At 56.4% G+C, this 461,373-nt stretch carries 420 protein-coding genes, 3 tRNA genes, 1 other RNA gene and 3 pseudogenes (2 of these 427 only partly in view); 197 read left to right on the top strand and 230 right to left on the bottom strand.

What is annotated here, in order from left to right; genetic code table 11:
* From rpsC to J9777_RS06905, 13 genes are all read right to left on the bottom strand, one after another.
* Positions 1–156, bottom strand: the 5' end (the start) of a protein-coding gene (rpsC, locus tag J9777_RS06845; RefSeq protein ID WP_209347986.1) for a 30S ribosomal protein S3. The gene continues 540 nt to the left of window position 1, outside the view; 156 of the gene's 696 nt are visible here — the first part of the coding sequence; it begins with the start codon at positions 154–156; the stop codon falls past the left edge of the window.
* Between the two features lies 1 nt (position 157).
* Entirely contained in the window at positions 158–541 is a 384-nt protein-coding gene (gene rplV / locus J9777_RS06850; protein ID WP_160614270.1) for a 50S ribosomal protein L22, read from the bottom strand.
* The gene (gene rpsS / locus J9777_RS06855) at positions 541–816 is read right to left on the bottom strand and encodes a 30S ribosomal protein S19 (protein ID WP_209347987.1); all 276 of its coding nucleotides are present in this window, start codon (positions 814–816) and stop codon (positions 541–543) included. Before rpsS ends, rplV begins: the two co-directional genes overlap by 1 nt.
* Before the next feature lie 5 nt (positions 817–821).
* On the bottom strand, positions 822–1,658 hold the full coding sequence (gene rplB, locus J9777_RS06860) for a 50S ribosomal protein L2 (RefSeq protein WP_209347988.1): 837 nt from the start codon (positions 1,656–1,658) through the stop codon (positions 822–824).
* 11 nt (positions 1,659–1,669) lie between these two features.
* Complete coding sequence (locus J9777_RS06865) at positions 1,670–1,981, bottom strand: 50S ribosomal protein L23 (protein WP_209347989.1); 312 nt, start codon at positions 1,979–1,981, stop codon at positions 1,670–1,672.
* Positions 1,974–2,600: a 50S ribosomal protein L4 gene (rplD, locus tag J9777_RS06870; protein WP_209347990.1), complete on the bottom strand. Its 627-nt coding sequence runs from the start codon at positions 2,598–2,600 to the stop codon at positions 1,974–1,976. Before rplD ends, J9777_RS06865 begins: the two co-directional genes overlap by 8 nt.
* Before the next feature lie 4 nt (positions 2,601–2,604).
* A complete protein-coding gene (rplC, locus tag J9777_RS06875) occupies positions 2,605–3,462 on the bottom strand; it encodes a 50S ribosomal protein L3 (protein ID WP_209347991.1) in 858 nt (285 codons plus the stop codon).
* A gap of 208 nt (positions 3,463–3,670) precedes the next feature.
* Positions 3,671–3,982 carry a 30S ribosomal protein S10 gene (rpsJ, locus tag J9777_RS06880; protein ID WP_061924928.1) on the bottom strand — a complete coding sequence of 104 codons (312 nt, stop codon included), beginning with the start codon at positions 3,980–3,982 and terminating at the stop codon, positions 3,671–3,673.
* 281 nt (positions 3,983–4,263) lie between these two features.
* Entirely contained in the window at positions 4,264–5,454 is a 1,191-nt protein-coding gene (gene tuf, locus J9777_RS06885) for an elongation factor Tu (RefSeq protein ID WP_209347992.1), read from the bottom strand.
* A 91-nt stretch (positions 5,455–5,545) separates the two neighbouring features.
* Complete coding sequence (gene fusA / locus J9777_RS06890; protein ID WP_209347993.1) at positions 5,546–7,675, bottom strand: elongation factor G; 2,130 nt, start codon at positions 7,673–7,675, stop codon at positions 5,546–5,548.
* Positions 7,676–7,741: 66 nt separating this feature from the next.
* Positions 7,742–8,212, bottom strand: a complete 471-nt coding sequence (gene rpsG, locus J9777_RS06895) for a 30S ribosomal protein S7 (RefSeq protein WP_209347994.1) — start codon at positions 8,210–8,212, stop codon at positions 7,742–7,744.
* 149 nt (positions 8,213–8,361) lie between these two features.
* Positions 8,362–8,733 carry a 30S ribosomal protein S12 gene (gene rpsL, locus J9777_RS06900; protein WP_160614279.1) on the bottom strand — a complete coding sequence of 124 codons (372 nt, stop codon included), beginning with the start codon at positions 8,731–8,733 and terminating at the stop codon, positions 8,362–8,364.
* Positions 8,734–9,206: 473 nt separating this feature from the next.
* Positions 9,207–11,678, bottom strand: coding sequence for a DUF4062 domain-containing protein (locus J9777_RS06905; protein ID WP_209347995.1), 2,472 nt, complete (start codon positions 11,676–11,678; stop codon positions 9,207–9,209).
* A gap of 520 nt (positions 11,679–12,198) precedes the next feature.
* Here J9777_RS06905 and J9777_RS06910 point away from each other — a divergent pair.
* From J9777_RS06910 to J9777_RS06920, 3 genes are all read left to right on the top strand, one after another.
* Positions 12,199–12,984, top strand: coding sequence for a hypothetical protein (locus J9777_RS06910; protein ID WP_245228529.1), 786 nt, complete (start codon positions 12,199–12,201; stop codon positions 12,982–12,984).
* A 61-nt stretch (positions 12,985–13,045) separates the two neighbouring features.
* Positions 13,046–14,086 (top strand): helix-turn-helix domain-containing protein, encoded by a 1,041-nt coding sequence (locus J9777_RS06915; protein ID WP_209347996.1) that lies wholly within the window; start codon positions 13,046–13,048, stop codon positions 14,084–14,086.
* Between the two features lie 118 nt (positions 14,087–14,204).
* The gene (locus J9777_RS06920) at positions 14,205–15,107 is read left to right on the top strand and encodes a sterol desaturase family protein (RefSeq protein WP_209347997.1); all 903 of its coding nucleotides are present in this window, start codon (positions 14,205–14,207) and stop codon (positions 15,105–15,107) included.
* Here J9777_RS06920 and J9777_RS06925 read toward each other — a convergent pair.
* From J9777_RS06925 to J9777_RS06975, 11 genes are all read right to left on the bottom strand, one after another.
* Positions 15,104–16,339, bottom strand: a complete 1,236-nt coding sequence (locus J9777_RS06925; RefSeq protein ID WP_209347998.1) for a hypothetical protein — start codon at positions 16,337–16,339, stop codon at positions 15,104–15,106. The genes J9777_RS06920 and J9777_RS06925 overlap by 4 nt on opposite strands.
* Positions 16,340–16,371: 32 nt before the next feature.
* Positions 16,372–16,935 carry a hypothetical protein gene (locus J9777_RS06930; RefSeq protein WP_209347999.1) on the bottom strand — a complete coding sequence of 188 codons (564 nt, stop codon included), beginning with the start codon at positions 16,933–16,935 and terminating at the stop codon, positions 16,372–16,374.
* 23 nt (positions 16,936–16,958) lie between these two features.
* Complete coding sequence (locus J9777_RS06935) at positions 16,959–17,612, bottom strand: hypothetical protein (RefSeq protein WP_209348000.1); 654 nt, start codon at positions 17,610–17,612, stop codon at positions 16,959–16,961.
* 182 nt (positions 17,613–17,794) lie between these two features.
* Entirely contained in the window at positions 17,795–18,316 is a 522-nt protein-coding gene (locus J9777_RS06940) for a GNAT family protein (protein ID WP_209348001.1), read from the bottom strand.
* The gene (locus J9777_RS06945; RefSeq protein WP_209348002.1) at positions 18,316–19,107 is read right to left on the bottom strand and encodes a LysR family transcriptional regulator; all 792 of its coding nucleotides are present in this window, start codon (positions 19,105–19,107) and stop codon (positions 18,316–18,318) included. The genes J9777_RS06940 and J9777_RS06945 overlap by 1 nt, the downstream gene beginning before the upstream one ends.
* A 58-nt stretch (positions 19,108–19,165) precedes the next feature.
* Positions 19,166–19,564 (bottom strand): Co2+/Mg2+ efflux protein ApaG, encoded by a 399-nt coding sequence (apaG, locus tag J9777_RS06950; protein WP_160614285.1) that lies wholly within the window; start codon positions 19,562–19,564, stop codon positions 19,166–19,168.
* 38 nt (positions 19,565–19,602) lie between these two features.
* Complete coding sequence (locus tag J9777_RS06955; protein WP_209348003.1) at positions 19,603–21,888, bottom strand: S9 family peptidase; 2,286 nt, start codon at positions 21,886–21,888, stop codon at positions 19,603–19,605.
* A gap of 22 nt (positions 21,889–21,910) precedes the next feature.
* The gene (locus J9777_RS14790; RefSeq protein ID WP_209348004.1) at positions 21,911–23,911 is read right to left on the bottom strand and encodes an alpha/beta fold hydrolase; all 2,001 of its coding nucleotides are present in this window, start codon (positions 23,909–23,911) and stop codon (positions 21,911–21,913) included.
* Between the two features lie 110 nt (positions 23,912–24,021).
* Positions 24,022–25,995 carry an alpha/beta fold hydrolase gene (locus J9777_RS06965; RefSeq protein ID WP_209348005.1) on the bottom strand — a complete coding sequence of 658 codons (1,974 nt, stop codon included), beginning with the start codon at positions 25,993–25,995 and terminating at the stop codon, positions 24,022–24,024.
* Between the two features lie 14 nt (positions 25,996–26,009).
* The gene (locus J9777_RS06970) at positions 26,010–28,007 is read right to left on the bottom strand and encodes a prolyl oligopeptidase family serine peptidase (RefSeq protein ID WP_209348006.1); all 1,998 of its coding nucleotides are present in this window, start codon (positions 28,005–28,007) and stop codon (positions 26,010–26,012) included.
* Between the two features lie 77 nt (positions 28,008–28,084).
* A complete protein-coding gene (locus tag J9777_RS06975; protein WP_245228653.1) occupies positions 28,085–29,557 on the bottom strand; it encodes a SulP family inorganic anion transporter in 1,473 nt (490 codons plus the stop codon).
* Positions 29,558–29,754: 197 nt separating this feature from the next.
* Here J9777_RS06975 and J9777_RS06980 point away from each other — a divergent pair, with 197 nt between their 5' ends.
* Both J9777_RS06980 and J9777_RS06985 read left to right on the top strand, forming a co-directional pair.
* Positions 29,755–31,509, top strand: coding sequence for a DUF885 family protein (locus J9777_RS06980; protein WP_209348008.1), 1,755 nt, complete (start codon positions 29,755–29,757; stop codon positions 31,507–31,509).
* Positions 31,510–31,611: 102 nt separating this feature from the next.
* The gene (locus tag J9777_RS06985) at positions 31,612–32,040 is read left to right on the top strand and encodes a DUF6628 family protein (protein WP_209348009.1); all 429 of its coding nucleotides are present in this window, start codon (positions 31,612–31,614) and stop codon (positions 32,038–32,040) included.
* On the opposite strand, the gene J9777_RS06990 is transcribed toward J9777_RS06985, so the two are convergent.
* Genes J9777_RS06990 through J9777_RS07005 form a run of 4 tightly spaced genes read right to left on the bottom strand, consistent with a single transcriptional unit; the run spans position 32,041 to position 34,985 of the window.
* Positions 32,041–32,655 carry a 2-hydroxychromene-2-carboxylate isomerase gene (locus tag J9777_RS06990; protein WP_209348010.1) on the bottom strand — a complete coding sequence of 205 codons (615 nt, stop codon included), beginning with the start codon at positions 32,653–32,655 and terminating at the stop codon, positions 32,041–32,043. It lies immediately after the preceding gene.
* Positions 32,656–32,690: 35 nt separating this feature from the next.
* Positions 32,691–33,176, bottom strand: a complete 486-nt coding sequence (locus tag J9777_RS06995; protein ID WP_209348011.1) for a hypothetical protein — start codon at positions 33,174–33,176, stop codon at positions 32,691–32,693.
* An 18-nt stretch (positions 33,177–33,194) separates the two neighbouring features.
* A complete protein-coding gene (locus J9777_RS07000; protein ID WP_209348012.1) occupies positions 33,195–34,412 on the bottom strand; it encodes an aminotransferase class I/II-fold pyridoxal phosphate-dependent enzyme in 1,218 nt (405 codons plus the stop codon).
* A 45-nt stretch (positions 34,413–34,457) separates the two neighbouring features.
* Complete coding sequence (locus tag J9777_RS07005; RefSeq protein ID WP_209348013.1) at positions 34,458–34,985, bottom strand: TetR/AcrR family transcriptional regulator; 528 nt, start codon at positions 34,983–34,985, stop codon at positions 34,458–34,460.
* Positions 34,986–35,087: 102 nt separating this feature from the next.
* On the opposite strand from J9777_RS07005, the gene J9777_RS07010 reads away from it, so the two are divergent.
* Together J9777_RS07010 and J9777_RS07015 are read left to right on the top strand one after the other, a co-directional pair.
* Entirely contained in the window at positions 35,088–35,501 is a 414-nt protein-coding gene (locus J9777_RS07010; RefSeq protein WP_209348014.1) for a hypothetical protein, read from the top strand.
* A gap of 452 nt (positions 35,502–35,953) precedes the next feature.
* Positions 35,954–37,171 (top strand): phospholipid carrier-dependent glycosyltransferase, encoded by a 1,218-nt coding sequence (locus J9777_RS07015; protein WP_245228530.1) that lies wholly within the window; start codon positions 35,954–35,956, stop codon positions 37,169–37,171.
* Here J9777_RS07015 and J9777_RS07020 read toward each other — a convergent pair.
* The 8 genes from J9777_RS07020 to J9777_RS07055 form a co-directional block, all read right to left on the bottom strand.
* The gene (locus J9777_RS07020) at positions 37,168–37,800 is read right to left on the bottom strand and encodes a DUF2238 domain-containing protein (protein ID WP_209348016.1); all 633 of its coding nucleotides are present in this window, start codon (positions 37,798–37,800) and stop codon (positions 37,168–37,170) included. The genes J9777_RS07015 and J9777_RS07020 overlap by 4 nt on opposite strands.
* Complete coding sequence (locus J9777_RS07025; protein ID WP_209348638.1) at positions 37,800–38,918, bottom strand: glycosyltransferase family 2 protein; 1,119 nt, start codon at positions 38,916–38,918, stop codon at positions 37,800–37,802. The genes J9777_RS07020 and J9777_RS07025 overlap by 1 nt, the downstream gene beginning before the upstream one ends.
* On the bottom strand, positions 38,896–39,954 hold the full coding sequence (leuB, locus tag J9777_RS07030; RefSeq protein WP_209348017.1) for a 3-isopropylmalate dehydrogenase: 1,059 nt from the start codon (positions 39,952–39,954) through the stop codon (positions 38,896–38,898). Before leuB ends, J9777_RS07025 begins: the two co-directional genes overlap by 23 nt.
* Entirely contained in the window at positions 39,951–40,565 is a 615-nt protein-coding gene (locus J9777_RS07035) for a recombination protein O N-terminal domain-containing protein (RefSeq protein WP_209348018.1), read from the bottom strand. Before J9777_RS07035 ends, leuB begins: the two co-directional genes overlap by 4 nt.
* The gene (locus J9777_RS07040) at positions 40,562–41,539 is read right to left on the bottom strand and encodes an agmatine deiminase family protein (RefSeq protein ID WP_209348019.1); all 978 of its coding nucleotides are present in this window, start codon (positions 41,537–41,539) and stop codon (positions 40,562–40,564) included. Before J9777_RS07040 ends, J9777_RS07035 begins: the two co-directional genes overlap by 4 nt.
* 112 nt (positions 41,540–41,651) lie before the next feature.
* Positions 41,652–41,900 carry an accessory factor UbiK family protein gene (locus tag J9777_RS07045; RefSeq protein WP_209348020.1) on the bottom strand — a complete coding sequence of 83 codons (249 nt, stop codon included), beginning with the start codon at positions 41,898–41,900 and terminating at the stop codon, positions 41,652–41,654.
* 293 nt (positions 41,901–42,193) lie between these two features.
* Positions 42,194–42,745: a TspO/MBR family protein gene (locus J9777_RS07050; protein ID WP_209348021.1), complete on the bottom strand. Its 552-nt coding sequence runs from the start codon at positions 42,743–42,745 to the stop codon at positions 42,194–42,196.
* Between the two features lie 104 nt (positions 42,746–42,849).
* Positions 42,850–43,602: a TlyA family RNA methyltransferase gene (locus J9777_RS07055; RefSeq protein WP_209348022.1), complete on the bottom strand. Its 753-nt coding sequence runs from the start codon at positions 43,600–43,602 to the stop codon at positions 42,850–42,852.
* Positions 43,603–43,681: 79 nt separating this feature from the next.
* On the opposite strand from J9777_RS07055, the gene J9777_RS07060 reads away from it, so the two are divergent.
* From J9777_RS07060 to J9777_RS07070, 3 genes are all read left to right on the top strand, one after another.
* Complete coding sequence (locus tag J9777_RS07060) at positions 43,682–44,236, top strand: hypothetical protein (RefSeq protein WP_209348023.1); 555 nt, start codon at positions 43,682–43,684, stop codon at positions 44,234–44,236.
* A gap of 626 nt (positions 44,237–44,862) precedes the next feature.
* Positions 44,863–45,939, top strand: coding sequence for a branched-chain amino acid aminotransferase (locus tag J9777_RS07065; RefSeq protein ID WP_209348024.1), 1,077 nt, complete (start codon positions 44,863–44,865; stop codon positions 45,937–45,939).
* A gap of 78 nt (positions 45,940–46,017) precedes the next feature.
* On the top strand, positions 46,018–46,761 hold the full coding sequence (locus J9777_RS07070) for a methyltransferase domain-containing protein (protein WP_209348025.1): 744 nt from the start codon (positions 46,018–46,020) through the stop codon (positions 46,759–46,761).
* A 37-nt stretch (positions 46,762–46,798) separates the two neighbouring features.
* Here J9777_RS07070 and J9777_RS07075 read toward each other — a convergent pair whose 3' ends face one another.
* On the bottom strand, positions 46,799–47,701 hold the full coding sequence (locus J9777_RS07075) for a LysR family transcriptional regulator (RefSeq protein WP_209348026.1): 903 nt from the start codon (positions 47,699–47,701) through the stop codon (positions 46,799–46,801).
* A 104-nt stretch (positions 47,702–47,805) separates the two neighbouring features.
* Between J9777_RS07075 and J9777_RS07080 the strand changes: the two genes are divergently transcribed.
* The 3 genes from J9777_RS07080 (at position 47,806) to J9777_RS07090 (ending at position 49,592) form a co-directional block, all read left to right on the top strand.
* A complete protein-coding gene (locus tag J9777_RS07080; protein WP_209348027.1) occupies positions 47,806–48,513 on the top strand; it encodes a pirin family protein in 708 nt (235 codons plus the stop codon).
* 64 nt (positions 48,514–48,577) lie between these two features.
* Positions 48,578–49,171 (top strand): NAD(P)H-dependent oxidoreductase, encoded by a 594-nt coding sequence (locus J9777_RS07085; protein WP_209348028.1) that lies wholly within the window; start codon positions 48,578–48,580, stop codon positions 49,169–49,171.
* Positions 49,172–49,196: 25 nt separating this feature from the next.
* Positions 49,197–49,592 carry a DoxX family protein gene (locus J9777_RS07090; RefSeq protein WP_209348029.1) on the top strand — a complete coding sequence of 132 codons (396 nt, stop codon included), beginning with the start codon at positions 49,197–49,199 and terminating at the stop codon, positions 49,590–49,592.
* 46 nt (positions 49,593–49,638) lie between these two features.
* On the opposite strand, the gene J9777_RS07095 is transcribed toward J9777_RS07090, so the two are convergent.
* The 3 genes from J9777_RS07095 to J9777_RS07105 all read right to left on the bottom strand — a co-directional run bounded on the left by J9777_RS07095 (position 49,639) and on the right by J9777_RS07105 (position 53,150).
* The gene (locus J9777_RS07095) at positions 49,639–50,343 is read right to left on the bottom strand and encodes a hypothetical protein (RefSeq protein WP_245228531.1); all 705 of its coding nucleotides are present in this window, start codon (positions 50,341–50,343) and stop codon (positions 49,639–49,641) included.
* 11 nt (positions 50,344–50,354) lie between these two features.
* Complete coding sequence (locus J9777_RS07100) at positions 50,355–51,008, bottom strand: hypothetical protein (RefSeq protein WP_209348030.1); 654 nt, start codon at positions 51,006–51,008, stop codon at positions 50,355–50,357.
* Between the two features lie 69 nt (positions 51,009–51,077).
* Positions 51,078–53,150, bottom strand: coding sequence for an NAD(+) synthase (locus tag J9777_RS07105; protein WP_245228655.1), 2,073 nt, complete (start codon positions 53,148–53,150; stop codon positions 51,078–51,080).
* A gap of 396 nt (positions 53,151–53,546) precedes the next feature.
* On the opposite strand from J9777_RS07105, the gene yghU reads away from it, so the two are divergent.
* Both yghU and J9777_RS07115 read left to right on the top strand, forming a co-directional pair.
* Positions 53,547–54,410, top strand: a complete 864-nt coding sequence (gene yghU / locus J9777_RS07110) for a glutathione-dependent disulfide-bond oxidoreductase (protein WP_209348031.1) — start codon at positions 53,547–53,549, stop codon at positions 54,408–54,410.
* Positions 54,411–54,532: 122 nt separating this feature from the next.
* Positions 54,533–54,607: transfer RNA gene (locus J9777_RS07115), tRNA-Gln, on the top strand.
* Between the two features lie 38 nt (positions 54,608–54,645).
* On the opposite strand, the gene J9777_RS07120 is transcribed toward J9777_RS07115, so the two are convergent.
* From J9777_RS07120 to J9777_RS07145, 6 genes are all read right to left on the bottom strand, one after another.
* Complete coding sequence (locus tag J9777_RS07120) at positions 54,646–55,584, bottom strand: DUF1499 domain-containing protein (protein WP_209348032.1); 939 nt, start codon at positions 55,582–55,584, stop codon at positions 54,646–54,648.
* Positions 55,585–55,629: 45 nt separating this feature from the next.
* Positions 55,630–56,319 carry a TIGR02281 family clan AA aspartic protease gene (locus J9777_RS07125; protein ID WP_209348033.1) on the bottom strand — a complete coding sequence of 230 codons (690 nt, stop codon included), beginning with the start codon at positions 56,317–56,319 and terminating at the stop codon, positions 55,630–55,632.
* A 56-nt stretch (positions 56,320–56,375) separates the two neighbouring features.
* Positions 56,376–57,362: an L-histidine N(alpha)-methyltransferase gene (egtD, locus tag J9777_RS07130; RefSeq protein WP_209348034.1), complete on the bottom strand. Its 987-nt coding sequence runs from the start codon at positions 57,360–57,362 to the stop codon at positions 56,376–56,378.
* Positions 57,362–58,609 carry an ergothioneine biosynthesis protein EgtB gene (gene egtB, locus J9777_RS07135; RefSeq protein ID WP_209348035.1) on the bottom strand — a complete coding sequence of 416 codons (1,248 nt, stop codon included), beginning with the start codon at positions 58,607–58,609 and terminating at the stop codon, positions 57,362–57,364. The genes egtD and egtB overlap by 1 nt, the downstream gene beginning before the upstream one ends.
* Before the next feature lie 96 nt (positions 58,610–58,705).
* A complete protein-coding gene (locus tag J9777_RS07140) occupies positions 58,706–60,079 on the bottom strand; it encodes a 3-deoxy-7-phosphoheptulonate synthase class II (protein ID WP_209348036.1) in 1,374 nt (457 codons plus the stop codon).
* Positions 60,080–60,215: 136 nt separating this feature from the next.
* Entirely contained in the window at positions 60,216–63,185 is a 2,970-nt protein-coding gene (locus J9777_RS07145) for a M16 family metallopeptidase (RefSeq protein ID WP_209348037.1), read from the bottom strand.
* Positions 63,186–63,281: 96 nt separating this feature from the next.
* On the opposite strand from J9777_RS07145, the gene J9777_RS07150 reads away from it, so the two are divergent.
* From J9777_RS07150 to miaB, 9 genes are all read left to right on the top strand, one after another.
* The gene (locus J9777_RS07150) at positions 63,282–63,863 is read left to right on the top strand and encodes a NifU family protein (protein WP_209348641.1); all 582 of its coding nucleotides are present in this window, start codon (positions 63,282–63,284) and stop codon (positions 63,861–63,863) included.
* 15 nt (positions 63,864–63,878) lie between these two features.
* The gene (locus J9777_RS07155) at positions 63,879–64,487 is read left to right on the top strand and encodes a malonic semialdehyde reductase (protein ID WP_209348038.1); all 609 of its coding nucleotides are present in this window, start codon (positions 63,879–63,881) and stop codon (positions 64,485–64,487) included.
* 55 nt (positions 64,488–64,542) lie between these two features.
* Positions 64,543–65,160: a tRNA (adenosine(37)-N6)-threonylcarbamoyltransferase complex dimerization subunit type 1 TsaB gene (gene tsaB, locus J9777_RS07160; RefSeq protein ID WP_209348039.1), complete on the top strand. Its 618-nt coding sequence runs from the start codon at positions 64,543–64,545 to the stop codon at positions 65,158–65,160.
* A gap of 20 nt (positions 65,161–65,180) precedes the next feature.
* A complete protein-coding gene (locus J9777_RS07165; RefSeq protein WP_348631980.1) occupies positions 65,181–65,615 on the top strand; it encodes a GNAT family N-acetyltransferase in 435 nt (144 codons plus the stop codon).
* A gap of 144 nt (positions 65,616–65,759) precedes the next feature.
* Positions 65,760–66,200 (top strand): MucR family transcriptional regulator, encoded by a 441-nt coding sequence (locus J9777_RS07170; protein ID WP_209348040.1) that lies wholly within the window; start codon positions 65,760–65,762, stop codon positions 66,198–66,200.
* 115 nt (positions 66,201–66,315) lie between these two features.
* Positions 66,316–66,750 (top strand): Fur family transcriptional regulator, encoded by a 435-nt coding sequence (locus J9777_RS07175; protein ID WP_209348041.1) that lies wholly within the window; start codon positions 66,316–66,318, stop codon positions 66,748–66,750.
* Entirely contained in the window at positions 66,747–67,628 is an 882-nt protein-coding gene (locus J9777_RS07180; RefSeq protein ID WP_209348042.1) for a lysophospholipid acyltransferase family protein, read from the top strand. The genes J9777_RS07175 and J9777_RS07180 overlap by 4 nt, the downstream gene beginning before the upstream one ends.
* Positions 67,625–68,140, top strand: coding sequence for a YdeI/OmpD-associated family protein (locus J9777_RS07185; protein ID WP_209348043.1), 516 nt, complete (start codon positions 67,625–67,627; stop codon positions 68,138–68,140). Before J9777_RS07180 ends, J9777_RS07185 begins: the two co-directional genes overlap by 4 nt.
* 59 nt (positions 68,141–68,199) lie before the next feature.
* Positions 68,200–69,525 (top strand): tRNA (N6-isopentenyl adenosine(37)-C2)-methylthiotransferase MiaB, encoded by a 1,326-nt coding sequence (miaB, locus tag J9777_RS07190; protein WP_209348044.1) that lies wholly within the window; start codon positions 68,200–68,202, stop codon positions 69,523–69,525.
* On the opposite strand, the gene J9777_RS07195 is transcribed toward miaB, so the two are convergent.
* Positions 69,522–70,004: a hypothetical protein gene (locus tag J9777_RS07195; protein ID WP_209348045.1), complete on the bottom strand. Its 483-nt coding sequence runs from the start codon at positions 70,002–70,004 to the stop codon at positions 69,522–69,524. The two genes, miaB and J9777_RS07195, sit on opposite strands and share 4 nt — an antisense overlap.
* 254 nt (positions 70,005–70,258) lie before the next feature.
* Here J9777_RS07195 and J9777_RS07200 point away from each other — a divergent pair, with 254 nt between their 5' ends.
* From J9777_RS07200 to J9777_RS07215, 4 genes are all read left to right on the top strand, one after another.
* Positions 70,259–71,287: a PhoH family protein gene (locus tag J9777_RS07200; protein ID WP_209348046.1), complete on the top strand. Its 1,029-nt coding sequence runs from the start codon at positions 70,259–70,261 to the stop codon at positions 71,285–71,287.
* Positions 71,288–71,365: 78 nt separating this feature from the next.
* On the top strand, positions 71,366–71,854 hold the full coding sequence (gene ybeY / locus J9777_RS07205) for an rRNA maturation RNase YbeY (RefSeq protein WP_209348047.1): 489 nt from the start codon (positions 71,366–71,368) through the stop codon (positions 71,852–71,854).
* A 30-nt stretch (positions 71,855–71,884) separates the two neighbouring features.
* The gene (locus J9777_RS07210; protein ID WP_209348048.1) at positions 71,885–72,811 is read left to right on the top strand and encodes a hemolysin family protein; all 927 of its coding nucleotides are present in this window, start codon (positions 71,885–71,887) and stop codon (positions 72,809–72,811) included.
* A gap of 82 nt (positions 72,812–72,893) precedes the next feature.
* Entirely contained in the window at positions 72,894–73,778 is an 885-nt protein-coding gene (locus J9777_RS07215) for a LysR substrate-binding domain-containing protein (protein WP_209348049.1), read from the top strand.
* Here J9777_RS07215 and J9777_RS07220 read toward each other — a convergent pair.
* Positions 73,775–74,695, bottom strand: a complete 921-nt coding sequence (locus tag J9777_RS07220) for a hypothetical protein (RefSeq protein WP_209348050.1) — start codon at positions 74,693–74,695, stop codon at positions 73,775–73,777. The genes J9777_RS07215 and J9777_RS07220 overlap by 4 nt on opposite strands.
* Positions 74,696–74,720: 25 nt before the next feature.
* Entirely contained in the window at positions 74,721–75,173 is a 453-nt protein-coding gene (locus J9777_RS07225) for a peptidylprolyl isomerase (protein ID WP_209348051.1), read from the bottom strand.
* A gap of 138 nt (positions 75,174–75,311) precedes the next feature.
* Here J9777_RS07225 and mgtE point away from each other — a divergent pair, with 138 nt between their 5' ends.
* The 5 genes from mgtE (at position 75,312) to J9777_RS07250 (ending at position 78,805) form a co-directional block, all read left to right on the top strand.
* A complete protein-coding gene (mgtE, locus tag J9777_RS07230; protein ID WP_209348052.1) occupies positions 75,312–76,760 on the top strand; it encodes a magnesium transporter in 1,449 nt (482 codons plus the stop codon).
* Between the two features lie 228 nt (positions 76,761–76,988).
* The gene (locus tag J9777_RS07235; RefSeq protein ID WP_209348643.1) at positions 76,989–77,381 is read left to right on the top strand and encodes a DUF1489 domain-containing protein; all 393 of its coding nucleotides are present in this window, start codon (positions 76,989–76,991) and stop codon (positions 77,379–77,381) included.
* Positions 77,382–77,444: 63 nt separating this feature from the next.
* Positions 77,445–77,777, top strand: coding sequence for a metalloregulator ArsR/SmtB family transcription factor (locus J9777_RS07240; RefSeq protein ID WP_209348053.1), 333 nt, complete (start codon positions 77,445–77,447; stop codon positions 77,775–77,777).
* 2 nt (positions 77,778–77,779) lie between these two features.
* The gene (locus J9777_RS07245) at positions 77,780–78,235 is read left to right on the top strand and encodes a hypothetical protein (protein ID WP_209348054.1); all 456 of its coding nucleotides are present in this window, start codon (positions 77,780–77,782) and stop codon (positions 78,233–78,235) included.
* A 69-nt stretch (positions 78,236–78,304) separates the two neighbouring features.
* Positions 78,305–78,805 (top strand): GNAT family N-acetyltransferase, encoded by a 501-nt coding sequence (locus J9777_RS07250; RefSeq protein WP_209348055.1) that lies wholly within the window; start codon positions 78,305–78,307, stop codon positions 78,803–78,805.
* A gap of 35 nt (positions 78,806–78,840) precedes the next feature.
* Here the strand turns inward: J9777_RS07250 and J9777_RS07255 are convergent, their stop codons facing one another.
* From J9777_RS07255 to J9777_RS07265, 3 genes are read right to left on the bottom strand one after another with little or no spacing between them, the layout of a single operon-like run.
* Positions 78,841–79,506 carry a DsbA family oxidoreductase gene (locus tag J9777_RS07255; RefSeq protein ID WP_245228533.1) on the bottom strand — a complete coding sequence of 222 codons (666 nt, stop codon included), beginning with the start codon at positions 79,504–79,506 and terminating at the stop codon, positions 78,841–78,843.
* A 32-nt stretch (positions 79,507–79,538) separates the two neighbouring features.
* Positions 79,539–80,420, bottom strand: coding sequence for an NAD(+) diphosphatase (nudC, locus tag J9777_RS07260; protein ID WP_245228534.1), 882 nt, complete (start codon positions 80,418–80,420; stop codon positions 79,539–79,541).
* Positions 80,421–80,426: 6 nt separating this feature from the next.
* Positions 80,427–81,797: a serine hydrolase domain-containing protein gene (locus tag J9777_RS07265; RefSeq protein WP_209348057.1), complete on the bottom strand. Its 1,371-nt coding sequence runs from the start codon at positions 81,795–81,797 to the stop codon at positions 80,427–80,429.
* Between the two features lie 115 nt (positions 81,798–81,912).
* Between J9777_RS07265 and J9777_RS07270 the strand changes: the two genes are divergently transcribed.
* Complete coding sequence (locus J9777_RS07270) at positions 81,913–82,134, top strand: hypothetical protein (protein ID WP_209348058.1); 222 nt, start codon at positions 81,913–81,915, stop codon at positions 82,132–82,134.
* Here J9777_RS07270 and J9777_RS07275 read toward each other — a convergent pair.
* Positions 82,131–83,168 (bottom strand): A/G-specific adenine glycosylase, encoded by a 1,038-nt coding sequence (locus J9777_RS07275; protein WP_209348059.1) that lies wholly within the window; start codon positions 83,166–83,168, stop codon positions 82,131–82,133. The genes J9777_RS07270 and J9777_RS07275 overlap by 4 nt on opposite strands.
* Before the next feature lie 29 nt (positions 83,169–83,197).
* Between J9777_RS07275 and J9777_RS07280 the strand changes: the two genes are divergently transcribed.
* From J9777_RS07280 to smc, 4 genes are all read left to right on the top strand, one after another.
* The gene (locus tag J9777_RS07280) at positions 83,198–83,779 is read left to right on the top strand and encodes a DUF721 domain-containing protein (protein WP_245228535.1); all 582 of its coding nucleotides are present in this window, start codon (positions 83,198–83,200) and stop codon (positions 83,777–83,779) included.
* A 10-nt stretch (positions 83,780–83,789) separates the two neighbouring features.
* A complete protein-coding gene (locus J9777_RS07285; protein ID WP_209348061.1) occupies positions 83,790–84,470 on the top strand; it encodes a thioredoxin domain-containing protein in 681 nt (226 codons plus the stop codon).
* 103 nt (positions 84,471–84,573) lie between these two features.
* Positions 84,574–85,320: a thioredoxin domain-containing protein gene (locus tag J9777_RS07290; protein WP_209348062.1), complete on the top strand. Its 747-nt coding sequence runs from the start codon at positions 84,574–84,576 to the stop codon at positions 85,318–85,320.
* A gap of 34 nt (positions 85,321–85,354) precedes the next feature.
* Positions 85,355–88,780 carry a chromosome segregation protein SMC gene (smc, locus tag J9777_RS07295; protein ID WP_209348063.1) on the top strand — a complete coding sequence of 1,142 codons (3,426 nt, stop codon included), beginning with the start codon at positions 85,355–85,357 and terminating at the stop codon, positions 88,778–88,780.
* A 4-nt stretch (positions 88,781–88,784) separates the two neighbouring features.
* On the opposite strand, the gene J9777_RS07300 is transcribed toward smc, so the two are convergent.
* The 5 genes from J9777_RS07300 to rpmF all read right to left on the bottom strand — a co-directional run bounded on the left by J9777_RS07300 (position 88,785) and on the right by rpmF (position 91,833).
* Positions 88,785–89,201: a MerR family transcriptional regulator gene (locus J9777_RS07300; protein WP_209348064.1), complete on the bottom strand. Its 417-nt coding sequence runs from the start codon at positions 89,199–89,201 to the stop codon at positions 88,785–88,787.
* A gap of 4 nt (positions 89,202–89,205) precedes the next feature.
* Positions 89,206–89,505: an integration host factor subunit alpha gene (locus J9777_RS07305; RefSeq protein WP_209348065.1), complete on the bottom strand. Its 300-nt coding sequence runs from the start codon at positions 89,503–89,505 to the stop codon at positions 89,206–89,208.
* A gap of 101 nt (positions 89,506–89,606) precedes the next feature.
* Positions 89,607–90,572 (bottom strand): beta-ketoacyl-ACP synthase III, encoded by a 966-nt coding sequence (locus J9777_RS07310; RefSeq protein ID WP_348631951.1) that lies wholly within the window; start codon positions 90,570–90,572, stop codon positions 89,607–89,609.
* Positions 90,569–91,624 (bottom strand): phosphate acyltransferase PlsX, encoded by a 1,056-nt coding sequence (gene plsX, locus J9777_RS07315; RefSeq protein WP_209348066.1) that lies wholly within the window; start codon positions 91,622–91,624, stop codon positions 90,569–90,571. Before plsX ends, J9777_RS07310 begins: the two co-directional genes overlap by 4 nt.
* 29 nt (positions 91,625–91,653) lie before the next feature.
* Entirely contained in the window at positions 91,654–91,833 is a 180-nt protein-coding gene (gene rpmF / locus J9777_RS07320) for a 50S ribosomal protein L32 (RefSeq protein ID WP_209348067.1), read from the bottom strand.
* 215 nt (positions 91,834–92,048) lie between these two features.
* Between rpmF and J9777_RS07325 the strand changes: the two genes are divergently transcribed.
* A complete protein-coding gene (locus J9777_RS07325; protein WP_209348068.1) occupies positions 92,049–92,441 on the top strand; it encodes an MAPEG family protein in 393 nt (130 codons plus the stop codon).
* Here J9777_RS07325 and J9777_RS07330 read toward each other — a convergent pair.
* Positions 92,422–93,384, bottom strand: coding sequence for an acyl-CoA desaturase (locus tag J9777_RS07330; protein ID WP_209348069.1), 963 nt, complete (start codon positions 93,382–93,384; stop codon positions 92,422–92,424). The genes J9777_RS07325 and J9777_RS07330 overlap by 20 nt on opposite strands.
* An 85-nt stretch (positions 93,385–93,469) precedes the next feature.
* Between J9777_RS07330 and J9777_RS07335 the strand changes: the two genes are divergently transcribed.
* The gene (locus tag J9777_RS07335) at positions 93,470–93,790 is read left to right on the top strand and encodes a metalloregulator ArsR/SmtB family transcription factor (RefSeq protein WP_209348070.1); all 321 of its coding nucleotides are present in this window, start codon (positions 93,470–93,472) and stop codon (positions 93,788–93,790) included.
* Here J9777_RS07335 and J9777_RS07340 read toward each other — a convergent pair.
* A complete protein-coding gene (locus tag J9777_RS07340) occupies positions 93,787–94,428 on the bottom strand; it encodes an MBL fold metallo-hydrolase (RefSeq protein ID WP_209348646.1) in 642 nt (213 codons plus the stop codon). The two genes, J9777_RS07335 and J9777_RS07340, sit on opposite strands and share 4 nt — an antisense overlap.
* Positions 94,429–94,575: 147 nt before the next feature.
* Here J9777_RS07340 and J9777_RS07345 point away from each other — a divergent pair, with 147 nt between their 5' ends.
* Complete coding sequence (locus J9777_RS07345; RefSeq protein ID WP_209348071.1) at positions 94,576–95,148, top strand: hypothetical protein; 573 nt, start codon at positions 94,576–94,578, stop codon at positions 95,146–95,148.
* A 108-nt stretch (positions 95,149–95,256) separates the two neighbouring features.
* Here the strand turns inward: J9777_RS07345 and J9777_RS07350 are convergent.
* The 3 genes and pseudogenes from J9777_RS07350 to J9777_RS07360 all read right to left on the bottom strand — a co-directional run.
* Positions 95,257–95,397, bottom strand: a pseudogene (locus J9777_RS07350) (MBL fold metallo-hydrolase); the annotation flags it as partial.
* Between the two features lie 86 nt (positions 95,398–95,483).
* On the bottom strand, positions 95,484–96,215 hold the full coding sequence (locus J9777_RS07355) for a class I SAM-dependent methyltransferase (RefSeq protein ID WP_209348072.1): 732 nt from the start codon (positions 96,213–96,215) through the stop codon (positions 95,484–95,486).
* A gap of 4 nt (positions 96,216–96,219) precedes the next feature.
* The gene (locus tag J9777_RS07360; protein WP_209348073.1) at positions 96,220–96,867 is read right to left on the bottom strand and encodes a S24 family peptidase; all 648 of its coding nucleotides are present in this window, start codon (positions 96,865–96,867) and stop codon (positions 96,220–96,222) included.
* A 143-nt stretch (positions 96,868–97,010) separates the two neighbouring features.
* Between J9777_RS07360 and J9777_RS07365 the strand changes: the two genes are divergently transcribed.
* Together J9777_RS07365 and J9777_RS07370 are read left to right on the top strand one after the other, a co-directional pair.
* Complete coding sequence (locus J9777_RS07365; protein ID WP_209348074.1) at positions 97,011–97,199, top strand: hypothetical protein; 189 nt, start codon at positions 97,011–97,013, stop codon at positions 97,197–97,199.
* Positions 97,189–97,548 (top strand): hypothetical protein, encoded by a 360-nt coding sequence (locus J9777_RS07370; protein WP_209348075.1) that lies wholly within the window; start codon positions 97,189–97,191, stop codon positions 97,546–97,548. The genes J9777_RS07365 and J9777_RS07370 overlap by 11 nt, the downstream gene beginning before the upstream one ends.
* Here J9777_RS07370 and J9777_RS07375 read toward each other — a convergent pair.
* The 4 genes from J9777_RS07375 to J9777_RS07390 form a co-directional block, all read right to left on the bottom strand.
* Positions 97,545–98,987, bottom strand: a complete 1,443-nt coding sequence (locus J9777_RS07375) for an aldehyde dehydrogenase family protein (RefSeq protein WP_209348076.1) — start codon at positions 98,985–98,987, stop codon at positions 97,545–97,547. The two genes, J9777_RS07370 and J9777_RS07375, sit on opposite strands and share 4 nt — an antisense overlap.
* Positions 98,988–99,052: 65 nt before the next feature.
* Entirely contained in the window at positions 99,053–99,283 is a 231-nt protein-coding gene (locus J9777_RS07380; RefSeq protein WP_209348077.1) for a hypothetical protein, read from the bottom strand.
* Positions 99,283–100,941, bottom strand: a complete 1,659-nt coding sequence (locus tag J9777_RS07385; RefSeq protein ID WP_209348078.1) for an acetolactate synthase large subunit — start codon at positions 100,939–100,941, stop codon at positions 99,283–99,285. The genes J9777_RS07380 and J9777_RS07385 overlap by 1 nt, the downstream gene beginning before the upstream one ends.
* Before the next feature lie 157 nt (positions 100,942–101,098).
* Positions 101,099–102,040 carry a D-2-hydroxyacid dehydrogenase gene (locus J9777_RS07390; protein WP_209348079.1) on the bottom strand — a complete coding sequence of 314 codons (942 nt, stop codon included), beginning with the start codon at positions 102,038–102,040 and terminating at the stop codon, positions 101,099–101,101.
* Between the two features lie 94 nt (positions 102,041–102,134).
* Between J9777_RS07390 and J9777_RS07395 the strand changes: the two genes are divergently transcribed.
* The gene (locus tag J9777_RS07395; RefSeq protein ID WP_209348080.1) at positions 102,135–102,740 is read left to right on the top strand and encodes a 2OG-Fe(II) oxygenase; all 606 of its coding nucleotides are present in this window, start codon (positions 102,135–102,137) and stop codon (positions 102,738–102,740) included.
* A 2-nt stretch (positions 102,741–102,742) separates the two neighbouring features.
* A complete protein-coding gene (locus J9777_RS07400) occupies positions 102,743–103,387 on the top strand; it encodes a 2OG-Fe(II) oxygenase (RefSeq protein ID WP_209348081.1) in 645 nt (214 codons plus the stop codon).
* On the opposite strand, the gene J9777_RS07405 is transcribed toward J9777_RS07400, so the two are convergent.
* The 11 genes from J9777_RS07405 to J9777_RS07455 all read right to left on the bottom strand — a co-directional run bounded on the left by J9777_RS07405 (position 103,384) and on the right by J9777_RS07455 (position 131,214).
* Positions 103,384–103,743 (bottom strand): hypothetical protein, encoded by a 360-nt coding sequence (locus tag J9777_RS07405; RefSeq protein WP_209348082.1) that lies wholly within the window; start codon positions 103,741–103,743, stop codon positions 103,384–103,386. The genes J9777_RS07400 and J9777_RS07405 overlap by 4 nt on opposite strands.
* Before the next feature lie 41 nt (positions 103,744–103,784).
* Positions 103,785–105,233, bottom strand: coding sequence for a cysteine--tRNA ligase (gene cysS / locus J9777_RS07410; RefSeq protein ID WP_209348083.1), 1,449 nt, complete (start codon positions 105,231–105,233; stop codon positions 103,785–103,787).
* 59 nt (positions 105,234–105,292) lie between these two features.
* Positions 105,293–120,721 carry a hypothetical protein gene (locus tag J9777_RS07415; RefSeq protein ID WP_209348084.1) on the bottom strand — a complete coding sequence of 5,143 codons (15,429 nt, stop codon included), beginning with the start codon at positions 120,719–120,721 and terminating at the stop codon, positions 105,293–105,295.
* 79 nt (positions 120,722–120,800) lie between these two features.
* A complete protein-coding gene (locus J9777_RS07420; protein ID WP_209348085.1) occupies positions 120,801–122,573 on the bottom strand; it encodes a ShlB/FhaC/HecB family hemolysin secretion/activation protein in 1,773 nt (590 codons plus the stop codon).
* Between the two features lie 35 nt (positions 122,574–122,608).
* Positions 122,609–125,770, bottom strand: a complete 3,162-nt coding sequence (locus J9777_RS14795) for a CHAT domain-containing protein (RefSeq protein ID WP_209348086.1) — start codon at positions 125,768–125,770, stop codon at positions 122,609–122,611.
* A gap of 199 nt (positions 125,771–125,969) precedes the next feature.
* Positions 125,970–126,644, bottom strand: a complete 675-nt coding sequence (locus tag J9777_RS07430; RefSeq protein ID WP_209348087.1) for a nitroreductase — start codon at positions 126,642–126,644, stop codon at positions 125,970–125,972.
* Entirely contained in the window at positions 126,641–127,201 is a 561-nt protein-coding gene (locus tag J9777_RS07435) for a hypothetical protein (RefSeq protein ID WP_209348088.1), read from the bottom strand. Before J9777_RS07435 ends, J9777_RS07430 begins: the two co-directional genes overlap by 4 nt.
* Before the next feature lie 4 nt (positions 127,202–127,205).
* A complete protein-coding gene (gene cobT, locus J9777_RS07440) occupies positions 127,206–129,026 on the bottom strand; it encodes a cobaltochelatase subunit CobT (RefSeq protein WP_209348089.1) in 1,821 nt (606 codons plus the stop codon).
* A gap of 6 nt (positions 129,027–129,032) precedes the next feature.
* Complete coding sequence (fsa, locus tag J9777_RS07445) at positions 129,033–129,686, bottom strand: fructose-6-phosphate aldolase (protein WP_209348090.1); 654 nt, start codon at positions 129,684–129,686, stop codon at positions 129,033–129,035.
* Between the two features lie 138 nt (positions 129,687–129,824).
* A complete protein-coding gene (locus J9777_RS07450; RefSeq protein WP_209348091.1) occupies positions 129,825–130,391 on the bottom strand; it encodes a hypothetical protein in 567 nt (188 codons plus the stop codon).
* A gap of 130 nt (positions 130,392–130,521) precedes the next feature.
* Positions 130,522–131,214 (bottom strand): DUF4197 domain-containing protein, encoded by a 693-nt coding sequence (locus J9777_RS07455; RefSeq protein ID WP_209348092.1) that lies wholly within the window; start codon positions 131,212–131,214, stop codon positions 130,522–130,524.
* Between the two features lie 58 nt (positions 131,215–131,272).
* Here J9777_RS07455 and J9777_RS07460 point away from each other — a divergent pair, with 58 nt between their 5' ends.
* The 4 genes from J9777_RS07460 (at position 131,273) to J9777_RS07475 (ending at position 136,446) form a co-directional block, all read left to right on the top strand.
* A complete protein-coding gene (locus J9777_RS07460; protein ID WP_209348093.1) occupies positions 131,273–133,438 on the top strand; it encodes a primosomal protein N' in 2,166 nt (721 codons plus the stop codon).
* Positions 133,413–134,090: a glutathione S-transferase gene (locus tag J9777_RS07465; protein ID WP_245228536.1), complete on the top strand. Its 678-nt coding sequence runs from the start codon at positions 133,413–133,415 to the stop codon at positions 134,088–134,090. Before J9777_RS07460 ends, J9777_RS07465 begins: the two co-directional genes overlap by 26 nt.
* Before the next feature lie 78 nt (positions 134,091–134,168).
* Positions 134,169–134,819 (top strand): hypothetical protein, encoded by a 651-nt coding sequence (locus J9777_RS07470; RefSeq protein WP_209348094.1) that lies wholly within the window; start codon positions 134,169–134,171, stop codon positions 134,817–134,819.
* Between the two features lie 52 nt (positions 134,820–134,871).
* On the top strand, positions 134,872–136,446 hold the full coding sequence (locus J9777_RS07475) for a cryptochrome/photolyase family protein (protein WP_209348095.1): 1,575 nt from the start codon (positions 134,872–134,874) through the stop codon (positions 136,444–136,446).
* 6 nt (positions 136,447–136,452) lie between these two features.
* Here J9777_RS07475 and J9777_RS07480 read toward each other — a convergent pair whose 3' ends face one another.
* The 4 genes from J9777_RS07480 to J9777_RS07495 form a co-directional block, all read right to left on the bottom strand.
* Positions 136,453–137,361, bottom strand: coding sequence for a type II CAAX endopeptidase family protein (locus tag J9777_RS07480; RefSeq protein WP_209348096.1), 909 nt, complete (start codon positions 137,359–137,361; stop codon positions 136,453–136,455).
* Positions 137,362–137,468: 107 nt separating this feature from the next.
* Positions 137,469–138,203: an isocitrate lyase/phosphoenolpyruvate mutase family protein gene (locus J9777_RS07485; RefSeq protein WP_209348097.1), complete on the bottom strand. Its 735-nt coding sequence runs from the start codon at positions 138,201–138,203 to the stop codon at positions 137,469–137,471.
* Positions 138,200–139,261 carry a bifunctional DNA-binding transcriptional regulator/O6-methylguanine-DNA methyltransferase Ada gene (gene ada, locus J9777_RS07490; RefSeq protein WP_245228537.1) on the bottom strand — a complete coding sequence of 354 codons (1,062 nt, stop codon included), beginning with the start codon at positions 139,259–139,261 and terminating at the stop codon, positions 138,200–138,202. The genes J9777_RS07485 and ada overlap by 4 nt, the downstream gene beginning before the upstream one ends.
* Complete coding sequence (locus tag J9777_RS07495; protein WP_209348098.1) at positions 139,209–139,694, bottom strand: DUF1203 domain-containing protein; 486 nt, start codon at positions 139,692–139,694, stop codon at positions 139,209–139,211. The genes ada and J9777_RS07495 overlap by 53 nt, the downstream gene beginning before the upstream one ends.
* Positions 139,695–139,790: 96 nt before the next feature.
* On the opposite strand from J9777_RS07495, the gene J9777_RS07500 reads away from it, so the two are divergent.
* The 3 genes from J9777_RS07500 to J9777_RS07510 all read left to right on the top strand — a co-directional run bounded on the left by J9777_RS07500 (position 139,791) and on the right by J9777_RS07510 (position 143,400).
* Positions 139,791–141,362 (top strand): serine protease, encoded by a 1,572-nt coding sequence (locus J9777_RS07500; RefSeq protein WP_209348099.1) that lies wholly within the window; start codon positions 139,791–139,793, stop codon positions 141,360–141,362.
* A gap of 109 nt (positions 141,363–141,471) precedes the next feature.
* Entirely contained in the window at positions 141,472–143,004 is a 1,533-nt protein-coding gene (locus J9777_RS07505; protein ID WP_209348100.1) for a trypsin-like peptidase domain-containing protein, read from the top strand.
* 15 nt (positions 143,005–143,019) lie between these two features.
* Positions 143,020–143,400, top strand: a complete 381-nt coding sequence (locus tag J9777_RS07510) for a DUF1304 domain-containing protein (RefSeq protein WP_209348101.1) — start codon at positions 143,020–143,022, stop codon at positions 143,398–143,400.
* Here the strand turns inward: J9777_RS07510 and J9777_RS07515 are convergent.
* Together J9777_RS07515 and J9777_RS07520 are read right to left on the bottom strand one after the other, a co-directional pair.
* Positions 143,397–144,224 (bottom strand): TauD/TfdA family dioxygenase, encoded by an 828-nt coding sequence (locus J9777_RS07515; protein WP_245228538.1) that lies wholly within the window; start codon positions 144,222–144,224, stop codon positions 143,397–143,399. The two genes, J9777_RS07510 and J9777_RS07515, sit on opposite strands and share 4 nt — an antisense overlap.
* A gap of 73 nt (positions 144,225–144,297) precedes the next feature.
* Complete coding sequence (locus J9777_RS07520; protein ID WP_209348102.1) at positions 144,298–144,924, bottom strand: GNAT family N-acetyltransferase; 627 nt, start codon at positions 144,922–144,924, stop codon at positions 144,298–144,300.
* Positions 144,925–145,273: 349 nt separating this feature from the next.
* On the opposite strand from J9777_RS07520, the gene J9777_RS07525 reads away from it, so the two are divergent.
* From J9777_RS07525 to J9777_RS07560, 8 genes are all read left to right on the top strand, one after another.
* Positions 145,274–145,828 carry a F0F1 ATP synthase subunit delta gene (locus tag J9777_RS07525; RefSeq protein WP_209348103.1) on the top strand — a complete coding sequence of 185 codons (555 nt, stop codon included), beginning with the start codon at positions 145,274–145,276 and terminating at the stop codon, positions 145,826–145,828.
* 7 nt (positions 145,829–145,835) lie between these two features.
* Positions 145,836–147,362, top strand: coding sequence for a F0F1 ATP synthase subunit alpha (gene atpA, locus J9777_RS07530; protein WP_209348104.1), 1,527 nt, complete (start codon positions 145,836–145,838; stop codon positions 147,360–147,362).
* Positions 147,363–147,388: 26 nt separating this feature from the next.
* The gene (locus J9777_RS07535) at positions 147,389–148,258 is read left to right on the top strand and encodes a F0F1 ATP synthase subunit gamma (protein WP_209348105.1); all 870 of its coding nucleotides are present in this window, start codon (positions 147,389–147,391) and stop codon (positions 148,256–148,258) included.
* A gap of 24 nt (positions 148,259–148,282) precedes the next feature.
* Positions 148,283–149,740 (top strand): F0F1 ATP synthase subunit beta, encoded by a 1,458-nt coding sequence (gene atpD / locus J9777_RS07540; RefSeq protein ID WP_209348106.1) that lies wholly within the window; start codon positions 148,283–148,285, stop codon positions 149,738–149,740.
* Between the two features lie 5 nt (positions 149,741–149,745).
* The gene (locus J9777_RS07545) at positions 149,746–150,003 is read left to right on the top strand and encodes an ATP synthase F1 subunit epsilon (RefSeq protein ID WP_209348107.1); all 258 of its coding nucleotides are present in this window, start codon (positions 149,746–149,748) and stop codon (positions 150,001–150,003) included.
* A gap of 15 nt (positions 150,004–150,018) precedes the next feature.
* A complete protein-coding gene (locus J9777_RS07550; RefSeq protein ID WP_209348108.1) occupies positions 150,019–150,573 on the top strand; it encodes a hypothetical protein in 555 nt (184 codons plus the stop codon).
* Between the two features lie 90 nt (positions 150,574–150,663).
* On the top strand, positions 150,664–152,826 hold the full coding sequence (locus J9777_RS07555; protein WP_348631952.1) for a prolyl oligopeptidase family serine peptidase: 2,163 nt from the start codon (positions 150,664–150,666) through the stop codon (positions 152,824–152,826).
* Between the two features lie 189 nt (positions 152,827–153,015).
* The gene (locus J9777_RS07560) at positions 153,016–153,255 is read left to right on the top strand and encodes a DUF1153 domain-containing protein (RefSeq protein ID WP_209348109.1); all 240 of its coding nucleotides are present in this window, start codon (positions 153,016–153,018) and stop codon (positions 153,253–153,255) included.
* Between the two features lie 107 nt (positions 153,256–153,362).
* Here the strand turns inward: J9777_RS07560 and J9777_RS07565 are convergent, their stop codons facing one another.
* Positions 153,363–153,830, bottom strand: a complete 468-nt coding sequence (locus tag J9777_RS07565) for a DUF6265 family protein (protein ID WP_209348110.1) — start codon at positions 153,828–153,830, stop codon at positions 153,363–153,365.
* Positions 153,831–153,910: 80 nt separating this feature from the next.
* Between J9777_RS07565 and J9777_RS07570 the strand changes: the two genes are divergently transcribed.
* Entirely contained in the window at positions 153,911–154,636 is a 726-nt protein-coding gene (locus tag J9777_RS07570; RefSeq protein ID WP_348631953.1) for a helix-turn-helix domain-containing protein, read from the top strand.
* A 146-nt stretch (positions 154,637–154,782) separates the two neighbouring features.
* Here J9777_RS07570 and glmU read toward each other — a convergent pair whose 3' ends face one another.
* Positions 154,783–156,147: a bifunctional UDP-N-acetylglucosamine diphosphorylase/glucosamine-1-phosphate N-acetyltransferase GlmU gene (gene glmU, locus J9777_RS07575; RefSeq protein WP_209348112.1), complete on the bottom strand. Its 1,365-nt coding sequence runs from the start codon at positions 156,145–156,147 to the stop codon at positions 154,783–154,785.
* Between the two features lie 60 nt (positions 156,148–156,207).
* Here glmU and J9777_RS07580 point away from each other — a divergent pair, with 60 nt between their 5' ends.
* The 4 genes from J9777_RS07580 to J9777_RS07595 all read left to right on the top strand — a co-directional run bounded on the left by J9777_RS07580 (position 156,208) and on the right by J9777_RS07595 (position 159,974).
* Positions 156,208–156,909, top strand: coding sequence for an HAD hydrolase-like protein (locus J9777_RS07580; RefSeq protein ID WP_209348113.1), 702 nt, complete (start codon positions 156,208–156,210; stop codon positions 156,907–156,909).
* A gap of 128 nt (positions 156,910–157,037) precedes the next feature.
* On the top strand, positions 157,038–157,973 hold the full coding sequence (locus J9777_RS07585) for an SDR family NAD(P)-dependent oxidoreductase (RefSeq protein ID WP_209348114.1): 936 nt from the start codon (positions 157,038–157,040) through the stop codon (positions 157,971–157,973).
* A 79-nt stretch (positions 157,974–158,052) separates the two neighbouring features.
* Positions 158,053–159,195 (top strand): hypothetical protein, encoded by a 1,143-nt coding sequence (locus J9777_RS07590; RefSeq protein ID WP_209348115.1) that lies wholly within the window; start codon positions 158,053–158,055, stop codon positions 159,193–159,195.
* A 104-nt stretch (positions 159,196–159,299) separates the two neighbouring features.
* Entirely contained in the window at positions 159,300–159,974 is a 675-nt protein-coding gene (locus J9777_RS07595) for a DUF4328 domain-containing protein (RefSeq protein ID WP_209348116.1), read from the top strand.
* A 5-nt stretch (positions 159,975–159,979) separates the two neighbouring features.
* Here the strand turns inward: J9777_RS07595 and J9777_RS07600 are convergent, their stop codons facing one another.
* From J9777_RS07600 to J9777_RS07615, 4 genes are read right to left on the bottom strand one after another with little or no spacing between them, the layout of a single operon-like run.
* The gene (locus tag J9777_RS07600) at positions 159,980–160,339 is read right to left on the bottom strand and encodes a DUF2794 domain-containing protein (RefSeq protein WP_209348117.1); all 360 of its coding nucleotides are present in this window, start codon (positions 160,337–160,339) and stop codon (positions 159,980–159,982) included.
* Positions 160,339–161,043, bottom strand: coding sequence for a serine O-acetyltransferase EpsC (epsC, locus tag J9777_RS07605; protein WP_209348118.1), 705 nt, complete (start codon positions 161,041–161,043; stop codon positions 160,339–160,341). The genes J9777_RS07600 and epsC overlap by 1 nt, the downstream gene beginning before the upstream one ends.
* A gap of 41 nt (positions 161,044–161,084) precedes the next feature.
* Entirely contained in the window at positions 161,085–161,696 is a 612-nt protein-coding gene (locus J9777_RS07610; protein WP_209348119.1) for a DnaA/Hda family protein, read from the bottom strand.
* A gap of 22 nt (positions 161,697–161,718) precedes the next feature.
* Complete coding sequence (locus J9777_RS07615) at positions 161,719–163,020, bottom strand: heavy-metal-associated domain-containing protein (RefSeq protein WP_245228539.1); 1,302 nt, start codon at positions 163,018–163,020, stop codon at positions 161,719–161,721.
* A gap of 71 nt (positions 163,021–163,091) precedes the next feature.
* Here J9777_RS07615 and purM point away from each other — a divergent pair, with 71 nt between their 5' ends.
* From purM to J9777_RS07630, 3 genes are read left to right on the top strand one after another with little or no spacing between them, the layout of a single operon-like run.
* Positions 163,092–164,198, top strand: coding sequence for a phosphoribosylformylglycinamidine cyclo-ligase (gene purM / locus J9777_RS07620; RefSeq protein ID WP_209348121.1), 1,107 nt, complete (start codon positions 163,092–163,094; stop codon positions 164,196–164,198).
* Positions 164,191–165,165, top strand: a complete 975-nt coding sequence (gene purN / locus J9777_RS07625) for a phosphoribosylglycinamide formyltransferase (RefSeq protein ID WP_280842171.1) — start codon at positions 164,191–164,193, stop codon at positions 165,163–165,165. Before purM ends, purN begins: the two co-directional genes overlap by 8 nt.
* Complete coding sequence (locus J9777_RS07630) at positions 165,166–166,368, top strand: sulfotransferase (protein ID WP_209348123.1); 1,203 nt, start codon at positions 165,166–165,168, stop codon at positions 166,366–166,368.
* A gap of 5 nt (positions 166,369–166,373) precedes the next feature.
* Here the strand turns inward: J9777_RS07630 and J9777_RS07635 are convergent, their stop codons facing one another.
* The 6 genes from J9777_RS07635 to J9777_RS07660 all read right to left on the bottom strand — a co-directional run bounded on the left by J9777_RS07635 (position 166,374) and on the right by J9777_RS07660 (position 169,950).
* Complete coding sequence (locus tag J9777_RS07635) at positions 166,374–166,628, bottom strand: DUF465 domain-containing protein (protein WP_209348124.1); 255 nt, start codon at positions 166,626–166,628, stop codon at positions 166,374–166,376.
* A 152-nt stretch (positions 166,629–166,780) separates the two neighbouring features.
* A complete protein-coding gene (gene ndk / locus J9777_RS07640) occupies positions 166,781–167,203 on the bottom strand; it encodes a nucleoside-diphosphate kinase (protein ID WP_209348125.1) in 423 nt (140 codons plus the stop codon).
* 107 nt (positions 167,204–167,310) lie between these two features.
* Positions 167,311–167,808, bottom strand: a complete 498-nt coding sequence (locus J9777_RS07645; protein WP_209348126.1) for a hypothetical protein — start codon at positions 167,806–167,808, stop codon at positions 167,311–167,313.
* A 77-nt stretch (positions 167,809–167,885) separates the two neighbouring features.
* A complete protein-coding gene (locus J9777_RS07650) occupies positions 167,886–168,323 on the bottom strand; it encodes a DNA polymerase III subunit chi (protein WP_209348127.1) in 438 nt (145 codons plus the stop codon).
* Positions 168,323–168,478: a DUF2256 domain-containing protein gene (locus tag J9777_RS07655; RefSeq protein WP_209348128.1), complete on the bottom strand. Its 156-nt coding sequence runs from the start codon at positions 168,476–168,478 to the stop codon at positions 168,323–168,325. Before J9777_RS07655 ends, J9777_RS07650 begins: the two co-directional genes overlap by 1 nt.
* 11 nt (positions 168,479–168,489) lie before the next feature.
* Positions 168,490–169,950, bottom strand: coding sequence for a leucyl aminopeptidase (locus tag J9777_RS07660; protein WP_209348129.1), 1,461 nt, complete (start codon positions 169,948–169,950; stop codon positions 168,490–168,492).
* 113 nt (positions 169,951–170,063) lie between these two features.
* Here J9777_RS07660 and lptD point away from each other — a divergent pair, with 113 nt between their 5' ends.
* The 5 genes from lptD (at position 170,064) to J9777_RS07685 (ending at position 176,372) form a co-directional block, all read left to right on the top strand.
* Positions 170,064–172,379 carry an LPS assembly protein LptD gene (lptD, locus tag J9777_RS07665; protein WP_209348130.1) on the top strand — a complete coding sequence of 772 codons (2,316 nt, stop codon included), beginning with the start codon at positions 170,064–170,066 and terminating at the stop codon, positions 172,377–172,379.
* A 183-nt stretch (positions 172,380–172,562) separates the two neighbouring features.
* On the top strand, positions 172,563–173,915 hold the full coding sequence (locus J9777_RS07670) for a peptidylprolyl isomerase (protein ID WP_209348131.1): 1,353 nt from the start codon (positions 172,563–172,565) through the stop codon (positions 173,913–173,915).
* Positions 173,912–174,916: a 4-hydroxythreonine-4-phosphate dehydrogenase PdxA gene (pdxA, locus tag J9777_RS07675; RefSeq protein WP_209348132.1), complete on the top strand. Its 1,005-nt coding sequence runs from the start codon at positions 173,912–173,914 to the stop codon at positions 174,914–174,916. Before J9777_RS07670 ends, pdxA begins: the two co-directional genes overlap by 4 nt.
* A complete protein-coding gene (gene rsmA, locus J9777_RS07680; RefSeq protein WP_209348133.1) occupies positions 174,909–175,733 on the top strand; it encodes a 16S rRNA (adenine(1518)-N(6)/adenine(1519)-N(6))-dimethyltransferase RsmA in 825 nt (274 codons plus the stop codon). The genes pdxA and rsmA overlap by 8 nt, the downstream gene beginning before the upstream one ends.
* 30 nt (positions 175,734–175,763) lie before the next feature.
* Entirely contained in the window at positions 175,764–176,372 is a 609-nt protein-coding gene (locus J9777_RS07685) for a hypothetical protein (protein ID WP_209348134.1), read from the top strand.
* Between the two features lie 7 nt (positions 176,373–176,379).
* Here J9777_RS07685 and J9777_RS07690 read toward each other — a convergent pair whose 3' ends face one another.
* Complete coding sequence (locus J9777_RS07690; RefSeq protein ID WP_209348135.1) at positions 176,380–178,506, bottom strand: malate synthase G; 2,127 nt, start codon at positions 178,504–178,506, stop codon at positions 176,380–176,382.
* A 173-nt stretch (positions 178,507–178,679) separates the two neighbouring features.
* On the opposite strand from J9777_RS07690, the gene J9777_RS07695 reads away from it, so the two are divergent.
* The 4 genes from J9777_RS07695 to J9777_RS07710 all read left to right on the top strand — a co-directional run bounded on the left by J9777_RS07695 (position 178,680) and on the right by J9777_RS07710 (position 182,540).
* The gene (locus tag J9777_RS07695; protein ID WP_209348136.1) at positions 178,680–179,891 is read left to right on the top strand and encodes a hydrolase; all 1,212 of its coding nucleotides are present in this window, start codon (positions 178,680–178,682) and stop codon (positions 179,889–179,891) included.
* The gene (locus tag J9777_RS07700) at positions 179,888–180,904 is read left to right on the top strand and encodes an arginine N-succinyltransferase (protein ID WP_209348137.1); all 1,017 of its coding nucleotides are present in this window, start codon (positions 179,888–179,890) and stop codon (positions 180,902–180,904) included. The genes J9777_RS07695 and J9777_RS07700 overlap by 4 nt, the downstream gene beginning before the upstream one ends.
* Entirely contained in the window at positions 180,901–182,148 is a 1,248-nt protein-coding gene (locus tag J9777_RS07705; RefSeq protein WP_209348138.1) for an N-succinylarginine dihydrolase, read from the top strand. Before J9777_RS07700 ends, J9777_RS07705 begins: the two co-directional genes overlap by 4 nt.
* A gap of 134 nt (positions 182,149–182,282) precedes the next feature.
* Positions 182,283–182,540: a hypothetical protein gene (locus J9777_RS07710; RefSeq protein WP_209348139.1), complete on the top strand. Its 258-nt coding sequence runs from the start codon at positions 182,283–182,285 to the stop codon at positions 182,538–182,540.
* 189 nt (positions 182,541–182,729) lie between these two features.
* Here the strand turns inward: J9777_RS07710 and ssrA are convergent.
* Positions 182,730–183,073: a transfer-messenger RNA gene (ssrA, locus tag J9777_RS07715) on the bottom strand.
* 113 nt (positions 183,074–183,186) lie between these two features.
* On the bottom strand, positions 183,187–183,621 hold the full coding sequence (gene mscL / locus J9777_RS07720; protein WP_209348140.1) for a large conductance mechanosensitive channel protein MscL: 435 nt from the start codon (positions 183,619–183,621) through the stop codon (positions 183,187–183,189).
* 205 nt (positions 183,622–183,826) lie between these two features.
* Between mscL and J9777_RS07725 the strand changes: the two genes are divergently transcribed.
* Genes J9777_RS07725 through J9777_RS07750 form a run of 6 tightly spaced genes read left to right on the top strand, consistent with a single transcriptional unit; the run spans position 183,827 to position 187,903 of the window.
* Positions 183,827–184,441 (top strand): LemA family protein, encoded by a 615-nt coding sequence (locus J9777_RS07725; RefSeq protein WP_209348141.1) that lies wholly within the window; start codon positions 183,827–183,829, stop codon positions 184,439–184,441.
* Positions 184,442–184,445: 4 nt separating this feature from the next.
* A complete protein-coding gene (locus J9777_RS07730) occupies positions 184,446–185,024 on the top strand; it encodes a TPM domain-containing protein (protein WP_209348142.1) in 579 nt (192 codons plus the stop codon).
* On the top strand, positions 185,021–185,866 hold the full coding sequence (locus tag J9777_RS07735; protein WP_209348143.1) for a TPM domain-containing protein: 846 nt from the start codon (positions 185,021–185,023) through the stop codon (positions 185,864–185,866). Before J9777_RS07730 ends, J9777_RS07735 begins: the two co-directional genes overlap by 4 nt.
* Positions 185,867–185,869: 3 nt before the next feature.
* On the top strand, positions 185,870–186,544 hold the full coding sequence (locus J9777_RS07740; RefSeq protein WP_209348144.1) for a hypothetical protein: 675 nt from the start codon (positions 185,870–185,872) through the stop codon (positions 186,542–186,544).
* 9 nt (positions 186,545–186,553) lie between these two features.
* Positions 186,554–187,120 carry an NUDIX hydrolase gene (locus tag J9777_RS07745; protein ID WP_209348145.1) on the top strand — a complete coding sequence of 189 codons (567 nt, stop codon included), beginning with the start codon at positions 186,554–186,556 and terminating at the stop codon, positions 187,118–187,120.
* Positions 187,121–187,903, top strand: a complete 783-nt coding sequence (locus J9777_RS07750) for an SDR family oxidoreductase (RefSeq protein WP_209348146.1) — start codon at positions 187,121–187,123, stop codon at positions 187,901–187,903.
* A 127-nt stretch (positions 187,904–188,030) separates the two neighbouring features.
* On the opposite strand, the gene J9777_RS07755 is transcribed toward J9777_RS07750, so the two are convergent.
* Both J9777_RS07755 and J9777_RS07760 read right to left on the bottom strand, forming a co-directional pair.
* Positions 188,031–188,246 (bottom strand): PspC domain-containing protein, encoded by a 216-nt coding sequence (locus J9777_RS07755; RefSeq protein WP_209348147.1) that lies wholly within the window; start codon positions 188,244–188,246, stop codon positions 188,031–188,033.
* Between the two features lie 162 nt (positions 188,247–188,408).
* The gene (locus J9777_RS07760; RefSeq protein ID WP_202390662.1) at positions 188,409–188,528 is read right to left on the bottom strand and encodes a recombination protein F; all 120 of its coding nucleotides are present in this window, start codon (positions 188,526–188,528) and stop codon (positions 188,409–188,411) included.
* A 224-nt stretch (positions 188,529–188,752) separates the two neighbouring features.
* On the opposite strand from J9777_RS07760, the gene recF reads away from it, so the two are divergent.
* Together recF and J9777_RS07770 are read left to right on the top strand one after the other, a co-directional pair.
* Positions 188,753–189,838, top strand: a complete 1,086-nt coding sequence (recF, locus tag J9777_RS07765; RefSeq protein WP_209348651.1) for a DNA replication/repair protein RecF — start codon at positions 188,753–188,755, stop codon at positions 189,836–189,838.
* A gap of 72 nt (positions 189,839–189,910) precedes the next feature.
* On the top strand, positions 189,911–190,453 hold the full coding sequence (locus J9777_RS07770) for a hypothetical protein (RefSeq protein WP_209348148.1): 543 nt from the start codon (positions 189,911–189,913) through the stop codon (positions 190,451–190,453).
* 73 nt (positions 190,454–190,526) lie between these two features.
* Here the strand turns inward: J9777_RS07770 and J9777_RS07775 are convergent, their stop codons facing one another.
* Positions 190,527–191,225 carry an arylesterase gene (locus J9777_RS07775; protein ID WP_209348149.1) on the bottom strand — a complete coding sequence of 233 codons (699 nt, stop codon included), beginning with the start codon at positions 191,223–191,225 and terminating at the stop codon, positions 190,527–190,529.
* 47 nt (positions 191,226–191,272) lie between these two features.
* Between J9777_RS07775 and J9777_RS07780 the strand changes: the two genes are divergently transcribed.
* Together J9777_RS07780 and J9777_RS07785 are read left to right on the top strand one after the other, a co-directional pair.
* Positions 191,273–191,974 carry an ABC transporter ATP-binding protein gene (locus J9777_RS07780; protein WP_348631954.1) on the top strand — a complete coding sequence of 234 codons (702 nt, stop codon included), beginning with the start codon at positions 191,273–191,275 and terminating at the stop codon, positions 191,972–191,974.
* A complete protein-coding gene (locus J9777_RS07785) occupies positions 191,971–194,490 on the top strand; it encodes an FtsX-like permease family protein (protein WP_209348151.1) in 2,520 nt (839 codons plus the stop codon). The genes J9777_RS07780 and J9777_RS07785 overlap by 4 nt, the downstream gene beginning before the upstream one ends.
* 29 nt (positions 194,491–194,519) lie before the next feature.
* Here the strand turns inward: J9777_RS07785 and J9777_RS07790 are convergent, their stop codons facing one another.
* Positions 194,520–194,972 (bottom strand): DUF805 domain-containing protein, encoded by a 453-nt coding sequence (locus tag J9777_RS07790; RefSeq protein WP_245228540.1) that lies wholly within the window; start codon positions 194,970–194,972, stop codon positions 194,520–194,522.
* A 130-nt stretch (positions 194,973–195,102) separates the two neighbouring features.
* The gene (locus tag J9777_RS07795) at positions 195,103–197,697 is read right to left on the bottom strand and encodes a TonB-dependent receptor (protein WP_209348153.1); all 2,595 of its coding nucleotides are present in this window, start codon (positions 197,695–197,697) and stop codon (positions 195,103–195,105) included.
* A gap of 290 nt (positions 197,698–197,987) precedes the next feature.
* Between J9777_RS07795 and typA the strand changes: the two genes are divergently transcribed.
* The gene (gene typA, locus J9777_RS07800; RefSeq protein ID WP_209348154.1) at positions 197,988–199,823 is read left to right on the top strand and encodes a translational GTPase TypA; all 1,836 of its coding nucleotides are present in this window, start codon (positions 197,988–197,990) and stop codon (positions 199,821–199,823) included.
* A gap of 43 nt (positions 199,824–199,866) precedes the next feature.
* Here typA and J9777_RS07805 read toward each other — a convergent pair whose 3' ends face one another.
* The 4 genes from J9777_RS07805 to J9777_RS07820 form a co-directional block, all read right to left on the bottom strand.
* On the bottom strand, positions 199,867–200,862 hold the full coding sequence (locus J9777_RS07805) for an inorganic phosphate transporter (protein WP_209348155.1): 996 nt from the start codon (positions 200,860–200,862) through the stop codon (positions 199,867–199,869).
* A gap of 94 nt (positions 200,863–200,956) precedes the next feature.
* On the bottom strand, positions 200,957–201,676 hold the full coding sequence (locus J9777_RS07810; protein ID WP_209348156.1) for a cytochrome c biogenesis CcdA family protein: 720 nt from the start codon (positions 201,674–201,676) through the stop codon (positions 200,957–200,959).
* A 49-nt stretch (positions 201,677–201,725) separates the two neighbouring features.
* A complete protein-coding gene (locus J9777_RS07815; protein ID WP_209348157.1) occupies positions 201,726–202,115 on the bottom strand; it encodes a thioredoxin family protein in 390 nt (129 codons plus the stop codon).
* 93 nt (positions 202,116–202,208) lie between these two features.
* A complete protein-coding gene (locus tag J9777_RS07820; protein WP_209348158.1) occupies positions 202,209–202,988 on the bottom strand; it encodes an SDR family oxidoreductase in 780 nt (259 codons plus the stop codon).
* Positions 202,989–203,092: 104 nt separating this feature from the next.
* Between J9777_RS07820 and putP the strand changes: the two genes are divergently transcribed.
* The 6 genes from putP (at position 203,093) to J9777_RS07850 (ending at position 211,334) form a co-directional block, all read left to right on the top strand.
* The gene (gene putP, locus J9777_RS07825) at positions 203,093–204,577 is read left to right on the top strand and encodes a sodium/proline symporter PutP (RefSeq protein ID WP_209348159.1); all 1,485 of its coding nucleotides are present in this window, start codon (positions 203,093–203,095) and stop codon (positions 204,575–204,577) included.
* Between the two features lie 10 nt (positions 204,578–204,587).
* The gene (locus J9777_RS07830; protein WP_209348160.1) at positions 204,588–206,393 is read left to right on the top strand and encodes a gamma-glutamyltransferase family protein; all 1,806 of its coding nucleotides are present in this window, start codon (positions 204,588–204,590) and stop codon (positions 206,391–206,393) included.
* An 86-nt stretch (positions 206,394–206,479) separates the two neighbouring features.
* Positions 206,480–206,815 (top strand): type IIL restriction-modification enzyme MmeI, encoded by a 336-nt coding sequence (locus J9777_RS07835; RefSeq protein WP_209348161.1) that lies wholly within the window; start codon positions 206,480–206,482, stop codon positions 206,813–206,815.
* 42 nt (positions 206,816–206,857) lie between these two features.
* Complete coding sequence (locus tag J9777_RS07840) at positions 206,858–210,049, top strand: DNA methyltransferase (RefSeq protein WP_209348162.1); 3,192 nt, start codon at positions 206,858–206,860, stop codon at positions 210,047–210,049.
* Between the two features lie 180 nt (positions 210,050–210,229).
* Positions 210,230–210,598: a VOC family protein gene (locus J9777_RS07845; protein ID WP_209348163.1), complete on the top strand. Its 369-nt coding sequence runs from the start codon at positions 210,230–210,232 to the stop codon at positions 210,596–210,598.
* A 73-nt stretch (positions 210,599–210,671) separates the two neighbouring features.
* Positions 210,672–211,334, top strand: coding sequence for an extensin family protein (locus J9777_RS07850; protein ID WP_209348164.1), 663 nt, complete (start codon positions 210,672–210,674; stop codon positions 211,332–211,334).
* A 3-nt stretch (positions 211,335–211,337) separates the two neighbouring features.
* Here J9777_RS07850 and J9777_RS07855 read toward each other — a convergent pair whose 3' ends face one another.
* The 7 genes from J9777_RS07855 to J9777_RS07885 all read right to left on the bottom strand — a co-directional run bounded on the left by J9777_RS07855 (position 211,338) and on the right by J9777_RS07885 (position 217,591).
* Positions 211,338–211,961, bottom strand: a complete 624-nt coding sequence (locus tag J9777_RS07855; RefSeq protein ID WP_209348165.1) for a LuxR C-terminal-related transcriptional regulator — start codon at positions 211,959–211,961, stop codon at positions 211,338–211,340.
* A 165-nt stretch (positions 211,962–212,126) separates the two neighbouring features.
* Positions 212,127–212,873: a proteasome-type protease gene (locus J9777_RS07860; RefSeq protein ID WP_209348166.1), complete on the bottom strand. Its 747-nt coding sequence runs from the start codon at positions 212,871–212,873 to the stop codon at positions 212,127–212,129.
* Positions 212,874–212,972: 99 nt separating this feature from the next.
* Positions 212,973–213,785: a transglutaminase family protein gene (locus J9777_RS07865; protein WP_209348167.1), complete on the bottom strand. Its 813-nt coding sequence runs from the start codon at positions 213,783–213,785 to the stop codon at positions 212,973–212,975.
* On the bottom strand, positions 213,782–214,729 hold the full coding sequence (locus J9777_RS07870) for an alpha-E domain-containing protein (RefSeq protein WP_209348168.1): 948 nt from the start codon (positions 214,727–214,729) through the stop codon (positions 213,782–213,784). Before J9777_RS07870 ends, J9777_RS07865 begins: the two co-directional genes overlap by 4 nt.
* Before the next feature lie 31 nt (positions 214,730–214,760).
* A complete protein-coding gene (locus J9777_RS07875) occupies positions 214,761–216,188 on the bottom strand; it encodes a circularly permuted type 2 ATP-grasp protein (RefSeq protein WP_209348169.1) in 1,428 nt (475 codons plus the stop codon).
* Positions 216,189–216,272: 84 nt separating this feature from the next.
* A complete protein-coding gene (locus J9777_RS07880) occupies positions 216,273–217,046 on the bottom strand; it encodes an alpha/beta fold hydrolase (RefSeq protein ID WP_245228541.1) in 774 nt (257 codons plus the stop codon).
* Positions 217,047–217,060: 14 nt separating this feature from the next.
* A complete protein-coding gene (locus J9777_RS07885; RefSeq protein ID WP_209348170.1) occupies positions 217,061–217,591 on the bottom strand; it encodes a DUF3617 domain-containing protein in 531 nt (176 codons plus the stop codon).
* A gap of 109 nt (positions 217,592–217,700) precedes the next feature.
* Here J9777_RS07885 and uvrB point away from each other — a divergent pair, with 109 nt between their 5' ends.
* Together uvrB and J9777_RS07895 are read left to right on the top strand one after the other, a co-directional pair.
* Positions 217,701–219,887, top strand: a complete 2,187-nt coding sequence (uvrB, locus tag J9777_RS07890) for an excinuclease ABC subunit UvrB (RefSeq protein ID WP_209348171.1) — start codon at positions 217,701–217,703, stop codon at positions 219,885–219,887.
* The gene (locus J9777_RS07895) at positions 219,884–220,426 is read left to right on the top strand and encodes a hypothetical protein (RefSeq protein WP_209348172.1); all 543 of its coding nucleotides are present in this window, start codon (positions 219,884–219,886) and stop codon (positions 220,424–220,426) included. The genes uvrB and J9777_RS07895 overlap by 4 nt, the downstream gene beginning before the upstream one ends.
* Here J9777_RS07895 and J9777_RS07900 read toward each other — a convergent pair.
* Positions 220,344–222,464 (bottom strand): protein-disulfide reductase DsbD domain-containing protein, encoded by a 2,121-nt coding sequence (locus tag J9777_RS07900; protein ID WP_209348173.1) that lies wholly within the window; start codon positions 222,462–222,464, stop codon positions 220,344–220,346. The two genes, J9777_RS07895 and J9777_RS07900, sit on opposite strands and share 83 nt — an antisense overlap.
* A gap of 94 nt (positions 222,465–222,558) precedes the next feature.
* Between J9777_RS07900 and J9777_RS07905 the strand changes: the two genes are divergently transcribed.
* Positions 222,559–223,014 carry a lasso peptide biosynthesis B2 protein gene (locus tag J9777_RS07905; protein ID WP_209348174.1) on the top strand — a complete coding sequence of 152 codons (456 nt, stop codon included), beginning with the start codon at positions 222,559–222,561 and terminating at the stop codon, positions 223,012–223,014.
* Here the strand turns inward: J9777_RS07905 and J9777_RS07910 are convergent.
* Positions 223,011–224,207, bottom strand: coding sequence for a nucleotidyltransferase family protein (locus J9777_RS07910; RefSeq protein WP_209348175.1), 1,197 nt, complete (start codon positions 224,205–224,207; stop codon positions 223,011–223,013). The two genes, J9777_RS07905 and J9777_RS07910, sit on opposite strands and share 4 nt — an antisense overlap.
* Positions 224,208–224,271: 64 nt before the next feature.
* On the opposite strand from J9777_RS07910, the gene J9777_RS07915 reads away from it, so the two are divergent.
* The 9 genes from J9777_RS07915 (at position 224,272) to J9777_RS07950 (ending at position 232,467) form a co-directional block, all read left to right on the top strand.
* Positions 224,272–225,987, top strand: coding sequence for an ABC transporter ATP-binding protein (locus J9777_RS07915; RefSeq protein WP_209348176.1), 1,716 nt, complete (start codon positions 224,272–224,274; stop codon positions 225,985–225,987).
* Positions 225,984–226,796 carry a sulfotransferase gene (locus J9777_RS07920; protein ID WP_209348177.1) on the top strand — a complete coding sequence of 271 codons (813 nt, stop codon included), beginning with the start codon at positions 225,984–225,986 and terminating at the stop codon, positions 226,794–226,796. Before J9777_RS07915 ends, J9777_RS07920 begins: the two co-directional genes overlap by 4 nt.
* 52 nt (positions 226,797–226,848) lie before the next feature.
* Positions 226,849–227,445, top strand: coding sequence for an aspartyl/asparaginyl beta-hydroxylase domain-containing protein (locus J9777_RS14800; RefSeq protein ID WP_209348178.1), 597 nt, complete (start codon positions 226,849–226,851; stop codon positions 227,443–227,445).
* A complete protein-coding gene (locus J9777_RS07930) occupies positions 227,438–228,343 on the top strand; it encodes a hypothetical protein (protein WP_209348179.1) in 906 nt (301 codons plus the stop codon). Before J9777_RS14800 ends, J9777_RS07930 begins: the two co-directional genes overlap by 8 nt.
* Positions 228,340–229,215: a sulfotransferase domain-containing protein gene (locus J9777_RS07935; RefSeq protein WP_209348180.1), complete on the top strand. Its 876-nt coding sequence runs from the start codon at positions 228,340–228,342 to the stop codon at positions 229,213–229,215. The genes J9777_RS07930 and J9777_RS07935 overlap by 4 nt, the downstream gene beginning before the upstream one ends.
* 26 nt (positions 229,216–229,241) lie before the next feature.
* A complete protein-coding gene (locus J9777_RS07940) occupies positions 229,242–229,538 on the top strand; it encodes a PqqD family protein (protein WP_209348181.1) in 297 nt (98 codons plus the stop codon).
* A 133-nt stretch (positions 229,539–229,671) separates the two neighbouring features.
* A complete protein-coding gene (locus J9777_RS14730; RefSeq protein WP_280842173.1) occupies positions 229,672–229,803 on the top strand; it encodes a hypothetical protein in 132 nt (43 codons plus the stop codon).
* 122 nt (positions 229,804–229,925) lie between these two features.
* Positions 229,926–231,581 (top strand): asparagine synthase-related protein, encoded by a 1,656-nt coding sequence (locus tag J9777_RS07945; protein ID WP_209348182.1) that lies wholly within the window; start codon positions 229,926–229,928, stop codon positions 231,579–231,581.
* A gap of 1 nt (position 231,582) precedes the next feature.
* Complete coding sequence (locus J9777_RS07950) at positions 231,583–232,467, top strand: glycosyltransferase (RefSeq protein ID WP_209348183.1); 885 nt, start codon at positions 231,583–231,585, stop codon at positions 232,465–232,467.
* 4 nt (positions 232,468–232,471) lie between these two features.
* On the opposite strand, the gene J9777_RS07955 is transcribed toward J9777_RS07950, so the two are convergent.
* Complete coding sequence (locus J9777_RS07955; RefSeq protein WP_209348184.1) at positions 232,472–235,684, bottom strand: FG-GAP-like repeat-containing protein; 3,213 nt, start codon at positions 235,682–235,684, stop codon at positions 232,472–232,474.
* Between the two features lie 169 nt (positions 235,685–235,853).
* Here J9777_RS07955 and J9777_RS07960 point away from each other — a divergent pair, with 169 nt between their 5' ends.
* Positions 235,854–237,068 (top strand): FAD-dependent monooxygenase, encoded by a 1,215-nt coding sequence (locus J9777_RS07960; protein ID WP_209348185.1) that lies wholly within the window; start codon positions 235,854–235,856, stop codon positions 237,066–237,068.
* Between the two features lie 18 nt (positions 237,069–237,086).
* Here the strand turns inward: J9777_RS07960 and J9777_RS07965 are convergent, their stop codons facing one another.
* Genes J9777_RS07965 through hemC form a run of 3 tightly spaced genes read right to left on the bottom strand, consistent with a single transcriptional unit; the run spans position 237,087 to position 239,676 of the window.
* The gene (locus J9777_RS07965) at positions 237,087–238,007 is read right to left on the bottom strand and encodes a hypothetical protein (RefSeq protein ID WP_209348186.1); all 921 of its coding nucleotides are present in this window, start codon (positions 238,005–238,007) and stop codon (positions 237,087–237,089) included.
* A gap of 50 nt (positions 238,008–238,057) precedes the next feature.
* Complete coding sequence (locus J9777_RS07970; protein WP_209348187.1) at positions 238,058–238,753, bottom strand: uroporphyrinogen-III synthase; 696 nt, start codon at positions 238,751–238,753, stop codon at positions 238,058–238,060.
* Positions 238,750–239,676, bottom strand: a complete 927-nt coding sequence (hemC, locus tag J9777_RS07975; RefSeq protein WP_209348188.1) for a hydroxymethylbilane synthase — start codon at positions 239,674–239,676, stop codon at positions 238,750–238,752. Before hemC ends, J9777_RS07970 begins: the two co-directional genes overlap by 4 nt.
* A gap of 43 nt (positions 239,677–239,719) precedes the next feature.
* On the opposite strand from hemC, the gene tsaD reads away from it, so the two are divergent.
* From tsaD to J9777_RS08045, 16 genes and pseudogenes are all read left to right on the top strand, one after another.
* Positions 239,720–240,754 carry a tRNA (adenosine(37)-N6)-threonylcarbamoyltransferase complex transferase subunit TsaD gene (gene tsaD / locus J9777_RS07980; protein WP_209348189.1) on the top strand — a complete coding sequence of 345 codons (1,035 nt, stop codon included), beginning with the start codon at positions 239,720–239,722 and terminating at the stop codon, positions 240,752–240,754.
* Positions 240,751–241,743, top strand: a complete 993-nt coding sequence (locus J9777_RS07985; RefSeq protein WP_209348190.1) for an NAD(P)H-dependent glycerol-3-phosphate dehydrogenase — start codon at positions 240,751–240,753, stop codon at positions 241,741–241,743. Before tsaD ends, J9777_RS07985 begins: the two co-directional genes overlap by 4 nt.
* A gap of 38 nt (positions 241,744–241,781) precedes the next feature.
* Complete coding sequence (locus J9777_RS07990; protein ID WP_209348653.1) at positions 241,782–243,239, top strand: lipopolysaccharide biosynthesis protein; 1,458 nt, start codon at positions 241,782–241,784, stop codon at positions 243,237–243,239.
* 133 nt (positions 243,240–243,372) lie between these two features.
* Positions 243,373–245,139, top strand: coding sequence for a VWA domain-containing protein (locus J9777_RS07995; RefSeq protein WP_209348191.1), 1,767 nt, complete (start codon positions 243,373–243,375; stop codon positions 245,137–245,139).
* 49 nt (positions 245,140–245,188) lie between these two features.
* Positions 245,189–245,929 carry an OmpA family protein gene (locus tag J9777_RS08000; RefSeq protein ID WP_209348192.1) on the top strand — a complete coding sequence of 247 codons (741 nt, stop codon included), beginning with the start codon at positions 245,189–245,191 and terminating at the stop codon, positions 245,927–245,929.
* A gap of 1 nt (position 245,930) precedes the next feature.
* Complete coding sequence (locus tag J9777_RS14735; protein WP_280842174.1) at positions 245,931–246,059, top strand: hypothetical protein; 129 nt, start codon at positions 245,931–245,933, stop codon at positions 246,057–246,059.
* The gene (locus tag J9777_RS08005) at positions 246,056–246,556 is read left to right on the top strand and encodes a hypothetical protein (protein ID WP_209348193.1); all 501 of its coding nucleotides are present in this window, start codon (positions 246,056–246,058) and stop codon (positions 246,554–246,556) included. Before J9777_RS14735 ends, J9777_RS08005 begins: the two co-directional genes overlap by 4 nt.
* 21 nt (positions 246,557–246,577) lie before the next feature.
* Positions 246,578–248,530, top strand: coding sequence for an acetate--CoA ligase (gene acs / locus J9777_RS08010; RefSeq protein ID WP_209348194.1), 1,953 nt, complete (start codon positions 246,578–246,580; stop codon positions 248,528–248,530).
* Positions 248,527–248,652: pseudogene (locus tag J9777_RS14805) on the top strand (aldolase/citrate lyase family protein); the annotation flags it as partial. The gene acs and the pseudogene J9777_RS14805, both read left to right, overlap by 4 nt.
* Positions 248,653–248,708: 56 nt before the next feature.
* Positions 248,709–249,392, top strand: coding sequence for a CoA ester lyase (locus J9777_RS08015; RefSeq protein WP_348631981.1), 684 nt, complete (start codon positions 248,709–248,711; stop codon positions 249,390–249,392).
* Between the two features lie 66 nt (positions 249,393–249,458).
* Entirely contained in the window at positions 249,459–250,643 is a 1,185-nt protein-coding gene (locus J9777_RS08020; RefSeq protein WP_245228542.1) for an acyl-CoA dehydrogenase, read from the top strand.
* Positions 250,643–251,296 (top strand): maleylacetoacetate isomerase, encoded by a 654-nt coding sequence (maiA, locus tag J9777_RS08025; RefSeq protein ID WP_209348195.1) that lies wholly within the window; start codon positions 250,643–250,645, stop codon positions 251,294–251,296. Before J9777_RS08020 ends, maiA begins: the two co-directional genes overlap by 1 nt.
* A 3-nt stretch (positions 251,297–251,299) precedes the next feature.
* Positions 251,300–252,310, top strand: coding sequence for a fumarylacetoacetate hydrolase family protein (locus J9777_RS08030; RefSeq protein WP_209348196.1), 1,011 nt, complete (start codon positions 251,300–251,302; stop codon positions 252,308–252,310).
* Positions 252,311–252,452: 142 nt separating this feature from the next.
* A complete protein-coding gene (locus tag J9777_RS08035) occupies positions 252,453–253,712 on the top strand; it encodes a dicarboxylate/amino acid:cation symporter (protein ID WP_209348197.1) in 1,260 nt (419 codons plus the stop codon).
* 15 nt (positions 253,713–253,727) lie between these two features.
* A complete protein-coding gene (locus J9777_RS08040; RefSeq protein WP_209348198.1) occupies positions 253,728–255,116 on the top strand; it encodes a dienelactone hydrolase family protein in 1,389 nt (462 codons plus the stop codon).
* Between the two features lie 194 nt (positions 255,117–255,310).
* A complete protein-coding gene (locus J9777_RS08045; protein WP_245228543.1) occupies positions 255,311–256,462 on the top strand; it encodes a DUF547 domain-containing protein in 1,152 nt (383 codons plus the stop codon).
* A gap of 222 nt (positions 256,463–256,684) precedes the next feature.
* On the opposite strand, the gene J9777_RS08050 is transcribed toward J9777_RS08045, so the two are convergent.
* Together J9777_RS08050 and J9777_RS08055 are read right to left on the bottom strand one after the other, a co-directional pair.
* On the bottom strand, positions 256,685–258,682 hold the full coding sequence (locus J9777_RS08050; RefSeq protein ID WP_209348199.1) for a prolyl oligopeptidase family serine peptidase: 1,998 nt from the start codon (positions 258,680–258,682) through the stop codon (positions 256,685–256,687).
* A 116-nt stretch (positions 258,683–258,798) separates the two neighbouring features.
* The gene (locus tag J9777_RS08055) at positions 258,799–262,173 is read right to left on the bottom strand and encodes a TonB-dependent receptor (RefSeq protein WP_209348200.1); all 3,375 of its coding nucleotides are present in this window, start codon (positions 262,171–262,173) and stop codon (positions 258,799–258,801) included.
* Positions 262,174–262,485: 312 nt separating this feature from the next.
* On the opposite strand from J9777_RS08055, the gene J9777_RS08060 reads away from it, so the two are divergent.
* The 3 genes from J9777_RS08060 to J9777_RS08070 are packed head-to-tail and all read left to right on the top strand — an operon-like array spanning position 262,486 to position 267,959.
* Positions 262,486–263,172 carry a hypothetical protein gene (locus J9777_RS08060; RefSeq protein WP_209348201.1) on the top strand — a complete coding sequence of 229 codons (687 nt, stop codon included), beginning with the start codon at positions 262,486–262,488 and terminating at the stop codon, positions 263,170–263,172.
* On the top strand, positions 263,090–264,646 hold the full coding sequence (locus tag J9777_RS08065) for a DNA polymerase Y family protein (protein ID WP_209348202.1): 1,557 nt from the start codon (positions 263,090–263,092) through the stop codon (positions 264,644–264,646). The genes J9777_RS08060 and J9777_RS08065 overlap by 83 nt, the downstream gene beginning before the upstream one ends.
* A 1-nt stretch (position 264,647) precedes the next feature.
* A complete protein-coding gene (locus J9777_RS08070; RefSeq protein ID WP_209348656.1) occupies positions 264,648–267,959 on the top strand; it encodes an error-prone DNA polymerase in 3,312 nt (1,103 codons plus the stop codon).
* Here J9777_RS08070 and J9777_RS08075 read toward each other — a convergent pair.
* From J9777_RS08075 to J9777_RS08090, 4 genes are read right to left on the bottom strand one after another with little or no spacing between them, the layout of a single operon-like run.
* Entirely contained in the window at positions 267,953–268,999 is a 1,047-nt protein-coding gene (locus J9777_RS08075) for an alpha/beta hydrolase (RefSeq protein ID WP_209348203.1), read from the bottom strand. The two genes, J9777_RS08070 and J9777_RS08075, sit on opposite strands and share 7 nt — an antisense overlap.
* Positions 268,996–271,434: a PQQ-binding-like beta-propeller repeat protein gene (locus tag J9777_RS08080; protein ID WP_209348204.1), complete on the bottom strand. Its 2,439-nt coding sequence runs from the start codon at positions 271,432–271,434 to the stop codon at positions 268,996–268,998. Before J9777_RS08080 ends, J9777_RS08075 begins: the two co-directional genes overlap by 4 nt.
* Positions 271,435–271,469: 35 nt before the next feature.
* Positions 271,470–272,228, bottom strand: a complete 759-nt coding sequence (locus tag J9777_RS08085; RefSeq protein ID WP_209348205.1) for an SDR family NAD(P)-dependent oxidoreductase — start codon at positions 272,226–272,228, stop codon at positions 271,470–271,472.
* The gene (locus J9777_RS08090) at positions 272,229–273,296 is read right to left on the bottom strand and encodes a VOC family protein (RefSeq protein WP_209348206.1); all 1,068 of its coding nucleotides are present in this window, start codon (positions 273,294–273,296) and stop codon (positions 272,229–272,231) included.
* A gap of 254 nt (positions 273,297–273,550) precedes the next feature.
* Between J9777_RS08090 and J9777_RS08095 the strand changes: the two genes are divergently transcribed.
* Complete coding sequence (locus tag J9777_RS08095; protein ID WP_209348207.1) at positions 273,551–276,052, top strand: TonB-dependent receptor; 2,502 nt, start codon at positions 273,551–273,553, stop codon at positions 276,050–276,052.
* Positions 276,053–276,140: 88 nt separating this feature from the next.
* Here J9777_RS08095 and J9777_RS08100 read toward each other — a convergent pair whose 3' ends face one another.
* The 9 genes from J9777_RS08100 to J9777_RS08140 form a co-directional block, all read right to left on the bottom strand.
* Positions 276,141–276,782, bottom strand: coding sequence for a TetR/AcrR family transcriptional regulator (locus J9777_RS08100; RefSeq protein WP_209348208.1), 642 nt, complete (start codon positions 276,780–276,782; stop codon positions 276,141–276,143).
* Between the two features lie 37 nt (positions 276,783–276,819).
* Positions 276,820–277,932, bottom strand: a complete 1,113-nt coding sequence (locus J9777_RS08105; protein WP_209348209.1) for a VOC family protein — start codon at positions 277,930–277,932, stop codon at positions 276,820–276,822.
* 3 nt (positions 277,933–277,935) lie between these two features.
* Positions 277,936–279,780 carry a PQQ-binding-like beta-propeller repeat protein gene (locus J9777_RS08110; protein WP_209348210.1) on the bottom strand — a complete coding sequence of 615 codons (1,845 nt, stop codon included), beginning with the start codon at positions 279,778–279,780 and terminating at the stop codon, positions 277,936–277,938.
* A gap of 134 nt (positions 279,781–279,914) precedes the next feature.
* Positions 279,915–280,355 (bottom strand): potassium channel family protein, encoded by a 441-nt coding sequence (locus tag J9777_RS08115; RefSeq protein WP_209348211.1) that lies wholly within the window; start codon positions 280,353–280,355, stop codon positions 279,915–279,917.
* Positions 280,356–280,392: 37 nt separating this feature from the next.
* Positions 280,393–282,279, bottom strand: a complete 1,887-nt coding sequence (locus J9777_RS08120; protein WP_209348212.1) for a hypothetical protein — start codon at positions 282,277–282,279, stop codon at positions 280,393–280,395.
* Between the two features lie 230 nt (positions 282,280–282,509).
* Complete coding sequence (locus J9777_RS08125) at positions 282,510–283,862, bottom strand: serine protease (RefSeq protein ID WP_209348213.1); 1,353 nt, start codon at positions 283,860–283,862, stop codon at positions 282,510–282,512.
* Between the two features lie 148 nt (positions 283,863–284,010).
* Complete coding sequence (locus tag J9777_RS08130; protein WP_209348214.1) at positions 284,011–284,250, bottom strand: hypothetical protein; 240 nt, start codon at positions 284,248–284,250, stop codon at positions 284,011–284,013.
* 20 nt (positions 284,251–284,270) lie between these two features.
* Entirely contained in the window at positions 284,271–286,214 is a 1,944-nt protein-coding gene (locus J9777_RS08135; RefSeq protein ID WP_209348215.1) for a TIR domain-containing protein, read from the bottom strand.
* Positions 286,215–286,312: 98 nt separating this feature from the next.
* On the bottom strand, positions 286,313–286,888 hold the full coding sequence (locus J9777_RS08140) for an XRE family transcriptional regulator (RefSeq protein ID WP_209348216.1): 576 nt from the start codon (positions 286,886–286,888) through the stop codon (positions 286,313–286,315).
* Positions 286,889–286,960: 72 nt separating this feature from the next.
* Here J9777_RS08140 and tdh point away from each other — a divergent pair, with 72 nt between their 5' ends.
* Positions 286,961–287,989 carry an L-threonine 3-dehydrogenase gene (gene tdh / locus J9777_RS08145; protein WP_209348217.1) on the top strand — a complete coding sequence of 343 codons (1,029 nt, stop codon included), beginning with the start codon at positions 286,961–286,963 and terminating at the stop codon, positions 287,987–287,989.
* A 1-nt stretch (position 287,990) separates the two neighbouring features.
* On the top strand, positions 287,991–289,175 hold the full coding sequence (locus J9777_RS08150; protein WP_209348218.1) for a glycine C-acetyltransferase: 1,185 nt from the start codon (positions 287,991–287,993) through the stop codon (positions 289,173–289,175).
* A 1-nt stretch (position 289,176) separates the two neighbouring features.
* Here J9777_RS08150 and xylA read toward each other — a convergent pair whose 3' ends face one another.
* From xylA to J9777_RS08175, 5 genes are all read right to left on the bottom strand, one after another.
* Positions 289,177–290,490: a xylose isomerase gene (gene xylA, locus J9777_RS08155; protein WP_209348219.1), complete on the bottom strand. Its 1,314-nt coding sequence runs from the start codon at positions 290,488–290,490 to the stop codon at positions 289,177–289,179.
* On the bottom strand, positions 290,487–291,917 hold the full coding sequence (xylB, locus tag J9777_RS08160; protein ID WP_209348220.1) for a xylulokinase: 1,431 nt from the start codon (positions 291,915–291,917) through the stop codon (positions 290,487–290,489). The genes xylA and xylB overlap by 4 nt, the downstream gene beginning before the upstream one ends.
* Positions 291,917–292,762, bottom strand: a complete 846-nt coding sequence (locus tag J9777_RS08165) for an aldose 1-epimerase (protein WP_209348221.1) — start codon at positions 292,760–292,762, stop codon at positions 291,917–291,919. Before J9777_RS08165 ends, xylB begins: the two co-directional genes overlap by 1 nt.
* A gap of 4 nt (positions 292,763–292,766) precedes the next feature.
* A complete protein-coding gene (locus J9777_RS08170) occupies positions 292,767–294,167 on the bottom strand; it encodes a sugar porter family MFS transporter (RefSeq protein ID WP_209348222.1) in 1,401 nt (466 codons plus the stop codon).
* A 69-nt stretch (positions 294,168–294,236) separates the two neighbouring features.
* On the bottom strand, positions 294,237–295,289 hold the full coding sequence (locus J9777_RS08175) for a LacI family DNA-binding transcriptional regulator (protein ID WP_209348223.1): 1,053 nt from the start codon (positions 295,287–295,289) through the stop codon (positions 294,237–294,239).
* 102 nt (positions 295,290–295,391) lie between these two features.
* Here J9777_RS08175 and J9777_RS08180 point away from each other — a divergent pair, with 102 nt between their 5' ends.
* Positions 295,392–297,794 carry a glycoside hydrolase family 3 N-terminal domain-containing protein gene (locus tag J9777_RS08180; RefSeq protein ID WP_209348224.1) on the top strand — a complete coding sequence of 801 codons (2,403 nt, stop codon included), beginning with the start codon at positions 295,392–295,394 and terminating at the stop codon, positions 297,792–297,794.
* On the opposite strand, the gene J9777_RS08185 is transcribed toward J9777_RS08180, so the two are convergent.
* From J9777_RS08185 to J9777_RS08220, 8 genes are all read right to left on the bottom strand, one after another.
* Positions 297,780–299,009 carry a GGDEF domain-containing protein gene (locus J9777_RS08185; protein WP_209348225.1) on the bottom strand — a complete coding sequence of 410 codons (1,230 nt, stop codon included), beginning with the start codon at positions 299,007–299,009 and terminating at the stop codon, positions 297,780–297,782. The two genes, J9777_RS08180 and J9777_RS08185, sit on opposite strands and share 15 nt — an antisense overlap.
* 161 nt (positions 299,010–299,170) lie before the next feature.
* A complete protein-coding gene (locus J9777_RS08190; protein ID WP_209348226.1) occupies positions 299,171–300,682 on the bottom strand; it encodes a tryptophan halogenase family protein in 1,512 nt (503 codons plus the stop codon).
* Entirely contained in the window at positions 300,679–301,623 is a 945-nt protein-coding gene (locus J9777_RS08195) for an alpha/beta hydrolase-fold protein (RefSeq protein WP_209348227.1), read from the bottom strand. Before J9777_RS08195 ends, J9777_RS08190 begins: the two co-directional genes overlap by 4 nt.
* A gap of 4 nt (positions 301,624–301,627) precedes the next feature.
* Entirely contained in the window at positions 301,628–303,661 is a 2,034-nt protein-coding gene (locus J9777_RS08200; protein ID WP_209348228.1) for a glycoside hydrolase family 97 protein, read from the bottom strand.
* A complete protein-coding gene (locus tag J9777_RS08205) occupies positions 303,652–305,280 on the bottom strand; it encodes an alpha-amylase family glycosyl hydrolase (protein WP_209348657.1) in 1,629 nt (542 codons plus the stop codon). The genes J9777_RS08200 and J9777_RS08205 overlap by 10 nt, the downstream gene beginning before the upstream one ends.
* A gap of 5 nt (positions 305,281–305,285) precedes the next feature.
* Positions 305,286–307,079 carry an alpha-amylase family glycosyl hydrolase gene (locus tag J9777_RS08210; protein ID WP_245228676.1) on the bottom strand — a complete coding sequence of 598 codons (1,794 nt, stop codon included), beginning with the start codon at positions 307,077–307,079 and terminating at the stop codon, positions 305,286–305,288.
* Positions 307,080–307,117: 38 nt separating this feature from the next.
* A complete protein-coding gene (locus J9777_RS08215) occupies positions 307,118–308,626 on the bottom strand; it encodes a tryptophan halogenase family protein (RefSeq protein WP_209348230.1) in 1,509 nt (502 codons plus the stop codon).
* Between the two features lie 139 nt (positions 308,627–308,765).
* Positions 308,766–311,462 carry a TonB-dependent receptor gene (locus J9777_RS08220; RefSeq protein WP_209348658.1) on the bottom strand — a complete coding sequence of 899 codons (2,697 nt, stop codon included), beginning with the start codon at positions 311,460–311,462 and terminating at the stop codon, positions 308,766–308,768.
* Between the two features lie 366 nt (positions 311,463–311,828).
* Between J9777_RS08220 and J9777_RS08225 the strand changes: the two genes are divergently transcribed.
* The 3 genes from J9777_RS08225 to J9777_RS08235 all read left to right on the top strand — a co-directional run bounded on the left by J9777_RS08225 (position 311,829) and on the right by J9777_RS08235 (position 315,909).
* Positions 311,829–312,866, top strand: a complete 1,038-nt coding sequence (locus J9777_RS08225) for a LacI family DNA-binding transcriptional regulator (RefSeq protein ID WP_209348231.1) — start codon at positions 311,829–311,831, stop codon at positions 312,864–312,866.
* A 149-nt stretch (positions 312,867–313,015) separates the two neighbouring features.
* The gene (locus J9777_RS08230; protein ID WP_209348232.1) at positions 313,016–314,524 is read left to right on the top strand and encodes an MFS transporter; all 1,509 of its coding nucleotides are present in this window, start codon (positions 313,016–313,018) and stop codon (positions 314,522–314,524) included.
* Complete coding sequence (locus J9777_RS08235; protein ID WP_209348233.1) at positions 314,521–315,909, top strand: alpha-amylase family glycosyl hydrolase; 1,389 nt, start codon at positions 314,521–314,523, stop codon at positions 315,907–315,909. Before J9777_RS08230 ends, J9777_RS08235 begins: the two co-directional genes overlap by 4 nt.
* 248 nt (positions 315,910–316,157) lie before the next feature.
* Here the strand turns inward: J9777_RS08235 and J9777_RS08240 are convergent, their stop codons facing one another.
* The 10 genes and pseudogenes from J9777_RS08240 to J9777_RS08280 form a co-directional block, all read right to left on the bottom strand.
* Complete coding sequence (locus tag J9777_RS08240) at positions 316,158–319,070, bottom strand: M16 family metallopeptidase (RefSeq protein WP_209348234.1); 2,913 nt, start codon at positions 319,068–319,070, stop codon at positions 316,158–316,160.
* Between the two features lie 20 nt (positions 319,071–319,090).
* Positions 319,091–322,576, bottom strand: a complete 3,486-nt coding sequence (locus J9777_RS08245; RefSeq protein ID WP_209348235.1) for a TonB-dependent receptor — start codon at positions 322,574–322,576, stop codon at positions 319,091–319,093.
* Between the two features lie 151 nt (positions 322,577–322,727).
* Positions 322,728–323,765, bottom strand: coding sequence for a FecR domain-containing protein (locus tag J9777_RS08250; RefSeq protein ID WP_209348236.1), 1,038 nt, complete (start codon positions 323,763–323,765; stop codon positions 322,728–322,730).
* Complete coding sequence (locus J9777_RS08255) at positions 323,752–324,354, bottom strand: sigma-70 family RNA polymerase sigma factor (RefSeq protein WP_209348237.1); 603 nt, start codon at positions 324,352–324,354, stop codon at positions 323,752–323,754. Before J9777_RS08255 ends, J9777_RS08250 begins: the two co-directional genes overlap by 14 nt.
* Before the next feature lie 153 nt (positions 324,355–324,507).
* A pseudogene (locus J9777_RS08260) lies at positions 324,508–325,263 on the bottom strand (IS6 family transposase).
* Between the two features lie 513 nt (positions 325,264–325,776).
* Complete coding sequence (locus tag J9777_RS14670; RefSeq protein WP_245228545.1) at positions 325,777–325,986, bottom strand: hypothetical protein; 210 nt, start codon at positions 325,984–325,986, stop codon at positions 325,777–325,779.
* Positions 325,964–326,077, bottom strand: a complete 114-nt coding sequence (locus J9777_RS14810; RefSeq protein WP_348631956.1) for a DDE-type integrase/transposase/recombinase — start codon at positions 326,075–326,077, stop codon at positions 325,964–325,966. Before J9777_RS14810 ends, J9777_RS14670 begins: the two co-directional genes overlap by 23 nt.
* A 239-nt stretch (positions 326,078–326,316) precedes the next feature.
* Positions 326,317–326,796 carry a GNAT family N-acetyltransferase gene (locus J9777_RS08270; protein WP_348631957.1) on the bottom strand — a complete coding sequence of 160 codons (480 nt, stop codon included), beginning with the start codon at positions 326,794–326,796 and terminating at the stop codon, positions 326,317–326,319.
* Positions 326,786–327,445 carry a DUF1579 family protein gene (locus tag J9777_RS08275; RefSeq protein ID WP_348631959.1) on the bottom strand — a complete coding sequence of 220 codons (660 nt, stop codon included), beginning with the start codon at positions 327,443–327,445 and terminating at the stop codon, positions 326,786–326,788. Before J9777_RS08275 ends, J9777_RS08270 begins: the two co-directional genes overlap by 11 nt.
* Complete coding sequence (locus J9777_RS08280; protein ID WP_209348240.1) at positions 327,442–328,272, bottom strand: hypothetical protein; 831 nt, start codon at positions 328,270–328,272, stop codon at positions 327,442–327,444. The genes J9777_RS08275 and J9777_RS08280 overlap by 4 nt, the downstream gene beginning before the upstream one ends.
* Before the next feature lie 320 nt (positions 328,273–328,592).
* Here J9777_RS08280 and J9777_RS08285 point away from each other — a divergent pair, with 320 nt between their 5' ends.
* The 10 genes from J9777_RS08285 (at position 328,593) to J9777_RS08330 (ending at position 343,407) form a co-directional block, all read left to right on the top strand.
* Positions 328,593–329,474 (top strand): LytTR family DNA-binding domain-containing protein, encoded by an 882-nt coding sequence (locus tag J9777_RS08285; protein WP_209348241.1) that lies wholly within the window; start codon positions 328,593–328,595, stop codon positions 329,472–329,474.
* Between the two features lie 179 nt (positions 329,475–329,653).
* Positions 329,654–330,490, top strand: coding sequence for a hypothetical protein (locus tag J9777_RS08290; protein ID WP_209348242.1), 837 nt, complete (start codon positions 329,654–329,656; stop codon positions 330,488–330,490).
* Between the two features lie 16 nt (positions 330,491–330,506).
* Entirely contained in the window at positions 330,507–331,634 is a 1,128-nt protein-coding gene (locus J9777_RS08295; RefSeq protein ID WP_209348243.1) for an alpha/beta hydrolase, read from the top strand.
* Between the two features lie 57 nt (positions 331,635–331,691).
* Complete coding sequence (locus J9777_RS08300) at positions 331,692–332,561, top strand: hypothetical protein (RefSeq protein WP_209348244.1); 870 nt, start codon at positions 331,692–331,694, stop codon at positions 332,559–332,561.
* Positions 332,537–333,853 carry a serine hydrolase domain-containing protein gene (locus tag J9777_RS08305; protein ID WP_209348245.1) on the top strand — a complete coding sequence of 439 codons (1,317 nt, stop codon included), beginning with the start codon at positions 332,537–332,539 and terminating at the stop codon, positions 333,851–333,853. The genes J9777_RS08300 and J9777_RS08305 overlap by 25 nt, the downstream gene beginning before the upstream one ends.
* Positions 333,854–333,962: 109 nt before the next feature.
* The gene (locus J9777_RS08310; RefSeq protein WP_209348246.1) at positions 333,963–335,771 is read left to right on the top strand and encodes a serine hydrolase domain-containing protein; all 1,809 of its coding nucleotides are present in this window, start codon (positions 333,963–333,965) and stop codon (positions 335,769–335,771) included.
* A gap of 406 nt (positions 335,772–336,177) precedes the next feature.
* Positions 336,178–336,771, top strand: coding sequence for an Ig-like domain-containing protein (locus J9777_RS08315; protein WP_209348247.1), 594 nt, complete (start codon positions 336,178–336,180; stop codon positions 336,769–336,771).
* A gap of 51 nt (positions 336,772–336,822) precedes the next feature.
* Complete coding sequence (locus J9777_RS08320) at positions 336,823–337,290, top strand: hypothetical protein (protein ID WP_209348248.1); 468 nt, start codon at positions 336,823–336,825, stop codon at positions 337,288–337,290.
* 54 nt (positions 337,291–337,344) lie between these two features.
* Positions 337,345–341,658, top strand: coding sequence for an RHS repeat-associated core domain-containing protein (locus J9777_RS08325; protein ID WP_209348249.1), 4,314 nt, complete (start codon positions 337,345–337,347; stop codon positions 341,656–341,658).
* Between the two features lie 294 nt (positions 341,659–341,952).
* Positions 341,953–343,407, top strand: a complete 1,455-nt coding sequence (locus J9777_RS08330) for an RHS repeat-associated core domain-containing protein (RefSeq protein WP_209348250.1) — start codon at positions 341,953–341,955, stop codon at positions 343,405–343,407.
* Between the two features lie 393 nt (positions 343,408–343,800).
* Here J9777_RS08330 and J9777_RS08335 read toward each other — a convergent pair whose 3' ends face one another.
* The 10 genes from J9777_RS08335 to J9777_RS14815 form a co-directional block, all read right to left on the bottom strand.
* A complete protein-coding gene (locus tag J9777_RS08335; protein WP_209348251.1) occupies positions 343,801–344,172 on the bottom strand; it encodes a TrbC/VirB2 family protein in 372 nt (123 codons plus the stop codon).
* 3 nt (positions 344,173–344,175) lie between these two features.
* Positions 344,176–345,144: a P-type DNA transfer ATPase VirB11 gene (gene virB11 / locus J9777_RS08340; protein WP_348631982.1), complete on the bottom strand. Its 969-nt coding sequence runs from the start codon at positions 345,142–345,144 to the stop codon at positions 344,176–344,178.
* 2 nt (positions 345,145–345,146) lie between these two features.
* Entirely contained in the window at positions 345,147–346,196 is a 1,050-nt protein-coding gene (locus J9777_RS08345) for a TrbI/VirB10 family protein (protein WP_245228547.1), read from the bottom strand.
* Positions 346,183–346,902 carry a TrbG/VirB9 family P-type conjugative transfer protein gene (locus tag J9777_RS08350; RefSeq protein ID WP_209348253.1) on the bottom strand — a complete coding sequence of 240 codons (720 nt, stop codon included), beginning with the start codon at positions 346,900–346,902 and terminating at the stop codon, positions 346,183–346,185. The genes J9777_RS08345 and J9777_RS08350 overlap by 14 nt, the downstream gene beginning before the upstream one ends.
* 8 nt (positions 346,903–346,910) lie before the next feature.
* Complete coding sequence (locus J9777_RS08355; protein ID WP_348631960.1) at positions 346,911–347,651, bottom strand: VirB8/TrbF family protein; 741 nt, start codon at positions 347,649–347,651, stop codon at positions 346,911–346,913.
* Positions 347,648–348,859, bottom strand: coding sequence for a type IV secretion system protein (locus tag J9777_RS08360; RefSeq protein ID WP_209348254.1), 1,212 nt, complete (start codon positions 348,857–348,859; stop codon positions 347,648–347,650). The genes J9777_RS08355 and J9777_RS08360 overlap by 4 nt, the downstream gene beginning before the upstream one ends.
* Positions 348,859–351,249, bottom strand: a complete 2,391-nt coding sequence (locus tag J9777_RS08365) for a VirB4 family type IV secretion/conjugal transfer ATPase (protein WP_209348255.1) — start codon at positions 351,247–351,249, stop codon at positions 348,859–348,861. The genes J9777_RS08360 and J9777_RS08365 overlap by 1 nt, the downstream gene beginning before the upstream one ends.
* Positions 351,228–351,515: a VirB3 family type IV secretion system protein gene (locus tag J9777_RS08370; RefSeq protein WP_209348256.1), complete on the bottom strand. Its 288-nt coding sequence runs from the start codon at positions 351,513–351,515 to the stop codon at positions 351,228–351,230. The genes J9777_RS08365 and J9777_RS08370 overlap by 22 nt, the downstream gene beginning before the upstream one ends.
* Before the next feature lie 566 nt (positions 351,516–352,081).
* The gene (locus tag J9777_RS08375) at positions 352,082–352,390 is read right to left on the bottom strand and encodes a hypothetical protein (RefSeq protein WP_209346778.1); all 309 of its coding nucleotides are present in this window, start codon (positions 352,388–352,390) and stop codon (positions 352,082–352,084) included.
* A 96-nt stretch (positions 352,391–352,486) separates the two neighbouring features.
* A complete protein-coding gene (locus J9777_RS14815; RefSeq protein WP_209348257.1) occupies positions 352,487–355,399 on the bottom strand; it encodes an autotransporter outer membrane beta-barrel domain-containing protein in 2,913 nt (970 codons plus the stop codon).
* Between the two features lie 133 nt (positions 355,400–355,532).
* Here J9777_RS14815 and J9777_RS08385 point away from each other — a divergent pair, with 133 nt between their 5' ends.
* The 6 genes from J9777_RS08385 (at position 355,533) to J9777_RS08410 (ending at position 360,073) form a co-directional block, all read left to right on the top strand.
* On the top strand, positions 355,533–355,730 hold the full coding sequence (locus J9777_RS08385; RefSeq protein ID WP_209348258.1) for a hypothetical protein: 198 nt from the start codon (positions 355,533–355,535) through the stop codon (positions 355,728–355,730).
* A gap of 103 nt (positions 355,731–355,833) precedes the next feature.
* On the top strand, positions 355,834–356,538 hold the full coding sequence (locus J9777_RS08390) for a hypothetical protein (RefSeq protein WP_209348259.1): 705 nt from the start codon (positions 355,834–355,836) through the stop codon (positions 356,536–356,538).
* Between the two features lie 33 nt (positions 356,539–356,571).
* A complete protein-coding gene (locus tag J9777_RS08395; protein ID WP_209348260.1) occupies positions 356,572–357,210 on the top strand; it encodes a response regulator transcription factor in 639 nt (212 codons plus the stop codon).
* The gene (locus tag J9777_RS08400; protein WP_209348261.1) at positions 357,182–359,143 is read left to right on the top strand and encodes an ATP-binding protein; all 1,962 of its coding nucleotides are present in this window, start codon (positions 357,182–357,184) and stop codon (positions 359,141–359,143) included. Before J9777_RS08395 ends, J9777_RS08400 begins: the two co-directional genes overlap by 29 nt.
* Before the next feature lie 105 nt (positions 359,144–359,248).
* Positions 359,249–359,431, top strand: coding sequence for a hypothetical protein (locus J9777_RS08405; RefSeq protein WP_209348262.1), 183 nt, complete (start codon positions 359,249–359,251; stop codon positions 359,429–359,431).
* 153 nt (positions 359,432–359,584) lie between these two features.
* Positions 359,585–360,073: a DUF3617 family protein gene (locus J9777_RS08410; protein ID WP_209348263.1), complete on the top strand. Its 489-nt coding sequence runs from the start codon at positions 359,585–359,587 to the stop codon at positions 360,071–360,073.
* A gap of 206 nt (positions 360,074–360,279) precedes the next feature.
* Here the strand turns inward: J9777_RS08410 and J9777_RS08415 are convergent, their stop codons facing one another.
* The 5 genes from J9777_RS08415 to J9777_RS08435 all read right to left on the bottom strand — a co-directional run bounded on the left by J9777_RS08415 (position 360,280) and on the right by J9777_RS08435 (position 367,393).
* Positions 360,280–361,239, bottom strand: coding sequence for an alpha/beta hydrolase (locus J9777_RS08415; protein WP_209348264.1), 960 nt, complete (start codon positions 361,237–361,239; stop codon positions 360,280–360,282).
* A gap of 4 nt (positions 361,240–361,243) precedes the next feature.
* The gene (locus J9777_RS08420; protein ID WP_209348265.1) at positions 361,244–363,307 is read right to left on the bottom strand and encodes a M13 family metallopeptidase; all 2,064 of its coding nucleotides are present in this window, start codon (positions 363,305–363,307) and stop codon (positions 361,244–361,246) included.
* Positions 363,304–364,758, bottom strand: a complete 1,455-nt coding sequence (locus J9777_RS08425; RefSeq protein ID WP_209348266.1) for an MBL fold metallo-hydrolase — start codon at positions 364,756–364,758, stop codon at positions 363,304–363,306. The genes J9777_RS08420 and J9777_RS08425 overlap by 4 nt, the downstream gene beginning before the upstream one ends.
* Before the next feature lie 76 nt (positions 364,759–364,834).
* Entirely contained in the window at positions 364,835–365,422 is a 588-nt protein-coding gene (locus J9777_RS08430; protein ID WP_209348267.1) for an AraC family transcriptional regulator, read from the bottom strand.
* Between the two features lie 564 nt (positions 365,423–365,986).
* Positions 365,987–367,393, bottom strand: a complete 1,407-nt coding sequence (locus J9777_RS08435; protein ID WP_209348268.1) for a S41 family peptidase — start codon at positions 367,391–367,393, stop codon at positions 365,987–365,989.
* Positions 367,394–367,442: 49 nt separating this feature from the next.
* Here J9777_RS08435 and J9777_RS08440 point away from each other — a divergent pair, with 49 nt between their 5' ends.
* The gene (locus J9777_RS08440; RefSeq protein WP_209348269.1) at positions 367,443–367,964 is read left to right on the top strand and encodes an Lrp/AsnC family transcriptional regulator; all 522 of its coding nucleotides are present in this window, start codon (positions 367,443–367,445) and stop codon (positions 367,962–367,964) included.
* Positions 367,965–368,132: 168 nt separating this feature from the next.
* Here the strand turns inward: J9777_RS08440 and J9777_RS08445 are convergent, their stop codons facing one another.
* From J9777_RS08445 to J9777_RS08455, 3 genes are read right to left on the bottom strand one after another with little or no spacing between them, the layout of a single operon-like run.
* A complete protein-coding gene (locus J9777_RS08445) occupies positions 368,133–368,681 on the bottom strand; it encodes a DUF5681 domain-containing protein (protein WP_209348270.1) in 549 nt (182 codons plus the stop codon).
* The gene (locus J9777_RS08450) at positions 368,678–369,193 is read right to left on the bottom strand and encodes a DUF5681 domain-containing protein (RefSeq protein WP_209348271.1); all 516 of its coding nucleotides are present in this window, start codon (positions 369,191–369,193) and stop codon (positions 368,678–368,680) included. The genes J9777_RS08445 and J9777_RS08450 overlap by 4 nt, the downstream gene beginning before the upstream one ends.
* Positions 369,190–370,551 (bottom strand): DNA methyltransferase, encoded by a 1,362-nt coding sequence (locus J9777_RS08455; RefSeq protein WP_348631962.1) that lies wholly within the window; start codon positions 370,549–370,551, stop codon positions 369,190–369,192. Before J9777_RS08455 ends, J9777_RS08450 begins: the two co-directional genes overlap by 4 nt.
* Positions 370,552–370,685: 134 nt before the next feature.
* Between J9777_RS08455 and J9777_RS08460 the strand changes: the two genes are divergently transcribed.
* From J9777_RS08460 to J9777_RS08470, 3 genes are read left to right on the top strand one after another with little or no spacing between them, the layout of a single operon-like run.
* Positions 370,686–370,910, top strand: a complete 225-nt coding sequence (locus J9777_RS08460; protein WP_209348273.1) for a DUF3489 domain-containing protein — start codon at positions 370,686–370,688, stop codon at positions 370,908–370,910.
* Positions 370,907–371,314: a DUF2924 domain-containing protein gene (locus J9777_RS08465; RefSeq protein WP_209348274.1), complete on the top strand. Its 408-nt coding sequence runs from the start codon at positions 370,907–370,909 to the stop codon at positions 371,312–371,314. The genes J9777_RS08460 and J9777_RS08465 overlap by 4 nt, the downstream gene beginning before the upstream one ends.
* Entirely contained in the window at positions 371,311–372,909 is a 1,599-nt protein-coding gene (locus J9777_RS08470; protein ID WP_209348275.1) for a recombinase family protein, read from the top strand. Before J9777_RS08465 ends, J9777_RS08470 begins: the two co-directional genes overlap by 4 nt.
* Positions 372,910–373,282: 373 nt before the next feature.
* On the opposite strand, the gene J9777_RS08475 is transcribed toward J9777_RS08470, so the two are convergent.
* Positions 373,283–373,372, bottom strand: a tRNA-Ser gene (locus J9777_RS08475).
* A gap of 171 nt (positions 373,373–373,543) precedes the next feature.
* Here J9777_RS08475 and hspQ point away from each other — a divergent pair.
* Complete coding sequence (hspQ, locus tag J9777_RS08480) at positions 373,544–373,924, top strand: heat shock protein HspQ (protein ID WP_209348276.1); 381 nt, start codon at positions 373,544–373,546, stop codon at positions 373,922–373,924.
* A gap of 29 nt (positions 373,925–373,953) precedes the next feature.
* On the opposite strand, the gene J9777_RS08485 is transcribed toward hspQ, so the two are convergent.
* The gene (locus tag J9777_RS08485; RefSeq protein ID WP_209348277.1) at positions 373,954–374,820 is read right to left on the bottom strand and encodes an ABC transporter permease; all 867 of its coding nucleotides are present in this window, start codon (positions 374,818–374,820) and stop codon (positions 373,954–373,956) included.
* Between the two features lie 90 nt (positions 374,821–374,910).
* On the opposite strand from J9777_RS08485, the gene J9777_RS08490 reads away from it, so the two are divergent.
* The 6 genes from J9777_RS08490 to J9777_RS08515 all read left to right on the top strand — a co-directional run bounded on the left by J9777_RS08490 (position 374,911) and on the right by J9777_RS08515 (position 379,376).
* Positions 374,911–375,612 (top strand): GcrA family cell cycle regulator, encoded by a 702-nt coding sequence (locus tag J9777_RS08490; protein WP_209348278.1) that lies wholly within the window; start codon positions 374,911–374,913, stop codon positions 375,610–375,612.
* Positions 375,613–375,726: 114 nt separating this feature from the next.
* Positions 375,727–376,503: a molybdate ABC transporter substrate-binding protein gene (modA, locus tag J9777_RS08495; protein ID WP_209348279.1), complete on the top strand. Its 777-nt coding sequence runs from the start codon at positions 375,727–375,729 to the stop codon at positions 376,501–376,503.
* Positions 376,500–377,201: a molybdate ABC transporter permease subunit gene (gene modB / locus J9777_RS08500; protein WP_209348280.1), complete on the top strand. Its 702-nt coding sequence runs from the start codon at positions 376,500–376,502 to the stop codon at positions 377,199–377,201. Before modA ends, modB begins: the two co-directional genes overlap by 4 nt.
* On the top strand, positions 377,191–377,811 hold the full coding sequence (locus J9777_RS08505) for an ATP-binding cassette domain-containing protein (RefSeq protein ID WP_209348281.1): 621 nt from the start codon (positions 377,191–377,193) through the stop codon (positions 377,809–377,811). Before modB ends, J9777_RS08505 begins: the two co-directional genes overlap by 11 nt.
* 50 nt (positions 377,812–377,861) lie before the next feature.
* Entirely contained in the window at positions 377,862–378,386 is a 525-nt protein-coding gene (locus tag J9777_RS08510) for a DUF1993 domain-containing protein (protein WP_209348282.1), read from the top strand.
* A 57-nt stretch (positions 378,387–378,443) separates the two neighbouring features.
* A complete protein-coding gene (locus J9777_RS08515) occupies positions 378,444–379,376 on the top strand; it encodes a DUF481 domain-containing protein (protein WP_209348283.1) in 933 nt (310 codons plus the stop codon).
* Here J9777_RS08515 and J9777_RS08520 read toward each other — a convergent pair.
* From J9777_RS08520 to J9777_RS08565, 10 genes are all read right to left on the bottom strand, one after another.
* The gene (locus J9777_RS08520) at positions 379,364–380,071 is read right to left on the bottom strand and encodes a DUF3142 domain-containing protein (RefSeq protein WP_209348284.1); all 708 of its coding nucleotides are present in this window, start codon (positions 380,069–380,071) and stop codon (positions 379,364–379,366) included. The genes J9777_RS08515 and J9777_RS08520 overlap by 13 nt on opposite strands.
* Positions 380,072–380,087: 16 nt before the next feature.
* Positions 380,088–382,238: a hypothetical protein gene (locus tag J9777_RS08525; protein WP_209348285.1), complete on the bottom strand. Its 2,151-nt coding sequence runs from the start codon at positions 382,236–382,238 to the stop codon at positions 380,088–380,090.
* A gap of 69 nt (positions 382,239–382,307) precedes the next feature.
* A complete protein-coding gene (locus J9777_RS08530) occupies positions 382,308–382,985 on the bottom strand; it encodes an MnmC family methyltransferase (RefSeq protein ID WP_209348286.1) in 678 nt (225 codons plus the stop codon).
* A gap of 1 nt (position 382,986) precedes the next feature.
* The gene (locus tag J9777_RS08535) at positions 382,987–383,919 is read right to left on the bottom strand and encodes a succinylglutamate desuccinylase/aspartoacylase family protein (protein WP_245228548.1); all 933 of its coding nucleotides are present in this window, start codon (positions 383,917–383,919) and stop codon (positions 382,987–382,989) included.
* A 115-nt stretch (positions 383,920–384,034) separates the two neighbouring features.
* A complete protein-coding gene (rimK, locus tag J9777_RS08540) occupies positions 384,035–384,940 on the bottom strand; it encodes a 30S ribosomal protein S6--L-glutamate ligase (protein WP_209348288.1) in 906 nt (301 codons plus the stop codon).
* Positions 384,940–385,455, bottom strand: a complete 516-nt coding sequence (locus J9777_RS08545; protein WP_209348289.1) for a RimK/LysX family protein — start codon at positions 385,453–385,455, stop codon at positions 384,940–384,942. Before J9777_RS08545 ends, rimK begins: the two co-directional genes overlap by 1 nt.
* An 87-nt stretch (positions 385,456–385,542) precedes the next feature.
* Positions 385,543–387,834 carry a polyribonucleotide nucleotidyltransferase gene (gene pnp / locus J9777_RS08550; protein WP_209348290.1) on the bottom strand — a complete coding sequence of 764 codons (2,292 nt, stop codon included), beginning with the start codon at positions 387,832–387,834 and terminating at the stop codon, positions 385,543–385,545.
* A gap of 170 nt (positions 387,835–388,004) precedes the next feature.
* Entirely contained in the window at positions 388,005–388,274 is a 270-nt protein-coding gene (gene rpsO / locus J9777_RS08555; protein WP_209348291.1) for a 30S ribosomal protein S15, read from the bottom strand.
* A gap of 6 nt (positions 388,275–388,280) precedes the next feature.
* Positions 388,281–389,297 (bottom strand): tRNA pseudouridine(55) synthase TruB, encoded by a 1,017-nt coding sequence (truB, locus tag J9777_RS08560; RefSeq protein WP_209348292.1) that lies wholly within the window; start codon positions 389,295–389,297, stop codon positions 388,281–388,283.
* 31 nt (positions 389,298–389,328) lie between these two features.
* Positions 389,329–390,771, bottom strand: a complete 1,443-nt coding sequence (locus tag J9777_RS08565) for an SLC5 family protein (protein WP_209348293.1) — start codon at positions 390,769–390,771, stop codon at positions 389,329–389,331.
* A gap of 132 nt (positions 390,772–390,903) precedes the next feature.
* Here J9777_RS08565 and J9777_RS08570 point away from each other — a divergent pair, with 132 nt between their 5' ends.
* Genes J9777_RS08570 through galK form a run of 4 tightly spaced genes read left to right on the top strand, consistent with a single transcriptional unit; the run spans position 390,904 to position 396,647 of the window.
* Complete coding sequence (locus J9777_RS08570; RefSeq protein WP_348631963.1) at positions 390,904–393,021, top strand: alpha-galactosidase; 2,118 nt, start codon at positions 390,904–390,906, stop codon at positions 393,019–393,021.
* Positions 393,018–394,532: a glycerol-3-phosphate dehydrogenase gene (glpD, locus tag J9777_RS08575; RefSeq protein WP_209348295.1), complete on the top strand. Its 1,515-nt coding sequence runs from the start codon at positions 393,018–393,020 to the stop codon at positions 394,530–394,532. The genes J9777_RS08570 and glpD overlap by 4 nt, the downstream gene beginning before the upstream one ends.
* Positions 394,529–395,608, top strand: a complete 1,080-nt coding sequence (locus tag J9777_RS08580; protein WP_209348296.1) for a galactose-1-phosphate uridylyltransferase — start codon at positions 394,529–394,531, stop codon at positions 395,606–395,608. Before glpD ends, J9777_RS08580 begins: the two co-directional genes overlap by 4 nt.
* 1 nt (position 395,609) lies before the next feature.
* Entirely contained in the window at positions 395,610–396,647 is a 1,038-nt protein-coding gene (gene galK / locus J9777_RS08585; protein WP_209348297.1) for a galactokinase, read from the top strand.
* 5 nt (positions 396,648–396,652) lie between these two features.
* On the opposite strand, the gene J9777_RS08590 is transcribed toward galK, so the two are convergent.
* Positions 396,653–397,231, bottom strand: coding sequence for a thymidine kinase (locus J9777_RS08590; protein WP_209348298.1), 579 nt, complete (start codon positions 397,229–397,231; stop codon positions 396,653–396,655).
* A gap of 62 nt (positions 397,232–397,293) precedes the next feature.
* Here J9777_RS08590 and J9777_RS08595 point away from each other — a divergent pair, with 62 nt between their 5' ends.
* Positions 397,294–398,922 (top strand): AbgT family transporter, encoded by a 1,629-nt coding sequence (locus J9777_RS08595; protein ID WP_209348299.1) that lies wholly within the window; start codon positions 397,294–397,296, stop codon positions 398,920–398,922.
* Positions 398,923–398,928: 6 nt separating this feature from the next.
* On the opposite strand, the gene rbfA is transcribed toward J9777_RS08595, so the two are convergent.
* From rbfA to rimP, 9 genes are read right to left on the bottom strand one after another with little or no spacing between them, the layout of a single operon-like run.
* Positions 398,929–399,327 carry a 30S ribosome-binding factor RbfA gene (gene rbfA / locus J9777_RS08600; RefSeq protein ID WP_209348300.1) on the bottom strand — a complete coding sequence of 133 codons (399 nt, stop codon included), beginning with the start codon at positions 399,325–399,327 and terminating at the stop codon, positions 398,929–398,931.
* Positions 399,320–399,868 (bottom strand): DUF1697 domain-containing protein, encoded by a 549-nt coding sequence (locus tag J9777_RS08605; RefSeq protein WP_209348301.1) that lies wholly within the window; start codon positions 399,866–399,868, stop codon positions 399,320–399,322. The genes rbfA and J9777_RS08605 overlap by 8 nt, the downstream gene beginning before the upstream one ends.
* Positions 399,865–400,287, bottom strand: coding sequence for a PaaI family thioesterase (locus J9777_RS08610; protein WP_245228549.1), 423 nt, complete (start codon positions 400,285–400,287; stop codon positions 399,865–399,867). The genes J9777_RS08605 and J9777_RS08610 overlap by 4 nt, the downstream gene beginning before the upstream one ends.
* Positions 400,284–400,709, bottom strand: a complete 426-nt coding sequence (locus J9777_RS08615; RefSeq protein ID WP_245228550.1) for a PaaI family thioesterase — start codon at positions 400,707–400,709, stop codon at positions 400,284–400,286. Before J9777_RS08615 ends, J9777_RS08610 begins: the two co-directional genes overlap by 4 nt.
* The gene (locus J9777_RS08620) at positions 400,709–400,921 is read right to left on the bottom strand and encodes a hypothetical protein (protein WP_209348302.1); all 213 of its coding nucleotides are present in this window, start codon (positions 400,919–400,921) and stop codon (positions 400,709–400,711) included. The genes J9777_RS08615 and J9777_RS08620 overlap by 1 nt, the downstream gene beginning before the upstream one ends.
* Positions 400,922–403,453, bottom strand: a complete 2,532-nt coding sequence (infB, locus tag J9777_RS08625) for a translation initiation factor IF-2 (protein WP_209348303.1) — start codon at positions 403,451–403,453, stop codon at positions 400,922–400,924. It abuts the gene before it with no gap.
* A gap of 11 nt (positions 403,454–403,464) precedes the next feature.
* Positions 403,465–404,241: a DUF448 domain-containing protein gene (locus J9777_RS08630; protein ID WP_209348304.1), complete on the bottom strand. Its 777-nt coding sequence runs from the start codon at positions 404,239–404,241 to the stop codon at positions 403,465–403,467.
* A complete protein-coding gene (nusA, locus tag J9777_RS08635; RefSeq protein ID WP_209348305.1) occupies positions 404,222–405,913 on the bottom strand; it encodes a transcription termination factor NusA in 1,692 nt (563 codons plus the stop codon). The genes J9777_RS08630 and nusA overlap by 20 nt, the downstream gene beginning before the upstream one ends.
* Positions 405,913–406,479, bottom strand: coding sequence for a ribosome maturation protein RimP (gene rimP, locus J9777_RS08640; protein ID WP_209348306.1), 567 nt, complete (start codon positions 406,477–406,479; stop codon positions 405,913–405,915). The genes nusA and rimP overlap by 1 nt, the downstream gene beginning before the upstream one ends.
* A gap of 275 nt (positions 406,480–406,754) precedes the next feature.
* Here rimP and J9777_RS08645 point away from each other — a divergent pair, with 275 nt between their 5' ends.
* Together J9777_RS08645 and J9777_RS08650 are read left to right on the top strand one after the other, a co-directional pair.
* Positions 406,755–407,357, top strand: coding sequence for a DUF1826 domain-containing protein (locus tag J9777_RS08645; RefSeq protein ID WP_209348307.1), 603 nt, complete (start codon positions 406,755–406,757; stop codon positions 407,355–407,357).
* 1 nt (position 407,358) lies between these two features.
* Positions 407,359–407,721, top strand: a complete 363-nt coding sequence (locus tag J9777_RS08650) for a MerC domain-containing protein (RefSeq protein ID WP_209348308.1) — start codon at positions 407,359–407,361, stop codon at positions 407,719–407,721.
* Here J9777_RS08650 and J9777_RS08655 read toward each other — a convergent pair.
* The 6 genes from J9777_RS08655 to pspF all read right to left on the bottom strand — a co-directional run bounded on the left by J9777_RS08655 (position 407,718) and on the right by pspF (position 411,805).
* Positions 407,718–408,023, bottom strand: a complete 306-nt coding sequence (locus J9777_RS08655) for a hypothetical protein (protein ID WP_209348309.1) — start codon at positions 408,021–408,023, stop codon at positions 407,718–407,720. The two genes, J9777_RS08650 and J9777_RS08655, sit on opposite strands and share 4 nt — an antisense overlap.
* A gap of 104 nt (positions 408,024–408,127) precedes the next feature.
* A complete protein-coding gene (locus tag J9777_RS08660; protein ID WP_209348310.1) occupies positions 408,128–408,931 on the bottom strand; it encodes a hypothetical protein in 804 nt (267 codons plus the stop codon).
* Between the two features lie 46 nt (positions 408,932–408,977).
* Entirely contained in the window at positions 408,978–409,847 is an 870-nt protein-coding gene (locus J9777_RS08665; RefSeq protein ID WP_209348311.1) for a hypothetical protein, read from the bottom strand.
* Positions 409,848–409,943: 96 nt separating this feature from the next.
* On the bottom strand, positions 409,944–410,363 hold the full coding sequence (locus J9777_RS08670) for a VOC family protein (RefSeq protein WP_209348312.1): 420 nt from the start codon (positions 410,361–410,363) through the stop codon (positions 409,944–409,946).
* Positions 410,360–410,707, bottom strand: coding sequence for a metalloregulator ArsR/SmtB family transcription factor (locus J9777_RS08675; RefSeq protein WP_245228551.1), 348 nt, complete (start codon positions 410,705–410,707; stop codon positions 410,360–410,362). Before J9777_RS08675 ends, J9777_RS08670 begins: the two co-directional genes overlap by 4 nt.
* A 69-nt stretch (positions 410,708–410,776) precedes the next feature.
* Positions 410,777–411,805: a phage shock protein operon transcriptional activator gene (gene pspF / locus J9777_RS08680; protein ID WP_209348313.1), complete on the bottom strand. Its 1,029-nt coding sequence runs from the start codon at positions 411,803–411,805 to the stop codon at positions 410,777–410,779.
* Positions 411,806–412,005: 200 nt separating this feature from the next.
* Between pspF and J9777_RS08685 the strand changes: the two genes are divergently transcribed.
* The 12 genes from J9777_RS08685 to J9777_RS08740 all read left to right on the top strand — a co-directional run bounded on the left by J9777_RS08685 (position 412,006) and on the right by J9777_RS08740 (position 416,493).
* Positions 412,006–412,158, top strand: a complete 153-nt coding sequence (locus J9777_RS08685) for a hypothetical protein (protein WP_209348314.1) — start codon at positions 412,006–412,008, stop codon at positions 412,156–412,158.
* Between the two features lie 89 nt (positions 412,159–412,247).
* Positions 412,248–413,069: a phage shock protein PspA gene (gene pspA / locus J9777_RS08690; protein WP_209348664.1), complete on the top strand. Its 822-nt coding sequence runs from the start codon at positions 412,248–412,250 to the stop codon at positions 413,067–413,069.
* 3 nt (positions 413,070–413,072) lie between these two features.
* Entirely contained in the window at positions 413,073–413,375 is a 303-nt protein-coding gene (gene pspB / locus J9777_RS08695; RefSeq protein ID WP_209348315.1) for an envelope stress response membrane protein PspB, read from the top strand.
* Complete coding sequence (gene pspC, locus J9777_RS08700) at positions 413,375–413,749, top strand: envelope stress response membrane protein PspC (RefSeq protein WP_209348316.1); 375 nt, start codon at positions 413,375–413,377, stop codon at positions 413,747–413,749. The genes pspB and pspC overlap by 1 nt, the downstream gene beginning before the upstream one ends.
* 72 nt (positions 413,750–413,821) lie before the next feature.
* Positions 413,822–414,088 carry a hypothetical protein gene (locus J9777_RS08705; RefSeq protein ID WP_209348665.1) on the top strand — a complete coding sequence of 89 codons (267 nt, stop codon included), beginning with the start codon at positions 413,822–413,824 and terminating at the stop codon, positions 414,086–414,088.
* Positions 414,088–414,435, top strand: a complete 348-nt coding sequence (locus J9777_RS08710) for a hypothetical protein (protein ID WP_209348317.1) — start codon at positions 414,088–414,090, stop codon at positions 414,433–414,435. The genes J9777_RS08705 and J9777_RS08710 overlap by 1 nt, the downstream gene beginning before the upstream one ends.
* Positions 414,435–414,812, top strand: a complete 378-nt coding sequence (locus J9777_RS08715; RefSeq protein WP_209348318.1) for a hypothetical protein — start codon at positions 414,435–414,437, stop codon at positions 414,810–414,812. The genes J9777_RS08710 and J9777_RS08715 overlap by 1 nt, the downstream gene beginning before the upstream one ends.
* Positions 414,812–415,120, top strand: a complete 309-nt coding sequence (locus J9777_RS08720) for a hypothetical protein (protein ID WP_209348319.1) — start codon at positions 414,812–414,814, stop codon at positions 415,118–415,120. The genes J9777_RS08715 and J9777_RS08720 overlap by 1 nt, the downstream gene beginning before the upstream one ends.
* Complete coding sequence (locus J9777_RS08725) at positions 415,120–415,392, top strand: hypothetical protein (protein ID WP_209348320.1); 273 nt, start codon at positions 415,120–415,122, stop codon at positions 415,390–415,392. Before J9777_RS08720 ends, J9777_RS08725 begins: the two co-directional genes overlap by 1 nt.
* Before the next feature lie 69 nt (positions 415,393–415,461).
* Positions 415,462–415,713 (top strand): hypothetical protein, encoded by a 252-nt coding sequence (locus J9777_RS08730; protein ID WP_209348321.1) that lies wholly within the window; start codon positions 415,462–415,464, stop codon positions 415,711–415,713.
* Positions 415,714–415,736: 23 nt separating this feature from the next.
* Positions 415,737–416,144, top strand: coding sequence for a SufE family protein (locus J9777_RS08735; RefSeq protein WP_209348322.1), 408 nt, complete (start codon positions 415,737–415,739; stop codon positions 416,142–416,144).
* 1 nt (position 416,145) lies between these two features.
* Entirely contained in the window at positions 416,146–416,493 is a 348-nt protein-coding gene (locus tag J9777_RS08740) for a YbaN family protein (RefSeq protein WP_209348323.1), read from the top strand.
* Positions 416,494–416,499: 6 nt separating this feature from the next.
* On the opposite strand, the gene J9777_RS08745 is transcribed toward J9777_RS08740, so the two are convergent.
* From J9777_RS08745 to J9777_RS08755, 3 genes are read right to left on the bottom strand one after another with little or no spacing between them, the layout of a single operon-like run.
* A complete protein-coding gene (locus J9777_RS08745; RefSeq protein ID WP_209348324.1) occupies positions 416,500–416,859 on the bottom strand; it encodes a hypothetical protein in 360 nt (119 codons plus the stop codon).
* A gap of 15 nt (positions 416,860–416,874) precedes the next feature.
* A complete protein-coding gene (locus J9777_RS08750) occupies positions 416,875–417,390 on the bottom strand; it encodes a sterol desaturase family protein (protein ID WP_209348325.1) in 516 nt (171 codons plus the stop codon).
* Between the two features lie 18 nt (positions 417,391–417,408).
* Positions 417,409–417,810 carry a thioesterase family protein gene (locus J9777_RS08755; RefSeq protein WP_209348326.1) on the bottom strand — a complete coding sequence of 134 codons (402 nt, stop codon included), beginning with the start codon at positions 417,808–417,810 and terminating at the stop codon, positions 417,409–417,411.
* 235 nt (positions 417,811–418,045) lie between these two features.
* On the opposite strand from J9777_RS08755, the gene J9777_RS08760 reads away from it, so the two are divergent.
* From J9777_RS08760 to J9777_RS08800, 9 genes are all read left to right on the top strand, one after another.
* Positions 418,046–418,477, top strand: a complete 432-nt coding sequence (locus J9777_RS08760) for a hypothetical protein (RefSeq protein WP_209348327.1) — start codon at positions 418,046–418,048, stop codon at positions 418,475–418,477.
* A 79-nt stretch (positions 418,478–418,556) separates the two neighbouring features.
* A complete protein-coding gene (leuC, locus tag J9777_RS08765) occupies positions 418,557–419,990 on the top strand; it encodes a 3-isopropylmalate dehydratase large subunit (RefSeq protein WP_209348328.1) in 1,434 nt (477 codons plus the stop codon).
* A 46-nt stretch (positions 419,991–420,036) separates the two neighbouring features.
* A complete protein-coding gene (locus J9777_RS08770) occupies positions 420,037–420,201 on the top strand; it encodes an isopropylmalate isomerase (protein WP_209348329.1) in 165 nt (54 codons plus the stop codon).
* Entirely contained in the window at positions 420,201–420,815 is a 615-nt protein-coding gene (gene leuD / locus J9777_RS08775; RefSeq protein ID WP_209348330.1) for a 3-isopropylmalate dehydratase small subunit, read from the top strand. The genes J9777_RS08770 and leuD overlap by 1 nt, the downstream gene beginning before the upstream one ends.
* On the top strand, positions 420,812–421,813 hold the full coding sequence (locus tag J9777_RS08780; RefSeq protein ID WP_209348331.1) for an NADPH:quinone oxidoreductase family protein: 1,002 nt from the start codon (positions 420,812–420,814) through the stop codon (positions 421,811–421,813). The genes leuD and J9777_RS08780 overlap by 4 nt, the downstream gene beginning before the upstream one ends.
* A gap of 72 nt (positions 421,814–421,885) precedes the next feature.
* Positions 421,886–422,209, top strand: a complete 324-nt coding sequence (locus tag J9777_RS08785) for a DUF1476 domain-containing protein (protein WP_209348332.1) — start codon at positions 421,886–421,888, stop codon at positions 422,207–422,209.
* 4 nt (positions 422,210–422,213) lie between these two features.
* Positions 422,214–422,450 (top strand): BolA family transcriptional regulator, encoded by a 237-nt coding sequence (locus tag J9777_RS08790; protein ID WP_209348333.1) that lies wholly within the window; start codon positions 422,214–422,216, stop codon positions 422,448–422,450.
* A 27-nt stretch (positions 422,451–422,477) separates the two neighbouring features.
* Positions 422,478–422,804: a Grx4 family monothiol glutaredoxin gene (grxD, locus tag J9777_RS08795; RefSeq protein WP_209348334.1), complete on the top strand. Its 327-nt coding sequence runs from the start codon at positions 422,478–422,480 to the stop codon at positions 422,802–422,804.
* Positions 422,805–423,332: 528 nt separating this feature from the next.
* The gene (locus J9777_RS08800; protein ID WP_209348335.1) at positions 423,333–424,118 is read left to right on the top strand and encodes an NUDIX domain-containing protein; all 786 of its coding nucleotides are present in this window, start codon (positions 423,333–423,335) and stop codon (positions 424,116–424,118) included.
* A 1-nt stretch (position 424,119) separates the two neighbouring features.
* On the opposite strand, the gene J9777_RS08805 is transcribed toward J9777_RS08800, so the two are convergent.
* Positions 424,120–424,196, bottom strand: a tRNA-Arg gene (locus tag J9777_RS08805).
* 60 nt (positions 424,197–424,256) lie between these two features.
* On the opposite strand from J9777_RS08805, the gene J9777_RS08810 reads away from it, so the two are divergent.
* Entirely contained in the window at positions 424,257–424,997 is a 741-nt protein-coding gene (locus tag J9777_RS08810; protein WP_209348336.1) for a queuosine precursor transporter, read from the top strand.
* Positions 424,998–424,999: 2 nt separating this feature from the next.
* Here the strand turns inward: J9777_RS08810 and J9777_RS08815 are convergent, their stop codons facing one another.
* The 11 genes from J9777_RS08815 to J9777_RS08865 all read right to left on the bottom strand — a co-directional run bounded on the left by J9777_RS08815 (position 425,000) and on the right by J9777_RS08865 (position 437,259).
* Positions 425,000–426,550, bottom strand: a complete 1,551-nt coding sequence (locus J9777_RS08815) for a Ppx/GppA family phosphatase (protein ID WP_209348337.1) — start codon at positions 426,548–426,550, stop codon at positions 425,000–425,002.
* Positions 426,550–428,718, bottom strand: a complete 2,169-nt coding sequence (locus J9777_RS08820; RefSeq protein WP_209348338.1) for an RNA degradosome polyphosphate kinase — start codon at positions 428,716–428,718, stop codon at positions 426,550–426,552. The genes J9777_RS08815 and J9777_RS08820 overlap by 1 nt, the downstream gene beginning before the upstream one ends.
* A 134-nt stretch (positions 428,719–428,852) precedes the next feature.
* The gene (gene virB11 / locus J9777_RS08825) at positions 428,853–429,866 is read right to left on the bottom strand and encodes a P-type DNA transfer ATPase VirB11 (RefSeq protein WP_209348339.1); all 1,014 of its coding nucleotides are present in this window, start codon (positions 429,864–429,866) and stop codon (positions 428,853–428,855) included.
* A 14-nt stretch (positions 429,867–429,880) separates the two neighbouring features.
* Positions 429,881–430,987, bottom strand: coding sequence for a TrbI/VirB10 family protein (locus J9777_RS08830; protein WP_209348340.1), 1,107 nt, complete (start codon positions 430,985–430,987; stop codon positions 429,881–429,883).
* On the bottom strand, positions 430,987–431,793 hold the full coding sequence (locus tag J9777_RS08835) for a TrbG/VirB9 family P-type conjugative transfer protein (RefSeq protein WP_209348341.1): 807 nt from the start codon (positions 431,791–431,793) through the stop codon (positions 430,987–430,989). The genes J9777_RS08830 and J9777_RS08835 overlap by 1 nt, the downstream gene beginning before the upstream one ends.
* Positions 431,790–433,001 carry a type IV secretion system protein gene (locus tag J9777_RS08840; RefSeq protein WP_209348342.1) on the bottom strand — a complete coding sequence of 404 codons (1,212 nt, stop codon included), beginning with the start codon at positions 432,999–433,001 and terminating at the stop codon, positions 431,790–431,792. The genes J9777_RS08835 and J9777_RS08840 overlap by 4 nt, the downstream gene beginning before the upstream one ends.
* Positions 432,998–435,427 (bottom strand): VirB4 family type IV secretion/conjugal transfer ATPase, encoded by a 2,430-nt coding sequence (locus J9777_RS08845; protein WP_209348343.1) that lies wholly within the window; start codon positions 435,425–435,427, stop codon positions 432,998–433,000. The genes J9777_RS08840 and J9777_RS08845 overlap by 4 nt, the downstream gene beginning before the upstream one ends.
* A 57-nt stretch (positions 435,428–435,484) precedes the next feature.
* Positions 435,485–435,769 carry a VirB3 family type IV secretion system protein gene (locus tag J9777_RS08850; RefSeq protein WP_209348344.1) on the bottom strand — a complete coding sequence of 95 codons (285 nt, stop codon included), beginning with the start codon at positions 435,767–435,769 and terminating at the stop codon, positions 435,485–435,487.
* Positions 435,770–435,775: 6 nt separating this feature from the next.
* On the bottom strand, positions 435,776–436,084 hold the full coding sequence (locus tag J9777_RS08855; protein WP_209348345.1) for a TrbC/VirB2 family protein: 309 nt from the start codon (positions 436,082–436,084) through the stop codon (positions 435,776–435,778).
* On the bottom strand, positions 436,085–436,720 hold the full coding sequence (locus J9777_RS08860) for a lytic transglycosylase domain-containing protein (RefSeq protein WP_245228552.1): 636 nt from the start codon (positions 436,718–436,720) through the stop codon (positions 436,085–436,087). It lies immediately after the preceding gene.
* Positions 436,721–436,887: 167 nt separating this feature from the next.
* On the bottom strand, positions 436,888–437,259 hold the full coding sequence (locus tag J9777_RS08865; RefSeq protein WP_209348346.1) for a hypothetical protein: 372 nt from the start codon (positions 437,257–437,259) through the stop codon (positions 436,888–436,890).
* Positions 437,260–437,605: 346 nt separating this feature from the next.
* Here J9777_RS08865 and J9777_RS08870 point away from each other — a divergent pair, with 346 nt between their 5' ends.
* Together J9777_RS08870 and J9777_RS08875 are read left to right on the top strand one after the other, a co-directional pair.
* On the top strand, positions 437,606–439,195 hold the full coding sequence (locus tag J9777_RS08870; protein WP_209348347.1) for a hypothetical protein: 1,590 nt from the start codon (positions 437,606–437,608) through the stop codon (positions 439,193–439,195).
* 30 nt (positions 439,196–439,225) lie between these two features.
* Complete coding sequence (locus tag J9777_RS08875) at positions 439,226–441,970, top strand: TonB-dependent receptor (protein ID WP_348631964.1); 2,745 nt, start codon at positions 439,226–439,228, stop codon at positions 441,968–441,970.
* Positions 441,971–442,021: 51 nt separating this feature from the next.
* On the opposite strand, the gene J9777_RS08880 is transcribed toward J9777_RS08875, so the two are convergent.
* Complete coding sequence (locus J9777_RS08880) at positions 442,022–442,690, bottom strand: response regulator transcription factor (protein ID WP_209348348.1); 669 nt, start codon at positions 442,688–442,690, stop codon at positions 442,022–442,024.
* A gap of 83 nt (positions 442,691–442,773) precedes the next feature.
* Complete coding sequence (locus J9777_RS08885) at positions 442,774–443,301, bottom strand: flavin reductase family protein (RefSeq protein WP_209348349.1); 528 nt, start codon at positions 443,299–443,301, stop codon at positions 442,774–442,776.
* Positions 443,302–443,485: 184 nt separating this feature from the next.
* Between J9777_RS08885 and ribB the strand changes: the two genes are divergently transcribed.
* Positions 443,486–444,766, top strand: coding sequence for a 3,4-dihydroxy-2-butanone-4-phosphate synthase (gene ribB / locus J9777_RS08890; protein ID WP_245228553.1), 1,281 nt, complete (start codon positions 443,486–443,488; stop codon positions 444,764–444,766).
* Between the two features lie 30 nt (positions 444,767–444,796).
* On the opposite strand, the gene J9777_RS08895 is transcribed toward ribB, so the two are convergent.
* Both J9777_RS08895 and J9777_RS08900 read right to left on the bottom strand, forming a co-directional pair.
* On the bottom strand, positions 444,797–445,585 hold the full coding sequence (locus J9777_RS08895) for an FCD domain-containing protein (protein WP_209348350.1): 789 nt from the start codon (positions 445,583–445,585) through the stop codon (positions 444,797–444,799).
* Positions 445,586–445,594: 9 nt separating this feature from the next.
* Complete coding sequence (locus J9777_RS08900; RefSeq protein WP_209348351.1) at positions 445,595–446,758, bottom strand: acyl-CoA dehydrogenase family protein; 1,164 nt, start codon at positions 446,756–446,758, stop codon at positions 445,595–445,597.
* 115 nt (positions 446,759–446,873) lie between these two features.
* Between J9777_RS08900 and J9777_RS08905 the strand changes: the two genes are divergently transcribed.
* The 3 genes from J9777_RS08905 (at position 446,874) to J9777_RS08915 (ending at position 450,297) form a co-directional block, all read left to right on the top strand.
* Entirely contained in the window at positions 446,874–447,749 is an 876-nt protein-coding gene (locus J9777_RS08905) for an alpha/beta hydrolase (RefSeq protein WP_209348352.1), read from the top strand.
* 586 nt (positions 447,750–448,335) lie between these two features.
* Complete coding sequence (locus tag J9777_RS08910) at positions 448,336–449,331, top strand: hypothetical protein (RefSeq protein ID WP_209348353.1); 996 nt, start codon at positions 448,336–448,338, stop codon at positions 449,329–449,331.
* Between the two features lie 315 nt (positions 449,332–449,646).
* Entirely contained in the window at positions 449,647–450,297 is a 651-nt protein-coding gene (locus J9777_RS08915; protein WP_209348354.1) for a hypothetical protein, read from the top strand.
* 199 nt (positions 450,298–450,496) lie between these two features.
* Here the strand turns inward: J9777_RS08915 and J9777_RS08920 are convergent, their stop codons facing one another.
* On the bottom strand, positions 450,497–451,645 hold the full coding sequence (locus J9777_RS08920; RefSeq protein ID WP_209348355.1) for a CaiB/BaiF CoA-transferase family protein: 1,149 nt from the start codon (positions 451,643–451,645) through the stop codon (positions 450,497–450,499).
* Between the two features lie 5 nt (positions 451,646–451,650).
* On the bottom strand, positions 451,651–452,412 hold the full coding sequence (locus J9777_RS08925) for a crotonase/enoyl-CoA hydratase family protein (RefSeq protein ID WP_209348356.1): 762 nt from the start codon (positions 452,410–452,412) through the stop codon (positions 451,651–451,653).
* Between the two features lie 133 nt (positions 452,413–452,545).
* Here J9777_RS08925 and J9777_RS08930 point away from each other — a divergent pair, with 133 nt between their 5' ends.
* Positions 452,546–453,811: an acetyl-CoA C-acetyltransferase gene (locus tag J9777_RS08930; protein WP_209348357.1), complete on the top strand. Its 1,266-nt coding sequence runs from the start codon at positions 452,546–452,548 to the stop codon at positions 453,809–453,811.
* Positions 453,812–454,106: 295 nt separating this feature from the next.
* Complete coding sequence (locus J9777_RS08935) at positions 454,107–456,074, top strand: AAA family ATPase (RefSeq protein WP_209348358.1); 1,968 nt, start codon at positions 454,107–454,109, stop codon at positions 456,072–456,074.
* A gap of 35 nt (positions 456,075–456,109) precedes the next feature.
* Here the strand turns inward: J9777_RS08935 and J9777_RS08940 are convergent, their stop codons facing one another.
* The 4 genes from J9777_RS08940 to J9777_RS08955 all read right to left on the bottom strand — a co-directional run.
* A complete protein-coding gene (locus J9777_RS08940; protein WP_209348359.1) occupies positions 456,110–457,732 on the bottom strand; it encodes an FAD-dependent oxidoreductase in 1,623 nt (540 codons plus the stop codon).
* 69 nt (positions 457,733–457,801) lie between these two features.
* Complete coding sequence (locus J9777_RS08945; RefSeq protein WP_209348360.1) at positions 457,802–458,752, bottom strand: polyprenyl synthetase family protein; 951 nt, start codon at positions 458,750–458,752, stop codon at positions 457,802–457,804.
* A 24-nt stretch (positions 458,753–458,776) separates the two neighbouring features.
* Positions 458,777–460,840 carry an FAD-dependent oxidoreductase gene (locus J9777_RS08950; protein ID WP_209348361.1) on the bottom strand — a complete coding sequence of 688 codons (2,064 nt, stop codon included), beginning with the start codon at positions 460,838–460,840 and terminating at the stop codon, positions 458,777–458,779.
* On the bottom strand, positions 460,837–461,373 hold the final stretch of the coding sequence (locus J9777_RS08955; RefSeq protein ID WP_209348362.1) for an NAD(P)/FAD-dependent oxidoreductase. The gene runs 960 nt beyond the window's last position; only the last 537 of its 1,497 coding nucleotides appear in the window; its start codon lies off the right edge, out of view; it ends in the stop codon at positions 460,837–460,839. Before J9777_RS08955 ends, J9777_RS08950 begins: the two co-directional genes overlap by 4 nt.

A 461,373-nucleotide genomic window follows, 5' to 3' on the forward strand; every position in this document is an offset into this window, starting at 1 on the left:
AATAGCTGCTTGTGGCAGGCTATCGACGATGAATTTGCGCATCTCGATGTCTTCCTTGAGAAGCTGAGCATAGTCACGCCCTTCAGCGTACCAGCGGCTATCCCAAGTGCGGTTGATCTGCAGGCGCAGGCCGATCGGATTACTCTTCTGACCCATCTTACGCTTCCTCTTCTTCGTGCTCGCGAACGACAATGCGCAGGCGGCTGAATGGCTTCAGGATGCGGGTAGATTTACCGCGACCACGTGTGTGGAAGCGCTTCATCGTAATCGACTTACCGACGCTCGCTTCTGATACGATCAGAGAGTCCACATCGAGGTTGTGATTATTTTCCGCGTTAGCAATTGCCGAAGCCAGAACCTTGGTTGTGTCCTTAGCCATCTGCTTGCGCGAGAAAGCGAGGATGTTCAGAGCATCTTCAACCTTTTTGCCGCGGATCAGCGCAGCAACGAGGTTGAGCTTCTGAGCCGAACCGCGAATTTGCGTGCCGACAGCCAAAGCCTCGTTATCGCCAACACGGCGTGGAGTTTTTGCCTTACCCATTAGCGCTTACCCTTCTTGTCGGTAGCGTGACCAGGGAAGGTACGTGTTGGCGAGAATTCACCAAGCTTGTGACCAACCATGTCCTCGTTAACGGACACCGGAATAAACTTCTGACCATTATAGACGTTGAACGTCAGGCCAACGAATTGCGGCAGGACTGTGGAACGGCGCGACCAAGTTTTGATCGGCTTGTTGTTGCCATTTTCCTGCGCATCTTCTGCCTTTTTCAGCAGGTGGAGGTCTACGAACGGACCTTTCCAGACGGAGCGAGCCATCTCGGTTACCTCTTCTTCTTGGCGTGACGCGAACGGATGATCATTTTATCCGTCTGCTTGTTCTTACGAGTGCGGGCACCCTTAGTCGGCTTACCCCAAGGCGTGACCGGGTGACGACCACCCGAAGTACGACCTTCACCACCACCGTGTGGGTGATCGACAGGGTTCTTAGCGACACCGCGTGTCAGCGGCTTAATGCCCATCCAACGGCGACGACCAGCTTTGCCGAGGTTCTGGTTCTGGTTGTCGGGGTTAGAAACCGCGCCAACCGTACCCATGCAATCGGAACGCAGGTAGCGTTGCTCGCCAGAGTTCAAACGAACCATGACCATGCCGCGATCACGACCGACCAGCTGGACATATGTACCAGCTGAGCGAGCGAGTTGACCGCCCTTGCCCGGCTTCATTTCCACATTGTGGCAAATGGTGCCGACCGGCATCTGACCCAGAAGCATGGCATTGCCAGGCTTAGTATCAGTTTTCTCACCAGCGATGACAGTGTCACCAACGGCAAGACGCTGAGGGCAGATGATGTACGCTTGCTCGCCGTCAGTATATTTCAGCAAAGCAATGAAGGCCGTACGGTTAGGATCATATTCGATCCGCTCGACAGTCGCTTCCATATCCCACTTACGACGCTTGAAGTCGATGAAGCGATACTTCTGCTTGTGTCCACCGCCGATGCCACGCGAAGTGACATGACCCTTGTTGTTCCGACCACCGGTCTTGCGCTTGCCTTCAGTCAGCGACTTGACGGGTTTGCCTTTAAACAGGCCCGACTTGTCGACGAGAATAAGGCCACGCCGAGCGGGGCTTGTTGGTTTATAACTCTTGAGTGCCATCAGTCTTGCCCTCAGATTCCGCCAGTGATGTCGATGGGCTCGGAGCCTTCAACCAACGTCACAATTGCTTTTTTGAAGTCGCTACGTTTGTAGGGACGGCCCTTCCAGCGCTTCACTTTGCCCTTTTGGACAAGCGTGTTCACGCCCTTCACCTTGCAATCATAGATAGCTTCGACAGCTTCTTTGATTTCAGGCTTGGTCGCACCCTTCGCTACTTTGAAGACCACTGCGTCATTCTCAGACAGCAAAGTCGACTTCTCGGTAATGTGAGGAGAAAGCACAACGTCGTAGTGACGCGCGTCTATTTCTTGCTTCTTAGCCATTGAAGCGCGCCTCCAGCTTTTCGACAGCGTCCTTAGTCAGGATCAGCGTGTCGTGGTTGAGAATGTCATAGACGTTGGCACCCTGCGCCGGCATCACATTGACACCGGGAAGATTACCAGCTGCCTTACGGAAGCCGTCATCTACAGTTTCACCGTCGATCACGAGGACTTTGCCATTCAGGCCAGCCTTCGAGAAGTTCGCTTGCAGAGCCTGCGTCTTAGCGTCTTTGAGTTTGAGGCTATCAACGATCATCAGACCGTCTTTTGCCTTGCTCGACAGAGCCATCTTCAGGCCGAGTGCACGGATCTTCTTGTTCAACGACTGGTTGAAGTCACGCTTGCGAGGACCGTGCGCCTTACCACCACCGATAAAGATCGGAGCAGAGCGAGCACCGTGACGAGCAACGCCGCCACCCTTCTGCTTACCGTGCTTCTTACCTGTGCGGTTCACATCGGAACGCTCTTGGGCCGCACGGGCAGTGCCGCGGCGGTTTTCGAGCTGCCATGTGACGACGCGGTGCAGGATGTCAGCGCGTGGCTCGACGCCGAAAACGGCTTTATCGAGAGTCACGTCGCCGGTAGCCTTACCGCCGTCGATTTTCTGGACCTTCACCTTCATCGGATCAGCCCTCCTTACCGGAATCATCGGCAGGCTTTTCAGCCGCGTCAGTGGTGGATGTATCAGCTTCAGCCGCAGCTTCGAGCTTCTCTTGCTGCTCAGCCGAAACTTCTTCGGTCACTTCGTGCTCCGCAGCACTTTCAACCAAGCCCGGAGTCGCTTCTTCAGTCGCGTACTCATCTTCGTTGCGGCGCATAACGCCGGGGAACGGAAGATCTTCAGGCATTTTCAGCTTCACAGAGTCGCGAACAACCAGCCATGCGTTCTTGTGCCCAGGGACCGAGCCCTTGACGAACAGCAAGCCGCGCGTTGCGTCTGTACGAACGATTTCGAGGTTTTGCTGGGTACGCTGACGGTCGCCCATGTGGCCGGCCATCTTCTTACCCTTAAACACACGGCCCGGATCCTGACGGTTACCCGTCGAACCGTGCGAACGGTGAGAGATCGAAACACCGTGTGTCGCGCGAAGACCACCAAAGCCCCAACGCTTCATAGCGCCGGCAAAGCCTTTACCTTGCGTGTGACCGGTGATGTCAACTTTTTGGCCAGCGATGAAGTGCTCGGCCGAAATACGCGCACCGACAGGAAGAAGAGCTTCTTCGCTATCGAGACGGAATTCAGCAACCTTACGCTTCAGCGGAACGCCTGCTTTCGCAAAGTGCTCGCGCTGCGGCTTGGCAACGTTCTTTTGCTTGGCCTCACCCGAACCAACCTGAAGCGCGACATAGCCGTCAACTTCGTCAGTGCGGTGAGAAATAACTTGGCAATCATCCAGCGAAAGAACGGTCACAGGTACGTGACGTCCATCCTCCTGGAACAGGCGGGTCATCCCGACTTTTCTTGCGATAACGCCAGTGCGCATCGTCAAAACTCCTAACACAGAGGCACACGGACCATTCCGAGTGCTTGCCCAGCCCATTTTGTGATGCGTCGCCCCGTCCGGGCTGAGTGCTCACCCAATTGCTTGGGATTGCGAGACGGGGAACGCAGACCCGGTTAAACTTGTAAGAAACAAGCCGTCCGGCGGTATTCCTATGTCTTCGCTTTAGCTTTCGCCAAAGCCGCGAAGATTAAGCGAGCTTAATTTCCACGTTAACGCCAGCAGCAAGATCGAGCTTCATCAGCGCGTCTACGGTCTGAGCGTTTGGCTGCACGATATCGAGCAACCGCTTGTAAGTACGTACCTCGAACTGCTCACGCGACTTCTTATCGATGTGCGGGCCGCGGTTCACGGTAAACTTCTCAATTCTCGTCGGCATCGGAATGGGGCCACGAATGAGCGCGCCAGTCCGGCGAGCAGTTTCTGCGATTTCACCAGTTGCCTGGTCGAGTACGCGGTGATCAAACGCCTTCAGGCGAATGCGAATATTCTGGGCTTCCATGTCCAACTACCAATGAGAAAGAGCAAACAACAAAAATCAGCGATCCGCCCTCTCCCGTCTCCGAGGGAGAGCAGGGCCACTGATCAAAACTATTTCCGAATGTGAGACGAATCTCGTTCGTTGAGAGGCCCTATATGGGGGAACCCTGCACGTTGCAACCCCTGTCACGCAATTTCGCCGCCGATATAGTAGGGCGATTTCACGATCCAGCTTCGGATCTGGATTGCAAAGAAAAACGCCCGGCAGCGCAAAGGCCGCCGGGCGCGTTTCTGTTAGCCGAATTAGGCCTTAATGGTGCCAACAACACCCGAACCAACGGTGCGGCCACCTTCGCGGATCGCGAAGCGAAGACCGGCATCCATGGCGATCGGTGCAATCAACTTGACGTCGATGGTCACGTTATCGCCAGGCATTACCATTTCAGTGCCTTCAGGAAGGATCACTTCACCGGTAACGTCGGTGGTGCGGAAGTAGAACTGCGGACGGTAGTTCGCGAAGAATGGCGTGTGACGGCCACCCTCGTCCTTCGAAAGGACGTAAACTTCTGCCGAGAATTCAGTGTGCGGGTTAACCGAACCTGGCTTCGCCAGAACCTGACCGCGCTCAACGTCTTCACGTCCAACGCCGCGAACCAGTGCGCCGATGTTGTCGCCAGCTTCACCGCGATCAAGCAGCTTACGGAACATTTCAACACCAGTAACAGTGGTCTTACCAGTGTCACGGATACCAACGATTTCAACTTCGTCGCCAACGTTTACAACGCCGGTTTCAACACGGCCGGTAACAACAGTACCACGACCAGAGATCGAGAATACGTCCTCAATCGGCATCAGGAAGTCTTTATCAACCGGACGCTCTGGCTGTGGGATGTGCTCATCAACAGCAGCCATCAGTTCCTTGATCGAATTCGCACCGATTTCTTCGTCACGACCTTCGAGTGCGGCCAGAGCCGAACCCTTAACGATAGCGATGTTGTCGCCGTCGAAGTCATAGCTAGAAAGCAGTTCACGAACTTCCATTTCAACGAGTTCGAGGATTTCCTCGTCGTCGACCTGGTCAACTTTGTTCATGTAAACGACCAGAGCAGGAACGCCGACCTGACGTGCAAGCAGGATGTGCTCGCGAGTCTGTGGCATTGGTCCGTCAGCTGCGTTCACAACCAAGATAGCGCCGTCCATCTGCGCAGCACCGGTGATCATGTTCTTAACATAATCGGCGTGGCCTGGGCAGTCGACGTGTGCGTAGTGGCGCGCGTCTGTTTCATACTCAACGTGAGCAGTCGAAATCGTGATACCACGCTCGCGCTCTTCAGGAGCTTTATCGATGTTAGCGAAGTCAACGGCTTCACCGCCGGATGCTTCAGCCATCACCTTGGTAATCGCCGCAGTCAACGTCGTTTTACCATGGTCAACGTGACCGATGGTGCCAATGTTGCAGTGCGGCTTGTTCCGCTCAAATTTTTCCTTCGCCATTTTCAATAACCTCTAGTGTTTTAACTTAACAGAATACGGGAATCAGCGGCACCCGTACAAACAGGCGCCGCCCCTAAACGCATCGCTCGCCTTAGGCAAGCTTCTCCTTAACTTCGAGTGCAACTGCTGCCGGCACTTCCTCATAGTGAGAGAACTGCATGGAGTAGTTTGCACGGCCTTGGCTGAACGAACGCAGTTCATTCACGTAGCCGAACATGTTGGCCAGAGGCACAAAGGCATCAACTGCCTGTGCGTTACCGCGTGTATCGGTGCCTTGGATTTGACCACGACGCGAGTTGAGATCGCCGATTACGTCGCCGAGATAGTCCTCGGGAGTAATGACTTCAACCTTCATCACTGGCTCAAGCAGCTTGATGCCGCCACGTTCCGCAGCTTCACGCATTGCACCGCGTCCACAGATTTCAAACGCCACGGTCGAAGAGTCGACATCGTGATACGCGCCGTCCGTTACGTGGATCGTGAAATCGATGATCGGGAAGCCGATCATGTAGCCGCTTTCGGCCTGCTCACGAATGCCCTTCTCAAGCGACGGGATGTATTCCTTAGGAATGTTACCGCCCTTAATGCTGTCCTCGAACACGATGCCTTGGCCGCGCTCACCAGGAGTGAACTGAGCTTTGGCACGAGCAAACTGACCGGTACCACCCGACTGCTTCTTGTGCGTGTAATCAACGTCGATCGTACGACCGAGCGATTCACGATAAGCAACCTGAGGCGCACCAACGTTGGCTTCGACTTTGAATTCGCGCTTCATACGGTCAACCAGGATGTCGAGGTGAAGTTCACCCATACCCTTGATGATCGTCTGACCGCTTTCGTGGTCTGTTGTAACGCGGAACGATGGATCTTCAGCTGCAAGACGGTTGAGCGCTACGCCCATCTTCTCTTGGTCAGCTTTGGTCTTCGGCTCAACGCTGAGCTCGATAACCGGATCCGGGAATTCCATCCGCTCAAGAACAATCGGCTTGGCAGGATCGCACAGCGTATCACCAGTGGTGGTCGCTTTCATGCCAGCCAGCGCAACAATATCGCCCGCGAATGCTTCTTCGATGTCCTTACGGTCATTGGAGTGCATTTCGAGGATACGGCCGATCTTTTCCTTCTTGTCCTTCACGGAGTTCAGAACAGCGCCCTTCTCCAGCATGCCGGAATAGATGCGGGTAAAGGTCAGCGAGCCAACGAACGGGTCGTTCATCACTTTGAATGCCAAAGCCGCAAATGGCTCGTCATCGCTGGATGGACGTGAGTCTTCTTCGTCCGAGTCCGGCAGAACGCCCTTAATCGCAGGAACGTCGAGCGGGCTCGGCATGTAGTCAACAACCGCGTCGAGCAGAGGCTGAACGCCCTTGTTCTTAAACGCAGAGCCGCACAGAACAGGCACGAAGCTTTGGTTCAGTGTACCCTTACGGATCAGCGCTTTCAGCGTTGCCGCATCAGGCTCGTTACCTTCAAGGTAAGCTTCCATCACATCGTCGTCTTGCTCAACCGCAAGCTCGATCAGCTCCTCACGGTACTGGGCTGCTTCGTCGACCATATCCTCTGGGATATCGCCATAGACATATTCAGCACCAAGATCTTCGTTCTGCCATGTGATCGAACGCTGGTTCACCAGATCGACAAGACCGGTCAGGCTGGCTTCGATGCCGATTGGCAAATACAGAACAGCTGGTGTCGAACCGAGGCGATCGATGATCGACTGGACACAGTATTTGAAGTCAGCGCCGGTACGGTCGAGCTTGTTGATGAAGCACATCCGCGGAACTTTGTACTTGTCAGCCTGACGCCAAACAGTCTCAGACTGCGGCTCAACGCCGGCAACGCCGTCAAAACACGCAACCGCGCCATCAAGCACACGCAGCGAACGCTCGACTTCAATCGTGAAGTCAACGTGGCCGGGAGTGTCGATGATGTTGATCCGGTGCTCAGGAGTTTTGCGAAGCTCTTTCGGATCGGACTTAGGGTCCATCGATGATTCTTCGGGGTTCCAGAAACAAGTCGTCGCAGCAGACGTAATCGTGATGCCGCGCTCTTGCTCTTGCTCCATCCAGTCCATCGTCGCAGCGCCATCATGCACTTCGCCGATTTTGTAGGATTTACCAGTGTAGTAGAGGATCCGCTCTGTAGTCGTGGTCTTACCGGCGTCGATATGCGCCATAATCCCGATATTGCGGTACCTGTCTAACGGATGGCTACGTGCCATGTTGAATTCCTCGATTTGCAGGGGAGAGACGCCAAATGCGCCATCATCCCCATATAGTTACAAATGTTACCAGCGGTAGTGGCTGAACGCGCGGTTGGCGTCGGCCATCTTGTGCGAATCTTCGCGCTTCTTAACCGCATTGCCGCGATTGTTTGCAGCATCCATCAACTCACCCGAAAGGCGCGCTGACATGGTTGTTTCAGGGCGACCGCGAGCGGCACCGATCAACCAACGGATAGCCAGTGCCTGGGCTCGCTCAGGGCGAACTTCCACAGGAACCTGGTATGTCGCACCACCAACACGGCGGCTGCGGACTTCGACCTGCGGCTTGATGTTGTTCAGCGCATCATGGAACATCTGGATAGGATCAGATTTCGCTTTGGCTTCAACTGTATCAAGCGCACCATAAACGATGCGTTCTGCAGTGGATTTCTTACCATCGAGCATGAGGTTGTTCATGAACTTCGACAGGACCAGATCCTTAAACTTCGGATCGGGCAGGATGACCCGCTTTTCGGGACGACGACGACGTGACATTTTATAAAACTCCTTTGGAGTTTGGGGCGGTTCCGGCCCTCTCCCCCACCCGACCACCCGTGAGGATAATCTTTGGGTGGTCGGGTGGGGGAGAGGGCTGGTGCCGCAAGCCTCAGACGGATGTCTGGGGCGTACCCAACAAATAATTCTTATTTAGGACGCTTGGCGCCGTACTTAGAACGGCTCTGCTTGCGGTCCTTGACCCCTTGCGTATCCAGAACGCCGCGCAGGACGTGGTAACGCACACCGGGAAGATCGCGAACACGGCCGCCGCGGATCAGCACAACGCTGTGCTCCTGGAGGTTGTGGCCTTCGCCGGGGATGTAGGAGATGACTTCGCGGCTGTTGGTCAGGCGAACCTTGGCAACTTTACGAAGCGCCGAGTTCGGCTTCTTCGGCGTAGTCGTGTAAACGCGTGTACAAACGCCGCGCTTTTGCGGGTTTGCTTCCATCGCAGGGACTTTGGATTTGACCTTCTGCGGGACGCGGCCCTTGCGGACCAGCTGGTTAATTGTAGGCATGAAGTACTCTTCACCTTGTTTTCCATGATGGCGGGATTGCCATCATGGGCGCGACCCTTCCGGGCGCAAAACCGGTTCCCACTTTTGCTGAAGGGATGCGGGTGCATGCCGACAACTCAGTACGAACCGAGGTACCGTAGGATCAGAGAAGAATGGTAAAACCCGCGCCCTTAACCGTCATTCCCGCGAAAGCGGGAATCCAGCTAACAAGAAACGCCGCGAAGCGTCACTCGATGCGCGAGCTGAAAACACTCCACCCATACCAAAAGGCACCGGGTTACTTTGACGGCCGCCCTGATGCGCACGCCCTCCCGAAAGAGGATATCCGCTCAATAGAAAAGAGCCCGTCGCAAACGCGAAAGGCCCCCAGGACTAAACCGGCAATGTTCAGCTCTATCTACCCAATACCTACCCACTCGGTGAAGAGAGCATGCATCGGATGGATGGGCCTTTAGGGGGAGTTGGGGGTTGGGTCAAGGGTTGGAAACGAAATCGGTCCACTTGGCCTTGACCAAACGACGAGCAGTCGCGCGGCACATTTTCTGTTCCAGTGAGATTCCAAAATCCAGCCAATGGACTGCATTGTAGTAATACGTACTTCCAACCTTAGTGAGCTGCGAGAGAACTCTGCGCAGCGTCCGCTTGCTACAATCTCGCACCATCCGCAAGCCAACAGCCTTACGTGCCTCATCGAACTCCAAATTGAGGAGAATTAGTAGCTCCGCATCACTGATCTTAAGAAATCTACTTTTGGGGAATACAGAAATAGCGAACGGTGTCATCTTGGCCGGCAAACGCCCAACCAGCTCAATCAAACTGGCTTCAGACATAATTCCGATTACAGCATCTGTTGCCGCGCCGAACCTGGCTTGCCCATCGAAATCTCGACTTAGAAGCCCCAAGCCGTGGCCTGGGTTCTCCACCAGCTTCAGTATTCTCTCTACGTCTTCATCTTGGCCATGATGCCCCAAGTAGGCGACAATATCTGGATTAAACTTGATGTCATAGGCATCCAACACACCCCGGATTCTGGGTAAATCCAAAGAATCATCCTTACGCGCCAACACCTCGCAGCCGCGCGACAACATTTTGAGAACCACATCGGGAATTAAGCCGAGCCATTTTTCAGCAAGTTTCTGACCTTCCGTACCCAGCTTCCTTATTGAAGCAAGATGCTCTTCAGCAGCACCGTTAAACCGATCATCAATATCCGCCCTCAATTGCTCTCCCAATACCCTGAACTCTCGTTCTGCCGCAACAAAGCGCAAGTCATCATCCAGAAAATCAGCCTCTCCCTCAAGCTTGAGAAGTTCGGATTTTTCAAGCTTACCAAGCCTTAACTTTCTAAATTCAACGTATTGACTCTCACCATCAGAACCAGAGCTACTGAGCCAAAGTAAACCCTCTTTTCGCTTATTTACAATAAGCGAACGGAATTCACGCTCGTCCGCCAAAACACCTTGATGCTCCAGTGAAGTGACACCGATCACCCTGACATCTGCGGAACTGTCACTCGCTAAGCGACGCGCGAGTTCTTCATTCAAAGCGCCTCGATGATGTAACTCCCGCGCTGCATGGAGCCGAACGCTATCCGCTTTCAACGAAAAAGCATCAATCAATTGCTTGGCACTCAAGGAAGCGCTTTCATCGAACAACGCGGCGATAACGGCACTGGACGGCCTTACGGGGTCCAAGCGTAACAATTCGTCAAAAGCTTTACTTTGGTTCGACCGCGCAAGAATGCGAATTTTTGCATCGACGTACTGCGCCGTTTGTTGCCCCGATGATCCCGCCATGTGCCTCACGAGCAAGCCTACATCGTCAGAACCGCCAAAGTCGCTCAGATAGGACAAGCCAGCCGATACCACGTCTGCATGCTTACTTCTCAACCAACTATCAACAATCTGGTCTCGCTCGAAGACGCCACCGTCAATGTTCAAACCCAACACCTGAAGTGCATGGATTGCGCCAACTCGAGCGGCTTCCGGGGTCGCCACGACCGAATTGACAGAGAGGGGCTCGTGATCTGAATCCTCGAGTCTTTCGTACCAATACCAAATAGGGATATTCTCAGAACCAAACGAACTAAGGCCAGACCTTAAAAGAGCGCGTTGTTCTGCCCTGCTTAAGTCGACATCAAATCTCTGGTTGAACATAAGGTTTGCGTCATGCGCACCTATTACATGGTCGTCGTTACCGACCTTCGACATAGATGACGCTACCAATCGGATGCGCGCAATCTGCTCGGCAGAGATCTGATCCTCACCATCTGCCAGCCGTGAATCAGAGATCAAACTGCTGAAAAATGTCTCAACTTCTTGAGGTAACAGATACCCTAAGCTCATTTCCGCGTCGCTATCAGCTTCGGAGTTAACAACAGCATCCTCGTCGTTACCCCCGTCAACCGCCTGCTCAGCCTCAATCTTTTGGGATACGTACTTGTAAATTACCCTGCGGAATTTCTCCTCAAACTCACTGGTTTCAGCGAACTGCTCGAAGTAGATTTCCTTTTTCTCTATAAGTTCTGATCTGAACCGCTGCACACGCTGAATCTGTGGCCCTGGATCCTTGAGCATCTCTGGCCGTGGATCCTTCAACAATAAACATATTTCGACATTCTCACCACTTTTCCGACGATTAACCGCTCTGTGAAACTCCTCCTCAAAACCTGATTGATATTCTGTCTCGACAGCCGGGGGCGTGCCCCAACGCTCCCAAACCATCCCAAAAAAGAGCTCGCATTGATCTAAATCACGATTGATTAACGCTTGAGGTCGCCCAAACCCCGTTATCGTCTCTTCCCAACCCACCAAATCAATATGCAAGCCGAGCATGTTTGCAAGGTTCGAATTGACCTCTTCTGATATCTTCTTCGCCGAGCGCCGCTCGTCCTCAAGATCAGACGGAGATGCTAGAAAGACACGTATGACTTGTCGCTGTTCCACTGTGTGTTATGGTCGTCGCCCCGTGTATGAAGATCAAGTAGCGCAGTTCATATATCCACCATCGCTAGCGGAAGCGCTGAAGAAAGCCTCGATTGCCATGACCCGCAGTTTCCCGCTCCTTTTTTGGCTGCAGCTGCCCCCGCTTTAGCCGAATCATTTTCCTACAAGGCGTTTTTAGCCCCTCAGTCGCCGGCCGGAATGCATCCGCATTCGTTCTGGCTCCGCCAGTGCTTCGCAACGGCTTCCCCACATAAACTCGGGCAGTCGCCTTGCGGTTGGCTAGTCGCCGACCGGACCAACGCCAGACAGAAACAATTTTCCTACTCGCGAAATTTGTGCATTCTAGGGCTGGTCATGCCCGAAACCGACCACGCCATCCCAACCCAAGTCTGTTTTTTTGTTTAGCCTCAATCGCCGGCGTTCGCGTCCGCTCACTTGGCTACGCCTAACGGCGGCGCGCGGTCGCGCTTGCGGTCCGTCTGGGTCGGACCGGGTCAACGCCAGATATCGAGACTGAACTATGGCCGATGAAGCTTCCGTGCCCACGAGGGCCACTCCCCGCCAAGCCACTTCCGCCGTCGCGCACGTCTCGTCTCCGCCCGAGGACGACGACCCGCTGCTCGCTTTCGAGCCTTATCTCCACAAGGAACCGCGTTCCAATTCGATCACGCCGGATCGCCAGCGGCGCTTTGTCGCCACGCTCGCCGCCACCGGCATCGTCAAGCAGGCTGCCAAGTCCATCGGCAAATCGCTGGAGGCGCTCTACAAACTCCGCCATCGGCCGGGTGCGGAGGGCTTTGCGGCGGCGTGGGATGCGGCGCTGGAGCGCGGGGTGCAGCGGCTCGAAGATTGCGCGTTGGAGCGCGCGGTTCAGGGCACCTCTACGCCGATTGTCTCGGGCGGCGAGATATTGGGCTGGTGGGACAAGCCGGACAATGCCTTGCTCCGTTTCCTGCTGCGTTATCGCCTGCCGCAGAAATACGGGCCTACGGCCGAGGATATCGGGCCGGGACATCCGGTCTATGACGAGCTATTGGAGCAAGCGCGGCGCGAATTGGCTGACCACAAGCGCCAGCTCAGCGCGCAGGTCACCGCGCGGGCTATGGCAATCCATACATGGCGGCGGCGCAAGCATTGGCGGCAGTCGCAGGCGCATGGAGCGGATGCCGGCTCGGCGCAGGATTGGTGGGACAATGACGATGCGGACGGCTTCCCGCAGCTGCCCGGCGTTGGCGGGCTCGACGATGGCGCGCGCGAAATGGCCGAGCAATATTTGCAGGATCTGGAGGATAACCCGCCGAGATAATGCTGCGGCAATGGCCATGCGGGACTAGCGCCCGCTCGCCGATCCGCTATCACTCCCCGCGATGGTCATCGATTGGGACACCTTTATCCGCATCGCCAGCGCCGGGGCGAGTTTCCTGTTGCTGATGGTGATGCTGGCCGGGCGGATACGGCCGCCGCTGAAAGTTGCTTTGGCCGGTTTGCTGATCGGCTCTGCCGCCTATGTCATCAATTCCTCCACCACCATCCTGTTGCCGCGCTGGATTGATCCGTGGATCGATTTCGTTTCGCTGCTGACGCCGTTCTGGGCGTGGCTGTTTGCAAGGCGTCTGTTCGAACGCGACGCACCGCCGCTGGCGGTGTGGGGCTTTATGGCGGTGTTCTTCGGCTTCTGGTTTATGGGGCACTTTATGCAGTCCACCCGCCCCGTCGGATTTTACGGCATCCACGCGGCATCGCTGGTGTTGCTGGCCGATTTGATCCGCGTGGCATGGCTGGGCCGCGGTGACGATCTGATCGAGAAACGGCGGGTGATCCGGATGTGGCTGCCGATATTGGTCGCGTTGCAGGCTGCCGGGATATTGGTGTTCGAAGTGATCGTCGGCGCGAACATCCCTTATCCCGAAGTGCAGCTGGTCAACGGCCTGCTAATCCTCGCGCTGACCGTGTTTGCCGCAGTGATCTTGCTCGAAACAGATGCCGAATTGCTGGTGGATACCGCTGAGAGCGAACCAGTCCCGCCCGCCGAACCCACGCTTTCCCCCGCCGAACACGTGCTGCGCGAGAAGCTGGATGCGGCCATGGCAGAGGGATATTACCGCACGCCGGGGCTGACCATCGCCACTCTCGCCGCGCATCTGGAAACGCCCGAACACCGGCTGCGCGCGCTGATCAACCAGCGGCTGGGAGAACGCAATTTCTCCGGCTTCCTCAACCGCCACCGCATCGCCGAAGCAAAGGAAAAACTGGCTGACAAAGCGCATGTCGATCTGCCGGTGCTGACAATCGCGATGGATTTGGGCTATAATTCGCTGCCGACTTTCAACCGCGCCTTCCGCAGCGAAACAGGCTCCACACCCACGGATTTCCGCCGTTTAGCGATCGGTGAGAGTATCTCAGAGTAACTGGTCAAAACTGAAAAAGACGGTGCAATTTCGAAAATGACCGGCTTTTTCCGGCTTTGCGGAGCCTTTTCATTGCCTCTTCACCATTGTCTGTGCATCACCTCAACCGGAGCACAGCATGACCACCCCCGAATTAGGCGCACCTGAAACGACACTGCTCGAGAAAATCAGCGAGCACATGATGATGGGGATCTATTTCGATCTGACCCGTTATCTGGTCGCGGCCGGATTGCTGACGGTACTGCTATTCGTATTCAAACGCTGGGCGTCCAACCGCCGCATCCAGACCAAATTTGCGAAACGCGGTGACTATACCCGCGAGTTCTTCTCCTCACTACGCACGGTGTTCATTTTCGCGGTGACCACGATCAGCACGCTGGTACTGCGCGAATATGGCATCATCGAGCTGAAACTGGAGGGCGCATCGCTAGCACTCATTGCGATCCAATTCGCGATAATCGTGGTCGCCCATGACGCTTACTTCTATTGGATGCACCGCACGCTCCACCACAAGCGCCTGTTCCTCGCGACCCATGCGCATCATCATAAATCGCGCACGCCTACGCCGTGGACCGCTTACAGCTTCGCGACGTGGGAAGCCGTGTTCGAAGCCGCCTTCGTTCCGTTATTCCTGCTCGCCACCAGTCTGATGGGCGTGGCCTATGCCGGCTGGGCGATGTTCTTCTTCCTGTGGCACATGATCTTCCGCAATGTGATGGCGCATGCCGGTGTCGAGCTGTTCCCCGCAGGCTGGGTCGACAGCAAATGGACCGACTGGATTTCGACCACCACACACCATGATTTGCACCACCAAGCGGGTAATTCGAATTTCGGCTTCTACTTCACCTGGTGGGACCGGATGATGGGTACCGAAAACCCACGCTACAAAGAAGAATTCCGCCGCGTCGCCAAGCCGGTTGTAATGACCGGCCGCCCGGCAGAACTCGCGTCGGTCGTGGCAATGACGATGCTGCTAACCGCAGCGACGCTTGGCGGCGGTGTCGGGATGATGGTGGCTTAGCGGCTGGGCTTTGGGCCTACTGACGCCTTCGTGATAGCAATCTGAAAATCACCGCTTCCCCCTAAGCTGCTACGCGCTCGAATGCGAAGCTTCTGCCACCATTCTTCCGTTTCATCCCTACCAAACTTCGTCAAAAATACGGCCGGATTGAGATCGATCTGTGAATTATCGCCAACCGTGTCATCATTGGATTCTACAACGGAAAATCCGAACGGCGTGTAGTAACCGACTTCTAGGAAAGCGTCGAAATCGCTACTCGACAGCACAATACGAACCTGTTCATCGGCTTCGACCAGCTCCTCCGCAGATAGGTGAGACGGCATGTGAAACAACTCAAACCGCATAGCCCTTGGCGCTTCGGAGTCGATTTCTAACGGCGAGGTCGATGTCAGTGCACCGGCGTGGGCGGCGCCATTGATTTGCAACCGTGTTGGTGTTGCGGCCGTTTTATCAAAAAGCTGAAAGGCCGCTGTGAAGTTGCCCGCCAAGCCATCAACCTCGGCCCCTCTAACCGTATATTTACCACTCTTGGCAACTCGATAGACAATGAGTGAGCCCAGACTTCCCCACATATCATCATTGGTAGCCACAATTTCCCCGGTGGTTTCATCACCGAAATATAACCGCAAAATTGAATCGAACGCTGCAAGTTCCGCGCTGTCCATCCAAATCAGTAGCGTTTGCCCCTTTTCTGCGTCGAACTCGAACAATACTTCCCCATTTGTTTGAAGCGTGCCCTTGGCCTCTTTATACCCTTTCGAGAATTCGATCTTTGCAGGCTCAGGGCGTGGTCGGCTCTGGGTCGCGCGATCCCGGAGCAAAATTCCAATGCGTCCGCCAAGACCAGATCGATCAAGAACCTCAAGTGTTGCCTGTTCGCGTACTGCCGCCGGCAAGTTCACTTCGATCGTGCCGTGCTGACTCCTGATCGGATTAAGTTCGGTGACCATCCCCTCTACATCGCGCACAAACACCGCCAATTTTCGATCTGGCTGATTAGATTCATCAAATACAGTTACAGTTAATGCGGCGCCGTCCGGGATATCAATCGGAAATTCAGCCCCTGCTGCGCTACCAGGCTCAAGTTCGGCAAAAGAGTACGCGCCGGAGCCCAATGTGGCCCCCTCGACCTCGCCCTCATCTAAATCCTGAGACAGCGCAATATTTGCCGAAATCATGAAACCGGCCGCAACCAAAGAAGCCAACATCACACCACACTTGCGTAAAAACATAACTCCTCCAACCTCTGATCTCGAAAATGAAATTATCTAAATTTCAGTGAAAATCTCTTTCCCATCTTGTCTCTAAGAAAATTCCCCAACATGCGAACCGCCACTTTTGATCGACCGGCACTTTTATATTGGCCCTTGTCGTTGCAAACCTCATACATGTGCCCCAACTCCAACATGCCAGCCATTAGCTCTTCAACCGAGCTTTGTTTTTTGTATATTTTGGCGTGTGCGGTAACCCCGTTGGGAGATGGGCAGAATTTTCCTGACCCCCTAAGACTGATCAGAATTGGCTCTTGAATTTCTGCTTTGTTAACAAACCCTCTGGAAAAAACCCATTGCTGAATACTAGTCCAATTTTTTCCAACAATCGTACCCACAATATAGGTCTTAGGCACTTCGGCTGGTTTTGGTTTCTCACTTCCAATAACGTTTTGCTTACTGGATGAACCCGAGTTGTGCTTCCAATACACTGTAATTCTGTTGTCTTTAGACATCTTCACAAAAAACTTTTCGCCACTCTCTTGAGCGACGGCAACACCTTGGGTGAGTACAAATATGCCTAGAATAGCCACACATTTACATATCTGCTTGTACATACACCCCCCAAAACTGCGACTGTCTAAATCATGTCCTTTGGCGCAACCGTTTTATTCTTGATTATCGAGACCGCAATCGACGTACTCCAAAGAAACCCGAATACGACTCCGCCAGTGAGATTTGACAGCATGCTCGACACAGTTTCACGCATCGCCTTGTCGGCTTCTTCACCGCTCAAATTACTGTTGAGGTCAATCTCGGCAAGTGCTCCACTTACGGTATCAAAAGACGGAAAAATATTCTGTACGAATGACCGTCCACCCACATAGAAATAGAGCCCAAGCGTCGCGATCAGTAAAACGATTACTGCACCGCCAGTAAACCACCATAAATATCTCGGCATTTCGCTCTCAATGAAAAACGAAATGATAGCGAGAAACAAGAATGTGATTGGTACGACTAACCGACCCGAAGCGCCGACTTGTGACATGGAGATCAGCCGATCCAAAATCGGCATTTCTGCAGCATCGCCATCACTCCAAATCGACTGCAGCCAAGCACCTGCATAAATGTACAAGGCAAAAGTACAAAACAAAACAATTAAAATGGAAACAAATATAGTCCGCTGCTGCACACGCTGCGGAAGGGGTTCTGCAGTTACGGATTCTTTATCGTTAGCAACCTCTGGCTCTCCATCCGGTTTCGACCCCCGGATTGAAGTATCCACATCACTCATAAAGAATCGCCCCCCAGCCTGACAATAGTTTGTATACACGAAGTAGAGATTTTGTGAAATTCATACTTAATTAGACCAACTATCCAATGCACCGAATGCCGGACAAATTTGATATATATCGGACGTAGCACCAGAGTTGGCGCTCTAATATTAGACAATTCAAGCGCCAATCACGCTTAGCCCTACTCTCGCTTCAACAGCCCCCAATAATATTCGTCGCACCATCCCAAATGCGTTTTGCAGCTCTCGATCATATGAGCTTCGCGGCGAAAGCCAATGCGGGTGAGCAGCGCATTGGAGGCTGCGTTTCGCGGGTCGGTGCCGGCGGTCAGCCTGTGATGACCTTCCTCTTCAAACAGATGCGCTATCAAACGGCGGGCGCACTCGCTGGCAATACCTTCGCCTTGGCGGTCTGCGACGGTGATGTAGCCGATTTCGGCGGTCGCTTCGCCCACTGGAACAGCCACCAGCCGCGCGGCAACCTCGCCGGTTTCGCGATCGACTGCGCTCCAGCTGCGCCCGTTCCAATCTGGCGCGAGCAGCCAGCCTTCGAGTTCTTCCAGCGAAGCAAATGGCGCGCGCGTCAGATATCGGCAGTGTTCGTCAGAGGACAGCGTCGGCCACAAAGCGGGCGCATCGTCTTTCACCAATTTGCGCATGATAAACCGCTCTGTCTCCAGCGTCGGAGTTGGCGGTACGCTCATTATTCGCCCTTGAGGAATGCGACCAGCGCTTTGACTTTTTTCTGGCGCCATTGTGGTGGTGGCGCGACCAACCAATAGGCCCGGCGACCTTCATCGGGGCCTTCGAGAATGTCGAGCCGCCCAGCATCAACCGCCTCCGACACGAGCAAGTAAGGCAGGATCGCTTTTCCCATTCCGGCCATCGCTGAACTGAGCGCTTGTCCCGCATTGCCGACTTCGACGGTTGCTTCAGCCCCTTCGGGTAAGGGCGCGCCCGGCCAATTGATCCATGTATCGGGTGCGCTGTCGATCGAGACCACCACGCGCTGTGCGGGAGCGAGTTCAACGCCGTGCAGATCGCCCGGTCCGTCAATCAGACGGATTGCGGCGTCCAGATTGGCTTCGGTAAAGTCCGCGTTTTCATCCTCAACCAGCTGATAGCGAATTTCGGGATTATCCTTGCGAAATTCGGCGAGACGCGGGGCGAGCCATTGCGCATAAAATTCACGCGGTGCGGCGATAGTGTAGCTGTCGCTCGCCTGCCCCGCCTGCATCGCTTGCACGCTTTCTTCAAAGCGCAGGAAGCCATCGCGCAGCGAGTCGAGACCTGCGCAGCCTTCGGGCGTAAGCTCAAGCCCTTTACTAGTACGGCGAAACAGCACCGTCCCCAAATGATCTTCAAGCGCACGAATCTGCTGGCCGACGGCTGCAGGCGTCACCGCCAATTCGTCTGCCGCGCGGGTAAAGGACAAATGCCGCGCCGCTGCGTCATAGACGCGCAGGGCGTTGAGAGGGAGGTGAGTACGCTTCATAGTTGAGCCGATTTAGTGCCTGCTGCAAAGCAGCACAACCTTGAACACGGAACGGGGCTTAATCCGCAGTTGCGGGCGCTGAGAGCGGGAAGAACGGTATACGCACTTCAATCGGGGCATTTTCGCGGGTGGTGAAGGTGTAGAAACCCTCCATCGAACCGCTTGGTGTGGTTAGCGGACAACCCGATACGTAATCGTGGGTTTGCCCAGGCGCGAGAACCGGCTGTTCACCCACCACCCCTTCGCCGTCGACATGATTGATCATTCCGCGCGCATCAGTGATCCGCCAGTGGCGCGACTGCAATTGTACGGTCTGATCCGAGTCGTTCTCTATCCGGATGTGATAGACCCAGAACCATTTACCCGCTTCGGGCTGCGATTGCTCGGGGAGAAAGTTCACCGCGACCCGCACGGTAATGCCTTCAGTAATGGCGGCGTGTTGGAACAATTCCTTCATAGCAGGGCGAATGTAGCGAGCCGATTGCCAATCGGCAATTACTCGGGCGCAGGAATTTCTACGCTATCCTCAACGGAGAGTACCGGACTTGCGGCAGGAGCATTGCGCTTCTTGGCCCCGGCCTGAGTCGAGAATATCGCCACAGCGTCCATTAACTGACCGGCTTTTTTGCGTGCGTTGGCGTTCCGCTCGGCTTCTGCGGCAAGCCGCTCTTCTTCGGCTTTTCGCGCGGCCTCAGCCTCTTCGGCTCGTTCAGCCGCCAACTTTGCCTGTTCTTCGACTATCTCCGGCGTGTTGAAATCGGCCGGATTCTCTTTCGCAAGAAACGCGAGTAACGCGTCGTACCAGGCCTGCTCATTGACCATTTCGCTGAGCGCGTGGCCTTCATCATCGAACACCAATGTCTCGACCGGAATGTCATTCTCCTCGGCCGCCTGACGCATTGCCGTGAACTGGGAGAATGGCACGATCCCGTCATACTTTCCGTGAGCAAGCAATACCGGCTTTGTGAGCCGTTCAATCTGCTGCACCGGAGAGACATCGTCGAAACTGAATTCAATATCGCCGCCTACGATCTTGTCATTCCAGTCTTTGCGGCTCCGGCGGGGAAGCTTTTCGCGCGTATGTTTACGCTGCGCTTCGAAGTCCATCACGCCAGCCCAGCTTGCGGCGCAGCGATAGCGCTCTGGATTGCGGATAACCGCCCATAGCGACGTATATCCGCCATAGGATCCGCCGACCACGCATATCCGCTCCGGATCAGCGTAACCCTGCGCGATTGCCCAGTCAGTCGCGTCGTCGATATCATCCTGCATGGCCCGGCCAATCTGGCCATAACCGAGTTCGGCAAACGCGCGTCCGAACCCGTCCGATCCACGAAAATTGGGTTGCAGCACGGCGTAGCCGCGATTGGCGAGCATTTGGACCTCATCGTCGTAGGTCATCGTGCTGCGAATACCGTAAGGGCCGCCATGCGGATTTACGATGAGTGGGAAATTGCCGCTGCCGCGTTCTCGTGGAAGCGTGAGATACCCACTGATCTGCGTGCCATCGCGCGCAGAGTATGTGATGGGTTGTGGCGGCGAAAGTTGCTTGTGATCAACATCGGGGCGCAGCTCGCCAAACACGTCGAGCTTGTTGCGGCCCGGCGTGTAAACATAGACCACACCCGGATCGCTGCCACCGCCATGCCAAACGAGCATCCGTGTGCCATCGGCCGAGCGCGACAGAATCCGCACTGCGCCCTCGCCCAGCGATCTTTGAAGCCGGTTTTGATGGCGCGCCAAATCCTGATCAAACCACTCATATCGTTCTATATCATCGACAAATTCTGCGCCGAGGACCGCCCCCTTCTCGTCTACATAAGCACTTTCAAGGCCCCAATCGGGATTGGCATAGATCAGCTCGCCGGCAGTGCCCGTGCGGAAATCGAATTCGCGGAGCACACTGAATCCACGTTCGTCTTCAACCAAAGCTTGGCCGATATCCCCGTCGGCAGCGATGGAAAGGATATCCCATTTATCGATAGCTTCTTCACCCAGCGAGGCCTTTGTCACATGAACGAATTCTTCATCGGCACCGGCACGGTAATAATAGGATAGTTTGCGTTCTCCCGCGCGCTTCAATCCCAACCGGATAACGCCGTTGTGATCGGCCCACCATTGGTCGATCCCGTTCTCGCGCGCCTGCACCAAGGTACCCGCTTCCTCTCCCGAACCATCGAGCGGGAAACGGAATACAGACGGATCGGAAAAGGTGTTCTCGCCCATTGATAGAAGCGCGAATTGCCCCTGCGGATCGACATGCAATACATCACCGCCATCGGTACTGCGATTGCTCAAGCCGATTGGGTGAGTTTGCTCGGTCACGAGATCGTGAACCATCAAGCGGGAGGCCGCGATCGACCTGAAGCCCAGCAAGGCCCTTGTTCTGAGAGTGAACAATAGCCGGTTGTTGCCCGCCCAACGGAACCATCGCGCAGTGCCCGCTTCTCCAACGTCGATGGTCCTGATCGCCCGGCGCGTCGCCGCGTCAAAGATGGCAATGCGCGCCCGGCCATCCGAATTCAGCCTGTAAGCGAACTTGCTGCCATCGGGAGACAACTCGGCGTCGAATATCTGACTACGCGAAGCGAATGCAGAGGTCGGGATCAGCTTGGGACGTCGGTCAGGCTCAACAATTGGTGCTGCGATTGGTTCACTACTTGACTGAGCTTCCGCATCAACCTCCGCCGAATTCACAACCGGAGCAGATGCTTCCACGGTACCGGCATCATCCTGCGCAGTAGCGGGATTGCCAAGAAGCAACGCCGCTGCAGTCAGCATGCCCTACTCGCAATGTCCTTGATCATAGTTCATCCACGCGCTTGATACCGCCTGAGCCATCAGTCTCATCTTTCTCTGGCGGAGGAGGACGATCGGTCGGATTATGATCGGCCAGAAACGCTTCGAGCGCATCGTACCAACGCCGCTCATTACTCTTGCTGCTGAAACCGTGTCCTTCTCTGCGTATAACCAACGTCTCGATTGGCTTGCCATGCTCTTCCGCAGCGTCTTTGAACGCAGTGAACTGCGCAAACGGAACAACGCGGTCCGACGTCCCATGCGCCAGCAAGACCGGCCGGGTTAGTCGCGCGACCTGCTTTGCTGGTGAGAAATCATCGAGATCGAGAATGGTCTGCTCACCTTCGACGCGCTTGCGCCAGCGCCTGCCAGCGCGGCGGGTGAAGTAATCGCGATCGTGTTTCAGCTGTTCATCAAAATCGGTAACCCCAGCCCAACTAGCCGCGCAGCGATAGCGCTCGGGATTGCGGATCACAGCCCACAGCGCAGCAAAACCGCCATAACTTCCGCCAACCACGCAAACTCTGCCGGGGTCAACATGACCTTCGGCAACAGCCCAATCCATCGCGTCATCAAGATCGTCCTGCATTTTGCGGCCGATCTGTCCGTTACCGAGCTCTTCAAACGCTTCACCATAACCGCCAGATCCGCGGAAATTGGGTTGGAGAACCGCGTAACCGCGATTGGCCAGCAATTGCACTTCATCGTTGTAAATCAGCGAGTCCCGAATGCCATACGGCCCACCATGCGGCAGCAGGATCAACGGATACTTTCCGTTCGATTCAGGCTTTGGTTTGCCTTTCGGCAATGTCAGGTATCCCTCGATCGGCGTTCCGTCGCGCGCGGTGTAGGTAATGACGCGAACATCGGCCAATTGCTGGAAATCGACATCGGGCCGATACTCGCTGAACAGGTCCAGATTCCGCTGGCTCGGCGTGAAAATATACATCGCGCCCGGATCATTCGCATCGCCATGGCGGACAATCATCCGTTCGGTTCCGGCAACAGGCGATAGCCGCACCCGGCCTGCCCCCAACGCCGCCTCTAACTGAGATTGCGTGTTCTTCAGATCGGGGTCGAACCAATGCGTTCTTGGCGCGTCATCTTCATATGTCGCGGCAATAAGTACGCCTTCGCTATCAACCTGCACGCCTCTGATATCGCGTGATGGGTGCGAATAGACGATAGCACCCGACGTTCCCGTCCGATAATCGAACTCGCGCAAGACTTTACGCCCTGTTTCATCGCGAACCAACGCATAGCCGGTGTCGGTGCCCGCACGGATGCTGAGAAAGTCCCAATTGTCGACTTCGTCACGCTCATGCTTGTTGACTTTAGCGACTTCGATCCAATCCTCTTCGGCTGATCCGCGATAGAAGAAGGCAAGCTTCGAATGGTTTTGCCAGCGCATGCCGATCCGCACGACACCCTTATTATCGGCCCACCATTCGTCGATGCCTTTGCGCCGCTTTTGAACCCTGACCGCTTTGTTGGCACCGCTTCCGTCCAGCGGATAGCGATAGACATCGGGATCGAGACCGACTTTCAACGAAAGTGATAGAATCACATACTCGCCTGCAGGATCGGTGTAGAGCACATCATCGCCCTCGAAACCCTGCTCCTTGAAACCAATAAAATGCGTGGCCTTGCTTGGCCTGTCATAGACCATCAGGCTGGTCGTCCACTGACCGGTCATCAAATACCGCCGCGACGTGGAGAAGCCATTTCCGTCGATGCTATACAAGATTCGGTTCGGGCCCGCCCAACGGAACCAGTTCATCCAATCGCCGCGCCCGACATCAAGCGTTTCAACCAAGTCACGCGTTTCGGCGTCAAAAATGGCGATCTTGGCGCGACCTTTGACAGTCGTCTGTACGGCCAGATGTGCGCCGTCCGGTGACAGTTTCGCGCTACGCAATGCTGTACGTGACGCAAATGCCGAAGTAGGGATCAACTCCGGCCAGCCGTCATCCAGTTGCACAAATTCTGTAGACTGCGCGGGCACTGACGCCGCTTCTCCGGAGTCTACTTCTTGGGCAGAGGCGGCCGTCCCCAACATGATTGCCGCAGAAAGCAGGATATGGTGCCACGTAAAGGTTCTGTTGGTTCGCATCTTCAGTCCGCTGGATTGTGCTTTGCCAGAAATGCTTCGAGCTTGTCATACCAAGCCTGCTCGCTTTCCTTCTTATCGAAGCTATGGCCCTCGTCTTCAAATACCAGCAGTTCAAGCTGTCCGGTACTCTGCGCAGCGTCCCGCATCTTCTCGAATTGGTCGAACGGCACACGGCTATCTTTCTTCCCGTGAGCAAGCAGCAGCGGTCGCGTCAGGTTCTCAGCCGATCGGTAGGGTGACACTTCATTGAGTGTGATATCCTCGTCATTGCCCTCTACTCGGTCACGCCATTCGCGGTAGAATTTGGTCGAGAAATAGTCGCGATCATACAACAGTAGCGACCGCCAGTCGCTCACTCCAGCGAAGCTCGCGGCGCAGCGATAGCGCTCTGGATTGCGGAGCACCGCCCACATTGCTGCGTATCCGCCATAGCTTGAGCCGACGACACAAACGCGCTTCGGATCGGCAATCCCCTCTGCCACGGCCCAATCCATCGCATCATCAAGATCGTCCTGCATCCCGCGCCCGATCTGGCCATCACCAAGTTCTTCGAACGCATCGCCATAGCCACCTGATCCGCGGTAATTCGGTTGCAGCACCGCATAGCCGCGATTGGCCATCAGTTGGACTTCGTCATCGTAGCGTAATGTATCGCGGATTCCGTAAGGCCCTCCATGCGGCAGGATCACGAGCGGCAGCCCTTTTGCCTCACGGCCTTTCGGTAGCGTCAGGAAGCCATTGATCTCGGTTCCGTCGCGTGCGGTGTAAGAAATCGCCTTGGGCATCACGAGCTGCCGGAAATCGACTTGCGGGCGCATTTCCAGGAAAAGATCGACCTTCTTCGTTGCCGGGGTAAAAATATACATTGCGCCCGGGTCGCCGGCATTGCCCGCCCAGATCAGCATCCGGCTGCCATCATCGGCCCGCGACACAATCCGTGCATTCCCCTCAGGCAAGGCAGAACTCATCTTGCCTTGCAGCGTCGCCAAATCAGGATCGAGCCATTCGATCTCATCCGCCTCGGCAGTGTAGGACACCGCAATTGGCGTATTATCGCGGTCAAAATAGGCATCGTTCACATCCCATTGGGGATTCTCGTAGACCGTATCGACAACTTCCTGCGTAGCGTAATTGTAGCGAAGCAGCGCCTTGCGCCCGCTGTCGGTCTTCTGGATTACATAGCCAATGTCAGAACCTGCGGTCAGGCTACTCACTTGCCAGCTTTCCATCTCAGCAGAATCTGCGGCCAGTTTGCCAATCTGGTCGAAACCGTCATCTTCGCTGCTGCGATAATAGACGCGGTACCGATTATTGACCCAGCCGCCCCCGACCCGGACCACGCCTTCATTATCGGCCCACCAGTCGAGTACGTTGCGCTTTTGCCCCTGAACGTTTTCGCCATTGCTTTTCCGGTCCAGCGGAAAGCGCATGACCTGGGGCCAATTGTAGATGTTCTTTTGAATCGCTAGCAGCACGAATGATCCATCGGGCGCGACATGGATCAGATCATCACCATAAAGGCCTTGCCCGTTACGACCGATAAACAGTCGCTCACCCGTGTCGGTATCGAGTGAGTACAACCGTGAAAAGCGGCGTTTACGGCCTTCCAAACCGGTGCTGGACGAAACGGCAAACAGCACACGCTTTGGCCCAGCCCAGCGGAACCATTTCAGCTCCACATCCTCGGGCATGGCAATGCGGCGATAGGGCTTCTTCGTGTCAGCATTGAACAGCGCGAGATTGGGCCGATCGTCCAGCGTCATCCGCATCGCAATCCACTTGCCATCGGGCGAAATTCGCGCGCTGCGCAATTGGTTGCGTTCGGCAAAAGCGGCAGTCGGAACGCGTTCGGGCAGGCCAGCGGTCAGCGATTCAGTCGCTTGCTGCGTCTGCGCTGGAGTAGCATCCTGCGCCGAAACTGCGGTGCCCAACACGAATGCCGCGAAACACAAAACACAGCGCCAAGTAGTTTTCATGGTGGTTCGCATTGTCAGTCTGCCGGGTTATGCTTCGCTAGAAACGCTTCCAACGCGTCATACCAAGCCTGTTCGCTTTCGGCTTTGCTGAACGAATGCCCCTCATCCTCAATCACTAGCAGTTCAAGCGGCACCGCCGATTTGCTTGCCGCCTTTTTCATTTGCTCGAATTGCTTGAAAGGTACGTTATTGTCAGCCGTGCCGTGCGCCAACAGTACCGGGCGGGTCAAACCTTCCGCCGACCTGTAAGGTGATACATCTTTTAGGTCGAAATCATCGTCGCCTTCGATTTTTGCAATCCAGCGTTTGCCTGCTTCGCGCGTTAGGTATCGGCGGTCATAACGAAGCATCCGATCCCAATCGGTCACGCCAGCCCAACTGGCGGCGCATCGATAACGCTCCGGATTGCGTAGCACGGCCCAGAGCGCGGCATACCCACCATATGATCCGCCGACGACACAGATCCGTGATTTGTCGGCAGTCCCTTCGGCCACGGCCCAATCCATTGCGTCGTCCAAATCATCCTGCATCCCGCGCCCGACTTGACCTGAACCCAGCTCGTAAAAATCGTCACCATATCCGCCCGATCCGCGAAAATTGGGCTGCAACACTACATATCCGCGATTGGCGAGAAACTGCACTTCATCATTGTATGTCAGCGAATCACGGATACCGAACGGTCCGCCATGCGGTAGAATGATCATCGGAAGGTTTTTCGCCCCGCGGCCTCGCGGCAAGGTCAGATAAGCGCGAATGTCGGTGCCGTCGCGCGCAGTGTAGGTAATCGCTTTGGGCTTCGCGAGATTCTCAAAGTCGATTTGAGGCCGGTATTGAGCAATTTCAGAGAGGCTCCTGCTCTCACGATCATACAAATACAGCACGCCGGGATCAGCCTCATTACCAGCCCATGCGAGCAATTTTCCGCCATCCTTTGACCGCGACCTTATCCAGACATCGCGGTCACCCACAGCCTCCTTCAAATCGTTATAGGTTTTCTCATACTCGTCATCGAACCAGACAGCCTGCTGGCGATCATCGGTGTAAAACGCCGCCAAAGGTTCACCGTCTTCCCACCAAACATCCTCGACATCCCAATCGGGATTTTCATAGAAGGTTTCGACTATCTCTCGCGCTTCATAGTCGAACACTCGAACGCCGACGCGGCCGCTCTCGCCCTCATCCAATACGTAACCGCGATTCGAACCACTGACGATCTGGATTGCTTCAAAAAAGCTCTCCTCATCGCCGGGCTTGATCTTGGCTACACGTTCAAATTTGTCGTCCGCACCGGCGCGGTACCAAATGTGGAGTCTGCGGTTGCGCCACCCCATGCCCAGCCGGACCACACCATCTTTGTCTGCAATCCAGGAGAATACATTCTTCTTCGGTTCCTGAATTTTCGTAATCGCCCCACCCGGCTTGAGCTCGTACCGAAACACACTGGGCGTGTAGAAACGACCGTCGCCGCGATGCGCAATCAACGCATAGTCGCCATCCTCAGAAGTGTGGATGACAGTCCCGCCATGTGTGCTGCGTGGGTCCTCCACCAAGAAATCGTACGTTCCTTCCTTTGGATATGCGAGTAGCAAGCGAGTGAAGCGAACTTGCCATGATCCTACCGTACCTATCCCCGAAAATTGAATAAGCATCTTCTCATTATTGACCCACTTGTACCACTCGACCTGTGCCCCGTCGGCAAAGTCGATCGCGTCATACGCCCTGCCGGTCTCAGGCGTGATCACGGTGAGTTTTACATTGCTTCCGACGCGGCGGAATAGCGATAGAACTTCGCCATCGGGAGAAAGCTCGGCACCCCAAAAACTGCTGCGCGATGCGAAGGCAGAAGTCGGGACGATGGGAGGCTTGGGCTCCAAAGCTGCAGGCACCGAAACCGCAGATTGCGACGATGCAGCAACTTGCTGCGATTCCGCTGGCTCGGCATCCTGAGCCGATGCCGCCGCCAGCGGTACACACGCTACAAATGCCGCCAGCGCGGCAATAACCCGGTTCATGTAGTCAGCCCCAATATTCCAATCCCGTCGCAGGATAAGTTATTGGGGAAAATAGACAAGTGCGTCCTGCGTTACGCTCAGTGCGGTGCCAGGCCGATTTCGAGGCCCGTACGGTCTTCCAGCGCAAAGCGGTCGAACAGATCGGCGCTGGCGGTGTTCAAACCGACAATCCGTGTGTGGCGACCGTTGCGTCGCATCCGGTCGACAACTTTGTCCAAAGCCTCAATCGCCGAGATGTCCCAGAAATGCGCGGTGGATACGTCAATCACAACGTGATGTGCAGCGTCTTCATACTGACTTTCCGGGCCGAGCGCGGCGATGAACCGGTCCACTGAGGCAAAGAATATCTGCCCAGTGACTTTGTAAACCGCGCTATGCTCGCGCCGGATACGTTCAACGCTGAACATCGTGCGGACTTTGCCGGCGAAGAAGATGCCCGACAGCAGCACACCGACCAGCACGCCCATCGCAAGATCATGCGTCCACACAACCACAATAACGGTCGCCAGCATTACCGCCGAAGATGTCGGCGGATGACGTTTGATATTGGCGATCGAGTTCCAGCTGAAAGTACCGATCGATACCATGATCATGACCGCCACGAGTGCCGGCATCGGCACACTGCCAACATAAGGACCAAGCACCGTCAGCAGGAACAGCAAGAATGCACCTGCGGTAAAGGTCGACAAGCGCCCGCGACCGCCAGAGGCGACGTTGATCACCGACTGACCGATCATCGCGCAACCGCCCATACCGCCGAAGAATGCTGCCACAATATTGGCGACACCCTGCCCGGCGCTCTCTTGCTGCTTGTTGCTGTCCGTATGCGTCATATCATCGACGATCTGCGCAGTGAGTAAACTCTCGAGCAGACCAACCGCAGCCATCGTCAGTGAATAGGGCAGGATCACCATGAAGGCTTCCCATGTGAACGGCACATCGGGGATGCCAAATGTTGGCAGTCCATCAGGCAGTTTGCCCTCGCCTGCGACATTGTTGACTGGCACGTTCCAGAAGATTGCAACCGCCGTCAAAAGAACAATTGCAACCAGCGGGCTCGGAATGATTTTCGATATGCGGGGAAAGCCGTAGATAATGGCGAGTCCAGCCGCGACCATCGCATAGGTTTCCCAACCAACATCGGTGAGCTGCGGAATCTGCGCGATGAAAATCAGGATCGCGAGCGCGTTGACGAAGCCAGTAATGACCGAACGCGACACAAATTGCATCAGCAGGTCGAGCCGCAGCAGCGCCGCAATGCCCTGAATAATGCCCATCAAAATCGTCGCAGCGAACAGATAATCGACGCCGTAATCCTTGACCAATGGGATCACGACAACTGCAACCGCAGCCGTCGCCGCAGAGATCATGCCCGGACGGCCGCCGACCAGCGCAATCACCATCGCAATCGCGACCGAAGCGTAAAGGCCCACGCTCGGGTCCACGCCAGCGATCAGGGAGAAACCTATCGCCTCCGGGATCAAAGCAAGTGCGACCACGATGCCGGCCAAAATATCCGCACGGATGTTGCCAAACCAATCGCGTTTCATTGTGGCAGCGAAGGTGCTGTCAGCAGCCATAGTCATTTCCAAATCTGTATGAAGCACGCAGATCGCGCGCATGATGTTCGCCGCGCGCCTAGAGGTTTATGCTGCAATGCACAACAGCGCGGCTAAAGATGGGCACGTATTCAGCAATTTGACTTGCCGGTGCGCCGCTTTAAACCGCTCGCCACAGAGGAGATTTCATGCTCAAAAATTCGCTTACTACTGCGCTCTCACTTGCTCTCTTGGCCGGAGTTGCTGCGCCAGCAACCGCACAGACAGTTATCTGGCAATCGCGTCCTGCTGCGAGTGATGCCAGCGCCGATGAGCAGTTGAAAGCACTGTATGAAGACTACTCGCGTTGGCAGGAAAGTGAGCGCGGCGACACTCTGCCCAGCGTGACTCCCGCAGATTACGAGCGGCGGACCACGGTATTGACGCAGCTGCTAGCAAAACTGGACGGTATTTCTGCGAAAGAACTGTCCTCTGATGAAGCCGTAAATGCTGCCGTCCTGCGCAGCGTTCTGACCGAGCAGATCGGGGATGCACAGTTCCGAGAATGGGAAATGCCGCTCAATAGCGATTCCAACTTCTGGAGTTATCTAGCGCCGACAAGCGGTTTCCAGACAGTTGAGGACTACGAGAAATATATCAGCCAGATGCAAAGCATCCCGCGTTTCTTTGCCGAGCATATGGCCAATATGCGCAGTGGCCTGGATCGCGGATTTAGCGTCCCACAAGTGACGCTGGAGGGCCGTGACGTATCCATCGAAGCTTACTTAGCAAAAGGCCGCGCAAACCCGTTTTTCGCGCCAGTTGCGCAGCAGCCTGGCCGGTTTTCCGCTGCCGACGCCGCGCGTATCGAGGCAAGAGCGCTGGATGTGATCGAAAACCACGTCATCCCCGCTTATCGCGATCTGCTCACATTCCTGCGCGATGAGTACTTACCGAACGCGCGCGAAACGCTTGCCGCGCATGATTTTCCTGATGGTGAAGCGTATTACGCGCAGCAAATTCGGCAATACACCACACTCGACCTGACTGCCGATGAAATCCACACCATTGGCTTGGAAGAAGTCGCGCGGATCGAGGCGGCGATGCGTCAAATCATGACCGAAGTGGAGTTCAAAGGAACGATTGCAGAGTTCAATGAAAGCCTGCGCACCGATCCGCGATTTATCGCCAAGACACCCGACGAGCTGATGGGCGTAGCATCTTATGTCGCCAAGCGCGTCGACGGCAAAATGAAAGACTATTTCGGCTTTTTGCCACGTCACCGTTTTTCGATCCGTCCGGTCGCGCCCGATATAGCACCATTCTATACTGCAGGGCGTGGCGGATACGAATATTGCCAGATGAATACGCACAATCTGCCCTCTCGCCCACTTTACAACATCCCTGCCCTGACTCTGCATGAATGCGCTCCGGGTCACTCTTTTCAAGCGGCGTTCCAACGGGAGCAAGGCGAAACGCCCGAATTCCGCCGCCGCATCTATTTCAGCGGCATGGGTGAAGGCTGGGGTCTCTATGTTGAGTATCTCGGCGAAGAAATGGGCATCTACCGCACACCCTATGAAAAGTTCGGCCGTCTTTCCTACGAGATGTGGCGCGCAGCGCGGTTGGTGATTGATACCGGCATCCACTCACAAGGATGGAGCCGGGACCGGGCCTTGGCCTATCTCGGCGACCGCACAGCGCTATCGCGTCACGAGGTAGGAACGGAAATTGACCGCTATATTAGCTGGCCGGGACAAGCCCTCGCCTACAAGCTGGGTGAAATGCAGATCCGGCGTTTGCGCGCGGAAGCAGAAGAGAAACTCGGTGACGATTTCGATATCCGCAAATTCCACGACATAATTCTGGCGCTTGGATCAGTGCCGCTGCCTGTTCTGGAAGAGCGCATCCAGCAGTTCATCGCTGATGGCGGGCAAGGGCTGGATGGGGTTGAGTACCCGTAGGCGCTGTCACCGCATAGGCTTCATACCCACATTACTCAAAACCATTGTTGCGAATAATTATCATTAGCGTTAGCTTCCGAATCGTATTCTGGAGAAACGCCGATGAGCACGCCTGAAGATTCCGCCCCCACACTGTGCCTGCCACTGCCAACCGCCTGCACAGATCGCACAATATTGCTGATGATGCGCCGCATGGGCACGCATGGATTGCGCGATGCTCAGGCTGTGATGCTAGCGATGCGATTTTTCGGAACAGGTTTCCGCCAGCCCTTGGTGCTGCTGCGCTGTTTCATGGCTGAGGTCGCACAGGCATCGGAGCGGAGCATCATGCTCTCTCCCTGCTGCGCACGGCGGATGACGCGTGACGAAGGGCTGCTGCTGGAAACACTAGCGATGTGCCGCCAAAACCCGTCGAGAGCGAAAGGGGATCTGGGTGAGCTAACCGGCTGCGAACACGCTTGCCGCGCTTTCACAGTCGCGCAGGCGTTTAACAATGCGCTCGCAAACGCAGGTCGGCAATTGGAAGGCTGATCAGCCGCTGGCCAGCAATTCCTCGATTTGACCAAGGCGTTCTTTGCCAAAGAACATTTCATCTCCGTCACCCGCATTGACAAAAAACGTTGGAATACCAAACGCACCCCGCTCGACCGCCTTGTCGGTGTTGTCCATCAACACTTGCTTGACCGACGGCGCTTGCGTTTTCGCAAGCAGATTGGCTGCATCGAACCCGGCGTTCGCCAAAACCGGTGCAATCGCCGCTGCATCGGTTGCATCCACACCGTCTTCCCAAATCGCGGGCAGCAATGCATCGAGCAGCTTGCTACGTTCGTCGCCCTCAACCGCGCACAGCACGCGCTGCAAAGTCACCGAGTTAAACGGAAATTTCGGGTTCATTTTCCACTTGGTCATGCCGTGCTTGACGATGAAACGGTTCATCTCCAGCATCGCATACTCGTTCTTGCCCTTGACCTCACCATCGCGAATAAAGGGCGGCGCATTACCCGTCAGCTTGTGCATTCCAGCAAGGAAGACAGGCGTGATTTCAATGCTCGCCCCATGTTTCGCTGCGATATCCTTGAGCGGATAATAGGCGAAATATGCGTTGGGGCTGACGAAGTCGAAAAGTAGTTCGATGCTCTTGGTCATTGTCTTCTTTCTCAATCGCGGCAGATAGTGCCGACCTACCCCATGAGGGCTTCCATAACCGGGCTGGCTAGACGGCCAGTTTCGCAATCGCCGGTAGGTTGCTCGTACACTATCACCCCATCGACGAACCAGCGAGGATTGCTGGCAACGGCAGCATTATAATAGCAAACAGCGCCCTTCGACCCGTCGATCTTTACAGCGATGACTCGGTTGTGATCTCCGCAATTATGCGCCTCGCAGGCCCGGGATTGCATGTATCCGTCAACACCATCGATCGGCACGACGACAGAAAGGTCCTTCAATACAGTGCTTTCCAATTTGGAGGAGGACAGCGCGGTTCGCACAACTCGCTGGACAGCTTCATTACCGTCGAATGTTTCGCCGGCGACTTCTTCGAAGGGATAGTGGTTGAAAAATTTCGCCAGATTCACTTCGGATGCGTGGGCAATCAATGGCAAACAAAGGAGCTGCGAAGCAAACAACAATCTCGTAAATCTCATCAAACCGATCCCTTCATTCACAACCCTTGCGCAAACGCATCACAGCCCAGCTACACCCAACGCCCCGTCCATATCTTCGATCAAATCCTCGACATCTTCGAGTCCGACATTGACGCGGAGCATACCCTCAAGCACGCCCATTTCGGCGCGGTCTTCGTCGGTTAGGCCCGCATGGGTGGTGCTGGCGGGATGGCACATCAGGCTGCGGGCGTCGCCGATATTATTGCTGATATCGATGAGTTGTAGCGCATCGAGGATCGCGTGGGCTTGGGCCCGGCCGTCTACCACGAAGCTGAAAATCGGGCCGCAGGCGTCCATTTGTTGTTGCGCGAGATCATAGCTTGGATGGCTAGGCAGGCCCGGATGGAGCATTGTCCCACCCGCCGCAACGATCCGTTCTTCCATAAACCGGCCGAGCTTGAGCGCGGTCTCGCTCTGCTTGTGCGCCCGCAGGCTAAGCGTTTCGAGGCCCTTCAACACCACCCACGCATTAAACGGCGCGATGTTGGGGCCGGTATTGCGTTGGAATGGCAGCAGCGTTTCATTGATGAACTCTTCACTCCCGCAGACGGCACCGGCGAGCACCCTGCCCTGCCCGTCCATCAGCTTAGTCGCCGAATAGGCCACCACGTCCGCGCCAAATTCCATCGGGCGCTGCAATGCAGGAGAACAAAACGCATTGTCGACCACTGTTGTGATGCCATGCGCGGTCGCCAGCTTGCAGACATATTCCATGTCGACAATGTCGAGCGTCGGATTGGCCGGACTTTCGAAGAAAAACACTTTGGTGTTGGGCCGGATTGCCTTGTCCCATTCTTCATTCACCGCGCTATCGATCACGGTTGTCTCTATCCCGAAACGAGGGAGCAAATGATCAACCAACCAGCGGCATGAGCCAAACGCAGCTCGCGCCGCAACGCAGTGATCACCCGCCGAGAGCTGGCAAAGCAGAGCCGCGGTCATCGCCGCCATCCCGCTCGCTTGTGCGCGGCATGCCTCTGCACCTTCCATCAGAGCAATCCGTTCTTCCAGCATTGCCACGGTCGGGTTCTGCAAACGCGAGTACGTCATCCCGTCATCTTCACCGGCGAAGCGCGCGGCGACGGTTGCAGCATCGTCATATGTATAGCCCGAGGTCAGGAAGAGCGCCTCGCTGGTCTCACCATGCTCGCTGCGCCAGGTGCCGCCGCGCACGGCCTGCGTTGCGGGGCGCCATTTCTGCGTGACCTTGCGGTCCATTCCGGTGGTCTTTTTCATAGTGGCTAGGCTGTAGGCGGCGCGCATTGCAGCGGCAAGCGCAAGCTACTCAGGAAAAGCCTTCTCAATCGCAAGGTCAGCTATTTCGCCACGCCCGACCGCATCAAGCATTGACGCGCCCTCGATCACCGCGAGCATATGGTGCGCGGTGCCGCTAGGATCGTCCAACCCTTCGGGCAGATGCTCTTCTAGCCAAGCCAACATCGTCCCCATAATCCGGCCCGAGCTCTGCGCCCAATCGGGTTCGCCAGAAACGCCGCCAGCCACTGATTGCCACCATAAGCGCAAAAAGGGCTTGAACGGTTCGCTGCGCGTTGCCGCCATTACTTGATCGATGCACGCGCGCAGCGACGTGGTTCTACCCTGGGGGAACGCGCCGTCCAAGGCCGCTGCATAGATATCCGCCAGATGCGATAAAAGCTCATCCATCAGCTGCTGCTTGGATCCGAAATGATAGAGCAGCATCCGGTCGCTGGTGCCCGCAGCCTTGGCCATCGGGCGAAGGCTGGCGTCGGAGAACCCATGCTGCAATGCATAGGCCGCCAATTGCGGGAGCAAAGTCTCTCGCGACATTCGTTTCCTGGGCTGAGGTTTGCGAGCCATAGAGGGCTTGTAGCGAGTGCTACATATCGCTACAAGTGTAGCATCTGCTACATACGACTCGGAGTCGCAATTATGACCGTTTTCGAAATCCTCGCTCTCGCTGGCGCTATCGCTGTTGTACCGATCATCGCCTATCTCGCACTTGCCGCTAAGCTAAAAGAAAGTGCGCTGATCGCCGCTGCGCTATCGGCTGGCTTCGCTGCATTCACAGCGGTAACGATATGGGCGGACGGGGTGATGCCCGTGATCACCAATCACACGACCAATCTGTGGGGCGTACAGGTTTGGTATGACCTGCTGATGTCGGTGGGTATTGCGCTGCTGTTTGTAGTGCCCCGCGCGCGTCAGATGGGCATGAACGTACCGCTATGGGTGCTGTTCGTCGGCTCTACCGCCAGTATCGGGCTGATGGCGATGGTTGCGCGGCTGTTCTGGCTTGAGCAATCCACCGCAGAGGATCGGACCGAAAAAGCCACCTCAAATTAACCATAAGATCAGGCAGCCTTGCCCGTATACGGGTGAGGTTGCCGGTCTTCGCTGACGTCATTTTCAACATCAAAGCGGCGCCAAGTGCCGCGAACGCGAATCATTGGCGTCCGGCAATGTTCGCATTTGCTCCGGAAATTCTGGCCATCATGCCAGACGCGGTGCCGGTTTATTCGGTGGCCAGAGGCCAGACATAACAGAGACTTGATCACGATAGATTCCCTTTTTGGGGCGACCCGTGATGGCGGGATGCCTGTTCTCTCTCCCTGCATTTTGCTGTGTTATGACGAAACTTATAGCACAAATGCGGCATGATTTTCAGACCAAAAGGATTACCAAATTACGAATTCTGAACGCGCTTGCCGTGAATCGAAAGCGCGATTAACCAAGCACAGATGGCCCAAGCTCCCGAAAATCGAGATGATCCAAGAGTTTGGACTTGGATCATTAGCTTGGCGTTCTTTGCACTGTGCCTGATCCGTTTGACGATCCCTACAGCACCCTATTTCGATGAAGTGCATTATCTTCCGGCAGCGCGCGAGTTGCTGATGAGTGGCGAATGGCTCAATCGCGAACATCCGCTGTTTGGCAAGATCATCCTGGCAGCCGGAATTGCCCTGTTTGGTGATACACCGTTGGGCTGGCGGATTTTCCCCGCTCTGTTCGGCACACTCGCCCTGTTTGCGTTGATGCGGGCGCTGTGGTTCGCGAGCCAATCACGCTTCGCCAGCATCGCTTTCGGCATCTTGATGGCGACAGGCTTCATGCTTTTTATCCATGCACGGATCGCCATGTTGGATGTGTTTATGGCGGCGTTCTTTGCGGTTGCCATTTGGCAATTTGCGGCCGCGATCAGACAGCCCGAAACGGGCCGTTGGCGGTTGGCAACCACGGGCGTGGCTCTTGGCTTAGCAATGGGGTCGAAATGGAATGTCGCCATCCTCGCGATGCTGCCCGGAATAGTGTTCTTCGCGTGCCGTTTGACGGCTGGACGCAGGCGGTTGCTAACCAGCCAGAGAGGCATTCCGATACCGGGCATCTCATTGCTGGAGGCGTTTCTGTGGTTGGGAGTGGTGCCGTTAGCGGTTTACTGGTTGACGTTTTTACCAGCATATTTCGCCGCGGAACGACCGTTAGAATGGGGCGGATTTATTGCCTTGCACCAGACCATTCTCGATCTGCAAAGCTCGGTCAAGCAACCGCATCCCTACCAGAGTAATTGGCCCGACTGGATGCTGAATCTGCGCGCGATCTGGTATTTGTACGAACCAATAGACGGGGCGCAGCGCGGGGTTTTGCTGATCGGCAATCCTCTGACGATGGTACTCGGCTTGCCTGCGCTCGCTTGGTGCGCGTTTGTTGGCGTCACTCGCAAGCGATGGGACGCTTTGGCTGTTGCTGCGATGTATGTTGTTAGCCTCGGCATGTGGTTGTTCGCCGACAAGCCAATCCAATTTTACTACCACTATTTCCTGCCGAGCATCTTTCTGCTCGCCGCGCTGGCGCTGGCGCTCGACGAGTTCTGGAAGCGCGGTGTTAAATGGGTGGCGGTAGTGGTGCTTAGCGGCAGTCTCGCACTGTTCGGTTGGTTCTATCCAATCCTCAGCGCGGCGAAGCTCAATGGGCCGCAATCATTCCTCGTTTGGACTTGGCTGGATAGCTGGCGCTAGGACGAAGGCCTTTTCCGGAACCGGAAATACTCGAACAGCGCCGCCACAACCGCACCGGCAGTCGCAAGCGCCATATCCTTCTGCGCGTCCCACATATCGCCTTGCTGGCCATTATATGCGTCTGCCTGTCCCGGAGCCAAAGTCAGCGTCAGCAACCATTCGAAAATCTCATACATCGCGCTCGCGGCAATGATGAACTCAACCGCGACATAAAGCGCCCGACCGGGTGAGACCGACCAATGTCGCACCAGCGCCTGCGAAAGCGGATGAACCAGCAACGCACCGAAGCTGAAATGGACCAGCCGGTCGTAATGGTTCCGTTCCCAGCCGAATATATCACTCAGTTCGGGTAGCCCTATTCCCGCGAGCCAAGCATCATACGGAACGTAGCTGTAGATGTAGCGCGCACCGATTGTGTGCAGGACCAAGAATGCACCGATGCAGAGCACTGCGCTGTTCGGCATCGACCATTTGTTAAGCGCCCAAGCCAGCGCACCCAAAAAGACCAGCGTCGGTCCGCTCTGTAACGGTGCAGTATGCGGATAGGGCGTGCCGATCAGGCAAAGCAGCACAAACAGTCCAACGCCAATGATCACTTGAAGCTGAAACCGTGGCAGCTTTGTGAGCATCAGAACCGGCCCCAGACGAATCGGCTAGACAATGCGTAATTCCAGACCGACCCGATGATGATCCCCGCCCCGACCGCTAGGATTGCGTGAACGCCGCGCGCTTCAAGCAATGTAGCTACCGCGATATTGGCGAAAGCACCGACTGCACAAGTCGCGCAGAAACCCAGCCACCCCTTCAGGATTGCGCCTGCACCTCTGAGCCGCTTGTCGCGATAGGTAAGCCAATTATTGAGCCAGAAGTTGAAACTCATGGCGACGAAAGTGGCGGTGGCCTGGGCAACCGCAAACGCAATCATTGCCCCGTAAAACGCCGCGCCGAATATTGCGAAGTGGACCAACACACCCAGCGCGCCAACCGTTCCAAACAAAGCAAACCGCGTCGGGATCAGTCGTCCGAAAAGGCGCTCGTAGAGGCCGACGAGAAATTCAAAGATCACCGCGCGATCAAGCTTGCTTTGCCCGCTCCGACGCTCGGCAAATTGCTGCGGGATTTCCTTCACGCGCGGTGCTGGCGATGATGTCGCCAGAATGTCGAGCAGGATCTTGAAACCGATACCCGACAGCTTTGGGGCAAGGTCGCGAACCCGCTCAGTCTCAAGCAGGAAATATCCGCTCATCGGATCGCTGAGTTCGACGCCAGTGATCTTGCGCGCGATACGATTGGCTAATGTCGAGCCGCGCTCGCGCCGCAAGCTCGCGAGTCCATCTGCACTCGCCCCTTCAGCAAAACGGGAAGCTATGACTATATCCGCTTCGCCGCTTTGCACCGCCTCCAGCAGCTTTGGTAGCAAAGCCGGATCATGCTGATGATCGGCGTCCATCAGAGCCACATAAGGGGCAGCTGTCGCGCACATTCCCTCGATCGCGGCGGAGGCTAAACCGCGTCTTCCGATCCGCTGGATTACGCGGATGCGCGGGTCATTCTGCGCCAGACTTCGCGCCTCATCAGCAGTGCCATCATCACTGTTGTCATCGACAACAATCGCTTCCCAGCCATCGGGACCCAACGCCTCCTCAATCCGTGCCACCAACGGTGCCAGATTGCCTCGCTCATTCAACGTTGGGAGGATGATCGCAAGCTGGAGAGTCACCGGATTATAAACGCTCCAACACTGCATCGCCAATCGCCGCCGTGCCCAGATCACCACCCAGATCACCGCCGCGAATACCATCAGCGAGTGCCTTCGATACGGCTGCCTCAACGCGCGCGGCCTGCTCTTCTAGTCCAAACGAATGCCGCAGCATCATCGCAACCGACAGGATCGTTGCCATTGGGTTAGCCAATCCTTGCCCTGCAATATCCGGCGCACTGCCATGGATCGGTTCATAGAGGCCGAAGGTGCCGAACTCGGTTTGCCTCTCACCGAGCGATGCGCTTGCCAGTAAGCCGATCGAGCCGACGCACATGCTAGCGAGATCGGACAGGATATCGCCAAACAGATTGCCGGCCAGCACGACATCGAACTGGCTTGGATCTTTGACCATCTGCATCGCGGCGTTGTCTACATACATATGCGTCAACTCTACATCGGAATACTCCGAGGCTACCTCAACCACTACATCGCGCCACAGCTGGCTGGTCTCGAGGACATTAGCCTTGTCCACGCTGCACAGACGCGAACCACGCTTCTGCGCTGCTCGGAAGCCGGCATGCGCAATGCGGCGCACTTCGCTCTCGGAATAGGACATCATGTCCCACCCCTCGCGCTGACCATCATCCGTGGTACGCATGCCCTTATCGCCAAAATAGACATCACCGTTCAGCTCGCGGACGATCAGCATATCGATTGTTCGCGCGAGTTCAGGTTTCAGACCCGACATGTCTTCGAGACCCCGAAACACTGTTGCGGGACGTAAATTGGCGAACAGGCCTAGCTCGGATCGCAGACCCAAAACAGCTTGCTCGGGCCGCAAGCGCCGTTCCAAATTGTCGCAGGATGGATCGCCAACCGCACCAAACAGCACCGCATCACAAGCCTTCGCCATATCGAGCGTTTCCGCAGGCAGCGGATGGCCGTGACGCTTATAGGCTATCGCTCCAACATCACCCTCAAACAAGGTCAGTCCGGACAGGTCGAGCGCTTCCAACACACGTACTGCTTCACGCGTGACTTCCGCACCAATTCCGTCGCCAGGGAACACCGCAATTTTCATGTATCTATTTGTCCGTTGATCTTCGCCAATCGCTCGCGAAGGAGCGTTCGGGCGGACATAACATCGCCATAAGTGCCAGCAAGCAAGTGTTTCTCTATCGGCGTAAACAATCGATCAAACGCGGTAAGCGCCTCTGCGAAACCGGCGAACTCGGGGGGAGGACCCCCACCGTACCCCAGCTCGCGCAGCATCAGAGTCTCGTAGCTCACGAGACCCGCCAACCAGCCGCGCGCAGACGGCGCTCCACATATTGCATCGAGCACCGCCTTCAGCGCCGGATAGAGACTGGGATAGGCGTTGCGTTCAGGAAGCACCGATGCGGTCAACGCGGTTACCCAGCTGATCGCTGCCGCAGGAAGCGGCTCGCTCAGCCAAGGGCCACGGCTTTCGAGCAATTCAACTTTCGCAAAAGGCAATTGATTGTCCGACTTCGACCGCAGATCGACCTCAACCAGATTGCCCGGAATAACCACCGGGCGCAGTTGCCGCCCACGCCCACCTGCGACATAGCCCGCGACAAGGCCTTCCCGCTCGGTCAGCATCCGTGCAATCACAGCGGTTTCGCCGTGTGGACGGGCGGAAACAAGGATTGCTGGTGCGCGGAGATTCATTGCTGCGCAAGCGCCCATTCCAGCATCCGCTTGGCGGTCTCGCCGCGTACTTGCCAAGACATGCACCGCACGCCGCCGCCCATCTGGCAGATGCCGCCCGATTGCACGGGAATAATCTCTTTCGATGTCCATTCGCGCATTGATGCAAGCGCCTCAGCATCCTCGGGAATGCCGAATTGCGGGAAGTATATTCGCTCCGGCGTTACCAGCATATTGGTGTAAAGACCGCAGGCCGAGCCGAACCGTTCATCATAGATTGTCGACCCGTCATAAGGCGTAGTGATTTCGTGGATCGTGACGTCGGGCAATCCAGCGCGCAAATCGGCCTTTAGCTTTTCCGCATAGGCTGGGTCTTCAGTGTAAGAATTGATCACCAACACATTGGGCTCAACGAACGCAACGACGCCATCGGCATGCTCAAGACCGCCCTGTTCATCAGCGTCGATAAAGGCAACGTGATCGACATTGGGCAAGCTGGTCAGATATTCGCGTGCCTGCTTCTCGGTGGCGTTATTGTCGGCAAGGAATTTGCGGCTAACCACCACACGCCCAGCGTAGTCATCGACGAAGTTTCCGCCATCATTGAGCCAATCACTCTCGGCAAATTTGACGCCGGCTTCCTCGATCAACTCGGCAAAGTCCTCTTGCACTTCATCGGCAGTTTTTTGCCCGTTACGCCCGCCACCTTGGCCCGCTGCAGTGTAGCGAAACATCATTGGAGAGGTCGCACTCGACAGCGTGAAATCGCGCATCCAGATATCCAACTGCGGGGCGATAACAACGTGCTCTTCGCCCAATGCATCGGCATAGGCGGCGCGATCCTGCTCCGCGACGAGCACCAGAACATCATCACGTTCTGCCACCTGCTTGGCGTAGGCGATGTGGAAATCGCGCAACTCGTCTTTGATATCACTGTAGTAATCGTCGACCGAAGGCGGCCCGGCAAGAACGATCAGTTCCTTCTCGCTGTTCATAGTTTCTTCCGGTTGCTGAGCTTCGCTTGCACTGCACGCAACCAAAAGGCCGCTCGCAAGCAGCGAGAAAGCGACTTTGGTTGGGAAACGAAGCGGACCCACCCGCTTCAAATTACTTGGCCAGCTTGGCTTCAAGTTCGGCCAGGCGTTCAGAGAGCTTTTCGTTCTCTTCACGTGCCTTAGCAGCCATATCTTTGACCGCGTCGAATTCCTCACGGCTTACAAAATCCATCCCGCCCATTGCTTCTTTGACACGTTCACGCGCACTCTCGCGCGCTTCGCGGGTCATACCCGCAAAGGTACCTGCGGCACTGTTAGCGATTTTGACGAAGTCGGAGATGATAGGGTTCTGGCTTTGCATGATCGCTATTTGGGTTTCGCAGGCGGCAATGTCCAGAGTCTTTTGTTTAGCCTCAGGCGCCGGCGCTCACATCCGTTCACTTGGCTATCCTCGCTTTCGCTCCTTATCGGTCGCTACGCTGCGGGCTGGCCACGTAGCCCTATGGCAGCGCGACCGGGAACCGGGAGTGCCCTGAGAGGCCGGGAATGGTCCGGTTTCTGACTAGGAAACCGCAAGCGCGACTGCGCGCCCGAGCTTATGCGAGGTAGCAAGCGAGGCGGATGCCTCGCGCCCGCAGGGCCAAAACAAAAAAACTAAATCTCGATCCGCTGCACAGCTTGCGTTTGGTCAACGCCATCGGCATCGGGATTGAGCTTCAAAAATTCATAATTCAGCAGCGTCGCGAAGCACAGCCACGCCAGATAAGGCAGCAGCAACAGCGCCGCCAATTGTCGCACGCGCCAAAACAGGCCAATCACTATCACTGCCGTGATGACCGAAGCGCCCAGCACGTAGAGGCCGAGCGTCATCTGGTAATTGCCGAAGAAAACCAGCGTCCACGACTGCGCCAGCAGAAAATGCAGGACAAATACGATCAATGCCGCCACTCGTCCGCGCGCTCCCCACGCAGCGCAGATCAACGCGACTGATAGGCCCAGCATTACGTAGAGAATTGTCCACACGATCCCGAACCACTTTGGCTCAGGGAAGATGTCCGGTTTGATCAGACTTTGAAACCACAGGCTGTTCGATCCACCGCCAAATTGCTCTGCCAAGAAGCCTACGAGCAAGCAGGCAGGTACAGTAAACAACGCCCAGCGGAAGAAGCTGGCACGAAGCTGACCTTGAGAAGCGAGAACGTTCATGGAGTCTCCAAAGGTGATTCGCCAAATACGATTCAATGCAGGACTTTGGCGGGGGATGCCGCGTGCTGCAATGGGGTGATCCAGATTGTGCCGTGCTGGGAAGCCTAACCGCCGCGGACTTGCCCGCGTTGAGCCGATATCAGGAACTCGACATTGCCTTCGGGTCCAGTGATTGGACTGCGAACGATCCCTTCGACTTCCCAAGCTTCGCCTTCCAGCCACTCACGGACCTCGTCGCAAACGCGTTGATGCAGTGCCTCATCTCGAACAACGCCGCCCTTACCAACTTCCTCGCGGCGCACTTCAAATTGCGGTTTGATGAGAGCAACCAGTCGGCAGTCTGGCTGGGCAAGCTTCAGCGGCACTTCGAGGACTTTGCTCAAGCCTATGAAGGACGCGTCGCACACTACCCAACTAAAGGGATGTGTGATCATACCCGCCGTCAGGATGCGCGCGCTGGTCTGTTCAAGTACCGTCACCCGATCATCATCGCGCAGTTTCCAAGCGAGCTGATTTGTCCCGCTATCCACCGCGATCACGTGTGTCGCGCCGCCTTGCAGCAGCACATCGGTGAACCCACCGGTCGAACTGCCGACATCCATCGCCGTCACACCGCTCGGGTCGAGGCCAAAATGCCCGATTGCATGCGCCAGTTTGATACCGCCACGGCTGACCCATGGATGGTCACGCCCGCGCACTTCCAATGGCGCATCTTCGGATAATTGCTGGCCCGATTTTGCCATTTTGGTTTCGCCGGAGAACACCAGCCCCGCCATCACTAGCGCCTGCGCACGTGTCCGGCTCTCGACCAGTCCTCGCTCGACAAGCATCTGATCAAGGCGTCTTTTCTTTGGCATAAATTCCATTTTGGTTTGGACCTGAGAAGCGTTAGCGCGCATTGTAACGATAAGAAACTGCTATCCCGTTGGAGCCCCCGTGAAACGACGCCTTGCCATTTGTACCCTGCCACTGCTCGCTGTGACCTGCTGCAAGTCAGCACCCGATCCTGTACCGCCACCGGTTATTCAGGTGCCCGCGCCGACACCAACGCCAACTCCTACTCCCACGCCAGCTCCGGTTCTGGGTGAGCCGGAATATGAGAACTGGCCTGATGCACCGCAGACTGCCGGTGATTGGACCTATCGCGATGACACTAGCCTTAGCTACGCCACCTTCGGCACAGCCGGCAGCGCGGCGCGGTTTGGTGTGGAATGCTCCAAATCATCGCGCAACATTCGCCTCGTTCGCGGTGCGCGCGCATCGGGGACTGTGCCTATGCGGATACGCACCGAAACTGCGCAGCGCTTGCTTGATGCAGCCCCTTCCGCCGATGGACGCCCTATGCTGATCGCCACGCTTTCTGCAAATGACCGGCTTCTCGATGCCATGGCCCTCAGTCGCGGCCGTTTTGCGGTTGAAACCGCGGGAATGGACACGCTCTATCTGCCAGCATGGCCGGAAATTACGCGCGTGATCGAAGATTGCCGGTAGCTGCATTAACGCCGCTTTTTGGAGCGCGCAATTGTGACGTGGAAAAAGATAAAATCAAGCCTTGTGTTGCGGGTCAAAACGACTCACAAAGGTAGTCAAGATCAGCGGCACACGCAGGTCTTGGACCTTCCGGTGAACGGCAGGTTCTGGCTTTCAAGCGCGAAAGGAGGTGATCCGATGTCTCATGGTTCAATTAAGGGGTCGGTTAAGTTCCACACGGGAAGTGCTCTGGGCTAACGCCACATAGAGTTTTCGTGGACGGCACTTCTGGCCGTTGACCATGCGAAAGGCGGTACCTCCTACGGGCGAGGGCCGCCTTTCACTTTTGTTTGGCCTCAAGCGCCGGCGGCTGCATCCGCAGCCTTGGCTTTCCTCGCTTTCGTTCCCTGACGGTCACTTCGCTGCGGGCGGGCCGGTCGGCCCTTTGACTGCCGTGACCAAGGTTCAGAACAAATTCTGATGGCTAGGAATGGCTCGGTCAGCGACTAGCTGACCGCAAGCGCGACCGCGCGCCCGAGCTTCTGCGAAGTAGCCAAGCGAGCCGGATGGCTCGCGCCCGGCGACTGAGGGTTAAACAAAAGACTCTCCCCCTTGCCCTGCAACGCCCCTCCCATTATCCGGCGCACATGGAATTCAAGAGTATCCCCCACCCCTCGCCGACCGCTGCCGATGCACGCGATGCGGCGCTTGTTGATCCCGGCTTCGGAAAGCTGTTCTCCGATCACATGGTGGTGATCGACTATGTGGAGGGACAAGGCTGGCACAATGCCACAGTTGGTCCACGCGAAGCGCTGAGCCTCGACCCGGCTGCATCGGTGCTGCATTATGCGCAAGAAATCTTCGAAGGCATGAAGGCCTATCGCCAAGAAGATGGCGGCGTTGCACTGTTCCGTCCGGAGGAAAACGCGCGCCGCTTCAATGACAGCGCGGACCGCATGGCCATGCCCCGCATTCCCGAAGAATTGTTTATCGAAGCCGTTCGCCAGTTGGTGGCGGTGGACCGCGACTGGTTCCCAAGTGTCGATGGCGGCGCGCTATATTTGCGACCCTTTATGTTCGCGAGCGAGGCATTCCTCGGTGTGCGTCCAGCGAAGGAATACAAGTTCATAGTCATCGCAAGTCCGGCAGGCAACTATTTCAAATCGGGTGTCCCCGCAGTGAAAATCTGGGTCGCAAAGGACTATGTCCGCGCAGCCAAGGGCGGCACTGGCGCGGCAAAAACCGGCGGCAATTACGCGGCCAGCCTAGTCCCGCAAGCTGAAGCTATCGAAAAGGGCTGCGATCAAGTGGTGTTCCTCGATGCCATCGAGCGCAAATGGATCGAGGAATTGGGCGGGATGAACCTGTTCTTCGTGATGGAAGACGGCACCGTCATCACACCTCCGCTGACTGGCACAATCCTGCCCGGCATCACGCGCAACAGTTTGATTCAGCTACTTCGCGAAGAAGGCCTGACTGTCCGTGAAGAACTTTACAGCATCGACCAATGGAAAGCCGATGCGGAGAGCGGTAAACTGCTGGAGACTATGGCCTGCGGAACGGCAGCGGTTGTTACTCCAGTCGGACATGTAACAGGCAATGATGTCGACTTCACGATCGGCAGCGGCGGTCCGGGGCAACTGACGAGCAAGCTGCGCGAGAAGCTAGTTGGTATCCAGCGTGGGAGCATGGACGATACGCATGATTGGGTGATGCGGTTGTGACAACACCAGCACAATCGCATTCCTAAGCTGACGACACTCCTCTAGTATGATACGCTGTATCATGAATGGAGTGCTGACTTGAACAATCCGAACAACCGCCCGACTGCTCGCCTACTTGCGGAAGCGGGGTTTTCGCTGGGAATGCGTGTCCTTGATATCGGATGCGGCAATGGGCTTTTGGCGCGAGAGATTGCTAAACTCGTCGGACCTCATGGCCACGTTCTCGGCATTGACCTGCAAGACACAGCGTTAGAACAAGCCCGGAGTCACCCGGCAGAAGATGGTGCGGCACCAGTCGAGTATCGGAAGCTGGATCTCAATACCGAAACCCTCGATGAAACATTCGATGCAATTTCATGCCGGAGAGTGCTGATGTATCTGCCCGACGCGCAGGCCACACTCACTCGGCTTGCGAGCCTGCTAGAACCGGAAGGGTTCATCGCAATTCAGGAACAATCGCGCCTCGGCATGCCAATCGCCGGGCAACCCATTCCCATGCATGAAAAGGCCCATCGCTGGATATGGGATGCCGTTGAGGGCGAGGGTGCCGATACGTCGATCGGCTTCAAGCTAGCGGCAATGCTGCAAGCGAGCGGGCTAACTATGCAAGAGCTATGGGCCGAGGCGATTGTGCTGGATAGCCGGCCAGAATCGGACTTCGCACCGCTAGTGTCGATAATGAAGCCCAGACTGATTGCTGCCGGTATTCCGGAAACAGACATTGATGAATTGATATCCGATATGCCGCGGGAACGGCAAGTACTGGAAAGCCCGATATTATACGACATGGCGTTCCTCGCCATTGCTCACAAGCCAGCCTAATCCGCCGACGATCTGCTCAATTGGTATCTAATTACAGCTAGTTGCCGCACTCCCCCAATTTGTCCCTAATCGCATCGATCAGCCAACTCGTCGCCGGGCCCGGCTTGATATCGCGCCGCCACATCGCGCTGAGTGCGTAGGCATCGCCCGGCTTCTCGGGCAGATCGAGTTCAACCAGCGCGCCGCTCTCTAGATCGTCAGCGACCATATGGCGCGGCATATTGCCCCAGCCGATCCCCTCTTTCAGCAGCGAGTGCTTTGCGCCCAGATCAGCCAAGCGCCAGCTTTGCGGGCTGAGAACGGAGAATTCGCGGCCCTCGGTCAGCGGGGAGCGGTCGGAGAGTACCAATTGTAGGTACTTTCGGCTTGCGCCCGCCGCAATGCCATTTGCCGCCAAGGGGTGATCGGGAGCGGCCACAGGTATCAGTTCAACCTGTCCGATGGCCTGCCTGTCCAATTCGGGATGATTGCCAACCACGGGGCCCGCCACCGCCAAACCTGCTTCTTCGCTCAGAAGGCAAGCCGCCACAGCACCCAGCGCCTCTACATTCAAACGGAGTGCGACTGTCGGAAACATCGTGCGGAAATCGCGCAGGACCGCCGCGGTCACCTCACCCGGCACCATAACATCGAGTACCATCGACACATCGCTTTCCAGCCCTGAATGCAAGCTGCGCGTTTTGGCGAGCAACGCATCAACCTCGCCCGTCACCGCGCGCGCTTCTGCCAACAGGCCTTTGCCCGCCTCGGTCAATTGCGGTTTGCGCGATCCTTCGCGGGCGAACAGCGTGACGCCAAGCTGCGCCTCCATTTGCGAGACGCCATAGCTAATGGCCGAGATTGCCCGACCCATGCGCCGCGCCGCGCCGCCGAAGCTGCCTTCCTCCTCGACCGCGAGGAAGATGCGCAATTGATCGAGAGTGGGTTCGCCAATTCTCATTGTTCTAAATATCCGAACATTATGAGGGATTTTATCTCACTTATCCGAATTTAAAACAAGCCCTATCTCCGTCTCAACAGAAACACAGATCACGGAGATTTCCCATGATTGAACTACGTAAATTCGAAACCCTTGGTTCCGCCAATCACGGTTGGCTCGATGCACGTCACCACTTCTCTTTCGCCAGCTACCACGATGCATCACGCGTCAATTGGGGCAGCCTGCGCGTTTGGAATGATGACATCATTCAGGCCGGCACCGGCTTTCCGACGCACCCCCATGAGGACATGGAAATCATCACCTATGTCCGCGAAGGCGCGATCACCCATACGGATAGTATGGGCAATGAAGGTCGTACCGAAGCGGGCGATGTTCAGGTGATGAGCGCCGGAACCGGCGTTCGCCATTCGGAATATAACCGTGAGGACAAGGACACCACCTTGTTCCAGATCTGGATCATTCCCGACGAGCGCGGTGGTGAACCAAGCTGGGGAGCGGCCAAGTTTCCCAAAGGTAATCGCGCCGGTCAATTCGTGCCATTGGCATCGGGTGCAGCGAATGATGATGCATTGCCGATCCGCGCGAATGCTCGTGTTCTTGGTGCAACCATAAAAGCTGGCGAGAGCGTGACGTATGACACTTCGGTCGACCGCCATCTCTATCTCGTTCCTGCGACCGGCAATATTCAAATTTCCGATGCAGGGGGCCATGTAGAGGCCAATGCCCGCGACGGTGTCGCCATCACCGGAATGGACAGCGTGACCATCACAGCGCTCGAGGACAGCGAACTCGTCCTCGTTGATGCTGCCTGATCAACCCTCGGCCCTGCTCCTCCCCTCCCGGGAGCAGGGCCACATTATTTCGAAAGAATTACCTATGCCCAATATCCTCCACATTTCTGCCAGCATCCGCGGCAACGAATCCGTATCGCGCAATTTGAGCAACACGCTTGCACAAGGCCTCGCATCGAAATCGGGCGCGACTGTCGTAGAGCGCGACCTCAGCACCGACGACCTGCCGTTTATCGATGCAGATCGTTTCACCGCGAATCTTGCACCCCATGCAGAGCGGACAGGCGAACAACAGGAACTCGCCGCGATTGCAGATGAGTTGATCGATGAACTCGAAACCGCAGACACGATTGTCTTCGGTGTACCGATCTACAACTTCTCGGTCCCCGCCAGCGTCAAAGCATGGGCCGATCTGGTCGCTCGCGCTGGCACTACATTTGCCTACACGCCCGACGGTCCGAAGGGGCTGCTCGAAGGCAAGAAGGCCTATATCGCAGTCGCATCAGGCGGAACGCCAGCGCAGAGCGACATGGATTTCATGACCCCGTGGCTCACATTCTTCCTCGGTTTTCTGGGCATCCATGATGTAGAGGTAATTGCCGCAGACGGAATTATGGGCGACGATGGCGAAGCAAAAATCGCCGCAGCGAATGACACAGTAACAAAGCTCGCTGCTTGAGCGCGGCGGTAACCGGAGAAACATCATGACAGATACAGACCCCGCTTCACGCGACGCCTCCGTCCTCATCGCGCGGATCCTGCTCGGCACTTTGTTTGTGCTGGCTGGCATCAACAAACTGATAGGTGCGGAAGGCACTATCGGCTATATCGAGTCAGCGGGATTGCCTTTGGCACAGGTCGTTTATGCAGGAACGGTTGCGGTAGAGATTCTTGGCGGATTGGCGATTATTGTCGGTTTCAAGGCCCGCTGGGCAGGCCTCGCTCTTGCGTTGTTCTGCATTGCGACTGCAGTGCTCTTTCACAATGATTTCAGCGTCCAGACCGAGATGACCGCGTTCCTGAAAAACCTCGCGATCGGCGGTGGTATGCTGATGGTGTTCGCTTTTGGTCCCGGCCGTTATTCAATAGACCGCCGATAACGCCGAATCTTTTTCGCGAGTTTAGCCGGGGAGTTCAGCTCTCCGGCTAAGCCGCTTTCTCGACCGGCACCACGTTGTAGCGGCGCAACTCTTCCTGGCTGAGGCAATACCGTTGCTGCTGCTTACCCTCGCCGCCGGTCGCCGCTTGGCGATACATGATTTCAGTCAGCAATTTGCGGCTGACGCCCATCCGGATCAGAAAATCATTGTCCTCGCTCGCCAGCAGGGCGCTGAGCTGCTCGATTTCGCCAATCAGCTCGATAGTGTTGTCGGTGCCCTTCTCCACCGAGCGGGTAATAACGCTGCGTTGCCCAGTATGCGTGAACATGTGAACCATGAAGATGCCGCCTTCATCAACCGCGCGCCGATCACCGCCCATAAACATGAAATTGCAGGCGGAAAAACACGTCCAGCCTTTAGGAATACGGGTGAGCATTCCAGGGTAAGAGCGGATCGCCTTGCCTGCTGCATTGCCCCCTTCGGCATCACCACCGGAAGACCGTATCCAGATCTCTTCGATCAAATCATCGGCTTCAATCGCATCGCGCAGGCGGTCTGCGACGTAAGGATCGATCATTCCTTCGGCGAGCAACACCCGTTTGCCGTCAATATCTTTCGGCGTGAGTGTCATAGCCTCGGCCGGCCCCCAATTGGGCTCCGCCGGGCAGGTGGGATTGTCTAGGTCGCGCTTATCCGCACCGGTCAGCATCGCCAGCGCCAAAAGTGCAGTGGGAATGCGCAAAACTTTCATTTGGGCAATCACTACGCAACCAAAGAATAGCGACGCGAGCCCGGAGGGCGGCACATCCGCTTATTGGCCGTCGTTTCCTCACCGCTCACGATAATAACATCTGTAACCGTAATACATTGGAGCCCAGTCGTGTCAGCGTCTTCACTGGCGACTACGGTTGACGTACCCGAGACATCATCCCGCGTGCTCGATTTCCATGATGCTGTAGAGCCGACTTCGGCTGATCGCATAGGTGCCAATGGCGCCTCTTCCGGGTTTTCTTCCTCGTCACTGTCAGTCTCATCCTCTTCGATCACTTCGACGCTGCTTGTCGCGTTCAAAGTTGCCTCGGCTGCGAGCTTTTGCTCTGCCGGATCCAAACGGCAGGCGATCTCGGTGGTCAACTGATCAGAGAATGTACTGACCGGAACCCAGCGCGAAACGCCCGTCTCGCGCGCTTTGCTGCGTACTGTGCGCCCAAAAATCCCGCCGAGAACTTTGCGTGCAGTGGACTTCTTCTCGCCCGCCTCGCATCCAGTATCCTTCGCAGTCGCATCGTTGGTTACATTGCGAACATCGCGCGGTATCAATTGGCGAAATTGCGCGCTGACAGGTGCAGCCGCCATTGCACAAACAGCGAGGCTGGCAATTGCCAGTCGTAAACTGCTTCGGGCTGATCTAATCATGTGACTATTTCCTCCGTGGCATTTGTATATCAGGCCGTACGCCTCGGCTCCAGCCCTGCTAAGAGGCGCTTAGTTTTCCGGCACACCCTGCCTAAGCTCCTCCAGCCACACATCGGCCACGGCGTCACTTGGTGCACGCCAATCTCCGCGTGGGCTTAAGGCACCGCCCGCGGACACTTTCGGCCCATTGGGCAAAGCGCTGCGTTTGAACTGACTGAACTGGAAGAAGCGCCAGAGAAATTTCTCTAGCCAGCCGCGCAGGGTGACGAGATCATATTCGTTCTTCTTCGCTTCGGGGAAGTCCGCAGGCCATAGGCCCAGACCCGCATCCTTCCACGCGTGATACGCTAGGAACGCGACTTTGCTCGGTTTCTGACCGTAGCGGATGATGTGGTGCAGGAAGAAGTCGTTCAGCTCATAAGGACCGATCTTGCTTTCGGTACTTTGCATCCCGCCTTGCTCATCCGCCGGGACTAATTCGGGCGAGATTTCGGTATCTAGGATCGCCTGTAAGACGTCATCGGTCTTGGCATCGAATTGACTGGTTTGGATCGACCAACGGATCAAATACTGAATCAGCGTTTTAGGCACGCCAGCGTTGACGCCGTAATGGCTCATTTGGTCTCCGACACCATAGGTGCACCAACCCAGTGCTAACTCGCTAAGATCGCCCGTTCCCAGCACAAAGCCGTTATGCTGACCCGATAGGCGGAACAGATAGTCTGTGCGCAGACCCGCCTGCACGTTCTCAAACGTCACATCATAAACGGGCTCGCCGTCTGCAAACGGATGACCGATATCCTCAAGCATCCGCGTGGCGGCGGGGACGATATCGATTTCCTTAGACGATATTCCCATCGCTTCCATAAGCTTCCACGCGTTGGACTTGGTGTGATCGGAGGTGCCGAAGCCGGGCATGGTGAAGCCCTTGATCATTTTGCGGTCGAGCCCGAGCCGATCGCAAGTCTTCGCGGCCACGATCAACGCATGCGTGCTGTCGAGCCCGCCCGAGATGCCGATCACGATGCTCTTGGCCTTGGTCGCGGTCAGGCGCCGCATCAAGCCGTCGACTTGAATGTTGAACGCCTCGTAGCAATCCTCGTCGAGCTTGTTTGCGCGGTTGGGGACGAAGGGGAACCGGCGGATTGGGCGATGCAGACCGATATCTCCACCGACCGACTTGTGTTCAAAACTGACGGTACGGAACCAGTTTTCCGGGCAATCCTCCGCTTCTGCCGCATCGTTGAACGTCTGGTTGCGCATCCGCTCAGACAGCAAGCGTTCGGTGTCGATGTCGGCAATGCTCAGTTCTGCATCGAGGGTGAAACGCTCGCTTTCAGCCATCAGATCGCCGAATTCGTAAATCATCCCCTGCCCATCCCAAGCGAGATCGGTGGTGCTTTCCCCATGCCCGCTGGCCGAATAGGCATAGGCAGCGATGGCGCGGGATGATTGCGCGCGGGCCAGCATGTGCCGCTCATCCGACTTGCCGATGGTGACATTGGACGCGGAGAGGTTGGCTAAGATCGTCGCGCCCGCGAGCGCGCCCAAGGTCGACGGCGGATTGGGGGACCAATAATCCTCACAGATTTCGACATTGAGTTTGAAACCTGGCATGTTCGATGCGGCAAAAATCAGATCTGTGCCGAACGGAACTGTTCGACCTGCCACTGTAATTTCCTGCCCCTGAACCGAGCGTCCATGCGCGAACCAGCGCTTCTCGTAATATTCGCGGTAGTTCGGGAGGAAGCTCTTTGGAATCACACCCAGCAGCGCGCCTCCCGCAATCACCAACGCCGCGTTGTATATCTTGCCATTCCGCCTCACAGGCGCGCCAATCAGCAAGACTGGCGAGAGCTTTGTCGATGCCTTCACAATATCACCAACCGCAGCCTCGACTGCGTCCAGCAGTGCACCCTGCAAATGCAGATCATCAATCGCATAAGAGGACACGCACAGCTCGGGATACACCACCAGATCGACATGCGTGTCATGCGCCCGCTTCGCCTCAGTCAGAATCGCATCACGGTTGAACGACACATCCGCAGTGCGAACTTGTGGTGTACTCGTCGCCACGCGAACAAAGCCGTGAGCATGGGCGCTGTAAAAGGGGTGCTTGCTATTTGTCTTAGGGCTGCTCATGGCAGTATCTTTCGTGTCAGATTGAACTTCCGGGGCCAAAGAATCAGGGGGCTCGAGCCAGTCTTCAAGAGCGCAAATGCCCAGTTCGGCGAGACGCTTCTGCACCGCTGCGCGGGCAATCTTGCCTTTGGTTTCCCAGCCGTAGACGGTGCGGCTGGGCCAGGCTTTTGGCTCGCCGTAGCGCGCACCAAACTCCTCCGCATTGAGCGGTGGGTTATGCGCCTCTCGCCACTCGCGAATTTTGGTACCGGCTAAATGCATAATCATGCAGTATCCCAAAAGGATACTGGTACGCAAGCATCACTTCTAATCTTAGAAGCCGATATTTTCTTGCCCTCGTAACCGCACCGCCCCACCTAGCGAACAACGCAAGAGATAAGCAAAAGGAATTCCCGTATGGCCGATCCTACCTACACGCCGCCCGAAGTCTGGACTTACGACAGCGAGAGCGGTGGCCGCTTCGCCGCAATCAACCGCCCGACCGCAGGCGCGCAGCGCGAAGAGGAATTGCCCAAAGGTGAGCATCCGCATCAATTGTACTCGCTGGCTACGCCCAATGGTGTCAAAGCCAACATCATCTTTGAGGAACTGCTCGAGGCGGGTCACTCAGACGCTGAATATGACGCTTGGATCATCAATATCGGCGAAGGCGTCCAATTCACTAGCGGTTTTGTCGATATCAACCCCAACTCGAAAATTCCGGCAATGGTTGATTATTCCGGGGTCGATCATTCCGGCAGCGCACCTATCCGCGTTTTCGAAAGCGGTGCGATCCTGATGCATATGGCGGAAAAGTTCGGCAAATTTCTGCCGACCGACACGGCAGCCCGCGCCGAAACGCTCAGCTGGCTATTCTGGCAAGTCGGCAGCGCGCCTTTCATCGGCGGCGGCTTCGGTCATTTCTACGCCTATGCGCCGGAGAAATACGAATACCCGATCAATCGCTATGCGATGGAAACCAAGCGGCTGTTCGATGTCGCCAACAACCGCCTGAAGGAAACACAATTCCTGGCCGGTGATGAGTACACGATCGCCGATATGGCCGCAGCACCATGGCTCGCACCCTTCGTCAGCGGTGACATCTATGGCGAGGCGAAGAAGTTCCTCTCCATCCACGAATATGAAGCCGTGGAACGCTGGGCGAATGAGATCATGAGTCGTCCGGCCGTAGAACGCGCTAAAATGGTCAATCGCACCTGGGGCGAAGAAGGCACCAATGTGCCCAACCGCCACTCAGCAGATGATTTTTCCAAGGCGTAAAGGTCGAAAATCGGGAAAAAAGTTGAAGGGGTTGTAAGACTTCGGTCATTCCCCCCTTCCATTCCACAAACACCGCGTTATATGGGGCGCGCTTGTCGAGGGATTAGTCCCCAATAAGCTGCTGGGGCGTCGCCAAGTGGTAAGGCACCGCTTTTTGGTAGCGGCATTCGCAGGTTCGATCCCTGCCGCCCCAGCCATTTTCCTTATTTGTCGAGATCAGTCGCAGCGTTGGCGCTCAGGTTGCGGGCCCGCCGCCAACACCTTCATTGCCTGCAGATGCATCGGTTGCGGCTTCTTCCTCCACATTACCTTCTTTATCGCCCTCATCGAGCATTGCCGGCACCTCAACCTCCATCTTGGGGAAGTCTTCGGCGAGGCGATCTTCGACCGCTTTGCTTAGGTCTGCAATCCGCTCTGCATTCACACCGAGATCGCTGGTGCCGACCCGCGAAGTTGAGCGGAAATCCACACTCGATCCGGTTTCTGTTGCCCGCACACGTGCCACCACATCATCTTCAAAGCCATACCAGAACACAACTGAAGTGCCTTCGACGATGCCGACATCTTCATCGACCGTGACATTCTCAAACCCGCGCATTTCCATCGCGTCTTTGATAGCTGTGATCGCATCCGAAGGTGCACGATCGATTGTAAGCGTTTTGAGGTTGGGATATCCGTCGGCAATCAACTGCGCCGCAGTAACACCCTTGAGCTCTGCATTTTCAGCCCAATTGTCATAATTGCCGAGGGGCGCGTTGAAATCGAGCAGTTCGTTCACGCCTTCACCGCTATCGGCGCGCGCTTTGACCATTGCTGCAGAATATTGCGGCGCATCAGCCGTATTGGTGGTGATGTCATAGATGAATGGTACCGACGCTGCTGTCGATTGCAGCCCCATGAGGCCGCCAGCAAAGCCGAGCGGGACCAGCAGCGCCAACAGTGCCGCCAACCAATTGCCCTTGGGCTTGCTGATCAACGCGACAATCAAGCCGACAATCGAAAGAACCGCGACCACGCCCGCTCCGATCATCCCCCATTGGATAGTCATTTTCCCGAAAGCGAACAGCTTGTCGATTGCACCCAATTTTGCGCCGAACATGGCGATGGCAAACCACACGAGGAGAAGGATAGCGAGGAGCAGCGCGAGGCGCGGCGTTATCTTGAGAATGTTCATGCAGCGCTAGATGCACCAGCAAGCGCGCGCTCGCAAGCGCGGTAATTATTCAGCCGGAATATCCAAAGCGGGCTGTGGGTTGTTGGGCGTCAGAATCATCACGCCATCCTCTACTCGCCAGCCCTTGAGCCGTGAGAGGACATTCATTCCGATTACACTGGTATCGCCGAGATTGGGTGCGATGATCGCATCGATCCCACGCGCCGCAACATTCCCGAAGCGCAGCTCATCCATCGTCGCGACATAGGCAGAAGCAGTGCCATTGGCTGTGCTAAGTTGAACAGGCAATCCTCCCGCGCGCGGTTCCATGCCCACGCGCTCCGCCACCTGCGATGACACCGCGGTCAAAGTCGCGCCAGTATCGATCATAAATTCGACCGGCTCGCCATTGACCCGCGCGACCAGCCAGTAATGCCCGTCTGGCGCGAGCGGGATACGCGTTTCGCCGCCCTCAACCACTTGCTCGGGCAGTCCCATGGTCGGCAGCGCCAAATCGATACGCGGATCGAACCGTACCATTTGCAGCACAATTGCGACAACAATTCCGGTGAGAGCCAAGGTGCTCGTCACGCGAACCAGACCGCCCAGCGGGACATCGCGGCGAACCATAATCGCGCCAATCCAACCGACAACCAGCGCCGCCACAGTCGCCATCAGCAAACCCGAACGCGGCACTTCGCTGAGCACCGCAGCGGCGGAACTCCATATATCAGCGAAGGCGCCGGGATTAACCATTCAGCCTATGTAGGGCCTTTCACGCTTCAGTTCCATGAACGGTCGATATTATCGGCTCAAGGCGCGCTGCGCGGAATTGATGCCTCAGCTAGGATGAGCGAGAAACGGCCCTTCTCGTCGGTCCAGCGCTGCATCGGGGTCCAACCCCCAGCGAGCAGCAAGGTAGCTGAGCTACGCTTGTCGAATTTGTGGCTGTTCTCGGTATGGATGGTCTCGCCCTTGGTCATCACGAAATCGCGACCTGCAACGCTAAATTCCATATCGCGCTGTACTTCCAAATGCATTTCGATCCGGGCAAAATCGTCATCCCAACGCGCCACATGACGCAAATCGTCGACCGGGATCGTTCCGTCGAGCTCACGGTTGATACGGCGCGCGAGGTTTAAGTTGAATTCACCAGTCACCCCTGCAGCATCATCGTAAGCGGCTTCGAGAACGTCGGTGCCTTTGATCAGGTCCATACCGATCAGGAGCTGCGATCCCTCGCCCAAGGTGTCTCGCATCGTCCTCAGCAAATCTACTGCTGTGCGCGCGACCATATTGCCGATGGTCGAGCCGGGAAAGAAACCAAGCTTCGGCATATCCGCAACGTCATTCGGCAAAGCGACTTTACGCATGAAGTCCGCCTCGACCGGATGTACCGGCAGACCGGGAAACTTAGCGGACAAATCCGCCGCAGCCGCGCGCAGGAAGTCACCCGAAATATCTAGTGGTACATAGGCAGCAGGTTCAATGGCGCGCAACAACAGCGGCGTTTTCACCGAACTGCCAGAACCGAATTCCACCACTGCACGATCTGGCCCGATACTCTGGGCAAATTCAGCACCGCGCGCGGTAAGTATCTCGGTCTCTGCCCGGGTCGGATAATATTCGGGTATCTGAGTAATATCCTCAAACAATTGCGAGCCGGCATCATCGTATAGCCACCGGGCCGGAATCGCCTTTTGCGCCTCCGATAGACCCATCAGTACATCGGCGCGAAACGCGCGGTCGACACCATCTTCGTCACGGTCAACCAACTCCAAGCCCGAATTGCTGCTCATCAAATATCCTTGGCGAGCCGTAGCCCGGTAAATTGCCACCGCTGATGCGGGTAAAAGAAGTTGCGATAGGTACTCCGTGAATGACCGCGCGCGGTGGCACAACTTGCGCCGCGTAGGACGAACTGCCCGCTCATAAATTTGCCATTATATTCGCCAATTGCACCCTCTGCGGTTTCGAAACGCGGATACGGCAGATAGGCGCTACGAGTGAACTGCCAGCAATCGCCAAATAGGTCGCTACCACCCAAAGGTAACGGGGCCCGCGAACTGTCCAGCTGGTTGCCGGACGCTGGATCGGAATTCTGTGCCACTGCTTCCCATTCAAACTCGGTCGGTAATCGGCGACCTGCCCATGTCGCAAAAGCGTCAGCCTCGTAATAGGAGATATGCGTTACCGGCGCGCCGGGATCACGTTTTACCCACCCCGCATGGGTGAACTGCTCGGTCTCGTGCCAGTAAAGCGGTGCCGTAATGCTTTCTCTATTCACCCAGGCCCAGCCATCAGACAGCCACAAAGCGGGATTAGTGTAGCCATTGTCGTCGATAAATTGCTGCCACTCGCCATTGGTCACCAGTTTTGGCGCAAGTGCGAAAGGGGTGAGCAAAACCTGATGTTGCGGCCCTTCATTGTCGTAGGCGAAACCCCTATTCATTTCGCCACCATCATGACCGATCAAAGCAATACCGCCAGGGTGTTGATGCCAAACGTCATCGCCTGATTGCGCGACCTTATGCGTAGCATCCGTAAACATCGCTGGACCGAGCGGGTTTTGGAACAGCGCATGTTTGATGTCCGTTAGCAGCAATTCCTGATGCTGCTGCTCATGCGCAATACCTAGCTCGACCAGCGAAGTACGCTCGGGATCATCCAGCATAGGTGCGATGGCGTGATCGACCGCATCGCGCCATTCGCGGATTTGCTCCACCGTCGGACGCGATAGCATCCCGCGTGAAAAGCGCGCTATCCGCTCTCCCTCTGCCTCGTAATAGGAATTGAACACGAACGGCCAGCGCTCGTCATGCAAAGCGTAGTTTGGCATGTGATCGCGCAACAGGAAGGTCTCGAAAAACCAATTCGTGTGCCCCAGATGCCATTTTGCAGGCGAAGCATCTTCCATTGATTGCAGCGTCGCATCGGCTTCGGACAGCGGGTCTAACAGTGCACAGGTTAGCGCCCGCGTCGCTCGATAGCGCTCAGCCAGACTATCCGCCGGATTGGCGGAAGCGGCGGCATTGGCATTCGGCACGCCATCTCTCCCGTTGCGACCTTGTCAGATCACAATGGCGACAAGACGGTGCTTTTTAAAGACCCAATTTGAACAAAAAGGGATCAAATGCCGTTATTATGCGGCGTCCGCCTGTGCGTGCCCCGCTTCCATCGTCATCATCTCGGCCAGCAAGAATGCCAGTTCGAGCGATTGCGCGGCGTTGAGGCGCGGATCGCAATGGGTGTGATACCGATCACCGAGGCGCTCATCAGCAATGCCAACAGCACCGCCCACACACTCGGTCACATCCTGTCCGGTCATTTCGATATGGATCCCGCCAGCATGAGTGCCTTCAGCGCGGTGGACGGCGAAGAAACCCTTTACTTCACCCAGAATACGGTCGAACGGACGAGTTTTATAGCCGCTATCCGACTTAACGACATTGCCGTGCATCGGATCGCATGACCAAACAACGGGATGGCCTTCAGCCTTCACGGCGCGGACCAGTTTGGGCAGGCCTGCCTCAACCTTGTCGTGCCCGAAACGACTGATCAGTGTGATCCGGCCGGCCTCGCGCGAGGGGTTAAGCGTGTCGAGCAATTTGAGCAGAACATCGGGCTCCATCGAAGGGCCGCACTTCATGCCCAGCGGATTGCTGATGCCGCGTGCAAATTCAATATGAGCGCTGCCTTCGAAGCGAGTCCGGTCACCGATCCAGACCATATGTGCGCTGGTGTCGTACCAATCGCCGGTAAGCGAATCTTCGCGCGTCAGGCTTTGCTCGTAAGGGAGCAACAGCGCCTCGTGGCTGGTGTAGAAGCTGGTCCGTTGCAATTGCGGTACGGTGTCAGGATCGACCCCGCAGGCTTCCATAAAGTCGAGCGCCTCGCCAATCCGGTCGGCAGTCAGCGCAAACTTGTCCGCCCAAGGGCTACGGCCCATGAAATCGAGCGTCCATTTGTGTACCTGCCGCAGATTTGCATAACCGCCGCTAGCAAAAGCGCGTAGCAGGTTGAGCGTTGCCGCCGCCTGCGAATAGGCGCGGACCATCCGCTCAGGATCGTTCCTGCGGCGCGCGGAATCGAACTCTATGCCGTTGACATTGTCGCCGAAGTAGCTTGGCAACGTAACGCCGTCTTTCGTCTCGGTGTCGCTACTGCGCGGCTTCGCGAACTGGCCTGCCATACGGCCAACTTTGACCACTGGCACCTTGCCTGCATAGGTCAGTACAACCGCCATCTGCAGCAGTACGCGGAACGTATCGCGGATATTGTTCGGGTGGAATTCCGCGAAACTCTCGGCACAATCGCCGCCTTGCAACAAGAAGGCTTTGCCCTCAGCGACGTCCGCCAAATCGGCTTTCAAATTGCGTGCTTCGCCGGCAAAAACCAAAGGCGGATAGTTAGACAGGGTCTGCTCCGCATCCGCCAGCGCCTGTGCGTCTTCGTAGCGCGGCAAATGCCGTGCTTCGTGCGCTTTCCAGCTATCGGGGGTCCAGTTCTGTGCCACGTTGTACCTGTCTTTCGTCTATCGGGAGCGCGCAAATACGCCTGCAATGACTCAATAGCAAAGGGAATGCGGGTGCAAGCGCAGGAAATCCTGTCCTTGACCAAGCGCTGCTTGGCTCGCGGGGTAAGTGCGCAGTCTAGCGTCCAGTCGTTTGCGGAGGCAATGCCGTAACTGGCGCAGGCGGAATATCGCGAACATTTGTCACCAATTCCTGCCCCTCCGGAATGATTGCCATGCGCCAGCCGGGTCGAGAGGCCAGATAGCGCGCCGCCAACGCCTGCATCCGCTCAGGCGTCGTCTCACTGTAATCCGATCTTAGTGAACGCAGCGAGTAGAGCCTACTCGGGTTGGCGCTCGATCCCTGGATCTGATACAGCCAGAACAGGTTGCCTGTGGAAGCGCGCGTGATCTGCTGCTTGAGCGGCTCAGTCGCCCGCGCAAGCTCATCCGCACCGGGAGGATTCGCGGCAAGATCCTGGGCAATGCTATCCGCCGCAGCGAAGAATACCGGCACATCTTCCGGTTTCAACTGAGCAAGCGCCGTAATCCGTCCGCCCGAACTGAGATCAACCGGCCAGTTGGAGAAGACCGTCGGGGAATAGCTAGCCCCGGCACGCTCACGCATCGTGTCGATCAGCCGGTTGTTGAACAGGCTGACCAAAATTTCGAGCTGCCGCGATTCAGGCAGGCCAGCAACGCCGCCACCTGTTGGCCAGGCAACCACCGCTGCGGCCTGATTGGCATCGCCGCGGTGCTCTCTCACGATTGTATCGCTACCAGCGTCAGGGAACGCAGGCACACTGACCAACGCGCTGACGGGGACCGGCTTACGCGGAGGCAAAGCACCCAGCGTTTTGCGTAACGTCTCAACCGTGCGCGGCTGATCAAAATCGCCGAAGATGACGATTTCGATATCGCCCTGCTCCAGCAGCGGCGCCCACACTTCACGGAAGCTTTGCGGCGTTGCTGCGGCCAAATCATCAGTGTCGGCTGTTTTGTAGCGGCCGTCCTGATCGGTCACATAATATTCGAGATCGCGTTGCAGAACTGCCCCGGGACTCGTCGCATAGCCGGCATAAGACAGCGATTGTGCGGCCTTGGACCGAAGTACCGGATTGGGATCCCACCGCGGATCGGATAGCTTGTTGGCAAATAGATAGAGCTGATCGTCCAGATCCGCACCACGCGTCTGCGCGGCAAACACAAATTCGGAATCGGTTATCTCGACATTGAAGCCCATCACGCGGCCAGTGGTAATCCGGTCCAGTTCTTCCTGACCCAGTTCACCTTGGCCCGAACCGACCAGTGCGCTCTCACCGAGGCTGATATAGGCAGCCTGATCTTCGCTGAATGCCCGAAGCCCGGCACCAAAGCGCATCCGTACCGAAACACGTCCCGGCTCAGCCCCGTTCGACCATAATAGTGCACGTGTCCCATTCGCAAATTCGATCCGTTCAATTCCAAGAATGCCGAGCGGGCGTTGGGAAATAATCGTGCCTGGCTCACCAATCGGTGGCAACTCATCAAAGGAAATCGACTTAGCCGCCAAACGCGCATCGGTTGCCGGAACGACCTCCTGTTGCAATGCTGCTTTGACATCGGCGTCGGTCGCTTCGCCAATAGCGGGCGTAACATAGGCTGCGCGGATCACGTTGCCTTTGAGCAGGTTCCTCGTCCGTTCGAGAATCTCTTGCGGGGTGACTTTGTCTTTCATCCCACGGAACACTTCCAGGAAGGTTTCGGGTGCCGCAACAGCCTCTCGAATATCAACAGCATCGACGACTTCGTCGGCCAAGCCAGAGCCGGCCATGACCGCCCGTTGCTCTACCAGACTGACGAAGATCGAGTCATATTCGGCCGCCTCGCGGTCGATCTCTTCCTGCGTCGGCGGCGTCATGGTCGCATCAGCGATAATACCGCGCACTTCGGCCAGAGCTGTACGCCAATCGGCGCTCAGTGGAGTGAAAGAAATCGACGTCAGATTGGCCGAGCGGCTGACCTTACTGTCGCGAATATCCGCATAGAGGAAAGACCCACCAGCCCGCGCGCGGGCTTCCAGCCGACGTTGGACGATCGCGATCGCAAGCGAATCTGCCAGACGCCCTTCATTATACTCGACTGTATCCTTCACCTGCCGCCATGGCCGCAGATATACGTAGGAGAATGTACGCTGCAGATCAGGCTCGACCATTGCAACGACTTCACCAATCGGATTGTCGGGATCAGCCCCAGCGGGAGCGACCGGATCACCGAAATCAGGCGCAGGTGTCAGCGGTCCCTTGCCTTGCCAATCGCCAAAATACTTCTCGATGAGGGCCGCGAACTGCATCGGATCAAAATCACCCGCGACCGAAATCACGGTATTCTCAGGCCGGTACCACCGATCATGGAACGCCTGCATCGCCGGTGCCGTGGCGCCTATGAGTGTTTCTTCAGTACCAATAGGTGACCGCACGCCGAGCAACTGTCCGGCGAAATATGTCTCACGACTCTTGTCGCCGACGCGCACCGCAGGGCCACCTCGCTCGCGCTTTTCGGCGAGCACAATCGGCACTTCCGCCGCTAGATTCTCGGTCGAGAGAACCGGCTCGCGCATCATTCCCGAAATGAGTTTGAAACTTTCCTCGATCTTTGCAGGTGTCGCATTGGGCAGATCGAGTTTGTAAACCGTATGCGTCGGGCTGGTTTCAGCATTGGTATCGCTACCGAATGTCGCACCAAGTCGCTGCCATGTCGGAATGGCCTCTCCCTGGCCAAGATATTTGCTTTCGCGGAAGCTTAAATGCTCGAGCAAATGAGCAAAGCCGCGTTCGCTGTCTCGTTCATGCAGCGACCCCGCATCAATACGAACGCGGATCGAAATCTGGTTGGGCGGAACACCGTTCTTCCGCGTGGCATAGCGCAGGCCGTTGTCCATAGCGCCCCACAGCCATTCCTTGTCTCGCGGAACATCGCTGTCGATGTAAATCCACGGCGTCTCGTCACCTGTCTGCAGCGCCTGTGGCGCAGAGTGTACCGCGCCATCTTGCGCGGTCGCTTGCGGGGCCAAGAGAGCGAGTGGGAGAAGAAGCGCGGTGTGCCGCAGGGCACGCGTAAAAGTGATCATGCTATGCATATAGGCGGCAAACCTATGAAGCGAAAGTGAATGGGCACGAACTTAATGTCACTTGTGACGCGGTCAGCCGATCCCTACATCGCAACCATGTTCATTGAGACCGAAACCACACCGAACCCCGCCAGCCTTAAATTCCTGCCAGGCCAGCAAGTCATGCCCAGCGGTACGCGTGAATTTGCGTCCCCCGAAGCAGCGGAGATTTCGCCGCTAGCACAGGCAATTTTCGACACGGGTGAAGTCGTGTTGGTGTTTTTCGGTGGCGACTTCATTTCGGTCACCGCGGCCCCGGGTGCTGATTGGTCAGCACTGAAGCCGCAAGTCGTTTCAATCCTGCTCGATCACTTCGTGTCTGAAGCACCGTTATTTGTTGGCGGCGATGCCAGCGGTATTTCGGTTCCAGCCGAAGACGCGGCGATGGTCGTCGAAGACGATCCCGAGAACGCCGACATTGTCGCTCAGATCAACGAACTGCTCGAAACCCGCGTTCGCCCTGCTGTGGCGGGCGACGGCGGCGATATTGCCTATCGCGGCTTTAAGGATGGCGTGGTCTATCTGACATTGCAGGGCGCCTGCTCAGGCTGCCCTTCCTCCACGGCAACATTGAAGCACGGTATCGAAGGCTTGCTGAAGCACTATGTGCCCGAAGTCACCGAAGTGCGTGCAGCCTAAATCTCAGAGATTTCTATGACCAAACAATTTCACGACATCGTTCTGTCGGCCGACGCGCTCGACCAACTTTTCAACGAAGCGCGCAGCTATAATGGCTGGTTCGATAAAGATGTCTCCGACGGTCAGATTCAGGCGATTTACGATCTGTTAAAGATGACGCCGACATCCGCCAATATGCAACCGGTGCGGATTGTCTGGGTCAAAAGCGATGAGGCTAAAGCCCGCCTCGCGAAATGTGTGATGGAGGGCAATGACCAGAAGGTCCTCTCCGCTCCCGTCACCGCGATTGTTGGATATGATATCGACTTCCATGAAGAACTGCCTTGGCTGTTCCCGCATACCGATGCGAAGAGCTGGTTCGATGGCGATGAGCCCGGCCGTAAGGAAGGCGCGTTCCGCAATTCGTCTTTGCAAGGCGCTTATCTTATGCTCGCTGCACGTGCCGTTGGGCTGGATGTCGGCCCCATGTCGGGCTTCGATAATGCCGCTGTCGATCAGGAATTCTTCGGCGACAATCCCAAGCACAAGAGCAACTTCATCTGCTCCATCGGTTATGGCGATCCCGCAACAATCTTTGATCGCAGCCCGCGTCCGGACTTCGAAAAGTTCAACAGCGTTGTCTGAGCAGATTGACGATTAACGGCACCGCGTGGCATCGCGCGTTCCGATGAGAGCACCTATGCGAACACTGGCGATAGATTGCGCGACCGAAGCCTGCTCAGTGGCGTTGTTTGAAGACGAAACACTCGTCGCCAACACGCATGCGGTATTGGGTCGCGGCCACGCAGAACGGCTTGTCCCGATGATTGCGGACCTTCCAGGTAAAGGGAAAGCAGACCGGATCTTGGTATCGCGTGGCCCGGGCAGTTTTACCGGTGTGCGCATCGGCATCGCCACTGCGCGAGCACTCGCTTTTGCTTGGCAGGCCGACATTGCTGGATATCCGACACTCGCGCTAATCGCGACGATAGCGCGTACGAAGCACGGTCAAGTACCCGTCCTGTCCTGTATGACCGGCGGGCATGGCGAGTGGTTCCTTCAGCCCTTTGACTCCGCGGGCAGGCCCGCATCTGAGCACACCGCGCTCAAACCTGCTTATGCAGTGCAAGAGTTCGACGGCGATCTGATTGCCGGGTCGCAGGCGGAGGCGTTCATTGCCGAACGCGGCAGCGGCACCGCGCTCCACCTTCTGCCCGATGCAAGTCATGCTTTGGCCATTCCTTCCACACTCCTTTCTGCAGATACCGCGCCGATTTATGGCCGCGCGCCTGACGCAAAACTGCCCTTCAAAAAATGACGACGGACCATATCGACGCAATGATGGCGATAATGGAATCGGCCTTTGATCCGCGCTGGGGCGAAGCGTGGAACCGGAAGCAGTTATCCGATTCACTGCTGATGCCGCACAACCAGTACCGGTTGATCGGCGCAGATGGAGGCGAACCGGCAGACGACACACCCGCTGCTGGTTTCTCGCTGATAAAGACCATTCCCGGTGAAGAAGAACTGTTGCTCATCGCTGTGCTTCCCGAACATCGCGGGAAAGGCCTTGGAAAAGCACTGTTACAACAATTTGCGCAGGAAGCGCGTGAGCGCGGCGCGGAAAAAATCTTCTTGGAAATGCGCGCGAACAATCCCGCTGATGTATTGTATCGCTCCATGGGATTTGAGCCGATTGGCAAGCGCACGCAATACTACAAAGCAGCTGACGGAAGCAGAATAGACGCCATTACGATGGCACTATCGCTTTAAGAGTATTTTGGTCCTTATTGGATCAAACTGTTGAATATTGCCCTTCGCTGCACTTGATACTGCGTGCTAGCTGGTCCATGGCCTCTATCAGCCGTCAATAAGGCGGGTATTTTAAGTGGTCGCAACCCTTGATGAGGACAAATCATGGAACAATTTGAAGATGATATGGCGGAAACGTTAATTACGCTCACGTCAGATATCGTTGCTGCTCATGTGAGTAACAACAATGTCGATGGCGAAGAACTGCCATCGCTTATTACCAACGTATACGGTGCGCTGGCTGGACTTGGACAGGATGAGGACCCTGTTGAAGAACGCCCAGAGCCTGCGGTATCGATCCGCGCTTCGGTGAAGAAGGACTACATTGTTTGTCTTGAAGACGGCAAGAAGTTCAAAATGCTCAAGCGTCACTTGATGACCGAATACAATATGACGCCCGACGAATATCGGGCGCGTTGGGACCTTCCCTCGGACTATCCGATGGTTGCACCGAGCTATTCGGAAACTCGCCGCGACCTGGCCAAGAAGATCGGCCTCGGCCGTAAGCCTGGCCAAAAGCGCGGTCGCAAGAAAAAAGCGGCGTAATCTAGCCGTATTATCATCGCCGCTTTTCCCGGCACATTTGCTTGGGATTGCTGGCTTGAGAAGAACGCTCCGTACCTCTAAGGCTACGGGGCGTTTTTCATAATAGGGATACCCAGTGCAGCAACGGATAGATCTGGAACAGCTTTGCGCAGAGCGTGGGCTTCGTATTACCGAACAGAGACGGGTGATTGCCCGCGTGCTGTCCGAAAGTGACGACCATCCCGATGTCGAACTGCTACATGAACGCGCCTCCGCAATCGATTCCAAGATTTCAATTGCCACGGTATACCGCACGGTGCGCCTGTTTGAAGAGGCAGGCATTCTGGATCGCCATGATTTCGGCGATGGTCGCGCGCGCTACGAAGCCGCACCGGAGGCACATCACGATCATCTGATCGACGTCGAGAGCGGCGACGTGGTTGAATTCGTCGATCCGGAACTGGAAGCTTTGCAGAAAACCATTGCCGAGAAACTTGGCTATCGCCTCGTCGATCACCGTATGGAACTTTATGGGGTCAAGCTGGGGCGGGCTAAGGACCAAGAGGCTTGATCAGCCAAGAACTGCGCGATGCCGCAGAAGCTGGCGAGACGACCCCCCTATCTGCGATTGGTTGGGTGCGCTTCATCCTGCGAGTGTTGGCTCTGATTGTCCTGCTGATCGTCTTCGTTCCGCTTCATTATTTCTACCGGATATTCAAATACGGATCGCCTTTCCCAATGTTGTTTCTGCGCTATGCCGCGCGGGTCAGTGGGGCAAAGGTTCGCAAGATCGGCACACCGCTGCGGCGCGATGTGTTCTTTATCGCCAACCACGTATCGTGGCTGGACATTTTGTCACTCGCCGGAGCCAGCGGTACCGCGTTCGTAGCCAAAGCGGAGTTGGCCGAGGTTCCAATCATTGGCTGGCTGTGCAGCCTCAACCGCACTGTTCACGTCAAACGCGAAAACCGCGCGGGCGTGGCCGAACAGATCAATGCGCTGCGCGAGGCACTGGAAGACAATTGGTCAGTCACCGTGTTCCCCGAAGGCACAACAACCGACGGACAATCGCTGCTGCCATTCAAAACATCGATGCTCAGCGTACTCGAACCGCCGCCGAAGGAGGTGCTCGTGCAGCCTGTCCTGATCGATTACGGTCCGGTGGCAGAGGAAATCGGCTGGGTCGGCAATGAAAGCGGCATCAACAACGCCAAACGCATTATGTCGCGCAAAGGTACGTTCGAGATCAAGTTACACTTCCTTGAGCCGTTCAGCCCTGAGGAATTCCGAGGCCGCAAGGCTATCGGCGCACGGGCAAGAGCCGCCATCGAAGCAACACTATTGTCGCAGCTTGGCAAACCCCTGCGCGAATTCAAGCACGACGTCGTCCCCATCCGCTACGCCGCACCAAAGGATGTGCGCGATGAAGAGAACAACAAGAACTCTTGAGCATATACAACCACGGATTCAACGCGCCGATTGAGAAGTTTGGCGTCGGGATAGCCCGGAAAATCTGGTACAATGTGTTGTTCTTGCCCGAGCATCTGCAAACGGAATTGCCGTTTGATCGGTATCCTCGCTTGCGCGTGGAGGGCGAGATTGCAGATGTGCCAATCGCCAACGCGTTCATACCGACAGGTGATGGTCGGTACTATGTCATCGTCGCGCCGAATGTCCTGCGCGATGCCGAGGTCGCGCTTGGCGATGAAGTTGGAATGCGTTTCTGCATTGCCGATCAGGATCATGTCGACGTTCCAGATGCATTGAGCGCTGCACTCGATATTAACGAAGACGCACGCAAAGTCTGGGCGGCACTCACACCAGGGAAGAAACGTATGCTCGCTCAGCATGTCGTCTCCGCAAAAACCGATAAAACCCGCGATAAACGTGTTGCCGAAGCGTTGGAGATCGTCGTCGATTTCCACGGAAACTTGCGGGCTTGGCGCGACTCCAGACGATGAGCTGCTGGGGGCAACTTGGCGCTTTAGAAACGCCTCCACCTTCGCTATAGGCTGCGCCCATGCAAAAGACTGCGCCTCCAAAGACCTATCGGGTCAAGAGCTTCGGCTGCCAGATGAATGTCTATGATGGCGAGCGGATGGCGGAAATGCTTGCCGAGAAAGGCATCGCCGAAGCGCCCGAGGGCGAGGATGCCGATCTGGTCGTCCTCAACACCTGCCATATTCGCGAGAAGGCGGCGGAGAAAGTTTATTCGGACATTGGTCGCCTGACCAAAGGCAAAACGCAGAAGAAAGCGCCGATGATCGCGGTTGCAGGCTGCGTCGCGCAGGCCGAAGGCGAAGAGATCATGGAGCGCGCGCCAGCCGTGTCCATGGTCGTCGGCCCGCAGGCCTATCACCGCCTTCCCGCCATGATCGACAATGCAGTCGAAGGCAAACGCTCGACCGATACCGATATGCCCGCCGATGCGAAGTTTACCGAGCTACCCAGCCGCCGCAAAGTGTCACCCGGTAGCTTCCTGACCATTCAGGAAGGCTGCGACAAATTTTGTACTTACTGCGTGGTTCCTTACACGCGTGGCGCGGAAATCTCGCGGCCATACAGTGCGTTGGTTGATGAAGCGAGGAAGTTGGTTCAAGCAGGTGCAAAAGAAATCACCCTGCTTGGCCAGAATGTCAGCGCGTGGACTGGCGAGGACGATGCAGGCCGCAAGCTTGGCATGGCGGGACTGATCCGTGCACTCGCCAAAGACCCCGACCTCAAACGCATCCGCTATACCACCAGCCATCCCGCCGATATGGATGACGAACTGATCGAGACGCATGGCGAGATCGACAAGCTGATGCCCTATCTGCATTTGCCCGTTCAAAGCGGCAATGACCGCGTGCTGAAAGCGATGAACCGCAGCCACACGGCGGAGAGCTATCTCAAGCTGCTTGAGCGTTTCCGCGCTGCAAGGCCCGATCTGGCATTGTCAGGCGATTTCATCGTCGGCTTCCCCGGTGAGACCGATGCGGAATTCGAAGACACACTGAAGATAGTCGACGAAGTCCGCTATTCGCAGGCCTACAGCTTCAAATATTCACCGCGCCCCGGCACCCCCGCCGCGACGATGGAAGATCAGGTTCCGCTCGAAGTGATGGATGAACGCCTCCAGCGCCTTCAGGCTTCACTCCGCCGCGATCAACAGGCCTTCAACGACGCCAGCGTTGGCAAGACCTGCGAAGTGCTGGTCGAACGCAAAGGCAAGCTCGACGGCCAATGGCTTGGTAAATCGCCATGGCTGCAATCGGTCCACTTCACCGGAGACGTCGCGATTGGCGATCTGGTGCAGGTTGAACTCATCCAAGCGGGCCAGCAATCGCTGGGCGGGCGGTTGGTCTAAGATTTGACTAGCGGATAGTCGGGCGACTGAATATCGAGCACTGTTAAACCGGTGCGGTCGATAACTTCAGCTGGTGGCACTGTAGGGTTGCTAGGGTATTTCGTCCCATCGTAGCGCAACAAGGCCCGGCCATTTGGCATTCCGCCGCCGCCGACGCCAACGGTAAGCGAGAACCAATCACTACTCTTTGGTTCGACCAAGCCAATTGGTAGCCGTGTGATCGTTGTCCGCGAAACCTCAACCAGCTCGCCAACCTTGTATTGATACACACGCAAGGTGCACCCACCGCTGCCACAGTGATATGGGCTTTCTAGCCTGACGACCAGTTCGTTCGGGCCGTAGCCATCCAAATTTACACTTGCAGCCTTGAATGTCGCGGGTGTTGGATCGTCCGGCCGCTCTTCGTTTTGCTCGGCTACTAATTGCTCCAGAAGTGCAGACATCTCGTCATTGGTAGGCGCAAGCTGCGTGTGGGGCATGACAGATTCAGAAGTGTTTGCCTCGTCAGAAGTGCCCTGAGTGCAAGCGCCGACAAGCGTGCAAAGGGCCAATATTGAGAGGCATGTTCGTCGCATATTCAATCGATAAGGCCTTGGTACGCAACCGACAACCTGCATAACCCAACTGTTGCACTTCGGTGACTTTCCACCGCTACATATTGTGCACCCGCTTGCCACACGCGCGCATCGGCCTATCCTCTGCGTCAGAACAGAAAGGCCCACACTAGGAATATATGGCTCGTAAATCGTCGAGCGCCGAACCGGCGCTCTCATCACCTCCCGTTCCCCAACGCGAAATTCGCCGCGCTCAGGTGGATATGAATTTCGAAAACCAGTCGCTGCTGGTTCCGCTTTTCGGACAATTTGACGCCAATCTGGTGCAGATCGAGAACCGCCTCGGCGTGTTTATCTCTGCGCGCGGCGATACTCTGCATCTGGAGGGCCCCGAAGACAGCGTGGCGCGCGCGCGCGAAGTGCTGCAGGCACTATATGACCGGCTTGCTCAGGGACAGGACTTAGACGCAGGCGCTATCGAGTCGGTGATTGCGATGTCAAACGAACCGACGCTCGACGGTATCGTGAATGGCGACAAGAATGTTCCGCCGATCATGATCCGCACGCGGCGCAAAACCATTGTTCCGCGTTCAAAAATGCAGGCGAGTTACATGCAACAGCTTGCCCATGATGATGTGATCTTCGCGCTGGGTCCTGCCGGTACAGGTAAGACATACGTCGCCGTTGCGCAGGCGGTGAGCCAGCTCATTACCGGCAGCGTGCAACGCTTGATCCTGTCACGTCCAGCGGTTGAGGCGGGTGAAAAGCTTGGCTTCCTGCCCGGCGATATGAAGGAGAAGGTCGATCCCTATCTGCGCCCTCTCTACGATGCGCTGTTCGACTGCATGCCGCCCGAGCAAGTCGAACGCCGGATCGAAAGCGGCGAGATCGAAATCGCGCCCATCGCCTTCATGCGCGGACGCACTCTTTCCGATGCCTTTGTGATTTTGGACGAGGCGCAGAATACCACTAAGGAACAGATGAAAATGTTCCTCACTCGCTTCGGCCAGAACAGCCGGATGGTGGTGTGCGGTGACCCCAAGCAAGTCGATATCCCGGGCGGTGACCGCTTGTCTGGTTTGGCAGACGCCGTCCGCAAGCTGGAAGATGTCGAAGGTATCGGTGTAACCCGCTTTACCCGCGCTGACGTCGTGCGCCATCCGATTGTTGGGCGCATTGTTGAGGCGTATGAAGGACCGGATGCGTAAGCACCTTTCGTGTCGAGCGAAGTCGAGACATGATTGGCCGGGCTTTCGGCTTCGCTCGAACCGAACGGAACGTCAGAATTGAATCTAGAAACTGACCTCGAAGATTGGCCGGATGGTGAGTGGGAAACTCTCGCAGACAAGGCGTCTCAAGCAGCAGCCAGCATCGCTTCAGAGCTTGCGAACTCCCGTCTCTCGACCAGCCTCCTCTTCACCACAGACGCCGAAGTCCGCACCCTCAACCGCGAATGGCGGCAGCGGGACAAGCCGACCAACGTCCTATCCTTCCCGATGCTCTCGCGAGACGAGGTGCTCGATCTCGCACCAGATGGTCCACCTGCAATGCTAGGCGATCTGGCTCTGGCCTATGAAACCTGCGCACGTGAAGCCGAAGAAAAGAACATCCCGCTCGAACACCACGCAGCGCATCTGATTATCCACGGCCTGCTCCACCTCGCGGGCTATGACCACGAAATATCCACCGAAGATGCCGAGCATATGGAGGGATTGGAGATTCAGGCCCTTGCGAGTATGGGGATAGCGGACCCATATGGGGACCGAGACAGCTGATGGACACTTTAGGAGTACCCACGAAGGGCCATGCCCGACATCGATAATTCCGCTGGAGACGCGGACAGTAGAAGCGGGCTGTGGCCCGCGATCCGGAAATTCTTTGGTGCCGATGGCGGCGATCGTTCCCTGCGTGCGCAGCTGGAAGAGAAGATCGACGAGCATGAGGACGAAAATCCGAGTGACGACGAAGAAACGCCGACCAATGGTGACCTGTCGGGCGTCGAGCGGCAAATGCTGCGCAACCTGCTCCATTTCAGCGAGCACGATGCGGATGATGTATCCGTCCCTCGCGGCGAAATCGTCGCAGTATCGGCGGATGCTAGCTGGGAAGATTTGATCGAGAGTTTCTCCGAAAACGGCCATTCGCGGATGCCCGTCTATCGCGGCCAGCTCGATTCTGTGATTGGGATGATCCATATAAAGGACGTGTTCCCGTTTTTGGCAAAAGGCACCCCGCCCCCGGCAGACTGGACGACATTGATGCGCCAGCCGCTCTATGTACCCCAAGCGCGCAGCGCGATTGATGTGCTCGCCGATATGCGTTCCGCCCGGATGCACTTGGCGATTGTACTCGATGAATTCTCGGGCACTGACGGGATCATCACGATTGAGGATCTGGTCGAGGAAATCGTCGGAGAGATCGAAGACGAGCATGATGATCTTCCTGAAGAATTGATCACGCCCATTGGCGAAGGCATGTGGGATTGTGACGCTCGCGCCGAACTGGACGATGTCGCAGAAACGGTCGATAAGCGCTTGGCTGAAGTCGAGGAAGCGGTCGATACGCTCGGCGGGTTGGCATTCGTTCTCGCCGAGCAAGTGCCGACTGTGGGTACTGTTGTTGAGCATCCAAGCGGATGGCAGATTGAGATAACAGCCGCTGATGAAACGCATGTGAAGCGGATGCGTTTGCACCCGCCAATCGAAGTGTCTGACGAGGGCAACGGCAAATAATTTCGGGCGAGCTGCAGTTTTTTGCAACTAACTCCGCAGCTATGCGTTGGCTTGATGAACAGGGACAAAGGTTTACCGCATCATGCCAACTCGCCGCTTGCCGCCTCTTCGCGCACTCGAAGCCTTCATGCGCACCGTGCGCCTGGGTTCTGCCCGGGCTGCATCCGATGAGCTTGGCTTAAGCCCTTCCGCGTTGTCCCGCCGGATCGCAAATTTGGAAGAATTTACCGGCAAGAAACTGTTCACCCGCGCCAAACAGGCAATGCAACTGACCGATGAAGGTCAGGCATTTCATGACGCTATTGCCGACCCGCTTGACGCATTGGCGATGGCGATTGAGAACCAGTCTGAGAATCTGTCGCTGCTGCGACTGCGCCTCGGTGTGCTTCCTCTATTCGGCAGCCAGCGGCTGTTCCCGCACCTGGGTGAACTGCGCAAACGGCATCCCCTGCTCCACATCGATATCGATACAGGTCCACACCTTGATGATCGCGTGGGCGACACGCTGGACGCCGCGATTATCCTCTCGCGCGGCCCCGATACGGCGCTGCATGCCGTCCGGCTTGATCACAATATGGTCCACGCAATTTGCAGCACGGAGATTGCAAAAGCGCTCGGTCCCTCACCAGATATCGAGAAGCTCGCGAAGCAAACCTTCCTGATTCACAACGAGCTTCCCGCAAGCTTTGAAGCATGGAAACAAGCGCTAGGCCTCGACGCAATGGAGCCTGCTGCGATCGACCATTACGATTCCGGCCAGTTGATGCTCGAGGCCGCTGCGCAGGGCCTCGGCATTGCGATTATGCATGATGACCATATGAAACGCGCCGCCGACAATAGGCTCGCACATCTGTTCGATGTCGAGGTCGAAAGCCCGTACAGCTATTGGTTTATCTGCAAGCCGACCGCATTGGAATCGCGCCCGGTCCGGCTGTTCCATGATTGGCTGGTACGAACGGGGCTCTAGTCCGAACCTTCGTTTTCTTCGATGCGGACCGCGTGCGCACATAGCGGTTGCCGCGCTGCCATGGGTCCCGGATGCACCTTGTCGACATCACCGCACTCAACTTCCGGCTTCTTGATGTCGTTTGGCTCGAGCGCAGCATGTGCTGCCGGATCGCCATAGGCAGCAATCCATGTCAGACAGTCACCCAGCTTACGGATGCTGTGCTTCGCGCCGGCGCTGGCTGACGGGTTGCAATTGATGACCAGTACATCGGCAGCAGGTGATGCTTTGTAACGGCGCAGAATGCGCAGGAACTCACCCCGTTCGGATACAGCCAGCCGGTCCATATCATTGACCATCGGATCACCGCTGAAGAATGGCGAAGTATTGAAAACGTAAGCCCGGACCTGCGGGTTCTCGATGGATATCTGTGTGGCTAGCGCGCCTCCTAGCGAATGACCGGTGACTTCGATCGGCACCGTCGGCAGCAATTCAGCATCAAGTTGCGCCCGCTCGGCGTCGTAAACCATGCGCGCACCGTTGCGCTGGCCATCGCCCAATGATCCGGAGAAGATGTCCGATGTGGAACCGGCTTCAGTGCCGCGAAACGCCAGTACTCTGGCAATCAGCTTACCGCGCTCGCCGCCGCGTACCTCATACTTGTCGAATACCGAGTAAGCGAGGCCGCTATCGTCATTATCGGCTGCTTTACGCTCCACAAAGGAGGTTGGCAGGCGCGTGTAGGTGTCTTCGTCCTTGTAAGCATTGGAGCTAAGCATCGCATAGGCATAGCTCTCTACCGCAGCCTCGCGCACAAAATCGCACCAGCCGCCCGGTTCGCTCCGGCACGGACTGCGCGATTGCGTCAGGTCCGGAAGGGGTGTGATGCAGCCGGTAAGCGCCAGAGCACCTACAAGCACCGCGAAGTTGCGGATCATCACACCCCGTCCTGTATTCGTCAGCTTAGGAAACCGTCGCTTTGACGATTGTACCCGGTGTCGCTGGTGGTTCACCCTTTGGCAGAGCGTGGACATGTTCCATGCCGCTCTCGACCTGACCCCAGACGGTGTATTGGCCGTCGAGGAAGTGCGCATCGGCAAGGCAGATGAAGAACTGGCTGTTTGCGCTGTCCGGCACTTGTGTGCGGGCCATCGAGCATGTGCCTTCGCTGTGCGGCTCCGAGTTGAACTCGGCTTTCAGATCGGGCTTGTCGCTGCCGCTCATGCCGGTGCCGGTCGGATCGCCGCCTTGCGCCATGAAACCGTCGATCACGCGGTGGAACACAACGCCGTCATAGAAGCCTTCGCCAGCCAGCTCGGTGATCCGTTCAACGTGCCCCGGCGCAAGATCGGGACGTAATTTGATGACAACATCACCGCCAGAATCGAGCGACAGAGTGAGTTTTTGATCGGCCATATTCAGTAATCTCCTTTGATTTGGCACCCGATATAAGGATTGGCACGCCAATGTCACCCGCGAGCGCTGCACGGCCCCAAAAGATTGTCGTGCGGTTTGTCATCTTGCTTTTCAGACTGACACCCTTAGACGGACCCCATGGCGCAGGGTGATCATCAGGACGACGAACTGATGCTGGCGGACAAACCGGCAGAGGAAGAAGTGCGCCCCGATGACCGGATTGATGACGAACGGCTCGACGAAGAGAACACGCTGAAAGCCAACTATGTCCGGTCCGTGCGCGATGCACTGGAGGATGGCGACAAGACACAGGTCTATGACCTGGTCGAGCCGCTGCACCCTGCCGACATCGCCGACTTGGTCGAGCTGTGCGATGCCGATGAGCGGGTAGAGCTTGCCGCCGCAATCACCGATTTGATGTCGAGCGATGTGATCGCCGAGCTCAACGATTACGTCCGTGAGGACATGATGGAGGCGCTGCCCGCAGAGGCGGTTGCATCCATTGCCGAACAGCTGGAGACCGATGACGCGGTCCAGATGATCGAGGATCTCGACGTCGCCGACCAGCAGGCTGTTCTTGCTGAACTGGACGAAGACGACCGCGCCGCGATTGAAAGCGCGCTGGCCTATCCAGAAGAAACCGCTGGCCGTCTGATGAGCCGCGAAGTTGTCGCGGTGCCCGAGCACATGACCGTCGGCAGTTTGATCGACTTTCTTCGCGAGAACGTCGATCTGGCAAATGATTTCTACGAGATTTTCGTGGTTGATCACAAGCATCACCCGGTCGGGACCTGCCAGCTCAGCTGGGTCCTGCGAACCCCGCGCCACATCGCGTTGGCCGACGTGATGAAGCGCGATCAAACGCTGATTCCTGATATGATCGATCAGGAAGAAGTCGCGCTGATGTTCCAGAAATATGCGCTGATCTCGGCTGCAGTCGTCGACGAAAGTGGCAGGCTCGTCGGCCAGATGACGGTGGATGACGTGGTCCACATCATCTCCGAAGAGGCCAGCGAAGATGCGCTGCTTATGTCGGGTGCAGGCGAAGGCGACATCAACGAACCGATCCGCGAGGCCTATGGCGCACGCGTCCGCTGGCTGATTGCCAATCTGGGTACCGCTCTGCTTGCCAGTGCGATCATCTGGTATTTCGGCGCGGCTATCGAGAAGCTCGTGGCGCTGGCGGTGCTGATGCCGATCGTGGCGAGCATTGGCGGTAATGCCGGTACGCAGACAATGGCGGTATCGATCCGCGCGATTGCGATGAACCAACTGACCGAAGCCAATACCGGGCGCATTTTGTGGCGCGAAATGCGCGTGGCCCTGCTCAATGGCCTTACCATAGCGGTGCTGATCGGCATTGCGACCGCGCTGATTTTCACGCCGATGCTCGGCGCGGTGATCGCGCTGGCGATGGTCATCAACATTATCGTCGCCGGTTTTGCGGGGGTGATGGTGCCGGTGATTTTCGAGCGGCTTGATCAGGATCCGGCTGTCGCAAGCTCGGTTTTTGTGACGATGATCACCGACTCGATGGGCTTTTTCGCCTTTCTCGGGCTGGCTGTCGCGGCAGGGCTGGCGGGCTGAAACCCTGCACGATGGAACACATGGAACAGGGTCCAAGGCAGAAGTTCTTTGGGCCGCAATCCATGACAATCCAGTTCGAAACTGAAGAGGTTTGTACGGAGACATTCGACCTGTCTGAACCAACTCTGTGGCTGTAGGACAGCAACTTTCCCCGTCCTCGCTCCGACCACTGGGTAAGCGATGACGAAGAGTAGTTGAGTGCGCGGCCAAAATCTCTACATCCATCCCATGCCTCTCAATATGACCAAGATCGCGTTTGGTGCGAAAAGCTGGGAAGACCTCGCGGGATGGTACGTTGATCGCGAAGAGATCAGGCTCACCACCCGTTATCAACCCAAACGGCATGAGGAGATGGTTGGCGGATCGCTCTATTGGATTCTCAATCACGCATTGGTCGCGCGATCAGAAATTCTCGGGTTTGAACAGACGCCCGAAGGCCGCTGGTGGATACATCTGGAACCAAAGCTCGTCCGCGTTCACCCGCAACCCAAACGCGCGCATCAAGGCTGGCGCTATCTCAAAGAAGAAGACGCCCCAGCAGACGTGGCAGATGGTGACGAGATCGGCGATGCGATGCCTGGCAAAATGATGGGCAAGTTACAGAGGCTGGGGCTGATTTAGGCTGGGTGCTGCGCAGTGCTGCGTGGTTGACAAACCACCGACTCAGCCATATGTCACCAAATAGTGACATATCAATTTTCTCATGACGACCTGATCTGGAAAGCGCTCGGCGACGCCCGGCGACGCTTGATTATCGAAGTACTCGCGACCGGCCCCAAACAGACTGGCGATCTGGTCCAGCTGTTCCCTGACATTGGACGTACAGGTGTTCTCAAACATATCGATGTTCTTACTGAGGGAGGCATCATCCATGTCCGCCGTGAGGGCAGAACACGTTGGAATCACCTCGACCCAGAACCCATTAGATCGGTCTGCAACAGTTGGGTGGCCAAGCATATTGATGGAATCAAATCCTCCGCAACCAAACTGAAGCTGATCGCTGAAAAGGAACAATGAACATGAGTGAACCGACCGACGCAAAGATTGTAAAATATCAATTCGAAGTACCGATCAAACGAAGTCCGGCAGACATATGGGACCTTATGATCAACCACATTGATGCATGGTGGATGGAGGACTTCCGTGCGTTGGGAGAAGGCTCAACAGTAACTCTTGGGGCAGAAGCAGGCGGCCAATTGGTCGAAACCGGGTCAGATGGCAGCGTTTTGGAGTGGTATCGCGTGCAGATGATTACGCCTGGAAAATCGTTGTATCTCGTCGGCTATCTGGCACCTGATTGGGGTGGACCGACGACATCTATGCTCAAGCTTGCTGTTGAGGAACGTGATGATGGCGGAGTGCTCTCGGTTTCAGACGCGTTGCATGGCAACGTGACGGAAAGTTCCGCCGGTGCCGCAGAAGGTGGTTGGAAGATGCTGTTCAACGATGGGCTGAAAGGACTCGCGGAGAAATAATGACGTCCTCACTGCTCCGGTCTCCAAGCCAAATTTGAGTATGCCACTCCTGATACTGGACCACTGCTAATGGAAATAGAAACTGAGCGATTACGTTTGCGCTTTTTGCGCCAAGACGATTTCGACATTTATGCAGATTACTATGCCGACCCGCGCACTGCGCGTTTCGTGGGAGGGCAGATGTCCCGCGACAAAGCATGGCGCCATATGGCTGCGATCGTGGGCCACTGGTCCCTCAAAGGGTTCGGGCAATGGGCCGTCGAAGAAAAAGCCACAGGCAGGATGATCGGCTGCATTGGGCTATGGGAGCCAGAGGGCTGGCCCGAGTTGGAAGTCGGATATTGGCTTGTCGATGCTGCACATGGAAAGGGCTACGCAACAGAGGCGACAATAGCGGCGCGAAATTACGCCTACGAGAACCTCGGTGCAAAAACGCTGGTGAGCTATATCGACCCATCGAACGAGCCATCAATGCGCGTTGCCGAGCGAGCAGGCGCATGGCTAGATGACACAATCGAACTCCTCGATCTTGGCCCGCACCACGTTTATCGGCACCCGCAGCCCGGATGACAGTGCGTGATGAGTCGCAGGCCGATTTTGCCCGCTCACGCCGGAAACTTCTCCGCCACGCGCCTTAGCGCATTCACATACACCTCCGGCGTCTGCGCGCCGGGAATCAGCATTTTGCCTTCGACGATCATTGCCGGAACGCCGGTTATATTGAGATCATGCGCTTGCGCTTGTTCTGCGCGGACATGCTGCGCCATTTGCGGGTCGTCTAGGACTGCCGAAGCGGCCTGACGGTCCAGCCCTGCTTCCTCAACTACATCAAGCAACACATCGCGTTGGCCGATATTGCGGCGTTGATTGAAATGGGCCTCGAACAGAGCAAGCTTGAGCTGGTTTTGCTCGGTCGTACCGACAGCGGCAAGCGCCCAGCTCGACACTTTATGCGCGTCAAATGTGTTCCACATCATCGCCGGAGGTGCTTCACCGGCTCCCTTGTAATCAAGCGATACTCCCGCCTGCTTGGCAACTTCGCGCATCTGGTTTTGGACGCCCCTGGTTTCTTCAGCGGTGCGGCGATATTTGCGCGCGATATGTTCGGAGCGCTCCTCTCCCTCAACCGGCATATCAGGATTGAGTTCGAATGGACGCCAGCGAATTTCCGCTTCGATCTCGCCTTCCAATTCGGCGAGGCCCTTTTGCAGTTGTCCGTATCCGATGATGCACCACGGGCACATCACATCGGAGAATATATCGATGGTCATTTTGCGGGCGCCAGAGGAGGAGGATTCGGCCATTACGCGCTTTTCTCGATCCACCATTTGAGCAAGTGAGAGGCTATCGCTTGCCTTGGCGGTGTATTCATCGGAGCGTCGGCATCGCCATTGAGTGCGGCGGCAACTTCTTCACGCGTGAACCAGCGCGCATCGGCCAGTTCGGTGGTGTCTAGCGTGATCTCGTTGTTTTCGGCCACCGCATGGCAGCCCATCATCAATTGCGATGGAAACGGCCACGGCTGGCTAGCGATATAAGTCACGTCTTTCGCGACAATGCCCGATTCCTCGAGCACTTCGCGCGCGACGGCTTCTTCGATGCTCTCACCCGGTTCGACAAAACCCGCGAGCGCGGAATAGGCGCGTTCCGGCCAGCCTAGGCCGCGACCGAGCAGTAATTTGCCCTCATATTCGACCAGCATAATGGTAACCGGATCGGTGCGCGGGAAATGCTCGGTTCCGCACACGGTGCAGCTGCGCTGCCAGCCACCCTTACCAATCTTGGTATCGCCGCCGCACGCCGCGCAGAAACGGTGCCGCGCATGCCAATCGACAAGGCTACGCGCGCCGCCATAGAGTGCCAGATCATCGGCGCTGAGCGTGGCCATTAGCGACCATAATTGCGGGTTCGCCATCCGCGGGCTGGCATCACCCTGTGCCGGCACGGCAGCGAAGCAGGCCTTGCTCCCTCCATCTTGGGTGTCGAGACCAAGGAAAACCAGCTCCGCATCCTCGGCGGCATCGGCCAGAGTGCTCCATGCCAGCGCACCGGCATCGTCCATTTCCGGCATCAACCCGTTCAGCTTCAGCAAGCGGGCTTTCCAATTCATCAGCCCTGCAAGCGCATCTGCATCCGCACGGACATTATCCGCCCGATCGAGCCGCGATCCTGTAAATGCCAGCATCTAGCGTCAGCCGTCCACCAATTCGGCAGCCGCCTCAGTTGCGCCTCCGACCGCCGCATCTCCGGCCATCGCGGCTTGCATTGCCGCGAGATCCTTCAGCACCAATTTGGGGAAGTCTTGTTGGATCGTGTATTCGGTCGATGGCATATATTGCGTGAACATCGCGGCGCGAAGTCCGCTATCAATATCGGCGAACGCCGCCGTGCCTGCGGCCCCGCCCCAGCCAAATGCTGTGCCGGTTACACGGCCGCCCGCGCCAAATAGCTGGCCCTCAACCCACGATCCGGTCAAGTCGACAGTGTCAGGCAACATGTTGGTGGTACCCATGCGCACAGCGCGTTCGCTCATCACGCGAGTACCGTCAATTTCACCCAGACCGACGAGCATCCGTTGGAACTTGTCATAATCATTCGGGCTACAGACTAGGCCAGCACCACCGAACGGGAAGGCTGGTTCGTCCAGATAGATTGACGCGGCGGCGGGATCGAGCGGCAGCAAAGTGCTGTTGAGAATACCATAATTGGTCGAGAAACGCCCGACTTCGCTTGCCGGAACCTGGAACCAGGTACTGTCCATACCGCAAGGTTTGAACAAGCGCTCGGACAAGAACTGGTCGAACGGCATGCCCGATGCGACTTCGATAACCCGGCCCATAAGGTCGAGGCTGACCGAATAGCTCCACTTCGTGCCCGGCTGATAGACCAGTGGCATTGTCGCCAGCTTGTCCGCGAAGGCGGCAAGACCTTTAATTGTCGTCTGATCGCTAACGCCAGGGATCTTCATCCGGCTGACCTGACCGGGGCTCAGTTCCGCCTCATTGTAAGCCTTCTGGATCGGACCTTTTTGCACGATATTGTAACCGAGGCCCGCCGTGTGCGTCAGCAAATGCCGGATGGTGATAGGACGTACCGCAGGCTCAAGATTATCCTCGGTGATCGCGCCGTCATATTCTTTCTGAACCTTCATATCGGCGAAGGCAGGCAGGATATCGGCAAGCGGCGTATCGAGTGTCAGCTTGCCATCTTCGATCAGCATCATCGTCGCGATACCGGTGATCGGTTTGGTCATTGAATAGATGCGGTACAGCGTGTCGCCGTCCGCGTCTGTCATACCACCCAGTTGCAACGTTCCGCGATTGATCAGTTCGTAGTCATTTTGACCCCAGCCGAGAGTCGCAACCATATTGGCGACTTTGCCCTCATCGACATATTCATTGACTGCCGCAGTGACACTTTTCCATGCCGTACCGTCCATCTGCGCAAAGGCAGCACGCCCCATCGGCATTCCGGCCAGAGCCGCACTGGCACTCAGAAACGCAGTTCCGCGCAGCAGCGAGCGACGATTCAGGGGCATAGTATCGAATTCAGTGAACGCCATAGGACAGGTCCTCTTTTGCAATTTTGTTTGCGCAGTCTTTGGGGGAAGGAAGGTGAACGGTCAATTACGGCTTTTGTAGCTTGAAACGACACGGTGTCATACCTATATAACACACATGCTGAATATACTCTCATTCCTCCTCGGAATTCTCTCGCTCGTCGTTGTTATACCAGCGACTATACCGCCGCTCGGCGCGTTAAACTGGTTGGCATTGCCGTTTATCGTGATCGGCATTGTGCTTGGCGCTTTGTCATCGAGTAATAGCGGGCGCAATTTCTGCCTGATCGTCGGCCTGATTGCGGTCATCCGCCTAAGTCTAGGTGGTGGCTGGATCTAATCCTGCGCCAGCGCCAATCGCGCGGCCTTGGCGAACAAGGTCGGTAGGCCTGCGTCGTCAATCTCGGCAATAGGCCACCATTGGCCAGCACGCTCCGTCGGGTCGGTTGGTACGGTGGTTTTCAGCACCAACATTTCAAGGGAAAAATGCGTGAACGTGTGACGGACCAGCCCGAGCTGTTCCCACTGGCTGTCTATCAGCGCAATCGTATCCCCATTCCCACCTGAATGCCATCCATCATCGGGCAGTGACCGCATTCCGCCTAGCATTCCTGTGCCCTGCCGCTTCTCTAACCAAACGTGACCTTCGCGCTCGATCCAATAGGCAGTGCCTTGCCGAACGGGCCTTACCTTCTTCGGCGCCTTGATCGGGAACCGTGCGGGATTATCACTTATTAACGCCTGACAATCATCGGATAGCGGGCACAGAAAGCATTTCGGATCACGCGACGTGCAAATGCCCGACCCCAAATCCATCATCGCCTGCGCAAAATCGCCCGCATACTGATCCGGTGTGATCGCATCGGTATGTATGCGAATGGTCTTACGCGACCCCGGCAAGGGCTCCTCGATTGCGAATAGGCGCGACACAACGCGTTCGACATTGGCGTCGACCACTACCGCGCGTTGGCCAAAGGCAATCGCAGCCACTGCAGCAGCGGTGTACGCACCCAGCCCCGGCAACTTCAGCAGCTCTGCCTCAGTCTCAGGAAAACCGCCAAGCTCTTTCACAGCAGCGGCGCATTTCACCAGATTGCGCGCCCGCGAATAATATCCCAGCCCTGCCCACGCGGCCATCACATCCTCTTCGGGCGCGCCGGCTAGATCATCGACCGTCGGCCAACGCTCGGTGAACCTGGCGAAATAGGGCTTCACCGCAGCAACGGTGGTCTGCTGCAGCATCACTTCGGACAGCCACACGCGGTATGGATCGGGCGCAGGCTGGCCGGGCTGCGCCCGCCACGGCAGCTCACGCGCATGCGTATCATACCACTCCAATAATCGAGTGCTGATCGTATCCTTGCTGGCAGTCACGCGGTGCCTATGGCATGGCGCTTCTCACGATGGAACGGGATAGCGACAAACCTCCAAAGAATAAGGTGCAGAAAGCTGCACCCAAACGGCGCGCCAAAGCGAAGCAGTGGCAGCGTGCCCGTGGCGGACCTGCAAAACCGATATCCGAATTGATGCCACAAATCGGGCGTACGGCTTTTCGCCGGTTTGGTTTCGTACAATCCTCTGTCGTCACCCGCTGGCCTGAAATTGTCGGCGAGCACCATGCCAAGGTCTGCGCGCCCGAAGCAATCCGCTTCCCCCCGGGCGATAAGGAAAACGGTATTCTCCAGCTCGTCGTGCTGCCCGCTCACGCACCGCTGATCCAGCATGTGATCCCGGAGATCATGGAGCGGGTGAACCGTTTCTTCGGCTATCAGGCCGTATCCAAAGTCAAAATCCGGCAAGGTGCGGTTAAGCCGCCCGAGGATAAAAATCGCGCCAAAGCGCCACCGTCACTCAAGCCGATCCCAATGGAATTGGGGGAAAGCCTGCGCGATGTCGGCGATCCGGAGCTACGAACCGTACTTGAATCGCTCGCGCGCAGCCTTGGAAGCCGGAGCGATGATGATGACGGCGGCGAGACACAATAGGGGTATAAAGTTGAAGACATTTCTTAGAGCGGGTGCGGTAATCACCGCCGCGCTTCTCACGACGGCAGCGACCAGCAATTGGGCTGCAACCGTGTCCGATAATGGACGCGGCAAAGTGATCGGCAATCCTGATGCCAAGGTCACGCTGACCGAATTTGTAAGTTATACCTGCCCCCACTGCGCAACGTTCACATTGCAGGGTGAGGCCCCGCTGCAACTCGCTTATGTCGGCACCGGCAAGCTCATGTTGGAAGTCCGCTCGGTGATCCGCAATCCGGTCGACACGACGGTGACGATGCTAGTCCAATGTGGCGCGAGCGATAAATTCTTCCGTAATCACGCTTACTTCATGACCAGTCAACGCACCTGGCTCCCGATTGTTCGACGCCCGACCCAAGGCCAACGGCAGCGATGGAACGCGCCGAACGGTGCCACTGCACGCAAAGCGATCGCTGAGGATGCAGGCTTTTACAGTATGATGGAAACGCGCGGATATACGCGCACTGAGCTCGACACCTGCCTGAACGATGAAGCTAGGGCCGAACAGCTCAAGACCAACACAATCGCAGATTTCGCCGATTTCGGTATTACTGGCACACCGAGCTTCGCGATCAATGGTGAGACATTGCCCAATGTTCACGATTGGAGAGCGCTGGAGCCGCAACTCAATGCAAAATTCGAGACTTTCTAAGGGGAAAACCCTTGGGACAAACTGTGGATAGCGCTATCGAGCGCTTTACCCAATCACCCCTTCGTATAGCCTCCATCAATTCCGCTGAGGATCGAGATAGAATATGACCAATTTTCGCAAAATCACCCTGACCGCCTTTGCCGCGCCACTCGCTCTGGCACTCTCTGCCTGTGGCGGTGCAGCCGATGGCGAAGTCGCCGAAGCCGAAGTTGTTGAAGCGGTTGCCGCACCGGCAGGCCAAGAGTGGACCGATGTCGTCAATGTCTCCGACTATGACGGCTACATTCTGGGCAATCCTGATGCGGCTATCAAAGTGGTCGAATATGCCTCGCTCACCTGCCCGGCCTGCGCATCCTTCGCGCTGAACGGATCGGAGCAGCTCAAAAGCGAATATGTGAACACCGGCCGCGTCAGCTATGAACTGCGTAACCAGATCCACAACGGGATCGATCTGGTGCTCGCGCGATTGGTCCGCTGCGGACCCAAAGAAGCATTTCACCCGCGTTCGGACGCCGTGTGGGCCGACCTCAACAATATCATGAATACGGCGCAGCAGAACGGCCAAGTGCTTCAGTCAGCGATGGAACTGCCGGAAGACCAACGGTTCGTGGCGGCGGCACAGGCTGCTGGTTTGTATGAGTTCTTCGGCGCTCGCGGTCTTGGTCGTGATCAGGCGCAGCAATGCCTTGCCGACGCCGCTTCGGTTAGCGCTATCGCCGACAATTCAAACACCCAATCCCAAGAATTGGGCGTGACCGGCACACCGACCTTCTTCATCAATGACAGGAAAGTCGATGCCAATTCGTGGGCGCAGATCGAACCCATGCTGCAACGCGCGGGCGCCCGCTAAGGCGCCTTAGCAGCGGGAGGGGACAGCACCGGCGATGCAAATAAAACGGCTCAAGCTCAGCGGCTTCAAAAGCTTCGTAGAGCCAGCCGAATTGCGCATCGAACCGGGGCTGACCGGCGTTGTCGGGCCCAATGGCTGCGGCAAATCAAATTTGTTGGAAGCTATCCGCTGGGTGATGGGCGAAAACTCGCCCAAATCTATGCGCTCGGGCGGAATGGAAGATGTCATCTTCGCGGGCACCGAGAGCCGCCCGCCGCGCGATTTTGCTGAAGTGGTTCTCCATGCCGAGGATGATGATGGCGAGGATCTGGACGTCACCCGCCGGATCGAGCGCGGCGCAGGCAGCGCCTATCGCGTCAACGGCAATGATGTTCGCGCCAAGGACGTCTCGCTAACTTTCGCTGATGCTGCGACGGGCGCGCATAGCCCTGCCCTCGTCAGCCAAGGAAAGATCGCGCAGGTCATCGCCGCCAAGCCTGCAGAGCGGCGACAAATGCTCGAAGAGGCCGCAGGCATCGCTGGCCTCCACGTCCGCCGCCGTGATGCGGAAAGCAAGCTTCGGTCGACCGAGAAGAACCTTGAGCGGCTTGAAGATTTGATGGCAGGTTTGGACTCGCAAATGGCGTCTTTGCGGCGACAAGCGAAACAGGCCGAGCGTTACACCAAGCTCACAGACCAAATCTCTACTGCTGAGGCACGGCTTTTGTTTGCACGGTGGCGAGATGCCGCGGCCGCAGCCGATGCAGCGCGCGAGCAAGCACAAGCAGCTGAAACGCGAGTCGCGACCGCAAAAGAAACCAGCGACGCCGCACAGAAAGCTCAGCACGAAGCGGCCAAGGCGCTTTCCGAAGCGCGCGAAGAGCAAGCCGACCGGCGCGATGATTCCAGCGCGCATGGCCACCGCATGGCCGCGCTGACGTCGCAATTGGAAGCAGCAGAGCAGCGCCTCGCCGACCTCGACCGCCAGAAAGTACGTCTGGAGGAAGATCGCGGTGAAGCTGACCGCCTGACCAAGGATGCGGCAGAGGCGCTTGCGAGGCTTGAGAAAGAGCTTGCCGATAACGAAAAATCGCTCGCTGTCGACGAAGAGCGGCGTCCGAGACTCGCCGATGCGTTGGAAGAGGCCGAACGCGCAGGTCGTACAGCAGAGTTGGCACTGGCCAAAGCCACCGCTGACCAAGCGGGCGTTGAAGCTGAATGGCGAGTCGCCGAGGCGGAAGTATCGCAGGCGCAATCCCGGCTCGATAGATTGGTAGCGGAAACCGAAAGACAAGCGCAAATTCGCGCGTCTTTATCTGAGTCCGGTGATCCGGCGACAGCAGTCGCTGAGGCAAAGACCGAAGCCGAGGCCGCGACCGCCGCCCTCGCCAAGTTGCAGGCGGAATTGGTCGCAAAACGCGAGAGTAAGCAAACACTCCAGACAGCACGCGATGAGGCGGGCAACGCCTTCGCCGCTGCCAAAGCTGAGCTGGCTGGGGTCGAGCGCGAATATAATGCTTTAGTCCGCGACCGTGATGCGCGCGAAAGGCAAAGAGCGCAGCGCAAAGGCCGACCAACCGCGCTGGATGAAGTACGCGCTAAGCCCGGATACGAGCGGGCGCTCGCCGCTGTGCTGGGCCGCGACGCAAAGTCTCCTTTGGGCAAACCGGAAGATGGCAATGATGGTCGTTTCTGGACCGGCGGCAATGCACCGGGTGCAGTGACCGACAGTTTGGCCGCACAGGTCACGTCTTGCCCATCCCAATTGAAAGCCCGTCTAGCGCTGGTCCATGTGGCTGAAATTGACGATGGCCGTGCACTCGACCCGGGCGAATGGATTGTAACGACCAGCGGCCACTTGCGCCGTTGGGACGGCTTTATTGCACGCGGTGAAGGCGCGGCCGAGGCTGCCCGGCTAGAAGCAGAAAATCGTCTCGGCGATCTTGAGGCAGAGCTTCCCGCCAAACGTGATGCAGCGGAAAAAGCCGACGCTGCCCAATCGAGCGCTCAGCAAGAACTTTCAGCACTCCAGACGGCACTCGTCGCAGCAGAGCGCGGCGTTGGCGAAGCCGCCGAAGAAGAACGCCAAGCCCTCCGCACGCTCGATCAGGCAGAGATTGCCCGCGAACGGCTGGCGTCCCGTCTGCAAGAACTCGATACGGCGGAAGCTGATCTGGCCGAGCAAAAAAAGCTGGCACTCGGCGAACTCGAGGCGGCCAAGACCAAACGCAACGATCTGCCCGCACCCGATACGGGCCGCGCATCACTCGAAGCTTCGCAGGCTAAGCATGATGCCGCCCGATCAGCATTGCAGGCTGCCACAGCTACCCTCGCCGGGCATGATCAAGCGTTGGCTGTGGCGCGCGAGCGAACAGCCGCGCAGCGTAGCGATATGGCCAATTGGCAGGCGCGCTCCGGCGAAGCAGCGCAGCGCCTTTCCGATATGGCACGACGCTTTGAGGAAATCGAAGAGGAACGCGCCGTTTTTGCCGCGAAGCCGGAAGGCTTGATGCGCGAGATCGAACAAGGCGACACGGTCCGCGAGCGGCTAACCAAAGAATTGGCCGAAGCCGAAGCCTCTGTCGCGAAAGCGCAAGAGGCCGCGCAAGGCGTCGACCGTGCCTTCGCCGAAGCCAATGAAGCTTTGGCCACAGCACGCGAATCTCGTGCAGGCCTCGCCGCGCGCGCCGAGAGCGAGGAAGCGCGGCGCGCGGAGATGGCGCGCGTATCGGGCGAACGCTTCCAGTGCTCGCCACCCATGTTGGCCGAGAAGTTTGAATTCGATGTCGAACAGGTCAAAAACTCAGGCATTGAGGGAGAAGAGCTAGAACGGCTCAATGCAAGCCGCGAGCGGATCGGGCCAGTCAATCTGGTGGCTGCAGAGGAACTCGCAAAGATCGAGAGCGAGCACGGCTCCAGCGCCGCCGAGCAGGCTGAGCTGCACGAAGCGGTAAACCGTCTGCGCGGATCAATCGGCAGCCTCAACCGCGAAGGTCGCGAGCGACTGAAAGCCGCGTTCGAACAGGTCGACACGCATTTCCGCCGCCTGTTCACGCGCCTGTTCGATGGCGGACAGGCGCATCTGGCATTGATCGATAGCGATGATCCGCTGGAAGCAGGCCTGGAGATTTTCGCGCAGCCTCCCGGCAAAAAACTGCAATCGCTAACCTTGCTGTCAGGCGGTGAGCAGGCGCTAACCGCTATCGCCCTGATCTTCGCGCTGTTCCTGACCAATCCGGCCCCGATCTGCGTGTTGGATGAGGTTGATGCCCCTCTCGATGACGCCAATATTGACCGCTTCTGCGATCTGCTCGATGCGATGACCAAGGAAACCAACACGCGCTATCTGATCGTCACGCACAATGCTGTGACAATGAGCCGCATGCACCGCCTATTCGGCGTAACCATGGTCGAACAAGGCGTATCACGCCTCGTGAGTGTTGATCTGGATGTAGCAGAAGAATTGGTCGCAGCGCAGTAAAGCGTCAGGCCTCAAGTGCAGCGGCAAGCCGTGCGCGAATACCTTTCAATTGGGCGATCACTTCAGCAGGTACAACAGCAGCATCTGATGTTGCCGAAGATGTCGTAACAGGCCTCGGTGTACTAGAATCCGGCTCGCGTGCAGAGACCGGTGCCTCATCCACCTTACCGTCGGCAATCGCTTGCTGTGCGCCTTTCAGTGTGTAGCCCTGCTGATTGACCAGTTGGTCGATTTGCTCGACCAATTTCACATCTTCAGGCCGATAGTACCGACGTCCGCCGCTACGTTTCAGTGGTTCGAGCATCGGGAACTGTTGTTCCCAATAGCGCAGGACATGGGTTTTGATATTCAGCGCTTTGCTGACTTCACCAATCGTGCGGAGCGCGCCGTCGTCTTTTCCGTCATCAAATTGCGCGCTCATGCATTCATCCCTTGGCGATACGTTCTTTCAGCAACTGGCTTGCGCGGAACGTCATTACGCGGCGCGGTGTAATCGGCACTTCCACACCCGTTTTCGGATTGCGGCCAATGCGCTCTTTCTTGTCGCGAAGAATGAAGCTGCCAAAGCCGGAGATTTTTACATTCTCTCCATCGCCCATTGCATCACACATATGTGCCAGAATTGATTCCACCAGGTCGAGCGATTCCGCCCGCGAAAATCCCATTTTGCGATTAATCGTCTCTGCGAGATCGGCTCTTGTCAGCGTGTTTACTGATCGAGACATTCGCTCACTCCCTTACCGGTGCGACCCTTGGTTTCGGAAACTGACTACTTTTGTAACCAAATTCCGCCGTTTGCGCAAATTTTAAGTGCAAAAATTGCAACTTACATGCGGACTAAAGAGGCGCCCCATGTGAATCCGCCGCCCATCGCTTCGAACATCACCAAATCACCCTTTTTGATCCGCCCATCGCGAATCCCGACATCGAAAGCGAGCGGTACCGATGCCGCTGAGGTGTTGGCATGCTGATCAACGGTCACAATGATCTTCTCGGCAGGTAGGCCCAGCTTGCGTGCCGTCGCGTCCAAGATACGGGCGTTAGCCTGATGCGGGACAACCCAGTCAATATCGGCGGCCTCAACGCCAGCCGCAGCGAGCGTTTCCTTGAGCACATTAGCCAGATTGACCACCGCATGGCGGAACACTTCGCGTCCCTTCATTCGCAGCTTACCGACTGTACCGGTAGTCGACGGACCGCCATCGACATAGAGCAACTGGTTGTGCTCGCCATCCGCGTGAAGCTTGGTATCGAGCACACCTGGGCCGTCTTCAGCGACATCCTCCGCTTCCAGCACCAAAGCGCCGGCGCCGTCGCCAAACAACACGCAGGTCGTCCGGTCTTCCCAATCGAGAATACGGCTGAATGTTTCTGCGCCAATGACCAATGCACGCTTCGCCATGCCGGTGCGTAACATCGAGTCGGCGGTACCAAGTGCGTAGAGAAATCCCGAACAAACCGCCGCGACGTCAAAAGCGATGCAGCCATTGCAGCCGAGCGCTTGTTGGACCCTCGTGGCGGTTGCCGGGAATGTTTGATCGGGCGTCGCTGTGGCGAGCACGATCAGATCGATATCATTGCCCGACATGCCAGCCGCTTCAAGCGCTCGTTCGGCAGCTGCAGTCGCTAGCGATGACGTAGTTTCACCCTCGCCCGCGATGTAACGCTGGCGAATACCGGTCCGCTCTACGATCCATTCATTGGTGGTATCGACTTGCTCAGCCAGTTCTTCATTGGTGACGAGCCTGTCCGGCAGAGCCGAACCGCTTCCACGGATAACCGAACGGATCACTTTGCGGCACTGCCTTCTGGCGCGGCACCGTTGCGTGCCTGCAATTCGGCGAGGCCGCTGCTGATCCGCTGTGTCAGATCTTCCTCGAGCAAACGCGCAGCAACGGTCACGGCATTGGCGACGCCACCTGCTGTCGCACTGCCGTGGCTCTTCACGACCACGCCATTCAGGCCGAGAAACACTGCGCCATTGTGGTTGTTTGGATCAAGATGATGCCGGAGCAATTCCGTCGCCGGGCGCGAAACCAGAAAGCCGATCTTCGAACGGATCGAACTCGTGAATGCATTGCGTAGCAAGTCAGTCACAAACCGCGCGGTGCCCTCGATGGCTTTGAGCGCGATATTGCCCGAGAATCCGTCGGTTACGACTACATCGACTTCGCCGCGATTGATCTTGTCCGATTCGACATAGCCTTCAAAGCTCATATCGAGTCCGGTCGCGTCCTGAAGCTGCTCAGCAGCTTCACGCAGGCGGTCGAAACCCTTGTTCTCTTCAGTGCCGATATTGAGCAAGCGAACGCGCGGCATATCGCGCTGAGTCAGAATTTTGGAATAGGCCGCGCCCATAATCGCAAACTGCACCAGATTGCGCGCGTCAGCCTCTGTATTGGCGCCCAGATCGAGCATGATCACGTCATTGTCGCCAAGTGTCGGCATCAATGCAGCCAAAGCCGGACGATCAATGCCCGGCATAGTGCGCAGTGCAAGCTTGCTCATCGCCATCAGCGCGCCAGTATTGCCTGCACTGACAGCAGCACCGGCATCGCCTTGCTTCACAGCGTTAACAGCAAGACCCATCGATGTGGTTTTGGCACGACGCAGCGCTTTGGTAGGAAGCTCGTCCCCGCCAACAACATCATCGCAATGCAGAATTTCGGAAGCACCACGCATATTGGGATGCTCTTCCAGCGCTGCTTTGATGCGCGTTTCATCGCCCACCAGCAGAAACTGGAACTGGTCGTGACGGCGACGCGCTTCGGCGGCGCCTTCAACCATTACGCGCACGCCTTCATCGCCGCCCATCGCATCAACAGCGATACGCGGGAGGCTCATGGGCGTGTACTCCGGGTCAAATCGAGGTCTTAAAGACCTACAGCGACAATTTCGCGTCCGTTATAGTGGCCACAGGCATCGCACATATTGTGCGGACGCTTCAGCTCGCCACAGTTGGGGCATTCATGGAATGCCTCAGGCTTCAACGAATCGTGCGAACGACGGATACCGCGACGATGCGGCGAAACTTTTCTCTTAGGGACAGCCATAGCGGCACCTGTTCCTTGAATTAAACTGCAGTGTATAGGGCCGCTTTAAGCCAAGGCCGTGACCTGCACAAGTTATTACCAGCGCAGGGAATCAAGGCCCGACTCTCACGGGAAGGAGCGCGCTATAACCGAAATTGGCAGCAGTGCAACCCGCAGCGTTGCTATTCGCCGCCACAATGGGTAGCGAAGCGCAACTTAATTGGAGGGATTAATTCATGTTGTTACCTGTCACGCTTTGCACCGCAGCGGCCTTGGCCATTCTTTCTATCTGGCTGATGGTCAGGATCGGCGGCCTGCGCAACAAGGCCAAGATCTTCGTCGGCGACGGCGGGAATGATGCAATCATTCGCAGAATGCGTGCGCAGGCCAACTTCGTCGAAAGTGCGCCATTTGTCTTTGCGCTCATCTTGGCGGTCGAGCTTGCCGGAAGAGGCGGCGCATGGCTGCCCTACGTCGCCGGATTATACGTAGTGGGACGCGTTGCACACGCATTCGGTATGGAAGAAAGTGGCCCCGGCATGGCGCGCTTTGCAGGCACCATCATTTCGATGCTGACGCTGCTCGGCCTCGCCATCGTCGCGGTGCTGATCACCACTGGAGTGATGTAGGTATCTTGTCCTCTATCGGACTGAGCTTGGCCTGTCGCTCGGGCATTGCGCCGGGCAAGCAGACATCCCAAGCCAGTCCGATCCGTTCCAGCACAGCAATGAACCTATAGCCAAGATCACTCTGACCGTGTTTCAGACCAATTTTCGCTGATCCCGGATAGGCATGATGGTTGTTGTGCCATGCTTCGCCCATGGTAATGAAACCGGCCCATGGCACATCATGGGCCTGCACGCCGGCCTCATCGACAATCCAGCTTTGTGGACCGCGTCGGTGAGCGAGATGCCCGACCAACCAATGCCCGTGAACGGTCAGCGTAACGCGGACGCAAATTCCCCAAACCACGAACGCCCAACCGCCAGCCAGCCACAGTAGCAGTGCCAGCGGCAATTGGTGCGCCATCCAGCTGCGCTCCAGAAAGACAATGAACCGGCTCCGCTCTAGCTCGCTCAAATCAAATCTTGGTGGCGATGCCAGCTCCAGCCGGCAATGCAGCTGCCACCACGCATCTTTGAGCATCGAGTTGCGGTGGGCCAGATAATCGTGACAATCAGATTGCCGCTGCGCCCAGTCGCGCAAATCATGCGTGCGTGTAATCCACAAGGGCCCACTCATTCCCGCAACGGTCCCGCACCAGATTAGAAACAATCGGATTGGCCAATAAGTCTGGAAGCTGCGATGGATCATCAATCGGTGGAAGCCGACTGAATGTCCGAGCAAGAGGAATATGCCGGTCAACAATAGTCCTACAGTGACACTGGCCACCGATGCAGTGAGCGGTGCAAAAATGAGAGCAGCGGCGAGCATCCCACCGTTCCAAATACTGTGCACCGGATCCCATACCACGCGCCCTGTGGTTGGATCTGCCTCCTCGGTTTCGACAAGCCAGTTTACTTCGCAACGGTCGCGCTGCTGTTTGCTCAGAATTGACTGGTGCTCGGTCATCCACTCGCTCCGATAGGTAATTAATGTATTACTTAATTACCTATCGGCTCTAGTAAGTAATTAAGCAACCCCTTATATACTCTCCATGCAACCTGTTTTTGAAGCCCTCTCCTCCACCGTAAGGCGCAAGATTCTGGCCTATCTGTCTGAGTCAGAACTGACCGCAGGCGAAATCGCAGCGCGGTTCGAGATATCGAAGCCTGCAGTTTCGCAGCATCTTGGCGTGCTAGAAAATGCCGGATTGGTTATCAGCGAGAAACGCGGACAATATGTCCATTACCGGATCGTGCAGGACAATCTGGTCAACACGCTCAACGGCTTTGTGCAGGAAGTCTGCCCGGTCTCTCGCCCACTGAAGCGCGAAAGCAAGGCCATGGCCGCAGACACCATAGACACGCAGAATTAGCTGAGAGCGTAATCACTGACGAACTGGTTCGTCTTGCGCTCTTGGCCAAAGGTACTGGTGGGTCCGTGACCGGGAATGAAAGTGATGTCATTCCCGAGCGGCCACAGCTTTTGTGTGATCGCATCGAGCAGGTCCTGATGATTGCCCATGGGAAAATCGGTGCGCCCGATTGATCCCTGAAACAGCACATCGCCCACAATCGCAAACTTGCTCGGGCCGTGGAAAAAGACGACGTGGCCCGGCGTGTGGCCAGGGCAATGGATGACATTGAGCGTTAGTTCACCGACGGTGACGGTATCGCCATCTTCGAGCCAGCGGTCCGGCTCGAACACTTCACCGCGAATGCCGTATTTGGCGCCATCTTCATCGAGACGCGAAATCCAGAAGCGATCGGCCTCGTGCGGGCCTTCGATAGGAATGCCGAGCTCCTTGGCCAGGATTCCGCTTTCACCGCAATGATCGATATGACCATGCGTAATCAGAATTTTCTCCAGCTCGACCCCGGCCTTGGCAACACCCGCCTTCAACTTGTCGAGATCGCCGCCCGGATCGGTCAGCGCGCCCTTCATCGTCTTGGTGCACCAGATCAGGCTGCAATTCTGCTGCAGCGGTGTGACGGGCATGATGGCCGCGCGCATGGACGGTTGAGGCTTGTTCTCAGTCATGCCGAGCGATGTGGCGGGCCGATAACCTTTATGCAAGTGGAGAAGGAAAGATGATTGATCCGAAACAGAGATTTAGGATTCTACACGTAAGTAATGCGGCCAAACTGGAGTAAAACGACCATGGCATTTTTCCGTCGCAAGAAAACTAAGAGCGCTAATCCGAGTTGGGGGAGCTACCCAGATTCGCTTGATGTCGATGATCTGGACGACGTGACTTGGATCAAATCATGTCAAGATCCTCTTGTTTGGCACGACGCCGCCATGGCGTGTCTGATATTCCGGGGAGACAAACATGGCCTGATCGGATGGCTTGCTGAACAGCCGCAACTGGACCGGGTCACCGCTGCCACGATGTTTCTCCATCGAGACAACGGACCAAGAATTTTACGCGGTGACGTAGTCGAGTATATCCAAATGAAGCCTGACCAGATTATAGCAATGATCAAGACGCTATGTGAACGTGACAGTGCTTTAAGCTATTCTGAGAACGGAATCGGCCTCGGCAGCGGATGGGAAGATGCAAAGCAGTCAATCATTGCAGAACTCTCTCATCATTCCAGTTTTCCGATGCACATGCTGGCCAAACCCATCCATCATAATACCGTAAACAGGCCTTACTATGACATCGGCGAGGGCGAACTTGTATCTGACAACTACATTCGTGAACATATGCCCTATATGGTCGCCGATTGAACTGAACAGAGATCAAAGCCGCCCGCTCTTTCAACCACACGCCCGATAATTTCCAGCTCATCGACAGATACCTCAATCGGCGGATAGGCAAGGTTTTGGCTAAGCAACGACACCCGCTTTCTCAACACCGGCCTTCAACTTCTCGAGATCACCTCCCGGGTCGGTCAGCGCGCCCTTCATGGTCTTGGTACACCAGATCAGGCTGCAATTCTGCTGCAGCGGTGTGACGGGCATAATTGCCGCGCGCATGGGCGGTTGAGGCTTGTTCTCAGTCATGACCGCGATGTGGCGCCAATGATAGCTGGTTGCAAGAGCGCGCCCGCCCGATTTGTCAGTTACCGCGCCACCACCAGCCGATAACCAAGATCGCACTCGTTAAGTTGCTGCAGATGACCGTATCGCTCTTGCCAAGTACGATCTGCAATATCCTGTTTGAGCGACTGCAACGCGTCAGACACATTGTCGATAGCCCAGAAAGAAGACATCGCTGCAGTAACTTTGGGATCGAGATATGCGCTAGGCCGACGCCAATAGGCGCATAAGAACCCGTCAGTACAATCATGCGGAATGGGCATTGACTGGATATCCACGGGGCCCAGCTCTTGCTGATACAGGCTCAGCTTAGGCATTTGCTGCTCGTCCAGCGTAACAAGTTCTGGAATATAGTCGGCCAGCCAAAAGCCCCGAAACGCAGGATCGTATGTCAGGATAACAATCGGGCCGCGCGTTACTCGGCGCATTTCCGACAGCCCCGTTGCCTGATCGGTCCAGTGATGGATCGTGAGGACCGCCATTGATGCGTCGAAACTATTGTCGGGGAATGGCAAGTCTTCGGCCACGCCCCGAACCACAGAAGCATTTGAAGGTTTACGCTGCGCAATCATTTCGGAAGATGGCTCAACAGCGGTGACCTCTTTGCCAACGGGCTCGTAAGAGCCGGCACCAGCACCAACGTTTAAGACGATCTTTGCTGTTCCCAAGGCCGCTTCAATGGCGGCTTGGATACGATGATCTGGCTTGCGCAGATTCGCATAGTCCACACCAATAGTATCGTATTTTGCGTCCATCAGCTCACAGTCTCCCACTTTTCCAAACTACCCGGCCGATGATTTCCACCTCATCGGCAGATACTTCAATCGGCGGATAGGCAAGGTTTTGGCTAAGCAACGACAGCCGCCCGCCACCCTGCGCCGCCACACGTTTGACCAGCAGAGTATCCTCTAACCGCACAACATGAATGCCATCGCGGAAAGGGCGCACAGACCGATCGACCAGCACTTCATCACCTGCACGAAGCAACGGCTCCATTGAATCGCCCTCCACCACAATTGCGGATAGCTCCGATCCGTCCAACCCCTGCTCGCGCAGCCAGCGGCGGGAGAAGCGGAAATTGTCGAACGGGATTTCCTCGCCCACCGTCGCACCTGGCCCCGCAGACGCGCTGAGCGGCAGGCGCGGAACGTCGATCCAGCCGCGATCAAGCGGGATTGGTTTGGACGAATCGTAGGATTTTTCCTCTGGTCCGCCCAAATCCGATTCGGGCACGCCCAAAAACTCAGACAGCGTCCGACGATCCTGTTCTTCCAGCTTTCGCGGACTGCCCTTGCTAATAAATTGCTGCAAATATGTAGGATTTCTCCCAATCATGGTTGAAAGCGCAGCCAAAGAACTGTGCCTTTCTCGTGCCAGTTCGCGGAGTTTCTCACGTGGATTCGACATATTCTGTCCTCTTTGTCGATATTTTTCCTTCCTATACGATGTATTTTTCCTAGACAAGTAGGATTTCGCCAGCGACGACTCGGTCATCGGGCGATTCGCTTTGTCGTCCGAACCGCACGCCAACCATATCGCAGAGGAACCGCATGCTTATCCGGACTATTGAGAAATTCCTTCGCCAAACGGGGATGCCCGCCACCAAATTCGGGCGCCTGGCCACACATGATCCGCGCTTCGTGCTCGATCTGCGCAATGGACGTATGCCGCGCAGCAATACCGAACGCCGCGTCGAGAGCTTCATCGCGGATTATCTGGGAGAGCAGAATGTCGGCTGAACCCCACACATCCATACGCCCAGCCCGCCGGCAGCGACGCACGCCGGGAGAGCGCCTGAGATTGGCACTCTCCGAGCTGTGCGGCGGCCATGGGGAGATAGTGCAACATGATGAGAAAGCATGGGCGAGCATCACCTTTTCGGGCGCGCGGCATACACTGCGCTTAACCTTTGAAGGCGCTGATGCGGTCGAGGCCGGCGAGACCTTCGTCGCGATCCTGCCCGAGCATGAATTCGCAATTCCCGGTCAATTGGTCGCCGACGCGACCATAGTCAGCGTTGAGCATGCCCTGCTCCCCCAACCGCGAATGCTGGTTGAGTGCGAGCTATTGCTGTTGGTCGATGCCTAGCCAGCACTCTCGCGGCGGATCACCAGATTGCGGATTTCGGACATATCCTCCATCGCAAAGCGGATGCCTTCGCGGCCAAGACCGGAGTCTTTCACCCCGCCATAAGGCATATTGTCGACCCGGTAGGATGACACATCATTCACCACGACACCGCCGACATCGAGATCGTCCCACGCGTCCAGCACCTTGTGGATGTCCCGCGTGAAAACCCCCGCTTGGAGGCCGAATTTGGAGTTGTTGACCTCCTTCAAAGCCGCATCGAAATCACTGAACTTGCTCAACAGAGCCATCGGACCGAACGCTTCCTCGGTGAAGGCATCACAGGAATGATCGACATTTTCGAGCAGGGTTGCCTCGAGCATATTCCCCTCGCATCCGCCGCCGCATAGCAGCGTTGCGCCGGCACTCACCGCATCATCGATCCAGCTCTTCAAACGCGATGCTTCGCCAACCGAAATCATCGGACCGATAAAGGTCTCGCGCTTCTTGGGATCGCCAGAGACAAGGCCTTTGGTTTTCTCAACCAGCATATCACGGAACTGATCGTACACATCTTCGTGAATAATGATCCGCTGCACGCCAATGCAGCTTTGCCCCGATTGATAGAACGCTCCGAAGATGATCCGCGCGAGCGCATGATCGAGATCGGCGTCCTTATCGACGATCACCGCCGCATTGCCGCCAAGCTCAAGAATAACAGGCTTCTTACCTGCCTTGGCTTTGAGGTCCCAGCCAACGCCAGGCGAACCAGTAAAACTCAGCAGTTTCAGGCGCTCGTCAGTGGTAAACAAATCGGCCCCGTCGCGGCTTGCGGGAAGGATGGAGAACGCGCCTTCGGGCAAGTCGGTCTCGGCCAGCACTTCGCCCATAATGATCGCACCGAGCGGTGTTTTGCTCGCCGGTTTCATCACAAACGGGCAACCCATCGCGATAGCCGGCGCAATCTTGTGCGCCGCCAGATTGAGCGGAAAATTGAACGGCGAAATAAAGCTGCATGGTCCAATCGGCACGCGCTTCCACATGCCCATATAGCCCTTGGCGCGCGCCGAGATATCGAGCGGTTGGACCTCGCCATAATTACGCGTCGATTCCTCGGCAGCAATCTTGAATGTATCGATCAGCCGGTCAACTTCGCCCTCGGCATCGTTGATCGGTTTGCCCGCTTCGACGCACAGCGCATAGGCCAGCTCGTCATAACGCTCGCGGAAGCGCTTCACGCAATGTTCGAGCACAGCCTGCCGCTCAAAACTCGCCATCTTCGCCATGGGTCCAGCCGCGCGCACCGCACCCGCAATGGCTTCCTCGATTATGTCTGGGGTGGCCAGCGCAGTCCTGAACGCGACCTCATTGGTGAACTTGTCTGTCACTTCCAGATCAGTGTTGGGAAGCGCCGCCTTGTTGTTGAGATAAAGCGGATAAGTGCTTTTTAGCTCGACCATTATGTTCGTCCTTATTAGCTCAAAAAAGGGTAACGCCGATTGCCCTATACTTCTCGAGAAATGCGCTATTCAGCTCCAATCATACTCATCAAAGCCGTAGTCCAAATCAAAACTGGGAGAAAAGCTGCCCCAGCAATTGTTTTTGCGTTCAACGGCCCAACCCCCAAGTCCCAAAAGAGCCAGTTAGCCAGTGCCGCGAAAAAGATCAGACATACCAGACCCAAAATATGACGATGGCGAACGGTTATTAGCGCAAAGTCATATTCCCCTTCCCTACGTCCCTTTTCATCAGCCATCACAGTTTCGCACTTAGTTCCTTGATGTCGTGGTTCAGGATCTGGTCGTTCTCGGTATAGTCCACTGGACAATCGATCAAATGTACGCCCGGCGTATCACGGCAATGCGCAAGTACCTCGGTCAGATGTTCGCTGCTTTCAACCCGATGACCTGCCGCGCCATAGCTTTCGGCATATTTCACGAAATCGGGATTGCCATAGGTCAGGCCGTAATCGTCAAAGCCCATATTGGCCTGCTTCCAGCGGATCATACCGTACGCATCATCGCGCAGAATCAGAATGGTCATGTTTAGTCCTAAACGGACCGCCGTTTCCATCTCCTGGCTGTTCATCATGAACCCGCCATCGCCGCAAATCGCCATCACCTTGCGGTCGGGGTAGAGCATCGCGCTCATCATTGCGGACGGCAGACCCGCGCCCATTGTCGCCAGCGCATTGTCGAGCAGAACAGTGTTCGGCAAATAGGCGGTAAAGCCACGCGCGAACCAGATTTTATACACGCCATTGTCGAGGCAGATAATCCCGTCATGCGGCATGCAATCGCGGACTTGCTGCACCAAATGCGGCGGGAAGATCGGGAAGCGCGTGTCGTCTGACAGGCTCTTTGTATGATCCAATTCGGCCTGATGATAGGCCAGCAGCTTGTCGAAATTCCACGAACGGTTCGGCGTGATATCTTCTTTCATCTGCCAAATGCCGTTGGCGATATCGCCGATCACTTCGGTTTGCGGGAAATAGACCGGATCAACCTCCGCTGTCTTGGTCGAGACGTGGATCACCTGCACACCATTATCATGCATGAAAAATGGCGGTTTCTCGATCACGTCATGGCCGACATTGATAATGCAATCGGAAGCCTCGACCGCGCGGTGTACAAAGTCCCCCGCTGACAACGCGGCACAGCCGAGGAATTTCGGGTGTCGCTCGTCGATGACGCCCTTGCCCATTTGCGTGGTCAGGAAGGGAATTCCGGTCTTTTCGACAAATTGTTCGAGCATCCGGCCGCACAGCTTGCGGTTTGCGCCGGCGCCGATAACCAGAACCGGCGACTTCGCCGCTTCGATCGCTTTGACCGCAGTGCGTACCGCCTTCGCCTCGGCAGAGGGGCGACGCGCCACGCTTTTCGGCAGCGGTTTGAAATCGCTCGCTTGTTCTTCGGCGATATCTTCGGGAAGCTCGATCAGCGTTGCGCCGGGCTTTTCCTCTTCGGCCAGGCGATATGCCTCACGCACCCGGCTTGGGATGTTGTCACCGGCGGCGATCTGGATTGAATACTTGGTGACCGGTTCCATCAGAGAGACGATATCGACGATCTGGAACCGGCCCTGCTTTGACTTTTTGATCGGTTTCTGGCCGGTAATCATCAGCACCGGCATCCCGCCCAATTGCGCATAGGCGGCGGACGTCACAAAGTTCGTCGCACCGGGGCCGAGCGTTGCGAGGCACACACCCGTCTTACCTGTATGACGACCATAGGTCGCGGCCATAAAGCCTGCGCCCTGCTCGTGCCGTGTCAGGATCAGCTTGATTTTGTCTGACTTGCCCAGCGAGTCGAGCAGGTCGAGATTTTCCTCACCCGGGACGCCGAAAATATACTCGCAGCCCTCGGCTTCGAGACAATCGATAAATACGTCGGAAGCTTTTTTGGTATCGGCCATTCGTCGTCCTCTCCAGACACGCGAAACGGTGTCTCTAGAATTATACGTGCGACCGCTGTTTCGACAGAGGTCTGACGCCTCCTTTAGTGTCTCAATTGCCTACCAATTAGGGCGACCGGAGTCACCCTGCTAGGTAATTTCCGTCAATCGCCGCCCGTTAGTACCCACGGGCAGGATCGAAAATCGGACTGAGCGGTTCGCCGCGATGATATTTACCCAGATTCTCGAGAAAGCGCTGGGCAGACCGCATAAACATCTTGTCCTGCGCCCTGCCCGATAAGTGCATCGTGATAACCGCATTCTCAAGCGTCCAGAGTATATGGTCTTTCGGCAGCGGCTCAGGATCGGTTACATCGAGGAGCGCTCCGCCGATGCTCTTGTCTTGCAAGGCGGCGACGAGCGCATCCTGATCGACCACTGTGCCGCGGGCGATGTTCACCAGCACGGCGCTGTCTTTCATCGCCGCCAGCTCGTTTACTCCAATCATGCCGTCTGTTTCGGGCGTTGCGGGTACAGCGAGGATCACCCAATCGAATTCGCCCAGCTTGTCGCGCCATTCGCCGGGGCCAAGCACACCATCCGATCCGCCTGAACGCCGAACGATTGTCACATCGACATCGAAGGCCTGCAGCCGTGTCTCGATCAATTTACCGATTGCGCCATAACCCAGCAGCAACGCCCGGCTTCCGGCGAGTTCCATCTTGCCTGGCGAGTCCTGCAACCATTCTTGCCTATCCTGCGCCCGGACGACGTCGCGATAGCCCTTGGCGTGATTGAGCATCATCATCAGCGTGTATTCGGCGATAGTGATCGCATTGATACCGGCGCCATTGGTAACCGTCACACCGCGCTCGGCCAGCAGTTCAAGCGGCAGAAAATCCAGCCCCGCATAGATGGAATTGTACCATTTCATCTTCTCGGCGCGTTTCACCGCCTCGGCCATCGGCTCTTGGTCATATAGGTCGAACCAGCCGATTTCCGCTTCGCCGACATGCTCCATCAATTCATCGGTCGACGCGAACCAGCGCGGCTCCAACCAATCAGGCAGATGCGGCTCGATTGCGGGCCTGATCAGTGACGAGAGAACGGCGATGGTCATAAAAAGCAATGCTCCTCTGTTGGAAACATAGAGGAACAGGTTACAAGCGACTGCGTCAAGGGCGCATGAGTTGAACGGGTGGGCGGAACCGCGGATGTTTACCAAATTCGAAGTTCTGGATGATGTATTTGGCAGCGGACTTCCCGCGCGGTTGCTTGATTTTGCCATCGCCAATGAAGGCGGTTTCGATGTCACCACGACCTCCTATTCAGACGGCTCGGAAGCGGTCGATCCAAACTTCCGCACATCGAAACGCTTCATCGGAAAGTTAGGAGATGTCGGTCGCGAATACCGCACGGCGTTCACGAAGATACTGCCCCAACTGTTCGAAGCCGCCGGCGTACCTATGATTGATAATCCGTTGCTCGAGAACGAGCTGATTGCGACGGGCGACGGCGGGAATCTCGCCAAGCATATCGACACGCTGACTCTGGACAATCGCGATGATGTCGAGACCGAACGTATTCTCAGCACGGTCTACTATTTCCACCGCCAACCAAAGCAATTTTCAGGTGGTGAGATTGAGATTCATCCGCTCGATGGCCGAGCGGAACCAAAGCCAGTCGATCCTCGTCACGGACGGCTGATTGTATTTCCAGCTTTCGCGCCGCATTCGGTTCGCGGCCTCACAGTGCCAAGCCGTCGCTTCGAGGACGGGCGTTTCTCGCTTAATTGCTGGGTGCGGTATAGGGTTCGCTAGATATGTCCGGACCAAAGCCAACCGCCGACGACAACCGGCCTTTGTTTACGCAATTCGCGGCGCTCGATGGTTTCCTGGGTACGGAACAGTCAGCCAAGCTGCTGGAATTCGCGCTCGACAATGAAGCGAAGTTTGCGCCGGCGGAAGTGGCATCGCCGGACAGTGCTTCCGAAATTGATCGCCAATCACGCCGTTCTTGGCAATTTCAGGAACGACTAGGTGATATAGGGCAGATGTTTCGCCAAACTGTGCGCAATCGTATGGTCGATCTGTTCACGCAAGTGGGTCTGCGTCCCATCGATGAACCAACCATCGAATTGAGCCTGGCGGCACACCGGGATGGCGGTTTTTTCGCTCCGCATATCGACACCTATGGCGACGGCACCCGCGAATATACGCAGTCAGATAGGGTCTTGAGCGCTGTCTATTACTTTCATCGCCAGCCGGCCGGCTTTGGCGGCGGCGAACTCGCGATCATGCCAATTGGTGGATACGCGCCGCCTGCTCTGATTGAGCCCAAACATGATCGTTTGGCACTGTTCCCCTCATTCGCGCCGCATGAGGTGTTGCCAATCACAGTCCCCGGCAATGCCTTCGCGGATGCGCGGTTCTCGATCAATTGCTGGGTGAGGAAATCGCGTAGCTAGGCGGGCCGGAAGGCTAACCACGCCGCCAGCGCCAGAACGGGTACGCCAATCAAATCTGCCATCGCGATTTGCTTCAAAGCCGGAGGCGATCCCTTGGCAAAGTACAGCACGATAAAGGCAATCATGCTGACTGCGGTCACGACCACAGCGAGCCGCCGGGACGATGGATCAAATGCCGCCCACAGACAGGCAAGAAAAACCGCCAGAAATAGCGCAGCACGATGCTGCATCAACAGGAACAACGGATTGTCCGGCGTAATCCCGTAGAGCGACGTCAGGTTCGACGGGCGGAACAGGGCGAAAGCTGGTAGCGCATGTAACGCGGCAAGAAGGAACCAGAGAATGGGTTGCAACATGCAACTGTTATAGCGTTGTGGAGCGCCTGGCGCAAGGAGTGCTAGGCTAGCTTCCAATCCCAGCCAAGCGGATCGCCGTCCATAAGTTCCACGCCCTTTGCGGCGAGGTCATCACGGATAGCGTCGGATGTGCCGAAGTCTTTCTCTGCACGGGCGGCCTTACGGCGTTCCATTGCATCTGCGATTTCCGCTTCGGACATCTGCGCGGCAGTCGGCCGGATGCGCAGATCGGTGCGGGATAGGCCGAACAGGTTCAGGCCAAGCACCGCGTCCATCTTCTCTATCACCGCCCGCTTCACGTTCGCATCGACTTTCTTGACGGCCAGAGCTTCCTCCAGCGCGGTCAGCGCGATTGGCGTATTCAGATCGTCAGCCAAAGCCGCATCGAACTTCTCCAGCATCGGCGCGAATTTCTGGTGCGATGGATCGCTCGCGACAGCATCAGCCAACCGCTCAACCGCCATCACAACCCGCTTGAGCCGCGTCAAGGCGGCGTTCAAGCCGTCCCACGAGAACTCCAATTCACTCCGGTAATGCGCCTGTAAGCACATCATGCGGTAAGCGAGCGGATGATAGCCTTTGTCGAGAAGCAATTGCAGCCGCAGAAACTCGCCCGAAGACTTGGACATCTTGCCCGAACGCTCAACAAGGAAGTTGTTGTGCATCCAGAACCGCGCGCCAGAATTGGTCGCTTCTGACAAACCGCCGCAACCGCAGAACGCTTGGTTCTGTGCGATCTCGTTCGGGTGGTGGATTTCCCGGTGGTCGATCCCGCCGGTATGAATATCAAACGGGAAGCCAAGCAACTTCTCGCCCATTACCGAACATTCGAGATGCCAGCCAGGAGCGCCCTTGCCCCACGGCGAGTCCCATTCCATTTGACGCTTTTCACCAGCAGGTGTTTTCCGCCAGATCGCGAAGTCGGCTGCATTGCGCTTGCCCTCAACTGTGTCGATCCGGCCTTCTCCGTCTTCGGTCACAGCGCGGGCAAGCCGGCCATAATCATCGATCGTGGTGGTATCGAAATAGAGGCCTGTCTCGCATTCGTAGCAATGCTTGTCGGCAATGCTTTTCGCAAAATCGAGCATCTCTTCGATATAGTCTGTCGCGACTGACCAATGCGCGGGTTCGCGAATATTGAGCGCTTTGATATCGTCCCAATATGCCTCGGTATAATGCTTGGCGATCTGCCAGATATCTTGGGCCTTCTCGGCTGCCATTTTCTCCAGCTTGTCTTCGCCGTCATCCGCGTCATCGGTCAAATGACCAACGTCGGTGATGTTGATGACATGCTTAAGCGCATACCCCTTCCAGCTCAGCGTCCGGCCAAGAATATCAGCGAACACATAGGCGCGCATATTGCCGATATGCGGGTAATTATAGACCGTGGGGCCGCAGCTATAGACGCGCGCTTCGCCCGCATGGACGGGCTCGAAGGTCTCGAGGCTGCGGGTCAGGCTGTTGAACAGTTTCAGAGGGACTTCACTCATGCGCATCGCCATGCACATGAGCGCCCAATCGGGTCAAGCCATCAAACGTTCGGACCAGCCTATTCGGCGGGTTCGAGTTCGCCTTCGACCGGACAAACGCCGCTCGGATCATCGCAATCCTCGTCGCCTTCGCCTTCTTCCTCTTCGCCAATCCACAGGTCCTCGTTACCTGCGCCGGTTACTGGCTCGTCAATCAGCGGATCAAGCTCACGCTCCGGATCATCGCGGAGCTCGACCAGGATAGTGCCAATTGTGCCGGTATCCATCGGTGTCGTTCCATCGATTTGCTCTTCAATCAGATCCTGCACCGGATCACCGCCGGGATTGTTTGTTGTTGGATCAGGATCAGGTGGCACAACCACACAGCTTGCTGGATTGGCGATCGGGCAACCGTTGATCGTCGATGCTTGATCAAAGTCAGTCGGCACGCCGGTCACCGGAATGGTATCCAAGCCAGCCGCACCACCAACGATACCGTTGATCACAATATCGACGTCCGGATTGTTGGAGTTTATCGTAACCGCATCCGCGACAAGACCGCGTCGGTCGGCGAAATCAGTGCCAGCGCCAGTGTTCTGGATCAGCAGCGCGTCATCTACTGTGAAAGTAATCGTGCTACCTTGAATAACACCGTCATCACGGGTTGAGCCGTCATTCTGACCAAGCCGCGTATCGATGTCGGCAACAGTTCCGCCTGCAATATCCGTCAGCGCCGTAGCGCTTGCCGCAACAATCGACGGCGCAGTCAGATTGATCGATCCGGTGATCGCTATATTCGCATCCTCGACACGTAGAGTACCAGTTTCAGGATCAATGCTGAGCGTCTTGCCCGCATTGATATTGAGCGTCGTGTCAGCGCCCGCATTGCCCACGACGCCGCTGCCGACCACGCCGACATTATTGTCAGCATTGAGCGACAGACTGCCATTCTGTCCGATATTGCCATCGGTCTGACTGCCGCCAGTGCCAACCGCAACTGCCAAATCATCGACCGTGATGTTGCCGTCATCAGTGCTGAGGCTGTTCGCAGTGATCGTGACATCTCCGCCGCTATGAACGCGGGAGAATTCGTCATTGTCGAGTTCAAAGCCTTGCGCACCGCCTGCACCACCCAGCGCGATATCGCCATTGGTCGCAATGTTGATGGCATCGGTCTGGTCGCTTCGACCCAGTGCTCCGTTCGCGCCAATCGTGATATCGCTCGACTGCGCATTGATCACCTGACCCGCTGCGACGGCTTGAAGGTCGATCAAGCCATTGACGTCCATCGTCAGATCATTCGCCGCTGACACTGCCGCGTTGACCGTCAAATCACCACCGACAGTGAAGGAGATATTGCCTCCGCTAGAGGTAACTTGCTGCGTGCCTTGCGTGCCCGATGTCGGCGTCGGTGAAGTCGTCACAACCGGCGCACCATTCACTTCGGTCGAACCACCGCTGACGACGGCGATATCGCCCGTCGCCGTCACACCCTGCAGATCAAGGTTTCCGCCAGTGGTAATATCAGCACCGCCATTGGTTGCATCAACGGTCGTCTGAAGATCGCCCAGTGCCGTCAGCGAGACGTTTGTGCCGGTTGCGCGAACCAGCTCTGTCACCGCCACGTCTGTGGTTACGGCCACTGCACCCGCGTCAGCTTCCAGGCTCGCTGCAACGCCGCTCAGTGTGCCAATGGTGATACCTTGAGTAGCGGTGATGTCAGCCACACCATTGGTACCCGCTGCAATCGTATCGGCGGTCAGCGCACCGGTGACATCGACAACGGCACCATTGCCACCTGTGATGCTGGTTGCAGCGACATCGCCGTCACCTGTCACCGAGACGAAATCATCACCATTGGCGCTGGTGAATTGCGCACCGCCTGCTGTAAAGATGATGACCGCTTGATCGGCGTCCAGGGTTGTGCCCGTAAAGCCGCCGCTTCCGGCATCAACGCGAATGTCAGCGCCTGCGGTCAGGGCTCCGGCGGAAACGCTTCCGGCATCGCCCGATTCCAGATCGACTGTGCCGCCTGCATCCGCCTGACCAATTGTGACCAAGCCACCTTCGACATTGACGTCAAACGTCGCAGTCGCGGTGCCGATATCGGCCAACCCGGCCGCATCAATGTCGATGATCCCGCCCGATGTTACGCTATCGATAGTGGCCGCGCCGACCAGCGATTGGCTGGTCACGCTGCCACCAGCAGTGACGTTCTGCAGAATGGTGGTTGCACCGCTTAGCGCCACAGAACCATCAGCTGCGATAGTCTGTCCGACAATCCCGTCCTGCGCTGTGGCAGAGACATCGCCATCGGCATTGATATTTGCAAAGTCGAGTGCGCCGCCACTTTGGATACCGACATTGTTGCTGCTGGTCGCCGACGTGAAGGCCACATCGCCGCCTGCATCGATTGTGAAGTCACCGCCCTGTGCATCCAGATCGCCGAAACCAACATTGCCGGTGGCATCGAAATCGATTGCTCCGCCGACTGTTACCGCGCCATTGCCGTCAATATCGCCTGCCGTCGCATTGAGCGTCAGATTGCCGCCAATCGTACCGTTGTTCAGCGCGACCGAAGCACCGGTTATGCTGGTGTCGCCGCCGCTAATCGCATTGCCGACACTCGGTGTGCCGGTTGCGGTGACTGTAATATCGTCAACCGCATCGAGCGAGCCGGTTACGGTCGTATCTGCGCCGCTGGTGAGATCGATGTTCGATCGTGTGAGAGTTTCGGCAGCGAAGGCCACTGCGCCGGGCTGGCCAGCGTTCGCCGGATTGAGAACAACCTCGAACAGATCGATACCCGTGCCGGTAGTTGTCGCAGAATCGAGCGTGAGTGAGCCATCAGCCTGTATCACGACATCGTCACCCGCCGTGACGGTGCCCAGTGTGGTGTTGCCCAATGAGCGGATCGCGACATCCTCACCTGCAGACAGCGCGCCCGTGACCGTAACATCGCCGCCAGCGAGCAGCCCAATCGTGCCGCTTGTCGGCGTTCCTGCGCTGGTTGCGGCACCAGTCAATGCGATATTGCGGCCCGATGATACGGCGATATCGCCGCCGTTGGTGGTTACCGTGCCGGCACTAATATCGCTGGCAGCACCCGCCGCGCTAAGCGCAACGCTCGAACCATTGGTGGAGGTAGTCACGTTACCCGTGGCGATCGAACCGGAAGTCGCCGTCGCCGTCACACCATTTGTAGCAGACACATTGCCCACAGTGATTGTCTGCGCAGTCAAATCGACTGCTGCGCCGCCATCAATATCGCCGGAACCAGCATTGATGCCGATCGCGCCTGTGAGTGCCATCACATTGATCGCGCCCGATGCCGTCAGCGTGTCAAACAACGCATCCGCACCGCTCGTTAGCGCAATGGTCGCGCCGTCGAGATCGCCCACCGCGATATCGCCACCGTCGAGTTGAATCGCACCGGCGGCGATGATGTCATCACCTGTAATCGCGCCAACAGCTGCAAACAGCACATCGCCGCCGCCTGTAACGTCATTGTAGCTGATCGCACCGCCAGCATCAGCGACGAAATCACCGCCTTGGACGTCGACCGTACCGAAATTGATATTGCTCACGGCATCGGCTGTCAGCGATCCGCCGATGGTCGTGTTGCCCGAAACATCGATTGAACCGAGCGCAGTCAGCGCACTCGCGCCTGGACCCGCGGTCAAATCAACACCGGTAATGTTGCCATTGCCATTATTGTTGCTGGAGATCGCGACCGTCTCCAGATCGACAGTCGATCCGGCAGCCAAGGTTACAAAGTCGATCTGACTACCTGTGACATCGACCGAGCCGCCTGCAGACGAATTACCCAGATCGACAATATCGCCAGAAATCAGGATGTTCCCGCCAGTAATGATCGAGTTCAGCCCGGTTGTCACATTGCCAATCGCCGTCGCCGTAAAGTCGGTCGCAGCCTCTGCGTGATCAACGCTGATGTTGCCCGCTGCATCGAGCGTAATTGCATCATCGCTCGAGATCATATTATCGACAATGATGTCTCCGCCGGTGGCCGTTCCATTGATTGGACCGCCCGTCGTGACATCGGTCAGCGTGATTGCGCTACCCGTCAGATCGACCTGATTGATGGCCGCAACATTGGTTCCATCTACAGTACCGCCCGCGGTGATCGCCACATTCGCGCTGCTGGTTGCCGAACCGAAGGCGACATCGCCGCCTGCATCGACTGTGAAGTCTCCGCCCTGCGCCTCCAGATCGCCAAATCCGACATTGCCGGTCGCGTCGAAATCAATCGCGCCGCCGACCGTCACCGCGCCATTGCCGTCAATATCGCCAGCAGTTGCGTTGAGCGTCAGATTGCCGCCAATCGTGCCACTTGTGAGCGCGACCGAAGCGCCGGTGATGCTCGTATTGCCGCCACTGATCGCATTGGCGACGGTTGGTGTGCCCGTGGCCGTGATTGTAATATCAGTCGCGGCATCAACCGTACCGAATGATGCATCGCCAGCCGTCGCATCGGCGCTAACCGAGCCGCCCGCCGCAACGGTACCAACGCTGATCGATTGAGCGGTCAGCGTGATATCATCATCACTATCGATATCGCCCGGTCCAGTATTCGCCCCAATCATGCCATTCAGTGCGGAGACGGTGATCGCGTTGGGCGACACGAGGCTATCGAATAGAATATCCGCGCCACTGGTTAGATCAATATTGGCCGCGCTGACATCACCTACTGCGATATCACCACCATCAAGCTGCGCCGTGCCTGTCGCTGTTACATCGCCACCGGTGATTATGCCGTTAGCATTGAGCACGACATCTGCGCTACTGGTCGCGCCGACAAAGTTGATTGCTCCATTCGCATCGACAGTGAAATTGCCGCCTTGTGCGGCCAGATCACCGAAGCCGACATTGCCGGTCGCGTCGAAATCAATCGCTCCACCAACCGTCACTGCCCCGTTGCCGTCAATATCGCCAGCAGTCGCATTGAGCGTCAGATCGCCGCCGATGGTACCATTATTAAACGTCACAGAGGCACCCGTGATGCTCGTATTTCCGCCGCTGATCGCGTTGACTAGCGATGGCGTACCACTGGCTGATATGGTGATATCATTCGCTGCGTCGACCGTGCCGAAGGACGCATTGCCAGCGGTTGCATCGGCATTCACCGATCCATCCGAGTCAATATCGCCAAGCGCAATCGCTTCGGCATCCAGCGTCACATCGCCGCCGCTATCGATATCGCCGTTGCCAGAATTGGCCCCGATCAGACCATTTGCTGCAGTAACAGTGATCGCATTGGGCGAGGTCAGGCTGTTGAAGCGGATGTCGGTCGCACTGATCAGTCCGATATTCGCCGCGTTCACATCGCCGATCGCGATGTTATTTGCATCCACATCAACATCGTTTGTTGCTGTGATATCTCCGCCAAGAACCGATCCGGTTGCCGTCAGATCGACCGAATCTGCTGCAGTCGCCGTAATGAACTGCAAGTCACCGATAATATCCGCGTTAATATCGTTGCCTGCACTGATCGTGTCGATCGCCGCACCGCCAAGGAAAGTGTCTATCCCGACCGAACCATTGGTCGACGTGGCGCCATCAATATCGATTGAATTGGCAGAGAGGCTCAGAGCAGCATCCGACGTGAACTGACCGCCCGTCAGCGCTCCACCAACACTAATCAATATCGGGCCATCCGCATCAGTTGCCGACGCAATATCCGCGTTTCCGGTGATGTCGAGATTCATTCCCGGGCTGTTGTTGTTGGAGACCAATGCTCCAGCGATCAAATTACCGCCGACACGCATGGTCAGCCGGTCACCGGCGGTCACATCGCCGACCGTTACATCGGTACCTGCATCAATATCGATGTCGGACGAATTGGCATTGCCCACCACGGCCAGATTGCCGGTATTCACCGCGTCACTGGAGGTCAGGGATAAGCCGAAAGTGTTGCTGGTCAAATTGCCTGCAGTGAGATTACCCGCCTCTGATTCAAGCGTGATTGCGCCCGATTCCGTCACGGTGACATCACCAAGGCTGATCGCGTCGGCAGTGATGTTCACGTCATTGTCAGATGTGATGGTGCCGCCGACCACTGCAACCGGATCTACACTCGCGTCGTTCCCAATGGTGATCGCGCGCCCAGAAAGCAGTGACGTAAAACTGATCGTCCCATTCGCATCAAGGTTGATAGCGTTGGCGCGATTGGTCCGACCGATGGCATCAACCACACCCAATGTCAGGTCGGTCTCCGCATCCGCCGTTAGGATGCGCGCGACAACATCACCCGTCTCGATAGTCGTGAGCGTCGATGTCAGAGTGACATCGCCCGTGCCGCCAGTGTCGATATTGCCGACATCAATCGACGCACCATCGAGCGTCAGCGCCGTGGTCGATGTCAAATCACCGCCAGCAATCGCGCCGTTCGCATTGAAGGCCAAACTGCCGCCCGATGTCGCGCTGGTGAAATTGATCGCGCCACCAGCGTCGGCGGTAAAGGTCGTACCCTGCGCATCAAGCGAACCAAATCCGATATCACCCGTGGCATCGAGATTGACGTTACCACCAACAGCAATGACCCCCGATCCCGTAACATCACCGGCGGTCGCATTGAGCGTAAGATTGCTTGCAATTGTGCCGTTATCAAGCGTCACTGAAGTGCCGGTTAGAGCGACCGAGCGGTCGCTCATCGCGGTGACGACATCCACCGCACCAGCCGCAGTCACAGTGGTTGAAACATCGGATGTGGTTGTGCCGATCACAGCATCGCCAACCGTGCTAGTGACGGCAAGAGACTGATTGGTTGATCCAGCAGATGTGATGTCAATCGAAGCTGCCGTCAGCCTTGTAAGGCCGGATCCTGTGAAGTCGCCGCCTGTCAAATCGCCGAGGACAGTCAATGTCAGTAGACCATTGGAATCCGCGCTTTCGATATCAGCATCACCGTCGACAGTGATGGTCATGCCCGGACTGACCGATTGGGCATCCAGCGCACCACTGGTCAGATTGCCATCCACATCGAGGGTTACATTGTTCCCTGCCGTGATGTCGCCTACGATGGTATTGCCGGTTGACGTGATGCTACCCGAACTGCCAGCGGTGATGCTGGTTACATTGGCATTAGCTGCGGATGTCACCGCCACACTGAGGGTGTCAGAAGTCAGATCGCCTGTGTTTACGTCGCCAACCGTCGATGTGAGCCCGACAAATCCGCCGGTTGAACGAACATCGCCGACGTCGATCAATGTACCATCAACGCTCACTCCCGCAGCGGCCAAAATGTTGCCGCCAGTGATCTGGGTGCCATCGAGATTGACCAAACGTGAGCCGTCTATTCCGGCGAAATCGAGCGTTCCAGTTGCATTGAGAACGATGTCGGCTGTTGCGCCTGTGCTCACGACTGTACCGACGTCGATATTCCCGTCCGCGAATATCTGGGTTCCCGATGCGGCAGAAACGTCCAGCGTCGTAACATTGCCGGTCGCGTCAATGCGAACCGACGATGTGCTGGTGATATTACCGATGGAAACGTCACCCGCGGTAGCGTCGATATTGGTGATGAAACCAGTGTCGAGATCACCGACATCAATCGATGAACCTTCAAGTGTCATGATGCTCGCAGAAGTCAACGACCCGCCGGTGATGGTGCCAGACGTGATAAAATTGATGAAACGGGACGATGTAAGATCGGTGAAGCCGATATTATCTCCGCGCAAGATGATATCCTGAGCGCCAGTCGCAGTACCCAAGAACACGTCGCCTGCTCCGGTGGTTGCTGCGGTCAGTCGGACGTCGCGAATGCCATCAATATTGAGCGCACCAATGTTGATGCTATTGCCTGCGTCAATCCGCGCTGTGCGATCTCCCAGATTATAGGTACCGATATTGATCGAGCCTGGAGCGGTGAAGCTGGCAGTGCTACCCGAACCGTCGATCAATTGGCCATCGGTATCGATCAGCGTTGCATTAACGTCCTGACCCACACCAATCTGGATATTGTTCGTGCTAGTCAGCGAACTGGTGCCAAGCAGGCTGCGTGCCGCGCTAATCAAAATAGAGTCGCTAGTGATCACCGCATCGCGCAGATCGACATTACCTTCAGTCGATTGGACCGCGAACTGATTGGCCGCGCCCAATATTGTCGCAATACCGGTCGTGCCCATCACTACATCGGCGCGGGTCGTGATCAGGATATCTTGGGCGTTGACCGTGCCCTGTTCGATCAGCAGTGCGATGACGTCATTATTGCTGGCTTGGCCAATCTCGATCCGGTTATCAGCAGACACATTGCCGAAGCACACATTACCCTGCAAGCAATTCGCATCGAGCAAACCGTTGTCGTCACTCAGCGCAAAACCATTCGCAGGTGCATCGTTGATATCCGCCTGTATCGAGCTTGCCGTGACTGTACCATCAAGCGCGTCGACTGCGTTACCTGTCAGGATCGCTGCCCCGCCATTTGCATTAACAGCACCGTCAATCGCAACAGAAGCTATTGGGGTGTTAGGAACAGATATCAGATTGGTAATATCGCCCGCGAGCAAGCGCAGATTGGGGCCGTTCGCGAACGGGCTTGCGAGGTTGATGAAGGATGTGGGATTGTTCGCCGCCGCGACAGTGGCGCCAGCAGCAACAATTATGTCATCTCCGCTGCGAACTGACAGAGCGTTGTCGGCAGTTGTCGAGGATCCAGCCGCGAAAGTAGCATTGCCGCCAGAGCGCACAATAATGTCGTTATAGGACTGGACCGTGCCAGTAATCGTCGCATTTTCGTTCGGATCATATTGCGGGAAGCCCGGAATCGACGTGTCGAGACCTGCATCGATGATAATACCGCCAAAGTTGGAGAGCCCCTGTGGTCCGATGGCAATCGCATCATTCAGCGCCACCGATCCACGCGCCTGAAGGAAGATAAATCGTACTGACCGCAGATCATCTGCAGTGATGTCCCCGCCTGTAAGAATTTGCATCTCATTGCCCGCATCCACGATCGAGCCGGCACCCGAAGTGAAATTACCGCCAGCGGTGGTGACAAAGTCACCAGCTATGTCGAATGAAGCAGTTGGAACGGTGTTGTTCGCATGCGTAATCAAGACGTTTGCATCAGTAATAAACTGAACCCGTCCGCCGACGACAATCTGGCCGTCACCATCGAAATTATAGACGATATCGCCGGCGGTATTGATCACCATATCATTGGTAACCGTTGTCGGACCGCTTCCTCCTGTCATCAGGAAGCCGCTCGCAAAGCGGGACGAATCCCCGGTCGTATCAACATCGAGCGAACCAAGCGTGATCAGCCCAGCCGGATCGGTCGAGAGATCGTTGATGGTCACCAGCCCGCCAATGCCGTCACCGGATTCCGACCCAAATCCGCCAACGCCATTGGCGAGCAAATCGACATCGTCAAATGACAGAATACCAGGGCTGCCCTCGAGAACTTCCAGCAGAGGCGTACCGCCAACGCCGTCACCGCCATCGCCCGAATTGCCGACAATTATCAGACCGTCATCACCACCATCACCACCTTGGCCGCCAAAGCCCGCCGCGACCAATTGCAAATCGCCGCCTTGGATGGTCCCGCCAATCGCGCGCAAAGTCGGCGAGCCGCCGGTGCCAATTCCGCCGTCGCCGCCTGAACCCGCTCCGCCGCCAGAACCCATGAGGTATGACCCGCCAACACCGCCGGCACCACCGGTGCCGCTGCTGTTAATCTGGACCGGCCCTGAGCCGCCCGAAAGCGAAATAGTGGTGCCGCTACGCGCTTCGACGGTCACAGTACCGCCTTCGGCATCACCGCCCGCACCGCCGTCACCACCATCACCGCCAGAGAAATTACTGCCGCCCGAACCACCGGTACCGCCGGCCGCATCCGCGCCAATCTGGAACAAGGTCGGATCGACTGTCAGCGTAGCACCGGTACCTTCGATGGCGAGCGAAGTGCTGCCTCCGGTCGCATCGCCGCCTGAACCGCCACGCCCGCCGGTAACACCAAAATCTCCAGAGCCACCCTGCCCGCCGGAGCCACCAGTGGCGGTAGTGCTGAGGAAGAGAGATGAGATATCGCTCAATACTGGGCCAGTTCCAACGGCCGTAAACTCTACCGTACCGCCATCCGCACTGCCGCCATCCGCCGCGTCGCCACCATCGCCAGCAACGCCGCCGGCACCGCCAGTTGCGCCTGACACGACCGAAACTTGAGCGAGATTATTGATCGTACCGCCCAACGAAATTGTCGCTATGCCGCCAATACCCGCGCCGCCAACGCCCTCGGCTGCACTATTGCCGCCATCGGCGCCTTGACCGCCTATCCCAAACTGGTTGGCCGTCAGCAGTGACGTATCAAGTGTGGCAGCCGTACCGACAATAATCGTCGCCGTCCCGCCTTCGCCATCACCACCGGTGCCTGCTGCCCCGGTCGCGCTGAAGCCACCTTGCGCGCCAGTCCCGTTGAGCGACAATACGATACCGCCAAGCGTCGTGGTTCCACCAACCAAAACAATATCTGCGGTTCCGCCAGTTCCGGCGCCGTTATCGGTAAATCCTACCGCGCCCACCGCGTCTGCGCTGAAGCCCAACGCGCCATTGATCGTCAACGCCGAATCATCGTCCACTTGAACGAGTAGCCCGCCGCCTTCGGCATCCGCACCGATCGAACCGGTGCGAGTGTCTTGGAAACCAGTGGCGCGGGCTGAGGCATCAAGGCCAGAGGTGACATTAATCGCCGAGCCGGCACCCGATGCGGTCAGCGTAATCTGTCCGCCATTCGCATCACCATTGGCGCCGACCAAACCAAAGCCTGTGGTCGAAATTCCGGCATTGCCACCCGCCGCGCCGAACGCGTCCGCATTGAGCGTGACTGACGTGCTGACCGGCTGGAAATTAACCGTACCGCCAGTCGTCGCGGACACTTCAATGGTCCCGCCAGTAGCAGACCCGGCGTCGCCGCCATCGGCGGTTAGCGGACCGGAGAAGTCATTGCCGCCTGCGCCACCAGCTCCGCCTCTACCGATAACGTTGGTGCCGCTATCATTGAGATAGGTCAGCGTGCCGCCGTCTCGCGCGATGATCTGCACCAATCCTGCAGCGCCGTCACCACCCATGCCACCATCGCCGGGTCGGACACCGCCAAAGATCGGCGAATTGCCTTCAGCCCCAGCACCGCCGGTGCCGTTGGACTGCATCGTGATCGAACTATCGGAGGTCAGAACTCCAGCCGCACCGTTGACATCGAGGATCGCCGAGCCGCCAGTGGCATTACCACCGTCGCCGCCATTGCCGCCTTCACCGTCAGAGAAACCGCCGTCACCGCCCGTCGCCGATGCATCGATTGTGGCTGTCGTCAGGTTTACGTTGACGTTGTTAACGTTGATCCGAGCGGTTCCGCCCGAACCGTCACCGCCGACACCGCTATCGAGACCAAGGCCGCCTTGTCCGCCGACGCCTCTGGCGTGCGCGATATAGACCGGATCTGAACCGTCATCCTGGTTGAGATTTATCGTCGCCGTGCCGCCAATACCGTCGCCGCCGATGCCCCCATCATTGGCGGACTCTCCGGTGCTAATGCCAAAGCTACCGCCACCTTCGCCACCCTCACCATCAGCGGAAACCGTCAAGCTGCCGAACGAAATCGTACCGCTATCGTTGTTAAATACGGCATTGCCGCCCGTGCCTGCACCGGCGGCGCCGCCTTCTTCGCCGGCAATGGGATTGAATGTAATCGGGTCAAATCGCGCGTCACCTGTTCCGCCTTCACCGCCAAAAGCATCGGCGCTGACAATCACATTCCCTGCTGTGATATCGGCCGTGCCATTCAGATTGAAGATCGCCGAACCGCCGGTAGCATTCCCGCCGATACCACCGGCAACTCCATTGCCGAAACCGCCGTCACCGCTGCTGAATTCGCGATTACCTTGCGCCGACACGGTCAGATCGTTGGTAACCGTCAATGTACCGTCGATTGCGTTAAACGTTGCGGTTCCACCAAATGCATCACCGCCGTCACCGGCAAGCGTGCCAGAGTCGAAGTCACCAAACGCACCATCGCCGCCAATGCCGTCTGCGGTGACTTCCAAATCGGTAACATTCATCGTGCCGCCGGTCAGGTTGAATGTTACCGTACCGCCAACGCCGTCGCCGCCTTTGCCGCCAGAACCCGTGCCCGGTGCACCGACCATCGCCATTGACGTGACCGGCGCAGCAGCAGGAACAATCGGTCGGCTAAATACCCCGACAGACGCAATCGCTTGGATACCGAACCCGCCAAAATCAACCGTGTCGCCAAAGAACTCCAGCGTTCCAGCGGTCGCGGGCGCTGCCGGTAGGTTTGTGATATCACCACCCTCGCCGCCAAATCCGTCAGAGCTGACCGTCACACGGCCGGCATCAAAGGTACCGCCTTCGATATTGAAGGTAACATCACCCGCAATGCCATTGCCGCCATTGCCTTCTACGAAACCAAACCCGCCTTCTGGATCGCTGAAGATCGATCCATCGGTGTTGGCGGATACCGAGCCAAAATCCATCGATCCGCCCGCACCGCGAACGGTGAAAGTCAGATTGCCGCCTTGGCCAACGCCGACATTGAACGGATCGCTATCGTCGAAGCCCGAACCACCTTGACCGGAAGCTGTCGCGAACATGCTTTGTGTGAGGACTATTCGTCCATCATCAGCAAGTAGTGCAATGTTCCCGCCGGTACCGTCACCGCCGCTAAAGTCGGAGCCAGTAGCCTGAGCGGAAAGCGACGCTCTCCGACCCGAAATCACCCCGCTCCCGGTGGCCGTAATAGAGATGTCACCCGCTTGGAAATCGCGACCACCACCGAACAGGAAGAACGCAAATCCGCTAGGCGACGCTACCGCATCAAAATCGAGCGCATCAAAGCTAATAGTTGACCCATCAGCCATCATCTCGATCGAGCCGGCGATCGTAACGTCGGTATCGCTGCCGTTCCCCGCGGAGGTGTCCACAACAATGTCATCACCGACGAGCAAACCACCACTGGTGCCGGTGTTTTGGGCGCTGATCGTCGCAGCCGCTCCCGCTGGAGCTCCGACGATGCCAGATGTCGAAACGTCAATCCGCAGATCTCTTGTGATCGAAAGCGTGGAATCTATGCCGCTAACAGAAACATCGGCGGTGGCGCGGCCCGCTGAGCCTGCATAGCGATTACCGGCGCTGTCATAGGAATCTGCACTATTGGAAAATGCCGAAATCGTAACATCGCCGAACGAATGGCTACCGCCGGTAACATCAAGCGTTACCGAGCCGGCGACGCCTTCGTTATTTTGTTCAATGCTGGAATCATCGCCAGTTGTGCCTCTGCCGTCGGCCGTAATTGCCAGCGTATTTGCGGTGAAACTACCGCCGGACAAATTAATTGTTACATCGCCACCAAACCCGTCGCTTCCCTCCTGCGCGGGACCGCTACCGCCGATTTTCCCATCACCGGCAGACAAAGTTCCAGCATTAAGGGTCGCATTACCTGCAACATCAAGCGTTCCGGCGCCGAGCGACAAGGAGATCGATCCCGCCGTCGCGTTGCCGCTGATAACTTCGCCTTTGCCGCCTTGGGCAGACGCATCAAGAACCAGATCGCCATTGATGTCGAGCAAAGCACCCTGGCCAACGGAAACGCTAATATCTCCGCCAACTGCGGCTTCACCCACACCTGTTCCGCCATTGTCCCTGATGATGAAGAAGTCATCGCGACCTGTACCGCTTGAGTCGATGACGAAATCACCACCGATCGAGATTTGCCCGGGTCCAAAGATCTGATCGAGCGGTCCCGTCGGCGGTTTTGCACCAGCCAGTCGAATCGTCGCATTGCCGCCAATTGCTTGGTTAAGTCCGGCACGGAGGGAAACGTCGCCATCAATCGCAATTTGACCGCCAATGCCAGCGCCGAAATTGATCGATTCCCCGGCGGACAGATCGAGTGCATAGTCCCCCCGACCGTCCCCGCCCATGATGATGTCTTGACCAAATTCGGGGAAGACATCGAGATTACTCGATGCCAAGGCGGTCACGTCGGAGGTGAACGTTCCACCAGTGAATTCAATCGAACCACCTGCGATCGCGGTGTCGGATTCGATGTTAATTGTCGGCGCGCTGGCGGATCCCGATTGCGTGACATTGGCACCCGCGCTCAGGATGATCGTGCCATTATCGGTGCGTGCGGCTCCGGCTGCGGCTTCATAGCCAATATCGCCGCCAACAAGCATATTTATCGCGTCATTCTTCGCGATCGAAACCATGTATATCCCGCGCGCATCGGCGTCGATGATCTGGCCAGTACCATTGACTGTTGCCTGTGAAGCGGCACCGGTTGTCGTGCCCGTATGGATCACACCGTTTGCGTCCTCGGTGCCAAGTCCAACGGTGATGTCAAAAAGACCATTATTGATCGTCAATTGCGCTTCTTCAGCGCCGACATAAGCGACCGATCCATCGACCGAAACGGTACCGCCTTGAACGACGCGCGGCGCAACAACAGCGACATAGTCACTGGCCGAAATCGTCGCGCCTGCCTCAATCACGACAGCGGTATCCGATTCCGCGACACCAGAAAACCTCGCCAAATCGCTATCGAAGCGTGTTGCGTTCATATCGCTGCTTGTGAGGATGAGACTGCCGACATTGAACGACCCTGTCGAACCCACGATCATTCCACCCGGGCTGTAAAACCAGACATTTCCGCCCGTTGCCGTCCCACCCAAAACGGTGCTTGTTACCGCTCCGTCAATGCGGATTGCGCTATCTATTCCGGGCGTGAACACACGATTGAGGACAGTGTAGCCACCCAGCGCACTGGTGAATTCTAGATTTCCGCCTGCCCCTAGGAAAGTAACATCGGTCGTAGCCGAACCCGCGGTAAAAGTGGTCCAGTTGATAATCGCATCGGCTGCAAGAAGCTCGACCACATCGACCGCGGTGCCAGGCCGGAAGTCGACTTCGCTGCTAAAGTAATTTGCCGATGCTCGAACATTGATCCCATTGGTATCGGTGTCGCCCGGGGACGGCGCGGTTGTACTTGATGTGGTCGTGCTCATGCTGACCACAGGCGCATTTGTGTTGGGCTGCGCGGCAGTGGTTTGTACTGGCGTGGGTGCAATCACAACTGACTGGGATGGGGACACGCTGGCTGGCGGCGCAGAGTTCGGCTGCGGAACCGGGACCGACGGAGCGTCGAGCGTTAGGCCTTTGCTCTGGACATAGTATGGTGTCGCGATGGGCGTGGGAAATGGTGTTGCCCCGCTGCGCATGGGCGAAATATCATTCGCCGGTCCGCGCATAACCGGCCCCCTCGCAGGGCCTGAAGCATCCATCGGCAATGGAACATCGAGGCCGGGAACGGGCATTGCATTGCGCGGCAGAGACTGCGCTGCCGCTGGACTGGCGATCATGCTAGCCAGTGCAATCGCACCCGCCATGGCCGAGCAAGAGCCGAGCAATCGCAGACGTCCGCTGCGGTTGCTATTATGTGGCTGTGCCGTGTTCCGGCCCTCTGCTTTGCTACGCATCATTCAGTCCTCTCGGCGCCGGTCATGGCGCGGTCCGCTGTCACACGGGTCAAATCTATTCGGTCCCATATCTTCAAGCGCCTCATCGGTTCCACGGCGCCAGTCTGATCGACAGGGTCATCAGCAAACGCACATCACTACGCTGCGTTTGGAAAGGCGATTTCTCCAATGGAACCGCCCCGAAAATATCAAGATTGGCGAACCTGCCCAACGTAGCGCGGACACCGCCGCCAAGTGATGAAATCGTCTGTGGGTCGCCCCCGACATTCTTGGTGCTGACCGCCATCAAATCGAAGAAGGCATAGGGTTGAAACGCAAAGCCGTTCGGCGTCTTCGGAACTTGCGATCCATAGGCAATCTCGACCTGGCCGCCATAGCCGCCGTCACCGATCACAGCCCCCGGATCGAAGCCTCGCCCTGCGGTATAGTTGCCGCCCGATACCTGCTCAAAGCTAAGCAGCGGGTCGGGCGAGAATTGCACACGCGGTTTCAGGCTGAATTTGAGTAATGGACTCGGGCGGTAATCCACCTGCCCCTGAGCGCGCACTACAAATGCAGTCGCATCTCCGTCCAAGCGCGACGGTGGAATCACGCCCGCAGCAGTGCAATTTACAAAGCCAACGCCGCAGTTTTCTGTCGCACCGAAGATGTCGAGACCCTGACGCACTTCCAGCGTACCAGCGACGGCAAAGCGCGGTTCAAACCCCGAATAGCCGCCAGCTCCGCGCAGGCTTGGCGCATCGATTGTGTTGAAATCGACACGCGCATAGGCAACGCGTAAGCGATCTTTGCTGAGCGGCAGTCCGGTGAATTCAATATCCTGATCGATGAGGTCAAACCCCACTGAGCCAATCACATTGGAGGTCTGCGAACGCCTAAACGGATAGGATGCATAGGCGGACGCCACAAAGGTGTCTGACCGAAACACATCTGGCCCCGCAATATCTGGCGTCGACTTGGCAAAGGTCAGATTACCACCAAACTTCAGACCTTCGCCGCCGACGCGGAACTCGTGCCCGAGTTGCGCGACCTGCTGTTCTTTGAACTCGCTGGTGATGTAATAACTGAGCGTTGTTTCATCGCCGAGGCCCGTCAGACCATTGAAGCGCATCCGCAGCAGCCCGCCGAAGCGGCCGACCGATTTCGAACCGAAGTTCTGGATGTTGGCGTCAGAATAGAATGGTGTCCGCGCGACATTGAAAATGCCCACAACATCACCCGGTTGTGCGCCAGTCTCACGCGATGCAGGCTGTAACACCAGCCGCACATCCAGGCCGGGAATATCCCGCGCGAGCAGCAGATAGCGCTCCGCATCGTCAATATTGAACACCGGCTGGTCGACCAAACGGTCAATATATTTCTGTAGCAATTTTCCCGAAGGTCCCGCCTCACCGCGCACTTGCACTGCACTCATCCGGGCAAGCACCACATCGAAACGCACGACGCCGTCAATTTCCTGCACCGGCACTTGCACTGCCGCGAGATAGCCAGCTTGACGCAGGATTGTCGCCGCGCGATCGCGAATGTCGCAGATCGCAGCGACCGCCAGTTCCTGTCCGACCAGATCACTATAGGAGGGCGTTACGATTGACGGATCAATCCGCTCTAGACCCGTGAACTCCGCCCCAGTAAACGTGAATTTCAGATCGGCAAATTGCGGCCCTGCGAGTGGGCATGGAGCCCGCTCAATATCACCATCGACCGTAACAGCTTGTCCTTCAGTGCGCAGTTGCTGCTCAAGCCGGTCACGCTGAATTTCCTCCCGAGTGAGTTGTGCTGTGGCGGGCGTAGCCAAGGCGAGGCTAGCAGTCGCAATGAAAACCGATCCACAGAACTTCAGAAATTTTGAACGCATAGAGTGTTTGCACTTCTTATTGTTTTGATTGCTGATCATTGGCCGATCACCGCCTCGGCATCAGCACCTTCAGTAGTCGCTGCGACATTGGCGCGATCCGACAGCAAGGGACGTTCGGCATCGCCGATGATTGCAAAACCGCCCCAATAATACGGGTGCGACGTCTCGGGATTATCCATCAGCGCTTGCTGCGATCCGCGCAGAGCCCCGCCGATGCTTTCTGTCCGGCCAAGACGGAACATCTCGCTCATCAGCCGCTCGGTAGCTTGGAAATCATCCGGTGCTGGCCAATGGCTTGCCATGACCGCGCGCCCACCTGCACCGATGAAAGAACGGACCAGACCGTCCAGCGCGGTGCCACCACCCGACGAAATACCGGCTGAGCGCGTTGCCTCGATACTGGCTTCACCCGCTGTGTCGCAGGCGGATAGGATCACGATATCGGCGTCCAGATCGAGCGCGAAGATCTCCTCAAACGTCAGCAAACCATCTGACTCACCGTCGCCGAAGGATGTCAGCAGCGAAGGCTTCGCCTGACAGCGCGTATTGGGCGGCGTGACCAGACCATGCGTGGCGAAGTGCAACACGCGGAAGTCCTGCAGATTGTCTTTGTTCTTGATCTGCGTGTCGGTGAATGCGGCGCCAGTAATGAGTTCGGAGCTTTGCCTACCGATCAAATTTTGCGCGGTAACGAGTTCTGCATCATCAATCGGATTGTTCCACAAACCGGCATCCCAGCCGCAATTGTCGCTACCATTCGCAATCACCGCGCGCACTGCTGGCGACGGCGACGATCCAATCGGCGCATTTTGCCCCAGACCAAGATATTCCTGCGACGCGCGCGAACGTTCAACCTTGCGTGCGTCAACGAATGTCTGTGCAGACACCGCTGTACTCACGCGGCGGCTGCGCCCCAGCCAGTTAATCCCGCTAAAGTCGAACACATCAGCATCAGGAGCAGCAATCCGCTCTTTATAGCGTGCTACCGATGCATCGTCGGCGACCAGAATATCAATCGGCAACCGCAGCATCGCGCCATCAGGCTCGAAAATCAGATGGTCGATAGAGGCGAGTTCGCTCGCAACCGGATCGAACAGCGCCTTATGCAGATCGCGTGCCATGCCGACCTCGTAAGGATAGGTCACATAGCGGCCAGCCTCGAGCAGAGAGATCGATGCGCGCAACATATCGACGTGGAAATCGAGGTCATCCTCGCTGAGATTCACGCGGTAAGCCCGTGCGGTGGTGCTGTCGGTGTAGAACATGAACACATCGCCGCCGACCATCGCGAGGCGGGCATATGCTTCGCCTGGACCCAACGATTGCCGGAATTCATCCAGCGCAATCGAACGCGGGGCGATCACGCGATACTCGGGATAGGCGCTGAGTTGCGCCTGCGTGATGAGTTGGTCCTGCTCAAGCCGCTCAACCTGACTGGCCAATTCGGCGCGTTGCTGAACCACATTCGTGGTTTGATCGACTTTGCCAAGCGCTTCGAACCTGATCCGCAGGCGCTCGATATCGCGGCCCAGATCGGTGGCTTGGCGGAACAGCCGTGCGCCTTCGGACGAGCTGGCGCTGAGTTCGCGTGCAAGGATCGCCTGCGTCTCGGCAACACCAGGGCGGATCAGCACTTGCGATGCTTTGAAAAAGTCCTGCGCAGCTTGGTCGCTACTATCGACTTGGCTGGCAAGCAGCCGGTAATAAGGGTTCAGTTGATTGGCAAAACCGGTAACCGCATTGCGCTTACCTGCCGCCCGATCAATCACACCCCGATAGAGTGTGACCGCCTCTTCCTGACGACCTTGCCGCAACAGGAACGACGCGAGCCTAGCCTGCGCACCGCTAACCGCGCGGCGTTCCGGATATTGCACTTCAAGGATTGCTAAGCCGTTGCGCAGATAGGTTTCCGCATCACCAACTTGACCTTGTCGTTCTGCAATAATCGCCAGTTCGCCAAGTACTTGCGCGCGGAGTCTCGTAATCGATGTCACCCGCCCATCGCGCACTGCGATCGCGCGGCCATAGGCTTCGATCAGCGAGCCACGTGCATCATCCAAACGTCCTTCAACCCGCAAAGCAGTGCCGCGTAATTGCAAGGCTTGCGCATCAATAATTTCCGAACGTTCTTGCGGAGTCAGCTTGAGCTCGTCGACAAAACCGAGCAGCCCATCGGCTTCATTCGCCTGATTGATCCGGGTCGACAGCGCGAGTGTGATCGACAGCTTGCCGTCCGCACCTTCGGCCCCGAGTGTGGAGTCATCAAGCTGTCGTTCCAGCCGCTCGATAGCTTCGGGGTAGAAGCCTTGATTAAGCAAATGGATCGCTTCGAAATTTCGCTGCAGCCGGCCCGCGACCGGATCGCCGGCGGTCAGCGGAGTGGCTTGTTCAAACAGCCGGTTGGCTGCACCAAACTCGCCCAAATTGCTTTTTTGCAAAGCGCGGTTGACGAAGAACTCACCGGGATTGATCGGATCCTCATCCTCTGGCTGTGCTTGCGCGGCAAGGCGCTGTTGCAGCGTTTCGAAATAAGCTGACGCTTCGGCATATTCGCCGCCAAGATTGCGGCGGTACCCTTCCGCCAATGCTTGCTCGGGCTTCAGCGTCTCTGCCTGCACCCGCGCAAAGGACAGCGGATCAGCAACAGACGTCGATGCCGCATCAATAGTACCGCTCGCGATCCGGTTGTTCACTACTGAGCGCAGCGCCAACAATGTCGCGTCATCATAGGCTGCAAAGCCCTCCGCGATCAGTTGCGTATTGCCTACCTCGGCGCTGAAGATCGACCAATCGAGCTGGGTCCCGCTGACCTTGCAGGTACGGATTTCGAGACCGGGGAGTTCACTGCTTCGACGGACAGATGAGCCGCCGCAATCAATTTCGGTGCGCCGCTGCTGCGCGGTTTTCTCGTAAGGATCGTCGGCGACGGGCGTGCGGAAGGAATAGACCTGGCCAACAGGCTGCGCGCTATCACGGCATACCACCGCCCACGCCCGGTCGAACATCGACATTTTGGCGGCGTTCTCGACACTGCGATCCTGCACTTGGCACAGGATCCCGCTGGCATCACCAATCGGGAAACTGTCTCTCAGCAGAACCGGCTGGCTCGGCCCGGTTTGCGCATAGGCAATGGGGCCTGAAATGAGACCACATGTGGCAAGCGCAAGCGCCGCAATTCTGCTGTTCTGTCGACTCACGTACAAGTCCCTCCCCAAGGACAGGCTCGCCGACGAGGACCGTCAGCAATCAGTAGCGCGACACCATTTTTTCGTTTTGTTGCGAGCAGCCTACTCCTTGAGCCGAGTCGCACCTAGGAGATTTTGGACAGTTTCTCGCTTAGGGACGAGGTTTTGACCAGACGGCGGCGCGCCATATTTGAGCGCGGCCGCAGCGACCCTAGTTAAAGCCGTGCCAGCTAATCGCTTCGCCAAGTTCGGCGCGCGCGACATCAAACTGGTTAACCGGCGCATCCGGATCGCGGTATCCGATGCCCATCCCGCAGAAGAAAATATGATCGTCGGGGATCGGCACAGCGGCGCGAATTTGTTTTGAATACATCGCCCAGGCCTCCTGTGCGCAGCTATCCAGCCCCTCCTCACGCAACAACAGCATGATTGTTTGCAGCCACATGCCGATATCCGACCATTGCGGCGGCCCCATATATTTGGGCGTATGAACCAGCATCATAACAGGCGCGCCGAATGCCCTGAAATTATTGGCAAACCACATCAGGCGGCCGGCTTTGTTATCGCGCGCAATATCGAGCGCGGTGTAGAGATCTTCACCAACCCCGCGGCGGCGCTCTTCGTAAGCGCCATCCAAACTCTTGGGATAAATGTCATACTCGGGCGACCAAGCATCTTTGCCTTGTGCCAGCACATCGGACACCGATTGGAACAAAGCCTGCATCGGCTCGCCAGTAATAATCTGGGCATTCCAAGGCTGCGTATTCCCGCCCGAAGGCGCTCGCTGAGCAGTGGTGAGAACGCGCTCAAGGATCGCACGATCAACCGGCTTGTCGAGAAACGCTCGGACAGATCGGCGGGAGGTGACGGCTTCGGTTACGTTCATTCTTTTTCGCCTTCGGGATTTGGGGCTTCTTCGGCGCTCTCGGCCACGTCAAACTCTTCCAAATCGACCATTGGGAGCTCTCCTGTCACTAATATCTGAACAAGCTCCGCTGCCCTTGCTAGATCATCGGAATAGCGCTGCACAGTTTCGAGTTCTGCCGACGAAAGGTCCTCGACCGATCCAGCAGCAAAGCCCGCCGCAAACAATAAACTTTCAAGGCGAATTCCCAGATCAAAGAGCGAAACCATCAACCGATCGCTATCGCGTGGCGAACGATCGATCAAAGTGCCCAGATATGGTTGAACGACGCTAAGCCTTTCGAGCGCGAAGACGTTTTTTGACGAGTCCCACTCATTCAATTTCTCATTTATGAAGTTGCAGAGCGCGTAGGCGCCGTGAAACACCGCTCGCTCGCGCTCTTGTCCTTGAAGAAATTCGCGTTCGATTGTGCGCTTGTGTTCGAGGTATGAATTGAACTGACTGAGCGCTGCGCCGATTATGATCCCGAGAATCGCGATCAATCCCGTTGAGCCGGCCAACAGTAGTTCGTCGGTCAAATGCTTACCCCTTCGTATCAAACAGCCCAGCAAGCTGCTCGATAATCGTGCCGCCGAGTTGCTCCACATCCATGATAGTAACTGCGCGGTCGTAGTACCGCGTCACATCATGGCCGATCCCAATCGCAGCCAGTTCGACCGGTGAGCTTTTCTCGATCCATTCGATCACGCGGCGCAGGTGCTGTTCGAGATAGCCAGCGGTGTTTACGCTCAAGGTGGAGTCATCCACCGGCGCGCCGTCTGAAATTACCATCAGGATGCGGCGGTCTTCTGGGCGCATGAGCAAGCGTTGATGCGCCCACATCAGAGCTTCGCCATCGATGTTCTCTTTGAGCAGGCCTTCACGCATCATCAGACCGAGATTGCGGCGCGCGCGGCGCCATGGCTCATCGGCCTTTTTATAGATGATGTGGCGCAAATCATTGAGGCGACCAGGCTGCGGCGGCTTGCCATCTGCCAGCCATGCTTCGCGGCTCTGCCCACCTTTCCAAGCGCGCGTCGTAAAGCCGAGAATTTCAACCTTCACCCCGCAGCGCTCCAATGTGCGCGCCATAATGTCCGCGCTGATCGCAGCAATCGAAATCGGGCGGCCACGCATCGACCCTGAATTATCGATCAGCAGCGTAACGACCGTGTCTTTGAATTCCTGATCGCGCTCGATCTTGTAGCTCAGAGCATGGCCCGGCTGCGTGACCACCCGAGCAAGGCGGGCAGCGTCAAGCAGACCTTCTTCCTGATCGAAATCCCATGCACGGTTTTGCTGCGCCATCAAGCGGCGTTGCAAGCGGTTGGCCAGCTTGGTGACAATGCTTTGCAGGCCGGTCAGCTGGCTATCGAGATAAGCGCGCAGTCGGTCGAGCTCTTCAGTATCGCACAGCTCGGGCGCTTCAATCTCTTCATCAAATTTGTCAGTGAAGTGCTTGTAATCAAAGTCGCCGGGAATGTCGGTCCATGGCCGGTTCGGGCGGACCGGCATCATGCCTTCCTCACCCTCATCGCCCAGCTCACCGTCGCTCATTTCCTCTTCGGAGGATTGCTCGGTCTCGCTTTCGCCAGTGTCTTCGCCTTCGGCGGCTTCACCGGCCATTTCGGCGGTTTGCGGATCGCCGTCGGCGCTATCCTCATCGCCATCCTGCTCTTCTTCGTCCTGCCCCTCTTCATCCTCGCCTTCCTCATCATCGGAACCGCTATCGGTTTCCTCTTTGATGAGTTCGAGATTACGTAACATATCGAGCGTAAGCGATTGAAAAGAATTTTGATCGTCCAGAGAAAGAGCGAGCGATTCAAAGTCTCCGCCGACTTTCTCCTCAATCCATTCACGGACCATGTCCACGGCGGGCACAGCGCTTTCGGGAATCTCTTGCCCGGTCAGCTTTTCGCGCAGCATCAATGCCAACGCGCCCTGCACCGGAACCTCATCCTTGCTCTGCGCGCGAGTGATAGGATCAGCGCCCATACGGACCATCAAGGCGGCATCAAGGTTGTCGCGCATCCCGCTGAAATTGTTGGAGCCTAGCGCTTCGTAGCGGACCAGTTCGACCGCATCGTAACACGCCCGCGCCAATGGCTCCGACGGCGCGTTGCGGGCATGTATGCCCTCATTGTGATGCCGCAGCTTGAGCGCAAAGCTATCCGCGAAGCCGCGCGCTTCCTGCGCCTGATCGACAGGTAGATTACGACCCGGCAATGGCACACGGAAATTGTTGCCGGTGGAGGATGGCGCATCCGCACTCCACGCAACTTCAACTTCCGGCTCGCGCGCGATCGAACGGCTGGCGCCGGTCAGCGCCTGCTTAAACAGATCGAGAGGAGTGTCGTCAGCCAAGATGCGTTAGACGATAGACTGACCGGTCTTCGCCCAGTCAGCCATGAAGCCTTCGATGCCCTTGTCGGTCAGGATATGTTTGAACAGGCCTTTGATAACGGCAGGCGGCGCAGTCATCACATCCGCACCAATCAAAGCGCTTTCAAGGACGTGCGTTGCGTGACGTACCGAAGCGACCAGAATTTCGGTCTCAAAATCATAATTGTCATAGATCTGGCGAATGTCGCGGATCAGATCCATGCCGTTGGAGCCATTGTCATCGTGTCGGCCAACGAAGGGGGAAATGAATGTCGCACCAGCCTTCGCTGCAAGCAGTGCCTGATTGGCGGAGAAGCAAAGCGTCACGTTGACCATCGTACCGTCCATGGTCAGCGCGTTGCAGGTCTTCAGGCCGTCAATTGTCAGCGGAACCTTGATACAGACATTATCCGCGATCTTGCGCAGAACCTCAGCCTCTTTCATCATTGTTTCGTGATCGAGCGCGACAACTTCGGCGCTAACGGGGCCATCGGTGAGGCCGCAAATTTCCTTCGTCACTTCCATGAAATCACGGCCCGACTTGGCAATTAGCGATGGGTTGGTGGTCACACCGTCGAGCAGGCCAGTTGCGGCCATTTCCTTGATGTCGGCAATTTCGGCGGTGTCGGCGAAGAATTTCATGAGACGGCTGCTCCAGCATTTTTTGCGAATCGTCAGAAACGCTTCGCATAGCTGGGCAACCGATGCCAGATGTAGCGGGAATTTTACCCGGTCCGGAAATGCCTTTGCCGACCAATTCCCTAGTTGAGTGCACGCGAATTAGGCTTCCAATACATGATCAGATCGTGCCCCAACCTGCTTCATGCCGAAGCTGAACGCGACCCACTGCCCAATCGTAAGCATTACACCAATACTATCGTATGAGTCTTGCCCCGAACCAGAACTTAGCAACCAATATTGTAGAGGCAGGAGTGACAGAGCTCCTCCGATCAAAATCCAGTTGAGCGGCTTCATCGACACCGTCAATGCAGGTTCACGGTTTCGTATCCAAATCAAACTCGCAACCAACATAAGGGCCGCCGATATTGGTACGGCGTAAGCAAGGTTTACGTGAATCCCCAGCGTGTCACCATGGAACCAGTAATCACCATTATCGGCGAACAACAGGTACAGGCCATCAACCAAGTACACGATACCAAGCAGCAACAGCAGCGGTACAAATATGGCATCAATGCGTCGTCGCCCGGTCCATAGAGCGATGAACCCGATCAAGACCATAAATGGCAACAGCAGAAAATCGCCCTCAGTGCCATTTCCCGCGAAGTTCCAACCGAACCAGCTTGTACCCCATTGATAGCTTGGTCCATCAAACAGAGATCGGATCATGGGCAACCAGCCAAATATAAATCTCAGCGTTAGCCACGCCATTATCAAACCGCTTAGAAAACGCATTCCGCGCATAGCCACCTCCGCTGTATTGCTATATTAATACAGCAGGTATGCTTATGTCAAATTGTCAAATCCGTGAAGCGACCCCGAACACGCCGATGAGTACCGGATCGTTGGTGGCACGCGGATTGCGGCGGATTTCCGCTTCTTCAACACCCATCTCATCCCAAATTGCATTGTTAATATCGCCCGAAAAGCGACCTGCAACGCCAGCGACATCGACGCCGCTCAGACGTGAGATTGCGCGACCGATGACGGGATCATTCGCCAACCGGATCGCATCGCCCAGTTCAGGCACCATCGCTTCTACCAGTGAATTGCCCATCTCTCCGCGCAGGAAAGACGTTGCCGCTGTTGGCCCGCCACGCACAAGTTGCTCCGCAGTCTGCAACCCGACAATTCGCACCGCGTCGGCAACCAGGGGAGCTGCACGCTCTGCACCACGCACGGCGACATCGGCAAACGCATCCTCAAGTTGATCCTTGAACACTGCCGAGGTCAGTATGCCCGCCAGAATATTGCCGCGCGTACCCATTATGTTGGCGAGGCCAATCTGCCCGACCTGCTGATCCCAGAACCCGCCATCGGCGGTCAATCGGGCAAAGGCTCGCTCGCTCGATAAAAGGAGCAAGCGCCGGATTGCATCGTTAAAACCAAAGCCGGGAAGTCCCGTGCACCCACTCAGAGCGAGGGCGCCAGTGGCTGCTCCCCCCACCATAAATGCGCGCCGTCCGGTAGTCTGTTCCAACAAATCGGTCATTTCAGTCCCCTCTCACCTTGTCGCGCAGGCCATACTGGCCCCATATGAAACGCAGATCATGAACCGCGTCCGACTTATCATTTTCAACGCCGCTATCGGCCCGCTCGATTATAAGGTGCCCGATGGCATGACTGTCGAGCACGGGTCAATCGTAGTTGCTCCGCTCGGTCCGCGCCAGATCATTGGTATTGTGTGGGAAGAGGATCGGCTGCCCGAGGAGAGCGTACCGGATTCCAGGCTGCGCAATATCATAGAAGTGCTTCCGGTCCCGCCGCTGAAAGGCGAACTCAGGCGGCTGATGGAATGGACCGCAGACTATTATTGTGCGCGGCTGATCTCGGTCGCGCGGATGGTCGTATCATCGGGCGGCGCATTGCGCGGACCGATCACGATGACCGAATACCGGCTGACCGGCACCGAGCCCGAACGCATGACCCCGCAGCGCGCAGTGGCGCTGGATGCTTTGCAAAACGAGCAAGCAACAATCCGCGAATTGGCGGAACTCGCGAGCGTAAGCGACGGCGTATTGCGCGGACTGGTCAATCACGGCGCATTGGAACCGGTCGAGGTCGATATTGACCGCCCCTACCCGCGCACAAATGCCGATCATGACCAACCCAAATTGTCAGACGATCAGAAGAAAGTGGCAGACCGCTTTGTTGACGCAGTCAAGGCGCGCGAGTTTGCGCCGTTCCTGCTCGATGGTGTGACAGGATCGGGCAAGACCGAAGTCTATTTCGAACCCGTCGCCGCCGCGCTTCGGGACAACCGGCAAGTCCTGGTCCTGCTACCAGAGATCGCGCTGACCGAGGCATTCTTGCGCAGGTTTGAGGATCGCTTCGGTGCGGCCCCAGTCGTGTGGCACTCGGGCCAGAAGGCCACCGAACGTCGCCGTGCATGGCGCGCGATAGCGAGCGGGAAAGCGCAAGTCGTTGTTGGCGCGCGGTCTGCGCTGTTCCTGCCCTATGCCAATCTTGGCCTGATAGTCGTCGACGAGGCGCATGAGATCAGTTTCAAACAGGATGATGGCGTCCGCTACAACGCCCGCGATGTCGCCGTGATGCGCGCGCGGTTTGAGAAATTTCCGATCATTCTCGCCAGCGCAACACCAGCGCTTGAAAGCCTGCAAATGGCCGAAAGCGGGATCTACGAACGGGTCGAATTGCCCAGCCGTTTTGGCGGTGCGACCCTACCCAGCATCGCTACGATCAACCTGACGGAAAATCCGCCCGAGCGCGGTAGGTGGATCGCGCCCGAACTGGTTGAAGCACTGAAGGATCGGCTGGAAAAGGGGGAGCAGTCGCTGCTGTTCCTTAACCGGCGCGGCTATGCTCCGCTGACATTATGCCGCAATTGCGGGTTCCGGTTCCAATGCAACAATTGCAGCGCGTGGCTGGTCGAGCACCGCTTCAGCCGCCGCCTCGCCTGCCACCATTGCGGGCATGAGGAGGAGCCACCTGAGACTTGTCCCGAATGCGGCGAGCCTGATTGTCTGGTCGCCTGCGGTCCCGGGGTCGAACGCATCGCCGATGAAGTGGCGGAGATATTGCCTGACGCGCGGATTGCCGTTGCGACGTCGGACACGCTCAACACGCCGGAGAAAGCCGCAGACTTCGTCGCTCAGGCCGAGGTCAAAGCGATTGATGTTATCGTCGGTACACAGCTGGTTACCAAGGGCTTCCACTTCCCCGAACTGACACTGGTCGGAGTGATTGATGCCGATCTTGGTCTTGAAGGCGGTGACCTCCGCGCGGCCGAGCGCACATATCAGCAAGTCGCGCAGGTCGCTGGACGCGCTGGGCGCGGCAGCAAGCCCGGGGAAGTCTTCATCCAGACTCGCCATCCGACAGAACCGGTTATCGCCGCGTTGGAAGCGGGTGATCGCGATGCGTTCTATACTGCCGAGACGGAGGCACGCCGCAGCGCGGGCGCCCCGCCCTTCGGCCGATGGGCTGCAATTATCGTATCCTCTGAAGACGAAGCCGAGGCGAAGGAAGCTGCACGCGCCATCGGCGGAACGCGGCCCAATATTCAAGACGTGATGATCCTTGGCCCAGCCCCTGCCCCGATGGCTCTACTCCGCGGACGTTACCGCTATCGCTTGCTCATTAACGCCCGCCGAAGCGCGCAAGTTCAGGATATCATCCGCAATTGGTTAGACGGCCTCGACTTCCCGCGCGGAGTGCGAGTAAGCGTCGATGTCGATCCCTACAGCTTTGTATAAGGAAAACCCCTCAATGCTCACCGTCCACCATCTTGGAATCTCGCAATCCGAACGCGCCGTGTGGCTGTGCGAGGAATTGGGGCTCGACTACACTTTTAAACGGTATGATCGCCGCGCTGACAATCGCCTTGCACCCGATGAGCTGAAGGCACTGCACCCGGCAGGCATGGCGCCTGTAATAGAAGACGATGGCTTGGTCATGGCTGAAAGCGGAGCGATCTGTGAATATATCGACCGCAAATATGGCGGCGCGAAGCACTGCCTCGATACCGATCACCCGGATTTTGCCGATCATCTGTTCTGGTTCCACTATACCAACGGAACTTTCATGACGAACGGCATGATGCAGCTGATGCTGTCGATGGCGGAACCGCAGAACGAAATGCCCGGTGCATTCGTGGCAGATCGCACCGCAAAGGCATGGGACATGGTCGAAAAGCGCCTTGGCGAAGCGGAATTCTTCGGCGGATCACAATTGACGCTCGCAGATATCATGATGGTCTATTGCATCACCACTGGTCGGATGATGCGCCAATTACCGCTCGGCGACAAACCCAATACAGTCGCGTATTTACAACGCATCGGCCAGCGCGAGGCCTATCAGCGTGCCTGGGCGAAGTGTGAACCCGGATTGGAGCCGAACCTGACTTAGAAGGTTTTGCCCCGCCGTTCTGGCCAATACCGCTCGACGAAATCAACGGTATGCAATGAACATCGGGGGACTACAAAAATGCGTAAATTCCAATCAGCGGCGCTGATCGCCGGAAGCCTGGCGGTCGCAAGCTGCGGCCCGGGTGTGCCTGTCGAATTGCCCGAAGACACAATCGCTGCAGCGCAAACCTGCTTTGCCGCGAAAGGACTGGTCCTGCGCGATGGCAAGAGCGAAGGCGATCAGGTGACGTATGAAGAGTTCGTCGGCGCGATAAAGTATCCGATGATCGCGGCAAGTCAGGTCGAACCCTTCGATATGAACGCAATCATCACGATCCTGAACGGCGTAGAAGTGATCGCCGACGATGTCGCAACGAAGGACTATGAAGGTGCAATCGCGACCTGCGACGCGCGCTTCGTCGCCGCTGAACTGGCGCTACCTGAAGGCAATGATGATGCAATCATTTCCTGCACCGCGATGACCGGTTTCTTGGCGGGTGTGGTCGAGGGTGAGGGCAAAGCGTTTGGCGGCGATGCTGCTGCAGTCAACGCGCTGATGACCCGTCTCGAATCCGAGATGGAAGAAAGCCCTGAACTGCTCGTCACTCTGGCGACGGGCAATGTCGAAGAGATGATGAACTCTGCGTTGAAAGACAGTTTCGCGCAGGGTGATGTCGACGGCTATGTCGCTCAGTGCCAATCACGCTTCCCAGCGGACAGCGAAAGCTAAACAGAATGAGCTTTTCTCGGGAGCACATGCGCGCTTCGTGCATTGAAAGCGCATGGCTTCCGACAATACCCACCCCGTCCTTGTCCCGATCCTTGGCGATCAGCTGACCCGCGATCTCGCTTCGCTGCGCAGGCGCACGAAGGACGACACCATCATTCTGATGATGGAGGTGTGGGACGAGGCCACTTACGTCAAACATCATAAGCAGAAAATCGCTTTGATCTTCTCTGCCATGCGGCACTTCGCAGAGGAGTTGCGCGATGCCGGATGGACGGTTGATTACACGACCCTCACCGATGAGGGCAACGCACACAGCTTCACTGGCGAAGTCGCGCGCGCGGTTGAACGCCACGATCCGCGCGCTATCCATGTGGTTGAAGCAGGCGAATGGCGTGTCCAGCAAGCCATCGAGGAATGGCCTGACAAATTCGACTGCGATGTCGAAATCCTAAACGACGACCGTTTCATCAGCTCTATCGCTGAGTTCCGCGATTGGGCAGAAAGCCGCAAAACTCTGCGGATGGAGAACTTCTATCAGGAGATGCGCAAGAAGACGGGCCTGCTGATGGAAGACGGCAAACCGATCGGCGGCAAATGGAATTACGACAAAGACAATCGCGAACCACCGAAGAAAGATATGAACGCACCGGAGCGGCCCAAACCCGAACCGGACGACATCACTCTCGAGGTCATCGCCTTGGTTCAGGAGAAATTCGCCGACCATTTCGGCGATCTGGACAATTTTCATTGGCCCGTAACCCGCCAGGAAGCCGAAGAGGCAGCCAGTGCATTCTTCTCCGAACGCTTGCCTGACTTCGGCACCTATCAGGATGCGATGGTTCATGGGGAAGACGATCTGTTCCACTCGATGCTAAGCACTTCGATCAATATCGGGTTGCTCGATCCGATGGAGCTCTGCAAACGCGCCCAGCTTGCCTATGAGGATAGCACCGCACCGCTCAATGCGGTTGAGGGCTTTATCCGTCAAATCATTGGCTGGCGCGAATATGTGCGCGGGTTTTACTGGTATCACATGCCCGATCTGGAAAGTGCCAATGCGCTGAATGCACAGCGCGGCCTGCCCGATTTCTACTGGACCGGCAAAACAGATATGCTTTGCATGGCGGATTGCATCCGTTCGACCAAGGAAAACGCCCATGCACACCATATCCAGCGGTTGATGGTGCTTGGCAATTTTGTCCTGCTGACGGGGATCAATCCGCGCGAAGTGCAGGACTGGTATCTGGTGGTCTACGCCGATGCTTATGAGTGGGTGGAGCTACCCAATGTCGCGGCGATGATCCTCTATGCGGATGGCGGAAAGCTGGCGACCAAGCCCTATGCCGCTAGCGGCAATTACATCAACAAGATGTCCGATTACTGCAAGGACTGCGCTTACTCACCATCGAAGAAAACCGGTGAAGGCGCGTGCCCTTTCAACCCGCTGTATTGGCATTTCATGGACCGCCACCGCGACCGCTTGGAAAGCAACCACCGGATCGGGCGCATCTATGCTAATTGGGACCGGATGGATGAGGAAAAGCGACAGGACTACCTAGATAGCGCCGACGCATTTCTGGACACACTAACGCCCGCCGGAAAAAGCTGGGCGCGTCTCACCGACTAGCCAGACCTACTCGCCCACTGCTTCGCGGGCTAAGCGGCGGCGAGTCCACCACGGGGCCATCACATGGCCTCTTTTGCGTGCCTCCCATAGCATCCACAAGCCGAAGGTTGTCACAATCACCAATGCAATGACCGAGGCTTCGAAGCCGAATGCGCCGCCTGACAATAGGTCGTTCCCGCTTCGCACCGAGGCGACCAGTCCGTCGACTTGCATGCCGGAGACGGGCGAGCTCCAGACATACCCCTGAACGACATTCCAACCAGCATGAATACCGATAGCCAACCACAAATTGCGCGTCAGCATATAAGCAGCGCCGAGCAATATCCCCGCTTCAATAGCAATCGCAAACGATGAGAACACCGTCGCATTGGGATTGTCTTGGTGCAAAAAGCCGAAAATCAGCGCCGAAATAGTGAGCGCCGCCCAACTACCGCCAAACTCCTCCAGGAAGCGGAATACGATTCCGCGCAGGAGAACCTCTTCGACGAAACCGGCGAACAGGCCCATCTGCAAGAAAATCATGGCGGCGTCGGTCGACCCGCCCCAACCCTCAATCTTGTAGATGCCTAAGACAAAGGCGACACCCACCACCATCGTTATCAGCCAACCGCCGGCCAGAAAGCCACCGATTGTATCGCGAAAAGCCCCGGTCAAAGGGAGATCATCGCGTGGTTTCTCACCCAAATGCCGCAAGACAAATTTGCTGAGCAGGAAGACGGCAATTACCGCCGCAAATGCACGGATCGCCATATCCGCCGCCGGATTCAACATTTCCGGCACCTGTTCCAATGCCAAGGAAAGCGGGATCATCACCAGCGCGAAAAGGCCGATACCGACGACCAACGAAACCAGCGGGAAGCCAATGGTTTTGCGCCATGGTCCAAGCTCGTCGGTGTGTATTTCCGTAAACGCCATGAAATTTCCCGTCTGCGTGTGATTTACATCGGCGGCAAAAAGACTGCTTGCGCGCCCAAGTCAATCCGCAAACCCATCGCCCGTCCCGCTTTCGAACGGATAGCCCGCTATGTCTTATACAGTTTCGCGGCGGCCTCACCCAAATCGGCCATCGCCTTGGCCCATGGCTGATGACCAAAGCTGATGCGCGCAACGCCCAAGTCTGCCAACGCTGCAATGCTCTCGCACTCATCCGACCATAAGATATTCACCGGTATTGGTGAGGCCTCGCAAATGGCCCCGATCGTCGCCGCATCGGACAGGAACGGCACAAACAACCCGGCCGCGCCCGCATCGGCATAGGCCGTCGCGCGGTGTTTCGCGTCGGCCAGCAAAGCGGCATCGACCGTTTTGCCGCGAAACACATCGCAGCGAGCGTTGATAAAAATGCCCGCATTGGCTGCAGCGGCGAAACGGCGTGACGCCTCCTCAACAGGCAGCGGCTCGTCCGCATTGGGTAGTCGGTCTTCCATATTGATGCCGCTCGCCCCTGCATCGCGGGCCTGAATTACCGATTGCGTGACCTCGTCGAGCGTCGCACCGTAGCCTGATTCAAGATCGACGCTGACAGGCACGCCTACAGTAGCCGCGATCCGGCTGAGATTGGCCAATACCAAATCAAGCGGCATCGACTCGCCGTCTGCCAGCCCATGCGCTTCAGCCACGCCATAGCTGCCCGTCGCTATCGCCGGAGCACCGGCTGCCACGACTGCCTTCGCGCTGCCTGCGTCCCAAATATTATACAGTACCAACGGCTTGCCGGGCACGTGCAATGCGCGAAATTTCTCGACATTGTCGGTCATGTGCTTTCCCTCTTGAGCAATTCTTCCTTGATCTCGGTCCCGTAGGCGTAGCCGCCCAGCGATCCATCGGATCGCACGACCCGGTGGCACGGAATGAGCACAGCGACTGTGTTGGCTCCATTCGCCGAACCCGCTGCACGAACGGCTTTGGGATTGCCTGCAGCCGCCGCGATTTCCGCGTAAGAGCGGGTTTCACCCGGAGGAATTTTGCGCAATTCCTGCCAGACGGCTTCCTGAAAAGCGGTACCTTGCACATCAAGCGGGATATGCCGTGCATCGCCGGGCTTTTCGACGGCGGCGATTACCTCTGACAGCAGAGCGCGGAATTCTTCACCACCCTCGGCAAGTTCAGCATTTGGAAAACGCCGCTCCAACTCGGCGCGATCTTCACTGAAGGACAAGCGGCACACACCTTTCTCGGTTGCCGCAACCAACATTGGGCCGAGACTTGTCTTGGTCACAGCGTATGAGATCGTCACCCCGCGCCCGCCGTCGCGCCATGCAGATGCTGTCATACCCAATTTGCCTTCCATATTATCGTAGAAGCGCGACGGGTTTTCGAAGCCGGCTTCATAAATTGCGTCAGTAACCCGATCTTCGTGCGACAGCGCATCGCGTGCGCGCTCTTCTCGCAGAGCACGTGCATAGGCTGCTGGCGACAATCCCGTTGACCGTTTGAACACCCGCTGGAAATGCGCGGGAGAGTATCCGACCAATTTGGCAAGATCGCCGAGCACAGGTTGCCCTTGACTCGTCTTGATCTCGTCGATTGCGGAGAGGACCGCTGCCTCGTCGCGGGAAACGTCATCGGGCAGGCAGCGCTTGCAGGCTCTCAATCCCTCGGCACGGGCCTCGGCACCGCTTGCAAAGAACCGGACATTCTTGCGCGCGGGGTGCCGTGCAGCGCATGAAGGCCGACAATAAATGCCCGTTGAGAAAACACCGGTTACGAATTGTCCATCAAATGCGCGGTCACGGCGCATCACCGCTTCCCAAGCCTGATCATCATTGATCATCATCGCCTCCGCACCTGTCGATCCGCGCTGCGTAGCATCCATGTGCAGCATTGTGCGCGTGAATATAGCCGACCTGCGGATTATCCAACAGAGCGCGGATTTTCTCGTCATGATCTCCGCCCAGTCCGAGCCGCACATCTTTGAGCGTGCCGTCTTCGCCATATCCGCGAAAGGCAATAGGGCGCCCTTCGAATACCGGAGGAATGGCGTCTACCAGCGCCTCGGATTGGTCGGCATCCTGATTGATGAAAATCGCATAGGCACTGCGATACGGTGTCGCGACATCGTGGCTTACATGATGAAGCAAGATCAACTCATCGCCCTTTTTCGCATCGGAGAGGCTGACGCGGCAGGGGAAACCCTGGTCGGCATTGGCGGTTACCCGCACGGCACCATGCTCTGCCAATTGTGCGTCGTCCATCGCAAACATTGGTTCAAATTCGGCGCGATCCAGCGGGGATATTGTGTAGTGCATTGTCATTCTCCTGTTCGTTGCAGGATGAATAGGACCGGCTGATCGACAATACTTCCCGTAGCTTGCTTTCAAAGCATACTGCGATAAGCAGAACCCATGTTCCGTATACTGACAGCCGCTTTCGCGCTCTTTGCATTGCTATTGCCGACACAAGCCGGCGCAGACCCTGCCGATGTGAACGCCGCCGCGCGCGGGGTTGTCCGTGTGGTCATCATCGGCACCGACGGGACCGAGGTGTATCCCGTCAGTCACGGAACCGGCTTTGCGATCACTTCCAATCGGATCATCACCAACGCGCATGTCGTGCGCGAGGCTTTGCAGGATGACACGTTGCGGATCGGGATTGTTCCGCCCGAAGGCAACGATTCCGGATTTGCAAAGCCTATCGCCGTCAGCCCAAAGAACGATCTCGCGCTAATCGAGATTGTCGGCGATTTGCGCCTCCCCGCGCTGACCATATCGGGCAATGGCGGCAGCGATAGCGGTGAAGTGTCGGCGGTCGGATACCCAATGAATGTCGATCGCGCGCAGGGCCTCGATCTCAACGATATTTTCGACTCGCAACCGCCTGTCAAAAGCCGCGGCTTTATCTCCGGCAGACGCCCTTCACGCCAATTCGATTCGATCCTGCACACTGCCCCGATTGCACGCGGAAATTCGGGCGGGCCATTGCTCGATGGATGCGGGCGAGTACTGGGCGTGAACAGCTTTGGGGCAGACTCCTCCGGTTCTGATGCTGAATTCTTCTTCGCAGTATCCAATCGCGAGCTGATCCCGTTCCTCCGTGACAATAATGTGAATGCGCAGATCAACGCCCGCCCGTGCCGCAGCCTCGCCGATCTCGACGAGGCCGAGCAAGAGCGTATCCGGCGCGAGCAAGCGGCCGCGCGAATCGAGCTGGCACAGCGGACCGAAGCGGACCGCGCCAAGCGTGCGCGCGTCCAGTTGGAAGCTGAGATGGAAGTCGCTGCAGAACGCGAGAATGCGATGGCCATTGCCTTCCTGCTGATTCTTTTGGGTACTGGCGCCGGGGTTGTGGCGTGGCAGGCCAAGCAGCGCGGCAAGGAAGAAGACGAGAAGAGGTTGATGATCGGCGGCACCATCGCCGCTATCGCCATCGTAGCCGCGCTGGCACTGTGGTTCACCCGCCCGGGCATTGATGCCATCGACCGTAAAGTAAACGCCGCGATGGCGGACGAGGATGAGATTGGCGGTGACAATGCGGACGATCCGGCCGACGGCACGCTTGTTTGCACGCTAGAGGTCGATCGCAGCCGGATCACCGGCACACCGGACGAGGCAATAGAATTCGATTGGGCCGAAGATGGCTGCGTTAACGGGCGCACCCAATATGGCTTCTCGGCCGGAACATGGTCACGCGTCTTTGTCCCCAACGAAACCGATGCGGTCGCGATCAACAGCTATGATCCCGGCAGCAAGAGCTTCCGCACAGACCGTTATCTGCTCAGCCGTACCGCAATGGCTGACGCACGCTCGACACGCAGCAAATATAGCCCACCCAAATGCAGCGCGGATGACGCCGCATCGAATCTAGGCGATATGCAAGGCGCAGTGACCGCGCTGCTGCCCGATCAACCGAACGAGCGGTTGGTGTATTCCTGCGCGCCGCGCTCTGTGAGCGCCGCCGACGACAGCGATGGTGAATAGTATCTGACGTGTAAATCTCGGCAAATACTGGCGAATACTTGAATTACTGGTGACTCCTTCCCCGACTTGGCGCTAGTCTCGCACCGATCCACAGGACCATGGGGGCAACATGACCAGATTACTCGCTTGCTTGGCGCTGCTTATTGCAACTCTGCTGCCAGCCGCTGCCACTGCCGATCAGCGGGATATCGATTCTGCATCGCGCAGCGTTGTCCGGGTCGTTCTGCTCGGCGTATCGGGTGACAATATCCGGTTGCTTGGTCACGGCAGCGGTTTTGCGGTGGAAGGCGACAAGATTGTCACCAACCACCATGTTATCCGCTATGCGGTCCGCTACAATGATGTCGTTGCGGCGGTAATTCCGTCGGAAGGCGATGATCCTTCAGTGGTGTCCGTCATTGATTATGACAGTCGCCGCGATCTGGCTCTGCTTGAGATTAAAGGCGAATTGCGTTTGCCGCCGCTGGTTTTGGTGAGCAACTTTACGTCCGAAGAGGCGGAGGTGACCGCAGTCGGCTATCCTGGTGTGGTTGATCGCGCGCTTGGCAATCGCTCGTCCGACAAAATCCGTGCCCAGATTCCGATCAAAGGGCGTGGATTCGTATCGCAACAGCGCGATGTTCGCGATGTCTATTCGATCATGCATTCCGCAACCATTGCAGGCGGCAATTCGGGCGGTCCGCTGCTGGATAATTGCGGACGTGTGCTGGGGGTCAATTCTTCGAGCACGCTCTCGGGCACCGGCGAAGGCGAGTTCTTCTTCGCAGTCGCCAATCGCGAAGTGCTGTCATTCCTGCGCAAGAACGACGTGTCTGCCAGTGTTAGCGATCTACCCTGCCGCAGTCTGGCCGAAATAGAAGCCGAAGAGGCAGAGCGCGAAGCACAGGCCAAGAAACTTGCCGAGGAAGAGCAAGCTGAACGTGAAGAGAAAGCTGAGCAGGAACGCGAACAGATCGAAGCCCAAATTCAAAGCGACCGCGAGGATGCAATGGCGCTTGCTGCCGTTCTGCTGCTCGTCGCAGCAGGCGGTGGCGCGCTGGCTTGGCAGACCTCCCAGAAAGAGGGCGGCAAGAAACACGCCTACATCTTCGGAGGAATCGCAGCGGTTGCCGCTATTGGCGCCGCAACTGTCTGGCTGCAAAGACCGGGTCCTGAGGATGTAGACGCCATGCTCTTGGAACGGCGCGCCGGCGACGATGATGCCGCGGTCGCAAACTTGATCGACAAATCCGGTCCGATTGCCGGATCGCTAACCTGTGTACTCGATCTTGAGCGCAGCCGGATCACCGGGTCGCCCGACCGCGACATCGAATTCGACTGGACCGAGCAAGGTTGCGTCAACGGGCGCACGCAATATGGCCGCGACGGTGCCGAATGGTCGCGGGTCTTTGTACCGAACAGTGACGATGTCGTGTCAGTCAATCGCTTCGATCCTGACACGGGAGAGTATCTGGTCGAACGCTATCTGATTGGCCTTGATGCGATGGATGATGCCCGCGCCAAACGCCAAGCATACAAACCGCCGAGCTGCGGTGCGGTCGATGCCGCCACCCGCCTAGGAGACATGCAAAGCGGCGTGCTTGCGAGCCTGCCGGACAGTCCGAATGACCGACTGTTCTATCAGTGTGAAGTGAAACGCTAAGACCGGAGAATTGGCATGCAGCGCATTGGAAACATACTCATCGGGCTGATTGCCGCGCTGCATCTCTACATAGCATGGTTTGAAATGTTCGCATGGACCACACGCGGACCGAAGGTCTTCACGAGCTTTCCGCCTGAGTTGTTTGAGCCGACCGTAGTCTTGGCCGCGAACCAAGGGCTCTATAATAGCTTCCTCGCAGCAGGTCTGATCTGGTCACTGCTGATCAAAGACAAAAAATGGCGTTTCAATGTCGCGCTGTGCTTTCTCAGCTTTGTGGCTGTCGCAGGAATATTTGGCGCAGCGACAGCATCGCCGCGCATCCTGATAGTTCAAACAGTTCCGGCTGTGATCGCGATGGCCTTCGCGTATTTGGGCTATCGCAAAACGTCTAGCTAGGCCGCCAACGCTTCTCCGCTCAAGGTAATGCGGTGCATTTCACGGCGGTGGCCGGCATAGTCGTTGATCGCATTGTGCCAACTGGTCCGGTTGTCCCAGATCGCCACGGTACCCGGCTTCCATTCAAGCCGGCAGCGATTGTCATCCATCACCGCCGCATCAAGCAGTTTTTGCAGCAGCGGCAGACTTTCTTCACGGGTCTGGCCCACGAAATGAATGGTGAAACCGCCATTGACATACAGCAGCTTGCGGCCCGTTTGCGGATGGCGGATCACAACCGGGTGAATTGCGCCGGTCTTCAAATCCTGACCGCGCAAATTCTTGCCCATATCGGTTTGCGCATACAGACCATCGGCTTTGTAGACATGGTCAGCAGTATGAAACGCTTCCAACCCCTCAATCTCGGCCTTGATATCATCCGGCAGAGAATCATAGGCAGCGCCCATGTGCGCCCATTCGGTGTCACCGCCGCTGGGCGGTAAATCGCGGGCGACTAGAACTGACCCCATCGCCGGGATCTGATCGTAGGAATGGTCCGTGTGCCACGCGCCGCCAATATTAGTGGATTCGTGAGCTTCCTTTTTGACCAGAGCAATTTCTGGAAAGTCTTCGTTGAGCGGGAAATAATTGTTTACATCGATCCCGCCCCAGCGGCGTCCGAACTTAATGTGATCTTCGGGAGAGAATTCCTGATCGCGGAACACCGCAACTCCGTGCTCGTAAATGGTGGTCTTGATCGCTTCCATTGTCGCGTCATCAGCCTCAGCCAGTTGCACGCCGGAAACTTCTACGCCGCATTTCGGGGCCATCGGTGTCGTCTGCATTGTTCTCTCCTCACGCGGATCGTTAGGTGTCCGCTTGAAACCTATTATGCAGAACTCTGCGATTCGCGACAAGTCACCGCGGATCGCGCCACATCGGTTCGAGCGGCGGACCACCCTCACCGCAAGCAAAAGCCCCGCGCGTTTCAAAGCCGTGCATCGCGTAATAGCTGTGATTGTCGGGGTTGGAGTTCTCTAGGTAGCAGGCAATCCCCTGTCTATCGCAGGCCTCCAACACCGGAGCGAGCAACTGTTTGCCAAGCCCAGTCCCGCGTGCCGAGGGCAGCGTGCCTATAGTGAATAGATAGAGATGTGGTTCCTTCGGGTGATGCTGCGCCATCAATTGGCCAGCAGTTATTGCACGCTTCATTGAGCCCTTACTGCCATGGATGAACTGACCGATGGTGAAATGAAGCTGCGCCAGAAAACCCATATCGCCGCCGGGATCGCCCGATGTGTAATCCATCCACATTGTCGCGCCGCCGGGCGCACCGGCATCTCCCGCGAGATGGCAGATGCCGCGTTTACTGTAGATATCGCGGGCAAGCACGCGGAACGCCGATTGGATCGAGCGCGGATTGCCAAACAGGAAGCAGTTCACAGGATCATCGCGGAATGCTTCGGCAGTGATGTCGGCGAGAAGGCGCCAGTCAGCGGAGCGTGCACGGCGGATGTTGTTGGGTAGTACGATGTCTAGCTTCATGGTGCTTCTCTACACCGTGGCTTCGTGATCGAGCAACGATCCATGGATTCCCGGGTGCCCTCTGGGCCGTCTTCGACTCCGTTTCGCTCCTCTCAATGACGAATAAGGAAACCTAGTCGCGGCAGCCAAAGGGTCGACCGGCCCGCCCGAGCGTTAGCGAGGACAGCCAAGGGATGCGGATGCATCCCGCCCGGCGACTGAGGGCCTCAACAAAAAGAGTCTTCCTCATCTTGCAATGCAGCATACCCGATGATAGGGGCGCGCCAGCTTCGCAGAGGCCGTGTTTTTCACGCCTGTATAAGACGCAGCTGACACAGATTTTTCTTCGGACCCAAGAGGACCAAAACGCGTGGATATTTCCGGCGGTATCAAGGCTAGCCTAGCAGGGCGTTATGCGTCTGCTTTGTTCGACCTCGCTTCAGAGGCCGGGTCGGTTAGCGCAGTCGAGTCTGATCTTGAGAACCTGCACAAGGCGCTCAGCGAATCGGATGAATTGACGAACCTCATCACCAACCCGCAAGTCAGCCGCGATCAAGCTGCTGGCGCAATTGCATCGGTTGGCAAGAAGCTCAAAACTTCAGAGCTTACGCAAAACTTCCTCGGCGTACTTGCCGGCAATCGCCGCCTTGGCGATCTGCCCGGCATGATTCGCGCCTTTGGAACTATCGCAGCGGCACAGCGCGGCGAAGTGACAGCCAATGTCACCAGCGCGCACGAGCTGTCGAAGACACAGCTGTCCACTTTGAAGGATAAGCTGACAGCCCGCGAGGGCCGCACTGTTAAACTTTCAGCCGATGTCGATCCGGATCTTCTGGGCGGCCTCGTCGTTACAATAGGGTCGAAGCGCATTGATGGCTCGATCCGCACCCGTCTCAACTCACTTGCCCAGGCCATGAAAGGCTAATTTGATCATGGAAATCCGCGCAGCAGAAATTTCAAAGGTCATCAAAGACCAAATCGCCAATTTCGGCACCGAAGCTGAAGTCAGCGAAGTCGGTTCGGTTCTCTCCGTTGGTGACGGTATCGCCCGTATCCACGGCCTCGACAAAGTTCAGGCTGGTGAGATGGTCGAGTTCGCCAATGGCGTTCAAGGCATGGCTCTCAACCTCGAAGCCGACAATGTCGGTGTCGTGATCTTTGGCTCCGACGCCGAGATCAAAGAAGGCGACGTTGTTAAGCGGACCGGCACGATTGTTGACGTTCCGGTTGGCAAAGGCCTGCTGGGCCGCGTTGTTGACGCTCTGGGTAACCCGATTGACGGCAAAGGCCCGATCGAAAGCACCGAGCGTAGCCGTGTTGAAGTGAAAGCGCCTGGCATCATCCCGCGGAAATCGGTTGATGAGCCTGTCCAGTCGGGCCTCAAAGCGATTGACGCTCTCGTTCCTGTTGGCCGCGGCCAGCGCGAGCTGATCATTGGTGACCGTCAAACCGGTAAAACCGCCGTCGCAATCGATACCTTCATCAACCAGAAGGAAGCGCATTCGGGCGACGACGAGAAAAAGAAACTTTACTGCATCTATGTAGCCGTCGGCCAAAAGCGTTCGACCGTTGCTCAGATCGTGAAAAGCCTCGAAGAAAACGGCGCGATGGAATACTCCATCGTTGTGGCCGCGACAGCTTCGGAGCCTGCACCACTGCAGTTCCTCGCACCATATACTGGCTGCGCGATGGGTGAATTCTTCCGCGATAACGGCATGCACGCCGTGATCGTATATGATGACCTTTCCAAGCAAGCTGTTGCTTACCGTCAAATGTCACTGCTGCTTCGTCGTCCTCCGGGCCGTGAAGCCTATCCAGGTGATGTTTTCTATCTTCACAGCCGCCTTCTTGAGCGTGCCGCGAAAATGAATGACGACAATGGCGGCGGTTCACTAACCGCTCTGCCGATCATTGAAACGCAGGCCGGTGACGTGTCTGCTTATATTCCGACCAACGTGATTTCGATCACCGACGGTCAGATCTTCCTCGAAACCGACCTGTTCTATCAGGGTGTGCGCCCCGCGATTAACGTGGGTCTCTCGGTTAGCCGTGTTGGCGGCGCCGCTCAGACAAAGGCGATGAAGAAGGTTTCGGGCTCGATTAAGCTGGAGCTCGCTCAGTACCGTGAAATGGCTGCGTTTGCGCAGTTCGGTTCGGACCTCGATGCTTCGACGCAGAAACTGCTCAATCGCGGTGCGCGCCTGACAGAGCTGCTCAAGCAAGCTCAGTTCTCGCCCATGCCGTTTGAAGAGCAAACTGTTTCGATCTTCGCGGGCACCAATGGTTACCTCGATGATGTCGCTGTGAACCGCGTCAATGAATACGAAGCAGCAATGCTCGGCTTCATGCGCAGTGAGCACGCTGACATCCTCGCAACCATCCGTACCAGCGGTAAGTTCGACGATGTGAAAGACCAAACGGTCAAAGCACTCGACGCATTCGCCAAGCAATTCGCTTAAGCCTGAGAGAGAAATAGGGAGCCGACATGGCAAGCCTAAAAGAACTCAAGGATCGGATCGGGTCGGTTAAATCGACCCAGAAGATCACCAAGGCCAAGCAAATGGTCGCAGCTGCCAAGCTCCGCAAGGCGCAGGCAGCGGCTGAAGAAGCGCGCCCTTATGCGGAGCGTCTGGCTTCGGTTATGGCCGCCCTCGCCTCCAAGGTTTCGGGTGATGATGCGCCGAAATTGCTCGCCGGTACTGGATCGGACAAGCGTCACCTTCTGGTGGTTGTAAATACCGACAAAGGTCTGTGCGGCGGTCTCAACTCGAACCTCGTTCGGGCTGCAGCTGCCAAGGCTCAAGAGCTTCAGGCTGCTGGTAAAGATGTCGAGTTCTATCTCGTCGGCAAAAAAGGTCGTGCGCCGCTGAAGCGTAACTTCCCCAGCCAGATTGGTACACATTTCGACACCAGCACCGTCCGCTATCCCGGTTTTGAAGAAGCTGCGAAGATCGCTGATGAGCTGGTTGAAATGTACGAATCAGGCAAATTTGATATTGCCCACCTCGTCTATCCGACTTTCCAATCCGCGCTCGTGCAGAACCCGACTATCGACCAGATTGTCCCCGTTCCTGCTCCTGAAACTGCAGAAGAATCTGACGCAGTTGTGGAATATGAGCCGGGCGAAGAAGAAATCCTCGAAGAGCTGTTGCCACGCTACGTGAAGACTCAGCTGTTCGGTGCATTGCTTGAAATCGCTGCTTCCGAACAGGGCGCATCGATGACCGCAATGGACAACGCCACGCGCAACGCTGGCGATCTGATCAACAAGCTTACCATCCAGTATAACCGCAGCCGTCAGGCCGCGATTACCACTGAATTGATTGAAATTATTGCAGGCGCGGAAGCGCTGTAAGAATCGAAGGCTAAGGAAACGAAAATGGCTACCGCCCCAGTCCTAAACCAATCCACCAACGGCACTATCGCCCAAATCATCGGCGCTGTTGTCGACGTGGCGTTCCCCGGTGAACTGCCCGCAATTCTCTCTGCTTTGGAGACCAAGAACGGCGATCAAACGCTGGTTCTGGAAGTTGCGCAGCACCTTGGTGAAAACACCGTTCGTACCATCGCGATGGACGCTACCGAGGGTCTGACCCGCGGTCAGGAAGTGATCAGCACCGGCGCACAGATTTCTGTGCCAGTTGGCCCGAAAACACTCGGCCGGATCATGAACGTGGTTGGTGAGCCAATCGATATGCTTGGCCCCATCGGCGCCGATCAAACTTCGCCAATTCACGCAGAAGCGCCTCCGTTCGTGGACCAGTCCACTGACTCGGCCATTCTGGTGACGGGTATTAAAGTCATCGACCTTCTCGCACCCTACGCAAAGGGCGGTAAGATCGGCCTGTTCGGCGGTGCCGGTGTGGGTAAGACAGTTCTTATTCAGGAACTGATCAACAACATCGCAAAGGGTCACGGCGGCGTGTCCGTGTTCGCCGGTGTGGGTGAGCGTACCCGCGAAGGTAACGACCTTTATCACGAATTCCTCGACGCAGGCGTTATCGCCAAGGATGCAGATGGCGTTGCGACGTCGGAAGGCTCCAAGGTTGCGCTCGTCTTCGGTCAGATGAACGAGCCTCCTGGTGCGCGTGCCCGTGTTGCTCTGTCGGGTCTGACCATGGCTGAGTACTTCCGCGACCAAGAAGGTCAGGACGTTCTGTTCTTCGTCGACAACATTTTCCGCTTCACGCAAGCCGGTTCGGAAGTGTCCGCACTTCTCGGCCGTATTCCATCGGCGGTAGGCTATCAGCCAACTTTGTCGACTGACATGGGTAACTTGCAAGAGCGTATTACTTCGACAACCAAGGGTTCGATTACCTCGGTTCAGGCCATCTACGTTCCTGCCGATGACCTTACCGACCCTGCGCCAGCTACATCGTTCGCCCACTTGGACGCGACGACCACACTGAACCGCGCGATTTCGGAGCTGGGCATTTACCCGGCGGTTGACCCGCTCGATTCCACATCACGCGTCCTTGAGCCGCGCGTTGTTGGTAACGAGCACTATGAAACTGCCCGTAAGGTTCAAGAAACTCTGCAGAAGTACAAATCGCTGCAGGATATCATCGCAATTCTCGGCATGGACGAGCTGTCTGAAGAAGATAAGCTGACCGTTGCCCGTGCGCGTAAGATCCAGAAGTTCCTTTCGCAGCCATTCCACGTTGCGGAAGTCTTCACCGGCATCAGCGGTATCTTCGTCCAACTCGAAGACACTGTCGCATCGTTCAAGGCGGTTGTGGACGGCGAATATGATCACCTGCCAGAGCAAGCCTTCTACATGGTTGGCGGCATCGAAGACGTGATCGCAAAAGCCAAGAAAATGGCTGAGGACGCCTAAACAACATGGCACTACACTTTGAACTCGTAACACCGGCCAAGCTGGTCCGCTCGGAAGACGTCCATATGGTCGTCGTCCCCGGCGCGGAAGGCGAGTTCGGCGTGCTGGAGGGCCATGCGCCCTTCATGTCCACCATCCGCGACGGTGTTGTCCAAGTCTTTAAGACTGAAGGCGGCGCGGCAGAAGAAATCGCCATCGAAGGCGGCTTTGCCGAAGTCGGCGACAATGGATTGACCGTATTGGCAGAGCGCGTTGACGGCTAAGGCTTCCTGACCTCGATGAGCGTCAAGCTATTCTTTGCGCCGCTGCTTCTGGCTATCACAGCCAGCTCTGCAGCGGCGCAATACATTCCGGGGTTGGAAACCCCAACAGATACCGCCGACGGTTTCGAGCAAATGATCGCTGCGGCCTGCCCTCTCGCGGTGATGGGCGAAAAGCTGACTGGCTTTACCGAGGACCATCCCGAGGAAACCGCGATCAAAGTGCTTAAAGCACTGCCTGAAGCGCTGGCTCCCTATGTCGCGACCAGCCACAAAATGCGGATCATGCATATCCCGACACCCAGCGATGATCTTTATGTCGTACTCGACAAAGATACGAAGCTTTGCACGGTGATTGCGCAGACCGATCCAGCGCCCATCAAAAGTGGCCTGATCGATCCCATCGCAAACTCCGGTGCTTGGCCCACAATCGATGAGCCGGGCGCAGGTTTCACTCACGGTTTCATCTATAATTTAGCCAATGTCGCCAAACTGGAAGTGCGCTTTGCACTGCCCGAGACCGACAAAACGCCAGTCATCGCCACGGTCACTCCCGTCCCATCGGTCGAATAAGCGGGTAGCCGCGACAATCGCGCTTTTCACTTCACTTCTGCCTCTCCTTCGCGCATTCTCCGGTTAGCATATCCCCAGAGGAGAGGATTTTTGAAACTTGTTTCTACACTCGCAATCGCTGCGACAATCGCAATGACCGCTACGTCCGCATCGGCTGACCATCACGCCTCAGGCGAAATGGCTGAGACAGCCGTCGATGACGGTATTCCCGGACCTGATGAAGACCCCTACATCTGGCTCGAAGAAGCGCGCAGCGATGAAGCGCTTGCCTGGGTTCGCGCCGAGAATGAGCGTACCAATTCGATGCTCGCGACCGATCCACGCTTTGAAAAGCTGAAAGGCGACGCGCTCGCAATCCTCGATAGCGAAGACCGCGTGCCCTATGTCGGCTTTTCGAAATTCGGGCTCGTCAATTTCTGGCAAGACAAGGAAAACCCCAAAGGTATCCTGCGCCGAACGACGCGCGAAAGCTACAAAACCGACAACCCTGAATGGGAAACCATTCTTGATGTCGACGCTCTCGCCGCAGCCGAGGGCAAGGAGTGGGTCTACAAGGGGTCATCATGCCTCCCGCCTGACGGCCGCATGTGCATGATCTCGCTATCCGATGGGGGCAAAGACGCCACCATTATGCGCGAGTTCAATATGGAAACCGGCGAGTTTGTCGAAGGCGGTTTTGAATTGCCCGAAAGCCAAGGTGGCGTCAGTTGGATCGACGAAGATACGCTGCTGGTTGGCCGCGACTTTGGCGATAATACAATCACGGAAAGTGAGTATCCCTATACCGCTCGTATCTGGAAGCGCGGAACCGATATCGCCGATGCCAAGGAAATTTTCCGCGGCGATGCGAAGGACGTATCTGCCGGTGCGTATCTGCTGCGTGATGCGGCAAGCACTGTCCATGCCCGGATGGCCTATCGCGGTTTAAGCTTCCACGAACGTGCCTACTACGTCTGGCACAATGATGATTGGCTGAAGCTGGATATGCCCGCCAAGGCCAATCCGTACGGTATCATTGACGGTCAGATGCTGTTCAGCACCGATGTCGATTGGACCGTTGGCGGCCAAACCTTCCCCGCTGACTCGCTGATTGCGATGAAGCTGGACGAATGGAAAGCCGATCCGAATGGCGCAGCCAAAACACTGGTTTGGGCTCCCGAGGAGCGTCAGACCAAACGCGGCGGCGCGATCACTGCGAACAGCCTCTATGTCGGCTTGCTCGACAATGTGCGCGGGCAAGTTTTGAAGTTCGATTACGAAGATGGCGCATGGCAATCGTCTAAAGTCGATTTGCCGGACAATGCCACGGTAAGCATCGGGGCCTCGTCCAACGAGACCGACGAGATCATGTTCACGGTCACCGACTTCCTGACACCGACCACGTTGTATTATTCGGAAGGCGACAAACCTGAGGTACTCAAGACCAGCCCGTCGCGCTTCGACGCCGACGGTATGGACGTTGAACAGCACGAAGCCGTGTCGGCTGACGGAACCAAAATCCCGTACTTCATCGTGAAGCCGAAAGGCATGCAGCTTGGCGCGAATACGCCAACCCTGCTTACCGGTTACGGCGGCTTCCAGGTCTCCCGCTTGCCCGGCTATCTGGGTTCAGCGGGCAAGCTGTGGGTCGAAAATGGCGGCGCCTATGTACTCGCCAATTTGCGCGGCGGAGGCGAGTTTGGTCCCGAATGGCACCAAACCGCAATCCGCGAGAATAAACAGCGCACTTGGGATGACTTTATTGCCGTGGCCGATGATTTGGTGAAGCGCGATTACACGGAGCCGGAAAACCTCGGCATTCAGGGCGGATCGCAAGGTGGCCTGCTGGTTGGCACCGCCTTCACGCAGCGGCCTGATCTGTACGGCGCGGCGATCGTCGCGATCCCGCTATTCGATATGCTGCGCTATCACGAAATTGGTCGCGGCGCGTCATGGATCGGCGAATATGGCGATCCGCGCATTCCCGAACAACGCGCATGGATCGAAGGATACTCGCCCTATCAGAAGATCGTCGAAGGAGTGGATTACCCCGCCCCATTCTTCTGGGCCTCTACTGCCGATGATCGCACGCACCCTGCCCATGCCCGCAAAGGTGCGGCAAAGATGAAAGCGCTCGGCCAGCCTTATTACTATTATGAGGACATGACCGGCGGTCACTCGGGCGGCGTGGATAATGAGCAGCGCGCCCGGCTATCTGCGCTGCAATATGTCTATTTGATGCAGCGCCTGAAGGATGATCGTTCGGGCGAGTAAACGATCCTATATTAGTGAGAGGCGGTCTCCGGCATTGGCGCCAGAGGCCGCCTTTTTCTTTTGTGCACAAGCATTTGCCGATCAGCGACGAATTGCACCGGGCACGCGATGTTCACCATGTTTACAAAGATGAATTTAACGAACGGAGCCAATTATCAGTGATGACGGGGGTCAAGTTGGAGACAAGACATGGCGTATCCCCGAGACGAATCCATAGCCTCCCGCATCAAGCGTGCCGGACTGCCCGAAACCTATGATGTGCACTGGTCAGAGAACCGCAAAGCCGAAGTTGTTCGTGCGGTCCGCAGCGATGTGATCAGTCTGGAAGAGGCTAGAGGCAAATACCTACTGAGCCGGCGCGAATTTGAAACATGGCAAGATCAATTTGCCGATAAGGTCGCCGAGAAAAAGACACTCGAACTGCACTAAGCGTCGTCCCTGGTTCTAGACGCGAGTGCCCAAATGGCCGCCCGACTCAATCGCGATGCCCCAATAATTCGCGAAAGACGTCGGGCGGCTTCTTTCTGCACCAGAGCCTAGTCCGCTTTCTGCATTTCCCAAGCGATTGCATTGCTGCCGTCAATGGCAGAAATCTCAACGAACAGCGTATCACCCTCACGGCGATACGATATCCGCTGCGGGAAATCATGCTCGGCATTTTCGAATATCGCAGAATTGGCTGCCGCCTCTGCCAAAGCAAACTCTGTTGCGTCACCGCCGCCAGGTGCGGCCACATATGTCAGTGAGCCATCATCCTCGGTCACGATCCGCAGATATTCGAAACTTTGTAGCTCATCGCCCGAGCCGCTGCGACCCGTGCCAATCATCATCTTGCCTTTGGCGTTGCTCCAGCGCTCTTCCGACCATTGGCCATCATGGTCGTTGATCCATGTGGCACTTAGCCACTCTAGCCCTTTCGCACCTTCCGATGCCGTGTCATTCGCCACGCCTGCGCATCCCAGCAACAATGCCAATCCGCCAATCACAAAACTATTCTTCATCATCTTCTCCTCAATCGTTCCACATGCGTTAGCGAGCCATTTTGTCGCTGGATTGAACCGACACGACATGTAAATGTCAGGTCATGGAGTATCGGGAGATTGACCTACCGGCACAGCTACGCCCCTTTGTTAGGGCGGTTTGGCACTTGTGCGGAATGGACGGTCCACATGCGATATTGACTAACAATGCCATGCCCGATGGATGCGTGGAGTTGATCCACCGTATGTCGGGAACCTCACAATGGGACGGCGAGCAACCAACCACGTTCGTTGCCGGACTGTGCAGCAAGCCAGCACATCTCACGATGAGCGGCGATGCCTCATTTTTGGGCGTGCGTTTGTGGCCATGGGCCTGGAATCTGCTGGACGGGGCAAAGTGTCCAGAATTCCACGATCGCTGGCTATCACTCGATCAATCCTTGGTTGCGAGTGCGATATTGGCAGGAGAAGATAAGGTTGTAGAACGGCTGCTTGAGGCATTTTCGAGCCACACCCCCGACCCCATCGGCGCGTCAGTTCCGAATGCAAAATCGAGCGGGGATCTAACCCATCTTAGCGGGCGCAATCACCGGGCTATCCAGCGCTGGTTCGCCCGCGAGGTCGGAATGCCTCCGCGTCGATATTTCAAGCTCCTTCGTTTTCAGAAAGCTATCGAGGCCACCGATGCGGTCGACCAACCTCTCGCCGATCAAGCCGCATCGTTGGGCTACGCTGATCAATCGCATATGGCGCGCGACTTCCGCAGCTTCGCGCAGGGATCAACGTCCAAAGTGAGAGCAGGCGCGGTCGGTCCGTTCATCGATAGATAGCGGACGGATACCATCTGTCGCTCGGCGCGGATTCCGCAAACAGCGCACGACCCGAGGCATGGCCTGCAGTCGGATGGAGTTTATGATCAAAGCGTATCCCGGGCTGGTGGCTCAATTGGACCTCGTCTTGCGCTTGGCAGACGGACCTAACTCTTCTTTTTGCCAGCTTTCTGCGCCGCTTTCTTCTTTTTCATCGTGTCGTGGAAGCGGTCGGCCCAGCCGGGTTTGACCATCTGCTCCGCGCGGACCATGCGGAGCTCGCCATCCGCAACATCGCGGCTCACTGCACTGCCTGCAGCAACAATGGCGTCTGCACCGATATTCACCGGAGCGATCAATGCGCTGTTACTGCCGATGAAGGCGCGCTCGCCAATAGTCGTCTGGTGCTTGAAATAGCCGTCATAATTACAGGTGATCGTGCCCGCGCCGATATTAGCACCTGCGCCGACAGTAGCATCGCCGAGATAGGTCAGATGGCTGGCCTTCGCCCCCTTACCCAGCGTAGCCTTTTTCATTTCGACAAAATTGCCGATAAAGGCGCCCTCTTCCAGCACAGCACCCGGCCGCAAGCGGGCATAGGGACCAACGCTGGTACGCTCGCCCAAAGTCGCGCCCTCAAGGTGACTGAATGACCGGATCAACGCGTGATCGGCGACCTTGACACCAGGGCCAAACACCACATGCGGTTCAATCGTAACATCGCGGCCTAGCTCGGTATCCCAGCTGAAGAACACCGTTTCAGGCGCTTTCATTGACACGCCAGCGGCCATCGCTTCTTCACGCTTGAACTGCTGCCATTGCGCTTCTGCCGCCGCCAATTCTGCGCGTGAGTTAATCCCGGCCACTTCGTCAGGGCTGGTTTCTACCGCAACCACACGGCTGCCCTCGGCAATCGCGTTGGTTGCAACGTCGGGCAGATAATACTCGCCCTGCGCGTTGTCGTTGCCGACACCGTCGAGCAACCGCCAAATATCCTTGCTGTGCGCGATAATGACGCCCGAGTTGCACAAGTCACACGCGCGCTCCGCCTCATCCGCGTCCTTGTGTTCAACCATTTTGGAAACGGTGCCGTCTTCCGATGAGATGATCCGGCCATAGGCAAGCGTGTCATCAGGCCTAAAGCCCAGCACCGCCACTTTGGTCGCTTCATCCACCGCCTCGCACAATTTGCGAACGGTTGCGGCTTTGACCATCGGACAATCGCCGAAGCAAACCATCACCAGGCCATCAAAGCCGGACAATGCGTCTTTTGCCATCAGCGCCGCATGGGCCGTACCCAACTGCGGTTCCTGCAAAGCCACGGTCACGTTCCGGTCGGTAACCGCATCGCGCAGCTGCTCGTGCCGGTCACCGGCAACAACAACCGTATGTTCCGGCGACAGCTCTTCAAAGCTATCGAGCAAATGGAACAGCATCGGCTTTCCACCAATCGGGTGGAGTACCTTATGCAGGTCGGACTTCATGCGGGTGCCCTTGCCCGCGGCGAGAATAACGGCTGCGAATTTCGTCATGCGGGCTGCATAGGAGCAATTGCTTGCAGATTGAAGAACGTTCCGCCACCGAGCCCGACTATGAGCGATTTTCCTTTCAGTGCCGTGGGTTTCGACCTCGACGGTACGCTTCTCGACACACATCAGGATCTCGGCGCGGCGGTAAACCATGCGCTGGAGGCTGGAGGGTTCAAACCCGTGCCAGTCGATAGCTCCAAAGATCTGATCGGCGGCGGCGCAAAGATGATGCTGTCGAAAGCCGTGGATGAGCAAGGCGGGTTGGATCGTGACGCGTTCCACGCGCTCTACAAAACAATGCTCAAATATTACTCAGAGCACAACGCCGTGCACTCGCACCCCTACCCCGGCATGATCGAAACACTCGACGAACTTGCCGCGCGCGATGTCAAAATCGCTGTCGTAACCAACAAGTTCGAGAGTTTTGCGAAAAGCATCTTAGAGCAGCTCGGCCTGTCCGACCGCTTCGTGACCATCATCGGCGGCGACACGATGGGCAAGGATGCCAATGGCAAGCAACGGGCCAAGCCCGCCCCCGATCCTATCTTCGAGGCACAAAAACGCTGCGGCGGAGGTTCATTCGCCTTCGTGGGCGACAGTTCCTACGACGTTAACGCCGCCAAAGCAGCGGCCGTGCCGGTCATCGCCTGCGCCTACGGATATTGCGACAAGCCACCGCAGGAGTTGGGCGCGGATGCGGTGGTTGAGACGGCGGGTGAGTTGATTGGTGCATTTGAAGGCCTTCTCGCCACCGATTCGCCGTAATACCCCCGCATAACGCTACGGCATAGCGGCTCGGCTTGTTCGCAGTTGCAACATGCTGCGGAAAGTGCCAATCCCTGCTCACGTTTACGGCAACGTAAAGCCACAGAATTCAAATTGGAGAGAATTTCATGACCATTTCATTCAAGGATCGCGTCGCAATCGTAACGGGCGCTGGCGGCGGTTTGGGCCGCGAATATGCGTTGGAACTGGCGCGCCGCGGCGCAAAAGTCGTGGTCAATGACCTCGGCGGCGCGCGCGACGGCACCGGTACTTCCGATGCCGCTGCTGAGGTCGTTGAAGAAATCGAAAAAGCCGGCGGCGAAGCCATGGCCAATGGCTGTTCGGTCACTGAATATGACCAGATGGAAAAGATGGTCGCTGACGCCAAGCAGAAATGGGGCGGCGTCCATGTCCTGATCAACAATGCAGGTATTTTGCGCGACAAAAGCTTCGCAAAAATGACTCCGGACGATTTCGAGCTAGTCGTGAAAGTCCACCTGCTGGGTTCGGCCTATGCCACCAAAGCATGCTGGGAAACCTTCCGCGAGCAAGCCTATGGCCGCATCCTGATGACCACCAGCTCTACCGGCCTGTTCGGTAACTTTGGCCAAGCGAACTACGGCGCAGCCAAGCTGGGCCTTGCCGGCCTGACCAAGACGCTCAACCTCGAAGGCGCGAAATACAACATCCGTTGTAACTCGCTGTCACCGGTTGCTGGCACCCGCATGACCGAAGATCTCTTCCCTGAAGAAGCTTTCAAGCTGTTTTCGCCCGAGAATGTTGCTCCGGCAGCTCTGTATCTCGTTAGCGAAGATTCGCCGACAAACCAGATCGTTGGCGCGGGCGCTGGCGGCTTCCACAGCGCATGGGTGACCATGAACGACGCGGTTTGGCTGAAAGACGGTGAGCGCACTGTCGAAGGCTTCGCGGCACGCTGGGAAGACATTAACAGCATGACCAATCTGCAAGCCCCACAATCGGGCAGCGAGCAGAGCGGCGCGATCCTGAAAGCGATGCAAGAGGTACTCGGCGCGGACGCAGCGCCTTCCAGCGCACGCGGCTAAGCAGGGGGACAAACCCCTCACTGTGTTGACACACTAATACACTCGGCGTATTCCTGCCCCATCAGGGAGGAATACGCCGATGTATAGCCAAGAAGAAATCAACTCAGCGGTCGACGCTGGCGTGTTGAGCGAGGATGCGGCCAAAGGGCTGCGCGCGCACGTCGTCAGCCTTCGCGAACGCCCCGTAACCGACGAAGAGCATTTCCGCCTCGTCAGCAGTTTCAACGACATATTCGTAGCGATTGGCGTGGTCATCATGCTGTTCGCGGTGGGTGCGATCGGACAAGCTATCGGTAATGCGATGTTCCCGGTTAATTTTGAGGAATACGCAACCCGCTGGCGGAATGATTTCGCACAGGTCATGTTTGGCGGCGCTCTAATCGCTGGCACAGCGTGGTTCTTGGCCGAAATGTTCACGCGCAAACGGCGTATGGCCCTGCCGAGCATAATTTTGTTGCTTGCTTTTGTTGGAGCCACGCTAGCTACTATATTTGGCCTAGGCGGCACTATCGTCGGTGATGCGGTGCGCAACAACCAATCGGATGCAGTCGTGCCGATGATCGCTGCCCTATCCGCGCTGGTCGCAGCAGGCGGTGCATGGCTTCATTGGAAACGGTTTGCCGTTCCGATCACAATCGCAGCCGGAGCAGGCACTATTGCCATTGCTCTGATAGCCAGCGCGATTGCCATTATTGTAAGCATGATGGAGATTGAAAACGACGATCAGGTATTCCCGATCCTGTTTTCGCTGATGTTCATCGCTGGCTTGGCGATTTTCGCTTGGGCGATGCGCTGGGATATCAGCGACCGGACGCGCGAGACGCGCCGTGCCGATGTTGCTTTCTGGCTGCATTTGCTCGCTGCGCCGATGATAGCGCATCCAGTGTTTTATGCTCTGGGCGTTACCGAAGGCAATATGGTCGGCATCGCTGGAGCCATCGGCGTGATTGCGGTCTACTTCGCATTCGGCATCGTTGCCTTGGCGATCGACAGACGAGCGCTGCTCGTGTCGGCGCTGGTTTACGTACTGATCGCGCTGACATGGTTGTTCGACCGCTTCGGTGCGGTGGAGCTTAACTTTGCGCTTACGGCACTGATCATCGGTTCGGCTCTGCTGACACTGTCGGCATTTTGGACTCCGATCCGCCAGATCATCGTTGGCGGACTACCGGAAAATCTACAGGAGAAGCTGCCGGTTTCGGCAATTGCTGCTCCCGCCTGATTTTACCGTTGATCTAACCGGAGACCCCGCGCATGAACTGCGCGGGGTTTTCTATTTGGGGGCAAGCACGTGCACATTCGCAACTTAGCCGCGCCGGCGTCTGCATGAGCGATCAACAAACGCTCGACAGTCTGGCTCTGCGTGCCAAGCTCACAAAAGTCTTTGGCTGGAGCTTCGTAGTGCTGGCTGCCTTTTTCGTCGCTCAAATAGGGTACGAGACATTCAAGCCGGACGAGATTGTAGTGATAGCGGGTGGTGAGCAGCCGTCATATCCGATCTGGCCGATTGTCCTCACCGTCGCCACAGCTCTATTTTTTGTATGTGTGCTCGGAATCATGATCTGCTCTCTATTGTGGGTCCACCGGGCGCATTCCAATCTGCGCGAACAGGATCTCGACATCGCTTATTCGCCAGGGTGGGCGGTCGGCAGTTACTTCGTGCCTTTTGTTAATCTACTGGTGCCGTTTCGCGCGATGCGGGAACTCTATAATTACAGTCATGGGGAAATCCCCGAACACGCCCATTCCACGGTAGAAGACGTTTCGACCTGGTGGCTCTGCTATCTCATCGGGCTGGCGCTGAGCTTTGGACTGGTATTCAAAGGAATAGTCGATGCCGCCACCAATATCGTCTTTCTGACGCCCGTATGGATGGAGTTTACGATGATGGCGTTCTCCAACATCACGCTCATCATTTCGGTGATCATGCTGATGAAAGTCATGACAGCGATCACCAGCGCCCAGCAGTCAATGAGCTATGTCGGTAGCGCGTTTGAGTAACCGAACTACTCGTCGATAGCTTTGACGAGGCGGCGCTCGATTGGCGCCAACACACCGGACAATTCGTGCCCGCGTTTCAGCACTTGGCCGTGCTCACCAAACAAAGTCCACATTCCTTGCTTGTTGCGCAGCGCAGGCCGCTTTTCAATCCGCGCTTGCGGTTTCTCTGCAGTACGCTTGAACGCGTCGAACATCGCGCAATCTTTGGTGAAGCCCATCGCGTAATCGCGCCATTCGCCCGCTGCGACCATCCGGCCATAGATATCAAGGATGCGCTGCATCTCTTCCCGCGCAAATGCGACCTGTGCAGGCGGACGGCCGGGAAATGCAATAATTCTGCCGGGAGTATCCGGAATGGATGCCATCAATCACCGGTTCCGCTGCGCGGTGCCGGTTCTTCAGCATCGGACTTCATCGCGGCAAGCTCCGCTTTCATCGCAGCGACTTGCTTTTCAAGCTCGCCAATCCGGCCAGTCCCGCTTTCGATGGCTTCCTCGCACGGTTCATCGCAAGGGGTGCCATAGGGTATGAAGTCTTTAATCCACTCTTCGGCTGGAACCAGCGTGGAACGCGCCTTCAGGCCGATCATCGTCGCACCCTCAGGAACATCATCAGTCACTACCGCATTTGCGCCAATCCGGGCACGCGGTCCAACAGTAATAGGGCCAATGACCTGCGCGCCAGAACCGATAATCACATTGTCTTGGATCGTTGGGTGACGCTTGCCGCCCACGCCATTAGTCGGGTTGGTCCCGCCCAAAGTCACGCATTGGTAGATCGTGACATCATCGCCAATCTCAGCTGTCTCACCCACCACCGTAAAACCGTGGTCGATGAAGAAGTTCTTCCCGATCGTCGCACCGGGATGAATGTCGATTGCCGTCAGAAAGCGTGAGAAATGGTTCACGAGCCGCGCTAGGAAATAAAGGCGTGCGTCGAACAGCCAATGGGCAAGCCTATGAAACCCGAGCGCCAATACGCCCGGGTAAAACAACACTTCCCAGCGAGATCGGGGTGCCGGATCGCGTTCGCGGATCGAGTCCAGATATTTGGTCAAATTACCGAACATGGTCCGATTCTCCCATCATTCTCAACCGGATGCAAGCTGCCTCAGATAAGGCGGGCTTGTTCCGGACCCTGCACTGCTTCCAGCGCATCACGCCAGATGCCCTGCGTTGCTGGTGCCTTACGCTCGAGGCTTAGTCGATCAATCGCCATAACTAGGCGTTCAATCGCAGCAAAGCTCCGTTCGGCACGCGGTACAAGATAGGTAAGCGCGCCCTCACCCAGCGCAAGACCGCGCTGCATAGCAATGCTTTCAATCAGGGAAGCAGCCATGTCATCATCGGGGGTACCGATGGTCAGATGCAGCGCTGCACCCAAACGAGAGCGGAGGTCAGGCAGCGCGATCTCCCACTTTTCCGCATCGCTAATGAGCAAAAGAGGCCGTCCCTCTTCTTGCGCTCGGTTCCAGCGGTGGAACAGATCGGTCTCATCGATAGCATCCGCGCCATCAATCACCTCGCCAGCGCCTTGCGCGGCAAACCACCGGCCTAGGATCGACTTGCCCGAACGTTCTTCGCCGGTAAGGATCGCGGTCTTAAACGGCCATGCGGCGGGATTGCGCAGCGCCTCGATCACTTTCTGATTGGCATTACCCACGACAATCCGTTCCGGATCGGCAGCGCGCTTATGCGACAGTGGCAGAGCAATTTGCGACATATCAGCGCCGTTGTAGCAGGTTTTAGCGGCGAATCGCGAGTGCGTTTGCACCCTGATTGACCGTGAAGCCCCGCGCGCGCAGTGCCGCCGCAAGGCCGCCAATGTCACCGGCATAGCTGACATTCATGACCGAGGTTCCGCCAATCGCGAGACTGCTGGTCGCTGCGCCGCGAACACCCGGGGTTGCGCGCACTGCCGCCAGCGTCGCGTCAATCGCACCCGCATCGGGGCTGGCGAACTGGACGACGTAACTAGAGACAACAGATGCTGCTGGCGCCGCAGGCGTCGGCGTGGATGACGTAGTCGCACTCGGTGTTTCGGTTTCGCCAGCCGCCGCTGCCGCGGCAGCAGCTTGCTCTTGAGCACGCGCCGCACGGCCAATCTCGATCAGGCGCTGAAGCACAGGATCGGTGCCACTGAGACTGACGTTAAGTGTCGGGTTGGGCCGTAACTTACCATCGGCCATGGCTTGTTCAAAAATATCATCGAAACGGCCAACCGCCTCGACAAACATATCGGGCACAGCGCTTTGGCTGTCAGCCTCAAGAGTGAAGCTGTCGAGATAGACATTGTCAGGGCCGTAGCGTGCGGTGAAAGTCCCTTGGACTGGGCCGCCTGGATATTGGTAATCCAGTCGCGCAATCGGCACGAGCACGTCGGCCGCCTCAAATTCGTCGAGGATATTGCGCCACCAGATCCGGCTGCGGCGCCCGGTCTGGCCGTATGTCAGAAGCAGCGAATCTCCGCCCGCTCCTGATGGACGGACATAGTTCACCCGGCTCGAACCGGCTTGATATTCGGCCCAAGCGCGCTGCCATGGGTTGCGTTTTTCGTAGACCAGTTCCGATCCGCCGCTGATCGTTACCGGAATAAGCAGCATCGGCGCAGATTGAGAACGACTTGCATTGCCGCCGAGATAGCGCCCCGCCCGTGCACGATCGAAGATCACACCCAACGTGGCAATGTACCGCTTACCGCCGATGCTCTCACGCTCAATCACAACGGCTGACACCATGGACTGCAGCTGCGAATCAGGCATACGTGGTCCGCCGAGTTTCGCCCACGCATCGCGTTGCGCCTGCCGCCAGCCTCTTTCGCGGGCTGCTTGTGCAGTATCGCCGCGCACATCCACTTTGATCCCGCTAACATCGAGATCGCTGCTGCTGACAATCGCCGCAATGCCGCGATCACCCTCTACCTGAGCGATCAGAACCCGACTGAGCAACATCGCGCAGATCATTGCTGCCAGTACCGCCAGGGTCTGGGCGAAAGCGCGGCTATTGAAGCGGCGCGAGGGGGTCAAAGAGGCGATTGCATGGGCCATCGGGGAAAACTCGGCGCCTTTTGCCCAAACATACATGGAAATCCAAGCGCGAATGACTAAAGCCTGTGGTCATGTCGTCAGAAAATGAATCCGCAGAGAGCTACACCTACGCCAACGCGGGCGTATCCATCGATGCAGGCAACGCATTGGTGAAGGCCATCGGCCCGCTGGTAAAGGCCACCGCACGGCCCGGTGCGGATTCGGAGATTGGCGGATTCGGCGGCTTTTTTGACCCTAAGGCAGCGGGCTATAAAGACCCATTACTGGTCGCCGCGAATGATGGTGTTGGCACAAAACTGAAGCTCGCCATCGATTTTGACCGGCATGATAGTGTCGGAATTGATCTGGTGGCAATGTGCGTCAATGATTTGATAGTGCAAGGTGCTGAACCACTGTTTTTCCTCGATTACTTCGCAACCGGCAAACTCGAAACTGGTGTCGCTGAGCGCGTTGTCGCAGGCATTGCAGGTGGTTGTACCGAGTCCGGTTGCGCGCTGATTGGCGGCGAGACCGCAGAGATGCCCGGCATGTATGGCGAAGGCGATTACGACCTCGCAGGCTTCTGCGTCGGTGCGGTTGAGCGCGGCGAGCAATTGACCGGCGAAAAGGTTACGCCGGATCAGGTTCTTCTCGGCCTAGCCAGCTCAGGTGTGCATTCCAACGGCTATTCTCTGGTCCGCAAGCTGGCCGCTGACAAAGGTTGGGAATTGGATGCGCCCGCGCCGTTTGATAGCGAAAAATTGCTGATCGACGCCCTGATCGAGCCGACGCGTATCTATGTGAAGAGCTTGTTACCCGCGATTCGCAGCGGACGAATTGCCGCACTGGCTCATATTACTGGCGGCGGATTACTTGAGAACATCCCGCGCGTTCTGCCGGAAGGCGCGCATGCAACGGTTGATGCTGGTGCCTGGGAACAGCCCGGCTTGATGGCGTTCCTGCAAGAGCAAGGAAACATCGACCCAGCCGAAATGGCGCGCACTTTCAATTGCGGCGTCGGGATGATTTTGGCCGTCGGGTCGGACCACGTCGATGATCTGACAACTGAACTGCAAGCCGCTGGCGAAACCGTGCTGCGCGTCGGCACTATCGGCGAAGGACCACGCGGTTGCACAGTTCATGGTGCCGCAGGAATTTGGGGCTCCGCCGACGGCTGGAAAGCCGAGCACCTTGCCTGAGAAGGCCCCCGAGAAGGCAAAAGTTGCGGTTCTGATTTCCGGGACCGGCACCAATATGGCGGCGCTCCTTTATGCCAGCCGTCTTCCCAATTCCGCTTTCGACATTGTGCTGGTTGCTAGCAACAAAGCGGATGCGGCAGGCCTAGCGCTGGCTTCGGGCGAAGGCATCGCGACCTCCGCCCATTCGCACAAGGGCATGGAACGCGAAGAGCATGACCAAATCATGGAAAAGGCGGTGCTGGATGCCGGCGCGGAGTACATCATTCTCGCCGGATATATGCGCATTCTCTCGCCAGAATTTACTGAGCGCTGGCACGGGCGGATGCTTAATATCCACCCCTCGCTGCTGCCCAAATATCGCGGGCTGGAAACGCACAAACGCGCGATCGAAGCAGGTGATGCTGTGTCAGGTGCATCGGTCCATCTGGTGTCGAGTGAACTGGATGCGGGCGAAGTTTTAGGCCAGATCGAAGTGAAGATCACCGCTGACGATACGCCGGAAACATTGGCCGAGCGCGTGAAGCTGGCCGAGCATCAGCTCTATCCGCGCGTTGTGAATGACTATGTCGGACGGATATTCGACGCCGATTGGCTGCTCAGCCAAGTCCGCCATCTAGCTTTAGCACTGCCGGAAACTGAAGAACGCCCGAGTCATGGCGCACCTGGCTGGCGCACCGGCGGCAAGAGCGGCAAATATTTCGCCTATTTCAGCGACAAGCACCACGGCGTCGAACATATTGCACTGCTCGCCAAGACCAGTGGACAAGACGAGATGATGGCGCTGATCGACCGCGATCCCGACACATTCTTCAAACCAGCTTTCTACGGAGCTAGCGGATGGATCGGCATCATTCTCAATCGCGCAGGTTGCGATTGGGATCAGGTCGAGCATTGGCTGAAGCGCAGCTGGCAAGCCGTTGCGCCGAAACGCCTGACCAAATTGCTCGACGCTGCTGACGAGTTTTAGGTGCCCCCTCCCCGCACCAGCCTCCTGGCCCGTGCGCCAATCGTCGATACGCTCTCGCGGGGACTCCAGAAGGCATGGGACAAAGGCTGGACCCCGCCGATTGTGTTGGAGCCCCATGTCTTGTGGGAACGCGCGGCAAAGGACCATGAGCCGGAGGATGAATTCAGTCGACGCAGCGCAGAGGATGCAGCCGATTTCCGTGAACGCCTCGACCGGCTGTGTCGTTCGCTGAACGAAGAAGCGCAGCTTAATCCGATGGGCCGAGCATTCGCACATGGCCAGTTGGTCCGGTCGATCAAACAGCGTTTTGCATTGGGCAAGCTGTGGCGCGAACGGCCTGAACTGCTCGAAACTGAACTTGCGCCGCCGATCATCATCGTTGGCCAAATGCGCGCGGGCACCACGCGTGTGCACCGGCTACTAGCCGCCGATCCAGCACATGCCGCCACGCGCTTTAGCGATAGCTGGCATCCTGTGCCGCAAACGCCCGATTTGCGCCCCGTCTGGAGCGGCGCAGCGCTCATCTTCGCTCGCACGCTCAACCCATGGCTGGAAACAATCCATCCGTTCGGCGCAGCACGAGCCGACGAAGAACTTGGCTGGCTGGCCGGCGCATTCGATCACTGCGCCTACGAAGCGCAGTGGCACATTCCCGCCTATGTCGCTTTCAGCGAAGCCGGTGATGCGGCACCGGTTTATCGGGAATTCGCGCGCATCCTGCGCACCGATGCCGCCAATCACGAAAATGCAAACCAACCGCGCGTGATGAAGGTACCGCAATTTTCCGAGGATCTGACCGAGTTACTCGGCCAATTCCCGAATGCTAGAGTCGTAGTCGCCGAGCGCGATGAAGAACCCACAATCCGAAGTTCGGTCTCGCTGGTGGCGAACCAGATGGCCATGCAATCGGACGATGCTGATCTCGATCGGATTGAGGCGGAATGGACCCGCAAAACGCAGCTTCGCAAGGAAAGAACAGCACAGGGGCTAGCCAAGTTTGAAGGATCGGTCGCCCACATAGATTTCGCCGCGCTCGACACGGATTGGGAAAGCGCAATTGCAACAGCCTACAAAACGCTCGACCTGACGCTTAGCGATGCAGCTTTAACAGCGATGCGCGCCGAGCATAGGAAGGCTGGTCGCGCCAAGCACACGAAGCACAAAGAAGATCTGGAAAGCCTGTCCCGGCCGCGGCGTTATTGAGCGGATCAGCCGGCATCGTCGCGCGCGCGATTTACAATCGCAGTAATCTCATCAAGCAGTAACAGACGTTCTTTCTTGAGCGTTTCCATCCGTTCGTCAGAAGCGGCGTCGACCTCCGCGTCAATCCGGTGAATTTCGCGATTCACTGTATGATATTTGTCGGACAACGTGCTGAAATGCCCGCCATTCATTTTCAGGCGATGAAGAATATCGGCATCTTTCGAGAACACTGCACCAAGTTCGTGAGGAGTATGCGCCATAGGGAGTCCTTTCCGGTTATGGCTGTCACTCTCCTACAATCTGCCAGCGCCGACTTTGCGCTAGATCAAAAAAGTGCAAAAACACGAAAAAGCCCCGCCGGATCACTCCGACGGGGCCATAATTCTCTAAACTAAAAGGTCAGTGCGGCCGCTTAGCCGACAATCTCGTCTTCGTTGAAGAAGTACGCGATTTCAATAGCGGCGTTTTCGTCGCTGTCGCTACCATGGACCGAGTTAGCTTCGATGCTTTCGGCCACTTCCTTGCGGATTGTGCCCGGCGCAGCGTCCGCCGGATTGGTCGCGCCCATGATGTCGCGGTTGCGCTGCATAGCGTTCTCACCTTCGAGAACTTGCACAACAACCGGACCGCTGATCATGAAATCAACCAGTTCGCCGAAGAAAGGGCGCTCTTTGTGTACTGCGTAGAAGCCTTCGGCTTGCTCGCGAGTCATCTGGATGCGCTTGGATGCGACAACGCGCAAGCCAGCTTCTTCCAGCATCATAGTGACCTTACCGGTCAGATTGCGCTTGGTTGCGTCGGGTTTGATGATCGAAAAAGTGCGGGTGGCCGCCATGGGAAATTCCTTGATTCTAGATAGGGGATTGAGCTGTTGCGCGCGCCCCTAGCCGCGCTGACGGCGCGCTGCAAGTTTTCCGAGCTGCCTGGCGGGTCGAAGGAACGTTACTCCAAGCCGCGACCGACAGTCATTTGCCCTGTCGTGCCAACATCCTGCGCATTGGCGTTAATCGAGAAAATCAGATCCCCGTCGCCCTTGCCAGCAAGCATTGTGCCTTGCGCGGTTTTCATTTCCATTTCGATCTTTACGCCAGCGGCTTCCGCCTGCTTGCGGTAAAATGCCAACACATCCTCAAGCCCATCATCAGTCTTGAATATGATCATCGAACCCTGTCCATCATTGCGGTTGATGGTCGAGTTGGTCACGACTTCAGCGCCGGGATAGAGAGAGAACCCATCGGGCAGATCAACCGCGACATTGCTCCCGGAGCGAATTTGCATATCGCCGTCTTCTGACTTGATATCAATGCTGGATTCGCCGCTGCTCGTATCGACGGAGTAGTCGACTGTTTCGCCATCTTCGGTTTCGTAAGAGCCGGACCGGTCAGAACCGCAAGCAGCAAGAAGCAGTGACGTCGTGGCGACTAGAATGGTGCGTTTCATGATTAAATCCCTCCAGAACTATGAGAAACTGCAAATCTCGGCGGGAGCTTAGTCAATCGAGCGATGTGAGTCCAAAATCACGCCATCTGCGCCCATTTGCCGCCTTCTTGCTTCCAGAAATTGCGCTCCAAGCCGTCTACATCGCCGAGCGATTTCCAGCATGCACGGGCTTCCTGCAGTCGGTCATCGCCGAAAAGCAAGAAGGCACGGTCGAAGCTATCGATATCATCGCGCCATTTGCCATCGGCGAGCACTACATATTTGGCATCGTTTGGTGCAGACATTCCATTTGAGAGCAGCACCGGCTGACGCGCCTCATGCACGTCACCGGATTTGCCATGTGCCAGAAACGCCTCGGGTGCGGTTTCCCAAAGCTGCTTATCGATACGTTCGAGTTGTTCGGCATCATCAGATACCACCAGCAGCTTCTCGCCTGCATTCTTGGTCGCACGCGCCAGCAGCGGCACAACCAATTCGGCCGGATCGCGGCTAAGCTGATAGAAATCGACGCGCATCAGCTCTTTGCCTCACCCTTCGTTCGTTTGCACCGCTCCGAACAATATCGGACATTATCCCAATCCCGCGCCCATTTCTTGCGCCAGCTGAAGGGCAGCCCACAAGATGCGCAGACCTTGCTCGGCAAATCGCCCTTTTTGCGCATTTTAGGCATGGAATCGTGCCTTACCCCTCGCAATTCTCGCGCACGAAATTATCGATCAAGCGGACTCCGTATCCGGTCGCACCTTTGCCGTGGATTGGACCAGGCTTATCCGACCAAACTGTACCCGCAATATCGCAGTGCGCCCACGGCGTATCGTTCATAATGAAACGTTGTAGGAACTGCGCCGCGGTAATCGAGCCAGCGCCCTTACCGCCGATATTTTGCATATCTGCAATCGGGCTGTTGATTTGCTTGTCGTATGCAGGGCTGAGCGGCAGGCGCCATAGTTTGTCGCCGCTGCTTTTACCCGACGCGAGCAGCTTGTCCGACAGATCATCACTGTTGGAGAAGAGCCCGCCATGCTCGTTACCGAGCGAGATGATAATCGCACCTGTAAGCGTCGCAAAATCGACGATCTGCTTCGGTTCGAACTCGGTTTGTGTCCAATGCAATGCATCACACAGCACCAGCCGCCCTTCAGCATCGGTATTGAGAATTTCGATAGTCTGACCGGACATCGATTCGACAACGTCTCCCGGACGCTGCGCTTTGCCGTCAGGCATATTCTCTACAAGACCAACTACGCCAACGACATTTGCTTTGGCTTTGCGCTTCACTATCGCGAGCATCGCACCAACGACTGCACCCGAACCGCCCATGTCCCATTTCATGTCGCCCATACCGGGTCCTGGCTTCAGTGAGATACCGCCAGTATCGAAGGTAACGCCCTTACCCACAAACGCTGTGGGCTTGTCGCCTTCCTTGCCGCCATTCCAACGGATTGCGAGAATGCGCGAGGGTTGCTCTGACCCGATACCCACGCCAAGCAATGCGCCCATGCCGAGCTCTTCCATCTGATCATCGTCGAGCACAATCAGTTCCGCACCGGTGCCCGCAAACTTCTCTTCGCACCGCTCCACAAAGCTGACCGGGTAAAGGACGTTCGCTGGCTCGGACACTAGATCACGAGTGAACTCAACGCCTTCGGCAACCGCCGTCGCATCAACCCATGCCACTTCAGTGCCCTCTGGAGCGCCCGCCACTATCACTGTTTCAAGCGAAATTTTCTGTTCGTCTTTCAGCTTGGTCCGGTACAAATCATGTCGCCAGCCGCGCAGACGCAGACCGAGCAACACCGACGCAGCCGCGCCGCCGTCCAAACCGCTGTCAGACAAGTCGAGGACCAGTGAAGTTTCGCCGGACGTCATGTATTTTGCAGCGAGGGCCGCTCCGGCTTTCTCAAGATTGGCAGTACGCGCAGCATCGCTTGCCTTGCCTGCGCCAGCGAGTGCAACGCGAACAACCGCGCCGTCACGTTCCACAAAACCTTCGAAACACTGGCCTGCATTGCCTTTGAAACGCGCAGCCTTCGCGCCTTCCACAAGCGATTTTTCCAAGCCAGCAGGTACCGCGCCTTTATCGGCGATATGCGCGACGAGGCGCGCGTCTGAGGGCTGGGTGTCAGTAAAATTGAACTGCATGGGTTCTCCAAAAACTCTATTCTGCCGCGCATTTAGCGCCTGATTGTGTCTGATGCACGATGGCATCAAGGATTGGAATTGCGATTACGCGCGGGCGGTGCGATAGGCAAGCCATGCCGCCGCTGCCTGAATCGCCATTCCATCAGCTCTTAGCGAACCGAATCTCTGCGCCCGGCACGTTGGTGGCGGTTGCCGCTGTGCTATCCGTCGGCACCGCGAACGCGGCCTATGCACAGGACGCCGCGTCGATGGATCCGTCTGTAATGCAGCCGGTCGAACAAACCGAAACGCCTGTTGATTCGCCGCCCCACCAGACCGAGGCAGGGCGAGCAATCGATTTTGAAGCCAATGAACTGGCCTACGATTCCGAGAATGACATCGTCACTGCATCAGGCAATGTCATCCTGCGCAGCGAAGACCGATCGGTCCGCGCGCAGCAGGTGACGTGGAACCGCAAGACCGGACAAATCGTTGCTTCGGGCGATGTCCGGTTCGTCGATGCAGAGGGCAACCAGCTGTATACCAGCCGGATCGAGCTGACCGACGAATTCGAAGCGGGCGCAATGGAAGAGTTGCTGCTTGCATTGCGCGCGGGAGGCCGCTTGGCGGCTCGCGGCGGTGCGCGGCAGGATGATGGCGCCATCATTCTTACCGATGCAGCGTACAGCGCCTGCGCCGTGGCTGATCCCGAAAATTGCGATAAAGACCCGAGTTGGCGCATTACCGCAGACCGCGTCACCTATTCGCCTGACGACCAACAAATCCGTTTCAAAGGTGCCTATTTGGAGCTGTTCGGCGCGCGCTTGCTCCCGCTACCGGGCTTGGCCATTCGCGCTGACGGGGCCGCAGTATCCGGCGTCACCGTTCCCAATTTGCGCGTGTCGGAATCGAATGGAGTCGAAGTACAAGCGGGCTATTACTGGCGCTTGGCCGACAATAAGGATTTGACCGTCGAGGCATCGGTATTTTCGGAAGCGCCTCCGATGGTGTCGGCACAATGGCGGCATCTGACCGACAAAGGTGCGTATCAGATCACCGGCTATGGCACGAGCAGCCGCAGGATCGGTTTAGGGGGCGCGACGCCGACTGCCCAAAACGATCTGCGCGGCTATATATTCGCCAACGGGAAGTTCCAGTTTACACCGAAATGGAGCGTTACCGGATCGGTCAGGCTCGCAACCGACCGCACCTTCCTGCGCCGCTATGATATCAGCCGCGAGGACCGGCTTCGTTCGACAGTCAATGTCGAGCGGATTTCCGACACATCCTATTTCTCGCTCGCTGGCTGGGCGACACAAACGCTGCGCGTGAATGCGGAGCAGGGGCAAGTACCCTTTGCCTTACCTGTGCTGGACTATCGCAAGAGGTTTACCGATCCGTCCGGACTTGGCGGCACGTTGGAACTGCAAGCGAACACGCTCGCCATTACCCGTAACGAGGGGCAAAATACGCAACGCGCCTTTGCAGGTGCACGGTGGGATTTGCGCAAGCTAACCAATCTTGGCCAAGTTGTAACGCTGACAGGGTTGGTGCGCGGCGATGTCTATCACAGCGATAATAACGGTCTGACAGCGACCGCCATCTATCGCGGCAATCCTGGCTGGCAAACGCGCGGTGTCGCCTTGGGTGCAATAGACATGCAATGGCCATTTGTCGGTGAAGCGCTCGGCGGAACGCAGGTCTTTACGCCGCGCGTTCAAATCGTGGCTAGCCCGCCGATCCGCAATTTGGCCGTGCCCAACGAAGATGCCCGCGCAATCGACTTGGAGGACTCCAACTTGTTCGCGCTTAACCGCTTCCCCGGCTATGACCGGGTCGAGGACGGTACACGCATCACCTATGGCTTCGATTGGGAGCTGCAGCGGCCAAGCTGGCGCGCCAAGGCGACTTTCGGTCAATCTTACCGCCTCGACAAAGATCAGGACATTCTGGTTGATGGCACCGGCCTGAGCGAACGCGTTTCCGATTTCGTCGGTCGTACCGAAGTCCGCTATCGCAACTTCCTGCAACTCACTCACCGCTACCGGCTCGACAAAGACAATTTCGCAGTGCGTCGGAACGAGTTCGACGCGACCGTTGGTACCAAGCGCACTTATGCCGAGATCGGTTATCTGCGGCTCAACCGCGATATCGCCGCCGGCATTGAAGATTTGCAGGACCGTGAGGAATTGCGGGTCGCCACGCGCGTAGCATTTGCGAAATATTGGTCTGTGTTCGGATCGGGCGTGCTCAACCTGACCGATTTCGAGGAAGACCCGACCTTGACTTCGGATGGCTTCGAGCCGGTCCGCACGCGCCTCGGCGTCGCTTATCAGGATGATTGCCTAGAAATGGGTCTCACTTGGCGGCGCGATTATGTGACGTCGGGCGATGCGCAGCGCGGCAACACCTTCCAATTCTATTTCGCACTGCGCAACCTAGGCTTCTGAGGCGACTATAATGTCATCTGGCAGAGCTGCACCGATCTTTGGCCCCATATTATTGGCAATGCGCCGCAAACCCGCTATCCGGCGCAGCAATACCGTAGGTTACTCATGTTTGGTTAAGCCAGATTGTGGTCCAACCGGCGGAACCCAAGGCGCGAAGGACGGCGCTGCAAACGGATTATACATGTGATTTATAAGAATTTTTCCAAGGTTTTTGGTGGACTTGCCGCGGCGACTCTCGCGCTCAGTCCAATTGCGCTGCAAGCGCAGACTGTTGGCGGTTCGGGTACGGGATCGACTGGTGGCATCAATATTCCGGACAACATTTCCTTTTTACAAAATAATGACCCGAACAACCGCACCGCAACCGCTGTCGTCAACGGCACCATCATTACAGGCACTGATATTGATCACCGAATGGCGATCATGTTCCCTACCGAGGGTGAGCCAGTGCCGAAGGAGCAGCGTGACTTTCAACGGGCCCAAGTCGTGCGTAACCTCATCGACGAAACCCTACAAATCCAGGCTGCTATCGCACAGGAAATGCCGGTCACGGACGCTGAAGTGAATCAGCGTTATGCACAAGTCGCTTCACAGAATTTTGGTTCCGATCCGTCACAGATGGACACATATCTTCTCGGCTTAGGTTCGTCTCCTGCGTCGTTGAAACGTCAGATTCGCGGTGAAATCGCGTGGACTAATGTGGTCCGTCGCAACGTAACTCCATTCGTAAATGTTTCCGAAGAAGAAGTACGCGAAGAGCTTGCCCGGCGTGAGGCTGAGAAAGGCACCGAAGAGTATCGGATCGGCGAAATCTATTTGAGCGCCACTCCGGAAACGCAGCAGGCCGCACTGGAAAACGCACAGCAAATCGTACAGCAGCTTGAGCAAGGCGGCAGCTTTGTTGCCTATGCGCGGCAGTTTTCCGAATCCTCAACCGCAGCGCTTGGCGGTGACCTTGGCTTCGTAAGGCTGAATACGCTGCCTACAGCTATGTCTGATACGGCACGCCAGATGCAGCCTGGCCAGTTGGTTGGTCCGTTCCAGATTCCGGGCGGCTATATGATCATGTATCTGATCGATAAGCGCCAAATCGGTATGGCTGATCCACGCGATGCCATGCTTAGCCTCAAACAAATTGCGATCAGTTTCCCGGCAGATGCAGATCAAGCGGAGGTGGATGCCCGCGTAGCGACATTCACCGAAGCGCTGCAAACGATGCGTGGCTGCGGTGATGCAGAGGCCGTTGCCTCGACCATCGGCGCGGAAGTGGTCGCCAGCGATATTCGCGTTCGGGCTCTCCCCGAACAGATGCAGAGCGCAATGCTGTCCATGCAAATCGGCCAAACCACCGCCCCCTTCGGCTCGGCAACTGATGGTGTGCGCGTGCTGATGCTGTGCGGCCGTGACGATCCTGTGCAGGTTGGCGGTGCCGATTTCGACACTGTGATGCAGGAGAAAGAAAACGCACGGATCGAGAAACGCGCCCAACGTTATCTCCGCGATCTGCGCAACGACGCTTATATCGAGTACAATTGAGCGCTAAACAGCTTCCGCTCGCCATTTCGCTGGGCGATCCAGCGGGTATCGGGCCGGAGCTGATTGCACGTATCTGGCAAGAACGGCGCGATGTGCTGCGCGGCCAAGCGCCGTTTTTTGTGGTGGGCGGAGCGTCCGTGCTTGATCGGGCACTCGGCCAGCAGGCAACAACGATCATCAGCGATCCTACGGAGACCGCGGCAGCGTTCGGCGATTATTTGCCTGTCCTTGGCGAGGAGACATGCGAGTATCGTCCGGCACAGCCTGATGATGAGGGCGCAGCATTGGCGTTGCACTCTTTGGCAGAGGCAACGCGGCACACATTGCTGGGCAAAGCGTCTGCAGTGGTTACCGCACCCGTTGCCAAAGCACAGCTTGCCAAGGTCGGGTTCGAATATCCGGGGCAGACGGAATTCCTCGCTGATGTATGCGGTCTCAAACCCGATGATGCAGTGATGATGTTAGCTGGCCCGAGCCTGAAAGCTGTCCCGCTGACAGTTCATGTGGCGTTGGCCGATGTTGTAAGGCTTCTCTCGCTAGAGCTGATCCAGCACAAAGCACGCATCACCGCCGCTGCGCTGCGCCGCGATTTCGGAATAGCCAGACCACGCATCGCAATTGCGGGCCTCAACCCCCACGCCAGTGAGGGCGGGAAGTTCGGCTGCGAAGAGCGTGAGATTATCGCGCCCGCTATCGAGGCTCTTCGCGAGGAAGGGATGGATGCCAGCGGCCCCCACCCCGCCGATGCATTGTTCTCGCCCCGCGCGCGCGACGGCTATGACGCAGCGCTGTGCATGTATCACGATCAAGCTCTGATCCCGGTCAAGGCGCTCGATTTTGATCAGGGTGTGAATGTCACGCTTGGCTTGCCAATCATCCGTACTTCACCCGATCATGGCACAGCCTTTGATATCGCTGGCGAAAACATGGCCGATCCCGGCGCGATGGTCGCAGCGATCAGGATGGCCGGAGAATGTGCTGCGCGGCGGACCAATGGATAGTCTTCCTCCTTTGCGCGAAGTGATTGCACGCCACGGCCTCAGCGCGTCGAAAGCGCTTGGCCAGAATTTCCTGTTCGACGAACAATTGCTGGACCGAATTGCCGCAATTCCAGGTGATCTGGATGGAAAAGCCGTGCTGGAAATCGGCCCCGGTCCCGGTGGTTTGACACGCGCATTGCTGCGAGCTGGCGCGCGAGTGACAGCGGTCGAAATGGACGAACGCTGTCTGCCTGCGCTTGCCGAATTGGAGAATATTTTCCCAGGGCAGCTTTCTGTCGTTCACGGTGACGCCATGAAGCTCGATCATGCAGAATTGATGGGCGAGCCATTCGCGGTCGTCGCCAATCTGCCTTACAATGTCGGCACAGCTCTGTTCGTAAACTGGCTCGGTGGCGAAAACTGGCCGCCGCAATGGAGCTCGCTAACGCTGATGTTCCAGCAAGAGGTGGCCAAACGGATCGTCGCAGCGCCGAGCGGGAGCGCATTCGGACGCCTCGCGATCCTCGCCCAATGGCGCAGCGTCGCCAAGCTGGCGATGAAAGTCCACCGCAGCGCTTTCACTCCGCCACCCAAAGTGATGAGCGCGATTGTTCATATTGAGCCAAAGGAAATGCCAGACGGTGTCTCCGCGAAAGTTCTGGAGCAGGTGACAGCGGCAGCCTTCGGCCAACGCCGCAAAATGCTGCGCCAGAGTTTGAAAAGCGTGCCCGGAGCGCTGGAGGCACTGGCTAGGTTGGAAATTGATGAAACGCGGCGCGCGGAGACGCTAAGCGTGAGCGAGTTTGTGAGTTTGGCGAGAACGCTCGCCAGCCTATGAAATTTCCAGAACGCCGTATAGTAAACTGGCATGAACGAAAACAAAGTCAGAAGAGCCATCATTGATCGGGATGGCTTACCACAGAATTTTCCAACCCAATCACATCCGCCAGAGTTTTGGGAGCAATTAGGCCGCACGGTGGCGAGTTTCGGCTTTCTGGAAGAAACACTGGGCAAAGCGATATTCGCGTTCACAGCGACGCGGGAATATCGAGATGACGAGGTCGAAGAAGCTATTTTGGCTTGGTTACCTCAGCTTGAGCGAGCGCTGTCTGATCAACTTTGGAATCTTGCGGAGACATTCAACAAGGTCACCAAAGACCATCAAGCAACTACCATTGCAAACGTCGCCGAACTTGTCGAAGACATAAAAGCGGCGACAGTGGTTCGAAATGTGCTCTGCCATGGGTCGTGGCAAAAAAAGCCCGATAAGAATGGTGCATCGGTTCCGCTTTTTGTGAATCGAAACACTGAGATTTTTCAAACGCCAATTGATGTAGCCTATTTGGCTCAGGTGCAACGCCATGTCGTTGAACTCGCATGCAGCGTGATAGACACTGTAACCCACATGGGTTGGCAGTTTCCCGGAAGCGGCGGGCCAGGCCAAGCTATCTGGAATAGGACTGCCAACGACGAATGAGCGACGTTCAACTCGCCTTCTTCACCAACCGCCATTGATGCAGCAGCGGCTCGGTATAGCCGCTGGGTTGCTCAATGCCGTTGAACACGAGATCGCACGCTGCGGTGAAGGCAACACCATCCCAATTGCCTTCCATCGACTCGTAAGTCGGATCGCCAGCATTCTGTGCATCGACCTTGGCAGCCATGCGCTTGAGGCTGTCCATCACCTGATCCTGCGTACACACGCCGTGCAGCAGCCAATTGGCCATATGCTGCGATGAAATACGAAGTGTCGCGCGGTCTTCCATCAGGCCGACATCGTTGATGTCCGGCACTTTGGAACAGCCCACACCCGCATCAATCCAGCGGACGACATAGCCGAGCAGACCCTGCGCGTTGTTATCGAGTTCCTCGCGTACTTCTTCCTCGGACCAATTCACACTATCGGCGAGCGGAATAGTCAGCAGCGGCTCAAGCCCCGGCACATCGCCAAGGCCCTTCTGAACCTCGAACACGTCTTTCTGGTGGTAATGTAGCGCGTGGAGCGTCGCAGCGGTCGGTGATGGAACCCAGGCGGTGTTTGCACCGGCATTCAAATGCCCGATCTTCTCGCGCATCATCTGGCCCATCAGGTCGGGCGCTGCCCACATGCCTTTGCCGATCTGCGCTTTGCCCGAAAGACCGTGACGCAGGCCGATCCCGACATTGCGAGCCTCGTAAGCCTTTAGCCAATCGCTGTTCTTCATCTCTGCCTTACGGACCATCGGTCCGACTTGCATCGCCGTGTGAATTTCATCACCGGTCCGGTCGAGGAAGCCGGTGTTGATGAAAACGATCCGGTCTTTCACTGCTCTGATACACGCGCCCAGATTGGCGCTGGTACGGCGCTCCTCATCCATCACACCAACTTTAATTGTGTGCCGCTTGAGGCCGAGCAGATCCTCCACCGCATTGAACAGATCATTGGTAAAGCCGCATTCCTCCGGCCCGTGCATTTTTGGCTTCACGATATAGATGCTGCCGTGTGCTGAGTTGCCGTACTCAGCCTTACCCTCGACATCGAAAGTGCTTATCGCGCTGGTGAACACCGCGTCCATGATACCTTCGGGGATTTCGCTACCATCGGGCAGGATAATCGCCGGATTGGTCATCAGATGCCCGACATTGCGGACAAACATCAGACTGCGGCCCGATAGGCTTTGGGCGCTTCCATCAGGCGCGGTGTAGTCTTTGTTTGCAGTAAGCTTCCTTGTGAGCGTCCTGCCGCCCTTCTGGAAGCTCTCTTCCAAATCGCCACGGATCACGCCGAGCCAGTTAGTGTAAGCAAGCAACTTATCCTCGGCATCGACCGCTGCGACAGAATCTTCGCAATCGGCAATCGCGGTTAGCGCGCTCTCGAGGACTATGTCAGCAATGTTCAATGGATCGCTGCTGCCGATCGGATGCTCGGCGTCAAACACGATCTCAATGTGCAACCCGTTGTTCTTGAATAACCTGCCACGCGCGGTCTGTCCGACATATTGATCATTGTCAGAAATCGGCACAAAGCATCCGGCATCATCGCTGAGGTCAGTCAGATCAGCCCAGCTTCCAGACTTGAGTGGAATGGACTCATCGAGGAACTCGCGTCCCGCCGCGATAACCGCAGCGCCGCGTACTGGGCAGTAACCGGCCTGCTCTGCTTCGGGTGCTTCAGGTAGAGCGTCGGTACCGTAAAACCCGTCATACAGACTGCCCCAGCGCGCATTCGCCGCGTTCAGCAGGAAGCGCGCGTTCAGGATCGGTACCACCAATTGCGGGCCAGCCATTGTCGCGATTTCGGGATCGACGTTCTGCGTCCCGATGGTGAAATCGCCCGGTTCGGGGACAAGGTATCCAATATCTTCCAGAAAATGCTGATACTCGGCCTGATTATGCGGTTGCCCTCCTCTTTGACCACGCCGCTGCCGATGCCAAGAATCGATCTCGATCTGGAGCAATTCGCGCTTGGCCAAAAGCTGGCGATTACGCGGCGCAAAAGTGGCGAGTAGATCAGCAAAGCCGTTCCAGAACGCGTCCACATCGCGGCCCAGTGGAGTCAGGACTTCGGTCTCAAGAAATTCGGCCAGCTTGCTGTCAATAGTCAGCCCTGCACGGATCGCGGTATCGCTCATAGTTCCTCACACAAATCGGCGCGCGGCGATGGGCCGGACGCATAGTTCAATCAGATTGGTCTGGGGAGGACGAGGGCGATATGGCTGCGCTGGCGGTGAATTGCAACGGCTTTCGGAAGAGTTGCGAACAGCGGGGTTGGAAGCCGCTTCGCGCCAAGCTAGAGCGGTTTCAGATGAAACAACTTGATGCCCAATCCGAAGCGCTCATTGCCCCCATCGATCAGGACGCGATGCTGGCCGATGCGCAGGCGTGGAGTGCGATCAATACCGGCACCGCAAACCTTGATGGACTAGCGAAACAGGCAGGTGTTTTGGCCGACGCATTTGCGGCGCTACCAGGCGATGTAGAACTGGTTGATCCAACGCCTGTGTCAGCGATTGCGGCGGATGGCAGCGAATTCGAAAAACCGCATGGTCAGCATCTGATTGCCCGCATTCGTCCCGATGCCGAGCGCCGTCTGTTGTTTACCGGCCATATGGATACAGTCTTCCCCAAGGATCACAGCTTTCAGGAACAGACTTGGCTCGATGATGACACACTGAATGGCCCCGGCCTCGCCGACATGAAGGGCGGGATTGCGGTGTTCCTGCATGCTCTCAAAGCGTTTGAGCGATCCGATGTCGCAGACCAGATCGGCTATGATGTGCTGCTCAATTCGGATGAGGAAACGGGATCACTCGCATCGGCCCCTCTGATCGAGCAGATGGCACAGGGCAAATATGCGGCGCTGACCTATGAACCCTCCGCGCTTCCCGACGGAACACTGGCCCATGCTCGCGGTGGCAGCGGCAATTACTCGCTAACGATTACCGGCAAGTCCGCCCATGCTGGCCGCAATCCGCAGGATGGCCGCAATGCGATCGTCGCGGCGGCGGCAATCGTGCTGGGTCTCAAGGAGTTGCAGACCGAAGACTGCCCGATCAACCCCGCTAAGATTGAAGGCGGCGCGGCCAATAATGTAGTGCCCGATCACGCGGTGCTACGGTTCAACATTCGTCCGAAAAGCCCCGACGCAGCAGCAGCCTTTGAAGCGGCTTTGGCAAGCCTCATCGGCGAGACGCAGCAGGCGCATGAAGTCACCATCCACCAACATGGCGGCATTTCGCGCCCTCCCAAGCCGGTAGACCGTAAGGCTCAGCGCCTGTTCGATCTCGTTCGCGATTGCGGTGCCTCGCTCGGCCAAACCATCGGGTGGCAATCAACCGGCGGCGTATGCGACGGCAACAATATCGCTGATTGCGGGGTGCCCGTGGTCGATACGATGGGCGTTCGAGGCGGGGCTATCCACTCGCCCGACGAGTTTATGATCGTTTCCTCTTTGCGCGAGCGTGCGGCATTGTCAGCGCTCGTGATCCATCGCCTTGCTTCGGGAGAAGAACTTTGAGTTTCCGCCTGCGCGCCGCGCATTCTGACGACCTCGAACCGCTATATGAAATGGCCAAGCTTACCGGCGGGGGGTTCACCAATCTTCCGCCTGATCGCGATGCATTGGGCTCCAAACTGCAGCGCGCCGCCGATGCCTTTGGCCGCGATGATGAGAAGCTCGGCGATGACCAATTCGTCCTCGTGCTGGAGAATACCGAAACCGGTGATGTGCGCGGCACGTGCCAGCTCTTCACGCAGGTCGGGCAGCAATGGCCGTTCTATTCCTACCGGCTCAACACCCTAACCCAATATTCGAAAGAGCTCGACCGGACAGTCCGCGCCGAAATGCTCAGCCTTGTGACCGATCTGGAAGGGTCGAGCGAAGTCGGCGGTCTGTTCTTGCATCCCAATGAGCGTGCCGGAGGCCTCGGCCTACTGCTCGCGCGGAGCCGCTATCTGTTTATCGCAATGCACCGTGCACGCTTTGCCGAGCGGATATTGGCCGAATTGCGCGGCATCATCGACGATCGCGGCGGATCGCCTTTTTGGGACAATGTCGCGGGCCGGTTCTTCGGCATGAGCTTTCAGGAAGCCGACTATTTCAACTCGATCAATGGCAACCAGTTCATTGCCGATTTGATGCCCAAGCATCCCGTCTATGTCGAAATGCTGTCGGACGAAGCACGCAAAGTCATTGGCATGCCGCACCCGACCGGGCGCGCCGCGATGCGTATGCTCGAAAATGAAGGCTTCGCTGCTGAGGGCTATGTCGATATTTTCGATGGCGGGCCCAGCATGACCGCACGTACCGATACCGTAAAAAGCATTGCCGGGTCGGTTAAGGCCGAGTTGGCGACAACCGACTTGGAAGAAGGTGAGAAGGCGCTTGTCGCGACAGGCCGCCTGACAGAGTTCCGTTCCGCATACGGGCTGCGGGAATTGGGTGATGACGGTTCCATCACCATTGATAGCGCATGCGCAGAAGCGCTGAATGTGAAGGCCGGTGATACAGTCTGGAGCGTCGCCAAGTGAGCGTAGTCGAGATCAACTTCGATGGGCTCGTCGGCCCCTCGCATAATTACGCAGGCCTTAGCTTGGGCAATCTCGCCGCTACAAAAAGCGCGGGCAGCACATCCTATCCCCGCGCCGCGGCGCTGCAGGGCTTGGAAAAGATGCAGGCGAACCGCGCGCTTGGCCTGACACAAGGATTTCTGCTGCCTTTGCCCCGCCCCAACGGCAAATTCCTTTCCGCAATCGGAGCTGACAAGACCACCGATCGCGCGCTGATCGCCGCTGCATGGTCTGCCAGCTCTATGTGGACAGCCAATGCTGCGACGGTGAGCCCTGCTGCCGATACCGCAGACAGCAAATGCCATCTGACGCCTGCAAACCTCGTGACAATGCCGCATCGCGGACAGGAATGGCAGGACACCGCCGCACAACTCAGGATCGCATTCGGCAATGGTGACCACTTCGCTATGCACGATGCCGTTCCCGCCAGTTTCGGCGATGAAGGCGCTGCCAATCATATGCGGTTCTGCACTGGCCACGGAGAGCCGGGTGTTGAGGCATTTGTCTATGGCAAAACTGGTGGCAAGTTCCCTGCTCGCCAACATGAGCAAGCCAGCCGCGCTGTCGCCCGTCTGCATGGACTGAGCGAAGAGCGCACCATCTTCATCGAACAAAACCCCGAAGCAATTGCAGCGGGTGCCTTCCACAATGATGTGGTCGCCGTCGCCAATGAGCGCGTGCTGTTTACGCACAGCGAAGCCTTTGCCGACCAGCACGGCGCTTATGATGCAATCCGTGCCAAATTCCCCGAATTAGAAGTCGTCGAAGTCTCAGCATGCGCCGTCAGCCTTGGCGAAGCGATCAAAACCTATCTGTTCAATTCGCAGCTGCTGACACTGCCCGATGGCGGGATGGAGCTGATCTCGCCCCTCGAAGCCAAAACCGAGGCGGTTCATCGCTGGGCCAAGGACGCCATCGGCGGCAACCAACCGATCCGCGCGATCCGCTTTGTCGATGTGCGGCAAAGCATGGCCAATGGCGGCGGCCCCGCTTGCCTGCGCCTGCGTGTGGTTGCTGACCCCGCGACAGTCGATCCGCGCTTCCTGCTGGATGACGCCACGGCTGAGACAATCGGCAATGTGGTCAGCGAATATTGGCCCGAGACGATCAACACCGATCAGGTCGGTGATGAAGCGCTGGCAAAACGTGTCATTGCAGCACGGCACAAACTCTTGGAAGCATTGGGGCTTTCAGAACTAAGTTAATGCTCTGGACGAACTGTCGGCATTCGTTACACTTGCAATCCTGTTAACCACCAAAGCGCGCAGAAACCGGCCACTGGCATGAAATTTGCGACCTAAGAAGTTAACGCGGATACGATAATCGCAGGGATGAGCGCATGTTGAGAAAAATAGGCAAACTGTTTGTCATCAAGACAAAGTGGGAAGCCTATATCATCATCTACGCGCTGGCGCTGGGCTGCACGGCGCGCGGATCACAATATCTGATCGAATATCCCGGCTGGTTCGGGAAACTGATGTTTCTGGCGACGACCGGCGCAGTGTTTCTGGCGGGTGCAAAGATATTTGATGCGCTAGCTTATGAGCGGAAAGCGCGTGAGGCTGAGGCTGCACAGACGTCTTCACACAAGACCTGATTCCCATGTCCAGCTTCGTTTCAGACTTGGCTTAGACGGAGTCGAGAATGGTAAGGTGCGTGAACCGGAACGCAGCGACCATTCAAGGTCGTGAGTACCGGAAGCGCAGCGCATTGCCATTCGCAGGCCGGTATAAGCCGAGTATGGAATGAAGATGGGGGGTTCTGTTGCTAGGCCCCCCCAGGCCCCCGGAATCCGCTTCTGTTGCCCGGTGGGTCCAACCGCGCTTTAGCTTAGTAAGATCAGGCCGCTAGGCCGTCAGATTACGCTGCGAGAGCGAGTGCTTCGTTATCGTTTGCACTTATAAAGATGAGCCTTTTACGGGGTTTCTCAACCCGGGCAAAAACAATGCTTTTCAACACACGTCGATCCTAGTTCGGCCCCATCAGGATCAGCCATTTCAGGCCGATTTTGGTGGAGCCGCCGGGTACTGCCCCCGGGTCCGTTATATCTATTGCACATCGCAATTTATCGCCATAGTCCGCCGAAACGAACAAGCCCTATATAGCGCGCATTGCGTGAATATAAAGTGACTAAGGCGCGACCCAACCGTCATCCCCGCGAAAGCGGGGACCCAGAGCGTAAACGTGTAACTCACCAATCTGGATTCCCGCTTCCGCGGGAATGACGTTTTTGAGCCTTGCGCTTACTTCTTCAAAGCGTCCCGGATCTCTGTAAGCAGCTCGATCTCGGTAGGACCAGCCGGTTCTTCTGCCGCTGCTTCCTCTTCCGCTTCAAATTTCGCTTTGGCTTTGTTCGCATAACGCACCAGCAGGAAGATGATGAAGGCCAAGATCACGAAGTTGATGATCGAGGTAATGAACGCGCCCCATGCGAGGACATTGGCACCCGCTTCACGCGCTGCTTCCAGGCCCATGCCTTCAGTAACCAATTCGGCGCCGCTCAGCACAGTGTATTTGTTGCTGAAGTCGACATCGCCAAAAATCATACCGACGATTGGCATAATCAGATCGGCGGTGAGCGATGCTACGATCACGGCGAATGCGCCAGCGATGATGACCGCAACGGCCAGTTCCATGACATTGCCCTTGGCAATGAAGTCCTTAAATTCTGCGAGCATGGTATAAATCCCCAATTTTCAATGTCGTTTTCAATCCCGCTGCGCCTTTGCCACCATCGGACAGCGATGCCAAGTGCGGCGTTCTAACGCCGAGTTGCGGGCAAAATATGCTCCGTCAAATCCTTGAAAACCGGCTAAGGTGTGCTATCTACATAAGACAGACAGCGTGCGACCAATCCGCGCGCCCAATGCGGGGACCACAACCATGAATTTACGTAATTTCGGCCGCCTGACCGTGGTGGCATTTGTTTCGCTGACCTTAGCCGCCTGCGGGATCAACTCGGTTCCGACCAAGGAAGAAGCCGCGAAAGCTCAATGGGCCAATGTCGAGGCAGCCCAGCAGCGCCGCCACGATGTCATCCCCAATCTCGTTAGCGTCGTCGAAGCAGCGGCCATTTCCGAAGAAAATATCCTGACCGGTGTGATCGAGGCGCGATCCAAAGCGATGGGTGTCAACATCACTACAGATGATCTCTCCGACCCCGCAGAGTTCGAGAAAATGCAGCAGGCTGAGAACCAGTTCACGCAAGCCCTCGGCCAGTTCCGCACCGTCGTCGAAGCCTATCCGCAATTGCAGTCAAATGCGCGTTTTGCGGATCTGATGACCGAAATCGAGCAATCGAACAACATGATCACGACCGAAATCGGCCGCTACAATGATGCAGCGCGCGATTTCAACACCGAAATCCGGACGTTCCCGTCCTCTATCGGCGCGAATATCATCCACGGCTCAGAAGCCCTCCAGTATTTCGAAGCCGCCGAAGGCGCTCAGGAAAATCCTGACGTCGATCTGAGTGGGATCACCGGCGACGATAGCTGATCGCGTGAAACACTTCCTGTTTTCGATCAAAGCGGGGTTGATAGCGCCAGTATTCCTACTCGCGCTGTCCACCCCGTTGGTCGCCTGCAATGCGCAGGAAGTTGAGACAGAGACGGCAATTGAACCACCAACCGGCCCCGTTGTTGATACTGCCAATATTATTCCGGCTGAGGTGGAAGACGCGCTTGATAGTCGGTTACGGAACTATTTTACCGATAGCGGCACTGCAATTGTTGTGTCGACCGTACCAACGCTGTCAGGCCAGCCGATAGAAGATGTCGCACGAACAACTTTCAACGAGTGGGGCATCGGTAACCCAGATACCCACCGCGGCCTGTTGATGCTGATCGCGGTGAATGACCGGCAGCTTCGTATCGAAGTCGGCTGCGGCTTGGAAAAGCCGGTGACCAACGCAGCCGCACAGACGGTGGTTACCGACACAATTATCCCGTTTTTCAAATCGGGTGACTTTACCGGCGGGATTAATGCGGGTGTCATCGATCTGATCACCTTGCTCGACAATGCCACCGAATTTGGCCCTATCACCCCCTATTGCACCAAGTTGATGCAGGACGCAGCATGAAGTCTTTCTGGCAAACAATTCTGACCCTTTTCACCGCACTGTTACTCAGTGTCGCAGGTAGCGCGGCCTATGCGCAGGATTTGCCGCCACGCCCTGATGGGCCGATCTATGACGGTGCGGACATTCTCTCGCCAGCAACCGAAGCCAGCCTGGATTCACGCCTACGCGAGTACAACGCCACCACAGGTCGCGCGATTGTCGTAGCGACGGTTCCTGACCTCGGTGGCGAGGAAATCGACCCCTATGCGACCAATCTATTCGCAGCATGGGGCATCGGCGGGGCCGAGCGCGATCAAGGCCTTCTGCTGCTGATCGCGCGTGACGACCGCAAGATGCGGATCGAGGTTGGCTACGGGCTCCACCCTTATTTCGGCGGCATTATGGCGGGGCGGGTAATCCGCAATGACATTACCCCGCGCTTCAAGGCTGGCGATTTTGATGGTGGCGTGAATGCCGGCATCGATGCAATCTTGGCGCATTTGGCGAAATCACCCGCGGACGCCCAAGCCATCGCTGAGGCGGCTGCCGCTGCGGAACAGTCGCGCTCCTCATCCGGCGGCGGCTTCCCGATCAGCGCGATCTTCTGGTTTTTCATTATCCTGTTCTTCTTCGTCATCCCGATGTTGCGTGGCGGCGGACGTGGCCGCAGGCGTTATCGCAGTGGGATTGGCGGCACTGTCGGTGACATTATCCTTTGGGAAGCCGGCAAAGCGGTTGCTCGCGGCCTCTCTGACAGCGGTGGCGGATTCGGCGGCGGAGGCTTCGGCAGCGGTGGAGGCGGCGGTTTTGGCGGTTTCGGCGGCGGCATGTCCGGCGGCGGCGGCGCGAGCGGAGGCTGGTAGATTATGGGTTATTTGTCACAAGAAGATCACGCGATCGTCACCAAGGCTGTTTCCGATGCGGAGCTGACCACATCGGGTGAAATCGTTACCGTGCTGGCCGACCGGTCGGATGGCTATTCCGACGTTGCGCTCGCATGGGCTGCACTGGCGTCGTTTTTCACATTAGCCATGCTCACGATCTTCCCTGATCCGGTGCTCAATACCTATGCAAGTCTTCATGGAAACTGGAACACCGAATGGTCGCCGAATGATATCTTCGCGATGGCCGCAGGCGCCGCGACATTCTGGTTCTTGGTGGTGTGGGGCATCCAGTTTTGGACCCCAATCAAATTCGCAATGATTCCGGGTAAGATCAAACGTCTGCGCGTCCGCGAACGGGCGATCAAGCACTTCAAAGTCGGCGCCGAGCGCAGAACACATGGCCGCACCGGCTTCATGATCTACCTGTCTATGCGCGAACACCGCGCTGAAATCGTTGCCGATGAACCCATTGCCGAACTGGTCGATGCAGAGGTTTGGGGCGAAGCGATGGCGGATATGCTGGCCGAGATCAAACGAGGCCATATCGCCGAGGGCATGGCCGCTGGCGTCCGCGATGTTGGCAAAGTCCTGTCCGAACACTTTCCGCGCGCCGAAGATGATCAAAACGAATTGCCGGATCGGCTGATTGAAGTCTAAACGCTCCGCATGAGTGTTTCCGATCCCGCCGTTACTGATCCCGATGCAAACCTGCCCGAAGAAATCGTCTGGCAGGGCAAATTTATTACCGCCAAGGTCCGCGGCCGCTGGGAATATGTCGGTCGAGCGCGCAATATCCGCGCTGCCGCGATCCTCGCGATCGAGGACGGCCATGTGCTGCTGGTCGAACAATACCGTATCCCGCTGGGTAAGCGCAGCCTGGAAATCCCCGCAGGCCTAATCGGCGACGACGATGGCGCGGAAGGCGAACCTCCCGAAGTCGCCGCCGCGCGCGAGCTCGAGGAAGAGACCGGCTACGTCGCTGAACGCTTCGAAAACCTTGGCGAGTATTATTCTAGTCCCGGCATGGTCAGCGAGAGCTTCACACTGCTCCGCGCCCACCGTCTGACCAAAGTCAGTGAAGGCGGCGGTACCGATAGCGAAGACATCATCGTCCACCGCGTCAAACTGACCGATCTAAGACAATTCGTTGCGGATTGGCGCAAGGGCGGGCATGCAGTCGATGTACGGCTGGCGATATTACTGGCTGAGGATTTTCTGAAAGAGGATGAGTGAATGGTAGATCGCGTCAAAGGTAAATTGGCATTGGTAACCGGCGCGGCGCAAGGTCTGGGGGCAGCGCATTCGCTACTGCTCGCCAAAGAGGGCGCGCGCGTACTGTGCACCGATATCAACAGCAACGGCGCCGCCAACACCGCGCAATTCATCAACGAGCAATTCGGCGCGGGCACGGCCTATTCGATTGAACATGACGTAACCAACGTGTCGCACTGGAATGCTGCGGTAGAAATGGCGCGCGACAACCTCGGCGGTCTGAACGTGCTGGTGAACAATGCCGGGATTGGCGTCGCGGGCAATATCGAGGATTGCACATTCGAAGACTGGAAACGGTGCTTCGCAGTCAATGTCGATTCAATCTTCCACGGTTGTCAGGCTGCCTTGCCATTGATGCGCGAACATGCGCCTGGGTCGATCATCAATATCAGCTCCATCGCAGGCCTGATCGCGAGCGACACTATGCCCGCCTACAACGCCTCCAAGGCATCTGTCTGGATGCTGAGCAAATCTATCGCGCTGCATTGTGCAAAGAAGAATATGGGGATCCGGTGTAATTCGATCCATCCGACATTTGTCGATACGCCGATCCTTGACGGCACGGCCAAGCATGCGGGGATCGAAAAAGGCGTTCTGATGGAGAAGTTGGCACGTCAGGTGCCGCTGAAAATGGTCGGTGAGCCAAACGATATTGCTAACGCTGTGCTCTATCTCGCAAGTGACGAGAGCCGCTTTATGACCGGGGCCGAGTTGAAACTGGATGGCGGCATTTCCGCCATGTAGTTTGCCGCCCCTGACTTTTTCTTGGGGCCGAGCTGAAACTGATTGGCGCATTCCGCCATGTCGCTAACGGCCCCTGCGGGCTTGGTACTCTGTGTTCTAATGTCTGGGAGGGACCGTGAGGCCCCTCTCAGTCTGCGATAAGGGCGATTGCTGCGTATACGAGGAGCAGCGAGCCGAAACCGATCAATGTACCGGCAACGAAGCCGATGCGGACCAACATTGGATCCCAGTTGAAGTAGTTTGCGATGCCTGAGCATACGCCCCACAATTTGGCATTACGCTTATCGAGGCTGAAGCCATTCGATGGCGGTCCGCCAGCAGGTTTACGTTCTAAATTGCTCATGCGATTGCTCCTGAAAGGACGATGCCTTGTTCTGCCGGAATGATTGCGTATGCGAATACGCAAACTGACAGAGTGACGGATGATACAGCGGCAACTACGCGACTGCCAAGATCACTAAGGTTTAACATGTGAATTCCTCCGATTGAGTGGTGGGCCGGTCGATTAGGCGATCAGGCCGGTGGGGGTTGCTGGGATAATGGCGGTAGCCATAAACAGAGCCGAGATGGCTACTGCGGTGAAGCTTGCGAAAACGCGGTTGCTGATTTGGTCAAATGTAGTCATCGTTTTATTCCCTCTTAAGTTGTTCCGGTGGGTCATCCCGCCGATGCCAACAACACTGCAGAGACCGTGCCAGTTTTGAAAAACCGCAGAATTTAGCCATTTTTAAGCATTCCGGCTGATTTCCGAACATTAACACTTCCTGAATGTTGGGATTTTTCACCAACTATTAGAATTGCGGTTTGGAGTGGCGCGTGGTGATGTCTCTGGCTAGTGCCAATTTACACATGGCTCTCAACCAAATCACCCTCTCCCACTTTCGCAATCACGCCGAGACGCGGCTTGATGACACGCGGCGGTTCAACCTGTTGGTGGGGGAGAACGGTGCGGGTAAAACCAACATACTCGAAGCTATCTCGCTGTTCGCCCCAGGACGCGGATTGCGACGTGCGGCACTGGCAGAGATGGCTGGCAGCAGCGGTGATGGCGAATTGGCCATTGGCGCATCGCTAGCCACTGAGCCAGATCAAGAGCCTGTACGACTGGGCAGCTATACCAAGCCGGCACAGCCGGGCCGCAGGCTGGTACGCATCAATGGCAGCGAGACCAGCGCAGTCAGTCTGGGCGAATGGCTCGCGATTGGCTGGCTCACCCCCGCCATGGACCGGTTATTTACCGATAGCGCAGGCGCGAGGCGGCGCTTCGTTGACCGAATGGCACTGGCGGTGGATCCGCTCCACGCCCGCCATGCCACACGGTACGAGGCCGCCCTACGCGAACGCAATCGCTTGCTGAGTGACGAGAGAGAGCCCGAAGCCGCATGGCTGGATGGCGTTGAGACACAAATGGCCGAACACGGCGCTGCGCTTGCCGCAGGCCGTGCAGGCCTGATCTCGCGCATAATGGAGGAGCTTGCGACGCTCCCCTCCGAACCGTTCGCCCGCCCCGCCCTGTCATACGCGGCGGGTGCCCCGATAATGCAAAGCGATCTGGCAGAGGCCCTGCGCGACAACCGCCGCAAGGACCGCGCTGCCTCCCGCACGCTCATCGGCCCGCACCGCGATGAGCTTGAAGTCGCAATGGAAGGCAAGAACGCCCCCGCCGCCAGCTGCTCTACCGGAGAGCAAAAAGCGATGCTGATCGCGATTATCCTCGCCCATGCTAACCTCGCCGCAAGGGGCCGCCCCAACCTGCTGCTACTCGATGAAGTCGCTGCTCACCTGGACCCGATCCGCCGCGAGGCCCTGTTCGAACGGCTACGCGATAGCGGCGCACAAGTGTGGCTGACAGGTACGGAGCTGGCACCGTTTGAAGCCATCCGCGAAGAAGCCGCGGTTTGGCGGGTAGTTGATGGTAGGGTGGAGCGGTTTTGAGGTCATTACCCAAGCCCATCAAAGCCTATGCCGAGACCTTGCTGATTAGTGGAAGTTAAGTAGGCTGAATCGATGACTGATCATTCTGCATCGAAACCTAAATCTGAGTCGACCCGCTGGGGAGTCATAGCGCTAGTTTTTGCTATCGCTTTAGTATCTCTTACACTTGCAGCTCCACCGATAGAAGTCATCGAACTTTCCGTATCACCCGACTTGAGAGCTTGGTTGGAGTGGGGCAAGTTCGCAACTGAGCTATTATTGGTTCTATTATTCGGTGGTGCCGTATTCTCGGACGGCGTCGCTCAATCTGTAGAAAGAGCTTGCGTGCGTATTGATGCGAAGCTCGACGCCGAGCATCAAGACTTTAGGGACATTTTTCAAAAGATAAGCGCTGGTGAGCGCCTAAGTTGGGATGATTGGAAGAGGCTCGCCAAAAGGCTGACACCGAATTTTGCTAGTCCAGCAAACCCACTTAGTGATCGCGATTTTAGACTCATGCTCTGGCTGTCGACACGCGGAATGCCGAAAGGCCTCTTCGGTCTCATCGCATTGATTCTATTTCTGGCGAAAGTCGGAATTGACGTAATTCTGTTACAATCAACGGTAACTGCCTAGCCTGTTCGTGTGCATCAACTGATGTATTTCTTCTCTCAGTTTATGGAGGCGGCTAGTCACGCAAAGCGGCTTTTCACCCCTCCGGCAGCGCCTCTTTCACCGCCCCAACCGTCGCCCCGACCAGCGTCTCAATGCCCTCTTCGGTCGGGTGGACGCGGTCGCCTTGGATGAGCTCGGGCTTATCGTAGATCGATTCCTGAAAAAACGGGACCAGATCGGCGCCATATTGCTTGGCCAATTCCGGATAGAGGTTGTCGAAAGCCTCCTGAAACTCAGCGAAATTGGGCGGAGCGCGCATACCCATCAGAAGGACGGGAATTTCACGTTTCTGAAGCTCTTGCAGCATCGTCTCAATGTTCTTGCGGGTCTCTGACACCGGCAAGCCGCGCAGCAAATCATTGCCGCCAAGCTCCAGAATAAACAGATCGGGTTTTTCTGGCTGACCATCGAGAGTGAAGGTCAGGCGCTGCAATCCTGCTGCAGTGGTATCGCCCGACACACCGGCATTGGTCACCCGGGCATTGATCCCCTGAGCGCGCAAAGATGCCTCCAACTTGGCCGGATAGCTATCATCGGATGCCACGTTATATCCGGCGAACAGGCTATCACCGAAGGCCAGAATGCGTTGCTCCGGCCCCATCACAGGTTGCTCAACCGTGGCATCGCGTGACGCTTCGGCATCGCTCTTGGGAACGGGCGCCTCGCTACCGCATGCCGCCAAAAACAGCGCAGAAAATAAAACAGGAACAATCGACAAACGGCGTAGTTGCATCGGTGAGCCTCCTTGCTCGTACCCTTTTCCTATGCGATTGGACTTCAGTGGCAAGTCAAAACTCTATTTCCGCTCGAAATCTCACACTGACCTATGATCCGGATAAAAACCCGGTCGAGGTGCTGCGCGGGATCGATCTCGATGTTGCTAACGGCGAGGTGCTGGCACTGCTCGGCCCCTCTGGCTCGGGCAAAAGCTCGCTTATGGCGGTGCTGTCCGGCCTAGAGCGCGCCTCTGGCGGCGATCTGACCGTCGCAGGGCAAGATTTCACGACGATGGACGAGGACGGGCTGGCGAAGGCGCGGCGCGGCCATATCGGTATCGTGTTGCAAGCATTCCACTTGCTGCCGACAATGACCGCACTGGAAAATGTCGCAACGCCGATGGAACTGGCGGGCGATCCTGATGCGACCAGCAAAGCCAAGGCAGAGCTGGAAGCGGTTGGTCTGGGCCACCGTCTAGACCATTACCCCACACAGCTTTCGGGCGGCGAGCAGCAGCGCGTGGCGATTGCCCGCGCGATTGCGCCGGGACCGGAATTGATCTTCGCCGACGAGCCAACCGGCAATCTGGACGTCTCGACCGGCCATGACATTATCGAATTGCTTTTCAAACGGCGCGAAGACACCGGCGCGACATTGGTGGTGATTACCCACGACGTAGAACTCGCCGAACGCTGTGACCGCATTGTGACCATTGGCGACGGTCTGATTGCCACCGATACGAAGAACGGCACCAAAGCAGCGTGAGCGAGACAATTTCCTGGAACACCGCTTGGCGCATTGCCAAGCGCGACCTGAATGCGCGGTTCAAAGGCTTGCGCCTTCTGCTGGTTTGCCTGTTTTTGGGCACCGGTGCTTTGGCAGCAATCGGCACGCTGACCGGCGCGATCGAGAGTGAACTGGAAGGCCGCGGGCAAGAATTGCTCGGCGGTGATTTGGAAGTGGAAGTCTGGCAGCGCGATCTGCTCGACGAAGAAAAAGCTGCGCTCGAGGAATTGGGCGAGATTTCGGGCGGAACACGGCTGCAAGCCATGGCTTCTGCGGGCGAGAATGCCGCGCCGATTGAACTCAAGGCGGTTGATACCAAATGGCCGCTTTACGGCACGCTGACATTGGCAGATGGCAGCGAGGCTGCTGCACCAAAGCCCGGTGAAGCATGGCTCGGCCAAGGGGCAATTGACCGGCTTGGCATCAAGGTCGGCGACACATTTCGCGTCGGCCAGACCGAACTTATTGCAAAGGGCATCATCGGTAACGAACCTGACCGGTTAAGCGAAGGCTTCCAGCTTGGCCCCACCATACTTGTGTCCGAAGACACGCCGGCAGCGGCTGGGTTGCTCGCGCCCGGCTCAATGTATCAAAGCAAATACCGTGTGGCTTTCGAAGGAAACCGTTCCCCCGACGATGTGCAGGAGGAATTGGAAGAGCAATTCCCCAATGCAGGGTTCGATTTCCGCACCCGCGACCGCGCGTCGCCCGGCGCAGACCGCTTTGTATCGCGAATGGGCGAGTTTCTGACGCTGGTTGGCCTTGCTGCGTTGGTCATTGCAGGCATCGGTATTGGCGGGGGTGTATCGTCTTATCTCGAGGCCCGCCGCGCCAGCATTGCGACGCTTAAAGTTCTTGGCGCATCGAGCCACGACATTGCCCGCATCTACGGATTGCAGGTCGGCGCGGCGGCTCTGATTGGCAGCTTGGTCGGATTGCTCGCTGGCGTTCTGGTTACGCCGCTGCTCGCAGCAGCGCTCGATGGCTTGCTGCCCGTCGATACCGGCTTCGTCTTCGAGCCTACTGCCCTCGTGATCGCCGCGGCATATGGCTTGTTGGTCGCGCTGGTATTCGCGGCGACGCCAATTCTTCGCGCACGCCGTTTCCCAGCAATGGCGCTGATGCGCGCCCGTGTTGTGCCGCTCTCGCGTGACGGACGCGCACTGGCGTGGGTAATCGGCGGCATGGCCGGTATTGTTGCGTTGGCGCTGCTCACTGCGCGTCAGCCGTTGCTGTCCGGCGGCTTCCTGCTCGGCGCGATAGTAGTGCTTGGTCTGCTCGCACTGCTCGGTTTCGGCATTCGCAAGCTGTCCGAGAAACTCCCACGCCCTGCCAATCCGTTGATCCGCAACGCAATGGCCAATCTGCATCGTCCCGGATCCTCGACCGGGGCACTGGTAACAGCACTCGGCTTCGGCCTGAGCGCGTTCGTGCTGCTTGCCGCGATCCAGAGCAGCATCGACGGCAATATCGACCGGCGCGTCCCCGAACAGGCGCCCGATTACTTCGTGCTCGATATCCCTCGCGACCGCGTTGGCGAATTTGAAACATTGGTTCAAGCAGACCAAGCAGACGCGGCCATTCGCACCGTCCCTGCCCTGCGCGGTGCCATCCTCGCCTACGGGCCTGAGGACAGCATGATCCGCGTATCCGATCTGGAGGAAATTCCCGATGGCGCATGGCCTTTGCGCGGCGAGCGCGGGCTTACCTATGCCGACGAGTTACCGATAGGTAATTCGCTGACCGAAGGCGACTGGTGGGCTGCCGATTATGCCGATGAACCCCTGGTCTCCGTCGATCAGGAATTTGCCACTGCCATTGATCTTAAGATCGGAGATCAAATCACCGTCGGTGTGCTGGGTGTCGAGAAGACCGCGCGCGTGGCCAATTTCCGGCAGATCGACTGGGAAAATATGGGCTTCAACTACGTGCTGGTATTCTCGTCCAACGCGCTTGCGGATGCGCCGCATAACATAGCGGCGACTATCGAATTGCCGGAAGGCGCCGCTACCGGCCCGTTGCTGCGTCAGCTGGTCAAGGAATTCCCCTCCAGCTCAGTTATCGAAATCGGTCAGGTACTGTCGGAAGCCCGGGTCATTCTCAGCCAAGTTGGCCTTGCCACTTTCGCCGCTGCATCGGTGGCCGTGCTCGCCGGTCTGGCAGTGTTAATCGGCGCCATCGCAGCGGCGCGGGCCGCCAGAACCTATGACACCGTGGTAATGCGTGTGCTGGGCGCGAGCCGGCGGCAGATCATGGTCATGCAGCTTGCCGAATACGGTATTCTCGCGTTGATCCTGGCCGTTGTGGCTCTTGGTTTGGGCAGCGGTCTCGCGTGGCTGGTTATCACTCAACTGTTCGAGTTCGACTGGCTCCCCAACTGGTGGGAAGTTCTTGCAGTCCTTGGCGGCGGACTCGGCTTTGTGATGGTGTTTGCGCTGGCCGGCTCGCTCCCACTGCTGAAAGCGAAACCGGCACAAGCGTTGAGAGCGCTGTAGGGCACCTCTCACTCAGCCTCAGCGGAGCCTTATTCGAAGGTTGAAGCGCTCACTGGATCGAGCGGATCTTCACCATATTTATTGGCACCCTTCGTGCCCGGCAACGCCATCACGACAAGATAGGCGATGAACACCAGAAAGTTCAGGATCGGCACGAACGAAAGCAGGATGTAACCGACATAAATCCATCCAGTCAGATTCATATCATGCAAGCGCCGGATCGATACCGCCACAGAGGCCACGCCCGTCAATATCATCCAGATATAAGCCGGAATGAAGATCAGCATTGCAAAGCCAAAACCGGCGCCCATCAGGGGACCCATCATCGCGCTAGTCGGATCTAGCGCCGACATGCCACCTGCAAATAGAAACATCAGCGCAACCAGCCCAACAAGGATAATCGCGTTGAGCAATACAAACATCCAGAACTCTCTGCGTCCCGAACGCCCTTCGATCAACCGGTACAACTTTCTGTACGGCATCAACATATGTTCCATAGTCAGTCCCTCCCTTTCTCAGTCCTGATTTGGAACGCACCATAATTCTGCACAACGCGCAACGAAAAAGGGACCGCCTTGCGGCAGCCCCTTCTCGATAGATTGGTTGTTCGGTTTAGAACTTGAAGCGAACAACACCGCCATATGTGCGTGGTGCGCTCGGGTAACCCGACACTGTACCGGCCTGTGCAACACCATCGAACACCGTCAGGATGTACTGGCTGTTGAGCAGGTTGCGGACATAGGCCCCGACTTCCACGCCGTTCTCCATTTTGAACGTCATCGAACCGTTGACCAGGTTTACTTCACGATCAAAGATTTGGGTGTTGCCCAAACCGGCGTTGAAGGTTGGCAAACCGTTGTTAATCGGCGTGTTACTCTCGTGGCTGTAGTCCACACGAGTAACCAGCTGATTTCCGCTCGCACCGAAATCATGCGTGTAGGTCGCCGAAGTAGAGATCGCCCACTCAGGAATACCGCCAGGACGCACGCCGCTCAGATCACCCAGAACGCTGCCTGGGAAATCGTCAAACAGAGGATCAAGGTAGGTCGTTGCGAAGGTGAGCACCAGACCATCCGTCGGATTGATCGTGGCATCAAATTCGAAACCTTTAACCGACTGCTGACCGGCATTTTGCAGAGCAAAACCGGTGCCGGTAAAGGCGAGGCTCTGGAAGCCTTTGATCGTCTGGTCGAACAACGCAACGTTGAAACCGAAGCCAGGCCATTGTGCCTTCAGACCCAGCTCGTAGACTTCGGCATTCTCAGGACCTGCGAAGCGCGAACCGCTTGACAGGTTGGCAACCGCCAAGCCTGCATTGGTAATCGGCGAGTCCGGCGCGGCAAAGAACGACCCGCTTGGACCGGCCACATAGTCTGCCGACGATGGGCGGCTGTCACGCGACAGGTTGACCGAGCTAGCTTTGAAGCCGGTTGCGTAGCTGGCATAGACGTTGATTTCGTCCGAAACCTGGTACGCAACGCGTCCCAGATAAGTGAACTTGTCATCACGCGTCCGGCCATCTTCAACCGCATTCGGAATAGTCAGGAATGGCGGCTGAAACTGGAATGCCTGCAGCCCGATAAACGGGTTTGCCGCACTAGTCGCAGCAGCCAGCAATGCATCCTGGTTCGCTTGTGGAAGCGCTTGGAACTGATCCCGCGTGGTCACAGCACCACCCGATGCGATAGTGATAAACGCATCAACGAGGTTAACTTGACCCAATGGATCAGGGCTAATCTGCGACAGCGCAAAGTCTTTCTTATCGTCAGTGTAGTTGAAACCGCCTGTGAAGACCAAGCCTTCAACTGGTTCAAAATCAACCGTACCGAAGATCGAATAGGACGTGTTGTCCATCGAGAAAGTTTCTTCCGACAATAGCGGCGTAAGGAAAATGCTTTCCTGTTGTAGGCCAAGACCTGCCTCTACACCGTTAAACACCGATGGCGCGCCTGACAGAACGTCTGCAGGGTTGCCGCCTGCGAGGAGCTCAAACACATCGCGGATGTCGGCACCATTTTGGATCGCACTGTCTTGTGTGATCGTTTCGTCAAAATAGTACGCACCGAGCAGGAAGTTGATCGGTCCGTCGAAATCCGACGCGATGCGGAATTCCTGAGTGAAGCTTTTCACCGCCTGGTCGCGTGTTTCTGTCGCCAGCGACGCGCTGGTATAGTCAATGTCCGACAGGAAGAAGTTCTCCAGCTCACGATAGGCAGTGATCGAAGTCACTTGGATCGTATCGCTTTCCCAGTCGATCTGCACCGAGCCGCCATAGTTGTCGACTTCGTTGGTTGGGACAAAGTTCAGGAATGCATTGTAGCTGAAGAAGTTGGTGTCGAGCTGACCGCCAACAGCGTTGATCGCGCCGGTAACCGGACCAGAAACCAATGTGCTGACCTGACAGCAAACTTCGTCGATCCGCGAATAATCGGCAATCGCACGAATTTTGAGGTTCGGCGTTGGCTCGATCAGAAGCTGACCGCGTGCAGACCAGCGATTGCGGTTGTTCTGCTCTTCATTCAAATTCACGATAGTCGCGTAGCCGTCACGGCGGTTGTAACTACCGTCGAGCGAGAATGCGATCGCATCGGTGATTGGGCCGGTAATGTCGCCCTTGATCACGACGTTGTTGAAATTGCCGTAGCTGGCTTCAACCGCACCGCCGAATTCGAACTGCGGTTCGCGGGTCACAACCGAAATAACACCAGCAGATGCGTTCTTACCGAACAGGGTCGATTGGGGGCCGTTCAGAACCTCGATCCGTTGGACGTTTGGAAGGTCAGACAGGGCCGCCGCAGAGCGCGAACGGAACACGCCGTCAATGAACACACCAACCGATGGTTCAATACCGAAGTTGTTATCGCCGTTACCGAAGCCGCGAACGATGAATGTGGATGCAGAAGATGTCTGCAGCTGGCTGACACGCAGTGATGGAGTGACGGTTTGGAGATCGAGAACGTCACGGATTTGCGCCGTCTCAAGAACTTCACCCGTTGTAACGGAAACCGCAATCGGTGTCTCTTTCAGGCTGGTTTCACGCTTGGAAGCGGTAACGATGATCACATTCTCATCGACATCGTCCTCAGCCTCTGCGTCGCCAGTGTCCTGAGCCATTGCGACCGAAGGCATTGCAAGCCCGAGAGCGGCAACGCCAGCGAACAGCGTAGCGCGTGAGGCTACGCCATAATTACGTGTAGTAACTTTCATGGATTCTCCCATCCTATGTTGTGATCGAGCCGCCCTTATGGTGAACGTTTCCCAATCGCAGTCTTAACTGTGTGCATAGGTATGCCCGTAAATTCCGCCAAGTGGAAGCCTTACGTTACGTAACCTTGCGCGCTAACTCCCTCGCACTATGCATTTGTTGCACATAAGCCACAGCCGATTTTACCCCGTAGCGCTTGCTGTTTGACGGCCTCTCCGCTAGGGCGCGCGCCATATTGCACTCCGATGTTGCACCGCACAATTGCGTGTACTCTAATTGAAAGCACAAACTGATGTCCGCTAACCAGCGTAACGTGGCGATTATCGCCCACGTCGACCACGGCAAAACCACACTTGTCGACCAGCTCTTCCGTCAATCCGGCACGTTCCGCGACAACCAGCGCGTTGAAGAGCGGGCGATGGACTCCAACGATCTGGAGAAAGAGCGCGGCATTACCATTCTCGCGAAGTGCACTTCAGTCGAATACGGCGAAGGCGACGACGCCCGCCGTATCAATATCGTCGACACACCCGGACACGCCGATTTTGGCGGCGAGGTTGAGCGTATTCTGTCGATGGTCGACGGGGTAATCCTGTTGGTCGATAGCTCCGAAGGTGCAATGCCGCAGACCAAATTTGTGACCGGAAAAGCGCTCGCGCTTGGCCTCAAACCTATTGTTGTCGTCAACAAGATCGACCGTCCCGATGGCCGCGCGGAAGAAGTGCTCGACGAAGTGTTCGACCTGTTCGTCTCGCTCGACGCGAATGACGAACAGCTTGATTTTCCTGTGCTCTACGCATCGGGCCGTGACGGCTACGCCAGCGAAGACATTAACGCACGCAGCGGCGATCTGACACCTTTGTTCGAAACAATCGTCAGTCACGTCCCTGCCCCTCAGGCAGACGTCGATGCGCCGTTCAAATTCCTCGTTACGCTGCTTGATCGTGACAACTTCCTCGGCCGCGTCCTCACCGGCAAAGTGGAATCGGGCACGATCAAAGTGAACTCGCCGATCCATGCGCTCGATGCAGACGGCAATGTGATCGAAACCGGCCGCGCATCGAAACTGATGTCGTTCGAAGGACTTGACCGCGTACCGGTTGAGGAAGCGAAAGCAGGCGATATTATCTCGCTCGCAGGCCTTACCGTTGCGACCGTTTCGAACACGATTTGCGATCCGGATGTAACAGAGCCGCTGCAAGCGCAGCCTATCGATCCGCCGACCCTATCGATGCGTTTTGCCGTCAACGACAGCCCGTTGGCTGGCCGCGAAGGCAGCAAAGTCACCAGCCGCATGATCCGCGACCGTCTGGCTCGTGAAGCCGAAAGCAACGTTGCGATCAAAATCACCGAGTCCCACGACAAAGACAGCTTTGAAGTTGCTGGCCGCGGCGAATTGCAGCTTGGCGTTCTTATCGAAACAATGCGCCGCGAAGGCTTTGAACTCGGCATCAGCCGCCCACGCGTGCTGTTCCGCGAAGACGAGAACGGCAAGCGTACCGAACCATATGAAACCGTCGTGATCGACGTGGATGATGAATTCTCCGGCACCGTGGTTGAAAAGCTCGCTCTGCGTAAGGGTGAAATGACCGATATGCGCCCCAGCGGTGGCGGTAAAACCCGGATTACCTTCAGCGCCCCGTCACGCGGTCTGATCGGTTATCACGGCGAATTCCTGACGGATACGCGCGGCACCGGCATCATGAACCGCCTGTTCGAGAAATACGGCCCTTACAAAGGCAAAATCGGCGGCCGTCAGAACGGCGTACTGATCAGCCGTGAGAACGGTGAAGCGATCACCTACGCTCTCAACATGCTTGAAGAGCGCGGCATCCTGTTCGTGAAGCCGAAAGAGAAGCTCTACGAAGGCATGATCATCGGCGAAAACGCCAAGCCCGAGGACATGGAGGTAAATCCCATGAAATCGAAGCAGCTGACCAACTTCCGCTCAAGCGGCAAGGATGATGCTATCCGCCTCACTCCGCCAAAGGTAATGACGCTGGAACAGGCCATTGCCTATATCGACAATGATGAAATGGTCGAAGTCACCCCGGAAAATATCCGCCTGCGCAAAGCAACGCTCGACCCGAACGAGCGCAAGAAAGAAAAGAAGCGCGCGGAAGACTAAGAAAGACACCCCCTCCTTCAAAGCGAAGTGAGGGGGTTTCTTTTTAGACCACCAAACCAACCGCAAACGCAATTCCCGCGGCAATCGGTAGTGTCGCAACCCAGCTCATGATCACATTGCGGACCATCGACAGGTCGAGCGTGCCTGCACCCGCGCCAGTTCCGATGATCGATCCGACCGAAACATGCGTAGTTGATACTGGCAGGCCGAACCGGCTTGCGCCTAGCACCAGACCTGCGGTGATCAGATTGGCCGAAACGCCTTGGGTCGGATCGAGATGATTGAGTTTCAGGCTCATGGTTTCGGCCACCCGGCGTGACAGCAACCAGCCGCCGATGCCCATCGCAATCGTAACTGCAACGGCTGACTCTGCAGCGCTCGCGACTTGTGTGCCAATCAGAAGCGCCGCCAATTTTGGCGTGTCGTTCACCCCGCGCGCAAAGCAGATGCTTGTCGCAGACAGGTAGTGGACCGCGTCCAGTACCGGCGTCGGGTGATCTTTGCCGTGCTCGCGCGCCTCTGCCTCGGCATGTTCGACGGCGACCTTCTTGCGTCCGCGCACTTGCCGGATCACCAGATAGACGATGAAGGCCAGGAAAGCCGACAGGAACGGGCTGGTCAGCAATGGCAGCACAAATTTCGCGCCAAGATTGCCCAGATTGATCGACGTTTCACTTTGGGCGATGCCCGCGCCGACCAACCCGCCAACCAGTGCGTGCGTAGTCGAGATCGGAAAACCCAAACGCGTCGCCAGAATAACGGTCACCGCTGCACCGCTCGCGACTGCGAGCGCGAAGCTAGGTGTATTGGCGAGCTCTGTTCCGACCAAACCTTTGCCCGAGAATTGCTGGACCAAGCCATCTGCGATCAGCACCGAGGCGATACCGCCCAGCACAGTCGCAATTGTCGCGAAGATCAGCGCCTTGCGATAGGTAAGCGATGCGCTGCCCCAGACCGTCGCGAAACCTTTGAAATTGTCGTTCGCGCCATTGCTGAACGCCAGAAAAAGGGCCGTGAAGCCCAGTAATGCGATGATCATAAAAGTCCCTGTTTTTCAGTGTGCTGACACATCAATATCGTCGGGTGAAGCTGGTGCAGTTGATTCTCCACGCCTCGGTTCCATTGGCCCGCAGTTAGAAGCGCGTGGTGAACTGGATCAGCCACAACGGCATGATTTCGATCAGCGATGCTTCGATCATTTTGTCGAAGCCCGTCAGGACCATCACACCCACCAATGTTAGCGCCAATCCGAAGAGCGGCTTGCCCCATTTTGCGAAGCCGGAAAGCGTCTTGCGCCGGTCACCCAGCGCTTTGCGCGATCCATAGGCGAATAGCAGGATCGACACTGCGACACCCAGTCCGAACACCAGGAATGTGAAGAAGGCTGAGACAAGGTTCTCGCCCGTGCTCGCCGCCGCAATGGCGACGCCCAAGGTTGGGCCGACACATGGTGCCCAGACCAGACCGAGTAACAACCCGATCATATACTGGCCGCGCACGCCTTTATTGGAGACCTTCGAAAGCGCCTGATTGCCGCGATTGGTCAGCGGGGTTGCCGCTGCGCTCAAAGTCGCCTGCAATTGCGGCACCAGCAGAACAATCCCCGCCAGCACCAGCAATCCGCCCGCAAACATCCGGATCGCGCGCTCATCAATGCCGAGCGAAAAACCGAAAGCGATAATCGTGAAACCGAAAATGGTGAACGATGTCACCAGACCCGCAGCCAGCGCCAGCGGGCCGAACTTGCTCTGCCCCAAAGCCGACCCGATCAGGATCGGAATCAGCGGCAGCACGCAAGGATTGAGGATCGTCACCAAACCGGCGACGAATGCCAGGGCAAACCCAGTCAGCATGGTAACGATCCTCTCTGAGAAACCTTTGGGGGTAGGCGACCCGAAGGCCTCAGATAGCGTTCAGCACGACAGTGCGCAGCGCTGTGCGATTGGTTTGCGCGATTGAGCGAGCAGTTTCCTTTTTGCCTTTGAATACCAGGATGGTCGACTGGCGCGGAACACGGTGCGTCCGCAGGAAGGCTTTGTCTTGGTCGAAATCGACCTTGATAAATACTGCGCCTTTCAAGCGTTTATCCGCGCGTAGTTCGTTCAGGATCGGTTGTTGGGCCTTACAAGTGGGGCACCAATTCGCATGCACATCAACGACAATCGTCTTGCCTGCATTTTGCGCGGCGGTGAACGTGCTGGCGCTATAATCGGTCCAGCCGGGAGCAGCCGCCGCAGGCGTCAAAGCGAACAAGGCCGCAAAAGCAGCAACAATCGAAAGCAGTTTTTTCATCAATCAATCCCTTGGATATGTAGTCTATCCTGAGGGTATTCGCGCACGCATCGCCACGGGTTACACCTTACCGCGGATTTTGCTGAAGAAAATTTACCCGAAGAAATTCGGCTGCCCGTTGGAAGCGCTGACACCGCCATCGACCGCCATATTCACTCCGGTCACAAACACCGCATCGTCTGATGCAAGGAATGCTACCGGACCAGCAATCTCTTCAGGCTCTGCCGCACGGCCCAGCGGCATACGGTTCTTGATCGCTTTCATTGCGCCGTCATTGTCCGTCACACCATCGGTCATGTCCGATTTGGTAAGCGAAGGACATACGCAGTTCACCCGCACATCCTGCGCCCCCAATTGCAACGCCATCGCGCGGGTCAGATTGACCACTGCACCCTTAGAGGCATTGTAGATCGGCATCATCCAGTCCCCGCCGAGGCCTGAGACGCTGGCAATGTTGATGATGTTGCCCTTGGTCTTCAGTAGCTCCGGGATCGCTGACCGGCTGAGATACATCACGCCTTTCACATTGATATCGATCACCGCGTCGATGTCTTTGTCGCGCGCATCTGCAAGCTGCCCCATCCGCGCAACACCGGCATTGTTGACCAGCACATCGAGCGCGCCGAATTTCTCGACCGTCTTGCGTACAATCCGCGCTGCAAACTCGGGTGAACTGACATCGCCTTCAACGATCAGCGTGCGATCAGCATCCAACGTTTCCGCAACTTTCTCGCAATCGGCGCGGTTACGCGAATTGAGCACCACATTCGCGCCCTCCTCGGCAAAGCGCCGCGCAATCCCCTCGCCAATCCCGCTAGAGGAGCCGGTGACGATGACAGTTTTGCCAGTAAAGCGAGCGAGGCCAGTGTTCATGTGAGTGGTCCTTTGGAAAGAGTGGTTTGCGCTAACAATGCATGGCGGAGCAAAACGGTCCTGACTAGTGGCCAGCCCCCTCCAGCTTTGTTACGGACCCGCGTATGGAAACCGGAACCTACATCTCGCTCGCCGCTTACTTCATCCTGATGATCGCCATCGGGCTTTACGCCTGGCGCAAATCGACGTCGGACAGCGAGGGATATCTGCTCGGCGGGCGCAATTTGCATCCGGCGGTGGCGGCTCTCTCGGCGGGCGCTTCAGATATGTCGGGCTGGTTGCTGCTGGGACTGCCCGGTGCACTCTATGTCGCGGGTCTGGTCGAGGCATGGATCGGGATCGGGCTGTTTATCGGTGCATGGATCAACTGGATTGTGGTTGCGCCAAGGTTACGCAAACAAACCGAGGAAATGGGCAACGCGTTGACCATTCCGCAATTTCTCGCGAACCGTTTCCCCGATCAGGCCGTGACACTGCGGGTGATTGCGGCGATCATTATCGTTGCATTCTTCGCCGTCTATACAGCGTCAGGGCTGGTCGGCGGCGGTAAGTTGTTTGAGACGAGCTTTGCCGGATTGTTCGGTGCAGCTGGCATGTCGGACTACATGATCGGTATCTGGATCACTGCGGGTGTGGTGCTGGTCTATACGATGGTCGGCGGATTTCTGGCGGTCAGCCTGACCGACTTTGTGCAGGGCTGCATCATGGTCGTCGCATTGGTGCTGATGCCGGTGGTTATCCTGATGGGCGGCACCGATCTGAACGCAGCGGCAAGCGCAGCACAGGCGGCGGGTAATGCCAATTATCTCAGCCTGTTTGGCGGACTGACCGTGGTCGGCTTCCTCAGCACCGTCGCATGGGGCCTCGGCTATTTCGGGCAGCCGCATATCATCGTGCGCTTTATGGCGGTGCGCAGCGTTGAGGAGGTCAAGACCGCGCGCCGCATCGGCATGAGCTGGATGGGCGTGGCGCTGATCGGCGCAGTCGGTGTAGCGATTGCTGGACGCGCCTATGCGGAGCAGAACGGGATAGTGGTGGAGGATCCCGAGACGATCTTCATCATCCTCGCCAATACGCTGTTCCATCCGCTGATCACCGGCTTTCTGCTGGCCGCATTGCTCGCTGCGATCATGAGCACAATCAGCTCGCAGCTACTGGTCGCCTCCAGCAGCCTGACAGAGGATTTCTACCGCCTGTTCCTGCGAAAGGAAGCCACCGAGCGCGAGACCGTCAATGTCGGGCGAGTATGCGTGCTGCTGGTGGCACTGGCCGCGATGGTGATCGCCAGCGACCGCAACAGTCAGGTACTCGGCCTCGTCTCGAACGCATGGGCCGGCTTCGGTGCGGCGTTTGGCCCGCTGATTATCCTGTCGCTGACATGGAAGAAAATGACCGGCGCAGGAGCAGTGGCCGGATTGGTCACCGGCGCGGCTGTGGTCGCAGGCTGGATAGCGCTGGGCTGGAATGCAGAATTCCTCGGCGGCGCGGGTCTGTACGAAATCATCCCTGGCTTCATCGCCGCGTGGCTGGCGATTGTGCTTGTCAGCCGGATGACATATTCCGATCAAAATACAGCCGCCACGGCTTGAGGAGAACACCATGCGATTGATTGCAAGTGCCGCGCTGCTGATCACAGCAAGCACCATCCCAGCCCATTCGCAGGAGGCGGAAGAAACGCCGGCTATCGGCGCATCGGAAACTATCGGCGCGGGCGGCAGGCCCATCGGCAAGGATTGGTCGCGCAGCCCGGTAATCGCGCAACACGGCATGGCCGCGACCGCGCATCCGCTCGCCACGCAAATCGCGCTCGATATCCTTAAAGACGGCGGCACCGCCGTTGATGCGGCGATTGCGGCCAATGCAGCGCTGGGCCTGATGGAACCGACTGGCAACGGCATTGGCGGCGATCTCTACGCGATCATTTACGACTCCAAGACCGAGAAGCTTTACGGTATCAACGGATCGGGCCGTTCTCCCAAAAACCAGACGCTCGACCAGCTCAAAGCGAAGCTGAATGGCGCAGAGGCCCTGCCCCCTGTCGGCCCGCTGCCAATCACCATCCCCGGCACCGTCGATGCATGGTTCGAAATGCACGGCAAGTTCGGCAAGCTGTCGATGGCAGACATCCTTGCGCCGACCGTCAACTACGCGCGCGAAGGGCACCCCGTCGCGCCGGTTATCGCGATGTATCTCGACCGCTCGCTTCGCGCGTACGAGCGGCGACAGAAAGCCACTCCGTTCGATTTTTCCAACGCCCGCGCGACATGGTTCGCTGACGGCGCGCCCGCAGCAGGCGATGTGTTCAAGAACCCCGACCTCGCGCAAACGCTGGAGACCATCGGCAAAGACGGCCGCGACGCGTTTTATGACGGCGCGCTCACCGATGTGATGGTCACATACCTTCAGCAGCAAGGTTCCGCCTTCACGCGCGAGGATTTCGCCACCCACACCAGCAGCTGGGTCGATCCCGCCTGCGTCACCTATCACAGCGGCTATGAACTGTGCGAGCTCCCGCCCAACGGCCAGGGCTTCGCCGCGCTGCAAATGGTCAACATCCTCAAAAATGTCGATCTGAAGCAGTGGGATCGCGGTTCCCCCGAAGTGCTGCATTACATCACCGAGGCGAAGCGGCTGGCCTATGCCGATGTCGCGCGCTTCTATGCCGATCTCGATTTCGCGCCTTTCCCGATGGATCTGCTGAGTGACGCATATGGCAAGAAGCGTTTTGCCTTGATCGATCCGGAACGCGCCACGCCCGAATTCGCGCCGGGCGAGCCTGCACCCGAGCCCAAGCTAGAGGGCGAAGGCGACACCACCTATCTTACCGTGACTGACAAAAACGGCATGATGGTCAGCCTGATCCAGTCCAATTACCGCGGCATGGGCGGCGGTCTGACGCCTGACGGGTTGGGCTTTATGTTCCAGGACCGCGGCGAGCTGTTCAGCCTCGATCTCGCGCACCCCAACGCCTATGAACCGGGCAAGCGCCCGTTCCACACGATCATCCCCGCCTTCGCCAAGAAAGACGGCAAACCATGGATGAGCTTCGGTCTGATGGGCGGCGGAATGCAGCCGCAAGGGCACGTGCAAGTGCTGATCAATATGGTCGATTACGGGATGAATGTGCAGGAAGCCGGCGACGCCGCGCGCCTCAACCACGATGGCGGCCGCCAACCGACCGAGCCGCTATCCGGCCCCAGCAAAGACCCGCTCGGCACGCTGAATGTCGAACCCGGCATCTCCGCTGCAACAATCGCGCGCCTGAAAGCCATGGGCCACAACGTCCGCGTGGTCGATAACGGCATCATGTTCGGCGGCTACCAAGCGATTGTGCGCGATCCGGAAACCGGCGTGTATTCGGGCGCAACGGAGATGCGGAAGGACGGGCAGGCTAGCGGGTACTAGGGCGGGTATTGAGGGGCGTCTCCGCGTTAAGCGTTGGACCGCGATAGCAGCTTGTAACTGCGCTCTTTTTACCGCATCACCGCGTGATGGGGGAAGTTAATATAGCCGCTCTTGAAAAGCTCGTTTCCGAAGCGAAAGCCTCGGGCGGTTCCGAGCTCGCAAATGCACAATCATTTGTCATATACCTAACGCAAGCACTCGGTCTCGAGCCTCCTAAAATGCAGGGCGAGGAGACCGCGAAAAGCGATTATGTATTCGAACGTCCGGTTACCTTCCGGCATCCGGGCGGCACCACCAGCACCGGCCGCATTGATTGCTACAAGCGCGACAGCTTCATTCTGGAAGCGAAACAATCCGCCAAGCGCAAGAAAGCACGCGAGACCGAGCAGCTGGAAATGGCGGGCATCGAAACCACGCAATAGCTGGGCCATGCCAAACGCGGCACCAAAACGTGGGACAAGGTGATGATCGCCGCCAAGAAACAGGCGGAAGATTACGCCCGCTCCTTGCCCGATGATCATGCCTACCCGCCCTTTCTACTGATCGCCGATATTGGCAACGTAATCGAAGTTTACGCTGATTTCAGCGGTCAGGGCCGCAACTACGCGCATTTCCCCGATCGCCAAAGTTACCGCCTGTCGATGGACGATCTGCTTGAGACGGGCGTTCAGGACAGGCTGCGCGCGATCTGGGATGATCCGCAACGCCTAGATCCCACGCGCATTTCTGCCGCCGTAACCGAGGACATTGCCGAGCGGCTCGCAAAGATCGCCAAGAGCTTGGAAAAACGGCATGATCCCAAGGATATCGCCGAATTCCTGATGCGGTGCCTCTTCACCATGTTTGCAGAGGATGTGGCCCTGATCCCCGACCACGGTTTCCAGAAACTGCTCGAACAAATGGTCGATACGCCAGAGCATTTCCCGCCAGCACTGGAAAGCCTGTGGCAGGTAATGGACAAAGGCGGCTACGCCCCGCATCTCAATGCCACGCTCAAACGATTTAACGGATCGCTGTTCAAAACGCATCGCGCGCTGCCGCTTGAGGCAGACGATATTCGCGAATTGTGGCTCGCCAGCAAGAAGGACTGGCGTGACGTTGAACCCGCCATTTTCGGTACTCTGCTCGAGCGCGCACTGAATACCAAGGAACGCGGTAAGCTGGGCGCCCACTTCACTCCGCGCGTATATGTTGAGCGGCTCGTGGTGCCGACAATTATCGAGCCTCTGCGCGAGGATTGGGAGGAAGTGCAGGCGCTGGTCGAAGATCTGCGCCGGGCTGGCAACAACGACGCAGCGCTGGAAGCAGTTCGCCAGTTCCATCATACTCTATGCATCACGCGCGTGCTCGACCCCGCCTGTGGCACCGGCAATTTCCTTTATGTCAGCCTCGAACTGATGAAGCGGCTCGAAGGTGAAGTGCTCGAAACGCTGGAAGCGCTGGGCGATGATGAAGCGCGGCTTCTGCTCGATGGCGAAACGGTCAATCCGCGTCAGTTCTACGGCCTCGAAATCAATCCGCGCGCCGTACCGATTGCCGATCTGGTGCTTTGGATCGGTTTCCTGAAATGGCAACTCCGCACAGTGGAAGTGAAAGACCTGCCCGAACCGATCCTGCACGCTTACGGCACCGTCAAGCAACAGGATGCAATCCTTGCCTATGACAAGCAGGAATTGCTGCGGAACGAGGACGGCACGCCGATGACGCGGTGGGACGGGGAGACGATGAAGCTCCACCCCATCACCGGCGAGGAAATCCCCGATCCCGATGCGCAGATGGAACTCTACACATACGAAAATCCGCGCCGCGCCGATTGGCCGGAGGTGGAATTTATCGTCGGCAACCCGCCTTTCATCGGCGGCAAGGATATGCGCGCTGAGTTGGGCGATGGCTATGCCGAGGCGGCTTGGAAGGCGCGTAAAGGCGTGCCTGGCGGGGCCGATTTCGTAATGCATTTTTGGGACGAGGCGGCAACGCGGCTGCTCGCCAAGCCGCCTGCGAAAACGAAAGGCGAGAACTCGCTGCGGCGGTTCGGTTTTATCACTACCAATTCCATCACCCAGACCTTCAGCCGCCGCGTGGTGGAAAAGCATATGAACGCGAAGTTGCCGCTATCGCTGGTCTATGCCGTGCCCGACCACCCGTGGGTGAAAGGCAGCGAGCGCGCGGCAGTGCGGATCGCCATGACCGTGGCGGTGCGCGGCGAGCGCCAGGGCAAGTTGGCCGAAGTAGTGCACGAAAGCGGGCTCAATAACGATACGCGTGATGTGCGGCTGGAAAGTGAAGTGGGGAAGATCACGAGCGCACTGCGCCTGGGAGCTGATTTTTCACGTATCTCAGACCTCATTGCCAATGAAAAGATCGGGAACAAAGGTATCGTTCTTCACGGCAAGGGCTTCTTGGTAGACGAGGCGACCGCCAACCGCTTGGAGGAGCGCTCAGATAAAGCAAACGATAGGATTATCCGGCCGTTGTTCAATGGCAACGATTTAACGCAAAGGAGCAGAGGTGTCTGGGCGATCGACGCGGCATTCCTCGAGAAGGCCGATTTGGAGAGAAATTACCCAAAAATATACCAGCATCTATATGATCATGTTCGTCCGGAAAGGTTGCAGAACAAGCGGGAAGTGCGCCGGCTGAATTGGTGGAAATTCGGAGAGATCGGAGCAACTTTTCGACCTGACCTACTGAGGATTCCGTCCTACATTGCGACCACGAGGACGGCCAAGCATCGAACGTTCTCAAAGGTATCGAGCTTCGTAATCCCGGAAAGCAAGCTCGTAACGTTCATGACCGATAGTAATCAGATTCTTGCATTGCTCTCATCTCGACTTCACCATACCTTTGCATTGACAACCGGTGGTTTCTTGGAAGACCGCCCAACTTATCAGCATACGGATACATTCAACCCCTTCCCCTTCCCCATCCTCACCGACACCCAATCCGCCAAGCTCGACGCCCTCGGCGAACGCCTAGACGCCTTCCGCAAAGAGCGGCTGGCGGAACACGCCTTCCTCACCATGACCGGCATGTACAATGTGCTCGAACGCTATCGCGAACTCGATCGCAAGGCGGACGTGCCGCCGCTTTCAGAGGAGGAACTGGATGTCGCCGAAGCGGCTCAAATTACCGTGCTCAAGGACATTCATGACGAAATCGACCGCGAGGTCTTCGCTGCCTATGGCTGGGAAGACTTGGGCAAGCGGCTCGTCGGCAAGCCCGGCGCGACCACACCCAGCCCGCACAAATCCGAAGATCAGGAAGAAGCCGAGGAAGAGTTGCTCGCACGCCTCGTGGCGCTGAACCAAGAACGCGCTGCAGAGGAGAAACGCGGGATCGTTCGTTGGCTGCGCCCCGATTTCCAGATCCCGCGCCTTGGGCATAAAGTCTCTGGCAGCGAGCAGGTCGAGGCCGACTTGGGTGAAGTGGTGCTGATCGAAGAGCGCAAATGGCCGACCGATGGCCTCGAGCAAATCCGCACATTGCGCGATGTTCTGGCCGAAGCAGAAGCGCCCCTGCCCGCCGATGCCCTTGCCACCTTGTTCAAGGGCCGCAATACCGCCAAACGCAAATCGCGGGTTTCCGAAGTGCTCGAAACGCTGGTCGCAACGGGTGCCGCACGGTCTGGCGAAAAGGGCTATTTCCTGCCGCGCTAGGGCCGCATTTTCCTACTCGCCGCTTCCCTGCTAGCTTCGCTTTGTCCTTCTTCGCATCGGTTTCCGGCCGGAAAAGGCAAAGTTCGTTAGTTCATGCGCCTCTGCGGATGTGTTTTATGAACTAAACCCCCAATTTGGGGATCGTGACGCTGCGACTCGGGCGGCAGAGGAGAGAGATTGATGGCCAAAATCACAGGACTGGGCGGCGTGTTTTATGTTGCGGAGGACCCTGCGGCGACGCGCGAATGGTACCGCGAAAAGCTGGGTATTGATGGCGAATATGGCCCGCAATTGAGCTGGTCGGAAGAGACGGGTGACAAGCCCTATTCGCTGATCAGTCATTTCTCCGACGACAAATATATCAAGCCAGGCAAAGGCGGGTTTATGATCAATCTGCGCGTCGATGATCTGGACGGCTTTGTCGAAGTGCTGAAAGACCGCGATGTCGAAATCCTCGACTCTGTGGATGAGGGATACGGCAAATTCGCATGGATTCTCGACCCCAATGGCGTGAAGATCGAATTGTGGGAACAGGTCGAAGCGCCCTGATTACGCGCCGCATGGCAACCTCGGCACGGGCGCGTTAGGCGGGTATTAACCACCTCCCGCAAATATGGCGGTGATGGTTCGTAATGCTCTCCTGATTGCCGCGTCTGCTCTTCTGGGTGGATGCAGCCTGCTGCCGGGATCGGACCGCTCCGACCCGCCGCGCAGCACGCAATCGGCGAACATGCCGGTATCGGGAGAGGCCCGCCAATGTCTGGCGCAACTGGACCGCACCGGATCGCGCTATAGCCCGTTGCCCGACCGGACGCTGGGCCAAGGCTGCACCAATTTCAACACGGTGCGATTGTCGGATTTGCGCGGTGATACTGCGAATTTTGCACTAGCCAATCTGGGCCCGGTAACATGCCCAACCGCCAATGCCTTTGCCGGATGGGCCAGATATGGCGTGGACCGCGCCGCGCGGCAAATCCTCGGCAGTCCGCTGCTGAGAATTGAAACGATGGGCAGCTATTCCTGCCGCAATGTCGCGGGGTCAAACCGTCGCTCAGCTCATTCGCGGGCAGAGGCAATCGATGTGGCGGCTTTCGTGCTGGCCGATGGACGAAGAGTGAGCGTTTTGGGCGATTGGAACGCCGGATCAGCGGAAGAACGCGAGTTCCTGCGCATCGTCCGCGGGAGCGCCTGCAAACGGTTTGGAACGGTTCTAAGTCCGGACTACAACGCCGATCACCGCGATCATTTCCATCTGGAAGTCGGCAGCAGCGACTTCTGCCGATAGGGCCTAGGCCGCGTTCGGCGTGGCATCGATTTGTGCCTCCAACCGCACTCTAACCGCCTCTGCAGCGTGATGTGCGCCTAGCTTGTGCATCATATTCGCGCGATGGATTTCAACGGTGCGCGGGCTGATATCCAATTCGCGGGCGATCGCCTTGTTGCTGCGCCCCCGGGTTAACCAGTCGAGCACTTCGCGCTCACGATTGGAAAGGTTCGCAATCAAGCTACGGGCATCAATCATTTTGCGCCGCGCCTCACCATATTCAACTGCCTCACCGCCGAGACGAGAGAGTGTGCCATCGAACAATTCCATATCGAACGGCAGCGACAGATAATGCAGCGCACCTGCTTTCATCGCATCCACCACCCGCTCGGGAACCGGCTGGGTTGCGGCGGCGATCACGGGCAACCAAATCCCGGCATCGGCCAGAGTTTCGATCAAGCCAGCGGTGCCACCGGTCTCCGGATCGTCTGTGGCAACGATGATTCCGTGCGATGGTGCATGCCCGATCAACTCGCCAATGTCGGCATAGACTTCGGCATGATAACCGAGGTCAAATGCAATTGAGGCATGTTCCGCCCGGTTGCGGCTGGACGGGTCGACGAAATGTATTGTGAAGCGTTTTTCCATGAACGCATATCTGACGTACTACGCATGATTGCGCATTCCGTAGTAATACCGATGTGGAGATTTAATTGCCGAAAAATTCAGGATATTCGGACAATATTAGAATATCCGAAACGGATCTTTCACAGTACAAGTTCAGTCATTTCGAATAAACAGATCGCCATGAACTTAGGATTTTTCGTCAAAGCTGTAGTCAGGAAGCGAATGAAATGCTGATTTCAGCGCGTCGCCCCAGCTAGACGATATGGCTTGGAAATACTCATCATCATGCGTGATCCTGCGGACATGTGTAGCTTCGAAAGAAGCGCGCCCGATGACCATGAGATCAAGCGGCAGACCGACCGACAGATTGGCCTTTAGCGTCGAATCGAAGGACACCATGATCAGCTTCACCGCATCTTCAAAGCTCATATCCTTGTCGTAACCCCGGATCAGGATCGGGCGCCCATATTTGGTTTCGCCAATCTGGAAGAAGGGTGTGTCGAAGCTCGCCTCGATAAAATTACCCTCAGGGTAGATCATAAACAGGCGCGGCTCCATGCCTTCGATCTGCCCTGCCAGAATGATCGATGCGGTGAAGCGGCCCTTACCCCGCGCGCCATTGTCTTCCTGTGTCTTGGCAATGGTATCGCGCAGCAATTGGCCGATCTCTGACGCGACCTGAAACATCGTGGGCGCTTTCAGCAGCGAATTGTTACGATCTTCAGGCGCTTTTGTGCGTTCCTCAAGCTGACTGATAACCGCTTGCGTGGTCGCAAGGTTGCCAGCGGTCATAACCGACAGAATGCGCTCACCGGGGACCGTCCAGTGAAACATCTTCTTAAAGACAGAGATATTGTCGACGCCCGAATTCGTCCGAGTGTCGCTCATCATCACGAGGCCCTTATCGAGCACCATTCCAACACAATATGTCATGAGAAATCCTTCATCCGGCCAGCCGCCGTTATCGCGCGCGAATACACCTAGAAAATCGAACGGTCCATCCGAAATCGTGCACCCCGATCATTGACCGCATCATTGCTGAACTTGCTGCTCCACCTCGACATCGACCTGCAGGTCTTCGTTGAGCGAACCAAAAGTGATGCCAGTAATCGGCGCTGCATCACGGTAATCACGCCCGGTGGCAACGCGAACATAGCGCGGGTCGGGGCTGATGCCGTTAGAGATATCGAAACCAACCCAGCCAAGCCCATCAACATGCGCCTCTGCCCATGCATGGGTAGCGTCTTGTTCCACCCGATCATTCATCATCAGGTATCCGCTGACATAGCGTGCCGGGACATCCATCGCCCGCGCTGCACCAATGAAGATGTGCGCGTGATCCTGGCACACGCCGCTGCCTTGGGTGGCGGCTTCCTCAGCGGTGGTTTTCACTCCGGTCTGGCCCGTCATATAGGCCACATCGGAACGGATCCGTTCCGAAAGCGCATGCAGCCCGTCCAACTTGTTCCCGTCGAGCGTACCGATGTCCCGCAGCATCTGCTTTACGGTTGGCCCCGGCTTGGTCAGCGCGGTTTGGCCAAGGAAGCTCCACAATGGTAAATGCCCGGAATGGCGCCCAATAACGCCGGCATTGTCTTCCGTATCCACCAACCCTTCGCAGCTGATCAGGACTTCGCGAACGCCGGGTTCGACCGTTACCAGTGTAACCGTGTTGAAATTCTGGTCGTCATACTCAAGCTCGGCCTCGGCATTCTCGTATGACATTGTCCAGTCGAGAATTTTCTGACCTTGCGTTTCCTTCGGCGTCAGGCGCAACCGTTGCAGCGCATGCACCACAGGCTCTCTGAACCGATACCGGGTGTTATGGCGAATGGATAATCTCACGCGATGAACCTGTAGTCTTCCGCGATCGCGGCAGCGATAGCATTGTTGCGATTGCTAAAATCGATCAGGAACTGGTGCAGGCCAGTATCGAAAATATCGTCGATCGTGGTCGCGCTCATCTCGGTATCGGCATCGCGCATCAATTCGTTACAGAGACCTTCATTGTGATGGAGCCTGGCGAGCGCCGCAAGATTGTCCCGCAGAGCCGAATGGCAAAATGCTAAGCTGCGCGGGAAGCGGTCATCGAGCACCAGAAATTCAACAATGCCGCGCGCATCAATCTCGCCTGCGTTGAGCCAACGATAGGCGCGGTCGCCCGATACGGAGCGTAGCACATTGTCCCATTGACCCGTATCGAGGCTGGACCCGACATAAGATAGCGACGGCAGTAGCAGATAATATTTGATGTCGAGAATGCGCGCGATGCTGTCCCCGCGCTCCACAAACGTGCCGGCCCGCGCAAAATGGAAACCGGCATCGCGAAGCATTGAGCCAGCCATGGCTCCATGGACCTGCATCCCTGCACGCCGGACATCGCCGACAACTTTGCCAAGATTGCCCTGAGCAACGGGGCGCTTCAAATCATCCTGCAACTGCATCCAGCTGGTATTGACAGCCTCCCAGACCTCGCTGCTGATCACATTGCGGACCAGTCGAGCGTTGGTCCGCACCTGTTCGAACGTGCTCAGCACATTAGCGCTATTCTCTTTGTCCCGCAGGATGAAGTTCCAGACATTGGGGCCGGAGTAATCGTCTTCAAACTTCGCTTCAAACGCGACTTTCTGCCCTGAAGTGACAATGACAGAACGCCATTCCTCTTTCGCTTTGGTATGGTCACGTGTGAGCGCCATGCGCAGTCCAGCATCAAGCAGGCGTGCGGTGTTCTCCGCCCGCTCCAAATAGCGGAACATCCAGAACAGTCCGTTGGCTGTACGGCCTAGCATGCGCGGCTCGCGAGGGTGTCTAGAGCAGCCATCAGTCTTTCAGCACCCATGTATCTTTAGTCCCGCCGCCTTGGCTGGAATTGACCACCAGCGATCCTTTTTTAAGCGCAACCCGCGTCAATCCCCCGGGTGTGATATCTACGCCATTGGGCGATACCAAAACATAGGGGCGCAAATCGACATGGCGCGGTGCAAGGCCGCTCTTGGTGAAGATGGGTGTGGTAGAAAGCGCAAGCGTCGGTTGCGCGATGTAGTTTTCCGGCGTTGTCTTCAGCTTCTTGCGGAAAGCTGCGATTTCCTTCTTTGAGGCGGTTGGCCCGATCAGCATACCGTAACCGCCCGAACCGTGGACTTCTTTCACCACCAGCTCTTCGAGATTGTCGAGCACATAAGCGAGGCTATCATCATCCGCGCAGCGCCATGTCTGAACATTGGGGAGTAGCGGTTTTTCGCCGGTGTAGAATTCGACGATCTCCGGCATGAAGCTGTAAACCGCTTTGTCATCGCACACGCCTGTTCCCGGTGCATTGGCGATCGTGACGCCGCCAGCGCGGTAAACATCCATGATCCCCGGCACACCCAGGACAGAGTCCGAATTGAACGTCAACGGATCGAGATATTCATCGTCAATCCGGCGGTAGATCACATCGAGCGGTTGGAACCCGCGAGTGGTACGCATCTGCACGCGGCCATCCATTACCCGCAGATCGCTGCCTTCGACCAGTTCCGCGCCCATTTGGTCTGCAAGGAAAGCATGTTCGAAGTAAGCGCTGTTATAGATGCCCGGCGTTAGGACAGCGACAGTAGGCTTGCCCTTGGTTGCTGGCGGCGCACAGGCTGCGAGGCTCTTAGCAAGCTGACGCGGATAGGTTGCAACTGGCTCGACATCGACTTGCGAGAACAGCTCGGGGAACATCGCCATCATTGTTTCGCGGTTTTCGAGCATATAGCTCACACCCGAGGGAGTGCGGGCATTGTCTTCGAGTACAAACCACTCATCCGGCCCGGTCCGAACCAGATCGATCCCGACTATATGCGAATAGACACCGCCCGGTGGCGTAAACCCGACCATTTGCTGCAGCCATGCTGCATTGTTCTGAAACAGACGCTGCGGCACCCGGCCGGCGCGGATAATCTCTTGCCGGTGGTAGAGATCGTACATGAAGGCGTTGAGCGCACTGACACGTTGCTCGATACCGCGGACCAATCGCCGCCACTCGCCTGCACCAATAACACGCGGCACCATATCAAACGGGATCAAGCGCTCTTCGGCCTCATCCTCACCATAGACGTTGAAAGTAATACCGGTTTTTCGAAAATTGCTTTCGGCTTCACGGTGCTTGCGCTTCAGCCAAGAGGGGTCCTGCTGGTCGTACCATTCGCAATAGCCGCCATAAGCAGGGCGAACCGATCCGCCCTCCGCATACATCTCGTCGAAATTGGCTGGCGCCTCGCTCATGAACCCCCGAAAATGCTTGTCCAGCGAACGCAATCATTTCGCGTTCGTCAGGCTACCCCGTTGCAGCCTTATAAACCCAAAGCCTCACTTGTCTCCAAGTTCCCGTAAAATCGCCCGGATGCACTCTGGCGAGTAGGAAAAGCCAATGTGATTGCAGCGCAATGCCACAGCACGATCACGCTCGCCTTCCTTGCCGCAGGTACAGCGCGGGCTGACGATCCCGTCGCGCGCACTCCAGAAGGCGACCGTTTCCACGGGCGGTTTCTCGCCGACATCGCCCTCGATTGGCGGCTGATCCACCTTGTGACCGGTGACAAACTGATAGATGCGCCAAGCGTTGTTGGCGCGTGGATTGCCGCTGAAAGGCGATCCCATCGTAATGACTTTGGCCACTTTATCGGGATGGCGCTTCGCCAGCTCACGCGCGAACAGACCGCCAAGGCTCCAACCCACCAGCACGACATCACGGCCATAGCGCTCATGGATATCAATCAGTCGCTCTTCCAGAAAAGCGACATTCTCGGTCGTGGGACCAAAATTAAAACCCATACCCCAGCGCTTGACTGTGTGCCCTGCCCGCTCGATCTGCTGCGCCATATATTTCATGCGCACCGGATGCGTGCCAAAACCGGGAAGCATCATCACCGTTTGGGGTGACTGCGTTTCGGCAATCTCCATCTTGCGGAACAGCCGTAACGCCGGTTCCAACACTGCCCGCGCCTCTGCCAGTGTGTGCCGTATCTTCGGACGCGGCGCAGGCTCGGGATTGGTTTCCCGCGCCAAGGCAACCCTGCGCGACAATTCACCTTTGCGGATTTGCAATCCGTCGAGCGGTGATGGAGGTTGTTTGGCTGCCAACTTAGCTTCTGGATTTAGGGGCAATCGCCGATCCGCTCGGACTTGATGTTCATTTTCATGTTCATCTCGCCAATCGGACCGCCGCTAATTTTCATATCCATTTCGAGATCAGTCTGATCCGATTGGACAGTTCCGCTCATCGCCACTTCGGCGCCAGAACCCATTGGCCCGCTGCATTTCATATTGGCATCAAGATCCGATCCAGAGACGTCAAACTTGCTAAACTCGCATTGCGACGATTGATCCGCCTGCCCCAAGCCGCGCACCATATCCTGAAAGCCGTTTTCCGCCTCTTCCTGAGTCAGGCACCGCTCCGACGTATCGGTCCGCTGGGCCTGCTGCTCAGCCATCGCTTGCTGCGCTTCCGGAAGGCCCGTGATACTCACATCGACGACCTCGGTGACGGTCCGATAAAGTCCTGGCTCAGGCTTTTCCAGTTCTTCGATGGCCGCTGCTACTTCTTCCTGAGTTTTCGGTTCTTCGGCCTCGCTTCCGCAGGCGGCTAGGCCCAGAGCAAGGAGCGGCAGACAAAAACGGACACGCATCGGTAAATCCTCCTTAAAACATGGTTGCAAGCTATCAGTCGGACCACTCCCTGCCAAGCGCCGCATTGATGCCTTGCCCGCAGCCGGTTTACCCCCCATATGTTCCGCTATGTCTCAGCTCGTTATCCGCCGCGGTCTTGAAGAACCCGATACGTCCGAAGAATTCGTCCCGCACAAGCCCAATCGACCCGAAAAATCGATGCCGGGCAAGAAGTTTGAGCTCGTTTCAGATTATGAGCCCGCAGGCGACCAACCGACTGCAATTGCCGAATTGGTTGGCGGCGTTGGTGATGGTGAAGCAACGCAGACGCTGCTCGGCGTTACCGGTTCGGGCAAGACTTTCACTATGGCCAAAGTGATCGAGGAAACGCAGCGCCCCGCCCTGATCCTCGCGCCCAATAAAATCCTCGCCGCACAGCTCTTCGGGGAGTTCAAGAGCTTCTTCCCCAACAATGCGGTCGAATATTTCGTCAGCTATTATGACTACTACCAGCCCGAAGCATATGTCGCGCGGTCGGATACCTATATCGAGAAAGAAAGCTCGGTAAACGAGGCAATCGACCGGATGCGGCACTCGGCCACGCGGTCCTTGCTTGAGCGGGACGATGTCATCATCGTCGCCTCGGTTTCCTGCCTGTACGGTATCGGATCGGTTGAGACTTATTCAGCGATGATATTTGACATCAAAAAGGGCGAAAGCGTTGATCAGCGAGAGTTGATCCGGAAGCTGGTGGCGCTGCAATATAAGCGCAATGATGCAGCCTTTACGCGCGGTACATTCCGAGTGCGCGGCGATAATCTGGAACTCTACCCTAGCCACTATGAGGATATGGCATGGCGGATCAGTTTCTTCGGTGACGATATCGAGGAAATCAACGAGTTCGACCCGCTGACAGGTACCAAAGGCGCTAGGCTCGATACCGTTCGCGTCTATGCGAATTCGCACTATGTCACACCCGGTCCGACCATGAAGCAGGCCGCTGATGCGATTAAGTTTGAGCTGCAAGAGCGACTGAAAGAGTTGAATGAGGAAGGCCTGCTGCTGGAAGCCCAGCGGCTTGAGCAACGCACCAATTTCGATCTTGAAATGATCGCCGCCACTGGGTCATGCGCGGGAATTGAGAACTACTCGCGTTTCCTGACAGGCCGTCTGCCCGGCGAACCACCACCGACACTATTCGAGTATCTTCCCGAAAACGCATTGCTCTTTGTCGACGAAAGCCATCAAACGGTACCGCAGATCGGAGCGATGTCGAAAGGCGATCACCGCCGCAAACTGACGCTCGCGCAATATGGCTTCCGCCTACCCAGCTGTATCGACAACCGCCCGCTGCGCTTCAACGAATGGGATGCGATGCGCCCGCAAACCGTGGCGGTTTCGGCCACCCCTGGCGGCTGGGAAATGGAGCAAGCCGGCGGCGTCTTTGCCGAGCAAGTCATCCGACCCACGGGCCTGATCGACCCACCGGTCGAAATCCGCCCGGTCGAGGATCAGGTGCAGGATTGCATCGACCAATGCCGCCAGACTGCTGAGAAAGGTTATCGCACGCTCGTCACCACACTGACCAAGCGGATGGCGGAGGACCTCACCGAATTTATGCACGAAGCGGGCCTGCGCGTCCGTTACATGCATAGCGATGTAGAGACGCTCGAACGCATCGAACTGATCCGTGATCTACGGCTTGGCGTATATGACGTTCTGGTCGGCATAAATTTGCTGCGTGAAGGCCTGGACATTCCAGAATGCGGGTTAGTTTGCATCCTCGACGCCGACAAAGAAGGCTTTCTCCGCAGCGAGACCTCGCTCGTCCAGACCATCGGCCGCGCAGCGCGTAACGTCGACGGCAAGGTCATTCTCTATGCCGACCGGATAACCGGCAGCATGGAACGCGCGATGGCCGAAACCGACCGCCGCCGCGAAAAACAACGCGCCTATAATGAAGAACACGGCATCACGCCCGCGACTATCAAACGCGATATCGCCGATATCGTAGCGCACACAGCCAGCAAGGATAGCGTCACAGTCGATACCGGCGATGAGGAGGTTAACAATCTCGTCGGCCACAACCTCCGCGCCTATATCGAAGACCTAGAGAAACGCATGCGCGACGCCGCTGCCGATCTGGAATTCGAAGAAGCTGGCCGCCTCCGCGACGAAATCCGCAAGTTGGAAGCGGATGAGCTCGGCATCCCCGACGAAGACAAGAAAGCACCGATTGTCGGGCGTGCGCAGGAGGGTAAGCCTGGTACCCGGAAGATGCGCTATGGGAAAACACAGCGGAAGTTTGGGAAGTGAAGTCTGCTCTCGTCATCTCTCTCTTGCTCGCCATGACTGCCTGCAAACCACCCGCAACCGATGACTATGTCGAACGGGTAGCTTTGGCCGAGGTTGACGGCCATGCCAGCACGCCCATCGCTTCTCCTGACACCGAAGATGCCGTTTGGGTTGAGAGCGACCGAGCGGGCCGGATACTCTATGGTGTACCCGGCGGGACACCGTTGATGGCGCTTGCTTGCGATGAACAGAATGGCACGCGATTCGTGCACGTTACCCGCTTTGCTGCGGCCGATCCTGAAGCGAAGGCATTGATCGCGCTTATCGGTAATGGGCACACGGCGCGCTTGCCGATTGATGCGACATGGAATGGGCGCGTATGGCTGTGGGAAGGGAACTATCCCGCGAGCAGCCTTGATCTGAATGTCTTCACCGGCCCGCGCAGGGTCGAAGCGACCGTGCCCGGAGCCGGAAGTGTTATTCTGAACCCGAGTCCGCGTCCGGCGCAGCTGGTCGAGGCGTGTCGGCGGGAATCCGCTGAGACTGCTCCGCCAAGCTAACCAGACTGTCAGGCGTCAGCACTTGCGGCAGGATTTGCGCTTCGCCGCCCGCAGGGTACCAGACATAGAGCGGGACGCCCGCTGCACCATGCTCAGCTAGATATTCAGTGATCGCTGCATCGCGCCGCGTCCAGTCGCCGCGAATGGCTATCACGTCGGCTTGCTCAAATGCCGCACGGGTGGCTTCACGTTCGATCGCGACCCCTTCATTCACTTTGCAAGTGACGCACCAATCCGCAGTGAACCATGCGAAAACGGGACGTCCTGATGCGCGTGCCTCCACCAAAGCATCAGCGCTGTACGCGGCCGGATCGAGCAGCGATTTTGCGCTACTCGTCGCGTTCTGCGAATAGCTTGTCGGCAGCGCGAAAGCGGCGAAAATGGCGAAAGGCGCGACAATCAGACCAAAGGCTGGCCATGCCATTTTGCCGGCCTTTTGCAGGCGCCCGACAGCTGCCAGCGCAATAAACAGCCCGATAATGAGTACCATAGCCATCAGGGCGAACCCCTGCCCTCCGAGGCGAGAGACCAGCCACACCAGCGCCAGTGCGGTCAGGCCCATGGGGATCGCCATCAGCTTCCGGAAACGCTCCATCCATGTGCCCGGCTTGGGTAGCATGTTCCGGAGCGCTGGAACGAAGCCAATGAGCAGGAATGGCAGCGCCAAGCCGAGGCCTAGCACCGCGAAGAGCAGCAGCGCCTGATAGGTCGGGAGTAGCAGTGCAGCACCGACTGCCGCCGCCATAAATGGTCCGGTGCATGGCGTCGCAGCTACTGCAGCCAGCAGGCCTGTCGCAAAAGCGCTGGCCGGTTCGCCGCTTCGAGTGAGCCACACCGATGGCAATTCGAAGACACCTGCCAAATTGGCTGTGATCGCCACTGCCAGCACTAGCAGAGCCACAACCACGCCGGGTTCTTGCAGCTGGAATGCCCAACCGACTTGCTCACCTGCAGCCCTTAGAGCCAGCATGATCGCACCCAGTGCAACACAGGCGAGGATCACGCCTGCACTGTAAGCAACCCCCTCTTTGCGCGCCTCGCTCTCACTTCCGCCAGCACGTGCGAGGCTCAATGCCTTCAAGCTCAGGATTGGGAACACACAGGGCATGATATTGAGGATCAACCCGCCAGTCAGGGCGGCCAGCAACAGCAAGCTCAAAGCAGGAGCGTCAGCAGACAGCGTGGCAAAAGACCCATCGGGCGAAGCAATATCGCTTGGCCGCGCGGTGAACCGCACTCCGTTTTGCCCCTCAAATGCCAGAATACCGGTGATCTGGTCCGGCCTTGCGTCAGGGTCTGACAGTGAAATTTCTGCAATCAGCATGTCGTCACCACGCATGAAGGTCTGAACCGCTGCATATTGCACAAGGTCGATATTCGCGATGTAAATATGTGGATTGGATAGAGTCACCGCAGAAGGAAGCGGGATCGCGATACGCAGCGTATTCCCGTCCATTTCGAACGTGGCTTCGCTGTCTATCATTGGGGGAATAGCCGTCCGCCACTGGGCAAAGCGATCATCACCGAAGTCACCCTGACCCACTGGCAACGTAATCTGCATTTCGCCTTCTTCCGGCACACATATTTGGTCGGTGCAAGCAAGCCATTCCGCTTTCAACCCAATCTGTGCTGCGCCCGATTCGGGCACATCGTCCGGCACCGAAACGGGGATCAGAACCGCATATGAACCCTCATAAATGTGATTCATCAAACCGCTGATCAGCAACTTCTTCGGTACCGGGTATTGCGGCTCGCCAGCCGTCCAGTCTTCCGGCAAGTCCCATTCGAGCTGCATTCCGTAACCCGCGTCGCCAGGGTTTTCCCAATAGCCGTGCCATTCCTCGGAGACCGGTTCAAAATGGATCGCCAGCGTCAAATCTTCGCCCGCAATCGCCGGCCCATCTGCAACCAACGTCGCTTCAATATTGGGATCGATGCCGGGGATATTCTGGGCGTAGCTCGTGGCACTGAACGCCAAAGCGATCATCAGTGCCGGGAAAGCCGCAAACCGGTGCGCCCATTGGCGGATAGCAGGCATTGCGGGCAATCTCCTTGCGTACTCCCCGTCCGCGCATTTAGGGAGAGTTTGTCTATCCCGCAATGCATGCCATCAAAGGCCCAACCACGCGACCATGCCGATTCTGCGAAAACTCCAGACTTTCAGCGGCTTGCCCGGTGCAGAGGCTTGGGCATTTTTCGAGGCGACAGTTTTGCTAGCTTACGCACGTTTGCTCGTAAATTTGGTGCCGCTTTCGCGCTGGCGCAAACAGATCGAAGTCTCGAGGAGCGACACTTCAGAAGTTTCTCCACTCACCAAACAGCAACGCCAAACTTCGCGGATGATAACGCGAACCATCAAGCGGGCTGGCCGCAATTTGCCGGTCAAATTCGTCTGTCTGCCACAAGCATTTGCAGCGCGGTGGATGCTTTCACGCAGGGGCATTCCGACCGAGTTGTTCCTTGGCACCCAACTGGCCGCCGAGGAAGATCGCGAATTTCACGCCTGGCTCAAAGCGGGCGATATTATGATCACCGGCCATTGCGATGAAGAGGCGTATGCCGTGTTTGGCTCGCAGCGACGCGCTTAGGGTTTCGCAGCGACCAAACGTTTCAAGGCACGCCCCATGCCGAGAATCGGCGACAGCACGCCAAGAACCCAAAACCGCCCTGGCTTTACAGAAATCGTTGCAAGATCGCGCGGACGGGCCAGCTCGCGCAGCAAAGCATGGCGGCGATAGCCACCACCACTTTTCAGCAGCACAGAATGACGGAACCGGTCACGGTAATGTGCCCAGTCTTTGAGGCTATGCGGCCGCGACGGCATATCCTCAAACATCATCCCGAGTTCCAAATCAATCAAATCGCTGACATCATGCTGCATCAAATCTGCAAACGCAGCTGGGATAGGCGTGCCAAGGACCCGTTCCGCCAAAGCCAGACTTACTGCACCGATCCGCTGAAGATCGTCGCTAGCGAAAATCTCTGCCGCCTCGCCAGCCTCCTGATCTGAAAGGCCCCGCACCACGTGATCAACATCTGCCAACCATTTCAGCCGCACCCAACCCGACTTCGCCCCATGCACACAGATATAGACGCAATGCATTGCCGCAGGGAGCATAGGGATCGTTTGCCCGCCGATTGTCGTGCCTACGACGCTTTGTGACCATAGCTGATCAATCCAGGGCATTAGTGAGGGGTTCGGAACCATCCGCCAGTGGAGATCAAGCTGCATCCCATCGCTTTTACGGATGAAAGTGAAAGCGTTGTGCAAAGCCATGAATGTCTCGCGGCTTTGCTCGGTAAGATCGAAATCAGGATAGAAAAGCTCAAAGCCATGCGCCGCGACGATCTGTTCTGCCTCAGCGTAGCGATCCGGCGCCACAAGCAGATCAACGTCGATCATTTGCCTCTGCGACGGGGCAGCGTAATACTCTGCCGCAATGCCGACCCCTTTAAGCGATGCACAAGCAATACCCTGCTTCGAAAACGCCTCCATCAACTCACTCGCAAGCTTGACAGCGCGCATATAGTATTCCGCGTTTTCACTGGTCTTCCCAGAGAAGTGCCGCACTAAGTCCCCGGGCGGATTAATGGCCGAGAATTGCTGTAGTCCCGCATAGACAAGCGCGCCAACGCGGTGACGCTCAACCAGTGCCGCAAACCGTTCCCAGTCAAAGTCGTCCGTAGAGCTCAATATTTCAGTCAGGAACGGCGACGCATCGGGCGATTCTGCAATTAGCAGCGCCAGCAACTTCTGCTCGATGTCCAGACGGTCGTTCAACTTTGCTCCCTCGTGTGATGTTTGCTTGTTGCCTTTGACACCATCTGGCAAGACTCGTTTCGCAATGGGGGCCTTTCGATCTTATTTTGCTGATGTCAGGCGCGACGCGGGCGGTGATCTTGGCGTGGCTGCGGCGTTGGTGGGAACAGGCGCCGTGCTGGAGGGTATCGGCATCGTTGCGATCCTTCCGTTCGCCGCGCTGATTACCGGAAACGCCGATACGCAGGCTGCGCGTTCTATCCTCGAATTCATGAGCGATTTCGGCATCTCGACCGAACTTGGGCGAGCGATAGCGCTATCCTGCGGCTTCCTGTTGCTGCTCGCGCTTCGCGGACTGGTCGTTTGGAAACGCGACACGAAGCTATTTCACATGGGCCTTGGCTATGTCGATCGCTGGCGCAGCAAGCTGTTTCGCGCGATTGCCGATGCGCGGTGGGGCGTGGTGAGCAATCTGCGCCGGACCGATATCGAGCATTCGATTACCAGTGATGTGATGCGGCTCTCCTCGGGAACCGATCGGATGCTAAAAGGGGGTGCGGCGATTGCTCTCGCGGGCGTGCAACTGGCAATCATTGCATTGCTAGCCCCAGTGCTCTTGCTGATGGTCTTCGGCTTGATGTTGATCGCTGCCGCAGTGACGATACCCCTGCTCCGAAAAGCTGATCGCTTAGGTCAGCGGCTAACCAAGTCGGGACGCAAGATACACAGCGTGCTGGGCGACTTTCTCATCAGCCAGAAACTGGCGCGACTGAACAATGCCGAAAACGAGTTCTTTGATCGCTTTGACGGCTCGGTGCGCGATGTTCGCTCCCATCAGTCGGAGTTTTTCGCGTCGCAAACTGCGGCAAGAGTAGGGTTCCAATTTGCAGCGGGCTGTGTGGTCGTTGCCGCGCTGCTGGTGGGTTTCTTCGCGCTCCAAACACCGTTGTCGATCTTGGCAGTGACGCTACTAGTGTTGGCCCGTTTGGTCGGCCCCGTGCAGATGATCGCGCAAACAGGGCAAGCGATTGCCAACACTCTTCCGGCCTATTCATCTCTGCAAAACACCTTGGCTGAACTTCAGGCCAATGCGGAGCCGTCCATCAATCTTGACGACATCGAACCGAAGACCGGTCCGGCCGCGCTCACGCTTTCAGCTATCTCGTTCGCATATTCCGAGAATAGTTCACCAGTCCTGCAAGGGATCAATTTGTCCGTCGCTCCGGGCGAAATCGTGGCGATTGCAGGCGTATCGGGAAACGGAAAAACTACTCTACTCGATATCGTCAGCGGACTGCACAAATGCGCCGAGGGAACTGTCGCGGTTGATGGCAAGCAGCTCATTGAACCTTCTGATTTCCGTAATTGGCGCTCCCAATCGGCCTACCTCCCGCAAGATCCATTTCTGTTCGACAGCAGTTTGCGCGAGAACCTCACTTGGTCTGCACGGGAAGTCAGCGATGACGCTTTATGGACGGCGCTCGAAACCGCCGAAGCAGACCAGTTCGTCCGCAAAATGCCTGATGGTTTGGGTAGCCGTGCAGGTGAACGAGGGCAAAACCTATCGGGCGGCCAACGCCAGCGAATATGCATCGCGCGAGCACTCCTTCGAAAGCCGCGATTGTTGATTCTAGACGAGGCGACAAATGCCCTCGATGCACAGCTAGAGAAAGATATCCTGCACCGACTCATTGCTATGCGCGACCAATTTTCGATAATCTTGGTCACACACCGGCCCGATACGCAGCGTCTGGCTGATCGCATTGTAACACTCTCTGGCGGGACGATTGTAAGCCGATGAGCAGCGAACTGATTGAACAGCGCCGCGCTTCCATCAAGCGACATCTATTCCTGCTGTGTCCCAACAACAGCGGCTCGACCTATCTGTCTCGCGCACTTGCGACATCGCAATCTGTGTGGAGCCTGGAGCGCGAAGGGCAGCACACGCTAGGTTTTGCAGGACCGCATACAGGCGCGTCACCCTGGCCGCTGATCTGGGCCGCGGAAGAGAAGTCACTCACACATTTCCGCAATTCGCGTGATTATGATTGGGAACGGACCAAGAAAGCCTGGTATTTCCATGCAACCGCAGCTCGCGATGATGCCCCGGTTTTCCATACTAAGTCTCCCCCGTTTCTACTGATCGCAGACCAATTGGCCGCGAATTTCGAGAACCCGTCTTTCTTGTTCATGGTCCGCAATCCATATGCCGCGCTTGAAGGGATTCTAAGGCGACGTAAGCCAGTCGACGACGGGGACCTTCAACTTAACATGCCCAGGATTGCGGCGCGGCATCTAATTACGTGTTTCAAATACCAGCGCGACAATATCGCGCGTTATGCTGACGATTCTTTCGCCTTTTCCTATGAGGCCTTGTGCAGCGATCCTGCCGAGATCGCACGCGGAATATCGGAGCTTGCTCCCGAACTGAACGATCTTCACCTATCGCAAAGGCTCGCTGTAAAGGGCACTTATGACGAGACACTGCGCAACATGAACGATGACCAGATTGCCCGACTGACCGACGCGCAAATCGCGATGGCAAACGAGGTTTTTCGCCCAAATGCGGAACTGCTGTCGCATTTTGACTATTCACTGATCAGAACCTAGGCGTAGACTGAACATATCACGATATGATGTGATGTGTTGAGGAATCGGAATAGTGCCGCCTAAGGTTCAAAAACCACTGAATATCAGGCTTTTAAACTCGGTTGACGCACAGAAGTTGACGGCGCTCGCGCAGCGCGTATCGTCAACCACCTGGGGCGACGAAGACGGGCGAAAAGAAAACGATTTCGACGTATTCCATCACACGCAACATGTGATTTTTCGCTTCATTCGTGACAACCGTGATCCAGAGGATTGCTACGCCAACCCCGCTTGGGATATTTGGGAGCCGGTGCTGATGCCGGTTATGCAGGCAGCGATTGCGCCCTATCAATTCCGCAAGCCGCAATTTCCGAAAGCGATGCTGGCCAAACTCGCTGCGGGACACACAATCGATCCGCATTATGACGGGGCTGGATCGAACCAGCGTGTCCACAAAATTCATGTCCCGCTGGTCACCAATTCCGAAGCAACGTTTCTCGTCAACGGCGAGAACTTCCACTTGGAGACGGGCAAAGCTTACGAAGTGAACAACATCGTTTCCCACGGCGCGGCAAATGGCGGACCAGAGGACCGCATCCATTTCATCTTCGAGGTGTTTGAAAGCGACTACGAAGACGCCCAGCAGAACGGCGCGACCGCCAATGTATAGCGCCTATGGGTTGGCAATACAGTCGGACATAGCACTCCCCGCCCTAACCCGGATCGAACCAACAACGCCAAATATTACCATCGCGGCGGCAAACATCCCCGCAGATGCAGGCGGCAAAACCAAGTTTCGCAATTGGGAAGCCGAGCCTAACCGCTTCCTAAGCCACTTCTTTGGTATCGGGCGGTTTCTCGTCACAGGCGGCGACACCATCCACTACACCCCTGAAGACGGCGCGGACGACACGCAGATCATTTCGATCCTTCTGGGAACCGCACTTGCTGCTGCTCTGATGCAGCGCAGGATCCTGCCGATCCATTCGTGCAGCGTGTTGACGGACAAGGGCGCAGTGCTGGTGATGGGGCGTTCCGGCGCCGGTAAATCGACCATGCTCGGCGGATTGCTCGCGCTGGACCTGCCGATGCTGGCCGACGATGTGACCGGACTCGATGTGGACGCAGCTGGAATCCCCATGGCCATTCCCGGCTTTCCGGCAATGCGGCTTTGGGAGGACTCGCTAACCGAACTCGGCCACACATCTGATGGTCTTGCGCAAGTTCGCAGAGACATCAGCAAGTTTTATCTACCGGTCTCAAAATTCCATGGCGCACCCGAACCGATCAGGGCGATCATCCATCTGACAGCCAGCAACGAATCCGAGGCACGGATCGAGACGATGAACCAAGCGGAGCGCGTCGAATGCCTATCCCGCTTCATCTTCCGCAAGAAGTTCATTGACGGCATGGGCATGCGTCGCTTTGCTTTCCAGCAAGTTGCGAAAACAATCAATCACGTCACTCTCCTCAGGGTTACCCGCCCGGCTGCCACGATAGAGCCCAAACAGCTTGCGCAAACGATGCTGGATCAGATTGCAGAAACCGAAGCGGCGACAGCCCCGTGACCACAGCCCAGTTCAACAATGACCAAAAGCTGGTCTGGCTTGCCTCTTATCCAAAGTCCGGCAGCACTTGGTTGCGCAGTTTGTTGACTGCCTATCTGCTGCCCGGCGATGAGTTTGATCTCAACGCTATGGTCGGTGAGCATGACCCGTTTGATAGGCAGATGTTGGATGATCATGCTGGCATCAGTTCCGCGGATTTCCTGCCGCACGAGCTGATGCCATATCAAGCGCAGCTTCACTGCGATATGGCGCGCGAAAGCGACGATTGGCGATTAATCAAAACGCATAGCGCCTATCTAACGGCGGATGGAGGAAAAGAACTGTTCCCGGCCTCAGCCAGCGCCGGAGCCATCGTAATCGTGCGCAATCCGATCGACATTGTCCCTTCCTATGCCCACCACGAGGGCAGGGATTACGACTGGATAATCGCACATATGCGCAACGAGGATGCCGGTGCCGATAGCTGGCGCAATCGCAGTACCCCGATGCTCCCACAGCAAATGTCGAGTTGGTCGATTAATGTCGAGAGCTGGCTCAGCCAGTCCAAAATCCCGATCCTAATGCTGCGGTATGAAGATATGCATCGCGATCCTGAAACTAGCTTAACTGCGGTTCTGCGCTTTTGTGCAATCGATGTCGAACCGGACTTGGTAACAAAGGCAATCGCCCGGTGTAGTATCGACCGCCTAAGAGCGGATGAGAAACAAACGGGATTTAACGAAAGACCGTCTACCCGACGAACTTTCTTTCGTTCGGGGACAATTGGAGATGGCCTAAGAAGCCTATCGCATGAACAAATCAAGATGATATTGGCCGATCATGGCAAACTCATGGATACCGTCGGCTACAATTCCGAAGTGCCAGTTATCTAGAAAAAAGTGAATAAGCAGAGAAATTTATGAATCAGTCCAAGTCAACACTGTCGACGGATAGCGTCGTCAAGCACAATGAAGATGTGCTGTTCAGCGAAGTGGCCGATGGCATGTCACTGATGGATATCGAGAGCGGGAAGTACTTCCATTTTGACGAGACCGGCGCACGCATCTGGAAGCAGATAAATGGTGAGATGCAGATCAGCGAAATCTGCGACAAACTGCAATACGAATTCGACGTGGAAGCCGAAACCTGCCAAAGAGATACGCTAGAGTTCCTCCAAGAACTAGCGGATATGGACCTCGTAAAGACCGGAGGATAGTCGGGTTCGTACAATTCTTACCCGGCTGGAAACTATAGGTAAAACTACAATATTCTTGCCAGAGCTCCATTTCTCATCTTTAAGAGACGGAGCAATGGGCAATTTCTAGCGATTATATCGAGGGGTACCGACCATGAGCAATGCAAAAGATAACCGGACGGAATGGAAAAAGCCGCAGGTGACTGCAATCACACCGGTACGCCGTACGCGCGGTGGTCCGGGTAACATCCGTCCAGTGGAAAACGCTTTTTACGCGACCTCGTAATAGAAGCGATTTGTATTCGTCATTTGGCGACACAAAAATGAAAACGGGCGCAACTGAAGAGTTCGCGCCCGTTTTGCTATTTCCTGTTGCCATGTCTGACAGCAGGGTAAAGACAATCGATCATGCTGCTCGCTAAATTCGACAGGCAATCACCAACAACGCGCGATGCGCCCGGCGACACCGTAATCCTCGCTGATGCCCGGATTGATGACCGCCAGGCACTGCTGGCGAAGTTGGGGATCACACAGCCCATAGCTGACGAAGGGCTAATCCTCGAAGCCTATGCACGATGGGGCGAAAAATGCGTCGATCATCTGATCGGTGACTTCGCATTTGTCATTGTCGACGCGCGGCGCAAGCAAATTTTCTGCGCGCGGGATTACATCGGCGCGCGGCCACTGTTTTACTCGCTCGACCATGACGAGTTACATATCGCCGGCGATATCGCAGGCCTAGCGAATGATCGGTCGCGCGAATTTGATCATCGCGTCGTCGCCTCAGTCCTCGCGTTCAACACCTACTTCCCAACAGACCGCACGCTCTTAAAACACGTCAAAAGGCTTCCACCCGGTCATACTCTAACCGTTCGCGCTGATAGCCACACGTTGGAACGATATTGGGAACCACGCAATTTTTCGCTGCTGAAACTGCCAAGCGACGATGACTACATTGAGTCTGGTCGTGAGCTTCTAGCCCAAGCAGTTTCGGACAGATTGCGCGATACGGCGCGACCGTCAGTACATCTGAGCGGCGGGCTGGACTCATCGGCTGTCGCCGCGCTCGTCACGAACTCGCAACGCGAAGCTGGCCACTCCGATCCGCTAGCTTACGCGTGGTATCTGGGCGATACTGACAATCCAGCAGACGACGAAACGCGGTGGGCAGAAGCTACCCGATCGGCGCTCGATGTAGTCATGCACGCACCAACAGCCACAGTCGATGGACTCACCGCGATTTTACGGGCTGACTGGTGCCTCGCGCCCGATGCATCCAACCTGTTTGGCGAAACCGCAATACTGGACCACGCCCGCTCTCACGGTGTGGACACCATTTTGTCCGGCTGGGGCGGTGACGAGGGATTATCTTTCAACGGGCGCGGGTACCGCGCGGAATTGCTGATGAGCCTGCGATGGCGAGAGCTCGCGTCCATCTGCAAAGGTCCATTTCCTGCATCGCTGGCGCGCGGCATCAAGCAGGGACTCGGAGAACTTGCTCAATCAAAGACTGGTGAGCAAGCGAAGGCAAAAATCTGCACAAGTTACTTGAGGCCAGAAATCGTCGCCGACGTAGAGCTATTTACCCCTGCACCAATATCACTTCATAGTTCCCGTCAGGCGATGGCAAGTTTGCTGGAAACGGGCGCGCAAACTGCACGGCTTGAAGATTGGGCAATTGCCGGTCGATCCCACGGAATAACCTATTCTTATCCGCTATTGGATCGCCGGGTCATCGAGTTTGCTTTGTCGCTTCCCGGGCATTTATTCTATCGGCCGGAGGCGCGGCGTTGGATCATGCGCAAAGTACTTGATCCAAAACTGCCCGATTTGGTCCGTTGGAACGATAGCAAGCTGGAGCTCGCCCGTGTGAACCATCTCAAAGCGCTTATGGCAGAAGCTTTCGAGCAATGCGCTGATTTGCTCGAAGGATGCAGCGATTTTGAAGGCAGAGAGCAGTTTGTTAATGTAGACAGACTCATCGATGATTTGCGCGGCCCGAAGGAAAACCTGTTGGACAATTTTTCAAACAAGCGCCGCGCGCTGCAATTCCTGAAATTCTAATATGGCAGCGCCCACACAAATATCAGAGATCGTGACTGTCACATCGCGCGGCTATTTGCCAGGCACACAGGTGATGCTGCATTCGTTCTTGCACCACAATCCATGGTTCGACGGACAGATTACAATCTTGCACGACGATTTGTTGGCCGACGATATGGCTACGCTTCGCCTCGGTTTTCCAGCCATCACATTTGTGGGTCCGTCGACCGAACTGACGGCGGCGATGGACACGCTGGTAGCGGACTTCCCAAATTTGAAAGACCGACAGCGGCGCTTCCTCTCATTAGAAGCATTTCACCCTGATCGCATTGGCCGCGCACTGTTTTGTGACGGCGATCTTCTGTTCCGCAACGATGTCTCTGCGATACTTGGTGCCAACGCCCAACTGATCGCATGCGGTGATCGCGCACAGATCGCTGGCGCTGGGCGCGATCCCGCGTCCATGAAAGAGCGCAGCGCATGCGATCCAAAGACCGATTCTGATAGCTTCAATGCAGGGCTAATGGTGATTGATGAGTCACTTCGAACAGAAATTGTCTGGAACCAGCTTCTGGGCCAACTCGATCCTCAAGCATGGCAATCGGTAACCTCAGACCATACCGACCAAACCGTTTTTAACCGCCAGTTCGGCAATCAAGTGACGCTCGCCGATCCTGCCTACAACTATCTGGTTGGCCATGCCGGACGCGTACGTTCGGCAATAGCAAGCCCAATGAGCGATGCAAAAGTCCTCCACTTCAATGGTCCTGCAAAGCCGTGGAATTTCGGCGCGCATCTGGCAGCGACAGCGAACGACGCAAGCTTTGTGAAGGCCATGCAGCACTGGTTTGATGCCTACATCGAATTCTTGTCATCCTATCATTTCGCGCTTGGTTCGCCGGATTAACGGTTCAGCGGGTACGACGGACAACCAACTCGCTATTGGCGTCGAATGGTCCCTTTAGCGCAGTCTTGCCGCCATCGCGCCATGTTACCTGGACGGACTTCACTGTCATCGCGTTACCCAAGCCAAAATGCGCTTGCGGGTGAATTCCCGTCGCAAAACCGCCGCTCTGGCGGATCTCACGGAGCTGTTTGCCGTTTTCGGTTTCAATCACGACTTGTGCACCAACTCCCGCACGATTGCCGATAGAATCTTCTAAACGCACCCAGAACGCTCTTCCCGATGGCGCATCGTTGCGATGGACGATCGGCTGCGTCAGGGCCGATGCGCGGATAACATCCATATCGCCGTCACGATCATAATCGGCCAGCACATAGCTGCTTGTTGCCATGCCATCCGCTAGGCCAAACCGCGCCTCATCACGTACAAATTTCTTGCCTTTCAGGTTGCGATAGAATGCGTTGGGAACGGTGGTCCTATGATAGGTCATCCCCGATCCGACGAATACATCCTGCCAACCATCCTGATCGAGATCTACGAAGCGCGAGTTCCAACTCCAGCCGGGCCGGTCAAGGCCTAGCTCTTCACTGCGATCCTGATATTTGTCCCGGGCATCCATCTGCAGAAAGACATTACGGCGGCCAATTCCGCCGACATAATCCATCTTCTCGATTGCCTTTTTCGCATCAGGGAATCGTTCGGATGCGGCCCGAATGCAGTGACGGACAAATATCTCGCCCAGACCTGCAACATTATCACAATCGCCTGTATCCGATACGTAACCAGCCCGTTGGATTGCACTGATCCCGGCACACATTGCGCGATAAGTCGGATCGCCGATGCGATCACATTTGGAGTATGTGGCATGGGCAAATTCCATCGGTTCCGACCGGTACCGCGTATTTAAATAGCACTCGCCAACCGATCCGATGTTAAGCTGCGCGTCCTCACAATATTTGAATGAGGGAGCGTCTTGCATGCGCGTCGTCGGCATAGCGATCTGCGCAGAATAGAGTTCTTGGCGCAGATCGTTATCGATATCCCCCATATCGTAGCTCATGGTGGTGCGTGTGAGATACGGGATCAGGCCTGACGACTTCTTGGCGAGTTCAAATGTCCGGTCACCGCGATTGAGATAAATCTTGTCAGCCGTCGAAACATCATCGCCAATCGCGATGTCGGGGCGCCCATCCAGATCGATATCAGCGACCAATGATGTAAGGGATTCTCCAGGAATACCCTCAAGCTCCTGCGCTTCGAATGTGCCATCGCCCTCGTTCCAGAAAATCCGGTCTTGCGAGGCCATTAGATAGGGATCGTTGTTGTTGCCGACCGTGCCCAGTGACCAGTTTGCGGCAACGATATCCAGATCACCATCATCGTCGAGATCAGCAAACGCTGGCGCACCCATCATCCCGGCGTTGCCGTTGGGCAGAAGCGTGCGATTTGCGTAGGAAAATTTGCCATCAACGTTCCACAAAATGTTGGTGTCATGCATGAAATTGGAGATCAGTAGATCAGGTAGGCCGTCACCATTCAGATCAGTAAATGCCATAGAGCCGACAAATTGATCTGCAGTAGGGCCTAAATCAATCGGAACTTCGACAAAACGCCCGCCACGATTGGAAAAAAGTTGCAAACCGCCGACCGAGGGATTGCGCGCGATCGCAACATCAACCCAGCCATCCTGCTCCAAATCGCTAGCCGCCATCGCCCAATACATCAGGTACGGCTCCAACACATCCATACCGATCGCATATGGTTCGACATCGATACCCACTTCCGGACCAAGCAAGCGCTCGAAACCTGTCTCGACTGCGGGAGCATAGGTTTGTGTCATCACAGGAGAAACCAACGCCGAAACGGCACCTTCGCCGGAATGTGCAATGTCAGCACCTGCTGCGCTATACAAAACAGGTTCCGCCGCCGGTTCATCGACTACCGTGTCAGCGGCCATCAATGGCGCGACCGGACGTTCCAATTCGAAGCCATCAAGATAGCTGATATTTGCACGGTGCGTTTCCAGCACGACATACTTGTCAGCATAGTTCGCCGCCACCCCGCAGACGACTGCGAGGCCTGCCAATGAGGCCATCATGCCGCTGGCAATCTTCCACGACACGGCTCTCCCCACGATCATGTAAGAATAGATGCTAAAGCAGCCGAGCGCGAACATCAGCGTCATCGCATATTTCACTGGCCACCCGGCATTGACCAAGATCACCGCCAAAATAACGTCGAACGCGATTGGTACCGGCAAAACAATGCCCAGCACGGCGATCCCGACCATTGTGATCAGGATCATGATTTCGGAACGCGGTGCACCAATTGCACGGCGAAAATCATTCCAGTCGAATACCGTCACCATGATCGCACCGAGAACGCCCGCGAGGATCATCAGTGGCACTGTCACCGCAACGATAAACATCAAATTGCGACCAAACGTCTTGGCAAGCCAGGCTGCTGCTTTGGGCCAACTATCGACATCGGATGCGGGAACAGGCAGCGGACGCAAAGCCTCTAACTTGCGGGCGATCCAACCGCGTTTGTCGTCGAGTTCGTTATGCGCCCGATCGAGCGCCTCTTCGCGGAAGCCGGAACTTCCCAGAATGCGCGTCAGGATCGGCACACCGATGATTACAAATGCCAATGCGCCAAGCAGCTTGATCGCGGCCATGTGCGTGGGCAGCAGCGCGAAAGACATACTCACCACAATCACATTCAACGTCGGCGACGCAACGAGCGCACTCAGTGTCGTTTCCAACCGCATCCCCGCGCTATGTAGGCCACGTGCGATAGGCGCAGCGCAGTTCACGCACACGCCCAACGGCGTACCGATGGCGGCACCTAAAGCAGCGTTGGCAAACGGATTCTCGAAGCCCCGCCGTTCGATCAAGCCGAACAATGTGAGCGCGCATGCAGCGAACAGCACGCCGAAAGTCATGCCCTTCCAATTGGTGTACATCCAATTGATTGAGTTGACGAAAACTTCCCACAAAATACTGCTATTGGGTAGCATTTCGAGGACCTGGTCGAAGGCGATACCGCTCATATCGGCGTCGCCGCCCATCATCGCTTTCTCATCAAGCGCGGGATATCGTGACTGGGTCCAGAAATAGAGCGCGATGAATGCCGTCAACAAAGCCGCCAGCACTAACCGGCGGTCGCTCAATAGCCGCGCCAGCATGCCTTGCTCCGAAGGTACTTCAAGCGTGTTCATTCGGCCCCATCATGATCGATCAGACTATGCAAACCCAATTGCGCGTTCCTAGCCGGTAAGATCGCTCCGGCAAGTGTCGAAAGCCTTGCCTATCGCAATCGTGTGCTTCTAGGACAAATCAGACAATGCGCGGCAGATTTGTGGCGCTGGTACAATTGAAAGAATCGTAATGGACGATAAACGTGATCTGCTGATTTTAGGCGGCGGCTTGGTGGGCATGACGCTGGCGCTGACGGCTGCCCGGAAAGGCATCTCCAGCCACGTCGTGGACCGTGCAGATCCGGCTGAGTTGACAGCAGACGGATTCGACGGACGCGCATCGGCCATCTCCACGGCGAGTTGGAACCTGTTCACCAATATCGGACTTGCGGATCGGTTGGAGCCCCATGGCTGCGATATTGCTTCCATTGCGGTGACCGACCAGATGAAGCAGGGATTTCTCGATTTCACACCAGAGCCGCATGAGGGCACTCTTGGCCGGATGTTTGCCAATCGCGATCTGCGTTTGGCGCTTTTCGAAGCGGCGAGCGAAGAACCGCTGATCGCATGGCACGCCAAGAGCGAAATCACACAGCGACACCGCGACGAACACGGTGTTTCGGCCATGCTCAGTGATGGGCGCGAACTACGAGGCGATCTAATGATTGCAGCCGAAGGTCGTGCCTCCCCGACGCGCGATGATGCTGGCATCGTGATTGCCAAATGGACCTATAGCCATCGCGCAATCATCGCAGGCCTCGTTCATGAGAAGCCGCATGACAATGTCGCTTGGGAAATATTCTACTCGACCGGCCCATTTGCTCTGCTGCCGATGCTGGACCTGCCCGATGGATCGCATCGCAGCGCGCTCGTCTGGACTGTGGATGAAAATGATGCAGCGGGCACGCTCAAACTATCAGACCGTGCCTTTCTGGCCGAAGTGGCCAAGCGAATGGGCGATATGTTCGGCCAGATAACCTCTGTCGGGCCGCGCTCATCATATCCGCTAGGCTTCCACCACACAGCAAAGATTGTCGATCACCGACTCGCCCTGATTGGCGATGCAGCGCACGGGATTCATCCGATTGCGGGCCAAGGCCTCAATCTGGGGCTGCGTGATGTTGGCGCGCTTGTCGATGTACTGGCCGACGGCATGCGTCTGGGTCTCGAACCCGGCGATGCCCAATTGCTCGACAAATATGAAAAATGGCGCGGGCTTGATGCGTTCTCAGTCGCGCTGGCAACAGACGGGCTTACGCGTATCTTCGGCATTCCGGGCAAAACCGCTTCTGCGGTCCGCCGCCTCGGAATGGCCGGTATTCAACGCACGCCGATACTGAAGACGTTCTTCATGGACGAAGCGCGCGGCGTAACGGGCGACATGCCCGACCTGCTCAAAGCCTGATCGCAGCGATTGCGGTTCTTAGGTTCCGCTGTCTTCGGCGGGACTAGCTTGCTCGATTGTCTGGCCTTCACGGTCGCGAAGTTGGCTACGCTCTTTCACGGCCGATGTTTCCAGAATATCTAGCGCGTTTTGAACCGCTGCATATCTACGCGCATCAGCGATCCAGTTTTCGGCCTTTTCTGCACCCGGCATCGTCTCGACTTCTTTGATCGCACTTCTCACCCGGCCTACACCAAGAGCCAAGCGTGCGCGTTCCAACGCACGGTCCGGGCGAGGCGAAGCGGTATCTTCGCTCCGAATTACGAAGAGCTGGCTAAGTTCGCGTTGGAAACGCGCAAAGGATGGCCCTTCATCGGATTTTACCAGATCAGGGCCCAACCCTTCCAAACGGGCAATCAATTCGTCGGCCCGGATCGGGTTTGCCGAAGCTTCAATGATTGTCGCTACAGCCTCAGGTTGCGCCGCGCCAAAGCGTAGCCGCAATTGATCGATCAAATAACCGAGCTGCTCGCCCTTCTCCAAGGTGCGCCGCGCGGCGAAGGCAATTAGCAGTCCCTCGGCCCGGCCCGCATTACCCGAAGCCGCTTCGGCTTGAAGCACCAGCCGATCCAAGCGTTGCTCGGCGGCGGCAAGACGCTGGTCCAAACCGCCTGCTTGTTCCTCAACGCGTTCCACTGCTTCGGTCGCTTCTTCTGCTGCTTGTTCGGCAGCCTCGGTCTCCGTCGCATTGGGCGCCGGTGAAGCACTGGGTGATGCCAGCGCCTGCGGAGCGACATCAACCGCTGCAGGCTCCTCCACTTCATCACTCATGAAGGCATAATCGCCGTCCCAAAAAAGGTAGCCGACCAAAATGGCGCCGAGCAGAAACGCGCTCAACGCAACGCCAAGTATGGCGCTCCATGAGCTGCTTCTCCGGCGTTTTGTGAGTGTGCTGTCCATCAATGTCCGTTCGTGATCCGCACAAGCTTAGGCGGGTAAATCTTGATCCATCATTTTTGCAGGTTTTGGCACATGTTCTTGGCCAATGCCAGCAAGGCAACATCATTGGGCTGCTCCGCCACCGCCACGCCCGCCCATCCATCACCGGCAGCCTCAGCGACGCGCGGGCCAAACGCAGCGATGCGAATATCTGCTTTGTTCATAGCCATGCGATTGCATTCATTATTGAAATGCTCCGCTGCGACTGCGGAATGAAGCATCACAATCCCGCCTTCTCCCACCATTGCGCGAAAAGCGTCCGATGCCGAAAGCGTGCATGATTCATACAGTACTCTGTCCACGATCGAATGCGAGCGAGGCGGCGTCAACTCGACATGATCGCGTCCCGATAGGCGCAAGAACTTGATCGCTTTGTGGGAAAGCGAGTCGACAAGAGACTGTAACCCGCCAGAACCCACCCCAGCGATATCAAAGCCCGCGTTGCGAGCAGTCCGCGCTGTCGTCTCGCCGACTGCATAGACCGGGATATCCAGCAGCAACGCCAGTTGCGTACCACCATGCCGGATGGCGTTCGCGCTACCGATCAACAGCGCATCGAATGCTAGATCATCGGGCACTGACCAGTTGACAGGCTTCACTTCAAACAGCGGATATCCAGCGACCGTAAGTCCGGCTTCGCGCGCGCGCTCGATTGTCTGGGATAGGCCGGGTTCTGGCCGGATCGCCACAATCGACGGTTGCATCATTGCCCCTCGAACAAAGCAGAGATTCCCGGTGTCCCGCGCGCCAGAAGATCCCGGCCAAAGGCCCGTACTTCATCCAGTGCGTCAGCTTTGCAATCTAGCGAACCATCGACCCGCTCCGCACCGTCCGCGCTAAACAATGACGCTTTCATTGCGATCCTATCGTCATTGATAGCGCTCAGAACCGCAATCGGACTGTGACAGGTACCACCAAGTGCCTCCAGCAAGGCACGCTCGGCCATTACCGTTAGATGGCTATCGCGGTGGTCAATCGCATCCAACAGCTCGCGGGTTTTGGTGTCCGCAGTATTGCACTCGATACCGATTGCCCCCTGCGCTGGAGCTGGAAGCCAATCATCGGCATCGAGTGGTGTGCCCGTGCTAGTCTGGTCAAGCCTTTGCAGTCCCGCAGCCGCCAGCAAGGTCACATCAGCTTCTCCCGCCGCAAGCTTCGCCAACCGCGTCGCCACATTCCCGCGGAATGAGACAATCGTGCAATCAGGCCGGTGATGCAGCATTTGCGAAGCACGGCGCGGCGCGCTCGTTCCAACGACCGCGTCGCGCGGGATAAGTGCAATCGAGGACGCACCGATCAATACGTCGCGCACATCGACACGCGGCAGAATTGCAGCAATCGTCAGACTATCGGGTCGTAGCGTCTCGACATCTTTCATCGAATGCACGGCAGCGTCGATCTTACCTTCCGCCAGCCAGACATCGAGCTCGCGCGTCCACAGCGCCTTACCGCCAATATCTGCCAGCGGGCGATCCTGGATTTTGTCACCGCTGGCGCGGACCTTAACCAGTTCGATCTGATCCTCGCTCCAACCATGCGCTTCGCAAAGTCTCCGCCGTGTTTCCTCGGCTTGAGCAACTGCCAGAGGGGATTGCCGTGTGCCCAGCCTTAGTCGTGCATGGTCAGTCATAGGTCGCTTGCCCTAGCCATTCATCTGGTTCAGGGGAAGTCCCATGGGCATGATCCTCGGCATCGAATCCAGCTGTGACGAGACTGCGGCAGCGTTGGTCGCAACCGACCGACGCATTATTGCTCAGCGGATTGCTTCTCAGATAGAGGAGCACGCGCCCTATGGTGGCGTAGTACCTGAGATCGCAGCACGCGCGCACGCAGAGAAGCTGGCGCCGATGATCGCTGACGTTATGGCCGAAGCCGAACTGGAACTATCCGATCTCGATGCAATTGCTGCGACTGCCGGACCCGGCTTGATCGGCGGCGTGATGGTCGGACTGGTCAGTGCAAAGGCACTGGCCATGGCAAGCGGTGTTCCGTTGATCGCTATCAATCATCTGGAAGGCCATGCGCTATCGCCCCGATTGGCAGATGAGAGCTTGGATTTTCCCTATGCTCTGCTGCTGGTATCCGGCGGACACTGCCAAATTCTGATGGTCGAGGGCGTTGGTAAGTACCGCCGTCTCGCGACAACAATTGACGACGCGCTCGGCGAGGCATTTGACAAAACTGCCAAGATATTGGGGTTGGGATACCCTGGCGGACCTGCCGTCGAGCAACTTGCCAAACAAGGTAATCCCAAGGCCGTTCCGCTCCCGCGCCCCTTAGTCGGTAGCGGCGAACCGCATTTCTCTTTTGCCGGCCTGAAAAGCGCGGTCTTGCGCGCCAAAGATAGCGGCCAGCATAAGGACGCGGATATCGCCGCCAGTTTCCAGCAGGCCGCTGTTGACTGTTTGCTCGACAGGTTGCGTGTATCGCTGGACGAAGCTGATAGCGTCCCTGCGCTCGTTGTTGCCGGAGGCGTCGCAGCCAACCAGACTATTCGTAAAGCGTTGGAAGGCTTTGCCGATGATCGTGCAATGCGCTTCGTCGCGCCGCCGCTGGCTTTGTGTACCGATAACGCTGCGATGATCGCATGGGCTGGTGCCGAACGGCTGGCATCAGGACAGTCAGATCCGTTAGACTTTGTCGCAAGGCCGCGCTGGCCGCTCGATCCCGATGCGGAACCAGTTCGCGGTGCAGGAGCGAAGGCATGAAAGTTGTAGGAGTTCTTGGCGGTGGCGCTTGGGGGACTGCCCTCGCACAGATGCTCGCTTCGGATGGCCGCGATGTGTTGCTGTGGGCGCGCGAGACGGAACTGGTCGAAGAGATCAACACCAAGCATACCAACAGCCTGTTCTTGCCATCCGCAAAGCTCGCGCAAACTATCCGCGCGACGAGCGATCTTTCGGACATGGCTGCGTGTGAAGTCATTCTGGCCGTGACACCCGCGCAGCATCTCGGTTCTGTGCTGGACGCAATGCCAACCAAACCGCGCGACCTGATATTGTGCAGCAAAGGTATCGAGGCCACCACTGGCCGCTTGATGAACGATGTAGCAAAGGATGCCGCGCCAGACAGCGATATAGCGATTCTGTCAGGCCCGACATTTGCGCATGAAGTCGCCGATGGACTGCCCACTGCCGTTACTCTCGCTTGCGGCGGCGGTGAGGAACAATGGCAACGGATCAAACCGGTCATCGCACGTCCACAATTCCGTCCCTATTACTCCGACGATGTGGTTGGGGCTGAAATTGGCGGTGCGGTGAAGAATGTTCTCGCGATAGCGTGCGGCGTGGTGGACGGGCTTGGTCTCGGTCAGAATGCCCGGGCAGCTCTAATTGCTCGCGGCTATGCCGAAATGCTGCGCTTTGGCGGCGCGCTGGGCGCGCGAGGCGAGACGCTCGCTGGCTTATGCGGGCTTGGTGATCTGGTCCTCACCTGCTCTTCAACTTCCAGTCGAAATTTCTCGCTCGGCAAAGCGCTCGGCGAAGGGCAATCCGCCAATGACCTTATGTCCGACCGCCGGACCGTAGCCGAAGGCGCGCATTCCGCACCCGTCCTCAATCAGCTCGCGCACGATCGCGATATTGCAATGCCAATTGTCGAGGCAGTGAACACTCTTCTCAGTGGCGCGCCCGCAAAAGAAGTCGTGTCCAAGCTCCTCTCCCGGCCGCTACGCGCCGAACATGGGTCCGCCGCGTGACAACTGCCGCGCAACCAACGGGTGACGATCCGGGCGATATGGCCGCGCTCGCCAAAGGCGGGCGGACCAACATGTTCGGCTTCGTGTTGAGATTGGCCGCACGTATACCCTTCCTGTTTATCGCCGGACGGCTCTACGGGACCGAGGCGCTCGGCGTCTTTGCCTTCGCACTGGTCGTTATCGAGTTGGCTGCACTGGTTTGTTCACTTGGTGAGAAGCGCGGATTGGCACAACGTCTGACCGAGAGCGAAGAGCATCCATCCAATCTGGTGTTCGATGCGATGCTGGTCGCGGTGGTTCTTTCCGCAATCCCCGCGCTGATATTCTGGTTTGCGCCGATCACCATGTTCCCCAGCGGCCAGTTCAATGATCTCGACAAACTGATCGTCTGGGCCATTCCAGGATACGCGCTGACCGAGATTGTTCTCGCGGCGCAAGCCTATCGATATGACATCGCGACCACAGTCCGCGCTCGCGCCGTGGTCGAGCCATGGACGATTTCGATCATGGCCGGCGTGTTCTTCTACATCATTCCTGAGAGCGGCCTGACGATGGCCTATCTGGTCTCGATCTATACTGGCCTTGCAGTCGGCGTATGGTCGCTCCTGCGCACCTACGGCCTCCCTAAAGGTTGGCGGCCAACGCCAGCGCGCCACGCGAAGCTGGTCTGGCGTGCGCTGCCGCTAGTAACTGCCGATGCGGTTGAATGGGGCACGCGGCGGCTCGACATCTTCATTCTCGGCTGGTTTGCAGGGCCTGCAGCTGTCGGGATCTACTGGATGGCGCAGCAAATCGCGAGCCTGCCGCAGAAGCTCAAAACCAGTTTTGAGCCCGTGCTTGGTCCGGTTATTACCAAGAACCTGAAGACCAAGAATTACGGCGCTATTGCGCGGCAGGTTTGCCAAGTTGGCTTCTGGATACTCGCAGCACAGGCGGGCATCGCGCTGGCGCTCGGAGTACCGGGCGAAGCAGTTATGGGTCTGACCGGACCAGACTTTGTCGGCGGAACCGGCGCGCTAGCATTCCTGCTGGCGGCGGAGGTGGTCGCGGCAACCGCAGTCGTGGCCGAGGCGGTGCTGGTCTATGTCGCGCGGGTACGTAATCTGTGGTTGTCCATCGGCACTATCGCGTTGCAAGCGGTGCTGACGGTCGCGCTAATCCAGCTGGTCGTGCATCTCGGCTATGGAGAGCCATTCAAAGCAGCCGCAGCCGCAGCGGCACTGATGATCGCACTGGGCACGGCATCACTCGTCAAAGCATGGTTCCTCTCGCGGATACTCGGTCACCCAATCAACAATTGGCGCTGGGCGTTGGTGTGGGCGACTGGCCCCGCTGTCGTGGTCGGCTTCCTTGCGACGATGCTACCCGAATGGGCCGAGCTGATCTTCGGAATCCCGGCGATTCTGCTGACGTATGGCTGGATCATCTGGCACAAAGGCTTTGGCGAAGACGACCGCGTTCTATTCCGGAAGAACATGGCCAAGTCCGAAGAGTAAATCTGCCGCACTTGCTACGGTTTTGCCGGCGCTACTCGGTAATATGACCGTTTCCTTGCAATGCCATTCAGAGGCCGTTCACTGCCCGAGGCGATCTTATGTGATCACTAGGGACTGAAGCGGAGGGGACCCCATGCGTTTTACAAAAACGATCATCACCACAACATCTGTTGTACTTTTGGCCGGGTGCGCGACTGCGCCAAATGACGGCTATAAATCGGCAAGTGATGACACCGCAGCAAGCCCGGCCCCTGTACCGTTGCCGCCAGTTGTCGCTCCGCCGCCGCCTATAGTGGCACCGGCACCCACGGCAAGGACGGGCGCTGTCAGGGAATCTGAAGCTATCGTCGTGACCGGGACGCGCGTTCAACGGCAATCTTTCCACAGCATTGCACCGCTTGCTGTCGTAGACGCCAGTGAAGTGCCGCCATCACAGGCAACCAAAGGCTTGCGTTACGTACCGCCGGTGATTGTCCCACAAGACCCAGGCCGCGAGAGATATGATGGAAAGGAAGTTTCCCCTGTCAAACTGGTCGCGACTGACCCGCTATCCACTTTCTCGGTCGATGTGGATACTGGCGCCTACGCCAATGCACGCCGCTTCCTGACACAAGGTCAGATGCCGCCTCGCGATGCCGTGCGAACCGAGGAAATGATCAACTATTTCCGGTACGACTATGACCGTCCATCCAGCCGCGATGTTCCCTTCAGCGTAAACACCGATGTCGCGATCACCCCATGGAACAACAATACGCGGCTGCTGCGGATTGGCTTGCGCGGATATGACCTTCCCCAATCCGAACGACCGCCAGCCAACCTCGTATTTCTCATGGATGTGTCAGGCTCTATGCGCAGCGCCGATAAATTGCCGCTCGTGAAGACCGCACTCAAAGGCCTCGCGGGCGAGCTGTCACCACACGATAAGGTATCAATCGTAGTCTACGCTGGCGCAGCGGGACTGGTGCTGCAACCGACCAGTGACGAGCGCGAAATCAGGCAAGCATTGGACAAGCTCTCAGCTGGCGGCTCTACCGCTGGTGGCGCAGGAATTGAGCTCGCTTATCAGATCGCTGAAGACAATATGGTCAAAGGCGGCGTCAACCGCGTCATTCTGGCGACCGACGGCGACTTCAATGTCGGCCTGCGCGACCAGAAGCAGCTAATCGAACTGATCGAGAGGAAGCGCGACAGCGGTATCACACTCACCACTCTCGGCTTTGGTACTGGCAATTACAACGAAGCGATGATGGAACAGATCGCCAATCACGGTAACGGCAATTATGCCTATATCGACAGCGCTCTGGAAGCCAAAAAAGTACTGGGAGACGAGATGTCTTCGACCCTCTTCACCATCGCAAAAGATGTGAAAATACAAGTCGAGTTCAACGCCGAAGTGGTCAGCCAATACCGTCTAATCGGATATGAGAACCGCGCGCTACGCAACGAAGACTTTGACAACGATCGCGTCGATGCAGGCGATATCGGCGCAGGACATCAGGTTACCGCAATCTACGAAGTGGTTCCTGCCGGTGCAAAAGGCTGGGTCGGTCCGCGCCGCTATGACCGAACAAGCGCCGGTGCTGGCGCGGCTGAGAATCGCTTGGCCGAGGCCGCCTATATCAAGCTGCGCTACAAAATGCCCGACGGCAAAACATCGAAACTGATCGACACAATCGTGCCTTCGATTGCAATGCGCAATGCACGCGCTCCCCGCGGCGACTTTGCCTTTGCGACGGCAGTCGCTGCATTCGGGCAGAAGCTCCGAAAGGACGATCTGCTGGGCGACTATGACTTTAACGATATCGAAAAGCTGGCAGGCAATCAGAGCGATTTCTGGCGGCAGGAATTCAAGCGCCTGACCGACGTCGCGGACAGCATGGACAGCCAATTGGGCGGATAGAACACCGCAGGCTCTTTTCGGCAGCGTCGGGCATGGCTAAGGACACACCATGCCCGTTCGCCCTACCATTGCTATCGCCGCCGGAGGCCTAACATGCGCTGCCCTGGCATTTGTCGGGTCGGCATGGACCGCGGATACATTTGCATCAAAATTGTCGGAACGCGCAGCGGCAGCGGCAACCGAAGCGGGCGCGCCTGATGTTTCCGCCGATTTCACCGCCATCAATGGCTGGCCTTCGCGCCACCCGCTGCTTGGCGGAGGCGAAGGGCTCGATGAACAATCCCGCGCTAACGCGGCGCAAGCCATCGCTGAAATTCCCGGTGTCGGCGGAATTCGCTGGTCTGACGGGACGATGGCCGCAGAAAGCGGCGCGGTTCCGCTCAAGCCGATGCATTGTCAGGAGGATGTCGAGGCGCTGCTGCGCGCGCGCACTGTGCGTTTCGAGGAATCGTCCAGCGCCATGGATACTGCCAGCCGTGAATTGCTGGACGAGGTAGAAGCGGCCCTGCGCCCTTGCCTCGGGTCCATCATCGCAATTACCGGCCACACGGATAATTCCGGACCCGAACCAGGCAACTTGGCCCTGTCGAGGGAGCGTGCGAACGCAGTGCGCGATGCCCTAATTAGTCGCGGGATACCGGCTGATGGGCTGCGGGCCATAGGGCATGGATCGAGCAAACCGGTCGACGGTCTTGATCCTGCCGACCCCGCCAACCGCCGGATTGAATTCTCGGTCATCGCGACAGAGCCGCTTGCTCCGACTCCCGTCGACACACCGGGAGCCCGCTGAGATGCCAATATGGTTTGAATTGATCGTAATGACACTCGCCGCCTATGCCGTGGGACTGACCATTGGCTGGGCGCTGTGGGGGCGTGATCCAGCATCTGATATCGATAGTGAGGAGGAAGCAGAGCAATGATGGAACTGGCGCAGGCCAACTGGCCGCTTTTGGTGGCCGCTTTGGTCATCGGCCTATTGGTCGCTTGGTGGATATTCGTCGCGATGCGGCGAACGAAAGTGGATACCGATACGTCGGATGTTCTGGACGAAGGCAAAGGTCCAGCGAACCGCAATCAAGCGCTGATTGACGCGCCTGCAGCTGCTGAAGCCCCGCCGGCGGTGCCTGAACCAACTGCGGCCGCGGCCGAACCGGCAAAGGTCGCGGCGGTGGAAAGTGAAGCCGATGACCTGACGCGCATCAAAGGCGTTGGGCCGAAGCTAAAGACTCTTCTCATCTCACTCGGTGTGACAAAATTTGACCAGATCGCCAATTGGACCGATGCAGAGATCGACAATATTGACGCACAGCTTGGTCGGTTTGAAGGCCGCATCCGCCGAGACAATTGGATGGATCAAGCGAAGTTTCTAGCGGCTGACGATACTGCAGGATACGAAGACAAATTCGGCAAGCTGTAAGCGAATTCAGGAGAACATTGAGTGACTGAAGAACTTTTTCCGGTTCCGTCCGAATGGGCCGAAAGCGCGCTTATCGACAACGCGACATATCTGGAAAAGTACCAGCGCTCTATCGATGATCCCGATGGGTTTTGGAGAGACGAAGCGCAGCGGATCGACTGGATTGAGCCGTTCCACACGGTCAAAGACACGTCCTATGACCAAGCCGACTTTCACATCAAATGGTTCGAAGGCGGGAAACTCAATATCGCCGCTAATGCGCTCGATCGGCATCTCGCCGAACGCGGCGATCAGATCGCGATTATCTGGGAACCAGATGATCCCTCAACACAGGGCCGCACGCTAACCTACCGCGAATTGCATGCCGAGGTTTGCCGTTTTGCCAATGTGCTGAAAGCCAATGGCGTCAACAAGGGTGACCGTGTCACAATCTATCTACCGATGGTGCCCGAAGCCGCTATTGCGATGCTGGCCTGCGCGCGGATCGGCGCGGTGCACTCGGTTGTCTTCGCTGGCTTTAGCCCAGACGCGTTGGCGGGCCGGATTGAAGATTGCCAATCCAGCATCGTACTCACCGCCGATGAAGGCCTGCGAGGAGGCAAGCCGATCCCGCTCAAAGCCAATGTCGATGCGGCGTGCGAGAAAGTATCGGTCGATACCGTAATCATGCTCCGGCACACGCGCGCAGACGTCCCCTTTGTCGAAGGCCGTGATATTGATTGGGCTGAGGCGATGGGTGCTGCCTCGCCGGATTGCCCGGCAGAGGTGATGGATGCGGAAGATCCACTGTTCATTCTCTACACATCAGGTTCCACCGGGAAGCCTAAGGGTGTACTGCACACTACCGGCGGCTATGCTGTGTGGACCAGCATGACGCAGGAATATGTGTTCGATTATCAGCCTAAGGCAGATGGTTCGATGCCGGTCTATTGGTGCGCCGCCGATGTTGGTTGGGTCACTGGACACAGCTACGTCGTCTACGCTCCGCTAATCAACGGCGCGACGCAGGTGATGTTTGAAGGCGTGCCGAACTTCCCCGACCATTCGCGGTTCTGGAATGTCATCGACAAGCACCAGGTCGAGATATTCTACGCTGCGCCGACAGCGCTGCGCGCCCTTATGCGCGAAGGAGACGAATACGTCACCAAAACCAGCCGCAAGAGCCTGCGTCTACTCGGATCAGTCGGAGAGCCGATCAACCCCGAAGCATGGGACTGGTATCACCGCGTAGTCGGCGACCGGCGCTGCCCAATCGTCGATACGTGGTGGCAAACCGAAACTGGCGCGGCAATGATTACGCCGATGCCCGGAGCAAATGCTCTCAAACCCGGTAGCGCGACCCGCCCTATGTTCGGCGTAAAGCCCGCTATTCTCGATCCAGAGAAAGGGACCGTGCTCGACGGCGCAACGCAAGGCGCGCTGGTAATTACCGATAGCTGGCCCGGCCAAATGCGGACTGTGTATGGCGACCATCAACGCTTCTTCGACACCTATTTCAGCCAATATCCGGGATACTACTTCACCGGCGATGGCTGCCGCCGTGACGAGGATGACTATTACTGGATCACCGGACGGATTGACGATGTTATCAATGTCTCCGGACATCGCATGGGCACCGCCGAGGTTGAAAGCGCCTTGGTCGCGCATGAACTCGTATCCGAAGCCGCCGTCGTTGGCATGCCGCACGACATTAAGGGTCAAGGCATCTACGCCTATGTCACGACCAATGCGGGAGTTGAGGATAGCGACGACCTGCGCGCGGAGCTGGTCAAATGGGTTCGCAAGGAAATCGGCCCTATAGCGACACCCGATGTCCTGCAATTCGCCCCCGGCTTGCCCAAGACCCGCAGCGGCAAGATTATGCGACGTATTCTGCGCAAGATCGCCGAGAACGACACAAGCAATCTGGGCGACACTTCAACGCTCGCTGATCCATCGGTGGTCGATGACTTGCTGGCGAACAGAGCGCAGTGACGGACAACATTCGCCCGCTCCGCAGTGCGCTTTATCTACCGGCCAACCGAGCCAGTGCAGTCGCGAAAGCGCGGCAGGCGGATTGTGATGCGGTTATCCTCGATCTTGAAGACGCGGTTGCGCCTGAAGCGAAAGCTGAGGCACGCGCGGCGGCGGTCGCGGCGGTCAATGACGGTGGATTCGGTCATCGTACACGGTCGTTCGCGTCAACGCGCTTGATACCGAATGGGGACCAGCCGATCTTGCTGCACTTTCCGGATGCCAGCCGCAGGCCGTGCTCGTCCCGAAGCTCTGCCATCCCGATGAAGCGGGCATTTATAGAGGGCAACTTGGCGGCGGGCCGGAATTATGGGCGATGCTCGAAACCTGTATTGCTTTCACCCAGCTGAGTCAGATTTCGGCGAAGGCTGCCGCAGCTAGGCTCACCACTTATGTTATGGGCACCAACGACCTCGCGCTGGAAATGCGGGCGAAGCTCGACACCAAGCGCGCGCCGTTTCAACCGATACTCACCCAAGCAGTCATCAATGCCCGCGCATACGGCCTCTCTGTCCTAGACGGGGTCTTCAACGATATCGCCGACGAGGACGGGCTGGCAGCACAATGCCGGCAAGGCGCAGATATGGGTTTTGACGGGAAGACTCTGATCCACCCGAAACAGCTCTCGATTGCCAATGCGGCCTTCAGCCCTTCTGCTGATGTGGTGGCCAAAGCACAATCGATCCGCGATGCATTTGCTCTGCCCGAAAATGCTGGAAAGGGCGTGATCAAAGTCGATGGCCGGATGACTGAAATTCTCCATTTGCGCGAGGCCCAACGCACTCTCGCCCTGCATGCAGCAACACAGCGCAACACCCCTTGATAAGACTGCACTTGCGGCGCAGGATGAGTCCTGCAAGAGGACGGAAAACTAGTTTCAGGAGTAACTATGGCTGGCATGGTGCCATTTAACTGGGAAGATCCGTTCAATCTGGAATCCCAGCTGACCGAAGACGAACGCATGATCCGCGATGCCGCGCATGGTTTCGCGCAAAGCGAATTGCAGCCGCGCGTTCAAGAGGCCTATCGCAACGAAACCAGCGCTCCCGAACTGTTCCCGCTTATGGGTCAGGCTGGCTTGCTGGGCGCGACCGTTCCCGAGCAATATGGCGGCGCAGATGCAAGCTATGTCGCTTATGGACTGATTGCCCGTGAAATTGAGCGTGTAGACTCTGGCTACCGCTCGATGGCATCAGTTCAATCCAGCCTCGTGATGTATCCTATCCAAGCCTACGGTTCGGAGGAGCAGCGACAAAAGTACCTGCCCGGCCTAGCATCGGGCGAATTGATCGGTTGCTTCGGCCTGACCGAACCTGACGCCGGTTCCGACCCCGGGTCCATGCGGACATACGCGAAGAAAGACGGCGACGGCTATTCGCTGTCGGGCGCGAAGACATGGATTTCGAACTCTCCCTTCGCTGATGTGTTCGTTGTGTGGGCAAAGAGCGAAGCGCATGGTGATGGCATTCGCGGCTTTGTGCTGGAGAAAGGCATGGAAGGCCTCTCCGCGCCGAAGATTGAAGGCAAGCTTTCGCTCCGCGCATCGACCACCGGCATGATCATGATGGACGAGGTCAAACTGCCTGCAAGTGCGCTTTTACCCGACGTGCAGGGCTTGAAAGGCCCATTCGGCTGCCTCAACCGCGCCCGCTACGGCATCAGCTGGGGCAGTATGGGTGCGGCAGAATTCTGCCTCCACGCCGCGCGCCAATATGGCCTTGATCGAAAGCAGTTCGGTCGCCCTCTCGCCAATACGCAGCTCTACCAAAAGAAACTCGCCGATATGATGAGCGATATTGGTTTGGGCCTACAAGCATCGCTGCAAGTCGGCCGTTTGATGGACAAGGGTGAGTTCGCGCCGGAAATGATTAGCATCGTCAAACGCAACAATGTCGGCAAAGCGCTCGATATCGCTCGCCAGGCCCGCGACATGCATGGCGGCAACGGCATCAGTGACGAATATCAAGTGATCCGCCATATGGTGAACCTCGAAACGGTGAACACTTATGAAGGCACGCACGATGTCCACGCGCTGATCCTTGGCCGCGCAATCACCGGGCTCGCTGCATTCTGATGAAGCTTCATGGATATTATCGCAGCTCCACCAGCTATCGCCTGCGCATTGCGCTGGAGCTGAAAGGACTCGATTACGAGAATGTGCCAGTCAATCTGCTTGAAGGCGAGCAGAAGGGTGAAGCTTTCTCGAGCCGCAATCCATTTGCGACTGTCCCTATGCTGGAGGCCGGTGGCCGCGACCGTGCGCAGAGCATGGCATTGATCGAATGGCTGGATGAGGCCTATCCCGATGCGCCGTTGATGCCCTCTTCAGCAGAAGATCGTTATACCGCACGCGAACTCACCTACGCGATTGCAACCGAATTGCACGCGCCTCTCAACCTACCAGTGCTGAAATTTCTCAAAGAGGAATATGGGAAGTCGCAGGACGAGGTTGGCGAATGGTATCGCCATTGGCTCGCAAAGACACTCGTTCCGGTCGAGGCGCGCTTGGCGCAGCTGGGTACCGGAGATTTCCTGTTCGATGGCCCGGGCATCCTTGAGGTCGTTCTTCTGCCGCAGCTCTATAATGCGCGGCGGTTCGATTATGATCTTCGGAACAGCCCGCATATGACACGCATTGAAACAGCATGCCTCGCTCTTGCGTCATTCCAGCGCGCGCACCCTGATAATCAACCCGACAATCCCGAGATTGGCCCAGAGAAAGTATAATCCATGAAACTTGCAACGCTAAAAGACGGTACCCGCGACGGCAAGCTGGTAGTCGTGTCAAAGGATATCACGCGCTATTGCGCCGCGGATAACATCGCCCCGACAATGCAATACGCGCTCGACAATTGGGACGAGGTCTCGCCCAATCTGGAAGCGCTATACCGCGATGTTGAGCATCAGACTGTACCGTGTGAGCGCTTCCATGAAAATGACGCACATTCGCCGCTTCCCCGCGCCTATCAATGGGCCGATGGCAGCGCTTACATCAACCACGTCGAGCTGGTCCGCAAAGCACGCAATTCCGAAGTTCCAGAGAGTTTCTATTTCGACCCGCTAATGTACCAAGGAGGCAGCGACACATTCCTCGCACCGCGTGACGACATTCCTTTGGGCGACACAGCTTGGGGCTGCGACATGGAAGGCGAAGTCGCGGTCATTACCAATGATGTACCGATGGGCGTATCCGCAGAGGACGCCGCCGAACATATCAAACTGGTGATGCTGGTGAATGATGTATCGCTGCGCGGTCTGATTCCGGGTGAGTTGGCGAAAGGCTTCGGCTTCTTCCAGTCCAAACCCTCCAGTGCATTTTCTCCGGTAGCAATCACACCTGACGAGTTGGGTGACGCATGGCAGGACAGCCTGATCCATCTTCCGCTGTTAGTCGATTACAATCGCGAGCCCTTCGGCCGTGCCGAAGCAGGCGTCGACGCCACATTCAACCTAGCCCAGTTGGTCGCTCACGCCGCTAAGACTCGCAATCTCGCGGCCGGAGCGATTGTCGGCTCGGGTACCGTCTCCAACAAAGGCGGAGATGGCGGCCCTGGCAAACCAGTAAGCGAAGGCGGCGCAGGCTATAGCTGCATCGCCGAAATCCGGATGATCGAAACGATTTATGATGGCGGGGCCAAAACCCGCTTTATGCAGCCAGGCGATACGGTGAAGATCGAGATGAAGGACAAGGACGGCCACACCATCTTCGGCGCGATCAAGCAGGAAGTTGTGCAGGCCTAACCCCACAGTTCCCCTGTCTGAACCAAGGTCTATGGGGCTAAATCCAAAACCCGTTTGACTGCCGCCACGCTTTCGCGGATGGTCCTCGTTTACAGAGGCGGGAGGGCCGCCCTTTTGACAGTTATTTGTTCAGGGATCTGCGATGTTTAAAGCTTGGTTTTCCATTCCCCTTTGGCAACGCGTTATAGGGGCGCTGATACTCGGTATAATTGTCGGCTGGGCATGGGGCCCAGAGGCAGAGAGCATCAAGATTATTGGCGACATTTTCGTCGCCTTCATCAAAATGCTGGTCGTTCCGCTAATCTTCTTCAGCTTGGTTGCTGGCGTTGCTTCTATCGGCGACATCCGCAAATTGGGTAGCGTCGGCTGGCGGGCCCTGCTGATCTTCGTGGTCACTGGACAGATGGCGGTTTGGCTGGGTTTGGGTCTCGGAACGCTGACGCAGCCGGGTTCGGGCGTTGATACCAGTGTGATCGAGATGGATCAGTCGCGGCTGGAAAGAGCGCAGGACGCACAAGACAACGCCAAATCGCTATCCGAGATGGTTCTTGAGATCGTTCCCTCCAGTCCGGTCCAGGTCATGGCAGACGTCAACGTTCTGCCGCTGATCGTGTTCTCTCTGTTGCTAGGCATCGGGATATTGATGGCAAAGGAGGAGGGCGAACCGGTCTTAAAGATATTCGAGTCCGGATCGGTGGTGATGCAGAAGGTCACGATGGTGGTGATGGAACTAACCCCATTCGGTGTTTTCGCACTTATGGCGTGGGTCGCAGGCACACTGGGTTTTGACGCACTTCAAGCACTCGGGATTTTGGTCCTGCTGAACTATCTGGGCTGCTTCCTAATCATCGGCTTGATCTACGCAAGCATGATTAAATTCGTTGCGAAGCTGCCAGTCATAGACTTCTTCCGCGGCATCATTGATGCAATTGCGGTCAGCTATTCCACCGCCAGTTCCAACGCGACTTTGCCGGTGACACTGCGCTGCGCACGTCGCAATCTGGGTGTCAGCAATTCCGTGGCAAGCTTCGTGATCTCATTAGGCGCGACGATCAACATGAACGGCACGGCGATGTATCTGGGGCTGGCGACCTTGTTCGGTGCACAAATATTTGGTGTCGATCTGACATGGGGTGATTATTTCCTGATCTCAGTCTTGGGTACGCTGGGCGCAATCGGCGCGGCCGGCATTCCGGGATCAGGTCTCATCATGATGGCGCTCGTGTTTGGCGCAGTCGATGTTCCGCTTGAGACAATTGCACTTGTTGCCGGTGTGGACCGGATCATGGACATGATGCGCACCACAACCAATGTCAGCGGCGATGCTGCTGTCGCGACAACCGTGGCTTCGCTCACAGGCGAGCTCGATCGTGAAGAAATGATCAGCGCTGACGACGTCTAACCGAGGGCAAAGTATATGAAAAAACGTCACATCGCGCTGGGTATCATCGGCGTTCTGGCCGCTGGTGCAGCGGCAACTGCCTATGTTGTCTCGCCGACAATCCATGCAGGCGAAAGCGGCGAGACGCCCGAATTGGGTCGCACTGGCGACTATGCAGTTGGCACCTTCGTAAAGGACTATGCGCTGCCTGATCGCACACAGATCGGCGGGATGAGCATGGTGACCGGCGGCCTCAACGAGAGTGAACGCACGCTGTCGGTTCGTTTCTGGTATCCATCTGAAACTGACACTGCGAGCGAAACAGTCATATACACTCATGTGATGAAGCCTCAGGGACAAGACCCCGTTGAAGTGTCCACCAACGGTATCGCCCGCGATGGGACTGCTCCAATTACCGGTGAGAAATTCCCGCTGGTCATCATGTCGCATGGCTATCGCGGATGGCGCGAACAGTTCAGCAATCTTGGCGAACACCTCGCGTCGCACGGCTATGTTGTAGCGTCGATCAATCATGCGGATATGCCCGCTGATGGGCTTGCTTCACTGGCGATTTCGTTCGGCAATGTGCTGGTCGACCGAACACAAGATCAGCGGCAAGTGCTGAGTGCGATCCAAGAGCAGGTCGACGCAGGCCAAGACGCACGCTTTGCCTTGATCGACACGGGTAAGACCGGCCTAATCGGCTATTCGATGGGCGGTTATGGCGCACTCGCGACTGCTGGCGCACCCTACCAGTTCGCCAATGATCCCATGTCCAATATTCCAGCAGATTCGCAGAGGAAGCTGACCGAAGTTTCTGAAAAGGCAGCACCAATAGATGCGCTGGTGACCTTCGCACCATGGGGCGGACAGCCAGACAATCGCGCCTGGACGACCGAGGCGCTTGCCAAAATTGAAGCTCCTGTGCTCGTGGTCTCGGGCAATCAGGATGATGTCGTCAATTTCGATCAGGGCGTTACGTGGCTGTTCAACAACCTCACCGGCGCCGATCGCCATATGCTGGTATTCCGCGAGGCGCGGCACAACATCGTCGGCAACGATTTCCAAACCTCTACCGATACGGGATTTCAAGCGCTTGAGTTCGTCAAGGAACCCGTCTGGCGCAGCGACCGCTTGAACGGCATCAACCAGCATTTCGTAACGGCATTCCTTGATCTGCACTTAAAAGATGACGCAGACAAAGCCAGCTATCTCAATGTCCCAACCATCGACTCCAATGGTAGCACTTGGGATGTCGCCTTCCGCGAACAGCTCAATGGTGAGTTCGCCGGACCAAAGCAGGATCAGCATTGGCGCGGTTTTCAACGTCGCTGGGCCCTGGGGCTGGAAATGCATCGTGCCGTAAAGGGCACCAACGGTATACGCACGGAGCAGACCGGTGCAGAATCGACGAACGGCAAATAACATCCGACAGGTGCACTCGATTGATGCCGGCTCGTTACTACATAAAATAGGCAGGAAACATCTTCGTTCTTGGGGCGTTAGTGGAGGCAACATGACTTGCGTGTCCGACCATGAGCCAAAGATCAGGTGTCGTTCAGGCTAGTTTGGTACGCGTACAGCGCAAAAATTGGGAAACTGTGGGGTTCGATAGAATTATGACCAAGACAATTTTCACAACCGTCAGCCTCGCCGCTTTAATGTGCGCAGGAACCAGCCTCTCAGCTCAAGCTACTGATAGCGCACCAGCGACCGCGCAGGCTCCAGCAGGGTTTGAGCAATTTCAACCGAAGCAAAATCGTGTGAGAACCAAGATCGATTATACGATCTGGGACGAAGCACTTAGTGCGCTCGTAGTCCGCATGGGGAAATCCATTCGCGAAGGTGCCCCTCGGCCGACCGCCAATGTCGGCACACGGCGCATCTATGGTCATGATTCACGATTGCGGCTCGAAGGAAACCGGGTTGGCTTCTCCTTCTTCAGCGACGAGATCACGCAATCAATCGTCGATTATCGCAAGGATCTAGAGGATACCGCCAATGCGGTTGATATCTCTACACTGAGTAAGAACGAACAACTCGCATTTTGGATGAACCTCCACAATGTCGCAATTATAGAGCAGATTGCTGTCGAATATCCGCTGAGCCAGCCTTCGAAGATGAAGATCGGCGATACCGGACTTCCTCTCGACGAGGCCCCCTTTATCACTGTGCGCGGTGTAAAGATGAGCCCAAAGGATATCCGGACAAAAATCGTCTATCCGAATTGGAAAGACCCGAAGGTCATTTATGGTTTCTTCCGCGGTGACATTGGTGGTCCGTCGATCCAGCGCGAAGCATACAGCGCGACCAATCTGAATCAGTTGCTTGATCGATCAGCGAAAGAGTTCATCAACTCGCTTCGCGGCACGGAAAAGTCGGGTAAGACCATGAAAGTCTCCGATATTTTTGCCGAAGCGCAGCCATTCTTCTTCCGGAATTGGGCGGTTGATCTGAGAAATCACTACAGCAAGTATGCTGAGGAAGACGTGCAAGAGATCCTAGCTAAAACGACTGACGTTGAAGCCGCTCTGTATGAGACCGACATTGCAGACTTATCTAACGGCGAACGTGATCCCGAATACGCTTATAAGAGCCCTGATCCCGGGCAAGGCAAGCGTGCCATCGGTATTCCTGCCGCAATTCAGCGCCTGATGGTCGAGCGCCAGCAAAAAATCGACAAGATCATAAAACGCGGAGACCGCCAAGGTACCGTAACCTTCGTCGATATCGACTTGGATGGTGATGGTGAGCCGGTCGAAGTCGAATAACGAGTTCAGGCTCTAGGCTGCCTACAGCATTCATTCGCACGCTGAACCCAGCGTGCAAATAGGCTTTTACTCGTCTGAGTGAACGTAGCTGAGTTGCTACGACATCATGATTTGATTGACCGATAAAGCATCTGTTCGCGCTTTTATCACCTAACGCGCACAAACAAAAAGGGCGGCGGCATCTTCCCATGCCACCGCCCTTACTTTTGTAGTTCTTGAAGATTACAGGCCGTCAGGTCCGCAATCATTCGCCAAGAAGTCCAGCATTTTCGTGTAGAACGCCTCTTGGTGGTTATACATCAGCGTCCGCGAGAAGTGGTCAGCACCTTCCAGCGTAAGATACTGCGCCGACTTACCGGCTTGTTCCATAGCCTTCTTGTAGTCCTTGAAGTTGAAGTACATCACGCGTGCGTCAACATCACCATGCACCATCAGCAGCGGAATATTCGCTTTTGCAACTTCCTTGATGGGGTTGATGCCGATAGTTCCGCGGCGCTTGCCCCAATCATCCAGAGCTTTCGGCGTGTTGGAACCACGGCGGTTGAGATAAACTTTCTCTGGGTCAGCAACCGCTGCGCCAGCGATAGCACACTGATAGATGTTATCTTCACGCGACGTCGCGACCAGAGCGGCGTAGCCACCGTAGGACCAGCCAAACATTGCAATACGATCAGGATCAACGAGACCTTGCTCTACCAGATAGAGCGCACCATCATCCTTATCGTCCTGCATTTTCAGACCATGCTCACCATAGCCCGCGTCAAAGTGCTCTTTGCCCCAGCCCACTGATATACGATACTGGGGTTGGAGCACCATGTAGCCGGCGTTAGCCAGCAATTGGCCCCACTCGTCATAAGCAATGACTTCGTTCACGTGAGGGCCGCCATGGGGCAGTACCACCAGTGGGAATGGACCTTCACCCTTCGGTTTAGTCACATAAGCAGGGATAGTCTTACCATCGCGAGCGGGATAACGGATGTATTCGACTTCCGATAGCTCCGCCTGCTTAACCAACGGGTTGCGGCTACCCAGCTTCGCCATTTTTTCGCCTTGGACTAGCCAATACGAACCCGGATCCTGGGGACCGCGGTTCGTGACGATCATGGTTTCGCCATCGCGCGAACGGCTACCAATGCTAATCTGGTGCGAGTAAGGGATTTCGCGCTCGAGATTCTCGAACAGCTGTTTCTCTTCCATATCGAACCAGTGACGCTCATACTTTTCGCCAGGATAGATTGCAGCAACGAGCTTGTCGTTGCCGGCCCATGACATCGAGTGGGTTTGAATGCCCATCACATCCGCATCAGGGTTCGAATAAATCTTCTCGCCGATCTGACCGGTGGTGAAGTCGAACTCATAGAGCCCCGCTTTGTCTTCACCGCGATTGTCGATGACATAACCTTTGGTCGGGTCTTCCTCGCTGACACCGGCGAAACCATAGACCCCGCCCAACACTCGGTAGAGGTTCTCGTGGTCGTCAAGATCATAGCGTTCGCCATACTCTTTCCATGACCCATCACCGACAGCCCGGTAATAATAAACAAGCTCATTGGTGCTTGCATCGAGACCGGATGTAAAACGTGGGTTGCCATCATTGTCGAAACCGGCGTTGCGGTACTTCTCGCTACCCTTCAGGACCAGCTTGCGCGAACCGGTGCGCAGGTTGAAACGATAATAAGATGTAGGACGAAACGCTGCAAAAGGATCGACACCAAGGCCGTCGCCCACAGGGTTTCCGCTTGCCACCAAAACTTCATCTGGATCATTTGGCAGGTTGTTGACGATGTTAAAGTTGTCAGAGACTTGCGTGAACTTGTTCGTATCCAGATTATACGCATAGGTTACGTAATTGCGAACGTCCTGCTCTGGACGCTTAACCGACTTGCGGCGAACCTGCCAAGCAGTACCGAAAATGTAGTTATCGCTTACCCAGCGTGCGCTGATAATCTCGGACGGATCAGCATTCAGACGCCGAAGCGGCTTGGAGAGGTTCGCGGTTTCGTAAATCTCCATCACATATTCGGTCTCTGCTCCTTCAAGCTTGAGAACGAGCAAGTGCTTGCCGTCGGGAGATACCTGAACCGTGCTCATCATATCGCGAAGCGACCATGCCTCCACCGGTACGGTGGGCGCTGGTTTCGTTTGAGCAGTAACCGTGCTTCCGGTGATCGACATAGCGCCGACCGCTGCAGCCATAAGGGATGCCTTAAAAATTCTCATTATGCGACTCTCTCAATTTCCAATTTCCAAACTACGTGGTGCAATAACACAAAAAGCGGCCTCATACCAAATGTATGAGACCGCTTTTCGCTTAGTTCAATCGAAGTGATCCGAGCTTAGAAGCTCTTGTTGATCGAGAAGAAGAATTCCCGACCATCAAGGTCATAGCCGTTACCAATTGGAGTGTTCGAGATTGCGAACACCTCGTTGCTGTCAACCAACGGTGGAGCTGTATCGAACAGGTTGGTGATACCAGCACGGATCGTCATGGTCGAATTCGGACGGTAACGCAGTGCCACGGTGTGCACGTAGTAGTCGTCAGCGAAACCAATATCGCGGCAGGTGATACCATCACCGGCAACGTTGGCGGTGCCTGCACCGGTACATGTGTCACCCAGGAACCCGGTTCCTTGGTTGCCGAAGGCATCATCGAATGGATCGATACCATCAGCTTGTTGCTCAACCGAACCGATGAAGCGTGTCTGCCAGGTGAACTGGACGTCCTCGACTTCAGCGGTGAAGGTTGCACGACCGGTCCAGCTTGGGAAGCCGAACTCACCAGCATCTTCATCAAAGCTACTAACACCATTATCATCGATAAAGATGTTGCTCCGCTCGATCAGGTGGTTTGCGCGAATGTCCAAGCCGAGATCAACCAGCGTGCCGAACATCGGAACTTCTTTGCCGAAGAAGGCATTGACGTCGATACCACGGACAGATTCAGAATTCAGGTTAATGAAGCCCGAATCGATATCCGAGATCAAGAAACGCGATGCCGGAGCGGCGCCCGTCGTGATCCGGTCGCAGAACTGACTGCGAATACCATCATCCCGTGTGAAGCAATCATTGATGATGAATTGCGACGAAGGCGTGATAATCGCGCCTTTGATCTTGATGTCGTAGTAGTTGAAGTTGATGTTGACGTCATAGCCGTCGCCGAAAGTCTCTTCGAACGCGAAACCAGCTGTGATCGACCGTGAGGTTTCTTCATCAAGGGTAAGACTACCGCCCGATGTCGCTTCAGCGCTTACTTGCTGAATGGTGTTCAGACCTTGCTGATCGATACCAACAGTCGTTGGATCACGGCCTTCACGAATACAGTTCGCAAGCGTTGTTGGATCGCGAGTATCCGTTGCCGCATTGTAAACATTGTTCACAAACGCCGCATCGGGAACCGCGCAAGGATCGAAGATCGTCGGGAAGCCAGACTGGCCAGCCAGGAAGTTCTCACGAAGGTTCGGCGCACGGAACGACGTACCATAGGTGGCTTTGAACAACAGCGAGCTGATCGGACGCCAACCGGCTTTCACCGAGTAGGTTCCAGCGGTGCCGTAGAACTGCTCGTCAGTCAGACGACCGGCCAAGTTGATGTTCAATTCTTCCACCCAAGGCTTACCAGCCTGAAGCGGAATATCGAGCTCGCCGTAGATTTCCTTGATGTCTTTGCTACCAACAGCACCGCGGTCGGCGAAGAAGCCGAAGAGGAGGCCGTTCGACGCTTCAACCGAAGGTGTCGAGTTGATCCGGTCCTTGCGGTATTCAACACCGAGCACCGCACCGACTGGGCCAGCAGGCAGTTCGAACAAATTACCTGTAACGAAGCCGTTGATCAGGATCTGCTCATATGTCGTGTCGAAATTACGGAAGCCGAACAAGTAATCCCGCTCCGCCTGTGAAGCGAAGTCACCGATCGTCGAACCCAAAACGCTAGGAGCGAACAGATTCACCGGCACACAACCTGTTGTCAGGTCGGGAAGAGCCGCACCTGGATTCGCGAGCGTAGTCGCATCACAAGGCGTGTTACCACCGAAGAAGTCGACGTTATTGTCGTAATCATCGGCAATGCCATCACCGTTGTTATCGATTACGCCATCACCGTCGAAATCAGCGGTCGGATCGATACCGATCGCAAATGCCAATTTGTCTTCACGGATACCTTGACGGATCGACTTACCTTCTGACCGCGAATAAGTACCTGCGACCTCGAAGGTCCAGCTTGGCGAAATGAATGGCAAATCGCCTTTCACACCAAGTGTACCGCGATACTGTTCTTGCGTAATATTCACATTGTTCCGATCACCTTGGATGGTGAAAATCGGAGACACTGGCAGCAGGAACCCGGTCGACAGACCACCTGCCACACCGAGAGACGCACGCAGCGTGTTCTCAGCTGCGCGGCAATCTACGCCGTCTGGGTTGCCAACAAAGTTACAAGGGTTGAACGGGTTCGCACCCGGAACCGATGGGAAAATTTGCGGCGTACCGGTGTTAGCCAAGAAAATCTCGGCGCGTGTGTAGTTTGCCTCGAAGAACGGCGTGATGTTCGCATCACCAGGGAAGACATACTCACCATAGGCCATCACGTTGTACAGCTTTTGCTCACTGATAAACGTCTGGTCGAGGTTTGCCGCGTTGTTGTTCACATTCTGGAAGTCAACATCACGAATGCCGTCATTGTTCAAGTCCAGATCGATACCGAATGCAGTATTCTCACTGAAGCCCGGGATGCCGGTGTTACCGCCACCTGGGTTACCAAAGTCGGTTGGATCGAAGTAGATCGAACCCAAGTTGGTGAAGCCGTTGAAGATACGGCCAGAAATGCCGGAAATCTTACAAGGGCTTTCGGAGATCGAAACGCCAGGTGTCCGGTTCTGAACAACTGCGTTGCTGCGAACGTCGACCGTACGAATCGAGCCATCATCGCCAAGCTCGTAGTGCGTGTCACACCCTTGAAGGAAGCCACGATCACGAAGCTGCACTTCGTCGCGGAACTGATATTCAGCGCCGATACCGAAGAAAGCACGGTCGGTATTGAAGCCGTATGCACCAGAGATCGTGTAGTCTTCACCAGCACCTTGCGGGTTGATGTTACCACTCGCGAAAAGCTCTGGACCGTCAAAGTCTTTACGCAGAACGATGTTAACAACACCGGCAACCGCGTCCGAACCATAAACCGACGAAGCACCGTCAGTCAGAATGTCATAACGATCAACCAGCGATGCAGGGATCAGGTTGATGGAAGGGTTAGCCGGAGCACCTTCAACACCCGCCGGCGCCAGACGGCGGCCATTCAGCAGGAGAAGTGTACGGTCAGCACCGAGGCCGCGAAGGTTGATGGTTTGCGAACCAGGACCGTTGTCGAGAACGAAACCCTGGAAGGTCGCGTCAATTTGTTGACCGGCAGCAGACTCAGAACGCTGCAACAGCGCAGCGGCGTCGAATTGGCCGGTATCCTGCGCAGCTTCGGTTGTCAGAACCTGAAGCGGGGAGATGCTCGAATATGTGTCACGCTTAATACGCGAACCCGTAACAACGATCGGATCGTCACTACCTTGGCCAGCCGCGCCAGTATCGGCAACGTCAACCTGCTCTTCGTCCTCAGTTGCCTCAGGATCAGTATCCTGCGCCATTGCTGGCGCGGACAAAACCATCGCCATTGCTGAGACAGAGCATGCAAGGCCCTTCAGCGTGTTCTCTTGAAACTTTTTCATAATTACTCCGGTTGCGACTTTTAGCGACATTCGAGCGTTTGACACTCCATTACCTGCTAGTGATTCTCATCGTTTTCTAACGTTGGTAATGGCTTATCGGAGACCCCCAGTCCCTAGATGGTCGGATATCTGCAATAGGCGGCATAGCTTGTCAAAGCGGTTCACATGAGATTCACACTTTTCAACCTGCTGTTGCGTTAATCACACAGTCATATCCGGCAGGTTCGATGCAATCGTATGCCCCGAGGATCGGAAAAGCAGCATTGCAGCGATCTTGAAAAAGGAACATAAGAAGAACATAGTGATTCTCTTATGGTTGAAACTCTGTGCCGATTCCGTGCTGCCTCTCTCCCAACGCTTCCGCGTTCGTTGAATGCATTCAAGCCTGCTGCGCCCACGCTGCAAGAACTGTTCGCCGCCCCCGGCGATGCAGCTGTAAGCGGCTGGGCGCTGGCACAGATCAAGCCGCAAGGGGATGGACCACTCTATTGGGTGCAGGAAGCGCGCACGCTCAGGGATATGGGCCGCGTCTTCGCTCACGGCCTGCCGCCTGTACTCCGCAGGCCGATCCTGCATGTCGTCACGCGCAATGCAAAAGACGCGCTGTGGGCGATGGAGGAAGGGCTGAAATGCTCCTCTCTCAGCGGAGTGATCGGGGAATTGCACGGCGATCCGCAAGCGCTCGACTTCACTGCGACGCGGCGCTTAGCAGTGGCCGCAGAGCGATATGGCGTCCCCGCTTTTCTGGTTCGCACAAACGGGCAGGCCGATCTCAGCGGAGCACGCAGGCGTTGGCGGGTCGAAAGCCGTCCATCATTGCCGCACCTATACGATCCGAAAGCTCCTGGCCCCTCCGTTTGGTCGCTCGACCTGTTCCGCGCGCGCGATATGCAGCCCGGACAATGGGACGCCGCTTATGATCGGGCGGCGCATCATCTCAATCTGGTTCCCGCAAATGGCGATGGAGCGGTGGCGCAAAGCACATCTCGATACGGATGACGCTCAACCCTTCGCATTGGTGAACGAGGGGCCACACGGCGTTATATTGGGCGCGGTAAATGATGCAGCGCGCGATGGCGGGGCAAAACCTAGCCAGCGGCTGACCGATGCACGTGCTATCTGCCCATCCCTCGCGATCGACTTCGGCGATCAAGCAGGTGATGCACGGCAGCTCACCCGGCTGGCCCGCTGGGCACAGCGCTGGAGCCCATGGAGCGCTGTCGATGGTGTAGATGGCTTGCTGCTCGACACCACCGGTTCAGACCATTGCTTTGGCGGTGAGGCAGCGATGCTGGAAGATATGCGGACCAGCTTTGGTGCGCTTGGCTTTACGGCGCGGATCGCAGCAGCTCCAACGATAGGTGCGGCTTGGGCACTAGCACATTATGGCAAAGGGAACTTGGCCTCGACCGAGCCTAGCACGCTGAAAAGAATATTGGCGCAGCTACCAATCGAAAGTCTCCGGATTGATGACAAGGCCGCGCTGCTGCTGCGCCGCCTCGGTCTCAAAACAATCGGATCGCTCGCCGATATACCGACGACTGCCCTCGCCCGGCGTTTCCGCAAGCATGGGAACCAGCTCGCCAATCCATTGCAGCGACTGCAGCAGGCACTCGGGAACACGCCAGAAGTCGTCGAGCCACTCGCTCCAAAGACAATCTACCGCGCTACGCAGCGTGTGGTTGAGCCGGTGCAATATGTTGCCATTGTCGAGCCAATCCTAGCCGATCTTGCCAGCCGTCTCTGTAGCGATCTGGAGAGCGCCCAGCGCGGATTGCGGCGGGTGCGTTTCGAAGCGTTTCGGGTGGATGGCCATATCGCACAATTGCAGGTCGAAACCGCCGCACCGGTGCGCGCGCCCGATCATATTGTGCGACTGTTTACAGAGAAGCTGGAGAGGCTCGATGCCGGTTTCGGCTTCGATACATTTGCCCTCACCGCGCTGTGGCATGAAGCAATGGATGCACACCAGAAAGGGCTAGAGGAGGATGAAGTCGAGGGCATCACCTTGCCTCATCTCCTCGACCGGCTTCGCGCGCGACTGGGGCACGGTAGCATTGCCTTACCTACGCCCTATGCCAGCCATATTCCCGAACGCTCGCTCGTGCGCAGCAGCGGGCAGGACGGCATTCCGTCATTGTCTTGCGCACCCAGCCCTACACAAGCGGCTACCACACAAGAACGCCCCATCCGCCTGTTCGATTATCCCGAGCCTGTTACCGTAATCTATGCCACGCCCGATGGCCCGCCCCGCCGGTTCCGGTGGCGGCGCAGGCTTCACGATGTCGCCAAAGCACAAGGGCCTGAACGCATCGCACCCGAATGGTGGCGGGAAAAATCCACTGTGCGTTTGCGCGATTATTATAAGGTCGAGGATCAGGCAGGCCGCCGCTTTTGGATGTACCGGAATGGTGTGATCGATGACGGGCGCGGCGCTCCGCCCGATTGGTTCATGCATGGGCTATTCGCGTAGCATGCCCGATCAACCGCTCACCCCCGCCAAGCGCGAACTGCGACCTGATGGCCCGCTTACGCTCAATCCGCGCGCGCAGTTCGTGGAGCTGGGCGTTGCGAGTTGCTTCTCTTTTCTGCGCGGTGCGTCCGATGCAGTCGATCTGGTGGAAACTGCCTATGAGGCAGGCTATGACGCTCTTGGCATTGCCGATTGCAATACGATGGCGGGCGTCGTGCGCCTCCACAGCAATGCCAAACAGGCCGGGATACGCCCACTCATCGGCTGCCGGATTATCCTGATCGAAGGGCACGAATTCCTTGCCTATCCGCAAGACCGCGCATCCTATGGACGGCTTTGCGCACTGCTCTCCAAAGGCAAAATGCAAACTACCGATGGCGAGTGGCAGGACAAGGGCGCATGTGATCTGACGCTCTCGATGTTGGCTGAGCACAGCGAGGAAGTGCAGTTGATCTCGCTGCCGGAAGAAAACCTCGATAGCTTTGCCGATACACTCCCTCAGTTGACCCAGTATCTGCCGACCATGCGCCACATCGCTGCCGCCTATCTCTATCGCGGCGATGACCGCGGGCGAATCGGGCGCCTTAATGCTCTGGCCAAGGCCAACGGTCTGTCGATCCTCGCCACCAATGATGTCCATTATCATGTGCCCGCGCGTCGCCCGCTGCAGGATGTGATGACCTGCATCCGCGAGAAGACCGTCATCCAGGACGCAGGCTACCTCCTCCACGCCAATGCCGAGCGGCATCTGAAAAGCCCGGAGGAAATGGTCCGCCTGTTCGCCGAGTGGCCGCATGCGATCACCGCAGCGCGCGAAGTGGCGGACCGGTGCGACTTCTCGCTCGACGAACTTCAATATGAATATCCGGAAGAGACCGTACCGGGAGGCCGGTCACCGCAGGAATATCTCACTCAAGTGACGTGGGAAGGCGCGACAAGGCGTTATCCGGATGGCGTACCAGATAAGGTTCGTGGGCAGATTGAGCACGAGCTAACCCTAATCGCCAAGCTCGACATTGCGCGGTACTTCCTCACCATCAAGGATGTGGTCGATTATGCGCGCGGCTGCGAGCCGCCCATCCTGTGCCAAGGCCGCGGATCAGCCGCCAATAGCGCGGTCTGCTACTGCCTCGCCATAACCGCAGTCGACCCATCCGAAGTCGAATTACTGTTTGAGCGCTTCATTTCTGAAGAGCGCAAAGAACCGCCAGATATCGACGTCGATTTCGAGCATGAGCGGCGCGAAGAGGTTATCCAGCATATTTACAAAAAATATGGTCGCCGCCGCGCTGGCCTATGCGCAACGGTTATCCATTATCGCCCGCGCTCTGCCATTCGCGAAGTGGGCAAGGCGATGGGCTTGTCTGAAGATGTGACATCGGCATTGGCGCGAACGATCTGGGGAAGTTGGGGCAGCTCGGTCGATGAAGACAAAACTGAAGAGGCCGGCCTCGATCTAAGCGATCCCTATTTGAAACGCGTCATTGCCTTGACCGACCAGCTAATCGGAATGCCCCGTCATCTATCGCAGCATGTTGGCGGTTTCATTCTTACCCAAGGGCCGTTGATAGAAACCGTCCCGATTGGCAATGGCGCGATGGCAGATCGCAGTTTCATCGAATGGGACAAAGATGACATTGATGAACTGGGGATCATGAAGGTCGATGTCCTCGCGCTTGGAATGCTCACCTGCATCCAGAAATCCTTCGATCTGATCCATGCACATTACGGCAATCGCTACACTCTCGCGACCGTTCCGAAAGAGGATAAGGCCGTCTACGACATGCTATGCAAGGCGGATTCCGTCGGCGTGTTCCAAGTCGAAAGCCGCGCGCAAATGAACATGTTACCCCGCCTGAGGCCGCGCAATTATTATGACCTCGTCATTGAAGTCGCAATTGTCCGCCCCGGCCCGATCCAGGGGGATATGGTACACCCCTATCTCAAACGCCGGTCGGGCAAAGAAAAGGTCGAGTTCCCCTCCCCTCACCCGGATCACGGCCCGCCAGACGAGTTGGAGAAAATCCTCAATCGCACCAAGGGCGTTCCAATCTTCCAAGAACAAGCGATGAAGATCGCTATCGATGCCGCCAAATTCACTGCCGATGAAGCCAATGAACTGCGCAAAGCTATGGCGACTTTCCGTTCACGCGGGACGATTGGCCGGCTGGAAGATAAGATGGTCGGCCGGATGGTTGAACGCGGCTATGATCCCGATTTCGCCGGGCGCTGTTTCGATCAAATCAAGGGCTTTGGCGACTATGGTTTCCCCGAAAGCCATGCCGCCAGCTTCGCCCACCTTGTCTACGTGTCTAGCTGGATCAAATGCCACTTCCCAGACGTGTTCTGCGCCGGATTACTTAACTCGCAGCCAATGGGATTCTATGCCCCGGCGCAAATCGTGCGCGATGCGAGAGAACATGATGTCGAGGTCCGCGAGCCTGATGTAAACTTTAGCGATTGGGACAATCTGCTTGAGCCTGCTGGCCATGGACGATGGGCTGTACGCCTCGGCTTCCGGCAGATTAGCGGCGTTGCGAAGGACGATGCTCAGGCGATCATGCATTATCGCAGTCAACCCTATCGCGATGTTGAGGATTGCCGGACGCGGGCGCATATACCCGTCGCTACTATAGAGAAGCTCGCCGCTGCCGATGCCTTTCGCTCCATCAGCTTGGATCGTAGGCAAGCTCTGTGGGATGCACGGGCACTCAAGCAGGCCCCAGATTTGCCGTTATTCACTTTTTCTGAGGAACGCGATGAGGGTGAGGAAGTGCCAGTCGTGCTGCCCGCCATGCCTGCCTGCGAACACGTTGTGGCCGATTACCAAACAATGCGCTTATCGCTGAAAGCACATCCCTTCGAATTCCTGCGGAAGAGCTACGAAGAACGCGGGTTCATTCGCAACGCCGATTTAGGTGAACGCAAATTTGGCGCACCTGTTCAAGTGGCGGGGATCGTTCTCATCCGCCAACGCCCGGGCAGCGCCAAAGGCGTGTGTTTCATAACGTTGGAGGATGAAAGCGGGATCGCCAATCTCGTCGTCTGGCCAGATGTTATGGCGCGGTATCGCAAGGTCATCATGGGCGCACGGATGATGGAAGTGCGCGGCAGAGTGCAAAAAGACGGCGATGTAATCCATGTCGTCGTAGACAAGTTGGAAGACGCATCGCCGCGTCTGCTTGCGCTGTCCGACGATTTGCTCGCAACGCAAGTCGACCGGGCAGATCATGTCGTCAATCCAGTACCAAGCGGTCTTCACCGCCATCCGCGCAATGTACGGATCATTCCGGCGTCACGGGACTTTCATTGAGGTGATGCATCCGCTTCCAGCTTACCAAGAATGTGGTCCGCTAAGGCTGTATTGACCGCTTCGGTCGCTTCAAACTGCGGCGCATGCCCAACCCCATCGAGACGCACGACTGAAAAATCATCGCTAATCTTGCGCGTCAGATCAATGAATTGCGGATCGAATACCGTATCATCCTCGCCCCAAATCAATAGCGTGGGAACCTCAAACCGAGCGTCACGGCTTGGCCAGTAATCGTCTTCGGAGACTTCATCAGGCGCAGGAAGATTGGCGCGATACCAGTTGATATGGCGATTGATCCGGCGCAAATCCGACGCTGCATTCTGCAGCACATCAGCTTCTACACGAGACATACGCCCCGCCTTGAAGTGGTTTTCCGGCCCGGTTGCAATCCGGCCTCCTGCCCCGCTCGCCCACATCAGTATTGGCGAAGCGTCCTTGAGCATTTCAACATATGCCGACTTCTCGCGTTGCTCCGACGACGTACGCAGCAGTTCCACCGCGATATTCTGAGGCGGCGCGCTCATCCCGGTGGCAGTGAGAATACGCTCAGGACGGCTCTGCGCGTAGGCTAGCCCAAAGGCTGAGCCCCAATCATGCCCCACGATATGGACTTTCTCGACGCCGAGTTTGTCGATCAAGGCATCGAGGTGGAGTGCCATATTCTCCAACCGGTACTGTTCTTGTCCCGCAGGGGCATCCGAATGCCCGGCCCCAAGTCCGTCGATTGCTACGACGCGGTGCGTGTCTCTCAGTGCCTCCATTGGCCGAATCATCGAATACCAAGAGGATGGAAAGCCATGGATGAACAAAACGGCATCGCCTTCACCCGCCTCCACGACATGAAGCTTGTTCACGCCGAACTCGTGGCACCATTCACGGTAAGGAACCTTCTCTCCCGCGCGTTCATTCGCGAGCGCTAAGGCCGGGTCGCGGCCAATCTCGCAACCAACCGGCGAGCTATAGTTCCAGATTGCAGCACCAGCCCCAGCGACGCCGATTAGTAACGCCATGATCATCAAGAACCGGTTCAAACGTTTCATTCAGCCTCCACCTCGTCGGGCAATGCATAGGCGATAACGTAGCCGCCTTTTCCATCGCGCTCGCTTTGCGGGTCGAGATAGCCGGTCTCCGAGTCAGCAGGGTAGCGCCAGGTCGGATTGGGCACTGTAACAATCACCATCTGCCTCCCCGATTCCGGAGCTACAAATGACATCGGCGTCGACTGGCCGTTACCAGGTAGGTCCGCGGACCATTTGACCTCGCCAGTGCGCACATCGAAAGCGCGCACCATCGAATCCATCGTCGAGCTGACAAAGGTGAGCCCGCCGCGTGTGGTCATCGTGCCAGCGCGCACTGCCGTTCCAACATCGATCGGCAAGCCGCTGCGCAAATTGAACGGCCCGGCATCGCGCATATTGCCGAGCGGCCGCGACCACAGCAGTTCCTTTGTATTGAGATCAATCACAGCGATGCGTGACCACGGTGGTTCGAAACATGGCACAGACGTGCCCAACCGGGACATAAATGGCATGGGCAAGCCATAGAAGCTCACTTGCTCGTAACTATACGGATCGTCGGGATCTGCTTCAGGTGCCGGAGCATTTGGATCCATCCGTACTGCGGGATGGTCTTCACCAAGCAGCAAAGCCGCTCTGGGCCCGGCATCAGCGACTTGCTCAGGTGTGACCAATAGCAGTCGATGAGCAAGCAACATCGGGGCCGCTACCAACAGACCGTTGTCCGCATCGACCGACACACTGCCCCAATTAAACCCGCCGAAATTGCCCGGTGCAATCAACGTCCCCGAGCGTGTGGGCGGCGTATACATCCCCTCATACCGCATCATTCGGTACTCAATCCGGCACACCATCTGATCGATGGGTGTGAGGCCCCACATGTCTTTCTCATACCTGTAGGGATGAAAGTTGGGCAACGGAGAGAAAGGCTGGGTATCAGCCAGATATTCGCCAAGCTCTGGGTCTTGCGGAACCGGGCGTTCTTCAATCGGATAGACCGGCGTGCCATCGCGCCGGTCGAGCAGGAATATCTCGCCCATCTTGGTGGGCACAGCGACCGATGGAATACGCTCCCCATCGCGCTCAACATCGACCAGAACCGGCTGAGCTGGCACGTCATAATCCCAGATGTCATGCTTCACCGTCTGGAAGGTCCAGCGCTCCTCCCCTGTCGCCGCATCAATCGCGACAATTGCGGACGAATATTTGTCATCAAACTCGCGGCGTTTGCCGCCGAAATAGTCCGGATTGGCATTGCCGGTGGGCGCAAAGACAGTGTCCAGTTCCGGGTCGTAGCCCATGACCGACCAGACATTGGGCGTTCCGGGCGTGTAGCGTTCACCTACCGGCGGCATTCCGCGATTGCCCGGATTTCCGAGATCCCATGCCCATGCGAGCTCACCGGTAACCGCATCAAATGCGCGGACCACGCCGGATGGAAGACCGAGGCGCTGATTATCCAGCACCAGCCCACCGACGACCAGATTGTCTCCGGCTACGGTGGGTGGCGAAGTATGATAATACTCCTTCGGTGCATGCTCACCCATACCTGCCCGCAAATCAACTATTCCGCCCTCGCCGAAATCACTGCACAACTCGCCAGTATCAGCATCGACGGCGATCAGGCTTGCGTCGACAGTCGCCGTGACAACACGCTTGCGGCAAACACCGGTATAGTCTTGGGGCCCTTCATGATAGGCAACGCCGCGACAGGTGATCGCATATTGGTGCTTGTCTGGCGGCGCGATCTTCGGATCGTGACGCCAGATTTCCTCGCCGGTCTCCGCGTCGACGGCCATCATCACGTTGGCCGCACCGCATAAGTACAGACGCCCATCAATCGCAAGCGGGGTGGCCTTGAAGTCTTCCTCCAGTCCCGTGCGATAGCGCCATACTTCTTCGAGACCATCCACGGTCTCAGTATTGATCTGATCGATAGCCGCGAACCGCGTTCCGCCGGCGGTATTGCCATAATGCTTCCAGTCGGTCGCCAGCGCAGAAGCAACCTCCCGCTCACTGCCCGTACCGTTCCGGACATAGCCCTGCAGGCTCGCAACGAGCAGCAACGCAACGCTTGTCAAAGCAGGCCCACCGATGAGCCAGCCGCTTGGTGCAGTGACCTCATCACCGGCCTTACTTCGCAACGATTGGCGATACCACGGAGTGAGGAAGTAAAGCCCCACGACAACCCATGCCGATAGCCGAGGGAGAAGCGCGAACAGATCGAAACCCGCTTCGTGGATCGACCACACCAGCGTCACGCCCAGAATAACGGCATAGATCGTTGGTGCTTTAGAGCTGCGGCGGATCACCAATACCGCAACTACGATCGTCGCCAAACCCACCAACACGTAATAGGGGCTACCGCCGAGATAGGTGAGAAAGCCGCCGGGAACGGTCAGCACCAGCCCGATCAACAGCAGCAGGATCGCAAAAATCCAGTGGGCCAAACCACGCATTGTCTTGCTCTCCCTATCCCGCCCTATTCGCCAGTTTACAGTGGATGGATTGTATGGCCGCCGTCCAAAATCAGACATCGCCCTGTCATGAAATCGCTCTCGTCAGATGCGAGATAGACGGCCGCACCTTCCATGTCTTCCAGCTGGCCAATCCGGCCGATAGCTGACCTGCGCCTTGCGGCATCTTGAAACGCTTCACTTGTGTCGAGCGACATCTCGGTTTCGATGAAGCCGGGAAGGATGGCGTTGGCCCGAATACCTGCTGCGCCAAGCTCCAACGCGAGCGCTTGGATCAATCCAATGACCGCAGCCTTGGTCGTCGAATATCCAGCAGCGCCGCCAGTTCCGATCAGCGCCGCCACCGAGGACGTCACGACAAGCCTCCCACCAGCCCGGCGCTTCAGCATATGCTCTGTCACGGGTGCAAATGTCTGCACCACACTCATCAAATTTAGGTCTACGGTAGCAAGCCAATCGCTACGGCTGGTTTTGTGCGAAGCGCCGCGGAAACCGCCACCGCCAGCGTTGGCAAAACAACTGTCTACCTGACCAAATCGCTCCAGCGTAGCGGCGAAGGCTTGGGCGATCTGTTCTTCGTCGGTAACGTCACAGGCATAGGCTTCGACATCGCCTCCCATGCTGCGAAGTTCTTCGACGGCGACCGCGTTCTTTTCGGCGTTGCGCCCCCAAACTGCGACCGACGCACCAGCTTTGACCAAACCGCGTCCATAGGCCAGTCCCAGCCCGCCATTGCCACCGGTAACCAGCGCGACTTTGCCATTCAAATTGAACATCTATCGTACCTCTACACCGTTGCCATCAAAGTTCTTGGCAGAGTAAATTGAGCTTTCCGGCAATTGCTGGAGCCCGAGCAAGTTGCCATCCGGGTCACGCCCGAACACAGTCATCGCACCATCAAGCGATCCTGCTCCGTCAACAATCGTTCCGCCCGCGTCGAGCAGACGCTGACGCGCGCGATCAAGATCGGCAACATCAAACATGACGATGTTGTAGCCGGGCGCATCGAGTGGACGGGGTACACCGGGCAGCGCGGTATCTTCGCTGTGATATTGCGCGATCTCGATTTCTAAGTTCCGCAATTGGAACCAGGCCATTTCAATTTCACTGTCTTTGAGGCCGGAAACCTTGTCGACGTTTTCACCCGATATTGCGAACCAGTTTCCGATCCGGCGCGGCTCTTGCCCGCCAAGGAAAGCAGAATAGAATTGCACCATCGCCTCGAGATTGGGCGTGGCCATCGCGACATGCCGCATACGATATTTGTTCTTCGGTGGTTCGGGCAGATCAAGTTGCGATACATCCACCTCTTCGACTTCGGTGATGATACCCTGAGCATCTCTGATGTAGCCGTATTTCACTGGGTTGCGGCTGCTTAACGACACAAGTTCTTTGGCACCGATCGGCTCAGCACCGGCCTCCAGTGCGCGCTCATAGGCATTGGTATCCTGCACCGCTTGAAAGCAGACATGCATGATACCGGGTCCTTGAACAGGAACCGCCGAGTGGTTCGTATGCGCCTCACTATTACCAAAAGACATCAAACGCAGTTGAGCGTTGCTGGACCGCAAGAGCTTCGAGCGCGCTTGCGCAAAGTCATTCGGCGCTAGGCCGGTTGGCAAAGAGGCATCCGAGAAATCTCCGTCACCAATCTGCTCCACACCGAAGGCTGCGCTGTAATACTCTGTCGACGCGTCCACATCCGCGACGCTGACACCGACGTAGTTAACGCCCACGATCAGATCATCGAGCTCCTGCTCAGGCGCACCGCCCACTAACCCGCACGCAGCAAGCAGTGGGATAGTAACCATCGCCATGGCGGTTCGTAAATTGGTCAAGCGCATTCGGGCTTCTCCATAACTCCCAGATTTCAAAACCAGCGCAGCAGCACCAGCATCACAATTCAGTATTCGCCAAACCCACCGTCCGGATTCGGGCGAACTGCACACAGTGATGAAACTTGATAGACAAATAGTCAATAAAAGATGATTGAAACGCAAAATTCGGTGATTTCTCCGCCTTTCAGGCTCTTTTATTGACTAATCATCCAACAATGGCTATTTGGCGATTCAACGAACAAAATCGTGGGGAGAACGAAATGTCTGGATTCGAATTTAGGCGCACCATGCTGTGCGGTACCGGCGCAATCGCGCTGATGGCACCTATGCAAGCGTTTGCGCAGGACGCAGACGGCGAGGCGGAAGCGGCGCCGGACAATAACGTTATTGTTGTGACCGCCTCGAAGCGTGAGACAACGCTTCAAGAGACCCCCATTGCCGTTTCGGTCACCAGTTCAGAACAGATCGAACAATCGCAAGTGCGCGATCTGTTGGACATTCAGACCTTGGTTCCATCGCTGAGAGTGAACCAGCTTCAATCGTCAGCCAACACCAACTTCATCATTCGCGGCTTCGGTAACGGCGCCAACAACGCAGGGATCGAACCGTCGGTTGGCGTCTTTATCGATGGTGTTTACCGGTCCAGATCAGCTGCGCAGATCGGCGATTTGCCAAACCTACAACGCGTAGAGGTACTGCGCGGCCCGCAATCAACTCTGTTCGGTAAGAATGCGTCGGCGGGTATCATCAGCATCGTAACGCAAAAGCCGCAATTTGAATTCGGTGGTTCAGCCGAGCTTTCCTACGGCAATTTCAATGCCATCGTAGCCAAAGCAGACGTTACCGGACCGATCAGCGAATCGATCGCGGTTAGTCTGTCCGGCAATCTCAACAAGCGCGACGGCTATGTGCAAGACCTCAATCTCGGCATCGATAATAACGAGCGTAATCGCTGGGGTGTCAGGGGCCAATTGCTCATCGAGCCAAGTTCGGATCTGAGCTTCCGCTTCATCGCCGATTACGACAAGATCGACGAGAATTGTTGCTCGGTTGTGAACATCGTCGACGGGCCAACCGGTAATGCAATTCGCGCATTGGGCGGACAAATTGTCTCAAACGACCGGTTCGGCACTACCAACGCGCTCAACTACGCATCGATCAACGAAATCGAGAATTACGGCGTATCGATGCAGGCCGATTGGTCGCTGGACACCATCGATATCACTGCGATCAGTTCCTATCGCGGAGTCCGCACGTTCGCCGACCAAGACATCGATTTCACTAGCGCTGACATCGTCCAACGTAGCGAGGGTCGCGGCGATCTTGATACTTATACGCTGGAATTGCGTGCAGCCTCAAATTTCGACGGGCCGATCAACTTCCTTGTTGGCGGCTTCCTGTTCAAAGAGGACATCGAGACGAATGGCGCCCTTGAATATGGCGCGGACTTCAAGGGTTATGCCGACCTTCTCACCGGAGGGGCCTATAGCAACCTAGAGCCCACGCTGCGCGCGCTGGTCCCCGGTATTCCGGTCGGTACATTCGGCGGCCAAGGCCAAGGCCGGATAACCAACTTCATGTATAGCAATGACGCGATCTCGATCTTCGGACAGCTTGATTTTGCGATTACAGACGATCTCACCTTCACCGTTGGCGGTAACTACACCAACGATAAAAAGGCGGTGATCCAGAACAATGTCAGCACCGACGTATTTTCCGGCATCGACTTGGTACAAGCAGGTGTGGCTGCCGGTGTCCCAGCGACGGTAGCAGCAGATGCGAACTTTAACCCGTTCCTGGCCTTGCGCGGCTTGCAATTCATTCCACCTTACTTGAACTTCCCGAATGCAATCGAGGATGGCCGGACCGAGGATAATGATCTGTCCTACACATTCCGCTTGTCCTATGATTTCCCGGACAATGTCAGCGTATATGCGACCTACGCGACAGGCTTCAAAGCATCGTCGGTCAACCTCTCAACCGACAGCCGTCCGTTTCCTGCAGACTTCATTCCGGGTTCGCCATTCCAATCGCCACCTCCCGCAGCGTCACCGATCCGCGATGCTGGGCTGGCTGTTACCAACCTCAGCACCGGCTCACGCTTTGCTGAGCCTGAAGAAGCCAAGGTCTACGAAGTTGGCGTCAAGGGACAATGGCCGGGGTTTGCATTCAATCTGGCGCTGTTTGACCAGACGTTGAATGGCTTCCAGGGCAATGTGTTCACGGGCACCGGCTTCGTTCTGGGGAATGCTGAGCAACAATCGGTTCGCGGCTTCGAGTTCGATACGTCGATCTCGCCAACGGACGGGCTCACTTTCACTGCTGCGGTCACACATTTGGATGCAGAATATGATAGCTACGCCGGAGGTTCGGCGTTCAACCCTGCCACGCTCGGTGTGGTTCCAACCGATCTAACGGGCCTGCGGCCTGCCGGTATTCCGGAGTGGAACATTACGGTTGGCGGCACATATAATCTGGAATTCAACAGCGGCCATGTACTGACATTCCACGCCGACTTCCTGCATGAAAGCAACACGCAGATCGCTGAAGGCCTGCCGCAGTTCCGCCGCGAAGTGAACCAGCTCAACAGTTCCATCAGCTTTGCGCTCAACAACGGACTGCAACTATCGATCTGGGGGCGCAATCTGACCGACGAGGTATACAACACAACTGTGTTCCCAGCGGTTGCGCAAGCTGGATCGCTCAACGGTTACCGTAACTTCCCACGGACCTACGGCGGTTCAATCAAGTTTGAATTCTGATCCCTTCCCATCGGGATATACTGGGCGGGTGGAGCAATCCATCCGCCTTTTTCCTTACCAATATTGAGAGAGCCGCTATCGGCAGCGTTTAGTCTGCTTTGCGCCTACGTAGCTGGGTTCTGCGCACCATATAATCGGTTTTTAGCGAAGTGAGCGACCCGAGAATCATCGTGGTCGTCAATTGTTCGACTTCATCCAGCGGAAGCCGGCGGCGTAATAGATAGGCTCCCGCTGCCGCAGGAATTCCGAAACTGATATCAGTTGCTGCGCGGGCAAGTTCAGGCGGCAGATCGAGTACGCGCTCGGCAATCTCCGTCACATAATCGACGGCCGTATCCCGGCTATATTCAGTCGGATCATGCATGTCGCTGACCGATGGCTCGGCCTGTAGCCGCTCGATAATCAAACCACGTTCGTCGATATATTTGAGGTAGGCATGCGTCACCGCACGAACGAGCCCTTCGAGCGTATCCGCATTTTCTGCGGCCTCTGCCTGAGAGCGCCTGAGCCGCCGCAGCTCGCGATCAAGCAAGACTTTGAGCATTTCTGTGAGATTGCTGAAGTAGTTATAGATCAGTGATTTACTGATACCCGCTTCACGACCAATGCTCTCCATCGACAAAGTCGCCACACCGTCACGCGCAACAATTTCGGCTGCGTGGTCAAGGATCAACTCACGTCGCTTCTCTGGACTTAGCCGGGTTCTTTGTTTCGCAGCGCTTCGTGTCATATTCACTCACTAACAGAGCAATCGCAGTGTGCCAGCTTCAATCGACCTTTGGCCCGGTTGGCGAACGCGTTTCGGCAAACCACCGCACGCTTTCGATTGAATATGGGTCAGAGCCGCCAAGCCGTTCCTGAAACGCGATCAGATTGCCTTCGGGATCGCGAGCGAAGCGGATCATGCGCCCGCCGAGCTCGAACGATTGACCAGCGAAGACCATACCTTCGCTCTCCAGCCGTGCTGCTGTGCCCGCGAGATCGATCACTTCGAACACGACACTGCTATATCCAATTTCATCAAGCATTCGCGGTTGATCGTGCACCGGCGTCTTTGGTTTCGTGTAATGCCACAGCTCGATCTGGAGATTACCCACATCAAACCAACTCGCGGCAATTTCGATGTCGTCCATGTCGGCAATATCGTCGAATGTCTGGCGCTTGGTAGGCGGAATTTCTCGCTTCGGACCATAACCCAATATCGTGCTGTAAAACTCAACCATGGCTGGCTTATCACCCGTGACATTGGCCACATGAGATATCCAAGCAGTGTGTCCGATTTTCTTGCGTCCCAGCTCTCCGGAAGCCGCAATGGCCCGCGTTTCCAACTGTTCCATTTCAATCATGATACCGTCGGGGTCGTAGCCATAAGCATAAGTGACGCCATAGCCGCCGAGGTCGACCGGGCGGTCTCCGCGCGATACCATGTCGAGGCCGAGCTCCTTGAACCGGTCATATTTCGGCGCAGCCGCATGCGACTGAAAGCAGATATGCGTGTATCCCGGACCGATGACCGGCCGCCGGTTCGGTTCGGCGGCATTGTCCGGATCAATGTCGAGCAATCGCAGGAATACGGTCGGGGTGCGTATGAAAGCGATTTCAACTTCGCCGTCGCGCTTGGCCAAAAGTTCCGCTGGGAAAGTTGCAGCCGGAATTCGCCTTCGCTCGACCAGTTCATAAGGAACCGCTGCGCCGTAAAAGGCTAGTGTCTCGTCGATATCAGAAACTGTAATGCCGACGTTGTGGATCCCGCGGATCGCCTCGTGCGATGCCGCCTGAACGCCTACAGTCGCACTCTCGACTACCCGAACTTTCTCATGCGCAGTGCAGCCAACTAGCAGCGAAGTCGCGGCAATTACCAAGGATAGTCTGCTGAGCATCGACTAGTCCTTCTTCACGCGGTAAACGAGCAAGACATTGCCGGGTATTTCACCGAATTTGTCATATCCCGAATTGACGATGACCATGCCCCCGGCGACCACCACACCGGCGCTGTCGATGGTGCCGCCTTTGGCTTCCACGCCGTTGACAGTCTCAAACGCGCGATTGGTTTCCTGCTTCCACAGCACCGCCCCGTCTTTGTCAGAATAGGCCAGCAGCCGACCATTATGCGCACCGGCAAAAATCGCGCCGCGAATGGCCGTTGGCGGGGCGGAGAGCGCGGTCATGCAAGCGTAGCTCACCTCCGGGCAAGTCGGGGGTTCGATGCGGGACCAAAGTGGCTTTCCGGTGGCAGCTTCAAAGGCGTGTATCCCGGGACGCGGCGGCCCCTCGGCAAAGCGGTTGCCCGGTGTATCGGCGATGCCGACCCACAGCGTCTGGCCATCGCTTGCCATGCCCCAGTGAATTCCGCCGTTGAAGCCACCCATGCCAACGCGGCGGCGCCAGAGAATTTGTCCGTCATCGTCGGGATCCAAGCCAAATATCTCGCCTGACTTCTGGCCGGCGAGCAGGATGTCCTTACCCGATGCCAATGTCGTCAGGATCGGAGGCGCGCCGAAATCGAAATCCGGACCATCTTCCTCAGGACAATTGGCACGTGGATCACGGCCGCATGCAGCATTCCAAGAATCGCCAGCTATGGTTTGCGTGATCCAGCGCTCGCGGCCAGACTTCAAATCCAGCGCGACGATTGCATCGCTCTTGTCATTCGCAGGAGACGAATAGTTTTCACCAGTACCGACATAGAGCAGGCCGCGTTCGACATCGATTGTCGGCGTAGACCATACGGGCGCACCGCTCGGCGCCAGAATATCAACGCCTTTGGATGACTTACCAGCATTCGTTGGCTTCCCGGTGGTATACCAGCGCCACAGATGCTCGCCATTTTTGGCGTTCAGCGCAGTGACACCACCCCTAAACGTGCAGCACTCATAGTCGTCGGCATATGCGCTGATAACCTCGGTTGAAGACATCGGCACGAACAGTATGCCATCGTGCAGACTGATGCTGCCCGTAATTGTGCCGTCTGGATGATCCTTGATCGAGCGGGTCCATTTTTCCTCGCCGGTCAGCGTATCGACCGCATGAACGCGCCCATCGACATCGCCGAAGTAGAGTGTCTCCGGTCTGCCGTTGGATGCCTCAGCGATCACCGGAGCATTGCGCACTTCGGCCCCAGCTTCATAAGTCCACCAAGCACAACCGGTTTCGGTATCAAGCGCATAGACTCTGCCCGATTGACTCCCTGTGAAAATTGCTTCGCGCGTTACCGCCGGTTGAGATCGCGCCCGCTGAGCGCCAGGGAAGCCGAATGCCCAAGCCAGTTCGAGTTCCGGGATATCGGAGGCGGAAAGCCCAGCCGATTGCTCCGTTTGGAAGCGTGAGTTGCGCTTATCAACGCCCCAACGGTTCCACAGCGGCGCTCCTGCGAATTGTAGACGATCTGCACAATAATCGACTGCAACATCGGCTTCAGCGGCTCCGTCGCCGAGATATTCCGCCAGAATGAATCGATCGACACGGTCAAGTGCGTTCCCCTGCTCGCGCATCACTCCGGTAGTCAGCGCAGCGGTGATCGCCGCCGGAGTCATGCCTTCCAGCGCCTCACGGCTCGGCGCTCCGGCGACCTGCTCATCGTGACAACTTGCACAATTTTCCGCATAAAGAGCTTCCGCGCGAACAGCCTGGCCGCTTGGCGCGAGTTGCTCTTCTGGCTGCTCATCCGCGATCGAGCATCCACCCAGAGCAAGTACCAATCCCAAAACGACGCTGACTGATCGTGTCACTAACCGCACCTCCATTATTGACTATTAGTCCAATAGATGAAGTGCGGTCAATGCAAATCACGGTCCAACCCTAGGCAGCCTCGCCACACATCGCCTGCCTCGCCGCGTATTATCCTGGAAGGGTGTCTGGGCCGCTAATCGTCGTCGTCATCCGACAAATGCCAGAATTTTTCCATAGCAAGATAGGTGTAGGATGCAGTCCAGCCGACCATGACAAGGCCGTTCAAGGCCTCCAGTCCGGAGATTGTCCGCAACGCGCCATGCGGGAACAAATCTCCAATCCCCAACGTGGTGTAGGAGGTGATTGAAAAATAGAAAGCCTCAGCAAAGTCCAGCTTCTCGGACCCACCAATATCTCCATACTGCCCGTTCGCATGCAGCCACATATAAACCATTGCATACAGCACAATATGGAGCGTGTGCGATGCTGTCGCCACCGTCAGGACAACTAGGATACGTGCGCGCGCCGGGATCGGCAGGTCCACCAATCTGATCGATGTCTGGCGCAGTACTTCATAGTGAATCAGGATCGTTAGCCCGATAAGCACCAGCGAAATTGTCAGTCCGATAAACATGCTAGGCCCTTGTCCCTCCGCGCCAGTTCTCGTCCGCCTAAGCAGGCACCGCGATAGTCTTGCCGCTGAAAACCGCTTGCCAGTTTTGTATCTCTGCAAACACTACTTCATCAGTCGCACGCGCAATGTCGGCGATATGACCATAAGTCATGCTATGCTCAGAAGCATTCAGCATTGTATCAATGCGCACCGCAATACCGTCCAGCTTCTCGGCAGTGATCTCGGAAATCTCCGCGAACCGCTCAAAGTCACCAAAATACCGAATACCGGCCAGCGCACCGCCCAATGTTGGCAGCGCGACGGCGAGAACGGTGAACCACTTTGCCGATTTTATTGACCAGGATGGATCGACCAATCCCCAATGAGCGCCAGCGACCAGCGCCAGATAGGCAGAGACAAGGAACACAGCGCCAACGAACAATCGCTCTGACAACCGGTCCAACCCATGATGCACAAGGGCCAGATGTTGAGATTTTTCTCGATGATATGCACGCTGCGGATCGACATGATGGTCACGGAGTGCCTCGATCGCACTACGCAGATATTTCATGTCTACCTTCGCATTCGGCAATCCAACGGCACGGATAGCGTGCCGAGCATACCATTCAGGCCACCAGCTATTGGTGCCTTGCGGCCAATGTCCTGACGGACGTGCAACCCCCATCACAGCCAGAACCGGGCTGTGCCGCAAATATTCGGCGGCTCGCCGCGTCTCAAACCAACGGCCATGCAGACGCAGCTTTCTACCGGCCGCCGTGTTTATGATAATCGCGAGTAGCAACCCCAATTCGATTCCGGCGAATATCCATTTTTGATCAACATCGACGAGCGGCAAATAAAGCGTACCCGCAACAATCGCTGAAGCGCCGAGCAAAAAGTTGATGACCATCCCTGATCTGTGCCGGTCGGAAAGATGCGCTGAAATTCCGTCGAGCCACGCAAAACGCGTCAATATCTGGTCAGCAATCTTCGCTCGCAGCGATCCGGTGCCTGCACCAATTGCTTCTATTGCGGCCAGCATTGGTTTGGCATTTCCCTGCGCGATCTGGTCAGGATGTTCATAAGACTGTCGGACCGATGCAAATTTCTTACCCAGCGATCGCTGTCCAAACATTGCCTCGATCCGCCGAAAGGCATGGCTCCGAACGGAGCTTTGATCACGCCAATTCTGCGCGCTAAGCGCGGCCAAGCCAGCATACGGACCGTCGCTGGATGGCGCGGCCAGAGTGACAGCCTGTTCAATCAAGTGCTTCAGATCGGCCTCACCGCTCGCCCGCTCGCTAACGTCCGCCTTCCCGTTGAGAGCTTCGGGCGAGGATATGACTTGCCAATCTTCCGGCTGCTGCGGATCGATCCACAATACCGGTGATCCCAACTTCAACGCCGCCATCGCAGTATGTCCAGTTCCGCCGGCATTGGCGAAAGATTGCCCATCCCACACAGCAATAATCAAATCGGATTGTTCGATTAATATCCGGCCGGCGAGCGCAGCCCGCCGCCCGGACTCCGCCGCGAACAGGCCCACAGTATTTGGATCACGTGGCCCTTCAATCGCCTTTAGGAACAGATCCGCTAGACGCTCATCTTCATCTGCAAGCTCGAATATCGTTCCACGATCTGCGAGATCCATAATCGCAGCAACGCGCGCAGCCACCCCTTCGTCCGTGATCGCCTCGCCCGCGAGTATGGCTCTGGCGTCAATAGGATCAACCGGCGCAGCATTGATTGCCGCATTGAGTTGGCGACCGAAGGGTAATGGGATCGTCAAATCCCAACCGCGATCCAATCCCAACTGTGCCGCTTGGTGATCCGTGCCATCGGCCAATAAGGTCAGCAGCCGAGTTGAGCAGTCTCCAACCGACTCTGAACCACCTGACACATCTGCAAGCGCGACGTCGATCTGCGCAAATATCTGGTCGAGCACCGCATCGAGCCGACTTGCATCCTCGGGATAGGACGGATGTGAGGCCCGGTGGCCAGTTACCCCGACCGCAAAACATGCGCGAGGGATCGGTGGAGCACCCGCTTCAACTCTTGCACGATCAGTCTGGGTGTGAATTGCGGCTCGCCTCTTGCTCTAAATTTGGCATTGCCAAGTAAAACGGGCGGCCGCACAACTCAAGCTCAGCACGTTCGATCTTATGGCGCTCGGTGTCATAGGGTGGTTTTGGTCCCGTTCGGTGACCGGCGCGCGAGAGCCTTGGCATCAGCGATCCAGTCGAGATAATAGGCGACATCCACAAAAGTTGTGGGATGGTCTGGTTGGCCACATCCTATTGCATGCGACACAATCCCGATCAGCGTTCTGGTGCGAGTATCGACTAGCGGCCCGCCACTATCGCCCCGGCAACTGCCAACTCCGGTGCGAGTGCCCGCACATAACTCCCCGGCGGCAGCATTGCAGCTCGAGTTTCTCATTTGCCGGACTACACCTTTTTGCAGCCGAGCCATTGCTGGTACTTGATGGGTCCGCCCAATCGCACCGGGCCGACTGAGGTCTTTGGTAGGCCAACTGAAGCCCCACCCGGTGAGCAGCAACGGGCTGCCCGCCATCGGTCGATATCCTTCCCGCGGCGGCAGCTTTGCTCGTTCCAGACTGGCTTGCCGCGGCACCCGTTTCAATCGGATGAGAGCGATGTCGTTGCGAAAGGTACGGCTATTATAGGACCGATGCGTGATGACTGCACCGATCTCTTCCAGCGCAGTTTCCTTGTCGATCCGCTGCGTTCCCACCCGAACTCTCCGACCGGCAAAAAACTTGGTGGCACTAATTGGACCGATGCAGTGGGCCGCAGTGAGCAAAAACTCCTCGCCGATATATACGGCTCCGCAGGTATGCTCACGCTCCCAGCGATCAAGCGTTCTGCCGAACCATTCGCGTTGCGTTTTTAGTGCTCGCCGGGAGGTTTGGGCTATCGAGCTTGGACCATGTAACAGGAACTGGGCCTGCCACCGCGCCTCGCCGGACTGCGCTGTTGAACCGCGTATAACCCGGTGGACAGTCCTTACATAATCTCTCTTGAACTGAGCAACCGGTGCCGTGCATGTCTTCGCCCCAGCCGGCCGATCCGGATCGAATCCGTCATTGCCAATCACATCGTCTGGTTCTTCCACCCAACACTGCTTGTTGAAGTCGGGCAGAAATTCGTTTCGCACATTCTCGATCGATTCCACCTTAAGCAAAGCAATAATCGCAAGCCACTTTCGATAGTCGCGCGCTCGTAGCTCATCGGTGGCGTATTCGAACTCTGCGTCGCTCAGGCTATCGAACAAGGCCAGCATATCGTTCGCTGCTTCCCTGTCCGCATAGGCCAGCAGCATTCCGAAGGATCCCCTTTGTCCTTGGTATAGCCGCGCATTTATTCGTTCGAGCACGCCGCGACCGTGGTCGGTAAAGTCACGATAAAATACGTCGAAATAGGCCTTCTCGGAAGGGTAGAGTTCGTCCGTTATTTGCGAATAGGCGCCTTCCGAGGATGACGTAACCCGTTCTTGCGCGTGTACCATCGGGCTGGAAAATGTTGCGAGAGAGCCAACAAAACAAAGGCCCAGGATCGCTCTGATCCCGGGCCTCTTGTTTGGTGTATGATGTGTCCCTGCCGCCATCAATCAGTCACAACCCAGTGATAATCGAAACGCGGGCAGGCAATCACTATTATTCGCCGATCGGATTACCGTGACCGGTTCCGTCTTCGCCGCCTTCGGCTTCCGGATCGGCGCCGTCTTCAGTCGCTCCACCTTCGTCAGTAGCAGGCTCTTCAGACGTCATTGCCTCTTCCGCCGGAGCTTCAGTAGCCGCTTCCTCAGCAGGTGCTTCCTCTTCAGCGGCCTGTGAACATGCGCCAAGGCCCAAGGCGATGCTGAGCGCAGCGCCGGTAATAACAAATTTCCTCATAAATCCCCCATCAATTGGTCTCAGTCGAATCCGAGACGTTTTTGTAATGCCTTAAATTCAGATGTTTGTCGAACAGGGTCGAGATTCTGATCTGACCGTGAGGTAACAAGTCCAGAGTCACCAATCGCATAAGCCCGTTCGAGCGTATCCAACGCATCTTGCGAGCGCCCCCATTGCGCGAAGATCTGAGCCTGCTGGTAAAGGCTGTTGTCGCCAAATTGCTGCACAAGATTGTCGAACATGTCTTGGGCCAAATCCGCATTGCCTTCCTGCGCCTCCAATATTGCCAGGCCGGTCAGCTTGGACAGGATGTTCGGCTCGGCATCATAGAATGCGCGCGCCTCGTCAATTCGACCATCAAACCGTGCGATATCGCCCAAAATCCGGTTTACAATGCTGGTTTCAGCGCTGAGTGCCAAAGCGCGCCGTGCAGCAGTGCTTGCCCGATCATAATCTCTTGCAGCAAATTCCAGGACAGCCTCGGCCCGGAACACCGGTGCATTAAGCGGGTCAAGCCGCTCGGCCCGTGCAATCGCACTACGCCCCTTTTCAAATGCCCCGATGAATGATGCGAAGAGCGTGTACCCCCTCAAAATCCAGGCATTGCCATAGCCGAGTTCAAAGCTCTGATCGTAGGGGCTGAGCGCACCTGCGATATCAAGTTCGCCATTCGCAAGAACATAACCAAGAGCAGCATATCCCTCAGCCAGTTCGGGCGCCAAATCGATAGCTGTCCGGGCGGCTTCCATTGAACGGTCGTAATACCCTCTCAATTCGCTGCCAGTCGCATGGCGATTGCCAATCGAGGTCAGGACACGCGACCTTGCAGCATGTGCAGCCGCATAGCTGCGATCAATCGCAACCGCTTCATCCAATGCTGCCAAGGCTTCCCGGTCGGTTTCTTCTCTTGCATCGCTACGCGCGTAGAGATCGACGCCGAGCAGATAGGCATCGAGTGCATCGGGGTTTTCCGTTCCACCTACCCGGATTGTCCCTGCACTGTCGGTTTCAGAGAAATTCGCGACCAGCGAGTCCACAACCGTTGTCGCAATCTCAGATTGGACAGCCAGCACATCGTCAAGCTCTCGCTCAAACACGTCCGACCAGACATCAAGGTCGGTTTTCCCATCGATCAGCCTGACAGCGACGCGCAATTGATCACCTGCGCGGCGAACGCTTCCTTCCAGAACATGTGCAACATCCAATGCGCTGGCGATTGCACTCGCAGTTTCGCTTCCGTCGCTAAATTTATCAGATGATGTTTGCGCAGCCACTGAAAGCTGGCGGTTTAGGCTCAGAATACTGCGTAACTCCTCGGCCAAACCTGCTGAGAAATAATCTTGGTCCGGATTGTTGCTGAGGTTTTCGAAAGTCATCACGGCAATGCTATTTGGCCGACCAGAGCCAACGAACATTCCGCTCTGCCATGCCGCGAAACCTCCGCCTGCTGCGAGCAATCCAGCGCCGCCCGCAATCATCAGGCTGCGGCGCGAAATGCCTTTTTCCCCGTCAGATACAGACGAAAACGTCAAACGCGTGCCGGCTTTCGCTTCTGCTTCGCTGAGCGCGCCCAACACTTCGCCAAACGCCGGGCGGTCTGGAACAGGTCCGCCGCCGGACAGGTCAACATATTGGATCTGCCGGAAACCCAGTGGTGGGCTGGTGCCATCTAGCGACACCGAAAGCAGACGCCCGCGATCACGTCCACTCGTGGCCTCATCTCTAACCCAATGCGAATTGATGGAAATGGCGGTCCAGATGACGAGTACGGTATCGGCGGTCTCTAACGCCTTCTCGGTCACGTGCGAGAACCGGTCGCCGCCTTTCAGCAGCCCGTCCCACCAGACCGAATAACCGTTTTGCTCCAGAGCCTCGATAATCGGCAGGACAGCGTCCCGATCATCCCGAGAATAACTCAGGAAGATCGATCGCTTCTCTCCGCCGGCAGATATCGCTTCACTCAAGACCCGTCCCCTGGGCGCTCGTTACACTGTAGAAGCTTGTTCACGATTGGCGCGAGTGTGGCAAGGCCGTTCCGCTCCATCTAATGAATGCGTCTGGTCTAGCCGCTGTAGGTAACGACCAGATAGCAACTCGCCGCTACATCAGCGCCATTGATGATCGAATGGGTGCAGTCCGCCTGATAGTGCGCGGAGTCACCTTCGCTTAGCTCGGCAAGCTGGCTATCGCTCTGGACGGTGACACTGCCCGACGCGACAGTTAGCAGTTCGCGCGTTCCGCGGTGATGCGCTTCGCTGTCCAGCCGTGCGCCGGGTTCAAGAATGAGTTCGTAGAACTCGATATCCTTCTCCATCCGCAATGGTGAAAGCGTGCGGATACGGCAGCCCTGCTGTGCCGGAAAAAGCGTTTTGGGATCATTCGCCCGTACAACATCAACCGAGGCCGCATTCCAGCTCGAACCGAGCAGCTCGCCAATCGAGGTACCGAAACCTTCCGCGATCTTGAACGATACGGCGAGCGTCGGATTGGCGCTACCACGTTCGATTTGCGACAGCATTGAGCGGCTGACACCCGACGCTACCGCAAGCTGCTCAAGCGTCATTTTGCGCTGCTTACGCAATGCCGCAACGCGCTCGGCGAGGTTGCGATTGGCTGGATGGGTGCGCGCGTCCGTCATAAGAGAATTGATCTTGTATTATGGAATATCTGATATATTAGAGAGCCTCTCCTAAAACGGAAGGAACTCTGTGTGAAGGCCTTGGTTAAAGCGAAATCCGAACCCGGTTTATGGCTTCAAGATGTGCCAATGCCGGAAGTCGGTATTAACGATGCGCTCATCAAGATTAAGCGCACTGCGATTTGCGGCACCGACATGCACATCTGGAAGTGGGACGAATGGGCGCAGGAAACCATTCCTGTACCGATGGTCGTGGGGCACGAATTCGTCGGTGAGATTGTCGAAGTTGGCGCAAATGTCAGTGACTATACGCCGGGCCAGATTGTCTCGGGCGAAGGTCATGTCGTTTGCGGCAATTGCCGCAATTGCATGGCCGGTCGCCGTCACATGTGCGCCAATGCCAAGGGTATCGGGGTCAATCGCCAGGGTGCCTTCGCCGAATATCTGGCAATCCCGGCTGCCAATCTGTGGCTGCATAATCCCGATATTGATCTGGATGTCGCATCATTGTTCGATCCCTTCGGTAACGCAGTGCATACCGCGCTGCAATTCGACGTTCTGGGCGAGGATGTCCTGATCGTTGGCGCTGGACCAATCGGCATCATGGCCGCTGCGGTGTGTCGCCACGCGGGTGCGCGCCACATCGTTGTCACAGACCTCAACGATGGCCGGTTGGAACGCGCCAAAGCGATGGGCGCAACACGTACAGTCAACGTCACTAAAGAAGATCTGAAAGCAGTTCAGGCCGACCTAGGCATGACTGAAGGTTTTGATGTCGGTCTGGAGATGTCAGGCTCTGAGAAGGGCTTTGCGCAGATGGTCGACAATATGTGCCATGGCGGCAAGATCGCAATCCTCGGTCTTCCTTCAAGCGAGGTTTCAATCGACTGGCATAAGGTCATCTTCAACATGCTGACGTTGAAGGGCGTCTATGGCCGCGAGATTTTTGAGACGTGGTACAAGATGTCGGTCTTTATCGAGAGCGGTCTGGACCTTTCCGGTGTAATCACGCACCGCCTACCGGTTGATCGCTTTGAAGATGGTTTCGCCGCGATGCTGGATGGATCGGCCTGCAAAGTCGTTCTGAACTGGGAAGAATAATATGTACGGGCAATTTCAAGATCACCTCGCTGCACAGCTCGCCGAGATTGACGAGCAAGGACTGACGAAGATGGAGCGCGAGATTACCTCCCGCCAAGGACCGCATGTTGGCCTAGGCGCGGATAACGTGATCAATCTGTGTGCGAATGATTACCTTGGACTTGCCGGCGATCAACGCCTCGCGGACGCGGCTGCCGAAGGACTTAAAACGCATGGCTATGGCATGGCGTCGGTTCGCTTCATTTGCGGTACGCAGGACATTCACAAGCAGTTGGAAGAACGCATCTCCAGCTTCCTCGGGTTCGAGAATACGATCCTTTATCCCTCTTGCTTCGATGCCAATGGCGGCTTGTTCGAAACGCTGCTGACTGACGAGGACGCGGTGATCTCTGACGAGCTCAACCATGCCAGCATCATCGACGGAATTCGCCTCTCGAAAGCCAAGCGCTTTCGGTACAAGAATAATGACATGGCTGATCTCGAGGCCAAGTTGAAAGAAGCCGACGCGGCTGGTGCTCGCTTCAAACTGATTACCACTGACGGCGTGTTCTCTATGGACGGCTTTGTCGCACGGCTTGATGAAGTCTGCGATCTCGCGGACAAATATGGCGCATTGGTGCATTTCGATGATTGCCATGCAACCGGTTTCCTAGGCGACACTGGACGCGGAACGCATGAATATCGGGGCTGTATGGACCGGGTGGACATCACCACCGGAACGCTCGGCAAAGCGCTAGGCGGCGCAAGTGGCGGATATACCAGCGCCAAGAAAGAAGTGGTCGCTCTGCTCCGCCAACGGTCGCGGCCTTATCTGTTCTCCAACTCTGTCGCGCCGCCAATTGTGGCTGGCGCCATCCGCGCATTCGAGATTGCCGAGCAAGGCGATGCCCGGGAACAATTGTTCACTAACGCCGCCTATTTCCGCGAAGGACTCGCCCGCATCGGTCTGGAAACGCTGCCCGGTGAGCATCCGATCATTCCGATCATGCTGTATGATGCAAAAGTCGCGAAGCAATTCGCCGCCGAAGCCTATGAGCACGGCATTTACGTCACTGCATTCTCCTTCCCGGTGGTCCCACGCGGCAAAGCGAGAATCCGCACGCAAATGTCCTCTGCCCTCACCCGCGACGATCTCGATCACACGCTGGAGAGTTTCGCCAAGGTGAAAGCCAAGTTGGGGCTCTAGCTCAAGCGAACCGATTGATCAGATTTTCCAGATGCTCCTGCCGGCCGGAAATTGGCTTGGGTTCCAGATCGCTTTTCAGAGCATAATCGGCAACCTCATCCAAAGCTGCTGAGCCGTTCATGACTTTATTGCCGAGTTCGCTTCGCCACCCGGCATACCGTTGATCAACGAAACCTTTCAACTCGCCATCTTCGATCATTGCCGCGGCTGCTAGCAACGACCGGGCCAAAACATCGACACCGCCAACATGGGCGAAGATCAGATCTTCTGCATCCACCGATTGACGGCGCACCTTCGCATCGAAGTTAAATCCGCCAGTGTCAAACCCCCCGCCTTCCAGCAGATGGTACATCGCAAGCGTGGTTTCGGCCACGTTGTTCGGGAATTGATCTGTATCCCAACCGTTTTGCGGATCACCGCGATTTATGTCGATCGAGCCCATAATATCCAAAGCATTTGCGGTGGCGATTTCGTGCTCGAAACTATTGCCCGCCAACGTCGCATGGTTGACTTCGATATTGACCTTTACTTCATTCTCGAGGCCGTATCGCTTGAGGAAGCCGTATACGGTGGCGGTGTCCCGGTCATATTGATGCTTGGTCGGCTCATGCGGTTTCGGTTCGATCAGGATCGCGCCCTTAAACCCAATTTTGTGCTTGTGCTCGACCACCATATTCATGAAGCGTCCAAGCTGATCGAGTTCATGTCCGATATCGGTATTCAAAATTGTATCGTAGCCTTCACGGCCACCCCATAGAACGTAGTTCGCACCGCCCAGCCTGTTGGTCACTTCGAGCATCGAACGGACCTGATGCGCGGCCCATGCAAAGACATCGGGATTTGGGTTAGTCGCTGCTCCGGCCGCGTAGCGCGGATGACTGAATAGATTGGCTGTCCCCCATAGCAGCTGGACCCCGGTCTGCTCTATCTTTGCAGCCATTTTGTCTGCGATAACATCGAGTTCGCGCGAATATCCTGCGATATTTTTGTAATCGGCAATCGCATCGACATCGTGGAAGCAATAGAATGGCGCCTGTAGCTTAGAGAACATCTCGAAGGCAGCATCTAGCTTGATCTGTGCCAGTTCTTGAGTCACAGGCTCGCCCGGTTTCCATGGCCGTTCAAAGGTCCCTGCACCAAAAATATCGTTCCCGGGCCAGGCAAATGTATGCCAATAACAAACCGCCCAGCGCAGATGGTCCCGCATGGATTTACCCAGCACCAACTTGTCTGCATCGTAGTAACGATAAGCGAACGGGCTTTTGCTTTGCGTCCCTTCATAGGAAATAGCGGGAATGTTGGCGAAATAGCTCATCGAATGTCTCCGAAACTGGATTTGAGTATGGGATAGAGTGAACGAAACAGCGCGAGACGCTCTTCGTTGTTTGATTGCGGGTCTATGTGAGCGATCGGTTCAGGCTTGGTGCAAACGGCATTGGCTGCCTCTCCCGTGAAAGCAAGCCGCGCCAGTCGAGCAGCACCATTCGCCGGACCGACGCTCGATCCATCGCGATAAACCAATGGAACTTGCAAACTGTTTGCGAGGATTTGCGCCCAAAATGGGGACCGTGCACCACCGCCGATAACTGACAGATCAGCCAGTTTGGACGACATTGTGTCCAAGCCATCGCGCAGACCAAAAGCCACGCCTTCGAGCACCGACCGTACCAATTCTGCGGGTCCAGTATCGTGACTGAGATTGAAAAACACGCCTTTTGCAGCAGGATCATTGTGCGGCGATCGCTCTCCAGACAAGTAGGGCAGAAAGATCGGCACGTCCTGCTGCCGCGCCGTGCTGGCTTCCGCTGCTGCCAAAGCGTCTGCCACATCAGCAAACCGGACCAGTTTGCTGACCCAGTCCAAACAAGCGGCGGCCGACAACATTACCGTCATCGTATGCCACCGATCTGGCAAGGCATGGCAGAATGCATGGACACCTTGGGCTGGATCGGGCTCAAACTGCTCACACGCAGCAAAAACTACTCCGGATGTTCCGAGACTAAGAAATGCGTCGCCGGGTTCGATGACGCCTGCTCCGATTGCTCCGGCAGCCTGATCACCCCCACCGCCAGCTACTGGTACAGCGGGTAATCCGAGTTCATCAGCGACACCCGACCGAAGCATCCCGGACACTTCTGATCCCTCAACCAACCTAGGCATATGGCTTTGACCCAGCCCAACCGCTTCCAACATTGGATCGGACCAAGATCGGCTTGCCACATCAAGCCATAAGCTGCCCGAAGCGTCCGACATTTCGCTGACTTTCTCACCTGTCAGGATTAGACGGAGATAGTCTTTGGGAAGCAAGACTGTATGCGTAGCGCTAAAGACATCAGGCTCATTGTCCCGCACCCAACCCAGCTTCGGCGCGGTGAAACCGGGCATTGCGAGATTGCCGGTGTGTTTCCGCGCCATCGCATCCAGCGATATGCATTGTTCTTCGCTACGTCCATCATTCCACAGGATCGCGGGCCGCAGCACCGCATCGTCTTTCCCGAGCAACGTGGCACCATGCATCTGCCCTGAAAGACCGATCCCGCGAACATCTCTCCGCATATTGGCGGGCAGCCCGTGGATCGATGCCTTGGTTGCAGCCCACCAATCAGCGGGGTCTTGCTCGGACCATCGGGGGTGTTGGCGCTCGACACGGAGTGGCGCGGTGTTCTGCGCCAGCACTGCGCCGTGATCGCCAAGGATCACCGACTTCACACCGGATGTGCCTAGATCAATGCCGAGCCACATCAGCGAGCCTCCACCAGCGTAAATACGCAGTCTATTTCGAAGGCCTCGCCTGGCTCGAGCAGCTTCAGCCCGGTCACTTCACCAGCCAGCGCGCTATTCACCGCATTGGGAATGTGGCTGACTGGCTCGACACAAAAGTAACCCTCGCCAGATGGCGAATAGACATGGGTAAATGGCAGGTTTGGCGACGGCGTGATTGTCAAAGTATGAGCAGGCCAACGAATCTCAATGGGCCCTGTTCGCCCGGTGAAGCAATTGTCGAAACCTGCTCCATCGAACCAATCTGGCGCGCCGGCCAAACCGCAATGCCCGCTTGGCAATCGGTCAGGCCCGGTCTCCCAATACCCGCCGACATCAACCTCCAATGCGGCGTCTTCGCGCGGGAAGTAAGGGTGCAACCCAAGACCTGCAGGCATGGGGGACGTGTCTGTATTGGTGACAATAAGTGTGTGGACATACCCGTTATCGAGCAATCGGAATTGTTGCTGCACTTCGAATGACCAAGGCCACATCACACCCTGATAGGTTAGGCCAAGCGTCGCTGAGCGATCAGCCTGCTCGCTAACCGCCCACGGGCTGATCCAACCCAACCCATGGATTGCGTGCTCTGGATCGACCCCAAGACGCGACATGGGAACTGTACGAGCTTCATCGCCATACATTACCAGACCTTGCGCAATACGATTACAGAAGGGGACAAGCGGGAAGCTCGCCAGATCAATTGGATGATTGCCCCCAGCGTGTGGGCGAAAGATATCGCGCCCTTTCCACCGGAAGGCCGTAATGCTGCCACCTTTCCACGGATCGAGAACAAGCTCGACATCATCCGATGCAAGCCTCAGCACAGCGTCAGCCTTCCATTGCCTCAAGCTCTCGCCCAGCAGTTTCGCGCACCATTTTCGCAACGAACCACACAGAGGTTACCGCAGCGACTGCATAGAAGCCGTAAGTGATCGGCAAGCCAATATTCGCGAGCAACCATGGGAAGCTCATGATGATTGCGAAGTTTGCGGTCCACTGCGCAAAGCCGGAAACGGCCAAGCCGGAGCCGCGGATCTGGTTAGGGAACATCTCACCCAGCATGACCCACATCACGGGTCCCCAACTGAAGTTGAAGGCAACCACATAGGCGTTGGCGGCAATCAATGCGGCGACACCCGCCCCGTCGGACAGGACCAAATTGCCATCAACCAGAGAACCGGACGCGAAGGCAAACGCCATCACCGTCAGTCCAACCGCCATTCCAACCGAGCCAATCAGCAGCAGTGGTTTGCGGCCGATCCGGTCAATCAGAGCAATCGCCGCGAACACCGCCCCAATCGACAAGGCACCTGACAGAATATTGATTTTCAGAGCGTCATTTTCGGTAAAGCCGACTGCTTGCCACAAGACAGCACCGTAATAAAAAACGATGTTGATGCCGACGAGTTGCTGGAATGTTGCAAGACCGATACCGACCCATACGATAGTCCGTATCCGGCCAGTGTCAGTGCTTATTAGATCGGACAAGCGCGGCTGATGGTCGTCCGCCAAACTGTCGCGAATTTCAGCCAGTTTTGTCGATACGGCTTCAGCGCCCAACAGGCGGCCAAGAACGCGTTCGGCTTCCTGCTCACGGCCTTTCGCTACCAAGAAGCGCGGGCTTTCGGGAATGAAGAACAGCAACACGAGAAATAGAGTCGCGGGAACGAGTTCAGCCCAGAACATCCAGCGCCACGCCTCATACCCGCCCCAGAGTTGAACGCGGCTACCGCCGGCCACCTCCGCCAGCACATAATTGGACAGGAACGCGGCGGTTAAGCCCACAATGATCATGACCTGCTGGATCGAGGAGAGTCTTCCGCGACGTTCTGCAGGCGCGACTTCAGAGATATAGGCGGGCGCAATGACACTGGCCGCACCGACAGCTAGCCCGCCCAAAACCCGCGCAACCACAAACAGCGTGGCATCGCCAGCGACGCCCGAGCCCCAAGCCGAAACAATGAAAAGAACCGCCGAGATCAGAAGGACGGCGCGCCGGCCAATAACATCGGCCAAGCGGCCAGCGACGAATGCACCAACCGCGCAGCCGAGCAACATTGAGGCAACATTGAAGCCGGTGCCTACCGTAGTTGAGTCGAACGCCTCCTGAAGGCCGTCGACCGTACCGTTGATCACACCGCTATCGAAACCAAACAGGAATCCACCCAGCGTCGCAACCGATACGATAAGGCCAATAAAGCGCATATTTTCTGTGCTTCCGCTGCTCACAAGAATCCCCTCTCACTATAGCTGTGAGATGGAATGTTAGCGGTACCTTTGGAAAATACTAGAGCAAATCTACTTTTTGATCGGTCCTGAGGATTCTCGCTCAATCAACGCGCACGAGTGAACCCGTTCGATACTATCGTGATCTCCTCCCCCCAGGCCCTCTCCGATCGCGTTGAGCACAAGATTGAACGCCGACGCCGCCATCGCACTCACCGGCTGATCAACCGTGGTTAGCTCCGGCCAAACCGAAATTGCTGTCGGGCTGTTGTCGAACCCGACAACGCTTAGATCATCTGGGACGACCAATCCGTGCCGATGCGCAACTCCAATCGCTGCGGCGGCCATATCATCGTTACTAGCGAAGATGGCGCTTGGCGGGTCATCGAGTTGCAACAGCCGCTCGGCAGCGTCTACGCCCGAGCGATATGTGAACTCGCCGTCGACAATCAGTTCTGGAGCAACCGTGAAGCCGGCCTTTGTCATTTCGGCACGGAAGCCGCGCTCGCGCAATGTGCTGGATATTTGATCCTGTGGCCCTCGCACAAAACCGATCCGACTGTGGCCCAGTGCAAGCAGATGCTGGGTCATTGCAGCGGCCGCAGCCTCGTCATCGATATTAATATCCAGAGAGCGTTGCGCCGCGGCACCATTGGCGACGGTGGCCACCGGTATCTGCAATTCCTTGAACACCGACAGAATTTCGTTCGAACCGGATGTAGGTGGAGGGAGGATAACCCCCGCAATATTGGCCTTCGCCAACCGTAGCGCCGAAGCGACATATTCGGCCGGACTATCCTCGGCGCAAATATCAACAATCAGGTGGTTGTCGGTCTGCTGCGCGGCGCCCAATGCCCCCTGTAGGAAGCGCCCAAGATAGCTGTCCGACGGGTTGGCATAGATCAATCCGATATGGACATCAGTGCCTTTTGCGAGGCGTCTGGCAGAGCGATTGGGCTGATAGTTCAGGACCTCAACTGCCTTGAGTACTTTTTCCCGCGTTGCCGGGCGAACTCCATCTTCGCGGTTCACCACTCGCGATACTGTCATCGCAGATACCCCGGCCTGACGCGCAACGTCGTTGATCGTCACTGTTTGCTGCGTACGCCGCTTTGCCCGTGCCATCTCGCCTCCCTCTACATCCGGCCTAGTCGCCCATTGGAACGATTGCAATGCCGAGCAAAATGCATATGATAGCGCTAACAAAAATATGATTCGGAGAGCGAGATGCGGGTAGCACTTAGAAGTATTGTCGGCCTGCTGGCGGTTGGCACCGCTGGTGTAGCAACGATCTTGCCATCAGCGGCCGTTTCGCAGGACAGCACGATCGCGGATACGGCGCTCTACAAGGATGCCAGCGCCCCGATTGAAGATCGAACCAACGATTTGCTCGCGCGAATGACTTTGGAAGAGAAAGTCGCGCAGATGCTCACGATATGGGAGCAGAAAGAGAACGTGCAGACGCCGCAGGGCGACTTCGATACGCAGAAAGCGAGCGAGAACTTCCCCCATGGTTTGGGTATGATCGCCCGCCCGTCCGACTTTCGTGGCGTCGATCAATCCAACACTGGCGACGCCGGTGCGTCCGCCGAAGATCGCAATCGCACCGCGCGCGAAACGGTCGAATATGTCAACGCAGCGCAGCGCTGGGCGCTCAACGAAACCCGCCTCGGTATTCCGATCCTGATGCATGAAGAGGGACTGCACGGATATGTCGCCCGCGGGGCAACCAGCTTCCCGCAAGCAATCGGACTGGCCAGTACTTGGGATCCGAACCTTGTCGAACAGGTCTATGGCGTTGCGTCGCGCGAAATGCGCTCTCGCGGTGCGCAATTGGCGCTTTCGCCGGTTGTCGATATCGCGCGTGATCCGCGTTGGGGCCGGATTGAAGAGACTTACGGCGAAGACCCGTATCTTGTTTCAGAGATCGGACTCGCCGCGATCAGAGGGTTTCAGGGGCGAACCTTACCTCTTGCTGATGACAAGGTGCTGGTCACGCTCAAGCATATGACCGGCCATGGCCAGCCGGAGAGCGGCACCAATGTCGCCCCGGCCGAACTGACCGAACATACCTTGCGAACGTACTTCTTCCCACCATTTGAGCGGGCAGTGAAGGAAGCCAACGCGATGTCTGTGATGCCATCCTATAATGAGATCGGCGCGCTACCGAGCCATGCCAATGGGTGGCTGCTCAAAGACATTCTGAAGGACGAATGGGGATTCGAAGGGGCCGTAGTAAGCGATTATTTCGCGATCCGCGAAATGGTGACACGGCATCAAATGCTTGCCGACGCAAAGCAGGCTGCCGAGCGCGCGATTAAGGCGGGCGTAGACAATGAAATGGCCGATGCGGATACCTTCCTAACGCTGCCAGAACTCGTGGCCGAAGGGCGTGTGGACATCGCACTGATTGATGATGCGGTACGCCGCATATTGCGTCTCAAATTTTTGGCTCGAATGTTCGAGAATCCCTATGCTAACGCCGACCATGCCGAACGGATCGAGGCCAATCCCGAAGCCATCGCCCTAGCCCGCGAGGCGGCACGTAAGTCCGCAGTACTTCTCAAAAACGACGGACTACTCCCGCTCGCGGCTGACAAAATCGACCGGATGCTCGTGGTCGGCACCCACGCGAAGGACACACCTATTGGCGGGTACAGCGACGTGCCACGTCATGTTGTGAGCGTGCTCGAAGGCCTTGAAAATGCGGCCAGGGGCAGGTTCGAAGTCACCTATTCAGAAGGCGTTCGCGTAACGGAAAGCCGTGTCTGGGCTGCCGATCCGGTCGACTTAGTCCCCGAAGACGAAAATCGCCGGTTGATCGCGGAAGCTGTTGAAGCCTCTGCAGACGCAGACGTCATCGTCATGGTGATCGGTGGTAACGAGCAGACTAGCCGCGAGGCATGGGCGAAGACGCATCTGGGTGATCGCACCGATATCGACTTGGTCGGTCAGCAAGTGGATCTGGCGCGCGCAATGCTGGCGACAGGCAAGCCAGTTGTGACTTTATTGCTGAACGGTCGCCCACTCTCGATCGTCGAACTGGACAAAACCGCACCCGCAATCGTCGAGGGCTGGTATCTCGGCCAAGAAACCGGAAATGCGGTCGCCGACATTCTGCTAGGCAAGTATAATCCCGGCGGGAAAATGCCGGTGACCGTCGCACGTAATGTCGGCCAACTACCCGTTTTCTATAACCACAAACCACAGGCCCGTCGTGGGTACCTGTTCGATAACAAAGAACCGCTTTACCCGTTTGGCTTCGGGTTAAGCTATACAGACTTTGAGATTAGCGCTCCGCACATAATCGGTGAAGACCACACAACTTCTGGCAATGTCACTGTCGAAATTGATGTCCAAAACACTGGCACGATGGCGGGCGATGAGGTCGTTCAACTATATCTCCGCGATGTGCATGCCTCGGTAACGACACCAGTAAAGCAGTTGGTTCGCTTCAAGCGAATTACCTTGGAGCCGGGCGAGGTACAAACGATCAAATTTGAACTGATGCCTGTCGATTTCAGTCTTTGGAACGACCGTATGCTGCGCGTAGTCGAGCCCGGAAAGTTCATCCTGATGTCCGGCGGCAACAGCAGGGACGTGCAATCAACCCAGTTAGAGCTCGATTGAGCGGCCAGCCGCAGCGCGCTTTAGTTGGATGGGCTTTAGTCCCGATTTGGGTTCAGTGTCTTCCAAGCGCTGCTTCTCGGCATTTTCGACCCGGTCCCGGCCATTCGACTTAGCTCGATAGAGTGCCTTGTCCGAACGTGCGAACAAGCGCTCGTAGGTCTCACCTTCGCGCGCTGTGGCGACGCCAAAACTTGCCGTGAGGCGGATATCCGGATTGAGGCCGGCGTGTTCGAGACGCGCAAAGGACTGTCTGATCCGTTCGGCCAATCGCTCAGCAGGATCATTTTCACAATTCCAGACCGCAATACAGAATTCCTCTCCGCCGATTCGGCCAGCTACATCGCACCCGCGCACCATCTGTTGCACAAGTTCGCCAAAGCTTGAGATCGCTTGATCGCCCGCTTGGTGCCCCCAAATATCGTTTACCTGTTTGAAGTGGTCGATATCGACGACGACCAGACTGAGAGGGCGTCCCTCCGTTTGTGCTCGTGGGAGAAGGCTGCGCATAGATTGTTCAAACGCACCGCGATTGAGCAGTCCAGTCAGAACATCATGATCGCTGCTTTCGCGGAGAGTCTTGTTCCATTCTGCAATCGTCGCGCCGATCAGAACCACCGCTGTGGTCATGCCCTTCACCCCAAGCACGAGCCCAATCAGAGAGTAGTATACCGAATCGCGATAGACCTCAGCCGGGATCGACTGTTCGAACAGCAACGTCAGGCTTGGCCGTACGAGGAAATCTGTGGCCTGAAATGCCATCACCGCAATAATGGCGACATCGATCAGACTGCGGCGGCGGGCCGTCAGGAGAGTCGTGACCCCCATCGCAAACATGACACCGTAGCCCATATTGACGATGACCAGACGCGAAGCGACATCATTGGAAAAGCCGATCGCCGCTGCCAACAAGAGCGCAGTAATGAGGTACACGAACGCAAAGCTTCCCAGATGGAGCCGCTGTCCGGCACGCTCGCAAACCGATGCGATCATCACGGTCGAACCAAGCGCGTAGAACACTTGCGTCACATGGAAGATATAGAACGCATCGGCTGGCAGGAAGTGCGTGAACAGAAACCCGATGGCAGACAACGCAAAAGCAATACCAAAACCGAGCACGTGACGCTTCATACGCCCTACGCGCCACATTACCGCGAATGTCGCGGCAAAAAACAACGCCATGAGCGGTGTTACCAGTCCAAGAATTTGCGTTTGCATCTAGCCGTAGCGCTCCTGTCAAAGCGGGCTAGGAGATTAAGGTTAAGGGCGCCTTTAGGAAATGTACCTGATTGACAGATTTTTTGTCATCGTGCGCCATTGCCCGCCTGGGCGAACCCCGCTGTAAACCTGAGCCAGTTGCTTTCGTATTGCCTCTTTCATCAACCTGACTCGTGCGCCCTGACGTTATCCGCATCGAGAAAATTGGTTGCAGATACTGACAGAGTGTTCTGCACACTCTCCATATCCGCCGCCTTCAACTGCTGAGGCAGCGGCTGAACTTTCTCGGCTGGAGGAAATGTACCATAGCCAGCAAACAAGCAATGCCAGCTGGCATTGGAATAGTACTGCTGGTCAAAGACCTCTGCATTGCATGCGCCCACATCCTTATGGGTAAACCATGCTGTCATCATTGCCTTCAATCCATCCGACAGATTTTGATTGGCCGCATTCGCGCGCCAATAGTCGGTGTCGGTCCGTTGGTTGAGCCGATAGTGCCCCACGATGTAGTCGCGTATGCCATCATAGCGCGCTGCAGTTTGTCTGTTGAACTGATCGCGATGCTCCGGTGTAAATCCACCAGCCTCGAACGCTTGCATGAAATCGAGCGCGGTCGCGATAACGATATGGAGCGCAGTTGCTTCCAGCGGCTCGATAAAGCCTTGAGACAGGCCGGCAGCCAAGCAATTCTGTGACCAGCTGTTCTCGACCCGCCCCACTTTCATCCGCAGGACACGCGCGTTGGTATCGCTGTCCTCCATACCGATTGCTTGCCGCAGTTCGGTCTCCGCCTCATCGTCGGAGATATGCGCTGAGCTATAGACATAGCCATTGCCGACACGTGTGGTCAGCGGGATCGACCAACGCCATCCCGCGCGCATAGCAATCGCATCGGTCTGCGGCTTGTATAGGCCATCATGTGTGGTCGGCATGACAACTGCGCGATCATTGAACAGGTTCTCGCCGAAAGACAAAAATCGTCCGCCCAGAGCCTGCTGGGCAAGGATGCTGCGAAAACCGGAGCAATCGACAAAGATATCGCCTTCTATCCGGTTGCCGTCCTCACATTTCAGCGTGGCAATATCACCGTCATCTTTACGTTCGACATCTTTAACCTTGGCTGCCCGATGGATGACACCTCTAGCCGTTGCATATTCACGCAAAAACGCGCCGAGTTTGTAAGCGTCGAAATGATAGCCGTAGCTCGGCTCAAACGGAAAGTTCTCTGTCGGATGCGGCACTTTCCCCTGTTCGGCCAAAACAGTCGCCAGGAAATAGTCATCCGGGTGTGCGGGAACATCAAACCCGCGCCGCGCCAAACCGCAATTGTTGACGAACGCCGGCTCGCTGTGCAGATCGATCGGGCCGGGAAAAGGGTGAAAATAGCTTTCATATCCCGCACGCTCGCTCCAACCGGTGAAGCGGATCCCCAACTTATACGTCGCATCGCAGGCGGACATCCAATCGTTCTCGGCGATATCCAAATGATCGAAGAACGCTTTCAACTGCGGCGTTGAGCCCTCACCCACGCCGATAATGCCGATCTCGGGACTCTCGACAACCGTGATAGTGGCTCCGCGCGCACCCCACTCCTGGTGCATCAAACATGCGGTGATCCACCCGGCACTTCCACCACCGAGGATTACTACATTGGGTGGGACTTGTTCGCTCATTCTTTGGCTAATAGCCAACCGAGCACTTCGGACAAGCGTTCGGCCCATGCATTCTCTTCATGCTCAGCGCCGTCATATTGCTCGCTGCGCCAATCGATGCCCCTCGACCACCCTGCTGCCTCGAAACTCTTATCGATTTCTACCTGGTAGGGCGGATAGTACGCATCGAGGGTTTCCGTGCCGTGATCCATCCAAATACGACGCCCGTCCGGTTCGCCTAGTTCTGCGGCTAGCCAGTCGCGCCAAATTCTATCGACCTGTGCTTTGCTCTGATCGGCTATGTCAGGCAGAGCAATCGGCCAGTGGGAGCTCACGCACGCGGCCCGCCCAAAGATGTCAGGGCGCTCGACAATCGCATAGCAGCTCATGATCCCACCCATGCTCGAACCAGCGATGGCGGTATTCGCCGGGCCTGTTTGCGTGCGGTAATCACTATCGATCTGCGGCTTCAACTCGTCTGCGATCCATTCGAGATAGCGTGCCGAAACCACATCTTTGCCGAGGGCGTTTTCTGCCACACTCTCGGCCAGCGCGCCGGTGGATTTTTCAGCCGCGATCTGCGGTAGATATTGCCGGTAGCGATCCTCGCCATGCGGCCACATGCCCACTATGATGTGCGGCTCGATAGTACCCCTCTCGGACAGTTCGACTATTGCCTTATCCGCCGCCCAGACCTTGTTGAAATTGGACTGCGCGGGATCGAACAGATTGTGCCCGTCATGCATGTAGAGCACTGGATAATTGCGATCTGATTTTTCGTAGCCGGGCGGCAACCAGATGGTCAGTTTCTGATTGGGGAGACCCTCAACCGCGAAGGGACCTGTCTCCACGATTGTCCCTACCTCGACCTGCGTCTCTTGGCGTTCTGACCGTTCGTCCGTTTCCCCCGAACATGCAGCCAGTAACAGCACGCAACAGGTCAGGAACCGACGAAGCGGCATTTGGCTACTCCCCCGAAAAGACCAACTCGATGGCGAAGCCGCTCGCTCGCGCCATTTCGACGGTCAGGCTATCGCCTTTGCGCACTGTGCGCTCGACGACGTCCATCGCATGCCGATCTTTGCCAAGGCCATCTGCGCCCTCACCGTCGATCCACATACGAGCGACATATTCAGTATCGTCGTAGAGAAAATCGAGATCGATCGTCACTTCGCGAGCATTCTCGTCGGTCACTCCGCCAACATACCAAGCATCGGATTCGCGATCTTGCCGTGCAATAACGGCATATTCACCGACGGCACCCTGCAGCAATTTCGTCTCTGACCAGTCCGCTGGTACGCGTTTGGTGAAGTCCAATGCACGCGGGTATTTGACCAAGTTTTCAGGCAGATCGGCAACCATCTGGATCGGCGAATAGATCACCACATAGAACGCCAGCTGCCGTGCCAAAGTACTCGGAATATCCGGCTCGGTTGCGCCACGCCCTTTGAGGCTGAACACGCCGGAGGTGTAATCCATCGGACCTGAGAGCATCCGCGTCCAAATCATTGTCGGGACGTGATCGGGCTGGTTCTTGGGCACCGCCCACGCATCATATTCCGCACCGCGAGCGCCCTCACGGCTGACCCAGTTTGGATAGGTCCGGCGTAGGCCCGTTGCCTTGATCGGCTCGTGCGGGTTCATCGCGATTTTATGTGCCGCTGCCTCTTTCACGACTTTCAAATGGTGGCGCGCCATTTCTTGCCCGTCATGCCAAACGAACGTCTCTCCGCCTTTTCCGTCAGGAGCAATAATCCCACCAGCGTCAGCGACGTAGCCGGACTTTACTGCATCGATCCCTAGCCGTTCATAGAACGCCATCGCGTCTTCTAATTGCCGCTCATAGACATCGATATTGCCGCCGGTTTCATGGTGACCGATGATCCGCACGCCTTTTGATTTAGCGTAAGCCGCAACTTTCTCGATATCGAAATCGGGATAGGCTTCGGTGAAGCTGAACTCGCGGCCGTTGCCGAACCAAGCTCCATCCCAGCCAAGATTCCAACCTTCGATCAGAACCCCGCGGAAGCCATGTTCGGCAGCGAAGTCGATATGTTTGATCGCGTTTTCGGTTGTCGCTCCATGCTTCTCGCCGCTCGCCCAACTGCTCTCGTCAAGGTGCATTTCCCACCAGATGCCGATATATTTGTGCGGCGTGAACCAGCTGACATCGCCCAGCTTATTGGGTTCGTTGAGGTTCAGTTCCAGATCGCTCTCATACAGTCCGGCAGGGCCATCCGAGATACGGATCGATCGCCATGGCGTGTGGAAAGGTGCGTTGCGCACGACTTTTGGCCCGCGCGGGCTTGGCGCGAGTTGCGCGCGGAAGTTCGTGCCCTGCATCCGCCGCAGCCACATCCCCGAATAATCGACCAATGCCGCCTCATGCAGCGACATATGTATGCCGTCTTCAAAGCGAAACGTGATCGGCGTGTGCGCGGTCGATACCGAGCTGACGGGTGTTTCGGTGTAGAGATACTCGTAGCGGTTCCAGTCGCCCGCTTGAATCCACCACGCGGTGCCGTCCTGAGCAATGTTAAACTCGGTCAGCTCCTCGGCGATCCGCGCGGTGGAAAAATGATCCTGCTCGGGAAATTCATAACGAAAGCCGATGCCATCATCGAATACGCGCAGGCGAACTGTGATTTGGCGCGGCGTATCGTCCTTTTCGGCAAAGGTGAGGGCCAGCTCATTGTGCTTGTCAGTGACGAAACGGCGTTCGCCCCACGGCTGTTCCCATGTCGTATCGACCGAAGCGGTCTTTTGCGCCGCAACTTCAAAATTGCGACGCATCGGATCGTCATTGGTGAAATTGAACCCGAGGTTTGACTTGGCGATCAGCGGCTTTCCATCGCGCTCAACGCTGTAAAACGGGACGCCCTCCCCGTCCGCATCCAGCGTGACTGTGATACGCCCATCCGGCGACCGAACCGTTTCTGCGGCAACACTTAGAGGAGCGAAAAGCGCGGCAATCGCTGCGAATAATCCGATCAGGCGCATGGAGTTTCCTCAATAAGCACAGCCCCGTAAGGCCCAAGTTTCGATGGTGATGAACCGTCCGTTGCGAACAGGATCGCGCGGCTGTCATCGGGGTCCGCCTCGACCTCATGCGGTCCCATATTGAACAGGCATCTGACCTTTTGACCGCCAGCTTCGCGTGTCATTTCCAGCAGATCGCCTTCATGCTTGCAGCGCTGCACGCTTCCGTGCCGAAGCGCCGGAGTGGCATTACGCAGAGCCAGCACCGCGCGCGTGTAATTCAATAGCGAAGTCTGATCGCTCTCCTGCTGATCGACAGCAGCGCTTTGATTGAGCGCGCCTACCGGCAGCCACGGCTCGCCTTCAGTAAAACCGCCATGGTTTGCATCTGCCGACCATGGCATCGGTGTGCGGGCCCCATCGCGCGACAGCGTCAGCGGCCAATTGGCAATCGCCTCTGGGTCGTGAAGCTGGTCAAACGGAATATCGACCTGAGTCAGACCCAATTCCTCGCCGTAATAGAGGATCGCATTGCCGCGAAGGCTGGCAAGCAACAGCATCTTCATCCGCGCGAACGCAGCGCGGTGTCCCGGTGCGCACCAGCGGGATAGCGCGCGCGGTGCATCGTGGTTCTCAAATGCCCAGCTCGGCCAACCAATATCGGCTTGATCGGGCCATTCGGCCTGCGCCGCACAGATCAATCCCGGCGTCAGCGCATCGGCATAGAGAAAGTTAAATCCATAGGCAGAGTTCAAATGCGTTCCATCCGCGGTAAATGCTTTCATCTCCGCCTCGGCCTCATCACCGCCAACTTCAGCAACAGTGAAGATCGCATCATATTGATCGGTCACGTCGCGGATGCGCGCAATGAAATCTGGAATATCCGGATGCGATTGATTGTGAATGCGCAGCTGAAAATCGAACGGCCGCGTTTTCTGTTTGTTTGTCGCAGGTGCGGGAGGGTTATCGCGCAACTGCGGATCATGCATCATGAAATTGAGTGCATCAATCCGGAACCCGTCGACTCCGCGATCCAGCCAGAAACGCGCAACATCCAGCAATGCATTTTGCACATCCGGATTGTGGCCGTTGATCTGTGGCTGGCTGCTCAGGAAGTTATGCAGATAATACTGCCCGCGCCTTGCATCCCACGTCCATGACGGACCGCCAAACACAGACTGCCAATTGGTCGGCGGGCTGCCGTCCGGCTTGGCATCGGCCCAGACGTACCAGTCGGCTTTATCATTATGCTTGCTTGATCGGCTTTCGGTGAACCACGGATGCTCGTCCGATGTATGCGAATAGACCTGATCGATCAGAACCTTCAGATCGAGCGCGTGGGCGCGTTCAATCAGAGCATCAAAATCTTCCAACGTGCCGAAGATCGGATCGACACCGCAATAATCGGCCACATCATAGCCAAAATCCTTCATCGGGGACGTGAAGAACGGCGATACCCAAATTGCATCGACACCGAGCGATGCAACATGATCGAGCTTTTGCGTAATGCCCGGAAGGTCACCGATTCCATCGCCATTCGAGTCCATGAAACTACGCGGATAGATCTGATAGATCGACGCACCACGCCACCACGGCAGTGCCGCGATGGACTTGTCGTTGGTTTGATCGAGGCGCGACATTTCGTTCACTCGGCGGTCTCGCTGACGCGGCAGACGGCAAAACCGAAGGCTGGCAGTTCAAAGGCGACGCTACCGGGTGTCGTGATGCTAGCAGAGCACTGGCCGACAAGCGTTTCCAGAGCGCGTGCGCCATAGCCGATCCTGCTCCGTGCGTTGAGCGGCTTATCGCTGGTATTGAACGCAATCAGATATTCGGTGCCGCTATCAGCGTCGAAGCGAGAGACCGAAAACAATCCGGGTTCCAGATCATAGCTGCGGACAATTTGCTTACCGCGAGCGAGAGCCGGATGCGCCTTACGCACAGCCGCAAAATCCCTAATCATCGCATAGAGCGGATGGGCAGTATCGAAATTGTCCGTCGCCGTGGTCGCATCGCTGCCGATCAGATTGTTGTCGTTGTAATTGTCGGTCAGGCTGGGGAACATGTCCTCGCGCGCTGCCTGATCATTACCGTCGCCAACAAAGCCCTGCTCATCGCCGTAGTAGATCACCGGACTGCCGCGAAGCGTCATCAGCATCGCATGGCCAAGTTTTACGCGGGCCAGCAGCTCTTCTTGCGAGATCTCGGGCAATTTGGCTTTCAGCAATGTCGAAAAGCGGCCCATATCGTGGTTGCCGAGGAAGGTCGGCATAGTACGCGCAGCTTCCTCGCCGCCTTCATACAGCACATCACCGTCGAACATATGCGTCAGGACCTCAGGCGATTGCTCGCCGCTTACGGCCTGCGTGACGGCGTATTGGAAGGCGAAGTCGAGCACAGCCGGGAAGCCATCACGGCGGGTATATTGGGCGATGTAGCCATTGTCGGCCGAGTCTTTGTAAACTTCCCCGAAGATGTGAAAATTGGGGATGCCCTCGGCGTCTGCGATTTCGAGCATTGCCGGCACGAAACTCTGCCAGAACTCCGGATTGACGTGGCGCGCAGTGTCAATGCGGAAGCCGTCAATCCCGAAATCCTTGATCCAATTGCCGTAGATCTCGGTCATACCCGACAGAACACGCGGGTGTGCAGTGAACAAATCGTCCAAGCCCACAAAATCGCCATAGCGACTGCTTTCACCGCTGAAGGTGGTATCGCCGCGATTGTGATAGAATTGCGGATCGTTGAGCCAAGCGGGAACTTTGACGTCTCTCTCTGCCTCTGGAACAACCGGCGTATAGGCGTATCCAGGATCGGTCAGTTTGGCGAAGTTGTCTTCAGTTTGAACTTCATCGCCCAGAAAGCCTTCATTGATCGCCGCGCCATCGGGGCCGAGTTTCCGCGAATAGGGGAAGTCGGCCACGCTGCGATATTTGTATCCCGTCTCATCGCCCTCGGCGTAGCGAATAACATCGGCGGTGTGGTTGGTGATGATGTCCATATAGACTTTCATCCCGCGGCCATGCGCCGCATCGACGAAGGCTTTGAATTCTTCGTTGGTGCCGAAATGCGGATCGATGCTGGTGAAATCGGTGACCCAATATCCGTGATACCCGGCGCTCTCATCACCTGACGGACCCTGCACGGGCTTGTTCTTGAAGATCGGCGCAAACCAGATCGCAGTGATGCCCATACCCTCCAGGTAGTCGAGCTTTGTTGTCAGGCCCGCGAGATCGCCGCCGTGATAGAAACCCTTATGCGTCGGGTCATAGCCGCTAACCAAACGGTCATCCGCATAACCACCAAGATCGTTGGCTTCGTCACCATTGGCGAAACGGTCTGGTAGGACGAAATAGACGACTTCATCCTCGGGCGGACGATCGAGGAATTCCTGCGCCTCAGCACCGGGAGCGATTTGCTCGCACCCTGCAAGAGTCATCGCCAGTGCGGCAGCTAAACCTATAGATTTGAGTTTCATCAGGCGCTCTTCCTGCTGTTTTGGGGCATGCAATAGGCACGCAGAAATTCGACATGACCAGGCATTGATTGGACGATTTGCGCATTGCGCTCTTCGATCCGCATCATCATCGCGGAAAGGTCAGCCTCGGGCATTGTGTTGGCAATCGGGTTCCAGCTTTCGGGCATGACGTCCTGACCGATGAGGACTTGCAGCCAGCCTTGTTCGGTAAACAGTTCTTCATGCTCGCGGTGGATGAAGCCGGTCGCCCGGAACTGGTCGATCTTTGCCGTCAAAGTCTCGGGCAATTCCATTGCGCGACAACGATCCCAAAAGGGTTCACCTTCTCGCCCATTGGCGGCGTAGTGAAGGATCAGAAAATCGCGAATGCGCGTCCACTCAAACTCAGCCTGCCGGTTAAATTCGGCGACTATCGCTGGATTTGGCTGTTCGCCCGGCAGCATTTGCAAGAAGCGCGCGAGCGACGATTGAATCAGATGGATGCTGGTCGATTCCAGCGGCTCCATAAATCCGGCCGACAAACCTAATGCCAGACAATTGCCGACCCATTGCTGTTTCCGCATTCCGGTTTTGAAACGTATTTGGTTCGGCTCGGCCTGCGGCTCCGCATCAATGTTCTGAAGCAGCGTATCCAGCGCTTCATCGTCGGAAATGAACTCGCTGCAATAGACATGGCCATTACCAATCCGGTGCTGCAACGGAATGCGCCACTGCCAACCCGCCTTACGTGCGGTGGCTTTGGTGTAGGACGTGAAATCGCCTTTGGTCGCACATGGCACAGCAACCGCACAATCGCATGGCAGCCAATGTGTCCAATCCTCAAATTCAGACTGCAAAGCCCCGTCAATCAGCAAGCCACGAAAGCCGGTGCAATCCACGAAGAAGTCGCCTTCGATAGTGTCGCCGTTTTCGAGTGTTATCGATGCTATGCCCGCCTCGCTCTGCTCTACATCGCTAACCAATCCCTCTACACGCGTGACTCCTCGTGTTTCGGAATATCGGCGCAGATACGCAGCATAGAGACTAGCATCGAAATGATATGCCCATGGCATATCTGGTGTGGCTTCGCCCGGCTTGGGACGCCACATTTGCATCTTGAGTGCACGACCGGCGAGTTCGTTCAGCGAATAAGCGTCCAGCTCTCTGGATTTTCCTTCTGCCTGCGCGCGCAGCCAGTAATGATGAAACGGCAATACACCCGCTCCTTGGCCAATATTGCCGAACGCATGCATGTATGTGCGACCTTCACCGGCCCAACCGGCAAACTCGATCCCGAGCTTGAAGCTACCTTTGGTTTCGCGAAGGAACTCGGCCTCGTCGATGCCAAGCCCTGCATTGAACAAGCGTATTTGCGGAATAGTCGCTTCGCCGACACCAACCGTGCCGATAGCTTCGGACTCGACCAGCGTTATCTGCCGATCAGTGAACCGGGCAAGCGCAGCCGCAGCCATCCAGCCGGCAGTTCCGCCGCCGACAATGATGATCCGCTGGGTTTGCTCTTCGGTCACGTCCTAACCTCTCCTCACCCTGTCTCAGGCTCCCACAATTCTGCCCGTTTTATACCGGGTTGCATATATTGCGGGCAAAAAGGTGGAGCGGCGGCGAGCAGTCTGCGCGCTGCGGTGCCGCCGCTCCGTCTTCAGTTCGTTAGAACTTGAAGGTGAAACCAGCCAGGAAACGGCGTCCGTATTCCTGATTGTCGATTACCGCCTCACGCACCGGCACGTTGAATTGCGACACGAAGGGCGCATTAGTGAGGTTTTGGCCTTGCAGATAGACTGACAGGCCATTGAGCGGACCGCCGTCAAAATCATAGCCGATTTGCGCGTCTACGATTGTCTCTGCGCGGGCGAGTCTGCGCGTTGGTGAACCGCCAAAGCCGGTGAAATCGGCGAGGAATTCAGAACGATAGCGGACGCTGCCGCGAGCGTTGAAACCGCCGCGCTCGTAATACAGCGTACCGTTGGCGACCCATTCCGAATAGCCGGGGATGACGTCGATATTGCCGTTCGCATCGGCAACCTTGGTCTTGGTGTAACCAACACCGCCTGTCGTGCCGAAGCCCTCCAGCGCCTCGCTGAAGATATCGAATGGAAGCGTCATCGACAGTTCTGCACCGTAGAAATCACCACCACCAGTATTCACTTCGGAATCGAGGAAACCGATAGTGGTTGCCGGCGTCTGACCAGCGGGTGTCGGGAGTCCGGCATAGTCAAAGATTGTCCGCGAACCGTCAATGTAGCTGACGACATCTTTATAGAAGAGCTGCAGTGCAACCACACCGGCACCGTTTCCGAAATACTTCTCGATGTTGAAGTCGATCGCGTTGGCCCGGTACGGACGCAGCAGCGGGTTACCGCCGCCACCGCTGATGAACGGCGCAACACCCGTGGGGCTTTCAGCCACATTGTTGTTGATGCCATATCCGATTGCCGAGCGAAGATCATCAAGCTGAGGGCGCTGGATCTGGCGCGAAGCCGCGACACGGAACACCCAGTCGCTATCCAAGCGCAGCGACAGGTTCAGACTTGGGAGAACATCCCAAAAATCATCACCCAGCGTCACGTTAACTTGTTGACCACCAGCAAAGGCAATGCCGGAGGACTTCTGATTAGTGTGGATCGCCTGAACACCGACATTACCGGTCAGAACACCAGCACCCAGTTCTTTGTCGATGTCAGCCTGCAGATAGGCGGTCATCAGTTTTTCTGAGATGCTGAAAGCCTTCGCCGGAATATCGTTCGATAGGTTGCGGTCGAGAACCAACACGCCTGCATCGATAATATCGCGGGCGTCATAGCTGACGATCGGACCAAGGCCGAGATAGCCGAGATCGGTCGAGCGGAGCAGGAACTGGCTTGGGATAGCTACTTCGGTCGCGCCATTTGCTGGCAGAACGAAGAACTCATCAGGGGTCAGCGCTTTGCTGCGATCAGTATAGGCTAGACCGAAGCTGACAGCAGAGAAAAAGCTGTCCATTTCGTGCTTCACGCCAAGGCGATATTGGAACAGCTCGTCTTCGATGATCCGGTCGTTGAAGTAACCGGCCTGAACGCGGCTGCCACCCCAACCCAGCGGATCGGTCAGAACGATTTGGTTCGGATCGCTGTAATCCAGTGTCGGGTTGAAGCTCGTACCCGTTGTACCGGACGTAAAGCCAATCGTATCGGTTGCGCCAACGCCAACATTGTAGCCCGTGCCCGAATAGCTCTCGAGGCTCAATTCGTTGCGGTCAGTGCGCGAATAACCGAAGTCAAAAAACGCGCTCCAGCCATCATCGCCTTCATATTCTAGGTTGATACCGCCCGAATAGAGGTCGGCCTTACGCTGGAAGATGTCATTCCGGATTACGCCTTCGACATTCTCGAAGGTACCCGACGTAGCAAACTCACCAAATTCAGTCGGAGTCGTCGTCGCGGTTGTCGGATCGAAGGTGGTACCAAAGGCTTGGAAACCCAGTGGCAACTCAATGCCGCGTTTGATCGAATCGTCATTGAAGTTCGAATAGAACGCATCTGCCGTCAGCATCAATGTTGGGCTGAGTTCGGCTTGGAATGTGCCGTTGACACCAAATCGTTTTAGCTGGGTCGAAGTCACAAAGCTCTTCGATCCACCGATTACGAAAGGCGCGCCTGCGCTACCGTCGCCAGCATAGCCCCAGGCGTTAAACTCCTGCAGCTGGTATGGTTCGTCGGTGTAAGCCGCGGCGAGCGCGATGCCGATGGTGTCGTCAGCGAATTGGTCGACATAGGTTGCGTTTGCGCGATAGCCGAACTCTTTAGAGCCAGCGTTCAGAGCACCGATATCGGCGTAGGAACCCTTGGCACCAATTGCGAGAATGCGCTTGCCGGCCTCAAGAGGGCGGACCGTACGAACGTCAATTGTGCCGACGAGACCTTGGCCAACCAAATTTGCGGAAGGGGTTTTGTAGACAACGACCTGATTGACGATTTCCGATGGATACTGGTCAAACTCGACCGCACGATTGTCGCCGGTCGAGGTTTGCTCACGGCCGTTGAGCAGCGTTTGCGAGAAGTCCGGGCCAAGGCCGCGAATTGCGATCACATTGGCACGGCCATTGAGGCGCTGCGAGGTAACACCAGGCAAACGGGCAATCGATTCGCCGATCGAATCATCAGGCAGCTTGCCGATATCCTCCGCCGTCACCGATTCGAGAATCAGATCGCTGTTGCGCTTTTCGTTCACCGCGCTCTCAAGCGATGCCCGGAAGCCGCTCACGATGATCACATCGCCTTCGTCCTCAGTCGCTTCCTCTTCGGCCGGATCAGTATCCTGCGCAAAAGCAGCTTGCGGCGCGAGGCCTGCAGCGAGTGCCAACGCCATCGCCGAACCACTAATTCCGGCAGTCAAATAATTGCGTTTTACCACGGTATTCTCTCCCACTCGAACCACATCCCAGTATGGTCAAAATCACTCATCGGAAGGCGATCAACGCCGCCATAATCCGATCATTGCAATTTTGTTTCTCCTCGGATTTCGCAGCCACGAATAGGGGGCATACGTATGTTTGTGCAGCGCAACAAAGCGATGTGTGGCTGATTTACATCAACGCCCGGTGGGTGGTTTTTGCACGTTGTACGCCCGTAAATTTGTGCGTTCGGCGCGCTCAATTTGCGACGAATTGCGGTATGCATAAAAATGCCGCATAGTAATTCCGCGCTGGGAGAGGCGCCGTCATAAAGAGCATTTATGGGTCGCAAACCATCTGACCGACCAACATCATTCGATATAGCCTATGAGGCTGGCGTTTCGCAGCCGACGGTTAGCCGTGCGCTGCGAGGCGACAAAGCGGTCAGCAAAGCAACGCGCGAGAAGATCGAGGCGATTGCCCGAGACCTCAATTACACGGTCGATAAGAACGCATCGTCGCTTCGGTCGCAGCGATCCAACACTATTGCACTGCTGTTTTTCGAAGAACCCGGCGTTGATGAAAGCACGATCAATCCCTTCTTCCTCACCATGCTTGGCTCGATCACTCGCGCATCGGCCAATCGCGGCTTGGATTTGCTGATCTCGTTCCAGAAAATGGAGGATGATTGGCACACCCAGTATCAGGATAGCCACCGCGCGGACGGGCTTATCCTGCTCGGTTATGGTGACTACACCGTCTACGAGGAAAGGCTCCAGCAATTGGCGAGCCAAGGCACACACTTCGTCCGCTGGGGCTCGGTTCGCGAAGACAATATCGGCGCGACTGTGGGTTCGGATAATGTTGGGGCCGGACGGCAAGTCGGCGAGCATTTGCTTGGACTTGGCCGAAAGCAGATTGCCTTTATCGGTCAGGCAGATGAGAGCTATCCTGAGTTCGCAGACCGCTATTCCGGCCTATGTGAAGCGATGGACGAGGCCGGCCTATCAGCCGATCCTAAACTGCTGAAGAAGGCGCTCACCAGTGAGGCCGATGGTTATGCTGCAACCAAGCGATTGATTGATAGCGGGCAGACATTCGACGCCATTTTTGCAGGAAGCGACCTGATCGCAATCGGCGCGATGCAAGCATTGTCCGAGGCCGGTATCAAAGTTCCACAGGACGTCGCGATGGCTGGCTTTGATGACATACCCGCCGCGGGACATGCTAATCCGCCACTCACCACGATGAGCCAAGACATTCGCGGTGCAGGGGATCTGCTGCTCGATGTGTTATCCAAAGCCATCGACGGCGACGAGATCAGCGGCCGCGAAATTCCCGCAAAGCTAATCGTGCGCGAGAGTAGTGTAGGAAGCTAAGCTCAGCTTCAACGCACCGGACTTCTGGTCAACCACATTCGTATGCAATCTTGTCGGTGACCCGATTTGCTGCCAGCCCTGCCCAATCGCGCAAATGGCGGCATCAGCCCGCCAGCGCCTGACAGGGCCATGCCCTTGGGGAGAGAGATGTGACGGCACGCGAGAAACCGCGTCAGGGCTTTTGGGGCCTGTGGAATATCAGCTTCGGCTTTTTCGGAATCCAGATCGGCTTTGCATTGCAGAACGCAAATATGAGCCGCGTATTCCAATCGCTTGGTTCTGCGATTGACGACCTTCCAGCATTGTGGGTCGCCGCGCCCCTGACCGGGCTGTTAGTGCAGCCTATCATCGGTCACCTTTCCGACAAAACATGGCTCGGCAAGTTAGGCCGTCGCCGTCCGTACTTCCTGTTGGGCGCGGTGCTAGCGGCGCTCTCTCTTTTCCTGATGCCACTTTCCGAAGTGCTGCTGATGGCGGCAATCCTATTGTGGGTACTCGACGCGAGCCTCAACATCTCGATGGAGCCATTTCGCGCATTCGTTGGCGATATGTTGCGCAAGGACCAGCATACTGCGGGCTATGCGGTGCAAACCGCCTTTATCGGTGCGGGTGCGGTGATGGGATCGATCATTCCTGAGCTGCTCACCATGCAGGGGGTGTCCAACGTTGCAGCCGATGGAGGCATTCCCGATAGCGTGCGCTATGCCTTCTGGATCGGCGCCGCTGCGCTATTCATTGCCGTGATGCTGACCGTGGTTACGACGCAAGAATACAGCCCCGAAGAAATGGCCGAATTTGGCGAAGCGCAGGATGGAGACCAACTCGACCAGCCCATCCGCGCGCTTGCTTCCAAGAGCTACCTGAATTGCGGTATCTGGATTGTTGCGGGTGTCGCGGTCATTCTCGCTGTTGCCGGCTTCGATCTGGAGAAAGAAGTCTATCTGCTCGGCGCGCTACTTGCCGCCTACGGTATGCTCAGCGGCATCGCGATCTCGATGGCCAAGAACGGCAACACTTCGGGGATGCTGACCTCAATCGTCGGCGATTTCTCCGGGATGCCGGACATCATGAAAAAGCTCGCTCTCGTGCAGTTCTTCAGTTGGTCGGCGCTATTCATCATGTGGATCAACACCACGCCGGTAGTAACGCAATATTTCTACGGTAGCACCAATACTGCCAGCGTCGCTTACAATGAAGGCGCGAACTGGGTCGGCTGGCTGTTCGCGACCTATAATGGTGTTGCTGCAATCGCAGCGCTGACGTTGCTGCCATTCCTTGCGAAAAAGTTCGGCAAGGCCAAAACGCATATATTTGGGCTATTATGCGGGGCTCTAGGCTATGCGAGCTTCTTCTTTATTCGTGACCCGCAGATGCTGCTGGTCTCTGAAGTGGGCATCGGTGTTGCTTGGGCATCAATCCTAGCGATGCCTTACGCGATCCTCGCATCGAGCCTGCCGCAAGCTAAGCTCGGCGTATATATGGGCCTGTTCAATGTCTTCATCGTAGTGCCGCAATTGCTGGTCGCGACCGTGATGGGCTCGATCATGCTGTGGCTGTTCCCGGGCGAACCAATCTGGACGATGGCCTTCGCCGCCGGAACGCTGGTGCTTGCTGCGGTCGCAATGCTCCGTGTTCAGGTTCCGGGAGAAGCGGCATGAAGCGCCTGATTGCCGCCTTCTCAGCGCTGGCGCTTGCCGGGTGTAACGGGGCAACGGACTCGAACGACTGGGAGCCGAAAAGCTTCGTTGAACTGGAAAATCCCGACTGGTCGCGCGATGCGGTGGTCTATCAGGTCAATACGCGTCAATTTAGCGAAGAAGGCACCTTTGCCGCCGTGCAGAAAGAACTTCCGCGCTTAAAAGAACTGGGCGTCGATATCCTCTGGTTGATGCCGATCCACCCGATTGGTGAAGTCAATCGCAAGGGCACTTTGGGTTCACCCTATTCGGTCAAAGACTATTTCAATGTGAATCCTGAATTTGGAACCAAGGAAGAGTTTAAAGCATTTGTCGATGCCGCGCATGATCAGGGCTTCAAAGTCATTCTTGATCTCGTCGCCAACCACACGGCTTGGGACCATCCGCTCGCGAACGAGCATCCCGATTGGTACGAGAAAACCTGGGATGGCGATTTTCGCCCGACCCCGTGGTGGGACTGGTCTGATATTATCGATCTCGACTGGACCAAGCCAGGCGTGCGTCAGCATATCGGTGAGGCGATGGAATATTGGGTCCGCGAGTTCGATGTAGATGGCTACCGCGCCGACGTCGCCGGCTACGTTCCGGTCGACTTCTGGGAAACGATGCGTGGCAGGCTGAGCGCGATCCGCCCGGTCTTTATGCTCGGCGAAGTACAGGAAACCGCGTTCCACCGCGCATCGTTCGATGCAACCTATGCTTGGGACTGGCATCACACTTCGAAAGATGTGGCCAAGGGTGCCGCAAATCCGACGGCGTTCTATGGCTACTACGCCGAGAATGAGAGCCTGTGGCCGCGCGAAGCGATGCGCATGACCTATATCGAGAATCACGACAGCAATTCATGGGAAGGCACTCTGCGAGAGAATTATGCTGCTGGTCTCGAAGCCGCAACCGCACTCGCATTCACCGGTGAAGGCATTCCGCTCGTCTATAACGGGATGGAGGCCTGCAACGACAAACGCCTCGAATTCTTCGAGAAAGACGCGATCAATTGGAGCAAACTGGGTCATGATGAAGCCTGCGCCTATGGGCAACTGATCGAAGAGCTGATCGCCTTCCGCAAAGCCAACCCTGCGCTCGAAAATGGCCAGTGGGGCGCGCGAATGCGCAAGGTCGAAACCGATAGTTCAGAAAGCGTCTTCGCCTGGGTACGCGAAGAGGAAGGGAACAAAGTTCTCGGCCTGTTCAACTTCACCGCAGCGCCGGTTGAAGTGACCTTCGCGGATGGCCTGCCTGCAGGAAATTATACCGAGTTTCGCAGCGGCAATGTCACGTTCGTGTCTGGCGACACGGTCACGATACCGGCGTCGGGCTTCCGGCTATTCTCCCAACTCGTTCCGTAGGCACCTTTGAATGCGCAAACGTGGGATCAGCAGCTGCACCCGAGCGGATCGCCTGACTTACCCGATAAATATAACTGCCCAGCATCAACGCACGCGCTTGAATGAAAAGCGCAAGCGGCGCGGACAAGCCCCATGCTGGATCATATTAGAGTGGCAAGCGGACTCTCCATCGATCTTGATGGCTGGTCGATCTGATGGCGTTTCCCGCTATAGTGAGCAACTACTCGATCTAGATATCTAGAGTGGACTCATTCGCCAGCATTCTCTTTCGGGAGCACGATCACTGGAAAGGCTTGGTTCGGGGCGAATAGGTCGTCCGCCAACGCTTGAAGATCATTAACGGTCACATTGCGATAAATCGCCTCACGCTTACGGTAGCGCTCTAATCCAAATCCGTCAGACTGGGCATCGTTGAGTACGTTCATCCAATATCCATTGCTCTCGAGCGAACTGGACAAGTCTTCAATCAACGGCTGCACTGCGCGATCCAACTCGTCCGCAGACACACCATCACTCGCGATCTTTTCGCCGACTTCTCGTGTAGCTTGTACGACCATTTCGACCTGGTCCGGATCAGTCGTGACATTGGCAAATACATAGCCATAACCGGGTGTTTGCGGGTTTGATTGAACACCAACACCCGGCGAGTATGTTGAGCCAAGCTCTTCACGCAGCACATCCGTCAATCTGTTGCGCAGGATGCTGCGCAGTACCCGCAGTCGGTAATAGGTTATGACATCCGTAGCATTCTTTGCAGGCCAGTATAGCCGTACCACGGCCTGCTCCACATTCCCCGCATGGGTAAGATAAACCGGCGCATCTGGCGCATCCGGGAAGACCAGCGCGCGTTCCTCCGCATAATCGGGTTGGCTATCAGCCCGCTCTGGCAGAGCCCCAAAAGTGCGCGCGACCTCCACGATCACGGTGTCTTTGTCTATGTCACCAACTACCGTAATCTCGATAAAACCGGTTTTGAATTGCGGTGCGACCCAAGCACGAACATCCTCAATCTTTGGCGATATGAATGTCTCAAGTTCACCAAAGCCATAACGCGTGTCTCCCGACCGGATCAGCCGCGGCACTTCTTTACTGATGATACCGCGCGGACTGGAATCATGCGTGGGATACCAGGCCCCTATTCCCTCACGAAACCGTTTTGCGTTTTCCTCGCGGAATCCGGGTGCCACAACATGCGCCGTCATCAGATTGAACTGCGAGGCCAAATCGGCACTGTCGGTTGTGCCGATAATGTTGAACGAATCTGCGTCAGTCCGGGTCAAAACCCGTGCCGAAACACGCTTGCCTGCGAAAAGGCTTTGGAGGTCATCGGCAGTGTGACCTTCCACACCGCTGCCACCGATCACATTGAGTGCGAAACGACGGAAGCCTTCGTTTTTGATCGGCATGGAGAAGAATCCATCCCCGACCTGCACCTGGACAGCTATTGTGTCCGCATCAAAGTCAGTTTGCTTGAAGTTTAGCCGGACATTGTTGGCGAAGCGCACCAGATAGGCGTCAGCATCTTCCACATATGTCTCGCTCACCACATCGCCCGGTTCACCAAATTCGGTGTAAGCGAAGGATGCTCGCGCGGCGTTCTCGGGCGGAGATACGGCGGCAAGTCGGGAAGCGCCTAGCGCTGCGGCGATCTCTTCCTCAGGTTCTTCCAGCTTCTCTCCAGTGGACAGATAGATTGTCGGATCATCATATCCGCGCCACCGCTCACGGAAGGCTTGCTCGACCTCCTCGATAGTCAGGTCTGCGACAATTGTTTCGAAATTGGCCAGGCTTGTCTGCGGAGAATTGAAAACACGTTCACTGCCAAAGGCACTGACAATAGCCTCTGCGTAATTGTATTCTCGTGCGCCAGTTGGATAGCTCTTGCGCGAGTTGGCCAACTCTACCGCTGTTTCAGAGGCTTTGCGTGCGATCGCAATCTGCTCGTCAAGTTCGGCTTGGGAGAAACCATATTGAAGCGCGCGTCGAACTTCCAAATCGGCGGCAGCTAATGCGGCATCCCACTTTGCAGGATCAGAGCGAATGATCAGGACCATTCCGTCCATCGTTTTTTGTATCGTATTGCGGCCGGCACTGACTGACAAAAAAGGAGCCCCGCCTTGATCAATGATACGCATAAAGCGACGATTGAGCATCCGTATGCCGAGCGCTCGCAAAGTGTTCTGCCGCCGCTTCTCAAGCGTATCCGGTACATCGACATACGGATAAATCGTGCCCATCCTAACAAACGTCAGCAATTCGGGATGGTGGTAATATCCAATCCTGCTTTCATCAGTATCCGCGGGGGTGACCGGGCGTGGCGGAACAAGATCGGTCTGCGCAGTCCAATCGCCAAAATGCTGCTCAATTTTTGCGACAGCGATTGCCGGATCAAGATCACCGACAAAAACAATAAAGGTATTCTCGGGGTGGTAATATGACTGATAGAAGCGGACGAATTCCTCGCGCGGCATCGAGACGATTGTTTCATCTTTCCCAATCGGCAATCTGTCGATCAGGCCTGATCCCTCGGTGAAAAACCGCATTTGATCAATGAGTGAACGAAAGGAGAGCGAGTCCCGAGCACTCTTTTCCGAGGCGATGACACCGCGCTCGCGTTCAATTGCATCCGCATCAAGCAACAGGCCATCTGCGGTTTCGCGCATCAGGAAGAATGCTTCGTCCAGGACTTCTTCGCGAACGTCAGGAATGTTCAGTTTGTAGACCGTTCGATCAAACCCGGTACTGGCATTGGTGTCAGCGCCGAAAGCCAGCCCAAAACGCTCCAGCCGCTTAACCATCTCCCCCTCAGGCACATTACGGGATCCATTGAACGCCATGTGTTCAAGGAAGTGTGCGATGCCTTGCTGGGCGTCCGTTTCCTCCAGCGATCCCGTTCCAAAGCGCATTCGGAGCCCACCGCCGCCGCTGGGCTTGTCATTTTGCATAACCGCATAGCGCACACCATTGGCAAGCTCACCGTAAATGACACGCGGATCAACGGGAATGTCGCTAACTTCGTGCGCAAAGGCGGGTGCGTCAGTCGCTGCTTGCACAGGCGCATCAGCGTGCCTGTCTTGTCCCGAATCCGGAGTGCTGGCAGCAACTCCTGATCCGAGGATCACAGGCGTGATAAAGCAGGCGAGGACGCGGGAAATGCGCACACTATTCTCCAAGTTGAATTTTAGAACCGAGCGCGCACGCCGGCAGTGATCGTCCGGCCACCGTTAAACTGATACCGCTGCGGGAAATTGAAATTCGCCGTACCATCCCCGAACTGGGAGCTGGTAGTCGACCGGACATCGGGATCTTTCCCGTCCTGAAGTAAGTTGTCCCCTTCGAGATAGATCGTGAAGCGACTGCCCCCGCGCTCGAACGTATAGGACAACCGGGCATCCAGCGTGTCATAGGCCGGAATAACCGTGTTAAGGTTAAACTCGTCAAACGCGGTCGCGCTGGCAGATTGCGAGGTGTAAATCACCAACGCATCGAAGCCGTTTTTGCTGTAATCCAGCGACAGGTTGTAAACCCATTCGGACTGATCCCGCAAAGGCCGATCGAGTGACAGCTGGATCAATTCGTTGGCGTCGTTTCGCGCCGATACCAAAGTTGGGAAATCAGCCGTGGTGTAAGTGGCATTGGCCAGAATTCCGAAGTCACTGAGGAAGCCGGGGAGGAAATCCAATCGTCGGATGATTTCGAATTCTGCACCGTAGATTTTACCCCCGTCGCCATTGACCGGCAAGTTCAAGACAAAGTCAGTGCCAGTTGGATAGGCAAAGAAGTCAGGTCGAGTTGTCGTGAAATCCGAAAAGAAGTCCTCGTAGAGTGCCTGTACCCCTGAGCCATCACCATTCTCGAACAGAACATTCGTGAAGTTGTTGTTCACCTTTTTGTAGAAAAGCCCAGCGCGAACTAAACCGATGCTATCGGGAAAATAATATGCGACATCGAGATCGAAATTGTCGGTTGTCGTCGGGCTTAGGTCAGGATTGGGTAGGAAGACAGTTACGCGCGCAATGTTCGGTCGCAAGTCGGCGCTGATCCGCTGCGTCCGGTTGAGCAAACGAAGGTCCGGGTTAACCGTCGAGCGGAAGTATCCCAATCGCGCAACGATATTGTCCGTTGGACGATAATTCAGAAGGAAGCTGGGCGTCCAGTTGTCCACCGTACCGGATACTTCGTCGAACGTTACCAGTCCGGCATTGAGGAACGTTTCGCGCGGTTCGGCCCCGGCGGTTCCATTCGCAAAGCGGATCGAAGGGGCTGTGATTGTAGTGTTAGCACGCTTCTCATGCTCGTATCGGACACCAGCAATCAGATCGAACTTTCCGAAACGCCAATGCGTTTCAAGATAGGCTGCGAACTTGTCTTCGATTGTTTCCGTTGGCTGGAACGCAGCGGCATCGGCAATTGGGTCCAAATCTCGGCGATCAGTGACGACGAAGCGCGCCTCGCCAGCGGCACGGATCGCATCAAATGCTGTTGGCAACGCGCTCGGATCTACATTCGCGACAGTAAGCCCGGGCAAGCCAATAATATCCAGAGTGCGCGAACCGAGCAATGACGGATCTAGATCTGCGAGCGAAATTTCCTGACCAAAACGACGCACATAGCTTTCGATCGATGAGTTACGTGGGTTGGTTGAGTCATCGATCGTATTACGCGTTGATGGACGATAGAGCGTGCCAAGCTCAATATAGTCGATGAAATCGGCCGATGGTTTATATCGAGCTTGGAATTCCGCATTGAAGCTCTCAGCCTTATTGTCGATCAAATTTCGACTAGCGATGAGAATGTTAAACTGGGCTGGATCGATGATCGCAGCCGCACCCGCAGCACTTAATGATGGAACAGGAATGCCTCCAGGACCAGTAACGTAGAGTCCGTCGATTACGCGCGCTACCCCATTCGTATCTGGAGCAGTGACAATCGTCGCCGGATCAATTGTACCAACGATATCAGCGTTCAATGCACCTTGCAGATTAAGCCGGGCGTTGTTGCCCTCCTCTTTGGCACGCGTATAGCCGAGCCGGTATTCAAACTCCCACTGGTCGAACTTTGTGTCACCGCGGAAACTGATCGTATCGGTTGTCAGCGTGTTGTCGAGCGTATCGAGAGTGAAGTTCGGGCGGAAGTTGGAGATTGTCTCACGGCGGCGGACTTCGCCACCAAGCTCCGCGATGGGCATATTTACAGCAGGCGTACTGGCAGCAAAAGAGGTGTTTCGCGTAACACCGACTGCGTCGTTTACATTCCGCTGCAGGTCTAACCGTAGACGTGTGTGGTCGGCGACATCCCACGCAAAACCAAGTGATGCACTATATGTCTCCACCTCGCGGTCGCGTTCGACATAGTTGTTTCCAGTGACCAGCTGCTGTGGTGCATCCGGATCAAAGGGGTATTCGAAACTTGCTGGTACACGAAATATCGAGGTAAAACCGTCGGGCAGAATTGGCGGAATAATGTCAGTAACGGCGACATCAACATTGGTCCGGTTAGTCTTGCGATATTGCAGCGTTGCGACAACGCCAAAGTCAGGAGTCAGCTTCTTCGCGATCGTACCGTTGATTTGATACTCATCCCCGTAATCCCGTTCCGGGCTCAGCTCGCCCTCTACGTTCAGATTGAGGGAAAAATCGCCGTAATCCAAAGCCGACTTGGTCTCGATCTCCACCAGACCACCTGAACCTGTCGCCTCATGGCTCGGTAGTAGTGATTTATGGATCGTTACATCCGAGAGGTTCTCTGTAAGAAAGCCGCTAAGATCAACCGTCCGCCCAAAACTGGTGCCCTGCTGCTCGATGCCGTTCAATTGGACATTGATCGCCTCCGAACTGAAGCCGCGCACTGTAATACGCGATCCCTCACCTGTTTCATCATCCCGGCCGAAGCCCACACCCGGAACCCGCCGCAAGGCTTCCGAAATTGTCTCAGCCGGAAAACCGCCAAGAAGATCCGCCGAAACCACCGTACTGTTATTGGAAGCCGCACGCTGCTGGTTCAGGGCTCTTTGTTGAGCACTGCGTATACCAAGCACGAGAATCTCGTCTGATGCTAACGGAAGAGGAGTCGCAATGGTGAGCGTCTCGTTGGCACCAAGCGTCACGCGCTGCGTTGTTGTCGGCGCACCGAGATATTCGATAACAATCGTATAATCGCGTGCCGGCAGGCCGACAAAGCGATACTGGCCAAGATTATCAGTGGTGGCGACACGGTTTGTGCCTTCAATACGTACAATTGCACCATTGAGGGGATTGCCGGTTACCGCATCAGTGATGGTTCCAGCAACAATGCTATCGCCTGCTTCCAAGCGCACTTGCGGCTCGTCAGGGGATGAACTGGCCACTGCGCCTTGCATGGCAGCAAGCGTAATCACGCCATTTTCGAAGGCGACAATTCGCAGCCCCGTGCCAGCAAGCAATTGCTCAAGAGCGTCACGGATGTCCGCTTGCCCTTCGACAGGTTTGGTCATCTTTCCGCGCAATAGGCTGCCCGGTGCGATGATCTGAACCCCTGCCTGCCGCGCAAATTCAGGAATAGCGGTTGTGGCTGGCTGCGCCGATACAGCAAACTCGCGCTCTTGTGCCGCTACCGGCGCAGCCATAGCAATCGCAAATCCGGTCACTCCGATGAGCAGCGCTGTTTTCGCTCTATTTAAACCAGTCATCTATTCCCCCTTTTGCCAAGCCAGTTTGGGCGGCGTTTTAGTAACTCTCACAGACTAGATGCCCGGGGCGCAGCGATCCGCCATCGGATTGTGAAAAATATGTTACAAGAGGTCAGTGTGAGGCACCGTCACGGCTGTGAAAGCAGGATGATCAGCGGTTTCCGGAAACTTCCGTTCGGCGCTCAATGATATTGATTGCACCCTCTTGCCGCGCCTGGAAACCGAGGCTCAGCGCGGCTGCTTTCGCAAAACCAGCAGGGTCTTTTGAATCGAATAGTCCCGTGATCGTTTGCCGTGCAATTTCTGGGTCATCAACGCGAATGCGACCATTGCCGTAGCGGGCAAATTCGGCTGCTGCATCAGCGAGCGAAACATCTTCAAAGGCAATCATACCGTCGATCCAAGCGGCACTCATCTCCACTCGGCTTTCAGGTAAAATATCCTGAGCGATCTTAGCATCATCAAGTCCAACGATCGCGCGTTCATTGGCTACGAGCTCTTCAACGATATTGCCAAAAAATTGCTCGCGCTCAACATGTACACGCCCTTCATGGACGATCACTTCCACTGGTTGTCCAGGAATGTGCCGAACGGAGAAAACAGTCCCAAGCACCCTGATTGTTGCATTACCAGCTTCTACAAAAAACGGCCTGCTTGGATCACGTTCAACGTTGAATATCGCCTCACCTTCAGACAGCCGAACAAAACGCCGGTCATCATCATAGGCGACCTCTAGCTGTGTGCCGGTATTCATCGATATCGAGCTGGCATCTGCCAGTGTCATTTCCCGTTGTTCGCCAACTGCGGTCTGATGCATTGTGCCAGGCGCTGACAGCGGGACTGAGAAAGCCATGACCGCAACCAAGCAGGCCGCGATCGCCGCTCCGGCCCACGCCCACTTCGCGCGGCCGCGGACAAGACTTACTTCTTCGAAAGCTTCTGCACTTATCGCCTGATCTGCAACGTGTCCCTGACGATACTCATCGGGATCGAAACTGGTACCGAACGCCTTCATTCGCTGGCCAAGCTCCATGACCGCACGCGCTCGCATGTAAGCCCCGAAATGGCGAGAATCCTCGCCCAGCCAGCGATCTAATTCAGCTTGCTGATCACGCGACAATGCGCGAGCATCTTCCAATGCGACCCAGCCAGCAGCGGTGTCATCTGCGGTATTTTTACTGGCCTTCATCGCCCCTGGTATTCTTTCTTTCGTTACTGGTCCGGTCATTAGATGCTTGGCGATGAGCATTTCCGCCACCCCGACCCAAAAAGTCAGCCAATTTCTTGATACTACGCGCAATATTCTTCTGGATCGCATTCTCCGACATCTTTAGGCGAAGACCGATTTCTTGATGGGACAATCCATCAATTACCCGCAACAAGAAGGCCGAGCGGCTCGGTTCGGGTAAGTCGGAAACTGCACGAGCAAGCCGGTCTAATTGCTGCCTATCAGAGACCTGTTGTTCCGGGCCGGGTGCGTCATCCGCAATGTCAAACCGTTCGAAGTCCTCCAAGGCTTTGATAGAGACAATTTCCCCACGACGGATATGACCAAGTACAATATTGCGCGCCATTGTCAGCATGTAATTACCTGGACTTTGAATTGCTGAGACGTCCTCAATCCGAGTGAGCTTGGCATAGATTTCCTGGACAATATCATCAATTTCCAAACCTGTTGGCAGCCTCCAGAACGACATTCGGTGGCGCAATACAGGCTCATGCGGCAATGCATACCGCGCAAGCCATTCGGCTCGTTCCGCTAGATTGATATTAGTCATCTGACCTTGTCCTCAGACGATATCGTAACGAGCACCGTACGGAATTCCAAGCCGTTCGCTTATATTGTGAATTGAGCCGCTGACTTTCCTTCGACTAAAACTAGCAAGAAAAGTTTGACGAAGTGTCCACATCATACTGGCCAATCGGTGCTGTCAGACTAACTGCAACTTGTCTCCGATTGGCGAAGCTGCGGCAAGGTCGCGCTGGGTGCATGCAGCAAGAAACTGCCACTCAGCCAATGCGGCTGAGCGGCGGGTCTTGTAAGTCTGTCTGTCGATGAGGTGGCGTTCTGAGTTGAAGTGGTTGTGGATGTTGGCGTGAACAGAAGCGACTTTTGAAGTGATTTCATCTGCCGGAACCTCTGCATGACACGTTCTTTTCGTCGAAACGGAAGATGTGAGTTTTCGGCCCAATTGTTCTTCCATCTTCCCATCTCGCGGCGGCTTTCATTGCCAAGTTCGCGCATTGTCGCTGGATAGGAATTAAGACCATCGGTGACAATTTTCCCTGCTTGTCCGTGCTGCTTCAACGCCTTGCGCAGGAACTTTAGCGCTGCCTTCTTGTCCCGCCTTTTTAGTGACATAGCTCTCGAGGACCTCGCCTTCATGGTCGACCGCACGCCACAGATAGCGCGTTTCGCCGCCCACCTTCACGAACATCTCATCAAGATGCCAGCGCCAATGACGAAAGCCGTTCATTCTCGAAGCGCGCTGCCGCCGGATGTCGTTTGCGAACATTGGCCCAAACCGGTTCCACCAGAAACGCACCGTCTCATAGGAAATATCGTATCCGTGCTGAGCGAGTAGATCCTCAACGGTCCGCAGCGAAAGCGGAAATCGGACGTACATCCTCACAACTAGGCGGATAACTTCGGGCGATGAGTTGAAGCGCTTGAACGGACTTGACAGTTTAGCTCGGGATTTGCTTTTTATTGCAGCAACTTAGCAGCGATCGTCCTGGTCTGCCACGTTAGTCTGACAAGACCTTGCATAGTGACTTTCCGTGTTTTCTGCCCGATTTTCCGTGTTTATCGGCCGGTAACACGGAACAAACCCAATCTCCGTACCTCACCGATGAGCGTAAGAGAAAACCGGCAAAATCAGCGTGAGTTTCTCTGCGAACTCATTCTCTCAGCTACCGACAATTGCCAGAACCCCGCAGAACTGCGCGGTTTTACGGGGCATCTATTCGAACTTCCGGAAATCAAGAGACTAGCTGGCGGTGCTGTCAGACTAACTACAACTTGTCTCTTAGTGGCGAAGCAGCGGCAAGGTCGCGCTGGGCTTAGGCAGCAAGGAACTGCCACTCAGCTCGGGCAACTGAGCGGCGGGTCTTGTAGGTTTGACGATCAATCAGGTGGCGCTCGGAGTTGAAGTGGTTGTGGATATTAGCGTGAACCGAGGCGAATTCCTGTAACAACTTCATCCTGCGGAACCTCTGCAGCACCCGCTCTTTTCGTCGAAGCGGAAGGTGACTGTTCTCCGCCCGATTGTTCTTCCAGCGCCCATCTCACGACGGTTTTCATTACCCGGCTCGCGCATCGCCGACGGGTAAGATCTCAGACCGTCAGTGATGATCTTCTCGGCCTGACCGCGCTGCTTCAGCGCTCTACCCAGGAACTTCACCTTCATGGTCGACCGCCCGCCACAGATAGTCCGTCTTACCGTTGATTTTCACAAACATCTTATCGAGGTGCCAGCGCCAATGACGGAAGCCTTTCATTCTCGAAGCGCGCTGTCTTGCAACCAAGCGAATGACTTCAGGTGATGAGTTAAAGTGCTTGAACGGACCAAGAGGATTACCTCAAGCGATGAGCTGAAATAGCGAAACGGACGGGCTGGTTTGCGAGGTCTGGGCATCGCCCTGCCCTAACCCAATCGCCTCAAACCTCAATCAGGTGCATTTGCTCCCACAGTGCCCGCAAGATCAATCGCGCGGTCGGTGACCAATAATGCTTTTCGTCAACCCTGAACCGTCTGATATCGAACAAAATCAGTTATCTCTCCCATTCTGTCGTAGAGCTTCCTAGCGGAATGATTGTCAGATTTGGTTAGCCAGTAAACATGAGGAGCACCGATATCGGCCGCCTCCCGAAACACGGCATTGATCAAAGCTCCGCCAACGCCTCGGCCTCGGGAGGATCTTTCGACATAGAGGTCCTGCAGATAGACTACCTTCTTCACGTGCCATGTGTGGCGCTGGGCAAGGAAGTGGGTAAAGCCGACAATGCACCCGTCTGCCTGTTCAGCAACCAAGCCGGTGATGCCAGGTCTCATCTCATCAACAAGCCGCTCCCATGTTCTCTGACTCGTCGCATCTGGGAGGGTCTCATCGTAGAACCTCAAATATGCAGACCAGAGGCGCAACCAGATTAAATGGTCGTGCCTCTCCAGCTTGCGAATCTCATAGCCAAATTTTTGGGAACTGCGCCTAGCCATCATTGCTATGTCTAGGAGACTCGGACTCCGGCCGGGTCAGGTCTAGGGTCCAATTGGGCTCCCAGACACCTGTTTCCGGATTCTGGTAAGCCTGCTCCCAGAACGCATGATTTGCAGAAATCAATTTCCAGCGAAAGCGCATCTTGAAGGACTTCCCGGCGTGCGTTTCCGTCCCGTAGAAAACACCGATCCCGTTTTCGAAGCTGCCCCGCACTTGATCGGTGAGATGGGGATAGCCTTTGCTCATCCACTGAAAATACCATTCATCCTTGTCGGGATCATAAGTTCGGATCATGATCCCGTGCATTGGCCTCCCGTTGAAGGTTCCATAGGTGTCATTGACCGCCACCAGCCCTTCCAGCAGAATGCGGTATTCGGTTTCCATGCGGTTTCTCAGCCAAACCTTGTTGGGTGCGAGCCGGTCTCTGACGCTGCGGCTTTCGACTTGCCACTTGCCGGCCAGCATATTGAAATTCTCCATTGCTTGCTCAGGAGCTGCAATGAATTCCTCAGTGCGAGGTTGGACAATTTCTGGCGCTTGCGCGACTGCCGTAGATGAAATGCTCAGCAGCATGGTTAACGCCAAACCTAGAACGGGCCTCGAGCTGAATACCCTTGGCCGCGCCTGAAGAGGCCGGTTTACCCAGCTCATAGCGAGAGCTGGTTAAAGGCGAGAAGGTCAGACTGAAATTCACGCTGCCCGCCGACATCGCGAATTCTGCGGAACACAAATGGCGCTTCGCGTGCGACCCAAATGTGTTCAATCATGCCGTTCCAAGTCTTCTTCTCGATCTTCCAGCACTCGCAGCCAAGCCCCGAAGGAAGCGATAGAGTTTCTTTGCTTAGAACTTCGTACTGATCGAACTCAGAAGAGACAGTCTCTCCCTTCCGCGGATATGCTTCAGGCATCTGAAATTTTGCGCCAACCGGCATGGGCATCAAGGATGCCAGTGTGGGCGAAAACATCTCTGAGACGTACCCACCGTTAGCGATCGGGCCTTGCATTTGCTTCGAAGCTCCGCCGCCGATTGGGCTGCGAGTCCAGCTGTAGTTTGTGCCATCCGAGCTGCTGACAACGAACTCTTGCCCCCATGCGAAAAACGGACCCGAACCAAATTCGGCCCGGTGGGACGCGAGATCGATTTGCCGTTGTGCGACAATGACGTAATTGGTCATTGGGATAATATCGATCATCGCCAGTTTCTTGCCATCGCCCGACTTTCTAGCTTGCAACGTGAAGCCGCCAGTCTTCGATGAAGAGCTGGTATAGACCGCCTGATAGTCCTCGAATTCGGGCGTATCGAACCGGCTGTCTCCCGGTTGGATAGTCGCTGCGTCAGAGGGTGTGTCTGCCGACTGAGCGAGAAGAGGGCTGGAAATGACGAGTAATCCTGCCAGCGCTGGATACAGCAGGCCACTTGAACGCTTCGTGCCTCGATCGGATCGTGGACCATTGCTCTGAATAATGTGCCGTATCACTATATTTGGCTCCTTTACGTGTTTGCAGATATGCGCAGGAGTAAGGGTGGGCACGGCGTTGCTGGCAAGAACCAAGGGACAAGCGGTCAAATTTTGGTGATCAGTTTGGCGTTAGTCTGGCATGTGCATTGGGCATCCACAAACCCACTCTGGTTTCGACTTTGAAGGCCAAGATTACCTCGCATAGTCGATCACGTATCGCAGCGATTCACGAGGTGCCGAAGTGACGAACGGTCTGTAATTGTGTGTCGGCGACCTTGCTCAGTGGGGCAAAAAGCTTGATGGAGCACGTGGCAATTTCGTAGGATCCGATGACAAGCATGCGGCAGATCAATGGAGAAAAGGAAGCAGACGCATCTGAAAGCGAATTTGCGCCTGAAGGCCAAGACGCCAAGCTTTCTGAAACGCAGTGGTTGCCCGGCTATTGGGTTCTGGCCGGGCTTATCCCCTTTGTCTTCTACGCCTTTGATGCAGCCATGCGGACGTCCTATCCTGAAACGCAGGCGCCCAATGTCAGCCTGTTGGTGCAGCTGTCTGTGATGTTTGGCTTCTACGGCCTTTGGGTCTTCGTGCCGCGGCTCATCTGGCAGAGCGTGGCCATGTCTATTCGGTCGTACGGCAGGGATATCAAGAAAGCGGTTGCGCAGCTGCTCATTCTGGGAGTGATCCTATGCGCGGCGCACTTATTGTTTCTCACATTGATCCTTCGCACAATCTACTCACCCCCGGGATGGGGCATTCGCGAACTGATCTACTCTTATGGTGAAGTATGCTTAGGAAATGCGGCAATCTGGCTCATGGCTTATGGCGTGGTTGCGGCCGTAATTCTCTACCGGCTTAACGCGCCCGATGAACCTGTGCCGCAGCAAAGCCGCTACGAAGTCAGGCAAAATGGTAAAATTTGGTCGATCCAGTTTGATGACATCTTCTGGATAAAGGCGGCTGGAAATTACGCCGAACTGCACACCAATCGCGGGACCATGCTGGTCAGGAAAACGCTTACGCTGGTCTCAAACGAGGTGGCGGACGGCAATTTCATCAGGTCGCATCGCAGCGCTCTCATCAATGGCAAGCATGTCGTTGCGATCAAGAGCCAAAGCGATGCCAGCGGTTACATCGTTGAACTGAGCAGCGGAGACGCCGCCCCTCTCAGCCGCCGATATCATGCAGAATTCCGGCAGGCCCTGCTTTCGGTCGACTAGCCACGGCGGTTTCGTCGGTTCGGCCACCATCGGGAGCGCAAATATCGGTTGCCCGCACACATTAAGGTGCCGGTCGTCCCAAACCGGTTGCTCTTGCAGCAGCCTGCCAATCAATCTGTCTTTGGAGCAAGAAATCCCGCAATTTCTGGGAGGGCTGCGGCAAAGAAGGATGATGACATATGAATGAGGGAACGTGGGTGTCGAAGCGCGGCGCGTCGGATGGAAAGGCTAACCCGCGAGTGCGGCGTTGGCTTGGGAGCAGTCCATTTCTCTTGCTGCTTTCTGCTTGCTCCATGGGTGCAAGCGGAGATGAAAGCGATCCGGTCGATCCCGGCAAGATCATTGCAATGGCACCTGGCGATGATCGCTTTGTAACGCCAGTGTTCGAGGATTACTCGGTCGACTATAATAGCCGAACGTCCAAGACAGGCTTGTTCACCGTACAAGTACGCAAGACCGGGAGCGGGGAGAAAATCTCGGTTGTCGACATTATCCCGACTGAGGACAATGTGATTGTCGCGCAGCGGCAGATCGATGCCGACACGCACAATTTCGATTTCAGTGCGGGCCCATACCTGGCGTGGGGAACAGAGTTCGTCGTCGCCCAGAATGATAGCGAGGGTTACAATTGGACCCGAGTACCAGTCGGCTCAAGCCCACCCCAACAAATGACCGGAAAACTCGATCACAATGGATCGGTCAGCGAAATGTTTTCACCGACATTGGCCTCGTTGATGCCGATGCCGGTCGGCACCGTTTTCACGCTGCCGGAAGTATACCCCCGGAAGGGCGAGTTCGTTTCGGCTGAACTTGATCAGTACACGGTGTTGCGCAGTGAAAGACTGACATTAGAGTCTGGCCTTAGCTGCGATTGCTGGGTGCTCGAGAAGAAGGCCTGGAGCGGCACCATTGATCATATCTGGGTCTCTCGCAAAGCGCCGTTCGAGATGCGCCGAATACGGGACGTTGGTGGTCGGGATTTCCAATCTGACGCGCAGAATTACCGTGAGCTTTGACAGTAAAGTGCGGGATATGAACCGCTCGAAGAGCCTGTTGCGGGGATTGGCGGCGGCAACAGCCATGCTTCTTAACTTGAGCACGGCAGGCCAGGCACAGTCGATTTTGGATCGATCTGACCAATTACCGCGCGCTAACGAGCGACCGCTGGAATCAGTAGATGGCGTGCGAACTTACTACGAGTCCGTCGAGGTCGAGCCAGGTGTCAGGCTTCGGGTGCTCATCTCTGTTCCGGCGGGCTCTGATCGTGCCCTTCATCCGATCTTGTTCACCCAATGGGTGTCTTGCGATACAGTTGAGTTGGGCGAAGGTAGCGGCGGTTCTCTAGGAGCAGTGGCCAAGAATTCTGGCCTTGCTCTTGTCCGGGTAGAGCGATCGGGCACGGGAGACAGTCAGGGTTCCGGCTGTGATAATCTCGACTATGATACCGAAATTCAGCATTATATCTCGGCCTTTACCCAAATTCTAGACCACAAGGCCCTCGATCCCAGCAAGGTCTATGTTTGGGGTGACAGCTTAGGCGCGACGACTGCCCCCCTTGTCGCGGTGGCCTTGCAAAACGCCGGCCGTGATATCGCTGCTGTTGCAGTGCAGGGCGGCGGGGCGCTGACGCATTTTGAGCGAATGCTTAACTTTGACCGGTTTTACCTAGAACGGCGTTCGCAGGAAGTTGCGGCAGCTTCGATCCATAGCGAGATGCTGGCACGGGTGCGCTTTCATACCGAGTACTTGATCAACCAACGACACCCCGACAACATTTCGACAGACAGTCCAGCTATGGCTGCGGTTCGGAGCGATGTGCGCGGAATGAGCTCAGACAACCACTATGGGCGTCCGTTTTCCTGGCATCAACAGGCTGCGCAGCGCAATTTTCTGGCCGCATGGGCGACACTCGATGCTCATGTGCTGGTCATCTTCAACGAATACGATCAGTTCGAAACCTTGCACGGGCATCGACTGATTGTTGACACGGTCAATCGCCTACGTCCCGACACCGCAAACCTGGTCGTGCAGCCGGGCCTTGGACATAGTAGTTGGCGCTTCAATTCCATTGAGGAGGCCTATCGCGATGAGACGGGCATTCCGGAGACCGAAACAACGGCCGCCCGGATTGTTCATTGGCTTCGCACACTCGAAAAGTAGTCAGGGTTGGCGTGAGAAGAAAGACCCTAGAGCGATCCAAAATGAAGGAATAATATCATGAGACACTTAGCTACTTTGACCGGTATGCTGTTGGTCACTAGCGCCTCACCACTAGCCGCGCAGTCTAGTGACACAGTGGCTTGCATAGAACTGGATGTCTTTACGCCCACTCAAGTGGCCAACGCGTTCTGGGCAGAGTTGTCCGGCTCGGATTCGCGTGAACAGCAACTGGCAATCGTTTCGAAATACTATGGCCAGATCACTTCTGATCCTGCGAATATCAACATGGACAGGCTTGACCGGCTTGCGCTTGGCGAAGGCGCATTTTTGACATTCAGTGGTCGCAAGGCGTTCCAGTTCTTCGATCCTCTCCGTTCAGGAAGTGATTTAATTGCCGAGCATGCATGGGAACGCGTCATGCAGATCACCTTCAGAGGGTTCGGCGAACATACCCGCGCCGAAGCTTTGATGAAAGAGCATGCAGTACAATTCAGACCATCGGTAAAGAATATCCGAGGAAGGTCTCAGATCATTGGCAATTTCATCGGCTTGCATATCGAAAATGGCCAGCCTGAAAAAGCGGTCGCGCTCTTGATAGATGAGCTAAATGCATTGCCCGTTGATGCCCCATATTTCTCATATGGATTAGTGTTTCGCAACGCGGAGTTGATTAGCAATTCAGATCGCGAGCAGGAGATCGTTGATCTGGTTCGCCGTAAAACTGGGCAGCTACGTCAACTGAGTGCGAATTGGAATGTCCAAGTCTACGGAGCTGGAACAGACCCCATCCTTAGTCAAGAAATGCCGAGTTGGTTTTGGAAATCCCAAGGCGTGAGACCGGGGGAATCCCTCCGCGCGGCACGCAAGCGCCAATTGAACGGGTTGTTGAGCGCGCTCGACGGATGGCTCGAGCAATACCCCCGCTGAAAACAGCGATTCGTCCGCGGCCTGCGGGCTCGCTGCACAAGCTTGCCGCCATCACCTTTGTGAATAGAGATCAGATGAAGTACATTAGAAGACTGATTCACGCCGCTCTTGGCCTGGTTGCAGTTGCATTGCTGTGCTCAGCTGCGCTTTACCTCTATCACATCCCAGTCCCGGACCTTGATAACACGGCGCCGGCAGATCAAGGTATCGGCTCAGCCGACCATGCCGAATTGATAGGGGCCGCACGAGACAGTTTGAGTCTGGCGCGCACAGCGCTGGTTGCTCCATCTGTCTCAGTTGCGGTGGCCAAGGACGGCGAGGTTATTTGGTCAGAAGCAATTGGCTACGCCGACATCGAGAACCGTCGACGCGCCACGGTTGAAACGGTGTATCCTATTGGCAGCGTGTCCAAGCCGATTACCGCAGCCCTTGCTCTCAAATTGGCGGAAGAGGGAATGGTGGACCTTGATACGGATATTAGAACATATGTGACCGAGTTTCCTGAGAAGAGGCAACCGATTACGCTAAGGCAACTGCTATCTCATCAAGCAGGCATTCGGCACTATGGGTTTGCATTTGCCCCGCCCACATTCTCCGAAGCGGCATTTGATATCGAATTTTCCGACACAAAACAGGCGCTTGAAATCTTTGACGACGATCCTTTGCTTTTCGCGCCGGACACAGATTTCTCCTATTCGACATTTGGGTATACGTTGGCCAGTGCGGCGCTCGAAGAAGCAACCGGCGAAGAATTCCTCAAGCTTTTGGACACCAGATTATTCGACCATTTGGGAATGGAGAGCTCTGGGCCCAACAGACCTCAAATCCTGGGCAGCAAACTAGCAGAAGGATATGTAGGATTGTTTTTCCGCAAGCGGGCCATGCCCGCACCACAAACCAACGAGAGCTATAAGTGGGCCGGAGGAGGCTTAGCGTCAACGCCCACGGACCTTGCTATTTTTGGGGCGGGACTCCTCTCCGATGAAATCCTTACACGGCAAGCCAGGGAGGAAATGTTCGCTAGACGGCAAACCTCTGACGGAGCATTCAATGAGCAGCATTATGCACTCGGTTGGCGGATCGGAGAGTTTGAGACTGAAGGCAGTTCCATCCGCGTGATCAATCATGGCGGAGCCACGGCCGGAGCGACAGCGATCTTGCTGCTTTTCCCGGATCACGATCTCGTCATAGCGATGTCGGCGAACACCGTTCGCAGCGGAGGATCGAACCAAATCACGAGCCAAGCCGCGAAAATCGCATCGATATTTTTGCGCGGGAAGAATGCCCAGTGATTACTTCCAGCTGCCTTCCACTCCCAAGGATTAGTATCAATTGCAGCAGGAGACCAATTGACTCCAGCCGTGCCATGAGTTGCGGCGACCATGTGGTACCGGATAGCATATGCTGTTGAAGAAACTCGCCATTTTTGCGGCCGCGCTGTGCTTTGGTTCGCCCTGCATCGCCCAAGATTCAGACTGGATCCAGCAATACATAGCTAACCAATCCTCCAAATTCCACGTGCCCGGCGGAGCAGTCGCGGTCGTCATGGATGGGCAGATTGCTTACGCTGAAGGCTTTGGGTTCGCAGACCTCGAAAACCAGATCCCGGCAACCGCTTCCACTGTCTTCCGGGTTGGATCAAACTCAAAACCGGTATCTGCGAGTGCCATCCTGATTCTGGCAGCTGAGCTAGGTATAGGTCTGCACGACGACCTTCGTCCACATATGGTGGGGCTAGGCTTCAAGACCCCTCCCCAAGGACCCTTAACGCTGCATCAGCTCCTGACCCATACGGGTGGCTTCAATGAAGCGCTGTTCGGTCAGCATTCTGCTTTGGAAAATGCGCAGGAACTGCGACCATGGCTTGAAAAGCACCTGCCACCGCAGTTCATCAAGCCAGGCGCAGTCATCGCGTATTCCGATTTCAACACAGCCTTGGCAGGACTCATCATTGAACATGCCTCGGGTCAGAAATTTGAACAATTGGCCAAGACTAGGGTTTTTGAACCTCTCAGCATGACATCTTCAACTTTCGAACAAGTCAACCTTCCGTCTTCCATTCTGGAACGCCGTGCCAGAAGCTATCGCCACCACAATGGGCAATTCTACCCCTATAGCTTCGATGCGATCGCAACTGCTCCGGCAGCTGGGTTGTACTCGACTTCGGAAGATATGGGTAGATATCTCGAGGCACTTCTCGCGTCATGGCGTGCCGAGTTTCTTCAACAAGGCCTGAACGCAGTGATGCGTATGCAATTGCAAATCCAAGCGAGAAACCACCCATCACTAACCGGGCGAACTTATGGATTTGTGGAACGCATCCACAATGGTTGGAAAGTGCTCCAAAAGGATGGTCAAGCTAGCGGCTTCAATGCCCGTCTCGTGGTTGTTCCTGAGGCCAATATCGGCTTCTTTGTTGTCCACAATCGCAACATTCTCAAACCTGGTGGCGGGTTCAACCAGTCAAAATCGCTCATCCCGGACTTTACTGATGAGTTTCTCCAGAGAAACCTGACTTCCCCTGGCAGATACACTGAGACCAGATATGAACGAACGGAGCCGCGCTTCTCTCTAGACGCCTATACTGGCGAATTCCGGACAGCTATTGCCGCACGACACACATGGGAAAAGCTGGTCGCCAGCTTTGATACTGCAGTGGTAACGGCCAACGGAGACACTCTCCTTCAAGGTAGCAACACCCTGACTCCCGTGGGTAATAATTTGTTTGTCGACCACTCAACCGGCGCCATTCGTGCTTTCCGTTTCGATGAGGGAAAAGCAACGCACATGTTCATCGGAGCAAGCACTTATGAGAGGGTTCCGCGCCTTGAGACGACCCGGATAACGATAGGGCTTCTCGCAGGATTCATCATTGGCTTCGCGGTCGTGGTCTTGGCCGGATGCTTCCATAGAATGCGCAGATCATTTGGCATTGCCGGTATTGCAGGAGCCGCGTGCTGTCTGACTTTTTTGACAAGCTTCGGATGGATCTTGATTGGAACCGATCCACAGACGTTTTTTATCGGTATGCCTTTATTGCTGGCACTCTCGCTCGCCTTACCTATTATGGCGTTCGCACTGGCTTTCGCGGGCGTGATCGCGGCGGTCCGAAATCGGGCCATGCGATTGTCTTTGTTACCCCTTCTTCTTGTTTCGCTCTTTTGCTTGTGGCTCACGCAATGGAACCTACTGGGCTGGCATATAATCTAGCGAGTGTTGACAATTTTCGAACACCCACGACGTCGTCTATAATTGAGGTTGTGCACTGAGTTTGATCTTTGGGTCATAAGCGGAATGTCCGGACTCAATCGCTGAGGTTGCGAAAGCCGAAGTTCCACTAACGACCCAATTGCAGACATCTCAAACGACCGTTTGGAACGTCCGCTTTGCCGAGTCGACAACAAGATCAGCACCGATGCGTTCTGCGAGTCGCGCAATTAATAGCGTCCAAAATTGAGCGTCAGGCAAGAGTTATCAACAATGAACCGAGCCAAGCGAGGGGGTGCCTCAACCGTAAATGTCGCATTTATACAATTAGCTACGCCGGATCGTATTTGACATAGCAACCCAATAATTGATCCTTTGCATGGTATACGCTTTGAGGACGGAGTTGATTATGCACCACCCGCGATTGCTCGCATCAACGGCCATTGTGCTCGTTCTAGGTACCACAAGCGTCTGGGCACAGAACAATGACAAAGAGCACGAGTATGACTCTCTCGGGCGGCTAATTGTTACAGAGACCACAACGGGTGCAAATACAGGCGACACGCAGTCATTTTGTTTTGACGAGCTTGGAAACCGAGTTGATTTTAAGTCGAGCGGCGACGGAACAAAGCTGAATTGTTCTGGCACCTCGCCGCCTCCGCCTCCGCCGCCACCTCCTCCGCCACCTCCGCCGCCGCCGCCACCTCCTCCGGGCAACAATCCGCCCAACGCGGTCGATGACAGTATCTCAGGGGCATGCGGGGTAAACGGCTATATTGGCGTCACGATCAATGACAGTGATCCAGAGGGCAATACGCCGCTGACTATCGTATCGATAGGCCCGCCGTCAGGCGGCACGGCTTCAGCAGCCATGCACACATCGAGCTGGGTCAAAGTAACCTTTGGTCCTGCAAGTGATGTCACAGACTTCACCATCACTATTCAAGATTCTCTCGGCGCAACCGACACGTCCATTTTGACGGCATCGACTTCAAGCTGCTGACGGCCGGTGCGGCTTCGCAGCCGTGCGTTACAATCAGTTTAGGAAACCAAAATGACCCGAACTACTCTCCTCACGACAGCAGGTTGCTTTACTGCTCTGGCGATTGCTGCGTTTTCTGGCGCGGTTGCGGCGCAGGATAGCGCGGAGCAGGCAGCTCCAACTGCAGAAGATGCGCCAATATGTATGTCGAGACCGCTCAGCGATGTGAAACAAGTCAGCCGCGAAAAGCACGGTCAGCCATTTCGGATTTTGACGACCGAACGCACGGCCAGAGGCTTAGAAGCCAAAGGCTTTACGCGTGTCGATTGCGTCACAGCAGATCTAGTTCAAGCCGATAAGAAGAACGCTTGGCGCGACGAGATTTGCGAGCTTGCAGCCACTGGAAATGAAGCAGTCCAGAACCAGCTTGAGAAAGCCTATGGCGAGCGCCCTGCTGTCCTGTGTACAGGCGCAGAAATGGCCGCTGGTATGTGGGAAGGCCGCAATAAGCCGAAATCCAAGCCTCGATCTGAAGAATGAGCGCTGCCGCTCCATGACCGTATCCCATAAGTTTTCTGACGTTTGAGGCTACCAATGCGCACCAAGTCACTCTTTCTCTCAACAGCCGCTATTCTCCCGGCGATCTTTGTAGCCGCGCCATTGGCGGCGCAAAGTATCACATTGGATGCGCCGCCTGTTCGTCAACCGCTCGATGAGAACGGCGTTGATCTTTCAACTGGTGATATTGTTGTTCCATCATCGACAGTAGCCATCGGCGGAAGCGACGGTCTGGCCCATACGAGCGTGCGCGTACCTAATGGCTGGCGGCACAATTATATGCTGTCGATTGCTATGGAACCGGATTCTGCTGGTGATCTCTATTATGTTCAGCTTGGCGGCAGCACGCGGCTGTTTCGGCAGAATGGCAGCAATTTTGATCCTGAAGGTGCAGAGCTTGGCACGCTAACGGAGACCACAAACGAGTTCGTTTACACCGGCCCGCGCGGCACTGAGTTTCGGTTCAGCAAGACCTTGGTTGCCAATGGCGAGAGCTATTACGAAGCCGTTGAAGCCATCGGCACTCAGATCACGGTGCCGAACGGTCAAAAAACAACCCTCACCTATCGCGGTGACAGCTACGCGCTGAGCGGTAGCACGATCTACACCGTTCGCCTTCAATCGGTGAACAACAATGCGAGCTATCAGCTCAAATTTGATTATGAGACGGAAACGCTGAGTTCCAGCACGGTCAATGATTGGTACAAGATTGAGCGCGTTACCGCGATTAACAATGCCGAGGAATATTGCGATCCGGTGGCGGATAATTGCACGCTCACAGAGACATGGCCGTATCTTGATTACGAAACTGTCGGATATGTCGAAAACGGCGATCTGCGGCAGAACAACAAGGTTACCGACATCCTTGGGCGCGAAGCGCAGTTCCATACGGGCGGAACCAGCAAGCTCATCAAGGTCAAACGCCCTGGCGAAACTACCCCGGGTATGGAAATCACCTGGCAGGGAGATCGCGTTGCTAGCATCACCCATCAAGGGCAATATACGCGGACCTATAGCTGGGATTTGCAAGGTACAGAGCTAGAGGCGGAATCGACCGACTCGCTTGGCCGGACGCGAACGATTGTAACCGATATCGACGAGGCAGTTATCCTGAGCGACGAAGACGCGCTCGGGAACAAGGTCGAATATGCCCATGACACCGAAGGGCGTGTATCTGAAGTTACTGCGCCCGAGGGCAACAAGACGGTCATCACGCGCGACCTTCGCGGACGGGTAACAGAAGTCCGGCAAAAGCCGAAAAATGGCCCTTTGGCCGACATTGTCACCACTGCAACCTATCCGGTCCTCACCAGCGGTGCATCATGCGCCAACGCAGTTACCTGCGACAGCCCGCTCTCCACAACCGACGCGCGCGGTCACACTACCGACTACACCTACGACCCGGTACATGGCGGGGTGCTCACGGTGGAGCTCCCCGCAGCTGGCTCAGGCGAACCTCGTCCCAAGAGCACGTTCACTTACGCGAGCCAAACCGCGAAGATCAAAAGCAGCTCTGGCAATCTGGTTTTGGCTGCCGACCCCATCACCAAGCCAGCCAGTGTGTCGCGCTGCCGGGTCGGCGCAAGCTGTGCGGGCACGGCGGATGAGCAGGTGATCGAGATCACCTATGACAATACAGAGGCCGAGAACCTGCAGCCCTATCAGGTTACCGCCAAAGCGGGCGACGGAACGCTCGCCCGGACAAGCACCACTGAATATGATCATCTTGGCAATGTGCTGACCGTTGATGGCCCGCTTGCGGGCACCGTTGATGTGGCGCGTAATCATTATGACGATGCTGGCCAGCTTATCGGTTCGGTCTCTCCCGATCCGGATGGTACGGGATCACTCAACAATCTGGCGACGCGCCTCACTTACAATGATGATGGTCAGGTTACCGTTCGCGAAAGCGGATATGTAGCCGGTCAGACAGAAGCGGATTGGGCCGGGTTCACAGTCGATACCAAGGCGGTCACCACCTATGACGAATTTGGCCGGGTTGAGACTACGGCGCAGGTCGCGACCAGCGGCACCACACAATATTCTATCGCGCAATATAGCTATGACTACGCCGGGCGGCTCGAATGCACCGCACTGCGCATGAACGCACCGCTGACGACAACAACGCTTCCGAATGACGCCTGTACCGCCATGACAGCGGGCACGCATGGCGATGATCGGATCACCCGCACTTATTACGATGCAGCAGACCGCGTGACTGAAGTTTGGTCAGGTGTGGGCACGGCGCTCGCGCAGCAAACCGGTGAGTATTCTTACACCAACAACGGCGCTGTCCGTTGGATGGAGGACGCAAAAGACAACCGCACGACCTATTATCAAGACGGGTTCGACCGGAATTATCTGATCCGCTATCCTGATCCCGCCAATCCGGGCACATCATTGGCGGGCGATCGCGAACTGGTCGCTTATGACGCAGCCGGAAACATCGCTTGGCACAAAAGCCGTCGCAATGAGCACATAGCATTCACCTACGACAATCTAGGGCGCCTGACGCGCAAGAATGTACCCAATCGCACCGGCCTCAGCACTACGCATACGCGCGATGTCTATTATGGCTACGACCTGACAGGCGCGCTGACCTATGCCAACTTCTCCAGCCCAACTGGAGAGGGTCTCAGCTTTACCTATGATGCGCTTGGGCAGTTGGTCAGCGCCACCACCGATCTGGATAGTCAAAGCCGCACTTTGTCCTATCAATATGACGATGCAGGCCGCCGCACCCGGATTACCCATCCTGACGCTGCCTATTGGGAGAATGTCTGGGATCATACAGGCCGCCTCACCAATCTGAAGGATCAGAACGGCGTCAATCAGATCACCCATCAGTTCCAGCAAGCCGGCCAACTCGCAAGCAGAGCGCGTGATTTGACTGCGCCCGATGACACGTTCGATTTTGACGCGGCCAAACGCCTGGACGAGATATTCACCGACGCCACTGGCACCATCAACGATGTCACCCGCGACTGGACCTTCAATCCAGCCGGCCAAGTGCATGAAGAAGACATCGACAACAACCAGTTCGCAACGCACGCACTGCCGATATCGGATGTTGATTACACCGCCAACGGTCTCAACCAATATACCGATATTGAAGGGTTCAATCAGAGCTATGACATTAACGGCAATCTGACCGTCTCCCGCCAATCCGATGGCCTCGGCGGGACGCTCTCGACCACCTATGTCTATGACACGGAGAACCGTCTGGTCAGCATGAGCGGTGCCAGCAGCGCGACGCTGACCTATGATCCGTTCGGCAGGCTCTACCGCGTCACAGACGGGGTCACCACAGATACACGGTTCCACTATGATGGCGATGCTCTGGTGGGCGAGTACAACGCCTCTGGCACCATGCTCCAGCGCTACATCCACGGACCCGGTGCAGGCGATGACCCGCTGATCCGCTATCCCGGCAGCAGCACCGCGCGCAACGATGCGCATTACCTCTATGCCGACCGCCTTGGCTCCATCGTGATGGAGGCCAAGAATGACGGCACCACCACCGCGATCAACACCTATGATGATTACGGCGTGTTCGGCCCCGTCAGCGGGACCGAGAATGTAGGACGGTTCCGTTATACTGGGCAGACGTGGATACCCGAGGCAGGCCTCTACTACTACAAAGCCCGCATGTACTCGCCCACGCTAGGGCGGTTTATGCAGACTGATCCCATTGGGTATAGCGATGGGATGAATATGTATGCCTATGTCGGCAATGATCCGGTGAACTTTGTGGATCCAGTTGGCAACAAACGGATACCGGTTGCAGTTAATTGCCGTGAGGCAAGGGTCACAGTCGATTCTGCTGGCGGCAAGCTGATCATTAGGAAGCGAGGCCGTATTTTTGTTTGCGAAAGAGGTTATGTAGAAATTTCTGATGGAATTTTCAGTGACTTAACTACTGCACTTTTACAGCAGTTTGACGTAACGTTTTCGGGAGGGGCAAAGCAGGCAGAAGATATCTTGAAGAAAACTGCAAAGCAAATGTGTGAATCATTCATTGATTCTGGAGGCGATGTAAACGCATCAATCGCTGGTGGTGTGGGAGCATTCGCCTCTGGAGCAGTGGGTGCTCTTGCCGGAGATAAGCTTGGTAACGCCATGACTGGAAAGCTCGAGCGTTTTGGACGAAGTTTGGGAAGAAGAGGCCCGGTGATTGGTAGCTCTCTTGGAACTGGCACTCGTGCGGCGGCTACCGGTGCAAGGCTTGGTCGCGCGGGCGGCGTCCTTGGAGCAGGCTTAGGTGCTTTAGCGGGTTATGTTTATAGAGATGAGATCGCTGAGGCTACAAATGACTTGAAAAATCTAATATGTGGACCAACAAATGAATGATAGGATAAGATACAACTTCATTATTGCTATAAACAGCATAGCGTTTCTTATTCTATTTATAGCAATATTTTTTGCATTAGATAAAATAGAGGCAAATAGCTTTATTTATGGTTTATCTGTGATGGGTGCGGGATCTTTATGGGCCTTATTTCACTACAAAATAAAGGACTCTAAAACGAGGGATAACGATTGATTTCGGAGTGTTTTTGACCGCATGTTACTCCAATCCACACCGACGCCTCTGGCACCATCAACGATGTCACGCGCGACTGAACCTTCAATCCGGCAGGCCAAGTGCATGAAGAAGACATCGACAACAACCATTTTGCAACGCACGCGCTGCCGATATCGGATGTTGAATACACCGCCAACGGTCTCAACCAATATACCGATATTGAAGGGTTCAATCAGAGCTATGACATCAACGGCAATCTGACCGTCTCGCGCCAATCCGACGGCCTCGGCGGGACGCTGTCGACCACCTATGTCTATGACACGGAGAACTGTCTGGTCAGTATGAGCGGGGCAAGCAGTGCGACGCTAACCTACGATCCGTTTGGACGGCTCTACCGCGTCACCGATGGGGTAACGAGCGACACGCGGTTTCATTATGATAGAGGTTCTCTTATCGGCGAGTACAACGCTTCGGGCACCATGCTCCAACGCTATATCCATGGTCCCGGTGCGGGCGATGATCCGCTGATCCGTTATCCCGGCACCAGCGCCGCACGCTCTGACGCACACTATCTCTACGCGAACCGGCTTGGCTCCATCGTAATGGAAACCAAGAATGACGGCACCATCACTGCAATCAACACCTATGATGATTACGGCGTGTTCGGCCCCGTCAGCGGGACCGAGAATGTAGGCCGGTTCCGCTATACCGGACAGACATGGATACCTGAGGTCGGTCTCTACTACTACAAAGCCCGCATGCTCTCGCCGACGCTCGGTCGCTTTATGCAGAGAGACCCAATCGGGTACGCTGATGGGATGAACATGTACGCCTATGTCAGTAATGATCCAGTGAACTTCATTGATCCGACAGGACTAAAGATGGTGTGCGTCTTCCCGAAGCCCAAAGGAGCACAAGATTCTAAAAGGGAATGCGAGGCCAGGAGAGGTAAATGGGTCGACTCGAATGCAATAGTTGTAACTGCCAATACTGGCGATAACGAGATCACTGTGTATGGCCATCGTATACGAATTGGCGGCCTCGGTCCTGGAACTTACTCCATAGGCCAAGGCGGTGTGGCCGTCGGGAAATTCAAAATTGTTCCTGAAGAACCAGTAATTGATCCTGACCTAGTATTAACAATATGCAAAGCCGCCTTCGCTCCCGATGGTCAAGCTGCGGGAACTTTGGAGCTCGGCGTGGCTGGTTCAACGCAACTCGGTCCGATCGGTGGAGTTTTTAATGGAGGTGTGGTCTTTGACAGCGCTGGGAACGTTGGTTTAATCGGGGAGGCTGGTCCGGCGGTGGGTGCCGGATTTGGTGGCTTATTTGGTGGTCGTATGGGATTTTCAAACGCTTCAAGTATAGAAGAGCTTGCAGGCCCGGCAATCGTATCCAGTACGACTTTGGCATTTGCTTCGGGTGGAGCAGTTGACATAGGCTATGCGCCTGGATCAGATGTTATTACTGGCGGATTCACAGCAGGTTTGGGCGGACAGTTCAGCGCCTCGAGTGCAGTAACCCAAACGGTCGTCATTCCGCTATTTGATGTTTCTGATTTGTTTGGATGCTAAGATCATGAAGGGCCAGTTTCGAAGAAAATTATGTGTTGCAGGTATTGTATATGCCATTCTGTGCGTTTTTCTTACGCTTTTTCTTCAATCTGTATTTCTATATAATGAATCTTATATGATTTCCCGCTTGGGTTATGGCAATTATCTACAAGTTCGTGGGGCAGTAGTGTATGTTAGTGACACTCAATGGTGGATGTTCAAAATTTCCACTTATTCGAGCTTTCTAATATTTGTATTTGCAATTTTTTATTTAAAATCACGAAAGTAATTTCGTATTAAGTGGACCTTGCGATCCTCACGATTAACGAGGTATGCCGACCAATAAATAAAACGTCGACAAAATACATGAGCAATCAGTAGCCCACGTCAAACTGCCTAGATCCGGCCGTAGCGCTATCGATCATCACGCAGCGATGCGCCTCCATACGGATTGTAATCAGACGGTCGCAATTCGTCACGCGGACCAAGCTCTTCATTAGCCGCCTGCATGACTGGTGGCTGTATCGGCTCGCTAGACCTCAACCCCATCAGGGCAGCCGCGATAGTCGGCGCTCCCAACAGCAAAAAGCATCCCAGCACCACGCGCAATCCTTCGCGCACCGCCAGCCGACCGGACAGCAGCATGAACCCGACAAACGCCACAGCCAGAACGCAAAGCCCGATGGCGACACTTCCGAGGAGCGTACTGGTCAACCAGTCAACTGCGTCCTGGAGCGCATTCGTCCTAGATGTTTTGAACAGTGTTGCGGAGAGTACCGAAAGCATAGGTTACTCCGCCGTCAATATCTGGGACACTCGCCGCTTACCATCCCGACGCTCCAACTGAACGAAGACATCGATACTCTCACGCACATAATGCCGGACATCGTCGCGTGAAAGGCGTGAGCCGGTCTGAAGGACCAGCAACGCAAGCTGCTCGATAGCGCGCTGCGGCGTATCGGCGTGAATGGTCGTTATCGATCCAGGGTGGCCGGTATTGACCGCGCGCAGGAAGGTGAAGGCCTCACTGCCGCGCAGCTCACCAAGAATAATCCGGTCGGGCCGCATTCGTAGCGCCGCGATTAGCAGGTCCTCTGCACTGACATCGGCTTCCCCCATTTGCCCGCGCGCCGCGATCATTCCGACAGCGTTGCGATGGGTTAGTTTGAGCTCTTCGGTGTCCTCGATCAGGATCAAACGCTCATTTTCGGGGATCTCTGCGATCAGGCCATTGAGGAATGTGGTTTTGCCGGTCGAAGTGCCGCCCGAGATCAGGATATTGCGCCGGTTCACTACCGCATTGCGGAGATACTCAACTGCTTCTGCCCCGCCCAGTGTGCGATACTTCTGCTCCCGGTCGATCGCCGCCTTGCCAGCTTCCAATTGCTGGAAAGCCTCGCCATCTTCCCAATCCTTCAGCGACATGCTCGACGCCACGTGCCGCCGTATTGCGATCACATGGCCAGCGCGAGTGGCGGGCGGCGCAATGACTTGCACACGCGATCCGTCAGGCAATGAGGCAGACAGGAGCGGCTGATTACGATTGATGCCTTGAGAGTTTGCCGCCGCGATCTGCCGCGACAGGCGACCGAGCATCTGCTCGTCAAGCGTTTCAATTCTCTCAACAGCGATCCCGCCACCAATCGATTCAATCCAAACCTCACCCGGCCGATTGATAAAGATATCGGTGACGTCGGCGCGCGCTAAAACCGGCGCTAGCGGTGCAAGAAAACTGTCGAGATAGTACCCGGTTTCCACGGTCAAAAATCAACCGTAGAGAAATCGAGATCACGCGCAACGAAGACAGACACGCTCGTGCCGTGTTTGACCTTAAGCGTGCGCTGCACCTGATTGCCGTTCTGAATCTGCACGTTCTGGGTGCTGCCGGGAAGGGCAACTACGACGCCGCTACCAACCTCTTGTGTGGCAAGCCCTACGCCAATATCCAGTACCGATTGAAGGATCGCACCACCGAACCTCTGCAGGAACTTGCTATCCACTTTCCCCTTCACACCAGCCCTACCAAGCGGATCAGATGAGGGTGAGTCGAGCGCAATCGTTACACCGTCAGGCCGGATCAACCGTGTCCATTGAATGAGTGCACGGTTTTGCCCTGCAGCCAAGCCAGAATCATACTCGCCATATAATCGGCTTCCACGCTGGATCAGAATACGGGTGCCGTCGAAGCTATATATATCGCGTTGCACCAAAGCGCGCGCTGCGCCGGGGCGGGTGGAATCCAAGGCTGTTTCGAGCACTGCCGGGATCACTGTCCCCTGCGGGATAGTTTGCGAGGGCCTGACGAAACGCTCAGCCTTAACCCGGTTTCTGGCTGCTCCTTCCGCCTGCGCAGATTGGCCGTCATTTGTTTGGAACGCACTGTCGAAAACCACCGACGGCCTTTCAGGCTGATAAACCGGAGGAGGCGCAGTCGGTGGAGCAAATACGGGCGATTGTACTCGTGGATAATTGACCGGTGGTGGAGCTGCGGCAGAGACCGCCGGTAGTGCTGCTATGGGTTCCAATCTACGTAAGCGCACTGGACGGTCTTCCAATTCGGAAGCGGCAAGCAGTGATTGGGGGATAGCGAGTGCTGGTGGAGCCGATATTCTCCCTCCCGTCGCTTGCGACTTGATGGTGCCGGGCGGAGCATTCATCTCGGCACGGTTCGCACTCATCGCTGTGAACAACCAAATTCCGCCCACCACTAGCAATATGCCAAACGCCCACGCGCCCAGATTGCTGGTAGCTTTGTTTGCAACAACTGGCAGCGCATCATTGGCGGAGCCGGAGGCTTCAGGACTCGGCATTGTCTGGCTCCCGATTACGGCGCGCGGTGGCCTTCTCCTTGTCGATCCGGAAAACCAACTCCGAATAGACTCTGTCGATGACAAACACGCCATCGCGCATGTAACCGTTCACGACTTCCTCGTCGCCGCTAGGCCCGATCGCGAAGACAGCCGGCAAAGCCTGCTCAGCACCGAATAATATTCGGGTTCTGATACCGTCATCGCTGATTTGAGCAGGGCGCACGACGCGGTCTCCTTTCAGGCGGTATGTCCATAACTTGCCGGTCGGCTCTGGTTCGACATATGCAGCATTTGCTCCAGTCTCTGCGAATGTGAACTTCACCAGATAGGCGGCACTCAAACTAAACGCCGTTTGCACGCTGAAAAGATAGTTACGCCGATTGGTCTGAACCAACATGCGTGCGGCAACATCATCAACTTGGGGAATGATTAGAAGACTATCTTGTTCTGCCGAGACGCGCACATCGACGTGGCTCTCATTCTCAACGGAGACGCGCCGGATCTCTTCACCAGGTTCGAGCAAAACGGTAAGCCCTGTTTTTGGCAGAGCGGTAAGAATTACCTCCTGTCCAGCGCTCCAGGCAATGGACTGGATGCGGGGGTTTTCGGCGCTTGGGACGGGCAATACCTGTGCGGCGAGCGAGGTAGTAAACAGAACCGCATAGGCGGCACATAAAGGCGCCAGATGGAAGAGGAGCCGTTTCACTCTGCCAATCACCGTGGCACCTCAGTTTCGACCACATCTTGTAATGCCTGCTCTCTAGCCAACTCGACTTTGGGCAACGTCTCAGCACTGCGTCGGTAACGAGTGACCTGAAATCCGAGCGGGTTCACAAACCGGTCGGCCTCGCTCATCTCGGCCGTCGAGAACTGATAGTCGATGACCGCAGCCCAATATTCCGGGGGCCTGGCCCGCCCCGTCTGGTCCGTTTGCGTGGTTGTAAAGCGCACCATCGAGCGATTTGCACCAAGAGAGGAAATACTACGGATATCAGTGCGGATAACTCCGTTGCGGCTCATGAATGATAATGGGCTCAGCGGGTTACCGGCCTGCATCAGATCAATGTAGCGCTGCCGTTCAGGGCCGTTCGTTTGCAACGTCACTTTGCGATAATTGTCCTGCAAGGCATCCAGATCGAAACCTTCGCGGGCATTTACATATTGGACAAGGAAAGATCGGGTCAGTGCGGCATCCGCCGCCACCGTTTGTTCATCTAGCGGTGCCAAGCGTTCGACATTGCCGGTCTGCCGGTCCACCAACAGCGTATATGGTTCGACAGTTTTTAGCGGAGTCAGAAAGACCAGCGCAATAGCCTCCAGGAGCGCAATCGCACCCAGCAGTGCAGCTACCAGCCACGCACGCCGGCGCGAGCGTTCCAGATCGTCTGTAACGCTTTGAGTCCAGCTTTCGGATAGCTCAACCGCGTCAAGATCGGTGTCGCGCGAATTGCTCACGATTGGCGATCCCCCCGCAGTGATTCAAATGTGTTTCGCCTTGCAGGGCGGCGATATGAACTGCCTAGCCGCTCCTGCTCACTCGTCGTGTTGGCTATCGCTTGAGGTCGATCACTTGCGACCTCCTCCATACTATCAGCCGCTAGGGATCGATGCGTCAATCGGCGCATTTCCGTATTCTGTTCGCGCTTGATCACCGTTTCGACGTTGTCTGCAATGCGCTGCACCCGCGTGGGAACAATACTGTCACCTGCATCAGCGATGACGGGAACTTTGGGACTAAACAGGTTTGCTGCCTGCTCCCCCGCATAGGTCGGCACGCTCATCCAGCCGCGAGCAAATGCTACCTTCGCTAGCAACCAAATCATCGCGAACTTGACAACGAGAAAGGCTGAAGAAATCGCAAAGAGCTCTATCGCAGCGGATGGAGTAGCGTAGCCAGCGACTCGAACGCGAAGTGCATCGGCCAGCCACGGTTCCAAGATCGAGAGTTCGACCAGCAATACGATAGTCACACCGATGGAACCGAGCATCGAAAGTATAAGGCCCTTTATCCAACCCGAGAATAGCCCTCGCGTTGCTTCGAATAAGAGCAATCCTGCTGCGAGCGGTGCCAAAGCCAAAAGCAAAGCAGCGACAATCCTAATCAATACGAGAGAACCCATTATTCCCGAAAGGTAGAACATTCGGCCGTATCCGATTGCAGTATCGTCTTGCAGCGATGTGCCAGCGAATGAGGCTCCGGTTTCCCCCCCTTCGAGCGTGACGCCGGTATTCCTACCAGTCCCCAGCTCCGCCAGCCTAACCATCGCGGTATCGGCCTTCTGCACGCGATCCGCCAAGCGCTCGCTTTGGCCTACCAATGCAGGTGCGGCGACAATGCTGGTCACCTGAGCTGGGCCGTCGACGACGACATCATGAACAACGGTTCGGAAAGCAGGCCATGAAAATGCTAGCGTCAAAACGATCCCGATCTTGAGCAAATCGAATACCACGTCCCGGCCGCCCGGCGCCGGACCAAACAACAGCCGGAATGCAAATAGTGCAATAAACAGCGTGAGCAGACCGAGCATCACATTCGACGCAAGCGATCCCGGTTGTCCTAGCGCTTGATAGCCATAGCTCCCCAGAAATTGGGCTTGACAGTCAATGTGGTCGATGACGCGCACCAAGAAGCGGTCACCGGTGAGGATCGTCGGACACGCCATCAGGCTGCCTTCTCAATCAGCAGATGCATCCAGTTTGCCGGATCAGTGCCTGTTTTACCGACCAGCTCGTCAAACAAGCGAACCGTACTCTCACGCCCAGAAAGTATGGTGAGAAGCTCTTGCTCACCGCTTAGATTGAGCCGCGCTACCACGCTTTCCTTCCCATGCTTTATCAGGAAGCAATGCGAGTTGTCTGGTAGGGATCTGACAAGTTCAAACTCATGCGGACTCAGGCCGAACCCTTGAATGTAATCCTCTGCCCGTGCCTTCGGATTGATCATGAATATCTGCGTCGCGGCCTGCTCGATGATCGCGCTGGCGATCTGGCTTTCCAGTGCGTCCTGCGCACTCTGGGTTGCGAACCCGACGATACCGTTGCGCTTTCGGATAGTCTTTTCCCAATCCTTGATCTTGCGAACAAACACAGGATCATCGAGCGCCTTCCACCCTTCATCGATAACCAAAATCGTCGGATTACCGTCGAGACGTTGCTCCACGCGGTGGAAGAAATACAGCATCGCGGGTGTGCGGGCGACCGGGTGGTCGAGAATGGCGGTCATGTCGAACCCTACAGTAGTTGCGGTCAAATCGGTAATATCTTTCGGATTGTCAAACAGCCAGGCATGCTCCCCATCGCCAAACCATGGCTTTAACCGCGAATAGAGATCGCCCGACATTGGCCGATCTTGCCCTCTGCATAATTCAGCGAAGTGACGTAGCTGCCGCATCTCTTTGGGTTGCGCAAAATTTGCCTCAAGCGCATCGCGTAGCTGCTCTTGCTCTGCACTCGTCACTTCACCAACCAGCAAAGCCAGCCATTCCTTAAGAAACGCCGCATTTGCCGCGTTCTTGCGAAGCTGCAGCGGGTTCAGCCCAGACTTAAACGCGGGATCAAGTCGGTCGTAATTTCCGCCGATTGCCCGGATGAACAACTCGGCACCGCGATCCTTATCGAAGAATATCGTACGCGGCTTATACTTCTGCGCCTGTGCCAGCAGGAAATTCAGGACCACTGTCTTGCCGGAACCGGACGGCCCGATCACCGTGAAGTTGCCGAGGTCTTTCTGATGAAAATTGAAGAAATACGGCCCGGCTGCGGTCGTCTCGAATAACGTTACCGCCTCGCCCCAATGGTTGCCATGAACCTTACCAACCGGGAAATTGTGGAGGCTAGCGAGGCCCGCAAAATTCGTCGTCGAGACCATCCCGCGCCTCGGCAAATAGCGAAAGTTCCCGGGAAACTGAGACCAGAAAGCGGGTTCCAGAGCGATATCCTCACGCACTGCATTGATGCCAAGATCAGCCAGCAATGCGATCACTTCGGCGACCTGCGTATTCAGCTTTTTGAGGTCATCGGCGTGGATTGCAATCGTTGTGTGGTGCTCGCCAAAACCAGCACGGCCAGCAGCAACCTCGTCCTTCGCGCTGGTCAACTCGTCACGTAACGACAAAGCTTCGTCTTCTGCCGAACGCATCCGGCGCAGCGCCAGATTCATCCTGCCGAGCGCTTGGCGGCGTTCAACGAATGCGAAGCTCTGGCTAACATTGATCTCGAATGGCAGTCGGTAAAGCTCGTCGAACATGCCGGGCATGGTCTGTCCGGGATAGTCTTTGATCGAGACGAGCGCCACAAACCGTCGTTCTAATGGGCCTGTGGGGGCAAGTTCGACCGCATCCTGCCCAAAGCTGATTCTCCGCGCCGGAATATGATGTCCGAGGTCGCCATGTGGCACCGCAGCGGGCCGCATATCTCCGTTATACAAATAGGAAAGAAACTCGAGAGGCTCCGATCGCTCGCCAGACGAAGTCTCGTAACGCGACAAGAGCTGCGGATCATATGCACTCAGAGACGCCATCAAAGCCTCTCTGGCACTATCCAGCGCGCGTTTCTCAGCGGCGATCACGGCAGCAGCGTTATGGGTAGACTTGGCGAACCATCCTCGGACCCGCTCTGCCAATCCGATCTGCCCTTGCAGCGGGCGGCGGATGATTGTGACGAACAGCTCATTCACATAGAGATGCTTTGCACTCAGCCGCTCTCGCCAGCGTTGGTCGAGCTTTTGCGAAAAATCGTCGATATATTCGCCATCAAGGGTGACATCAGCCCGTCTGCGAACGACATGATGGTAAAGAGCAAAGCGCGAACTACCCACAGTCCGCAACATTGCATCACGCAATTCTGCGCGGTAGTTCAATTCATCACTATCGGCCGTTTCAAACAGCAAACCACCCAGACGAATTGTCTGCATCAACGTGCCATCGCGGGTTTCGATAGTGGCATCGTCCAAATGCCGCGCATATGGCAAATGCGCGCCTGCCGGCGTTTCGTTCGCGATTACTTTGGAATCACGCGTTAATGCTGGAGCGATCAGGGACGATAGGAATTGCATCGCCACATCCTGTAATTCTTCACTCTCGGGCAATTGCGCACGCGAGTAATCCAAAGGTCAAAAAAGCGCGGCTCATGCAGACATAGCAACATGGCAACGCCGTGAAGCGCTAGCGCCACTAGCAAGACCCATAAGCTCTTAAAGATCAAAAACAGCTCGACGGCGATAATCACGTTGAGCACGAAGAATGTGAACGTTACACCGGCGAACATCTGCGGACGCGTCAGCGCCACAAACAGCGTATCTCGCCGCAATTCGTTACTCATCGATTCTTCCCGCCCTCATGTCGGCAGACACTGCCTTAGAGTCGACCTTTCTGGCAAGTCACGATGGCGATGAATTTGGATTTCGCCCGATATAGCAATTGGGCATTGAGCCTAAAGCAAACTTCTTTGCGCAAACCGACAAGGCTCGCTTCGAGCATCGAGGCGGTAGGTGGTGTTGTTTCATTGACGTCCGCTTTCCACCCCACAAGCAGTCGCTGAGAGGTTATGTTGCCCATGCTGGTAGCTGACTGGCCGCTAGTTAGGATATGAAGCTGGGAGCGGTCTTTCTGCCAACGACCCAATTACGGACATTCAGTTATTGTCTGGACTTAGTGTGGGTTTGGCCGTGTTCTCCGAGGCCAAAGCAATCAACGCTTAAGACGGTAGATTGCTCATCTATCTCGGGAAATAGATGAGCACTTGAGACCAAAAAAGGCCGTACCTCACAAATGAGGTACGGCCAAGGTTACACCACGGTACTGGGCCGCATTGGTGCGTTCATTTGAGTGCGAGCCAATCGGGCATGTCGCAGGGATCAAGGACAACAGCCTGCACGCCGACAGGCGTTAGACCAACAGTCCGGCCAGCAGACCAAAGATTGACGCTATAATCATGGCGCTCAGAGACATCCATTTGTCCGCTTTTGCGGCATCACGAATGACTAGGAAATAGGCGGCGAGCCACGGCACCAGCGCAGCTGTGACTGCGATTCCAGCGATTTGCCCAACTTGGAAACCCTCATCAAATGGAGAGGCAATCGGCGAGATGTCAATCGAAGCAGCTTGAACAAATGCAACCAGCGCAGCGATCACGCTGCCAGCAGTTGTCATCGCTGCGACCTTTCCGTGTTCCACATGCTCACTAGACTTTGGCACTGTTGGTTCCTCTTATGTGTCAGGATGTTTGAGTTGGACACGGTCTGATCGCCTTGCCTTTCCAGACAATCAGACCGTGCGTAGAGAGTTTCTTGGTCAGAACCCGAATGAGATCGACGCGCGGATACCGGTGCTGCGGAAGTTGTCAGCGCCGATCCCATCGTGGAACGCGCCCAAGCTAGCTCTGAAGCCGCGTCCAGATAGCGCGTCGAGGCCGCCTTCGATTCGAGCTCTTAGCCCGTCATCAAGCACATTGTTGATGTTTGTACCGAAGGTGTAGATGCCTTCGACCTCACCAAAGGGCCGAAGTGTCCATCCACTATCGAGTTCAATAATGTGATGCACACGCGGACGGAAGCTGATGTCGCCTTGGCCCACCGATTGTTCGGGAATGAGGACATTCAGACTATCGGTATAAGCCAGTTGCTTCTCGTCGAGATACCGGATCGTGACCTCTGGCCGGATCTGCGTGTCCCTGCCTAACTCGAACTGCCCAACAAGTGACCCACTATAATAACTGCGGCTTGTATCGAATTCATCGATATAGGTCCCCAATGGCGATACACGGTTGTTGGATTTGCCCCAACCGGCACGCACTTCCGCGAACAACTCGGGTGCTAGACGGACCATGGCATAGGGCCCGACCAGCCAGCCACTACCTTCCGCTTCACCAGCCTCCAGATCATCACGATCATTGAAGTCGTCAAACTCTGCCAGGGCGCCGAGCAAGAGATTGTTGCCAATCCGGTAGTCGGCACCAACGTGGAATATCCGGAAATTGGCGCGCTGATTGCCAAGCCTTGCCTTTGTAAAGAAGGCCTCGCCCCAGATATCGAACGGAGCGCCTGCTCGATCCTGTGCGCCTGTTGCTGCCCTTGCCTGCGATAGGCTGGTCGAGGCACTGGCCTGTCCGCTACTAAGCGACATCGCAAATGGCAAAGCGCCCGAACCGGGGATTGGAACACCATAGGCGGTGGCCGTCCCCGGTTGCGCCTTGGCTCCGTCGAGCCGGTCCAGCCTGCGTTGCAGATCAGGCTGGTGCGACATGATTAGCGCATTACGCCCGGTCAGGAAGTCGGCAATTGCCGTGCTTGCCGCTTCGCGCGAATTGACCGATGTGAACGTGCACACCAAATCTTCGCTGGGCGACAGTTCAAGGGCAATTGACCGCGCAGACAGGTTTGCGACAGAATCGGCATCGTTGCACGAAATGTCAGTCACCGCATAACCTGATGCGGCTAGGTCGTTTACCGAGACCGTATAGGAGCCGGCCGTCACGCTGCTTGCGCTGATTTGGCCTGCGCCATTCGCAGTATTCACAACGCCGTTCAACGCCGGGATTGATGATGTGAATGTGACCGGTGTGTCGCCGCCGATAACGCGCTGTACAATCGTTACCGTCCCCACAGCGCGAACGCTGATGGTAACGGTATCGGCCACCGAGTCTGCCTGACCGTCGCTCACGATGAGGCTAAAGACCAAATCCTCATTGCCATTGACCAGGGGGGCAACAAATGTTGGGGAGGCGCCGCTCCCACCGGTCAATGACACTGGCGTACCTGATATCTGGGTCCAAGTGTAAGTAAGAGTATCGTTTTCAGGATCGCTCGAAGCAGAACCATCCAACGTAACCGTCTGTCCGCTATCAATCGGGCCTTGATCAACGCCAGCATCCGCAATTGGAGGCGAGTTGGCGAGGATCGTGATGTCGACTTGATCAGTTGGAAATGCGCCGGTGGCCGGAGGCGTGCCATCATCAACCGCCAATTCGAATGTTAAAGTTTGTGCAAGACCAGTAGGTGTCGGGGCTGTGAAGGTTGGGCGATCCGTATTTGCGCCCACCAAAGTCACTGTTGGGCCTGCTACCTGAATCCAAGCAAAGGCGAGCGTATCGCCATCCGCGTCGCTTGATCCAGTCGCGTCAAGAGTGACCACTTCATTCCCGAGAACAGTCTGATCTGGGCCTGCGTCAGCTGTCGGACCGGCATTGGCAGGGACGGTAACATCGACCGTATCTGCTGCGGAGTTAGCTGTCCCGTCATTCGCAATCAGGCTAAAGGTCAATATCTGTGCGGTATTCGTCTTTGGCGGAGCGATAAAACTCGGGCTAAGCGTTGTTGCTGAAATGAGCGACACTGACGGGCCAGCAATCTGTGTCCACTGATAAGTAAGAGGGTCTCCGTCGTTGTCGTTCGCCGATCCAGCCAAAACTACTGTGGCACCAGGCAGGGCAGTTTGATCAACTCCAGCATCCACCGTTGGTAAGGCGTTTGTGGCCACGTCGACGCTGACCACTTGCTGGGCTGCACTCGATGCGTCGAACGTATCCGTCACCACCACTTCAAATGTCAGCGATTGAACGACGTTGATGCCAGAAGGAGCGGTGAATTCCGGAGTGGCAGTGCCTGCTCCAGTCAAAGTCACAAGTGGACCGCTGATTTGTCGCCAACCGAAGCTCAGCGGATCACCTTCCGGATCATTGGAAGCTGTTGCATCCAGTGTCACTGTGGAACCACCCGCAACGTTTTGAGTGGCTCCCGTCACCGCGTTGGGAGCCTGATTGCCAGCTACCGTTACTTCGACAACATCCTCCGCGCGTCGATTGCGATCATCGGTCGCACGCAATCTGAACGAAAGAACTTGTGGGAGGGGGCCGCGAACCGGCGCTGTAAAGCTAGTTGCTAGAGAGTTTGTGGATGTCAATGTTACCGGTGTTCCGCCAACTTGAAGCCACTCTATCGTGAAGGGATCCAATTCCGGATCGCTTGCCGCGCCTGTGAGGCCGACATTTGTCCCACCATTGACCGTCCGATCAAGCCCAGCATCAACAATTGGAACTTGGTTTGGAAGTGCTTGAGCACATACCCCTCCCGCCGCTTGAAGAAGGTTGGCAGGAACGAGCGCTGATGCAACGACTGGCCCGATACCGCTACCGCTCCTTTCGTTGATTACAATCTCAAGTGGTCCGCCGCTTGTGTCCGGATTGGCAAAAACTGTCGTTGTGAACACGCCTGCGTTGGAGCCTACGGGTGTACTGATAAGTTGTCGCGAAAGAACCCTGCTTCCGCTTCGTGTCCCTACGGCGTAGAAATCGGTACCGTTTCCGTCATCCGTCACGGCCGAGACAGTCGCAGAAAATTGAATGGCACAAATACTTGATGAGCCGGAAACTGATGTAACAACGGGTGTCGTGGATGTTATTGCGAGGGCGTCACCGCCGCTCAAGGAAAGCGCAATCAGCGACGTTGCCGTCATGAGTGATTTGCGCGGCACATTTCGTATGTTGAAACGACTAAAGTTTGGAAACATTGCACTTCCCGACTTGCTGAAGACAGGCTGACGCTAGACTTCGATGTTCGGTGGAAGAATACCCCATTCGAGGGATGTTGGTGCCACCTGATCAGCGGTATCCGGCCATTAAGTAAGCAAACAAGGAGCAAGTAATGTCACCGCGCGCCGTTCTAGCAATCTCAGGATTTACCGCCTTAATCCTCGCCGCCGCAGGTGCTCAGGCAAACACTTATCGAAAGGTTGATAGCGACGGAGTTGGAAACTGTGTTTTCTCTGATCGTGTTCTTAACAAGGGAGCCGAAGGGGACGCGGCCTATCGCGCTTCAAAGGTGAATTTTTCTGAGGGAGAAGATGTCTTTGTGCGTTGCTATTTTGCTAAGCCGCTGGGGGAATACGCGCGCAGTGGCAAGATTAAGAATAGCTTACGGGAAGGAGAATATTACGCGGACTTAGAACTGCGCAGTCCGACGCGTTCATCCCAGGGGCCGGATATTGTTGGAGGCATGCAATTTGACTATGCCCCACATGAGGCACGGCTAAACCAACAGAGGTTTGATATAGGCTCCGTAACGGACTGTGACTTTAGGCTGCCAGCATATGATGCTCGTGTGTGGGGTGTCGGTGAGGATCGCTGCCCTAATCTCACACAACTCACTCGCGCGGTTGGGAAGAAGCGCAACGCAGCCTTCCCTTTCACTGCCAAATATTGCGTCAGCGTCATGGTACAATTCGCAGACGTTGTTGACGAACGCCGAGAGCTCGATGGCAACACCAACACAATCCGTGTTCAGCGATCACCTAGGCTAATGAACCATCGCTTATCGGAATCTTGCTTCGATTACACGGTTTCATCATAATGCACACCCTGAAGGGTACCCAGAAATAGTGTGATGACATACCAGGTAGTAATCATTGAAGATAACGTTGTTGTTCGCGAGCATCTGAGGGAAATGGTGAATCGTATCGAGAGTTTCTCGGTCGCGGGCGAAGCGGACAGCGTTGTCGCCGGATCAGAATTGCTGGATACGGCTCCAGACGTGGCCCTTATCGACATCGATTTGATTGATGGTTCAGGCCTTGATTTGATAGCCAAAGCGCGAGATGGCTGTGCTACTAAAGTTGTTATGATCACCGTACTGGGCGATGAACAAACTGTGCTTAGAGCGTTTGATGCTGGCGCGGACGGGTACCTCTTGAAGGACGGCCCAGTTGGAAGCATAGAAACTGCTCTGCACGATGTACTTGCTGGACGCTCTCCAATCAGCGCGGCTGCAGCCACTCACTTGCTGCGACGTGTCCGCCGACCGAAGCCCTCCAAGAGCGAAGTTAAGCTTACTCCTCGTGAAATTGAGTTGCTACAATTATTGGCGAAAGGGCTGAGTAATGCTGAGGTTGGCGAGTGCATGGGAATTAAACCGCTAACGGTTGGCACTCACGCAAAAACTATTTATCGAAAGTTGTCTGTCAACAGTCGCACCGAAGCCGTATATGAAGCGGTCAATGAAGGGTTTATCAGGTTTGACGGCTGATGAGACTGCGTTGGTGGATGTAGAGCGTGAACGTCGCACCATTTTTGATCAAAGATGGGTGTTGGCTCTTGGCTACATTCTAGCGAGTCAATTATTGTTCTGGCCGCTGCTGATAGGGATGGAGCTTCTTTCTCGGCCGTCGGGTTCAGCCGCGCCAGAAACCATTTCGATGAGCTTTCTGGACAGAGAGCACCCTTCATTTGCCCAGCCTGTTCTTCTGCATCGCGATGCAGTCCCGAGCTATTCGATCAGCGACCCATTCCCTCCTGAAGAGGCAGAAAGAGTCGCGTACGTTCATCGTTTCGACAATATTGAGTCCGGCGAGGATATGGGGCTCTACATGGGCTGGGTTCGGCGAATAGTCGCAATCGAAGTCAATGGAACGACGGTGCGTCAGCAGACGGGTATGGATCATTGGGGGGTGTTGGGCGGTTTTGAAGCGACCGCTTTTGTCATCCCAGCTGAAATCCTTGAGACTACCGACAACGAACTCCGTGTGATCGGAGAAGGACGGAGTCGCAAAGTTGCCCCTGCTATCTACCTGTCCTCACCAGAAGACGTCCTCACGGCGGTGTCGTGGGGGCGTTTGTTCGATGTCGAACTAGCGATTGCAGCCGTCGCTGTGATGGCAATCGTACTGTTGATAGTACTCACTGCACAATGGCCACCGCTTGATCGTTACCGGATGAACGGATTGGCTGTATTGCTCGCTGCGTGGATTTTTAAAAATTTGGCCCATCTGAACATTGTAGAACCGACGTCAGATGATTGGCGAATGTTTTTCACGTTCTTAGTCATCTTTATCTTCCTCGCAGCGTTATGCTTTTTCTTGCTCAGATGGATCCGCGCGAGGAGGTATCTTACTGGTTGGCTGTTGGCCGCCCTCTCGTTGCTCATCGCCGCGCTGGCAATCTTGAATATGACCGCAGAGCCAATTGTGTTTTTCCGAACCGCATTCTGGACCGAAACAGTTTTCACCTCAGTCATTTGCGTCGTCGGAATGTTCGCTTTGGCTTGGAAAGCAGCGGGGCGAAACGGATTGATGGCGGAATTCAACGCGATTGAAACTCTGCTCTTTTTAGTGTCGATTAGTGTGATTGGGTTTGACGCAATTGACGACCAGTTCGATGTAATGTTGCCATTTTTCGATGGTCTGGCATTCGTAAACTACAAATCACCAGCATTCGGGATTATCCTCGGGCTTGGCTTGTGTGCGACATTGGCGGCTCAGGCCACAGCAACCCGCAATCTTACCCGCAAAGCAAATCTGGAACTGCAACGCCGTGTTGATAGGCAGTCTGAAAAACTAGAAGAAAGTTATCAACGGACACGATCACTTGAGCGGGACAATGCGACCAATGACGAGCGGCAACGCATTCTGCGCGACATGCACGATGGTGTGGGCTCACTCCTGCTTGGACTATCAATGCAGATCCAAAGCGGCCGGCTAGGTATGGACGAAGTCCATGACGGCATTCGCAAGGGGATAACGGATCTACGCCTAATGGTCACAGCGATGGATGGCGTTGGCGACGATTTGATTTTTGCTATTGGGGCTTTTGTACAGCGTGTTCGGCCCGATTTAGAAGGTGCCGGAATTGGTCTTACGGTTGACATTAACCTGCCAGCCGACGGGCCAGTTATGTCTTCGCGCAAGATATTGAACTTGTATCGGCTTCTGCAAGAGTGTATCGCAAACACAATACGTCACTCTGGTGCGGAGGCTGTAACAATTCGCGTCGAACCAGAATGCTCAAACCCTTCGCTGGTTCGTATTACCGTTTGCGATGACGGACACGGCTTTGATCTTGATTCACATTCTGCAGGTCGAGGAATTGCAAACGTTAAGCAGCGTGCCAGAGCTATGGATTCAGAACTAGAGATTCGTAGCGATTCTCAGGGGACCTGCATCACCATCAAGCTATCCGAATAGTGCCAAATCACTTGGCTCTACCTTATACGCGGTATTGAGAAGTCCTTACAGGTTGGGCTTATCTCACTCCTTAGATTTCATAGCGATTTATGATGGAGCTTCAAAATGTTGACATTCGGTGGAATAGGTTTGGTTGGCGCGGGTATCATTTTCACCTTCTTTGCAGACAAGATCGTTTCCGACCCCGAACTAGCGAAGACAAGAAAAAAGCAAGGCCCCTTGTTGGCTTTGGTAGGGGCTGCATTCCTGATTGCAGCAGTCTTACTTGGCTCAGTGATCGAGCTGTAACGCCGATCATCGTGCAAGACAGAATAACCACATCGAAAACAGCAAGCGCATTGGTACGCTAACCATGAGCGGGTTTAGAGAACCCTCTCACCAGCTAGGCTACCTCCACCCAACTCAACGGCGCCAGCCGAAAACACTTTAAGGAATATCGAAATGCACATTACCAAATTGGTAGCCACGGGCACTCTGGCATTGCTCTTCGCATCTTGCGGGAGCAATCCTGATGCAGGCGAAATGCGTGCTGGTAAATGGCAGGTTTATGTCGGAATAACCGAATTCGATGTGCCGGGGGCGACTGACGAGCAGAAAAAGGTTCTGGAAGGGACGAAAGGCGAGGTTCTCTCAGGGGAGCAATGTTACAGCGAGGAGCAGGCAAAGGCAGGAGTAGCAACGCTTACCAAGGAGTTTGAGCAAGGCAACGAGTGCAAAATGGGCGATTTCGCAAATGCAGGTGAACAGGTGACAGGAACTCTCACGTGTACCATGGATGGTGGAATCGAGACCGACCTAGCGATAACGGGATCGATCGCTTCGGACAAATTCAGGTTAGAAATGGACACCGAATTCATTCAAGACGACCTGCCAAATGGCAAGGCAAATATGTCGATGGAGGTGGTTGGAGAGCGATTGGGCGATTGTTAAAAACAAGCAATTGCCAATGTCCGCTATCACCCCCAATGTCGGTCATTGAGCATCGGCTAGAACTGGGCCGAGAGCGGAATGTCCGCTTTGAGCAAGCCTAGCAGAAAATGCTGCCGTGCGATTTCAATCGAGAGGCGTGTTGTTCGCCTTCATCGGAGCGATTGAACATCTGAATTCACCTGGCGGCACCCATTTTGCCTAAATACCTATCCGGCTTCGAACAGCCATCGAAGAATGCGGGTCTCCAAGGCCAGAGCTTTCTCCGGAGGTAGCGACCATATGTCATGGCCCATGCCTGCGATCTCCCAATATATGAATGTGTCGGTCGGCTCGAGATTGGCTGCAAGCTTCTGGGCAGATTGAACAGGAGCGCCGGAGAGATCTTCGGCTCCGTGCACCATCAGCACCGGGCGGGTCTCGTTGTGCAAGATGGGAGTTAGGCGTGTTGAGAGCCTGCTACGCCAAGCCCTGTAGGAATTGTCTTCACCTGACCAATGTTCGGTCCATGTCGGGTTTCGATCAATCGCGTCAAATTGCTCGCGCAGGCTCGCCACGCATCCTTCGCGATCTTCGACCTGGCCTTCAGCGCAAACCCAGAAGTCCTCAAAATGCTCTTGCATCGTGAAGCCGCCACCGACCCCTCCAAATGCCAGACGGCTGATCTTGGGATTATAGGCAAAGAGCTGTGTGGCAATGTCCCCCCCGTCCGACCAACCGAAAACCACCAGCTGTCCATTCCACCAAGAAATCTCTCGGGTAAGCACCTGCAGAATTCTCAGATGATCGAGAACCCGTTGATCTATTGCATAATGCTCCATGAATGTGTCTGAGCAATCATCTGATGCAGCCTTCGTCGCTGGAACGCCGCTCTTACCGACTACCAAGCGTGCGTAGGCGATGTCGGGATTGCCAGAAGGCGCTAGGAGCTCGCTGAAACCGGCACGCTTGTGACCGACGCAGCCCGATCCATCGATCACGATAAGCAACGGGAGCTTGCCGCTTTCTGTCGATGGTCGATCAATCGTGTAAGCTAGCTGCCGGCCGTCAGTTGCCTCTACCACTCCATCTTCGCTCAGATATGCTTGAGCGAGGGCTTGCGTTGCCGAGAGCATGAATGTGCAAAGTACGGCTAGTGATGTGAAGCTGTGAGTGAATATGCGGATCATAGGACTATTCCCACAAAGGAGTTCGCTCTGCTTGGCTCCGATAGAGACGATGCTGAGGGCCAATATCAAAATCGCGATACCAAGCGTCAAGGTTGGAAACGACCCCGTTGATGCTGTGTGGCGGTGCAGGCTGCGCTGCAAACAGAGCCATATCGCGCAACGCGGGATCTCGAGCGACCATCCTGACCTTTTGGGTCAACCCCAGCCAATAGCGCTGCGGTCCGGTAAAGCCATCAAGCACAATTTCCCGTTCGTCAGGGTGATCGTGCAAGTATAGTTCAAAGGCACGTCTGCCGATCAGCGCGCCGGTCAGATCGCCTACGATCTCGCCAATCATCTGTTCGGAATTGAGAGCCACTCCTGGCAGCATTTCATATTTGCCAAACTGCTCGATCAGCCTGCGTGTGCGCTGATCATATGCAAACCGAGAGTTGCTGGTCCACCAATTGCGAAGTGCGCCGCGACTATCAAATTTTGATCCCTGATCATCCAGAGAGTGACCAAATTCGTGACCGATTGTCGAACCGATGGAACCGAAATTCACGGCAGCATCGGCCTCCGGATCAAAAAATGGGGGTAGTAGAGCGCCTGCGGTGATGAATATCTTATTATATTGCTGATGAAAGCCAAGACCCACCCGGTGGGGATACATGTTCCAATCACCCCAGCGGGAAATCGGAGTCCCAATTCTCACTTTGTCGGCTTCCCACTGAGTGAGCCGCAGGCGCCGCAAATTGCCGACTAGGTCGTCCGCGTCTGAATGAAGCTGCGCCAGATCGGTCTGTGCTTTTGGCTCAGCCATTTCGAAGATTATGGCATCTGCCTTCTTCAGGGCCTCAGCTCGCGTTGTGTCATCCATCCATTCCGTTTCGAGCAATTGTTCGCGAAAGGCTCGGCGAACATATTCTGCGATCTCGAGAACCTGCTCCGTACTACTTTCGGGAAAATATTGATCGACATAGAGTGAGCCTACGTCCCAACCCAAATGGCTCTGGACGAATTCAATAGCACGATCGCCACGTGACGCCCGTTCAGAAGCGCCGGACAGGCGCTGACCAAAAAAAGCAAACCGATTGTTGCCGAACTTCTCAGGTAGTAGTTCCGCGTGGTTATTGATCCAGTGAAAAGTTAGGTAGCTTTTCCAATGATCGATGGGGATCTGGTCAAACAGAGCGGCACTTTCGGTAAGCGCTCCAATACCGAAGTTTAGTTCGCCGAGCTGTGAAACACCTTTGGCTTTGAAGAAAACCCTCCATGGGAACCCAGGTGCCCGGTGCCCCAACTCATCCAACGAAACCAGATCGAAAGCTGCACCGGCGTCGCGCAAACGCGTAAAGTCCCACATGATTCGAGCATAGCGTGTCTCCAGTTCTAGGACATTTGCAGCGTGATTTTGCCCGCCTGCAATACCTGCAAGATCAAGCGTATCCGCGACAAAGCTTCTATAAGCTATGCGGTGTCCGGCAAATGGCTCCGCGTCATCTTTGTAGTAAGCTTGGCCCGGCAACCCCAAGCCCGTAACGCGGTATTGTTCCAGAGAGAGTACGTAGCCGCCTTGCATATCGACCGGCGGCTTCACGATCAGATGAAAAAGAGACGGGGCCATGGGGTCGGCCATAAAACGGGCGACATCCGCATGCGTCCTAATTGCGTCAATTCGAGCGAGCCCATCGCTTACTGGCGCAATGCCAAGCCGCTCTACGCTTTCAAGATTGGCGTAGCTGCGATGAAAGTCCCGTATCCGGCGTTCAGCAGTTCCCGGTTCGGTAGATGAAGATGCCAGAATCTGATCGAACATCACTGCGAGGTCATCGTAGACCTTGAACTGCGCGACCCACGGTTCGGACAAGGATGCCCGATCTCGCGGGATCACGGTTTTGTTGATCCAGCCCTCATTGACGTATGCGTAAAAGTCGTCGCCAGGCAGAACCATTGAGCTTATGTTCTCGACCTCGACCCCCCAAGGTTCATTCTCGGGGAGTGTCGTTTCAGCGTTGACCACTGCAGCAAGGCAACTCACTACGGAGAGCCCTAAACCAAGGCGCAGACGTGTGATCAATTGTGTCATTGATCGGTGAACTCCATACAAATATCCCTTCTAGAGGGACACAGTGCGCCAGCTTCAGGGCGCTCCGCTGCGGCGACAAAATCGTCCCAACTGTCCGTTTTTCGGGCGTGTCCCGATGCAAGGGCGCTGACTTCAAGTCCCAGATCTGAGATGATCCGAAACATTTGCATTGCAGAGGGTTGAACCCGACTGGCCCGGTCGACGATCAAACCGTGATAGTGATCATCTTGGAACAGCACCTTCGCTTCGGCGTGATATACAAAAGCATTCTCCACCGAATGGGCTGTTGGACGGACGAAAATCGAAAATGGACCAACTGTGTCTTCGGGCCGCAATATCTGAGTATCGATTTTTGCTGTATCGTCGCGCAATGTTGCAAGTGCTGTCATCGCTTCATTTGTTAGATACAGTTTTGTTCGCAGATCAACCACATCCTGCACCGCGTTCAGGTGGTCGCTGTGGTGGTGTGTCGCGATGACGGCCGAAAGTGGCAGTCGTCTGCCGAGATGTTCCAGCAGTGCATCGTATCTCTCTTTAAGGCCAGCGTGGAGGCCCACTGCAATAACGCTTTGTCCGTCGATGGCGAAGAGTGCATAGTCTTCACGTCCAACCATGAACACATTCGCGGAAAGCGCATCTACCGTGAGCTCCGAGTGATCGACCATTTCCGGGGCTGCGCTCAGTTCGGGTTCGACTTGCAATACCGAACTCAGGTCGGCGTTCGGCACAAAGCTGACACCCCATTCATACTCGGTCATGACGTCGTCGACATATATCTGCGATTCTGACGCATAGGTGATACCGTCCTTCTTCCGGTGAGAGGCAAAAATGAAATTCACCGCGCCAATTTCACGTTCCATTGTGGCACGCCTGATCAATCCGTCGCCTCGCGCAACAAATACCGTGACTGCCAGAGAATCAGGAATGATCGAGAAGGTCAATTTGTCGTGCATCCGGCCCCTGTAGAAAGCCTCGCCAGCGTAGTTCACTTCGATTGATGATGTGGCCAGACGATATGCAAGGAGAGTATCTGAGCTACGGAAATCACCGCTATACCATTGCCAAAACCCACCATTTTCCGATGGCGACTGAGTCATAGACATATAGTCGATGTTGGTGGCCGTTTGCCCGGTCACAACATATCGGTTGTGATATACATTGCCATTCTGGAACGTCCATCGTTCCACGCTGCCACGCTCATTTTTCAGATCGAAGTGCTTGCGCAGGTTGTCAGATTCGTACTCGATAAACCGCGCAGTTTGGCCTTGCCCGAGCCAACCCAGGCGGCGATCGCTGCTGATCGAAGCGCTAGACATATCGCGCAGGGCCTCGCCGCCATAGGCTGCGGTCAGACGGTCAATGACATCATCCACCTTCACGTCGCGATTTTGTGCGGACAGCGGCACGCTCCACACAGCCATAAGAATTAAAAAGAATTGGAATACTCGCATGATACCCTCTTATAGCTGCGCGCCTAGTCAGGCGTTGCAATGGAGATTTTGGGTAGTCTGCGGTGTTAGATATGTCTTACGGATTTCTAGCAAACTCTTCCGGATTCCACGCGTGCGCTGGGTTTTTTGCTAGCAACGCACGATACTGGCTAGGAGTTTGACCAGTTAGGGATTTGAACGCTTTGTTGAATACTGAAATGGATTTGAAACCGGCGTCCAGCGCCAACGTAAGAATTGGCAGCTTGTCAGAGCCTGGTTCATCAAAAGCCCGACATACGGCCCCGACCCGAATTTGATTGATGTAAGCGTTGAAATTGGGGTGGCCGAGCTCATTGTTGATCAAGGCGCGCAGCTTGTGCTGGCTTACACCGATATCTTCAGAAAGGCTGGCAATGGTCAGATCTTGATCGCGGAAGGCTTCCTTCCCGAGGAGATAGTCTTCCAATCTCCCTAGTAGCCCATTGCCTTTTGCCGATAGCCCGCCACTTGATCGAGAATTATCGGGCGAATGAAACATGGGAACCTTCAGCCGCAGCATCCATACCGCGCCAAAGGCCAAAGCTGGGAAGATGGACATGACCTTTGCGGTACGCCAATCCAATGGACTTCCGTCCGGGATGAAGTCGGAGAGTGCCGCGCAGATCGTTACCGCCAGCAGTACCATCGCGAATAGTTCGGCCCGGCGATTGCCGGCTTGACGACTATGCGCGCGTGCAGCTTTGGATACTACGTACAGCAAGTGGCCAATAAGAACGACCGACGTAATTGCGCCATAGATCGGAAGCCAAGCCGGGTAGTCGGACACCAAAGAGTACAACGCAAGGCGCGGCCAAAGGATCGGTGCTGCATACAATACACCAACCGCAATATGCCACCGCTGCAATCTAAAGTCTGGCACGCTTACGCTCAACGCGAAGAGCCAAGCAAATACGAGGTGCGGTATGTCCAGAAACCGCATGAGTGCAAGGACCGGCTCCGGTGGCGCAAACTGCGGCAGGGTGTAGCCAATAAACAGCGCCAAAACACTTGCACACGTAAGCAGCAGATACGGCGCACTTCGCCAGACCGTCCGATAGCGCCAAGCGCTCACGGCAATCACCAAGAGCAGAGCGCACCCACCAAATCGAAACATCGCGTCTAGTAGAAGCATGACGTTACCGTGCTCGAGCCGAGTCTATGATGGGTGCGTGAATCGCAATCATCCTTTGCAATTAGCTAATCAGGATGATCATTGCACTTCCTTGTCGATAAGCGCGATTGTACGTTCGACCGAGGGCAAGTGACCAGTGAACGGATTGGAGGGATCGAACACCTGCCACTCGTGCTCAGGAGGAATACCTTTGCCTTCCCATGACACGCCTTCGTGGTCGAGATAGACCTCGTTTGAAAGCGTCACCACCCATCCGTTTGGCAATTTCTTTTCAAGCACGTCCGAAAGTGCGCCACGAGTCTTCGAGCCGACATGCGTGACGTTTGGAAGCGCGCGCAAAGATAGCGTCAGTGCCTCCGCTGCACTCACGGTTACATCGCTAGTCAAAACGTAAATCGGTCCGGCAAAACTCGGGCGAGTGACCGGCTCAACGAACAGTGGCTGAGGTGTCCGGTTTGTCGCGTCACCAGCAAATTTGCTGGATACTAGGGTTTTCTTGCTGGCAAACCGCCTTGCGATCTCTCTGGCCAGATAGTCGTAGCCACCTCGATTCACCGAAATGTCGATTATGATCGCTTTTACGCTGGCACAATTGAAGTAGGAGATTATCTCGTCCATCGCATCATTGATAGCGGCGAGTTCTTCATCTTCCGATGCGTCAGGCGTGGCCGCGTAGCCTCCCATAGACATGACGGCCATGTAACCGATGTCATCGCTTGTGATGCCATACTTGATCCGCTCGTTGACTGCATTCCGGCCCTGGCCACCAAGTATCGCCTGTTCAATATCGGTCCGTAAAAATTGCCGGCCAAAAGCCGCCATCGGACTCCCTTCTCCGAAGTAGGTCTGCTGCACTGCACTCAAAGTCGGACCGGGGAAGGCAATGAACTCTCCCTCCTCCCCTCCAACCACTGCTTGGATGCTAACGTGCCCATCCTTGAGCGACGAAAGCAGACCAATCATTGGCTCAATAATATCAGATTCTCCCGATTTTTCGTCGAGCTTGCTTCGAATACGGGCCGCTTGTTCGAGCCATTCGGGATTATGCACATCGAAGAAGGCATAGTGCTCTTTGAAATAGCTCACGAACGCATCGAAGTTTGCGAGTGCGCTGCCTCGATGACCTTCCCGGTCCGATTGGCAAGCATCCGGTAACGCTCCAATCCGCCGAAAGCGAATGTCATAGGGATCGGTCCCGGTCCGAAGCTCCATGAGAGAGGACTCCAAGTCTAGACGGCCAGCCCTCATGTAGCTGAAATGCGTTTCTTCTCCCGTCGTCTCGACGCATGCCTGATCAGTGTAGTCGTACGTTCTGACCTTCTGGCCACTCTCGCTAACGTCCAACAGAATTCCGTACCCGTCCGACAGCCAGACACCTTGGGTTTCATCGGCTGATAGGACATCCTCAATGGCAGATGACGCCATCGCGCTTGTTCCCGTAGCAAAAGCAAGAGCGGTAATCGCAAGGTTATAGTTGAAGCTCATTGTGTTTCCTCCACTGCGAAAGAAACTAGCAGGTAGGCCGTGGTCATATTTGGCTTTTTTCGTTGCTATAGATATGAATATCGTACTTAGAGGCGATAAAAATGGCGATTTTCGTATGCAGCTAGATGATTTCGACACAGCGATCCTTCAGATTGTTCAAAAGAACAATCAGCTGACGCATGCAGCGATCGGCGAAAAAATTGGTCTTTCCAACTCCGCGGTGCGCCGCCGGCTGAAGTTACTGAGAGACAATGGGATTATCGCCAAAGATGTCTCGATTCTAGGCACAGAGGCTTTGGGCATAACAGTCATAGTCAGCGTGACATTCGACACGGACTCGCCCCAAGCTTATGCGGAGTTCGACAAAGCCGTCCATGCCGACCTCCATATCAAGCAAGCCTACCACGTTTCGGGGACTACTGACTACGTGCTCGTCGTTCAGGGACCGACTCTGGCATGGTATGAACAATGGGCGAAAGACACGCTGATGTGCGATCGGAATTTGAAACGTCATGACACCAGCGTTGTGTATTCCTGCAAGAAATTCGACACTGCAAGATCGGTTGCCTGATGGACCGCCGCCGACAACTCGTGAGTTTCGGCACACCCTTATCCGCTAGAACGAACTCTGAAGCACTTGATTCCACTTCAATCGGGTGCACGCCTCGGCTGTCAAAGATGGCAGCTTCTGGCATCGTTTCGTGATCACTCGAACGCCCGATTTTGGGACGCAAAGCAGTCATTCGCCCTTCACTTCCCACCAATCAGGCCACGCAACTTTATTTGGCATGCGCGTCGCGCCCCAAACTTCGCGTTGCTCCTCGATAGTAACCCGCCTGTCACCAAGCCGCTCAAGCGCTTCCTCAACAATCCAAGGGTTCAATTCCCATCGAACCCGCTTCTCGTCGGTTGGAAACTTCTTGATGGCCAAACCGAGCGAGTCCAAAATCGCATCTGCACCAGAGGCGACAGACGAGATAATGATCGTATCGATCCCCTGACGGTCATCGCCGCGTGTAGATCGTGCTTGCTCGATGGCATCAAGAGAAACTCGGGCCGCAGCGCTATCGCCAGCTAGCCCCTTCTGCGTCAGTTGCAGCACAAACGCCTCAGCAGCAGTGACGCGCCGCTCTCGGCCATCCTCGCGGATCGTCACCATCTGTCCAAGCACCGCATCATAAGGAACAGATTTATGACGGTTCTTCGGACGCCCCTTCGGGTTGCCTGAACTACCCTTCTTGAACTGCGTTTCAGTTGGCGGTTTGCCGCGACCTACACCCTCGCTCATGCGATCTTACCACGCGGCCATTTCAGGGTGTCAGGTTCGAAGGTGAAGAACTTGATGCTGTCGACTTCTCTACGGTCAAATTTCTTGCGCCCTGGGCGGCTTAGTGCGGCTTGGGTCGCCCACGCATGAACCTTCCATCTGCTTGGAAATTTAGGTTCAGGCTCAGCGATGCCGAGGATGCGCAAGGCTGCGTTCGCGTTGTCAGAGTCGTGATGGTGTTTGATCTCGATCTTGTGGCGCGGACCGGCGTTCTTCTTTTCAAGTGCCTTCTCGCGTGCTTCGATCATCTTGAGCACTTTGCGGATTGCCATGCGCTTGCCCGCAAGAGCGTCTTTCAAGGCTTGCTGCTGGAGGGCTTCTTCAACAGTTGCTTCACGCGATTTCCCGTTTTGGGTAATAACCAACATCTTATCGAGGATGATCTCGAACGCGGATACATTGGGCCGGCGCGGCTTGCGTGGACGCCCTTTGGGATTACCAGATTTTCCTGGTTGGAAGCGCGATCCGCTCATTCGCCAACCTCTTCGCCCTCGCGGAAGACGAGTTTCGGCTGCTTTCCGGTGAGATCAGTCCAGCGCTGCATTGCAAGATCCACATAGGCTGGATCAATATCAAGCCCGCGGAATGCGCGGCCCACTCGCTCAGCTGCAATCAAACTGGTGCCCGAGCCAAGGAAGATGTCGAGAACGAGCTCCCCCTGTTTTGTGACATCCTGATAGGCATCAGCCACCATCGCCACGGGTTTGACCGTTGGATGCAGCGCCAGATCCTCGCGCCTCGAACCGCGCATCGAGTTAACGCTGGGATAATCCCATACATTAGTCCGGTTGCGGCCGTGCTTGCCAAGCTCAACATTGTTGGCATGTTGTGCATCACCGACGTGGTACACAAAGATCATTTCATGCTTTGAGCGGTAGAGCGATCCCATGCCAGCATTGCTCTTGTTCCACACGCAGATATTGAGCAGTTCACTGTAAGCGCCGTCTACAGACGCGGTTACATCGTCCATATGACGCCAGTCCATACATACGAAGTGTACCGCACCGCTGCGCGAAACGACCGAGCAAGCGCTTAGAGTATCTGCAAGAAAGCCGCGGAACTCATCCTCGCTCATCTCGCCTGATGCCATCGCAAACTCGCGGTGGCGTCCCTTGGCGTTCACATGCCCGTTGATCTTCACATTGTAAGGAGGATCAAGAAATGCACAGTCGATTGAGGCACCCTCGCCCACTACCGTCTGCAAGAATGCAGCATCGCGTCCATCGCCGCAGGCCACCCGATGTTCGCCAAGCTGCCAAATGTCGCCGGTCTCTACGCGTGGATTTTCTGGAACGGCAGGGATCACCTCGTCATCAGGGTCTTCGCTGTCAGCGAGAACCACATCGATCTCGCCGGTGCTAAAACCGGTTAAGCCAAGATCGAAATCGACCTCAGGCATAGAGAGGTCCGCAAGCTCGAGTTTGAGCACCTCAAGATCCCAACCTGCATTCAGAGCAATCTTATTGTCGGCAAGGCGCAGGGCTTTCTTTTGAGGTTCGCTGAGATCGGCAAGAGTTATCACAGGAACTTCAGTAAGTTCCATTTCTTTGGCTGCCCGCAGCCGTCCATGCCCGGCAATGAGGTTGCCCTCTGCGTCAGCCACCACTGGATTGGTGAACCCGAAGGCGCTGATTGACTCTGCAATCTGCGTCACCTGTTTCTTCGAGTGCGTTCGCGCATTACGAGGATCAGGAACTAACTCCCCAACCGGCGTGTATTTAACCTCAAGGCGGCGAGAGGCAGATGCGTCTGCGGGCGATTGCGATTGGTCCATAAGGGGAACATAGGAAGTCCGTTTGTTCTTTTCTAGGGGCAGTGCTCGACATTGCATGTGGATAGCGGGGATTACTCTGAACCGACTGGACTTCACTCCGCATTCGAGCAGTACTGTTCCTGCGCCCGGCAAGCCGGGCTTGCTTCGGTAGCGGCGGCCATATTCGGCCCCCGCATGAACCGGAGAATGACATGACAAAACAAGTCCCCGCCAAGGCCCTCAGCAAGCTCGATCAGTTGGAAAGGCTTCTAAAGCGCAAGAACGGCGCAAGCATTGCCGAGATGGCCAAGGCAACAGGATGGCAGCAACATTCCGTGCGCGGGGTGATGGCTGGTGCGCTCAAGAAGCGTGGACATTCCATCAATTCAGAGAAGACCGACGGCCTGCGCCGCTACCGGATTGAGACCTCATCGTGAAAGACGATGTCGAAGCAATGGTCGCGGATATTGAAGTTATGGATCTCGATGCCCTGCGTGACCATTGGAGGCGGCGCAACGGCGCCCCTCCCTCGCTTCGCTCGAAGCCCATCATGCGCCAACTACTTGCATGGCGTGTTCAAGCCGAGGCCTTTGGAGGACTTGCCCCAGAAACACGCAAAGCACTGGCACGCACCGGAGCCGTGCAAGCCGAAGGCCGCCAGCTTGGCGTCGGCGCACGCCTGTCCCGAAACTGGAAGGGGAAAGAAGTAATCGTGACGGTAGAAGCGGACGGGTTCCGTTGGAACGATAAATCGTTTCCGAGCCTATCTGCCGCAGCCACGGCAATTGCCGGGTCGCGCTGGAATGGACCGAGGTTCTTCGGCCTGCGAGACACACGATGAGCGAAGCGAAAAAACGCTGCGCAATCTATACGCGCAAAAGCTCCGAAGAGGGTCTCGACCAATCGTTCAACTCACTCGATGCCCAGCGTGAAGCTTGCGAGGCCTATGTTCTGAGCCAAACCAGCGAGGGTTGGTCGGCATTGCCGACCCTTTATGACGATGGCGGATTCTCGGGCGGGAACATGGACCGCCCAGGCCTTCAGGCCCTGCTTCGAGATATCGAAGCTGGTGAAGTGGACATCGTAGTCGTCTACAAGATCGACCGGCTCACCCGCAGCCTCACTGATTTTTCCCGTATCGTCGAGACCTTCGAGAAAGCCGACTCCAGCTTCGTCTCGGTGACCCAATCGTTTAACACCACCTCTTCCATGGGCAGGCTGATGCTCAACGTGCTGCTGTCCTTTGCCCAGTTCGAGCGCGAAGTCACCGGAGAGCGTATTCGCGACAAGATCGCAGCTTCCAAAGCCAAGGGCATGTGGATGGGCGGCAATTTACCCCTTGGTTACGACCGGCCCAAGGAAGGAACCCACAAGCTGCTGGTCAACGAGATGGAAGCGGAGAACGTGCGGGAGATCTTTGTGCGCTATCTGGCGCTGGGATCGGTTCATGCGCTTGAGCGCGAGCTTGCAGGGCGGCAAATCCATTCCAAACGCCGCGAGACTCTCAAGGGCAAGATTGTTGGCGGGACACCGTTCAGTCGCGGCGCGCTGTTTCACCTTCTTCGCAATCAGATTTATCTCGGGCGGATCGTGCATAAGGACGAGAGTTTTGAGGGCGAGCACGATGCTATTGTAGATCAGACGCTGTTTGATGGGGTTCAAGCAATGCTCGACAACCAAAAGCGCAGGCACACTACAGCAGCGGATCAGCGAGGCGCAGCGGCTCCGCTTACTGGCAAGCTGTTTGATGCCTCCGGTAACCCGATGACCCCGACGATTTCATACGGCAAAACTGGCCGAAAATATCGCTATTATGTTTCGGCTCCGCTTCAGCAGGGCCGCGCGGCAGCATCAGGAACAAAGGTCGAGCGGCTCTCAGCACCAGCTATCGAAAGCGTTATTGCAGAGACGGTCGGGCGATGGGTTCCAGAAACAGCCGATGTTTTTTCACTAATCCGCTCGGTTAGCCTTGGCGGCCAAGGTCTTCATATTACGGTAGATGCGGATCAGGCTCGACACTTTTCCAGCAAGCTTCGCGATAGCGAAAAGACTACTGACCGCCAGCGCGGTCAGGTCACCATTCTCCTGCCGCTCGCCTTACCGCTTCGCGGAGGCAGACGGCACATCGTTCCAGCCAGCAGGCGCAGCGCCCAACCTGATCCGGTCCTCATCATGGCGCTGCGCAAAGCACATGCGATGGTTGAATACAAGAGAGGGTTGCCGCTTGTACAAGTTGGACCCACATCACCTTATGATCGCAGCATCTTGCGTCTTGCATTTCTCGCGCCGGATATTCAGCAGGACATTCTGGACGGGCATCAACCAGCAGGTTTCAACCTCCAGATTCTCAAGAAAATCGACGTCCCGCTTTGTTGGTCCAAGCAGCGTAGAGCGCTCGGATTTGGCGATAACCGATTTCCCTGTTCTGCTGATTAACAGGCCTGTTAATGTCGATATAGCTCCCTGTTCGGGGCATTTAATTCCCTGTTCCGTCGATTAACAGGGATACGGTGTTTTTACGCCCGTAACCCACGGTAATCACGCGCTATTTTTCTCCATGAATCGGGAGAAATCGTGCAAAAAGCCCTGTTATTGGCCCAAAACGAGCAGTTTTCCCTGTTAATCCCTGTTATAACAGGGAAACCGAACCCATGCGGTGATCGTCAGAGACTTGCTCAGCAAATATCGCCTGATGTCGCTGAAGAGACGTCGATAATGATGTGCTCGTTACGGAATAGCCCGCGCAAAGCCGCCAGTTCCGCGGACTTGCGAAGGCGGCTTGTTAGTAGAGAATAGTGCTGGGGGTGCGTGGCGGAGAGACAGGGATTCGAACCCTGGGTACGGTTGCCCGCACAGTAGTTTTCGAGACTACCCCGTTCGACCACTCCGGCATCTCTCCGCATAGCGCAAAGCGTATCAAATACGCATTGGTTGGTCTGGGAAGGCGCGGTTAGCGGATGGGTTTTGCCTTGCCAACCCCTGATATTCGCGCGCGGGTGAACTGCCGCACCGTGGACGCATTGGTGCGCGCGCTTGTTTTGCAGGTGCGAAGGGCTATATTCCTGAAATAATGGAACGCACGGAGTTCTTTTCCGAGGCCGCAGGCCGTACTATCAATGTCCCCCGTCATGCAAAGGCGCGGTTTGGCATTGGCGATGTCGTGCGCCACCGGATGTTCGATTTTCGCGGCGTAATTTTCGATATCGACCCGGTCTTTGCCAATAGCGAAGAATGGTACGAATCGATTCCCGAGCACATCCGCCCGGATCGCGAGCAGCCTTACTACCATCTGCTCGCCGAGAATGATGAGTCGTCTTACGTCGCTTATGTCAGCCAGCAAAACCTGTTGAGCGATTCCGACGGCGGCCCTGTGGGGCATCCCAATGTCGCGGAATTGTTCGAGCAATTTGCCGATGGCCGCTACAAGATGCGGCGTTCGCTAACTCACTAAACCGATCATTCTGGACCAGTCTTTTTGAGCTAGTCTTTCAGCTTCCAACCGGATTTGAGCACGCGGTATGTGATTACTGCGAGCACAAGGTTGAATACCGCCAAGCCCATTGCACTCTGCACGACGGCCCAATTGCTGTCGCCGATATCGCTCTGCCCGAGGAAGCCAAAGCGGAAGCCGGAAATTACGTAAAAGAACGGGTTGAGGCGGCTGACCATCTGAAAAGCCGGAGCGAGATTGTCGATCACGTAGAATGTGCCCGACAGGAGCGAGAGCGGCGCAACGATGAAGTTGCTGATCGCGGCGTTGTGATCGAATTTCTCAGCCCATATCGATGTAAGCAGACCGAGCAGTGAAAGCATGATCGCGCCCATCAGGCCAAACCAGACGATCGCCCAGACATGTGCCGGCGCGAGCGAAACGCCCGGCCACAACACCATTGCCAAGGCCACTGCGCCGCCCACCAGAATGCCGCGGGTAACCGCCGCAGCGATGATTCCCCCCATCAACTCGCCTTCCGACAAAGGCGGCATCAGCAAATCGATGATTGTCCCCTGGATCTTACCAGCGAGCAGAGAGAAGCTGGAATTGGCGAACGCGTTCTGCATCATCGCCATCACAATCAGGCCCGGCGCGACGAAGCTGGCGAAGGGAACGCCCAGCACTTCACGCCCGGAACGGCCCAATGCGACACTAAAAATGACCAGAAACAGCAATGTCGTGACCGCAGGGGCCCAAATCGTCTGCGTCTGCACCTTTAAAAACCGGCGAACCTCCTTTATATAGAGGCTCCACAGACCAATGCGGTTGATGCCGGTGATAATCGGCTCCCCTCGCGGAGGAAAGGCATCGGACGCCGCGCGTGTTTGCGTTTGTTTCTGGGCTTGATCGGCCATGGGCCCGCGCCTAGGGCGATTGGCTCAAACTGGCAAGCATCAGAAAGCTATGATGCCCGTCAATATGACAAAGAAATTGGAAGTGTACGAATGAGTTGGACTGACGAACGGATCGGCACCCTTAAGAAACTATGGGAAGGCGGATCGACCGCAAGCCAGATCGCCGAAGAACTAGGCGGCGTGAGCCGTAACGCTGTGATCGGCAAGGCGCACCGCCTTGGCCTGAAATCGCGCCCTTCCCCGGTAAAAGCCAAGGACAAGAAGAAAGCAGCCCCTGCCAAGAAGAAGGCAGCGGCTCCGGCAAAACCGGTCATTCGTAAGCCAAAGGCGATTATGACGCCCAAAACGGCTGCCAATTCGCCGCCGCGCCCGCCAAGCAACGCGGTTGAACAAGCAGCCCGTGCGGCAGGCGCGAACATTCCTTCGCAGCCTATTCCGAATAAGAGCACAGAACTGCCGAAGATTGTTTCGGTCGGTCCCGGCGGATTTTTGCGCCAAGGCCCTGGCGATCAGCAACCGCCAATCCCGCCAGCACCGCCGCGCCGTTTGGTGCCGGCCAAGCCAAGCCCTGAGATTGCGGATAAGACCAGCCTGCTCGATCTGTCAGAGAAAGTATGCCGGTGGCCGATGGGCCATCCCGGCGAACCCGATTTCCATTTCTGCGGCGCAGAAGTGAACCCGGGCTTCCCCTATTGCGTAGAGCACTGTGGACGGGCGTTCCAAGCACAGCTGCCGCGTGGCGCGCGCAGACCGCCCCCACCCTTGCCGTTTGGCGGACCCCGGGTTCGTTAAGTCAGCGCAATATGAGTTGAGAAACGGCTCGCCAGAAATGGCGGGCCGTTTTCTATTGTGACTTTGCTATTGGGGCCTTGAAAGCGGGACCAGCTTCGCCCAACGCTTCAGGTAATGATAATCCGTCCGTTCATTCAACGCATTGCCGCATTGCTTTATGCGGGCGCATTGCTGGCAGCCTGCGCTCCATCTGGTCCGACTGGTCCGGTGGTCTTTGCGGCTTCAAGCCTGCAAGCACCACTTGATGAACTGGCAGAGAACTGGACATCCCAAGGCAACCGCGAGCCTGTCCTTTCCTACGCATCGTCAACTGCGTTGGCGCGACAGATAGAGAATGGCTCGCTGGCAGATTTGTACATCTCCGCCGATGAGCAGTGGACCAACTACATCGTCAGCGCAGGCAAGATCGGCCCAGAGGGCATAAGGACATTGGCGGGCAACAGCATTGTCGCCGCGACCCACAAAGATGGGCCCCATAATGCCGCCTATGAAATGATGCCAACAGCAGCGGAGTTGTTTACCGATGCCACCGTGACAAGCGGGGATCCGGAGTCTGTTCCGCTAGGTCGCTACGCCAAAGAGGCCTTGCTGACACAAGGTGTATGGGACGACATCGGTCCGCAAATTATCCGCACATCATCGTCAGCCGCTGCACTTCGGTTGGTGCTGCTGCAAGAAGCAGATTTCGGCATCCTATACGCCAGCGATGCTTTGCGCCGAGATGATCTGGAGTCATGGTCGATTTTTGCCGATGATGCGTATTCCCCAATAACCTACAAGGCAGTTCTGCTACCCAGTAGCGGACATCCAGAAGCCGCAGAGTTCCTAGACTATATTGTCTCTGACGAAGCAGCTGCCGTGTTTGCAAAATACGGCTTCACATTGCCATGATTGCGCCGTTGACCAATGCCGAGTGGGAAATCATCGCCCTTTCGCTGAAAGTGACCAGTGCAGCGGTCCTGATGGCATTGCCGATTGCTTACGGCCTCGCATTGGTGCTTGCGCGGAGAAGGTTTCCGGGGCGGTTCCTGCTCGATGCACTGGTTCACTTACCTTTGGTCTTGCCGCCCGTTGTGACCGGATATGTCTTGCTGATCCTGTTTGGTCGAAACGGTCCGATTGGCGGCTTCCTCGAAAGGGCTTTCGGTATCTCTCTGACATTCCAATGGACTGGCGCAGCTCTGGCAGCGGCGGTAATGGCATTGCCATTAATGGTCCGCGCCATGCGGTTGTCGATAGAGGCAGTAGATCAACGGCTGGTTGAAGCAGCCCACACGCTCGGCGCGAGCAAATGGCGAGCATTTGCAACGATCATTTTGCCGCTTAGCCTGCCCGGAATTCTGGCCGGAGTTATACTCGGCTTTGCGCGTTCGATTGGCGAATTCGGGGCGACCATAACTTTTGTTTCGAACATACCTGGCGAAACCCGCACGCTTCCGCTTGCCATCTATACCAGCCTGCAAGTGCCGGGGACTGACGTGGCTGTCGCGCGTCTTGTTGTGCTTGCCGTGATTATTTCGCTGGCTGCGCTTATCCTGAGCGAGTGGCTGGTCCGCAGAGCAAGCGGAGGGCGTACACATGTCCTTTGATATTATGATCAGGAAATCGCTCGGCGATTGCTCGGTTGATGTCGCCTTTCAGTCAGACACCAAGCTGGTCGCAATCGTCGGGCAATCGGGTGTTGGAAAGACCACACTGCTCAACTGCATTGCAGGACTGCTGAAACCCGATCAGGGCCGGATCACGATTGCGGGCACCACCTTGTTTGACAGCGAACTGCAATTCGACCTGTCCCCCAACCAGCGCGACTGCGGATATGTGTTTCAGGACAGCCGCTTGTTTCCGCACAAAACGGTCGAGGAGAACTTGCGATACGGCGCCAGCCGCAATGGAGGCAAAGGCGCTTTGACGCTTGATGATGCTGTGTCGTTGCTCGACATTGGCAGCTTACTGGACCGCAAGCCCAGCTCACTGTCTGGAGGCGAGACACGCCGCGTCGCTATTGGCCGCGCTTTGCTGTCCAATCCGAAATTTCTGCTGCTCGACGAACCGCTTGCTTCGCTCGATAGCGCCCGCGCGGAGCGGATCTTGCGCACCGTAGAACGCCTGCGTGACGAATTGGCGATCCCCATGCTCTATGTCAGTCATGACGAGGCCGAGGTCGCGCGTCTGACCGATACAGCAATCACTCTGGACTAAATCAAGCGGGCCGAGCTAGGTCCATCGCACATCGAAACAGGAGTTCACCAATGCCTCTCACTCTCCACGCAGCCACCGTCCCTGCATGGCTTCAAGTCATTGCTTCAACCCGGGCGCTGGTCGACAAGGCAGAGGCATGGTGTGGCGAAAACGGTCACGATCACAGCGAGATTTTGAGTGCCCGGCTAGCAGACAATATGTGGTCCTTTGACTGGCAAGTCAGCGCCGTATGGATGCACAGCGCGCACGCTCTCGCGGCAGCGGAAAGCGGAACGTTCGAACCGGATTTCTCAGCCGTGCCCGACAGTTTCGAAACATGCCATGCCAAGCTCGACACTGCCCGCGATTTCGTCAGCGCCGTTGATCCGCAAAAGCTGGAAGAATGGGCCAACAACAATCTGGATTTCGTGCTCGGCGGCACCACGCGGATGAGCTTCACAGTCCAGAATTTCCTGCTCAGTTTCAGCACTCCCAATTTCTATTTCCACGCAGCCGCAGCCTATGACATTCTTCGCATGAAAGGGCTGGAGATCGGCAAGCGCGATTTCCTTGGTGCGGTCGCAATCAAGCAATAAAACTGTTTACATCCACGGGTCTAGCAATGCAGGCGTCTGCACATTAAACGCCCCTGCATGACTTATCTGACTTTCAAAAACGGCGCCGCTGCGGCTGTCCTATTCGCTTTGCTTCCGGCAACACCTGCACTGGCCGAACTGCCCGAACCTGTTCGCGCGATGATCGATGCGGCGATTGCTACAGGTGATGCCGACAAGGTTTCCACGGTTCTGGAATTGGCCAAAACCACCAACCCTGATGACACGGCAGAGATCGACGCAATCAGCGCAGAATTTGATGCTCAGCAACAACAATTGGCCGCCACAGAGGCCGCCGCTGAAGAAGAAGCAATCCGCTCCGCCGGACTGTTCGACAACTGGTCTGGCGAAGGGCAGATCGGCGCGTTCCGGTCAACCGGCAACAGCAGCAATACCGGCGTTACTGCGGGACTGGAACTGACGCGGACAGGTGTCGACTGGCGGCACAAACTGACCGGACTTGCTGATTTCCAACGCACCAATGGCGTGACCACGCGTGAACAGTTCTTGGTTTCCTACGAACCCAATTTTCAGCTGAACGACCAGATATATGTCTACGGCCTCGGCCAATATGAGCGTGACCGCTTTCAGGGTTTTTCGTCGCGCATCTTGGCATCGGGCGGCGTCGGGTACCGGGTCATTGATACTGACAGCACGCAGCTATCGGTCAAAGCCGGTCCTGCCTATCGGAAAACCAGCTTTATCGGTGGCGGCAGCACCAGCAATATCGCTGGCCTCGCCGCGCTCGATTTTGATTGGCAAGTCGCAGAACGGATCAAGCTGACACAGGATGCCAGCGCCTTGATCCAGTCGGGCAACAGCACCTACATATCCACCACTGGGCTAGAAGCAGGATTGGGCGGCAATCTATCGGCGCGGATCGCATATGCGGTCGAGCATGACACTAACCCGCCAGCCGGAGCAGTGAAGACCGATACCCTGACCCGCTTCACGTTGATTTACGGCTTCTGATCGGGCCCGTCGCGGAGCAGGAAGATAACGTAACCCTTGAAGTTTGGATCGCCGGGAATCTGCTCGGGTTCGGACCATGCACCGCCTTCGACCAGCGCGATACGGTAAGGCATGGCGAGCCGGTCGGCGTGTGACAGATATCGCGCGTAGTCGGGTATAGTCGTCGTTTCCTGATAGGTCTGGATGACGATCTCATCCAATGCGCCGCGCATCGCAATGAGGTCGTCGTCGGAGGCATTGGCGGGCCAGTCCATCAGCCCTGTCGCTGACAGCTTAAATTCGCTCGGCAAGCGCCGCCGCATGTCGGTAAGAAACGCCGCATACCCGCTCAAGCCGCCGGTGCTAGAATCGAAATCCACTTGCACGCCAGTGAGCGTCCCGCGAGCATTCCAACGCCGTGCTTGATCAAGCAATTGGTCATACGCACTCTCGTCCCAATCGGTCCGTTCGGCGCGAACCACCAACCACAGCTCCGGCGCATCGCCGGTCGGCGCGCTCCGTCGCAATGGAACTATCTGTGACGGATTATCAGCCCGCAATTCCCCCCACAGCAGATAGACAGCCTCTGACTCATCCATTGCAGGTGGCGGCTGCACACCGGTCCAAAGGTAGAAGGCGGAATAGTCGGCAGCAGCAACGTGATCGGCCTTGCGCTCGGGCACTTGCCCGCACGCCATCAGGGCCAGAGTCAGCAACGCAGCAAGCGCGCGCTTACCAGTAATATTTCAGCTCCCGGCCCCATTGGGTGTCGCCATAATTACGTTTGAGCATGCGGAACCAGCGCCCACGCTGTTCCACATCGACGCCGTCGCCACCGCAACTGTTGTTACGGCTAGGGGCGTAGCACCGGATCGCGCGATAGAGCGCGTACGCCCGGTCTTTGCGCGATGCTCTGCGATTGGCGATGATCGAGGTGTAGAAATCATGGCGGATATTCGCCTCCCCCGGATACGCAGCCCCATCGCCAAGAACATAGTCCTTGTTGCGGCGATAATTGTAGCGCCCGCCAAAGTCGAAATCATCGAACCCGTTGAGTCGGTAGAAATCGCCTAAGCAGAGACGCCCTTTCACGTCGTTCCTGTTCCGCGCGAGCCGCTGCACTGTGCCTTTCAACGACGGGCAGTCATATGTGTCTGTGGTTCTGCCGTTGGCGTAGATCGCAACGGGCGGCGTCTCCGCGTCATAGATGTTCCAGAGGCTGGCATGATCATCGGTCTCAAACTGGGCCACGAGCGGATATTCCTTGAGGAAGCCCGCATATTGGCCGTGCTGAAGCTGCTTGGTTAGCGCAGCGAAAGTCGCGAAGCTGCGTACCGCCTCTGGCTGATAAGTGGCCCGCGCCTGCGATTTTAGAATATCGGGGCCAACCGATTTCCCGAGCAAGGTCCGCAAAATCTGGACATCCGTGATCGGAGAGTGTCTTGCGAAGGCCTTCTCCAGCCGCCCAGACTTTTCGTATAATCTTGCCAGCGCCAGCTCGATAGCAGGACGCTGATAGAGGCCCTTCGCGCCTTTGATCAGGTCGAGCCAGAACCCTTCCTCATTGCGATCATCCAAAGCATGGAGTGCCAATCCGCGCAGATACTGTCGACTGAAATCGAGCGGTGTGTATCGCTCTGCCTTGGCTGCATCGGGAACCAGTTTCAGAACCGCCTTCGGGTCTTTTTGGATATAGTAGGCGTGGTTCGCCTTGAGGAACGCATACAGCTTTGGGTGATTAGCGAATGCCCCTTCCTGCGCTTCCAACTGTTCGATGGCCAGAAGCTTGTCGTCGAAACCGTCACCGCGATTGCGCATCGCGCGCAGGTTGGAAATTGCGAGGAAGATCGGGGCACGCAGGCCTTGGATTGGCTTCTCGTTAAAGCCTCGGGCCAACAGCATATTGTCGATCTCTTCGATCAAATCCGCAGTCCCGCTATCCACCGCAGAAGTTTCGTTGAGCATTGCACCATAGACGTCTTCCAATCGGGACATATCGCCCTGCAACCACAGTGTTTTGCGGATTAACCCACTCGCAGAATCGGCGTAACGACCCTCGGGATATTTGCTCAGATAATCACGAAATCCGCGCTCCGCTGCGATCGAAAAAACCGTACTTTTGGTGCGCGGATCAAAATAGCCCCATTTACCAATTCGGTTGTCGACGGCCTGATTGAGGGCCGTTCGGCCAATCATATATCGGGATGTCTCTTTGACCCATGGATCCGCACCGCTCTCTGCAAGGATCAGATACATGCGTGAGGCGCGAGCCCAGTCTTCCAGATAAAAGCTCGTCGAAGCTTCCAGATACCCATGGAAAGCCCGTTGCGGCCGCGTGATCGGGCCAAGCGAGTGGCTGGGCCTGAAGTATACATCATCGCGCGGTGGAGCGAGGCCTGCCCCCTTGTCACAAACACCGTTCAGCAGCGCACGCGAAGTCAGTAGGAAATTGCGCGTGTGGGGATTCAGTGAGGTGTATTTCGATAAGGCTTCGGAGAAGGCATTCTCACCACTCTCGGAAGTTTGGCATCGTGTTCCCAGGTGCTTAGGCCAGACAATGTCCTTGCGAACCGGAAACCATGTCCTACGCAGGCTGCCCCAGTTCGCCGAGTTTTTGCTGCGATAGGGGGCATACTCATCGACAGGATACTCTAATCCCGCACCGTCTTCCCCCACGCTATCGAGCAACAACAGGAACATGTTCACGCGCGTATCATTGCCGGGGCCGATAGCGATCTGGCTCTCGCAATTTGGTGCTGGATTATCCGGGCGCAGTTGAGGCCAACATCCGCCTCCGCCACCAGCCATTGCGGGGCTCGATATCAGGACACTGGCTAAGGCAGCAGCAACCAGCGCTCCGAATCCAAAAAACGCCTTTTGCATATTGCCCCTCCTGTTTGCCCGAGGGGACTGTCTCACATCCAAGCTGAACTGTGCAAGAACGGAAGTGCGTTAAACCCGCGCAAACCAGATTGTATGGCGCGGCCCCTTATTGTTCGGTCGAGCGCGGACTTCGCGGACTTCAACTTCAAAGCCATTCTTCTCAAGTCGCCGAGCGAAGCGCGGGTCCTGTGCGGCGGACCAGATCGACAGGACACCACCCGGCGCCATGGCTTCACCCATCTGACGCAGCATGCGCGGCGAATAGAGCTTGTCGTTCTCTTCGCGCACCAACCCGTCGGGCCCATTGTCGACATCGAGCAGGATCGCATCGAATTGCGGACGCATACCGTCGGCAGCCTCGCCAATCGGATCGGCCACATCGGTGATTTCGAGCGATAGACGCGGATCAGCGAGGCAATCCCCTGTGTGGTGCGCCATTGGCCCTTTGGCCCACTCGATAATCTCGGGCATGAGTTCGGCCACCACCACTTTTGCATCGGTGCAAAGGCGCGCCAAAGCCGCACGCAAGGTGAAGCCCATGCCATAACCGCCGATAAGCATATTGGGCTTCGGAGCAGTCAAGCGATCAATAGTCAGTTCCGCCAATTGTTCTTCGGAGAACTGCATGCGCGTCGACATTAGCTCATTGCGTTGAAGCGTGATCATGTGATCCCGCCCGTGCGATATGAGTTGCAATTCTGCCCCGCCGGGGACTTGCGCAGTATCGATCAGTTTGCGTTCGAGCATCTCACATTATCTCGTCTTCATCGAATAGCGGATCATCAATTGCGGCTTCTTCGATCTTGTTCAACCGGTCATCAGCGGTCCCGGGGCGGCTGACGCGGGCGATATGCATCAGGGCGTCACCCTGATTGACCACTGGCATCACGCTGCGGCCAATGATCAAACCAGATAGAGGCGATAGAACCTCGATTTCGACATCACCGAACGGATCCGAAATGGCACCCACCTGCTCGCCCTCCTCAACCATATCTCCGGTTTTGCGCATCGCCCTAAAGATACCGCCTTCCTCAGCGCGAACCCAGCGGCTTCCGTCACTGCGGACCGATGCTGCCGCAGCAGCAGGCTGCTTACGGCATCCCATATCCAGATGTTCCATCACGCGAAGGATGCCGCGCACACCAATCCGGATGGCAAACTCGTCAAACCGCAAGGCTTCACCAGACTCCATAAGCAGCATAGTGCAGCCATTATTATCGGCGGTCTGGCGCAATGATCCGTCGCGCAATGGCGACGTGACGATTGCGGGCGCACCGAACACATCGGCGAGCTCTGAGGCTTTCTCATTACCGGGGCTGTACCGGATTTGCGGCAGGTTTTCCCGGTTCATACCGGCAGAATGGAGATCGATCCCAAAATCGCTGCGCGCGATTATTTCGGTCGTGAAAACATGCGCGAGTTGGGCTGCCAATGACCCTCGTGCGGAGCCTGGAAACACACGGTTCAAATCACGGCGATCGGGTAAATACCGGCTTTGGGCGATGAATCCGAATGCGTTGACCACCGGAACACAGAGCAACGTGCCGCGCAGGCGCTTTATTGATAGGTTCTTGAGCAATCTGCGGATCATTTCGACGCCAATAATTTCGTCGCCGTGGATCGCTGCGCTCACAAACAGGGTCGGCCCCGGTTTGGCACCATGTAGCACGCGAACTGGCATAGTTACCTCAGTATGCGTCGACAGCCTGCTAATCGGCAAATTCACCGTTGCGGATGTGCCTGCTGCAATGCTGGTCCCGCCTAGCTCGAACGGCGTGCGGGTTTCCCTTTTTGAGCTACCCTTTGCCACGCGTTTTGGTCTTTCCAGGCTTCGCATTATTCTCGATAAACTCGATAATCATTCCGGCGATATCCTTTCCGGTCGCGTTCTCGATTCCCTCGAGACCCGGCGAGGAGTTCACCTCCATAATCACCGGCCCATGATTGCTACGTAGCAGGTCTACTCCACACACGTTGAGACCCATGGCTTTTGCTGCACGTACTGCGGTTGAGCGCTCTTCAGGGGTAATTTTGATCAGTTGAGCGCTGCCACCACGGTGCAGGTTCGAACGGAATTCACCCTCTGCGCCCTGTCGTTTCATGGCCGCAACGACTTTGCCACCAACAACCAGACAGCGGATGTCCGATCCGCCAGCCTCTTTGATGAATTCCTGTACCATGATCGCGATGTTTGCACCACGAAATGCCTCGATAATCGAAGCCCCGCCCTTGAGCGTTTCGGCCAGCACCACACCGATTCCCTGTGTACCTTCGAGGAGTTTGATCACCACCGGCGGGCCATTGACGGCCTTGATGATTGCCTCCGCTTGCTTGGGATCATTGGCATATGCAGTCAGCGGCAATCCGAGACCATATTTCGCCATGATCTGGGTCGAGCGCAGCTTGTCCCTGCTCCGTCCGATGGCCACACTTTCATTCAACGACCAAACGCCGCCCATCTCAAACTGACGCAGAACCGCCAGACCATAGGCTGTGATCGACGCACCAATACGAGGAATGACCGCTTCATAACCTTTCAGCGTTTCACCCTTATAGGTAACCGTCGGACGATGGCTGGCGATCTCAACCGTGCAACGCGTCGTGTTGAGAATGTCGAGCGTATGGCCGCGCTTCTCAGCAGCCTCGACCAACCGCCTATGCGAATAGAGGTTTGGATTACGGGCCAGCATCGCAAGTTTCATTATGAGTCTCCTGATGCCCCATCGGCCGAGTGAACGAGCGGCTCGGCATCGCGTGTGCCATGAATAAAGGATTGTCCCGGGTGGATTTCATACCGGCTACGCATCGCGCTGCGTCCAACTAGAATTGGATAGCGCATCGAGCCACGATTGGTGAGCGTAAAGTTCACCGCACGCGACAATCCGCCAAGCGATAGACGGGTGCGCACGACCCAGCGGTCTTCTCTGGTGCCGTTTGAACTGGTTACTTTTCGCAGACCGCTCACGGGCAAATCGCGGTGAACTTTCTCAGGCTTCTCGCCCGGATTGTGCCGAATTCGGAACGACACGCGGACCATCTGTTCGCAATCGGCACCCTTGAACGGCTTGATGCTATCGACATGCAATGCGCTTGTACGCGCGCCGGTGTCGATCTTTGACGGAATATGTTCGAGGCCGAGATCCGGCAAATCGACATATTCACGCCAGCCGATTGAGATTTTGGGCTTGGTAGGAATGCGAAATGCTCCTTCAGCCATATCATACCCGCGCCAGCTTCAGTGAGCAAAGAAAAAGGGCCGCGAGAATTGCTTCTCGCGGCCCCTCTTATCTGATTGAAGTGACGATTAGTCCTTCAGGAAGTCCGGCACGTGGGCTTCGCCACCGCCGTTACCACCTTTGTCGCCGCCACCGCCGCCGCGTGGGCCACGATCACCACCGCGACCACGGCCACCGCCGCCGCCACGTGGGCGACGATCGCCGCCACCGCGTGGTTTGTTTTCGCGTGGTGGGCGAGTGTCTTCCAGCTCTTCGCCGGTTTCTTGGTCAACAACGCGCATCGACAGACGGACTTTGCCGCGCTGGTCGATCTCGAGAACCTTGACCTTTACTTCCTGACCTTCGCTGACAACGTCGCTTGGTTTTTCAACGCGCTCGTTCTTCATTTCGGACACGTGGACGAGACCGTCCTTGCCGCCCATGAAGTTCACGAATGCACCGAAGTCCACGATGTTGACGACCTTGCCGTTGTAGATTTTGCCGACTTCGGCTTCTTCCACAATGCCTTCGATCCAAGCCCGTGCGGCTGCGATCTGGTCGTGATCGGAAGACGAGATCTTGATCGTGCCTTCATCGTCGATGTCGACCTTGGCGCCAGTTTCCGCAACGATTTCACGGATAACTTTACCGCCGGTACCGATGATGTCGCGGATCTTCGATTTGTCGATCTGCATCGTTTCGATACGGGGAGCGTGCTTGGACACTTCGCCGCGCGAGGCACCCAGTGCATCGCTCATCTTGCCAAGGATATGCGTACGGCCGGCTTTCGCCTGCTCGAGCGCCTTGGTCATGATTTCCTGCGTAATGCCGGCAACCTTGATGTCCATCTGAAGGCTAGTGATGCCTTCTTCCGAACCGGCTACCTTGAAGTCCATGTCGCCGAGGTGATCTTCATCACCCAGAATGTCAGACAGAACCGCAAATTCTTCACCTTCAAGGATCAGACCCATCGCGATACCCGAAACAGGGCGCGCCAGTGGAACGCCTGCATCCATCATCGACAATGCACCGCCGCAAACTGTGGCCATCGAAGACGAGCCGTTGGACTCGGTGATGTCGGACAGAACACGGATTGTGTACGGGAAGTCTTCAACCGTTGGCAGAACCGGACGGAGCGCGCGGAATGCGAGCTTACCGTGGCCTGTTTCGCGGCGGCTGGTAAAGCCGAAGCGGCCCACTTCGCCGACCGAATATGGCGGGAAGTTATAGTGCAGCATGAAGTTGGTGAAGGTCAGACCTTCAAGACCATCAATCATTTGCTCAGCGTCTTTGGTGCCCAGCGTAGTCGTACAGATCGCCTGCGTTTCGCCGCGGGTGAACAGCGCCGAACCGTGGGTACGGGGCAGAAGACCGACCATAGCTTCGATCGGGCGAACTTCGTCGAGCTTACGCCCGTCGATGCGCGTACCGTCTTTGATGATCGCGCCGCGAACGATGTCGCTTTCCAGCTTCTTCACCAGTTTCAGGCGGCCCATATATTCAGCCGGATCGCTTTCGGCGAGATCAGCATAGTGATCGCGGGCCTTTTCACGGGCAGCGTTCACGGCATCCTGACGGGCCGATTTGTCGGTGAGCTTGTAAGCTGCTGCGATATCGTCACCGATAACGCCGCGGAGTTCTTCGAGAGCGGCTGATTTGTCTTCAACCTTGTCGAGTTCCCATGGCTCTTTCGCTGCTTGCTCAGCGAGATCGATGATCGCGCCAATAACTTTCCGGCTTTCTTCGTGAGCGAACATCACCGCGCCGAGCATCTGCTCTTCGGTCAGTTCTTTCGCTTCGGATTCAACCATCATCACTGCGTCTTGTGTCGCAGCAACGACCAGGTCGAGATTGCCATCTTCACCCAGAGCGTCAGCGACGGTCGGGTTGAGGATGTATTCGCCATCATTGTTGAAGCCGACGCGCGCTGCGCCGATTGGGCCCATGAAGGGCAGACCACTGATAGTCAGAGCAGCAGATGCTGCGATCATTGCAACGATATCCGGCTCTGTTTCGCCGTCATAAGACATGACCTGACAGATCACATTGATTTCGTTGTAGAAACCTTCTGGGAACAGCGGACGACACGGACGGTCGATCAAGCGGCTGGTCAGTGTTTCTTTTTCAGTCGCACGGCCTTCACGCTTGAAGAAGCCGCCCGGAATACGGCCAGCAGCCGAGAATTTTTCCTGATAGTGGACAGTCAGCGGGAAGAAGTCTTGGCCTTCCTTGACTGACTTTGCGGCGGTCACGGCGCACAGCACCACGGTTTCGCCATAAGTGGCCAGAACAGCGCCGTCTGCTTGACGGGCAATCTGACCGGTTTCGAGAGTGAGGGTTTTTCCGCCCCATTCAATCGATACGGTTTTCTTGTCGAACATGTATTTTCCTTATGATCCCACGTGGCCACATTGCTGCGCGGGGCCTTCTGTTTTCCGGGAGAACCGGCCCGGGCCGGTGTGGAGCATCTTTGGCTCCGGTGGCCCCTGCGCCGAATTGCGTCGGGTGCCAGATAGTGAAACGGCTCCCGATGGGAGCCGTTCCGAAACTCTTATTTACGCAGACCCAGCTTCTGGATCAGCTCGTTATAGCGCGCTACGTCGATCTTCTTGAGATAGGCGAGCAAGCTACGACGCTTATTCACCATTGTCAGCAGGCCGCGACGGGAATGGTTATCCTTGTGGTTGGCCTTGAAGTGGTCGGTCAGGTTGCGAATGCGGGTCGTCAAAATAGCAACCTGTACTTCTGGCGAACCTGTGTCGCCGTCAGCTGTTGCATATTCCTTGATTACGTCCTGCTTTTCTTTCGCACTGATAGTCATAGTCTTTTACTCCGCGACATCGTGAAGGTTAAAACCCCTAACGACCTTGGTCGTCCCGCCTACAAGCTCCACCAATGCGACCGGGATATTCCGGTGCATGGCACAATAGAGCCCGTCTGCTTGGGGCTGCCCGGTTAAGACGCGGCCCTGGCGGACCGCTGCTGCCTGTTCGGACGTGAGATCAAGAGCCGGGATGTCGTCCAGCCCTGCCTCCAAAGGCAGTATTACGTCTTCAAGTGGCGCGCCCTTACCGATTTCATTCAATTTGTCTAGCGAAATCGCCTGATTTTCGAGGAAGGGCCCCGCCTTTGTCCGCCTAAGAGAGGTAACATGCCCAACCGTTCCAAGCGCCCGCGCAATATCGCGTGCAAGAGAGCGGATATAGGTGCCCTTGCTAACATAGGCTGTGAGGGTGATCGCATCAGCCAATTCGAGCGGTTCATGGCCGATTTCCGGATCAGGCCGCGTCGCTGTGGTCGCGAAGGTCGAATAGGGCATATCATCACCCGAAAAGCCCGAGCCGGATGTCAGCGAATAGATCGTCACACGCCGCGTCTTGAGCTCAACCTCTTCGCCAGCACGCGCCAGATCATAGGCCCGCTTGCCATCGACCTTGAGCGCCGAATATTTGGGCGGCACCTGATCGATCTCGCCAGTGAAATGTTCGAGTATCGCGGTAATGGCCGCCATTGGTGGGCGTTGATTGCTGGTTTGAACAACCTCCCCTTCGCTATCCAGAGTGCTGGTTTCTTCACCAAACTGGATGGTGAACTCGTATATCTTGCTGGCATCGAGCATCCGCCCTGCCAGCTTAGTCGCTTCGCCCAGCGCAATCGGCAGAACACCTTCCGCCAGAGGATCGAGCGTCCCACCATGTCCGACCTTGGTCTTGGCAAAGCCAGCCTCGCGCAAATTGCGCTTTACCGCCGCAACAGCCTGCGTCGAGCCAAGCCCATGAGGCTTATCCAGCAATATCCAGCCGTTGGGAGCCGAAAATTTAGGGGGTAGTTTCGTGTCTGTCATGCCGCTCCGCTAGGCGGGAACTGTGATCGGCTCAAGCAGCATCACCTCTGCCAATTGCAAGTTCGGCAGTTTGGCCGAAGATCAGCTTGTTCATCACCAGCGATGTCAGAACCGACAATACCAGCGTGAAGAACATGCCGTGGATGTAATGCAGCGGCTGCCAGATCATGCTGAAATACGCATAGAATGCGACGCCGGTCACAACCCCGATCATCGCCGCGCCCGCCTTCACATTGCGGAAGGCAAGGCACACGATAAACGCCGACAGGATCGGCATAGACAGCAATCCGTAAAGCTCCTGCACTGTATTGATCAGGCTTTCCTGACTGGCGAAGAACGGCACCAGCACCAGCGCCAAGATCGACATGGCAATCGACACAATCGCGCTGAGTTTTACCACAGGCGGATCTTTGTCGACATAAGCCTCGTGAATGTCGCAGACATACAGCGCAGCAGAGGCATTCAGGATCGAATTGAAGGTCGTGAGAACCGCTGCAGCAATACCCGCCGCAAATGCGCCCGAAAGCCAAACGGGCAGAACATCACCGACAATCCGTCCGTAGGCCGGGTCGCCGATGTCGCCGTACAGCTTGTAAGAAACAATACCCGGGATCACGACAATCGCCGGTACGATCAGCAAGCGGATACCCGCTGCCGTCAACACACCTTTTTGCGCTTCCTTGATATTGGGAGCAGCCATCGCGCGCTGGGTAATCGTCTGGTTGGTCGACCAGTAAAATGTCTGGATGAAGATCATGCCCGTAAGCAAAGTATGCCACGGAATAGGCGAGTCATTGTCACCTACTAACGTCAGCCGTTCCGCCGGAATGCCCGACAGATCGAAGTCGATCGCTTGCAGCGCCAGATAAACTACCAGCAGCGCAAGGCCGAGGATCAAGACACCCGAATAGGTGTCCGACACCGCAACCGCTCTTAGCCCACCGAAAATCGCATAACACGCGCCGACGGTCGCCAAGATGATCGAGGTAATCATCAAGTTCTGCAGCCCTGTATCCATACCGGTCATCGAGAGCAGGAACAGCGAACCGCCATAGAGAATAGCGGGCAGGAAAATGAACAGATTGCCGAACAGGAACAACACCGAAATCAACGCCCGGATATGCTTGTCACCATACTTCTTCTGGAGCAGTTCGGTCGTCGTGGTACAGTTGTTCTTGTAGTAAACCGGTAGGAACACGAAACACAGGATCAGCAAACCAGCAACGGCAGCAAACTCCCACCACGCAAGCAGCGCCATCTGGTTGCCATTCATCCCGATCAGCTGATCGGTCGAGAGGTTCGTCAGCGTGATCGAACCGGCCACAAAATACCAAGCCAAACCGCCATTCGCGAGAAAGTAGTCCTTCTCGTCAGCCGCTTCGCCTTTGCCTTTACCTCGGCAATGCAGATACGTCGCCAGCGCGATCAGAGCAGAGATTGCGACGAAAACCGCAATTTGGACCGGACTATTCATGAATTCTCATCCCTCTCGATAGCCTGCTCTGTGACAGGTCTAGCCGCCACGCCTAGCCCGCTTTCCCGGTCAATACCAACCAATACCATTGTTTCTATTTGCGCGGCTCACATGATCTGCCAGAGATGCTGTGTGGCTGACTTTACTATCCTCCGCGGCAAGGACACGCTGGTTGTGCTCTGCACTGCCAAGGGCGGGCGGCCACGGATCGTCTATGCAGGGCCGGATATCCCCGGAGCCACACCGGAGGAACTGGCAATACTCCAGAGCGGCCAGCATATCCCCGGTGGCCCTGAGCAGCCTATCCCGCCGTCACTGCTCAATCCGCTGGGCACAGGATGGCCGGGCGCTGCAGGCCTGATCGCGCATCGCGATGGCAAGGATTGGGCGATTGATCTGCGTGTCGAAAACGTGCGCCAGTCCGACGAGAGTGACGCGGAAATTGTCTGCGTCGATGCTTTGAGCGTACTGCAGTCCACGCACAATTTCGCGCTCTGTCCCCGCACTGGCGTTTTCACCGCATCGACCAAGATCGTCGGCAGCAGCGACAAGCCGGTCAACATTGATTGGTGTGCCGCTCTCTGCCTGCCGATGGATGACAGATTGAACCGGCTCCGCAGCGTCAGCGGCAAATGGGCGAGCGAATTTCAGATCGAAAACATTGAGCGCTTTCGCGGATCTTATCTGCGCGAAAACAAAGCAGGCCGCACAAGCCATTCCGACTTTCCCGGATTGTTTGCCGGAACCGGTACAACCGATGAAGCAACCGGACTGGCGTTCGGTTGTCACCTTGGCTGGTCAGGCAACAGCCGCATGCGCATTGATACAGAGCAAGATGGCACAACCATTCTGCAGGCTGGCGAACTGCTCCTGCCCGGGGAGGTTTCTGACAGATACACCACACCACAGCTGGTCGCCTGCTGGTCCAATGATGGATACGGCGACGTCTCGCGGCGGCTTCACGCGTTTGTGAAGAATTCGATAGTCAGCGAACGCTCAAAACCGCGCCCCGTCCACTACAACACATGGGAAGCGGTCTATTTCGATCACGATGAAGCTCGCCTGATTGATTTGGCCGAACAAGCCGCAGAAGTAGGCGCAGAGCGCTTCGTGCTGGACGATGGCTGGTTCGGAGGACGGCGCAGCGACAAGGCTGGTCTCGGCGATTGGTGGGTCTCGCCCGATATCTACCCCAATGGCCTGCAATCAATCGTCAATCGCGTCCGCGAGCTGGGAATGGAATTCGGGCTGTGGTTCGAGCCTGAAATGGTCAATCCTGATAGCGATCTTTACCGCGCGCATCCTGACTGGGTGCTGGGAGTCGAGGGCGTCGAGGCGATCCCGTCGCGGCATCAGCTAACGCTCGATCTGACTAAGCCCGAGGTCACCGACTATCTGTTCGAGAAGATCAGCGCACTGATTACCGAATACCAGATCGACTACATCAAATGGGACATGAACCGCGATACGCAGCATCCCGTCAGCGACGGGCGCGCCGTGATGCACAAGCAGACTGAAGCGCTATATGCTCTGCTCGACCGCTACCGCACGGCACACCCCACCTTGGAAATCGAAAGCTGCTCTTCAGGCGGTGCTCGTGCCGATTACGAAATTCTCAGACGGACCGACCGCATCTGGACGTCGGACAATAATGACGCACGCCACCGCCACCAAATCATGCGCGGCGCCAGCCATTTCTTCCCGCTGAGCGTGCTTGGCAATCATGTTGGTCCCAAGCGTTGCCATATCACCGGCCGGATGTTCTCGATGGAGTTTCGCGCGGCTAGTGCGATCTTTGGCCATATGGGAATGGAGCTGGATCTGGCAGACGAGACCGCCAAGGATCGCGCCACCCTTGCGGCAGCAATTAGGCTTCACAAACAACACCGCGAACTGATCCATGGTGGCGAATTCTACCGGCTCGCAACTCCCGACTATCTGGCCGCCATGGGCTGCGTTGCGCGCGAGAAAGATGAAGCATTGTTTAGCTGTGCGTTGCTCGATATCCATCCGGCTACGAAACCGGATCGCCTCCGCTTCGATGGGCTCAACCCCGCGAAGCAATATCGTATCAAGCTGCTCTGGCCGCAAAGTAACCCGTCGCGCTCTGATCCATCCATCATTGACGCCGCCGCGCTTATGGAGAATGGAAGCCTCTTCGCAGGTGCAGCATTGATGGAACACGGCATCCAGTTGGCATTGGTCCATCCCGACACTTGCCTGATTTATCATTTGAAGGCCGAGAATTGACCGACGACACACCATACGACCTTCTAGTCATCGGCGGCGGGATTAACGGCGTTGGGATCGCCCGCGATGCCGCAGGACGCGGCGCAAAAGTGCTGCTGTGTGAAAAAGATGACTTGGCCAGCCATACATCCTCTGCCAGCACCAAGCTGGTCCATGGCGGTTTGCGCTATCTGGAGCACTACGAGTTCCGCCTAGTGCGGGAAAGCCTGATCGAGCGCGAACGCTTGCTCGGCATGGCGCCGCATATCATCTGGCCACTGCGCTTCGTGTTGCCGCATGACAAAGGCCTGCGCCCGTCATGGCTGCTGCGGCTGGGCCTGTTTCTCTACGACCATATTGGCGGGCGAAAACTGCTCCCTGAGACCAAAACTGTTGATCTGCGGGCCGCACCACATGGTGATGTGCTCGAAGAGCGGCTCGTCAAAGGGTTCGAATACTCGGATTGCTGGGTCGAAGATGCCCGGCTTGTTGTTCTGAACGCGATGGACGCGGCGCAGCGCGGCGCCGACATCCGCACCCGCACCGCATGTGTCGGCTTGGACCGGCGCGGGCAGGTCTGGCTTGCTGATCTCAAAGACAAGCATGGTGAGACGCAGCGTATCTCTGCACGGGCAGTTGTGAATGCAGCCGGCCCATGGGTTGACGGAGTGCTTGGCAAAGCGATGCCGGAAAAGCAGCATCAGAACCTTCGTCTTGTCAAAGGCAGTCACCTGATCTTCCCAAAACTGTTCGATCACGATCAAGCGTACATCTTCCAGAACAAAGACGACCGGATCGTATTCGCAATTCCCTATGAACGGGAATTCACGTTGGTTGGAACCACTGATGTCGCGTTCAAAGGCGATGCCAACACCATCGAAATATCGGATGATGAATCCGCCTATATCTGCGATGCTATCAATGAATATTTGAAAGTTGATGTAGCGCCCGACCAGGCTATCTGGAGTTACTCCGGTGTACGCCCGCTCTACGATGATCAATCGCGCAATAACTCGACCGTGACCCGCGATTATGTGTTCGAGCTCGACAATCCAGAAGGCGCACCGCCGATTCTCTCGATCTTCGGCGGCAAGATCACGACTTACCGCAAGCTCGCAGAACATGCGCTTCACAAGCTGCCAATGCCTTGGCTTGAAACACAGGACGCATGGACGGCGGGTGCAGATTTACCCGGCGGCGACATGGAGGTCGGTCAATTCGATGCCTTCGTTTCAGACATGCAGTCCCGATACGAATGGTGCTCTGCCGATGTTATGCTCCGCCTGTGCCGTGCTTATGGAACGTTGGTTTTTGCAGTTGTTGGCGATGCGAAATCATGGGCCGACATGGGACAAGACTTCGGCGCTGGCCTGACCGAGCGCGAGGTCGGATATCTGATCGATGGCGAATTCGTGCAAACCGCCGAAGACGTACTCTGGCGGCGAAGCAAACTCGGCCTGCATATGAATGATGCGGAGCGCAAATCACTCGAAGATTGGTTCGCCAAGCGCGGTGCGGCCGCGGCGGCATGAGTGACATTGTCACGCCTCTGGATACACCTGTCGTTGGTGACGTGTTCCTCCGCAACTTCAGAAAAGCTGACGGACGGATGCTTTATCTCTACGGGCGCGAAGCCCATGGCTTGCCTGTGCAAAAGCAGCAAAACGACGACATCGCGACAGGCGGTGAGGTACGTTTCCATCCGCTGCGTGGCGAGTGGAACATCTACGCAGCGCACCGGCAAAACCGGACATTCAAACCCGCGGCCAGCGCTGATCCGCTCGCGCCGACGATTGCAGGCGGACCGACAACCGAAATTCCATTCGAAGACTTTGAATTGGCGATCTTCGAGAACAAGTTTTCCGCACTCCATCCGCTTGCTCCAGCGCCGCCTCAACTCGATGGAATCGACAGCGAAGGCGCCACAGGGCGATGCGAGGTTATTGTCTACACCCCTGAGGCTGAAGGCAGCCTCCACACTATTGGTCAAGACCGCAGGCGGCTTCTGATCGCTGCATGGATTGATCGCTATCAGGCGCTGTTTGCCGAAGGCTGCGGCTATGTTTTGCCGTTCGAAAATCGCGGTGATGAGGTTGGCGCGACGCTGCACCATCCGCACGGACAGATTTACGGCTTCGGCAAAGTGCCACTCGTCCAGCAGGCTGCTATCGATGCTTTCGCTGGCGGCTATGACTTGGCGGCGGAGATCGCTGCTGCGATGCCCGACTATGGTTTGTCCGAGGCGAACGGCATGGCTGCCTTATGCCCGCGATTTGCGCGATTCCCCTATGAGGTCTGGATTGCCCCTATCCAGTGCCGCGAAGGCCCATGGGATTGCAGCGAAGAGGAACTGGACGGCTTCGCTACACTGCTCGGCGAAGTGACACGGCGCTATGATGCCTTCTTCGGCCGCCCAACCCCCTATATGTTTGCGTTGCACTCGGCACCGCGTGAAGGTTGCGACAACTACCACTTCACTGCACAGTTCTATCCGCTTCTGCGCGGACCTGACCGGGTCAAATATCTTGCGTCCGTCGAACAGCATACGGGCGTCTTTACCGTCGACGTGATGCCGGAAACCGCCGTTGAGGCGCTGAGAGCAATCTAGCATGGCAGTGACCGTCACATCACCCGGCCGCGTCAATCTGATCGGCGAGCACACCGACTATAATGGCGGCTGGGTCCTGCCCGCAGCCCTGTCGGTGAGCCTCACGGCCACGCTCATGCCGCGCGAGGATCGACGCATCAGCGTATCGGCGCGAGGATATTCGGGCACAGCCGAGCGCACGATCGATGATGCGGCTGGCGGGGACTGGTCCGATCCGGCTGTCGGTTCGATTATCGAGGCGATCAATTTGGGATTGTTGAAGGGCGGCGCCGATATTTCCGTGCAATCCTCCATTCCTGCCGGATCGGGGCTATCATCTTCCGCCGCACTGGTTGTCACACTGCTCAAAGCGGCGCGAGAGGCGGCGGGATCGAGCCTTTCCGACACCGAAATTGCAGTCGCCGCGCGCCGTGTCGAGAACGACTATATCGGCGTTCCCTGCGGCATCATGGACCAAATGGCGGTAGCCATCTCCAAACCCGGCGAGGCAATGGCGCTGGATACGAGTTCGCTGGAATACCGCGTCGTGGCTTTGCCGAAAACGCATGACATGGTGGTGATCCATTCGGGTAAGACGCGCAAACTGACCGATGGCCGCTATGCTGAACGCAAGGAGGAATGCGACGCAGCGAAGGCCGCATTCGGCACCAATCATCTTTGCTTGCTCGACCCCGAGGCAGTGGAAGCAGCCGATATCGATGAGACTGTCCGTCGCCGCGCGCGCCATTGCGCGACCGAGCATCGGCGCGTGCACGCTTCAATCGAAGCTCTGGAGAGTGGCGACACCTGCCAGTTCGGCGCGCTGATGGTCGCCAGCCATGCTTCCATGCGTGACGATTTCGAGATGTCGCTACCCGCTATCGACGCGCTAGTTGAAGATGCTGTTGAACAGGGAGCGACAGGAGCGCGCCTGACCGGCGGCGGATTTGGGGGATGTATTGTCGCCTGCGTTGACCGCGCGAAGCGAAGCGAATGGCAAGAAGCGCTTCTTGCAAAGCATCCCAAAGCCCGGTTCGTGGACGCAATCACGCCCGAGTAGGACGATCAGCCGCCCAGCGCCTCGCTGAAATGTTTCCGGCACAATGCAACATAGCGATCATTGCCGCCGATTTCCGTTTGCGCGCCGGCTTTCACCGCAGCGCCGCTCTCATCGACGCGCAAATTCATGCTGGCCTTCTTGCCGCAATGACACACGGCTTTGAGCTCTACGAGCGAATCTGCCAGGCCCAAAAGAGCTGCCGAACCGGGAAATAGCTCGCCCTGAAAATCGGTCCGCAACCCGTAACACAGCACTGGTATGCCCGCTTCGTCGGCCAAGCGTGCGCATTGCCAAACCTGATCTTTTGACAAAAACTGTGCCTCATCGATCAGCACGCAATCTATCGGCTCGACCGAATGCGCAGCGCTTATCTGGGCCCACAAATCGGTACCATCCTGATAGCGATGCGCCTCTGCGCCCAAGCCAATCCGGCTCTCGATCGCCTTGTCATCTGACCGATCATCCAACTGTGCCGTCCACAACATCGTGTGCATGCCGCGTTCGCGATAGTTGAAATCTGCCTGCAAAAGCGTGGTCGATTTGCCTGCGTTCATTGACGCGTAATAGAAATACAGCTTAGCCATGCATGGGATTTAGACGCAAAACGCCGCCATACGGAAGAGCGGCACGCAATGAGGGTGTGTAAATGAGCGAAGCAGTCGCAACGGAACAGTCACAAAAGGGCATTTTGGGCTGGGTTGAGCGGACAGGCAACAAGCTGCCAGATCCGGTTTTTCTCTTCTTCTATCTAATTATCGCGCTGGTCGTGATTTCGGTGATCTGCGCAATGGCCGGTGTCTCTGCGTTTCACCCGACCGAACTGGATGAAGCGACAGGGGGGAAACTGAAGATAGAGGCTATCAGCCTGTTGGCCGCAGACAATATTCAGCGGCTGTGGGTCGAAATGCCCAAGACATTCACCCACTTCCACCCGCTGGGATATGTTCTGGTCGTCATGCTCGGCGCGGGTGTCGCAGAGCGTTCAGGCTTCTTCGCAGCCGGCATGGCCAAAGCGGTGAAAAGCGCGCCGAAAGCGCTTCTCACACCGGTCGTCGCTCTGGTGGCGATGATCGGCAACCACGCTGCTGACGCCGGTTACGTAGTGCTGATCCCGCTCGCAGGCATCCTCTTCGCAGCAGCCGGACGTCACCCGCTGGCTGGTATTGCGGCGGCATTCGCGGGCGTATCCGGCGGCTTCTCGGCCAATATCTCTCCCGGTCAACTGGACGCGCTGCTGTTCGGTATTACCGAGGAAGCGGTCGCGGCCAGCTCGCTCGACCCGGCATGGACGGCGAATATCGCAGGCAACTGGTACTTCATCGCCGCGATGACATTCCTGTTCCTGCCGATCATCTGGTATGTCACCGATAAGGTTATTGAGCCGCGCCTTGGCGCATGGACCGGCGGAGCGTCCGCAGGTGCAGACGATGAGGGCCTCAGCCCCGATCCGACGGAGCATACTGGCGAACTCGCAGCGAAGGGTCTGCGTCATGCGGGACTGGCGGCACTGTTTGTCGTGGCGCTGTGGGTAGCGATGGTGTTCGCACCGGGCACGCCGTTGATTAACGAAGCAGCGTGTGACGGTATTCCCGCCGCTGACTGCTCGATCCATTCCGAACTGCGTCCGCTCTACCAGTCTTTGGTAGGTGCCTTCTTCCTACTCTTCCTGCTTACCGGCTGGGCCTATGGCCGCGCGACTGGCGTTATCAAGGACCACCGCGACCTCGTGAATATGATGGCGGAGTCGATGAAGGATATGGGTTATTACCTCGTCCTCGCCTTCGCAGCGGCGCATTTCGTGGCGATGTTCAACTGGTCGAACCTTGGCTTAATCTCCGCAGTGCATGGCGCAGCAGGCATTCAATCGACCGGATTGCCCTTGCCGCTCGTGCTGGGCCTGATGGTTATCTTCGCGGGCTTGCTCAACCTGTTCGTTGGCTCGGCGAGCGCGAAATGGGCACTGCTCGCGCCGATTCTTGTGCCGATGCTGATGCTGCTTGGCATTAGTCCTGAGGGCGCAACGGCCGCCTATCGCGTCGGCGACAGTGCGACCAACATCATCACGCCGCTGATGGTCTACTTCCCGCTGATCCTGGTGTTTGCACAGCGCTGGAAAGCAGACTTCGGTCTTGGCAGTCTGACCGCGATGATGCTGCCATATTCGATTTGGCTGCTGATCTCGGGCACGACGCTGATCGTGGTCTGGTTCTATCTGGGTATTCCGCTCGGACCTGATGCTCCGGTGGCTTACGCGCTGCCGGGCGGCGGGGGCTAAGTAGCCTTAATCGTCCGCGTCCAAATCACGAGCGACCTTCGGATCGCTCAGCAATTGGTCGATCCGTGATGCTTCGTCGAAGCTCTCGTCCGGCTGGAAATTCAGCTTCGGCGCGAATTTGAGGCCGAGGCGTTTGGCGACTTCACGCTGGAAAAAGGCGGTGTTGGTCTTTAGCGCCTTGATCACGACCGCCTCGTCTTCACCCATCAACGGCTTCACATAGACTTTGGCATTGCGCAGATCAGGCGTCATGCGGACTTCGGTCACGCTGACGCTGGTTGCCCGCAGCACATCATCATGCGCTTCCCCGCGCGCGAGCAATTCGGACAGGATGTGCCGCACCCGCTCGCCCACTTTCAGGACGCGGACTGATTGCTGTTCTTTGGTGGACTCGTTTCTAGCCATCGAGCTCGTCCATCTTCGCGAGAATACGTTTCATGCTCTTCATATTGCGTGCGGTGCCGCGAATTCCAAGGCGGCGCGTGATAAAATCGCCGGTCAGCTTGCTGCGCCCAACCCCATCGACATAGTCGACATGCAGCGCATTGGTGCCGCCAGCAATGCGCTCTGGGCCGCGCCCTTCATGATCGATCTGCAACGCCTTCACCTGCATGCCGCCGGGCTGGTCGAGGAAAAACATCGTGTGGACGAATTTTTCCTCGCCCGAATCTGCAAAAGGATTCTCGGCAATGATCGCAGCGAGTTCATCGCGCGTCATCACAACCACTTCGCTGTCGATGTCGAATTCGTCGCGGATGATCCACGCGATCTTTTCCGCAAGCCCCTCGGACGGCATCGGCTCATGCACGAACAATACGTTGCCGCTTGCCGCAACGGTTTCGATTTCTTCAACCTCCTCGCGTTCGAGTGCTTCGCGCAGATCAATCATCTTCAGCCGGTTATTGCCGACATTGATGCTGCCGAGAAAGGCGACGTAGCGCGTCATTGTGGCAGATCCGGTGTGAAGCCGGGGTTTGGCGTAGGAATGCAGGTGGATGTCGCACGGGCGAGGATCGTGCCATCGGGCTCGGTCAGCTCCGCGCTGAGAAATAGCACGCGCTTACCCGCTTTGATGACTTTGCCCGTCGCCACCAACAGCCCCTGCCGGACAGGCCGAAGCAAGGAGAAATTCACATCCAGCATCAGCGGCGAATATTCGCCATTGGTGGAATAGGTGTAGGCCCAACCCATAGTCTCATCGAGGAAGCCTGCGACCAAACCGCCCTGCACGCTGCCGCGCGGAGTGATGAAACTTTCCGGCGCGGTGAAGTTCATAGTGATGGTCGACGTCTCTTCATCGAAAGAGACGAATTCCGCGCCCATCAGTTCTGCGTGGGGCCAGCTTTGCGCTACGAAATCGCTCATGTCTCGGCGCCCGGCACAGCAGTGGGCATAGCGGTAGATGTTGCACGGGCTAGGAGATTGCCATCCTTGTCGAATAGCTCCCCTTCCAGAAACGCAACACGGCGACCAACGCGAATTACGCGGCCCTTCGCGATAATCGTTTCCATCGGAACCATCCGCGCGAAACTCATGTTCATATCGAGATTGAGCGGCAGCAATTCACCATCGGTCGCAGCAAGCAGTGCCGTGCCCATCACTTCATCGAGAAAACCGCCGATCAAGCCGCCCTGCACCGCACCGCGTGGAGACGCAAAGCTTGGCGGCGGCGTATAGCGAACAGTGACCGTCGCCGTCTCCTCGTCAAAGGAAACAAACTCTGATCCCATCAGCTCTGCGGATGGAGAGCGGCGGCGCGTGAAGATTGGTGCACGATCATCTGCCATCAAATTGGATCGCCATCATACAATTTCCACGATGAAGCCGCAGTTCCATACTCTTCAAGACAGAAAAGCTTCGCCATCTTGATATCGTCCTGATGATAGTCACGCTCCGGATGGCGACTATCATCATTTTCGAACACGAAGACGTAAACGCCGACTATATCGGGCTGCAGAACAATCCGCGAAAATAGGCCAGCGTCAAAGCTCTGTTCCAATTACAGAACCCGCTCTTTCTCCTCGATCTCGAAGACTTCGAGGCTGTCGCCCGGTTGGACGTCATTCGTGTCTTCCAGAACTACGCCGCATTCGAGGCCGGTGCGGACTTCGTCCACATCATCCTTGAAGCGTCGCAGCGAGGCAATGGTGGTCGCCGACACAATAACATCGTCGCGGGTGAGACGTGCGAACAGGCCTTTGCGGATCGCGCCTTCGGTGACCATGAGGCCAGCGGCCTTGTCCTTCTTGCCAGATTTGAAGACTTCTTTGACTTCTGCACGACCAACAACGTGTTCGATCTTTTCGGGGCCAAGCTCGCCGGCCATTTCTTTCCCGATTTCGTCGGTCAGGTGATAGATCACATCGAAATACTTCATCCGGACTTTTTCCCGCTCAACCAATTGGCGGGCCTTGGGATTAGGACGAACATTGAAACCGATGATCGGTGCCTGCGATGCCGCTGCGAGCGTTACGTCGCTTTCGGTAATCGCACCAACGCCAGCGTGCAGCACGCGGACCTTGATCAGATCGTTGCCGAGATTGTGTAGCGCAGTGGTGATCGCTTCGACACTGCCCTGCACGTCGGCTTTCACCAGAACAGGGAACTCGACGACGTCGCTCTTCAAATTGTTGAACATCGTGTCGAAGCTGGTCGGGGCGAGCGCTGTACGCTGCGCCGTTGCACGTTCCTGACGGAACTCGGCTACTTCGCGGGCACGTGCCTCGTTTTCAACCACAGTCAACTGATCGCCAGCACCCGGCACACCGCCGAGGCCAAGAACCTCAACCGGCATGGATGGGCCAGCTTCTTTGATCTGCTTACCTTGATCGTTGACCACTGCGCGAACCTTGCCGCTTTCGGTGCCGACCACAAACACATCGCCGCGTTTCAGAGTACCGCGTGTGACAAGCACAGTGGCGACAGGGCCGCGGCCCTTATCCAGCTGTGCTTCGATTACGGTAGCATCTGCCGCACGATCCGGATTGGCTTTCAGTTCAAGCAATTCAGCCTGAAGCGCAATTTTCTCAAGCAATTCATCAAGGCCGGTACCTTTGGTTGCCGACACTTCGACGTCCTGCACATCACCCGACATCGCTTCCACGATGACTTCATGTTCAAGCAAACGCTCACGCACTTTCTGTGCATTCCCTTCTGGCTTATCGATTTTGTTAATCGCGACGATCATCGGGACGCCAGCAGCTTTGGTGTGCTTAATCGCTTCGATGGTTTGCGGCATAATGCCGTCATCCGCTGCGACAACCAGCACCACGATATCCGTGACATTGGCCCCGCGCTGACGCATTTCGGTGAAAGCGGCGTGACCCGGCGTATCGAGGAAAGTGATCTTCGATTTGTCCTTGGTCGTGACCTGATAGGAACCAATATGCTGGGTAATACCGCCAGCTTCGCCCTTGGTCACATTGGTGCCGCGCAGCGCATCGAGCAGGCTGGTCTTACCGTGATCGACGTGCCCCATGATCGTAACCACAGGCGGACGCGGTTTCAGAGTATCCTCTGGATCCTTGTCCTCTTCGACTTTGATGTCGACATCGTCTTCGGAAACGCGTTCGATATTGTGGCCAAACTCTTCGACCAGCAATTCGGCAGTGTCCTGATCAATCGTCTGGTTGACGGTGACCATCATATCCATGTTGAACAGCGCCTTCACCAGATCAGCGCCCTTCTCACCCATACGCTTGGCCAGTTCGCCGACAGTAATCGCTTCTGGAACGATAACGTCACGGACTTGCTTCTCGCGCGGTTTGGACGAACCACCACCTTGTTCGCGGCGTTCTTTTTCCCGTGCACGTTTCAGCGCGGCGAGGCTGCGGGCGCGGCGGCCTTCATCTTCGTTCAGCGCTTTGGTAACAGTCAGCTTGCCCGAACGGCGCTTGTCTTTGCCGCCACCCTTGGCCGGACGCTTCTCTTCCTTCTTGGGAGGACGCTTCGCTTCAGGCCGGGCAACGGGCGTGAACTTACGCGCAGCCGGTGTCGGTGTGGCCTTGCTTTCTTCGGCAGGCGCTTCCTTGGCCGCAGCTTCGGCAGCAGCGATTTCCGCAGCCTGTTTGGCTTCGTCCTCAGCAGCCTTCTTGGCGGCAGCTTCAGCGTCTGCGTCGGCTTTCTTATTGTCTTCCTGAGCTTGCTTCTCTTGCTCGACAGCCTTGGCTTTTTGCTCGGCATCTCGGCGGTTGGCATCTTCGGCAAGACGCAGGCGCTCTTCCTCAGCCTCACGCTGGAGGCGGGCAACGCGCTCTTGCGGGGTCTCGGATGTATCCGCGACTTTCTTCTTAGGCGCAGGTGCTTTGGCAACCGGCTCTGCCGCTGGTTCGGGCGTAGGCTCTGGAGCCGGAGCTGGTGTCGGCGCAGGCGTTTCGCCAGGCTTCAAGAGCTTCCGGCGGCGTTTCACCTCAACCGTGACGTTATTCGTCCGGCCGTGCGAGAAAGTCTGTTTGACTTCTCCACCACCAGCCGGGCCTTTTAGGCCAAGTGGCTTGCGGGTGCGCGTCGGTTTTTTGTCTTCGTCGCTCATAAAGCTCGTCTCTATCTTTCAATACTCAAATCGTCATTCGAACGGGGCGCAGACTGCACCTCGCCCGTATTCTGTAAGGGCTGTTTCGCCCGTAGGAAATGCATCAGGCGCGTTAGGACCGATTGGACCCGTTCTGCGGACTTATCATCTGCCAGCGCCATATGAACGACGTTATCGCGGCCCAATGCCACAGACAGTGCCGCTCGGTCCAGTGGCAAGGTGGTACCCCTACCTTCTAAACGCCCGCCTGAACCTTCGGCATCGCGTCCCACACGCCATGCCTGATCCAGCTTCTTACGCCCATCTTCGCTCGCATCCGATGCGTGTAGCAAGAGCGCAACTCGGCCGGACCGGGCCTGTTCGGCAATCCGGTCTGATCCCAATATAAGTTTTCCAGCGCGCATTTCGAGGCCGAGACGGTCCAAAAGCAAGCGGGAAAGCGCTGTCTCGATCAAATCAGGTAGATCTTCAGGTACGGTCAATTTCGCGCCCTTGAATGCCCGCGCCAACGCGCCGCGCAATTTTCCAGCCGCTAGCGCGTCTTCCAACTCGGCGCGTGTCACACCAAGCCAAGCACCACGCCCGGGCGCGCGCGCCAGCGGATCGGGCAGCACATCGCTGATTCCGTCTTCTTTGGCAGGCGATATCGCAAGCCGGATCAGTCCGTCTTTCGGGGAGACCTCCCCGGACAGAATACAGCGCCGTTCAGGCGCGGAAGCTTTATGCCCCCGCCCCGATGCGGCTTCGGAGATGTCGGAAGCTACAGGCTCATGTGGTGGAGTCCGCATCAGCGGCCTCCTGTGTGTCGGATCCGTCGGTGGAAGCGGCTGGTGCGTCTTCCCCGTTGGAATCAGGCTCGTCTTCGAACCAATGCGCGCGCGCAGCCATAATGATCTCGTTGCCCTGTTCTTCGGTCAAGCCGTACTCGCCCAGAACACCGCCCTTGTCTTCAGTCCGCTTCGACTGCTGTACGTCAGCCTTCATGCGCGGGCCCTCGGTCGGATTCTGGCGGCGCTTCGGTGCTTCGCGCTTCTTGGCGATCAGCTCGTCAGTCGCGAGATCAGCAAGATCGTCAAGCGTCAGAATGCCACCCTTACCCAGCACAACCAGCATTTGCTCGGTCAGATGCGGAAGTTCGGCAATGGCGTCTTCAACGCCCATTTCCTGACGCTCGGTGCGAGCAGCTGCCTCGTGACGTTCGATCGCTTCCAGAGCACGGCTCTGAAGTTCTTCAGCAAGCTCCTCGTCGAAGCCTTCAATCGCGCCCAGCTCTTCAAGCTGCACATAGGCAACTTCTTCCAGCTCGGCGAAACCTTCGGCAACCAGAAGCTGCGACAGCGTTTCGTCGACATCGAGCTCTTCTTCGAACATTTTCGAACGCTCGGCGAATTCCTTCTGGCGTTTCTCCGAGGCTTCTTCCTCGGTCATGATGTCGATCTGGTGACCGGTCAGTTGACTGGCGAGACGGACATTCTGACCGCGACGGCCAATCGCAAGACTCAATTGATCGTCAGGAACAACGACTTCGATACGGCCTTCATCCTCATCGAGAACAACGCGCGCAACAGTCGCTGGCTGTAGGCCGTTGACCACGAAAGTCGCGGTGTCTTCCGACCATGGAATGATGTCGATCTTTTCGCCCTGCAATTCCTGCACGACAGCCTGAACGCGGCTACCCTTCATACCAACACAGGCACCGACGGGATCGATAGAACTGTCATGGCTGATCACGCCGATCTTGGCGCGGCTGCCCGGATCGCGAGCAGCGGCTTTGATCTCGATAATGCCATCGTAAATCTCGGGTACTTCCTGAGCGAACAATTTGCGCATGAAATCAGGATGCGCGCGACTGAGGAATATCTGCGGACCGCGATTGTTGCGCTCCACCTTAGTGATAATCGCGCGGATACGTTCGCCGACACGGGCGGCCTCCCGCGGAATTTGCTGGTCGCGGCGGATAACGCCTTCTGCGCGCCCCAGATTGACGATCACATGGCCGAACTCAACCGATTTGATCACGCCAGTGATGACTTCGCCGTCACGATCTTTGAATTCTTCGAACTGACGCTCACGCTCGGCATCGCGAACCTTCTGGAAGATCACCTGCTTGGCGGACTGTGCATCGATGCGGCCCAGATCAACCGGAGGTAGCGGATCGACAATGAAGTCGCCCAGCTTGGCATCATCTTCGAGCTTCTGCGCCGCTTTCAGATCGACTTGCTTGAAGTAGTCTTCGACTTCCTCAACCACTTCGACAACACGCCACAAACGCAAATCGCCGGTTTGCGGATCGAGCTTCGCGCGAATATCGTTCTCCGCACCATAGCGGTTACGCGCGCTCTTCTGGATCGCTTCTTCCATCGCTTCGATGACGATCGCTTTGTCGATCATCTTCTCGGTTGCGACAGCGTTCGCGATTGCAAGCAGCTCTGCCTTATTGGCGGAAATAGCACTGGCCATTAATTGTCAGCCTTCTCTTCTTCATCTTCTGAAATTTCATCGGCACCGGAAGTGTCCAATGGTTTAGTCGCAGCAATCAGCGCGTCGGTCAGGACGAGCTTTGCCGAATGGATCGAACCGAGCGGAAAAGATACCGCACCGGCCTTGTTATCTTCAATTGTGACAGTCTCAGCTTTTATGCCGACCAAATTACCGCGTAGGTGGCGCGGGCCGTCAAAGCCCTTGGCCATCGAGACTTTTGCCTCATGCCCTGCCCAGTCAGAATAATCCTTGGGGCGCGTCAGCGGGCGGTCGATACCGGGCGAGCTGACTTCAAGGTGATAAGCACCTTCAACCAAAACGTCGCCCTGCTCTTCCAAAGCATCAATCTGCTCGGACACTGCGCGCGACAAGGCTGCGCACTGCTCGATCACCAGCTGCCCCGTCGCCGGATCCTCCGCCATGATTTGCAACGCTTGGGTTCCGTCACCGGCTTCCGAAGGCATCATCTTTACGCGCACCAGATCAAAACCGAGAGCTTGCGCTTCGGGTTCTATAATCTGCGTCAGGCGTGCCAGATCGGCCATTCGGTCTCCGTCAGTAAACAATCGCTGTGACAATAGAGTTTCGTGCCGGCCCCTTTCGGCGCCAGCCCCACTTTGTAGTCACAATGTCGGGATGAGAGGCAGATAGGCGGGGACCAGCGCGATTGCAACATGAATCGAATACGCCGAGCACAAATACCCTCAATTTGATCTGACGATGATGCCTGAACACGCAAACAAATAACTTGCGGGATTGCCTCGACCCGCCTAGCGGAAAGGATATGTTGTAACATTATCTTTGGCGGTCTTTTCCTCTCATGACGACACTATTGCATTCCACAATTGCTAAATCCGATTCCGCAAGCGTCCTTCGCGAAGTACGCAATGAGGATTGCAACCTCGCTATCTGGGAGCGCGCATCCATTGCCGGTATCGAAGGGCTTTTTTTGGGTTCGCCGGACGATGTGCGCTTCACGGCATCGCTAAATGATCTGCCCGATCAGTTGCGCAAACAGTTAAATATGTCCGGCTTCACCGCGACTTCTGCGCGCGATAGGTTGATCGCTGACACCGTTCAGTTGGCGGCGATGTACTGCTCGATCTTGGCCACCGATGCACTCGAAATCCGGCTTGAGACGGTAACGACAAACGCCTGCCGCAAATGGCATTCCGATTATGTGACTGCACGCGTCATCACGACATATGTCGGTTCCGGCACGGATTGGCTCGATGCGGAAGATGCAGCGCGTATAGAACACGGGCTTGGTCCTACAAACATCAACTCGCTGCAACCTGGAGATGTCGGAATTTTTAAAGGTAGGCTCGCGACCAACGCACCGGCAATCCACAGATCTCCGCCAATCGATGGTACAGGCGAGAAGCGGCTTCTACTTGTGCTCAATCCATCTGCAGAGGTCTGAAGTGCAATCTCCGGCAAGTTTCGACCGCGCCGCCGTTGCGCTTAGCGTGGCATGCGTCGCTCATTGCATGGTGCTACCAGTTATCGCCATTTCTATGCCGTTCTTAGCTGCAAGCGTAGAGGCAGAGTGGGTGCATTGGACACTGGCTGCATTTGCGACCTTCGCATCAACAAGCGTTATCATGCATCGCAGCACAACCCGCGAGCCATCATTTCTGGTACCGGCTGTAACAGGTATGATTTTGATTATAGCGGCATTGTTTGGAGAAAGTTTCGGTATCGATGAAACACTACCGACGGTCTTTGGCGGAATCTTACTGGCAACAGCGCATATTCGGCGACTTATCGGTAAGCAGCCCCATTAGTTGCAGAAGCGCTGAACTTGGCGGTCGAGCTCGTCAATTTTGCGGGCATCGCGGTCGGTTGTTCCGTTATCGAGCGAACGCTCCCACGCATCGGCTGCGAGCTCTTTGAACCGGATGCACTGTTCGCGCTTGGCTTCCGTTTGCGCGTTCTTTATTTCTTCGCCAATCGAACTGCCATCAAGCGATGCCATGGGCTGGTTCATAACATCGTCTACATTGCGCGGTGCGGAAACCGCATAGGCAACCCAGCCTGCGATCACGACAGTGCCAGCTAGACTTGCGATTGCTTTGATGCCGTTCATCAACCATCTCCCTATCAGTGTTGGACACGGTAGTTGGCACGTCCTAAATCTGAGTTAACCGGTGTTTGTCGCACTGAAGGCAAAGTGCCGGACTGTCGCGGTTTTCACATCTCTTCGATTTTTTCGTACTTACCCTTGTTGAGCACCCAGGCATCGCCATCGATAATCACAAAGACTCTTGCCGGTATATAATAGCTTTGAAAATAGTGAATTTCGGTCGGATGCTTATCTAGGACGTGAGACACTCCCAGCGCATAGGGCTTTTGGCCCTCTGGGCCATCCTCGAGCCCCATGGTGAGACACGAATTCGTAAACTTGCGCGATGATTTGACCTTCCCATCTGGTGTAACATCGAACCGGTAGTGACCGCCAAAGGGATAAGAATTTTCTTCGGTCGTTGATGTGAGCAAATATATTTTGATCACCCCGTCCTCGTCAGGTGGAAGGCCGATGAAATTCGCAGAGCTGCGGGTGCAAAAGCCCCACTCCTGTTTCTTGAATTCCTCGATTGCCGCTGTACGCGCTGCGACTATGCTTTCCAGCATCGGAGACAGGGCAACCCGGGTTTCTGCGTCATGCACCCCGCCGCCGATTACTTTCGAACCTGCAACTTCGTAGCGGGCGAATTCGTGGTGACCCTCTTGATCTTCGGCAAAGAAAACCAATCCAAGGTTCCCGTTGTCGAGCGGTTCGACCACATAGCCGCGCAAATCATTCTGAGCTGACATATCGACCGTTTCGGCAAGCGCGTCAGTGCCGTGCCAAGCCGCTTGGTCGTGTAAATAGAGTTGCTGGCCGAGTTCCATGGATTTGACATTGGCAGCTTCAGCCTTCTCGGACGGTTCCTTCGCCATCACAGGGGACGCGATCATTAGCGCGGTTGCGAGTATTGAAATCAGATAGCGCATGGCAATCCTTTAGAAATCTTGACATTCAGAATTTTGTCCAGCGGCTTCACTGGCTGCCTGGCATCACGCCATCAGCCATCGCTTTGCCGGCTGCGATTTCTTCCTCGGTCCAATTGACGTAATCAATGTCCCAAGTGACCTCCGCCGCGGTGACCTGGAGAGCCAAATTCATATAGCGCGCGGCGAAATGATGAATCTCAGTGGGGTGCGGATCAAGTACGTGGACGAACGGAAAGTTGTCTGGCGCATTGTGGACATAACGTTCGAAGCGCGGCGCATCGAGACAGGAATTCTCGAATGCGCGGCCACTAACAGCCTCGCCCTCTGCATTAACCATGAAGCGGTAATGGCCGCCCAGCGGGAAGCGCCCAGGGACAACCGGTGGTGAAAGAACATATACCGCGATCATGCCGTCCTTGTTCGGTGGCAAAGTGACATAGTTCGCTGCTCCCGACCGGCATAACGGCAATTTCTGCTCGGCGCCCTGCTTCATCGCCATATCGCGCGCTGCGATCTGCTTCAGCAGGAAGTCTGACAAAGGGTGCTTAGCCGGGTCATCGTGCATTTTTGCCGAGACCAGAGCGCCGCCGTCTACCTCGAACAGAACGAACTCAAAGAGCGACCCTTCGCGCTTAGTGTAAAACACGACGCGGATATTACCGTTGTCGAGTTCTTCGGTCATGAATGTCAGATATTCTGGGCGATCTTCTGCTCTCAATTGCCGATTGAGTTCATCGTGCGCCAACCATGACGCCCGATCATGCTGAAACATCTGCTCGCCAATCCGTGCAGCTTCAGCATTCGCAGCGATCTGCTCGGCGCTGGCACCTTTGGGGGCACCTTCGGGATTGGCCGGAACAGCTGGCGTGGAGAAAGCCAAACCAAACAGCACCGGCAAGAACAACAAACGCTTCATATAATCCCCAAAATCCAACCGAGCGGCACTGATCAACCTTGTGCCAGCGGGCGTTTCATGACGCAATGGCGCAAAGTTGCAGCGATCCGTCCGACATCAACAGCAGTGGGCACTTTTACCGATGACTTCGATATCCGGCGCTGCACCATAATCTTCACGCTGGCCATCGGTGAAAAATGCTTCCCAGACGATACCATCAGGATCGCGCGTCCAAGTCTTGTACGAATGCGCATAACAGCACTGCGTTTCACCCTCTTCGAATGTGTCCGCACCAGACGCTTCAATGTTGCGGTAAATGTCCTGCAGTTCGTCGTCATTCGATGCCTGTAGTCCAACATGCGCGATGCCGCTCTTGCCCTTTGCTGGCTCAATCGAGATGTTCACAAACGGATCATCGAGCAACCATTTCTTATAGTCTGGCTCATCAACTGTCGGTTCGGCGCCGAACAGTTTGGTGTAGAAATTGGTGGACACTGCAAGGTCGTTCACGCGCAAATTCATATGAAGCCGCTTCATGTAGGCTCTCCTGTAGCGATTGTTTTGTGGGTACTTTCAATACTGCGATCTTCAGCGCAGCAATTTTCGAGTAGATATGAGATCAGATTCTGCATCGTTCCAAATCTGACGCGGTAGATAACTGACCGGCCTTCGCGCCGCTCCGCCACCAAACCGGCGTGTTTCAGATTCGTGAGATGAAACGAGAGCGAACTCGCTGGTACGCCAACCCTTTTGGCAATCACGCCTGCTGCGAGTCCAGCATTCCCCGCTTTTACAAGCTCGCGAAAAACAGCGAGACGATTGACCTGCGCGAGAGCTGCCAGGGTTTCGACGGCCTGCTCCGACTCCGAGTACTTCATCATTTCCATATTTCGATAATTATGGAAATGAATCGAATTTGTCAAGCCTGCGTTGACGTAATCGCCAGTCAGTCAGCCTTCTGCCAGCCCGTGTTTCTTGATGCAATGGCGCAGCTGATCGTAACTGAGGCCCAGCGCTTTGGCGGTTTGACGCTGGTTCCAGCGGTGCTTGCCCAGCGCATGTTCAACAATGGTGCGCTCATGCTCGTCGACCGCTGCGCGCAGATCATCAACCAATTCCAGATCAGCCACAGGCGATGCTGCTACTGAAGGTGATGCGACTGCCTCGGCTGGCTTCGACTTGCTCGAGGCTTCGCCAATGGGCTTCCATGGGGAATCGAACGGATCGAATTGCACATGTGCAATCGGCTCGTTCCAATCGTCCCAACGATAAATCGCACGCTCGACTACATTACGCAGTTCGCGGACATTTCCTGGCCAAGGATGATTATCGAGTTCCTTGCGGACGTGCTCGGCGAAGCCGGGCCAGCCTTCCCACCCAATCTCCGCCGCCATCCGCCGCCCGAAATAGTCGGTCAGCATATCGATGTCGCCTTCGCGCACGCGGAGCGGCGGCAAGGTGATAACCTCAAAACTCAGCCTATCGAGCAAGTCGGAACGGAATGTTCCTTCTTCCGCGGCCTTGGGCAAATTCTCATTGGTCGCTGCGACAATCCGCACATCGACATTGATAGGACGCGAGGAACCAATGCGCGTCACTTCGCCATATTCAACAGCCCTCAACAGGCGTTCTTGCGCGGCCATCGACAGCGTACCCAGTTCGTCGAGAAATAATGTGCCTTTGTCGGCTTCTTCAAACCTTCCGGCGCGTGCTTTGGTAGCACCTGTGAAAGCGCCTGCCTCGTGACCGAACAATTCGGCCTCGATAAGCGTTTCGGGAAGAGCCGCGCAGTTCATCGTGACTAGCGGTTCACCCCACCGTTCGGACAGACGGTGGAGACGCTCTGCAATGAGCTCTTTGCCCGTTCCCCGCTCGCCCACAACGAGCACCGGACGCCGCATCGGAGCCGCGCGACTGGCGCGCTCGACCGCGTCCAAGAATGCCCCGGATTGGCCGATAAATTGGTTCTTTTGCTCCATTGCCCCAACCTATAGTGAAAATTCCCAATGGTTGGCAATAGGCACTAAGTCGGATTTTCGGCTGATTCAGGCAACATATTGAATATATTATAGTAAATCAGTTTGGCACACCCCTTGCTAAGATGTGGACAAGAAATGTGTGAACAATACCAAACGGTGTCGAAAGTCAGTTTTGCCGCCATCTTAGAAGGAACCGTGCCATGTATGACCGCCGCTTTTTCCAGACCAAACTGGGCCAGGCCGCAATGGCTAGTATCGCTGCAATGTGTGCATTCGTTGCACTGACAACGCAGATGCAAGTTGATCCGGCATTCGCCGCATCGCCAGCAATCGAAGCGGTCGAGCTCGCATGAACAAGCCTTCCGACAAAGGTTCGGGAGAACGGGATCCCCTAGCGCCTGAAAAAGGGCCTAAGGCTGCCGGAGCGCAGGTCGATAGTGACATGCCCCCGCGCAATGCGGTATCCCGCTTCGAGGCTGAGGTAGAACGCCTTCGCCAGACCCCGACACCTACGCAGACTGCTAATATGCAGGCGCAAACATTCAATCTGTTCAACAGTGGAGCACCCTTGATGGGAATATTCAGCCGAACCCGTGATATCATCGCCGCCAATTTCAACGATATGCTGGATAATGCCGATGACCCGGCAAAAATGATCCGCATGATCATCCTCGAAATGGAGGAAACTCTGGTCGAAGTGCGCGCAAGTGCGGCACGGACGATCGCCGATCAAAAAGAAATGCATCGGCACACGGTGAAGCTGGACAGACTGCAGGCTGATTGGGGCGAAAAAGCCCAATTGGCTCTGAGCAAGGATCGTGAAGATCTTGCACGCGCTGCTCTGGTTGAGAAGAAGAAGGCGTCGGACATGTCCGATCAGCTGAAAGCAGAGATCGCTGTGCTGGACGACGCCCTTCGCGCTTACGAACAGGATATCGCGAAGCTGCAAAATCGTCTCCGCGAAGCCCGCAGCCGCCAGACGGCCATCGCGGCCCGTCTGGAAAGCGCCGAAAACCGCGCCAAGCTGCGTACGCTGATGAGCACAGAGCGGACCGATGATGCCCTCGCCAAGTTCGACCAACTCGAACGCCGCGTGGATTATGCAGAAGGCCGAGCCGAAGCGATGTCGATTGCCGACAATAGCGGCAAACCATCGCTGTCAGACGAGATCGCTGCCCTCGAAGGCTCCGACAAGGTCGACGAAGAACTAGAAGCTATGAAGGCTGCCCTGAAAGGCGCCTCAAACGATAAGAAGGGTAAGTAAACCATGGAAGATATCCTCCCATTCTTTGCAGTACCAACGGTTATCATTGGTTTACCGTGGCTAATCCTCCACTACGTCACGAAATGGAAAACAGCGGCTACCATTACCACCGATGACGAGGATTTGTTGGGCGACTTGTATCAACTCGCCAAGCGTCTCGACGAACGGATGGATACGGTCGAGCGCCTCGTGGCTAGCGACAACCCAGACTATCAGCCAGCCCGTCTGATGCATGACCGCGAAACAGACAATCAGCAATTGCGCGAGCTCGATCGCATGCTCGCCGAGAAGAAGGAAGCCCGGTAATGACTAGCGAACGCACCACCCTGTATCGCGACAAGCAAAACGCCAAATTGATGGGCGTCTGTTCGGGGATCGCGGATTACACAGGCGTCAATGTCCTGTGGGTCAGACTGGCGGCACTCATTCTCGCATTCAGTACTGGCTTTGCAATTCCGATTTACTTCGTCACCGGCCTGCTTCTGAACAAGAAGCCTGCGCATCTCTACGTCGATCAGGACGAACAGAAATACTGGCAGCGCGTCCGCCAGAGCCCGCAGCGTAGCGCTCGCGAAATTCGTAGCCAGATGCGCGACATTGACCGCCGCCTAGCCGATGTTGAGACATATTACGTAACCAGTAACCCGCGCCTGACCGCCGAAATTGAGCGCCTGCGCTAAGACAACAACAAGATAGGGAGGACTAACGTGGGTGAGATAATTGGACTGGTTGCCGTCGCTGCACCGTTTCTGATGGTTTTAGGAATCGTGTGGATCGGCAGTCAGAAGAAACTCGAAGAGAAACGCATCGCCGCAACCGCTGAGATGAGCTCTGAGAAAGCAGCACAATACGCCGCACAAACAGCAGAACTCGAACAGCGTGTCCGAGTGCTGGAACGCATCGTGACTGACCGTGGGTATGACGTAGCGACACAGATCGAAGCACTTCGCGATCAGCAAGAAGTGGACAATGCCGGCAGCGGAACACCGCTCAATATCGCCAAAGGGGAGCGCGTATAATGGATTGGGGTGGACCTGCCTTTGTGATCGCGATCATCGCGCTCAGCACCGGTGGCTGGCTGATCAACAATTGGATCCGCGCCAAGCACGGATACGAACTGGAAGACGAATGGGGCGGCAAGACTGCACCCAAGAACACCGGTGAGATTAAAGAGCTTCGCGCTGAAAACGCCGAATTGGTCCAGCTGCTCAAAGATCAGGGCAAGCGCATGGAAACGCTCGAGCGGATTGTGACCGACAAAGGTTACCGCCTGAACGAAGAAATCGAAGCTCTGCGCGATCTGCCAGACGCCAAGGCACAAGATAGCGGCACGCCGCTCAATATTTCGAAGAAAGAACGCACGTAATGCAAGCCGAGACCATCATCCCCCATCTGCCATGGATCATTGCGGCAGGCCTAGCCATCGGCGGCGCAGGTGTTTTTGGCTGGATCCACACGACCCGGCTTAAGATCAAGCATGGCTATCCACTGGAAGGCATGTGGGGCCAGTCGCTCAAACCAACGACGGACGGCCAAACTGCCGAACGGGTGACCCTGCTGACTCAGGAAAATGCGCAACTGCGTGCAGAAGTCGGCGCGATGAAAGACCGGCTCGCCAATGTCGAACGGATCGTCACCGACAGCGGTTTCCAAGTGAATAACGAAATCGAAAAGCTCCGTGATCGTTCTGGTGAAAGCGCTGGCGTACCACTGACCGAGCGCCAAACAGAAGGGAACGCATAATGGACGGCGATCTTGTCCTGATTTTCACTTTCATCCTCATCATCGCATCGATTGCGTTGGGCGTGGGCAGTTCAATCCACCGCAGGGCCAACGAGCATGAAGAGCGCAAACTTGAGCTACTTGCCCGGACCAAAGAAGCCGAATCTGGCGGCGGTGTTTCGACCGAAGCGTATAAGAAATTGGAAGATCGGGTCCGGGTATTGGAACGTATTGCGACCGATCGCGGTCAAGACTTGGCATCACAGATCGAAGATTTGCGCGGGCTACCCGACGCGGATCTCTCTGCCAAAACAACGGAGAAAGTATAATGGGTTTCTGGACAGCAGTTGTCATCATCGTAGCGATTGGCGCCGTCGCCAGCGTGCTTCAAGCACGGTACCGCGCCCAAGCGGGGATCATCGCCGACAAGCAAGGCAACGAGCAATTTATCGAACGCTCTGATCCTGACGCACAACGCGAAGTCAAAGAACTGCGCGAACGGATCAAAGTTCTAGAGCGTATCGCGACTGATACGAACACATCCGAGAGCCGGAAAATTGCAGCGATCTCTGACGAGATCGAGAGCTTGAGAGACAAGTAACAAACGGATGCGGGCCGCGTGATGGCTAAACCCAATTTTTGGGGCCCGTGTTGAGGGAGGATTTGTGAAATGACCGAACAGATCATCATATCCAGTGCAACGATTATCGGCATGACGATTGTCGCCTTGATCGGCCTTCGTGGTTGGCAAGGATGGCTGGCGCTGAAAGAGCAAGAGCTTGAACGCACTGGCACCATCCGTCAGGAAGTCGATACCGGTTCCGATGTGGGATCAAGCGCGGGCGCCGCCCGGATCGAGATTGCCGATCTAAAAGAACGCATCCGCAAGCTGGAAGCAATTGCCAGCGGGGTGGATTTGTAAGCCGCAGCCACTACATGCGCTGCATGCGCACACTCGAAGACATCCAAGAAGAATATGAATTTCTCGAAGGCGATGAACGCTATCGCTTGCTGATCGAACTGGGCCGCGAGCTTGATGATATGCCAGCCGCTCTCAAAACTGACGCAACTCTGGTACGCGGATGTTCCGCCAGTGTGTGGGTTTATCCAACCGAGGAAAACGACGCGTTGCATTTTCTAGCAGACAGCAATGCCGCGATCACTAAAGGCATCGTTGCGCTCGTGATTTCAGCCGTGCAGGATAAGCCGGCACAAACTGTCGCCGATATGGATGTGACAGCGGCGCTCGATCCATTTGATCTCAAAAACCAGCTCAGCTCCAACCGGACGCAAGGCATCCCCAATATGATTTCCTTGGTAAAGGAGCACGCGGCGCGCATCGCCGCTGGCTGATATGCGCCCTTTCTATCTCATTGTCGGGATAGTCTCGGTTATTTTGGGAGTGATCGGCGCTGCTCTGCCGATCATGCCGACGGTTCCGTTTCTTATTCTGGCCGCGTTCTGTTTCGCGCGAAGCAATCCAGTGTGGGAGCAAAAATTACTCGATCATCCCAAATGGGGGCCGCAACTGCGCGATTGGCGCGAGCGCAGAGCCATATCGCGCCGCTCGAAAATTCTGGCGATCACCGCGATGACAGTAGGCGCAGTCTTTACCTGGTACACACTGGGTGCACCCTATGTTTACATTTCGATCGCGATCCTTGTGATCAGCGGAACGTGGATCGCTACTCGAAACGAGTAGTAGCGCTCAGTCTTCCCGGTCCATCGCAAAGGACCCACGATCATCGGGCAGAAACCATGATCCGCTGATCGATGTTCCGTCGGCACTCAATACGCCTTCATAGCTAATCGGCCTTGCGGGCGGTTGCCCAATCGCATCATCATCGGGAATGTACTTCTTGACGAAGTTGATAGTTCGATCCGTGCATACGCCCTCAATTTCGGCGCGGCGATTTCCGCTCTGCTCGGTGTGGGGTTCAATTACCAGCCCGCGAAGCTGCCCATTCTCATCCTTCAAGCGAAGCCGGAATTCGGTTTGTTCGACATCGTCGCCCGAATAGGCATAGGTGCCTTCCCATATGCCCGACAGATCGATTGCTTCGGTCACTTCTGTAGCCCTTAGTTAGATATCGCTTGGCCGGATCTTTGCGGTTCCGGCATCGCGCTGATGCTTCAATTCATTCTTAAGCACCGCGGGATCGCGAGCCCATAGAAAGCCAAAGCTAACACCGCCTTCTTTACCAATGGTTGCATGATGCAATTTGTGCGCTTGCACGAGCCGCTTCGCATAGCCGCGTTTGGGAACCCATTTGAAATAACGCTGATGAACCAAACCATCATGCACCAGTGTGTAAATGATGCCGTAGCATAGGATGCCGATTGCGATCCATGTCGCAGGAACCCATGCCGCGTCGCCCAGAACCCATTCGCTGCCCCAGATGAACATCGAAATACTCATAGCGGCGCCGAACAGGCCATAGAGATCGTTCTTCTCAAGGGGCTTATCATGCGGCTCGTGATGGTCGCGGTGCCATCCCCAACCCCAGCCATGCATGATGTATTTATGGCTCGCCCACGCGACCCACTCCATCGCCGCGATGGTGAGGAGGACAATCACAACAGGGACAACAACTTCCATAACGATCGCCGCTATAGCTTAATCATTCGTGGGAAAGAAGAACCGCGCGATCTCCTCTCCGATGCGTGCCGGGCGCAAGGTTTCGGCGTCAATGCAGCACCAGCTCGATTGGATTTCCGCCAGCACATCTTCGCCACGTTGGATAACCGTATGGTAGAAGGCACGCGCACCTTTGGTGCTCTCCAATACCGTATTCGCAATCACATCGTCGTCGAGAAACGCCGGCTTGCGGTACGTAATTTCATGCTTCAGCGCGACCCATGCACGGCTCGCCACTGCGTCAGCGGGCGCGATGTTGCGCCAGTGCGACAGCACTGCATCCTGCACCCAGCCAAGATACCGCGCATTGTTCACATGCCCCATGAAATCAATGTCCGAGGGAAGAATCGTAATCGGGAAAGAATAAGGCTTTGCTGACATGAGTGTCAGTTAGGCGCTGAACCCTTTCGATTCCATGACAAATATGCGGAATTCCCGAATCTTCGTCGATTGTTGCCTATTAATCGCGGTAATTCTCACGTCGACCATCGGACAGGTCACGCAACTATATTTCGATTCTGACGCTTCTCACAACAGCTCATTCCATGGCTGTTCATAAAACTATCTATATAAATGAACAAATCGAACGAAGCATCGTATCAGAAAGGATCGAACCATGCAGACTTCTACTAAGCTACTCGCCCCCCTGATGGCTGCTCCGCTAGCCATTGCAATGGCTGCCCCAGCCAGCGCAGGACCTAATAATGGCTGGTCTGAAACCCGTCAGGCTCCGTACGCCCGGCAGCATCGCGATCGCTATTCTGATCCGCGCATTGAGCGACGTTTGGATCGGATCAGTCGCGAAATCCGCCAGGCTCGCCGCTCGGGCGAACTAAGCCGCTACGAAGCGCGTATCCTTCGCCAGAAGTTGCGTACAGCAGAGCGGGGTTATCACGCCTTTGCGCGCAATGGCCTGTCGCGCCGCGATATCCGCGTAACCATGCGCCGGATCAGTAATGTCAGGCAAGATTTGTCGGACAGGCGGTACCGGTATGACCGGCGGGCGCGATATGATGACCGTCGCACCAACCGCCGCGGTTACCGCTAAGGACAATGCACCTCGATTATTGGGTAGACTGAAGTTTTCCTAACTTGAGGCACCGGGACGGCTGGCCTAGGCGCAATCCATGGCCAGCCGTCCTCTTACTTTATACGAAAAAATCTGGAACGCCCACGTCGTGGAGACCCGCGACGATGGCACAGCTTTGATCTTCATCGACCGGCATCTGGTTCACGAAGTAACCAGCCCGCAGGCCTTCGAGGCGCTAAGATTGGCAGGCCGCACAGTCCGCCGTCCTGATCTGACTTTGGCAGTCCCTGATCACAATCTACCGACCACCCCTCGGCTCGACGCAGCGGGCAAGAAAATCCCGATCGCCGATCCGCAAAGCGCCGCGCAGCTGGAAGCGCTCGAAGCCAACGCGCCATCGTTCGGTATCCGCTACATCGATGCAACGGCTGCCGAGCAAGGCATCGTCCATGTTGTTGGTCCGGAACAAGGCTTCTCGCTTCCCGGAACAACAATTGTCTGCGGCGACTCTCACACGGCAGCACATGGCGGTGTTGGCGCACTGGCATTCGGAGTTGGCACCAGCGAAGTCGAGCACGTTCTGGCCACGCAGACCCTGCTGCTGAAACGCTCGAAGACAATGGAAGTGGCGGTTACCGGCGAACTTGGTCCGGGCGTTACATCTAAGGATCTGATCCTGCACATCATCGGGATTGTCGGCACAGCGGGCGGCACCGGTCATGTCATCGAATATCGCGGCGACGTGTTCAAAAAAATGAGCGTCGAAAGCCGCTTAACCGTGTGCAACATGTCCATCGAAGCGGGCGCACGCGCCGGATTGATCGCGCCCGATGAAACGACGTTTGCCTATCTCAAGAACCGTCCACTTTCTCCGACAGGAGACAATTGGGACAAGGCAGTCGCCTACTGGAGCAGTCTCAAAACCGATCCCGGCGCGACCTTCGACAAAGTTGTCCAGATCGATGCTGCAGACGTAGAACCAACCGTCACTTGGGGCACCAGCCCCGAAGACGTGGTTCCGATTGGCGGCTCAGTTCCCTCACCCTCGAGTTTCGCCGATCCATCCAAACAGAGCGCTGCGCAAAAGAGCCTCGACTATATGGGCCTTACACCCGGCCAGAACATGACCGATGTCGACGTCCAGAACATCTTCATCGGTAGCTGCACCAACAGCCGGATCGAAGATCTACGCGCTGCCGCCGATATACTGCGCGGCAAACGCAAGGCGGAGAATGTGAAATGGGCCATCGTTGTCCCCGGCTCTGGCCTCGTGAAACAAATGGCCGAGGAAGAGGGACTGGATAAGATCTTCATCGACGCTGGCCTCGAATGGCGTGAACCCGGCTGTTCAGCGTGCTTGGGGATGAATCCCGATAAAGTCCCACCAGGCGAACGCTGCGCTTCCACCAGCAATCGCAATTTTGTCGGCCGCCAAGGGCCCGGCGCAAGGACACATCTGATGAGCCCCGCAATGGCTGCTGCCGCTGCTATTACCGGCAAGCTCACAGACGTCAGAGAGTTGGTGAAATAGGACAAATGCCCTTGTCACCTCACGCGCGGAGCACCATTTAGAGCGTATGACAAAGAAACTACCCAAGTCGCTCGGCGGAAAGGCCGCTATTGGCGCCGCTGCTATCGGATCGGCCGCAATTGCTGCCGCCCTTCTCTATGCCAACAAACGCAAAGAGAAGAAGATCGATCAGCACAAAACGCCCACTGGCGAGCCGCCGGAAACGGACTAATGGAGCCGGTCACCAGCGTCGAGGGCCGCGCAATTCCGTTTGGCGCGAAGAACGTCGATACCGATGTCATCATTCCCGCTGCATGGCTCAAAACCATCAGCCGAGAGGGATTGGGCGAAGGCGCCTTCGAAACAATCCGCGCGCAAGACGGCAATGTATTCGATGATCCTGAATATGCAGGCGCACCCATTCTGATCGCCGGCGACAATTTCGGCTGCGGTTCCAGCCGTGAACATGCTGCATGGGCGCTGCTCGATATGGGCGTCAAAGTGGTTATTGCGCCGAGTTTCTCCGATATCTTCGCAGGCAACGCATTCAAGAACGGCATCCTGACGGTCGCTTTGCCGCAGAAGCAGATCGACCGATTGATGGAAGTCGCGGAGAGCGATCCGGTCACCGTCGATCTGGAAACGCAAACGGTCACCACACCATTTCAGGATCGCTTCACTTTTGAAGTCGATCCATTCCGCAAGCATTGTCTTAGCGAAGGACTCGACGAAGTTGGCCTGACGCTTGAGCGCGACGCTGTTATTACAGACTACGAACAGAGAGCTCAGGCGGATATGCCGTGGCTCGCAAATAAGAAAACACAATCTGAGGGGAAAGCCGCATGAAAGCCTTGTTGTCCAAAGAAGTGGGCGGGCCGGAAACGCTTGTCGTAGACGATATTGCCGAACCGACACCCGGCAAGGGCGAAGTTCTGATCAAGGTCGCTGCCTGCGCAATCAACTTCCCTGACACACTAATCATCCGCGATATGTACCAGTTCAAGCCGCCCCGCCCATTCGCACCGGGCGGTGAAATCTCGGGCACTATCGAGGCGCTGGGCGAAGGCGTTGAAGGTTGGAAAGTCGGCGACCGCGTTCTGTCCGGCATCGGTAATGGCGGCCTGCAAGAGAAAGTCGTTGTAGCGGCAACACGTCTGTTCGCTGTGCCGGATTTTGTCGAACTACCAGAAGCGTCTGCGTTGCTGATGACCTATGGCACGACGATCCACGGCCTGAAGGATCGCGGCGACATCAAAGAAGGCGATACGATGCTGGTGCTCGGCGCGGCTGGCGGCGTTGGCCTGTCCGCGGTTGAGTTAGGCAAAGCCTATGGCGCGCGCGTTGTGGCTGCTGTTTCCAGCGAGGAAAAAGGCGAAGTTGCCCGCAAAGCTGGGGCCGACGAAGTTGTAGTCTATCCCCGTGCTCCGTTCGATAAGGACACGTCCAAAGCCCTGGCAAAAGCATTCAAGGATGCAGTCGGCCCCGAAGGCGCCGACATCGTCTATGACATTGTCGGCGGCGATTATTCGGAGCCAGCATTGCGCGCCATCGCATGGGAAGGCCGCTTTTTGGTAATCGGCTTCCCTGCCGGTATCGCCAAGATGCCGCTCAATCTAACCCTGCTCAAAAGCTGTGACATTCGCGGCGTGTTCTGGGGTGCGTTCACCGCCCGCGAACCGCGCAAGAACGAAGCGAATATCGCCGAACTCTTCCGCCTATGGAAAGAGGGCAAAATCAGCCCGCTGGTGAGCGAAACATACCCGCTGGAACGTGCCCACGAAGCCATCGCCAAGCTGGAATCGCGCGGTGCGATTGGCAAACTTGTTGTCACAATGGACGGCTAGTTCCGCCTCGGGACGCTTGCGGCAACCGCCCTGCGTCCCTATTTCAAGTGTATAGTTAAACACGAGGGACTGATGACCGATTTCAACGACCGCCAGAAGGGCGAAGAAGCCAAATACGCATTCGACGAAGAGAACGCGTTCAAGATCGCCGCGCGCCGTAATCGCCTGCTTGGCCAATGGGCCGCAGAACTGATGGGTCTCGATGAAGAAGAGACCAAGGCTTACGCCACCGCCGTTGTTCAAGCTGACTTCGAAGAAGCCGGTGACGAGGATGTGATCCGCAAGCTGCTTGGCGATCTCACCACGGCGGAAGTCGATGTCGACGAGGCTGGCGTCCGCACTGCTCTCGAAGAGAAAACCATCGAAGCACGCCGCCAATTGATGAGCGAGTCCTAACGCCATGCCAATGAGCGGCGAGGAAATTGAAGGCATGATCAAGGCCGCGATGCCCGATGCCGAAGTTGAAATGACCGATTTGGCGGGCGATGGCGACCATTGGGCCGCCAAAGTCACTGCTCCCGATTTCGCGGGCAAAAGCCGCGTTCAACAACACAAGATGGTCTACGATGCGCTGGACGGCCGCATGGGCGGCGTGCTCCATGCCTTGCAACTGACCACCGCCGTTCCCACTTCCTGATCAGATACGAACCACTTGGAAAATCCTATGTCCGATACTGAAACCCGCATTTCTGAAGTCGTTACAAAGAACGATGTTGTCCTTTTCATGAAAGGCACCCCGTTGTTCCCGCAATGCGGCTTCTCCAGCCGCGCAGTGGCGATCCTCGACCATTGCGGCGTCGCCTATGAAAGCGTTGACGTGCTGCAGGACATGGAAATCCGGCAAGGTATCAAGACCTTCTCCGACTGGCCGACGATCCCGCAACTATACGTCAAAGGCGAATTCCTTGGCGGCAGCGACATCATGATGGAAATGTTCGAAGCCGGTGAGCTGAAGCAACTGATGGACGACAAAGGTGTCGCGAAGGCTTGATTTGCTTTAGGCCCTCAGTCGGCGGGCGGGATGCATCCGCATCCCTTGCCTACCTCGCATAAGCTCGGACGGCCGGTCGGCCTTGCGGTCAGCTAGTCGCTGACCGGACCACTCAAAGCCATCAGCATTGCACCAGTTCTTGGTCACGGCAGTCATAGGGCCAAGCGGTCCGCCCGCAGCGAAGCGACCGGCAGGGAGCGAGAGCGAGGATAGCCAAGTGAGCGGATGCGAACGCTGGCGCTTGAAGCCAAAACAAACAAAAAAGGGCCCCACCGCGATTGCGTGTGGAGCCCTTGTTGTTTTGGGGAGCCAGAACCAAAGACCAGGAAGGTTCTGTCTCTCGTAGAAGACTGTTTGAACGTAATGACCAATGCAGGTCGCGTGCCAGTTTCAACGACCCACGCAATTCTGCATAAGGCGATGGTAAACGCGCCTTAACGACTGTTACGGTTTGTAAAATGCTCCGACATGGAGTTCCCCGATTTCTAGCCTTGGCAGAACAGGCATGGTCCGGCAGAGCAGCGCGAGATGACCGAAAACTCTCAGCACACCAATCCCGATGGAATTCCCGCCGCAACTGTTGTTGTATTCAGGCGCGCGGCAGATGGCGCTGCGCCCGAACTGCTGATGGTCACCCGATCGCGCAATATGTCCTTTGCTGGCGGCATGGCGGTCTTCCCCGGAGGGCGCGTTGACCCTGCCGATTTCGAGCTGGCCAACAAGCTTGGAGCGGACCTGTCTGATGACGAAGTGGCACACCGCATCGCAGCGATCCGCGAGACACTGGAGGAAACCGGCCTAGCGGTTGGCATCATCGGCAATGTGACCAGTGAAACTGCTCGCAAGGCCCGCCATATGCTGCTCGAAAAGCAATCGCTTGCTCCCGTACTGGAAGCAATGGACTGGTCGCTCGATCTGTCTGCAATCCTGCCTTTTTCGCGCTGGTTTCCCAAGAACGAGAAACTATCGCGTGTTTTCGATACGCGCTTCTACCTTGCCGATCTCGGCACCGGGGCTGTCGACATCGCAGTGGATGAGACCGAGAATACCAAGCTCTATTGGATCACCGCCCAAGGCGCTCTAGACGCCGCAGAAACGGGCGACCTGTCGATCATCTATCCGACACGCCGCAATCTAGAGCGATTGGCGCAGCTTGAGAGTTTTGCCGACGCACAAGAGCACTGCGAACGCTATCCATCGAGGATGATTACACCGTTCATTGAAGAGCGTGACGGTGCGCGCTGGCTCTGTATTCCCGATGATGCGGGGTATCCGGTGTTTGCGGAGCCTTTGGATAAAGTGCAGCGAGGGTAAGTGGCGCGCCCGGCAGGACTCGAACCTGCTGCCTCAAGATTAGAAGTCTCGCGCTCTATCCAGATGAGCTACGGGCGCGCGCATGCGGAGCCGCATAGCCTGCTTTTCGCGGGCTGCAAATGCAGTTAGGTAGCGGCGATGGACAATAATCAACCCAAACGGCTCGAAGGACGCAGTGCGGCCCCGTATCAATTCCGCTACTATGACTTGGTCATGGCGGCATTTGTCGCGATATTGCTGCTATCGAACATTATCGGTGCATCAAAGCGATCCTCGCTCGATCTGCCTTTGATTGGCGAATGGTCGTTCGGCGCGGGCGTGTTGTTCTTTCCGATCAGCTACATCATCGGCGACATTCTGACCGAGGTTTACGGCTATGCCCGCGCAAGGCGAGTGATCTGGACCGGCTTTGCGGCGCTGCTGTTCATGGCATTTATGGCATGGGTGGTTGTAGCTCTACCCCCGGCGGAAGGCTGGCCATTCCAATCTGATTACGAGAACGTGTTTGGCAATAGTTGGCGCATTGTCCTCGCCTCAATCACTGCATTCTGGGCCGGTGAATTTGCGAACTCTTTTATCCTTGCCAAGATGAAAGTCTGGACCGCAGGCAAGCATCTGTGGATGCGAACCATTGGCTCAACAGTGGTGGGCCAAGGCCTCGATAGTTTGATCTTCTACCCGCTGGCATTCTGGGGACTAGCCGGCTGGCCGCCAGAGCAATTGTGGCAAGTCGTCGTGTCGCAATTCGCGATCAAGACGCTGTGGGAAGCGCTGCTAACGCCGGTTACATATGTGGTGATTGGCAAGCTTAAACGGGCCGAAGGTGTGGAAGTGTATGACACCGATACCGACTTCTCGCCCTTTGCCAAGTCGAACTGAGGCTATTTCGCTAGCTCTGTATCAGGCTGGCGCAGTAGCTCCATCTCGGTCTCCTCCAACACTCGAATGACAGGTTTGAGGCCAAGTCTATCCGCGAGAAGATCCATATCCTTCTCGTTTGGAATGCCATAGAACGCGCGGTGACTCTGCTCGATCGACAGGACCAGATCATTGCCCTCAACCCGCAAGTCACTGACATTGAATGTGCGGTCGGACCGTCCTCCCAGCCGGCGGCATAGCCGGATAGCCAAACCCCAGGAAATCGCCTCTTCAATCTGCTCCGCCGTCGCCAGTTCGCGCACGGCATCGGGCATTTCGCAGTTATTGCCATTGGCCGACACCGCAGCCGCCATCATTGCGCGGCCGCACGCATCGACAGCGATCCAACGCTTGTGAAGCGCCCAGTCCATTGCAATGTCACGGCGCAAGTTTGGCTCGATCTGCATAGAGGCAAGCGCCAGCATTGTTGCGGAGAGACGCAAACGTTCCGACCCGTGCGATGTCTGCGGAACTGCACCAACCGTCCACCCTGCAACACGGGTCGCCAAGGCTGGCGGGCACCCCCGCAAAGTTGCAAACTCACCAACACCAGCAAGCAATGGATCCTGTTTGCGGGCGTAGTCTTCCAGTTCATCGAACAGCACGCCTTCGCGCAGGCCCCATGAGGAGAAAATAACCCTCTCCGGAGTAAGCTGATCCAACAGGCTCGAGAGCAACACCGCCGCATTCGGCAGGCTTTGCGACCGCATTGTCGAGATGCGTGGTGATACGTTCAATTCGGCGGGATCCGTATCCGCAATCTGCGCTACCAATGCGCGTACTTTGTCCAGCGGCATCTCAAATCCATGCGGATCGGTGAGAGGATAGTTGCGCCCCTCCATCGCCACGACAGCCATAGCCCGCCACGTTCCGCCCACCAGATAGAGCGCGCCATCGACGTGCTCCAACCAGTCGGCAGCGCCGAGTGCAACTGTAAGATTATCTCTGGTATCCGCATGGGTCGCGCCGCGATGTTCGGGCAGGCGTAACGTTCCTAGCGGCAGGCTCGTCGCTAACCCGCAATCTCCATCAGCGACCAGCACCAATTCCAAGCTGCCCCCGCCGAGATCGGCAACCACGCCCTTCGCGCCCGGAAAGGCACCGTTAATACCCATGGCACTGATCCGCGCTTCATCGTCGCCCGACAATATACGCACGGATAACCCCAAAGCATCGACGGCTTTGACAAATTCAGGGCCATTGGTTGCGGCTCGGACAGCAGCAGTGGCGACAACATCGACCACTTTGATTCTGAGTTCCTTCAAGAGCAGCGCAAACCGCTTAAGCCCGCGCATTGCCAGTTCGATTGCCTCATCGGCCAAGCGGCCGGTTTCGGCTATCTCTCGCCCAAGCTGAGCGACGACTTTTTCGTTGAACAGAACCACCGGTGCGCGCGGAGACCCGCCATACAGTACCAGTCTGACGGTATTCGAGCCGATATCGATAATTGCACGCTCAACCCGGTTGCCCGAGAAAGCCCCTTGGCGATCAGACGAACGCGAGCGCAATGCCATCAAGCGCCGCCCTTACGCAGCGCCAATTTCGGAACACCGCCAGCCTCCAACGCCCCGCCACGCCCTGATAATGACGGGTTCGTCATGAAATATCGGTGACAATTGAACGGTTTCTCACCAGTTTCCATGCGTTCGTAACTCCGGTCAGGCTGCTGTTCCCAGCTTTGCTCTGAATCGAGCAGATTCGCCAGTAGCACCTGCCCAAGAACCTGATCATGCACCGTCCGGTTGCGGATCGGCACCATAACTTCGACCCGGCGGTTGAGATTACGCGACATCGCATCTGCAGACGAGATGAACACCTTTGCGCGTTCGCTCGGCATTTTGTAGCCGGCGGCGAACGCCCAGATACGGCTATGCTCTAAGAAGCGCCCGATGATCGATTTGACGCGGATATTTTCGGACAATCCTTCGACGCCTGCTCGCAAACAACTGATCCCGCGCACCACAAGCTGGATTTCCACACCCGCCTGGCTTGCCGCATAGAGCCGATCGATCACGCCCTTGTCAGTCAGCGAATTGAGCTTGGCCCATATGGCGGCTGGCCGTCCCTTGCCGGCATTCTCGATCTCTTTGTCGATCAGAGCATAGAGCGATTCGCGCAGTTCGATGGGCGAAATTGCCAATGTTTCGAGCTTGCGTGGCTCGACATAGCCGGTCACGAAATTGAACAGTTTCGCCGCATCGCGACCGAACTTAGGGTCGGCGGTAAAGAAGCTGAGATCGGTGTAAATCTTGGCATTGATCGGGTGATAATTCCCCGTTCCGAAGTGGCAATAGGTTCGCAGACCTTGCTCTTCGCGGCGAACCACCATCGAAACCTTGGCGTGCGTTTTCCAATCGACAAACCCGTAGATTACTTGAACCCCGGCCCGTTCCAATTGCGATGCCCAGAGCAGATTCTGCTCCTCATCGAACCGTGCTTTCAGCTCGACCACCGCCGTCACGGATTTTCCATCCTCTGCGGCCGCGATCAGCGCAGCGATAACGGGGGATTGGTCGCCAGCTCGATAGAGCGTCTGCTTGATCGCCACGACATCCGGATCAGCCGCAGCTTGGCGGAGGAAATCGACCACCACTTCGAAGCTTTCGTAGGGGTGGTGGATGACCAGGTCTTTCTCACGAATGGCGGAGAAGCAATCGCCATCATGCTCGCGCACGCGCTCTGGATAGCGCGGACTATAGTTGGCGAATTTCAGATCGGGCCGGTCTTCGGCAACAATATCGGCAAAACCTGCAATACCGATCATGCCATCGGTTTTGACTACTGTACCGCCGTGAATACCCAATTGCTCTCGTAATATTTCCTCCGCGACCGGATCGAAGTTTTCCTCGATCTCCAGCTGGATCACTTGCCCTCTCCGCCGCCTTTGGATCGCGCTGCGGAATGTACGGGCAAGGTCTTCGGCTTCTTCCTCGATTTCGATATCGCTGTCCCGCAAAACGCGAAATGCCCCGTCACCATCAATCGAGAAGCCCGGGAACAAGTGCTTGGCGAAGCGGGCGATCAGGCTTTCAATACTGATATAGACTGCGTCCTCACCGGGCACACGAACAAAGCGCGGCAAGCCCGATGGGATCAGGATCATCTCTACGACCTTCTCCCCGTCGCTCTCACGGGTTAGCGTGAACAGCACCCCGATCCCTTCGTTCGAAACAAAGGGAAACGGATGCGCCGGATCTAGCGCTTGCGGGGTAATGACCGGGGCGATCTCATCCAGAAAATACGCCTTAAGCGCGTGATGGGTTGCAGCGCTGACACGTCGATCGTCAGCAATCGAGATGCCCGCTTCATCCAGTGCCGCACGCAGATCGCGCCATATTTCCTGCTGCTTCTGATTGATATCCCGCACTGACTCACGAATTGCAGTCAATTGCTGCGAGGGGCTGCGTCCGTCGATTGAGAGCCTTTCGATACCGCGCTTGGCTTGCCCGACCAGACCAGCAACGCGGATCATCATGAATTCATCGAGATTGCTGCCAGAAATCGACAGGAAGCGAAGCCGCTCAAGTAGCGGATAATTGAAATTCTCCGCTTCTGACAAAACCCGCGCGTTAAACGCGAGCCAGCTCAGTTCGCGGTTGATGTAACGCTCTGCAGCATCGTCCGATACTGCTTGCGGATCAAGATCGTTGTCGGAAGCGAGCGGAATCGGATGCTGTGTCATGGACCTGAATCGGCTGCTTGCCGGAGTGGAAATTGACGAAGGCTGGGCCGAACGCTTGATGGTGCTTGTCCTATAGGCGAAGTTTATGACACCCACATGTCATACTCGTTCCCATCAACAATTTCAGCAACAGATTAAATGAGCGTGCTGGTCTCGGCGATTTCGCTGATACCACGCTTGCCATCCGTATCGCGGCCAAGCTGCACGATGATATCAACAACCGATGCTGCGTAAGCAATCGTGTCGGAGCGCGACAGCCCGATTCCGGTTTGCATAACCATCAATGCGAGCTGCTCGAGCGCGCCGCTCAAACTGTTGGCGTGAATGGTGGAGAAACTACCCGGATGCCCGGTGTTAATAGCCCGCAGAAAACTCACACTCTCTGCACCGCGCAATTCGCCAAGCACAATCCTGTCCGGACGCAGGCGGAGTGCAGCTTGTAGCAGCTCGTTTGCAGTGACTTTCGCTTCACCAAGTTCACCCTTTACCGCAACGAGACCGACGCCGTTCTGACTCGGTAGTTTGAGCTCGGGTGTATCCTCGACCGCTACGACGCGCTCATGCCCGGGTATTTCGCCAAGCATCGCATTTAGGAAAGTGGTTTTACCGGTAGAGGTTCCGCCGGATATTAGGATAGTGCGGCGAGCCTGAATAGCTGCACGCAGATAGTCGATCGGGTGTTGCTGGGGATCGGGCAGTTCCAGACTTGCCACGGATTTCAAAGGCCCCGCATCATACGCATCAAGCGGCAGATCGAGCCTGCGATGGCGGCGGATCGCCATAACCCAATGTTTGCGTGACGCTGGCGGACCACAAAACTGAATCCGCGCGCCATCGGGCAATGTCGCACCCAGCAATGGATGTTCTCGGTTGATACCTTGATGGCTTACCCTAGCAACTTGCTCAGCCAGCCGTTGAACAAGCTGGTCGTCAATTGCTGCGACTTCAAGGCGCTGCATGCCAGACAGTCCCGCATCCTCAATCCACACTTCACCGGGTCGGTTTACAATGATTTCAGTGACGGTGTCGCGATCCAGCCACTCGCGGAATGGCTCAAGATAAGCATCAAGGTAGACGCTGCGCTCCGCATCCAATCGCGGAGCGGGTGCTGCCGTATCAGGTAAAAAGGGATGGATATCAGCGCTCATCAAGTGTTGGCCGATCAGTTACCCATGACAGTCGAGAAATCGAGATCACGTGCAGTAAACACGCGGATCGGTTCGCCCTGACGCACGCGGATGGTTGGCCCGATCTGGCTATCTTGCTGCGCGGCGGCCGCAGCAGCTTGTCCGCCGCCGCCAAGCACAACCGACGCGCCGCCGGTTCCGATTGCCGAGAGGCCTCCGACGACCGACAAAAGCATCGCGGAACCAAACCGCTGGAAGAAGTTGCTTTTAACTTTGCCTTCTAGTCCGGTTGTTCCATCAAACCCGACAGCGGGCGACTGGATATCCACCGAAGCACCATCAGGCCGGATCAGGCGAGTCCAAATGACGTAGGCGCGCTTCTGTCCGTTCTGGAGGCCGGACTGATATTGTCCGATCAAACGCGAGCTACGCGGTACAAGGACATTGGTGCCGTCAAAACTGCGCACATCTTGACTCACTACTGCGCGGACATAGCCCGGCACATTGGTGTCGATAGCTGTCTCAAGAACTGCGGGTATCAAGGTACCTTGCGTTACGGTTGTCTGCGGATTGACCATCGCCCTCGCTTGGGCGGGGCCCCCGCCGACACCACCAACACGGCTTGCGAAATCATTGGCCGAGCCTCCGCCGGGAACCGCGGCACTCGCTTCCCCAATCGCCGCTGGCGGTACCGCGACCGCGCCCACTGGCGTGCCGCTAGCATCAAATACGACACTCGGTGTGGCATAGGGATTGGCCACTGGCGCGGTATTGGCAACCGGCGTAGCTGCATAAACAGGCGATGGGGCAGGGTCGGTGCGCGGTTGCGGCGCGGCGGCTGCGGGCGCGGGCGTTACTGCTGGGCTCACCGCTGGTTGCGGGGCCGGCTGGGCGGGTTGCTGTGCGCCGCCGACACCCTCGGGCGGTGCTACACGGGCAGAATTCATGCCCCAAAGTGTCACCGCACCAATTGCGGCAACGAGCGCAACACCGGCAGCGAGGCCAAGACCATCCGAAGCGCCTTTGCGTTGGGTTACTGCCGGGAATGAGTTGCGGCTGGCGAGATCAATGACCTCTGCTGTTTCCTGCTCGCGCGGGTCACCGTCATCCCCGCTGCCGGGAAGGTTGCTTGTGAGAGCCATTATTTACCCTCTCTTTTCGATGAGACATCCGACCGGGCGAGTGATGTCTGGGGATCATTGTTAGTCGCCCGAACCGGGCCAGTATTGATCAATGTTGCGCTATCTTTGCCAGAGCGAAGAATAATCTCGCGCGGAACGCCATCCACCACGATCGTATCACCACGCACCGAGAAATTCACCGGACCCTCGGTCCCTTTGGAATCCTTGATCAGGATCGCAGGAACCGGTTTACCAGACGGCCATGTCAGGAATGTCGCATTGCCATCATCATAGGCACGTTCGGGAAGCAGATTGCGATCACCATCGCTCGACCATGCAAAGTTGAGTGCTGTCGGATCCACAACCGCATAGGGATCGCGCGCGGCGGCCAGTTCCGTCGCGTTCGGTCCTTCGACAATCTGCGGTTCATCCTGCTCGGGTTCGGGCGCTTCAGGATAGGTGAAGCGGAGCACGTAGAGCGGCTTCGCCTTCGGATTGGCGATCAGATCGAACAAGTAGGTGTGGCGATCGGTAATTACCGTCATATTCGTCCGCGCCGTTGGACTCAGCGGTTTCACGAATAGCAGGTTCGCGCGTTTGTTGGGTGTCACTTGCCATGCAGCGGAATCTCCAATGACGACATTCTCGATGCGTTCGTCGGGATCGAATGTGATTGTCGCGGCAACCTTGGTTTTGCCTTCGATCCGCACAACTTCGGTCGGATCATACAGACGCTCGACCAAGCGTGGGTCGTTCGCGACTGCAGGAGTAGCCAACGCACACAGCGCCAATGCGACAGGCGGCGCAAGGAAAAGCGCGCGGATCATTTCAATTTCTCCGAAGTGTTGCTGCTGGCAGAGCGAAACCGGTTGCCGATGCCATTTGTGCGCGATGCGGCGGGCGTCAGGGGCTGTATTTGACTGCCTCCCGATGTGGTCGCGAAGACCTTCGTCTCCCGCTTTACGATTGCTTGATCGCCTGTCGCGGTATCGTTTGCCGCCTGCGATGTCGTGATACCTGAAACAGGAATGGTGCGGCGTGGCGGAGTCGACATTCCGGCGGCCTGCGCGGTCGAGAGCGGCGCAGTAGAAGCGGGCGCAGATGCCGGTGGCTGCTGCACTACCAGCGCGTCATCACGATCCGCTTTCTCGTCAGCGACCAAGCCGAACACTTTCCAGCCGGAAACCATCGTTGCCGAAACTTTTAGGACCATGATCATCAGCGCGACATGGACAGCCCCGATCAGGAAGAATGCCATTGCCGAGCGTGGGTCGATTTGCCCCGGCACTTGGCTGAGCGAGGAGAGGATCGGCACAGCCAGTTCGAGCATCACGCCTCCGCCGAGCACAGCAAACAGCGGCGTCAGGCCAAGCATCACGACACCCTTGAGCCAGCCAACAAAAAGACCGCGCGTGCTGGTAAACAGCGCCATCACGACAAAGATCGGGCCGAGTGCGACAAGCAGGGCAAGGCCGATCCGCGCGGTAACGAGCACACCGACGGTGCCAAGCAAGAGCAGCAACGCACCGAGCCACAAGATACCCTGCGGCGAGAATGCGGTGATCTCTCCACCACCCTGCTGCGCGCCTTGCGCTTGTCCGCCAACGCCTTCGGTTGCCTGCTGTACGGCTAAGAATACAATATCAATCTTGTCGGCAAAGGTCGTCGTTGCCGAACCCTGGCTGCCTGTCAGGATCGACGCCAAATAGTCCGGCGCACCAATCGCGAGGTTCCAGACGACGGTCTGGTACGCCACCCAACTCGTGGCGAACGTCACGACCAGGCCCAGCGTCAACATACGCGGGACAAGCGACCGGACCGACAAATTGGAGCGCCCCAGCAGCAGCGCAATCGCGAAGAATGCGATGAACAACCCGAGCAACATTGTCAGCACCGGCGCCATTGTACCGCCGGGTGCGAACAACCGGCCAAATGCCGCTGCGCTGACTTCCGATGCCGTGCAATCGACCGCGCGCAAGGCAGCAGCCACACCCGATCCGACTTCATTCATCAAGGCATCGCAGTTCGCGCTCATTCTGCGGCCTGCCACACTGGAAATTCGCTATCCGCACCGGGGGTTCCGGGCCAGCCTTTACCGGTCAGCGCAGGATACCATTCAGCGGGATTGTCACCGAGCGATTCACGTAGTTTGTCGAGCTTACGGACTGAAGCCTCTCGTCCCGACAGGATAGTCAGAACCTCGGGCGCACCCGACAGATCAAGCCGTACAACCACCGATGCATCAGGCTGGCGAACAAGGAAGCACCGACTATGCGCCGGGAGTGACCGGATCAACGCCAATTCATGCTCGGTCAGCCCGAATCCGTCGCAGTAGTCCTCAGCCTTGGCGCGCGAATTGGGCATGAATATCATGGTCGCAGTCTGCTCGACCAACGCCGTCGAAATCCGGCTATCGAGCGCGTCGCGTGCTGACTGTGTCGCGAAGCCGACCAGCGCATTGCGCTTCCGCAACGTCTTGAGCCAATCCCGAATGCGCGCGGCGAAGACTTCATCGTCGAGCGCTTTCCAACCCTCGTCGATCAGAATCATGGTCGGTTCGCCATCCAATCGCTGATCGATCCGATGGAACAGATACATCATAGTCGGCGTACGCAGCCGCGGATTTTCCAGCAGCGCGGTCATGTCGAAACCGAGCACCCGGTTGTCGAGGTTCAGGCGGTCCTGCTCATTATCGAACAACCAGCCATGTTCGCCTTCGGTAATCCATGCTTCCAACCGGCTTGCCAGATCGTCGGGTTGCGGACGGCGTGAACCAGCGAGCAGTTCCTTGAAATGCCGCAGCCGGCGCAGCGAGGGATCGTTGGCATAGGTCGCATCAACAGCCGCGCTGATCGTCGCCAGTTCTTCCGGCCCATCGGCTGCCAGCAATACGCCCAGCCAATCGCGCAAAAACGCCCGGTTTGTCGGACTGTCTGACAATGCCAGCGGGTTGAAGCCTGTCGGTTGCCCTGCATTGATCCGGTCATAGCGTCCACCAATACCGCGCACGAACAATTCTGCGCCGCGATCCTTGTCGAACAGGATCGTGCGCGGGCTGAATTTCTGCGCCTGCGCTGCAAGGAAGTTCATCACCACGGTCTTGCCCGATCCGCTTGGTCCGATGACCGAGAAATTACCCAGATCGCCATGGTGGAAATTGAAGAAAAACGGCGTCGCGCTGGTTGTTTCGAGCAGCGTTACGGCTTCGCCCCAATGATTGCCAAGCGCTTGGCCAAGCGCAAATCCGTGCAGCGAGCCAAAGCTGGCCATATTGGCGCTGGAGATCATCGCGCGGCGAACAAGATATTGCTCATTGCCCGGGAACTGGCCCCAGAAGGCCGGCTCCAGATTAGTATCCTCACGCACCGCAATCGCACCGGTATCCGCCAGCGCCGCAGAGCATGCGGCAGTCGCGTCATCCAAACGGGCCAGATCGCTCTCGCGCACCAACACGCTCAAATGGTGGTCGCCAAAACCAACCGCCCCATTACCCAGCGCATCACGGGCGGCCATCATATCGGCGCGTTCAGCCGCGGCTTCCTCATCAGCAGAGCGCAGACGGCGGATCGACAAATCCATCCGCTCACGCGCGGTCTGGCGTTCGCTTGGCGCGTAGCTTTCGCTCACGATCATTTCGTATGGAAGCCGTAGCAAGCCGTCGAGCAGTCCCGGCGATGTTGCGTCGGGATACTCTTTGAGGCTGATCATCGCGGCAAAATCGGGTTCACCTGAACCGCGCGATTCCATTGCATCAAGGCCAAAGCTAATCCGGCGATATGGAAGCATCTGGCCAATATCCGCATCGTCATACGGCCGCCGAACGGGGCGCATTTCGCCATTATAGAGCGCGCTTAGCAGCTCCAGAATTTCGCTATTGGTGCCGCCGCTCGTCCCTTCATACTCGTCGAGCAATTGCGCCCCGTATGACGACAACGACGCGATCAGGCCGGTAGCTGCTGCTTTGAGCGCACGGACATCACGCGGATCGGCATCGATCTCTTCGCGCGTGCCAGAGGTCCAGCGCTTCCACGTCTTGGCCACACGCTCCGCCAAGCCAGCCTTACCGCGTGCTGGGCGGCGGATCAGCGTGATAAACTGGTCATTGATAAACAGCGCGCCGTGACCCAGCCGTTCTTTCCAACGCTTGTCGATATGCGCGGAAAGCGGGTCTTCAAACTCTGCGTCCAGCTCCACTTCGACCCGGCGACGGATCACATGATGGTACATCACGAAGCGCGCGTCGAGTGTGGAGCGCAGCATCACTTCACGCGTGGCCGCATGGGCATTCAACGCATCGCTATCTTCGGTTTCGAACAGTAGGCCAGGCACCTGAATCGCGGTCATCACCGATCCATCGCGCAGCATCATGGTGCTGGCATCGATCAACCGGGCATAGGGCAGCCGATCGCCAGCGCGGGCTTCTTTGGCGCTCCAAGCTGCTGCTCCGATCCAGTTACTCATAAATGCAAGACCCTCCTTCAGGTCTCATCGCCCAGTTAGAGCGAGTTCGGGGCGCGTTCAGGCAGCGTAGCTGTTACAGCCCCACCGCTTCCAATTCTTCACACGCGGGCATTTGCTGACTTTGGTGATCCACAGATCGAAAACACGTGGTTCCCGCAAGCATGCGAAATACCCAATTGCATGCAATATGAAGGGCAGCGGCAAAATCCACAGGCTCTTAAAGATCAAAAACAGCTCGCCGGTCACCAGGAAATTGATGATGAAGAAGTTCATCGTCACCCCGGCAAACATTTGCGGCCGGGTCAGCGAGCGATGAACGGGATGGCGAACGAGATCGGTCATGGTGCGCTAGCCTGCAGCTCCCTGAATACCGGCGACAATCGTGCTCGCGCCGAACAGGATAAACAGACCAATGATCACGGTCGCTCCAAAACGCCAATTCATCCGGCCGGTCAGCATCATAAAGCCGATAGCGGCGACCGCCATTACAGCGATTGCCGTCGCCACATTGCCGAGCAAGGTACCTTGGAGCCAAGCGAGTGCGTTAACGATGGGACCCGAACCTTGCGGATCGGCAGCCTGCTGCGCCAATGCGGCAGTCGGCGAGAACGCTACCAAAGCCGCAACGGCGGCAGCAAAACGGGACGAAAGGCGCATCTAAATTGAACTCCGGGAATGATTGGACAATCTGCCCATAATAGCAGCTACATATTCTTGAGTCTCGCGGATGCGCGGCACACCGCCAGCTTTCACCACGCGGCCCGGCCCTGCGTTATAGGCGGCGAGCGCTTTTTCAAGATTGCCATCAAATCGGTCTAGCTGTTCGCGAAGGTATCGCGCGCCGCCTTCCAAATTTGCAAATGGGTCGTTGGGATTGACGCCCATCTCTTTGGCAGTGCCCGGCATCAATTGCGCAAGACCGCGCGCGCCCTTGGGCGAAACGGCATTGGCGCGCCAGCGACTCTCTTGCCAGACCAGCGCCTCAATCAAGGCAGGACTAAGATCGAAACGACGCGAAAGTTCTTGCACCTTCGCGACGTAATGCGCCGGGATCAGGCCTGCCTGACGGGCCGCATCGGCAATTGCCTCGTTGGGAACAGCGAAATCGGCCGACAATTGGACAGTTTTGTTTGGCTGCGGAGCGATCTCGGTAACCGGCACAGAGGCAGGCCCGCCGGCAATCCAGCGCGCGCCATCTGCTTCAATTTGCATAACATCTGCCAATGCAGGCGTAGATGCCAGGACCAAGCACGCACCAAGCGTATAGCGGCCCAAAGTGCCAAGAATCATCATATGCTCCGTCCGACTCCCTTGTGCACCCTACATGACAACACGGTGACAACAAGACGAACGACAATGAATAGCGTGTGACTAACGAACACGAAGGCCCGTCAAATATGTGCAGGTCGGGCCCTTGGGTAAGTGACGGCTGAACGGAATCAACCGGTCTGAGTAAGCAATTAGCGCGCCGCTACACGGCTAGGCCTGAGCAACGTCTGCTGGTCAAGCTGCGCCAAAGCACGGCGTGCAAGCCAGCGGGAATCGACCCATTCACCCGATGCTGTCTCTAAACGATCGCGAGTTTCGGAGCGCGCGGCTGCGCTGAGCAGCTTACGCGCCAGTGCGACCCGACCCTCTCTAGCATTTGCGATGCCCAAATTGATAAGCCGCGCAGGATCATTTTGATCGAGCGCTTCATTCGCTTCGATCCGCTCGATTGCTGCCGCGTTCTGTTCTGAGACGAGCTCGTCATAAGCAACATCTACCTTGTCATCATGTGCTGGCGCTGTTTGCAACAAAGCGAGTGCTGCAGCCGATGCGATAAAAGCCATGCGATCTCTCCCAAACTGTTAAAAACCATCAATCTGCCTAAGAGGCTGACCCAAGATTTCGCGAACTGCAACAAAAATGAAACATTGTCATTGTTTTGTAATATTGGGTTTCGGCCCAGTCATTGGAGCAAGCTTTTCAAACTGCCAATTGAACTTCCAACGATGCCAGATCTGGGACCGGAAACGGAGCCGACGACGGTCACTTTTGTCATGTTTCTGACTTAGTTCAGTTAGAGTCACAAAAGCGAAATCTTCGAACAAAAATTGTCACGCAAGCGGCTTAGCTGGCGAGTCGCGACAACCACTCGCACCCATCTGTTTTTCGACTTTTTAGGGGGTCCGTTTCGTGACTAATTTGCATCGTTCTTTAATCCTTGGTTGCAGCGCACTGGCTCTTGTCGGTTGTGGCGCAGAAGAAATCGCGTCTCCGGGTACCGGCGGCAATGTGATCATCAACAACCCGGCCCCGACACCTACCCCAACGCCAACCCCGACAGCGACAACAATGGCGACCGCCGCAACGGCATGCCCCTTTATTGCTGACCCGCAAGGCCTGACCAATCGCGGTGTGATCACCGGCCCGACAGGCTCATATCTGCTGTGCCAACTGCCAGCACGTTTTAACCGCGACACACAGCTTCAATTCACCCCTGCAACCGCAGCGGTTCTCTACTTGATCGATGGGCAAGTCGATATTGGTACTGATGGCGGCCCAGCGGCTGACGCGTCGGATGGCCTCAGCGACACTAACGTTACTCTGACAATTGATCCGGGTGTTACACTCGTGGGTCTCGATGCATCCTATTTGAACGTGAACCGCGGCAATGAAATTCAAGCGAACGGCACTGCGGCACGTCCGATTGTCTTCACCAGCCAACAAAATGTGCTAGGCCAGAACACAGACTCGTCTTCCGGCGATTGGGGCGGCCTGATCATGAACGGCCGAGCGCCGATCACCGATTGTTTGTCGAACATTGCCACACCGGGTTCGGTCGATTGCGAACGTGAGACTGAAGGCACCACGACACCGCCGCGCTATGGCGGCAATGTACCCGGCGATAGCTCAGGCAGCGTGACTTTTGTCCAGCTACGCTATTCAGGCACGGTGCTCGCCAATGGTGACGAACTTCAGGCGCTCACAACCGGCGGGGTCGGCTCGGGCACGACTTTCGAAAACATCATGTCGTTCAACAGTGCGGATGACGGCGTCGAGTTCTTCGGCGGTGAAGTCAATATCAAGGGCCTTGTGGTCGTCGGCGCGGAAGACGATTCGATCGATACCGACACAGGTGTCAAAGCCAATCTGCAATATGTCGTCGCCGTACAGCGAGCCGACATTGGTGACACAATTATCGAAGCCGATTCCTCCAACACGCTGGAAGAAAACACTCCCCGCCAAAACACGCAGATTTCAAACGCGACGTTCGTCCAACGCAAGAATGACGACCAGGTCGTTCGCATCCGCGGCCGCGCCGACTACGCCTTGCTCAACACGATCATCGTCGATGCTTCCAGCAATGGCACACCATGTTTGCGGGTCGACGAGGATGAGACGCTCAACCGTGCTGCGAGTGTAGCACTTGATGAAGCGGGTCCAGTCAACTTCCAATCATTGAATCTCGATTGCGCGACCGATTTCCGCAATGGCAGCGGCGGCACAACGGCGGCAGGCGTGGAAACACGTTTCAACGCTGGCGCCAACAATAATGCTGCCTTCACCAACACTCTGTCGATGACATACCTCAACGGTGCCAACGAAGATGCGCTGATGGCGTTTGATCCGACCGGCTTGTCGAGCTTCTTCGAAAACGCCGGTTTTGTCGGTGCCGCACGCGCGACCGACACGCGCTTTGAAGGGTGGACCTGCGATTCAGTCAGCATCACGTTCGGTAACAACACCGGGGCCTGCACTTCACTGCCTGTCTACACTTCGTAAGCGGCGCTTTTCAGGGAGGGCGCGCTGTCAATGCAGCACGCCCTCCCTGCCTCATGCGGGCTATCGCGCTCGCTCCAAAATTGGACCTTTATCGATGAAGGGCTCTTCGAAATGATCATTAGCAAGCAGTTGGCGGGGCTGCTCCTGCTCTCCACCGCGCTCACATTTCCCGGCGTCGCTTTTGCGCAAGACGCCGGAACATCCGAAACCGCGCAGGATCCGGACGAAACGCAAGACTCTGAAGAGCAGTTCGACGGACCCGACATCTCTATTCCGGGCGGCGATATTATCGTTACCGGACGCCGCAATCGCGATGTAACGCGCTCATCAGCCCAAGTCGTCTCGGTTCTGTCTAGCGAAGAGATAGCGCGGACCGGCGAAGGCGATATTGCTGGCGCGCTCGGCCGCGTGACCGGCCTGTCGGTAGTCGGGAACGGCAATGTTTACGTGCGCGGCCTGGGCGATCGGTACTCTCTGGCGCTACTCAACGGCTTGCCGCTGCCTTCGCCGCAACCGCTTAGCCGTGTCGTCCCGCTCGATATTTTCCCGACCAATGTGGTCGCATCGTCACTGGTCCAAAAGACCTATTCGGCAAACTTCCCAGGTGAATTTGGCGGTGGTGTCATCAACCTGACCACTCGCGCGGTCCCTGACGAGAGCTTTCTCAAGATAAGTGCGGGCATCAGCGGGGATACCGAAACCACTTTCGGTAATGGCCTTGATTATTACGGGTCCGATTACGACTACTCCGGATTCGATGATGGTACGCGCGATGTTCCGCCTGCCCTTCAGGCATTCTTCGACAGCGGATTGCGGATCGCCGACCAAGCTGTGGATCAGGGAGAAATCGTCAAGCAGCTTGGCAACCCCAATCTTGTTCTCGCGCAGAAGGTTGATGATGTCCGGCCAAACTTTTCAGGCGGTTTCACTGCTGGCACTGCATTCGATGTAGGCAGCGATGGCCGCTTTGGAATCATCGGTACGGCTTCGATCAGTAACAAGCTGCGGACCAAAGTCGTCACTTCGCAGAACCCTCGTACACTCGATCTGCAACTGGATCGGGACTCGCAGAACTTCATCACTGACAACCGCGTCCTGAGCAACGCAATGCTTGGTTTCGGTCTTGAGATCGGTGAGCATAAGTTCCGCTGGACCAATCTGTTTATCCGCGACACGCTCAAGCAGACCGGCCTCGGATTTGGTGAGCTGGTGATCGATGAAGACAGCCTGATCACGCAGAACACAGGCTGGTATGAGCGCCAATTGCTCGACACACAATTGGTCGCAGAGCTCGAATTCGGAGATATCTCGGTCGACCTGCGCGGCGGCTATGCCCAGACGCAGCGCGAAGCGCCTTACGAATATGAATTCGTGTATGTCCGCACCAACCAAGCCAACCAAGACACAGGCGATATTTTCATCAATGTGCTCGACCGCCAGCGCGGCAGTGCCTCGGTGGCTTTTTCTGAACTGAAAGAAGACCTCTATTATGGCGGGTTGGATATCAGCTATCCCATTGCGGATTGGCTCAGCCTTACCGCCGGTTACGCCTACACCGACACCAGCCGGTTTTCCGAACGGCGCCAGTTTCTGATCGACGGTGACAATATCCCGCCCGGAGTAGGTGCATTACGGCCCGACCTGTTGCTCGGCGATGCAATTATCGACTTTTACGATATCGGTCTTTCAGAACCGACTCAAACCGATCCGGCTTTCCAAGCCGATCTGGAAATTCAGGCCGGTTACCTCAAAGCCAATATAACGCCGGTATTCGGCCTGAATTTCGATCTGGGTGTGCGCTATGAAGACGCTCAGCAAACTGTCCGCACAGTGCAGCGTTTTGACGTACCGTTCGTTTCTCTCGCCAATACGGCGTTGAACAATGATTACTTCCTGCCAGGAGCGACTGTCACTTGGGAAATAATCGATGATTTGCAGGCCCGCGCGAGTATCTCAAAAACAATCGCACGGCCGCAATTCCGTGAACTCATATTCCAACCTTACACCGACCCCGACAATCAGCGGCAATATATCGGCAACCCGGCACTAACCGATACCGAACTGCTCAACGCCGAAGCGCGGCTGGAATATTATTTCGGACGCGGCAATCGTATTTCAGTAGCCGGATTTTACAAAGATCTGGACAGTCCGATAGAGCCCTATGTCTCGATCGGTGCCGACACCAGTTTCACCACCCGCTTCGCCAACGCACCGGGCGCGACGCTCTATGGCGGTGAGATGGAATTTCAGATAACTAAAGGCCTGTATGATTGGGGCGGTTGGTTCGAAAATAAGCAAGTCGTCTTGGTCACGAACTACACTTACACGCAGTCGGAACTGAATGTTACCGCAAGTGACACAACGCGCATCTTCACGGCCGGCGTTGGCGCGTTGGAAAGCGATGCAGCGCTGTTCTTCAACGATGGCGATCCGCTTACCGGCCAATCGGACCATCTGGTCAATTTACAGCTAAGTCTTGAGGATGAGGAAATCCTCCAGCAGTTTACCATTCTCGCCAACTTCGCGAGCGAGCGGGTGACACGGCGCGGTACAGCGGGACTTCCGGATATCGTCGAAGACCCTGGCTTCAGCTTGGACTTTGTCGCACGGCAGGGCGTCGAGATATTCAAGATCCCACTTGAGATGAAATTCGAAGCCCGCAACATCTTTGGCCGGGGCAATTTTGAATTTCTTTCGAACGGCACAAACCGGATCGAGATCAACAGCTTCGACGTTGGCCAAAGCTTCAGCTTCTCGGTTTCGGCGGAGTTCTAAATCATCGCCGTTGTGCAGCGCCCGCTTGCAACAAGGCGAGCCAGCGCCAATCTAGCTGTCGAATACATATCCCATGGTTCGCACGGTCCGTAGCGGGTTTCCTGCCCCTGCCGCTTTCAGCGCACGCCGCAAGCGGCCGATCCAGACATCGACTGTGCGTTCATCTATTGGCGGTTCCTGTTTCCCCAAGCCCGCAATCAGATCATTGCGGGACAGCAGTTGGTCAGGGTTTTCAGCAAAGAAGCGCAGCAAGCGAAATTCATTGGGTCGGAGGTCGATAGGCTTGTCCTGCCAAGTGGCTTTCAATGCGGCCATATCAATTGATAGATCGCCCAGATCATAACGCGATGTGCGGTGCCGCTTGGTCTGCGACATCAACGCCAGCACGCGATCCAAAATCATAGTCCTATCAAGCGGCCCGACAATGTAATCGTCCGCGCCGGCGCTCAGCGAACGGCGGCGATCTTCAATATCATCGCGCTCCAGGACCATAGTGACATGTGCTTCGCGAATGCGCGAATCTGCGCGCAATCGGCGGCACATTTCCAGTCCCGAAAGATCGTCCATTACCCAATCGACGAAGACCCAAGCACGCCCTTCCACAAGCCGCGTGGGACCGTCTGATCCCAACCGCGAAAAATCAAACCGGGCAGAGCCGTGCTCGAAACTGTCAAGCATTTCGCCCTGGTCCGATGTCAAAAATATATTGATCGTGTCCATCGCGGCAATTCCACCCTGTTTGCAGGTGGAATTAACGCCGTGATATGACCGGTTAGTGACAAATCAGGTGGTCTAGCAGGACTTCAATCAATCAAACCGAATCGGGCGAAGCTGCCTTCCATCCAACCAAGCGGATCAAGCCCGTCATCGTCCCGGCTGCGCACATCATAGACATTGCCCACGAACATCTCGTGCGTCCCATGGATCAGAGTGGTGCGGACTTCACAGAACAGATTGGCCATCGCTGCGGGTAGATACGGGATAGAGTCCGCATATTCCCATTCGGTCATGCTGAAGCGCTGATTGCGCTTGGCGAAGTTCGAAAACGGCTCGACCAATGCAGTTTGATCGGTGCCGAGCAAATTTATGCAAAACCTGCCCTGTCCTTCAATCGCTGCGTGACATCGGGACTCGCGATTGACGGCAATCAGCATCGATGGCGGATCCATCGAGACGGGAATAACCGCCGACGCAGCCATTCCCGCTGGCTCGTTCAATTCGTTGTCATGTGTCGCGACTATGGAGACCGGCCCGGGCAAACGCCGCATGGCCTGCCGCAATTGCGCGGCCAGCTTCGCTTGGACATCGCCAGTTTGATCCGCTTTTTCCATCCGCGTCGCGTTACCTTATGTGATCAGGGCTTGCTTCATTTGCGAGCACTAGATCACATTCATGGCGTCTGCAAACAATAATTGGGCGCCCCAGACAGCACTTTCATAGCAAAATCTGCCCAAAATTCACATTTCAATGTGATCGCACTGTTGCGTTATCACATTCACATGCTAATCCGTGCACATGACAGACCAAACGACACAATCCGTACAGCAGAAGATTCGTGCAGTCGTGGACTCGGGCAAGATGTCCCGCGCAGGCATCGCTCGCGCTGCTGGCCTCCACGCCAATTCATTGCGCGATTGCACAGAGGAAAGCTGGAACCCTACTGCCGATACGCTGAGCAAGCTCGCGACATTTCTGGAAGCCAATGATGACCGCCCCGTTCTCGCCAGTATCGAGGAGATTATTGACGAAGCGCGCAACGGGCGGATGTTCATTTTGGTCGATGACGAGGATCGCGAGAATGAAGGCGATCTTGTTATCCCGGCTCAGATGGCGACGCCTGCCGCAATCAACTTCATGGCCACACATGGCAAAGGCCTGATCTGCCTTTCACTAGATCGCAAGCGCGTTGAACATCTCGGCCTCGAACCGATGACGCGCAACAATCAGGAATCGATGCAGACGGCCTTTACCGTATCGATCGAGGCCAAAGAAGGTGTCACCACTGGCATCTCCGCCGCTGACCGCGCGCGCACTGTTTCGGTCGCAATCGACGCAGGCAAAGGGCCTGACGATATTGTAGCACCGGGTCACGTATTCCCTCTGGTTGCCCGCGATGGCGGCGTGCTGGTCCGCGCTGGCCATACAGAAGCGGCAGTCGATATTTCCCGCCTCGCCGGCCTCAATCCTTCGGGCGTGATCTGTGAGATTATGAATGAAGATGGCACCATGTCGCGGCTTGATGATCTGGTGACTTTCGCTCGCAAGCATAATCTCAAAATGGGTACCATCCGCGATCTGATCGCATACCGCCTGCGCAACGATCACTTGGTCGAGCAAGTCAGCGAGAGCCAACTCAAGTCGGACTATGGCGGCGATTGGCGCGCGATGACCTATCGCAGCAAGGTGTCCGGCGCGACGCATGTGGTGCTGCAGAAGGGCAATGTCTCACCAGATCAGCCCACGCTGGTCCGGATGCATGCAATCTCGATCTTCGATGATGTGCTCGGCCAGTCCGGCCCGAAGAAACGCCAGCTTCAACGGTCAATGGCGGCTATCGGCGAGAAGGGTTCGGGAATGATTGTTCTGATTATGCCCGACCGGCCAGAAAAGCTGCAGGCAGAGATCGGTCGCCACCCGCCGGGTGAAGGCGAGCTACGCGATTACGGTATTGGTGCGCAGATTCTGGTCGATCGCGGAGTCACCGAAATGGTATTGCTATCGGATAGCGAGCGGACGGTTGTTGGGCTTGAGGGTTACGGCCTTAGTGTGGTCGGGCGGGAAACGATTCCCTCCTGATTGCCCCAAGCTAATCGGGCCACGCTAACTCTAGCCAGCAAGCACTTCACGCAACGTCTTGTCGCTGCCCCACACCTTATTGGTGTTGGTAAGGTGAAGCAGCCAATGCTTCTCCGCCGCATCGACATCACCAGCCTCGATCAGATCGATCAGCTTGCTGATTGACTTCACGCCTTTTTCACGGCCGCGTTTCCGGTCCGTTTCTTCTGACGCCGTGGTCACAAAGCGCTTCTGATATTGCGCAATAACATCTTCCAATACGCGCGTCAGAAAGTGCAATGTCGCATTGCCGCCAACCTCCATCAACACGCTGTGGAATCGCGCGGACGCCATCATATAGTCGCGCTCTTGGTCGCTTTCGTAAAAGCCAGCCAGTCGGCCCGCTTCTTCCCGAAGGCGTTTCACCGCAGCAGCAGTCGGCTTCTTCGCCAGCTTGCGAACAACATGCGGTTCCAATGCAAGCCGTGCCTCGTAAATATCGCTGACTTTCACTCCGCTCGCTTGCAGATAGTAGCTGGCATAGCGCGAAACGCTCTCGACCTTGGGCAAGCTGACAATAGCGCCCGAGCGTGATCCACGCTTCACCGTAATCAGGCGTTCGGTTTCGAGTATCCGAAACGCTTCGCGCAGGCTCGGCCGCGAAATGCCAAACTGTTCGATCAATTGCCCTTCAGGCGGCAAAGTGTCGCCTTCGGACAGTTCACCCTGAATAATCCGGAGCCGGATCGAATTGGCGACCAGCTCAGCAGTCTTGGGCACGCGGAAGGTCCCGCCCTCAGCGGTGCCTTCCTGCGCTTCAGTCTGCCCCAGCTCGTTCATCTGTACGCCTTACAGAGACCGCGCGATGACCATTTTCATCACTTCGTTTGAACCGCCAAAGATCCGCGCAATACGCGTATCGCGGTACATCCGCGCAATGGGATAATCGTTGATATAACCTGCGCCGCCATGGAACTGGAGACACTTGTCGACCACTTCACTCTGCAGCTCGGTCACCCAATATTTGGCCATGCATGCGGTCGCAACGTCGAGCTCACCTTTCAGATGCTTCGCAATACAGTCATTGACGAATACCCTCGCCGCAGTTCCGCGTGCTGCCAGATCGGCAAGAACAAACTGCGTGTTCTGGAAGTCCCAGATCGTCTGGCCGAATGCCTTGCGCTCTTTGACAAACTCAAGCGTGACTTCGAGCGCCTTCTCGATCCCCGTCATCGCACCCATCGCGATAATCAGGCGTTCCTGCGGAAGCTCACCCATCAGCTGGTAGAAGCCCTTACCTTCGACACCGCCGAGAACATTGTCGCCGGGAATAAACACATCATCAAAGAACAGTTCAGACGTGTCCGCCGCATCCAACCCGATCTTGTCGAGCTTCTTGCCGCGCTGGAACCCTTCCGCACCCTCGGTTTCGAGAAGCATCAGCGAAATGCCTTTGGCCCGCTCGTTCGGGTCCGTCTTGGCAACAACAATGATGAAGTCAGCCGTCTGACCATTGGAAATATAGGTTTTCGCGCCGTTCAAGCGGTAACCATTGCCATCCTTGAGCGCGGTTGTGGTGATGCTCTGTAAGTCGGAGCCGACACCCGGCTCGGTCATGGCAATCGCACTCACCAGTTCGCCTGTTACCAGCTTAGGCAGATATTTCTTCTTCTGCTCTTCGGTACCATGGCGCACCAGATAGGGCAGGATGATGGTGTTATGCAGGCTCGCCGCAAAACCTTCGACACCCTTTTTCGCCTGCTGGTCGATCACCACCATATCGTGGCGGAAATCGCCGCCATGGCCGCCATATTCTTCCGGCACCGACACGCCGAGCAAGCCTGCACCGCCGGCCTCGTTCCAGAACTCGCGCTCGACCTGACCAGCGCCGCGCCATTCCAGCACGCGTTTTTCGGGAGCGTGTTGGTCATAAAACTTGCCGACCGCATCGGAGAAGATCGAAATTTCTTCGTCTTCCATGAACTCTGGCTGGGCAACATTGATCGCTGGCATAATGGTTTCTCTCTGGTGATAGTCGATATGGACCTCTTGTATCACTTAGTTAGATAAGTGCAACGCTTGCGAGAATCGCAACTACCGATCAAAGACGCTCCAAAGGATAGACGGCATGGAATTGATCGGACCCACTTCACAAAGCTTCATCTCGCAGCGCACGCGGCTGCACTATGCCGATTGGGGCAATCAGGACGCACCTCCGCTGATCCTGCTGCATGGCGGGCGTGACCATTGTCGCAGCTGGGATTGGGCGGCGGAAGAACTGCGCCATGACTGGCACGTGATCTGCCCCGATGTGCGCGGGCATGGCGATAGCGAGTGGAACAATACCGGCTATTACCCGATGCTCGGCTATGTCTATGATCTGACGCAGTTGATCCACCAGCTGGAGTTGGCGCCTGTCACCATCGTCGCGCACTCAATGGGCGGCAATATCGCAATCCGCTATGCAGGATTGTACCCGGACAATGTCCGCAAGTTAGTCGCAATCGAAGGTCTCGGCCCCAGCCCCAAGCGGATGGAGGAACTGGCAGAAACGCCCTATGACGGGCACATCCGCAACTGGTTCGATGCCAAGCGCAACGCCAGCTCGCGCCTCCCTAAACGCTATGACACATTCGAAACCGCGCTCGACCGGATGCATGAAGCCAACAGCTATCTCAGCCGCGAACAGGCAGAACACCTGACGCGCCACGCCGTCATCCGGAACGAGGACGGAACCTTCAGCTGGAAGTTCGACCCGCATCTGCACGCCTGGCCGCCAGAGAACCTCGATGATCGCTCTATCGAAAAGCTATGGGCACGGATCACCTGCCCTACGCTGATGGTGTACGGTAATGACAGTTGGGCCTCCAATCCGGTCAAAGATGGCCGGATCAAGCATTTCGGCGATAATGTCAGCGTCAGCGACTACGACCGCGCAGGCCATTGGGTGCATCACGACCGGTTCGATGATTTTATGGCTGAGGTGAAGGGGTTTATTGGGTGAGCGTTAGGTTCTGAGTGACCGCTATCGACCCGATTGCGGTCGTTGCCAAGCCCTCAACAGAGCCTCGTTGATTCCCGGCTCTGCTAGCATCATTTATATGAGAAGCAGAGCTCAAGGTTTAGAGCACAGGTTGGTGACTAGAACTTCCTTGCGCAGCACCGAAAGTGCCACCTGCGAATATGAGTTTAGATAACTTTACAACAGGACAATAGTAGACTTAGTTATCAAAGCACATTTTAGATCAGGGGCTTTGGACGTGACTAGTGACAATTCTTGGTCTTTATTGAGATTTAAGATTTCTAGTAAACTCGGCCTTGCCACAGCCACATTGTTGGCACTGTCAGCCTGTGCAGGTGGCGGTGAACCTGAGATTTTACCGCCCCGTCCATGGCCAACCCCGCAACCAACAACTAGCCCCATACCTACTCCTACTCCTACTCCTACTCCTACTCCTACTCCTACTCCTACTCCTACTCCTACTCCTACTCCTACTCCCAGTGCTCCGCCTTATATCGCGATGCCACAAATCCAGGTGCCGATCAGTCAGGTATCATCGACATCCACTGTTATTAAACTGCCAAGTAGTATGGATTTTCGGCAAGTTGCGTATGACGGTTCACCATTTTCCGAAGCCGTGCGGGGTAATGGCTATGAAGGCGGCGAAGTGAGTGATGACGCCTTCGATTGGCTCAATCAATACTGCAAAGCCACAGATCCGAAGAATAGTTTCGAATACGGTTGCCTGCAGAGATTGTACACAGACAATCCCGATTTGGATGGTCTTTCGCCCGATGCCATCCAAGAATTTGTTGGGTTTATACGGCGCGCATGTAGCCGAGGTTCTGGAGATTGCCAGGATGGCGTTCTGAATGCTTGGCGCACAGAAAACCTAGAACGCGCTAGACCGCTTTATAGCCCCGACGAGATGAAGCAGGAGGGCACGATCGAACTGACCTTCCGCCTAGTCATTCCTGGAATTTCGTCTTCAAGCAGCAAAACGACCAGTGGCGGCGATGAATCGCGCGAACCGACTGACGCAGCGACAGACGCTGCCGGTCGGCAAGAAATTATTGTAACGCAGGAGACTTGTTTTGCACTGCAAGGAAAGAGAGGAAGCAGCGTTACGCCGACCATCGGCGAAATCGCCGGCTATGAGTTCGTTAAACATCGTGACTTTGGAAATCTGAAACATGTTGTATGCCAAACCAAAGAAGCCAGCGCGAGCCAACCCGGTGACACGATATTCTTGGTTAAATGGTTGGTAGAGGCTCAAGATGCTGGACAGCTCGATCTAGAGGTCATTCCAATTCTGAGATTTGACGATGGCTACTTTCCAAAGCACACCGCATCAAAGCCTGTGGCATTGACGGTAGTTGCAAAACCGACCCTTGCCCAGATGATTGCAAAATTTTGGGCCGAGCATCTTGAACCCTGGAAAATCGTCTTGGTCGGGATTTTGTCCGGCATCGCTGCAATTTGGGCAGCTGTTAAGAAGCTCCCTGGTTTTGCGTGGGCTAATCGTCTGGCTGTAGGTTGGCTCGCGAGAAGAAGGCAGAAGAAAACTGATACGAAGCGCAACTAGGGCACCGCAAGACGGCAGGATACACCTTATTCGCTTTGGTGACTTGAACGAATCCGGGAGAATTTGCGGAGCGATTCTTCCAGATGGCATATTCAACACGATTGTCAGATCGGAAGAGAAGCTCAATGATATCAAGAAATTCGACTATCTTTTTTGCAGCTATTTGGCTGTGAAGCAGGCTAAGCCGTTCAAACATTGCGGGTTGAAATTGTAACGGGCGCTCGTGTGGCCGCAAACTAACGTCCGCTTCCCACCCACTTTCAGACCTTCAAATACCATTTTCCTACTCGTTCAAAATCTGCCTCAAGCTCTTCGATGAGCACACATCCTGATCCCCGTTCGTTTGGCCACGCAGATGCTTCGTCCGCTCCGGTCTCCATTGAAACCTCCAGCGACACTCTCCCCGCCACTCAGCGCCACGATGGCTGGTCCCCCGCCCGGCAGGCTGCGTTTCTGCGTGAGCTGGCCGCGACGCATAATGTCTCGGCGGCGGCGCGCACGGTGGGGATGAGCCGGCAGTCCGCCTACAAGCTGCGCATGCGGCTGCAGGGGACGCCATTCGACAAAGCGTGGGAGGCGGCGTTTGTGACCCGCTTCGATGCGCTGGCGGAGGCGGCGCTGGACCGCGCGCTGCACGGCGTCGAGGTGCCGCATTGTTACAATGGCGAGCTGGTCGGAACATCGCGCCGCTATGACGAGCGCTTGACACTGGCACTGCTCGCTTCCGGAAAACCGAGATATCGCCAACAGCCAAACGATTTCGATCCGGCCAGCGCATTTAAAACCGATGATCTGGCGGGACTGATCGAGCGCGTCGAGCGTGGACCAGAGGAATGGCGCGAAAGCCCGGATCAGGAGTTGGACGCGCGTTATGGCATAGCCGAAAGCGGCTCTGGGGCCGGGGGCTCTACCGATGTCAGTCATTCGCCGGAAGGTCATAATTTCGAGGGAAAAACAGACGATTAACTGATGATCGCGCAAGGTGACACGGTGTCGCCTTTGTCACCCAAGTGTCAACCGCCGTGCGAGGTGCAAGCACGTGAGACGCCCGTAGTTCGTCATTGCGAGCGAAGCGCGGCGAACCAAAGGTGTCCAAAGGACAATCCAGAATGGTCGAGCGCTTACTCTGGATTGCCGCGCAACCTGCGGTTACTCGCAATGACGATTAAGCAACAGTCCCCGCGTCACGCAGCGCCTTGGCTTCATCGGCAGCCATCCCCAGCGATTCCAAAATCGCATTGCTATCATCGCCCGGCAGCGGGGCGGGCGCAGGCTTGGCCGTCACTGTTCCGCTGTAACGCGGTGCGGGTGCGGGCTGCATATCACCGGCCACTTCGACGAAGGTCTCGCGCGCGACATTGTGCGGGTGCTCGGCCGCTTCACTCATGGTGAGAACAGGTGCGTAGCATACATCGGTATGCTCCATGATCGCGTTCCATTCGTCGCGGGTTTTGGTCTTGAAAAGAGCCTCCAGCTTTGCTTTCAATTCCGGCCATGCGGCCCGGTCATGCTGGGCGTTGAAAGATGCATCCCCGTCCAACCCGGCAAGGCGTCGGAGTTCGGCATAGAATTGCGGTTCGATGCTGCCGATGGAGACGAATTTGCCGTCTGCGGTCTCGTATGTGTCGTAAAAATGCGCGCCGGTATCGAGCATGTTCGCGCCCTGCTCTTCCGACCAGACGCCCATGTTCTTCATGCCGGTGATCATACCCATCAACGCCGCGGTGCCATCGGTCATCGCGCAATCGATGACTTGGCCTTCGCCTCCACGAGCCACGTTGAGCAGAGCGGAAGACATGCCAAATGCCAGCATCATTCCGCCACCGCCAAAGTCACCGACCATATTGATCGGCGGGGTTGGTTTCTCACCCTTCCGACCGAAATGCGCGAGCGCACCAGCGAGCGCAATGTAGTTGATATCGTGACCGGCAGCTTGCGAATATGGACCAGTCTGCCCCCAACCCGTCATCCGGCCATAGACCAGCTTGGGATTGTCCTTGAGGAGTTCCTCAGGCCCCAGGCCCAGCCGCTCCATCACACCGGGGCGAAAGCCTTCGATGATACCGTCAGCGCTGGCACAGAGTTTGCGCGCCAAAGCCACACCTTCATCCGACTTGAGATTGATCGCAATGCTCTTTCGTCCGCGAGCCAGCACATCCTTTGTGCTGAGCGGAGTGGAGCCGCCGCGGCCACCCGAAGCCCGGTCGATCCGGATCACTTCAGCGCCGTGATCGGCCAGCATCATTCCGCAGAAAGGGCCAGGACCGATCCCGGCGAATTCTACGATGCGAATTCCCTCAAGCGGACCAGGCATAGCGCTTACTTACCAGTCCAGTTAGGCTTGCGTTTCTCGGCAAATGCTAGCGAACCTTCACGCGCATCGGCAGACATAAACACTTGTGGGAGCAACTCCGCCTGCTTCTCGTAACGCTCTTCCAGCGACCAGCCGCGGGAATCGTCCATGATCTGCTTGGACACACGCACGGCAGTTGGACCGTTAGCGGTGATTGACGCAGCCAACTCCTTCGCAGCCGACAGTGCATCACCATCAGTAATACGATTGATCATGCCAAGTTCGTATGCCCGCTGCGCGCCGATGAAATCACCAGTAAGAGCCAGTTCCATCGCAACCTTATGCGGGATCAGATCGGGAAGAACCATCAGGCCGCCGGCCGCAGCTGCAAGCCCGCGTTTCGCTTCCGGAATACCGAATTTCGCTTTGTCGCTGGCAACCACCAAGTCACATGCGATCATCAGTTCAAGACCGCCTGCTAGAGCATATCCCTCAACTGCAGCGATCAGTGGCTTAACCGGCTTTTGCTCGGTCAAACCGCCAAAACCGCGGCCTTCGACCGATGGCCGTTCGCCCTTCAGAAAGCCCTTCAGGTCCATACCCGAACAGAAAGTCCCGCCTGCGCCTGTCAGAATGCCAACACGCAAATCGTCAGACGCATCAAGATGATCGAGCGCCGCAGCAATCGCTTCCGATGCAGCTTTGGTCATCGCGTTTTTGGCTTCGGGGCGATTGATAGTGATGATCAGAATGCCGTCTTCTTCCTGCGTCAGAACTTCTTCGGTCATATGTCTCTCTCCGCTATAGATATGGGCTACGGGCATGGGGCAAACCTCTTGCCGCCGTCTGTTGACTCACTTATATAACTAGGTGAACTAACTTGTCACGACACTTTTACACGCATCAAAGGAACCCGACATCATGGCCGAAGCCTATATCATCGACGCAGTCCGCACCCCGCGCGGAATCGGAAAAGTAGGCAAAGGCTCGCTTGCGAACGAACACCCACAGCATCTCGCCGCGACGGTTCTGAAGGCGCTTAAGGATCGCAACAGTCTCGACACGAGCACGGTTGATGATGTGATCTGGTCGACCTCTACACAGGACGGCATGCAAGCGGGCGATATGGGGCGGATGGCTGCGCTTGATGCAGGCTATGACATCACTTCCAGCGGTACCACGCTCGACCGTTTCTGCGGCGGCGGTATTACCACGGTGAACTTTGCCGCGGCACAAGTAATGTCGGGCATGGAAGACTGCGTTGTTGCAGGCGGCACAGAGATGATGAGCCTAACCGCAGAAATGATGAAAGAAAAGATGGCAGCGGGAATCAAGCCGGCCATGATGGGCAGCTATAATGAGCGCCTGCAAAAGGTTCATCCGCAATCACACCAAGGCATCTGCGGTGACGCGATTGCCAGTATCGAAGGCTATAGCCGCGAAGATCTGGACGCGGTCGGCTATCGCAGCCAGCAACGTGCCGACGCAGCGATTAAAGCGGGCAAGTTCGACAATAGCGTTGTCCCAGTTGTCGATGATGAAGGCAATGTGATCCTTGCAAAGGATGAGTATCCACGCCCGCAAACAACATTGGAAGGCTTGGCTGAGTTGGAGCCTGCCTTCAGCAAAATTGCCAATGTGCCGCTGGATGCCAATGGCACAACTTTTGCCGGTCTGGTGAAACAGAAATATCCTGACCTTGAGCTCAACCACTTCCACCATGCTGGGAACAGTTCGGGCGTGGTCGATGGCGCCGCTGGCGTGTTGGTCACGTCGGAAGACTACGCCAAATCTAATGGCTTGAAGCCGCGTGCTCGTATCGTGGCAACTGCCAATATGGGTGATGATCCAACCCTGATGCTCAACGCCCCGGTGCCAGCCGCGAAGAAAGTTCTCGCCAAAGCAGGCCTGACCAAAGACGATATCGATCTTTGGGAAATCAACGAAGCATTCGCAGTGGTAGCACATAAGTTCGTGACCGATCTTGGCCTCAGCTGGGACAATGTGAACGTCAATGGCGGCTCGATTGCTCTGGGCCACCCAATCGGCGCAACCGGATCAATCCTGATCGGCACTATCCTGGACGAACTGGAGCGCACCGGTGGTCGTTATGGTTTGGTCACGATGTGCGCTGCGGGCGGTATGGCACCAGCGATCATCGTAGAGCGTGTCGAAGACTTCGTTTAAGTTACATTTGAAACCAAACTTGCAATTGGGTGGGCCTTCGCTTAGACGGCCTGCCCAGCGAGCAATTCCGCTCGCTCTGGAGACGACCATTGTTGGAACATTTTAATATATCGGGTTTCGCACCCGCCATGTTCCAGCCCTTCGCCTAGGCGTTTCCAACGCTGCAGCAGGGCTGAGACCTGAGGCTGCGGCATCCCGTAAAACCGAAACACATTTACGGAGCGATCCGTGCGCGTGCCTGTGGCCTATACAGCGGCGCGTGCGGTCCCGAACCCATTTGGGCGAAAAGATTCTCATGACTGAATATGACATCATCCGGGGCTTGCTGCTCCGGCACATTAAGACGCTGCCGGCGCGGCACACGATGGCAAAGGACTTGCTCGAGTGGGCGCGCAAACATGGCGGTTGGCTGTTCGGCCTGAAACGGACCGAGCTTGAAAAACTGAACTGGACGGCTTTGCGCAAAGCGGTTCGTAGCGAGCATAAACCGCGCGCCAAGCTGCCTGCCCAGCTTGGCGTCGCGCAAGAGCTCGCGCGTATGCTGGCGTTGAATGAAACCGATACTGCAATCGTGAACGCGATTGTTGCGTGCGACCGGCTGCGCCGCTGCTGTGAGCTTACAGATGTGCTCGGCAAGTTCGAAAAGAACCTGCCTGAACTGATCGGTGAAGCAGCGGGCCTGCCGCTGGAAGAATGCGAACGACTTGTCCGTCAGCACCCGCTGGCACGCTTTGGCCTGTTCTGGTTCAAAGCGACCTGGCGCGGCGGAATGGAACTGCATCTCAGTTGGCAATTTGAACGCCTGCTGGATCGTGCGCCAGATTGCGAAGAAGCGATTACCGAACTGATGGTCGGGCCCAAGCAGACCGCGACCCTTCCGTTCGAGGAATTTCGCCATGTGCAAGGCGGTGACTTCTTGCAGCGTCTGCTGGCGGGCGCTGTCCGCGAGAATGCCGCTGGTATCAACATCCTGATTCACGGACCACCGGGAACCGGTAAAACCGAATTCTCGCGCTCGCTAGCAGCGGCGGCGGGGCTAAACCTGCACGGCGTTGGTGAAGCAGACGAAGATGGTGAGGAGCCGACTCGTTGGGACCGGATCAGCGCGCTACAACTCGGCTATCGTCTGCTCGGCGATGCGCCAGATTCAGCGCTTCTGTTCGACGAGATGGAGGACATGATCGGCGATGCCAAACGCGGGGATGATGACCGGATCAGCGGGCGGAAGGGCAGCAAAGTGTTTGTGAACCGCCTGCTTGAAACCAACCCGTTACCGGTTATCTGGACCAGCAACGCGGTCGCCAATGTCGATTCCGCAATCCTTCGGCGGATGAGCTACGTGTTGGAGATGGACTATCCATCGCGCGGCACAGCCATGCGCATGATGGACCGGATTGGCAGTGAGGAACACATTGTGCCTGGCGCAGGTTTTTCGGCCCTGATCGATGCTGCACCTGAAACGGCAACAGTATTACGTGTTGCAGCGAAAGCTGGACGGCTTGCAGGCGAAGATGATGGTGGTGTCGCTTCAGCGACCTCGCTTGTCTCTGCTCTGCGTGAAGAAAGGCTCGATCCGGCTGCGAAATCGGACATCGATTTATCACTCTACGAAACGGATATTCCTATCGATCCGCTGATGGCACGAATGCGTGATGGCGGAGCGAGTGATATCTCGATGTTACTGACCGGGCCTCCCGGAACGGGCAAGACTGCGCTCGCGCATCATATGGCGAAGACATTGGATCGTCCGTTGATCGTCAAACGTACATCAGACTTGTTGTCCAAATGGGTCGGGCAAACAGAGAAGCAGATCGCCGACGCCTTTTACGAAGCGCGACAGCGTGAAGGCGTGTTATTGTTTGACGAAGTGGACTCCCTCCTGTTCGACCGCAGCGATGCGCGGACAAGTTGGGAAGTCAGCCAAGTGAACGAACTGCTGACATGGCTGGACAAGCACCCGCTGCCGGTGGTTGCGGCGACCAATCACGCGCGCAAACTCGACCCTGCAACGATGCGGCGTTTTGTCTTCAAGATGGAGCTGCGTGCTTTGTCGGGAGAGAAACTCTCCTCAGCATTCGAGCGGTTCTTTGCGATGGAAGCACCGCGTACTCTGCAAGCGATCGGCAATCTAACGCCCGGCGATTTTGCTTTGGTCGCACGCCAATTGCGTCATGCTCCAGTTACGGATTCGCAAGAAATCGTTGCCCGCTTGAAGCTGGAAGCCGACGCAAAACCAGATGTGAGCGGGCGGATGGGATTCTAAGCCGGACCCCGTCCACCTGCTCTCAGGCGCCCGGTTTAGGCGGCATCTTCTTTGGCGTTCACGTGGCTCCAGATCGCAGAGACCACGACGGAACCTTCGCCTACGCCCGACGCGACACGTTTCACGGATCCAGCGCGGACGTCGCCTACGGCAAAGATGCCTTCAGTCGATGTTTGATAGGGTGAAGTCTGCCCTGCCGTATCGCCGGTTTTGACGAAGCCCTTGTCGTCCAAATCAACGAGGCCCGACAGCCATTCTGTATTCGGCGCTGCGCCGACCATGATAAACAGGCCGCCGCAATCCATCGTCTGGGAGCCACTGGCAGTCTTCAGCTCAATCCGCTCAAGCCATTTGTCACCGTTTAGACAGGAAACCTGTGTTTGGTAGTGGATGCTGATTGCCGGGTCAGCTTCCAACCGATCGCGAAGGTAGGACGACATAGAATCCGCCAGGCTGTCGCCGCGGACCAGCAAATGCACACGCTTGGCCGTTCGCGAGAGATACATCGCTGCCTGACCCGCTGAATTCCCGCCGCCAATAATCGCAACCGGTTTCTTGCTGCAAAAGCGCGATTCCATATCGGTTGCAGCATAGAACACGCCCGCGCCTTCAAATTCCTCGCGCCCCTCCAAAGGTAGCTTGCGATATTGAACCCCGGTCGCGACCAATACGGCTTTGGCGCAGACAATTTGCCCGCCATCCAGCGTAGCGCAGAAAGTCCCGTCGTCGCGCTTCTCCAATCCCTCGACCCTGCGCGGCATGGCAAAACGAGTCCCGAATTTCATCGCTTGTATTTGCCCGCGATAGGTCAGATCAGCCCCGGAAATCCCGGTGGGGAAACCCATATAATTTTCGATCCGGCTGGATGTTCCAGCCTGCCCGCCAATCGCGACATCCTCGATCACCAGCGCGCATAGGCCCTCCGCCCCGGCATAGACCGCCGCCGCTACACCCGCGGGACCGCCGCCGACGATCAGTAGATCGACATCGAGGCCTTCCTCTACATTCAGATCAAGACCCAGCAATTGCGCGACTTTGCGCGGGGTCGGCGTGTCAACGATATGGTCCTTAGCGAACACAACCGACGGTGTGCGTTTTGACAGATCGCATAGCCGAACAGTTTCCTCACACTCGCCATCCATATCGTACGATTGAAAGGGAATGCGATTGCGCGAGAGGAAGCTAGCGACCTCCTGCACCTTGGCATCTCGCTCTGCGCCAATCAGCGTTACCGAGCTACGTTGTTCCTCGAACTGGCGCCGACGGCGTGCAGAGAAAATCGTAATAACATGATCAGAAAGCTCCGGGATATCGCTCATCAACTGAAGCATATCCTCACGCGTCGCCTCCAGCGTCCGCGTATCTACCGCAGCGCGCATCGGCACGGTGTATTTACCGGCATTGAGAAAGGAAATCTCTCCCATAAATTGCGTCGGACCAAGTGAGAATTCCAGCCAACGCTCACCCGTATAGGGATTGACCATCTCGATATCGCCTTCGAGAACATAGACAAACATATCCATTGGGTCGCCCACTTGGACGACCATCTCGCCAGCCTTGTATTGCTGCTCTTTGGATATTCCGCGCAACGCATCGACATGATTATCCGCAAGCGGCTGACGCTTCATTTCATTGAGATTGCCGCCAATCGTTTCCATCTTCCGCGCCTTTCCCTGCGTTGCTCAGCCTTGAATGTAGGCCTCCATGCATATTGCACAAGCAGGCGGTTACCGGCGGGAAAGTTCGCGCGTGTAGTCGACCAATTCTTCAAGCACTTTCGGGTCCTTGGTCTTGGTCTGCACCTGCCATTTTGCGTCTTTGGCCAGTTTGTCCAAATGGTCGTCAGCTGCCGGCAATTGCGCGATCATCGCGTGTTTGATCTGGTCCAGCTCATCAGGCGAAGGCTCGGGCTTGCAGAACATATCGCAAATCGCACGGTCCTGAATCGCAAGCGAGGCCGGGAGGGTCAAGATACCATCGCGCAAATCTTCTTCGCCACCGCCGCCAAGACCTTCCAGACCTTTCACGTCACCAACATCATCGCAGCCGTGATAGACCATGCCGATCAGCCGTCCGAACTTGCGCAAACTGTCATCGCGGGTTGCGAGGCAAGCGCAGGTTTCAAACATTGATCCGGTGTCTTCGCCCGCGATTGCTTCCCAATCAGCCACCCCCAAAGGCTGCCTTCGCAAACGCCATTGCGCGCACTCGGCCACGCCCAGCCGTTTCACCAAATCGGCAAACAACCGGATATCATGCGGATCATCCGCCGACATATCAAAGCCTTCAGCCACGATGAAACCCGACGCCATCAGCGCAGGCAGCGAACCGAACTTTGCATGGAGCGAAGGTATCCCGCGCCGCTCGTCCGAATGGTCAAGAATGTCGTCTACGATCAACGTCATATTGTGCATCATCTCGAGCACAGCAGCGGAGCGGATCATCGCATCGGGAATCTCCGCTTTGACACCGTTCATCGCGCGATAGCACCCGAAAATCGTTAGCGGCCGGAAGTACTTCGATCCCTCAACAAACTGCCATTCCAGTAGCGGCTTCAAATCGGGGCCGACACTCTCGATCCAAGTGTTGAGCCATGTGCGCACCCGATCCATCTCATCGACGAATCCGAGGTCCGAGACGATGCCCGCCGTTACTGTATCCAATCCCGAATTGTTCAACTCAGCATCCTCTTTTCAAAAATATCAGCGTTTCGGACGCCAGCGGCGGGTCTTGCGTGACAAAGCCTGGCTATCCGCCGGTGCGCCGCCATTGAGCCTGTCCGAGAATTTGTCGGTCGCGTAACTTGCGAACTCACCCAGAACCATAAGGATAGCGGTGCCGAGCCCGATGAACTTATCATCATCGTGATTTGAGGCAGCCGTGGAATTGCCGTCATTGTCCGGCTCCAACACGCTGCGCCAGAACCAATAGGCGGTGGTCCACCAATCCAGCACATAGATCATCGGCAGCAAGACAACGCGCTCGCTTTGCAAAGCATTGCCCAAGTCCCTCAGGCCACCGCCATTGCTCTTGTCTTTTTCGCTTTGGACACAGAATTTGGCGGCATATGCAAAGGGCATCATCGCCAATTTTGCCGCACGCAAAGACGCATCGCTGTACGTCATATGCTGGACGATCTCGATTGGCTTGCCCAGCAGGTCTCCCGAGCGTTTTGCAGCCTCAAATTCTTGGATAGCTTTGGCGGCGAGTACGCCGCTTTCAACCGCGCCTTCGATGGTCGCCATATCAACATTGCTTTGACACAGATCGCCCGCAAAGAAGATGCCTGGCAGGGTCTCGGGATATGACGTCTTCGGCCTGTAATCCCAGCTGCCGACTTCGTTCAGGAATAACGAATAATCAACATTGGATCGGGCGTAGGTCTTGCCCCAGTCAATGTCGCAATCGGGATCTTCCCAGCCGCTGCCGATATCAATCTCTGGGTAGTATTTATGGAGTTCTTCCAGCATCGCCCAGCCCCAATCGGCAGTCCGTGTGCCGGGTAGCGCTTCACCATCAGATGCGGCGAGAACAAGCGCCGTCTTTCCGTCGAACTGCTCGGGTGGCCACAGCTTGGCAATGTCGAGCACCGACAGCCCATATTGCGCACCGGCCAAGCCGATATTCTCAGGCGGAAATACGGGCAGTTCTCTCTTCAAATAGAGATCGATCACCGGAATAGGAACGCCGCGCAGCCGGCGGAGCTGCGCCAGTGAAGGTTCCCGATCAATCAGCCTCTCACCTGCAATTCTCCGGCCACCGCCCGACACCAGAGTGTTCAGCACATTGCCCGGTGTTGCCAGAATGACTTGGTCAAACTCGCCGCTTTTCTCAGCGGCATTTGAACCTACTCTCTGCCACCGCACCACCGGCTTGTCGTCGACCAAACGGACCGAAGTGACCTCGGTATTGCAATTGATCTGCGCGCCGTGACGCTTCAGCAACGCCTCGATCGGAGCGATGATTTTGTCGTTGAGACTTCCCTTCAACATATGCGCAAAAGGCGCATCATTGGGAAATGTCAGCGTATGCCGGATGAAGTCCTGATAGGTAACCGCGGCGGTCCGCTCGCTCTGGATCGACCAGATCACCTGCAGCATGTAATTGACCATCTGCGCGACATCTTCAGTCGCATAGCCGGTCGAGTAGAGGAACCCGTTTACGTCCAGCTTATCGAGCTGATTGAATCCTTCGCGCCCCATCGGATAGCCCGCGATATCGAGCGAGGTATAGCCCGTCAGCAGCATCTCTGCCGGCGACAAAAGGCCGGACTTCAGATTGTCGACAATGGCATCGAGCGATGTTGGATTGAACAGATCAATGTAATCGTCCGACCCTTGACTGCGCATCTTAACGCCCGGCCGCGGATCAAAATGCGCCGCCTGTCTAAAGCCCAGCTCATTCTCGAAAAGGTCCCAGAAATTGACATACCAAGACGGGAACATGTGCGGATACACATCATGTTCGATCCCGTTAACATTGGTCGAAGAAAGATTGCCGCCAAGCCGTTCTTTCATCTCGAAAACGGTCACATCAAAACCGGCCTTCTGCAGCTTGATTGCCGCCGCCAGTCCGGAAATTCCGCCGCCTACAATTGCAACGCGGCGCCCCTTCTCGCTCGGCACCTTACTGATAGAAGGCCTCGGTGTACGTTGTGACTGGGCTTTCGTTTTTGCCTTCGGCTTCGCTTTGGCAGCAACCTTCTTCTTCGGCGCGGCTTTCTTCTTAACGGGCTTCTTAGTCGGCGCTTTCTTTGGCGTGTTCACAGGCCAGTCTCCGTTTCAAATGGTCCCTTAAGGCGCGGGTTCTCTTTCTGGGTGAAGGATGGCCCCAGCTTGCTCGCCGCTCGCACGATGTCGGATAGCCATGACATGTGCCATGCGCGGTCGTCTTGCACAGATGCGCGCCAGGCGCTTTGCCACAGATTCCAATCACCAACGAAGCCATCGATCGGCATCCCGCGACCTGCGATCAAATCCTGCAACGCGCCCGCACCGCCTTGTGCAACATGCTGGCCAATTCCCGACCAAATCTGTGATGCCATCGCAGCAGGCTGAACATTGCACCCTCCAAAGCCAGTGCCCGAAACACGCGCAAAATCGCGATCAGTCTGCGCACGCTCGAAACCCTGCTTGGTCATGCTCAGAAAAAAGTCACCAAAATGGCGATTGCGCATCATCGTGGCGTAGAAGCTGAGATAGAGCATCCCGTGGTCGAAATAGGACCGGAAGTCGTGATCGTAGCGCGCAAAGTCCGATTCCTCGAACCGTCCGCGCTCCAAACATTCGGCAATCGTGCG

Source organism: Pontixanthobacter sp. CEM42 (genome assembly GCF_017812015.1).
In the GTDB taxonomy this organism is placed as follows: domain Bacteria; phylum Pseudomonadota; class Alphaproteobacteria; order Sphingomonadales; family Sphingomonadaceae; genus Pontixanthobacter.

What these genes read in the sequence shown, in the direction of transcription:
- rplV (WP_160614270.1), bottom strand. Translation starts at nt 541, where the DNA reads ATGGGTAAGGCAAAAACTCCACGCCGTGTTGGCGATAACGAGGCTTTG.
- rpsS (WP_209347987.1), bottom strand. Translation starts at nt 816, where the DNA reads ATGGCTCGCTCCGTCTGGAAAGGTCCGTTCGTAGACCTCCACCTGCTG.
- rplB (WP_209347988.1), bottom strand. Translation starts at nt 1,658, where the DNA reads ATGGCACTCAAGAGTTATAAACCAACAAGCCCCGCTCGGCGTGGCCTT.
- J9777_RS06865 (WP_209347989.1), bottom strand. Translation starts at nt 1,981, where the DNA reads ATGGCTAAGAAGCAAGAAATAGACGCGCGTCACTACGACGTTGTGCTT.
- rplD (WP_209347990.1), bottom strand. Translation starts at nt 2,600, where the DNA reads ATGAAGGTGAAGGTCCAGAAAATCGACGGCGGTAAGGCTACCGGCGAC.
- rplC (WP_209347991.1), bottom strand. Translation starts at nt 3,462, where the DNA reads ATGCGCACTGGCGTTATCGCAAGAAAAGTCGGGATGACCCGCCTGTTC.
- rpsJ (WP_061924928.1), bottom strand. Translation starts at nt 3,982, where the DNA reads ATGGAAGCCCAGAATATTCGCATTCGCCTGAAGGCGTTTGATCACCGC.
- tuf (WP_209347992.1), bottom strand. Translation starts at nt 5,454, where the DNA reads ATGGCGAAGGAAAAATTTGAGCGGAACAAGCCGCACTGCAACATTGGC.
- fusA (WP_209347993.1), bottom strand. Translation starts at nt 7,675, where the DNA reads ATGGCACGTAGCCATCCGTTAGACAGGTACCGCAATATCGGGATTATG.
- rpsG (WP_209347994.1), bottom strand. Translation starts at nt 8,212, where the DNA reads ATGTCACGTCGTCGTCGTCCCGAAAAGCGGGTCATCCTGCCCGATCCG.
- rpsL (WP_160614279.1), bottom strand. Translation starts at nt 8,733, where the DNA reads ATGCCTACAATTAACCAGCTGGTCCGCAAGGGCCGCGTCCCGCAGAAG.
- J9777_RS06910 (WP_245228529.1), top strand. Translation starts at nt 12,199, where the DNA reads ATGGCCGATGAAGCTTCCGTGCCCACGAGGGCCACTCCCCGCCAAGCC.
- J9777_RS06915 (WP_209347996.1), top strand. Translation starts at nt 13,046, where the DNA reads ATGGTCATCGATTGGGACACCTTTATCCGCATCGCCAGCGCCGGGGCG.
- J9777_RS06920 (WP_209347997.1), top strand. Translation starts at nt 14,205, where the DNA reads ATGACCACCCCCGAATTAGGCGCACCTGAAACGACACTGCTCGAGAAA.
- J9777_RS06925 (WP_209347998.1), bottom strand. Translation starts at nt 16,339, where the DNA reads ATGTTTTTACGCAAGTGTGGTGTGATGTTGGCTTCTTTGGTTGCGGCC.
- J9777_RS06930 (WP_209347999.1), bottom strand. Translation starts at nt 16,935, where the DNA reads ATGTACAAGCAGATATGTAAATGTGTGGCTATTCTAGGCATATTTGTA.
- J9777_RS06935 (WP_209348000.1), bottom strand. Translation starts at nt 17,612, where the DNA reads ATGAGTGATGTGGATACTTCAATCCGGGGGTCGAAACCGGATGGAGAG.
- J9777_RS06940 (WP_209348001.1), bottom strand. Translation starts at nt 18,316, where the DNA reads ATGAGCGTACCGCCAACTCCGACGCTGGAGACAGAGCGGTTTATCATG.
- J9777_RS06945 (WP_209348002.1), bottom strand. Translation starts at nt 19,107, where the DNA reads ATGAAGCGTACTCACCTCCCTCTCAACGCCCTGCGCGTCTATGACGCA.
- apaG (WP_160614285.1), bottom strand. Translation starts at nt 19,564, where the DNA reads ATGAAGGAATTGTTCCAACACGCCGCCATTACTGAAGGCATTACCGTG.
- J9777_RS06955 (WP_209348003.1), bottom strand. Translation starts at nt 21,888, where the DNA reads ATGCTGACTGCAGCGGCGTTGCTTCTTGGCAATCCCGCTACTGCGCAG.
- J9777_RS06965 (WP_209348005.1), bottom strand. Translation starts at nt 25,995, where the DNA reads ATGAAAACTACTTGGCGCTGTGTTTTGTGTTTCGCGGCATTCGTGTTG.
- J9777_RS06970 (WP_209348006.1), bottom strand. Translation starts at nt 28,007, where the DNA reads ATGAACCGGGTTATTGCCGCGCTGGCGGCATTTGTAGCGTGTGTACCG.
- J9777_RS06975 (WP_245228653.1), bottom strand. Translation starts at nt 29,557, where the DNA reads ATGAAACGCGATTGGTTTGGCAACATCCGTGCGGATATTTTGGCCGGC.
- J9777_RS06980 (WP_209348008.1), top strand. Translation starts at nt 29,755, where the DNA reads ATGCTCAAAAATTCGCTTACTACTGCGCTCTCACTTGCTCTCTTGGCC.
- J9777_RS06985 (WP_209348009.1), top strand. Translation starts at nt 31,612, where the DNA reads ATGAGCACGCCTGAAGATTCCGCCCCCACACTGTGCCTGCCACTGCCA.
- J9777_RS06990 (WP_209348010.1), bottom strand. Translation starts at nt 32,655, where the DNA reads ATGACCAAGAGCATCGAACTACTTTTCGACTTCGTCAGCCCCAACGCA.
- J9777_RS07000 (WP_209348012.1), bottom strand. Translation starts at nt 34,412, where the DNA reads ATGAAAAAGACCACCGGAATGGACCGCAAGGTCACGCAGAAATGGCGC.
- J9777_RS07005 (WP_209348013.1), bottom strand. Translation starts at nt 34,985, where the DNA reads ATGTCGCGAGAGACTTTGCTCCCGCAATTGGCGGCCTATGCATTGCAG.
- J9777_RS07010 (WP_209348014.1), top strand. Translation starts at nt 35,088, where the DNA reads ATGACCGTTTTCGAAATCCTCGCTCTCGCTGGCGCTATCGCTGTTGTA.
- J9777_RS07020 (WP_209348016.1), bottom strand. Translation starts at nt 37,800, where the DNA reads ATGCTCACAAAGCTGCCACGGTTTCAGCTTCAAGTGATCATTGGCGTT.
- J9777_RS07025 (WP_209348638.1), bottom strand. Translation starts at nt 38,918, where the DNA reads ATGCAGTGTTGGAGCGTTTATAATCCGGTGACTCTCCAGCTTGCGATC.
- leuB (WP_209348017.1), bottom strand. Translation starts at nt 39,954, where the DNA reads ATGAAAATTGCGGTGTTCCCTGGCGACGGAATTGGTGCGGAAGTCACG.
- J9777_RS07035 (WP_209348018.1), bottom strand. Translation starts at nt 40,565, where the DNA reads ATGAATCTCCGCGCACCAGCAATCCTTGTTTCCGCCCGTCCACACGGC.
- J9777_RS07040 (WP_209348019.1), bottom strand. Translation starts at nt 41,539, where the DNA reads ATGAACAGCGAGAAGGAACTGATCGTTCTTGCCGGGCCGCCTTCGGTC.
- J9777_RS07045 (WP_209348020.1), bottom strand. Translation starts at nt 41,900, where the DNA reads ATGCAAAGCCAGAACCCTATCATCTCCGACTTCGTCAAAATCGCTAAC.
- J9777_RS07050 (WP_209348021.1), bottom strand. Translation starts at nt 42,745, where the DNA reads ATGAACGTTCTCGCTTCTCAAGGTCAGCTTCGTGCCAGCTTCTTCCGC.
- J9777_RS07055 (WP_209348022.1), bottom strand. Translation starts at nt 43,602, where the DNA reads ATGCCAAAGAAAAGACGCCTTGATCAGATGCTTGTCGAGCGAGGACTG.
- J9777_RS07065 (WP_209348024.1), top strand. Translation starts at nt 44,863, where the DNA reads ATGGAATTCAAGAGTATCCCCCACCCCTCGCCGACCGCTGCCGATGCA.
- J9777_RS07075 (WP_209348026.1), bottom strand. Translation starts at nt 47,701, where the DNA reads ATGAGAATTGGCGAACCCACTCTCGATCAATTGCGCATCTTCCTCGCG.
- J9777_RS07080 (WP_209348027.1), top strand. Translation starts at nt 47,806, where the DNA reads ATGATTGAACTACGTAAATTCGAAACCCTTGGTTCCGCCAATCACGGT.
- J9777_RS07085 (WP_209348028.1), top strand. Translation starts at nt 48,578, where the DNA reads ATGCCCAATATCCTCCACATTTCTGCCAGCATCCGCGGCAACGAATCC.
- J9777_RS07090 (WP_209348029.1), top strand. Translation starts at nt 49,197, where the DNA reads ATGACAGATACAGACCCCGCTTCACGCGACGCCTCCGTCCTCATCGCG.
- J9777_RS07095 (WP_245228531.1), bottom strand. Translation starts at nt 50,343, where the DNA reads ATGAAAGTTTTGCGCATTCCCACTGCACTTTTGGCGCTGGCGATGCTG.
- J9777_RS07100 (WP_209348030.1), bottom strand. Translation starts at nt 51,008, where the DNA reads ATGATTAGATCAGCCCGAAGCAGTTTACGACTGGCAATTGCCAGCCTC.
- J9777_RS07105 (WP_245228655.1), bottom strand. Translation starts at nt 53,150, where the DNA reads ATGAGCAGCCCTAAGACAAATAGCAAGCACCCCTTTTACAGCGCCCAT.
- yghU (WP_209348031.1), top strand. Translation starts at nt 53,547, where the DNA reads ATGGCCGATCCTACCTACACGCCGCCCGAAGTCTGGACTTACGACAGC.
- J9777_RS07120 (WP_209348032.1), bottom strand. Translation starts at nt 55,584, where the DNA reads ATGAACATTCTCAAGATAACGCCGCGCCTCGCGCTGCTCCTCGCTATC.
- J9777_RS07125 (WP_209348033.1), bottom strand. Translation starts at nt 56,319, where the DNA reads ATGGTTAATCCCGGCGCCTTCGCTGATATATGGAGTTCCGCCGCTGCG.
- egtD (WP_209348034.1), bottom strand. Translation starts at nt 57,362, where the DNA reads ATGAGCAGCAATTCGGGCTTGGAGTTGGTTGACCGTGACGAAGATGGT.
- J9777_RS07145 (WP_209348037.1), bottom strand. Translation starts at nt 63,185, where the DNA reads ATGATCACTTTTACGCGTGCCCTGCGGCACACCGCGCTTCTTCTCCCA.
- J9777_RS07150 (WP_209348641.1), top strand. Translation starts at nt 63,282, where the DNA reads ATGTTCATTGAGACCGAAACCACACCGAACCCCGCCAGCCTTAAATTC.
- J9777_RS07155 (WP_209348038.1), top strand. Translation starts at nt 63,879, where the DNA reads ATGACCAAACAATTTCACGACATCGTTCTGTCGGCCGACGCGCTCGAC.
- tsaB (WP_209348039.1), top strand. Translation starts at nt 64,543, where the DNA reads ATGCGAACACTGGCGATAGATTGCGCGACCGAAGCCTGCTCAGTGGCG.
- J9777_RS07165 (WP_348631980.1), top strand. Translation starts at nt 65,181, where the DNA reads ATGATGGCGATAATGGAATCGGCCTTTGATCCGCGCTGGGGCGAAGCG.
- J9777_RS07170 (WP_209348040.1), top strand. Translation starts at nt 65,760, where the DNA reads ATGGAACAATTTGAAGATGATATGGCGGAAACGTTAATTACGCTCACG.
- miaB (WP_209348044.1), top strand. Translation starts at nt 68,200, where the DNA reads ATGCAAAAGACTGCGCCTCCAAAGACCTATCGGGTCAAGAGCTTCGGC.
- J9777_RS07195 (WP_209348045.1), bottom strand. Translation starts at nt 70,004, where the DNA reads ATGCCCCACACGCAGCTTGCGCCTACCAATGACGAGATGTCTGCACTT.
- J9777_RS07200 (WP_209348046.1), top strand. Translation starts at nt 70,259, where the DNA reads ATGGCTCGTAAATCGTCGAGCGCCGAACCGGCGCTCTCATCACCTCCC.
- J9777_RS07210 (WP_209348048.1), top strand. Translation starts at nt 71,885, where the DNA reads ATGCCCGACATCGATAATTCCGCTGGAGACGCGGACAGTAGAAGCGGG.
- J9777_RS07215 (WP_209348049.1), top strand. Translation starts at nt 72,894, where the DNA reads ATGCCAACTCGCCGCTTGCCGCCTCTTCGCGCACTCGAAGCCTTCATG.
- J9777_RS07220 (WP_209348050.1), bottom strand. Translation starts at nt 74,695, where the DNA reads ATGATCCGCAACTTCGCGGTGCTTGTAGGTGCTCTGGCGCTTACCGGC.
- J9777_RS07225 (WP_209348051.1), bottom strand. Translation starts at nt 75,173, where the DNA reads ATGGCCGATCAAAAACTCACTCTGTCGCTCGATTCTGGCGGTGATGTT.
- mgtE (WP_209348052.1), top strand. Translation starts at nt 75,312, where the DNA reads ATGGCGCAGGGTGATCATCAGGACGACGAACTGATGCTGGCGGACAAA.
- J9777_RS07235 (WP_209348643.1), top strand. Translation starts at nt 76,989, where the DNA reads ATGCCTCTCAATATGACCAAGATCGCGTTTGGTGCGAAAAGCTGGGAA.
- J9777_RS07245 (WP_209348054.1), top strand. Translation starts at nt 77,780, where the DNA reads ATGAGTGAACCGACCGACGCAAAGATTGTAAAATATCAATTCGAAGTA.
- J9777_RS07250 (WP_209348055.1), top strand. Translation starts at nt 78,305, where the DNA reads ATGGAAATAGAAACTGAGCGATTACGTTTGCGCTTTTTGCGCCAAGAC.
- J9777_RS07255 (WP_245228533.1), bottom strand. Translation starts at nt 79,506, where the DNA reads ATGACCATCGATATATTCTCCGATGTGATGTGCCCGTGGTGCATCATC.
- nudC (WP_245228534.1), bottom strand. Translation starts at nt 80,420, where the DNA reads ATGCTGGCATTTACAGGATCGCGGCTCGATCGGGCGGATAATGTCCGT.
- J9777_RS07265 (WP_209348057.1), bottom strand. Translation starts at nt 81,797, where the DNA reads ATGGCGTTCACTGAATTCGATACTATGCCCCTGAATCGTCGCTCGCTG.
- J9777_RS07270 (WP_209348058.1), top strand. Translation starts at nt 81,913, where the DNA reads ATGCTGAATATACTCTCATTCCTCCTCGGAATTCTCTCGCTCGTCGTT.
- J9777_RS07280 (WP_245228535.1), top strand. Translation starts at nt 83,198, where the DNA reads ATGGAACGGGATAGCGACAAACCTCCAAAGAATAAGGTGCAGAAAGCT.
- J9777_RS07290 (WP_209348062.1), top strand. Translation starts at nt 84,574, where the DNA reads ATGACCAATTTTCGCAAAATCACCCTGACCGCCTTTGCCGCGCCACTC.
- smc (WP_209348063.1), top strand. Translation starts at nt 85,355, where the DNA reads ATGCAAATAAAACGGCTCAAGCTCAGCGGCTTCAAAAGCTTCGTAGAG.
- J9777_RS07300 (WP_209348064.1), bottom strand. Translation starts at nt 89,201, where the DNA reads ATGAGCGCGCAATTTGATGACGGAAAAGACGACGGCGCGCTCCGCACG.
- J9777_RS07305 (WP_209348065.1), bottom strand. Translation starts at nt 89,505, where the DNA reads ATGTCTCGATCAGTAAACACGCTGACAAGAGCCGATCTCGCAGAGACG.
- plsX (WP_209348066.1), bottom strand. Translation starts at nt 91,624, where the DNA reads ATGAGCCTCCCGCGTATCGCTGTTGATGCGATGGGCGGCGATGAAGGC.
- rpmF (WP_209348067.1), bottom strand. Translation starts at nt 91,833, where the DNA reads ATGGCTGTCCCTAAGAGAAAAGTTTCGCCGCATCGTCGCGGTATCCGT.
- J9777_RS07325 (WP_209348068.1), top strand. Translation starts at nt 92,049, where the DNA reads ATGTTGTTACCTGTCACGCTTTGCACCGCAGCGGCCTTGGCCATTCTT.
- J9777_RS07330 (WP_209348069.1), bottom strand. Translation starts at nt 93,384, where the DNA reads ATGACCGAGCACCAGTCAATTCTGAGCAAACAGCAGCGCGACCGTTGC.
- J9777_RS07335 (WP_209348070.1), top strand. Translation starts at nt 93,470, where the DNA reads ATGCAACCTGTTTTTGAAGCCCTCTCCTCCACCGTAAGGCGCAAGATT.
- J9777_RS07340 (WP_209348646.1), bottom strand. Translation starts at nt 94,428, where the DNA reads ATGCGCGCGGCCATCATGCCCGTCACACCGCTGCAGCAGAATTGCAGC.
- J9777_RS07345 (WP_209348071.1), top strand. Translation starts at nt 94,576, where the DNA reads ATGGCATTTTTCCGTCGCAAGAAAACTAAGAGCGCTAATCCGAGTTGG.
- J9777_RS07355 (WP_209348072.1), bottom strand. Translation starts at nt 96,215, where the DNA reads ATGGACGCAAAATACGATACTATTGGTGTGGACTATGCGAATCTGCGC.
- J9777_RS07360 (WP_209348073.1), bottom strand. Translation starts at nt 96,867, where the DNA reads ATGTCGAATCCACGTGAGAAACTCCGCGAACTGGCACGAGAAAGGCAC.
- J9777_RS07365 (WP_209348074.1), top strand. Translation starts at nt 97,011, where the DNA reads ATGCTTATCCGGACTATTGAGAAATTCCTTCGCCAAACGGGGATGCCC.
- J9777_RS07370 (WP_209348075.1), top strand. Translation starts at nt 97,189, where the DNA reads ATGTCGGCTGAACCCCACACATCCATACGCCCAGCCCGCCGGCAGCGA.
- J9777_RS07375 (WP_209348076.1), bottom strand. Translation starts at nt 98,987, where the DNA reads ATGGTCGAGCTAAAAAGCACTTATCCGCTTTATCTCAACAACAAGGCG.
- J9777_RS07380 (WP_209348077.1), bottom strand. Translation starts at nt 99,283, where the DNA reads ATGGCTGATGAAAAGGGACGTAGGGAAGGGGAATATGACTTTGCGCTA.
- J9777_RS07385 (WP_209348078.1), bottom strand. Translation starts at nt 100,941, where the DNA reads ATGGCCGATACCAAAAAAGCTTCCGACGTATTTATCGATTGTCTCGAA.
- J9777_RS07390 (WP_209348079.1), bottom strand. Translation starts at nt 102,040, where the DNA reads ATGACCATCGCCGTTCTCTCGTCACTGATCAGGCCCGCAATCGAGCCG.
- J9777_RS07395 (WP_209348080.1), top strand. Translation starts at nt 102,135, where the DNA reads ATGTTTACCAAATTCGAAGTTCTGGATGATGTATTTGGCAGCGGACTT.
- J9777_RS07400 (WP_209348081.1), top strand. Translation starts at nt 102,743, where the DNA reads ATGTCCGGACCAAAGCCAACCGCCGACGACAACCGGCCTTTGTTTACG.
- J9777_RS07405 (WP_209348082.1), bottom strand. Translation starts at nt 103,743, where the DNA reads ATGTTGCAACCCATTCTCTGGTTCCTTCTTGCCGCGTTACATGCGCTA.
- cysS (WP_209348083.1), bottom strand. Translation starts at nt 105,233, where the DNA reads ATGAGTGAAGTCCCTCTGAAACTGTTCAACAGCCTGACCCGCAGCCTC.
- J9777_RS07415 (WP_209348084.1), bottom strand. Translation starts at nt 120,721, where the DNA reads ATGATGCGTAGCAAAGCAGAGGGCCGGAACACGGCACAGCCACATAAT.
- J9777_RS07420 (WP_209348085.1), bottom strand. Translation starts at nt 122,573, where the DNA reads ATGCGTTCAAAATTTCTGAAGTTCTGTGGATCGGTTTTCATTGCGACT.
- J9777_RS07430 (WP_209348087.1), bottom strand. Translation starts at nt 126,644, where the DNA reads ATGAACGTAACCGAAGCCGTCACCTCCCGCCGATCTGTCCGAGCGTTT.
- fsa (WP_209348090.1), bottom strand. Translation starts at nt 129,686, where the DNA reads ATGAAATTCTTCGCCGACACCGCCGAAATTGCCGACATCAAGGAAATG.
- J9777_RS07450 (WP_209348091.1), bottom strand. Translation starts at nt 130,391, where the DNA reads ATGATCCGATCTCTGTTTGATGGACCAAGCTATCAATGGGGTACAAGC.
- J9777_RS07455 (WP_209348092.1), bottom strand. Translation starts at nt 131,214, where the DNA reads ATGACCGATTTGTTGGAACAGACTACCGGACGGCGCGCATTTATGGTG.
- J9777_RS07460 (WP_209348093.1), top strand. Translation starts at nt 131,273, where the DNA reads ATGAACCGCGTCCGACTTATCATTTTCAACGCCGCTATCGGCCCGCTC.
- J9777_RS07465 (WP_245228536.1), top strand. Translation starts at nt 133,413, where the DNA reads ATGTCGATCCCTACAGCTTTGTATAAGGAAAACCCCTCAATGCTCACC.
- J9777_RS07470 (WP_209348094.1), top strand. Translation starts at nt 134,169, where the DNA reads ATGCGTAAATTCCAATCAGCGGCGCTGATCGCCGGAAGCCTGGCGGTC.
- J9777_RS07475 (WP_209348095.1), top strand. Translation starts at nt 134,872, where the DNA reads ATGGCTTCCGACAATACCCACCCCGTCCTTGTCCCGATCCTTGGCGAT.
- J9777_RS07480 (WP_209348096.1), bottom strand. Translation starts at nt 137,361, where the DNA reads ATGGCGTTTACGGAAATACACACCGACGAGCTTGGACCATGGCGCAAA.
- J9777_RS07485 (WP_209348097.1), bottom strand. Translation starts at nt 138,203, where the DNA reads ATGACCGACAATGTCGAGAAATTTCGCGCATTGCACGTGCCCGGCAAG.
- ada (WP_245228537.1), bottom strand. Translation starts at nt 139,261, where the DNA reads ATGGATGCTACGCAGCGCGGATCGACAGGTGCGGAGGCGATGATGATC.
- J9777_RS07495 (WP_209348098.1), bottom strand. Translation starts at nt 139,694, where the DNA reads ATGCACTACACAATATCCCCGCTGGATCGCGCCGAATTTGAACCAATG.
- J9777_RS07500 (WP_209348099.1), top strand. Translation starts at nt 139,791, where the DNA reads ATGTTCCGTATACTGACAGCCGCTTTCGCGCTCTTTGCATTGCTATTG.
- J9777_RS07505 (WP_209348100.1), top strand. Translation starts at nt 141,472, where the DNA reads ATGACCAGATTACTCGCTTGCTTGGCGCTGCTTATTGCAACTCTGCTG.
- J9777_RS07510 (WP_209348101.1), top strand. Translation starts at nt 143,020, where the DNA reads ATGCAGCGCATTGGAAACATACTCATCGGGCTGATTGCCGCGCTGCAT.
- J9777_RS07515 (WP_245228538.1), bottom strand. Translation starts at nt 144,224, where the DNA reads ATGCAGACGACACCGATGGCCCCGAAATGCGGCGTAGAAGTTTCCGGC.
- J9777_RS07520 (WP_209348102.1), bottom strand. Translation starts at nt 144,924, where the DNA reads ATGAAGCTAGACATCGTACTACCCAACAACATCCGCCGTGCACGCTCC.
- atpA (WP_209348104.1), top strand. Translation starts at nt 145,836, where the DNA reads ATGGAAATCCGCGCAGCAGAAATTTCAAAGGTCATCAAAGACCAAATC.
- J9777_RS07535 (WP_209348105.1), top strand. Translation starts at nt 147,389, where the DNA reads ATGGCAAGCCTAAAAGAACTCAAGGATCGGATCGGGTCGGTTAAATCG.
- atpD (WP_209348106.1), top strand. Translation starts at nt 148,283, where the DNA reads ATGGCTACCGCCCCAGTCCTAAACCAATCCACCAACGGCACTATCGCC.
- J9777_RS07545 (WP_209348107.1), top strand. Translation starts at nt 149,746, where the DNA reads ATGGCACTACACTTTGAACTCGTAACACCGGCCAAGCTGGTCCGCTCG.
- J9777_RS07550 (WP_209348108.1), top strand. Translation starts at nt 150,019, where the DNA reads ATGAGCGTCAAGCTATTCTTTGCGCCGCTGCTTCTGGCTATCACAGCC.
- J9777_RS07560 (WP_209348109.1), top strand. Translation starts at nt 153,016, where the DNA reads ATGGCGTATCCCCGAGACGAATCCATAGCCTCCCGCATCAAGCGTGCC.
- J9777_RS07565 (WP_209348110.1), bottom strand. Translation starts at nt 153,830, where the DNA reads ATGATGAAGAATAGTTTTGTGATTGGCGGATTGGCATTGTTGCTGGGA.
- J9777_RS07570 (WP_348631953.1), top strand. Translation starts at nt 153,911, where the DNA reads ATGGAGTATCGGGAGATTGACCTACCGGCACAGCTACGCCCCTTTGTT.
- glmU (WP_209348112.1), bottom strand. Translation starts at nt 156,147, where the DNA reads ATGACGAAATTCGCAGCCGTTATTCTCGCCGCGGGCAAGGGCACCCGC.
- J9777_RS07580 (WP_209348113.1), top strand. Translation starts at nt 156,208, where the DNA reads ATGAGCGATTTTCCTTTCAGTGCCGTGGGTTTCGACCTCGACGGTACG.
- J9777_RS07585 (WP_209348114.1), top strand. Translation starts at nt 157,038, where the DNA reads ATGACCATTTCATTCAAGGATCGCGTCGCAATCGTAACGGGCGCTGGC.
- J9777_RS07590 (WP_209348115.1), top strand. Translation starts at nt 158,053, where the DNA reads ATGTATAGCCAAGAAGAAATCAACTCAGCGGTCGACGCTGGCGTGTTG.
- J9777_RS07595 (WP_209348116.1), top strand. Translation starts at nt 159,300, where the DNA reads ATGAGCGATCAACAAACGCTCGACAGTCTGGCTCTGCGTGCCAAGCTC.
- J9777_RS07600 (WP_209348117.1), bottom strand. Translation starts at nt 160,339, where the DNA reads ATGGCATCCATTCCGGATACTCCCGGCAGAATTATTGCATTTCCCGGC.
- epsC (WP_209348118.1), bottom strand. Translation starts at nt 161,043, where the DNA reads ATGTTCGGTAATTTGACCAAATATCTGGACTCGATCCGCGAACGCGAT.
- J9777_RS07610 (WP_209348119.1), bottom strand. Translation starts at nt 161,696, where the DNA reads ATGTCGCAAATTGCTCTGCCACTGTCGCATAAGCGCGCTGCCGATCCG.
- J9777_RS07615 (WP_245228539.1), bottom strand. Translation starts at nt 163,020, where the DNA reads ATGGCCCATGCAATCGCCTCTTTGACCCCCTCGCGCCGCTTCAATAGC.
- purM (WP_209348121.1), top strand. Translation starts at nt 163,092, where the DNA reads ATGTCGTCAGAAAATGAATCCGCAGAGAGCTACACCTACGCCAACGCG.
- J9777_RS07635 (WP_209348124.1), bottom strand. Translation starts at nt 166,628, where the DNA reads ATGGCGCATACTCCTCACGAACTTGGTGCAGTGTTCTCGAAAGATGCC.
- ndk (WP_209348125.1), bottom strand. Translation starts at nt 167,203, where the DNA reads ATGGCGGCCACCCGCACTTTTTCGATCATCAAACCCGACGCAACCAAG.
- J9777_RS07645 (WP_209348126.1), bottom strand. Translation starts at nt 167,808, where the DNA reads ATGAAACGCACCATTCTAGTCGCCACGACGTCACTGCTTCTTGCTGCT.
- J9777_RS07650 (WP_209348127.1), bottom strand. Translation starts at nt 168,323, where the DNA reads ATGCGCGTCGATTTCTATCAGCTTAGCCGCGATCCGGCCGAATTGGTT.
- J9777_RS07655 (WP_209348128.1), bottom strand. Translation starts at nt 168,478, where the DNA reads ATGCCTAAAATGCGCAAAAAGGGCGATTTGCCGAGCAAGGTCTGCGCA.
- J9777_RS07660 (WP_209348129.1), bottom strand. Translation starts at nt 169,950, where the DNA reads ATGCAGTTCAATTTTACTGACACCCAGCCCTCAGACGCGCGCCTCGTC.
- lptD (WP_209348130.1), top strand. Translation starts at nt 170,064, where the DNA reads ATGCCGCCGCTGCCTGAATCGCCATTCCATCAGCTCTTAGCGAACCGA.
- rsmA (WP_209348133.1), top strand. Translation starts at nt 174,909, where the DNA reads ATGGATAGTCTTCCTCCTTTGCGCGAAGTGATTGCACGCCACGGCCTC.
- J9777_RS07685 (WP_209348134.1), top strand. Translation starts at nt 175,764, where the DNA reads ATGAACGAAAACAAAGTCAGAAGAGCCATCATTGATCGGGATGGCTTA.
- J9777_RS07690 (WP_209348135.1), bottom strand. Translation starts at nt 178,506, where the DNA reads ATGAGCGATACCGCGATCCGTGCAGGGCTGACTATTGACAGCAAGCTG.
- J9777_RS07695 (WP_209348136.1), top strand. Translation starts at nt 178,680, where the DNA reads ATGAAACAACTTGATGCCCAATCCGAAGCGCTCATTGCCCCCATCGAT.
- J9777_RS07710 (WP_209348139.1), top strand. Translation starts at nt 182,283, where the DNA reads ATGTTGAGAAAAATAGGCAAACTGTTTGTCATCAAGACAAAGTGGGAA.
- mscL (WP_209348140.1), bottom strand. Translation starts at nt 183,621, where the DNA reads ATGCTCGCAGAATTTAAGGACTTCATTGCCAAGGGCAATGTCATGGAA.
- J9777_RS07725 (WP_209348141.1), top strand. Translation starts at nt 183,827, where the DNA reads ATGAATTTACGTAATTTCGGCCGCCTGACCGTGGTGGCATTTGTTTCG.
- J9777_RS07735 (WP_209348143.1), top strand. Translation starts at nt 185,021, where the DNA reads ATGAAGTCTTTCTGGCAAACAATTCTGACCCTTTTCACCGCACTGTTA.
- J9777_RS07740 (WP_209348144.1), top strand. Translation starts at nt 185,870, where the DNA reads ATGGGTTATTTGTCACAAGAAGATCACGCGATCGTCACCAAGGCTGTT.
- J9777_RS07745 (WP_209348145.1), top strand. Translation starts at nt 186,554, where the DNA reads ATGAGTGTTTCCGATCCCGCCGTTACTGATCCCGATGCAAACCTGCCC.
- J9777_RS07750 (WP_209348146.1), top strand. Translation starts at nt 187,121, where the DNA reads ATGGTAGATCGCGTCAAAGGTAAATTGGCATTGGTAACCGGCGCGGCG.
- J9777_RS07755 (WP_209348147.1), bottom strand. Translation starts at nt 188,246, where the DNA reads ATGAGCAATTTAGAACGTAAACCTGCTGGCGGACCGCCATCGAATGGC.
- J9777_RS07760 (WP_202390662.1), bottom strand. Translation starts at nt 188,528, where the DNA reads ATGACTACATTTGACCAAATCAGCAACCGCGTTTTCGCAAGCTTCACC.
- recF (WP_209348651.1), top strand. Translation starts at nt 188,753, where the DNA reads ATGGCTCTCAACCAAATCACCCTCTCCCACTTTCGCAATCACGCCGAG.
- J9777_RS07770 (WP_209348148.1), top strand. Translation starts at nt 189,911, where the DNA reads ATGACTGATCATTCTGCATCGAAACCTAAATCTGAGTCGACCCGCTGG.
- J9777_RS07775 (WP_209348149.1), bottom strand. Translation starts at nt 191,225, where the DNA reads ATGCAACTACGCCGTTTGTCGATTGTTCCTGTTTTATTTTCTGCGCTG.
- J9777_RS07790 (WP_245228540.1), bottom strand. Translation starts at nt 194,972, where the DNA reads ATGCCGTACAGAAAGTTGTACCGGTTGATCGAAGGGCGTTCGGGACGC.
- J9777_RS07795 (WP_209348153.1), bottom strand. Translation starts at nt 197,697, where the DNA reads ATGAAAGTTACTACACGTAATTATGGCGTAGCCTCACGCGCTACGCTG.
- typA (WP_209348154.1), top strand. Translation starts at nt 197,988, where the DNA reads ATGTCCGCTAACCAGCGTAACGTGGCGATTATCGCCCACGTCGACCAC.
- J9777_RS07805 (WP_209348155.1), bottom strand. Translation starts at nt 200,862, where the DNA reads ATGATCATCGCATTACTGGGCTTCACGGCCCTTTTTCTGGCGTTCAGC.
- J9777_RS07810 (WP_209348156.1), bottom strand. Translation starts at nt 201,676, where the DNA reads ATGCTGACTGGGTTTGCCCTGGCATTCGTCGCCGGTTTGGTGACGATC.
- J9777_RS07815 (WP_209348157.1), bottom strand. Translation starts at nt 202,115, where the DNA reads ATGAAAAAACTGCTTTCGATTGTTGCTGCTTTTGCGGCCTTGTTCGCT.
- J9777_RS07820 (WP_209348158.1), bottom strand. Translation starts at nt 202,988, where the DNA reads ATGAACACTGGCCTCGCTCGCTTTACTGGCAAAACTGTCATCGTCACC.
- putP (WP_209348159.1), top strand. Translation starts at nt 203,093, where the DNA reads ATGGAAACCGGAACCTACATCTCGCTCGCCGCTTACTTCATCCTGATG.
- J9777_RS07830 (WP_209348160.1), top strand. Translation starts at nt 204,588, where the DNA reads ATGCGATTGATTGCAAGTGCCGCGCTGCTGATCACAGCAAGCACCATC.
- J9777_RS07835 (WP_209348161.1), top strand. Translation starts at nt 206,480, where the DNA reads ATGGGGGAAGTTAATATAGCCGCTCTTGAAAAGCTCGTTTCCGAAGCG.
- J9777_RS07840 (WP_209348162.1), top strand. Translation starts at nt 206,858, where the DNA reads ATGATCGCCGCCAAGAAACAGGCGGAAGATTACGCCCGCTCCTTGCCC.
- J9777_RS07845 (WP_209348163.1), top strand. Translation starts at nt 210,230, where the DNA reads ATGGCCAAAATCACAGGACTGGGCGGCGTGTTTTATGTTGCGGAGGAC.
- J9777_RS07850 (WP_209348164.1), top strand. Translation starts at nt 210,672, where the DNA reads ATGGTTCGTAATGCTCTCCTGATTGCCGCGTCTGCTCTTCTGGGTGGA.
- J9777_RS07855 (WP_209348165.1), bottom strand. Translation starts at nt 211,961, where the DNA reads ATGGAAAAACGCTTCACAATACATTTCGTCGACCCGTCCAGCCGCAAC.
- J9777_RS07860 (WP_209348166.1), bottom strand. Translation starts at nt 212,873, where the DNA reads ATGACATATTGTGTTGGAATGGTGCTCGATAAGGGCCTCGTGATGATG.
- J9777_RS07870 (WP_209348168.1), bottom strand. Translation starts at nt 214,729, where the DNA reads ATGCTAGGCCGTACAGCCAACGGACTGTTCTGGATGTTCCGCTATTTG.
- J9777_RS07875 (WP_209348169.1), bottom strand. Translation starts at nt 216,188, where the DNA reads ATGAGCGAGGCGCCAGCCAATTTCGACGAGATGTATGCGGAGGGCGGA.
- J9777_RS07885 (WP_209348170.1), bottom strand. Translation starts at nt 217,591, where the DNA reads ATGCGTGTCCGTTTTTGTCTGCCGCTCCTTGCTCTGGGCCTAGCCGCC.
- uvrB (WP_209348171.1), top strand. Translation starts at nt 217,701, where the DNA reads ATGTCTCAGCTCGTTATCCGCCGCGGTCTTGAAGAACCCGATACGTCC.
- J9777_RS07900 (WP_209348173.1), bottom strand. Translation starts at nt 222,464, where the DNA reads ATGCCTGCTATCCGCCAATGGGCGCACCGGTTTGCGGCTTTCCCGGCA.
- J9777_RS07905 (WP_209348174.1), top strand. Translation starts at nt 222,559, where the DNA reads ATGCCGATTCTGCGAAAACTCCAGACTTTCAGCGGCTTGCCCGGTGCA.
- J9777_RS07915 (WP_209348176.1), top strand. Translation starts at nt 224,272, where the DNA reads ATGGGGGCCTTTCGATCTTATTTTGCTGATGTCAGGCGCGACGCGGGC.
- J9777_RS07920 (WP_209348177.1), top strand. Translation starts at nt 225,984, where the DNA reads ATGAGCAGCGAACTGATTGAACAGCGCCGCGCTTCCATCAAGCGACAT.
- J9777_RS07930 (WP_209348179.1), top strand. Translation starts at nt 227,438, where the DNA reads ATGTATAGCGCCTATGGGTTGGCAATACAGTCGGACATAGCACTCCCC.
- J9777_RS07940 (WP_209348181.1), top strand. Translation starts at nt 229,242, where the DNA reads ATGAATCAGTCCAAGTCAACACTGTCGACGGATAGCGTCGTCAAGCAC.
- J9777_RS14730 (WP_280842173.1), top strand. Translation starts at nt 229,672, where the DNA reads ATGAGCAATGCAAAAGATAACCGGACGGAATGGAAAAAGCCGCAGGTG.
- J9777_RS07945 (WP_209348182.1), top strand. Translation starts at nt 229,926, where the DNA reads ATGCTGCTCGCTAAATTCGACAGGCAATCACCAACAACGCGCGATGCG.
- J9777_RS07950 (WP_209348183.1), top strand. Translation starts at nt 231,583, where the DNA reads ATGGCAGCGCCCACACAAATATCAGAGATCGTGACTGTCACATCGCGC.
- J9777_RS07955 (WP_209348184.1), bottom strand. Translation starts at nt 235,684, where the DNA reads ATGAACACGCTTGAAGTACCTTCGGAGCAAGGCATGCTGGCGCGGCTA.
- J9777_RS07960 (WP_209348185.1), top strand. Translation starts at nt 235,854, where the DNA reads ATGGACGATAAACGTGATCTGCTGATTTTAGGCGGCGGCTTGGTGGGC.
- J9777_RS07965 (WP_209348186.1), bottom strand. Translation starts at nt 238,007, where the DNA reads ATGGACAGCACACTCACAAAACGCCGGAGAAGCAGCTCATGGAGCGCC.
- J9777_RS07970 (WP_209348187.1), bottom strand. Translation starts at nt 238,753, where the DNA reads ATGATGCAACCGTCGATTGTGGCGATCCGGCCAGAACCCGGCCTATCC.
- hemC (WP_209348188.1), bottom strand. Translation starts at nt 239,676, where the DNA reads ATGACTGACCATGCACGACTAAGGCTGGGCACACGGCAATCCCCTCTG.
- tsaD (WP_209348189.1), top strand. Translation starts at nt 239,720, where the DNA reads ATGGGCATGATCCTCGGCATCGAATCCAGCTGTGACGAGACTGCGGCA.
- J9777_RS07985 (WP_209348190.1), top strand. Translation starts at nt 240,751, where the DNA reads ATGAAAGTTGTAGGAGTTCTTGGCGGTGGCGCTTGGGGGACTGCCCTC.
- J9777_RS07990 (WP_209348653.1), top strand. Translation starts at nt 241,782, where the DNA reads ATGGCCGCGCTCGCCAAAGGCGGGCGGACCAACATGTTCGGCTTCGTG.
- J9777_RS07995 (WP_209348191.1), top strand. Translation starts at nt 243,373, where the DNA reads ATGCGTTTTACAAAAACGATCATCACCACAACATCTGTTGTACTTTTG.
- J9777_RS08000 (WP_209348192.1), top strand. Translation starts at nt 245,189, where the DNA reads ATGCCCGTTCGCCCTACCATTGCTATCGCCGCCGGAGGCCTAACATGC.
- J9777_RS14735 (WP_280842174.1), top strand. Translation starts at nt 245,931, where the DNA reads ATGCCAATATGGTTTGAATTGATCGTAATGACACTCGCCGCCTATGCC.
- J9777_RS08005 (WP_209348193.1), top strand. Translation starts at nt 246,056, where the DNA reads ATGATGGAACTGGCGCAGGCCAACTGGCCGCTTTTGGTGGCCGCTTTG.
- J9777_RS08020 (WP_245228542.1), top strand. Translation starts at nt 249,459, where the DNA reads ATGGCTGGCATGGTGCCATTTAACTGGGAAGATCCGTTCAATCTGGAA.
- maiA (WP_209348195.1), top strand. Translation starts at nt 250,643, where the DNA reads ATGAAGCTTCATGGATATTATCGCAGCTCCACCAGCTATCGCCTGCGC.
- J9777_RS08030 (WP_209348196.1), top strand. Translation starts at nt 251,300, where the DNA reads ATGAAACTTGCAACGCTAAAAGACGGTACCCGCGACGGCAAGCTGGTA.
- J9777_RS08035 (WP_209348197.1), top strand. Translation starts at nt 252,453, where the DNA reads ATGTTTAAAGCTTGGTTTTCCATTCCCCTTTGGCAACGCGTTATAGGG.
- J9777_RS08040 (WP_209348198.1), top strand. Translation starts at nt 253,728, where the DNA reads ATGAAAAAACGTCACATCGCGCTGGGTATCATCGGCGTTCTGGCCGCT.
- J9777_RS08045 (WP_245228543.1), top strand. Translation starts at nt 255,311, where the DNA reads ATGACCAAGACAATTTTCACAACCGTCAGCCTCGCCGCTTTAATGTGC.
- J9777_RS08050 (WP_209348199.1), bottom strand. Translation starts at nt 258,682, where the DNA reads ATGAGAATTTTTAAGGCATCCCTTATGGCTGCAGCGGTCGGCGCTATG.
- J9777_RS08055 (WP_209348200.1), bottom strand. Translation starts at nt 262,173, where the DNA reads ATGAAAAAGTTTCAAGAGAACACGCTGAAGGGCCTTGCATGCTCTGTC.
- J9777_RS08060 (WP_209348201.1), top strand. Translation starts at nt 262,486, where the DNA reads ATGGTTGAAACTCTGTGCCGATTCCGTGCTGCCTCTCTCCCAACGCTT.
- J9777_RS08065 (WP_209348202.1), top strand. Translation starts at nt 263,090, where the DNA reads ATGATCGGGCGGCGCATCATCTCAATCTGGTTCCCGCAAATGGCGATG.
- J9777_RS08070 (WP_209348656.1), top strand. Translation starts at nt 264,648, where the DNA reads ATGCCCGATCAACCGCTCACCCCCGCCAAGCGCGAACTGCGACCTGAT.
- J9777_RS08075 (WP_209348203.1), bottom strand. Translation starts at nt 268,999, where the DNA reads ATGAAACGTTTGAACCGGTTCTTGATGATCATGGCGTTACTAATCGGC.
- J9777_RS08080 (WP_209348204.1), bottom strand. Translation starts at nt 271,434, where the DNA reads ATGCGTGGTTTGGCCCACTGGATTTTTGCGATCCTGCTGCTGTTGATC.
- J9777_RS08085 (WP_209348205.1), bottom strand. Translation starts at nt 272,228, where the DNA reads ATGTTCAATTTGAATGGCAAAGTCGCGCTGGTTACCGGTGGCAATGGC.
- J9777_RS08090 (WP_209348206.1), bottom strand. Translation starts at nt 273,296, where the DNA reads ATGCGCTTGACCAATTTACGAACCGCCATGGCGATGGTTACTATCCCA.
- J9777_RS08095 (WP_209348207.1), top strand. Translation starts at nt 273,551, where the DNA reads ATGTCTGGATTCGAATTTAGGCGCACCATGCTGTGCGGTACCGGCGCA.
- J9777_RS08100 (WP_209348208.1), bottom strand. Translation starts at nt 276,782, where the DNA reads ATGACACGAAGCGCTGCGAAACAAAGAACCCGGCTAAGTCCAGAGAAG.
- J9777_RS08105 (WP_209348209.1), bottom strand. Translation starts at nt 277,932, where the DNA reads ATGCTCAGCAGACTATCCTTGGTAATTGCCGCGACTTCGCTGCTAGTT.
- J9777_RS08115 (WP_209348211.1), bottom strand. Translation starts at nt 280,355, where the DNA reads ATGTTTATCGGACTGACAATTTCGCTGGTGCTTATCGGGCTAACGATC.
- J9777_RS08125 (WP_209348213.1), bottom strand. Translation starts at nt 283,862, where the DNA reads ATGGTACACGCGCAAGAACGGGTTACGTCATCCTCGGAAGGCGCCTAT.
- J9777_RS08130 (WP_209348214.1), bottom strand. Translation starts at nt 284,250, where the DNA reads ATGAGGAAATTTGTTATTACCGGCGCTGCGCTCAGCATCGCCTTGGGC.
- J9777_RS08140 (WP_209348216.1), bottom strand. Translation starts at nt 286,888, where the DNA reads ATGACGGACGCGCGCACCCATCCAGCCAATCGCAACCTCGCCGAGCGC.
- J9777_RS08150 (WP_209348218.1), top strand. Translation starts at nt 287,991, where the DNA reads ATGTACGGGCAATTTCAAGATCACCTCGCTGCACAGCTCGCCGAGATT.
- xylA (WP_209348219.1), bottom strand. Translation starts at nt 290,490, where the DNA reads ATGAGCTATTTCGCCAACATTCCCGCTATTTCCTATGAAGGGACGCAA.
- xylB (WP_209348220.1), bottom strand. Translation starts at nt 291,917, where the DNA reads ATGTGGCTCGGCATTGATCTAGGCACATCCGGTGTGAAGTCGGTGATC.
- J9777_RS08175 (WP_209348223.1), bottom strand. Translation starts at nt 295,289, where the DNA reads ATGGCACGGGCAAAGCGGCGTACGCAGCAAACAGTGACGATCAACGAC.
- J9777_RS08180 (WP_209348224.1), top strand. Translation starts at nt 295,392, where the DNA reads ATGCGGGTAGCACTTAGAAGTATTGTCGGCCTGCTGGCGGTTGGCACC.
- J9777_RS08185 (WP_209348225.1), bottom strand. Translation starts at nt 299,009, where the DNA reads ATGCAAACGCAAATTCTTGGACTGGTAACACCGCTCATGGCGTTGTTT.
- J9777_RS08190 (WP_209348226.1), bottom strand. Translation starts at nt 300,682, where the DNA reads ATGAGCGAACAAGTCCCACCCAATGTAGTAATCCTCGGTGGTGGAAGT.
- J9777_RS08195 (WP_209348227.1), bottom strand. Translation starts at nt 301,623, where the DNA reads ATGCCGCTTCGTCGGTTCCTGACCTGTTGCGTGCTGTTACTGGCTGCA.
- J9777_RS08200 (WP_209348228.1), bottom strand. Translation starts at nt 303,661, where the DNA reads ATGCGCCTGATCGGATTATTCGCAGCGATTGCCGCGCTTTTCGCTCCT.
- J9777_RS08205 (WP_209348657.1), bottom strand. Translation starts at nt 305,280, where the DNA reads ATGTCGCGCCTCGATCAAACCAACGACAAGTCCATCGCGGCACTGCCG.
- J9777_RS08210 (WP_245228676.1), bottom strand. Translation starts at nt 307,079, where the DNA reads ATGACTCTTGCAGGGTGCGAGCAAATCGCTCCCGGTGCTGAGGCGCAG.
- J9777_RS08220 (WP_209348658.1), bottom strand. Translation starts at nt 311,462, where the DNA reads ATGGCGTTGGCACTCGCTGCAGGCCTCGCGCCGCAAGCTGCTTTTGCG.
- J9777_RS08225 (WP_209348231.1), top strand. Translation starts at nt 311,829, where the DNA reads ATGGGTCGCAAACCATCTGACCGACCAACATCATTCGATATAGCCTAT.
- J9777_RS08235 (WP_209348233.1), top strand. Translation starts at nt 314,521, where the DNA reads ATGAAGCGCCTGATTGCCGCCTTCTCAGCGCTGGCGCTTGCCGGGTGT.
- J9777_RS08245 (WP_209348235.1), bottom strand. Translation starts at nt 322,576, where the DNA reads ATGACTGGTTTAAATAGAGCGAAAACAGCGCTGCTCATCGGAGTGACC.
- J9777_RS08250 (WP_209348236.1), bottom strand. Translation starts at nt 323,765, where the DNA reads ATGAAGGCCAGTAAAAATACCGCAGATGACACCGCTGCTGGCTGGGTC.
- J9777_RS08255 (WP_209348237.1), bottom strand. Translation starts at nt 324,354, where the DNA reads ATGACTAATATCAATCTAGCGGAACGAGCCGAATGGCTTGCGCGGTAT.
- J9777_RS14670 (WP_245228545.1), bottom strand. Translation starts at nt 325,986, where the DNA reads ATGAAGGTGAAGTTCCTGGGTAGAGCGCTGAAGCAGCGCGGTCAGGCC.
- J9777_RS14810 (WP_348631956.1), bottom strand. Translation starts at nt 326,077, where the DNA reads ATGAAAGGCTTCCGTCATTGGCGCTGGCACCTCGATAAGATGTTTGTG.
- J9777_RS08270 (WP_348631957.1), bottom strand. Translation starts at nt 326,796, where the DNA reads ATGATGGCTAGGCGCAGTTCCCAAAAATTTGGCTATGAGATTCGCAAG.
- J9777_RS08275 (WP_348631959.1), bottom strand. Translation starts at nt 327,445, where the DNA reads ATGAGCTGGGTAAACCGGCCTCTTCAGGCGCGGCCAAGGGTATTCAGC.
- J9777_RS08285 (WP_209348241.1), top strand. Translation starts at nt 328,593, where the DNA reads ATGCGGCAGATCAATGGAGAAAAGGAAGCAGACGCATCTGAAAGCGAA.
- J9777_RS08290 (WP_209348242.1), top strand. Translation starts at nt 329,654, where the DNA reads ATGAATGAGGGAACGTGGGTGTCGAAGCGCGGCGCGTCGGATGGAAAG.
- J9777_RS08295 (WP_209348243.1), top strand. Translation starts at nt 330,507, where the DNA reads ATGAACCGCTCGAAGAGCCTGTTGCGGGGATTGGCGGCGGCAACAGCC.
- J9777_RS08300 (WP_209348244.1), top strand. Translation starts at nt 331,692, where the DNA reads ATGAGACACTTAGCTACTTTGACCGGTATGCTGTTGGTCACTAGCGCC.
- J9777_RS08305 (WP_209348245.1), top strand. Translation starts at nt 332,537, where the DNA reads ATGGCTCGAGCAATACCCCCGCTGAAAACAGCGATTCGTCCGCGGCCT.
- J9777_RS08310 (WP_209348246.1), top strand. Translation starts at nt 333,963, where the DNA reads ATGCTGTTGAAGAAACTCGCCATTTTTGCGGCCGCGCTGTGCTTTGGT.
- J9777_RS08315 (WP_209348247.1), top strand. Translation starts at nt 336,178, where the DNA reads ATGCACCACCCGCGATTGCTCGCATCAACGGCCATTGTGCTCGTTCTA.
- J9777_RS08320 (WP_209348248.1), top strand. Translation starts at nt 336,823, where the DNA reads ATGACCCGAACTACTCTCCTCACGACAGCAGGTTGCTTTACTGCTCTG.
- J9777_RS08325 (WP_209348249.1), top strand. Translation starts at nt 337,345, where the DNA reads ATGCGCACCAAGTCACTCTTTCTCTCAACAGCCGCTATTCTCCCGGCG.
- J9777_RS08335 (WP_209348251.1), bottom strand. Translation starts at nt 344,172, where the DNA reads ATGCTTTCGGTACTCTCCGCAACACTGTTCAAAACATCTAGGACGAAT.
- J9777_RS08345 (WP_245228547.1), bottom strand. Translation starts at nt 346,196, where the DNA reads ATGCCGAGTCCTGAAGCCTCCGGCTCCGCCAATGATGCGCTGCCAGTT.
- J9777_RS08360 (WP_209348254.1), bottom strand. Translation starts at nt 348,859, where the DNA reads ATGGCGTGTCCGACGATCCTCACCGGTGACCGCTTCTTGGTGCGCGTC.
- J9777_RS08365 (WP_209348255.1), bottom strand. Translation starts at nt 351,249, where the DNA reads ATGCAATTCCTATCGTCCCTGATCGCTCCAGCATTAACGCGTGATTCC.
- J9777_RS08370 (WP_209348256.1), bottom strand. Translation starts at nt 351,515, where the DNA reads ATGAGTAACGAATTGCGGCGAGATACGCTGTTTGTGGCGCTGACGCGT.
- J9777_RS08385 (WP_209348258.1), top strand. Translation starts at nt 355,533, where the DNA reads ATGGCACAAATACTTGATGAGCCGGAAACTGATGTAACAACGGGTGTC.
- J9777_RS08390 (WP_209348259.1), top strand. Translation starts at nt 355,834, where the DNA reads ATGTCACCGCGCGCCGTTCTAGCAATCTCAGGATTTACCGCCTTAATC.
- J9777_RS08395 (WP_209348260.1), top strand. Translation starts at nt 356,572, where the DNA reads ATGACATACCAGGTAGTAATCATTGAAGATAACGTTGTTGTTCGCGAG.
- J9777_RS08400 (WP_209348261.1), top strand. Translation starts at nt 357,182, where the DNA reads ATGAAGGGTTTATCAGGTTTGACGGCTGATGAGACTGCGTTGGTGGAT.
- J9777_RS08405 (WP_209348262.1), top strand. Translation starts at nt 359,249, where the DNA reads ATGTTGACATTCGGTGGAATAGGTTTGGTTGGCGCGGGTATCATTTTC.
- J9777_RS08410 (WP_209348263.1), top strand. Translation starts at nt 359,585, where the DNA reads ATGCACATTACCAAATTGGTAGCCACGGGCACTCTGGCATTGCTCTTC.
- J9777_RS08415 (WP_209348264.1), bottom strand. Translation starts at nt 361,239, where the DNA reads ATGATCCGCATATTCACTCACAGCTTCACATCACTAGCCGTACTTTGC.
- J9777_RS08420 (WP_209348265.1), bottom strand. Translation starts at nt 363,307, where the DNA reads ATGACACAATTGATCACACGTCTGCGCCTTGGTTTAGGGCTCTCCGTA.
- J9777_RS08425 (WP_209348266.1), bottom strand. Translation starts at nt 364,758, where the DNA reads ATGCGAGTATTCCAATTCTTTTTAATTCTTATGGCTGTGTGGAGCGTG.
- J9777_RS08430 (WP_209348267.1), bottom strand. Translation starts at nt 365,422, where the DNA reads ATGGTACTGCTGGCGGTAACGATCTGCGCGGCACTCTCCGACTTCATC.
- J9777_RS08435 (WP_209348268.1), bottom strand. Translation starts at nt 367,393, where the DNA reads ATGAGCTTCAACTATAACCTTGCGATTACCGCTCTTGCTTTTGCTACG.
- J9777_RS08445 (WP_209348270.1), bottom strand. Translation starts at nt 368,681, where the DNA reads ATGAGCGAGGGTGTAGGTCGCGGCAAACCGCCAACTGAAACGCAGTTC.
- J9777_RS08450 (WP_209348271.1), bottom strand. Translation starts at nt 369,193, where the DNA reads ATGAGCGGATCGCGCTTCCAACCAGGAAAATCTGGTAATCCCAAAGGG.
- J9777_RS08455 (WP_348631962.1), bottom strand. Translation starts at nt 370,551, where the DNA reads ATGCAATGTCGAGCACTGCCCCTAGAAAAGAACAAACGGACTTCCTAT.
- J9777_RS08460 (WP_209348273.1), top strand. Translation starts at nt 370,686, where the DNA reads ATGACAAAACAAGTCCCCGCCAAGGCCCTCAGCAAGCTCGATCAGTTG.
- J9777_RS08470 (WP_209348275.1), top strand. Translation starts at nt 371,311, where the DNA reads ATGAGCGAAGCGAAAAAACGCTGCGCAATCTATACGCGCAAAAGCTCC.
- hspQ (WP_209348276.1), top strand. Translation starts at nt 373,544, where the DNA reads ATGGAACGCACGGAGTTCTTTTCCGAGGCCGCAGGCCGTACTATCAAT.
- J9777_RS08485 (WP_209348277.1), bottom strand. Translation starts at nt 374,820, where the DNA reads ATGGCCGATCAAGCCCAGAAACAAACGCAAACACGCGCGGCGTCCGAT.
- J9777_RS08490 (WP_209348278.1), top strand. Translation starts at nt 374,911, where the DNA reads ATGAGTTGGACTGACGAACGGATCGGCACCCTTAAGAAACTATGGGAA.
- modA (WP_209348279.1), top strand. Translation starts at nt 375,727, where the DNA reads ATGATAATCCGTCCGTTCATTCAACGCATTGCCGCATTGCTTTATGCG.
- modB (WP_209348280.1), top strand. Translation starts at nt 376,500, where the DNA reads ATGATTGCGCCGTTGACCAATGCCGAGTGGGAAATCATCGCCCTTTCG.
- J9777_RS08505 (WP_209348281.1), top strand. Translation starts at nt 377,191, where the DNA reads ATGTCCTTTGATATTATGATCAGGAAATCGCTCGGCGATTGCTCGGTT.
- J9777_RS08510 (WP_209348282.1), top strand. Translation starts at nt 377,862, where the DNA reads ATGCCTCTCACTCTCCACGCAGCCACCGTCCCTGCATGGCTTCAAGTC.
- J9777_RS08515 (WP_209348283.1), top strand. Translation starts at nt 378,444, where the DNA reads ATGACTTATCTGACTTTCAAAAACGGCGCCGCTGCGGCTGTCCTATTC.
- J9777_RS08525 (WP_209348285.1), bottom strand. Translation starts at nt 382,238, where the DNA reads ATGCAAAAGGCGTTTTTTGGATTCGGAGCGCTGGTTGCTGCTGCCTTA.
- J9777_RS08530 (WP_209348286.1), bottom strand. Translation starts at nt 382,985, where the DNA reads ATGCTCGAACGCAAACTGATCGATACTGCGCAAGTCCCCGGCGGGGCA.
- J9777_RS08535 (WP_245228548.1), bottom strand. Translation starts at nt 383,919, where the DNA reads ATGCCAGTTCGCGTGCTACATGGTGCCAAACCGGGGCCGACCCTGTTT.
- rimK (WP_209348288.1), bottom strand. Translation starts at nt 384,940, where the DNA reads ATGAAACTTGCGATGCTGGCCCGTAATCCAAACCTCTATTCGCATAGG.
- J9777_RS08545 (WP_209348289.1), bottom strand. Translation starts at nt 385,455, where the DNA reads ATGGCTGAAGGAGCATTTCGCATTCCTACCAAGCCCAAAATCTCAATC.
- pnp (WP_209348290.1), bottom strand. Translation starts at nt 387,834, where the DNA reads ATGTTCGACAAGAAAACCGTATCGATTGAATGGGGCGGAAAAACCCTC.
- rpsO (WP_209348291.1), bottom strand. Translation starts at nt 388,274, where the DNA reads ATGACTATCAGTGCGAAAGAAAAGCAGGACGTAATCAAGGAATATGCA.
- truB (WP_209348292.1), bottom strand. Translation starts at nt 389,297, where the DNA reads ATGACAGACACGAAACTACCCCCTAAATTTTCGGCTCCCAACGGCTGG.
- J9777_RS08565 (WP_209348293.1), bottom strand. Translation starts at nt 390,771, where the DNA reads ATGAATAGTCCGGTCCAAATTGCGGTTTTCGTCGCAATCTCTGCTCTG.
- J9777_RS08580 (WP_209348296.1), top strand. Translation starts at nt 394,529, where the DNA reads ATGAGTGACATTGTCACGCCTCTGGATACACCTGTCGTTGGTGACGTG.
- galK (WP_209348297.1), top strand. Translation starts at nt 395,610, where the DNA reads ATGGCAGTGACCGTCACATCACCCGGCCGCGTCAATCTGATCGGCGAG.
- J9777_RS08590 (WP_209348298.1), bottom strand. Translation starts at nt 397,231, where the DNA reads ATGGCTAAGCTGTATTTCTATTACGCGTCAATGAACGCAGGCAAATCG.
- J9777_RS08595 (WP_209348299.1), top strand. Translation starts at nt 397,294, where the DNA reads ATGAGCGAAGCAGTCGCAACGGAACAGTCACAAAAGGGCATTTTGGGC.
- rbfA (WP_209348300.1), bottom strand. Translation starts at nt 399,327, where the DNA reads ATGGCTAGAAACGAGTCCACCAAAGAACAGCAATCAGTCCGCGTCCTG.
- J9777_RS08605 (WP_209348301.1), bottom strand. Translation starts at nt 399,868, where the DNA reads ATGACGCGCTACGTCGCCTTTCTCGGCAGCATCAATGTCGGCAATAAC.
- J9777_RS08610 (WP_245228549.1), bottom strand. Translation starts at nt 400,287, where the DNA reads ATGAGCGATTTCGTAGCGCAAAGCTGGCCCCACGCAGAACTGATGGGC.
- J9777_RS08615 (WP_245228550.1), bottom strand. Translation starts at nt 400,709, where the DNA reads ATGGCAGATGATCGTGCACCAATCTTCACGCGCCGCCGCTCTCCATCC.
- infB (WP_209348303.1), bottom strand. Translation starts at nt 403,453, where the DNA reads ATGAGCGACGAAGACAAAAAACCGACGCGCACCCGCAAGCCACTTGGC.
- J9777_RS08630 (WP_209348304.1), bottom strand. Translation starts at nt 404,241, where the DNA reads ATGCGGACTCCACCACATGAGCCTGTAGCTTCCGACATCTCCGAAGCC.
- nusA (WP_209348305.1), bottom strand. Translation starts at nt 405,913, where the DNA reads ATGGCCAGTGCTATTTCCGCCAATAAGGCAGAGCTGCTTGCAATCGCG.
- rimP (WP_209348306.1), bottom strand. Translation starts at nt 406,479, where the DNA reads ATGGCCGATCTGGCACGCCTGACGCAGATTATAGAACCCGAAGCGCAA.
- J9777_RS08645 (WP_209348307.1), top strand. Translation starts at nt 406,755, where the DNA reads ATGACGACACTATTGCATTCCACAATTGCTAAATCCGATTCCGCAAGC.
- J9777_RS08655 (WP_209348309.1), bottom strand. Translation starts at nt 408,023, where the DNA reads ATGAACGGCATCAAAGCAATCGCAAGTCTAGCTGGCACTGTCGTGATC.
- J9777_RS08660 (WP_209348310.1), bottom strand. Translation starts at nt 408,931, where the DNA reads ATGCGCTATCTGATTTCAATACTCGCAACCGCGCTAATGATCGCGTCC.
- J9777_RS08665 (WP_209348311.1), bottom strand. Translation starts at nt 409,847, where the DNA reads ATGAAGCGTTTGTTGTTCTTGCCGGTGCTGTTTGGTTTGGCTTTCTCC.
- J9777_RS08670 (WP_209348312.1), bottom strand. Translation starts at nt 410,363, where the DNA reads ATGAAGCGGCTTCATATGAATTTGCGCGTGAACGACCTTGCAGTGTCC.
- J9777_RS08675 (WP_245228551.1), bottom strand. Translation starts at nt 410,707, where the DNA reads ATGATGAAGTACTCGGAGTCGGAGCAGGCCGTCGAAACCCTGGCAGCT.
- pspF (WP_209348313.1), bottom strand. Translation starts at nt 411,805, where the DNA reads ATGGAGCAAAAGAACCAATTTATCGGCCAATCCGGGGCATTCTTGGAC.
- J9777_RS08685 (WP_209348314.1), top strand. Translation starts at nt 412,006, where the DNA reads ATGTATGACCGCCGCTTTTTCCAGACCAAACTGGGCCAGGCCGCAATG.
- pspA (WP_209348664.1), top strand. Translation starts at nt 412,248, where the DNA reads ATGCCCCCGCGCAATGCGGTATCCCGCTTCGAGGCTGAGGTAGAACGC.
- pspB (WP_209348315.1), top strand. Translation starts at nt 413,073, where the DNA reads ATGGAAGATATCCTCCCATTCTTTGCAGTACCAACGGTTATCATTGGT.
- pspC (WP_209348316.1), top strand. Translation starts at nt 413,375, where the DNA reads ATGACTAGCGAACGCACCACCCTGTATCGCGACAAGCAAAACGCCAAA.
- J9777_RS08705 (WP_209348665.1), top strand. Translation starts at nt 413,822, where the DNA reads ATGGTTTTAGGAATCGTGTGGATCGGCAGTCAGAAGAAACTCGAAGAG.
- J9777_RS08710 (WP_209348317.1), top strand. Translation starts at nt 414,088, where the DNA reads ATGGATTGGGGTGGACCTGCCTTTGTGATCGCGATCATCGCGCTCAGC.
- J9777_RS08715 (WP_209348318.1), top strand. Translation starts at nt 414,435, where the DNA reads ATGCAAGCCGAGACCATCATCCCCCATCTGCCATGGATCATTGCGGCA.
- J9777_RS08720 (WP_209348319.1), top strand. Translation starts at nt 414,812, where the DNA reads ATGGACGGCGATCTTGTCCTGATTTTCACTTTCATCCTCATCATCGCA.
- J9777_RS08725 (WP_209348320.1), top strand. Translation starts at nt 415,120, where the DNA reads ATGGGTTTCTGGACAGCAGTTGTCATCATCGTAGCGATTGGCGCCGTC.
- J9777_RS08730 (WP_209348321.1), top strand. Translation starts at nt 415,462, where the DNA reads ATGACCGAACAGATCATCATATCCAGTGCAACGATTATCGGCATGACG.
- J9777_RS08735 (WP_209348322.1), top strand. Translation starts at nt 415,737, where the DNA reads ATGCGCACACTCGAAGACATCCAAGAAGAATATGAATTTCTCGAAGGC.
- J9777_RS08740 (WP_209348323.1), top strand. Translation starts at nt 416,146, where the DNA reads ATGCGCCCTTTCTATCTCATTGTCGGGATAGTCTCGGTTATTTTGGGA.
- J9777_RS08750 (WP_209348325.1), bottom strand. Translation starts at nt 417,390, where the DNA reads ATGGAAGTTGTTGTCCCTGTTGTGATTGTCCTCCTCACCATCGCGGCG.
- J9777_RS08755 (WP_209348326.1), bottom strand. Translation starts at nt 417,810, where the DNA reads ATGTCAGCAAAGCCTTATTCTTTCCCGATTACGATTCTTCCCTCGGAC.
- J9777_RS08760 (WP_209348327.1), top strand. Translation starts at nt 418,046, where the DNA reads ATGCAGACTTCTACTAAGCTACTCGCCCCCCTGATGGCTGCTCCGCTA.
- leuC (WP_209348328.1), top strand. Translation starts at nt 418,557, where the DNA reads ATGGCCAGCCGTCCTCTTACTTTATACGAAAAAATCTGGAACGCCCAC.
- J9777_RS08770 (WP_209348329.1), top strand. Translation starts at nt 420,037, where the DNA reads ATGACAAAGAAACTACCCAAGTCGCTCGGCGGAAAGGCCGCTATTGGC.
- leuD (WP_209348330.1), top strand. Translation starts at nt 420,201, where the DNA reads ATGGAGCCGGTCACCAGCGTCGAGGGCCGCGCAATTCCGTTTGGCGCG.
- J9777_RS08780 (WP_209348331.1), top strand. Translation starts at nt 420,812, where the DNA reads ATGAAAGCCTTGTTGTCCAAAGAAGTGGGCGGGCCGGAAACGCTTGTC.
- J9777_RS08785 (WP_209348332.1), top strand. Translation starts at nt 421,886, where the DNA reads ATGACCGATTTCAACGACCGCCAGAAGGGCGAAGAAGCCAAATACGCA.
- J9777_RS08790 (WP_209348333.1), top strand. Translation starts at nt 422,214, where the DNA reads ATGCCAATGAGCGGCGAGGAAATTGAAGGCATGATCAAGGCCGCGATG.
- grxD (WP_209348334.1), top strand. Translation starts at nt 422,478, where the DNA reads ATGTCCGATACTGAAACCCGCATTTCTGAAGTCGTTACAAAGAACGAT.
- J9777_RS08800 (WP_209348335.1), top strand. Translation starts at nt 423,333, where the DNA reads ATGACCGAAAACTCTCAGCACACCAATCCCGATGGAATTCCCGCCGCA.
- J9777_RS08810 (WP_209348336.1), top strand. Translation starts at nt 424,257, where the DNA reads ATGGACAATAATCAACCCAAACGGCTCGAAGGACGCAGTGCGGCCCCG.
- J9777_RS08815 (WP_209348337.1), bottom strand. Translation starts at nt 426,550, where the DNA reads ATGGCATTGCGCTCGCGTTCGTCTGATCGCCAAGGGGCTTTCTCGGGC.
- J9777_RS08820 (WP_209348338.1), bottom strand. Translation starts at nt 428,718, where the DNA reads ATGACACAGCATCCGATTCCGCTCGCTTCCGACAACGATCTTGATCCG.
- virB11 (WP_209348339.1), bottom strand. Translation starts at nt 429,866, where the DNA reads ATGAGCGCTGATATCCATCCCTTTTTACCTGATACGGCAGCACCCGCT.
- J9777_RS08830 (WP_209348340.1), bottom strand. Translation starts at nt 430,987, where the DNA reads ATGGCTCTCACAAGCAACCTTCCCGGCAGCGGGGATGACGGTGACCCG.
- J9777_RS08835 (WP_209348341.1), bottom strand. Translation starts at nt 431,793, where the DNA reads ATGATCCGCGCGCTTTTCCTTGCGCCGCCTGTCGCATTGGCGCTGTGT.
- J9777_RS08840 (WP_209348342.1), bottom strand. Translation starts at nt 433,001, where the DNA reads ATGAGCGCGAACTGCGATGCCTTGATGAATGAAGTCGGATCGGGTGTG.
- J9777_RS08845 (WP_209348343.1), bottom strand. Translation starts at nt 435,427, where the DNA reads ATGAGTAACTGGATCGGAGCAGCAGCTTGGAGCGCCAAAGAAGCCCGC.
- J9777_RS08850 (WP_209348344.1), bottom strand. Translation starts at nt 435,769, where the DNA reads ATGACCGATCTCGTTCGCCATCCCGTTCATCGCTCGCTGACCCGGCCG.
- J9777_RS08855 (WP_209348345.1), bottom strand. Translation starts at nt 436,084, where the DNA reads ATGCGCCTTTCGTCCCGTTTTGCTGCCGCCGTTGCGGCTTTGGTAGCG.
- J9777_RS08860 (WP_245228552.1), bottom strand. Translation starts at nt 436,720, where the DNA reads ATGATGATTCTTGGCACTTTGGGCCGCTATACGCTTGGTGCGTGCTTG.
- J9777_RS08865 (WP_209348346.1), bottom strand. Translation starts at nt 437,259, where the DNA reads ATGGCTTTTATCGCATCGGCTGCAGCACTCGCTTTGTTGCAAACAGCG.
- J9777_RS08875 (WP_348631964.1), top strand. Translation starts at nt 439,226, where the DNA reads ATGCAGCACGCCCTCCCTGCCTCATGCGGGCTATCGCGCTCGCTCCAA.
- J9777_RS08880 (WP_209348348.1), bottom strand. Translation starts at nt 442,690, where the DNA reads ATGGACACGATCAATATATTTTTGACATCGGACCAGGGCGAAATGCTT.
- J9777_RS08885 (WP_209348349.1), bottom strand. Translation starts at nt 443,301, where the DNA reads ATGGAAAAAGCGGATCAAACTGGCGATGTCCAAGCGAAGCTGGCCGCG.
- ribB (WP_245228553.1), top strand. Translation starts at nt 443,486, where the DNA reads ATGACAGACCAAACGACACAATCCGTACAGCAGAAGATTCGTGCAGTC.
- J9777_RS08895 (WP_209348350.1), bottom strand. Translation starts at nt 445,585, where the DNA reads ATGAACGAGCTGGGGCAGACTGAAGCGCAGGAAGGCACCGCTGAGGGC.
- J9777_RS08900 (WP_209348351.1), bottom strand. Translation starts at nt 446,758, where the DNA reads ATGCCAGCGATCAATGTTGCCCAGCCAGAGTTCATGGAAGACGAAGAA.
- J9777_RS08905 (WP_209348352.1), top strand. Translation starts at nt 446,874, where the DNA reads ATGGAATTGATCGGACCCACTTCACAAAGCTTCATCTCGCAGCGCACG.
- J9777_RS08910 (WP_209348353.1), top strand. Translation starts at nt 448,336, where the DNA reads ATGGATTTTCGGCAAGTTGCGTATGACGGTTCACCATTTTCCGAAGCC.
- J9777_RS08915 (WP_209348354.1), top strand. Translation starts at nt 449,647, where the DNA reads ATGAGCACACATCCTGATCCCCGTTCGTTTGGCCACGCAGATGCTTCG.
- J9777_RS08920 (WP_209348355.1), bottom strand. Translation starts at nt 451,645, where the DNA reads ATGCCTGGTCCGCTTGAGGGAATTCGCATCGTAGAATTCGCCGGGATC.
- J9777_RS08925 (WP_209348356.1), bottom strand. Translation starts at nt 452,412, where the DNA reads ATGACCGAAGAAGTTCTGACGCAGGAAGAAGACGGCATTCTGATCATC.
- J9777_RS08930 (WP_209348357.1), top strand. Translation starts at nt 452,546, where the DNA reads ATGGCCGAAGCCTATATCATCGACGCAGTCCGCACCCCGCGCGGAATC.
- J9777_RS08935 (WP_209348358.1), top strand. Translation starts at nt 454,107, where the DNA reads ATGACTGAATATGACATCATCCGGGGCTTGCTGCTCCGGCACATTAAG.
- J9777_RS08940 (WP_209348359.1), bottom strand. Translation starts at nt 457,732, where the DNA reads ATGGAAACGATTGGCGGCAATCTCAATGAAATGAAGCGTCAGCCGCTT.